This is a genomic window from Peribacillus sp. FSL K6-1552 (assembly GCF_038005205.1).
Classification (GTDB): Bacteria; Bacillota; Bacilli; order Bacillales; family DSM-1321; genus Peribacillus; species Peribacillus butanolivorans.
In genome coordinates this window covers 5304218-5765590 of record NZ_JBBOST010000001.1, presented here as the reverse complement: position 1 = coordinate 5765590, position 461373 = coordinate 5304218, and the positions used below count along the sequence as shown (strand labels likewise).

433 protein-coding genes, 2 tRNA genes, 1 other RNA gene, 6 pseudogenes and 5 riboswitches (2 of these 447 only partly in view) are annotated in these 461373 nt (G+C 39.4%); of the genes and pseudogenes, 331 read left to right on the top strand and 111 right to left on the bottom strand.

Annotated features, from left to right (window positions below; translation table 11 throughout):
- On the top strand, positions 1–567 hold the 3' portion of the coding sequence (locus NST21_RS27685; RefSeq protein WP_098177069.1) for an ABC transporter permease. 378 nt of this gene lie to the left of the window's left edge; 567 of the gene's 945 nt are visible here — the last part of the coding sequence; the start codon falls outside the window, past its left edge; it ends in the stop codon at positions 565–567.
- 15 nt (positions 568–582) lie between these two features.
- On the top strand, positions 583–1503 hold the full coding sequence (rbsB, locus tag NST21_RS27680) for a ribose ABC transporter substrate-binding protein RbsB (RefSeq protein WP_340892388.1): 921 nt from the start codon (positions 583–585) through the stop codon (positions 1501–1503).
- A 274-nt stretch (positions 1504–1777) separates the two neighbouring features.
- On the opposite strand, the gene gdhA is transcribed toward rbsB, so the two are convergent.
- Positions 1778–3160, bottom strand: coding sequence for an NADP-specific glutamate dehydrogenase (gene gdhA, locus NST21_RS27675; RefSeq protein WP_340892387.1), 1383 nt, complete (start codon positions 3158–3160; stop codon positions 1778–1780).
- Positions 3161–3321: 161 nt separating this feature from the next.
- Between gdhA and NST21_RS27670 the strand changes: the two genes are divergently transcribed.
- The 3 genes from NST21_RS27670 (at position 3322) to NST21_RS27660 (ending at position 7148) form a co-directional block, all read left to right on the top strand.
- The gene (locus NST21_RS27670; protein ID WP_340892386.1) at positions 3322–4224 is read left to right on the top strand and encodes a LysR family transcriptional regulator; all 903 of its coding nucleotides are present in this window, start codon (positions 3322–3324) and stop codon (positions 4222–4224) included.
- Between the two features lie 621 nt (positions 4225–4845).
- Complete coding sequence (locus NST21_RS27665; RefSeq protein ID WP_340892686.1) at positions 4846–5838, top strand: PTS transporter subunit IIC; 993 nt, start codon at positions 4846–4848, stop codon at positions 5836–5838.
- 110 nt (positions 5839–5948) lie between these two features.
- The gene (locus NST21_RS27660) at positions 5949–7148 is read left to right on the top strand and encodes a class I SAM-dependent rRNA methyltransferase (protein ID WP_201187690.1); all 1200 of its coding nucleotides are present in this window, start codon (positions 5949–5951) and stop codon (positions 7146–7148) included.
- A gap of 78 nt (positions 7149–7226) precedes the next feature.
- On the opposite strand, the gene NST21_RS27655 is transcribed toward NST21_RS27660, so the two are convergent.
- Positions 7227–7907: a lysoplasmalogenase gene (locus NST21_RS27655; RefSeq protein WP_340892384.1), complete on the bottom strand. Its 681-nt coding sequence runs from the start codon at positions 7905–7907 to the stop codon at positions 7227–7229.
- 140 nt (positions 7908–8047) lie between these two features.
- On the bottom strand, positions 8048–9316 hold the full coding sequence (locus NST21_RS27650) for a dicarboxylate/amino acid:cation symporter (RefSeq protein WP_053348360.1): 1269 nt from the start codon (positions 9314–9316) through the stop codon (positions 8048–8050).
- A 168-nt stretch (positions 9317–9484) separates the two neighbouring features.
- Here NST21_RS27650 and NST21_RS27645 point away from each other — a divergent pair, with 168 nt between their 5' ends.
- The 3 genes from NST21_RS27645 (at position 9485) to NST21_RS27635 (ending at position 11936) form a co-directional block, all read left to right on the top strand.
- Positions 9485–10291 carry an alpha/beta fold hydrolase gene (locus tag NST21_RS27645; RefSeq protein ID WP_056522075.1) on the top strand — a complete coding sequence of 269 codons (807 nt, stop codon included), beginning with the start codon at positions 9485–9487 and terminating at the stop codon, positions 10289–10291.
- Positions 10292–10714: 423 nt separating this feature from the next.
- Complete coding sequence (locus tag NST21_RS27640) at positions 10715–11470, top strand: threonine/serine exporter family protein (protein WP_056522078.1); 756 nt, start codon at positions 10715–10717, stop codon at positions 11468–11470.
- Positions 11471–11489: 19 nt separating this feature from the next.
- Positions 11490–11936 carry a threonine/serine exporter family protein gene (locus NST21_RS27635; protein ID WP_056522081.1) on the top strand — a complete coding sequence of 149 codons (447 nt, stop codon included), beginning with the start codon at positions 11490–11492 and terminating at the stop codon, positions 11934–11936.
- Between the two features lie 224 nt (positions 11937–12160).
- Here the strand turns inward: NST21_RS27635 and NST21_RS27630 are convergent, their stop codons facing one another.
- Together NST21_RS27630 and NST21_RS27625 are read right to left on the bottom strand one after the other, a co-directional pair.
- A complete protein-coding gene (locus NST21_RS27630) occupies positions 12161–13699 on the bottom strand; it encodes a solute symporter family protein (protein WP_056522083.1) in 1539 nt (512 codons plus the stop codon).
- A 13-nt stretch (positions 13700–13712) separates the two neighbouring features.
- Entirely contained in the window at positions 13713–13988 is a 276-nt protein-coding gene (locus NST21_RS27625) for a DUF485 domain-containing protein (protein ID WP_377375636.1), read from the bottom strand.
- 335 nt (positions 13989–14323) lie between these two features.
- Here NST21_RS27625 and NST21_RS27620 point away from each other — a divergent pair, with 335 nt between their 5' ends.
- The 9 genes from NST21_RS27620 to NST21_RS27580 all read left to right on the top strand — a co-directional run bounded on the left by NST21_RS27620 (position 14324) and on the right by NST21_RS27580 (position 22991).
- Positions 14324–15286 (top strand): efflux RND transporter periplasmic adaptor subunit, encoded by a 963-nt coding sequence (locus NST21_RS27620; RefSeq protein WP_340892383.1) that lies wholly within the window; start codon positions 14324–14326, stop codon positions 15284–15286.
- 1 nt (position 15287) lies between these two features.
- Positions 15288–16028, top strand: coding sequence for an ABC transporter ATP-binding protein (locus NST21_RS27615; RefSeq protein ID WP_056522096.1), 741 nt, complete (start codon positions 15288–15290; stop codon positions 16026–16028).
- Positions 15976–17145, top strand: coding sequence for an ABC transporter permease (locus NST21_RS27610; protein WP_340892382.1), 1170 nt, complete (start codon positions 15976–15978; stop codon positions 17143–17145). The genes NST21_RS27615 and NST21_RS27610 overlap by 53 nt, the downstream gene beginning before the upstream one ends.
- Positions 17146–17253: 108 nt before the next feature.
- On the top strand, positions 17254–17925 hold the full coding sequence (locus NST21_RS27605) for a response regulator transcription factor (RefSeq protein WP_098177079.1): 672 nt from the start codon (positions 17254–17256) through the stop codon (positions 17923–17925).
- A 10-nt stretch (positions 17926–17935) separates the two neighbouring features.
- Positions 17936–19174, top strand: a complete 1239-nt coding sequence (locus tag NST21_RS27600; RefSeq protein ID WP_340892381.1) for a sensor histidine kinase — start codon at positions 17936–17938, stop codon at positions 19172–19174.
- 167 nt (positions 19175–19341) lie between these two features.
- Positions 19342–19824 (top strand): hypothetical protein, encoded by a 483-nt coding sequence (locus NST21_RS27595; protein ID WP_340892380.1) that lies wholly within the window; start codon positions 19342–19344, stop codon positions 19822–19824.
- A 419-nt stretch (positions 19825–20243) separates the two neighbouring features.
- Complete coding sequence (locus NST21_RS27590) at positions 20244–21428, top strand: NupC/NupG family nucleoside CNT transporter (protein ID WP_057216208.1); 1185 nt, start codon at positions 20244–20246, stop codon at positions 21426–21428.
- Positions 21429–21613: 185 nt separating this feature from the next.
- Positions 21614–22573, top strand: a complete 960-nt coding sequence (msrB, locus tag NST21_RS27585) for a peptide-methionine (R)-S-oxide reductase MsrB (protein ID WP_340892379.1) — start codon at positions 21614–21616, stop codon at positions 22571–22573.
- Positions 22574–22724: 151 nt separating this feature from the next.
- Positions 22725–22991: an STAS domain-containing protein gene (locus NST21_RS27580; protein ID WP_340892378.1), complete on the top strand. Its 267-nt coding sequence runs from the start codon at positions 22725–22727 to the stop codon at positions 22989–22991.
- 24 nt (positions 22992–23015) lie between these two features.
- Here NST21_RS27580 and NST21_RS27575 read toward each other — a convergent pair whose 3' ends face one another.
- The 4 genes from NST21_RS27575 to NST21_RS27560 all read right to left on the bottom strand — a co-directional run bounded on the left by NST21_RS27575 (position 23016) and on the right by NST21_RS27560 (position 27203).
- On the bottom strand, positions 23016–24668 hold the full coding sequence (locus tag NST21_RS27575) for a glutamine--tRNA ligase/YqeY domain fusion protein (protein WP_340892377.1): 1653 nt from the start codon (positions 24666–24668) through the stop codon (positions 23016–23018).
- A 305-nt stretch (positions 24669–24973) separates the two neighbouring features.
- Entirely contained in the window at positions 24974–25720 is a 747-nt protein-coding gene (locus NST21_RS27570) for an amino acid ABC transporter ATP-binding protein (protein WP_340892376.1), read from the bottom strand.
- 11 nt (positions 25721–25731) lie between these two features.
- Entirely contained in the window at positions 25732–26397 is a 666-nt protein-coding gene (locus tag NST21_RS27565; protein ID WP_053348376.1) for an amino acid ABC transporter permease, read from the bottom strand.
- A 26-nt stretch (positions 26398–26423) separates the two neighbouring features.
- On the bottom strand, positions 26424–27203 hold the full coding sequence (locus NST21_RS27560; RefSeq protein ID WP_056522121.1) for a transporter substrate-binding domain-containing protein: 780 nt from the start codon (positions 27201–27203) through the stop codon (positions 26424–26426).
- A 451-nt stretch (positions 27204–27654) separates the two neighbouring features.
- Here NST21_RS27560 and purU point away from each other — a divergent pair, with 451 nt between their 5' ends.
- Positions 27655–28554: a formyltetrahydrofolate deformylase gene (gene purU, locus NST21_RS27555; RefSeq protein WP_340892683.1), complete on the top strand. Its 900-nt coding sequence runs from the start codon at positions 27655–27657 to the stop codon at positions 28552–28554.
- A 50-nt stretch (positions 28555–28604) separates the two neighbouring features.
- Here purU and NST21_RS27550 read toward each other — a convergent pair whose 3' ends face one another.
- The 3 genes from NST21_RS27550 to NST21_RS27540 all read right to left on the bottom strand — a co-directional run bounded on the left by NST21_RS27550 (position 28605) and on the right by NST21_RS27540 (position 31281).
- Positions 28605–29264, bottom strand: a complete 660-nt coding sequence (locus tag NST21_RS27550; protein ID WP_340892375.1) for an SIMPL domain-containing protein — start codon at positions 29262–29264, stop codon at positions 28605–28607.
- 194 nt (positions 29265–29458) lie between these two features.
- Positions 29459–29653 carry a YwbE family protein gene (locus NST21_RS27545; protein WP_053348380.1) on the bottom strand — a complete coding sequence of 65 codons (195 nt, stop codon included), beginning with the start codon at positions 29651–29653 and terminating at the stop codon, positions 29459–29461.
- 110 nt (positions 29654–29763) lie between these two features.
- Positions 29764–31281 (bottom strand): FAD-dependent oxidoreductase, encoded by a 1518-nt coding sequence (locus NST21_RS27540; RefSeq protein WP_377375644.1) that lies wholly within the window; start codon positions 31279–31281, stop codon positions 29764–29766.
- A 365-nt stretch (positions 31282–31646) separates the two neighbouring features.
- Between NST21_RS27540 and NST21_RS27535 the strand changes: the two are divergent.
- Positions 31647–31899, top strand: a pseudogene (locus NST21_RS27535) (ParM/StbA family protein); the annotation flags it as partial.
- A gap of 82 nt (positions 31900–31981) precedes the next feature.
- Here NST21_RS27535 and NST21_RS27530 read toward each other — a convergent pair.
- On the bottom strand, positions 31982–32296 hold the full coding sequence (locus NST21_RS27530) for an FAD-binding oxidoreductase (RefSeq protein ID WP_340892373.1): 315 nt from the start codon (positions 32294–32296) through the stop codon (positions 31982–31984).
- A gap of 341 nt (positions 32297–32637) precedes the next feature.
- Between NST21_RS27530 and NST21_RS27525 the strand changes: the two genes are divergently transcribed.
- Both NST21_RS27525 and NST21_RS27520 read left to right on the top strand, forming a co-directional pair.
- Positions 32638–33831: a ParM/StbA family protein gene (locus NST21_RS27525; protein WP_340892372.1), complete on the top strand. Its 1194-nt coding sequence runs from the start codon at positions 32638–32640 to the stop codon at positions 33829–33831.
- Positions 33832–33839: 8 nt separating this feature from the next.
- Positions 33840–34388, top strand: coding sequence for a hypothetical protein (locus NST21_RS27520; protein WP_340892370.1), 549 nt, complete (start codon positions 33840–33842; stop codon positions 34386–34388).
- 98 nt (positions 34389–34486) lie between these two features.
- On the opposite strand, the gene NST21_RS27515 is transcribed toward NST21_RS27520, so the two are convergent.
- Complete coding sequence (locus NST21_RS27515; RefSeq protein WP_340892369.1) at positions 34487–35779, bottom strand: NCS2 family permease; 1293 nt, start codon at positions 35777–35779, stop codon at positions 34487–34489.
- 330 nt (positions 35780–36109) lie between these two features.
- On the opposite strand from NST21_RS27515, the gene NST21_RS27510 reads away from it, so the two are divergent.
- From NST21_RS27510 to NST21_RS27495, 4 genes are all read left to right on the top strand, one after another.
- Positions 36110–37624 (top strand): DEAD/DEAH box helicase, encoded by a 1515-nt coding sequence (locus NST21_RS27510; RefSeq protein ID WP_340892368.1) that lies wholly within the window; start codon positions 36110–36112, stop codon positions 37622–37624.
- A 15-nt stretch (positions 37625–37639) separates the two neighbouring features.
- Positions 37640–38548: a phosphotransferase gene (locus tag NST21_RS27505; protein WP_340892367.1), complete on the top strand. Its 909-nt coding sequence runs from the start codon at positions 37640–37642 to the stop codon at positions 38546–38548.
- A 33-nt stretch (positions 38549–38581) separates the two neighbouring features.
- Positions 38582–39769 (top strand): class I SAM-dependent methyltransferase, encoded by a 1188-nt coding sequence (locus NST21_RS27500; RefSeq protein WP_340892366.1) that lies wholly within the window; start codon positions 38582–38584, stop codon positions 39767–39769.
- A gap of 93 nt (positions 39770–39862) precedes the next feature.
- Positions 39863–40810 (top strand): ATP-grasp domain-containing protein, encoded by a 948-nt coding sequence (locus NST21_RS27495; RefSeq protein WP_340892365.1) that lies wholly within the window; start codon positions 39863–39865, stop codon positions 40808–40810.
- Positions 40811–40918: 108 nt separating this feature from the next.
- Here the strand turns inward: NST21_RS27495 and NST21_RS27490 are convergent, their stop codons facing one another.
- Positions 40919–42469: an ABC-F family ATP-binding cassette domain-containing protein gene (locus NST21_RS27490; protein ID WP_201187617.1), complete on the bottom strand. Its 1551-nt coding sequence runs from the start codon at positions 42467–42469 to the stop codon at positions 40919–40921.
- Between the two features lie 365 nt (positions 42470–42834).
- On the opposite strand from NST21_RS27490, the gene NST21_RS27485 reads away from it, so the two are divergent.
- Positions 42835–45027, top strand: a complete 2193-nt coding sequence (locus NST21_RS27485) for a DNA topoisomerase III (protein ID WP_340892364.1) — start codon at positions 42835–42837, stop codon at positions 45025–45027.
- A 72-nt stretch (positions 45028–45099) separates the two neighbouring features.
- Positions 45100–45648: a nitroreductase family protein gene (locus tag NST21_RS27480; protein ID WP_340892363.1), complete on the top strand. Its 549-nt coding sequence runs from the start codon at positions 45100–45102 to the stop codon at positions 45646–45648.
- A 563-nt stretch (positions 45649–46211) separates the two neighbouring features.
- Here NST21_RS27480 and NST21_RS27475 read toward each other — a convergent pair.
- Positions 46212–46285 (bottom strand) — tRNA-Arg (locus NST21_RS27475).
- A 399-nt stretch (positions 46286–46684) separates the two neighbouring features.
- Here NST21_RS27475 and NST21_RS27470 point away from each other — a divergent pair.
- The 26 genes and pseudogenes from NST21_RS27470 (at position 46685) to NST21_RS27345 (ending at position 69844) form a co-directional block, all read left to right on the top strand.
- Positions 46685–47302: a hypothetical protein gene (locus tag NST21_RS27470; RefSeq protein WP_201222541.1), complete on the top strand. Its 618-nt coding sequence runs from the start codon at positions 46685–46687 to the stop codon at positions 47300–47302.
- Positions 47299–47913 (top strand): hypothetical protein, encoded by a 615-nt coding sequence (locus NST21_RS27465; RefSeq protein ID WP_340892361.1) that lies wholly within the window; start codon positions 47299–47301, stop codon positions 47911–47913. The genes NST21_RS27470 and NST21_RS27465 overlap by 4 nt, the downstream gene beginning before the upstream one ends.
- Positions 47910–49040 (top strand): ABC transporter substrate-binding protein, encoded by a 1131-nt coding sequence (locus tag NST21_RS27460; protein WP_340892360.1) that lies wholly within the window; start codon positions 47910–47912, stop codon positions 49038–49040. Before NST21_RS27465 ends, NST21_RS27460 begins: the two co-directional genes overlap by 4 nt.
- Positions 49041–49054: 14 nt before the next feature.
- Complete coding sequence (locus NST21_RS27455) at positions 49055–50053, top strand: FecCD family ABC transporter permease (protein ID WP_116821221.1); 999 nt, start codon at positions 49055–49057, stop codon at positions 50051–50053.
- A complete protein-coding gene (locus tag NST21_RS27450; protein WP_340892358.1) occupies positions 50050–50895 on the top strand; it encodes an ABC transporter ATP-binding protein in 846 nt (281 codons plus the stop codon). The genes NST21_RS27455 and NST21_RS27450 overlap by 4 nt, the downstream gene beginning before the upstream one ends.
- A gap of 134 nt (positions 50896–51029) precedes the next feature.
- Entirely contained in the window at positions 51030–51893 is an 864-nt protein-coding gene (locus NST21_RS27445) for a polysaccharide deacetylase family protein (protein WP_445670611.1), read from the top strand.
- An 87-nt stretch (positions 51894–51980) separates the two neighbouring features.
- Positions 51981–52157, top strand: a riboswitch (cobalamin riboswitch).
- A gap of 178 nt (positions 52158–52335) precedes the next feature.
- Positions 52336–53304: an ABC transporter substrate-binding protein gene (locus NST21_RS27440; protein ID WP_190270538.1), complete on the top strand. Its 969-nt coding sequence runs from the start codon at positions 52336–52338 to the stop codon at positions 53302–53304.
- A complete protein-coding gene (locus tag NST21_RS27435) occupies positions 53267–54322 on the top strand; it encodes a FecCD family ABC transporter permease (RefSeq protein ID WP_053348400.1) in 1056 nt (351 codons plus the stop codon). The genes NST21_RS27440 and NST21_RS27435 overlap by 38 nt, the downstream gene beginning before the upstream one ends.
- A 5-nt stretch (positions 54323–54327) precedes the next feature.
- A complete protein-coding gene (locus NST21_RS27430; RefSeq protein ID WP_340892355.1) occupies positions 54328–55800 on the top strand; it encodes a heme ABC transporter ATP-binding protein in 1473 nt (490 codons plus the stop codon).
- Positions 55797–56762 carry an adenosylcobinamide-phosphate synthase CbiB gene (gene cbiB / locus NST21_RS27425; protein ID WP_340892354.1) on the top strand — a complete coding sequence of 322 codons (966 nt, stop codon included), beginning with the start codon at positions 55797–55799 and terminating at the stop codon, positions 56760–56762. Before NST21_RS27430 ends, cbiB begins: the two co-directional genes overlap by 4 nt.
- Positions 56737–57810, top strand: a complete 1074-nt coding sequence (gene cobD / locus NST21_RS27420) for a threonine-phosphate decarboxylase CobD (protein WP_340892353.1) — start codon at positions 56737–56739, stop codon at positions 57808–57810. The genes cbiB and cobD overlap by 26 nt, the downstream gene beginning before the upstream one ends.
- A complete protein-coding gene (locus tag NST21_RS27415; protein ID WP_056527436.1) occupies positions 57783–58358 on the top strand; it encodes a bifunctional adenosylcobinamide kinase/adenosylcobinamide-phosphate guanylyltransferase in 576 nt (191 codons plus the stop codon). Before cobD ends, NST21_RS27415 begins: the two co-directional genes overlap by 28 nt.
- Positions 58355–59146 carry an adenosylcobinamide-GDP ribazoletransferase gene (gene cobS, locus NST21_RS27410; protein ID WP_340892352.1) on the top strand — a complete coding sequence of 264 codons (792 nt, stop codon included), beginning with the start codon at positions 58355–58357 and terminating at the stop codon, positions 59144–59146. The genes NST21_RS27415 and cobS overlap by 4 nt, the downstream gene beginning before the upstream one ends.
- Complete coding sequence (locus NST21_RS27405) at positions 59104–59721, top strand: histidine phosphatase family protein (protein ID WP_340892350.1); 618 nt, start codon at positions 59104–59106, stop codon at positions 59719–59721. Before cobS ends, NST21_RS27405 begins: the two co-directional genes overlap by 43 nt.
- Complete coding sequence (locus NST21_RS27400) at positions 59673–60101, top strand: bifunctional adenosylcobinamide kinase/adenosylcobinamide-phosphate guanylyltransferase (protein WP_201187565.1); 429 nt, start codon at positions 59673–59675, stop codon at positions 60099–60101. The genes NST21_RS27405 and NST21_RS27400 overlap by 49 nt, the downstream gene beginning before the upstream one ends.
- A 14-nt stretch (positions 60102–60115) precedes the next feature.
- The gene (locus tag NST21_RS27395) at positions 60116–60700 is read left to right on the top strand and encodes a cob(I)yrinic acid a,c-diamide adenosyltransferase (RefSeq protein WP_053348407.1); all 585 of its coding nucleotides are present in this window, start codon (positions 60116–60118) and stop codon (positions 60698–60700) included.
- A 2-nt stretch (positions 60701–60702) separates the two neighbouring features.
- The gene (locus tag NST21_RS27390; RefSeq protein ID WP_340892348.1) at positions 60703–61197 is read left to right on the top strand and encodes an ECF transporter S component; all 495 of its coding nucleotides are present in this window, start codon (positions 60703–60705) and stop codon (positions 61195–61197) included.
- The gene (locus tag NST21_RS27385; RefSeq protein ID WP_340892346.1) at positions 61194–61889 is read left to right on the top strand and encodes an ATP-binding protein; all 696 of its coding nucleotides are present in this window, start codon (positions 61194–61196) and stop codon (positions 61887–61889) included. Before NST21_RS27390 ends, NST21_RS27385 begins: the two co-directional genes overlap by 4 nt.
- Positions 61890–61922: 33 nt before the next feature.
- Positions 61923–62463 (top strand): annotated as a pseudogene (locus NST21_RS27380) (GntT/GntP/DsdX family permease); the annotation flags it as partial.
- Positions 62464–62487: 24 nt separating this feature from the next.
- Complete coding sequence (gene gntK, locus NST21_RS27375) at positions 62488–64032, top strand: gluconokinase (protein ID WP_340892344.1); 1545 nt, start codon at positions 62488–62490, stop codon at positions 64030–64032.
- A gap of 102 nt (positions 64033–64134) precedes the next feature.
- Positions 64135–64611, top strand: coding sequence for a Cys-tRNA(Pro) deacylase (ybaK, locus tag NST21_RS27370; RefSeq protein WP_340892342.1), 477 nt, complete (start codon positions 64135–64137; stop codon positions 64609–64611).
- Between the two features lie 106 nt (positions 64612–64717).
- The gene (locus NST21_RS27365) at positions 64718–65836 is read left to right on the top strand and encodes a PRK06851 family protein (protein ID WP_328113844.1); all 1119 of its coding nucleotides are present in this window, start codon (positions 64718–64720) and stop codon (positions 65834–65836) included.
- Positions 65837–66012: 176 nt separating this feature from the next.
- Positions 66013–66885 (top strand): Cof-type HAD-IIB family hydrolase, encoded by an 873-nt coding sequence (locus tag NST21_RS27360; RefSeq protein ID WP_252429810.1) that lies wholly within the window; start codon positions 66013–66015, stop codon positions 66883–66885.
- A 25-nt stretch (positions 66886–66910) separates the two neighbouring features.
- Positions 66911–67996 carry a PQQ-dependent sugar dehydrogenase gene (locus tag NST21_RS27355; protein WP_340892336.1) on the top strand — a complete coding sequence of 362 codons (1086 nt, stop codon included), beginning with the start codon at positions 66911–66913 and terminating at the stop codon, positions 67994–67996.
- Positions 67997–68199: 203 nt separating this feature from the next.
- The gene (locus NST21_RS27350) at positions 68200–68616 is read left to right on the top strand and encodes a MarR family winged helix-turn-helix transcriptional regulator (RefSeq protein WP_056524067.1); all 417 of its coding nucleotides are present in this window, start codon (positions 68200–68202) and stop codon (positions 68614–68616) included.
- A 22-nt stretch (positions 68617–68638) separates the two neighbouring features.
- The gene (locus NST21_RS27345; protein WP_340892333.1) at positions 68639–69844 is read left to right on the top strand and encodes an MFS transporter; all 1206 of its coding nucleotides are present in this window, start codon (positions 68639–68641) and stop codon (positions 69842–69844) included.
- Positions 69845–69989: 145 nt separating this feature from the next.
- On the opposite strand, the gene bshB2 is transcribed toward NST21_RS27345, so the two are convergent.
- From bshB2 to pdxK, 3 genes are all read right to left on the bottom strand, one after another.
- Positions 69990–70655 (bottom strand): bacillithiol biosynthesis deacetylase BshB2, encoded by a 666-nt coding sequence (gene bshB2, locus NST21_RS27340; RefSeq protein WP_053348416.1) that lies wholly within the window; start codon positions 70653–70655, stop codon positions 69990–69992.
- Positions 70656–70751: 96 nt separating this feature from the next.
- Entirely contained in the window at positions 70752–71099 is a 348-nt protein-coding gene (locus NST21_RS27335; protein WP_053348417.1) for a YojF family protein, read from the bottom strand.
- Between the two features lie 125 nt (positions 71100–71224).
- Positions 71225–72049, bottom strand: coding sequence for a pyridoxine/pyridoxal/pyridoxamine kinase (pdxK, locus tag NST21_RS27330; protein WP_340892331.1), 825 nt, complete (start codon positions 72047–72049; stop codon positions 71225–71227).
- Positions 72050–72469: 420 nt separating this feature from the next.
- Here pdxK and mobA point away from each other — a divergent pair, with 420 nt between their 5' ends.
- The 4 genes from mobA to NST21_RS27310 are packed head-to-tail and all read left to right on the top strand — an operon-like array spanning position 72470 to position 74830.
- A complete protein-coding gene (gene mobA / locus NST21_RS27325; RefSeq protein WP_340892329.1) occupies positions 72470–73105 on the top strand; it encodes a molybdenum cofactor guanylyltransferase in 636 nt (211 codons plus the stop codon).
- Complete coding sequence (locus NST21_RS27320) at positions 73095–73559, top strand: molybdenum cofactor biosynthesis protein MoaE (protein ID WP_053348419.1); 465 nt, start codon at positions 73095–73097, stop codon at positions 73557–73559. The genes mobA and NST21_RS27320 overlap by 11 nt, the downstream gene beginning before the upstream one ends.
- A complete protein-coding gene (moaD, locus tag NST21_RS27315; RefSeq protein WP_056524079.1) occupies positions 73552–73785 on the top strand; it encodes a molybdopterin converting factor subunit 1 in 234 nt (77 codons plus the stop codon). The genes NST21_RS27320 and moaD overlap by 8 nt, the downstream gene beginning before the upstream one ends.
- Positions 73786–73810: 25 nt before the next feature.
- Positions 73811–74830, top strand: coding sequence for a thiazole biosynthesis adenylyltransferase ThiF (locus NST21_RS27310; protein ID WP_340892327.1), 1020 nt, complete (start codon positions 73811–73813; stop codon positions 74828–74830).
- A gap of 86 nt (positions 74831–74916) precedes the next feature.
- Here the strand turns inward: NST21_RS27310 and NST21_RS27305 are convergent, their stop codons facing one another.
- Together NST21_RS27305 and NST21_RS27300 are read right to left on the bottom strand one after the other, a co-directional pair.
- Positions 74917–75264: a general stress protein gene (locus NST21_RS27305; protein ID WP_053348422.1), complete on the bottom strand. Its 348-nt coding sequence runs from the start codon at positions 75262–75264 to the stop codon at positions 74917–74919.
- A gap of 147 nt (positions 75265–75411) precedes the next feature.
- Entirely contained in the window at positions 75412–76845 is a 1434-nt protein-coding gene (locus NST21_RS27300; RefSeq protein ID WP_340892324.1) for a phospholipase D family protein, read from the bottom strand.
- A 150-nt stretch (positions 76846–76995) separates the two neighbouring features.
- Between NST21_RS27300 and NST21_RS27295 the strand changes: the two genes are divergently transcribed.
- The 4 genes from NST21_RS27295 (at position 76996) to NST21_RS27280 (ending at position 78605) form a co-directional block, all read left to right on the top strand.
- Positions 76996–77676 carry a uracil-DNA glycosylase gene (locus tag NST21_RS27295; RefSeq protein ID WP_340892323.1) on the top strand — a complete coding sequence of 227 codons (681 nt, stop codon included), beginning with the start codon at positions 76996–76998 and terminating at the stop codon, positions 77674–77676.
- Positions 77651–77863, top strand: a complete 213-nt coding sequence (locus NST21_RS27290; protein WP_053348425.1) for a hypothetical protein — start codon at positions 77651–77653, stop codon at positions 77861–77863. The genes NST21_RS27295 and NST21_RS27290 overlap by 26 nt, the downstream gene beginning before the upstream one ends.
- Positions 77864–77952: 89 nt before the next feature.
- Positions 77953–78210, top strand: a complete 258-nt coding sequence (locus NST21_RS27285) for a YwdI family protein (protein WP_053348426.1) — start codon at positions 77953–77955, stop codon at positions 78208–78210.
- Between the two features lie 26 nt (positions 78211–78236).
- The gene (locus tag NST21_RS27280; protein WP_053348427.1) at positions 78237–78605 is read left to right on the top strand and encodes a DUF423 domain-containing protein; all 369 of its coding nucleotides are present in this window, start codon (positions 78237–78239) and stop codon (positions 78603–78605) included.
- Positions 78606–78741: 136 nt separating this feature from the next.
- On the opposite strand, the gene gerQ is transcribed toward NST21_RS27280, so the two are convergent.
- Complete coding sequence (gene gerQ / locus NST21_RS27275; RefSeq protein ID WP_340892322.1) at positions 78742–79260, bottom strand: spore coat protein GerQ; 519 nt, start codon at positions 79258–79260, stop codon at positions 78742–78744.
- 430 nt (positions 79261–79690) lie between these two features.
- Complete coding sequence (hemQ, locus tag NST21_RS27270; protein ID WP_053348428.1) at positions 79691–80440, bottom strand: hydrogen peroxide-dependent heme synthase; 750 nt, start codon at positions 80438–80440, stop codon at positions 79691–79693.
- Positions 80441–80699: 259 nt separating this feature from the next.
- On the opposite strand from hemQ, the gene pta reads away from it, so the two are divergent.
- Together pta and NST21_RS27260 are read left to right on the top strand one after the other, a co-directional pair.
- A complete protein-coding gene (gene pta / locus NST21_RS27265) occupies positions 80700–81686 on the top strand; it encodes a phosphate acetyltransferase (protein ID WP_340892320.1) in 987 nt (328 codons plus the stop codon).
- A gap of 38 nt (positions 81687–81724) precedes the next feature.
- Positions 81725–82576: a lipoate--protein ligase family protein gene (locus NST21_RS27260; protein ID WP_340892319.1), complete on the top strand. Its 852-nt coding sequence runs from the start codon at positions 81725–81727 to the stop codon at positions 82574–82576.
- 261 nt (positions 82577–82837) lie between these two features.
- Here the strand turns inward: NST21_RS27260 and NST21_RS27255 are convergent, their stop codons facing one another.
- Complete coding sequence (locus NST21_RS27255) at positions 82838–83584, bottom strand: RsfA family transcriptional regulator (protein WP_053348431.1); 747 nt, start codon at positions 83582–83584, stop codon at positions 82838–82840.
- A gap of 333 nt (positions 83585–83917) precedes the next feature.
- On the opposite strand from NST21_RS27255, the gene NST21_RS27250 reads away from it, so the two are divergent.
- The 3 genes from NST21_RS27250 to NST21_RS27240 all read left to right on the top strand — a co-directional run bounded on the left by NST21_RS27250 (position 83918) and on the right by NST21_RS27240 (position 86226).
- Positions 83918–84139, top strand: a complete 222-nt coding sequence (locus NST21_RS27250; protein WP_053348432.1) for a DUF1450 domain-containing protein — start codon at positions 83918–83920, stop codon at positions 84137–84139.
- Positions 84140–84376: 237 nt separating this feature from the next.
- Entirely contained in the window at positions 84377–85684 is a 1308-nt protein-coding gene (locus tag NST21_RS27245) for an HD domain-containing protein (RefSeq protein WP_340892318.1), read from the top strand.
- A 32-nt stretch (positions 85685–85716) separates the two neighbouring features.
- A complete protein-coding gene (locus NST21_RS27240; protein ID WP_053348434.1) occupies positions 85717–86226 on the top strand; it encodes a YwgA family protein in 510 nt (169 codons plus the stop codon).
- A gap of 28 nt (positions 86227–86254) precedes the next feature.
- Here NST21_RS27240 and NST21_RS27235 read toward each other — a convergent pair whose 3' ends face one another.
- A complete protein-coding gene (locus NST21_RS27235) occupies positions 86255–86440 on the bottom strand; it encodes a 2-hydroxymuconate tautomerase (RefSeq protein ID WP_053348435.1) in 186 nt (61 codons plus the stop codon).
- 170 nt (positions 86441–86610) lie between these two features.
- On the opposite strand from NST21_RS27235, the gene NST21_RS27230 reads away from it, so the two are divergent.
- Both NST21_RS27230 and NST21_RS27225 read left to right on the top strand, forming a co-directional pair.
- Complete coding sequence (locus tag NST21_RS27230) at positions 86611–87267, top strand: site-2 protease family protein (protein WP_056525333.1); 657 nt, start codon at positions 86611–86613, stop codon at positions 87265–87267.
- Between the two features lie 38 nt (positions 87268–87305).
- Positions 87306–87815, top strand: coding sequence for a YwhD family protein (locus tag NST21_RS27225; protein WP_056524106.1), 510 nt, complete (start codon positions 87306–87308; stop codon positions 87813–87815).
- A gap of 156 nt (positions 87816–87971) precedes the next feature.
- Here NST21_RS27225 and NST21_RS27220 read toward each other — a convergent pair whose 3' ends face one another.
- Complete coding sequence (locus NST21_RS27220) at positions 87972–90038, bottom strand: transglycosylase domain-containing protein (protein WP_340892317.1); 2067 nt, start codon at positions 90036–90038, stop codon at positions 87972–87974.
- A 202-nt stretch (positions 90039–90240) separates the two neighbouring features.
- On the opposite strand from NST21_RS27220, the gene speE reads away from it, so the two are divergent.
- The 4 genes from speE to argS all read left to right on the top strand — a co-directional run bounded on the left by speE (position 90241) and on the right by argS (position 94357).
- Positions 90241–91068: a spermidine synthase gene (gene speE / locus NST21_RS27215; protein WP_056524113.1), complete on the top strand. Its 828-nt coding sequence runs from the start codon at positions 90241–90243 to the stop codon at positions 91066–91068.
- 13 nt (positions 91069–91081) lie between these two features.
- On the top strand, positions 91082–91960 hold the full coding sequence (speB, locus tag NST21_RS27210; protein WP_056524116.1) for an agmatinase: 879 nt from the start codon (positions 91082–91084) through the stop codon (positions 91958–91960).
- A gap of 282 nt (positions 91961–92242) precedes the next feature.
- On the top strand, positions 92243–92683 hold the full coding sequence (locus NST21_RS27205) for a DUF1934 domain-containing protein (protein WP_340892316.1): 441 nt from the start codon (positions 92243–92245) through the stop codon (positions 92681–92683).
- A 3-nt stretch (positions 92684–92686) separates the two neighbouring features.
- Positions 92687–94357 carry an arginine--tRNA ligase gene (argS, locus tag NST21_RS27200; RefSeq protein WP_340892315.1) on the top strand — a complete coding sequence of 557 codons (1671 nt, stop codon included), beginning with the start codon at positions 92687–92689 and terminating at the stop codon, positions 94355–94357.
- A gap of 49 nt (positions 94358–94406) precedes the next feature.
- On the opposite strand, the gene uvsE is transcribed toward argS, so the two are convergent.
- Both uvsE and cls read right to left on the bottom strand, forming a co-directional pair.
- Positions 94407–95360, bottom strand: a complete 954-nt coding sequence (gene uvsE / locus NST21_RS27195; protein WP_340892311.1) for a UV DNA damage repair endonuclease UvsE — start codon at positions 95358–95360, stop codon at positions 94407–94409.
- Between the two features lie 26 nt (positions 95361–95386).
- On the bottom strand, positions 95387–96589 hold the full coding sequence (cls, locus tag NST21_RS27190; RefSeq protein ID WP_340892310.1) for a cardiolipin synthase: 1203 nt from the start codon (positions 96587–96589) through the stop codon (positions 95387–95389).
- A 314-nt stretch (positions 96590–96903) separates the two neighbouring features.
- Between cls and NST21_RS27185 the strand changes: the two genes are divergently transcribed.
- From NST21_RS27185 to NST21_RS27140, 10 genes are all read left to right on the top strand, one after another.
- Positions 96904–99033, top strand: coding sequence for a (Fe-S)-binding protein (locus NST21_RS27185; protein WP_340892681.1), 2130 nt, complete (start codon positions 96904–96906; stop codon positions 99031–99033).
- 195 nt (positions 99034–99228) lie between these two features.
- The gene (locus tag NST21_RS27180; protein ID WP_056524127.1) at positions 99229–100419 is read left to right on the top strand and encodes an acetyl-CoA C-acetyltransferase; all 1191 of its coding nucleotides are present in this window, start codon (positions 99229–99231) and stop codon (positions 100417–100419) included.
- Between the two features lie 31 nt (positions 100420–100450).
- Positions 100451–101308: a 3-hydroxybutyryl-CoA dehydrogenase gene (locus NST21_RS27175; RefSeq protein WP_056524130.1), complete on the top strand. Its 858-nt coding sequence runs from the start codon at positions 100451–100453 to the stop codon at positions 101306–101308.
- 29 nt (positions 101309–101337) lie between these two features.
- On the top strand, positions 101338–102468 hold the full coding sequence (locus NST21_RS27170; RefSeq protein WP_340892307.1) for an acyl-CoA dehydrogenase: 1131 nt from the start codon (positions 101338–101340) through the stop codon (positions 102466–102468).
- A gap of 26 nt (positions 102469–102494) precedes the next feature.
- Entirely contained in the window at positions 102495–103634 is a 1140-nt protein-coding gene (locus NST21_RS27165; RefSeq protein ID WP_053348446.1) for an acyl-CoA dehydrogenase, read from the top strand.
- A 113-nt stretch (positions 103635–103747) separates the two neighbouring features.
- On the top strand, positions 103748–104386 hold the full coding sequence (locus NST21_RS27160; protein WP_053348447.1) for a TetR/AcrR family transcriptional regulator: 639 nt from the start codon (positions 103748–103750) through the stop codon (positions 104384–104386).
- Positions 104387–104411: 25 nt separating this feature from the next.
- Positions 104412–107678, top strand: coding sequence for a fused isobutyryl-CoA mutase/GTPase IcmF (icmF, locus tag NST21_RS27155; protein ID WP_340892304.1), 3267 nt, complete (start codon positions 104412–104414; stop codon positions 107676–107678).
- A 138-nt stretch (positions 107679–107816) separates the two neighbouring features.
- Positions 107817–107975, top strand: coding sequence for a hypothetical protein (locus NST21_RS27150; protein WP_340892303.1), 159 nt, complete (start codon positions 107817–107819; stop codon positions 107973–107975).
- A gap of 201 nt (positions 107976–108176) precedes the next feature.
- Positions 108177–108767 (top strand): DNA-directed RNA polymerase subunit delta, encoded by a 591-nt coding sequence (gene rpoE / locus NST21_RS27145; protein ID WP_317629091.1) that lies wholly within the window; start codon positions 108177–108179, stop codon positions 108765–108767.
- 475 nt (positions 108768–109242) lie between these two features.
- Positions 109243–110850: a CTP synthase gene (locus NST21_RS27140; RefSeq protein ID WP_056524140.1), complete on the top strand. Its 1608-nt coding sequence runs from the start codon at positions 109243–109245 to the stop codon at positions 110848–110850.
- A gap of 45 nt (positions 110851–110895) precedes the next feature.
- On the opposite strand, the gene NST21_RS27135 is transcribed toward NST21_RS27140, so the two are convergent.
- Positions 110896–111426 (bottom strand): DUF2529 domain-containing protein, encoded by a 531-nt coding sequence (locus NST21_RS27135; RefSeq protein ID WP_340892299.1) that lies wholly within the window; start codon positions 111424–111426, stop codon positions 110896–110898.
- 313 nt (positions 111427–111739) lie between these two features.
- Here NST21_RS27135 and NST21_RS27130 point away from each other — a divergent pair, with 313 nt between their 5' ends.
- From NST21_RS27130 to NST21_RS27070, 13 genes are all read left to right on the top strand, one after another.
- Positions 111740–112111, top strand: coding sequence for a response regulator (locus NST21_RS27130; RefSeq protein ID WP_340892297.1), 372 nt, complete (start codon positions 111740–111742; stop codon positions 112109–112111).
- Positions 112112–112357: 246 nt separating this feature from the next.
- Positions 112358–113215, top strand: coding sequence for a class II fructose-bisphosphate aldolase (locus tag NST21_RS27125; RefSeq protein ID WP_056524146.1), 858 nt, complete (start codon positions 112358–112360; stop codon positions 113213–113215).
- 177 nt (positions 113216–113392) lie between these two features.
- Positions 113393–114043 carry a fructose-6-phosphate aldolase gene (fsa, locus tag NST21_RS27120; protein WP_053348454.1) on the top strand — a complete coding sequence of 217 codons (651 nt, stop codon included), beginning with the start codon at positions 113393–113395 and terminating at the stop codon, positions 114041–114043.
- Positions 114044–114254: 211 nt separating this feature from the next.
- Positions 114255–115538 carry a UDP-N-acetylglucosamine 1-carboxyvinyltransferase gene (locus tag NST21_RS27115; RefSeq protein ID WP_056524149.1) on the top strand — a complete coding sequence of 428 codons (1284 nt, stop codon included), beginning with the start codon at positions 114255–114257 and terminating at the stop codon, positions 115536–115538.
- A 98-nt stretch (positions 115539–115636) separates the two neighbouring features.
- On the top strand, positions 115637–116599 hold the full coding sequence (gene glpX, locus NST21_RS27110) for a class II fructose-bisphosphatase (RefSeq protein WP_056524152.1): 963 nt from the start codon (positions 115637–115639) through the stop codon (positions 116597–116599).
- Positions 116600–116926: 327 nt separating this feature from the next.
- On the top strand, positions 116927–118216 hold the full coding sequence (gene rho, locus NST21_RS27105; RefSeq protein ID WP_053348457.1) for a transcription termination factor Rho: 1290 nt from the start codon (positions 116927–116929) through the stop codon (positions 118214–118216).
- A 149-nt stretch (positions 118217–118365) separates the two neighbouring features.
- A complete protein-coding gene (gene rpmE, locus NST21_RS27100) occupies positions 118366–118566 on the top strand; it encodes a 50S ribosomal protein L31 (RefSeq protein WP_053348458.1) in 201 nt (66 codons plus the stop codon).
- 138 nt (positions 118567–118704) lie between these two features.
- Positions 118705–119310: a thymidine kinase gene (locus tag NST21_RS27095; protein WP_053348459.1), complete on the top strand. Its 606-nt coding sequence runs from the start codon at positions 118705–118707 to the stop codon at positions 119308–119310.
- Positions 119311–120142: 832 nt separating this feature from the next.
- On the top strand, positions 120143–121762 hold the full coding sequence (locus NST21_RS27090; RefSeq protein ID WP_340892292.1) for an ABC transporter substrate-binding protein: 1620 nt from the start codon (positions 120143–120145) through the stop codon (positions 121760–121762).
- A 59-nt stretch (positions 121763–121821) separates the two neighbouring features.
- A complete protein-coding gene (locus tag NST21_RS27085; RefSeq protein WP_057216298.1) occupies positions 121822–122790 on the top strand; it encodes an ABC transporter permease in 969 nt (322 codons plus the stop codon).
- Positions 122762–123628 carry an ABC transporter permease gene (locus tag NST21_RS27080; protein ID WP_340892291.1) on the top strand — a complete coding sequence of 289 codons (867 nt, stop codon included), beginning with the start codon at positions 122762–122764 and terminating at the stop codon, positions 123626–123628. The genes NST21_RS27085 and NST21_RS27080 overlap by 29 nt, the downstream gene beginning before the upstream one ends.
- A 38-nt stretch (positions 123629–123666) precedes the next feature.
- Positions 123667–124587 (top strand): ABC transporter ATP-binding protein, encoded by a 921-nt coding sequence (locus NST21_RS27075; protein ID WP_201254108.1) that lies wholly within the window; start codon positions 123667–123669, stop codon positions 124585–124587.
- A complete protein-coding gene (locus tag NST21_RS27070; RefSeq protein WP_340892287.1) occupies positions 124577–125182 on the top strand; it encodes an ABC transporter ATP-binding protein in 606 nt (201 codons plus the stop codon). The genes NST21_RS27075 and NST21_RS27070 overlap by 11 nt, the downstream gene beginning before the upstream one ends.
- 76 nt (positions 125183–125258) lie before the next feature.
- Here NST21_RS27070 and NST21_RS27065 read toward each other — a convergent pair whose 3' ends face one another.
- The 8 genes from NST21_RS27065 to NST21_RS27030 all read right to left on the bottom strand — a co-directional run bounded on the left by NST21_RS27065 (position 125259) and on the right by NST21_RS27030 (position 130981).
- On the bottom strand, positions 125259–125738 hold the full coding sequence (locus NST21_RS27065) for a hypothetical protein (protein WP_340892285.1): 480 nt from the start codon (positions 125736–125738) through the stop codon (positions 125259–125261).
- A gap of 272 nt (positions 125739–126010) precedes the next feature.
- Entirely contained in the window at positions 126011–126835 is an 825-nt protein-coding gene (locus tag NST21_RS27060) for an urease accessory protein UreD (RefSeq protein ID WP_056524169.1), read from the bottom strand.
- Position 126836: 1 nt separating this feature from the next.
- Positions 126837–127448, bottom strand: a complete 612-nt coding sequence (gene ureG / locus NST21_RS27055) for an urease accessory protein UreG (protein ID WP_056524172.1) — start codon at positions 127446–127448, stop codon at positions 126837–126839.
- A 34-nt stretch (positions 127449–127482) separates the two neighbouring features.
- On the bottom strand, positions 127483–128169 hold the full coding sequence (locus NST21_RS27050) for an urease accessory protein UreF (RefSeq protein WP_340892283.1): 687 nt from the start codon (positions 128167–128169) through the stop codon (positions 127483–127485).
- The gene (ureE, locus tag NST21_RS27045; protein WP_340892282.1) at positions 128162–128617 is read right to left on the bottom strand and encodes an urease accessory protein UreE; all 456 of its coding nucleotides are present in this window, start codon (positions 128615–128617) and stop codon (positions 128162–128164) included. Before ureE ends, NST21_RS27050 begins: the two co-directional genes overlap by 8 nt.
- 11 nt (positions 128618–128628) lie before the next feature.
- Positions 128629–130341, bottom strand: a complete 1713-nt coding sequence (gene ureC, locus NST21_RS27040) for an urease subunit alpha (RefSeq protein ID WP_057216085.1) — start codon at positions 130339–130341, stop codon at positions 128629–128631.
- Positions 130338–130661, bottom strand: a complete 324-nt coding sequence (ureB, locus tag NST21_RS27035) for an urease subunit beta (protein ID WP_340892281.1) — start codon at positions 130659–130661, stop codon at positions 130338–130340. Before ureB ends, ureC begins: the two co-directional genes overlap by 4 nt.
- Before the next feature lie 17 nt (positions 130662–130678).
- Positions 130679–130981 (bottom strand): urease subunit gamma, encoded by a 303-nt coding sequence (locus NST21_RS27030; protein WP_053348471.1) that lies wholly within the window; start codon positions 130979–130981, stop codon positions 130679–130681.
- Positions 130982–131330: 349 nt separating this feature from the next.
- On the opposite strand from NST21_RS27030, the gene NST21_RS27025 reads away from it, so the two are divergent.
- The 39 genes and pseudogenes from NST21_RS27025 to spoIID all read left to right on the top strand — a co-directional run bounded on the left by NST21_RS27025 (position 131331) and on the right by spoIID (position 168464).
- On the top strand, positions 131331–131786 hold the full coding sequence (locus NST21_RS27025) for a hypothetical protein (RefSeq protein WP_157443907.1): 456 nt from the start codon (positions 131331–131333) through the stop codon (positions 131784–131786).
- Positions 131787–131942: 156 nt separating this feature from the next.
- Entirely contained in the window at positions 131943–133013 is a 1071-nt protein-coding gene (gene prfA / locus NST21_RS27020) for a peptide chain release factor 1 (RefSeq protein WP_053348858.1), read from the top strand.
- A 7-nt stretch (positions 133014–133020) separates the two neighbouring features.
- Positions 133021–133875, top strand: coding sequence for a peptide chain release factor N(5)-glutamine methyltransferase (gene prmC, locus NST21_RS27015; RefSeq protein ID WP_340892677.1), 855 nt, complete (start codon positions 133021–133023; stop codon positions 133873–133875).
- A gap of 160 nt (positions 133876–134035) precedes the next feature.
- Complete coding sequence (gene spoIIR, locus NST21_RS27010) at positions 134036–134920, top strand: stage II sporulation protein R (RefSeq protein WP_340892280.1); 885 nt, start codon at positions 134036–134038, stop codon at positions 134918–134920.
- Between the two features lie 294 nt (positions 134921–135214).
- Positions 135215–136264, top strand: a complete 1050-nt coding sequence (locus NST21_RS27005; RefSeq protein ID WP_053348474.1) for an L-threonylcarbamoyladenylate synthase — start codon at positions 135215–135217, stop codon at positions 136262–136264.
- Positions 136265–136339: 75 nt separating this feature from the next.
- Complete coding sequence (locus NST21_RS27000) at positions 136340–136906, top strand: manganese efflux pump MntP (protein WP_056524186.1); 567 nt, start codon at positions 136340–136342, stop codon at positions 136904–136906.
- Positions 136907–137165: 259 nt separating this feature from the next.
- Positions 137166–137609, top strand: coding sequence for a low molecular weight protein arginine phosphatase (locus tag NST21_RS26995; RefSeq protein ID WP_056524189.1), 444 nt, complete (start codon positions 137166–137168; stop codon positions 137607–137609).
- Between the two features lie 23 nt (positions 137610–137632).
- Entirely contained in the window at positions 137633–138922 is a 1290-nt protein-coding gene (locus NST21_RS26990; RefSeq protein WP_340892277.1) for a methyl-accepting chemotaxis protein, read from the top strand.
- Between the two features lie 129 nt (positions 138923–139051).
- Positions 139052–139498, top strand: coding sequence for a ribose 5-phosphate isomerase B (gene rpiB / locus NST21_RS26985; RefSeq protein WP_053348478.1), 447 nt, complete (start codon positions 139052–139054; stop codon positions 139496–139498).
- Positions 139499–139639: 141 nt separating this feature from the next.
- On the top strand, positions 139640–140233 hold the full coding sequence (locus NST21_RS26980; protein WP_056524198.1) for a TIGR01440 family protein: 594 nt from the start codon (positions 139640–139642) through the stop codon (positions 140231–140233).
- Between the two features lie 410 nt (positions 140234–140643).
- Positions 140644–141885: a serine hydroxymethyltransferase gene (glyA, locus tag NST21_RS26975; RefSeq protein ID WP_340892275.1), complete on the top strand. Its 1242-nt coding sequence runs from the start codon at positions 140644–140646 to the stop codon at positions 141883–141885.
- A gap of 246 nt (positions 141886–142131) precedes the next feature.
- Positions 142132–142761, top strand: coding sequence for a uracil phosphoribosyltransferase (gene upp / locus NST21_RS26970; RefSeq protein ID WP_053348481.1), 630 nt, complete (start codon positions 142132–142134; stop codon positions 142759–142761).
- A gap of 45 nt (positions 142762–142806) precedes the next feature.
- The gene (gene wecB / locus NST21_RS26965; protein WP_190271565.1) at positions 142807–143928 is read left to right on the top strand and encodes a non-hydrolyzing UDP-N-acetylglucosamine 2-epimerase; all 1122 of its coding nucleotides are present in this window, start codon (positions 142807–142809) and stop codon (positions 143926–143928) included.
- An 83-nt stretch (positions 143929–144011) separates the two neighbouring features.
- Positions 144012–146240: a S8 family serine peptidase gene (locus NST21_RS26960; protein WP_340892272.1), complete on the top strand. Its 2229-nt coding sequence runs from the start codon at positions 144012–144014 to the stop codon at positions 146238–146240.
- A gap of 275 nt (positions 146241–146515) precedes the next feature.
- Positions 146516–146706: pseudogene (locus NST21_RS26955) on the top strand (AtpZ/AtpI family protein).
- A gap of 7 nt (positions 146707–146713) precedes the next feature.
- Positions 146714–147082, top strand: a complete 369-nt coding sequence (locus NST21_RS26950) for an ATP synthase subunit I (RefSeq protein WP_048685860.1) — start codon at positions 146714–146716, stop codon at positions 147080–147082.
- Positions 147083–147104: 22 nt separating this feature from the next.
- On the top strand, positions 147105–147800 hold the full coding sequence (atpB, locus tag NST21_RS26945; protein ID WP_340892270.1) for a F0F1 ATP synthase subunit A: 696 nt from the start codon (positions 147105–147107) through the stop codon (positions 147798–147800).
- Between the two features lie 62 nt (positions 147801–147862).
- The gene (gene atpE, locus NST21_RS26940) at positions 147863–148087 is read left to right on the top strand and encodes a F0F1 ATP synthase subunit C (RefSeq protein WP_048685857.1); all 225 of its coding nucleotides are present in this window, start codon (positions 147863–147865) and stop codon (positions 148085–148087) included.
- Between the two features lie 167 nt (positions 148088–148254).
- Complete coding sequence (atpF, locus tag NST21_RS26935; RefSeq protein ID WP_053348862.1) at positions 148255–148776, top strand: F0F1 ATP synthase subunit B; 522 nt, start codon at positions 148255–148257, stop codon at positions 148774–148776.
- A complete protein-coding gene (locus tag NST21_RS26930) occupies positions 148773–149309 on the top strand; it encodes a F0F1 ATP synthase subunit delta (protein WP_056524204.1) in 537 nt (178 codons plus the stop codon). The genes atpF and NST21_RS26930 overlap by 4 nt, the downstream gene beginning before the upstream one ends.
- Positions 149310–149333: 24 nt before the next feature.
- Positions 149334–150842, top strand: a complete 1509-nt coding sequence (gene atpA / locus NST21_RS26925) for a F0F1 ATP synthase subunit alpha (RefSeq protein ID WP_053348485.1) — start codon at positions 149334–149336, stop codon at positions 150840–150842.
- 37 nt (positions 150843–150879) lie between these two features.
- On the top strand, positions 150880–151740 hold the full coding sequence (locus tag NST21_RS26920) for a F0F1 ATP synthase subunit gamma (protein ID WP_056524211.1): 861 nt from the start codon (positions 150880–150882) through the stop codon (positions 151738–151740).
- A gap of 87 nt (positions 151741–151827) precedes the next feature.
- The gene (gene atpD / locus NST21_RS26915) at positions 151828–153225 is read left to right on the top strand and encodes a F0F1 ATP synthase subunit beta (RefSeq protein WP_053348487.1); all 1398 of its coding nucleotides are present in this window, start codon (positions 151828–151830) and stop codon (positions 153223–153225) included.
- Positions 153226–153250: 25 nt separating this feature from the next.
- A complete protein-coding gene (locus NST21_RS26910) occupies positions 153251–153652 on the top strand; it encodes a F0F1 ATP synthase subunit epsilon (RefSeq protein WP_053348488.1) in 402 nt (133 codons plus the stop codon).
- 407 nt (positions 153653–154059) lie between these two features.
- The gene (locus NST21_RS26905; RefSeq protein ID WP_056524214.1) at positions 154060–154434 is read left to right on the top strand and encodes an NADH-quinone oxidoreductase subunit A; all 375 of its coding nucleotides are present in this window, start codon (positions 154060–154062) and stop codon (positions 154432–154434) included.
- Positions 154435–154460: 26 nt separating this feature from the next.
- On the top strand, positions 154461–154937 hold the full coding sequence (locus tag NST21_RS26900; RefSeq protein WP_176527554.1) for a NuoB/complex I 20 kDa subunit family protein: 477 nt from the start codon (positions 154461–154463) through the stop codon (positions 154935–154937).
- Positions 154938–156230 (top strand): NADH-quinone oxidoreductase subunit C, encoded by a 1293-nt coding sequence (locus NST21_RS26895; protein ID WP_340892268.1) that lies wholly within the window; start codon positions 154938–154940, stop codon positions 156228–156230.
- A gap of 4 nt (positions 156231–156234) precedes the next feature.
- On the top strand, positions 156235–157335 hold the full coding sequence (locus NST21_RS26890; RefSeq protein WP_098177153.1) for an NADH-quinone oxidoreductase subunit D: 1101 nt from the start codon (positions 156235–156237) through the stop codon (positions 157333–157335).
- Complete coding sequence (nuoH, locus tag NST21_RS26885; RefSeq protein ID WP_053348493.1) at positions 157336–158343, top strand: NADH-quinone oxidoreductase subunit NuoH; 1008 nt, start codon at positions 157336–157338, stop codon at positions 158341–158343. It abuts the gene before it with no gap.
- Positions 158344–158378: 35 nt separating this feature from the next.
- Positions 158379–158798, top strand: coding sequence for an NADH-quinone oxidoreductase subunit NuoI (gene nuoI / locus NST21_RS26880; RefSeq protein WP_053348494.1), 420 nt, complete (start codon positions 158379–158381; stop codon positions 158796–158798).
- The gene (locus NST21_RS26875; protein WP_340892266.1) at positions 158795–159319 is read left to right on the top strand and encodes an NADH-quinone oxidoreductase subunit J; all 525 of its coding nucleotides are present in this window, start codon (positions 158795–158797) and stop codon (positions 159317–159319) included. Before nuoI ends, NST21_RS26875 begins: the two co-directional genes overlap by 4 nt.
- Positions 159316–159630, top strand: a complete 315-nt coding sequence (gene nuoK, locus NST21_RS26870) for an NADH-quinone oxidoreductase subunit NuoK (protein WP_056524221.1) — start codon at positions 159316–159318, stop codon at positions 159628–159630. Before NST21_RS26875 ends, nuoK begins: the two co-directional genes overlap by 4 nt.
- A 34-nt stretch (positions 159631–159664) precedes the next feature.
- Entirely contained in the window at positions 159665–161536 is a 1872-nt protein-coding gene (nuoL, locus tag NST21_RS26865; protein ID WP_340892265.1) for an NADH-quinone oxidoreductase subunit L, read from the top strand.
- Complete coding sequence (locus NST21_RS26860) at positions 161533–163056, top strand: NADH-quinone oxidoreductase subunit M (RefSeq protein ID WP_340892264.1); 1524 nt, start codon at positions 161533–161535, stop codon at positions 163054–163056. The genes nuoL and NST21_RS26860 overlap by 4 nt, the downstream gene beginning before the upstream one ends.
- Before the next feature lie 3 nt (positions 163057–163059).
- Entirely contained in the window at positions 163060–164586 is a 1527-nt protein-coding gene (nuoN, locus tag NST21_RS26855; RefSeq protein ID WP_340892262.1) for an NADH-quinone oxidoreductase subunit NuoN, read from the top strand.
- 148 nt (positions 164587–164734) lie between these two features.
- Positions 164735–164977, top strand: coding sequence for a DUF1146 family protein (locus tag NST21_RS26850; RefSeq protein ID WP_053348500.1), 243 nt, complete (start codon positions 164735–164737; stop codon positions 164975–164977).
- Between the two features lie 167 nt (positions 164978–165144).
- Positions 165145–165894 (top strand): YwmB family TATA-box binding protein, encoded by a 750-nt coding sequence (locus NST21_RS26845; protein ID WP_340892260.1) that lies wholly within the window; start codon positions 165145–165147, stop codon positions 165892–165894.
- A gap of 32 nt (positions 165895–165926) precedes the next feature.
- Entirely contained in the window at positions 165927–167228 is a 1302-nt protein-coding gene (gene murA, locus NST21_RS26840; RefSeq protein ID WP_053348502.1) for a UDP-N-acetylglucosamine 1-carboxyvinyltransferase, read from the top strand.
- Between the two features lie 201 nt (positions 167229–167429).
- Complete coding sequence (spoIID, locus tag NST21_RS26835) at positions 167430–168464, top strand: stage II sporulation protein D (RefSeq protein WP_056524235.1); 1035 nt, start codon at positions 167430–167432, stop codon at positions 168462–168464.
- 20 nt (positions 168465–168484) lie between these two features.
- On the opposite strand, the gene NST21_RS26830 is transcribed toward spoIID, so the two are convergent.
- Positions 168485–168910 carry a VanZ family protein gene (locus NST21_RS26830; protein ID WP_057216050.1) on the bottom strand — a complete coding sequence of 142 codons (426 nt, stop codon included), beginning with the start codon at positions 168908–168910 and terminating at the stop codon, positions 168485–168487.
- A 152-nt stretch (positions 168911–169062) separates the two neighbouring features.
- On the opposite strand from NST21_RS26830, the gene NST21_RS26825 reads away from it, so the two are divergent.
- The 8 genes from NST21_RS26825 (at position 169063) to NST21_RS26790 (ending at position 175585) form a co-directional block, all read left to right on the top strand.
- Positions 169063–169965 (top strand): M23 family metallopeptidase, encoded by a 903-nt coding sequence (locus tag NST21_RS26825; protein ID WP_340892258.1) that lies wholly within the window; start codon positions 169063–169065, stop codon positions 169963–169965.
- Positions 169966–170400: 435 nt separating this feature from the next.
- Positions 170401–170673, top strand: coding sequence for a sporulation transcriptional regulator SpoIIID (gene spoIIID / locus NST21_RS26820; RefSeq protein WP_034315767.1), 273 nt, complete (start codon positions 170401–170403; stop codon positions 170671–170673).
- A gap of 321 nt (positions 170674–170994) precedes the next feature.
- Positions 170995–171996, top strand: coding sequence for a rod shape-determining protein (locus NST21_RS26815; protein ID WP_053348506.1), 1002 nt, complete (start codon positions 170995–170997; stop codon positions 171994–171996).
- Positions 171997–172278: 282 nt separating this feature from the next.
- Entirely contained in the window at positions 172279–173118 is an 840-nt protein-coding gene (locus NST21_RS26810; protein WP_340892256.1) for a flagellar hook-basal body protein, read from the top strand.
- Positions 173119–173174: 56 nt separating this feature from the next.
- Complete coding sequence (locus tag NST21_RS26805) at positions 173175–174023, top strand: flagellar hook-basal body protein (RefSeq protein WP_340892255.1); 849 nt, start codon at positions 173175–173177, stop codon at positions 174021–174023.
- 178 nt (positions 174024–174201) lie between these two features.
- Complete coding sequence (locus NST21_RS26800) at positions 174202–174456, top strand: DNA-directed RNA polymerase subunit beta (RefSeq protein WP_056524248.1); 255 nt, start codon at positions 174202–174204, stop codon at positions 174454–174456.
- 124 nt (positions 174457–174580) lie between these two features.
- Entirely contained in the window at positions 174581–175009 is a 429-nt protein-coding gene (gene fabZ / locus NST21_RS26795) for a 3-hydroxyacyl-ACP dehydratase FabZ (RefSeq protein ID WP_056524251.1), read from the top strand.
- Positions 175010–175306: 297 nt separating this feature from the next.
- A complete protein-coding gene (locus tag NST21_RS26790) occupies positions 175307–175585 on the top strand; it encodes a hypothetical protein (protein ID WP_340892253.1) in 279 nt (92 codons plus the stop codon).
- A 127-nt stretch (positions 175586–175712) separates the two neighbouring features.
- On the opposite strand, the gene NST21_RS26785 is transcribed toward NST21_RS26790, so the two are convergent.
- Complete coding sequence (locus NST21_RS26785) at positions 175713–176147, bottom strand: YwpF family protein (protein WP_340892251.1); 435 nt, start codon at positions 176145–176147, stop codon at positions 175713–175715.
- A 384-nt stretch (positions 176148–176531) separates the two neighbouring features.
- Between NST21_RS26785 and ssb the strand changes: the two genes are divergently transcribed.
- From ssb to NST21_RS26745, 8 genes are all read left to right on the top strand, one after another.
- Entirely contained in the window at positions 176532–176894 is a 363-nt protein-coding gene (gene ssb / locus NST21_RS26780) for a single-stranded DNA-binding protein (protein ID WP_053348513.1), read from the top strand.
- Positions 176895–177270: 376 nt separating this feature from the next.
- Complete coding sequence (locus NST21_RS26775) at positions 177271–178275, top strand: ABC transporter ATP-binding protein (RefSeq protein WP_340892249.1); 1005 nt, start codon at positions 177271–177273, stop codon at positions 178273–178275.
- Positions 178256–179224, top strand: coding sequence for an ABC transporter ATP-binding protein (locus tag NST21_RS26770; RefSeq protein WP_056524268.1), 969 nt, complete (start codon positions 178256–178258; stop codon positions 179222–179224). Before NST21_RS26775 ends, NST21_RS26770 begins: the two co-directional genes overlap by 20 nt.
- A 44-nt stretch (positions 179225–179268) precedes the next feature.
- Positions 179269–180885, top strand: a complete 1617-nt coding sequence (locus NST21_RS26765) for an ABC transporter substrate-binding protein (protein ID WP_056524271.1) — start codon at positions 179269–179271, stop codon at positions 180883–180885.
- Between the two features lie 117 nt (positions 180886–181002).
- Positions 181003–182007: an ABC transporter permease gene (locus NST21_RS26760; protein WP_056524274.1), complete on the top strand. Its 1005-nt coding sequence runs from the start codon at positions 181003–181005 to the stop codon at positions 182005–182007.
- Between the two features lie 16 nt (positions 182008–182023).
- The gene (locus NST21_RS26755; protein WP_057216032.1) at positions 182024–182926 is read left to right on the top strand and encodes an ABC transporter permease; all 903 of its coding nucleotides are present in this window, start codon (positions 182024–182026) and stop codon (positions 182924–182926) included.
- A 207-nt stretch (positions 182927–183133) separates the two neighbouring features.
- Positions 183134–186868 (top strand): S8 family serine peptidase, encoded by a 3735-nt coding sequence (locus tag NST21_RS26750; RefSeq protein WP_340892244.1) that lies wholly within the window; start codon positions 183134–183136, stop codon positions 186866–186868.
- 342 nt (positions 186869–187210) lie between these two features.
- The gene (locus NST21_RS26745) at positions 187211–187630 is read left to right on the top strand and encodes a hypothetical protein (RefSeq protein WP_057216029.1); all 420 of its coding nucleotides are present in this window, start codon (positions 187211–187213) and stop codon (positions 187628–187630) included.
- 176 nt (positions 187631–187806) lie between these two features.
- Here the strand turns inward: NST21_RS26745 and NST21_RS26740 are convergent, their stop codons facing one another.
- Complete coding sequence (locus NST21_RS26740; RefSeq protein WP_340892242.1) at positions 187807–189252, bottom strand: aminotransferase-like domain-containing protein; 1446 nt, start codon at positions 189250–189252, stop codon at positions 187807–187809.
- 125 nt (positions 189253–189377) lie between these two features.
- Between NST21_RS26740 and NST21_RS26735 the strand changes: the two genes are divergently transcribed.
- On the top strand, positions 189378–189986 hold the full coding sequence (locus NST21_RS26735) for a LysE/ArgO family amino acid transporter (protein WP_340892240.1): 609 nt from the start codon (positions 189378–189380) through the stop codon (positions 189984–189986).
- 267 nt (positions 189987–190253) lie between these two features.
- Positions 190254–190372: pseudogene (locus NST21_RS26730) on the top strand (LysR family transcriptional regulator); the annotation flags it as partial.
- A gap of 257 nt (positions 190373–190629) precedes the next feature.
- Here the strand turns inward: NST21_RS26730 and NST21_RS26725 are convergent.
- Positions 190630–193602 (bottom strand): DEAD/DEAH box helicase, encoded by a 2973-nt coding sequence (locus tag NST21_RS26725; RefSeq protein ID WP_340892239.1) that lies wholly within the window; start codon positions 193600–193602, stop codon positions 190630–190632.
- Positions 193595–195220, bottom strand: coding sequence for a hypothetical protein (locus NST21_RS26720; protein WP_340892238.1), 1626 nt, complete (start codon positions 195218–195220; stop codon positions 193595–193597). The genes NST21_RS26725 and NST21_RS26720 overlap by 8 nt, the downstream gene beginning before the upstream one ends.
- Positions 195221–195352: 132 nt before the next feature.
- Here NST21_RS26720 and NST21_RS26715 point away from each other — a divergent pair, with 132 nt between their 5' ends.
- Positions 195353–195658 (top strand): hypothetical protein, encoded by a 306-nt coding sequence (locus tag NST21_RS26715; RefSeq protein WP_340892694.1) that lies wholly within the window; start codon positions 195353–195355, stop codon positions 195656–195658.
- Positions 195541–195888, top strand: coding sequence for a hypothetical protein (locus NST21_RS26710; protein WP_340892237.1), 348 nt, complete (start codon positions 195541–195543; stop codon positions 195886–195888). Before NST21_RS26715 ends, NST21_RS26710 begins: the two co-directional genes overlap by 118 nt.
- Before the next feature lie 235 nt (positions 195889–196123).
- On the opposite strand, the gene NST21_RS26705 is transcribed toward NST21_RS26710, so the two are convergent.
- A complete protein-coding gene (locus NST21_RS26705) occupies positions 196124–197017 on the bottom strand; it encodes a helix-turn-helix domain-containing protein (protein WP_053348525.1) in 894 nt (297 codons plus the stop codon).
- Positions 197018–197560: 543 nt separating this feature from the next.
- On the opposite strand from NST21_RS26705, the gene NST21_RS26700 reads away from it, so the two are divergent.
- The 6 genes from NST21_RS26700 (at position 197561) to NST21_RS26675 (ending at position 212961) form a co-directional block, all read left to right on the top strand.
- A complete protein-coding gene (locus NST21_RS26700; protein WP_053348526.1) occupies positions 197561–197878 on the top strand; it encodes a hypothetical protein in 318 nt (105 codons plus the stop codon).
- Positions 197879–198513: 635 nt separating this feature from the next.
- Entirely contained in the window at positions 198514–199956 is a 1443-nt protein-coding gene (locus NST21_RS26695) for a hypothetical protein (protein WP_340892235.1), read from the top strand.
- Positions 199957–200112: 156 nt separating this feature from the next.
- Positions 200113–202119, top strand: coding sequence for a penicillin-binding transpeptidase domain-containing protein (locus NST21_RS26690; protein WP_340892234.1), 2007 nt, complete (start codon positions 200113–200115; stop codon positions 202117–202119).
- Positions 202120–202546: 427 nt separating this feature from the next.
- Complete coding sequence (locus tag NST21_RS26685) at positions 202547–205843, top strand: 5'-nucleotidase C-terminal domain-containing protein (protein WP_340892233.1); 3297 nt, start codon at positions 202547–202549, stop codon at positions 205841–205843.
- 77 nt (positions 205844–205920) lie between these two features.
- Positions 205921–210459, top strand: a complete 4539-nt coding sequence (locus tag NST21_RS26680) for an endonuclease (protein WP_340892232.1) — start codon at positions 205921–205923, stop codon at positions 210457–210459.
- 414 nt (positions 210460–210873) lie between these two features.
- Positions 210874–212961, top strand: coding sequence for a SpoIID/LytB domain-containing protein (locus NST21_RS26675; protein ID WP_340892231.1), 2088 nt, complete (start codon positions 210874–210876; stop codon positions 212959–212961).
- 315 nt (positions 212962–213276) lie between these two features.
- On the opposite strand, the gene NST21_RS26670 is transcribed toward NST21_RS26675, so the two are convergent.
- Positions 213277–214707, bottom strand: a complete 1431-nt coding sequence (locus NST21_RS26670) for an alkaline phosphatase (RefSeq protein ID WP_340892229.1) — start codon at positions 214705–214707, stop codon at positions 213277–213279.
- Positions 214708–215024: 317 nt separating this feature from the next.
- Between NST21_RS26670 and secA (NST21_RS26665) the strand changes: the two genes are divergently transcribed.
- The 3 genes from secA (NST21_RS26665) (at position 215025) to NST21_RS26655 (ending at position 220426) form a co-directional block, all read left to right on the top strand.
- Positions 215025–217415: a preprotein translocase subunit SecA gene (secA, locus tag NST21_RS26665; RefSeq protein WP_340892228.1), complete on the top strand. Its 2391-nt coding sequence runs from the start codon at positions 215025–215027 to the stop codon at positions 217413–217415.
- Complete coding sequence (locus NST21_RS26660; protein ID WP_340892227.1) at positions 217415–218299, top strand: accessory Sec system S-layer assembly protein; 885 nt, start codon at positions 217415–217417, stop codon at positions 218297–218299. The genes secA (NST21_RS26665) and NST21_RS26660 overlap by 1 nt, the downstream gene beginning before the upstream one ends.
- A 327-nt stretch (positions 218300–218626) precedes the next feature.
- A complete protein-coding gene (locus NST21_RS26655; RefSeq protein WP_340892225.1) occupies positions 218627–220426 on the top strand; it encodes an LTA synthase family protein in 1800 nt (599 codons plus the stop codon).
- 74 nt (positions 220427–220500) lie between these two features.
- On the opposite strand, the gene NST21_RS26650 is transcribed toward NST21_RS26655, so the two are convergent.
- The 5 genes from NST21_RS26650 to tagD form a co-directional block, all read right to left on the bottom strand.
- On the bottom strand, positions 220501–221427 hold the full coding sequence (locus tag NST21_RS26650; RefSeq protein ID WP_340892221.1) for an LCP family glycopolymer transferase: 927 nt from the start codon (positions 221425–221427) through the stop codon (positions 220501–220503).
- Between the two features lie 198 nt (positions 221428–221625).
- Positions 221626–223401, bottom strand: a complete 1776-nt coding sequence (locus NST21_RS26645; protein ID WP_340892218.1) for a M14 family zinc carboxypeptidase — start codon at positions 223399–223401, stop codon at positions 221626–221628.
- 103 nt (positions 223402–223504) lie between these two features.
- On the bottom strand, positions 223505–224554 hold the full coding sequence (locus NST21_RS26640; protein ID WP_340892216.1) for a C40 family peptidase: 1050 nt from the start codon (positions 224552–224554) through the stop codon (positions 223505–223507).
- A gap of 507 nt (positions 224555–225061) precedes the next feature.
- Positions 225062–226234 (bottom strand): CDP-glycerol glycerophosphotransferase family protein, encoded by a 1173-nt coding sequence (locus NST21_RS26635; protein WP_340892214.1) that lies wholly within the window; start codon positions 226232–226234, stop codon positions 225062–225064.
- Complete coding sequence (gene tagD, locus NST21_RS26630) at positions 226227–226625, bottom strand: glycerol-3-phosphate cytidylyltransferase (RefSeq protein WP_201187419.1); 399 nt, start codon at positions 226623–226625, stop codon at positions 226227–226229. Before tagD ends, NST21_RS26635 begins: the two co-directional genes overlap by 8 nt.
- A 1324-nt stretch (positions 226626–227949) precedes the next feature.
- Between tagD and NST21_RS26625 the strand changes: the two genes are divergently transcribed.
- The 4 genes and pseudogenes from NST21_RS26625 (at position 227950) to tagH (ending at position 234551) form a co-directional block, all read left to right on the top strand.
- Positions 227950–231273, top strand: coding sequence for a CDP-glycerol glycerophosphotransferase family protein (locus tag NST21_RS26625; protein ID WP_340892209.1), 3324 nt, complete (start codon positions 227950–227952; stop codon positions 231271–231273).
- Positions 231274–231711: 438 nt separating this feature from the next.
- A pseudogene (locus NST21_RS26620) lies at positions 231712–232935 on the top strand (CDP-glycerol glycerophosphotransferase family protein); the annotation flags it as partial.
- Positions 232936–232938: 3 nt separating this feature from the next.
- Positions 232939–233736 carry an ABC transporter permease gene (locus NST21_RS26615; RefSeq protein ID WP_340892207.1) on the top strand — a complete coding sequence of 266 codons (798 nt, stop codon included), beginning with the start codon at positions 232939–232941 and terminating at the stop codon, positions 233734–233736.
- Positions 233737–233753: 17 nt separating this feature from the next.
- On the top strand, positions 233754–234551 hold the full coding sequence (gene tagH / locus NST21_RS26610) for a teichoic acids export ABC transporter ATP-binding subunit TagH (RefSeq protein WP_340892205.1): 798 nt from the start codon (positions 233754–233756) through the stop codon (positions 234549–234551).
- A gap of 15 nt (positions 234552–234566) precedes the next feature.
- Here tagH and NST21_RS26605 read toward each other — a convergent pair whose 3' ends face one another.
- Genes NST21_RS26605 through NST21_RS26595 form a run of 3 tightly spaced genes read right to left on the bottom strand, consistent with a single transcriptional unit; the run spans position 234567 to position 238741 of the window.
- Positions 234567–235757 (bottom strand): glycosyltransferase family 4 protein, encoded by a 1191-nt coding sequence (locus NST21_RS26605; RefSeq protein ID WP_340892203.1) that lies wholly within the window; start codon positions 235755–235757, stop codon positions 234567–234569.
- Positions 235758–235782: 25 nt separating this feature from the next.
- Positions 235783–237306: a murein biosynthesis integral membrane protein MurJ gene (murJ, locus tag NST21_RS26600; protein WP_340892201.1), complete on the bottom strand. Its 1524-nt coding sequence runs from the start codon at positions 237304–237306 to the stop codon at positions 235783–235785.
- Positions 237307–237310: 4 nt separating this feature from the next.
- Positions 237311–238741: an O-antigen ligase family protein gene (locus NST21_RS26595; protein WP_340892198.1), complete on the bottom strand. Its 1431-nt coding sequence runs from the start codon at positions 238739–238741 to the stop codon at positions 237311–237313.
- 110 nt (positions 238742–238851) lie between these two features.
- Between NST21_RS26595 and NST21_RS26590 the strand changes: the two genes are divergently transcribed.
- The 3 genes from NST21_RS26590 (at position 238852) to NST21_RS26580 (ending at position 241858) form a co-directional block, all read left to right on the top strand.
- Entirely contained in the window at positions 238852–239595 is a 744-nt protein-coding gene (locus tag NST21_RS26590) for a WecB/TagA/CpsF family glycosyltransferase (RefSeq protein WP_340892196.1), read from the top strand.
- Between the two features lie 27 nt (positions 239596–239622).
- The gene (locus NST21_RS26585) at positions 239623–240717 is read left to right on the top strand and encodes a glycosyltransferase family 4 protein (RefSeq protein WP_340892672.1); all 1095 of its coding nucleotides are present in this window, start codon (positions 239623–239625) and stop codon (positions 240715–240717) included.
- Between the two features lie 79 nt (positions 240718–240796).
- On the top strand, positions 240797–241858 hold the full coding sequence (locus tag NST21_RS26580; RefSeq protein WP_340892195.1) for a glycosyltransferase family 4 protein: 1062 nt from the start codon (positions 240797–240799) through the stop codon (positions 241856–241858).
- A 577-nt stretch (positions 241859–242435) separates the two neighbouring features.
- Here the strand turns inward: NST21_RS26580 and NST21_RS26575 are convergent.
- Both NST21_RS26575 and NST21_RS26570 read right to left on the bottom strand, forming a co-directional pair.
- Positions 242436–243452 (bottom strand): LCP family protein, encoded by a 1017-nt coding sequence (locus NST21_RS26575; protein ID WP_340451825.1) that lies wholly within the window; start codon positions 243450–243452, stop codon positions 242436–242438.
- A 172-nt stretch (positions 243453–243624) separates the two neighbouring features.
- Positions 243625–244260, bottom strand: a complete 636-nt coding sequence (locus NST21_RS26570; protein WP_340892190.1) for a YigZ family protein — start codon at positions 244258–244260, stop codon at positions 243625–243627.
- 627 nt (positions 244261–244887) lie between these two features.
- On the opposite strand from NST21_RS26570, the gene NST21_RS26565 reads away from it, so the two are divergent.
- The 20 genes from NST21_RS26565 (at position 244888) to NST21_RS26470 (ending at position 261267) form a co-directional block, all read left to right on the top strand.
- Entirely contained in the window at positions 244888–246030 is a 1143-nt protein-coding gene (locus NST21_RS26565; RefSeq protein WP_056524380.1) for a sensor histidine kinase, read from the top strand.
- 46 nt (positions 246031–246076) lie between these two features.
- Positions 246077–246760, top strand: a complete 684-nt coding sequence (locus NST21_RS26560) for a response regulator (protein ID WP_053348555.1) — start codon at positions 246077–246079, stop codon at positions 246758–246760.
- 220 nt (positions 246761–246980) lie between these two features.
- Positions 246981–247823 (top strand): DegV family protein, encoded by an 843-nt coding sequence (locus tag NST21_RS26555; RefSeq protein WP_053348556.1) that lies wholly within the window; start codon positions 246981–246983, stop codon positions 247821–247823.
- Positions 247824–248018: 195 nt separating this feature from the next.
- A complete protein-coding gene (locus NST21_RS26550) occupies positions 248019–249350 on the top strand; it encodes a DEAD/DEAH box helicase (protein ID WP_340892187.1) in 1332 nt (443 codons plus the stop codon).
- Positions 249343–250035 carry a ComF family protein gene (locus tag NST21_RS26545; protein ID WP_056524388.1) on the top strand — a complete coding sequence of 231 codons (693 nt, stop codon included), beginning with the start codon at positions 249343–249345 and terminating at the stop codon, positions 250033–250035. The genes NST21_RS26550 and NST21_RS26545 overlap by 8 nt, the downstream gene beginning before the upstream one ends.
- Positions 250036–250135: 100 nt before the next feature.
- Positions 250136–250555 carry a TIGR03826 family flagellar region protein gene (locus NST21_RS26540; protein WP_056524391.1) on the top strand — a complete coding sequence of 140 codons (420 nt, stop codon included), beginning with the start codon at positions 250136–250138 and terminating at the stop codon, positions 250553–250555.
- A gap of 239 nt (positions 250556–250794) precedes the next feature.
- Positions 250795–251058, top strand: coding sequence for a flagellar biosynthesis anti-sigma factor FlgM (flgM, locus tag NST21_RS26535; RefSeq protein WP_057215945.1), 264 nt, complete (start codon positions 250795–250797; stop codon positions 251056–251058).
- 76 nt (positions 251059–251134) lie between these two features.
- Complete coding sequence (locus NST21_RS26530) at positions 251135–251623, top strand: flagellar protein FlgN (RefSeq protein WP_057215942.1); 489 nt, start codon at positions 251135–251137, stop codon at positions 251621–251623.
- A gap of 30 nt (positions 251624–251653) precedes the next feature.
- The gene (gene flgK / locus NST21_RS26525; RefSeq protein WP_340892182.1) at positions 251654–253213 is read left to right on the top strand and encodes a flagellar hook-associated protein FlgK; all 1560 of its coding nucleotides are present in this window, start codon (positions 251654–251656) and stop codon (positions 253211–253213) included.
- Between the two features lie 15 nt (positions 253214–253228).
- The gene (gene flgL / locus NST21_RS26520) at positions 253229–254107 is read left to right on the top strand and encodes a flagellar hook-associated protein FlgL (protein WP_056524402.1); all 879 of its coding nucleotides are present in this window, start codon (positions 253229–253231) and stop codon (positions 254105–254107) included.
- A gap of 50 nt (positions 254108–254157) precedes the next feature.
- Positions 254158–254736 carry a DUF6470 family protein gene (locus NST21_RS26515; protein ID WP_057215932.1) on the top strand — a complete coding sequence of 193 codons (579 nt, stop codon included), beginning with the start codon at positions 254158–254160 and terminating at the stop codon, positions 254734–254736.
- Positions 254737–254744: 8 nt separating this feature from the next.
- Positions 254745–255188, top strand: a complete 444-nt coding sequence (gene fliW, locus NST21_RS26510) for a flagellar assembly protein FliW (protein WP_340892181.1) — start codon at positions 254745–254747, stop codon at positions 255186–255188.
- Positions 255188–255421: a carbon storage regulator CsrA gene (csrA, locus tag NST21_RS26505; RefSeq protein WP_056524408.1), complete on the top strand. Its 234-nt coding sequence runs from the start codon at positions 255188–255190 to the stop codon at positions 255419–255421. Before fliW ends, csrA begins: the two co-directional genes overlap by 1 nt.
- A 137-nt stretch (positions 255422–255558) precedes the next feature.
- The gene (locus tag NST21_RS26500) at positions 255559–256383 is read left to right on the top strand and encodes a flagellin N-terminal helical domain-containing protein (RefSeq protein ID WP_053348566.1); all 825 of its coding nucleotides are present in this window, start codon (positions 255559–255561) and stop codon (positions 256381–256383) included.
- Between the two features lie 312 nt (positions 256384–256695).
- Positions 256696–257058 carry a flagellar protein FlaG gene (gene flaG / locus NST21_RS26495; RefSeq protein ID WP_056524411.1) on the top strand — a complete coding sequence of 121 codons (363 nt, stop codon included), beginning with the start codon at positions 256696–256698 and terminating at the stop codon, positions 257056–257058.
- Positions 257059–257073: 15 nt separating this feature from the next.
- Positions 257074–258588: a flagellar hook-associated protein 2 gene (locus NST21_RS26490; protein WP_056524414.1), complete on the top strand. Its 1515-nt coding sequence runs from the start codon at positions 257074–257076 to the stop codon at positions 258586–258588.
- Between the two features lie 26 nt (positions 258589–258614).
- Positions 258615–259016 (top strand): flagellar export chaperone FliS, encoded by a 402-nt coding sequence (gene fliS, locus NST21_RS26485; protein WP_056524417.1) that lies wholly within the window; start codon positions 258615–258617, stop codon positions 259014–259016.
- Complete coding sequence (locus tag NST21_RS26480) at positions 259016–259357, top strand: flagellar protein FliT (RefSeq protein WP_340892178.1); 342 nt, start codon at positions 259016–259018, stop codon at positions 259355–259357. The genes fliS and NST21_RS26480 overlap by 1 nt, the downstream gene beginning before the upstream one ends.
- Positions 259358–259615: 258 nt before the next feature.
- Positions 259616–260173, top strand: coding sequence for a ribosome hibernation-promoting factor, HPF/YfiA family (gene hpf, locus NST21_RS26475; RefSeq protein WP_056524424.1), 558 nt, complete (start codon positions 259616–259618; stop codon positions 260171–260173).
- A gap of 830 nt (positions 260174–261003) precedes the next feature.
- Positions 261004–261090, top strand: a riboswitch (cyclic di-GMP riboswitch).
- Between the two features lie 36 nt (positions 261091–261126).
- Entirely contained in the window at positions 261127–261267 is a 141-nt protein-coding gene (locus NST21_RS26470) for an anti-repressor SinI family protein (protein ID WP_235566050.1), read from the top strand.
- Between the two features lie 149 nt (positions 261268–261416).
- Here NST21_RS26470 and NST21_RS26465 read toward each other — a convergent pair whose 3' ends face one another.
- Positions 261417–261740, bottom strand: coding sequence for a helix-turn-helix domain-containing protein (locus NST21_RS26465; RefSeq protein ID WP_053348573.1), 324 nt, complete (start codon positions 261738–261740; stop codon positions 261417–261419).
- Positions 261741–262179: 439 nt separating this feature from the next.
- On the opposite strand from NST21_RS26465, the gene secA (NST21_RS26460) reads away from it, so the two are divergent.
- From secA (NST21_RS26460) to NST21_RS26420, 9 genes are all read left to right on the top strand, one after another.
- Positions 262180–264693, top strand: a complete 2514-nt coding sequence (gene secA / locus NST21_RS26460; RefSeq protein ID WP_057215914.1) for a preprotein translocase subunit SecA — start codon at positions 262180–262182, stop codon at positions 264691–264693.
- A 148-nt stretch (positions 264694–264841) separates the two neighbouring features.
- A protein-coding gene (gene prfB / locus NST21_RS26455) for a peptide chain release factor 2 (protein ID WP_235566051.1) occupies positions 264842–265940 on the top strand; the annotation gives its coding sequence in 2 pieces (ribosomal slippage) (positions 264842–264904 and positions 264906–265940; 1098 coding nt in all).
- 229 nt (positions 265941–266169) lie between these two features.
- On the top strand, positions 266170–266985 hold the full coding sequence (locus NST21_RS26450) for a YitT family protein (protein WP_376106588.1): 816 nt from the start codon (positions 266170–266172) through the stop codon (positions 266983–266985).
- A 49-nt stretch (positions 266986–267034) separates the two neighbouring features.
- The gene (gene cccB, locus NST21_RS26445; protein ID WP_340892175.1) at positions 267035–267376 is read left to right on the top strand and encodes a cytochrome c551; all 342 of its coding nucleotides are present in this window, start codon (positions 267035–267037) and stop codon (positions 267374–267376) included.
- A gap of 295 nt (positions 267377–267671) precedes the next feature.
- Positions 267672–268358: a cell division ATP-binding protein FtsE gene (gene ftsE / locus NST21_RS26440; protein WP_201187377.1), complete on the top strand. Its 687-nt coding sequence runs from the start codon at positions 267672–267674 to the stop codon at positions 268356–268358.
- Positions 268348–269241, top strand: coding sequence for a permease-like cell division protein FtsX (gene ftsX / locus NST21_RS26435; protein ID WP_201187375.1), 894 nt, complete (start codon positions 268348–268350; stop codon positions 269239–269241). The genes ftsE and ftsX overlap by 11 nt, the downstream gene beginning before the upstream one ends.
- 119 nt (positions 269242–269360) lie before the next feature.
- The gene (locus NST21_RS26430; protein WP_340892174.1) at positions 269361–270746 is read left to right on the top strand and encodes a murein hydrolase activator EnvC family protein; all 1386 of its coding nucleotides are present in this window, start codon (positions 269361–269363) and stop codon (positions 270744–270746) included.
- 139 nt (positions 270747–270885) lie between these two features.
- Positions 270886–272310: a S41 family peptidase gene (locus NST21_RS26425; protein WP_340892173.1), complete on the top strand. Its 1425-nt coding sequence runs from the start codon at positions 270886–270888 to the stop codon at positions 272308–272310.
- A gap of 186 nt (positions 272311–272496) precedes the next feature.
- Positions 272497–273720 carry a PDZ domain-containing protein gene (locus NST21_RS26420; RefSeq protein ID WP_340892172.1) on the top strand — a complete coding sequence of 408 codons (1224 nt, stop codon included), beginning with the start codon at positions 272497–272499 and terminating at the stop codon, positions 273718–273720.
- Between the two features lie 282 nt (positions 273721–274002).
- Here NST21_RS26420 and NST21_RS26415 read toward each other — a convergent pair whose 3' ends face one another.
- Positions 274003–274992, bottom strand: a complete 990-nt coding sequence (locus NST21_RS26415; protein WP_340892171.1) for an ABC transporter substrate-binding protein — start codon at positions 274990–274992, stop codon at positions 274003–274005.
- Positions 274993–275182: 190 nt separating this feature from the next.
- Between NST21_RS26415 and NST21_RS26410 the strand changes: the two genes are divergently transcribed.
- Both NST21_RS26410 and NST21_RS26405 read left to right on the top strand, forming a co-directional pair.
- On the top strand, positions 275183–276187 hold the full coding sequence (locus tag NST21_RS26410) for a FecCD family ABC transporter permease (protein ID WP_340892169.1): 1005 nt from the start codon (positions 275183–275185) through the stop codon (positions 276185–276187).
- The gene (locus NST21_RS26405) at positions 276184–277239 is read left to right on the top strand and encodes a FecCD family ABC transporter permease (protein ID WP_201187367.1); all 1056 of its coding nucleotides are present in this window, start codon (positions 276184–276186) and stop codon (positions 277237–277239) included. Before NST21_RS26410 ends, NST21_RS26405 begins: the two co-directional genes overlap by 4 nt.
- An 80-nt stretch (positions 277240–277319) precedes the next feature.
- Here NST21_RS26405 and tnpB (NST21_RS26400) read toward each other — a convergent pair whose 3' ends face one another.
- From tnpB (NST21_RS26400) to NST21_RS26390, 3 genes are all read right to left on the bottom strand, one after another.
- Positions 277320–278525 (bottom strand): IS200/IS605 family element RNA-guided endonuclease TnpB, encoded by a 1206-nt coding sequence (gene tnpB, locus NST21_RS26400; RefSeq protein WP_340887812.1) that lies wholly within the window; start codon positions 278523–278525, stop codon positions 277320–277322.
- Between the two features lie 248 nt (positions 278526–278773).
- Positions 278774–279307, bottom strand: a complete 534-nt coding sequence (locus tag NST21_RS26395) for a YceI family protein (RefSeq protein ID WP_053348586.1) — start codon at positions 279305–279307, stop codon at positions 278774–278776.
- Positions 279308–279517: 210 nt separating this feature from the next.
- On the bottom strand, positions 279518–281743 hold the full coding sequence (locus NST21_RS26390) for an MMPL family transporter (protein WP_340892166.1): 2226 nt from the start codon (positions 281741–281743) through the stop codon (positions 279518–279520).
- 500 nt (positions 281744–282243) lie between these two features.
- Here NST21_RS26390 and NST21_RS26385 point away from each other — a divergent pair, with 500 nt between their 5' ends.
- From NST21_RS26385 to NST21_RS26365, 5 genes are all read left to right on the top strand, one after another.
- A complete protein-coding gene (locus tag NST21_RS26385; RefSeq protein WP_340892165.1) occupies positions 282244–283821 on the top strand; it encodes a catalase in 1578 nt (525 codons plus the stop codon).
- 185 nt (positions 283822–284006) lie between these two features.
- Positions 284007–284237, top strand: a complete 231-nt coding sequence (locus NST21_RS26380) for a CsbA family protein (protein ID WP_053348589.1) — start codon at positions 284007–284009, stop codon at positions 284235–284237.
- 217 nt (positions 284238–284454) lie between these two features.
- Positions 284455–286440: an excinuclease ABC subunit UvrB gene (uvrB, locus tag NST21_RS26375; RefSeq protein ID WP_098177305.1), complete on the top strand. Its 1986-nt coding sequence runs from the start codon at positions 284455–284457 to the stop codon at positions 286438–286440.
- 6 nt (positions 286441–286446) lie between these two features.
- Positions 286447–289326 carry an excinuclease ABC subunit UvrA gene (uvrA, locus tag NST21_RS26370; protein ID WP_340892163.1) on the top strand — a complete coding sequence of 960 codons (2880 nt, stop codon included), beginning with the start codon at positions 286447–286449 and terminating at the stop codon, positions 289324–289326.
- 233 nt (positions 289327–289559) lie between these two features.
- A complete protein-coding gene (locus NST21_RS26365) occupies positions 289560–290660 on the top strand; it encodes a DUF4097 domain-containing protein (protein WP_340892161.1) in 1101 nt (366 codons plus the stop codon).
- A 40-nt stretch (positions 290661–290700) separates the two neighbouring features.
- Here the strand turns inward: NST21_RS26365 and NST21_RS26360 are convergent, their stop codons facing one another.
- A complete protein-coding gene (locus NST21_RS26360; RefSeq protein ID WP_340892160.1) occupies positions 290701–291375 on the bottom strand; it encodes an N-acetylmuramoyl-L-alanine amidase in 675 nt (224 codons plus the stop codon).
- Positions 291376–291559: 184 nt separating this feature from the next.
- Here NST21_RS26360 and hprK point away from each other — a divergent pair, with 184 nt between their 5' ends.
- Genes hprK through NST21_RS26335 form a run of 5 tightly spaced genes read left to right on the top strand, consistent with a single transcriptional unit; the run spans position 291560 to position 295484 of the window.
- Positions 291560–292495, top strand: a complete 936-nt coding sequence (gene hprK / locus NST21_RS26355; protein ID WP_056524472.1) for an HPr(Ser) kinase/phosphatase — start codon at positions 291560–291562, stop codon at positions 292493–292495.
- A 31-nt stretch (positions 292496–292526) separates the two neighbouring features.
- Positions 292527–293339, top strand: coding sequence for a prolipoprotein diacylglyceryl transferase (lgt, locus tag NST21_RS26350; RefSeq protein WP_057215885.1), 813 nt, complete (start codon positions 292527–292529; stop codon positions 293337–293339).
- 27 nt (positions 293340–293366) lie between these two features.
- Complete coding sequence (locus tag NST21_RS26345) at positions 293367–294311, top strand: nucleoside recognition domain-containing protein (protein WP_340892159.1); 945 nt, start codon at positions 293367–293369, stop codon at positions 294309–294311.
- Positions 294301–294969 (top strand): pyrophosphatase PpaX, encoded by a 669-nt coding sequence (gene ppaX, locus NST21_RS26340; protein ID WP_056524479.1) that lies wholly within the window; start codon positions 294301–294303, stop codon positions 294967–294969. The genes NST21_RS26345 and ppaX overlap by 11 nt, the downstream gene beginning before the upstream one ends.
- Positions 294966–295484: an acyltransferase gene (locus NST21_RS26335; protein ID WP_340892158.1), complete on the top strand. Its 519-nt coding sequence runs from the start codon at positions 294966–294968 to the stop codon at positions 295482–295484. Before ppaX ends, NST21_RS26335 begins: the two co-directional genes overlap by 4 nt.
- 36 nt (positions 295485–295520) lie before the next feature.
- On the opposite strand, the gene NST21_RS26330 is transcribed toward NST21_RS26335, so the two are convergent.
- The 3 genes from NST21_RS26330 to NST21_RS26320 all read right to left on the bottom strand — a co-directional run bounded on the left by NST21_RS26330 (position 295521) and on the right by NST21_RS26320 (position 297437).
- Positions 295521–295664, bottom strand: a complete 144-nt coding sequence (locus NST21_RS26330; protein ID WP_157443913.1) for a hypothetical protein — start codon at positions 295662–295664, stop codon at positions 295521–295523.
- Positions 295665–295729: 65 nt separating this feature from the next.
- Entirely contained in the window at positions 295730–296365 is a 636-nt protein-coding gene (locus NST21_RS26325) for a class D sortase (RefSeq protein WP_056524485.1), read from the bottom strand.
- Position 296366: 1 nt separating this feature from the next.
- On the bottom strand, positions 296367–297437 hold the full coding sequence (locus NST21_RS26320) for a processed acidic surface protein (protein WP_057215878.1): 1071 nt from the start codon (positions 297435–297437) through the stop codon (positions 296367–296369).
- Between the two features lie 494 nt (positions 297438–297931).
- Here NST21_RS26320 and NST21_RS26315 point away from each other — a divergent pair, with 494 nt between their 5' ends.
- From NST21_RS26315 to NST21_RS26245, 15 genes are all read left to right on the top strand, one after another.
- Positions 297932–299116 carry an ATP phosphoribosyltransferase regulatory subunit gene (locus NST21_RS26315; RefSeq protein WP_056524489.1) on the top strand — a complete coding sequence of 395 codons (1185 nt, stop codon included), beginning with the start codon at positions 297932–297934 and terminating at the stop codon, positions 299114–299116.
- A complete protein-coding gene (gene hisG, locus NST21_RS26310; protein ID WP_053348866.1) occupies positions 299109–299738 on the top strand; it encodes an ATP phosphoribosyltransferase in 630 nt (209 codons plus the stop codon). The genes NST21_RS26315 and hisG overlap by 8 nt, the downstream gene beginning before the upstream one ends.
- Before the next feature lie 27 nt (positions 299739–299765).
- Complete coding sequence (hisD, locus tag NST21_RS26305) at positions 299766–301046, top strand: histidinol dehydrogenase (protein ID WP_340892156.1); 1281 nt, start codon at positions 299766–299768, stop codon at positions 301044–301046.
- Positions 301047–301150: 104 nt separating this feature from the next.
- Positions 301151–301738, top strand: coding sequence for an imidazoleglycerol-phosphate dehydratase HisB (gene hisB, locus NST21_RS26300; RefSeq protein WP_056524495.1), 588 nt, complete (start codon positions 301151–301153; stop codon positions 301736–301738).
- A complete protein-coding gene (gene hisH / locus NST21_RS26295; RefSeq protein WP_340892155.1) occupies positions 301739–302371 on the top strand; it encodes an imidazole glycerol phosphate synthase subunit HisH in 633 nt (210 codons plus the stop codon).
- The gene (gene hisA, locus NST21_RS26290) at positions 302368–303102 is read left to right on the top strand and encodes a 1-(5-phosphoribosyl)-5-[(5-phosphoribosylamino)methylideneamino]imidazole-4-carboxamide isomerase (RefSeq protein WP_340892153.1); all 735 of its coding nucleotides are present in this window, start codon (positions 302368–302370) and stop codon (positions 303100–303102) included. Before hisH ends, hisA begins: the two co-directional genes overlap by 4 nt.
- Positions 303103–303861, top strand: coding sequence for an imidazole glycerol phosphate synthase subunit HisF (gene hisF / locus NST21_RS26285; protein ID WP_053348604.1), 759 nt, complete (start codon positions 303103–303105; stop codon positions 303859–303861). It abuts the gene before it with no gap.
- Positions 303858–304514 carry a bifunctional phosphoribosyl-AMP cyclohydrolase/phosphoribosyl-ATP diphosphatase HisIE gene (gene hisIE / locus NST21_RS26280; protein ID WP_340892150.1) on the top strand — a complete coding sequence of 219 codons (657 nt, stop codon included), beginning with the start codon at positions 303858–303860 and terminating at the stop codon, positions 304512–304514. The genes hisF and hisIE overlap by 4 nt, the downstream gene beginning before the upstream one ends.
- Positions 304515–304894: 380 nt before the next feature.
- The gene (locus tag NST21_RS26275) at positions 304895–306397 is read left to right on the top strand and encodes a tetratricopeptide repeat protein (protein ID WP_340892148.1); all 1503 of its coding nucleotides are present in this window, start codon (positions 304895–304897) and stop codon (positions 306395–306397) included.
- 103 nt (positions 306398–306500) lie between these two features.
- The gene (trxB, locus tag NST21_RS26270; RefSeq protein ID WP_056524504.1) at positions 306501–307448 is read left to right on the top strand and encodes a thioredoxin-disulfide reductase; all 948 of its coding nucleotides are present in this window, start codon (positions 306501–306503) and stop codon (positions 307446–307448) included.
- Between the two features lie 561 nt (positions 307449–308009).
- On the top strand, positions 308010–308468 hold the full coding sequence (locus NST21_RS26265) for an 8-oxo-dGTP diphosphatase (RefSeq protein ID WP_053348608.1): 459 nt from the start codon (positions 308010–308012) through the stop codon (positions 308466–308468).
- A 44-nt stretch (positions 308469–308512) separates the two neighbouring features.
- Complete coding sequence (gene rapZ / locus NST21_RS26260; protein ID WP_056524506.1) at positions 308513–309415, top strand: RNase adapter RapZ; 903 nt, start codon at positions 308513–308515, stop codon at positions 309413–309415.
- Positions 309405–310391: a gluconeogenesis factor YvcK family protein gene (locus tag NST21_RS26255; RefSeq protein WP_340892144.1), complete on the top strand. Its 987-nt coding sequence runs from the start codon at positions 309405–309407 to the stop codon at positions 310389–310391. The genes rapZ and NST21_RS26255 overlap by 11 nt, the downstream gene beginning before the upstream one ends.
- Before the next feature lie 67 nt (positions 310392–310458).
- Entirely contained in the window at positions 310459–311412 is a 954-nt protein-coding gene (gene whiA / locus NST21_RS26250) for a DNA-binding protein WhiA (protein WP_340892142.1), read from the top strand.
- 20 nt (positions 311413–311432) lie between these two features.
- On the top strand, positions 311433–311690 hold the full coding sequence (locus NST21_RS26245; protein WP_053348612.1) for an HPr family phosphocarrier protein: 258 nt from the start codon (positions 311433–311435) through the stop codon (positions 311688–311690).
- A 97-nt stretch (positions 311691–311787) separates the two neighbouring features.
- Here NST21_RS26245 and clpP read toward each other — a convergent pair whose 3' ends face one another.
- A complete protein-coding gene (gene clpP, locus NST21_RS26240; protein WP_053348613.1) occupies positions 311788–312393 on the bottom strand; it encodes an ATP-dependent Clp endopeptidase proteolytic subunit ClpP in 606 nt (201 codons plus the stop codon).
- 299 nt (positions 312394–312692) lie between these two features.
- On the opposite strand from clpP, the gene NST21_RS26235 reads away from it, so the two are divergent.
- From NST21_RS26235 to eno, 9 genes are all read left to right on the top strand, one after another.
- Positions 312693–312764, top strand: a tRNA-Arg gene (locus NST21_RS26235).
- 329 nt (positions 312765–313093) lie between these two features.
- The gene (gene rpoN, locus NST21_RS26230; RefSeq protein ID WP_340892139.1) at positions 313094–314431 is read left to right on the top strand and encodes an RNA polymerase factor sigma-54; all 1338 of its coding nucleotides are present in this window, start codon (positions 313094–313096) and stop codon (positions 314429–314431) included.
- Between the two features lie 14 nt (positions 314432–314445).
- Positions 314446–314688 (top strand): glutaredoxin family protein, encoded by a 243-nt coding sequence (locus NST21_RS26225; protein ID WP_235566054.1) that lies wholly within the window; start codon positions 314446–314448, stop codon positions 314686–314688.
- Between the two features lie 139 nt (positions 314689–314827).
- A complete protein-coding gene (locus NST21_RS26220) occupies positions 314828–315862 on the top strand; it encodes a sugar-binding transcriptional regulator (RefSeq protein WP_057215863.1) in 1035 nt (344 codons plus the stop codon).
- Between the two features lie 32 nt (positions 315863–315894).
- On the top strand, positions 315895–316902 hold the full coding sequence (gene gap / locus NST21_RS26215; protein ID WP_053348615.1) for a type I glyceraldehyde-3-phosphate dehydrogenase: 1008 nt from the start codon (positions 315895–315897) through the stop codon (positions 316900–316902).
- 248 nt (positions 316903–317150) lie between these two features.
- Positions 317151–318335, top strand: coding sequence for a phosphoglycerate kinase (locus NST21_RS26210; RefSeq protein WP_098177241.1), 1185 nt, complete (start codon positions 317151–317153; stop codon positions 318333–318335).
- A gap of 46 nt (positions 318336–318381) precedes the next feature.
- Positions 318382–319143: a triose-phosphate isomerase gene (tpiA, locus tag NST21_RS26205; RefSeq protein WP_340892135.1), complete on the top strand. Its 762-nt coding sequence runs from the start codon at positions 318382–318384 to the stop codon at positions 319141–319143.
- Positions 319136–320671: a 2,3-bisphosphoglycerate-independent phosphoglycerate mutase gene (gpmI, locus tag NST21_RS26200; RefSeq protein WP_340892133.1), complete on the top strand. Its 1536-nt coding sequence runs from the start codon at positions 319136–319138 to the stop codon at positions 320669–320671. Before tpiA ends, gpmI begins: the two co-directional genes overlap by 8 nt.
- Before the next feature lie 30 nt (positions 320672–320701).
- Positions 320702–321997 carry a phosphopyruvate hydratase gene (eno, locus tag NST21_RS26195; RefSeq protein WP_053348619.1) on the top strand — a complete coding sequence of 432 codons (1296 nt, stop codon included), beginning with the start codon at positions 320702–320704 and terminating at the stop codon, positions 321995–321997.
- A 649-nt stretch (positions 321998–322646) separates the two neighbouring features.
- On the opposite strand, the gene NST21_RS26190 is transcribed toward eno, so the two are convergent.
- On the bottom strand, positions 322647–323471 hold the full coding sequence (locus NST21_RS26190; protein ID WP_340892131.1) for a M15 family metallopeptidase: 825 nt from the start codon (positions 323469–323471) through the stop codon (positions 322647–322649).
- A gap of 55 nt (positions 323472–323526) precedes the next feature.
- A complete protein-coding gene (locus tag NST21_RS26185) occupies positions 323527–324069 on the bottom strand; it encodes a hypothetical protein (RefSeq protein ID WP_340892130.1) in 543 nt (180 codons plus the stop codon).
- 175 nt (positions 324070–324244) lie between these two features.
- On the opposite strand from NST21_RS26185, the gene secG reads away from it, so the two are divergent.
- The 5 genes from secG to ssrA all read left to right on the top strand — a co-directional run bounded on the left by secG (position 324245) and on the right by ssrA (position 328788).
- Positions 324245–324478, top strand: coding sequence for a preprotein translocase subunit SecG (gene secG, locus NST21_RS26180; RefSeq protein ID WP_053348623.1), 234 nt, complete (start codon positions 324245–324247; stop codon positions 324476–324478).
- A gap of 143 nt (positions 324479–324621) precedes the next feature.
- A complete protein-coding gene (locus NST21_RS26175; RefSeq protein ID WP_056524536.1) occupies positions 324622–325368 on the top strand; it encodes an alpha/beta hydrolase in 747 nt (248 codons plus the stop codon).
- A gap of 33 nt (positions 325369–325401) precedes the next feature.
- On the top strand, positions 325402–327771 hold the full coding sequence (gene rnr, locus NST21_RS26170) for a ribonuclease R (RefSeq protein WP_057215845.1): 2370 nt from the start codon (positions 325402–325404) through the stop codon (positions 327769–327771).
- A 63-nt stretch (positions 327772–327834) separates the two neighbouring features.
- Positions 327835–328302 carry an SsrA-binding protein SmpB gene (smpB, locus tag NST21_RS26165; RefSeq protein WP_053348626.1) on the top strand — a complete coding sequence of 156 codons (468 nt, stop codon included), beginning with the start codon at positions 327835–327837 and terminating at the stop codon, positions 328300–328302.
- Positions 328303–328426: 124 nt separating this feature from the next.
- Positions 328427–328788, top strand: a transfer-messenger RNA (tmRNA) gene (ssrA, locus tag NST21_RS26160).
- A 458-nt stretch (positions 328789–329246) separates the two neighbouring features.
- Here ssrA and NST21_RS26155 read toward each other — a convergent pair.
- Entirely contained in the window at positions 329247–330701 is a 1455-nt protein-coding gene (locus NST21_RS26155; RefSeq protein WP_340892117.1) for a DHA2 family efflux MFS transporter permease subunit, read from the bottom strand.
- A 173-nt stretch (positions 330702–330874) separates the two neighbouring features.
- On the opposite strand from NST21_RS26155, the gene NST21_RS26150 reads away from it, so the two are divergent.
- Both NST21_RS26150 and NST21_RS26145 read left to right on the top strand, forming a co-directional pair.
- Positions 330875–331423 carry a TetR/AcrR family transcriptional regulator gene (locus NST21_RS26150; RefSeq protein ID WP_053348628.1) on the top strand — a complete coding sequence of 183 codons (549 nt, stop codon included), beginning with the start codon at positions 330875–330877 and terminating at the stop codon, positions 331421–331423.
- A 546-nt stretch (positions 331424–331969) separates the two neighbouring features.
- A complete protein-coding gene (locus NST21_RS26145) occupies positions 331970–332611 on the top strand; it encodes an esterase/lipase family protein (RefSeq protein ID WP_201187299.1) in 642 nt (213 codons plus the stop codon).
- A gap of 174 nt (positions 332612–332785) precedes the next feature.
- Here NST21_RS26145 and NST21_RS26140 read toward each other — a convergent pair whose 3' ends face one another.
- The 4 genes from NST21_RS26140 to fdhF all read right to left on the bottom strand — a co-directional run bounded on the left by NST21_RS26140 (position 332786) and on the right by fdhF (position 338894).
- Positions 332786–333622: a DUF1835 domain-containing protein gene (locus NST21_RS26140; protein WP_340892116.1), complete on the bottom strand. Its 837-nt coding sequence runs from the start codon at positions 333620–333622 to the stop codon at positions 332786–332788.
- Positions 333623–334265: 643 nt separating this feature from the next.
- Positions 334266–335315: a P-loop NTPase gene (locus tag NST21_RS26135; RefSeq protein ID WP_340892115.1), complete on the bottom strand. Its 1050-nt coding sequence runs from the start codon at positions 335313–335315 to the stop codon at positions 334266–334268.
- Positions 335316–335458: 143 nt separating this feature from the next.
- Positions 335459–335935, bottom strand: coding sequence for a DUF1641 domain-containing protein (locus NST21_RS26130; protein WP_053348631.1), 477 nt, complete (start codon positions 335933–335935; stop codon positions 335459–335461).
- A gap of 19 nt (positions 335936–335954) precedes the next feature.
- Positions 335955–338894 (bottom strand): formate dehydrogenase subunit alpha, encoded by a 2940-nt coding sequence (fdhF, locus tag NST21_RS26125; RefSeq protein ID WP_340892113.1) that lies wholly within the window; start codon positions 338892–338894, stop codon positions 335955–335957.
- Between the two features lie 334 nt (positions 338895–339228).
- Between fdhF and NST21_RS26120 the strand changes: the two genes are divergently transcribed.
- From NST21_RS26120 to msrA, 13 genes are all read left to right on the top strand, one after another.
- On the top strand, positions 339229–339591 hold the full coding sequence (locus tag NST21_RS26120) for a DUF2294 domain-containing protein (RefSeq protein ID WP_340892111.1): 363 nt from the start codon (positions 339229–339231) through the stop codon (positions 339589–339591).
- 87 nt (positions 339592–339678) lie between these two features.
- A complete protein-coding gene (gene fdhD / locus NST21_RS26115; RefSeq protein WP_445670610.1) occupies positions 339679–340461 on the top strand; it encodes a formate dehydrogenase accessory sulfurtransferase FdhD in 783 nt (260 codons plus the stop codon).
- Positions 340462–340653: 192 nt separating this feature from the next.
- Positions 340654–341526, top strand: coding sequence for a LysR family transcriptional regulator (locus tag NST21_RS26110; RefSeq protein WP_340892108.1), 873 nt, complete (start codon positions 340654–340656; stop codon positions 341524–341526).
- A gap of 155 nt (positions 341527–341681) precedes the next feature.
- The gene (locus tag NST21_RS26105) at positions 341682–342608 is read left to right on the top strand and encodes an AEC family transporter (RefSeq protein ID WP_056524565.1); all 927 of its coding nucleotides are present in this window, start codon (positions 341682–341684) and stop codon (positions 342606–342608) included.
- Positions 342609–342990: 382 nt separating this feature from the next.
- A complete protein-coding gene (locus NST21_RS26100) occupies positions 342991–344013 on the top strand; it encodes a Bug family tripartite tricarboxylate transporter substrate binding protein (protein ID WP_057215820.1) in 1023 nt (340 codons plus the stop codon).
- Positions 344014–344070: 57 nt separating this feature from the next.
- Positions 344071–344526 carry a tripartite tricarboxylate transporter TctB family protein gene (locus tag NST21_RS26095; RefSeq protein ID WP_056524574.1) on the top strand — a complete coding sequence of 152 codons (456 nt, stop codon included), beginning with the start codon at positions 344071–344073 and terminating at the stop codon, positions 344524–344526.
- 18 nt (positions 344527–344544) lie between these two features.
- The gene (locus NST21_RS26090) at positions 344545–346071 is read left to right on the top strand and encodes a tripartite tricarboxylate transporter permease (protein WP_340451047.1); all 1527 of its coding nucleotides are present in this window, start codon (positions 344545–344547) and stop codon (positions 346069–346071) included.
- Between the two features lie 79 nt (positions 346072–346150).
- A complete protein-coding gene (locus NST21_RS26085; protein WP_340892105.1) occupies positions 346151–347743 on the top strand; it encodes a sensor histidine kinase in 1593 nt (530 codons plus the stop codon).
- Entirely contained in the window at positions 347740–348447 is a 708-nt protein-coding gene (locus NST21_RS26080; protein ID WP_057215817.1) for a response regulator, read from the top strand. The genes NST21_RS26085 and NST21_RS26080 overlap by 4 nt, the downstream gene beginning before the upstream one ends.
- A 393-nt stretch (positions 348448–348840) precedes the next feature.
- Positions 348841–349893: a fatty acid desaturase gene (locus tag NST21_RS26075; RefSeq protein ID WP_056524577.1), complete on the top strand. Its 1053-nt coding sequence runs from the start codon at positions 348841–348843 to the stop codon at positions 349891–349893.
- Between the two features lie 94 nt (positions 349894–349987).
- On the top strand, positions 349988–351109 hold the full coding sequence (locus NST21_RS26070) for a sensor histidine kinase (protein WP_053348643.1): 1122 nt from the start codon (positions 349988–349990) through the stop codon (positions 351107–351109).
- Positions 351110–351121: 12 nt separating this feature from the next.
- Complete coding sequence (locus tag NST21_RS26065; protein ID WP_053348644.1) at positions 351122–351730, top strand: response regulator transcription factor; 609 nt, start codon at positions 351122–351124, stop codon at positions 351728–351730.
- A 145-nt stretch (positions 351731–351875) separates the two neighbouring features.
- Positions 351876–352397, top strand: a complete 522-nt coding sequence (msrA, locus tag NST21_RS26060; protein ID WP_340892103.1) for a peptide-methionine (S)-S-oxide reductase MsrA — start codon at positions 351876–351878, stop codon at positions 352395–352397.
- An 80-nt stretch (positions 352398–352477) separates the two neighbouring features.
- Here msrA and tnpB (NST21_RS26055) read toward each other — a convergent pair whose 3' ends face one another.
- Entirely contained in the window at positions 352478–353683 is a 1206-nt protein-coding gene (tnpB, locus tag NST21_RS26055; RefSeq protein ID WP_340887812.1) for an IS200/IS605 family element RNA-guided endonuclease TnpB, read from the bottom strand.
- Positions 353684–354176: 493 nt separating this feature from the next.
- Here tnpB (NST21_RS26055) and NST21_RS26050 point away from each other — a divergent pair, with 493 nt between their 5' ends.
- The 4 genes from NST21_RS26050 to NST21_RS26035 all read left to right on the top strand — a co-directional run bounded on the left by NST21_RS26050 (position 354177) and on the right by NST21_RS26035 (position 357619).
- Positions 354177–354872 carry a response regulator transcription factor gene (locus tag NST21_RS26050; protein ID WP_340892102.1) on the top strand — a complete coding sequence of 232 codons (696 nt, stop codon included), beginning with the start codon at positions 354177–354179 and terminating at the stop codon, positions 354870–354872.
- 116 nt (positions 354873–354988) lie between these two features.
- Positions 354989–356224 carry a sensor histidine kinase gene (locus NST21_RS26045; RefSeq protein WP_340892101.1) on the top strand — a complete coding sequence of 412 codons (1236 nt, stop codon included), beginning with the start codon at positions 354989–354991 and terminating at the stop codon, positions 356222–356224.
- Positions 356225–356289: 65 nt separating this feature from the next.
- Complete coding sequence (locus tag NST21_RS26040) at positions 356290–356841, top strand: PepSY domain-containing protein (RefSeq protein ID WP_340892100.1); 552 nt, start codon at positions 356290–356292, stop codon at positions 356839–356841.
- A gap of 295 nt (positions 356842–357136) precedes the next feature.
- Positions 357137–357619 carry a tetratricopeptide repeat protein gene (locus NST21_RS26035; RefSeq protein ID WP_445670581.1) on the top strand — a complete coding sequence of 161 codons (483 nt, stop codon included), beginning with the start codon at positions 357137–357139 and terminating at the stop codon, positions 357617–357619.
- Positions 357620–357923: 304 nt separating this feature from the next.
- Here the strand turns inward: NST21_RS26035 and shc are convergent, their stop codons facing one another.
- From shc to NST21_RS28980, 3 genes are all read right to left on the bottom strand, one after another.
- On the bottom strand, positions 357924–359822 hold the full coding sequence (shc, locus tag NST21_RS26030; protein ID WP_340892097.1) for a squalene--hopene cyclase: 1899 nt from the start codon (positions 359820–359822) through the stop codon (positions 357924–357926).
- A 180-nt stretch (positions 359823–360002) separates the two neighbouring features.
- Positions 360003–361664 (bottom strand): M14 family metallopeptidase, encoded by a 1662-nt coding sequence (locus NST21_RS26025; protein WP_445670580.1) that lies wholly within the window; start codon positions 361662–361664, stop codon positions 360003–360005.
- 447 nt (positions 361665–362111) lie between these two features.
- Positions 362112–362360, bottom strand: a complete 249-nt coding sequence (locus NST21_RS28980; RefSeq protein ID WP_445670609.1) for a DUF1450 domain-containing protein — start codon at positions 362358–362360, stop codon at positions 362112–362114.
- 407 nt (positions 362361–362767) lie between these two features.
- Between NST21_RS28980 and NST21_RS26020 the strand changes: the two genes are divergently transcribed.
- The 6 genes from NST21_RS26020 to NST21_RS25995 all read left to right on the top strand — a co-directional run bounded on the left by NST21_RS26020 (position 362768) and on the right by NST21_RS25995 (position 370240).
- Positions 362768–363718: an ABC transporter permease gene (locus NST21_RS26020; protein WP_053348872.1), complete on the top strand. Its 951-nt coding sequence runs from the start codon at positions 362768–362770 to the stop codon at positions 363716–363718.
- The gene (locus tag NST21_RS26015) at positions 363711–364658 is read left to right on the top strand and encodes an iron chelate uptake ABC transporter family permease subunit (RefSeq protein ID WP_053348652.1); all 948 of its coding nucleotides are present in this window, start codon (positions 363711–363713) and stop codon (positions 364656–364658) included. The genes NST21_RS26020 and NST21_RS26015 overlap by 8 nt, the downstream gene beginning before the upstream one ends.
- Entirely contained in the window at positions 364652–365410 is a 759-nt protein-coding gene (locus NST21_RS26010) for an iron ABC transporter ATP-binding protein (protein WP_340892093.1), read from the top strand. Before NST21_RS26015 ends, NST21_RS26010 begins: the two co-directional genes overlap by 7 nt.
- Before the next feature lie 222 nt (positions 365411–365632).
- A complete protein-coding gene (locus tag NST21_RS26005) occupies positions 365633–366577 on the top strand; it encodes a siderophore ABC transporter substrate-binding protein (RefSeq protein ID WP_445670608.1) in 945 nt (314 codons plus the stop codon).
- 495 nt (positions 366578–367072) lie between these two features.
- The gene (locus tag NST21_RS26000) at positions 367073–367333 is read left to right on the top strand and encodes a hypothetical protein (RefSeq protein ID WP_340892090.1); all 261 of its coding nucleotides are present in this window, start codon (positions 367073–367075) and stop codon (positions 367331–367333) included.
- Between the two features lie 924 nt (positions 367334–368257).
- The gene (locus NST21_RS25995; protein WP_340892089.1) at positions 368258–370240 is read left to right on the top strand and encodes an LTA synthase family protein; all 1983 of its coding nucleotides are present in this window, start codon (positions 368258–368260) and stop codon (positions 370238–370240) included.
- A gap of 85 nt (positions 370241–370325) precedes the next feature.
- Here the strand turns inward: NST21_RS25995 and NST21_RS25990 are convergent, their stop codons facing one another.
- Entirely contained in the window at positions 370326–370946 is a 621-nt protein-coding gene (locus NST21_RS25990; RefSeq protein WP_340892088.1) for an RraA family protein, read from the bottom strand.
- Positions 370947–371850: 904 nt separating this feature from the next.
- On the bottom strand, positions 371851–372030 hold the full coding sequence (locus NST21_RS25985) for a hypothetical protein (protein WP_053348658.1): 180 nt from the start codon (positions 372028–372030) through the stop codon (positions 371851–371853).
- Positions 372031–372150: 120 nt separating this feature from the next.
- On the opposite strand from NST21_RS25985, the gene NST21_RS25980 reads away from it, so the two are divergent.
- The 7 genes from NST21_RS25980 to NST21_RS25950 all read left to right on the top strand — a co-directional run bounded on the left by NST21_RS25980 (position 372151) and on the right by NST21_RS25950 (position 379335).
- Positions 372151–372480 carry a DUF948 domain-containing protein gene (locus NST21_RS25980; protein WP_340892087.1) on the top strand — a complete coding sequence of 110 codons (330 nt, stop codon included), beginning with the start codon at positions 372151–372153 and terminating at the stop codon, positions 372478–372480.
- Positions 372481–372669: 189 nt separating this feature from the next.
- Positions 372670–372990 (top strand): quaternary ammonium compound efflux SMR transporter SugE, encoded by a 321-nt coding sequence (sugE, locus tag NST21_RS25975; protein WP_201222706.1) that lies wholly within the window; start codon positions 372670–372672, stop codon positions 372988–372990.
- A gap of 54 nt (positions 372991–373044) precedes the next feature.
- Positions 373045–373596 (top strand): YhcN/YlaJ family sporulation lipoprotein, encoded by a 552-nt coding sequence (locus NST21_RS25970; RefSeq protein WP_340892086.1) that lies wholly within the window; start codon positions 373045–373047, stop codon positions 373594–373596.
- A gap of 232 nt (positions 373597–373828) precedes the next feature.
- Positions 373829–375316: a spore germination protein gene (locus NST21_RS25965; protein ID WP_340892085.1), complete on the top strand. Its 1488-nt coding sequence runs from the start codon at positions 373829–373831 to the stop codon at positions 375314–375316.
- A gap of 23 nt (positions 375317–375339) precedes the next feature.
- Positions 375340–376440, top strand: coding sequence for a GerAB/ArcD/ProY family transporter (locus tag NST21_RS25960; RefSeq protein WP_340892084.1), 1101 nt, complete (start codon positions 375340–375342; stop codon positions 376438–376440).
- Positions 376437–377519, top strand: coding sequence for a Ger(x)C family spore germination protein (locus NST21_RS25955; protein WP_340892083.1), 1083 nt, complete (start codon positions 376437–376439; stop codon positions 377517–377519). The genes NST21_RS25960 and NST21_RS25955 overlap by 4 nt, the downstream gene beginning before the upstream one ends.
- A 133-nt stretch (positions 377520–377652) precedes the next feature.
- Positions 377653–379335, top strand: coding sequence for a glycoside hydrolase family 13 protein (locus tag NST21_RS25950; RefSeq protein WP_340892082.1), 1683 nt, complete (start codon positions 377653–377655; stop codon positions 379333–379335).
- An 80-nt stretch (positions 379336–379415) separates the two neighbouring features.
- Here the strand turns inward: NST21_RS25950 and NST21_RS25945 are convergent, their stop codons facing one another.
- The 5 genes from NST21_RS25945 to NST21_RS25925 all read right to left on the bottom strand — a co-directional run bounded on the left by NST21_RS25945 (position 379416) and on the right by NST21_RS25925 (position 384205).
- Entirely contained in the window at positions 379416–380261 is an 846-nt protein-coding gene (locus tag NST21_RS25945; protein WP_340892081.1) for an RNA-guided endonuclease TnpB family protein, read from the bottom strand.
- A 205-nt stretch (positions 380262–380466) separates the two neighbouring features.
- Positions 380467–381918: an amino acid permease gene (locus tag NST21_RS25940; protein ID WP_053348665.1), complete on the bottom strand. Its 1452-nt coding sequence runs from the start codon at positions 381916–381918 to the stop codon at positions 380467–380469.
- A 96-nt stretch (positions 381919–382014) separates the two neighbouring features.
- Positions 382015–382195, bottom strand: a riboswitch (Lysine riboswitch).
- Positions 382196–382474: 279 nt separating this feature from the next.
- Positions 382475–383437: a LacI family DNA-binding transcriptional regulator gene (locus NST21_RS25935; protein WP_340892080.1), complete on the bottom strand. Its 963-nt coding sequence runs from the start codon at positions 383435–383437 to the stop codon at positions 382475–382477.
- Between the two features lie 265 nt (positions 383438–383702).
- Positions 383703–384005, bottom strand: a complete 303-nt coding sequence (locus NST21_RS25930) for a hypothetical protein (RefSeq protein WP_340892079.1) — start codon at positions 384003–384005, stop codon at positions 383703–383705.
- Positions 384005–384205, bottom strand: a complete 201-nt coding sequence (locus NST21_RS25925; protein ID WP_340892078.1) for a helix-turn-helix transcriptional regulator — start codon at positions 384203–384205, stop codon at positions 384005–384007. Before NST21_RS25925 ends, NST21_RS25930 begins: the two co-directional genes overlap by 1 nt.
- A gap of 285 nt (positions 384206–384490) precedes the next feature.
- On the opposite strand from NST21_RS25925, the gene NST21_RS25920 reads away from it, so the two are divergent.
- From NST21_RS25920 to rodA, 5 genes are all read left to right on the top strand, one after another.
- Complete coding sequence (locus tag NST21_RS25920) at positions 384491–385414, top strand: metal ABC transporter solute-binding protein, Zn/Mn family (protein WP_340892077.1); 924 nt, start codon at positions 384491–384493, stop codon at positions 385412–385414.
- Between the two features lie 12 nt (positions 385415–385426).
- Complete coding sequence (locus tag NST21_RS25915; RefSeq protein ID WP_056524634.1) at positions 385427–386182, top strand: metal ABC transporter ATP-binding protein; 756 nt, start codon at positions 385427–385429, stop codon at positions 386180–386182.
- A 7-nt stretch (positions 386183–386189) separates the two neighbouring features.
- A complete protein-coding gene (locus tag NST21_RS25910; RefSeq protein ID WP_053348671.1) occupies positions 386190–387116 on the top strand; it encodes a metal ABC transporter permease in 927 nt (308 codons plus the stop codon).
- The gene (locus NST21_RS25905) at positions 387113–387994 is read left to right on the top strand and encodes a metal ABC transporter permease (RefSeq protein WP_340892076.1); all 882 of its coding nucleotides are present in this window, start codon (positions 387113–387115) and stop codon (positions 387992–387994) included. Before NST21_RS25910 ends, NST21_RS25905 begins: the two co-directional genes overlap by 4 nt.
- A gap of 147 nt (positions 387995–388141) precedes the next feature.
- On the top strand, positions 388142–389314 hold the full coding sequence (gene rodA, locus NST21_RS25900) for a rod shape-determining protein RodA (protein ID WP_340892074.1): 1173 nt from the start codon (positions 388142–388144) through the stop codon (positions 389312–389314).
- Between the two features lie 122 nt (positions 389315–389436).
- On the opposite strand, the gene NST21_RS25895 is transcribed toward rodA, so the two are convergent.
- Together NST21_RS25895 and NST21_RS25890 are read right to left on the bottom strand one after the other, a co-directional pair.
- The gene (locus NST21_RS25895) at positions 389437–389772 is read right to left on the bottom strand and encodes a spore coat protein (RefSeq protein ID WP_053348674.1); all 336 of its coding nucleotides are present in this window, start codon (positions 389770–389772) and stop codon (positions 389437–389439) included.
- 12 nt (positions 389773–389784) lie between these two features.
- On the bottom strand, positions 389785–390063 hold the full coding sequence (locus NST21_RS25890; RefSeq protein ID WP_340892073.1) for a hypothetical protein: 279 nt from the start codon (positions 390061–390063) through the stop codon (positions 389785–389787).
- 156 nt (positions 390064–390219) lie between these two features.
- On the opposite strand from NST21_RS25890, the gene NST21_RS25885 reads away from it, so the two are divergent.
- Positions 390220–391137: a proline dehydrogenase gene (locus NST21_RS25885; protein ID WP_340892072.1), complete on the top strand. Its 918-nt coding sequence runs from the start codon at positions 390220–390222 to the stop codon at positions 391135–391137.
- Between the two features lie 49 nt (positions 391138–391186).
- Here the strand turns inward: NST21_RS25885 and NST21_RS25880 are convergent, their stop codons facing one another.
- Positions 391187–391318, bottom strand: coding sequence for a YuzL family protein (locus NST21_RS25880; RefSeq protein ID WP_082527532.1), 132 nt, complete (start codon positions 391316–391318; stop codon positions 391187–391189).
- A gap of 210 nt (positions 391319–391528) precedes the next feature.
- Between NST21_RS25880 and NST21_RS25875 the strand changes: the two genes are divergently transcribed.
- The 11 genes from NST21_RS25875 to NST21_RS25825 all read left to right on the top strand — a co-directional run bounded on the left by NST21_RS25875 (position 391529) and on the right by NST21_RS25825 (position 403409).
- A complete protein-coding gene (locus NST21_RS25875; protein WP_340892071.1) occupies positions 391529–393913 on the top strand; it encodes a 3-hydroxyacyl-CoA dehydrogenase/enoyl-CoA hydratase family protein in 2385 nt (794 codons plus the stop codon).
- 79 nt (positions 393914–393992) lie between these two features.
- Entirely contained in the window at positions 393993–395171 is a 1179-nt protein-coding gene (locus tag NST21_RS25870; protein WP_340892070.1) for an acetyl-CoA C-acetyltransferase, read from the top strand.
- A gap of 72 nt (positions 395172–395243) precedes the next feature.
- Complete coding sequence (locus tag NST21_RS25865; protein ID WP_340892069.1) at positions 395244–397031, top strand: acyl-CoA dehydrogenase family protein; 1788 nt, start codon at positions 395244–395246, stop codon at positions 397029–397031.
- 139 nt (positions 397032–397170) lie between these two features.
- A complete protein-coding gene (locus NST21_RS25860) occupies positions 397171–397527 on the top strand; it encodes an arsenate reductase family protein (protein ID WP_053348873.1) in 357 nt (118 codons plus the stop codon).
- 96 nt (positions 397528–397623) lie between these two features.
- Positions 397624–398004 (top strand): glycine cleavage system protein GcvH, encoded by a 381-nt coding sequence (gene gcvH / locus NST21_RS25855; RefSeq protein WP_053348874.1) that lies wholly within the window; start codon positions 397624–397626, stop codon positions 398002–398004.
- A gap of 90 nt (positions 398005–398094) precedes the next feature.
- A complete protein-coding gene (locus NST21_RS25850) occupies positions 398095–398460 on the top strand; it encodes a toprim domain-containing protein (protein WP_053348680.1) in 366 nt (121 codons plus the stop codon).
- 3 nt (positions 398461–398463) lie between these two features.
- Positions 398464–398772 (top strand): thioredoxin family protein, encoded by a 309-nt coding sequence (locus NST21_RS25845; protein WP_340892667.1) that lies wholly within the window; start codon positions 398464–398466, stop codon positions 398770–398772.
- Positions 398773–398933: 161 nt separating this feature from the next.
- Positions 398934–399039, top strand: a riboswitch (SAM riboswitch).
- Positions 399040–399142: 103 nt separating this feature from the next.
- On the top strand, positions 399143–400453 hold the full coding sequence (locus NST21_RS25840; protein WP_201222716.1) for an O-acetylhomoserine aminocarboxypropyltransferase/cysteine synthase family protein: 1311 nt from the start codon (positions 399143–399145) through the stop codon (positions 400451–400453).
- 118 nt (positions 400454–400571) lie between these two features.
- Positions 400572–400684: riboswitch (SAM riboswitch) on the top strand.
- A 180-nt stretch (positions 400685–400864) separates the two neighbouring features.
- A complete protein-coding gene (locus NST21_RS25835) occupies positions 400865–401899 on the top strand; it encodes a methionine ABC transporter ATP-binding protein (RefSeq protein ID WP_252432813.1) in 1035 nt (344 codons plus the stop codon).
- On the top strand, positions 401892–402560 hold the full coding sequence (locus tag NST21_RS25830) for a methionine ABC transporter permease (protein ID WP_340892068.1): 669 nt from the start codon (positions 401892–401894) through the stop codon (positions 402558–402560). The genes NST21_RS25835 and NST21_RS25830 overlap by 8 nt, the downstream gene beginning before the upstream one ends.
- Positions 402561–402575: 15 nt before the next feature.
- A complete protein-coding gene (locus NST21_RS25825) occupies positions 402576–403409 on the top strand; it encodes a MetQ/NlpA family ABC transporter substrate-binding protein (protein WP_340892067.1) in 834 nt (277 codons plus the stop codon).
- A 147-nt stretch (positions 403410–403556) separates the two neighbouring features.
- Here NST21_RS25825 and NST21_RS25820 read toward each other — a convergent pair.
- A pseudogene (locus NST21_RS25820) lies at positions 403557–403748 on the bottom strand (transposase); the annotation flags it as partial.
- 578 nt (positions 403749–404326) lie between these two features.
- On the opposite strand from NST21_RS25820, the gene NST21_RS25810 reads away from it, so the two are divergent.
- The 12 genes from NST21_RS25810 to tnpB (NST21_RS25755) all read left to right on the top strand — a co-directional run bounded on the left by NST21_RS25810 (position 404327) and on the right by tnpB (NST21_RS25755) (position 416507).
- Positions 404327–404530: a hypothetical protein gene (locus NST21_RS25810; RefSeq protein WP_057215299.1), complete on the top strand. Its 204-nt coding sequence runs from the start codon at positions 404327–404329 to the stop codon at positions 404528–404530.
- 449 nt (positions 404531–404979) lie between these two features.
- Positions 404980–405765, top strand: a complete 786-nt coding sequence (gene sufC / locus NST21_RS25805; protein WP_340892066.1) for a Fe-S cluster assembly ATPase SufC — start codon at positions 404980–404982, stop codon at positions 405763–405765.
- Positions 405766–405780: 15 nt separating this feature from the next.
- Positions 405781–407082 (top strand): Fe-S cluster assembly protein SufD, encoded by a 1302-nt coding sequence (gene sufD / locus NST21_RS25800; RefSeq protein WP_056524659.1) that lies wholly within the window; start codon positions 405781–405783, stop codon positions 407080–407082.
- Entirely contained in the window at positions 407082–408311 is a 1230-nt protein-coding gene (locus tag NST21_RS25795; protein ID WP_098176260.1) for a cysteine desulfurase, read from the top strand. Before sufD ends, NST21_RS25795 begins: the two co-directional genes overlap by 1 nt.
- Positions 408301–408729 carry a Fe-S cluster assembly sulfur transfer protein SufU gene (gene sufU / locus NST21_RS25790; protein WP_053348689.1) on the top strand — a complete coding sequence of 143 codons (429 nt, stop codon included), beginning with the start codon at positions 408301–408303 and terminating at the stop codon, positions 408727–408729. Before NST21_RS25795 ends, sufU begins: the two co-directional genes overlap by 11 nt.
- Positions 408730–408785: 56 nt before the next feature.
- A complete protein-coding gene (sufB, locus tag NST21_RS25785; protein WP_056524668.1) occupies positions 408786–410183 on the top strand; it encodes a Fe-S cluster assembly protein SufB in 1398 nt (465 codons plus the stop codon).
- A 136-nt stretch (positions 410184–410319) separates the two neighbouring features.
- Positions 410320–411168 carry a DUF72 domain-containing protein gene (locus NST21_RS25780; protein WP_057215294.1) on the top strand — a complete coding sequence of 283 codons (849 nt, stop codon included), beginning with the start codon at positions 410320–410322 and terminating at the stop codon, positions 411166–411168.
- An 87-nt stretch (positions 411169–411255) separates the two neighbouring features.
- Positions 411256–412083, top strand: a complete 828-nt coding sequence (locus NST21_RS25775) for a sulfite exporter TauE/SafE family protein (protein WP_340892065.1) — start codon at positions 411256–411258, stop codon at positions 412081–412083.
- A 13-nt stretch (positions 412084–412096) separates the two neighbouring features.
- Positions 412097–413482: a bifunctional metallophosphatase/5'-nucleotidase gene (locus NST21_RS25770; RefSeq protein ID WP_340892063.1), complete on the top strand. Its 1386-nt coding sequence runs from the start codon at positions 412097–412099 to the stop codon at positions 413480–413482.
- Positions 413483–413552: 70 nt separating this feature from the next.
- Positions 413553–413846 (top strand): YunC family protein, encoded by a 294-nt coding sequence (locus NST21_RS25765; RefSeq protein ID WP_207196218.1) that lies wholly within the window; start codon positions 413553–413555, stop codon positions 413844–413846.
- A gap of 179 nt (positions 413847–414025) precedes the next feature.
- Positions 414026–415123, top strand: coding sequence for an HD-GYP domain-containing protein (locus NST21_RS25760; RefSeq protein ID WP_340892062.1), 1098 nt, complete (start codon positions 414026–414028; stop codon positions 415121–415123).
- Between the two features lie 178 nt (positions 415124–415301).
- Positions 415302–416507, top strand: a complete 1206-nt coding sequence (tnpB, locus tag NST21_RS25755) for an IS200/IS605 family element RNA-guided endonuclease TnpB (RefSeq protein ID WP_340892061.1) — start codon at positions 415302–415304, stop codon at positions 416505–416507.
- 80 nt (positions 416508–416587) lie between these two features.
- Here the strand turns inward: tnpB (NST21_RS25755) and yunB are convergent, their stop codons facing one another.
- Positions 416588–417340 (bottom strand): sporulation protein YunB, encoded by a 753-nt coding sequence (gene yunB / locus NST21_RS25750; RefSeq protein WP_340892060.1) that lies wholly within the window; start codon positions 417338–417340, stop codon positions 416588–416590.
- Positions 417341–417427: 87 nt separating this feature from the next.
- The gene (locus tag NST21_RS25745; RefSeq protein WP_056524686.1) at positions 417428–418417 is read right to left on the bottom strand and encodes a M23 family metallopeptidase; all 990 of its coding nucleotides are present in this window, start codon (positions 418415–418417) and stop codon (positions 417428–417430) included.
- Between the two features lie 189 nt (positions 418418–418606).
- Between NST21_RS25745 and lipA the strand changes: the two genes are divergently transcribed.
- Positions 418607–419521: a lipoyl synthase gene (gene lipA / locus NST21_RS25740; protein ID WP_053348698.1), complete on the top strand. Its 915-nt coding sequence runs from the start codon at positions 418607–418609 to the stop codon at positions 419519–419521.
- 69 nt (positions 419522–419590) lie between these two features.
- Here lipA and NST21_RS25735 read toward each other — a convergent pair whose 3' ends face one another.
- Positions 419591–420253: a YhcN/YlaJ family sporulation lipoprotein gene (locus tag NST21_RS25735; protein WP_340892058.1), complete on the bottom strand. Its 663-nt coding sequence runs from the start codon at positions 420251–420253 to the stop codon at positions 419591–419593.
- A gap of 115 nt (positions 420254–420368) precedes the next feature.
- Here NST21_RS25735 and NST21_RS25730 point away from each other — a divergent pair, with 115 nt between their 5' ends.
- Positions 420369–420644: a YutD family protein gene (locus tag NST21_RS25730; protein ID WP_053348700.1), complete on the top strand. Its 276-nt coding sequence runs from the start codon at positions 420369–420371 to the stop codon at positions 420642–420644.
- 31 nt (positions 420645–420675) lie between these two features.
- Here the strand turns inward: NST21_RS25730 and NST21_RS25725 are convergent, their stop codons facing one another.
- Together NST21_RS25725 and NST21_RS25720 are read right to left on the bottom strand one after the other, a co-directional pair.
- Positions 420676–420969, bottom strand: a complete 294-nt coding sequence (locus tag NST21_RS25725; RefSeq protein WP_053348701.1) for a hypothetical protein — start codon at positions 420967–420969, stop codon at positions 420676–420678.
- A gap of 66 nt (positions 420970–421035) precedes the next feature.
- A complete protein-coding gene (locus NST21_RS25720; RefSeq protein WP_053348702.1) occupies positions 421036–421302 on the bottom strand; it encodes a DUF3055 domain-containing protein in 267 nt (88 codons plus the stop codon).
- Positions 421303–421626: 324 nt separating this feature from the next.
- Between NST21_RS25720 and NST21_RS25715 the strand changes: the two genes are divergently transcribed.
- On the top strand, positions 421627–422064 hold the full coding sequence (locus NST21_RS25715; RefSeq protein ID WP_340892056.1) for a DUF86 domain-containing protein: 438 nt from the start codon (positions 421627–421629) through the stop codon (positions 422062–422064).
- 25 nt (positions 422065–422089) lie between these two features.
- A complete protein-coding gene (locus NST21_RS25710) occupies positions 422090–422857 on the top strand; it encodes a TIGR01457 family HAD-type hydrolase (RefSeq protein WP_340892055.1) in 768 nt (255 codons plus the stop codon).
- Positions 422858–423005: 148 nt separating this feature from the next.
- Here NST21_RS25710 and NST21_RS25705 read toward each other — a convergent pair whose 3' ends face one another.
- On the bottom strand, positions 423006–423503 hold the full coding sequence (locus NST21_RS25705; protein ID WP_098176253.1) for a phosphatidylglycerophosphatase A family protein: 498 nt from the start codon (positions 423501–423503) through the stop codon (positions 423006–423008).
- 200 nt (positions 423504–423703) lie between these two features.
- Here NST21_RS25705 and yutH point away from each other — a divergent pair, with 200 nt between their 5' ends.
- From yutH to thrB, 5 genes are all read left to right on the top strand, one after another.
- Positions 423704–424705 (top strand): spore coat putative kinase YutH, encoded by a 1002-nt coding sequence (gene yutH / locus NST21_RS25700; RefSeq protein ID WP_056524703.1) that lies wholly within the window; start codon positions 423704–423706, stop codon positions 424703–424705.
- 117 nt (positions 424706–424822) lie between these two features.
- Positions 424823–425737, top strand: coding sequence for a L,D-transpeptidase family protein (locus NST21_RS25695; protein WP_340892053.1), 915 nt, complete (start codon positions 424823–424825; stop codon positions 425735–425737).
- Between the two features lie 190 nt (positions 425738–425927).
- Positions 425928–427226 (top strand): homoserine dehydrogenase, encoded by a 1299-nt coding sequence (locus NST21_RS25690; RefSeq protein WP_057215288.1) that lies wholly within the window; start codon positions 425928–425930, stop codon positions 427224–427226.
- Positions 427223–428284, top strand: a complete 1062-nt coding sequence (gene thrC / locus NST21_RS25685; protein WP_056524710.1) for a threonine synthase — start codon at positions 427223–427225, stop codon at positions 428282–428284. The genes NST21_RS25690 and thrC overlap by 4 nt, the downstream gene beginning before the upstream one ends.
- Positions 428281–429225: a homoserine kinase gene (thrB, locus tag NST21_RS25680; protein WP_340892052.1), complete on the top strand. Its 945-nt coding sequence runs from the start codon at positions 428281–428283 to the stop codon at positions 429223–429225. The genes thrC and thrB overlap by 4 nt, the downstream gene beginning before the upstream one ends.
- A 213-nt stretch (positions 429226–429438) precedes the next feature.
- Here the strand turns inward: thrB and NST21_RS25675 are convergent, their stop codons facing one another.
- Positions 429439–429675: a NifU family protein gene (locus NST21_RS25675; RefSeq protein ID WP_053348710.1), complete on the bottom strand. Its 237-nt coding sequence runs from the start codon at positions 429673–429675 to the stop codon at positions 429439–429441.
- A 166-nt stretch (positions 429676–429841) separates the two neighbouring features.
- Here NST21_RS25675 and NST21_RS25670 point away from each other — a divergent pair, with 166 nt between their 5' ends.
- Complete coding sequence (locus NST21_RS25670) at positions 429842–430165, top strand: YuzD family protein (RefSeq protein WP_340892050.1); 324 nt, start codon at positions 429842–429844, stop codon at positions 430163–430165.
- 85 nt (positions 430166–430250) lie between these two features.
- On the opposite strand, the gene NST21_RS25665 is transcribed toward NST21_RS25670, so the two are convergent.
- Positions 430251–431318 carry an NAD(P)/FAD-dependent oxidoreductase gene (locus NST21_RS25665; protein WP_056524719.1) on the bottom strand — a complete coding sequence of 356 codons (1068 nt, stop codon included), beginning with the start codon at positions 431316–431318 and terminating at the stop codon, positions 430251–430253.
- Between the two features lie 309 nt (positions 431319–431627).
- Between NST21_RS25665 and NST21_RS25660 the strand changes: the two genes are divergently transcribed.
- Positions 431628–431864: a YuzB family protein gene (locus tag NST21_RS25660; RefSeq protein WP_053348713.1), complete on the top strand. Its 237-nt coding sequence runs from the start codon at positions 431628–431630 to the stop codon at positions 431862–431864.
- Positions 431865–432186: 322 nt separating this feature from the next.
- Positions 432187–432549, top strand: a complete 363-nt coding sequence (locus NST21_RS25655) for a HesB/IscA family protein (RefSeq protein ID WP_328114795.1) — start codon at positions 432187–432189, stop codon at positions 432547–432549.
- Between the two features lie 256 nt (positions 432550–432805).
- On the opposite strand, the gene NST21_RS25650 is transcribed toward NST21_RS25655, so the two are convergent.
- Both NST21_RS25650 and NST21_RS25645 read right to left on the bottom strand, forming a co-directional pair.
- On the bottom strand, positions 432806–433087 hold the full coding sequence (locus tag NST21_RS25650; protein WP_340892049.1) for an NAD(P)H-binding protein: 282 nt from the start codon (positions 433085–433087) through the stop codon (positions 432806–432808).
- Between the two features lie 318 nt (positions 433088–433405).
- Positions 433406–434398: an NAD(P)/FAD-dependent oxidoreductase gene (locus NST21_RS25645; RefSeq protein ID WP_340892048.1), complete on the bottom strand. Its 993-nt coding sequence runs from the start codon at positions 434396–434398 to the stop codon at positions 433406–433408.
- Between the two features lie 487 nt (positions 434399–434885).
- Here NST21_RS25645 and NST21_RS25640 point away from each other — a divergent pair, with 487 nt between their 5' ends.
- From NST21_RS25640 to NST21_RS25625, 4 genes are all read left to right on the top strand, one after another.
- Complete coding sequence (locus NST21_RS25640) at positions 434886–436103, top strand: NAD(P)/FAD-dependent oxidoreductase (RefSeq protein WP_340892047.1); 1218 nt, start codon at positions 434886–434888, stop codon at positions 436101–436103.
- A gap of 378 nt (positions 436104–436481) precedes the next feature.
- Entirely contained in the window at positions 436482–436961 is a 480-nt protein-coding gene (locus NST21_RS25635) for an NUDIX domain-containing protein (RefSeq protein ID WP_176527503.1), read from the top strand.
- Between the two features lie 108 nt (positions 436962–437069).
- The gene (locus NST21_RS25630) at positions 437070–437387 is read left to right on the top strand and encodes a YuiB family protein (protein ID WP_056524740.1); all 318 of its coding nucleotides are present in this window, start codon (positions 437070–437072) and stop codon (positions 437385–437387) included.
- A gap of 137 nt (positions 437388–437524) precedes the next feature.
- On the top strand, positions 437525–438217 hold the full coding sequence (locus NST21_RS25625) for a 3D domain-containing protein (RefSeq protein ID WP_340892046.1): 693 nt from the start codon (positions 437525–437527) through the stop codon (positions 438215–438217).
- Between the two features lie 123 nt (positions 438218–438340).
- On the opposite strand, the gene NST21_RS25620 is transcribed toward NST21_RS25625, so the two are convergent.
- Positions 438341–439129 (bottom strand): cobalamin-binding protein, encoded by a 789-nt coding sequence (locus tag NST21_RS25620; protein WP_340892044.1) that lies wholly within the window; start codon positions 439127–439129, stop codon positions 438341–438343.
- A gap of 9 nt (positions 439130–439138) precedes the next feature.
- Positions 439139–439621: a divergent PAP2 family protein gene (locus tag NST21_RS25615; protein WP_053348723.1), complete on the bottom strand. Its 483-nt coding sequence runs from the start codon at positions 439619–439621 to the stop codon at positions 439139–439141.
- Between the two features lie 280 nt (positions 439622–439901).
- Here NST21_RS25615 and NST21_RS25610 point away from each other — a divergent pair, with 280 nt between their 5' ends.
- The gene (locus NST21_RS25610; protein ID WP_340892043.1) at positions 439902–441398 is read left to right on the top strand and encodes a leucyl aminopeptidase; all 1497 of its coding nucleotides are present in this window, start codon (positions 439902–439904) and stop codon (positions 441396–441398) included.
- Between the two features lie 67 nt (positions 441399–441465).
- Here NST21_RS25610 and NST21_RS25605 read toward each other — a convergent pair whose 3' ends face one another.
- Positions 441466–441795: a hypothetical protein gene (locus tag NST21_RS25605; RefSeq protein WP_340892042.1), complete on the bottom strand. Its 330-nt coding sequence runs from the start codon at positions 441793–441795 to the stop codon at positions 441466–441468.
- A 302-nt stretch (positions 441796–442097) separates the two neighbouring features.
- On the opposite strand from NST21_RS25605, the gene NST21_RS25600 reads away from it, so the two are divergent.
- The 6 genes from NST21_RS25600 (at position 442098) to NST21_RS25575 (ending at position 447053) form a co-directional block, all read left to right on the top strand.
- A complete protein-coding gene (locus NST21_RS25600; protein ID WP_201187186.1) occupies positions 442098–442847 on the top strand; it encodes a GTP cyclohydrolase II in 750 nt (249 codons plus the stop codon).
- A gap of 14 nt (positions 442848–442861) precedes the next feature.
- On the top strand, positions 442862–443956 hold the full coding sequence (ribD, locus tag NST21_RS25595) for a bifunctional diaminohydroxyphosphoribosylaminopyrimidine deaminase/5-amino-6-(5-phosphoribosylamino)uracil reductase RibD (protein WP_340892040.1): 1095 nt from the start codon (positions 442862–442864) through the stop codon (positions 443954–443956).
- A gap of 24 nt (positions 443957–443980) precedes the next feature.
- Positions 443981–445075, top strand: a complete 1095-nt coding sequence (locus tag NST21_RS25590; RefSeq protein ID WP_340892039.1) for an FAD-dependent monooxygenase — start codon at positions 443981–443983, stop codon at positions 445073–445075.
- A gap of 16 nt (positions 445076–445091) precedes the next feature.
- Positions 445092–445655 carry a 5' nucleotidase, NT5C type gene (locus tag NST21_RS25585; protein ID WP_340892036.1) on the top strand — a complete coding sequence of 188 codons (564 nt, stop codon included), beginning with the start codon at positions 445092–445094 and terminating at the stop codon, positions 445653–445655.
- A gap of 150 nt (positions 445656–445805) precedes the next feature.
- Complete coding sequence (locus NST21_RS25580; protein ID WP_056524770.1) at positions 445806–446204, top strand: hotdog fold thioesterase; 399 nt, start codon at positions 445806–445808, stop codon at positions 446202–446204.
- A 129-nt stretch (positions 446205–446333) separates the two neighbouring features.
- Positions 446334–447053, top strand: a complete 720-nt coding sequence (locus tag NST21_RS25575) for an MOSC domain-containing protein (protein WP_340892034.1) — start codon at positions 446334–446336, stop codon at positions 447051–447053.
- Between the two features lie 59 nt (positions 447054–447112).
- Here the strand turns inward: NST21_RS25575 and mnhG are convergent, their stop codons facing one another.
- The 8 genes from mnhG to NST21_RS25535 form a co-directional block, all read right to left on the bottom strand.
- A complete protein-coding gene (gene mnhG, locus NST21_RS25570; protein ID WP_057215271.1) occupies positions 447113–447451 on the bottom strand; it encodes a monovalent cation/H(+) antiporter subunit G in 339 nt (112 codons plus the stop codon).
- Positions 447435–447671, bottom strand: a complete 237-nt coding sequence (locus tag NST21_RS25565; protein WP_379168183.1) for a Na(+)/H(+) antiporter subunit F1 — start codon at positions 447669–447671, stop codon at positions 447435–447437. The genes mnhG and NST21_RS25565 overlap by 17 nt, the downstream gene beginning before the upstream one ends.
- A 47-nt stretch (positions 447672–447718) precedes the next feature.
- Complete coding sequence (locus tag NST21_RS25560) at positions 447719–448195, bottom strand: Na+/H+ antiporter subunit E (RefSeq protein ID WP_053348734.1); 477 nt, start codon at positions 448193–448195, stop codon at positions 447719–447721.
- Positions 448196–448201: 6 nt separating this feature from the next.
- A complete protein-coding gene (locus NST21_RS25555; protein ID WP_340892029.1) occupies positions 448202–449683 on the bottom strand; it encodes a Na+/H+ antiporter subunit D in 1482 nt (493 codons plus the stop codon).
- Positions 449676–450017, bottom strand: coding sequence for a Na(+)/H(+) antiporter subunit C (locus tag NST21_RS25550; RefSeq protein WP_056525719.1), 342 nt, complete (start codon positions 450015–450017; stop codon positions 449676–449678). The genes NST21_RS25555 and NST21_RS25550 overlap by 8 nt, the downstream gene beginning before the upstream one ends.
- Positions 450017–450439, bottom strand: coding sequence for a Na(+)/H(+) antiporter subunit B (locus NST21_RS25545; protein ID WP_340892028.1), 423 nt, complete (start codon positions 450437–450439; stop codon positions 450017–450019). Before NST21_RS25545 ends, NST21_RS25550 begins: the two co-directional genes overlap by 1 nt.
- The gene (locus NST21_RS25540; protein ID WP_340892027.1) at positions 450436–452838 is read right to left on the bottom strand and encodes a Na+/H+ antiporter subunit A; all 2403 of its coding nucleotides are present in this window, start codon (positions 452836–452838) and stop codon (positions 450436–450438) included. Before NST21_RS25540 ends, NST21_RS25545 begins: the two co-directional genes overlap by 4 nt.
- Before the next feature lie 519 nt (positions 452839–453357).
- Positions 453358–453579, bottom strand: coding sequence for a hypothetical protein (locus tag NST21_RS25535; protein WP_152952404.1), 222 nt, complete (start codon positions 453577–453579; stop codon positions 453358–453360).
- Positions 453580–453781: 202 nt separating this feature from the next.
- Here NST21_RS25535 and NST21_RS25530 point away from each other — a divergent pair, with 202 nt between their 5' ends.
- Entirely contained in the window at positions 453782–454159 is a 378-nt protein-coding gene (locus tag NST21_RS25530) for an enoyl-CoA hydratase (protein ID WP_340892026.1), read from the top strand.
- 112 nt (positions 454160–454271) lie between these two features.
- On the opposite strand, the gene NST21_RS25525 is transcribed toward NST21_RS25530, so the two are convergent.
- Positions 454272–455411 carry a transglycosylase domain-containing protein gene (locus NST21_RS25525; protein WP_340892025.1) on the bottom strand — a complete coding sequence of 380 codons (1140 nt, stop codon included), beginning with the start codon at positions 455409–455411 and terminating at the stop codon, positions 454272–454274.
- A 446-nt stretch (positions 455412–455857) separates the two neighbouring features.
- Between NST21_RS25525 and kapD the strand changes: the two genes are divergently transcribed.
- A complete protein-coding gene (gene kapD, locus NST21_RS25520; protein ID WP_340892023.1) occupies positions 455858–456481 on the top strand; it encodes a 3'-5' exonuclease KapD in 624 nt (207 codons plus the stop codon).
- Positions 456482–456521: 40 nt separating this feature from the next.
- Here kapD and NST21_RS25515 read toward each other — a convergent pair whose 3' ends face one another.
- Complete coding sequence (locus NST21_RS25515) at positions 456522–456908, bottom strand: kinase-associated lipoprotein B (protein ID WP_053348743.1); 387 nt, start codon at positions 456906–456908, stop codon at positions 456522–456524.
- A gap of 178 nt (positions 456909–457086) precedes the next feature.
- Here NST21_RS25515 and NST21_RS25510 point away from each other — a divergent pair, with 178 nt between their 5' ends.
- On the top strand, positions 457087–457677 hold the full coding sequence (locus tag NST21_RS25510; RefSeq protein ID WP_201187165.1) for a peptidylprolyl isomerase: 591 nt from the start codon (positions 457087–457089) through the stop codon (positions 457675–457677).
- Positions 457678–457751: 74 nt separating this feature from the next.
- On the opposite strand, the gene NST21_RS25505 is transcribed toward NST21_RS25510, so the two are convergent.
- A complete protein-coding gene (locus NST21_RS25505; RefSeq protein WP_340892021.1) occupies positions 457752–458261 on the bottom strand; it encodes a DUF2798 domain-containing protein in 510 nt (169 codons plus the stop codon).
- Between the two features lie 152 nt (positions 458262–458413).
- Positions 458414–458980 carry a TetR/AcrR family transcriptional regulator gene (locus NST21_RS25500; protein ID WP_340892020.1) on the bottom strand — a complete coding sequence of 189 codons (567 nt, stop codon included), beginning with the start codon at positions 458978–458980 and terminating at the stop codon, positions 458414–458416.
- 422 nt (positions 458981–459402) lie between these two features.
- Between NST21_RS25500 and NST21_RS25495 the strand changes: the two genes are divergently transcribed.
- From NST21_RS25495 to NST21_RS25480, 4 genes are all read left to right on the top strand, one after another.
- Positions 459403–459627, top strand: a complete 225-nt coding sequence (locus NST21_RS25495; protein ID WP_053348746.1) for a hypothetical protein — start codon at positions 459403–459405, stop codon at positions 459625–459627.
- A gap of 209 nt (positions 459628–459836) precedes the next feature.
- Complete coding sequence (locus NST21_RS25490) at positions 459837–460313, top strand: GNAT family N-acetyltransferase (RefSeq protein ID WP_056525694.1); 477 nt, start codon at positions 459837–459839, stop codon at positions 460311–460313.
- 43 nt (positions 460314–460356) lie between these two features.
- Positions 460357–460971, top strand: coding sequence for a PH domain-containing protein (locus tag NST21_RS25485; protein WP_056525692.1), 615 nt, complete (start codon positions 460357–460359; stop codon positions 460969–460971).
- 325 nt (positions 460972–461296) lie between these two features.
- Positions 461297–461373 carry the 5' end (the start) of a TraR/DksA C4-type zinc finger protein gene (locus NST21_RS25480; protein ID WP_340892019.1) on the top strand. 679 nt of this gene lie beyond the right edge of the window, so 77 of the gene's 756 nt are visible here — the first part of the coding sequence; it begins with the start codon at positions 461297–461299; its stop codon lies off the right edge, out of view.

Here is a 461373-nt window from a genome sequence, read left to right as displayed (position 1 = left end):
GCTACGATGACAATTTTCCGTGGATTAACGCTCGTCTATACAGATGGAAAGCCAATTACAGGAATTGGTGATTCAGAACTGTTCCAAATGCTTGGGAGAGGATACTTCCTTGGGCTGCCGGTTCCAGCGGTTGTGATGATTATTGCTTTCTTTATTCTATGGTTCCTACTTCATAAAACATCATTTGGCCGTAAAACGTATGCAATTGGTGGAAATGAAAAGGCTTCCCGTATATCTGGGATTAAAGTAGATCGAGTAAAAGTAGCCATTTACGGGCTGGCAGGTACTATGGCAGCGATTGCTGGTGCCATTTTAACATCCCGTTTGAATTCGGCACAACCAACAGCTGGTCAATCCTATGAGATGGATGCCATTGCTGCGGTAGTGCTTGGCGGAACAAGCCTTTCAGGCGGTAAAGGCAGGTTGTTCGGTACACTAGTCGGTGTTCTGATTATCGGTACTTTGAATAATGGTATGAATTTACTAGGTGTATCTTCTTTTTACCAACAAGTGGTAAAAGGTGCAGTTATATTAATTGCGGTTTTACTTGACCGTAAAAAATCATAAGTTGAGGTGTAATCAATGAAAAAAATAGTATCGTTGTTCATGATTCTTTCTTTAATGGTGTTAGCTGCCTGTTCAATGGATTCGGGTCAAAAAGATGATAAAAAAGAAACCAAAGACTCTATGGAAGGCGTGAAAGTCGGAGTCAGTATTTCAACGTTAAACAATCCATTCTTCGTTTCTTTAAAAGATGGTATTGAAAAAGAAGCAAAAGAAAAGGGAATGAAAGTTACAGTTGTTGATGCACAGGACGATACAGCTAAACAAATTAGTGGGATTGAAGATTTAATTCTTCAAAAAGTAGATATCCTTCTTGTTAATCCAACAGACTCAAGCGCAATTTCTTCAGCTGTTCAATCAGCAAACGAAGCGGGTATTCCTGTTATTACAATTGATCGTTCTTCTGAAGAAGGGGATATCGAAACATTCATCGCTTCCGATAACGTGGCTGGTGGAGAATTAGCTGCAGAATACCTAGTTAAAGAGCTTGGCGAAAACGCAAAAGTAGTGGAGCTAGAAGGGGTTTCAGGTGCATCTGCAACTAGGGAACGTGGGAAAGGGTTCCACAATATTGCTGACAAGCAATTAGAAGTGCTGACAAGTCAAACGGCAGAATTTGACCGCACAAAAGGTCTTAACGTTATGGAAAATATCCTACAAGGTAAAAAGGACATTCAAGGGGTATTCGCTCATAATGATGAAATGGCTCTAGGAGCTATTGAAGCAATCAAAGCAGCTGGTAAAGACATCATTGTTGTTGGTTTTGATGGAAACGATGATGCTTTAAAGGCTGTTGAAAACGGTGAGCTAAAAGCAACGATCGCTCAGCAACCGGCTCTTATCGGTAAAGAAGCGGTTAATGCCTCAGAAAAAGTCTTAAAAGGTGAAAAGGTAGACGAAACAATATCTGTTCCATTGAAATTAGTTACTAAAGAATAACAGTTTTAGTGAGAGTGTCGGAATTTTTCCGACACTCTTTTTGTAGATCAATGATTCAATCCTTTACAATCAAGTTAGTTTGATGCAAATGTGGCGGCTAACTATACAAAGATCATATTAATCAGTTGAATACAGAATACAATCTAACCTCTTAAATCATTTAATGGTTATTCAGCTCAGATTGAAATTAATAATTGCTAAGAAGATGTAATTACTCTTGTACAAAAAATAAGGCGGCCCATGTTGGGACCGCCTCCTTAAATTTAACTTATTATTAGAGTATGCCTTGAGTCAGCATAGCATCTGCTACTTTTAGGAATCCAGCAATGTTGGCTCCGACAACTAAGTTACCAGGTTCACCGTATGCTTCGGCTGCTTCTACACTGTTTTTATAAATGTTTTTCATGATACCGTGTAGTTTTGTATCGACTTCTTCAAATGTCCAAGGCATTCTAGCACTGTTTTGGGCCATTTCAAGTGCAGAAACGGCAACACCACCTGCGTTGGCTGCTTTGGCTGGTCCGAAAAGGATGCCATTATTAAGGAATACGTCAATAGCCTCAAGAGTTGATGGCATGTTAGCACCTTCGCCGATTGCTATCACGTTGTTTTTAACAAGCAATTTTGCTGCTTCTTCATCAATTTCATTTTGTGTTGCACAAGGAAGGGCGATATCGCATGGTACAGACCAAATTCCGTAGCTTCCTTCATTGTATTCAGCTTCGGGATGAGTATCGACATACTCACTCAAACGTTTTCTTTCTATTTCTTTTAAACGTTTAACTGTATCTAGGTTCAGACCATTTTTGTCATATATATAGCCATTAGAGTCGCTGCATGCAACAACTTTAGCGCCCAGCTGTGTAGCTTTTTCAATGGCATAAATGGATACATTACCTGATCCTGAAATAACAACTGTGCTACCATGGAACTGTAATCCTTTGTCTTTTAGCATTTCTTCGACAAAGTAAACCGTCCCGTATCCAGTCGCTTCTGTACGGGCTAAGCTTCCGCCGTAGCTTATGCCTTTACCAGTTAAAACACCCGCATGGTAGCTGCCTTGAATTTTTTTATACTGACCGAATAGATAACCGATTTCTCTAGCTCCTACTCCGATATCCCCAGCCGGTACGTCTGTATCTGGACCGATATAGCGAGCTAGTTCTGACATGAAGCTTTGGCAAAAACGCATGATTTCAGCGTCTGATTTTCCTTTTGGATCGAAGTCAGATCCACCTTTTCCTCCGCCAATTGGCTGTCCTGTAAGAGAATTTTTAAATATTTGCTCGAAACCAAGGAACTTGATGATACTTGAGTTTACTGTCGGGTGAAAACGTAGACCGCCTTTAAATGGTCCAATAGCACTGTTGAATTGCACACGGAAACCACGGTTAACTTGCACATTTCCTAGGTCATCAACCCAAGAGACACGGAAGGTAATCATTCTTTCTGGCTCAACCATTCTTTCTAAAATCCCACTATTCATATAAATAGGGTGTTTTGAAAATACTGGTACTAATGAAAGGAATATTTCTTTTACAGCTTGATGGAATTCACTTTCGTGAGGGTTACGCTCCTTTACTTGTGCGTATACTTGACTTACAAACTCTTTGGCAACTTGTAATTCATCTTGCTCAACTTGCTGTGACGTTGTCATTAATTTTTCTCCCCTTTTTTGGTAATAAAGTCATGAAAATATATTTGAATATATATATAGGTTTTTATGTGATACTTTCATGATATAATTTAAATTTGAAAGAAACAATCTGAATATTAGATAAATAACATGCTGTTTTGATATGAAAGAAGGAGCTTACATTGGAATTAAGACAAATCGAATATTTCATTGAAGTGGCAAAGCGTGAACATATGACGGAAGCAGCAGTGGCTTTGCATGTTGCCCAGTCTGCAGTCAGTCGTCAAATTTATAATTTAGAAGAAGAATTAGGTGTGCCTTTATTTATCCGCGAAGGACGGAAGATTAAGCTGACGCCTATAGGACATACATTTTTAGCTAATATGGAACAAGCTATGGATATAATTGATCGTTCAAAGCGTGAGCTGGCTGAGAGCTTAAATCCGGAAAAAGGAACAATTCGTATTGGCTTTCCAAGTAGTTTAGCTTCCTATATATTGCCAAAGGTTATTTCTGATTTCAGAGGGATTTACCCGCAGGCGAAGTTCACCTTGAAACAAGGCTCATATCGCTACCTGATCGATTCTGTTATAAAAGGAAATATTAACATGGCCTTAATTGGACCTCTACCGGTGAACGAAAAGAAAATTCACGGAGAAACTCTATTTATTGAGAACTTAGTTGCTCTTTTGTCAGAAAGCCATCCTTTGGCCTCGAAGAAATCATTAAACTTAAATGAACTTCAAGGAAATCCGTTCATCGTATATCCAAAGGGGTATGTTTTACGTGATATTGTCATGAAGGCATGTAAACTACACGGTTTCGAGCCAGAAGTGGCATTTGAAGGAAAAGATACTGATGCTATAAAAGGTCTGGTGGCAGCAGGACTTGGCGTAACCTTAATACCAGAAATCTCTCTGATTGACAGCTTGCCTCGTTTTACAGTTAGACTGCCGTTGGATGAACCAGCCGTAACTAGGGCTGTAGGTGTTATTATTCCAACTGAAAGGGAGTTAATGCCAACGGAGAAACTATTTTATCAATTCCTGAGAGACACCTTTGCAACTTTGGAAGGTTTTCAATAGAAGAAAAGTTAAAAGCTAGCCGTAAGGGAATTTTAAATAGCTTTATGAAAGATCCACATTTAAACCATAGTCTGGAAGAGAATCCAATTTAATTGGGTTCTCTTTTTTTATTAAAAGAGAAATGAATGTAGTGTAAATACTGGAAACCTATATCGAAATAATGTACTGACTATTCAGGTTGAAAAGCAGATACTTTAGAGTTTTTAATAATAAAAGGATTAATTTATTTTAAAATAATACATTATTAGATTTAATTGTATATAAAAGCAATATATACTCCATTTTTGTAAGCGTTTTTATTTTACTAGAATAAAAATACTGCTTACATTATCAGAAAATTCATGTTATTATACGAACAGACATTATTGGAGGCGGAGAATTAGATGAGTAGTAATTCAAATGAATTACTTCATATTATTATTCTCTTATTATGTTAGTGGGATTGATTATGTGGAATTGTTTGAGCCTTGCTTGTGAACTTTATAACAAGACGCTTAAGTAAAAACAAGTGGTGTACCCTTCCAAATAACAGGGATTTTTTTTCATTTATTAAATTGAATATTCTGATAATTAATAAGGAGTGGAAATTAAGTGAGCAGGAAAGAATACATCAACGATCGAATGTACAAGGCATCAACAGGGATAGCTAATGCAGTTTTGGTTACGTTAGGGATCGGGTTATTGTTTGAATCCATAGGGGGATATTTAGATTGGGAGGTCCTCCTGGCAATAGGTGGGGCCGCAAAGGTCTTACTAGCCCCAGCTTTAGGAGCAGGTATCGCCTATCAGCTAGGAGGAAATTCATTAATTATTTTTAGTGCCATGGCTTCAAGTGCAGTAGGTGGCGCTGCCATTAACAGAACTGCTGAGGGTGTCTTTACGATTGTTACGGGTCAGCCACTAAGTGCCGTTTTGGCAGCATTAATCGCAATATATGTAGGTAAGCGTCTAATTGGTAAAACGAAATTGGATATTATGGCCATTCCATTGGCTGCAGTACTTGTCGGTGGGGTTTCTGGATATGGCCTAGCGCTTGTTACGACACCGTTCCTGACATGGTTAAGCAGTCAAATTACAGCGCAGGTCGAAGGTTCTCCATTAATTGGTTCCATGGTCATTGCATTAGTATGGAGCATATTATTGATGACACCAGCTTCTTCCGCTGCTCTAGCGATAGCCCTACAGTTAGATCCTGTTTCTAGTGCGGCAGCTTTAATCGGATGTACCGTTCAATTTGTTGGGTTCACTGTCATGTCTTATAAAGATAATGATATGGGTGGGTTCCTTGCACAGATGGTTGTTACGCCGAAAGTTCAATTTCCTAACTTAATCAAAAAACCATTATATGTCGTCCCGCCATTTGTAGCGGCAATCATTTGTGCTCCAATCGCTACGTTGGCATTCGATTTCCAAGTACCGTATGAGCTTGGAGGAATGGGCTTAAGTTCATTAATTGCCCCGATTGCTATCATTACAGGGCAAGGGTTATACACGTTCCTGGTTTATGTGGCGGTGGGTATGGTCTTGCCAGCTGTAATCACCCTCGCCTTACATCGAGTATTGAAGATGATGGGTAAAGTAAAACCAGGAGATCTTCATTTAGAAGTATCATAATCAAAGATTTTTAGGAAACCAGCCTGGTGAAGGAACCAGGCTGGTTTTTATTTATAAAGGGATTAGGGTAAAATGGGGAGGAAAGCAATTGCATAGATAGGATGATATATATGGGAAAAGAAATAGATATAAAAGTGAAAGCTAAGTTTGTAAATAAAATCGCCAAAGGCTTTCCCTTGATTGCGAAAGAGTCGATTGGCAATCTCAATGACCTTCAAGATGAGGGATCTTTAGTGCGTTTGGTTGACGAGAACAATCGTTTTTTAGCAAAGGGGTATTATGGGAAACAAAATAAAGGCTATGGCTGGGTATTGACTCAAAAGGAGAATGATAAAATTGATCAATCATTTTTCAATGAAAAAATCAGAACAGCGTATGATTACCGAAAGCCATTTTTTGAAGATACAGAAACTACTGCTTTCCGCTTGTTCAATGGAGAAGGAGATGGGATTGGCGGGTTAATTATTGATCATTACGATGGTCACTACGTCATTAGCTGGTACAGCAAAGGGATATATTCATTTAAAGACTATATCATTAAGGCCCTGCAGAATACGGTCGAGGTCAAGTCCATTTATCAGAAGAAACGCTTTGATACAAAGGGTCAATATGTAGATGAAGACGATTTTGTTATGGGGGAGCAGCCGGAATTTCCGCTTCTTGTCAAGGAGAATGGGGTCCGTTTCGCTGTTTATTTGAATGATGGGGCCATGGTCGGTGTCTTCCTTGATCAGCGTGAGGTTAGAAGGACGATTCGAGATAAATATGCAAAAGGAAAGACCGTGCTGAATATGTTCTCTTACACTGGAGCATTTTCTGTATTTGCTGCTTTAGGAGGTTCCGTTAAAACGACTAGTGTGGACCTGGCGAATCGCAGTTTACCGAAAACGATTGAACAGTTCAGTGTGAATGAGATAGATCCTGAAACGCAGAATATCGTCGTGATGGACGTATTTAAATATTTTAAATATGCAGTTAAGAAGGCTCTGAAATTTGATATGGTCATTCTTGATCCACCCAGCTTTGCCAAGTCAAAGAAATTCACCTTCAGTGCCGGAAAAGACTATACGAATTTATTGAAGGATGCTATTTCCATAACAGAAGACAATGGGGTCATTATAGCGTCAACCAACTGCAGTACGTTTGACATGAAGAAATTTAAAAGCTTTATTGAGGCAGCCTTTAGAGAAATGAATGGTAAATATGAACTCATGGAAGAGTTTTCATTGCCGGCAGATTTTAAAACAAGTTCGGATTATAAGGAAGGTAACTATTTAAAAGTAGTTTTCATTAAGAAAATTAATGGATGAAAAAAGGCATTCACAGTTTAATTAGAACTGTGAATGCCTTTTATTCGTGGGGAATTGTTTCATGTGGAACGGCTTAGCTCAGAATTTGCTGGCGATAGCTCGCCCATTTTTCCGGTTGCTCGATGAAAGGAAAGCAGGTTTCGAGCTGATGCTGTTAGCGATGAAAAACTGAGCTGTATAGTAGGTTAACATAATCAGTGGGCCAGAAAAGGTAATATCTTCAACAAATTTGTTCCAGGATAAAATGGAGTCAGAAATGACGAACAGCAGCCCCCCAATAATGGCGGCTATATTTCCGGTCATAAATGCCGCCCATCCCATGAGAGAAATTACCGTAACATAGCAAATGACAGGAATGATTAGGCTGTTTTCACCTTTTTCAATCAAAGAAAGTACAATTTCACGGCCTATCCAAGTGGAATAACCAGCAATGGGAAGAATGGTTGCAAATCGGATCCATGAAAAGCTCCATGTGTTGAGGAATGCGGCAATATAGAAAAGATGACCGATTAAGAAGGCGGAAAGACCAATGACAAACCAGATCAACAAGCCGTCTCCAAGCATGCAAAAGAGTAAACCGAGAAGAATTAAGAATTGATAACGAGTCCGTTTTCCCTCATTTTTCGTGTAGGCATAAAGCAAAATCAATAACATAGGAATAATCTTGAAAAGAATTTTTATTACTAAAGGCTCTTCAGGTATAAAGAAAATATATAGCAGTCCCATGAAAAGGATTACAGCAGGCAACCATTTTAACATTAAATCCCTCCTCATTCTTTAATTCTATGTAAGGATACATAACTCCTTGTCGATTAAAAAACTACTAGAAAGACAATTATTGAAAATAGTAAAAAAAAACTGACTCCAGATTGTCTTGGAGTCAGTTCGATATCAGATAATCACACCACAGAATCTTCCTTAACAAACGCCTGTTTTAACCAGTTTTTCCCCTCGACCAGTCGTGTGACAAGCATGGTGCAAACGGTGTTTCCTGTTGAGTTAAGTAGTGTAGCAGGTGCATCAATAATCGTGGAGATAACAGCAATAATCGGCAGAACTTCAACAGGAAAGCCGAATACACTTAGAATCAACATTTCTCCTATCATGCCACCTCCAGGAATGGCCCCCATAACAGCGCCGACCAAAAAGGCAACAGCCAGTATACTTAGAATGCTGGAGATACTTGTCATATCTTTGCCAAATAAGCTGAATAGGAAAACAATTTTCAACACCCCGCCAAATACAGAACCATCTTTGTGAGTGTTGGCTCCAAGCGGGATGACCGTCTCTGCGATGTCCTTTGGCACACCCATTTTTCTGACGGCTTCCAAATTGACCGGAATGCACGCGGCACTTGAACAGGTAGCAATGGCTGTAATAGATGGTGTGAAGGCATTTTTCCAAAATAGTTTAACTCCCTCTTTCCCACCGGCGATAAAGGCATATAGGGTGAAAAAGCCGAAGTAATAAATTAAAGCTAAAACTAGATAAAGAATGAAGGCACGTGCATAGCCTTCTAAAATCTGCGGTCCTAGCTGGCCGATAATAGCCGCAAAATAAGCGCCAAGTCCGATTGGTGCATAGTACATAACAATTTTTACGATTTTCATCATAACAGCTGTACCCGCTGTTAAAAACTCAGTAATCGGTTTCGCTTTCTCACCTACCAGTGCGGTGGATAATCCAATTAATACAGAGAAAACGATAAGTTGAAGCATATTGCTTCTAGAAAACAGTTCTGGAAAATCGGACACGGTTACAGTATTAACCAGTTGACTAAGGAAAGAAACTTCTTCAATGGTTTCTTCAGAGGAACTGCTTTCCATCAGTTCTTTAATAGCTGTCGTATCAGTGCCTTCCAAAGGATTAATAATAGTTGTCCCAATAAAACCAATTACGGCAGCTAAAGCGGCTGTAGTCAGGAAAACGACAACAATACTGCCCATGATTTTCCCGAGACGCTTCATCCCGCTCATATTAGCAATAGCAGAAGAAATGCTGAAAAATACCAATGGGACGATGATTGTGAACATTAGATTTAGAAATAAGTCCCCTAGAGGCTGTATGACTGAGGTTTTCTCACCGAAAACGACGCCCGCTATCCCACCAATAATAATTGCAGAGAGTAATACTAAAGAGGATCGATAGTTTTTAAAAAAGCTCTTCATGAAAAATTCCGTCCTTTCAGGATGAAGGTGTCAATAAATATTAAACTTCATTATCAGCTCTAGAATGAAGTTTGACAATATTTTTTTATAGGAAGGAATGTTAAAAGATGAAACGCAATAAATAATAAGAAGGGGTTATTTGTAAAAATGTTATGGAGGAGGGATACGATGGCATTTATTGAGGTTGAAAAGGACGTCCAGTTATATTATGAAGAAAAGGGTCAAGGGAGGCCAATTATTTTTATCCATGGAGTGTGGATGAGTAGCCGGTTCTTTACAAGACAGCTTCCGTACTTTTCAGAGAAGTACAGAACTATCTTACTTGATTTAAGAAGCCATGGTCAGTCAACCCACGTTCATAACGGAAATACGGTCTCTGTTTATGCAAAAGATCTTCATGCGTTCATTGATAAACAAGGATTAAAGGATGTAATACTAGTAGGCTGGTCTATGGGGGCTTTCGTCGTATGGGATTATCTCAAGCAATTCGGCGAGGATAATGTCCATTCAACTGTAATTGTGGATGAATTGGCATCAGATTTTAAATGGCCCGATTTTGATATTGGGGCTTTTGATATCGACACATTGATTGCCTTCATGACTGAGATTCAAACGAATCGTTCCCTCTTTTTACAAGGCTTTCTTACATCTATGTTTAAAGATGAGTTATCTGCAGGGGATGCAAACTGGATGCTTGAGGAAGTAACGAAAATGCCGGCATCCATTGCCAGTGCCATCCTATTTGATCAATCAATTGTTGACTATCGTGATTTCTTGCCTGAAATTACCGTTCCTACACTTCTCTGCTTTGGAAGGCATGAAAAGGTCATTCCTGTTGCGGCAGGAGTACATTTGGAGAAGAACATTCCGAATTCTGAACTTGTTATTTTTGAAGATAGTTGTCATTGCCCTTTTATAGAAGAAAGTGGTTTGTTTAATAAAACAGTAGATGCGTTTATTCAAAAAGTAATATAGAGGTAGATGCTGGGGTCTTAAATTCCAGTGCAACGCACCAATATTGTAGTGCAGGGCACTGGTACATTCAAACTCGGTGAAATTAACAAAATATAAAAGAGTCAGCAATAACTAACAATAAAGAGGGATGCAGGTTTTGTGCCGCATTCCTTTTTATTGTAGAAAAAGGAATGCTGATCTATACCTCTCCTAGTGAACAATAGAGAACTACCGAATCATTCAATTATCTAAGCGATTTTAGCATTGAATAAAGGGAATACTGGAACTAAGACAGTCAGAACGACATTGGTGGAAATAATTAATTAAATGAGGAAATATTTTTATATCCTTTTCATGAAAATTGGGCTATTATGAGATGGATTTAAACTGGTAAGTTTGTTACCCGATATAAGCTCGTACGTTAAAGGTGATGGAGAGGATATAATGAATGATCAGTTACATTACAATGAAATTATAGATGTATGTTTGCTTGCGGGGAAAATAATGCTTCAAAACGGAGGAGAAACCTCTCGGGTAGAAGATACGATGGTCAGAATTGCGGCTGCATTTGGATGCGAGGATTCACACAGCTTTTCAACGCCGACAGGGATTATTTTTTCTCTGGATGGTATGCACCCAGCCTCAAAATTAATTCGAGTTTCCCAGCGGTCCACGGATTTACACAAGGTAACGCTTGTTAACAGTATATCCCGAAGCATTTCTAGTAAGGAAATGACGCCACAAGAAGCTTTTTCTCGATTAAAACAAATTGAAAAGGCAGGTATGGGATATCCCTTGTGGGTTCAGGTTTTCGCTGCCTTTATTGCGAGCGGTTGTTTTTTAATCATGTTTCAAGGGCAATGGAGTGATTTTATCTGGTCTTGTATAGCCGGAGGACTTGGATTTTCTTGTCTGCTTTACTTGCATTGGTTATTGGAGGTTCGCTTTTTTGCTGAATTTATAGCCTCACTAGTAGTGGGATTAGCAGCAATGTTGTTTGTCCAAATCGGTGTGGGTAGTAACTTGGATACTATAATTATTGGAGCGGTGATGCCGCTGGTGCCAGGACTTTTAATTACGAATGCGGTCAGGGATTTAATTGCAGGGCATTTAGTTTCCAGTCTGTCCAAGGGGGCAGATGCAGGTTTAACTGCTTTAGCCATTGGAACAGGAATATCGGTTGCATTTGTTCTTTTATGATTTTAGGGGAGGAAAAAGGATGTTTGCACAGCTTATTACAAGTTTCATTGCCTCAGCCGCCTTTGGAGTCATTTTTAATGTACCGAAAAATTCATTGTTTCAATGCGGTTGTGTAGGGATGTTAGGGTGGGCTTTATACTTTTTTTTGGTCGAAAATGAGATAAATAGCATAATTGCAACGCTAGCTGCTGCATTTATCGTAGCAGTAATCAGTCAGTATTTTGCTAAAAGGTATAAAACACCAATCACGGTTTTTAATGTCTCAGGAATCATCCCGCTCGTACCAGGGGGGCTGTCTTATGACGCAATGAAGCATTTTGTAGAAAATGATTTTAATATAGCTGTTCAGTTGGCTACCAAGGCATTCATGCTGGCAGGGGCGATTGCGTTGGGACTGATCTTTGCAGAAGTTATAAATCAGTTGATAACTAAATATAATAGAAGGAAATTGAGAATGAGAAACTAGAGGGAATGAAGAGAAATATCTTTATCCCTCTTTTTTATTGCTTTAAGAATTAAACCTGAGGGTTTTCAATCTTCGAGAAACAGGTAGAGAACAAAATTATAATTGAGATGCAGAAAAAGGAGAGGCAGTTAGGAATAGCTGCCTCTCCTTTTATATTGATTGGGAAGATAAAAGGATTATACTTCTCATAATTACACTATAAAATTTAAATAGGTCAAAAAACTTTAAATAGAATCTTTTATTCCCGTGTTAGCTGTTACCACGATTTCGTCATATTTTTTGGCATCAGCTTTTTTGCTGGATAACAGTGTTCCGGCGATTGCAGCGATAAAACCAATTGGGATGGAGACGATGCCAGGGTTAGCTAGTGGGAATAGTGGTTCCCCAACAAATATTGCCTCGCTCTCTACTGGAGACCAGACATTAGGGCTTAGAAACACAAGTAATAGAGAACTAATCAGCCCTACGAGCATACCTGTGACAGCTCCAGCTGTGTTAAAACGTTTCCAAAATACCGTGAAGATAATAATTGGTAGATTGGCGCTGGCAGCGACGGCAAAGGCAAGTGACACAAGGAAGGCTACATTCATGTTTTGAGCAAATAAAGCAAGGATGATGGAGAGAATGGATACTCCGATCGATGCCCAACGAGCAGCAACCACTTGTTCTTTATCAGTGGCTTGACCTTTACGAATAATATGGCCATAAAAGTCATGGGCAAATGCAGAGGCTGCGGATAGAACGAGACCTGCGACAACCGCTAAAATAGTAGCGAAAGCAACAGCTGACACAAATGCGAATAAGAAATCACCGCCAATAGCTTCGGCAAGCAATGGAGCGGCCATATTTCCAGCCGCATTCGAGGCAATGATTTTGTCGTATCCAACGAAAGCTGCTGCTCCAAAGCCAAGGAAAATGGTCATGATATAAAATATTCCAATGATCCAAGTTGCATATACAACGGACTTTCTAGCGGTGATAGCGTCTTTTACCGTAAAGAAACGAATCAGGATATGAGGTAATCCAGCTGTACCGAGTACAAGTGCTAAATTGAGTGATAAGGTATCCAATGGATCCTTAAATTTGTTACCTGGATTGAGGAAATCCCCGGCTAGAGGGGTTGCTGTTTTCATCTGCCTGAACATTTCCATCACGCTAAAGTCGAATTTCGCCAGTACAATAACCGAGATAATGAATGTCCCAGCCATCAATAAAACAGCTTTTACGATTTGTACCCAACTGGTAGCAGTCATACCTCCAAAGACGACGTAGACGGTCATTAAAATACCTACAATGATAACGGAGTATAGATAATCGATTCCAAGCAATAGCTTTATAAGTGCACCTGCACCGACAAGCTGTGCAATCATATAAAAGGTTGAAATGGAAATGGTATTCAGGGCAGCGACACCGCGCACCTTCTTTTCATTAAAACGTGCAGCAATCATGTCTGCAAGTGTGTACTTACCAAGGTTACGAAGCGGCTCGGCCACGATATAAAGAACGACCAGGTAAGCGACTAGGAAACCGATGCTGTAGAAAAAACCATCAAATCCAGCGAGCGCAACCATTCCAGCGATTCCTAAAAATGAAGCAGCGGACATATAATCACCGGCAATAGCCCAGCCATTTTGCCATCCAGTAAGGCTGCTGTCTGCCGTATAAAAGTCAGCCGTTGTTTTAGTGCGACGTGAAGCAAAGTAGGTAATGACTAATGTTAAACCAACAATGATTAAAAATAAAATAAAAGCAAGTGTATTCATTGTATATTCACCTTTACCCTTTCGCTTCTTTCACGATTTTTTCAACTAATTGGTCAAAAGTCGCAGCCTTCTTGGAGTAGAGAATGCATAGGGTCCATGTCATGATAAATTGCGCGAAGGCAAAAATCCAAGCCCAGCTGATTGCTCCAAAGGCATAAGAGTTAAGAACTTTAGAATAGGAAGTTAAGATAGGTAAGGTGAAATAAAAGACCATGAAAAAAATGGAAAGTGGGACGATGAAATTGCGTTTTTTTCTTAGGAGTTCTTGAAATGATGGTGATTGGACAATCTGGGTGTAATCCGTGGAGGCGCTTACTTGAGATTCTTTTGCTCCTGAATCGTTCAATGCCAATGTGGTTCCCCCTTTGAATATGAATTGGGTTTTCATTACTCAATGTATCTGATAACAGTTTTAGTATATATTTATTAGAATATATTGTAAATTTAAAATTTTCAAATAAATGTTTTTTCGTCCGACGTAGTGTTAATTATTAAAAAGGTAATGAAAAGGGAAGCGTTTGCTTAACACAGTCTTCCATGAAAATTAAAAACAATCCTTAAGGAAAAATTAAGCTTCTTTCGTGATACTGATTTCAATGAAGGAAATCTGAAAGGAGCAAAATGATGAAAAAGTGGTTAACGATAGGGGCAGTTTTAGTACTAGCTATAGGGGGATGCATTTGGTTCTTTATGAAGGACAATGGTCAGCCCGTTATTGCTAAGGCGATGACAACTACAGTTGAAAAGGGAGACCTTGAAGTTCAAATCAGTGGTTCCGGTTCGGTTGCTGCGATAAATAGCGAGGACATCACATCTTCCGTAACGGATGAAGTCGATGAAGTCCTTGTAGAGAAAAATGAAATAGTTGAAAAAGGTGATGAACTTATTACCTTCACGGATGGAAGTGACCCAATAACTGCCCCATTTGATGGAACGGTAACTACGTTGAATGTAGAAGAAGGGGATCGTGTTTCAAGTAATGAAGTGGTTGCCCATGTGACGGATTATAAAAAATTAAAAACAACGATCAGTGTTGATGAATTAGATGTTTCAAGTGTTAAGAAAGGACAAACAGTTGAAATTACAGCTAGTGCTTTTGAAGATGAAACATTCACAGGGAAAGTAACAAGTGTAGCAAAAGAAGGTACATATGAGAATGGCGTTTCTTCTTTCGATGTGACGATTAAAATTGACAAACCAGGAGATATAAAAATTGGGATGTCGACAGAAGTGAGTATTGTGACGAATAGTGTAAAAGATGTTCTTTATGTTCCAATTGAAGCAGTCCAAATCGATGGAGAAGAGAAGTATGTGAATATCCAACAATCTGCATCAACAGAAGATGCAACAACTAATACTACAAAGACAGTGGTTAAGACGGGTATTAGTAATGATAAGTATATCGAAATAACATCTGGACTTGAAGAGGGTCAGTATGTTTCCTTGCCTATTACCATTTCCAATGAAAGCTCTACAGGTGGCGGTGGAATGGGAGGAGGCCAAGGCGGTGGTGGAATTGGAATGCCGAGCGGTGGCGGAATACCGGGCGGCAATGAAATGCCAAGCGGCGGCAGGGGAGGTCAGTAACATGACGACACCCATCATTGAAATTAAAAACATGTCCAAATCGTATGAATTGGGCGGTGAAACCGTCAAGGCGCTGCAAGAAGTATGTCTTACAATAAATAAAGGGGATTTCGTTTCTATCATTGGACCCTCTGGTTCAGGAAAATCTACGTTTATGAATATGATTGGCTGTCTCGACAAGCCCGACACAGGCGAATATCTTTTGGATGGAAAAGAAGTAGAAAAGATGAAAGATAATGAGCTAGCCGCCATTCGAAACATAAAAATTGGCTTTATCTTTCAAAACTTTAACCTGTTAGCGAAATTGACGGCGCTGGAAAATGTCGAACTTCCCCTTGTTTACCGGGGTGTAAGTGTAAAGGAAAGAAAAGAAGTTGCCAATGCCTGTCTAGAAAAGGTCGGCCTCAATGACCGGATGAACCATTTACCAACCCAACTTTCAGGCGGACAGCAGCAAAGGGTTGCGATTGCCCGTGCCCTTGCAGGTAACCCTCCTGTTTTATTGGCAGATGAGCCGACGGGAGCTCTTGATAGTAAAACAAGTAAGGAAGTACTGCAAATGCTGAAGAATCTTAATGAAAAGGGACAAACAATCATTTTGATTACCCATGACTTGGAAGTTGCAAAAGAGGCAACACGGGTCGTTCGGATACATGATGGTCAGTTGTTTGAAAACGGAGGTGATTGGATTGAATCTGAGCGAATCAATGAAGATGGCTATACGCAGTATCAAAACCAATAAAGTCCGTGCTTTTTTAACTATGCTTGGAATTATTATTGGAGTGGCCTCCGTGATTGTGCTTGTTTCGATTGGGCAGGGATCTTCACAGTCCGTTCAGGAGGAGATCAATAGCTTGGGGACTAACCTGTTAACGGTCAGTGTCTCAGATACAGATTCTGTAGAGCTGACGGATGACACAATTGAACAGTTTAAAGACCTGAGCGGGATATCAGAAGTTGCACCTGTGGTCACAGGCCGTGTTTATGCTAAAAACGGTGAAACTTCTACACAGGTTTCAATGACCGGTACGACGTCCTCCTATATTTCAGTGAGGGATTTAGAGCTTAGCCAAGGCCGTTTTTTAACGGATATGGAAACAGAGTTACGCTCTAAGGTGGTTGTCTTAGGGTCTGATACAGCTGACACGCTTTTTGAAAATCAAAAAGCGGTGGATCAAAACGTTCTTATTGGCGGTGTTTCCTATCGGGTAATCGGCGTGTTGAAATCAGTAGGTACCTCTATGGGATCAAGTGGTGATGATGTAATCATTGCTCCAATCACAACTGCAAAGCGTGCTACGAGTAGCACGACCATCGGAACAGTGTATTTAAAAGCAGAGAACGAGAATATTGTAGAGCGTGCGATGTATCAAGTACAAGGTACAATGACGACATTATTCCCAGGCCAGAGTGATAACTATTCCGTGTCCAATCAAGAGGATTTAATGGATACAATGAGCTCGGTGTCAGATACGTTTACGCTCATGCTTGGTGGTATCGCAAGTATTTCATTACTTGTAGGTGGAATTGGAATTATGAATATAATGCTGGTATCTGTTTCAGAGCGGACGAAAGAAATTGGAATCAGAAAGGCTATTGGGGCGAACCGGAAATCCATTCTACTTCAGTTTTTAATTGAAGCGGTTGTCTTGAGTTGCTTAGGTGGGTTATTAGGAGTAGGAATTGGGCTTGGAATCGCTAAATTGGTTTCAGTTGTTTCAAGCCTAACAATCAGTTATTCGTGGTCGGTGATAATGATGGCCTTCCTATTCTCCATATTTATCGGTGTTGTCTTTGGAGTATTTCCTGCCAATAAGGCATCTAAATTAAATCCAATTCAAGCACTGCGTCACGAATGAACATACAATTTGAGAGAAAGCAGGCGATTAAAAGCCCGCTTTCTTTTGCATATGAAAAAGGATAAAATCAACATATATCACAATTGAAGCGGTTGGGAGGTACCCTGTATGAAGGTTTTGGTGGTAGAAGATAATGTTTCATTATTAGAATCAATCCGACAAATTCTGACGGATGAATATGAAGTTGATACAGCAGATAATGGGGAAGATGGGCTATTCATGGCCCAGCAAAGTATATACGATATCATAATTTTGGATGTAATGCTTCCGGGAATCGATGGATTTGAAATCGTACGGAAAATCAGGGATGCAAAAATAGATACAAGTGTCTTGTTTTTGACGGCAAAAGATGCGCTTGAGGATCGTGTCAGAGGCTTGGAAATGGGTGGCGATGATTATTTAGTCAAGCCGTTTCAGGCACCGGAACTTAAGGCCAGGATTCGTGCCCTTCTTCGAAGGAGTGGCATTATATCGCTTGAGCAGCATGTGAAATACCGTGGAATTGAACTGTTGGAAAAAGAAAAGGATATTTTGGTTGATGGAAAGGTCATTAAAATGACCTTGAAACAGTTTGAATTACTGGAGTACCTAATTCAAAATAATAGGAAAATATTGACCCGTGAGCAGATTTTCGACCGCATTTGGGGGTTTGATTCAGATACGACGATTGCCATTGTGGAAGTGTTCATCCATCACCTTAGAAAAAAATTGGAACCTTTCAATTATCATAAAGATATTCAAACCGTTCGGGGTATTGGTTATATGCTAAAACAACCATAAGGGGATCATTATGTTCCAAAAAACACGGCTTCAACTAACATTATTGAATTCTATCGTCTTTATTGTCTTAATAGCCATATTAAGCAGAACGATTTATTTCTATACGGAAAATCAGATCTATAAGGATGTCAATGATTCACTTAAAAAGGATTACAGGGATTTCAATAATGGAGGAATGCCAGGCGGACGTCCGCAAGGTGAGTTTCTCTTAGGACCGGGACCGAGTGTCATCGTTTGGGGACCGGATGAAACGATCATTGAGCCAAGACTGAGTGTAGACAATTTTATAAAGGTTAATGAATCGGAATTTTACCCTAAAAGATTTGATGAGATTGAAGAAATATCGGTGAATGGATACACGTATCGGGCCCTTTCCACCCAGGTCGATACGGAGTATGGAGAGATGACCGTACAATTCATCCGGAATGTGGATTCTGAAAAGGAAATGCTCGATCGCTTGTTGCTCATATTGTTTGTTGGTGGAGGAATTGGAAGCCTAGTGGCGGTAGGCGCAGGCTATCTTCTGGCAGGGCGGGCCCTGATCCCGGTCAAGAAATCTTGGGATCAGCAGCAGCAGTTTGTCTCGGATGCTTCGCATGAAATTCGAACGCCGCTTGCTGTCATTCAATCGCGGGCTGACTTGCTATTTCAATCACCTTCAGCGACAATCGAGGAAAAAGCCGTTGATATATCCATCATTTCGAAAGAAGTCCGACGATTGAATAAGCTTGTTAACGGACTTTTGACCTTAACCAGAACGGATTCGAATCAAATGGAGGTTAAGAAATCGAACTTCTTCCTTGATGACTTACTTATGGATATAGTGGAACAGTATACTGATATAGCTTCTTTTCAAGAAAAATCAATCATTAGCCATGCTCCCGAACAGGTGGTGTTTCATGGGGATAAAGAGAGAATTCATCAGCTATTGGTGATTTTGGTGGATAATGCCATGAAGTTCACGGAGGAAGGCGGGGAGATTTCCCTTTCCTGCATCAAGAATGCTTCATCCATCAATCTTTCTGTAGAGGATGATGGAAGAGGCATCCCACAGGAAGAACTTCCCTTGATTTTTAACCGTTTTTATCAAGTGGAGCAATCCCGTTCAGCAAATGAAGGCTCCGGTTTAGGTCTATCCATTGCCAAATGGATTGTAAACACACATCAAGGGACCATCAAGGTTACTAGTGAACAGAATGAACGCACCCGTTTTGAAATAACTTTTCCTAGAAACCAAAAAAATAAATAATGGTTTTAAAAAGACCTATAACAGAAATAGATTTTAAATACTTTTTATTTAAATATAGAAATAAAAAAGACTCTTATTTTTCCCAGTCACTTAAGGAAAAATTAAGGGTCTTTTTAGATAATCTCCTTATAAGAAATAATACATTTTGTTACGAAGGAGAATTGTATATGGTGAAATTTAGTAAGTTACACTTTTTGATTGGGATTGTAGCTTCAGTCCTTTTAGTTGTTCAAGCAGTTTTCGGCATCATGATGTATGTGAATGGCGGCGACACACAGGAGGAGATGGCCGGACAAAGGATGATGGGCCAGCCTACTAACAACAACACTACTGACTCGGCTACAACTGATGACTCGACAACGGAAGATTCAACGGATAGCGATACGGCAGTGACCGATGATTCAACTACCGCTACGACCCCTAATGGTGGACAGGGTAATATGGGGACACCTCCTCAGGGGGGGCCTAACGGATCTGGAACTCCAGGTGAGATGCCGAGCGGTGGGGGCTTTCAAGGCGGAGACTCTGTAGCAGGTAAAGTTATCAACTTTTATCAAGGGGTGGGTGGTTTGGCCACATCTATTATCGTCCTTGTCATAGGAGGAGCTGGATTAGTCACGTCGGTGATGTCCAGAAAATCTGCAGCTTAAAAGAAATTATTATATATACATATAGATTAGAGTAAACTACATGTTTTATGAATAGATGATGAGTGAACACTGTTGCCTGAATGTTTATAGCAAGTAGAAGTTTTTATAAGAACATTTCTGCAAAAAAACTATACGTCTTTAGTGTTTGATTGATAGGATTCAAAGCATGTAAAGAAGGGTTCCTTATATAGAGGAGCCTTTTCTTTATGTTTGGAGAGTTAGCATTCCTGTAAATTTCCATTTTGAAAAAGAGAGAAAATAATTGCACTTGAAAAAATATTAGTATAATATATAAATTTGAAGATGTACGTACAAGTAATGTAATATGGATTAAATAGAAAACGTTTGCATAAAATTTTTGAGGGTATCCTACTATTAATGCACAATCATTAAAATTCACCTTAGTGGAGGCAGAATACATGAAATTTCTGATAGCAATTTTAGGGTTGCTTATTGTTTTTGGACTAGCCTTGTTGGCAAGCAGTGACCGGAAGAAAGTTAAAATTAAACCGATTATCCTCATGGTGATCATGCAGCTTATTTTAACTTATCTATTATTAAATACGAAGTTTGGTTTAGTGATCATCAATTCGATTGCCGATGGTTTCGGAAAACTTTTAGAATGGGCTAATGAAGGGATCACCTTTGTATTTGGCGGGATTGTAAACGAAGGAGCATCGCCCTTCTTTTTAAATGTCCTTCTTCCTATCGTATTCATCTCAGCACTAATCGGGATTTTACAGCACTTCAAGATCCTTCCTTTCATCATGAAGTGGATTGGATTCCTGCTAAGTAAGGTGAATGGGATGGGTAAATTGGAATCTTACAATGCTGTCGCATCAGCAATAGTGGGCCAATCCGAGGTTTTCATAACCTTGAAAAAACAGCTTGGTTCTATTCCTCCTTCACGCATGTATACGCTTTGTGCATCGGCCATGTCAACTGTGTCGATGTCGATTGTCGGTGCTTATATGACCATGATTGAACCAAAGTATGTTGTGACGGCTATTGTTATTAACATGTTTGGTGGATTTATCATTGCATCCATTATTAACCCTTATACGGTAACGGATGAAGATGATATTCTCCCTGTTGAAGAAGGGGCAGAGAAGCAGTCGTTCTTCGAAATGCTTGGGGAATATATCATGGATGGATTTAAGGTTGCTATCACTGTAGCCGCGATGTTAATTGGTTTCGTTGCACTAATTGCAGGAATTAACAGCTTATTCGATATGATCATCGGCATCAGTTTCCAAGACATCTTGGGGTATATTTTTGCACCGTTTGCTTTTATCATGGGGATACCGATTTCAGAAACCGTGACTGCAGGCGGAATCATGGCGACAAAACTAGTAACTAATGAATTTGTTGCCATGCTGAGCTTAGGGGACGCATCAGCAGCCTTGAGCGATAGGACGATAGGAATCGTTTCGGTTTTCTTGGTTTCATTCGCGAATTTTTCATCTATCGGAATCATTGCAGGTGCTGTTAAAGGCCTACATGAAAAACAAGGAAATGTTGTGGCTCGTTTCGGCTTGAAGTTGCTATACGGTGCGACTCTTGTCAGCATTCTATCAGCAATCATTGTCAGTGTGATTCTTTAAATCACGGGATTAGACAGCTCATCAATATACTGACTAATATAAAAGGCACTTGGGTATATCCCAAGTGCCTTTTATTATTCGGAGGATTGGGAAACTCCTATTTCTTGATGGGAATTGAAGGGGATTAGCGTGTTGGTATATAATACATAAAATGATTGGCCATGAAAGGGAAAAGGGAGTGGAGGATGACAATGAATAAGAGTGAAACGGCTATCTTTGCAGGAGGTTGTTTTTGGTGCATGGTTGCTCCCTTTGATGATATGGATGGGATTATTAAAGTAACATCGGGTTATACAGGTGGTAATGTAGTCAATCCCAGTTACAAACAAGTGATTTCAGGTACGACTGATCATGTAGAAGCTGTTCAAGTGGTATTTGATCCATCAATCATTGCCTATAAAGAACTATTAGAGATATTTTGGCAGCAAATTGATCCGACAGATGATGGTGGACAGTTCTCGGATAGAGGTAAGCAATACAAGGCAATAATTTACTATCTAAATGATCAGCAAAAAATGGAAGCGGAGCAATCAAAGGAAAATTTAATGATGAGCGGGCGGTTTAAAAAGCCTATTATTACGGGTATTTTACCCTCAGGGGAATTTTATGAGGCCGAGGGATACCATCAGGAATTCTATCGGAAAAATCAATTTCGTTATGCATTGTATCGTAAAAGCTCAGGACGCGATGCTTTCATAAAAGAAAATTGGCCTAAGGATAATGCTCATCTCAGAGAAACTTTAACCGAGAGTCAGTTTCATGTCACCCAAGAAAATGGGACAGAGCCACCTTTCGATAATGTATATTGGAATCACTTTGAAGAAGGCATTTATGTGGATGTCGTTTCAGGGGAGCCCCTTTTCAGTTCACGGAATAAGTATGATAGCGGATGTGGGTGGCCAAGCTTTACGAAGCCGATCATGTCGGCAAGCGTCAATGAAAAAATGGATCTAAGCCATCGGATGACCCGGACGGAGGTACGCAGCAGGGAAGCTGACTCACATCTTGGTCACGTTTTTCCGGATGGTCCTGGTCCTAAGGGCACGCGCTATTGCATCAATTCTGCCGCCCTTCGATTCATTCCTAGAAATGAAATGGAGCGGGAAGGTTATGGAGATTTATTGTTGCTTTTTTCAATGAAATAATTAGTTGAGATAGGGGAACACAAATGGATATAAAAGATGAATTGTTATATCGATACATCCTTGATCACTCTTCCATAATTACGGATGGAGTCGGCTTATTAATAGCGCATTTGATCAATTGAACCATGAGTTCACTGAGCAGTATTATCTTTTGACAAAAGAACGTTTACTAGCGCAAAAGGAACTGATTAATGAATTAGGTGCTCCAGTTATTCCTATTGTTGATGCTATTGCGGTATTGCCATTAATCGGGGAAATTGATACCTTTCGGGCAAAGGGGATTTTGAATACTACTCCAGGCAAATGTATTAATAGAAATGTTTCTCACTTATTTATCGACTTATCGGGTGTGACCCTTTTAGATACGATGGTTGCTCATCAAATCTATCAATTGATAAAAAGAACCAGATCCCAATAAGGGATCTGGTTCTTTTTAGTGATTTTATAACTTGAATGAACTCTTCAATCCAACAATTTGGTTGAATACCAAGTGATCGGCTGAAGTGAGTTTTGAATCAACATTGTAATAGCCATGTCTGAAGAATTGGAATTTATCCTGAGGCTTAACATTTTTCATGTTGGGCTCAACAAACCCTTGTAAAATTTCTATGGATTCAGGGTTTACCCGCTCCAAGAATGATTTTTCTTCTTCTTCTTCACTTTCCTTATCCAAAATTAAAGGTTGGTAGTTACGGAATTCTGCTGAAACAGCTTGTGTAGCCTCGACCCAGTGCAGTGTCCCTTTCACTTTACGACCAGTGAAACCAGATCCGCTTTTTGTTTCAATATCGTAAGTGCAGCGAAGTTCAATGACGTTTCCGGCTTCGTCTTTTATCACTTCTTCACATTTAATGAAATAAGCATGTTTTAAACGGACTTCATTGCCCGGGAAAAGACGGAAATACTTTTTCGGGGGATTTTCCATGAAATCGTCCTGTTCGATATATATTTCACGTGAGAATGGAATTTGTCGCGTACCCATCTCCGGAACTTCTGGGTTGACCTCAGCATCCAGCCATTCAACTTCATTTTCTGGATAGTTGGTGATAACTACTTTAAGAGGCTTTAGAATAGCCATGGTCCGTGGCGCCTTCAGTTTTAGATCTTCTCGAACGAAATGATCGAGCATTTGAGAGTCTACGACACCGCTAGTTTTCGCAACGCCTATTTCAAGGCAGAATGCACGAATAGCTTCGGGTGTATAACCGCGTCTTCGCAATCCGGATACGGTAGGCATACGTGGGTCGTCCCAGCCGTCCACAAAGGCTTCATCGACAAGTTGCTTCAGTTTCCGCTTGCTCATTACGGTATTTGTCAGGTTTAGACGGCCAAATTCGTATTGCTGTGGCTTACTTTCCATTTCGCAGTTTTCAACAATCCAATCATAAAGCGGGCGTTGATCTTCAAACTCAAGCGTACAAATGGAGTGTGTGACTCCTTCAATTGCATCTTCAATAGGGTGGGCAAAGGCGTACATTGGGTAGATGCACCATTTGTCGCCGGTATTATGGTGTTCTGTATGGGAGATTCGGTAAATAACGGGATCGCGCAGATTAATGTTAGGTGAGCTCATATCGATTTTTGCTCGCAGTACTTTTGTACCGTTCTCGAATTCGCGGCTACGCATCTTTTCAAATAACTCAAGGTTTTCCTCGACTGTTCTATTGCGGTACGGACTATCTTTTCCCGGCTCTGTTAACGTTCCACGATATTCGCGGATTTGGTCGGCATTCAGGTCATCGACGTATGCCAGTCCTTTATTGATGAGCAGTACAGCTCTTTTGTACATTTCGTCAAAATAATCGGACGCGAAAAAAAGGTTATCCCAATCGTAACCGAGCCATTTCACATCTTCCTTGATAGAATTGACATACTCAATATCTTCTTTCAATGGATTGGTATCATCAAATCGAAGGTTGGTTTTACCATTAAATTCATCAGCCACTCCAAAATTCAAAATAATTGATTTGGCGTGCCCAATATGTAAATATCCGTTTGGCTCAGGAGGGAAGCGGGTGATAATATGATCATGTTTTCCGGACTCTAGATCATCTTTTATAATATTTTTAATAAAATTCGAAGAGTTATTTTCCAACTGAATTCGACCTCTTTCATTTATATACTTCTTTTAATTTTACCTGTATATATACCATAAATACAGATATTTTTCCATGTTCGAGCCGGAATCAGGGTTTTAGAATACGTTCTTAAACAATTCATCTAGTATTTAGTTTACACAATCAGGTCGGAAATATCCCTGAAACTTTAATCATTTATGTGAGGAAACTATCTAACTAGTATTTAATAAACAAAAAACGAAACCTATTGATGGGTTTTATCGAATCACTTTTATAAAAAATAAGCAATACAGGAATCAAGCCTGCATTGCTTAATAAAGGATTATAGTTTAAATACCGTTGTTTGTAAAAATTCCTTCGTTCGCTCTTCTTTTGGATTGGAGAAAAATTCTTTTGGTGGGCCACTTTCTACAACCCGTCCATTATGCATGAAGACAATCCAATCCCCAACTTCACGGGCAAAGCTCATTTCATGGGTAACGACTACCATTGTCATCCCCTCTAAGGCAAGTTCCTTCATCGTAGCTAGTACCTCACCGACAAGTTCAGGATCGAGAGCAGAGGTGGGCTCATCAAAGAGTAGGATATCGGGCTTCATGGCGAGAGCTCGAGCGATCGCAACCCGCTGTTTTTGGCCACCGGAGAGCTTGCTTGGATAGACATCTGCTTTATCTGATAACCCAACTTTAGCTAGTAGCGCTTTTGCTTCCTCGATAGCTTGGGCCTTAGGGATTTTTTTGACGTGAGTCGGTGCTTCAATAACATTTTCGAGTACGGTCATGTGCGGGAAGAGATAGAAATGCTGAAAAACCATTCCAACTTTCTCACGAATTTTATTAATATCGTGGGTACCCGGCTCGACTTCAGTTCCTTCGATAAGGATTTGTCCGCTGTCTTTCTTCTCCAAGTAGTTCAAGCAACGGAGCAGGGTGCTTTTTCCGGAACCGCTAGGCCCAATCAGACAGACAACGTCACTATCTAATACCTTCATATCAATATCTTTTAGCACGTGAAGGTTTCCATAAGATTTATTTAAATTCCTAATGCGAATCATTTCTTTTTGTTCCATTTCAATTCCCCCTATCGATCACTAATGGACAGTTTCTTTTCAAATGTATTGACGATAATGGTCAGGAATGCCACAAGAATTAAATAGTAGACCGCTACAATCAATAAATATGTCATTTCATCAAAATTATTTGAACCTAACGTAGTGGCTACGTTAAACAACTCATTCATGGATATGAAGGCGGCTAGTGATGAATCCTTCAGTCCGATGATGAATTGGTTGCCTAGTGGCGGCAATGCGCGTCGGAAGGCTTGTGGTAGGATGATTCTTCTTAATGCGAGTGCATTGCTCATGCCAAGGGAACGTCCAGCTTCCATTTGGCCTTTGTCAATGGATTGAATTGTACCGCGTAAAATTTCAGAGATATATGCTCCGTTATGAAAGGCTAGGGCAAGTGACGCTGCCCAGAAGTCTGGTAGTAGGAAGAGATTGCTGATACCAAAATAGAGAATAAATATCTGTACGATAAGCGGTGTTCCTCGTACCAGGAATACGTATGTATCTGAAATCCATGCAAGAATTTTTATATTAGAAATTTTTAAAAGTGCGAAGAGTAACCCGATGATAATTCCTACTAATATGGAAACCACCGTAAGCTCCAATGTGAGGAGCATGGCTCGGATAAACACATCCGATGAGCTAAATAATGTATCAAAAAAATGAGAAAAGCTTGGCAATGTAAAAACTCCCTTTCTATCAATCTTTATTCAGGTTTAGTAGTGATATCTTCCCCAAAGTACTTTTTGCTAATTGCTGCAAGTGTTCCATCTTCTCGGAGGTTTTCAAGTGCTTCATTAATGCGTATCAGCAGCTGGGGGTTATCATTCGGTAGAACTATGGCCTGCTCACTGCGTTCTATCAATTGACGACCTTTGATGTCGAATCCTTCTTTGGTCGCTTCTTTACCGGTTACAAAGTCGGTAATAACGGCATCATGACGACCTCCGCTTAATGCTTTAAGAGCGGTGATATCACTGTCGTAGGTTTTTACATTGGTTGTATACTTTTCTGCTGTGGTTGCGTATGTGGAGCCTTTAGAAGCGGCAACTTCCTTTCCCTTTAAATCTTCGACTGTTTTAATATCACTATCGGATCGGACGAAAATTTGTGGACCTGAGTAGTAATACGGGGTGGAAAAAGCAACATGTTTACTTCGTTGTTCATTAATTGTATGACTGGCAACCGCGGCATCTGCCCGACCGGTTTTGACACCCTCGACTATTCCCTTAAATTTAATCCGCTTTGGGACCGGTTCTAGACCAAGTTCTTTCGCGATTGCTTCCCCGACTTCAATATCAAATCCTGTTACGGTCATGTCATCATTAACGTAACTAAATGGCTTGAATTCACCTGAGGCAGCGAATACAAACTGGTCCTTATTGATCAGCTTACTACCATCCTCTAGCTGATCTTTTTCAGCACAGCCGGACAGAAGACCAAGAATAATCAGTAATACTAGAATGAATTTAACTGATAATTTCATGATTATTTCATTTCCCCCTTTGAAAAAAACTAATAGAATGGTCTATACCCTTATGAGGTAGTGAATAACCTCATTAACTAGGGAAAATAAAACTGAAATAAAAAAGGTGGCAAGAATCATTGCCGTTTATTCATTCAAGAATCCCCTTTACTATGCATTACATATAGGTTCTCGACCTTTACCTTCATTTCCTTCCAAATTTCCGGTAATTTCTTTAAATAATGACAATGCGTATCTAGGTAATTGAATTTGAAACAATTCAGGATGATGATTTAGATTCTATTTGAAGGAGAAAGTAGATGAAACCTGGTATCTACTGAATGAATGGAGATTAGATAAAACGGAGGAGGTTGTTTGCAAACAAAATCCCGGCAATTATTGACTGACTTTAATTTTGCCTATGAATTGAAGTATAATATAGCAAAATAGAAGAAGGGCAGTTGGGAAAATGGTGAGCAACTTTGTGCAAGAACAGTTACAGGAGTTTCGCGAAAAGAATCAAGATAGAGGCCGTTTAATTATAAAATGTCCGGACCAGCCAGGAATTGTTGCAACAGTTACAGCCTTTCTTAAAGAGTATGATGCAAATATTGTTGAATTGAGTCAGTATTCGATGAATCCTGAGGGCGGTACCTTTTTCACCAGGATCGAATTCGATTGTCCAGGATTGAAGGATAAGGCAACGGATATGCAATTGGCATTCCAGGAAGTTTCGACAGCATTCTCGATGCAATGGACATTTAACTATGTGAGTGATTTAAAGAGGACGGCAATCTTCGTTTCTAAGGAGCCACATTGCCTTCTGGAATTGCTATGGGAGTGGCAAAGCGGGGATCTATTGGCTGATATTGCTCTTGTCATTAGTAATCATGAAGATACGAGGCAAATTGTCGAATCCATGAACATTCCTTTTTATTATATTCCTGCAAATAAGGATATACGTAAGGAAGTGGAAGCACAGCAGCTTAAACTTCTGGAAGAATTTAATGTCGATCTAATTGTATTAGCTAGATATATGCAGATATTGACGCCTGATTTTGTGGCTGCACATCCGAATAAAATCATCAATATCCACCATTCGTTTTTACCTGCATTCATCGGGGCTCGGCCTTATGAAAGAGCTTATAATCGAGGTGTTAAGCTGATTGGGGCAACTTCCCATTATGTAACAAACGATTTGGATGAGGGTCCAATTATCGAGCAGGATATTGAACGTGTCGATCACCGTGATTCTGCAGAAGATATGAAGAAAGTCGGTCGTTCAGCTGAACGCAGGGTGCTTGCCCGTGCTGTTAAATGGCATTTGGAAGACCGTGTACTTGTTCATGAAAATAAAACAGTAGTCTTTTAAAAAGGAATCCCCCATTTGGCATATAAATTTGTCGAATGGGGGTTTTTGCATTAATACGTATATTCTACCCTTACTGCGGCAGTGATGTTTAATTCTCCAGGCTGAATAGGGGTAGAGGCCATTTTTGTATAGGAACTCGTTTGGAAAAGGGTGGGTGGTGAAGGTTCTGATAGTTCCTCAACATGATTGGGGACTGGATTTAAGGAGACTCCTAGCGTTCGAGCCATGGAAAGGGCCTTTTCGTATGCGTTTTTTAAAGCGAGCGAAAGTGCCTGGTTATAGTAAGCTTCTGGATTGGATAAAGAAAAGCGAATACTGGTAATGGAATTGGCACCACTTCTGACTGCTGTGTCGATTATGCTGCCTATTTTTTCGATATCAGTTGTTTTGGCCTGGATAATGTGTTGGACTTTATAGTTTTTAAACAATTCTTTTCCTTCGATATAATCATATTGCGGATCAATTCTGTAATCACTCGTTTTTAATTGCTCCTCTGGAATGCCAATGGATCTAAGAGATGCAATGACTTTCGCTATTGCTTGAGAATTGGCCTGCTGAGCTACCTGTGGGTCCTTATCTTCGGTTATGACTCCAAGGGTAATTACGGCTTGGTCAGGAGCAGCCTGAAGCGTTTCTGATCCTGAGACTTTCAATGTATGATTCCTGCTATGTTTATAATCCCGATCGGGAACAATAAATTCTTGATTCATTTTGACACCAACCTTTTTAAAGAGATAATCTCAACCCTATTGTACGAAGTAAGAAAGCGAAACATGATTGAAATATGAAATATCCCGGTTGTTATTAATTCCTTCGACAGATTTTTAGAAAGTAGGAAGGACTTTTAACCTGTTTTAGCCTAAAAAAAGATAAAAAAAACACTCGGCCTAAAACCGAGTGCGTATTATTTATGAATGACTTGAACCCTGCCAACTTGGCCATCTGTCAATCTTACTTTAATTCCATGCGGGTGGCTGCTGGAGTTGGTTAAAATATCTTTTACAGTTCCACGTGTTAGCTTTCCGCTGCGTTGATCTGCTTTAAGCACGATGTCCACAGAGGTACCTGGAGTAATATCTTTTCGATTTTGACCGTTCATGTTTAATTCAGTCCTTTTTAGAGTTATTTGCAACCATTGATAGTGCAGTAACTTCAGTATAAGGAAAACAGCAGACCTAGTCGACTTTTAGATAACAATCACGCAAAGCTCTATTGAATCTTTTTAAGCGGCTCGACAGCAGGGCCATTTAATACTTCACCAGTGATAGAGTAACGAGAAGCATGACATGGACAGTCCCAGGTACGATCGCCGCTGTTCCATGCCACCTCACAACCCATATGAGTGCATGTGGAATCTACAATATGAAGCTGGCCTTCATGATCACGATAACACCCGGCTTTATCTCCATTTACCTTGACGATGGCTCCTTCATCGATACCTAAGTCTTCTGGCGTTTTATGAATAACTGCCAATTTACTTTTAATCATATGCTTCGCTACATCAGCGTTGTCTTCGACTATATTTTTCATTCCTTTTATACGGGCTGGATTATATAGATCTGCATATCGGTTGTCCTTTTGCAGAATATGATCAGTTAAGATTTTTGCAGCAATTGATCCATTCGTCATACCCCATTTCGCATAGCCGGTTGCAATGAGAACATTTGGATGATTAGATGTTACTGGGCCGACGAATGGCAGATTATCTGGTGTCACAATATCTTGTGCTGACCAGCGATAAGGAATATCTTTTACATTGAAATATTGGGAACTAAAGTCCTGTAAGGCTTCATAATGTTCAATTGTCGAGATACCCTGACCGGTTTTATGGCCTTCCCCGCCTACAAGTATAAGTTTTTCCCCATTGTCCTCTGTATAACGAAGGGAACGGGTAGGGTTGTCAGCGCTGAAATACATACCACCGGGGTATTCCTGTTCGGTCTTAATTCCAAGAACATAGGATCTTTTTATATGAGTACGAGCAAAGTATAATCCCATTTCATCATTAAAAGGGAAGTGAGAGGCAACAATTATATGGTTGCTTTTGATTGTATGCCCCGTTTCAGTTATAACGGTTGGTGGCTTGCCGTCTTCAATTTTCATAGCCGTTGTACGTTCATAGATGTTCCCTCCAGCTTCCAGAATAGGGGGGATGAGAGCTGTTAAATATTTTAATGGATGAAACTGGGCTTGGTCCTTCATAATCACAGCAGCTTTACATGGAATAGAGAAAGGGATCTTTTCTGCATAATCCCCTCGAATGCCAAGTTTTTGATAGGCCTTTAGTTCCTCTTGGATTTTACTTTTATATTCATCGGTATTTGCGTATACATAAGCATCTTGTACATTCAAATTGCATTCAATAGAATGTTCTTCTATCAATCCTTTGATAAGCTCCATTCCTTCAGTGTTGGCTTCATAGTAAAGTCTGGCCTTCTCCTCACCGTGATCAGTAATCAACTGGTCGTAAATCAAGCCGTGCTGGGCCGTGATTTTTGCGGTTGTATGGCCAGTTGTTCCATTAAGTATCTCGCTTGCCTCAATGAGTGTGACTTTCACACCTTGCTTGGCTAAAAGATAAGCTGAAGTGATACCCGTAATTCCTCCACCAACAATTAAGACATCAGTTGTTATATCTGTTTCTAGCTTAGAAAACGAAGGAAAGGATAAAGTACTGCGCCAATATGGCTCCGGATATTGAGGAAGTTCTGTATTTTTTTCGGTCATTTGAATACCTCCATACGTTTCATTAGTGGTTTGCCCATTTATTACCATGCCCAAATTCTCCTTTTTTACGCTTATTTTTATAAGAAGAAGACTATTAAAAGTTAGTTTTTTTTGTTTGTTTACAATATTGTATACATGTAAACAAAAGTAGATGGTTTGTACACAAAAAAGTAAACATGTTTACAAATGAGTATACATGGCTATATATATGGTGTGTACATATTTGTTCCTGATGTATACAAAAATGTATACAACTCGACAAATAAGGCTACAATTTATGAAGGATTGACTAGTATAGAAACACCTTTTCTATGCTTAATAGAGTGCTCCACCTAAATTTTTTATGAAAAAGAAGATGTTTTTAGATGAGTTCTAGAATCGCAGCAATAGACGTAGGAAATGATGCAATTAAAGCTATTTTTGGAAAGCTAGAGTCTGAACTATATATACCAAATGTCATTGCAAAAAACATTGGAAGGGATACATAGTAGAGTCCATTCACCAGCCCTGCAAGACAATAATGCCATTTATCGTGTGGGGAAGTTAGCGACAAAAAGTGATAACCCAACAGAACTAGATTTAGGGAGCAGTAAATCAGAGGAAGACCAAACATTAGTATTTGCGTAAAACTAAACATCTTGTACATTCAATAGAATGTTCTTCTATCAATCCTTTGATAAGCATTCCTTCAGTGTTGGCTTCATAGTCTAGCCTTTTCCTCACCATGATCAGTAATAAATTGGTCGTAAACCAAGCCGTGCTGGACCGTGATTTTTGCGGTTGTGTGGCCTGTTGTTCCATTAAGGATCTCACCTGCCTCAATGAATGTGACTTTCACACCTTGCTTGGCTAATAGATAAGCAGAAATGAAACCTGTAATTCCGCTACCAACAATTAAGACATCAGTTGTTATATCTGTTTCTAGCTTAGAAAACGAAGAAAGGATAAAGTACTGCGCCAATATGGCTACAGTTCGTATTTTTTTGGGTAATTTGAATACTTCCATACATTTCATTAGTAATTTGTCCGTTTATTACCATTTCTAAATTCCCCTTTTTTACGCTTTCTTTTATAGGAAGAAGAGTATTAAAAACTAGTTTTTTTTGTTTGTCTGCAATATTGTATACATGTAAACAAAAATAGGTGGTTTGTACACAAAAAAAGTAAACATGTTTACAAATGAGTACACATGGCTATATATAACGTGTGTACATATTTGTTCCTAATGTGTACACAAATGAATACAATTCTGCAAATAAAGCTACAACTTATGAAGCATTGACTAATATAGAAACCTTTTCTATGCTTAATAGAGTGCTCCACCTAAATTTTTTTATAAAAAGGGGATGTTTTTAGATGAGTTCTAGAATCGCAGCAATAGACGTAGGAAATGATGCAATTAAAGCTATTTTTGGAAAGCTAGAGTCTGAACTATATATACCAAATGTCATTGCAAAAGACATTGAAGATCGGCCGGTCATAGGAATCGAAGAACTCGATGAAAAAAACCCATTGGAAGGGCTACATATTAGAGTCCATTCACCAGCCTTGCAAGACAATAATGCCATTTATCGTGTCGGAAATTTAGCGACAAAAAGTGATAACCCAACAGAACTAGATTTGGGGAGCAGTAAATCAGAGGAAGACCAAACATTAGTAATGCTTTTTGCGGCTCTTGCATTGGATGCTGCCAAGCAAGGGAATAATGATAAGTTCAAAAAAGTAAATAACGTTGTCGAAGCGAATTATACGCTGGGAACAGGTCTACCTCTTCGGGAAGTTAAGGAAGGGAAAGATGTAGGGTACCGTTCGAAGCTACTGGGATCCGTTCACCAAGTAGAATTTTTAATTACACCTAAATACCAAGGTATTAAGGTTAATATCAAATTTGATGAAGTGAAAGTCTATCCAGAGGGCTTCGCCGCATACATTAATTTAGTCATGGACAATGATTTGAATATCATTAACCGTGAATTAATAGATAGAAGAATTCTCATTCAGGATATTGGCGGACTATCGACAGATATCGCGGTCATTAAAAACCGTAAAGTTGACGATGATAAGGCGCAAGGATTCAATCTAGGAGTAGCTGAGGCTCTTGAATCTATTCGTGAAGAAATCAGGAAAAAACACGGTGTCGAGTTGGATAGCAGACGAGATGTCGTTGAAATCATCACGAAGAAAAACGACCGTAACCATATTATGGTTCGCGGAAGCCGGACAAGCGTCCATGATATCGTCGACCGGATTTTAGGAGAACTTGCGAAAAAGCAATACCGTCACCTACGTAACGTATGGCAGAAAAACTCGCAAACGGAAATCTGCTATTTTGTTGGCGGAGGTTCGATTGTCTTGAAAGATTACCTGAAAACGCTCAATCAAAATTTTGATGGCTACAATATAGACTTTTTTGAAGATGAACGGGAAAGCGTTTGGATGATGGCCAACGCCTATTATAAATTGATTTCGGATTTTAATCGCCGGAATTCAAAGGAACAGCAGCAATCCCACCAAAAGAAGAAAGAACAAAGATCAGGTGCTATTAAATAGGTGAGAGAATGAAAAAAACAGCTTCTTCTGAAATCAAAAGAGGACAAGCCATCACTTTTCGTATCCCTTCAGATGTATCAGATTATACGTTAAGGCAGCTGCAGAAATTGAAGGAAACGGAAAGAAGGAATTTTTCCAGTAAAATTGCCGAGTATGTTCTCGATGGAATCGGACAATCGGCCCATCAGGAACGGGAAATGATTGCTCTACCCATGCCGAACAAGCTTAGCAAATCTCAGCGTGACTGGCTCAAGCATTCCCACTCAGAAGCTATGCTTGGAACGATTATGTACCATCTTTTATCCGATCCTTTACGCGCGACTGCCTTGCTAGCCTCATTGAACAGTAATGTAATTAATGAGGAGATTTATTTGCAGGATGGGCCCGAAGAACAGGAACAGGATACTGAAGTGGTGCAGAAGGAAATATCTAAGAAAGATTTGGATGACTTTGATTGGAGTTTGGATGAAACCACACAACAAGTGAAGGAACCGGAACCTGAAGAGGAAAACCTTGATGATCTTCTTGGTGATTTTCTTGATCAAATGAATCAATAAGTATGTAGAAGGGTATCTGACAACATGTTGGATATCCTTCTTTTTTATTAACGGGGAATTTCAAAAAAAGAAGGACCTCAGGGCCCCTCTTGAATGAATTAAGCTAGGAAAATTAATTGATAGAGGAAAAGAATTGCAAACATGTATACTAACGGGTGCACTTCTCGGGACTTTCCTTTAGCCATTTTTAAAATAGGATAAGCGATGAATCCAAGTGCTATCCCATTGGCGATACTTGATGTTAATGGCATTGCGACAATGACCAAAAAAGCTGGGAAAGATTCATCAAAATGCGTCCAGTCAATTTCGTTAATGCTTTTAATCATCATACTTCCTACAATAATCAGGCTTGGTGCCGTGATTGCCGCTACATTTGAGACAGCTCCGATAAGGGGGCTAAAGAAGGCGGTTATTAAGAAAAGAATAGCCACCACAAGAGCTGTTAATCCTGTTTTACCGCCTGCACCTACGCCAGCAGAAGACTCAACTGAGGCAGCGGTAGGGCTTGTACCGAACATGGCACCAACAGTTGTACCAATGGAGTCTGCAAAGAAGGCACTCCCAGATTTCTCAAGCTTCCCATTTTTCAACAATCCAGCTTGACGTACAATTCCAAGTAACGCCCCGGTTGTATCAAATAGCATGACAAGTAAGATTGAGAAGACAACTCCATATAGCCCGTAGTTAATGACATCTGCAATAGATGTGATTGGATTAGCGACGATTATTCCCTCAGGTAATGACGGTGTCGAAACAAAGCCATCAATTTTTAACTGTCCAGTAAAGAAAGCGATAATGGCTGTGACGATCATTCCAATGAATATTGCTCCCTGCACATTACGTACAAGTAACACAATCGTTATTACCAAACCAATTAACGTAAGTGCCACACTAGGGTCTCTAAAACTTCCAAGGGTAACTAGATTGGATTCATGACTTGTAACAACGCCTGACAAGCGAAGTCCAATAAAGGTGATGAAAAGTCCAATTCCAGCACTGATTGCGTGCTTCAAATTATTGGGGATGGCTTCAATCAATTTTGAACGGAAAGAGGTAAGTGATAAAAAGATAAAGATAATCCCTGTAACAAAGACTGCCGAAAAGGCAACTGTATATGAGATATTATGAGTGCCTAGCACTGAGTACGCAAAATAGGCATTCAATCCCATCGCAGGTGCTATGACAATTGGATAATTGGCTAAAAGAGCCATGCAAAGAGTACCTACTATGATTGCGATGATGGTTGCTGTGAAGGCCTGGTCAAAGGGGACCCCAGCATCAGAAAGAATCATTGGGTTTACAACTATAATATAAGCTAATGTTAAAAAGGTTGTAAGCCCCGCAAGTACTTCCGTCTTAATATTTGAATTCCGTTCTTTTAATTTAAACATGCGGTTACTCCTTTTTTATATACAAAAAATCCTTGTACTAATCATTACAAGGAGGAGGTGCTTACCCTTTTTTCAAGTAAGTAGCTCGGTAGTATAATTTATTTGATAATAAAATCTTATAAATTATATTAGAAAAACAACTAAAGTACAATAGCATGAAAAATTTACAGTGACAGGTTTTCTCGAAATTAGATAATGATATACTAACAAATAGCTTAGATTAAGGAAGTTTCCCTTAGAGTGTAACTCCGCAACGTTCCTTAAGACGATTTACGAGTTTTTTAATGGGGAAAAACAAGGGAATGACAAATTTAGAGAGTAGGTTTATATATGACAAATTTCATCGACTTGGGCGTTAGCCCGGCGATTAACGCGATATTAAAACAAATAGGAATTTCTAACCCGACACCTATCCAGGAGAAATCCATACCAGATATTCTTGCGGGAAGGGACGTCATCGCGAAGGCACAGACAGGGACTGGGAAGACCTTGGCGTTTTTGTTGCCGATTTTAGAAAAAGTAGATCCGACAGCATCCCACATCCAATCATTAATTGTTACACCAACTAGGGAATTAGCTTTGCAAATCACAGCGGAACTGAAAAAGTTTGCTAATGAAATTGAGGAGCTGCAGGTGCTTGCTGTATATGGTGGACAGGATGTCGAACAACAAATGAAAAAGTTGACACGAAATATTTCTGTCGTGGTTGCCACGCCAGGGCGGCTTTTAGATCATTTACGAAGAGGCACCATTGATTTATCGCAAACACAGACACTCGTTCTGGATGAAGCTGACCAAATGCTTCATATTGGCTTTTTACCGGAAGTAGAAGAGATTATGGGGCAGCTTCCAGAAGAACGGCAGACATTGCTCTTTTCTGCCACAATGCCTGAACAAGTTCATCAGCTAGCTAAACGCTACATGAATAAACCATTAACTGCGGCAGTAAAGGCTGATCAAGTTACAGTCGAGCAAATCCGCCAACTTGTTATCGAGACGACAGATCGTGCCAAACAGTCTTCATTAATTACCATAATAAAAGAAGAACAGCCTTACCTAGCCATTATTTTTTGCCGCACTAAACGCCGTGTTTCAGTCTTGAATGATGCTCTAAAGTCCGCTGGTTTTAATTCTGAGGAACTTCATGGGGACCTTTCACAGGCTAAACGAGAACGTGTTATGAAAAACTTCAGGGATGCAAAGCTCCAATATTTAGTGGCAACGGACGTTGCGGCGCGGGGGCTGGATGTAGAAGGAGTGACCCATGTATTTAACTATGATGTCCCTGAGGATGCGGAAAGTTATATCCACCGAATTGGTCGTACAGGACGAGCGGGTGAGAATGGTCTAGCCGTAACCTTTATTGCCACTAAGGATTTGCAGCTGTTAAGTGATATCGAAAAAGGAATTTCAATGAAAATTGAACGAAGAACAATTGAAGGCGTCAAAATGTTCCAACCTGATGAGGCGGGTCATAAAAAGAAGCGTTATGAAGAATCTTCAGAAGAGGGAACGCGTCGCCCACGTACAGGAGGAGGTCGCCGCCACAGAGAGCGGATAGATACAAGAGGGCCTAATCGAGGCAGTCACCGTTCTGCTAATCAAGCAGACAACCGTGAATTAGAGCTAGAGAAACCACGCGGAGGTCGTACGGAAAATAATCGTGGACCGAAACGTGAGAATCCACGTGGAGGTCGTACGGAAAACAGTCAGGGGCCGAAACGTGAGAATTCAAGGGGAGGACGCCCAGAAGACAGCCGGGGAGCAAAAGGGGGAAATACCCAAGGGCCAAGTAATAGGAGAGGCGGATCTGGGGGCTTTTCAAATAGAGGAAGAAACAGGTAAAAGGAGGCGATGGAAGTGGAAAAGCCTTGGTTGGCAGAATATCCAGTTTCCTTAGAGCTAGCAGAGAAATTAATCAGGCTGCAGTTTCCAGAGATTGAGTTGAAAGAGATAAACCAACTTGGGGAGGGGTTTGATAACACGGTCATTCAAATTAATGAGCAATATGTATTCCGTTTCCCTCGACGCCCTATTGCAGTTACGTTAATCCAAGTGGAAAATCAACTTCTGCCCTCGATAGCAGGGAACTTTCCGCTTGCTATCCCTGAGCCGATTTTTTTTGGAAAACCAAGTAGCATTTATCCATATCCCTTTACAGGTTATAAAATGGTAAAGGGATACTTGCCTGTGGAAGAATCAGTTGAAAATAAGATTATATCGGCAAAAAGATTTGCCCATTTTTTAAAAGAACTTCATAGCTTTCCTGTTGAAAAAGCGAAGCGATTAGGCGTAAAGCCTGATGGAATGATGAGGCTCGATATATCCTTTCGCCAGAAAATGCTAATGGGAAATGTCTCAACTCTATTAAAACTAGGTTACTCTGAGCAGGCATATGCCGTTAAGGATTTTTTTGAAAAGCTCAAACCATTGAATGTTCATCATCCAATCTCACTCGTTCATGGAGACATTCATATCCGGAACGTTTTACTCGATAAAAAAGGTATTCTCACTGGAATTATTGATTGGGGAGATGTTCATATCGGAAACCCAGCTATTGATTTTTCCTTTTTATACAGCTATTTCCCAAAAGAAGCACGCCAAGTATTTTTTGGGATTTATGGTGACATCGATAAGGAGATGGAGTGCTTGGCCCGGTTCAGAGCAATATATATGCTTGTTACTCTACTCGTTTATGGCATTGATCGTCAGGATGAACAGCTGATTACTATAACGAACACTGGTTTGAAATTTGCTATAGAAGAATAATTGTTACTTTCTTTTAATGATTGGGAGGTTAATATGAAAGCAAGTTATTTTCATACAATTACGTTAATTGGGAAAATGTTGGATAAATCTAACATTCCTTATCAATATACAGGTCAATCTGCTCTGTTTGTGCAAGGAGTGGAGGTTGATGAGTATAAGAACATCACCATTGATGTGCAATGGGATGTCTTTAATGAGGTTTTTGAGCTTTTAACCGAATTCGCCCCTACGCAGCCTGAAAAAAATCCTGAGAGTTCTTCTTTTCTATTGGAGATTGATGGGGTTACAGTCACAGTTCGCTGTTTGTTTAACATGACTATTAAAACAGATCCTTATCGATTGTCTATAAAGATTGGAGAAATGGAGATTTGGTGCCGGTCATTGTACAGTTATTTATACGACGAGGAAATGAAGAAGTACAGCGCTGAAATTCATGCCTACTTATCTGCCGAGCAGCGGGGCTTCACAGCTGAAAATGAACAGGCATGGAACCAGAATAATTATTTAGCTCTTGTCAATCGTTACGGAAAACCCAAAGAACTGGCATCTAAAATCAGACAAAATCCCAAATGGAGACTGCATCCATTTTATAAATATATGGGAGATGTAACAGGTAAAAAAATCACTCATTTAATGGGGTCAAATGGCGTTAAAGCGGTTGCCCTGGCCATCATAGGGGCCAATGTCAAGGTAGTTGATTTTTCTCAGGAAAACGCTACTTTTGCAAATGAATTGGCAAAAGAGGCCGATGTTTCGATTGAATATATCATCTCTGATGTGCTGTCATTATCATCAGAACATATATCTGAGAAACAGGATTTGGTTTTAATGGAGCTGGGTGTGCTTCACTACCTAATTGATCTTCAACCATTATTCGAAAAAATTAAAATGATTTTAAAGCCAGGTGGACGGTTCATTTTACATGAATTCCACCCGATTTCAACAAAACTCATTACCTCTAATGGTAAAAAGCATAAGGTAGCAGGCAACTATTTTGCTCCAGCAATTGAAAACAACGAGGTCGCTTTTTCCAAGCATATGCCGGATGAAGAAAAAGAGAGCCTTTCAAAAGTGGTTCAGCGTAAATGGACAATAGGAGAACTTATAACGGCAGTAGGTCAATCAGGGCTTGTGATCAAGGTGCTTGAGGAAGAACCAAACCATAAGATCCACGATATCGGTCTTCCGAAAACATATACCTTGGTTGCGGAACGAGTGTAAGGATGCAGCCAAAAGTGTTAGCGCATATAAAAAAGGATGTCTCTATGCCTCAGATAAAAACATAAAATTTTAAACAATTAGGAGGAACCTTTTATGAGTAAAATTTATATCATTCATGAAAATGAGGAATGGACTGCCCATTTAACCAAAAGAATGAATGAGTTAGAACTTCCCTATGAAGAATGGCATCTTGATCAGGGTGTAGTGGATTTAACAGAGGAACCGCCAGAGGGCGTTTTTTATAGCCGTATGAGTGCAAGCTCACATACTCGTGGGCACCGATTTGCGCCTGAAATGACAGAATCTGTGCTAGCGTGGCTTGAACAGCATAATCGTACAGTCTTCAATGGGACACGAGCGCTTCGTTTGGAGGTCAGCAAAGTCAATCAATATACGGCACTGACAAAGTCTGGAATTAAGACTCCGCAAACGATCGCAGCTGTAGGCAAGGAAAATATCATGAAGGCAGCGGAGAAATTAAATACCGCTTCGTTTATCACGAAACATAATCGTGCAGGTAAGGGACTCGGTGTTCAATTATTTCACTCAGTAGAAGCTTTGAAACATTATGTGGAAGGTCCAGAATTCGATGAGCCAGTTGATGGGATTACATTAATTCAGGAATACATAAAAGCGCCGGAGCCATTCATCACCCGTTGTGAATTCGTGGGTGGCAAGTTTATGTATGCGGTAGAGGTTGATACATCCGAAGGTTTCGAGCTTTGTCCGGCAGATGCCTGCCAAATTGGTGACTTGTTCTGCCCGATCGGTGAAGAGGTAGTAGAAAAACCAAAATTTCAAATTGTGCAAGACTTTCATGATCCGATTATTGAAAAATATGAAGCGTTTTTACAAGCGAATGAAATTTCGATTGCAGGAATTGAATTCATTCGTAATAGCAATGGTGAAATCTACACGTATGACATCAATACCAATACGAATTATAACAATGACGCTGAGGAAGCAGCAGGCCAATATGGCATGCTTGAATTAGCGAAGTTTCTAGGATCCGAATTGGCGAAACAAAACTTGAACAAATAAAATAATAAAAAGTGATGCTGACTGAAAGGGGGATTCTATAACCATTTCAGTCTTTTTTTTACATAAAAAGAAGGTGCCCCGTCTTATGCGGACACCCTCTAAAAAAATTTAATTTTGGTTCGACCATTCTTCTACATCCCATACTTTGGTAATCCAATCTTCATAGAAATCAGGTTCATGACAGACGAGGATAATCGTACCTTTATACTCTTTTAATGCACGTTTTAGTTCTTCTTTCGCGACAACATCCAAATGGTTCGTCGGTTCATCAAAAAGCAGCCAGTTACTTTCGGTAAGCATGAGCTTACACAAGCGGACCTTCGATTGCTCACCACCACTTAAATGGCTCATTGGACGTGTAATGTGCTCGTTTTTCAAGCCAACTCGAGCAAGGATGGCTCGTACCTGCGGTTGATCGAGATGTGGGAATGCATTCCACACTTCATCGATTGGTGTCGTGTTGCCTGCTTTCACTTCTTGTTCAAAATAAGAAGAGAAAAGGAAATCGCCAAGGGATCTTTTTCCGCTTAGAGGATCAATTTTACCAAGAATCGTTTTTAACAGCGTAGATTTTCCTACTCCGTTACAGCCGACTACGGCAATTTTTTCCCCTCGTTCGATGGTCATCGATAGCTTTGGAAGCAATGGACGGTCGTAGCCAATTTCCAAATCCTCCCCTTCAAATACATAACGGCTGCTCGCACGTGATTCTTTGAAGTCAAAAGTCGGTTTCATTGCAGTCTCCGGACGATCGATGCGTTCCATGCGGTTCAATTGCTTCTGACGACTCTTTGCCCGACCGGTCGTTGAGTAGCGGGCTTTATTTTTAGCAATGAAATCTTCCTGCTTTTTAATGAATTCACGCTGTTTTTCATATGCATTGATGTGCTGATTTTTATTCAATTCGGCAAGCTCCAGGAATTTTTCATAAGTTGCCGTGTAACGAGTCAATTTTGAAAATTCGAGATGGAAAATGACGTCGACGACCCCGTTCATGAACTCGGTATCATGCGAAATTAATAAGAATGCATTAGGGTATTCCTTTAAGTAGCTGCTCAACCAGCGGATATGCTCCACATCCAAGTAGTTCGTCGGTTCGTCAAGGAGCAGTACTTCAGGTTGTTCTAAAAGTAATTTGGCAAGTAAAACTTTTGTCCGTTGTCCACCGCTTAGGGCAGAAACGTCACGGTCCAATCCGATTGCATCTAATCCCAAACCGCGTGCTGCCTCTTCAATTTTAATATCTAGATTGTAAAAACCACCGGCTTCAAGCTTGTCCTGGATTTCACCCATTTGTTCTAAAAGTTCTTCAAGTTCTTCAGGAGTAGCTGTCCCCATTTTCTCTGTTACTTCATTCAATGCTTTTTCTTGCTCGAATAACGGTAAGTACGCATCCCTTAAGACGTCGCGAATCGATTTACCTTTTGAAAGAATCGTATGTTGATCAAGATAGCCGTATTCGACACCAGGTGTCCACTCAACCCGTCCTTCATCGTGAATCAGTTGTCCTGTAATGATATTCATCATTGTTGACTTCCCAACACCATTTGCCCCGACTAGACCTACATGCTCGCCGGCCATTAGACGGAAGGAAACATCCTTGAATAAGGTACGATCACCAAAGCTGTGTGCTAATTTATCTATAGAAAGTAAGCTCATTTATATTGAACCTCCCAATTAATTTGAAAAAATCTCTACGTTTCATCATACTAAAATCTGTACTAGATTGCTATCTAATCTTATTTACATATGAGCCCTCTATTAAACGGAGTGAGTGAAAGGGTCATGTTCGAAAACTTATATAGATTGGCTTATAACTACTGACTACTGACTCTTGACCAATCGAAAAACGGGTTACGAATCTTCAGGCAAACAGTGGTTGAGGAATAATTGTTTCTTAATAATGAACATGAAACAGTATTGGGAATCATGTTTTTTGCGTGTTATGTCTTTGTACTTTATCGCTCCTGCATAAATTGTATGAGATAATGAGGGAAGCAGTTTAAAAGGGAAAGGATGTTATTATGAGTAAAACAGTCGTACTGGCCGAGAAACCATCGGTCGGAAGAGATATAGCAAAAGTGCTGAATTGCGGAAGAAAGGGTAATGGCTTTTTTGAAGGCGATCAGTATATCGTTACTTGGGCACTCGGTCATTTGGTGACCCATGCCGACCCGGAAACTTATGATGAAAAATATAAAACGTGGCGTCTTGAGGACCTGCCTATGCTGCCTCCTTCCTTAAAATTAGTCGTGATCAAACAATCAGGCAAGCAATTTCAATCGGTTAAAACGCAATTGAACCGTAATGATGTCAAGGATGTCATCATTGCGACTGATGCAGGTCGTGAAGGAGAACTTGTTGCACGCTGGATTCTCGAGAAAGCGAATGTGAAGAAGCCCATCAAGCGGCTTTGGATCTCCTCTGTAACGGATAAAGCTATTAAAGATGGCTTTAAAAAGCTCAAAGAGGGAAAAGAGTATGAAAACCTATTCGCCTCTGCGGTAGCTAGAGCGGAAGCAGATTGGATCGTAGGCATGAATGCAACACGGGCGCTCACAACCAAGCATAATGCCCAGCTATCCTGCGGTCGGGTTCAAACGCCAACGCTTGCGATGATTGCCAAAAGAGAAGAGGAAATCAAACAATTCCAGCCTAAGAAATATTATGGTGTTTCGGCAACAGCAGAGTCCAAGTTGCGACTCGTTTGGCAGGATGCTCAATCAAAAGATGTCCGCACATTTGATAAAGCGAAGGCAGAAAAGGTTCTTGCTGATGTGAAAGACAAAAAGGCGGAAGTGGTGGAAGTGAACAAAGCCCATAAGAAAAGCTTTGCTCCTTCTTTATATGATTTAACAGAACTTCAACGAGATGCGAATAAGAGATTTGGTTATTCGGCGAAAGAGACGTTATCAATCATGCAGCGCTTATATGAAAGCCATAAGGTCTTGACTTACCCAAGGACGGATTCACGCTTCTTATCAACGGATTTGGTTGATACGCTAAAAGAAAGATTACAGGCTGTCAGCATCAAGCCATATGCCCCGTATGCATCAAGAATTTTACGTGGTCCAATTAAAGCAAATAAATCGTTTGTGGATGATAGCAAGGTTTCAGATCACCATGCAATCATTCCGACTGAGCAAACGCCACTTCCAGGAAAACTGAGCGACAAAGAATCAAAAATATATGACTTGGTTGTCAAAAGATTCCTGGCTGTATTAATGCCTCCGTTTGAATATGAACAAACGACTATCACCGCTAAGATAGGCCAAGAAACGTTCATTGCTAAAGGGAAGGTCGTCTTGAAATCAGGTTGGAAGGAAGTCTATGACCATCAATTCGATGAAGAAGAGGCTAAGGATGGCCTTGTTGAGCAACTGCTTCCTGCCGTTCAAAAAGGTGACAATTTAGTCATCTCAACTGTGAAACAAACAGATGGAGAAACCAAACCACCTGAGCCATTCAATGAAGGTTCATTACTATCAGCAATGGAAAACCCTGCTCGGTTCATGGCTGGGGAAAGCAAAGAACTCATCAGGACTTTAGGAGAAACAGGTGGGATTGGTACCGTTGCGACCCGGGCTGACGTTATTGAAAAATTGTTCAACAGCTTTCTGATTGAAAAGAGAGGAAAGGGCCTTCATGTTACGTCGAAAGGGAAGCAGCTCCTCGAGTTGGCTCCTGAAGACTTACGTTCTCCGGCATTAACAGCACAATGGGAACAAAAGCTAACGGCCATCGCAAAAGGAAAGCTGCCAAAACAAGCTTTCATCGGCGATATGCGTACCTATGCCAAAAATATCGTTCATGAAATCAAAAATAGTGATCAAAAATTCAAGCATGATAATGTTTCTGGTACCAAATGTCCGGATTGCGGCAAGCTGATGCTTGAAGTAAATAGTAAAAAGGGGAAAATGTTAGTCTGTCAAGACCGCGAATGTGGCTACAAAAAAGGCGTTTCACGTGTAACAAATGCCAGATGTCCACAGTGTCACAAAAAGATGGAAATGCGCGGTCAAGGAGAAGCGCAGACATTCACTTGTAAATGTGGCTTTCACGAAAAACTTTCTTCTTACAATAAACGAAGAGGGCAAAACAAAAATCAAAAAGTATCAAAAAATGAAGTCTCCAATTATATGAAAAAGCAAAATAAAGAAGAGCCGATCAATACTGCCTTGGCAGATGCTCTAGCTAAACTGAAATTTGATAAATAAAAGAAAAGAGTCCTTCAACTGTTTGCCGTAGGCTAAAAGTTGAAGGACTTCTTCTTTTTTTGGCAGAAAGTTTTGGACAATTATTTCGCAGGCAATATTCTTGATGAAGCTACCCAAGCACCTTCTTCAAGTAATCTCCAAGCTTGGCGCTTTATTGTTATCGAGGATCAGAATATAAAAAAGGAATTACGCCAGATTGCCAATAATCAAGAATCTGTTGAAACATCCTCTGCTGTCATTGCCGTTTTAGGGGATACAGAAATGTATAAAAACGTAGACAAAATTTATGGTATGAATGTGGAAGCTGGATTTATGGATCAGGCAACACGTAAACGTATGGTTAGCAATACAATGAACACGTACCCTCATGCTCCTAAGGAAACTCGAGAAAGCATTGCTAACTTTGATGCAGGGCTTGTTTCGATGCAACTTATGTTGATTGCTAAATCCAAGGGCTATGACCCCGTTACGATGGGTGGATTTAACAATCAGCAATTCATTGAAAAGTTCGATGTGCCTGAACGTTATGTTCCTATTGTCTTAATAGCGATAGGAAAGTCGGCAGGACCTTCTTTCCAGACAACAAGATTGCCGCTGAATGAAGTCGCAAAATTTATTTGAATGAACAATTAACAGCAGAAAAGGATGGGGCGAATGCTCCATCCTTTTCTATATGTCGCTACTTCAATTAAATCTCATTCAGTACGGTGCCGTGTATATCATATTCAAGTGTTAGTCATTTGTGTGTTTATCCGAATCTAATGGTGTAAGCGTACTGAATGGCTTCTGATCACCCGGACTGAAAATTGCTTCATCATTCTCTGGATTCCATAGGCTGTAAATACTCATAATCAGTATCCTCCTTTGGGTGAGAAGACCAGTAATTCCCTTCTTGATTATCATCTAACTTTTCAATTAACTCTAACGCTGATCACCGGGACTAAACACCGCTGCGTCATTCTCTTTGTTCCATTGGCTTCTGATTGTACTCATCGTGCACATCATCTCCTTTGGTGAGAATGTCTTACAGTATTTGTATACCCGGATGGGACAGGTTAAAACATTTATTTTCTTAAAAATATGAAAAATTCATAGACTATTAGATTTAAACTTTTTTGATTTATGTGTAAACGAAAAAACAGCCAAAACCAATTTTACAAAAGGTTTTGGCTGTTTCTAATTAGCGTCCCAGATAGGAATCGAACCTACGACCTACAGCTTAGGAGGCTGTCGCTCTATCCTACTGAGCTACTGGGACATATAAAAAAGTTCAACGACCTATTCATTATATTTCTTATAGGCAAACTTTTCAAGTTAATAGCTTATACTTATGAAAATATTCATCATAATAGCTTAACAAGTGATGGTGTTCAGTGTTAATAGTCGGAGAAAGTTTGGTAATGATGGTGTCTAATATAAGAAACTTGCTTGAGTTCAGTAGGGGAAGCAAGCCATTTATTAAAGCAAGGAGAGACTATGTTTCCTGAAGATTCATAATATATTCATTGACATTGATAATCATTATCAACTATACTGAACCCATAGTAAATACTCTATTTCAATAAAATAAAATTGGTAATAGACATTAGAAGAGTGGCGGTTTTTCAATTATTACCAAATGAATATATTATATTAATATAAGAAAAGTGAGTGAGTTATGAAACCTATTGCATATATAAGTACGGATATTCAATTTACAAGGCTTCAGGAGATTGACTACAAAAGAGGGTTAGTATTTCTGCAATTATATGATATTCCATACGCTGATTTATCTGCATATGCGGGGATCCTGATCACGAATTTTGTAGAAGAGGCCTTCTTACTTGATCATAAAAACATCCTTGAAGACTATTTAAATGATGGTGGCGTCATTTTTTCACAAGCTGAAAATTTCCTTCCTTGGCTACCTGGTTGTGAGAATTGGAAGCGATCTCCTATTTCCTTGCGAGACCGTGAAATCCGTCTTACCGAGCCCGTGCATCCAATGTTCTATGGAATTGATCCTTATGATTTGAATCATAAAAAAGGAGTTCGGGGCTTTTTCTCAAGAGGATACTTAGAGGCTCCTGAACATTCGGAAGTCATTGTTGAGGATCAAGATGGGAAAGCGATCATTTATATCGATCGGAAAACGACGGGTGGCACGATTGTTGCTGGAGCTGGCACAGACCTTTACCGTTTCGGTATTGAAGAAAATAGTTCACGCGTTTTAAGCACTCAGATGCTAAATTGGATTCGTCAAGAATATGAAGCAAACAAGGAGGAACAGAAATGAAAGTAGCAATTTTAGATAACGGTTACAGCTTTCATCATCGCTTCTTTCAAATGGAAGAATTCGCTTATATGTATGACGATGTGCTCCAAATTCGGCAGCTACATACCTATGATTTAAGTCAATATGACACGCTAATTGTTAATGATCGGATGTCGCTACTACTTTTAAAACGTTACCAATCATATTTCATTAAATTCCTTCAGGAAGGAAAGCGATTAGTCGTTTTCGGCGAAGTACTGGACAATTGGCTTCAGGGAGTATATTGGGAGAATTCAGAAGTGAATTTTAGTTGGTGGGTGAAAGAGCACGGAGACCTGCCGTTAACAGCTAATAATATAGATCATCCGTTGTATCAGTATGTATGTCTGTCAGATATGAAATGGCATTATCATGGAACGTTCAAAGTTCCGGAAGGTGCAAAATCACTAGTGGATACACCGGACGGCCGCTCAATTATTTATATAGATGACGTGTCATATAACGGAGAATTAGTTATTACTACACTAGATCCAATCTTTCATATCGGATTAGGGTTCATAGATCAATCCAAACCATTTTTACATGGGATGGCGAAATGGCTTAAAAAAGAAGTACGGGAGAGAACATCATGAAGAAAAAATGGACAATGTTAGCGGCAACAACTGTGGTGGCAGCCTTGATTACAGGCTGCGGCAATACAGCGGAAGAAACAAAAGGAGATACAGCTGAAAAACAAACGACGGCTGAGGAGAAAGTCATTCAAGATCAGCTTGGCCGTGACGTAACTGTACCAGGTAAAGTGGAGCGCATAGCTGTTGGTGGTATTCTTCCATACTTTTCTACATGGTATGTAGCTACAAACTCAACAAAGGAGGTTGTTGGATTACATCCGAATGCTTATAATGCGGCGGAGAATTCCATCCTTGCTGACATGTCGCCGGATATTTTAAAAGCGGATACGTCGTTTATTAAAAATGGTGAAGTGAACGTAGAAGAATTAATGAAAATCAATCCGCAGCTTTATTTTGAAAACTCACAGAATCAAAAATCTATTGATAAATTAGAGGATGCAGGCGTTTCTGTGGTGGCCTTAAGTGCTATTGATGTAGCGGCAGCTGAACCATTAGCGACCTTTAACAGTTGGTTGAAAGTGACGAGTGACATTACTGGAACAACTGAGAGAACGGACATGTTCTTGGAAAAAGGCAAAAAGGTCCAAGCTGAGTTGGATGAAAAATTGGATGGTATCAAAGAGAAAGATAAGCCAAGAGCATTAATACTTTACCAACACAGCGATAAAAGCATTATGGTTGGCGGTAAAAACTTCTTTAGTAATCAATGGCTAAACGCAACAGGAGCTTACGACGTTACGGCAGAAGAAGTTACCGGAACAAAAGAAGTGAATATGGAGCAAATTTATAAGTGGAATCCCGATATTATTTACATTACAAACTTTTCAACTACACAACCTGAAGACCTAACAAACAATGTATTTGAAGGTCAAGACTGGAGTCAGGTAAAGGCTGTGCAAGCAGGAAATGTTTATAAAATTCCTTTGGGTATTTACAGGTGGTTCCCGCCAAGTGGGGATGCGCCGCTTATGTTGGAGTGGATGGCACAGAAAAATCATCCTGAACTATTTGACTATGATATGAAGAGAGAAATCACAGACTATTATTCAGAATTCTATGATTACGATGTAACGGAAGAACAAGTAGAGAATATTCTGCACCCTTCTTCTGATGCTGCAAAACAGTAAAGTAGGGAATGAATATGAAAAAATGGAAAACGCTCCTGTTCTGGATTTTACCAATCGCCATGGTTATTTTGTCTCTAAGCATTGGACGTTACGGAATGGATTTAGGGACTCAAATCAAGATATTACTATCAACTTTTTTTCCAATTGACCATACTTGGACGCAGATGGAAGAAACAGTGGTCCTGCAAATACGCCTGCCGCGTATTTTGCTTGCCTTGTTAATAGGTGCTGGTCTTTCAATCGCAGGTGCCTCATTCCAAGGTATGTTTGGCAACCCGTTGGTTAGTCCGGATATCCTTGGGGTTTCGGCTGGTGCCGGGTTTGGCGCTTCCCTTGGGATTCTATTACTAGGTCATGGCTTCGCTACACAAGTGATGGCACTTGGTTTCGGCCTAGCGGCAATCGTCTTTACCTTCGTGATTAGCGGAAAAAAAGATTCACCTGTTTTCATGCTCGTTCTGGCTGGTGTTGTTACATCGGCATTATTCCAGGCGTTGATTTCCTTGATAAAATTCGTCGCTGACCCGGAAGCAAAACTGCCAGCGATTACTTACTGGCTGATGGGGAGTCTTGGTACGGCAACATATAAGGACTTGTATATCGGGGGACCGATTATCCTTGTGGGCATTCTGATTCTATATTCCCTTCGTTGGAGAATAAATTTATTGACGTTGCCTGAGGATGAAGCTAAATCACTTGGTATTCCAGTAACACGTTTGAAGTGGACAGTTATTTTTGGCGCAACACTTATTACTGCTGCTTCAGTTGCGATAGGCGGTATCATTGGTTGGGTTGGGTTAATTATTCCTCACGTTGCAAGAATGCTAGTTGGTAATAACAATCAACTAGTCTTACCAGTATCTCTTTCAATCGGTGGAGCCTATTTATTGTTGATTGATAATCTGGCCCGCTCGGTAACGGCTACAGAAATTCCACTCTCAATCTTGACGGCAATTATAGGTGCACCATTTTTCGCAATATTGCTTAGAAAAACAGGAGGTGGCTGGTCATGAGAATCGAGGTGCAGGGAGGAAATTACTTTTATGCTCGGAAAAAAGAAGAAGTTCCTTACCTTTACCAAACAGACATTAACTTTTCGCTGAATGACGGAGAGATAATGGCGATACTAGGACCAAACGGTGCAGGAAAGACAACGATGTTAAAATGCATCACAGGTCTTCTGGACTGGAAAAAAGGTCAAACGCTCATTGATGGAAAGCCGCTTCCTTCGCTTTCACGCAAAACAGTCTGGAAACGGATTGGCTATGTTCCGCAGGCGCATAAAATGGTATTTGGTTTTACACTCGAAGAATTGGTAATTATGGGAAGAGCCCCATACATCAGTGCGCTTGCCCAGCCTTCCGTGAAGGACCGTGAAGCCGCTCACCTAGCCCTGGAAACTGTAGGGATTGGCCATCTTGCTGGGAAGTCCTGCAATACAGTCAGTGGTGGTGAGCTGCAACTAGCATTGATTGCACGTACGCTGGTATCAGACCCGGAAGTGCTCATTCTCGATGAACCGGAATCCCATCTTGATGTTCAAAAGCAGGTTGTGATTTTACAGACATTAAAGCGTTTGTCACAAGAAAAGAAAATCTCTTGTATCATAAACACGCATTACCCAAACCATGCGTTTTTCCTTGCTGACCATGTGTTAATGACAGCAAAACAAAAGCCGGTCGTTTACGGGGAAGTCCAGGAAGTCATGACAGAATCCCGGATGAAGGAATACTTCGGAATTGAAATGAAGAAGATTATTTATGAAGAAGATGAGAACTTTTTGATTGAAACGATGGTGCCGAAAGATTTAGGCATTCCGCGTGATCAAAGTACTTGTCGATTTACTAGTTTTTAATCCAGAAAAAAGGGTAGCCACCGGGTTGCCTTTTTTTGCGCTAAATGGAATACTTTATTATTTACTAGTTTTCTGGTACTATTATGCTAGAAAAAATTAGGAGAATGATAGTGGGAAAATACAGAGTTTTATTGATGGTAGCATTGCTGGGAATTTTAATTTTGCCTGCATGTTCACAAGGGGTTTTAGAGAATATAGGTACAAAGACTGCTGCACCGATTGCGGAAGATAACATTGAAGTGGTTGCAGCAGCGGAGAATGACGCCGGGCAGAATTCGGAGGACAGATTATATCCTGAACAAATCGATACGAGAAACTGGATAAGAGCCGAGTCCACGGTTCAACTTCCAATATTGATGTATCATAGCATTTCTGAAGGTAATAACCTTCGGGTACCAAGAGAGGAATTTCAATCACAAATGAACTGGCTTCGGGAGAATGATTACTATACATTATCCCCTAGGGAAGCATTTCTTGTTTTAACGGAAAATCGGATGCCAAGTGAAAAGTGTGTCTGGCTTACTTTTGATGATGGCTATACAGATAATTACACGGAGGCTTTTCCTATATTAAAAGAATATAATATGAAAGCAACTGTTTTTATGATCGGGAAATCTATTGAAAAAAGTCATCACCTGACGGAAGAACAAATGGTGGAGATGAGCGAGAATGGGATTTCTATTGAAAGTCATACTATCAACCATCTTGAGCTTAACCGTATGACGGTAGGGCAGCAGGAAGCTGAAATGGTCCAGTCAAAGGATTTATTCGATCGTATTCTCCAACAGGACACGACAGTACTTTCATATCCTGTTGGACGGTATAACGAGGAGAGCCTTAGGTTGTCAGAAGAAGCTGGATACAAGATGGCAGTAACCACCGAAGCTGGTGGAGCTTCAAGGGACCAAGGGATGCATGCACTGCACCGAGTTCGGATTTCACCCGGATTGTCAGTCGATGGGTTTGCAGCGCTGATTGAAAATGCATCACGTTATTAATTGAAGACAAGGTATTTCGGAATCAGTCTGAAAAATCATATAATAATCATTTCTTACATAGTGTATAATGAAAAGCAGTGAAAATTATATACATATGAACGATTTGGTGTCTTAATGACTTAAAAGGGAAGTTGGTGAAATACCAACGCGGTCCCGCCACTGTAAATGGGAGTTAGCGGTTGTGTACCACTGTATGTGAGATATGGGAAGGTGCCGTTGACGATGACCATTAGCCAGGAGACCTGCCAAGATTCGTACACCTGTAACCTACGCGGATGGGAAGGTGTGTGGCAGACCTTCTGAGTCCGTAATTATATTGTTGCCATACAAGCATCTTCCGTTTGACGGGAGATGCTTTTGTTTTGAAATTCGCCTCTTCACTTCAGGGTGCGTTTTCTTTAGGTGGTCGGAAATTGAATTAAAAGATTGTGAGGGATGTAAAATGAAGAAAATCTATGGTCTGATTCTAGTGATGTTACTAACTGCAGGTATGATGGTTGGTTGCAATGATACATCAAAAGAAGGAACGAAAGAAAAGCAACAAACGAATCATACTGAAAACCAAGCTTTCCCGATTACGATAAAAGATGCAACGGGTGAAAAAGTAACGATAGAAGAACAACCAAAGAAAATTGTTACATTGATACCAAGTAATACAGAAGTGGTCTTTGCACTTGGTTTGGGTAAAAAGGTTGTTGGTGTATCCGACAATGATAATTACCCGGAAGAAACGAAAGAAATTGAAAAAGTTGGCGGAATGGAAATGAACACGGAGTTAATCGTTTCCTTAAAGCCTGATCTTGTTCTTGCTCATGCATCCAGTGCCCATAATTCGAATGAGGGATTGCAGCAGCTTAAGGATGCTGGAATAGATGTCCTTGTAGTCAATGATGCACAAAGCTTTGACGAAGTGTATGAGTCTATTGATATGATTGGACAGGCAACGGGAGAACATGATAAGGCAAAAGAAATCGTTGCGAATATGAAAACGAAACTGAAGGAAATTCAGGAAAAAGCTAAATCCGTTAAGGATGAGGAAAGAAAAACCGTTCTAGTAGAGGTTTCGCCATCACCGGATATTTATACACCTGGAAAAAATACATTCATGAATGAAATGCTTAACATAATTTCAGCGGAAAATGCAGCAGCCGAATTGGACGGGTGGGCGAAAATTGATGAAGAGTCTATGATTGCTGCAAATCCGGATGTCATTATTACAACATATGGTTATTATACAAAAGATCCAGTCAGTGAAGTGACGGGCCGAAAAGGATGGGAAGATGTAGCTGCTGTTAAGGATGGTCAAGTCTTTGATGTCCATTCTGACTTAGTGACCCGTTCTGGTCCACGCTTAATAGAGGGAGTAGAGGAACTTGCCAAATCAGTCTATCCGAACCTATTTGACAACTAAGTGGGCGTTTGCTTATTTGATTGCGTTATTGTTTTTGCTTTTCGCAATGACGATTGGCATTTCCTTTGGTTCGGTGTCAGTACCGATTCCCGCGCTTATACAAATTATCGGCAAGGAATTTTTTCATTTACCAATCTCAGTTGAGCCAGATGTGATGCTGACGAATATCGTAATGAACATCCGCCTGCCACGTGTATTACTTGCAGGTTTGGTTGGGGCTTCGCTTGCGATTGCCGGGGCAGCCTTTCAGGGACTGCTCAGGAACCCGCTTGCTGACCCCTACACATTAGGGATTTCATCAGGAGCATCAGTAGGCGCTGTATTGACATTGTTTTTGAATATATCATTGCCGTTGATCGGTTTATATACCCTACCGACGTTAAGTATTATGTTTTCATTGCTTACGATTTTCTGTGTGCTAACTTTTGCGAGAAAAATGGATCGATCGATGAAAGTAGAAACAATTATTTTAACCGGAATCATTTTCAGCTCGTTTTTAAGTGCCTTCATCTCATTAATGATTGCGTTGACGGGCGAGGAATTAAGACAAATCATCGGATGGCTGATGGGAAGCGTTTCAATGCGCGGCTGGAATTATATCGCGATTATTTTGCCGTTTTTTATCATTGGTTCGTTGATCTTGATTATGAATACCCAAGAATTGAATGCGATGACGTTTGGGGAAGATCGTGCAAAGCATTTGGGTGTGAATGTTCAGCGGAGAAAAATGTGGATTCTGATAGCTGGTTCGATATTAACTGGGGCAGCCGTTGCTGTTTCGGGAACGATTGGCTTTGTAGGATTGGTTATTCCTCATTTGGTTCGTAGGATTTGGGGGCCAGATCATAAGCATTTGTTGCCGTTATCTTTGCTCGTAGGAAGCGGATTTTTAATTTTGGCTGACCTTGTAGCAAGGACGATCATTGCGCCTTCGGAACTGCCGATTGGTGTAATTACCTCACTTATCGGGGCCCCGGCATTTGCCCTGATTTTATTAAAGAGACGGAGAGAAGGGTAGAATTCATGCTTGAAGTTAAAGGGTTAACAGGTGGATATGGCAATAAAGCTGTTTTGGACTCTGTCTCTTTTGACGTACATAAAGGGGAATTATTTGGGATTCTCGGTCCAAATGGCAGCGGAAAAACGACGCTATTAAGTATGCTTAGCGGGGTTCTCGATTATAAGGTAGGAAGCATACGAATAAGGGGAAGAGACTTGAAGGAGTATTCGGCCAAACAACTTGCACAAGTTATAGCCGTGTTGCCTCAACATTCCTCATTAGCCTTTTCTTATACGGTAAAAGAGACTGTTTCTCTTGGCCGTTATGCTCACCAAACAGGCTGGTTTCATAGTTGGACTTCTGAGGATGAGGTGATTGTCCAACGTGTGATGAAGCAAACGGGAGTCGCGGATTTTCAGGATCTTCATTTTGAACGATTATCAGGCGGTGAGAGACAGCGGGTCTTACTGGCACAAGCACTTGCCCAAGAACCGGAAATTCTTTTTTTAGATGAACCAACGAACCACTTGGATCTTTCCTATCAAAAGGAGCTTCTTGATTTAATGAGGAAAATGGCCAAGGAGCTGGAGTTAACAGTTATCTCAATCTTCCATGACTTGAATTTGGCCGGCTTGTACTGTGATCGGCTGATGTTGCTTGAAAAAGGACAAATTAAAGTCATTAATGTGCCGAATGAAGTGCTCCAACAGGAACGGATTCAGGAGGTATACCGGACGACGATTGAAAAACATCCGCATCCTGCCCTTCCGAAGCCGCAAATGTTCATTGTCCCGGAAAAGCATGTCTGTGATTTCGCACCTTTGGAAATTGATGAAACCTATTTGACGGTTGGCAACGAAATAATTCAATTGAATTCACCAATTCCGCTTAGAACGATGTCTTCTGGTGTGACCGGTTCAGGAACGGGCTGGCATCAACATTTCGTGAATAGGCATGTCCATCGTGATTATAATTACGAGGATCATTTTGCTGAAATGGCTGACTTTTTAAAAACACACGGTTTTGAACCGCAGGAAACGGTCGGAATGATGACAGCTGTCTTTCTCGATACGGTGGCCTTCAAGTTTTTAAGAGATGATGATTTCTCGGTTTTTATCATCGTGACGGCTGGAGTAGGGAATGCCATCGACGCCTCTTTAGCTGACCAACATTCTTGGATTTCCACTCCAGGAACCATAAATACATGGATCTTTGTAAATGGGCACTTGGCAGAAGAGGCCTTTATCCACAGCATTGTCACCGCGACCGAGGCAAAAGTAAAAGCGCTTCATGATTTGCGTGTTTTGGATAAGGTGACAAATACAGTGGCGACAGGAACATCGACAGACAGTATTTTGATTGCCGCAACCCAAAGAGGGAAGGCACTTCAATATGCAGGCACCATTACTCCGCTAGGGAAGTTGATCAGTCGCGGTGTATATGATTGTACCGTAGAAGCAATAAAGAAAAATCGGAAACGGATTGAGGAACTATGATTTACCATCACCTTTTTGCTGTTACACTGGCTTTTTTCTTTGATCTATTAATAGGTGATCCACCAAATTGGCCACATCCCGTTAAATGGATAGGAACGTTGATAAGCAAGTTAGATCATTCATTCAATAGAGGTACACATAAAAAACGAAATGGCCTCTTCATGCTGGTAATTGTTTTAACACTGGTGTTATTGGCAACAGGTCTAACTGTCTATTTTGCTTATCTTATCCATCCGCTTGCGGGAATTTTATGGGAAGGTGTTGTTATTTCTACGACGATTGCTCAGAAGGGCTTAAAGCAGGCAGGAATGGATGTGTGTCATCCACTGAATGAACAAGCTTTTCCTGAAGCGAGGCTAAAGCTTTCCTATATTGTCGGTCGTGATACTGCTGATCTTGATGAATCCGAAATAGTCAGAGGCACTGTAGAAACCGTAGCTGAAAATACGAGTGATGGAGTTACGGCTCCACTGTTTTGGGCAGCAATTGGCGGTGCTCCACTCGCGATGATGTACAGGGCAATTAATACCTGCGATTCAATGGTTGGTTACAAAAATGATAAATATGGACAATTTGGCTGGGCTTCAGCTAAGCTCGATGATATCGTGAACTGGATTCCTAGTCGCCTCACCGGTTTCTTGATGCTGCTAAGCTCGAAATCTAGCTATCATAGCTTGGGGGCTAGATGGAAGATTTTGTTCAATGATGCGAAAAAGCACCCAAGCCCGAATAGTGGGTGGTGTGAAGCAGGCGTTGCTGCAATTTTGGGTGTACAGCTTGGCGGGCGGAATATGTACAAAGGAGTAGTTTCTGACCGTGCCAGGATGGGCGTTCCGCTTGTTCCATTAGAAGCAATACATATACAAAAAACGATTACCATCATGCATCGGACATCTTTTATATTTTTACTGATGCTTTGGTTAGGGGGACTTACTCTTGGCATTACCTTCTCATGGCTCTAATCCGCATTATCTTTACGAAGCGCTGGAAATCGAAATGCCTGAATCGGTTCTCGATTTTAGTGCTAATATCAACCCATTGGGTCCTCCTTTACGTATAAAGGAACGGTGGCCCGAATTCTTCGAAGGAATCTTAAATTACCCAGATCCGCATGCCGTTGAATTGACAAAATTAATTGCAAAAAAAGAAGCGCTTCCTGAGCAATCCGTTTTGGTAGGTAACGGTGGTGCGGAAATAATAATGTTGGTAGCGAACAGGTTAGCCAATAAAAAGGTCTTAATCATTCAGCCTGCATTTGCGGAATATGCAGAAGCTTGTTTAGCAGCCGAATGCGAGGTAGACTTTCATCAACTTGATGCACCTGAGTGGCAACTAGATCTTGATCGATTGATTCCTCAATTACCTGAATATGACGCGATTTTTTTATGTACGCCTAATAATCCGACAGGGATTTCATTTAAGCAAGAAGCAGTTAGGGAATTAATCAAAGAATGCGGAAAAGCAAATTGTCTGGTTGTTTTGGATGAGGCTTTTTATGATTTTACGGAAAACGCCTTTACTTATGCTTCTTTAATTACGCAATTCCCTCATTTACTGATTCTACGATCAATGACGAAAATTTTTGCAATTCCAGGCTTGAGGTTGGGTTATTTGCTGGCGGCACCAGATATCATAAATCAGGCAAAAACCTATAAATCGCATTGGAGCGTCAATCATGTGGCATTAGAAGTCGGGAAAATCTGCCTTGCTGAAGAAGAATATATAGAAAAAACGAGAGCGTATATTCAATTACAAAAGCAGAAACTTTTCCGGTTTTATGAAGAGCATGAGTTGATTGTCTCAAATAGCACGGTCAATTTTTATTTAGTGAAAGATGAATCCTTATCCCTTTTGCCTTTTTTATTAAAAAAGGGCATCGTACCACGTCATACGTATAATTTTCCAGGGCTAGATGGAATGTGGCTCCGGTTCGCAGTGAAGAGTGAGCGTGATAATGCCATGCTGATGGAGGGGGTAAGACAGTGGAGAAATCTAGGCTCTGTTTTATAACCGGTGGTGTCCGGAGCGGTAAAAGCCGTTTTGCAGAAAAAAAGGCAATAGAATATGCAATCCAATTGAGTGGGAACTTGCATTACCTCGCTTGTGGCCGAGTCAGTGATGCTGAAATGGAAGAACGCATCCGCCGGCACCAAAGGGATCGCAAAAGTAGTCCAATTGCTTGGAGGACTTGGGAATACTCGACGAACATTACACGGATAGGTGCAGACCTAAATCAAGATTCAATAATCCTACTCGATTGCCTGACAACCCTACTCGATAATGAATTATTCAGCCCCAATATACCGCTTGAAAAGGAGTTTTTACATAGTGTTTTCACAAAAATAATCAGCGGAATTAATGAGATAAGAAAACAAGCCAGCTGTTTGATAATCGTAAGCAACGAAGTGGTACAGGAGCCGATTTTTCAAAATGAGTTCCTCCATATATACGGAAAAATACTTGGCCTGCTTCATCAAGCAGTCGTCGAACAGGCAGATGAGGCTTATCTTGTTGAATCAGGGATTCCGTTATTGATGAAAGGGTGCATGCAGGAATGAACGGATGGATTGGATTCTTGATTAACCTGCAGTTCTTTACCGTGTTCCCAATAAAGAAACAGCTACCGATGGATAAGAAATATATCCACCGTGCGATTCAAACCTTTCCTTTAGTCGGGCTTTTCCTAGGCTTGATATTGGGAGGTGTTTTATACGCGTTAGTAGAGTGGACCCCATTGTCATCCCTTTCGATTGCGTTTGTGGTTTGGTTTTTAACGATGGCATTAACAGGCGGTTTGCACCTAGATGGTTGGATTGATGCAAGTGATGCCTTCTTTTCCTATCAGGATAAAGAGAGGCGTTTAGAAATCATGAAGGATTCCAGGACAGGCGCATTCGGTGTCATCTCCGTCATCGTACTTTTGGCTGCCCGGTTTATATTTATTTATGAAATCGTCGATAGAGTCAATGAGTGGACATACTTTTTAATTATTAGTCTTCCACTTTTAAGTAAATGTGTGATGGGCTATTTACTTAGCCGGATGCCACTGGCAAAAAAAGAGGGACTTGGTGCTTTCTTTCAAAGTGCAGTAAGGAAAAACAGTTTATCTATTTATTGGTTGTATTTTATTGTGAGTTTTGCGGTTGCATGGAGCATCGATTTCAAGCTGGTCACTTTATTTTTTATCATGTGTCTGGCTGCTCTACTCTTCCTATTGTATATAAAGCGGAAAATCGTTAGTTGGTTCGGTGGGATAACGGGGGATGTATTGGGTGCATCCGTGGAAGGAGTTGAGCTTTGGTTATGGCTGATTCTGTGGCTATTACACTACTTCGCCATGGGCTGACAGAAGCAAATGAGCGAAGATCCTATTTAGGCTGGACAGATTCTCCATTAAGTCTGAAAGGAGAAAAGGAAATTCTAGACTTAAGGGGCTCTTACCCACAGTATGAAAAGATTCACACGAGTGATTTGCCTCGTTGTATTGAAACCGCAAGACTGTTGTTTCCAGATGTTGTTCCGATAAAACACCCTGCGTTCCGTGAAATGAACTTCGGCAGTTGGGAAGGGCGAACTTATGAAGAGTTGAAGACTGATGGCGATTATCAAAAATGGCTAGAGCGTCCTATGGAGGCAATGGTGCCTGGGGGTGAAAGCTATCCGGCATTTTCCAAACGTGTTCAAAATGGCTGGAGCCAATTGATTTCCGGTGAGGAAAGCCAATATGTATTAATGACTCATGGGGGTGTAGTACGTGAATTACTTGTCCGCTATGCACCTATGGAAAAGTCTTTTTTTGATTGGGGAATTTCCCACGGCATGGGATATGAGCTGATTTGGGAGGACCGGAACAGCTTAAGGAGGGGTGAACGTTGCACTTTGTTACAGGCGGCGCCTATAATGGGAAAACAAAATGGGTAAAGCATTTTTATGGGTTGGAAAGTGAGACTCTTTGGCTATCCGGTTATCAAAAAGAACAGCCGACTATGACGGATTTTCAAGGTAATACAGTGGTATTGCATGGCTTGGATGCATGGATCCAACAAGATGCAGAAAAGATGGATGCAGAGTCGATTCGAAAACGGTGGAAGGAAATCATGGCTGACTGGCGAATATGGGAGAAGGAAAAGGATGATCACAACTGTATTGTAATCGGATCAGATATTTCCAAAGGAATTGTTCCGATGGAGGCACAAGATCGCAAATGGCGCGATGCCTGCGGCTGGGTCTTTCAAGATGTAGCCTCCTTATCAAACCGTGTGGATGTCATTTGGTACGGTATCAATCAGCAAATAAAATAGAGGAGGAAATAGAGATGAAAATTTATACACGTACTGGGGATAAGGGACAAACTAGCGTAATCGGAGGACGTCTGGACAAGGATGACATCCGTGTCGAATCTTACGGAACAGTGGATGAAGTGAACAGCTATATCGGCCTTGCAGTAACTGAATTGGACTCAGCGATTTTTGCAGACGTACTAACGGACTTGGAAAAAATTCAGCATGAGTTATTTGACTGTGGCGGTGATTTGGCGACAGTTTCTGAGAAAGCCCCGCAGAAGCTAACGGATGAGGCAATTACCTATTTGGAAGAACGAATTGATGCCTTTATCGTCGAAGCACCGGAATTAGAAAAGTTTATCCTTCCAGGAGGCTCAAAAGCGTCTGCAACCATTCATATTGCCCGGACGGTTACACGCAGGGCGGAGCGGTTGGTTGTTTCTTTGATTAAGTCGGGTGCGGCAGTTTCACCACTATCTCTTCAATATTTAAATCGTTTGTCTGATTACTTCTTTGCTGTAGCACGCGTGATTAACTTCCGCCTTGGTGTGAAAGATGTGGAATATATCCGCAGCGCAAATGTATTCCGTGGGGGAAAAAGAAAGGAAAAAGAGTAAACATGAACGTAAGAAAAATTAGTACAATTGCTATTTTTATTGCTTTATCGGAGGTTGGGGCAATGATTAAAGTCCCTTCCCCAATAGGCAGTATGGCTTTAGACAGTTTTCCGGCCCTTTTGGCGGCTGTCATACTAGGTCCGGTGTCCGGAGCTATAGTAGCTGGACTTGGTCATATTATTTCAGCTTTCATCGGTGGCATGACACTAGGACCTTTCCATTTTTTGATCATGGTAGAAATGGCGGTCCTCGTTTGGATGTTTGGCGTTTTATATGTACACGGAAAGAAAATAGGCGCATTTTTCCTCTTCTTTATCGGTAATGCCTTCATCTTAGCTCTACCTTTCGTATTTCTGGTTAGCCTTGAATTTTACACGATGCTAGTTCCGGGGTTAACAGGGGCTACAGCAATAAATGTAGTGTTGGCGGCCCTTTTACTTCCACGTCTAGAACCAGTTTTGAAAAAAGTGATTTTTAAAGATGGATTCGTAGAATGAATGACTCATTGATCTTACCGTTTACGGAGTCACAATCATTAGTCGTTTCTTGTGATAATAGTGGCGGAATTGGGCTGAAGGAAAAAGATCTCGTTCAAGTCCCATACGAAGTTGTTGGATATTTTTCGTTCCGGGTTGCCGTTATGGAGTGCCTGGCTGCTGGCGGAAGTCCAATGACCGTTGTCCTTCATAATTTCTGCGGCGATGAAGCCTGGGAGGCCTTGAAAATAGGCGTCATGAAGGGAATGGATGAAATCGGTCTGGCTCTCTCTATTACAGGTAGCACCGAAAGTAACATGCCGCTTCTTCAATCCGCACTTGGTCTTATGGTGATCGGAAAACGCAGGAATGAACGTGTAATGAAGCCAATTCTTCAACGGAAAATGGCCCTTATTGGCAGGCCGCTTGTTGGGGAAGAAGTTATGAAACAACAAGAGTGGATCGCGCCGTTATCTTTATATAAAAGCCTTTGTGAGCTTGAAGAAGTTCAGGTACTTCCTGTTGGCTCAAAAGGGATAGCATATGAATGGAAGCATCTGGACCCAAGTGGGGAAGGTGTTTCTGCACATATAAGAAGTAAAGTGGATATCGAAAAATCATCAGGACCGTCAACTTGCTTTCTTATTGCTTATCCTGAACATCTGGAGGATGAAATCAAGCTCCAATCCGGTTCTTTTTTTATGGGTGAATGATTATTTTATGAATTAAGTAGGTATCGAGTTTAGTTCATTATGAACTGGTTCCTCGTTCTATTGGTCTCTTTTGTAGTTGCATTCTGTACATTAGGCTATGCTAGAGGTTTTAATAATAAAGAACTAAACCAATTTATGTCTGCTTGCCTTGCTCCAACTGCATCCATTATCTTGATTATCGGAGCTGGTGGCGCATTTGAAAATGTATTAATCACAAGTGGAGTAGGGGAAGCTATTGCAAGTTAGCCACATCCTTTGACATTTCACCAATTCTCTTTGGCTGGTTAGTGGCAGCTATCATTCGTATAGCAACGGGTTCAGCAACTGTCGCAATGACGACAGCTGTAGGTATTGTGCTACCAATTATTTCATCGGTACCGGGTGTTAATATTGAGTTACTGGTACTTGCAATCGGTTCAGGTTCATTAATTCTTTCCCAAGTGAATTATGCTGGATGATTAAAGAATTCTTTAATTTAACAGTCGCACAAACGTTAAAATCTTGGACGGTTATGGAAACGATAATTTCAGTCGTTTCTCTTATCCTAATCTTACTATTGAATTCAATTGTTTAAGAGAAAGGAGTACGATGTAAAAATATGAAACATTCAGGTTATATGATGGGGATCGATATTGGTACGACGAGCACGAAAGTTGTTCTTTTTTCTAAGGGGGGCGAGGTCGTCCATTCATGTTCTAAAGGATATCCGCTTCACAGTCCAACTCCGTCTGTTGCGGAACAAGATCCGGAAGAAATCTATAAAGCGGTTATTATTGCAATCGGTGAAGTGATGATTGCAAGCGGAATAGCAAAGGATGAACTAAGTTTTATTTCGTTTAGTTCAGCGATGCATAGTTTGATTGCCATGGATAAAGACTGTAAGCCGCTCACAAATAGTATTACGTGGGCAGATAACCGAAGTGTAGCCTATGCGGAGCAATTGAAGGCATCGGATCAGGGGACACAATTGTATCACAGAACGGGAACACCCATTCACCCTATGTCCCCAATCACGAAAGTTATGTGGCTTAGAAAAGAGCATCCAGAAATCTTTAACAAAACGGATAAATTTTTAGGGATTAAAGAATATATTATCTATAAATTTTTCAAAGAGTTTGTAATGGATTATTCACTTGCATCTGCAACAGGTATGTTCAACTTGAAAAACTTGGCGTGGGATGAAGAGGCATTGACCATTGCGGGAATTGGATCGGACAAGCTTCCTATGCTCGTGCCAACGACCCATATCCTTTCTGGATTGAGCCAGGAATTGGCAGAAAAAATGAACATTTGTGCTGGTACTCCATTTGTTATTGGTGCAAGTGATGGGGTGCTTGCCAACTTAGGCCAAAATGCTATCAAGCCGGGTGTGCTTGCGGTAACAATAGGAACAAGCGGTGCAGTGCGAACCGTCAGTGACCGTCCGCTTACTGATCCGAAAGGGCGGACGTTCTGTTATGCCCTCACTGAGAATCATTGGGTAATTGGCGGACCAGTCAATAATGGGGGAATCACTTTCCGATGGGCCCGGGATCAATTTGGTCGGGTAGAAATCGAAAGAGCTAAGGCCTCGGGTCAGGATCCATATGAGATACTGACCGAAATGGCTTCAAATATAGCACCTGGCTCAGACGGGTTAATATTCCACCCGTATATGGCAGGGGAACGGGCGCCATTATGGAGTGCTGATGCTAGGGGTTCCTTCTTTGGACTAGCTCTTCATCATACTCGCGATCATATGGTGCGGGCTGTGCTTGAAGGTGTGATGTACAACTTATACAGTGTCCTCCTTGCTGTAAGGGAACTGACAGGTGCTCCGGAGAAAATCCATGCAAGTGGCGGATTTGTTCGCTCCAAGCTATGGCGGCAAATTATGGCTGATGTATTTAATCAGAATGTGACAATCCCAGAAAGCTTTGAAAGCTCGAGTTTAGGTGCTGCTGTTCTAGGATTATATGCTTTAGGTGAAATTGAAAGCCTGGATGAGGTTGAAAACATGATTGGGCATACAAATGAACTTGTTCCAATCGAGGAGCACGTTAAAGTATATGAAGAACTAATGTCGATTTATTTATCTGTAAGCCGGCAATTAGAAGGCGACTACAAGCGTATTGCTGATTATCAAAGACGTCATTTAGAATAAATTTGAGTGAAAGCACAGATGCAGAAGCGCTGTGCTTTTCTTTTGGCTTACATATAAAAATGGTAAAATGGTAGAAAAAAGGATAAGGGGACTGTTTTTTAGATGGGAGCCAGTAAAACAAATGCTATGCGAATTCTCGATAACAAACATATAAAGTATGACATGATGAGCTATGATGTCCACGACGGCCAAATAGACGGTGTTACCGTGGCGAGTAAAATTGGTAAAGCGCCAGAAACCGTGTTTAAAACACTCGTTACCTACAGCGGACCTCAGCAGCTTTATGTATTTGTCATTCCTGTAGACACCGAGCTGGATTTGAAAAAAGCAGCGAAAGCAGCAGGTGCGAAAAAAATTGAAATGCTCGCTGTTAAAGACTTGCAGAAATACACAGGGTATATTCGGGGGGGCTGCTCACCAATCGGTATGAAAAAGCAGTATCCGACTTTTATTGATGAAAGTGCAACCAATCTGTGTGAAATCATCGTAAGCGGTGGAAAAATTGGGACACAAATTGTCTTGAAACCGTCAGAATTCCTTGTGGCCGCACAAGCGGAACCTAGAGCTCTTATCAAATAGATAAAGAATACTATTAAACCTAAACCTTTAGGCATTCACCTACCTGGGTTTTCCTGCATAAGCTGTCTTGAAGATGCACATCTGTATGGTGAAGGAGAGTGTGAAAGTGGCAGGAAAAGTGATGCATTATTTCGCTGGAGGCAATACGGCTAAAGGTTTTTATAGTTTATATGATTCCAATCTAGCTGGCTTAGAGAAATTATTTATTTTAAAAGGCGGACCTGGTTCAGGTAAATCGACTATTATGAAAAAAATTGGCCAGGAATGGCTGGATAAAGACTATGATATCGAGTTTTTGCATTGTTCGTCGGATAATGATTCCATTGATGGGGTAATTATTCCCGCCTTAAAAATCGGTCTCGTTGATGGGACTGCTCCACATGTGATTGAACCGAAAGCACCGGGAGCCATTGAGGAATACGTCAATCTAGGGGCTGCCTGGAATACTCAACAGCTGGCAGCTGAAAGAACGACAATCATACGATTTACCAATGCCAGAAGCAAGAGTTTTGAGAAGGCATATGCTCTTTTCGCAGAAGCATTAAAGATACATGATGAATGGGAAGATATTTATAAGGCGAACATTGATTTCGTTAAATTAAATGGATTAACCAATAAATTGATAGAAGGCTTTTATAGAGATATTGTTCTCAACAAAAAAGCAGATGTTCGTCACCGGTTTTTAGGTGCCGCTACGCCAGAGGGAGCAGTTGATTACATCCCGAGTATTACTAAAGGAGTGCAAAAACGCTACTTTTTAAAGGGCCGACCTGGCTCAGGGAAATCGACGATGCTGAAAAAGATTGCAAAGGCTGCGGAGAAAAGAGGATTTGATGTAGAAGTGTATCATTGCGGTTTTGATCCTGAAAGTTTGGATATGGTAATCGTCCGGGAGGCAGGAATCGCTATTTTTGACAGCACCTCTCCGCATGAATATTTCCCGAGTAGAGAGGGTGATGAAATCATTGATATTTATAAAACAGCCATCCACTCTGGAACAGATGAAATTTATGCTGATCAGATCAAGGATGTTTCCTCCAGATACCGGGCGAAAATGAATGAAGCAACTGCATGTCTTGTAAAAGCGAAAGAGCAGCATGACGCACTTGAAGCCATTTATGTAAAAGCAATGGACTTTACTGCAATTGATGACATTCAAAAGGACATTCAAGAACAAATTACTGCACGGTCAAAGACTGTGGATAGTCATACGATTTTACATTAAGAAAAAAAACTGCACCTATTCCAAATAGGTGCAGTTTTTTTATATACATAGAAGAGACAACTGAAAGATAATCATTTTTAGATTGGCGTTAAAAAGCTCTCCCGTTTGTTATACGTGTTTATCAACTCTCTTTCGGTTAAAATAAGGGTTATATTGAAAAAAAGGAGCGGGTTGAATTGATTAAGACGATTGCGATTGATATGGACGGAACATTATTAAACAAGATGCAAAAGGTGAGTGATGAAAATAAAGCCGCTATCCAGAGGGCGCAAAGAGAAGGAGTTGAGGTGATCATTGCTACAGGAAGATCGTACGAGGAAGCAAAGTACGCTTTAGATGAAACGGGCATTGTGTGTCCGATTATCTGTGTAAATGGGGCTGCTATTTTCACGCAGGACGGAAAAATTGCTGCTTCCAATCCGATGTCACCTGCTACTGCACAGAGTGTTGCCGAATACCTCGAAGAACAGGAAATTTATTTTGAAATTTATACGAGTCAAGGAATCTATTCTAAAGACTATGAAAACGCAATATCTGCTTTAGTGGATGTTTTTGTTACAGCTAATCCGGACATTGACCCTGTGGGGATCAGAAAATTTGCAGAGGACCGTTTACAGCTTGGACAGGTAAAGTCCGTTTCCAATTACTCAGATTTATTCAGCCACTCTGATATAGAATATTATAAAATTCTAAGCTTCTCCAAAAATTTAAGTAAATTAGACCAAATTGCTTCACAATTGAAAACTCAGGATGGGGTGACCGTCACCTCTTCAGGACGTGAAAATGTGGAAATCATGAGTGGGCAGGCGCAAAAAGGTACTGCGCTTGAAAAATATGTGACTAAAAAGTCTGCTTCGATGCAGGAAACTATGGCCATCGGAGATAATTATAATGATGTATCAATGTTTGAAAGAGTGGGTTTGTCTGTCGCAATGGGAAATGCCCCGCTTGATATTCAAAAGCTTTGTGATGAAGTAACAGGTATTAATGATGATCACGGTGTTGCTACAGCTATTTTAAAGGTACTTACGCAGTCATCAGCATACTAAATATGGAACGAAAGGAGAAGAACTTTTGAAAAGATGGTGCTTATATTTTCTCATGGCCGCATTAACTTTAACTGGTTGTAACGTTAATAAAGAAGAGAACAGTAAAGCACAGCCGAGCCCTGATAAAGAAGTGTCGGAAACTCTAGGAGATGGCCCTGAGGTGCTGTTAACGAACTTAATTGCACCTTGGTCGATTCAGAAGAATGGGGATACAATGTATGTGTCAGAGCGGACAGGCACCATCGTTCAATGGGAAAGGGGCGAGATGACGAGGCAAAAGGTTAAGCTTAAAAAGACATTGTCTGTGAAGGCCGAAGCTGGATTACTTGGATTTTTGTTAACTCCTGACTTCTCGAATAACAGGCGTGCAATTGCCTACTACACGTATGAAGAAGGCGGGAATTCTATTAATCGAATCGTTACTTTACAAAAGGATAATGATACGTGGCGGGAGTTGGAAACATTAATCGACGGAATACCAAGCGGTGACTACCATCATGGAGGTCGAATCAAGATTGGCCCGGATGATAAGGTATATGCAACAACAGGGGACGCGAGGAATCCAACAATAGCGCAGGATCTTGATTCTTTAGGTGGGAAGGTCCTACGAATGAACCTTGATGGTACCATTCCGAAAGATAATCCAATCGAAAATTCATACGTCTATTCATACGGACACCGCAACCCACAAGGCTTGGCCTGGGATGAGGCTGGACAGATGTATGAAAGTGAACATGGTGAGTCTGCTCACGATGAATTAAATAAAATTGCCCCCGGTATGAACTATGGCTGGCCAGAAATAGAGGGCGATGAACAAAAGCCGAATATGGTAAATCCATTGATACATTCCGGTGAAAATACATGGGCCCCTTCTGGAATTGCTTATGTTGACGGAAAGCTATACATTGCAACCTTAAGGGGAGAATCGCTCAAGAGCTATGATGTACAAAGCGGAAAAATGACTGATATTATCACAGATTCCGGGCGGATACGTGATGTGTTTGTGGATGAAGATTCTCTCTATTTTATAAGCAACAATACGGATGGTCGGGGAAACCCTGATGAAAAAGATGATAAGCTGTATCGTTTGCCGCTATCTCAGATAAATTGAAAAAGGCCCTAAAAGGGCTTTTTTTTTTGTGTTTTAAGAAGCATCGAACTTAGCAAATAATCAGCTTGAATACTGTTGAAGGTTTAGAGAAAAATATCAGTGCACTATTTAAGTAGTTGGGCATTTTCTTCATCTGTAGGGTAGACATTTCTAATAAATCAGCGTATAGTTACCTAGGTAACTATTTAATAGGGGGAATACCTTTGTCCTTTCATAATGGTTTTTTTCATCATAATCTGCAATTTTCAAGGTCATTTACTAAAAAGCTAAATGAACAATTGGCCAAGGTTGATCTTTTTCATTCTCAATGGTTGATTGTATATTATTTGAATCAGTATGGGTGTTCTACGCTTGTCGAAATCAGTAATTATCTAGATGTGGAGAAACCGACAGTAACTCGGACGGTCAATCGTTTAGAAGAACGTAAGTTGATTGAACAAATACCCGGAAAAGATAAGCGGGAACGGAGAATACAGTTAACTGAATCAGGTGAAAGAACCTATCAAGAAGCCAAAAAAGTAGTTGAGGAATTTGAACTTCAATTAATGAGCGGTTTGGCTGAAGAGGATCGTGAGACAACGTTACGAACTTTGCTTTTCTTAAAGGAAAAATTAAAATAATTAGGAAGGAAGAAGGATTGAAATGAATCAGAAACCGAAATTGTGGACGAAAGACTTTTTGATTGTATCGTCTGCGAACTTTTTTCTATTTTTAACATTTTATGTTTTAATGGTGACATTGACCATTTACACGATGGATAACTTTCATGCATCCCAAGCGCAAGCTGGTCTTGCTTCAAGTATTTTCGTCCTAGGGGCTGTACTTGTAAGGCCGATTGCAGGGAAAAAGATTGACCAGATTGGCCGCAGAAGAATGTTGCTTGGATCATTGATCTTATTTCTAATATCATCCATTGGCTATTTTCTAGTAGATAGTTTATCACTTTTGTTAATTGATCGATTAATTCACGGTATCTCTTTTGGCCTTGCTACTACAGCAACGGGAACGATTGCAGCAGATATTATTCCGAATGAACGACGTGGTGAAGGAACAGGTTACTTTGCCATGAGCACAAACTTGGCAATGGCATTTGGGCCGTTTATTGGATTATTGATTACACAGCATTTTAGCTATTCCATTATTTTCTATGCTGCATCTTTATTTGCTGCATTCTCTTTAGTTGCTTCATTATTTATGCATGTACCTGAGGGGGAAAAAGAACGAGTATCTCAACAAAAAGGCTTTAAAATTGGCGATTACTTTGAAAAAAGAGCTTTACCTATTTCTATTTTTATTGGATTTGCCGGTTTTACGTATTCGAGCATCTTGTCCTATTTAACATCCTTTGCAAAGGAACTAAATTTAATGGACGCGGCGAGCTTCTTCTTTGTAGTGTTTGCTATATTCCTTTTGGTGTCACGTCCCTTTACAGGGCGTATGTTTGATGTGAAAGGTGAAAATGCAGTTATCTATCCATCGCTCCTACTATTTGCGGTGGGTATGGTCGTTCTTAGCCAAGCCCATCATGGAATCACCCTCCTAATAGCTGGCGCATTAATCGGAGTGGGATATGGTACGTTCCAATCAAGCTGTCAGGCGATTTCAATTAAGGAGTCCCCATCAAACCGAATGGGATTAGCAACTTCTACGTACTTTACAATGTATGATTTTGGTATTGGTGTAGGTCCATTCCTACTTGGATTCCTTATTCCTTTTACCGGGTTCCAAGGGTTATTTATAGGCATGTCCATTTTGTCATTTGTTCTCATAGTCATTTACTATTTAGCACATGGTAAAAAGGCTTCTGCAAGAAATAAAATGCAATCTGAAGAGCGGTTTTCTGCCTAATTTTCTGCATTTTCCTGTTTAAAAACAAAAAAAATGGGGATGCTTATATTATGATTGATTTTCCAAGTAATCCCCCTTTTCTCCGCCTGTTATATACAGGCGTTTTTTTTATGTTATAACAAAAAAAACCGCCAAATTGGCGGGTTTAAAATTTATAGGTCCATAATCGTTCTTTGCGGATCCAGTCAAGAAAGTCAGCATCTTGGTTTTCGAATTTTTCTTTCCAGTCGACCACCATCGCCTCCGTTTGCGAACGGTGTGCTGTAAATGTATCTACCTTTTTGTTTTCGACGGCAGAGATATCATGGACGATGTCAGGTTGTCCTAAATCGTCGATGCAGTTATTGGAGAAAGCGACACAGTGAAGTTTAGGTCTCTCTTTTTCTTCGATTCTTTCCACAGCTCGGACCACAGCTCGTGCAGTTGCTTCATGATCCGGATGAACGCTGTATCCTGGGTAAAACGTAATGATTAATGAAGGATTAAGTTCATTAATGGCATCTGTAAATAAAGAAGTCAGCTTTTCATCATCTTCAAATTCGATGGTTTTATCACGCAAACCGAGCATACGTAAATCTTGGATACCAATCGCGTTTGCAGCATCGATTAATTCCTTTTTACGAATTTTAGGAAGCGATTCTCTTGTTGCAAAAGGAGGATTTCCTAAATTCCGTCCCATCTCTCCTAGTGTTAAGCATAGGTAGGTAACGGGGGTGCCTGCTTCTCTATGTAAAGCAAGCGTTCCAGAAACCGAGAAGGCTTCATCATCAGGATGTGGGAAAATAACTAATACATGGCGTTCTTTTTCCAAGGTATATTTCTCCTTCCGTTCTACTTACAGTGAGTATAGTTTTCTGCCAATTGGGGCGTGCATGGCGGATTTTTGACACCTGCAGCATGATTGTAATTATTCAAAGGGAGTAGAACTAATTTGCATGGAAACAGCAAGTTTTCCGGTAAAATCAAGCCCTGCCAGTAGCAATCTCCCATGTTCATCAATTTCGAAGTGGTTTACTCCTTCAGCGTATACCCAGCCAATATTGAGCTTTAAGCCGATACGATAGGGTCCGTCCCCAACTATCTTCCCATGTTCATACTGTATAAAAGCATTACGGATATAAGCGCCTGCCGAAAAAAAAGCTTCATCTACATGAGTGGCATAGGCGCCGTTGGTTGTTTCAAGGTGAAGATATACATCTTGTCCTGCAAAAGAATCGATAGCATTCTGCACCTCTGTACGGTCTATAGGTTTCATTCTACAATTTCCTCCTTAACTGGGCGGCTAGATAAGCATTTCCTTCTTTCTATTTTACTAAATATAAACAAAAAAAGCGAAAAAGGCCGCTCAATGATTTTGAGCGGGCCCTTATTTTTAATTAATTATTTTGTTTTTTCAGCAACCCCGTATTTATGGTATGCACCATGATTGACAGGACCTACATAGTCATTCATCTTCCAAGAATGACGAACAGCTTCGGTTATGAAGTCTTTTGAAACATGAATCGCCTCGCGCGGACTTTTACCTTCAGCCAATTGAGCTGCAATAGCTGCTGAAGATGAACAGCCGGCACCGTGTGTATTGGTTGTTTCAATTTTTTCAGATTCAAGAATCTCAAATTCTTTTCCATCATATAAAAGGTCGATAGCTTTGTCATGATCCAGCTTATTTCCACCTTTGATTAAGACATATTTCGCACCAAGTGCATGAATTTTTTCAGCTGCACCCTTCATATCATCAATCGTCTTGATTGGCGCTGTGCCTGCTAATTGGGCAGCTTCGAAAAGGTTCGGTGTAACTACTGTTGCACGTGGAACAAGTAGGTCACGAAGTGCTACAGCTGTTTCTGGATGCAATACTTCATCTTCACCTTTACAAACCATTACTGGATCAATTACGACTTTGTCCAGTTTCAACTCGTCAATTTTACGGGCAACAAGTTCAATGATTTCGACTGATCCAAGCATTCCTGTTTTCATAGCATCGATACCGATTGATAAAATCGTCTCGATTTGGGCTTCTAAAATCTCAACCGGTGTAGGGAATACATTATGAGACCAGCCGTTTTTAGGATCCATCGTAACGATAGTCGTTAAAGCGGACATTCCGTAAACACCGAATTCTTGAAATGTCTTTAAATCAGCTTGAAGACCTGCGCCGCCGCTGGAATCAGAACCAGCAACTGTCATAGCTCTTTTCATAGTCATTATGTGACCTCCTCAGGAGAATTTGTATCGATATTATCAGCATACCAGGTAATATCCTGTTTTTAGAATATACCAAAATTTCTATTATGTAAAACTTAGTTGTCACCCTAAATGAGTACCTTTTTGAGAGACATGGAGAGGCTTCGAATAAACACGTTTTAATTGAAAAAATATTATCGGAAATTGATGAACGAAATTTAAGAGATTAGGAGGTGGGGATTACTGGGTGTTAGGGTTTGGTTCATATAAAAAATATGCTATATTCTATTTTTTAATTAACAAGCAAAGTTTGTGAAAGTGTCATTATTTTCGAAGTTGATTTAAAATATGGATACATTGAAAACTTCTTTAAAGGATATATTCCTTATAGCGTTACCATTAGATGCAAGGTTAATCCCGAAATAGGAAGGGGGGAATCAGATGGAATGCACAATGCTGCTTTTAGCAGGCGGGAAATCTAGCCGTATGGGTGTGAATAAAGCTCTGTTGAAGATAGGCGAGGACGTGAACATCTCAAGAGTGGCTTCCGAGCTGAAAAAAGTTTCGGAAAACATTCTAGTCATTACGAATACATCTGAAGATTATCGGTTTCTTCACCTTCCGCTAATTCCCGATTTACATAAAGATCGAGGCCCCCTTGGAGGACTACATGCAGGAATGTCCTACTCAAAAACAGAGCTGCAGTTTCTTACGGCCTGTGATATGCCTTTTGTGAGTGCAGAAGCAATAAATGAAATTATTTCCTATTATGAGCCTGGTCTAGATGCCATCATCCCTGAAATCAACGGCAGGCTTCAGCCGCTTTTCGCTGTTTACCATAAAAGGTGTCTACCTGTACTGACGGATTGTTTAGTGAAACAGGAATTGAAAATGAGGATCTTTTTAGAAAAGATTTCGGTAAAAATTATTAAGGAAACTGACTTTGAGCTATATCATAAGAATCCTAAGCGTTTTCAACGCCTATTTTTCAATATGAATACGAGGGAAGATTATCAAGAGGCAGGGCATATTAATCAAACTGAATTTTATATAAAGGATGGTAGCCATGAACTATGACATTTCTAAAGAACCGATTGTCATCCAGGAAGTGATTGATAAAGTAGTCAATCGTAATGCGGGTGCTGTCACGACCTTTATTGGTACAGTAAGGGAAATGACGAAGGGAAAAAAGACTTTATTCTTAATTTACGAAGCATATAAACCGATGGCAATTAAGAAACTAGAGCAAATCGGCTCCGAAATCAAGGAGCGTTGGCCTGATGCAGAAACGGCGATTACCCATCGCGTAGGTAAATTGGAAATCACGGATATCGCCGTTGTTATCGCCGTTAGTACTCCACATCGAAATGATGCCTATGAGGCAAATCGATATGCGATTGAAAGAATTAAAGAAATTGTCCCCATTTGGAAAAAAGAACATTGGGAGGATGGGGAAACATGGGTTGGTAATCAATTGGAAACTGTTCCTTATCCGAAAGGAAAACCAGAAGAGGTGGATATAGATGATTAATGTACTCTTATTTGCTCAATTAAAAGATGAATTAGGAAAAGAAACTCTTTCTATAGAAGGAAATGGAATGAGTGTGGCTCAGCTAAAAGGGAAAATGAAGATTGAATTTCAATTGGAGGGTCTTGAAACCGTGATGACAGCGGTTAATGAAGAATTTGCCGACGATGAAACGATTTTATCTGATGGAGATACAGTAGCATTTATTCCACCTGTTAGTGGAGGCTGATTAGATCAGATAGGAGGGAATCATAGTGAACGAGCGATATTCAAGACAGACCTTATTTTCACCCATTGGTGAAGGGGGACAGTTGAAAATTCAACAGAAGCATGTATTACTTCTCGGGGCCGGAGCACTGGGATCTGCTAACGCTGAAGCTTTGACTCGCGCTGGTGTAGGTAAGCTGACTATTGTGGACAGGGATTATGTCGAGACCAGTAATTTACAACGACAACAGCTGTATACTGAACAGGACGTTGAAGAAAAGCTGCCAAAAGCTGAAGCGGCAAAACGTCATTTGCATGCTATCAATCATGAAGTAGAAGTAAAGGCGGTCATAATGGATGCAACCGCGCAGACTCTGGAACCACTGCTAGGTCATGTTGATTTGATAATGGATGCTACTGACAACTTTGAAACACGGATGATTATCAATGATCTGTCACAAAAGCTTCAAATTCCGTGGATTTATGGGGCCTGTGTAGGCAGTGTTGGAATGACAATGACAATCCTGCCTGGACAGACGCCTTGTTTGCACTGTTTGCTAAAAACTATTCCGATTCAAGGAATGACCTGTGATACAGGTGGAATTATTTCACCGGCTGTAACGATGGTGGTGGCACATCAAATAGCCGAAGCCTTAAAAATTCTCGTTGAAGATTGGGAATCAGTTCGTCCTTCGCTCGTTACTTTTGATTTGTGGCGGAATCAATACCAAACTGTTAGATTAACAAAAGTGAAAAAGAAGGATTGTCTTTCTTGCGGAGATCAGCGGAAATACCCATTTTTAACAATGGAAAACGCGACGAAAACAGCGGTTCTTTGCGGAAGAGATACAGTACAGGTCAGACCGCCAAAACCATTGAAACTTCAACTAGAGAAGTTGGCCAAAGACTTGAACGGAAGTGGTTATTTGGTAAAAGTTAATCCATTTCTTCTCTCTTGTGAAAAGAATGGTGAACGGATGGTTGTTTTCCAAGATGGTCGGGCATTGGTTCACGGTACGAAGGACATGGTCCATGCAAAGGCCATGTACCAAAGTATTCTGGGATAACAAATGTAGAAAGCGAGGCTGCCGGTAGAGGCGCCTCGCTTTTTTATAGAATGCTATATAGGGTAATGTATAAAGATTGATTAGAATTAGTGAGTAATACCGTCTTTATTATCTTGTTTGGATGCAACGATGACAACTTTCCCTTCATCAAGTACTTCCTCATAACGCTCTGCTTCCATATCACTAAGTCCAAGATTGCTCATTCGATTACGAAGTTCGTCTCCACGTGATTTAAAGAGATTTCCAACTGTATCAAGGAAGCCTTGTTCTTTCATGCCAACATCTTCTGTATTCGTGTTCTCGGTAAGATGCTTCGAGCGAGTTTTGTCATGGGCAAACAAATATACATCATCCTTTGTATACCCGAATGTAACTAATTCATCAATTTTTTCCTTTGCTTGCAATCCGTTTTCTACAACATGTACTTGATACATATAAACTCCTCCTTGAATTTTAGTGTAAGACTTTCTTAAATTAGGTAAATAGCATCTTGCTTATCTTAGTTGTTGATTAGCTATAGTAGTATATAACCTTATTTGGACATGGATAAACATTTTGCAATGGAATAATGATAATAATATTTAGTATGTGGTGAAACGGAACACCTTTTGTAATCGGTAGGTTAAATATTTGAAAACAGGTAATTTATCCTGATATTCACTATAATCCGCAGTGTATATTCCGTCTTGATTTTTCCAAAGTCTATGAAAATAGTTATCGACATCCTGGGTGACTTCGGCATCATTCGGAGCGTGGATTTCAACATTGGCTTCGAGGTTATAGTCATCTAGATTGCGTGCAGTGTAATTAGCCGATCCTCCAATAATAATCATTTCATCTGCTTTTTGAATCATCATCAACTTTGTATGAAACTGTTCTTTATCTGTTTTGTACCAACGAATCGAGATGTTTTCATCACCCAGCTTTTCGAATTCAGCAGCAACTGGAAGATTAGGGAGCCCGATTTTCTCACTTCCAAATGCATTTTGATTCGGATCTAATATCATTTGAATTTTCACGTTTCGTTTAGCTGCATCTGTTAAGGCCTCGACAACATGGCGATCGGCAATATAAAACATGGCAAGCTGGATTTGGTCGCCTTTCACCGTTTCCTTAATTGCTTTAAGAACATGTTTATTGATTTTTCCCTCTGTTAGTAACTGTACAGAAATCGGCCCTTTATCGGCAGAGGCCTCCTTGAATTCTGGAAATGCCTTCGGACCCCCTGAGAATTTCGAAGCAGCTTCTTCTGCTTTAACAAAATCGCCGATTATATTTCCATCCATCTGGAAGGCGATATTGGAGTGGAATCCGCTCGCGTCATGAGGGTTTGCTGATGAAATAATGGCCGTCTTTTCTGTAGTGATCACTTTCCTGTGATTGGCTTTGATATTCATCAATCTAAGATAAGAGCGCACGGTGACTTTTGGAGCGCTTTTGGCCATTGGGTTCACAATCCAACCTTTTCCGCTTTCGCCAAACCATTGAAAGAAGGTCCTGTACACACCTGAATAGAGCGGATTTGGATCTCGTAGCCGATCTAAGTTGGTTACAATAACATCAATGTCATTTTGCTTCAGGGTTTCCAGTGCCTCTAATTGGTAGGCATTATAGGTAGTATTTACTTCATCAGTAATGAACATAATCTGGAGCTTAGGTTTCTTTTTCTTCTGGGCAACCAGTTTATCCGTTAGAGTCTCAGTTAACTTTGGAAAGTTTATCTTTTCATCATAAAAATTATTAAACAAAAACATATCGATTACGATAAAAGAATTAGCCTCTTCGATAGCTTGATTGATGGTTTGGAAGATTCGCTGTTCATGTTGCAGATTTCCCTGTTTATCGTGATAAGACAGGTCATAAATAAAATCAATATCCTCGACATGATGAATCTTTCCTTCATAAGAAATGCCATCAGGCAGGGGCTTGTAGCTGTTATAGATAATCACGAATGTAATGACAATCAAAATACTAACAAGCAGATAAAATCGTTTTCTTTTGTACCATTTTTTCATAGGGAATCCTCCAACATGGTTAAATTGCTTGCTAACTACCTATTTCCCCAATTTGGGGGTATATAGAAACATAAATCGTAATCTATGTGAAAAAGGGTAAGAAAATGAGTTTGATATAATAGTATAAAAAGAAGAAAGGGGCTATGGCAGATGGCAAAGCAGATATTAACAAATGATTGGTGGCCTCTGTTGGAAGAGGAATTCAAAAAAAATTATTACCAAGAGCTAAGGGAGTTTATAAAACAAGAGTACAGTCAGCATGTCATTCATCCGAATCAGGATGATATTTTCAATGCACTTCAATTTACTTCATATAAAAAGGTAAAGGTTGTCATTCTTGGTCAGGACCCTTATCATGGACCGGACCAAGCACATGGCCTTAGTTTTTCCGTGAAGCCGGAGGTGCGTATTCCGCCTTCTCTAAGAAATATTTTTAAAGAGTTACAAAGTGATCTAGGTTGTGAGGTTTCTGATAATGGTTCCCTTGTTGAATGGGCAGACCAGGGTGTACTTCTGCTGAATACCGTCTTGACTGTGCGTGAGGGAGAAGCCCATTCACACAGAGGAAAGGGATGGGAGATCTTTACGAATCAAGTTATCCGCTTGCTGAATGACCGACAAAAACCGGTTGTTTTTATCTTGTGGGGGAGGCCGGCTCAAACTAAAATCCCTTTGATCGATGAAAGCCGTCATAAGATCATTACGTCCGTCCATCCTAGCCCATTGTCGGCGACCCGAGGTTTCTTTGGTAGCAAGCCGTTTTCTAAAACAAATCAATTGCTGAAGGAAATTGGGGAATCCCCAATTGATTGGGAAATCTCGAATCGTTGATGTGGAGAAGAAAATTGAACGGGTAAATTGTATGGCGTGCAGGCATTTTTATGTAACTTGGGATCCTAATTTTCCAAAAGGCTGCCGTGCTTTTCAATTTAAAACGTTAAACCAACCATCTCTTGATGTTTTTCGTTCTTCCGGACAGCTTTGCATGAAGTTTGAATCCAAGCTGTTAAAAAAGTAGATCAGTATGCAAGGATGTTTTCTTCACCTCAAATTTTTGCTATGCTAGGTATGAAAGTTTTTGACATGTATGTAGACGAGGTGGTAAAGGTGGATATTTCATCAAAACGAATGTTAGATAAAATGGAAGAGCTTGTCTTGAAAGCGAAACAGGCAAATTCAGAGGATAAGTTGCAGGGGTATGTAATTGCCATTCAGTCTCTATGTGAAGTAATGGTGGATGAAAAAGCCGGAAACATCAGCATCCCAAAGCCAATCACATTGACCCAGCCTGTTATGTCATCTGTATCCAATGTAGAGCCGGTTAAAATGGATGAAGCAAATGGCGCATCCTTATTCGATTTTTAAATTAAATAAAGAGGGGCGAAGAAAAAGTGAAACTGTTTATCATTTTAGGAGCATTGAATGGTTTTATTGCCGTAGCGCTAGGTGCATTCGGAGCGCACGGACTGGAAGGGAAAATTCCTGATAAATATTTAGCAACATGGCAGACGGCTGTCGATTATCAAATGTTTCATGCAGCGGGTTTATTAGTGATTGGTTTGTTGGCGGGAAAGATCTCAAGCCCGCTAATTAATTGGTCAGGCTGGCTTATGCTGATAGGAATTATCCTGTTTTCCGGAAGCTTATTCGTTCTTAGTGTTACTCAAATCAAAGTTCTAGGAGCCATTACACCAATTGGTGGAGTTTCATTCTTGGTTGCTTGGGTTCTAATGATCATTGCTGCATATAAATACTTATAAAAAAAGCTGACCTTTTTCTAGGTCAGCTTTTTTTGCATCATGGATGAAAAATGAATTATCCAGGTTATTTTCATATAAAAAACAGGCTCAAAATCACAAGATTTTGAGCCTGTTTTTTATAACATTAAAGCTTTCTTCACCTTGGCGAATACGTGGCGAGCCCTGCACCTCCGCCGAATGGATATTCATATTCAATTTCTTCGTCAAAAGTAATGTAATCTAAGTATACCATCGGGATTAAGTAACGTTTTCCTGTTTGCGGGTCGCTTATGATTAAGTGGTCGCGTCCCGCAGCCTCGATGATTCCTTTGAAGATCTTTGCATTCCACTCCTTGTTGTTTTCAAACGTCGTATAAACGGTCACCAATTTCCCTTTATTAAGACGCAGGATGTTCTCGATATAAGATGCCTCGACTGGAAGCATGCCAGGTACCTGTGGTCCGGATGTGGGAGCATTCATCGGCATAGGTATTTGTTGAGGCGTGCCTGCCTTAGTGGGCTGCTGTGGCTGGTATGATGGTTGTTGGTATCCCTGCTGCTGGAAATTTTGTTGCGGGTAAGGAGCCTGTTGTCGCAGGTCAGACTCATTATTTTCATAGGGGTAATATGGGCTTCCTCCGTACGGATAATTACCATAAGGGTTATTTTGTGACATTACATTCCCTCCTAAATTCAAGGTTTATTTGATTTTGTGGAATTTGGACAATCCGAGTGCGTGGGCTGGAAGAAACAGTGCGATTTATAGCGACCGGTATTGTATTGGTTATACCACTGTTCTTGACAATCCCCGGGTGGCTTAAAAAACCACAATGAATTTTAAGCGATACATAACGGTTGCCTTTAATGATTTACGGGTAAAGTCAAATCCTCTTGACGGGCTAGTATATAGAAGTAAAGTTCCTTCACCTCGCTGGAGTTAGGCGTTGCCTTGGTCAATATTCCTTAAGTTGAATAAACCTGTGAAAAAATAAATTCATCACTATTGAAAATGTATGGGATGTGTCATAGATTTATTCCACAGCCGGGGAAATAAAAGGAGGGTTTCAAAAAGAAAAAAGCTTCCGGAAGATCCGGAAGCTCATGTCTTATACGTATAAGAAAGAGGGTACGCTTTCTTCCGGAAGGATATTCCCTACAAAGAAAGAACCGAACGCAGCGTAGCGTGCGCTTACTTCATCAAAACGCATTTCATAGATTAACTTTTTAAATTGAAGGACATCATCTGCAAATAGCGTAACGCCCCACTCATAATCGTCAAAACCGACAGAACCGGAAATGATTTGTTTTACTTTACCGGCATAACTGCGGCCAATCAAACCATGTGAACGCATTAAGCCCTTGCGTTCTTCCATAGAAAGCATGTACCAGTTATCATCACCTTCACGACGCTTGTCCATTGGGTAGAAGCATACATGCTTCGCTTGTGGAAGAATCGGATAAAGTCTTGAACGTACATGAGGGTTTTGGTAAGGATCCTCATCATCTCCACCTGCTAGGTAATTACTTAATTCCACTACAGAAACGTAGGAATAAGCTGGGATTGTATATTCTGCAAGTTTCGTTTTATTGAATTCGTTTTCAATTGCATTCAATTCTTCCATTGTTGGGCGGGCAAACATAAGCATGAAGTCCGCTTTTTGGCCAACGATGGAATAGAGGGCATGACTGCCTTCATTATTGCTTTGAGTCGTATTCCATTTATCCAGTAAACCTTGGAATTCTGAGATAGCTAATTGGCGTTCGTCACTTGATAACGTTTTCCAAGAAGCCCAATCAATCAGACGGAAGTCATGTAAACAATACCAGCCGTCAAGTGTTTGTGCTGCTTCACTCATTGCGATCACTCCTAAGTCTTAGTATATCTTTAATATAACATAGTTTAAGTATAAGGAAATTTATATCAGTCCGCAAACACCGTTACTGTTCTTCGATGTTCAAACAAATTTCATATTTGCCGATTTCATGATGGTGACCAAAGTGGCTGGAATTTACCTAGCTGCTAGAGTATTCTTAAAAGAAGACGAAAATGGAAGTTTTGCTGAATGGTTGATATAGAAATAACAAGCGCAGCGTACATAAAAGGAGGATGCGGTAGTGAGTGATTTATTTGAAATATTAGAATCGAAAATTACAGGGCATAATTTAAAAATCGTCTTTCCAGAAGGATTGGATGAACGGATTTTGGGAGCTGCGGGCAGGCTTGCCAAAGCTAAACTAGTAACGCCTGTATTGATTGGCGATATCGAGTTGATTCAAGAGAAAGCTAGGGAATTAAAAATTTCTCTTGAATCAATTGAAATATATGACCCGAATAATTATATCATGATGGATGAAATGGTCGAAGCGTTTGTAAAGGTACGAAATGGTAAGGCGTCTGAAGAACAAGCCTGTGAAACCCTATTGGATGAGAATTATTTTGGAACAATGCTTGTTCATATTAAACAAGCACATGGCATGGTGAGTGGCGCAACTCATTCAACAGCTGATACGGTCCGTCCTGCTCTACGAATCATTAAAACAAAGCCAGGTATTCAAAAAACATCAGGTGCCTTTATTATGGTCCGTGGCGAGGAAAAGTACGTGTTTGCTGATTGTGCAATTAATATTAACCCTGATTCCCAGGACCTGGCAGAAATCGCCGTAGAAAGTGCGAAGACGGCCCTTATGTTCGATATCGAACCGCGTGTGGCGATGCTGAGTTTTTCGACAAAAGGATCGGCAAAATCTTCGGAGACTCAGAAAGTCGTTGATGCTGTCAAATTGGCAAAAGAAATGGACCCTCAAATTCTTCTTGATGGAGAATTTCAATTTGATGCGGCCTTTGTTCCGTCGGTCGCTAGACAAAAAGCACCGGATTCTCCTATTCAAGGAGATGCTAATGTTTTTATTTTTCCAAGTCTTGAGGCAGGAAACATTAGCTATAAAATGGTACAGCGCCTGGGTGGCTTCGAAGCGGTCGGCCCGATCCTGCAGGGACTTAACCGTCCTGTAAATGATCTTTCAAGGGGATGCAGTGAAGAGGATGTATATAAATTAGCTGTTATCACAGCTGCACAGGGCTTAGTGGCCCAATATCAATAAGTCATGTCATGAAGGATAAAAAGTAGAGGGAGATTTATATGTGTGAAACAGATTCATTGTTAAAGCAGCAAGAGTGGCGGGTTATTGATCAATCATCCGTCGGTCCTCAGTTTCCTGCTCTAGAGTCATTTGCGATGGATGATACGTTTTGTGCTTCCATAGGGTCTGGTAAATCAATGGCCGTAGCAAGAGCGTGGGTACACCATCAGACGGTTGTGCTTGGTATTCAGGATACGAAGCTGCCTTTTCTTAAAAAAGGTGTGGATTATTTAAAAGAACACGATTTCCAGGCTATTGTACGGAATTCTGGAGGGCTTGCAGTTGTGCTGGATGAGGGAGTTCTTAATTTATCGCTCATTTTCCCCGAAAATGAGCGGAAAATTGAAATCAATCGTGGCTATGATGCGATGTGGGAGCTTGTTCAATTGATGTTTGCTGATTTCCGAGTCGAAATGGAGGCAAGGGAAATCACCGGTTCATATTGCCCTGGAAGCTATGATTTAAGTATAAATGGGAGAAAGTTTGCCGGTATATCTCAGCGTCGGATTCGCAATGGTGTAGCGGTGCAAATTTACTTGTGCGTCAATGGAAGCGGTGCAGAGCGAGCAAGTCTTGTAAAGGGCTTTTACGAAGCCGCTAAAGGAGATGCAGAAACAAAATTTACTTATCCTGATATCATGCCATCTGTAATGGCTTCCCTTTCAGAACTATTAGACGTGCGATTGAGCGTGCAGGACGTAATGCTTAGATTCCTGCATGTATTGAAGGAACATAGCGGTAGGATCTTCTCCGATTCTCTTTCAGTGGAAGAATGGCCGTTATACGAAGCTTACTTAACAAGAGTGGTAGAACGTAATGATAAGGTATTTGATTCATTAAAAAAAGACTGATATGAAAAAGCTGTTTCTGTAAGTTGGAAACAGCTTTTTCACATTTCAATATGATTTTATTATTCACTGAAACTGTTAAAGGAACAGAGATTGGAAACCAAAGTAAAATCAGATAGGCCGCTTCTTTAGTCCTTTCAACTATTATCACTTGAAGCCATGAAAAAAAGAGCCTTTTTTAGACTCTCTTTTTCGATCTGAGATAACCTATGGTTGGCCTTTACCATGTGGTTGATCTGTTAGCAGAACCCCACATTATTTTTATTACTCAGCCATTTTTTCTAAATTGCCATTTCGGTCCATTTTGAACTTTGTTGCTGGCCGTTCCTCTTCCTCTAATAAGACCAGCTTTCTTGCTCGATTCATGATATTCATCAAAGTCTCATAATCTTCCTGCATCAAGCCGCTGTTCTGCTCTAGATGGCTGATCTTATTTTCAAGATCTTCATTTCGTTTTTTCAGACCTTTAATTTCGAGCTTCAATCTTTCATTTTCGGTTTTTAATACTTCAGCCTGAAGCATTCGGCCGTTCATAGATTCTAAATAGGCTATAATCGTATCAAGGTTCATAGTCTTTTCTAGTGTTACTGGTATGTTCTGTTGCTTTGGCATGAAAGCTTCAGCCACAACGAATTCTTCTGCTGTTTCATAATTAGTAGTTTCTACTTCGGATTCTAACTCTAGTTCCTCTTCTTGTAGGTGAGGAACCATAATATCAGTAATCGTTGGAGACGGCGGTGTATAAAGAAGCCGTTTTTTCCCTCCTTGATCTTTTCCAAGAATCCTTTGACGCTGCTTGCGCTGCTTTTTAGCAAGGGAAAGAGCTTTATCGTAATTATGGCGGACGACTGCATTCCAACGGAACCCGCAAGCGGCAGAGGTGCGGTTTAACTTGTCCCCAACCTCCTCAAAAGCATTCAGCTGAGTGCTGCCTTCCCGCACATGGCGCAATACCGTTTCTGCTAAAAGCAAATCATCTTCTTCTGTCCAGGCATCTTGACGAACCTTCATTTCTACATACTCCCTTTCTGGTAACTTTTAAAATAAATAACTATATAAAATATCGTGTGGCAATGATTTATGGGGTGTTCTACTAGCATTTTGGACAAAATCTGGATTTTTTATACAAAAAGGTTGAAAGGATACTAGTTTTTTGTAATTTTAGGGAAAATAAAGGATGCACTGACTCAGAAATCATTAATTACACCATTTCCTTTTGGCTGGACTTCCCTTTTCACATCCATCTAACCCTCTTGATATTAATAGGTAGAAACGGTAAAATACCCTTTAGTTATGTAAATGGGATGAAAAATAGTTTGTCATAGAAAGGATGGTGACCGAAGGATGTCCAATGAATTCAGAGTGTGTGATGACTGCTTGGCGGTAAATATTAAAACGTTAATTCCCCGTCTGGAAAAGCTTGATCCCGATGCGAAAATTGAAATTGGCTGTCAATCCTATTGCGGTCCAGGCAGAAAGAAATCATTTGCCTTTGTCAATAACCGTCCAGTTGCAGCTCCAACGGAAGACGAGTTACTAGATAAAATTAATAAAAAACTAAAGTAGAATTCATGATAGATAATTAGGGTAGATTGACTACTTTTGATAAATGAAACACGCCATTCATCACCCAGATTCAACAAACTGCGGTGATTTTTTATTTCCTTATTTTCGATACGCAAATCGATAAAAACTTCCGTTTTCTTACAAAATGGTCCCTCTTGCTATCAAGGGGTGAGTTAGGGTTTTTTGTCAAAACACGCTATAATGAAAGCATTGAGAATATGAAAAAGAGGGTAGTTCATGGGATATTCCGGCGAAAAATTACAGGAAGAAAAAGTATTCAAAGACCCGGTGCACCGATATATACATGTTCGTGACCGGGTTATATGGGATTTAATTGGGACGAAGGAATTCCAACGTCTTCGTAGAATCAAGCAACTGGGGACGACTTATTTAACTTTTCATGGTGCGGAACATAGTCGACTCAGCCATTCGCTTGGGGTATATGAGATTGTCCGGAGAATCGTTGATGATGTTTTCGAAGGCAGACCGGAATGGAAACCGGAGGAACGGCTACTTTCTCTATGTGCGGCACTTCTGCATGATTTAGGACATGGTCCATTCTCTCATTCTTTTGAAAAGGTGTTTGACCTAGATCACGAGCAATTCACCCAACAGATAATTGTGGGTGATACGGAAGTGAATAAAATCCTGCTCAAAGTAGGTCGTGATTTTCCTAAAAAAGTGGCAGAGGTTATTGCAAAAACGTATAAAGGCAAATTAGTAGTCAGCCTGATTTCGAGTCAGATTGATGCCGATAGAATGGATTATTTGCAACGGGATGCATACTTTACTGGGGTAAGTTATGGACATTTTGATATGGAACGGCTTTTGAGGGTAATGCGGCCTCGTGAAGAGCATGCCGTCATTAAGCAAAGTGGGATGCATGCGGTGGAAGACTATATTATGAGCCGTTACCAAATGTATTGGCAGGTTTATTTCCATCCAGTGACGAGGAGTGCGGAAGTCATTCTTACCAAAATATTACACAGAGCGAAGCATTTATATGAATCCGGCTATGAGTTTGCTCAGGAACCTAACCATTTTTATTCGCTGTTTAAGGGAGAAGTAACGTTAGCAGACTATTTGAAAATGGATGAAGCTGTGATGCTCTATTATTTTGAAGCATGGGAAGAGGAAAATGATGCGATATTAAAGGATTTATGCACTCGCTTCGTTAACCGTAAACTATTTAAATATGTAGAATTTCATCCATCTAATAGTCAGATGAACAGATTAATGGAGTTAAGAACATTATTTAAGAAGGCAGGAATCGATCCGGATTATTATCTCGTCGTCGATTCCTCATCCGATTTGCCGTATGATTTTTACCGGCCAGGTGAGGAAGAGGAGAGACTGCCGATTCACTTGTTGAAAAATAATGGGGAAATCCGTGAATTGTCACGTGAATCTGAAATAGTCGATGCAATTTCGGGGAAAAGAAGAACGGATCATAAATTGTATTATCCATCCGATTTATTGCGCGATGAATCAACGAAGAAAAATATTAAAAAACAAATTCGTAAGCTTTTGGAGCTTTCGGATTAAAGTGGTACATTTTTGGTGAGGAGTGACGAGCCTTGTTTAAGGATCATGCAAACATTATCAATGCGATTTCTACTGCCGGTGAAATTTCAGGTCGGAAAAAACTACAAAAAATCGTGTATATCGCGAAGAAGCTGTCCTTTCCGTTTCATGAAAAGTTTCAATTTCACTTTTACGGACCGTATTCGGAGGAGTTGACCTTACGAATTGAAGAGCTTTGCGATATGGGTTACTTGAATGAAGTAAGAGAAAAAAAAGCAGGTTATTACCAGTACTGTTATTCTATAACGGATGCTGGACAGGATTTCCTATCCATACAGGAAGTGGAGATGCCCGCTCTTGAAGCTTGCTTACTGGATATGAACGAACAAAATGCCCGTTTTTTGGAGCTTGTTTCGACGGTGCTTTACTTCGATACATTGGAAAAAGAAGAGGTTATCGAAAAGATCTTTACATTGAAAAGTAAGCAAAAATATACGCTTGAAGAAATTGATGAAGCATATGTATATATTGATCAATTAAAAACAAAAGCTAAGCCGAATTGATGGCTTAGCTTTTCTCAATTATGTAAATCTATTGATCGCTTTTGCGGACGCCTGCTACTGCTAAATGATTTTTTGTCATTTCTTCAATGAAAATCGTTACAGCTTCAGCTGGTGCTCCAGTCGTTTCCGTAACCGCTGCGGTTACTTTTTCAACTAAAGCCTTTTTTTGCTCGTCCGTACGGCCTTCAAGCATTTTGACTGTTACATATGGCATATTCTTTCCCCCCTCTCCTCTCCTCTTATGTTGTAGTGTTTCACATTGGAAATGGAATTGCAAGATACTGAAATCAGAGTTTTTTCACTTCTTGGTCTTTTGTTGTATACTAACGGTAATAAATATTGGGGGAGAAGCTATTGGAGCTATTGATGCAATTCTTGAAGCAAATAGAACGGTTTTTGGCATATAGTTTGGAAGAACTCCCATATGTCATTGTGTCACTGTTAATCGCATTTACGGTTCATGAATTTTCCCATGCTTATGTAGCCTATAAGTTCGGTGACCCGACTGCAAAGAATGAAGGAAGAGTGACATTGAATCCGATTCAGCATTTGGATCCTATTGGAACATTGTTGATATTAATAGCCGGATTTGGTTGGGCAAGACCTGTCCCGGTCAATCGTTTTCATTTTAAGAATCCAAAATTGGCAGGAGTACTCGTCTCTTTTGCCGGTCCGTTCAGTAATTTGATTGTTGCAATTTTGGGTTTTTTAATTTTTTACGGGTTACTTGCGTCAGGCGTTGGACCTGATTTACCTTTTTTCGTCGAGCCCTTCTTAAGTATTCTCATAAACTTAAATATCCTTTTATTTGTATTTAATCTGATACCGCTACCACCGCTCGATGGTTATAGGATCGTACAAGATCTTGTTTCAGCAGACTTGCGGGCAAAAATGACCCAGTATGAACAATATGGCTCCCTGATTTTTTTGATTCTGATTATCACACCGCTGAGCCGTTATACAATTAGTCCGGTTTTGGATAAAGCTGTGCCATTTGTAGGTGGCACCTTGAGTCAATTTTTTTCACTTTTGTTTTTTTAACTGATAAGGAATGACAAACAATAAAGGGGGATATGAACATGGAAGAACAACCAAAGAAAAAGGTAGGGTTTAATATTATTAAAAACGATCCGATGAAAGGACATAGCGGATATGGGGCTGGGGTTTTGACGCTCGATAATATTTCTCCGGTCATCATTGATGTTGACGCGGGCGAAGCCGAGGTCGATATTGGGGCGATGCATGCGAGAAGTGCAGTGGAAAAAGGAATCAAATTTTTAAAGACTAAGGAAGAGGTCCCGAATGCCAAACCTTACTGGCTTGTTTGGGTGACTATTGAAGCAACTCAAAATGGTCCGCATTATGCAGGTGTGACAGCATGTGAAATGATGGTCGATCGTTCAATTAGACGCGGGTACAAATCCCTTCCGGAGCATGTTAACCGGATGGATAAATCGCTAAAACGACATATCATCGTCGACGACATGGATGACAAATCAAAGCGGATACTTGCGGACTTCCTGAAAAACCATGATGCAGGCATGTGGGAACGCTCATCAGACCAGCTCAAGCAGTCATTGACGGTTTGAATGTGATTTAATGTATTAATGTATGAAATTTGAAGTTTAGTGAAAAATGCACTTGTAGGAAACAGATAAAATCAGTAAACTTAAAGACAGCAGTTTAGACACTGTGGAACTAGGACAGAAAAACCCCGAAGCCGCTACCGGCTTCGGGGTTTTTCGTTATCCCCATGGCTTTAATACTTTTTTGTACCATGGAGTCTTTTGTTCTTCTTCCTTCGGAGTACGTTTTGAATTCTTGCCCTTGAAGTGCTCTGTACAGTATTCGACTGGTTCAGTTCCTTTAACATAGTAGGTCAACCTCGAAGCAGGACAGGCCTTCGTTGCCAATTTACCGCTTTCAGGATTCACATAAACTCCGATTACATTTTCCGTTTCCTTAAACGATTTTGCGGGTTGTCCTTGAAGGCCTTTTTCCATATAGGAAGCCCAAATCTTCTTCGCATAGCTTTTTTCAGCTGGAACTTCGATTTTCTTTCCTTGATCATAACCCGTCCAAACTCCGGCAACAAGTTGCGGTGTGTAGCCAATCATCCAGCTATCTGTAGAGGTGGAGCCGGACTTTCCAGCGTATGGGCGTGTCAACTGGGAACTGATTGTGCTGCCAGTCACTTTCGTATAGCCATTTAAAGTTTCATCAAAAACCCCGGTAAGCATCTCGGTCATTACAAAGGCTTTATCCGCATCCAGAATCTGTTCCGCTTTCTTAGTTTGGTCAAAAATCACTTCGCCTTTTTGATTTTCAACTCTTTTGATAAAGATGGGTTCAACTTTTTTACCACCGTTAGCCAGAATGCTGTAGGCATTAACCATTTCAATGGCTCGAACACCTGACGTGCCAAGTGCTAGAGATGGAACAGCATCCATTTTCGACGTGATGCCGAACCTATGCGCCGTATCTACCAAAGATTGTTCACCAAGGAACAAATGCGTTTTTACGGCAAAGATATTGTCCGATAGAGCAATGGCCTGAGCCATTGTGATTTCGCCTTCCGCATATTGATGATTGTAATTGTGCGGCGTGTAAGAAGAGTGACCATCATCAAAAGAAAACGTAGTTGTCTCACTTTTCAAGGTGGTAGATGGTGTAAAACCATTTTCCAGTGCTGAATAGTAGAGCAATGGCTTCATCGTAGAACCAGGCTGGCGAACGGCCTGTGTGGCACGATTAAACGGTGACTCTGTGTAATTTTTACCGCCGACTAATGCACGGACTTCCCCTGTGCCCGGATCCATTGCGACTATAGAAGCTTGAATGTCTGAGGACTTGGGTATGGTAGTAGAAAGAACCTCTTCGGCAATGTCCTGTTGTTTTTCATCCAGAGTCGTATAAACCTTAAGCCCGCCCAGTTCAATCGTCCGGTCATCTATATGAAGCTGAGATTTTAAAGCCTGCTTAACAGCATCCTGGAAATAAGGGGCTGTTTTATTGGTTACAGTCCCGTGCTCGCCTTTTAATGTAAGAGCTGTTTGCAAGGCTTTATCCATATTTCCTTCTGAAATGTAGTTTTTGTTTTTCATGGCTTGTAGGACAATTTGTTGCCTTGATTTTGCTTTTTCCAAGTTATCCAATGGAGAGTAGTTGGACGGCCCTTTAGGTATCCCGGCTAGCATGCTCGCTTCTGAAAGAGTTAAATCCTTGGCATCTTTGCCAAAGTAATATTGACTTGCAGCCTGAGCTCCATAGGCGCCATGACCGTAGTAAATCGTATTTAGATAGCCTTCTAGAATTTCCTTTTTGGAATAGTTCATTTCCAGCCGTATCGTATAAAAGGCTTCATTAAACTTTCGCGTCCACGTTTTGTCATGGCCGAGAAACAGATTCCTGGCATACTGCTGGGTAATCGTGCTTGCCCCTTGGACCTTCGACCTTGCACGAATATCGGCAAGGATAGCTCCGCCGATTCGTTTTATATCAAAGCCTTTATGAGTGTAAAATTGTCGATCCTCAACCGCAACAGTAGCCTTGATAAGCTGTGGAGAAATCGATTCCATTCCAGCCCAATAACGTTTCTGGCCATTATCGGTTTCACCAATCACATTTCCGCTATCACTATAATAGAGAGTGGACTGTGGCACAACCAAAGGCGGCGGACCTAATATTTTTGCATACACCAGTAAAGAGAGAAGCAATACAAAGAGTATTGTAAGTCCGATTGTGGCAAGAATAATAAAGGCCCGCACATATTTAGTTGTCCTTTTAAATCGTTCGCTTGGAATTAACTCCAATTGCTTTCACCTCTCTTTTTATAAAAAGAATCTATTACTATTATGGAAAAAAAAGAAATTTTTAAACATAAGAACTGCATTTGTGAAATTTAACTTGCAATTCTGCTAGATTCGTCTATAATTTTTCTAGCTAATGACAATAACGAAAATGGGAAACCTATTAGGTGACTTACTATATGAATTGGAAAAGGAGCGTTAATAAATGAGCATTTGGTTTACTGAAAAACAAACAGAGAATTTTGGTATTACGATGAAAGTGAATCGTACTTTACATACGGAGCAAACTGAGTTTCAAAAGCTAGATATGATTGAAACAGAAGAGTGGGGCAATATGCTATTGCTAGATGACATGGTAATGACTTCACAACGCGATGAATTCGTTTACCACGAAATGGTAGCCCATGTTCCTTTATTTACTCATCCTAATCCAGAGAACGTTTTGGTTGTAGGCGGAGGAGACGGTGGAGTAATCCGTGAAATCCTAAAACACCCAAGCGTAAAAAAAGCTACTTTGGTTGATATCGATGGGAAAGTTATCGAATACTCAAAGAAGTTCTTACCTGAAATTGCAGGCATGCTTGAAGATCCGCGTGTAGACGTACAAGTAGGGGATGGCTTCATGCACATCGCTAAAAGTGAAAATGAATATGACGTGATCATGGTTGACTCTACTGAACCAGTTGGTCCCGCTGTAAATTTATTTACTAAAGGCTTTTATGCTGGGATCTCCAAAGCACTGAAAGAAGACGGGATTTTTGTAGCCCAATCTGATAATCCTTGGTTTAAAGCAGACTTAATACGTGATGTGCAACGCGATGTGAAAGAAATATTCCCGATCACTAGCCTTTATTTAGCAAATATCCCGACATATCCAAGTGGTCTTTGGGCATTCACAATCGGCTCTAAAAAATATAACCCGCTTGAAGTGACAGAAGAGCGTTTCCATGAAATTGAAACAAAATATTATACAAAAGAACTTCATAAAGCAGCTTTCGTTCTGCCTAAATTTGTTCAAGATTTAGTGAAATAAGGGAGGCATGAATATGCGATTTGATGAAGCCTACTCTGGTAATGTATTCATTAAAAGCCACCCGAGTTTTGAGGAATCTGAAGCAGTGCTTTACGGTATGCCTATGGACTGGACAGTAAGTTTCCGTCCGGGTTCCCGCTTTGGTCCTACTCGAATTCGTGAAGTTTCTATCGGTTTGGAAGAATACAGCCCGTATTTAGATCGTGAATTAGAAGAAGTGAAATTCTATGATGCTGGGGATATTCCATTGCCATTTGGGAATCCACAACGCAGTATCGATATGATTGAAAAATTTGTTGACGGCGTACTTGATGCAGGTAAATTTCCATTGGGTATGGGCGGGGAGCACCTCGTCACTTGGCCTGTTATTAAGGCTATGTATAAGAAATATCCAGACATGGCTATTATCCATATGGATGCCCATACAGATTTACGCGAGGACTATGAGGGTGAGCCGCTTTCACATGCGTCCATCATCCGCAAATCAGCGGAGCTTATCGGTCCGAAAAATGTTTACTCTTTCGGCATTCGTTCCGGCTTAAAAGAGGAATTTCAATGGGCAAAAGAAAACGGCATGCATATCTCGAAATTTGAAGTTCTTGAGCCACTGAAAGAAGTATTGCCTCAGCTAGCAGGTCGTCCGGTATATGTGACGATTGACATCGATGTTCTTGACCCTGCGCATGCACCGGGAACAGGCACTGTTGATTGTGGAGGCATTACATCTAAAGAGCTTTTAGCCTCGATTCATGAGATAGCGCGTTCTGAAATTAATGTAGTCGGTTGCGATTTAGTTGAAGTGGCACCGATCTATGATCCATCCGAGCAAACAGCGAACACAGCAAGCAAGCTGATTCGCGAAATGCTCCTGGGTTGGGTTCAAAAAGGTTAATGGATGGAAGACTGTTCCTGTTTTTAAGCAGGAATGGTCTTTTTTGTATACTGAGAACAAGAAGACGTGTAGATTTTCTGTATCTGAAAGATACTTTTTAAAAAATTCCACCACACGAAGCAATTATTGCGTTAAAATCAAATGAATTGGCATCACATGTTTTTCAGCAGACTAATCCGCCCAATTTAGATTCAAACTTTATTTTCCGCTCCAAGTTGAAACTTCCCTGAAGAATATTTATACTTATAAAGTTAAGAACGACATGATGAAGGAAGTGTAGCCTTGTCTCTTCATGATATAGATAAACATAATATTAAAGTTACTTTACAGACAAAAATCAAGCATGGCTCGGAAACGGAAACGTATGAGTTGGTTACATTTGGTACAAAAATGTATAAAGGTTCCGATTTGTATTTGCAATATACAGAAGAAAATGAAGCCGGTAAAACGCAGACAACAATCAAGCACAAAACGAATGATACGATTCTGCTTAGAAACGGTGCCATTAAAATGAGGCAGCTTTTCCGCTTGCAGGAAGCGACAAATGGACATTATGAAAGTATATATGGCAGGCTCGGGTTACTGACGACCACGAAGAAAATTCATCATCAATGGGATGAGCAAAAAAAGGAAGGGAAGCTGGTCCTTCACTATACGTTACATATGCAGGGAAGCAAACCCGGGCAATATGAAATGACGATTTCCTACAAGGAGGAAGCATAGAACATGAACATAGTAAAAGAGGTACAGGAAAAACTGAAACAAGAAATTAACGCTGCAGTTATTAAGGCTGGTTTAGCAACGGAAGAGCAAGTTCCAAACGTAGTATTGGAACTTCCGAGAGATAAAACACACGGAGATTATTCCACAAATATGGCGATGCAATTAACAAAGATTGCAAAAAAAGCGCCGAGAATGATAGCTGAAGCAATCATTGAAAACTTTGATAACTCAAAAGCATCAATCGAAAAAATCGAAATTGCAGGACCAGGGTTCATTAACTTCTACATGAATAATTCGTATTTGACAGAACTAATTCCGGTCATTTTGAAAGCGAACGATGCGTATGGAGAAAGTGACTTTGGAAAAGGTGAAAAAATCCAGGTTGAATTTGTTTCTGCCAATCCGACTGGTGATCTTCATCTTGGCCATGCTCGTGGTGCTGCAGTAGGTGATACTTTGTGTAATGTATTGTCTAAAGCAGGTTATGATGTTTCACGTGAATACTACATCAATGATGCAGGAAACCAAATTAATAATTTGGCTATTTCCATAGAAGCACGCTATTTCCAAGCGCTAGGCCTCGAAAAAGATATGCCAGAGGGTGGCTATCATGGCGAAGATATTATTGGCATCGGTAAAACACTTGCAAGTGAATATGGCGATAAATATGTAAACGTTGATGAAAAAGAACGATTTGACTTTTTCCGTGAGTATGGCTTGAAATATGAAATGCAAAAACTGAAAACAGACTTGGAAAACTTCCGTGTCGGTTTTGATGTATGGTACTCTGAAACTTCTCTTTATCAAGACGGTAAAATTGACGAAGCGCTTGAAGTGTTGAAGGGAAGAGGTCATATTTATGAGGAAGATGGTGCGACATGGTTCCGTTCTACAGAACTTGGCGACGATAAAGACCGCGTTCTTATTAAGCAGGATGGGTCTTACACATACTTGACACCGGATATTGCATACCACCGCAATAAATTGGAGCGCGGCTTTGAAACGTTGATTAATATTTGGGGTGCGGACCATCATGGTTATATCCCTCGTATGAAAGCAGCAATCGAAGCGTTAGGTTATAAACGCGAGCAGCTTGAAGTAGAAATCATTCAGCTTGTCCATCTATACAAAGATGGCGAGAAAATGAAAATGAGTAAGCGTACTGGTAAAGCAGTGACGATGCGTGATCTTATTGAAGAAGTGGGTCTGGATGCAACACGTTATTTCTTTGCGATGAGAAGTGCGGACACACATATGGACTTTGATCTGGATCTTGCAGTGTCACAATCCAATGATAACCCAGTTTATTATGCACAGTATGCCCATGCTCGTATTTCAAGTATTTTACGCCAAGGTGTGGAACAAGGAATCAGCTATGAAGGTACCACTGATTTCTCTGCTCTTTCTACTGAAAAGGAAGTAGAATTATTGAAGAAATTGGGGGAGTTCCCTCAGGCAATTGCAGAAGCTGCCGAAAAAAGGATGCCTCACCGCATGACAAATTATATTTTCGACCTGGCTTCTACATTCCACAGCTTCTACAATGCAGATAAAGTATTGGATGTTGAGAAGATGGATAGAAGTAAGGCCCGTCTGGGTCTTGTCAAATCAGTTCAAATTACGTTGAAAAATGCATTAGCACTGATTGGTGTTTCAGCTCCGGAAAAAATGTAATAAAAAAAGCGACTGTTTCTTGTGAAACAGTCGCTTTTTATTGTATGGATTAACACTCTACAGCACCGCCGCTAATTCTTTTCACACCACGTACCTTAGCGACATCTTCAATAAGTTTCAACATTGCCCGGTCCTTCATTTTAGCTTCAATCATGAAATCGACGTCTTGTCTGAGTTCCCTTAGTACTTTCAAAAGGGGCATAATGAATTCAAAATCGATATAATCTGCATGCGAGCGAAATTCACCTGCCGACTTTGGAGAAGAAATATGAACCTTAGGTACCGTCCCAGTCTGACTCCAGGTGGAGAAAATTTGGATGAGCAGCTCGTTAAGCGGCTCATCGGATAGATTCGCAAGATGGTGGTGGTAATCAAAGACAAGCGGAATGTTTTCCTTTTTACACACGATCAAGGTTTCTGATGCTGTATATGTTTTATCGTCATTCTCGAAGGTCATCCTTGCTTTCACATGCTTGGGGAGCGACTTAAGGTTGTCATGAACCCGTATTATGGCTGATTCTTTATCACCATAAGCTCCACCGACATGGATATTGATAAAAGAGGAGTCGGCAATCCCCATCGCATCAAGCATCTTATAATGAAACTCCATATCTTTTACGGCATTTTGTGTAATCTCGGGTTTAGGGCTTGTAAACAACGTAAACTGATTAGGGTGAAAGCTAACCCGCATTTTATGTGCAGATATCCAATCGCCGAGCTGTTTCCATTCTTGTTTAAAAGGAGTGACAAAATCCCATTCTACCTCGGGGTGCGTGGCTAAAGGAACAATTGAACTGGACATCCGGTAGATTTCTATTTGGTGGGCTGTATTATATTGAAGGACCCTTAATGTACTTTCAATGTTCTGTTTTGTCACACTAAGAAGCTTTTGCATCCCTTCCTCTTGTCCAAGTGCGCTGTACCGCTTAAAGGTAAGCGTCTTAGCGGGGGAAGCTTCCCAAAGACAGGTGGCATTAGATACATATCCAAATCTAATTTTCATTTAATTCTCTCCCTAAAAACGCGATGTTAAAGAAAAGGAGAAAGGATGGAGGCCAGTGATTCTTTTGCTGTACGGACTACATTAATGGAGGATAGTGAATCCCTGTTTAATGGCTTAGATTCAGCTATGTCTACCGCCAATTCCTTTTTTACATCTTCTATAAATGCTCGGTCAAATATCAAACAATTGATTTCACTATTTAAAAATAGACTTCGTTTATCAAAATTAGCAGTACCAACATCACAAATTATATCATCAATCAATATCACTTTAGAATGGTAGAACCCTCTTTGAAATTGCAGAATAGCAGCACCTTCCTTTAATAAAACCCGGAAATAGGGGAAGGATGCCTCTTTGACAAGGGCGTGATCCGACATTTCAGGAACAATGACCGTCACAGAAACCTTGCGTGCAAGGGCTGACCTTAATTCCTGAAACAGTGTTTGACTGGGGATGAAGTATGGGGTTCCGATAATGATTTTTTTCTCAGCTTGCTGAATTAAGCGTGTTAAAGTCTGCTCAAGATGGCTTCCGTTCGTGACAATAACCTGATGAGCCTGATTACCAGGAACCAAGGTAGGAAAATATGCAGGTGTTCCCCGGTAATCTTCGTTTGTATCGTGAACCCAGTCAGAAAGGAAGACTTCCTGCAAATCCTTAACTCCTTCCCCAGTTATTTTTACATGGTAATCTCTCCAAGGATTTAACTTTTCCCCTTGGTTAATATACTCCTTGCCGATATTAAATCCGCCAAGATAGCCGATCCGACCGTCTATCACGGTAATTTTGCGGTGATTTCTTTTTTGTATCGAATAAAAAAGGAAGGGGAGCTTGGGTTTAAAGCTAAATGAAAAATGAACGCCGCTTTTCTTTAATTCCTGAATGCTCTCCCGGGAAATGTTTTTACTGCCAATCCTGTCGACTAACAGCCTTACTTCCACACCCGCTTCAGCTTTAGTTTGAAGTAACTTTAAAAACTCCTTGCTAAATTTATCATTTTTTACTATATAAAAAAGAATATGGATAGAATCCTGAGCTAGCTTGATTTCTTTCATGAAATCATCAAACAGTATTTTCCCTGATGTGAATACAGTCATGTCACTTTTCCGAGGCGGATATTTAATGTTCGTTACCTGCTTCATATTACGCTTATGCCCTAACTTAAAATCGACCCAACACCAAGTGAAGATCAATAAAAAAATAGAGGCAAGCGTAGTGATTATCTTCAACAAAATCCCCCCTAATTGATTTAATTTAGTTTGGCTCAAGTTACTTGTTCATAACCATCAAAAAAAGAGTGAAGATAAACTACATTTTTTTTCTAAAATAGAAGGTAAATTTACAGAATTGTCGAACTATACAATAAGATGTTGAAAAACAAACCATATTATTTAGAAAGAAAAAGTTGACTGAATGCTCATTCATTATATAATGGAATTAATCAAATTTCAGAAAAATGCCATATTTTCAAATTTATTAAAATGAGCAACTAGGCATTTTACTTGAATAAAAATTTTTTTAGAGGGGGAAAGAGTGCATGGAAATGAATGGCCTGCTGTGGATTAACTTAACTGCATTTTTACTTGTAACCGCTTACGCCGCTGGATTATTTGTCTATTTGATAAGGACTCGAATAGCTTATATAAAACTTGGTAAAAAAGTGGAATTCGATAACCGTGTGAAAGATCGTCTCGTGAAAATAGGGGTTTATGTGTTTGGACAGAAGAAGCTCTTTAAAGATAAAAAGAGCGGAATCATCCATGCCATGTTATTTTACGGTTTCATCTTAGTGCAATTTGGTGCACTGGACTTTTTTATAAAAGGCTTAAAGCCTGGGTGGCATCTACCGTTTGGCCCCGTGTACCCGGCCTTTACTTTCTTCCAAGAAATCGTGACGCTTACGGTTCTTGTCGCAATACTTTGGGCAGCTTATCGTCGTTACGTAGAGAAACTTGTTCGTTTGAAAAGAGATTTTAAAGCAGGATTGGTTGTTATCTTCATAACAGGAATCATGATTACAGTGTTACTAGGTAATGGGATGGGAATGATCTGGCACGGACACGAAGCAACTTGGTCAGAGCCAGTTGCCTCTAGTATCGCCTTTCTATTTGGCTGGATGGGACCAACAGCAGCGACTGTTGTGTTTTATGTAGCCTGGTGGATGCATTTGCTAATCATATTATCGTTCCTCGTTTATATCCCGCAGTCTAAGCATGCTCACTTAATTGCTGGACCAATAAATGTATTTCTTAACCGTCTGGATAATCCAGGAAAATTAAAGCCGGTAGATTTAGAGGAAGAGGTTTTAGACAAAGAAGGCAATCAATATTATGGTGCCAAATATATCGAGGACTTAACGCAATATCAAATGGTGGACCTCTATGCATGCGTAGAGTGCGGCCGTTGTACGAATATGTGCCCGGCAACTGGTACAGGGAAAATGCTGTCGCCGATGGATATTATCATCAAGATGCGTGACCATTTAACAAATACAGGTGCAGCTGTTACAACAAAGCAGCCATGGGTTCCATCCTTCGTTTTTGGCAATTCAAAGGGAAATAAGATAGCACTAGCCAGTGCTACGCAGGGAGCACAGGAATCAGCTGCAGCAAATGAAGCTTACAGCCCGAGCTTAATTGGAGAAGTCATTACTGAAGAAGAACTTTGGGCATGTACCACTTGCAGGAACTGTGAAGACCAATGTCCGGTAATGAATGAACATGTCGACAAAATTATCGATATGCGCCGATATCTAGTCTTGACTGAAGGTAGGTTGGATCCAGATGCTCAACGTGCGATGACAAACATTGAGAGACAAGGGAACCCTTGGGGATTGAATCGTAAAGAGAGAGAAGACTGGAGAGTCCTGCGTGATGATGTTAACATCCCGACAGTTAAAGAATTGCAAAAAGCAGACGAGGAATTCGAATATTTATTCTGGGTAGGTTCAATGGGATCGTACGATAACCGAAGCCAGAAAATTGCCCTTTCCTTCGCTAAATTAATGAATGAAGCGGGCATCAAATTTGCAATCTTAGGAAATAAGGAGAAAAACTCAGGAGATACTCCTCGCCGATTAGGTAATGAGTTTGTTTTTCAAGAGCTTGCAATGAAAAATATAGAGGAATTCCAGAAAAATGAAATTAAAAAAATCGTGACAATTGATCCTCATGCCTACAATATTTTTAAGAATGAGTATCCGGATTTTGGTTTGGAAGCTGAGGTATATCACCATACTGAATTACTAGCCAAACTTGTCAGTGAAGGCAGATTGGTACCACAGTATCCGGTTAATGAAACGATTACATTCCATGATTCTTGTTATTTGGGAAGATACAATGATGTATACAGTCCACCACGTGAAATTTTACAATCTATTGAAGGCGTCAAGCTTATTGAGATGGAACGTAACCGTGAAAAAGGCATGTGCTGTGGAGCTGGAGGCGGCTTGATGTGGATGGAAGAAGAAACCGGAAACCGTATAAATGTGGCACGTACTGAACAAGCACTCGCCGTTAACCCAACTGTTATCAGTTCCGGCTGTCCGTACTGTTTGACCATGTTATCTGATGGTACAAAAGCAAAAGAAGTTGAAGAAAATGTAAAAACGTATGATGTAGCCGAATTACTCGAAAAAGCGGTTATTGGTGAAAATAAGTCAATAGCATCTTAATTTTAAAATGAAATTGCCTGCTTCTTTTAAATGAATATATTCAATTGAAGTAGGCAATTTTTAATTATTTTTGAACTAAATATTTTAATTTTTGTAAAAATTATGTAATATGATATTAAGCGCTTACAATAAATATTTTTTTGATCCTATATTGAGCGAGCGTTCAATCGATGTTACTTAAAGGAGGAAAAAATGATGACAAAAACAGTGATTGTTAGTGGTGTGAGAACACCTTTTGGTAAATTCGGCGGAGGTCTTAGCAGTTTGACAGCATCACAACTTGGAGGAATTGCAATCAAGGAGGCGGTTAAGCGGGCAGGGATTGAAAGCAGCCAGATAGACGAGGTCATTATGGGGAATGTACTACAAGCAGGTCAAGGCCAAATACCTTCTCGCCAGGCAGCACGTCTTGCAGGATTACCTTGGGAAGTGAAAACCGAAACCATTAATAAAGTATGTGCATCAGGACTTCGTAGTGTGACATTGGCTGATCAGATTATTCGCTTGGGGGAGGAAGAAATCATTGTTGCCGGCGGGATGGAATCGATGAGCAATGCACCTTATATTCTTCCGAAAGCAAGATGGGGACTTAGGATGGGTGATGCCCCGCTTAAGGACACAATGATTTCTGATGGGCTTAGCTGTAGCTTTACCGGCGTACATATGGGTACATACGGCAATAGTACTGCTGAGGAACTTGAACTTACCCGTGAGGACCAAGATAGCTGGGCCTACGAAAGTCATCAAAAAGCGATAAAAGCAATTGATGGCGGTATCCTTGCTGAAGAAATCATTTCCGTACAGATTCCGGTACGAAAAGGTGAACCAATTACAATTGAACATGATGAAGGGCCAAGAAAAGATACATCCTCTGAGAAACTCGCTAAATTAGGTCCGGCTTTTAATAACGAAGGGACTATAACTGCAGGAAATGCGCCCGGCGTCAATGATGGAGCAGGCGCACTCGTGTTAATGAGCGAAGATCGTGCGGAAAAAGAAGGGAAAACGCCTTTTGCCTATATTTTAGGTCATGCAGAAGTGGCTGTTGAAGCAAAGGATTTTCCTAAAACACCGGGCTTAGTCATAAATAAAATCTTAGAAAAGACAGGTAAATCGATAGAAGACATTGATTTATTTGAAGTAAACGAAGCATTTGCTGCAGTGGCACTGGCCAGTGGGAAAATTGCCAACATCGAGCCGGAAAAAGTCAATGTGAACGGTGGGGCCGTAGCACTAGGGCACCCAATCGGAGCCAGTGGAGCTCGAATCATCATTACGCTGATGCATGAATTGAAACGGCGTGGAGGTGGATTAGGTATTGCAGCAATTTGTAGTGGCGGCGGCCAGGGAGATGCCATTTTAATCGAAGTGCCAAAGCAGGGCTGATAGATTCATAGATAAATAAGGAGGGATATTCATGAGCATTCATAAAGTGATGGTCATTGGCGCGGGGCAGATGGGATCTGGTATTGCACAAGTTTGCGCAATGAGCGGTTATGAAGTTCTTTTACATGATTTAAAAGAAGAATATGTAGAAAAAGGCTTAGGCACAATTATCAAAAATCTTTCCCGTCAAGTTGAAAAAGGGAAAATGGCAGCTGGGGATAAAGATGCAACCCTTTCACGATTGACTTCATCAACAGATTTAAAAAATGCCGCTGGGGTTGATTTGGTGATTGAAGCGGCGATTGAAAATATGGAAATTAAAACAAAGCTATTCGCCGAGTTGGATGAAATTACTCCGAAACACGTAATTCTTGCATCCAATACTTCTTCTCTACCGATTACCGAGATAGCCGCCGCCACAAGAAGACCGGAAAAAGTAATTGGCATGCATTTTATGAATCCCGTTCCGGTCATGAAGCTGGTTGAGATTATTCGAGGCCTTGCAACAACGGACGAAGTTTATAAAAAAGTTGAGAAAATGGCGGAATCTCTAAGCAAGGTACCGGTTGAAGTAAATGATTTCCCTGGCTTTGTCTCGAACCGGATTTTGATGCCGATGATCAATGAGGCCATTTATACACTATACGAGGGTGTCGCTACTAAAGAGGCAATCGATGACGTGATGAAGCTAGGAATGAATCATCCGATGGGTCCGTTGACACTAGCCGACTTCATTGGGTTGGACACATGTTTATACATAATGGAAACCCTTCACCAAGGGCTAGGAGATGATAAATACCGTCCATGTCCTCTGTTAAGAAAATATGTAAAAGCAGGGTGGCTAGGTAAGAAGTCAGGACGTGGCTTTTACGAATATAACAAATCATAGAGAGTATGCAGCTAGGGAGGAATGAAGGAATGGATTTCAAGTTTACAGAAGAGCAGGAAATGATGCGGAAAATGGTACGTGATTTTGCGGAGAATGAGATTACCCCACATATCGAGGCAATGGAAAGAGGAGAGTTCCCCAAAACAATCCTGCATAAAATGGGTGAGCTTGGGTTGATGGGAATCCCAATTCCAGAACAATATGGGGGAGCGGGTATGGACTTTATGTCTTATATTATCGCCATTAATGAAATTTCCAAAGTAAGCCCGACTCTCGGTGTCATATTGTCTGTTCATACTTCTGTTGGAACAAATCCAATCGTTTATTTTGGAACGGATGAGCAGAAGCAAAAATATGTGCCTAAGCTTGCCGCGGGAAAATTGTTAGGTGCTTTTTGTTTAACAGAACAAAGCTCAGGTTCCGATGCTGCTAGTTTGAAATCAAAAGCGGTCAAGGAAGGCGGTATGTATCGAATAAATGGATCCAAGGTATTTATCACCAACGGTGGCGAAGCAGATGTATATATTATTTTTGCCTCAACCAACCCTGAGAAGGGGAGCAAGGGAATCTCTGCCTTTATCGTAGAAAAAGGAACCCCGGGCTTAATCATTGGAAAAAATGAACGTAAAATGGGTCTTCATGGATCGAGCACCGTACAGGTAACCTTTGAAGATATGAAAATACCTGCAGCTAATATCCTTGGCAACGAAGGTGAGGGCTTTAAGATAGCGATGGCCAACTTAGATTCTGGAAGGATAGGCATTGCTTCTCAAGCACTTGGAATCGCTGAAGGTGCCTTGGAACATGCTGTCCAATATGCAAAAGACAGAGTGCAATTTGGTAAACCAATTGCAACCCAGCAGGGGATTGGTTTCAAGCTGGCTGAAATGGCAACGAGCATAGAAGCTTCTAGACTACTGGTCTATCGAGCGGCGTATTTACGCTCCAAAGGATTGAAGTGCGGCAAGGAGGCGTCCATGGCTAAGCTATTCGCTTCGAGGACGGCTGTTGACGTGACAATAGAAGCCGTTCAAGTTTACGGCGGCTATGGATACACAACGGAATATCCGGTCGAGCGCTATTTCAGGGATGCAAAGGTAACCGAAATATATGAGGGTACCAGTGAAATACAGAGGATGGTCATCAGTAAAAATCTATAAAAAAGAAAAAAGTGGGGGACATAGTCATGCAATTTAAACTAACAGAAGAACATGAAATGATCAGAAAAATGGTACGCGACTTTGCCCAAAATGAAGTGGCTCCGTCAGCCGCTGAAAGGGATGAAGAAGAACGATTTGACCGTGAGATTTTTGATAAAATGGCTGAACTGGGATTGACAGGGATTCCATGGCCAGAAGAATATGGCGGCATTGGAAGCGATTACTTAGCTTATTGTATCGCAATTGAGGAACTTTCCCGTGTTTGCGCTTCTACGGGAGTAACTTTATCCGCCCATACCTCTCTTGCAGGATGGCCAATTTACAAATTTGGATCTGAAGAGCAAAAACAAAAATACCTTCGTCCGATGGCGCAGGGTGAAAAAATAGGTGCGTATGGTCTGACGGAGCCAAGCTCAGGCTCTGACGCTGGTGGTATGAGAACGACTGCAAAGCTTGTGGGTGATGAATATATTATTAATGGTTCAAAAATTTTCATCACAAATGGCGGGATTGCTGATACGTATGTAGTCTTTGCTTTGACAGACCCTGAATCCAAACAAAAAGGAACAAGTGCCTTTATCATTGAAAAAGACTTCCCGGGCTTTAGTGTGGGTAAAAAGGAGAAAAAGCTAGGGATTCGTTCATCACCTACCACGGAAATTATTTTTGATGAGTGCCGTGTGCCTAAAGAAAATCTTCTTGGCAAAGAAGGAGAGGGTTTTAAAATTGCGATGATGACGCTTGATGGTGGCCGTAACGGAATTGCGGCCCAGGCAGTCGGCATTGCACAGGGTGCATTGGATGCAGCAGTTGACTATGCAAAAGAGCGTGTCCAATTTGGAAAACCAATTTCCGCACAGCAAGGCATCGGTTTTAAATTAGCGGATATGGCGACAGGAGTGGAGGCTTCAAGGCTATTAACCTATCAGGCAGCTTGGTTGGAGTCAGAAGGTCTTCCTTATGGAAAAGAGTCGGCAATGTCAAAACTATTTGCAGGGGATACAGCAATGAAAGTGACGACAGAGGCCGTGCAAGTTTTCGGTGGTTATGGATATACAAAAGATTATCCAGTTGAACGCTATATGCGTGATGCAAAAATCACCCAGATCTATGAAGGTACGCAGGAAATTCAAAAGCTGGTCATCTCAAGGATGATAACTAAATAGAATTGAAATCAGGTTTTCCGGTGAGGAATCGTTCTTCCCGGAATACCCTTTTCATTTTTCAAAAGACTGTCTTTTGAACATTAAATGATAGGCTTTCCAAAAGGGGTTAGAAAATGGAAAAAAGAGAAGTTCATGCGTCAGTAAAGGATGAGCGGCTGGTTGAAAAAAGGCGTACACAAATGATAAAAGGTGCGGTGACCCTTTTTAAAGAAAAGGGATTTCATCGTACTACGACGAGGGAAATCGCTAAAGCCGCTGGTTTCAGTATAGGTACGTTATATGAGTATATCCGGACAAAGGAAGATGTTTTATATCTGGTCTGTGATTTTATTTACGATGAAGTTCAGGAAAAACTTCAGAAAGAAATTGAACAGAGTGATGGGACACTAGAAAGTCTGAAACTGACAATCGCTTATTTTTATCAAGTAATGGATGATATGCAGGACGAAGTTCTAGTTATGTATCAAGAAGTGAAAGCTCTGACGAAAGATGCATTACCTTACGTGCTAAACAAAGAAATCCAGATGGTAGGTATGTTTGAAAAGGTCATTACAAAATGTGTCGAAAATGGGGAGCTTCTGTTAACGGAAAATCAAATAAGTCTTGTTTCTCATAACATTTTTGTTCAGGGACAGATGTGGAGTTTTAGAAGATGGGCTTTACACAAAAAGTATACGCTTCAAGAGTATGTTGAACTGCAGACACAATTATTGATTCAAAATGTATCGATTCAGAAAAGTACTTTGATATGAATTCGTTTCAATAAGGAGGAGCTAAATGAGTACAGTTGAGGTGTATAAACCAAAGAACCATATCCGATTCGTGACTGCTTCGAGTTTATTTGATGGACATGATGCATCTATTAACATCATGAGGAGAATTCTTCAGGCTAGCGGTGCGGAGGTTATTCACCTAGGCCATAATCGCTCGGTAGAGGAAATAGTTAACGCGGCGATCCAAGAGGATGTTCAAGGTATAGCGATGTCATCTTACCAAGGTGGGCATGTGGAATATTTTAAATACATGTATGATTTGTTGAAGGAAAAGGGAGCTCAGCACATTCGGATTTTTGCCGGCGGAGGAGGAGTCATTATCCCGCGGGAAATTAAAGAGCTTCATGAGTATGGAATTGCCCGTATTTTCTCTCCTGATGAGGGACGGGAGTATGGGCTTCAAGGCATGATTAATGTATTGATGGAGGAGTGCGACTTTTCAACCGTCAAACCATCCTTGCAGGAACGCTTTGATGAACTGATCGCAGGGGAAACGAGTGCCATTGCCCAATATATTACCTTCGCTGAAAATAGACTCGATGCTGTAAATGAATCTGCGGCTGCAGTGGAGAGCCTCCTTGAGCAAATCAAGACATCTGAAAAGCAGGTTCCGGTTCTTGGGATAACAGGGACGGGAGGAGCAGGGAAAAGTTCGCTAACTGATGAATTGATTCGTCGATTTATAAACGAAATTCCAGATAAGAAGGTGGCCATCCTTTCTGTCGACCCGACAAAGCAAAAAACAGGTGGTGCCTTGCTTGGTGACCGAATCCGAATGAATGCAATTTTTTCTGAGCGTGTTTACATGCGGAGCCTCGCCACTCGTCGTTCAAAAAGTGAGTTGTCTTTAGCGATTAAAGATGCCATTTCGGTTGTGAAGGCAGCTGGCGTCGATTTAATTATAGTTGAAACGAGCGGGATCGGTCAGGGGGATGCGGAGATTGCTGAGATATGCGATGTGGCTATGTATGTGATGACGAGTGAGTTCGGTGCTCCTTCCCAGCTTGAAAAAATTGATATGATTGATTATGCCGATTTAATAGTGATAAACAAATATGAGCGTAAAGGTTCCGAGGATGCAAAAAACCAAGTTCAAAAACAATATCAACGTAGCCGTACGCTTTTTGATCAAGATCCTTCTGAAATGCCTGTCTATGGCACAATTGCTTCCCAATTCAATGATCCAGGAACGAATGCATTATTCGCTGCACTAATTGAAAAATTAAATGAAAAAGCAGGGACAGAGTGGAGTACTACTTTTTCAAAAGAAGCGGAAGTATACAAACAAAATGTCATAATTCCAACCGACCGCCGCTATTATTTACGTGAAATCAGTGATACGGTCCGATCGTATCATAAACGGGCTGGTGAACAAGTCCGTTTTGCCCGCAGACTCTTTCAGCTCGAAGGAGCAATTGAAGCAGTTAAGGAAAATGAAAGTAATGAAGACATTATCACTTCTCTGGAAACACTGAAAAAAGAAACCGCTTCTAAATTATCTTCTGAATCAAAAAAGATCCTTTCTGGATGGATGGACTTAAGAGAAAAATATGCAGGGGAGCAGTTTGTAACAAAAATCCGGGATAAAGAAATCATCACAAAGCTGAAAACTAAAAGTTTATCAGGTCTAATGATTCCGAGAGTATCACTGCCTAAATATGTGGACTATGGAGAAATATTAAGTTGGGTCTTCCGCGAAAATGTACCTGGCTTCTTCCCTTATACAGCCGGAGTCTTTCCATTCAAGCGTGAGGGAGAAGACCCTAAGCGGCAATTTGCTGGTGAAGGTTCACCTGATCGAACCAACCGACGTTTTCATTATTTGTCTAAGGACGATAATGCCAAGCGACTCAGTACGGCTTTCGATTCTGTGACGTTATATGGGGAAGATCCTGATTACCGGCCGGATATTTATGGAAAGGTAGGTGAAAGCGGCGTCAGTATCTGTACGTTGGATGACATGAAAAAATTGTATGCCGGCTTCGACCTATGCCACCCATCGACCTCTGTATCCATGACTATCAATGGTCCTGCGCCAATTATTTTGGCCATGTATATGAATACAGCGATCGATCAGCAGGTTCAACTGAAAGAAAAAGAGTTGGGCCGTTCCCTTACAGATGCCGAAACTGAACAAGTGCAGGCTTACACGCTTCAAACGGTACGCGGGACTGTTCAAGCTGATATTCTAAAAGAAGACCAAGGGCAGAATACATGCATCTTTTCCACAGAATTTGCCCTAAGGCTGATGGGGGACATCCAAGCGTATTTTATTGATAATAAAGTCAGAAATTATTATTCGGTATCCATTTCTGGGTATCATATCGCTGAAGCAGGCGCCAATCCCATTTCACAATTGGCTTTTACTTTAGCAAACGGATTTACTTATATAGAGTATTACTTAAGCCGCGGAATGAATATTGATGAATTTGCGCCGAATTTGTCTTTCTTCTTCTCGAATGGGCTAGACCCGGAATATACGGTTATCGGAAGGGTTGCAAGACGGATCTGGGCGACAGTCATGCGTGATAAATATGGAGCGAATGACCGTAGTCAGAAGTTGAAATATCATATCCAGACGTCAGGGCGCTCTCTCCATGCGCAGGAAATTGATTTTAACGATATCCGAACGACACTTCAGGCATTAATGGCCCTGCAAGACAACTGCAACTCCTTGCATACGAATGCATACGATGAAGCTATCACTACACCTACGGAAGAGTCTGTACGTCGTGCAATGGCTATTCAAATGATCATTACAAAGGAGCACGGGCTATCAAAAAATGAAAACCCGATGCAGGGTGCTTTTGTAGTAGAAGAGATGACAGATCTGGTTGAGGAAGCGGTATTACAAGAGTTTGATCGCATCAATGATCGGGGCGGTGTATTGGGTGCTATGGAGACACAATATCAACGCGGGAAAATCCAGGATGAATCCATGCATTACGAAATGAAAAAGCATACGGGAGAATTGCCGATTATTGGGGTTAATACGTACTTGAATCCTAATCCTCCTTCAGAAGAAGCTGTGAACAGCATGGAGATTGCCCGTGCCACGAAAGAAGAAAAGGAAGGGCAGATCATTAACTTACAGGCATTTCAGGAAAAAAATAAAGCGTTCATAGAAGAAGCCCTAACTAATTTAAAAGCAGCGGCGATGAACGGGGAAAATATTTTTGCTGAGCTCATGAATTGTGTGAGAGTGGCTAGTTTGGGCCAGATTACACGTGCATTATATGATGTCGGCGGACAATATCGAAGAAATATGTAAAGTTAAGGGGTACTCCGAAATTGAGGAGGCCCCTTTTTTAAAAAAATTCCGAGTTTTTTTCGCAAAATGTAAATTTTCCCTTATAATTATTTGGTAAAGGGGCAAAAATGATGAATCAGCCCTATTGGAGTTGAGAAAATGAACCTGAAGATGATTGGATTAATCATAGGTTATATTTTTGCTATCATTATTTTATTTGAGTTGTATGAGCATCAATTAGGCGCCGTTTCCTTTTTTATTCTATCTATAGTATTTTTTACTGCAGCCTATCGTCAGAAATCATTGAAGAGTAAATAAAATCTGTTTAAAGATTTCTGTTTACATAAACGTAAGGGTAAATCTGTGAAAGTATCAGATAGAACTAGCATAAACCCAATTAGATTGTTTATAATGGAGTATATGTCTAGCAGGAATTGTCGTTATTTTATCGAAATACTGTTTTAGATTATTTTTTTATGTGAAAAAACACAGAATTTAGTGTTTGAATAGAGAAGGGAAGTGCGGAATTTGAGTTTAAAACAATACTCAAAAGAGCAGTTATTGGAAATGTCCTTAATAGAGATGGCATATGATTTGTTAGTGGAAAGAAATGAACCGATTCCATTTAAAGATTTAATAAGTGAGTTAGCTACGCTTCATCATTTATCTAAAGCAGAAGTGGCAAAAAGAATTGCTCAATTCTATACAGATTTGAATGTAGATGGCCGATTTACTTCACTTGGAGACAACCGCTGGGGATTGAAAACATGGTACCCAGTTGACCAAATTGAAGAAGAAGTTGTACATGTTGTAAAACCGAAGAAGAAAAAGAAAGCTAAAAAAGCCGCTGTGGTTGTCGACGATTTCGATGAGCTTGAAGATGAAGATCTTGATTTTGAAGAAGATATCGATGATTTAGACGAAGATGAGGATGACGACGACGATGATCTTTTAGATGCTCCAGTAATCGACGAGGAACTTTTAGAAGATGACGTAGACGATGATGACGATCTAGAAGAAGAAATAATTGAAGACGAAGCATTTGTCATAGAAGACGATGAGGACGAAGATGAAGACGAAGAAGAGCTTGATGAAGATCATGAGAAATAAATAATCGCTCTTGACTTTTTAAGGCGAAATTTGTAGAATCATTTTTGGGCTCCTTAAAAAAGGACACAATGATTAAATTATATCGCTCCCTTACTTTTATTGTAAGCGGAGCGTTTTTGTTTTTAATGATGGAATGAATAAATGACATCATTTTTTTATTTTTTTAAAATGATTTCTCTTATAAAGGTAAAACTATAGAGAACATAATTAAATGTTACTGTCATTTAAGGAAATTTATTCTTATTCGTGTATCCGGCATGACTCTCACTAAAGACCTTTAAGTAATTATTGGTTTGTACTGCTTTGCGGTCTTAAACGAAAAGGACAAGAAGTTAAAACCTGCCTTGTGCTTTTAAACCGCCAGTGTGGCGGCAGAAATTTAATTTATATCATAAAGATGCGGGTTCTGTTTTAAATGTATTTGAAAAAGTAAGAGAACAGCATTGGATGAAAACATTCTATAGGAGGATATGAGATGACAAAATATATTTTTGTAACAGGTGGAGTAGTTTCTTCCTTAGGAAAAGGGATAACAGCTGCTTCTTTAGGTAGACTTTTAAAAAATAGAGGCTTGAATGTAACGATTCAAAAGTTTGACCCTTATATTAACTTAGATCCAGGGACAATGAGTCCTTATCAACATGGTGAAGTGTTTGTAACGGATGATGGTGCTGAAACGGATTTGGACCTTGGTCATTACGAGCGTTTTATTGACATTAACCTTGGTAAACACAGCAATGTGACAACAGGTAAAATTTATTCAACCGTCCTAAGAAAAGAGCGCCGTGGCGACTACTTAGGTGGAACAGTTCAAGTTATTCCCCATATCACAAATGAAATTAAAGAACGGGTATTCCGTTCAGGTAATGAAACTAATGCGGATATAGTCATCACTGAAATCGGTGGTACGGTCGGGGATATTGAGTCTCTTCCATTCCTTGAAGCGATCCGTCAAATTAAAAGTGATATCGGAATCAATAATGTTATGTATATCCACTGTACACTTGTTCCTTACATCAAAGCTGCTGGTGAAATGAAAACAAAACCGACACAGCATAGTGTAAAAGAATTACGTAGTCTTGGAATTCAGCCGAATATCATCGTTGCACGTACAGAAAGCCCAATTTCACAAGATATGAAGGATAAAATTGCGTTATTCTGCGATATCGATAAAAATTCAGTTATCGAATGTCTAGATGCAGATACACTTTACTCTATCCCTCTTGCGCTTCAAGCACAAAACATGGACCAAATCGTTTGTGATCACTTGAAATTGGACTGTGGCGAAGCGGATATGGAAGATTGGAAAGAACTTGTCAAAAAGGTTACTTCTTTATCAAAGAAAACGAAAATCGCTCTTGTCGGAAAATATGTTGAATTGCAAGATGCTTACCTTTCTGTAGTGGAAGCACTTAAGCATGCAGGTTACGCATTTGATGCGGATGTTGAAATCGACTGGGTAAATTCTGAAGATGTTACAAAAGAAAATGTGGCTGAACTTCTTCAAGATGCAGATGGAATCCTTGTTCCTGGAGGATTTGGAGATCGTGGAATCGAAGGGAAAATTGCAGCTACTGAATTTGCCCGCACGACAAAAACACCATTCTTCGGAATTTGTTTAGGTATGCAGTTGGCATCCATTGAATATGCACGCAACGTTCTAGGATTGACAGAAGCGCACTCAGCTGAAATTAATGAGGAAACTCCAGACCCAATTATTGACCTTCTTCCTGAGCAAAAGGATGTAGAAGATTTGGGTGGTACACTGCGTCTTGGTCTATACCCTTGTAAGCTTATCGAAGGAACTAAAGCATACGAAGCGTATAATGATGAGGTTGTTTATGAACGTCACCGTCACCGTTATGAATTCAACAACCATTACCGTCCAGCTATGGAAGAGGCAGGATTTGTCTTTTCTGGTACAAGCCCAGATGGTCGCCTAGTTGAAATCATTGAATTAAAAGATCATCCTTGGTTCGTGGCTTCACAATTCCACCCGGAATTCACGTCACGTCCTAACCGTCCACAGCCACTATTCCGTGACTTCGTTGGTATGTCTTTAAAAAATAATAAAAAACAATAATAAAACAAAAAAACAGCCCATGTGGCTGTTTTTTTTATTGAAGAATTAATCTTCATTTTCATATTCTTGAATAATTTCTACAAGGGTGAATTTAATTCCATAATAAGCAAAAAGAGCAGCGATGAGGGTTGGATACCCATATCGATTTCCTGTTTCATCGGGGATTAAGCCTCGTTGAATTCGTAAATCTATATGTACATCAGCAAGCTCCAAAAGCGATTCTTCTTCTGATGGAACAGCTGTTGAAACCGCAACAAATGGTATATCCTGCTTCTGAAGCTGTTTAGCCAGCTTTACGGCTTCCAAATCGTTTGAATGGCGGCTGAATAAAAGAAACCGATCTTCTCGGGAAATAGCCGCGCCATCTTCGTATCTTTTTGCTTTAGGAAAGGGTTCCTCCCCTTCCAACGCTTCAGCTGCCACTCCTTGCATTTCGCCGAACCCGTGTACAAAAACAGATCCGTCTCCGACCGCAGCCTGAGCCAACAAGCGTCCGGCATCCTCCATTTCAAAGGCTTCCTTTTCCATCATTTTTTTAAATAAACCGCTTATCTGCGTCGAAAAAATTTTTAACATGCTTAGAAACTCCTTTAAAAATAGTACCCCTATTATAAAGGACTTTCCCCTGCATTGACAGGTTTCGGGGCTTAAGGCTGAAAAGACGAATTTACATAATCGATTGAAGAAACAAAAAAATATAAATCCTTTTAGCCATATGGCAGGAATTTTGTTACAATTATCGAATATGAACATAGAAATCAGTGATAAAATAGAAGCATTGACATCTATGTAATTTGACGGCAATCTAACGAACTACCCTTTGGCAGGTAATTTAGTCAGGCAGATACATTTTTTATAATAATAAATTGGGAAGAGGTGAGGTGAAAAAATGTCAGGGAAAATATTAATTGTTGATGATCAATTTGGGATTCGTATTTTATTGAACGAGGTTTTACATAAAGAAGGGTATGATACATTTCAAGCAGCGAATGGCATTCAAGCCTTAGAAGTGCTAAATAATCATTCACCTGATCTTGTATTACTGGATATGAAGATTCCAGGAATGGATGGAATTGAGATTTTGAAGCGGATGAAGGTAGTTGATCCAGACATTCGGGTCATTATTATGACCGCTTATGGTGAACTTGATATGATTCAAGAAGCAAAAGACTTAGGAGCCATGACTCACTTTGCCAAGCCGTTTGACATTGATGATATTAGAAAAGCTGTGCGTGAACACTTGCCAATTCAATCAAGTTAACAGTCTTTATGATTAATATTATTATAAATTAAAGAATGCCACGGCTATCTTTTAAAAGATGAGCCGTGTTTTTTTGGAATAAATTTGAGACTTGATATAGTGAATTTGTTGCTGTTTTTTTCATGTATTGATATGCTAAAAGAGGAGAGATATTCCGATTTATAAGTGTATGTTCCAAAGGTTTTAGGGAATATCTAGATAGAATTAACTTTAAATAATAAACATTCACTAGTAGGAGGAAATCAAATGCCTTTAGTTTCTATGAAAGATATGCTGAATAAAGCTCTTGATGAAAAATATGCAGTAGGTCAATTTAATATTAATAATCTGGAATGGACACAAGCTATTCTAGCTGCTGCAGAAGAAGAAAAATCTCCAGTCATTCTTGGTGTTTCTGAAGGGGCTGCCCGTCATATGGGTGGTTTCAAAACGACAGTTATGATGGTTCAAGGTTTATTGGAAGACATGAAAATCACAGTACCTGTGGCAATTCATCTTGACCATGGTTCAAGCTTTGATAAATGTAAAGAAGCTATCGAGGCAGGATTTACGTCCGTAATGATCGATGCTTCACATCACCCAATTGAAGAAAATATTGAGACGACGAAGAAAGTTGTTGAATATGCTCACGCACGCAATGTTTCCGTTGAGGCAGAAGTGGGTACTGTTGGTGGACAAGAAGACGATATAATCGCTGATGGAGTCGTATATGCAGACCCTCAAGAGTGCGAACAGCTAGTTAAAGAAACGAATGTTGACTGCTTTGCACCAGCATTGGGATCTGTTCATGGTCCATATAAAGGAGAACCTAACCTAGGTTATAAAGAAATGGAAGAGGTACGGGATTTAACAAACAAACCTCTAGTACTCCATGGCGGTACAGGTATTCCTACGAAAGATATCCAAAAAGCGATCTCTTTTGGAACTTCAAAAATCAATGTGAATACTGAAAATCAGATTGTTTTCACAAAAGCTGTACGTGAGGTTCTAAATAGCAACTCAGAAGTTTACGATCCTCGTAAATTCTTGGGACCTGGCCGTGAAGCGATTAAAGAGACTGTCATCGGAAAGATAAGGGAATTTGGTTCAAACGGTAAAGCGTAATTCTATAGCCTTTAGGTTTTATCATTTTTAAATTTAGAATATCCATCAGAGGGGCACTCTTCCCCTTTGATGGTATCTATTTATACGTGCGGCCAAAAATCGCACTTTGTTTTTTGAACAATTAGAATTCAGATGCATATACAGCAAAAAAAAAAGATTACATACGGAGGAAAACTTATGAAATTCTTTATTGATACAGCAAACATGGAAGAAATCAAACAAGCGCACGAACTTGGCGTATTAGCAGGAGTTACGACTAACCCGTCTCTTGTCGCAAGAGAAAAAGGTGTATCTTTCCATGACCGTTTAAAAGAAATTACAAGCCTTGTAAAGGAATCTGTTTCTGCAGAAGTCATTGCGCTTGATTTTGAGGGAATGATGGCTGAAGCGCAAGAACTTATTGCTATTGCCCCTAATATCACCATTAAAGTACCAATGACTCCAGACGGATTGAAGGCTGTTGCGGCTTTAACAAAACAAGGAGTCAAAACAAATGTTACCCTTATTTTTAGTGCCAACCAGGCATTATTAGCTGCTAGGGCAGGAGCAACTTATGTGTCTCCATTTTTAGGACGCTTAGATGATATCGGTCAAAATGGCCTGGATTTAATCTCTGATATTGCTGATATTTTTGCTATTCATGATATCAATGCTGAAATTATCGCAGCTTCAATTCGTCACCCGATGCATATTACAGAAGCTGCTCTTAAAGGGGCCCATATTGCAACGATTCCTTATAAAGTCTTAATGCAATTATTCCATCACCCATTAACAGATAAAGGGATTGAAGCTTTCTTGAAGGATTGGAATTCTCGTACAGAAGCATAATTTACCTTGCCGCTAAGTCGCTATAAATTGCACCGGTTAAATGGAAATAAACAAAATTAGAAATTTTTATCATTTTTTTACATGACTTTTCTATTTTTGTGTAAACTAAGAAACTAGATAGTAAATATTGTCGGATTATGCAATTTTCTTGTGGTAAAATATTACTTTTTGGAAGTGGCTTCTAAGTGCTTAGCGTGGAAGGGAGTATATTATGGAAAAACTTAAAATTGCCGGTGGCTATCCTCTAAAGGGAAGCATTCGTGTCAGCGGTGCAAAAAATAGTGCTGTCGCCTTGATTCCTGCAACAATTTTAGCAGACTCTCCTGTAACGATAGAAGGCTTGCCTGATATCTCAGATGTAGAGATGCTGAAAGAGTTAATGGAGGAAATTGGCGGTGATGTTGCCTTTAATGATGGAGAAATGACAGTAGACCCCAGCAGGATGATTTCAATGCCTCTGCCTAACGGAAGAGTGAAGAAATTACGTGCCTCTTATTATTTAATGGGCGCGATGCTAGGGAAGTTTAAAAAGGCTGTGATTGGCCTGCCTGGAGGTTGCCATTTAGGTCCTCGACCAATAGATCAGCATATAAAAGGTTTTGAAGCACTTGGCGCACAAGTGACGAATGAACAAGGTGCTATTTACTTAAGGGCAGATGAGCTACGAGGCGCACGTATCTATTTGGATGTCGTGAGCGTCGGGGCAACGATTAATATTATGCTTGCTGCCGTTTTGGCTAAAGGAAGGACAGTTATTGAAAATGCAGCGAAAGAACCGGAGATCATTGATGTTGCCACGTTGTTGACCAATATGGGAGCAAAAATCAAGGGTGCTGGAACGGATATTATCCGTATTGATGGTGTGGACAGTTTGCATGGTTGCAGACATACGATTATACCTGATCGGATAGAAGCTGGAACTTTCATGATTTTAGCCGCAGCAGTCGGCGAAGGCATCTTGATTGATAATGTCATTCCCCAGCATTTAGAGTCGTTAACGGCCAAAATGCGGGAAATGGGCATAAATATCGAGGCTGGTGATGATCAGATCTTTGTTTCTCCAGGTGAGAAATATAAAGCGGTTGATATCAAGACGTTAGTTTACCCTGGATTTCCAACAGATCTTCAGCAGCCCTTCACGTCTCTTCTAACAAAAGCAAGTGGTTCTAGCATGGTGACCGATACGATTTACGGGGCCCGCTTTAAGCACATAGATGAACTGCGGCGCATGAATGCAAAGATTAAAGTCGAAGGCAGAGCCGCAATTATTAATGGTCCGGTTCAACTTCACGGTGCAAAAGTAAAGGCAAGTGATTTACGTGCCGGAGCAGCTTTAGTAATTGCCGGTTTAATGGCAGAAGGGATTACTGAAGTGACCGGGCTTGAGCATATAGATCGTGGATACAGTCATCTTGTAGAGAAACTTTCAGGTTTGGGAGCAACGATTTGGCGTGAAGAAATGACGGAAGAAGAAGTGGAGCAGCTTAAAAGCTGATCCGTTTCTTGCTGCCTCATTGTGTTACATATATAAAGTAATGTGTTATACTAATATATAAATAAAGCATGCTAGTGCACATTGAGGGGGAACCAAGAATGGAAAGAAGTTTATCGATGGAGCTTGTTCGCGTGACAGAGGCGGCGGCGCTATCTTCTGCACGTTGGATGGGAAGAGGAAAGAAAGACGAAGCAGATGATGCAGCAACAACTGCAATGCGGGATGTTTTCAATACAATTCCTATGCAAGGTACAGTTGTAATCGGTGAAGGGGAAATGGATGAAGCTCCAATGCTTTATATTGGTGAAAAGCTTGGTACTGGGCTTGGACCATTAGTGGATGTTGCGGTTGATCCTTTAGAAGGAACGAATATCGTTGCATCAGGAGGTTGGAATGCTTTAGCAGTCTTGGCGATTGCAGATAAAGGGAATCTGCTTCATGCTCCGGATATGTATATGGACAAAATAGCAGTTGGTCCCGAGGCAGTTGGACAGATTGATATCAATGCATCAGTACTGGACAACCTGAAAGCGGTAGCCAAAGCAAAAAATAAAGATATTCAAGACGTAGTCGCAACGGTATTAAACCGCGATCGTCATTCGAAGATCATTCATGAACTTCGTGAGGCAGGTGCCCGGATTAAGTTAATCAACGATGGAGATGTTGCTGGTGCCATTAATACGGCATTCGACTTAACTGGTGTTGACATATTATTCGGATCAGGCGGAGCTCCAGAGGGAGTTATTGCAGCTGTGGCTTTGAAATGCCTCGGAGGAGAAATTCAAGGTAAGCTTCTTCCTCAAAGTGAAGAAGAAGTGGCTCGCTGTGTGAAAATGGGTCTTGAGTTAGGGAAAGTCTTGAGAATGGAAGATCTGGTTCGCGGAGATGATGCAATTTTTGCTGCAACAGGTGTGACGGATGGAGAACTTTTACGTGGTGTTCAATTTAAAGGCCATTACGGTGAAACACAATCCGTAGTCATGCGTGCTAAATCAGGTACCGTTCGTTTCATTGATGGAAGACATAGTCTAAAAATTAAACCGAATGGCTTAATTGACTGAGACTATTTTCATAAAAAATTACCGAGAGAAAGCGAGCGGTTTCATCGCTCGCTTTCTCTATAAAAAAATTTAAGTTGAATAATTAAAATAAAAAAAGTAAAATAAAGCTTGGTCTACTAATAATTGATTTGAATATATATAATCTGCCCTTTCACTCCAAACTTCAAGAAGCCTTCAAATAATTTTCTTCTTTACATGTAAAAATGTATCATCCTTTCTAAGAAAACTCTGGTCGGGTACATGGATTGCGGTTTTTCTTCCATTTAACAAACCATTTCTTTTTCAGTATGGGTGAAAACGTTTAATTAATAAAAGTGTGGTGTCATAATGAATTTAACTATTTCCAATTTAGAAAACATGAAACTAAAGGATCTCTATGAGCACGCGCGTGAATATAAAGTTTCCTATTACAGCAAACTGTCAAAAAAGGAACTTATTTTCGCAATCTTAAAGGCACAAGCTGAGCAAGATGGTCTTCTGTTCATGGAAGGCGTTTTAGAGATTATCCCTTCAGAAGGCTTTGGTTTCTTACGTCCAATTAACTATTCTCCAAGCTCGGAGGATATCTATATTTCTGCTTCGCAGATCCGCAGATTTGATTTGCGTAACGGTGATAAGGTTTCCGGTAAGGTTAGGCCGCCAAAAGAAAACGAGCGTTATTATGGATTGCTGCATGTTGAAGCTGTCAATGGGGATAACCCAGAGTCCGCTAAAGAGCGTGTTCATTTCCCAGGCTTAACACCGCTGTATCCAAACAGACAAATTAAACTGGAAACAACACCGAAGAATTTATCAACGAGAATTATGGATGTCTTAGCACCTGTTGGTTTTGGACAGCGTGGTTTGATTGTTGCACCGCCAAAAGCTGGTAAAACGATGTTAATCAAAGAAATTGCTAATGCCATAACCACGAATCATCCGGAATCGGAATTGATTGTATTGCTTATTGATGAACGTCCGGAAGAAGTAACAGACATTGAACGTTCCGTGGCTGGGGACGTGGTTAGTTCGACATTCGATGAAGTGCCGGAGAACCATATCAAAGTGGCAGAACTAGTGTTAGAACGGGCAATGCGCCTAGTTGAACATAAACGTGATGTTATTATTTTAATGGACAGTATTACTCGTCTGGCGCGTGCCTACAACCTTGTCATTCCGCCAAGCGGTCGTACACTATCCGGAGGGATTGACCCGGCTGCATTTCACCGGCCAAAACGTTTTTTCGGTGCAGCTAGAAATATCGAAGAGGGTGGTAGCTTGACGATTCTTGCTACAGCTTTGGTAGATACAGGTTCCCGAATGGATGACGTCATTTATGAAGAGTTTAAAGGTACAGGTAATATGGAGCTTCATTTAGATCGGGCCCTTGCCGAAAGACGTATTTTCCCAGCGATTGATATTCGTCGCTCTGGTACTCGTAAAGAAGAACTGTTAATTCCGAAAGATCGTTTGGATAAACTTTGGGCAATTCGGAAAACAATGTCTGATTCACCTGATTTTGCCGAAAAATTCCTTCGCCGTTTAAAACAGACAAAAGGAAATGAAGAATTTTTCAGTAAGTTGGATGAAGAGATGTTAGAAATGAAAAAGGGACCAGCGAACGCAAAACGTTCGTAAACAGGGAAAGAAACAAACTGTTGCACAACTAGTCTTAAGTTGCTATAATGAGTTCATGTGTTTTTACAATAAATGTGAGGGTACTTTTCCCACACCTTGAAGTATATAACTCTGTTTCGAATGATTCAGGGCAGAAGGAGCTGAAAAGAATGAAAACTGGAATTCATCCAAATTATAAACTTTCAAAAGTATCTTGCTCTTGCGGAAACACTTTTGAAACTGGTTCAGTTAAAGAAGAGATCAAAGTTGAGACTTGTTCAGAATGCCACCCATTCTATACTGGTCGTCAAAAATTCGCTGAAGCTGGCGGACGTGTTGATCGTTTCAACAAAAAATACGGTATTAAATAAGCCGGACTTTTCAAAAAACAGGCAAGTATTTTTCTTGCCTGTTTTTTCTTTTCTGTAAACAAGTTTGAATTTATATAAAGCCGGGTCTAATTCCATTATGGCCAAGGGATTGACAGGTGGAAGGGAGTAGCTGTTTCCATGTATGTAATGAAACAAACAGGCTGGATCGAGCTTATTTGCGGAAGCATGTTTTCAGGTAAATCTGAGGAATTGATTAAACGAGTCAGCCGTGCTCAATTTGCTAAAGAGCAAATAGCTGTTTTTAAACCTGCTATAGATAATCGCTATGCGGAAGAGGCTGTCGTATCACACAATGGGTCCTCTGTGATGGCAAAACCTATTGCCCATTCAACAGATATTTTTAAGTATTTAGACAAGCCCTTAGATATCATTGCAATAGATGAAGTGCAATTTTTTGATCATGAAATTGTCGGGGTTGCCCAGCATCTTGCGGACAGCGGTTATCGAGTGATTATGGCAGGACTCGATCAAGATTTCAGAGGTGAACCATTCGGTCCTATGCCTGCTTTATTGTCGCTAGCAGAATCAGTAACAAAGCTACAGGCTGTGTGTGAAGTGTGCGGATCACCTGCGAGCAGGACACAACGATTGATTAATGGTGCACCGGCCTCCTATGATGAGCCGATCATTCTTGTAGGTGCATCGGAATCATACGAGCCCCGTTGCCGCCATCACCACGAAGTCCCAGGCAAGCAGACGGCAGGGATTAAAGAACATATTTAAATCATGGTGCCTTAAGATCCAAAGAGATCTTAGGGCACTTTTATTAATTACACAAGTTCAGCTAAAAAAGAGCCTAAGGGAAACTGCTATTACCTTGAGTGTTAGAGTGGCAAAACCTTGTGTTTTATTGATATCAAATTCATGAGTGTATCCTTTGTTGTTACTTATTTAGCCCTGTGTGTCCCTTTCATGGATCAATCATTAGACCTGTATAAGTCTCTTCATTTTTCTATTCCCCCTCTCGCCTACTCAAAACTATTCAGTCCTATACGTTACCGCATTCAATGGGCTTTTAAATTCTTGATTTAGAGTTTTATCAAACTTGATTTTATGCTAGTAATAGAGTTGTTTAATTATAGAAAAAATCGTATACTTGACACAAAAGTCGTTTACTATTGTTGTTGTATGGAAAAAATTCTTTTCAAATATCTCTTGCAAAGTGAGTCCTTCAGTAGATAATAAAGCTGTTTATTATCAAATAAACTATTTAGATAAGGGATAGACGAGAATAGACACCAAATCAGCAGGTGCCTATTCTCGTCTTATGCTATTTTATGTAGCTTAGTTTCCACAACTTTTATTCCGCGAAATTGTTTATCTTCATCGTAGTCATGATTTGTAATACCTCCTGTAACAACACCTGCCAGAAAGATGTTATGGACATTTGCCTTATACGTATCTGAATTAATTGAATAATGTATTTTTTGTATACCAATTAGTTGTTTATTCCTGTAAATCGGGTGAGGTATGCACCCGTGAAATTCTCCTAATTTTACAGGCGGGTTAAGTATTTAACCTTTTTAGAAAGATATTAATTTATGGGGTGTGACAAATGAGAAAGAAATTGTTTGGAATTATAGTATTAGCTACATTAGTTTCATCTTTTATGTTAGGGGGGTGTAATCAGCAACTCGATCAATCTGGTGATGCAAATGGTGAGGGTATTCAGAAGAAAAAGGACGAACTTGTGATGGCTTTTGGATCTGAGCCTGAAGCAGGTTTTGATCCAACGACTGGATGGGGACGTTATGGTTCACCGCTATTCCAGAGTACTCTACTAAAAAGAGATAACAAGTTAAACATTGTAAATGATATTGCAACCAGTTATAAAGTCAATGAAGATGGCAAGGTTTGGACTGTAATCTTGCGTAAGGATGTGAAATTTTCAGACGGTCAACCATTAACCGCTGATGATGTAGTCTTTACATTTGAAACAGCCACTAACAATGGGTCAGTTGTTGATCTTAATGGTATGGATAAAGTAGAGGCAATGGATGATTACACAGTAAAATTCACATTAAAAGAACCTCAATCAACATTTGTTAATTCTTTAGTAGGAACGGGAATTGTCCCAAAACATGCATATGGAGCAGACTATGCTGAAAACCCTATAGGTTCAGGGCCTTATCAGCTCGTTCAATGGGACAAGGGGCAACAGCTTATTATAAAGGCTAATCCTGAATACTATGACAAAAAGTCGTATTTTAAAAAGATAACCTTTTTATTCTTAAACGAGGATGCGTCATTTGCTGCTGCACAAGCGGGAAAGGTTGATCTTGCCTATATACCAGCTGCATTTAGTAACCAGGAAGTGCCTGGAATGAGACTGGAATCAGTAAAAACAGTAGATAATCGGGGAATCGTCTTCCCATTCATAAAGTCAGGGGATTTTACTGAAGATGGTTTACCAATTGGTAACGATGTAACAGCCGATCCAGCTATTCGTCATGCGATAAATATTGGAGTAGACCGAAAAGCACTTGTGGATGGAGTCTTAGAAGGACGCGGGACTCCAGCCTATACTTCAGTGGATGGCCTTCCTTGGTGGAACCCAGATACAGTCATTAAAGATGCTGATTTGGACGGTGCGCGAAAACTTTTGAAAGAAGCCGGGTGGAAGGATACAGATGGAGATGGGATTCTTGAGAAAGACTCTTTGAAAGCTGAGTTCACTCTTTATTACTTAGCGAGTGATGCAATAAGACAATCTCTTGCCATTTCTGTGGCCGATATGATCGAGCCACTAGGAATTCATATTAAATTAGAAGGTGGAAGCTGGGATATTATTGAAAATAAAATGTATTCGAATGCTGTCCTTTTAGGTTGGGGAAGCCATGACCCTCATGAGATGTATAACATTTATAGTAGTAAATTTGCAGGGGTAGACTATTATAATACTGGTTTTTATCAAAACAAAACGGTAGATGATTATTTTGAAAAGGCTCTTCGCGCTACAAGTGAAACAGAAGCAATTGAGTTTTGGAAAAAAGCGCAATGGGATGGAACAACAGGTTTAAGTGCGAATGGCGACGCTCCATGGGCCTGGTTAGTGAATATTGATCATTTATACTTAGTGAAAGATGGACTTGATATCGGAGAACAAAGAATCCATGTTCATGGTCATGGTTGGCCTGCAACAGATAATATAGTTGAATGGAAATGGACTAAGTAACTGTGCGTAAATATATAGGTGGAAAGCTTGGATTATTTTTATTGTTGAAAGGTTTAAGAATGGTCACATTATTATTTGCCATTTGTTTAATTTCTTTTCTATTAATAAAAAACTCTCCGATTGATCCAATTCAAGCCTACATCGGTGCAGATATGTTGAAGGTAGGACCTGAGCAACGGGAGAAGATAGCTGAATATTGGGGAGTTGACCAACCAGTTATGGTGCAGTTCTTGAATTGGGGCTCTGCTTTGCTAACAGGTGATTTAGGAACTTCAATGATATTTCGCCGCCCGGTAATTGACATTATTGGTGAACGATTCTTAAATTCCCTAGCGCTCATGATATCAGCTTGGGTATTATCAGGTATGATTGGATTTGCCATGGGTGTTGTAGCGGCAATGAAAAAGGGGACTTGGATTGATCGAATAATAAAATGGTACTGTTTCACACTAGCTTCAACTCCTACCTTCTGGATGGGGCTCCTTATTCTTATCGTTTTTGCCGTTTGGCTAAAATGGTTTCCAATTGGAATGGGGGTTCCAGCTGGGGTCCTTGCGGAAAATGTCACAATGGTGGATCGAATCAATCATCTTATTCTGCCAGCGATCACACTTAGTATAGTTGGGGTGGCTAATGTGGCACTACATACGCGCCAGAAGCTGATTGATGTTCTTGCTAGTGATTATGTCTTATTCGCTAGGGCGAGAGGTGAACAAGGCTTTGTCTTGTTTTGGAGACATGGATTACGTAATGTTGCTTTGCCAGCGATTACCTTGCAATTTGCGGCTTTTAGTGAATTATTTGGTGGAGCAGTGCTGGCTGAGCAAGTTTTTTCATATCCCGGTTTAGGACAGGCTACGGTAGAAGCAGGGCTAAGGGGAGACGTTCCCCTTTTATTGGGATTAGTTATATTTAGTACAATATTTGTTTTTGTAGGAAATTTATTGGCTGATTTGAGCTATCGTTTATTAGATCCGAGAATGAGGGAGGGGAGAAGATATGATTTCAAGCCTCAAAGTAAAAAATAAAGATAATCATAAACGACTTCCTTCTAATCGAAAGCAGCGGACGCTTTTTATGATCCTAATTTCAATTATTTTTTTAGTAATTGTTATATTAGGAGGTGTTTTAATTGATGAGGGGAGAATTGTAACAAATCTTAATGATCGAAATGCTCCTCCATCCCTAGACCATCTCTTTGGTACCGATTGGTTAGGTAGAGATATGTTTACAAGAACGGTAATGGGACTTTCTTTAAGTATGGGAGTTGGATTGATTGGAGCAATTGGAAGTGCGTCAATTGCTCTTTTCTTGGGTATGGCAGCAGCAACAATGGGGAAAATGGCAGATCGTCTTATTTCATGGCTCATCGACCTTTTTCTGAGTGTACCACATCTCGTAACTCTTATTCTTATCGCTTTTACATTAGGGGGAGGATTTAAAGGAATTGTAATTGGATTAACTTTAACACATTGGCCAAGTCTTGCTCGAGTCATCAGGGCAGAGGTTATGCAAGTCCGTTCAGCGGAATATGTTCAGGTTTCACAGAAAATGGGGAAATCCCAATGGTGGATTGCTTTGCATCATATTCTTCCACATATAGCTCCACAACTCTTAATTGGTTTTATGTTACTGTTTCCTCATGTTATTTTACATGAGGCGGCAGTTACATTTTTAGGTTTAGGATTGTCGCCTCACGAGCCGGCAATTGGAATTATTCTATCAGAATCGATGAAGTACTTATCTTCAGGTATGTGGTGGCTTGCCTTTTTTCCAGGGCTTTGTTTGCTGATTATCGTTAGAACGTTTGATCAGATTGGAGAGAATATCCGGATGCTCATAGATCCTAATAGGGCTCAAGATTAATCAGATATGCTACGTTCAATATTAAGAGGAGTTAACAAATGCCTATTCTTGAAGTGGAAAATTTATCAGTATCTTTTAAGCAATATACTGGACTTAAACAGAAAACTCATAAAGTTATATCAAGTTTAAATGTTACTCTTGAGGCAGGTGAGATTCTTGCTGTTGTTGGAGCGAGTGGATCGGGAAAAAGTCTGCTCGCACATGCCATTCTAGGAATACTGCCGAGAAATGCAAGTATAAGTGGAGTAATTAAATATGCGGGAGAGGAACTCACCCCTGATCGACAAACTGTATTAAGAGGTAAGGAAATTGCTCTTGTACCACAATCGGTAAACTTTCTAGACCCACTCATGCGTGTTGGAAGTCAAGTCCGTACTTCTGTAAAAAATGGGGATGCTGTATCGGTTCAACGAGAGGTTTTTGAGCGCTATCACTTAAGGCAAGAGGTTGAGAAAATGTATCCATTTCAACTTTCTGGAGGTATGGCGAGGAGGACGCTTCTATCCACTGCTATGGTAAGCGGAGCAAAGGTGATTATTGCGGATGAGCCTACTCCAGGGCTCGACCCCGATGTAATAAAGGAAGCGCTAAATAATTTTAGAGAGGTTGCCGACAATGGTTGTGCGGTGATGCTGATAACTCATGATATTGAATCAGCCCTTAATATTGCAGATAAAATTGCCGTATTTTATGCAGGAACTACAGTAGAGGTAGCTCCAGTGGAGAACTTTAAAGGTCACGGTGAGGAAATAAGGCATCCTTATAGTAAGGCTTTGTGGAGAGCATTACCTCAAAATGATTTTATTCCAATTCCAGGTTCGCAACCTCATCCAAGTTCATTACCAGCGGGATGTTTGTTTGCACCACGTTGCGAAATGGCAACACCTGAATGCCGGCAAGTACAACCTGAAATGCGAAAACTTAGGGGGGGAATGGTGAGGTGTATTCATGCAACTTGAAGCAAAAGACATCGGATTTCGATATGGAAATGGACCATGGCTGTTTCAAGGAGTCAATTTAACGCTAGAGCCAGGGGAAATCGTTGGCATCACTGGTCCAAGTGGATGTGGGAAAACAACTTTTTGCCGGATTTTAGCGGGTTTTGAGACACCAATTGAGGGAACTGTGACCTTTAATAGTGCTCCATTGCCAAAGAAAGGATATCATCCTGTTCAATTGATCTTTCAGCATCCAGAAAAAGCGATTAATCCACGATGGAAGATGCACAAGATTCTTAATGAAGGATGGAAACCCAATAAAGAGGTGTTAGAATTACTGGGAATTGATCGGGAGTGGCTAGAACGATGGCCTAACGAACTATCGGGAGGAGAGCTACAACGATTTTGTGTTGCCTGTGCATTAGGACCCAATACTCGATTTCTAATTGCAGACGAAATGACAACAATGCTCGATGCAATCACACAAGCTCAAATCTGGCATGCTGTCATTGAAATTGCTAAAAAGAGAAAGATGGGAATAGTAGTTGTAACTCATGAATCAAAGCTTATGCAAAGACTTTGTCAACGTGTGATTGATTTTAATGATTTTAGTTGAGATAAAGAAATTAATTGAATGACATTAGAAAAGGAGATCTCTTTAATAGAGACCTCCTTTCTTATATTATCTATTTCTAATCATTCTCTTTACTATTATTTTCGTGTTCCGCTACTTTTTCATGGATTTCTGATTCAATTGCCTCAACTAGATCCTCTTCAAGCTTTTGCTTTGGCTGAGGATGGAACCATTGAATTTCTCCTTCATGAACAAAGCCTTTGAATTCCTCTCCCTGCACTTGCAAAGAAAATTGTCTGCGTTCATGTACCCGGTCTTCAAATGCTGGTTTTAATTCAAGGTCTTTAATCTCTTTTGAAATTCCATAGTGTCGCATTAATAAATGTATGGTAGTTTCAATAATGTCCACTTTACTTTCACCAATCATTTGTTTTGGGTGAGGGTGGAGCCAATGAATTTCATCCTCATGAAAATGCCCCTTGAATTCCTCTCCTTGGACCTTAAAAGTGAATGCGTGTCGCTCGTGAACACGGTTCTCAAACACTGTTTCTACCTCAAAATCTTCAAGTTCGGGTTTTGCATTCTTATCTTCAGGCATACTGTATCCCCTCTCATGAAAGTTTCTACTTAAATATTTTTCCTAGATTATCGTAAATATTATTGAGTTACAAGATCGGTAAAATACCGGAGTAATCTATTAATTGCCTATTATATAGGTCTTTATTTAAGACTGTCATTTAAAGGGCGCAGTTCATGGGAAATCGTTCTTTAATAGCACAGCGTAATGTGAATTTAGGAACTCAAAATAAATACGATATACAATGGCTCATCTAGCTGTGCCTTTTAAAGGAGCAGCCTCCGATGAATGTATTAATATTTCCGTAAAAAGCTTGGTGTACGATTATTCCACTTCTCGCTGATGATCTTTTGGCACTGATCCAATATTCGTTCAATGACTTGGGTAGAGTTGGCTAGGATTCGTATGCTAAAGCCTGGCACGGCTAGCTTTGAAATTCCAAATTTAAAACTCGATTCTTCTATTTGAATCACTTCATACAATTCATCGAGAAGAGAATTATTCGTATATTCGCTGACCGCAATCATAGAGCCTAGGTGAGTATAGCCTTCCATGAAACCTAGACCCGATAGTGTTTGTTGTTCTGGCATTAGTTTGATATGGTCAAACACACCAAGTTTACCATTCAGATAAACCTCAGTAACTAATTGAATGGTATTATAGCTAAACTTTTTACCCTCCGGGGACCAGCCAGGTGTGAGGATATCTGTGTAAATAAACGTTGCTCCACTTTCCATATGAACTACATTTTTTTGCTTGTAATGAGCATTTTCATAAGCAATTAGCGGATCTGGAAGGTATTCTAAATAACTGCCTTTTTGCAAGTGAATTTGGGTTTCCTGATAGGCATAGCCTTTCGGCGTTTTATATACTTTTGTCGCAGATTGGGTAGTTAAAGTAACTTTAGAGCCTTCATCGGCTGATATCTCCATCTTGTATCGATCGCCGTCTAAATAGCCGCCGCCGGGATTTAGAAGGTAATAGCAGACCTGACCTGAATCATCAAAGTAAATCGGTCGCATAACTTTGAGTGCACCTTGAAAATACACCCTTTTTGCGACGGTTTTCCCTTTCCGTTCTTCTAGGTCGAGAGATAAAGTGCCAGTCCAATCTGTCATATTAATCTAAACCTTTTAATAAAGCATGCTGCTTAATCCAGTCGATTACTTCAGGAAGGCCATCATCATTTTTTAAATTTGTAAAAACGAATGGTTTGTCACCACGGAATACTTTTGTGTCCTTTGCCATTACTTCAAGGCTGGCACCGACATATGGAGCAAGGTCCGTTTTATTAATGATGAACAAATCAGATTTAATCATACCTTGTCCGCCTTTGCGGGGGATTTTTTCCCCTTGGGCAACATCAATAATATAAATAGAAAAGTCAACTAGTTCGGGGCTGAAAGTAGCTGCAAGATTGTCTCCGCCACTTTCAACAAAAATAAGTTCAACGTCCGGGTGACGCTCGATTAACTCATCGATAGCGGCGAAGTTCATAGAAGCATCTTCGCGAATGGCGGTGTGAGGACAGCCGCCCGTTTCCACACCAATGATCCGATCCTCTGGAAGAACACCATTTTGTATTAAAAATTTAGCGTCTTCTTTTGTGTAAATATCGTTTGTGACAACTGCCATTTTTATTTCATTTTCGAGATGGCGTGTCAATTTTTCTACAAGCATTGTTTTACCTGCTCCAACAGGTCCTCCAACACCGATTCTTATTGGTTCCATTAAAACACTTCCTTTACTGATTCTTTCAAAAAAATTAAGACATAAATATTCGAATGTTAACGCGTTCATGTTTCATTTGAGACAGTTCGATACCAGGAGAAACGATGCCAAAATCATCTTTCGTTAGTTGCAGAATTCTTTCCACAGCCTGTGTTAATTCTGGTATAAAATTGTGAGTAATTGTTTGGCCTGCTGTTTGTCCAAGAGGAATGGCTCGTACCGCATTTTGAACTTGGCTGGAAATAGCAGAATACAAATAGTAGAGGATGGTGTCTGGTTTTGTTACCCCAAGCCCATGTGCTACCATCGAAAATACAATAGCGGGATGGCCGAATGAACTCTTTCTCTTAATTTCCGCTCTATATTGTGAGAGGATTGGCATACCGTATAGCGATTCTGTGAGTTTTAGCATTCGATCCCCAATCATTTGTGTTCCTTCCCGCGTTTCCCTCGGCAAGTTTTGGACAGTTAATAGGCGATCCAGGTTCCATATTTCTTGAATATCCTCATCTATAAGAGCTTCATAAACGAGACGAGAGGCAAGCCCATCTGAGTAGATGAGCTGCTCATGTAAATACACTTTAAGCCACTGGGAAAATGTCTCCTGGTCCTTAACTTGATCTTCTTGTATATAACTCTCCAGGCCGAAAGAATGGCTGAAAGCGCCCGTAGGTAAATTAGAGTCGCATAGCTGAAACAAAGAGAGAATATTGTTATTCATGACTGTGGCCTATATGACGGAACGCTTGTTTCACTTTTCGTTCTTCCCGTTTAAAAGGAATTCCGAGTTCTTGAAGTAATTCCTCAACCAAATAGTCATATTGGACCAACATATCATCTTCTTCAAATTGAGCAGGGAGGTGACGGTTGCCAAGTTGATGGGCGATTGTCCCCATTTCTTTTATGGTTCGAGGGGAGATAACAAGTAAATCATCTGATATCACATCTATGACGATCATATTTTTATCATCCATGTATAATACATCTCCAGCTAAAAGGTCTCGATGCTCTTTTAAGCGAATACCAAGCTCATTGCCGTGATCCGTTTTGACCCGTTGAATTCGCTTCATTAAATGTGCGCTTTCCAAGTACACTTTTTCTATATGACGCCTTTTAATTTCGTTTGTATCCATCTTTTCTAAGTTAGTGACAACTTTTTCTATAATCAATACTTTTCACCTCAGAATAGGAAATATCGCTGACCCATTGGCACCGTATCAACCGGCTCGCATGTCAGGAGTTCTCCATTTACTTTTACTTCATATGTTTGCGGATCAACTGTAATATCAGGTGTTTCAGCATTTAATTTCATATCTTTCTTAGTTAGAGTCCGAATTCCGCCAACAGGTAGAATCATTTTATGTAGTCCAAGTTTTTCATGAACACCATCATCGTAGGCTGCTTGAGAAATGAAAGTAACCGAACTTTTTGCTAAGGCCTTTCCAAACTGAGCGTACATTGGACGATAAATATACGGCTGTGGTGTCGGGATAGATGCATTGGCATCACCCATTAACCCAGTAACCGCAAGGCCGTTTTTAAGCACCATTTCTGGCTTCACGCCAAAAAACTTTGGAGACCAGAGGACTAAATCTGCCAATTTTCCAACTTCAATAGAACCAACATGCTCTGAAATCCCATGTGTAATGGCTGGATTAATAGTGTATTTGGCGATATAGCGCTTAGCCCGGTTGTTGTCGGCATGTTTGCTATCTCCAAACAGGATGCCTCTTTGTTTTTTCATTTTGTCTGCTACTTGCCATGTGCGTAGAACGACTTCTCCTACCCGGCCCATTGCTTGGGCATCAGAGCTTACCATGCTAAATACGCCCATGTCGTGAAGGATATCTTCTGCTGCAATTGTTTCCCTTCTTATTCTAGAATCTGCAAAAGCGATGTCTTCTGGAACAGAAGGATTTAAATGATGGCAAACCATGACCATATCAAGGTGTTCGTCGATAGTATTAACGGTATAAGGGAGGGTGGGGTTCGTTGATGAAGGCAGAATGTTATGGTAACCTGCTGATTTGATTAAATCAGGTGCATGGCCACCGCCTGCGCCTTCAGTATGGTACATGTGAAGAACTCGGTCTTTTACTGCGGCCATGGTATTTTCCATAAATCCGCTTTCATTTAATGTATCTGCGTGCAGGGCAACTTGAATGTCATATTCGTCTGCTACCTGTAGTGCGTAGTCAAGGGATGAACCAGTAGCTCCCCAGTCTTCATGAACTTTTAATCCGATAACCCCAGCTCTAACTTGCTCGGTTAAGGGTTCAATGGAAGCAGCATGTCCTTTACCTGTAAATCCAATATTTATAGGGAGGCCTTCAGCAGCTTCAAGCATGCGGTGAATATTCCATTCACCCGGAGTAACCGTAGTTGCCTTAGATCCAGCTGCAGGACCTGTACCGCCCCCGATTAATGTTGTTGTTCCAGATGTTAGTGCTACCTGTACTTGTTCCGGATTAATAAAATGAACGTGGGTATCGATGGCACCAGCTGTCACAATCAAACCTTCACCGGCGATTATTTCTGTAGATGCGCCAATAATAATATCCACATTGTCCATAACGAGTGGATTTCCGCTTTTACCAATTCCAGAAATTTTACCATCCCGAATGGCTAGATCTGCTTTACAAATTCCTGTGTAATCTAAAATTACTACGTTCGTTATAACGGTATCTGCCACACCGTCTTTACGAGTTGCAAGGGGGTGCTGGCCCATGCCGTCCCGAATGACTTTTCCGCCGCCAAAGACAACTTCTTCTCCGTATGAAGTGTAATCTTTTTCAATTTGAATAAACAAATCTGTATCAGCAAGGCGGATAGAGTCACCAGTAGTTGGTCCGTACATTTCAGCATATTGTTTTCGGGACATTTTAAAACTCATGATTCATCCTCACTTTCTAATTTGCCGTCTACTTTATTATTGAACCCGTATATACGCCGTTCTCCTGCAAAATTTAGAAGCTGTATTTCTTTTTCATCCCCGGGTTCAAAACGAACAGCCGCTCCTGAAGGGACATTTAATCGCTTTCCGTAAGCTTTCTTCCTATTAAATTGGAGTGCTTCATTTACTTCGTAGAAATGAAAATGTGATCCGACCTGAATAGGGCGGTCGCCGGTGTTAGTAACAGAAATGGTGAATACTTCTCTTCCTTCATTACAAATAATCTCTTCTTCTTTTAAAATGTATTCTCCTGGCAACATATAGCTATCCCTCCTATTTATCGTATCGGGCTGTGGACAGTCACCAATTTCGTTCCATCTGGAAAAGTTGCTTCAACCTGAATATCATCTATCATTTCAGGTATTCCTTCCATGACATCTTCTTGTGTCAAAATGGAAGCCCCGTACTCCATAAGTTGGGCTACAGTTTTCCCGTCTCTTGCCCCTTCCATTACCTCATAAGTGATGAGGGCGACAGCCTCCGGATGATTTAACTTTAATCCTCTGTCTTTTCGGCGCTTCGCAAGATCCGCTGCCACCACTATCATAAGCTTGTCGATTTCCCGCGGCAATAAATGCATAGTTGAATCCTCCTGTTGTAATTACAAACAATAAAAAAACTCCCTATTTGGAAGAAAGGGGAGCTAATTATTACCCTTTATTCATTTTCTCCTAAATCCATGTAGATAATCCTTTCAAAAGGATTTTAACATACAAAGATTTTAAGATGAAGTTTAACGCAATGCGGTTTGAACTAAAAATAAAAATTATTCAAAATGTTGACATTTGCAATAAATTTTAACCATTAAGATAAAGTCGAGCATTTTGTAAAAAAGAGGGAAGAGAAATAAGAGATACATTTTGCTTCATTTTGGGAAAGCTGAAGAGGAAACGCTCTTTATAAACTTAACCAAAATGGAGGGAAAAAATATGAAATCAATACTGATTTTTATGACTGCTTTTCTTCTTGCTGCACTAACAGCATGCAGTCAAAATGACAATGCAATAAATAATGATTCGGAATATGGGGATCAATCCCGGGATGGCAAAGATTTTGTTGGCAAAAGTTTAAAACGTGTATCTAATAAGGATTGGGACAATGAAGCGGAACGGCCATCGGATCAAGTCCTCAACACTCCGCATCATACATCCAATAATTCTCCATCCATGGGGCAGGAAATAGATAAAATCCGATCAATCATTAAATCGGAAACTAATTATGATGCAGGCTCCGTATGGTTTAATGGCAATACCATACATGTTACGGTCCATGATAAGGGTGAAATCAAGACGGATGAAGAAAGAAATGAGGAAAAGCAGCGAATTCAAGACATGATAACCAGGGTTGTTCCCCAATATAATATAGATGTTAAATTAAAGAAATAACCACAATTTTGAATCCTCTTTGACGTTGATTATTCACCTATACTATAATTAAGCTAGAAGTGAACTCAGTTGGGGCACTTATTTATAGTTAAAAAGGATGGATTACTTCCAACTCGTTTCATGTAGATGTTTTGGAAAATTTATGAGGTGAATAATTTGTTTGATCGACTGCAGGCAGTAGAAGATAGATATGAAAGATTGAATGAACTATTGAGTGACCCTGAAATCATTAATGATTCAAAGAAGCTAAGGGAATATTCTAAGGAGCAATCCAGTATTCAGGAGACGGCTTCAACGTATAAAGAGTATAAAGCAGTTCGTGAGCAACTCCAGGAAGCCAAGGCGATGCTTGAAGACAAACTTGATGCGGATATGCGTGAAATGGTTAAAGAAGAGATTAATGAACTTGAAGAGACCATACAAGGTCTTGAAGATAAGCTGAAAATATTGCTTATTCCAAAAGACCCTAACGATGATAAAAACGTAATCATGGAGATCCGCGGAGCGGCAGGCGGAGATGAAGCGGCCTTATTTGCAGGTAGTCTATACCGTATGTACAGCCGTTTTGCTGAGGTGCAAGGCTGGAGGACTGAAGTTATTGAATCAAGTCCTACAGGGCTTGGTGGTTATAAGGAAATCATTTTCATGATTAATGGTAACGGTGCATATTCAAAGTTGAAATTCGAAAATGGAGCCCATCGCGTGCAGCGTGTACCTGAAACTGAATCAGGCGGACGGATTCATACGTCCACGGCTACGGTTGCCGTTTTACCGGAAGCTGAGGAAGTGGAAGTTGAAATCCATGATAAGGATGTTCGTGTAGATACCTTTGCGTCGAGTGGCCCAGGAGGACAGAGTGTTAACACCACAATGTCAGCGGTGCGATTGACGCATATTCCAACAAATACCGTTGTATCTTGTCAGGATGAAAAATCACAAATCAAGAACAAAGAAAAAGCAATGAAAGTTTTGCGTGCCCGTGTGTATGACAAAATTCATCGCGAAGTACAGGCGGAATATGACCAAAACAGGAAGCTTGCCGTTGGAACGGGTGATCGTTCAGAACGGATTCGTACGTATAACTTCCCGCAAAACCGTGTTACCGACCATCGTATCGGCTTAACGATTCAAAAGCTGGATCAAATTATGGAAGGTAAGCTGGATGATGTCGTGGATGCCTTAATCATGGAAGATCAATCTTCAAGACTGGAAAATGCAGATGAATAATTCTGTAATGAAAGTATTCGAAGTCCTTAAATGGGCTTCTTCTTTTTTAAAGGAAAATGATCGGGATGCTAATGCAGGAGAAATTTTGTTGCAGCATTATTTAAAGCAAACTCGCTCCCAGCTATTAGCCAATCTCCATTATGAACTCAGTAAAGAGGAGTTAGAACAATTTAAGTCCGCTGTTGAGCTACATGTTGATGGGACCCCTGTTCAATATATTACAGGCAGTGAAGAATTTTATGGACGGACCTTCCTTGTTAATGAAGAAGTGTTGATTCCAAGACCTGAAACAGAAGAATTAATTTATTATACACTTCGTAAGCTCCCTAACATTTTTACGAAGGGACAGAAGCTCAGTTTAGCGGATATTGGGACGGGCAGCGGTGCGATTGCAATTACGATGAAGCTTGAAGAAACAGACTTGCTGGTGACAGCCACGGATATAGCAGATCCATCACTTGAGGTAGCGAGAAAGAATGCCAAGTTACTTGGAGCTGAGGTACAGTTTGTGCAAGGTGATCTGCTGCAGCCATTCATTAAGCAGAACAATCAGGTGGACATCCTTTTATCGAATCCTCCTTATATACCAAATGATGATCAAAAATCCATGTCAGTGGTCGTAACTGATCATGAACCACATCGTGCGTTATTCGCTGGTGTCGATGGCTTAGACTTTTATCGCCGCTTTATGGAACAATTGCCACTGGTTATGAAAGTACCGGGACTGATTGGCTTTGAGGTAGGCGCTGGACAGGGCCAGGCAGTTGCCGGTCTCTTAAAGCGGACATTTCCTGCGGCAGAAGTGTCCATTGAAAATGACATTAACAAAAAGGATCGAATGGTCTTTGCTGTATTAAAATGATTCGTCTCAAATGTGAGACGGATTTTTTTGTTTGGAATGTAACGTGCTTCACCCAATATACCTTTTAGAATCTATATTTTTAGTTATCCTCTTTTTTACTTTTACTAGTTTAAGATAACGGAAAATTGGCGAGACTAATTTGTGTGAGGGGGCGAGGGCGATGAAAACTAAACATTTAGCCATTATCTATCTATTAATCTTAACAATAGGAACAATTGTAAGTATATATATGCCTAAAGCGGAGGCGGTCAGTGCGGAAGAAACTATGGTGATTCCAGATGAAGCGATTCGTCTGCGAATACTTGCTAATAGTGATACAGAAGAGGATCAAGCTGTTAAGCGCTTGATTAGAGATAAAGTAAATGAAGATATTACGAAGTGGGTTCAGGAGCTTACCTCTTTGGATGAGGCGAGGGAAGTGATTACTTCGCATTTACCAGATATCCAAGCAACAGCGGAGGCAGTAGTGAGGGAAAATGGTTTGGAACAGTCAGTCAACGTCGATTTTGGACAGGCGGAATTCCCGACAAAGCTTTACGGTCAGTATTTATATCCTGCAGGTGATTATGAAGCGGTGATTATCACACTTGGTGAAGGGGAAGGGGCTAATTGGTGGTGTGTGTTATTTCCTCCATTATGTTTCCTGGATTTTTCAAATGGGACAGCTGTAAGCCAAAGTCCAATTGTCGAGGATGAAGATGAAGAATCAGTGACATCAAAAGGGAAGGCATATGCTGCAACGAATGAAGAGAAAGTTGTGCCCGAGGAAAAAGTTAAAGAAGAAGTTATAGAGGAAAGTGTAAAAGAGGAAGCGCCAGAGGAAAAAGTTAAAGAAGAAGTTATAGAGGAAAGTGTAAAAGAGGAAGTGACAGAAGAAAAGGTTAAGGAAGAAGTGACACCGAAAGTTATCGAAGAGAACGTTGAGGATACAAGTGATAATTTGACGGCATCTACTGACCGAGGTCAACAATTATATGAAGGGGAAAAGGAACCCGAGGTGGAAGTGAAGTCCTTATTTGCAGAAATTTTCAATGAGATTTTTTAAAGTGAGGGCATCTGCCCTCGTTTTTTTACGATTAGGGTAAATGTAATAATACATATCCACAGAGTTATTAACAAAATATCGAAAAAGTCTGTCAATAATCCATAATATCCACAAAGTTATCCACCGTTTCGTTACAATTATCCACAATTTGTGGATAACGCTTGAATTATGTGTATACTTCTTTTATACTTTCAAAGTATATTTTAAGAAATAATAGTACGATAAGACTGAAATATCGTTCATATAAAAGCGATTATATAAAATAAGTAATGCTAAAAGGTGAAGGTGTTTACGATGAAAACGAAAGTTTGGTTAGTGGATAAAAATGTGGATAATTTACAAAGTTATCCCCAAATTACACAATCAGCTGAATTATTAAAGGCTGATCAAGTGGTTGCTTTTCCAACGGAGACCGTATATGGGCTGGGAGCTAATGCTAAAAGTGACGAGGCTGTCAAAAAAGTGTTTGAAGCGAAGGGGCGTCCGAGTGATAACCCTTTAATTGTTCATATAGCTACTGAAGAACAGTTGAAAGATATTGTTGAAGAGATTCCGGTACAGGCAAGGAAACTTATAGCGGAATTTTGGCCGGGGCCTTTAACATTGATTATGAAACGGAAGCCAGGACAGCTATCAAACCTAGTGACGGCGGGTTTAGACACAGTCGCGGTCAGAATGCCAGATCATCAGGTTGCCCTTGGTCTTATTCAAGCGAGTAATCTGCCTATTGCTGCTCCTAGTGCAAATACCTCTGGGAAACCAAGCCCCACATCAGCTAAACATGTTGTGGATGATTTAATGGGCCGGATTGCGGGCATCGTCGATGGTGGGACCACAGGTGTAGGTGTTGAATCTACCGTGCTTGATTGCACGGAGGAAGTGCCTGTTATTTTAAGACCGGGTGGCGTGACAGTTGAACAACTGGAAGCAGTCATTGGAACAGTTAGACAGGACGCTGCCTTGAAACATAAGGATGCAGCACCAAAAGCTCCGGGTATGAAATATACCCACTATGCACCGAAAGCCCCTCTTTTTTTAGTAAAGGGTAATCAAGCTTTCCTTCAGAAGCTTGTGGATGAAAAAAGAGGTGATGGGTTAAAAGTCGGTGTGATAACACCTACTGAACATCAACGAGAATATAAGGCGGATTATATTGTTGCTCCTGGATCATTAGCGGATTTACATACAGTTGCAGCAGGGCTATATGATGCTTTACGACAATTTGATGTACTTGATGTCGATATCATTTTTAGCGAAATGTTTCCTGAGTCTGGTATAGGGGTTGCGGTTATGAACCGGCTTGAGAAGGCTGCAGGTCATCAAATCATAGAAGAACATGCGTAATAAGGACTGATTTATTCTTCTATTTCTTTTCGGACATGCATAACATGTAGTAGGTACGTCCGAGGGAGGTATGGAATGAATACATTCGCTGGAGAAATCATCACCTTATTGCTAATGGCTTTTGCGTTGGGAATGGATGCCTTTTCTGTCGGCCTTGGAATGGGGATGTTTAAGCTAAGGTTAAGGCAAATCCTTTTTATAGGGCTAACTGTAGGCTTTTTTCATATTTGGATGCCCTTGCTTGGTATGGGGGCAGGTCGTTTCATTTCTGATAAATTTGGAACATTTGCTACATACGCTGGCGGTCTATTGCTGTTAATTTTGGGCATCCAGATGTTTATTCCCGGTAAAAGGGGAGAAGCTGGAATTAGAGATAATAAGATGCTCGCTCCTATCGGAAAAGGTCTGTTTATTTTTGCTCTAGGGGTAAGCCTGGATAGTTTTTCGGTAGGGTTAACGCTGGGGATTTATGGAGCTAAAACGTTTTTGACCATTCTCTGTTTTGGAATGGCTGCCACTTTTTTAACGTGGGCAGGACTTTTACTGGGGAGAAAGATGCAGGGGTTACTGGGAGTTTACAGTGAGATTCTTGGTGGTAGTATTCTGTGTGCGTTTGGTCTAAAACTATTATTCTCCTTTTGATGCACCTAATTTCATATCTGTCCTTCCTCAACTGTTCCGAATTACCGGGGCGGTTTTTATTTTTCTCTTTTAAACATTTCACTGTGGAAAAAGGGGAAGAAAGATGGTCTTATCTTATAGGATAAAGGGTTTACGAAATAGACTTAATTTTTTTGTTTGAAGTGAATTTATTATGATATTTTAATAATAAGAGTGCTTTTATTATGACTATTAAAAATGGGGCAATAGCTTATAATGGATAAAAAAGGAGGACGTTAAAATGATCCGAGTATTATTTGTATGTACCGGCAACACGTGCAGAAGCCCCATGGCAGAAGCAATTTTAAAAAACAAGAATATTAAAGGTATCGAAGTGAGATCTGCTGGCGTATATGCTTCGGCTGGCCAAGACGCTTCAATGCATGCTAAAAGTGTATTAGTTGAAAATAACATATCACATAATCATTCCTCAACACCTTTATCTGAGAAGGAAATAGATTGGGCTACTCATATTTTTACCATGACGGAAGGGCATAAAGCGGCCATTATGAGTACATTCCCCCATATTATTGATAAAACTTTTACTTTAAAAGAATTTGTTAATGACGATAAACATGATAGAGACATAATAGATCCGTTTGGTGGCCCGGAAGACCTTTATCGGGAAACGTTCAGGGAGCTTCAAGATTTAATAGAAGAATTAGTAAAAAGTCTGGAAAAGTAAACAAGTCTACAGGGGGAAAAAGAATGGCGGAAAGAACTCAATATAAGTTTGGGTTACGAAAAAAATTAGTTATCTTTATCACAGTCCTTGCTTTAATCACTTATTCAACCTCGGCATTTTTTATTTTCGTGGTCCATCCAATGTTTTTTGAAAATATGAGTTCGATAAGTTTTAGTGTTGGGACACTGCTATTAGGCATATTGTGGTCTGGAATTCTTGCGTTTTTTGCAGCCAGTCTTATTACTAAACCCCTGCAAAGACTAGAAAAAGTGGCGTTAAGTACGGCCCAGGGAAGTATTAACGAAGAAGTAGTTTTATCAAAGACGGATGATGAGATTCGATCATTAGGTACAGCTTTTAACCATATGCTTTTTAACCTGCGGGAAATGGTGCAAAGTATTGAAGAAAATTTCCAAGAGACCAATAACAAGGTCATCCATATTTCTCAAGAATCCTCAAAAGCATCGGAACAGGCAGAAAACATTGCAAGAACCATTGAGGAAATATCCAAAGGTGCTGATACCTCGGCTGTTTCCATCATGAATACGGCTGAATCTATTGATGATGTCATCATGATTGCCCAACAGGTTCAAAATAAAGCGAAGGCATCTGTTGTAATATCCAGTGAAATGGCTGCAGAGCTTTCTCAGAGTAAAGAAGTAGTTAATTCCTTAGTTTTCGGCATTAAACAATTGGCTGAAGAAAACCAACAGTCCCTAAAAACAGTCAAGCGTTTAGAGGAAAATGCGAAAAAGGTAGAACAAATCATTGAGCTTGTCGGCGATATTGCAGCACAAACGAACCTACTTGCATTGAATGCCTCCATTGAAGCGGCACGAGCAGGAGAACATGGGAAAGGATTTGCTGTTGTGGCGGAAGAAGTCCGTCTGTTAGCTGATGAGAGCGCTAAAGCTGTTCAAGGCATTTCAAGTTTGATTCAAAATATTCAGGTTGAGGTACAGGCTGTTGTTAAACAAATTGGCGAACAGGTCATCTTGGCAAATAAAGAAGCCCAAAAAGGTACAAATACGGATATAGCGATAGAAGGAATGACCAAAACAGTACATAATGTTGTCGCTGCGGTAAAAGATATTACTGAGCTTGTTGATCGTCAAATGGAAAGTGTTGAAGAAACATCAAGGCAGTCTCAAGAAGTGGCTGCTATTGCAGAAGAAACATCTGCTGGAGCGGAAGAAGTAACGGCTACGACTCATGAACAAGCAAAGGTTATGGAAAACGTAAAAAAATTGGCTATGGAGCTTAAAGAGCAAGCAGAAAAATTGAAACAGACCATTACACGCTTTCATACTTAATATCATTTTTACAGGAAACCAGTGTAGGTTTCCTGTTTCTATATGGGCGGAAACCTATAGCTTCACTTTATCTTTTCACAATTTTGTGACACAATAAAATCAAATAAAAACAGCTAGAGGAGGATTTTGATGAAAGTTGCAATTGCATCGGATCATGGTGGTATTCAAATCCGCGAAGAAATAAAGAATTTAATGAATGAGTTAAATATTCCATTTGAGGATTTTGGCTGTGAATGTAGTACATCCGTGGATTATCCGGATTATGCTTTGCCAGTTGCCGAAAAAGTAGCGCAGGGTGAGTTTGATCGTGGAATACTAATATGCGGTACAGGTATTGGAATGAGTATTGCAGCGAATAAGGTTAAAGGGATACGTTGTGCATTGGTTCATGATGTGTATAGTGCGAAATTGACTCGTCAGCATAATGACAGCAATATGTTGGCAATGGGGGAACGTGTAATTGGTCCTGGGCTTGCCAGGGAAATTGCCCAAACATGGTTGACATCAGAATTTGAAGGCGGCCGTCATGAAAACAGGATTGGTAAGATAGCGGAGTATGAAGGAAAACACTCCTAATTTAAATCACTAGAATGCCCTTCTTAAGCGATAAGCTGTGCAGGTAAGAAGTGAAGATTTAGAACAAGGACAAGAGGTCTTCTCTTCATCTAAGGTCTAACCAATCAGTAAGTTTTCTTTAAATGAAAGGATGCGTATTTCATGACAAATGATACTACATTTTCAGATGAGCTTGAGATATGGAAAAATCAGTTTCGAATACTGTTACATGAGTTTCAAGAAGAGGCAGCTTTAAAAGAAAAACAGCTATTGGTAATTGGCTGCAGTACAAGTGAAGTGATCGGAAAACGAATCGGCACAGACGGAACAATTGATGTTGCGGGAATGATCTTTGCTGTAACGGAGGATTTCCAAAGAAAAACGGGAATTCAGGTTGCTTATCAATGTTGTGAACACTTAAATAGGGCTCTCGTTTTACCAAGGGAGACCGCAGTTCGAAGAGATTATGAAGAAGTGTCAGTTGTCCCTGTAAGAACGGCAGGAGGGTCGATGGCAACCTATGCCTATCAACAATGGAAAGATGCTATCGTCGTTGAGCATATCAAGGCAGAAGCGGGGATAGACATCGGTGATACTTTCATCGGTATGCATTTAAAACATGTGGCTGTCCCTGTTCGAGTCTCCATTAAAGAAATTGGTCATGCACATGTGACTATGGCTAAAACCCGCCCAAAACTAATTGGCGGAGAGCGGGCTGTATATCAGGATACTTCAGTAAACAAGAGTTGTACTTAATAGAAAATTAGGCAGCATTTCTCAGATGAGGGATGCTGTTTTTGTATGGAGACTATTAAATAAAAGAAAAATGTAAAGAACAAGAAGAATCTTTAACGATTTTTTTGTATAGTACCAATAGAATGGTTAGTGAAGAAAAAACGGTATACCCCCTCATTGGAAAGCTTTTTTACTAATAAAATTCAGGTAGGAAGAGCTATTTACCTTAAATAAGTTGTGAAATGCGAACGTTTTTAAATGAAAAAACAATGAACGTTCGATAAAAATAGACTATCACTTCTAAAATAGACATGTTAAAATGGAGTAGAATTTTCAAATAATTATCGATAAGGCTTTTTCATGTCTTTTTGAAGTCATGTTGTAAATAATGTAAAAAGCGAATAACGCACAATTTGAGGAGGAATTACGGAATGAATCGTTTAGCAAAGCAAGATGAGCAAGTGTTTAACGCAATTCAACTGGAATTAGGGCGTCAAAGAAGTAAGATTGAGCTTATTGCTTCTGAGAACTTCGTGAGTGAAGCTGTCATGGAAGCTCAAGGATCGGTTTTAACTAATAAGTATGCAGAAGGATATCCGGGTAAACGTTACTACGGTGGGTGTGAGTATGTCGACATCGTTGAAGATTTAGCACGTGACCGCGCAAAAGAGATTTTCGGTGGCGAGTATGTAAACGTACAACCACACTCTGGAGCTCAAGCTAATATGGCAGTTTACTTTACCGTTCTTCAAACTGGCGACACTGTGTTAGGAATGAACCTGTCCCATGGCGGTCATTTAACACATGGAAGCCCGGTTAACTTCAGTGGTGTTAACTACAACTTTGTTGAATATGGTGTAGACGAAAAAGATCACCGTATCGATTACAACGATGTTTTAGAAAAAGCACGTCAGCACAAGCCTAAACTGATCGTAGCAGGGGCTAGTGCATATCCACGTGAAATTGATTTCAAACGCTTCCGTGAGATTGCAGATGAAGTCGGAGCTTATTTAATGGTTGATATGGCACATATCGCAGGTTTAGTTGCTGCAGGATTGCATCAAAGTCCAATTCCTTATGCAGACTTTGTAACGACAACTACTCATAAAACGCTTCGCGGACCACGCGGCGGTATGATTATTTGTAAAGAAGAGTTCGGTAAGAAAATTGATAAATCAATCTTCCCTGGAATTCAAGGTGGGCCTTTAATGCATGTAATTTCTGCTAAAGCTGTAGCATTCGGCGAAGCGCTTCAAGATGATTTTAAAGCTTATGCACAACAAATTATCGACAATGCTAAACGTTTGGGCGAAGGTTTGAAAAAAGAAGGCTTTACCCTTGTTTCTGATGGAACAGATAATCACTTAATTCTTCTTGATGTACGTTCTACAGGACTAACAGGAAAAATTGCAGAACATGTACTAGATGAAATCGGTATTACCGTTAACAAAAATGCGATTCCGTATGATCCGGAAAAACCATTCGTTACAAGTGGTATACGTATTGGAACAGCGGCAGTTACATCTCGTGGCTTTGGATTAGAAGACATGGATGAAATCGCTGCAATCATCGGACTTGTTTTGAAAAATAATGAAGATGAAGCTAAACTTGAAGAAGCAAAACAGCGTGTTGAAGCATTAACAAGCAAATTTGAATTATATCCTTCATTGTAATAACGGAGCCGCTTCCTTTCTAGGGAAGCGGCTTTTGTGTGCTTAAATAGATAGACACAGAGAAGAGTGTGTTTTGAAGAGTCGGAATAGTGAAAATAGGTCTGACATCTAAACCTTTATTGAAGATTGAACCTTTTTTCTGTAAAATAGGTTGAAGTGAATTTTAAAAGATACGAAAATTTTTCTAAACGAATAGGGAAATTATAAAAAGAGCAAAATTAAGCAATAGAATTGGAGAGATGCTAAATGGGAAAAGTTTATGTTTTCGATCACCCGTTAATTCAACACAAATTAGCCTATATACGTGATATAAATACAGGAACAAAAGAATTCCGCGAACTAGTAGATGAAGTTGCGTCATTAATGGCATTTGAAATTACAAGAGACATGCCGCTTGAAGAAGTGGAAATCCAAACACCAGTCAGCAAAGCGAAAGTAAAAATGCTTTCTGGTAAAAAAGTTGGTATCGTTCCAATTTTACGTGCTGGTATTGGAATGGTAGATGGAATTATTAAATTGATTCCTGCTGCAAAGGTAGGTCATGTCGGTCTTTACCGTGATCCAGAAACATTAAAACCGGTTGAATATTATGCGAAAATGCCAAGCGATTTGGCAGAAAGAGAATGCATTGTTGTAGACCCAATGTTAGCGACAGGCGGTTCTGCTATTGAAGCTATCAATTCTATTAAAAAGCGCGGTGCAGTTAACATCAAATTCATGTGTCTAATTGCAGCCCCAGAAGGCGTAGAAGCATTAAAAGAAGCGCATCCTGATGTGGATATTTATATTGCAGGCCTTGACGAAAAACTGAATGAACATGGCTACATCGTTCCAGGTCTAGGAGACGCGGGAGATCGTTTATTCGGCACAAAATAATAGAAAGAAACTGAGGTGTCACGATTGAACCAACCGATTAAGGTCATGACGATTTTTGGAACGAGACCAGAAGCTGTCAAAATGGCGCCCTTAGTACTCGAATTTCAAAAACACCCAGAATATTTCAAACCAATCGTTGCTGTTACGGCTCAGCATCGACAAATGTTAGATCAAGTACTCGACCTATTTTCCATTCAACCCGATTATGATTTGAATATAATGAAGGAAAGGCAAACGCTTGCTGATATTACAACAAGAGCATTAAGTGGTCTGGATTCTATAATGAAGGAAGCTAAACCTGACATTGTTCTTGTTCATGGTGATACAACTACAACCTTTGTAGCCAGTTTAGCTGCTTTTTATAATCAAATCGTCATTGGACATGTGGAAGCAGGGCTGCGCACATGGAATAAGTATTCCCCCTATCCGGAAGAGATGAATCGACAGCTTACCGGAACTATGGCAGATTTACATTTTGCGCCGACCTCAAAAGCGGAAGAGAATTTGCTGAATGAAAACAAGAAAGAAAACATATTCGTGACGGGAAATACGGCAACCGATGCCTTAAAAACGACAGTACGGTCCACGTATTCTCATCCAGTTTTGAATAAATTGGAAGATGACCGGCTCATTTTACTTACAGCTCATCGCAGGGAAAACCTAGGGGAGCCTATGAGGAATATCTTTAGAGCGGTCAAAAAAATCGTTGCAGATCATGACGATGTTCAAGTGGTTTATCCTGTCCATTTAAATCCCGCTGTTCAAGAGCTAGCAAACGAGATTCTCGGTGATAATCCGCGTGTCCATTTAATCGAACCGCTGGACGTATTGGATTTTCATAACTTTGCATCAAGAGCCTATTTGATTTTGACTGACTCCGGAGGCATCCAGGAAGAGGCACCATCACTTGGTGTACCTGTTCTTGTTTTGCGAGATACGACTGAACGCCCGGAGGGGATTGCAGCAGGCACCTTAAGACTGGCGGGTACAGATGAACAGACCATTTTTAAAATGGCGCATGAATTGCTAACCAATCATGAAGAACACAAAAAAATGGCTAAGGCCTCTAATCCATATGGGGACGGAAATGCTTCAGCCCGAATTGCTGAAGCCGTACGTTACTATTTCAAGCAAGTCAGTGTACCGCCAACAAGATTTGAACCATAAAAAAGGAAAAGCCAATTGGCTTTTCCTTTTTTATTTGCATACTCCAAGGTAGTTGAGAAAAGATAACTGCTAAGGGGATGATTATGTTGAGAAAGATATCTTTTATATTGTCTGTTTTCCTTTTAATATTTTTTTTCTCAAATGAAAAAGGATTAGCCTCTGTCATTCTGCCGCCATTACCAAAGTTATCTGAATCTAAGAAAGTAACGGTTGTTGTCACGATGGAAAGTCCGATTTCACAAGAAAAGATTAATAAGCTGCTTGAAAAGTATCCATCCCTTCATTTACGTAATATTTATACGGTTGCCCTTGATGGATTTTCTGTATATGGGAAAAAGAATGAAATTGAACAACTTAAGAAGGAGAGTGCGATTCAAGCTGTTACTGAAGTATCCATGTATCATGCCTCGCTAGATGAAAGTGTCCCTTTCATTGGAGGAGACAGGGTGAGGAGTTTCTTTGATAAAAAGAATCACCGGATAACCGGGAAAGGAGTAAAAGTAGGGATTATTGATACAGGGATTGATTATACACATCCAGATTTGCAGCGTAATTATAAAGGAGGAAAAGATTTAGTTGATAGTGATGAAGACCCGATGGAAACGAAGAACATGGGAAGTTTAGATACAATACATGGAACCCATGTTGCGGGTATTATTGCAGCTAATGGAAAGATGAGGGGTGTCGCTCCAGAAGCAGAGATTTATGCATATCGGGCATTGGGGCCAGGAGGTGCAGGAGATACAGAGCAAGTCTTGACGGCCATTGAGTCAGCAATGAAAGATAAGGTAGATGTTTTAAACCTTTCTCTTGGGAACAATGTCAATGGCCCTGATTTACCTATTTCGCTAGCGTTAAATAAAGCGGTGGAAAGCGGAATCGTTGCTGTCACATCAAACGGCAATTCTGGGCCGGCTGTTTGGACTGTGGGTTCGCCTGGGACAGCAGAAAAAGCGATTTCGGTAGGGGCGTCAACTCCTCCGTTGAAGGTTCCATATATGGTTTACGGACTGGGGTCAAAAAAGTATCAATCTTATTTGACTCTATTTCAAGGCTCTAAGAAGTGGAACTTAACTTTTTCGGAAGAAGTAATTTATGGAAATATCGGAAACGAAAATGAGCTAAAACATGTTAAAGATAAAATCGTGTTACTTGAGCGTGGCACACTTACCTTTCAGGAGAAAGTATCCAATGCTGAAAAGGCAGGAGCGAAAGCGGTAATTATATATAATAATACGAGCGGAACCTTTACCGGTAGCTTAGAAAAAGAGATGAACATACCAGTTGCTTCTATTAATAGAAGAGATGGATTACGACTTAAGAAATTTGTGGATCAAAAAAAACACGAAAAAGTTCATTTTGTATATAAGAAGGAGCAAGATAGACTGGCTGATTTTAGCTCGAGGGGACCGGTAACGGTATCTTGGGGGATTAAGCCAGACGTGTTAGCGCCTGGAGTTGAGATTGAAAGCACCATTCCTAAGGGATATATGTCCTTAGCTGGCACAAGTATGTCTGCCCCGCATGTTGCAGGTGCGTGCGCTTTAATTTTACAAAAGCATCCGGAGTGGACTCCTGATCAAGTAAAGTCAGCCTTGATGAGTACTTCTAAGCCATTAAGTAAAACGGCAGATCAACTGTATCGCACATATGAACAGGGAGCTGGCCGCATCCAGGTTGCTGAAGCATTAAAAGCAGACACACTGCTGTATCCAAGTTCTTTGTCATTTGGAATGTATACAAAAAAAGAAGGAATTGAAGAGCATCATGAACCGATTGTCCTTGAAAATACAGGAAAGAAGATTAGGCGGTACTCTTTTATTGTCCCATTAAAAGAGAAGGGACTCATTTGGGATTTGCCGAAATCGATTACTTTAAATCCAAGTGAAAAGAAAGCAATCGATGTGGGACTTCAAGTAAACCCGTCCGAACTCAAGAAGGGTGTTTATGATGGGTACCTAATTATAATGGAAGGAAGTAAAAAAATTTCACTCCCTTATTTATACGTTAAAGAAGAACCGGATTATCCAAGAGTAATGGGGTTTGAATTCGGCCAAGGCGACCAGGCCGGCACATATCGATACGAGATGTATCTACCTCGAGGAGCTGAAGAATTCGGGATTGCTCTTTATGACGCAGACACTTTAAAATTTGCCGGATATATGGATTGGTCGAAACCAGCACCCTCAGGTTTGACCAAAAAAAATATATTTAGAAAAGACTTGCCGCCTAAAGGCGTATATAAAGCAATAATATTTGCAAGAAGGAATGGAAGGGAAGATCGGTTAGAAAAGACGTTACTTATTGAGTGAATAAATGACAATAAGTAAAATAAAACGTATGTCAATAGTAATAAAAAGATAATTTGTGAACAATTCGTTAATAATTACAAACCTGTGACAAATTTCACTAACCACTCATTGACATTGATTCTTGCCTATTGTATGCTAACTAAGGATGTAAAATGAGAGGGTTTTCAGGAGCCCAACATGCAGATTTTTACAGCATGAAATGTTTTCTATCCTCCACCAAATTTCAACCGCGAGGATGCAACTTTCGTCAAATAAATTGCCGTCTATTAATGGCTATGACTTTGATGTCAGCGATTCTTTCTCAAATAGTCGGATCAGTTTTGATCGGTATCTTCTTTTTAGAAAGATGATTTGACAGAACCCTTGATTCGAACCGCTGCTATTAGTAATTGGCCTTCTTTGTGGACTTGCATTAGGTTTACAAGCAATGCTCCATTCAGTTCGAAAATATTTCTCAGGAGATTAAATGAAAAATGCCAGAAATGAAAATCATGTTCAACAGGCAGAGTAAATATATAATTTTTCTTCTGGCGGTTTATGTTGTTGGATGGGGACTTACGAGTTATCAAGCCGTTTTTGCTGGGCTTATACTGGGTACGAGTTTGAGTTTATACAATTTATGGCTGATTAATCAGAAAATGAAAAAATTCAGTCAGGCGCTTGATGAAGGAAAGAAAACTAAATCTCTTGGAACGATGACACGAATGGCATCCGCAGGTCTAGCGGTACTCATTGCATTGGAATTTCCGGAGCATTTTCATCTGATTAGTGTTGTATGGGGATTAATGACAGCTTATATCGTCATTTTTATAGATTTTTTCATCCAATTAATACGTCGATAGCGGGGAAGAGAGGTGAATATAGTTGAATCATGGAGCACCCTTACACGATTTTATGGGTCTAACCTTTAACTTAAGTAATGTCCTAATGATAACAATTGCGAGTCTTGTTGTGTTCTTAATTGCAGTGATTGGTACACGTAAGTTAGCAATGAAGCCAACTGGCATGCAGAATTTCATGGAATGGATTATGGATTTTGTTAAGGGTATTATTAATAGTAACATGGACTGGAGAACAGGTGGTCAGTTTCAACTGCTTGGTATGACTTTGCTAATGTACATTTTTGTGTCCAATATGCTAGGTCTTCCGTTTGCAATTAGTTACGATGGAGTGCTTTGGTGGAAATCACCAACAGCCGACCCAGTTATCACATTGACTCTTGCAGTCATGGTTTTAGGTTTAACGCATTACTATGCTATAAAAATGAAAGGCGCCAAGGGTTACTTTAAAGCTTACAAAAACCCAATGACACTTGTAGAGGAATTTACAAACTCCTTGACACTTGGTCTGCGTCTATATGGTAACATTTATGCTGGTGAAGTTTTGCTAGGCTTATTAGCAGGGACGTTAGCATTTAGTGGACCTGCCGGATTTATTGGTGCAATTGTGCCTACATTAGTATGGCAAGGCTATAGTATTTTCGTCGGTAGTATCCAAGCGTTTATCTTTGTTACGTTAACAATGGTTTATCTGTCTCATAAAGTCAGTGACGACCATTAATTATAAGTTCATTTAGAACTAAAAAAATAAAATTTTGATACAATTTAAGGAGGATATTTATAATGACAGGTTCAGTAGGTCTTCTTGCAGCAGCAATTGCAATTGGTTTAGCAGCACTAGGTGCAGGTATTGGTAATGGTCTTATCGTTTCAAGAACAGTAGAAGGTATCGCTCGTCAACCAGAAGCTCGCGGTATGCTTCAAACAACAATGTTCATTGGTGTAGGTTTAGTTGAAGCGATGCCTATCATCGCGGTAGTAATTGCGTTTATGGTATATGGTGGTTAATAGAACCTTTAAAAAGTTCAAAAATGGCGAAGTTCGTTCCATGTGAACCTTCGCCTTTCCTTTATGTCCACAATCCCGTTTTTATACAGTTTAAGAGCATAGTTTTCTAAAAGTTCATATGAATGAACGCTATAAGAAGTGAAACTCGTGAAGGGAGTGAACCAAGCGTGTTAACAAGCAGCTTTGTACTTGGGTCAACGTCTCATGGCTTTAATGGCGGAGACATGTTATTCCAATTAGTAATGTTTATCATTTTGTTAGCGTTGCTGAAGAAATTTGCATGGGGTCCTCTAATGGGCATCATGACTCAACGTGAAGAACATGTTGCAAATGAAATTCAAGCAGCGGAAGCTAGCAGACAAGAAGCACTTAAATATTTAGAAGAACAACGTGAAATCGTAAAACAATCTCGCACTGAAGCGGGACAACTTATAGAAAACGCAAAACTTCAAGGTGAAGCACAGCGTGAAGATATCGTGAATCAAGCACGTCTTGAAGCTGAACGTGTTAAAGAATCAGCGAAGCGTGAAATTGTACAGGAAAAAGAAAAAGCTATTACAGCATTACGCGAGCAAGTGGCATCTTTATCCGTACTTATTGCTTCTAAAGTAATTGAAAAAGAACTATCTGAAGCTGATCAAGAGCAATTGATTAATGACTACATTCAAGAGGCAGGAGAAGGGAAATGAGCGATATAACAGTAGCAAAGCGTTATGCCGTTGCCCTTTTCCAAATTGCGAAAGAGCAAAATCTCATTAACCAACTTGAAGAAGAGCTTCGCATAGTGAATGAAGTTTTTACAAATGATAATGAGCTATTAAGCTTCTTAGCTCATCCTAAAATGACTAAAGATGCAAAAAGTGCTTTGATTGCAAATGCATTTGCAAGCCTTTCTTCTTCCGTTCAAAACACAGTAATGTTAATGGTAGAGCGTCATCGTACAGATGAAGTGACTGCTATGGCACAAGAGTTTATTGAACTTGCGAATGAAGAAAACTCAGTTGCGGATGCAACTGTCTATACAGTTCGTCCATTGACTGGATCAGAAATGGAAGCTGTGTCTTCATCTTTTGCTGCAAAAATCGGTAAAAGAAATTTACGCATTACTAATATTACGGATACCAATATTCTTGGCGGCATCAAACTTCAAATCGGTAACCGCATATATGACGGAACGATTAGCGGTAAGCTTGGTCGTCTTAGCAAACAACTATTAGGTTAATATTCACAGATAGGGGTGAAATTCATGAGCATCAAAGCTGAAGAAATCAGTGCGCTGATTAAAAAGCAGATTGAAAACTATCAGTCGGAAATTAAAGTAAGCGATGTAGGTACAGTTATCACTGTTGGTGATGGTATCGCACGCGTTCATGGTTTAGATAATGCAATGTCTGGGGAGCTCTTAGAATTTTCCAATGGTTCAATGGGTTTAGCACAAAACCTTGAGCAAAATAACGTAGGTGTTGTTATTCTTGGACCTTTCAGAGACATTCAAGAAGGCAGTGAAGTACGCCGTACAGGAAGAATCATGGAAGTACCAGTTGGAGAAGAATTAATCGGACGTGTTGTAAATCCGCTTGGACAGCCATTAGATGGTCTTGGCCCAATCGCTACAACAAAAACTCGTCCAATCGAAAGCCCTGCTACAGGTGTTATGGACCGTAAATCTGTTCATGAACCATTACAAACAGGGATTAAAGCTATCGATGCTCTAGTACCAATCGGACGTGGACAACGTGAGTTAATCATTGGTGACCGTCAAACTGGTAAAACATCAGTTGCGATCGATACAATCCTTAACCAAGCTGACCAAAACATGATCTGTATTTATGTTGCTATTGGCCAAAAAGAATCAACAGTTCGTGGAACAGTTGAAACACTACGTAAAAATGGTGCATTAGATTACACAATCGTTGTATCTGCATCAGCTTCTCAACCAGCACCACTTTTATACCTAGCTCCATATGCTGGTGTGACTATGGGTGAAGAGTTTATGTTTGCTGGCAAGCACGTTTTAGTGGTTTATGATGATCTTTCTAAACAAGCATCAGCATACCGTGAACTTTCCTTGCTGCTTCGCCGTCCTCCAGGTCGTGAAGCTTTCCCTGGGGATGTATTCTACTTGCACTCCCGCTTACTTGAGCGTGCAGCTAAATTGAATGACACTTTAGGTGCTGGTTCAATCACTGCGCTTCCATTTGTTGAAACACAAGCAGGCGATATCTCTGCTTACATTCCAACAAACGTTATTTCCATCACAGATGGACAAATCTTCTTACAATCTGATTTGTTCTTCTCAGGTGTACGTCCTGCGATTAACGCTGGTCTTTCCGTATCCCGTGTTGGTGGATCTGCACAAATTAAAGCGATGAAAAAAGTTGCTGGTACATTACGTCTAGACTTAGCTTCTTATCGTGAATTGGAAGCATTCTCTCAATTCGGTTCTGATCTTGATGCTGCTACACAAGCAAAACTTAACCGTGGTGCTCGTACAGTTGAAGTTCTTAAGCAAGATCTAAACAAACCAATTAAAGTTGAAAAACAAGTCATGATTTTCTATGCATTAACTAAAGGTCATTTAGATGATATTCCAGTATCGGATATCCTTCGTTTTGAAGAAGAATACTATGTGTTCCTAGATCGTTCTCATCCAGAATTATTAGATCACATTCGCACAACTAAAGGTCTTCCTGAAGACGCTGCTATCGTTGCTGCAATTAACGAGTTCAAAAAGAATTTCGTTATTTCTGAATAATAAGGTCTAACTAATTTATAAAGGGTGGTGAGAATGAATGGCCTCTTTACGCGATATTAAGTCTCGGATTACTTCAACGAAAAAGACGAGTCAAATTACAAAAGCGATGCAGATGGTATCTGCTTCTAAAATGAACCGTGCAGAAGCGAATGCTAAAGCATATGTTCCATATATGGAAAAAATTCAAGAAGTAGTATCAAGTATTGCGAACGGAAGTACGGATGCATCTCATCCAATGCTTGTCTCACGTCCAGTAAAGAAAACCGGTTACCTGGTAATCACATCGGACCGAGGATTGGCAGGAGCCTACAACAGTAGTATCCTTCGCCACGTTCATAAAACTATTCTTGAACGCCATAAATCCAATGATGAGTTCGTCATTATCGCAATCGGAAGGGTTGGCCGTGATTTCTTTGTCAGCCGTAATATGCACGTAGAGCTTGAAGTAATTGGTGTTCCTGATCAGCCGTCTTTCGCTGACATTAGCTCCCTTGCTAAATCAACAGTGAATTTGTATCTAAATGAACTGTGTGATGAGCTTTATATGTACTATAACCATTATGTCAGCCCAATCCAGCAGGATGTAACGGAAAAGCAAGTCCTTCCGTTAGCTGACTTTAATACTTCCAATGCAACATTGACTTCTTATGAATTTGAACCGAATGCAGAAGAAATTCTTGAGGTATTACTACCTCAGTACGCAGAAAGTTTAATTTATGGTGCTTTGTTAGATGGTAAAGCAAGTGAGCACTCTGCACGTATGACTGCAATGAAAAATGCAACCGATAATGCGAAAGAATTGATCGATTCACTTTCATTGCAATATAACCGTGCACGTCAGGCCGCAATTACTCAAGAAATCACGGAAATTGTCGGCGGTGCAGCAGCTTTAGAATAAAATTATTAAAGGGACGGTCGGCCCGGACGATATGTTGGCCGTTCCATAAACTTGATAGTCGTTATAAGCACGTTAGGAGGGAAAACGATGAATATAGGACGCGTTACTCAAGTTATGGGTCCGGTTGTTGACGTGAAATTCGAAGACGGACAACTTCCTAAGATCTATAACGCGTTAAGAATCGAAAATACAGCGTCTGGTACAGGACTAACTCTTGAAGTAGCCCTTCAACTAGGTGATAATACAGTTCGTACTGTAGCAATGTCTTCCACGGATGGTTTAACTCGTGGTGCAGAGACTGTTGATACAGGAGCTCCAATTTCCGTTCCTGTAGGTGAAGTAACTCTAGGTCGCGTTTTCAACGTATTAGGGGAAAACATTGACCTATTTGAACCACTTACAGCTGAAGTACGTCGTGATCCAATTCACAGACAAGCACCAACTTTTGAGAACTTATCAACATCAGTTGAAATTCTTGAAACTGGTATTAAAGTAGTAGATTTACTTGCACCTTACATCAAAGGTGGTAAAATCGGACTCTTCGGTGGTGCCGGTGTTGGTAAAACTGTACTTATCCAAGAACTTATTAATAACATCGCACAAGAGCACGGCGGTATTTCAGTATTCGCTGGTGTAGGTGAGCGTACTCGTGAAGGAAATGACCTTTTCTACGAGATGACTGATTCTGGTGTTATTAAGAAAACAGCGATGGTATTCGGACAAATGAACGAGCCACCAGGTGCACGTATGCGTGTAGCTTTAAGTGGTTTGACAATGGCTGAATATTTCCGTGACGAACAAGGACAAGACGTTCTTTTCTTCATCGATAACATCTTCCGTTTCACTCAAGCAGGTTCAGAGGTTTCTGCCCTTCTAGGCCGTATGCCTTCAGCGGTAGGTTACCAACCAACCCTTGCTACAGAAATGGGTCAATTACAAGAACGTATCACATCAACTAATAAAGGTTCTGTTACATCTATTCAAGCGATCTATGTACCTGCCGATGACTATACGGATCCGGCTCCAGCTACAACTTTCGCTCACTTAGATGCAACAACTAACCTTGAGCGTAAACTTTCTGAAATGGGTATCTACCCAGCAGTTGATCCATTGGCTTCTTCTTCTCGTGCTCTTAGCCCAGAAGTCGTTGGAGCTGAGCACTATAAAGTAGCTCGTCAAGTTCAATCAACTTTACAGAAATATAAAGAACTTCAAGATATTATTGCGATCTTGGGTATGGACGAGTTAAGCGAAGACGAAAAAGTAATCGTTGCCCGTGCTCGTAGAATTCAAAACTTCTTGTCACAAAACTTCCACGTGGCTGAACAATTTACTGGTCAAAAGGGATCTTATGTGCCAGTTAAAGAAACAGTCCAAGGATTCAAAGATATCCTAGCTGGAAAATACGACGAACTTCCTGAAGATGCTTTCCGTCTAGTTGGTCGCATCGAAGAAGTTATTGCTAAAGCAAAAGAAATGGCTTAATTAAAGGGACCTAGGAGGGAATGAAATGAAGACCATTAAAGTCAATGTTGTTACTCCCGATGGCCCAGTATATGATGCAGAAGTTGAAATGGTAAGCACTAAAGCTAAAAGTGGTGAGCTGGGAATTATGGCTGGACACGTTCCAACTGTAGCTCCTCTTACCATCGGTGCTGTCCGTCTTAAAAATGGAAGCAACACAGACTATGTAGCTGTAAACGGTGGCTTCTTAGAAGTTCGCCCTGATGTGGTAACCATTTTAGCTCAATCTGCTGAAAGAGCTGAAACTATCGATCTTGCACGCGCTCAAGCAGCAAAAGCACGTGCGGAACAAAGATTGCAGAACAATGATGGATCAAATGATACCAAAAGAGCTGATTTATCGCTTAAACGTGCTATCAATCGGATTCAAATTGCAGAAATGCGATAATTTTATATAATCAAAACACCAGGACTTTCCATTTGCGGAGAGTCCTGGTGTTTTTTATTTTAGTCATACAATCTAAACTGCCTTTAAAAGAGCTTATTATCATACAAACTCATAATTTCTGCATTTGAACGTCGAAATAAGAAAAAATCTGCTGAAAGTTCATACAAAATATCGAATTATAGTGTAAAGTATTTTCCATATTAACCCTTACTTCATCGACATACTAATTTCTGGATGATATAATGTATACGCTTACATTTATTACTTCTGGCCCCCTCGTTGTCACGTTACTTCTAAAAAATTGTAGCACTGCATAAATATTTAAAACAAGATTCCAATAAAAAAAGAAGACAAGCAAGTTAAAAATACACCTATTAAACATGATTTCTCTATAAAGGGAGATGGACATGGGACAGCTGCATATTTACCAAAATAACTATTTAATTGTATTTGTTTTTCTTACTCTTGGCATTTTACTACCTTTAGTCGCATTATTTCTTGGAAGACTGCTTAGACCATACAAACCGAATGATATGAAATACACGACTTATGAAAGTGGGATCGAGCCTTTTCAGGATTCAAGAGTTCAGTTCAATGTCAGGTATTATTTATTTGGCTTGATGTTCGTCATTTTTGATGTAGAAACTGTTTTCCTTTACCCATGGGCAGTAGCTTACGACGAGCTGGGGCTGTTTGCGCTAATTGAAATGTTATTTTTTGTCCTGATCCTTTTATTAGGACTAATCTACGCTTGGAAAAAGAAGGTGTTAAAGTGGAATTAAAATTAGACGACCTTACCCCTGCGGAAATGGAAGAATTGCGTCACAGTATTTTTTTATCCACACTTGAACAAGTAAAGGCCTGGGCAAGAAGTAATTCCCTATGGCCAATGACTTTTGGTTTAGCATGCTGTGCGATTGAAATGATGGGAGTGGGTTCCTCTCATTATGATTTGGACCGTTTTGGTTCTTTTTTCCGGACATCACCTAGACAATCGGATGTCATGATTGTTTCTGGCACTGTAACGAAAAAAATGGCTCCGATAATAAGGAGATTGTACGACCAAATGCCAGAGCCGAAATGGGTTATTGCTATGGGGTCTTGTGCAACTGCAGGTGGACCATATGTGCGATCATATTCGGTTGTCAAAGGGGTAGATCAAATAGTACCTGTTGATGTTTATATCCCTGGGTGCCCCCCAAACCCGGCAGCACTTATTTATGGTATTAATAAATTAAAAGAAAAAATCCGTTACGAAGCGAAAACTGGAAAGCGGGTGATATAGATGAGTGATGAGCAGGATTTAGCGCAACAAAAGAAAGAGGCAGCTGCAAAGGCAAAAGCCGCAGCTTTAGCCCGAAGACAGTCAAAAGAAAGTGTAACAGTAGAACGGGAAGGAAATATGAATGTAGCCAAACAAAAAGCCGCCGCTGCTGCAAAGGCAAAAGCAGTTGCTTTAGCCCGAAGGCAGTCAAAAGAAAGTGTTACAGGAGAACCGGAAGGAAATATGGATGTAGCGAAACAAAAAGCCGCCGCTCTCGCTCGAAAACAATCAAAAGAAAGTGGAATAGAAGAATCGGAAGGAAATATGGATGTAGCGAAACAAAAAGCCGCCGCTGCTGCAAAGGCAAAAGCCGCCGCTCTCGCTCGAAAACAATCAAAAGAAAGTGGAATAGAAGAATCGGAAGGAAATATGGATGTAGCGAAACAAAAAGCCGCCGCTGCTGCAAAGGCAAAAGCCGCCGCTCTCGCTCGAAAACAATCAAAAGAAAGTGGAATAGAAGAATCGGAAGGAAATATGGATGTAGCGAAACAAAAAGCCGCCGCTGCTGCAAAGGCAAAAGCCGCTGCTCTCGCCAGAAAAAAGGAATTAGTGAGCAAAGAAGAGGATCCTGAAAAAGCAAAGGCTAAGGCCATTGCTGCTGCAAAAGCGAAAGCCGCTGCTCTCGCCAAAAAAAAGGAATTAGTGGGCAAAGAAGAGGATCCTGAAAAAGCAAAGGCTAAGGCCATTGCTGCTGCAAAAGCGAAAGCCGCCGCGGCTGCAAAGACCAGGGCTAGAGTAGAGGGGAGTACAGAAGTTCACACCCCAGATGAACCTTCGCCAAACCAATCAATACTCGATCAAATTGTTCAGGCTATTGAAAGGAGTTTGGGACAAGGTGCGCTAACAGATTACTATATTAATAACCTATCAAAAGATGTCCCCACATTAGTTGCTAAACCAGATACATATTTTCAAATAGCTAAAATTTTACGATATGATGAACAGTTGAACTTTCACTATTTATCAGAACTGCATGGAACAGATTTTGAAACTCATATGGAAATCTATGTTCACCTATATTCATTTAATACGAATCATTCGGCTGCCTTGAAAGTGAAGCTGGATAGGGATTCTCCAGTTGTTCCTTCATTAGTCCCTTTATGGTCGGGGGCAAATTGGCCGGAATGTGAGGCCTACGATTTACTCGGTATCCTCTTTCAGGGACACCCTGATTTAAAGCGGATTTTACTTGGTGAGGATTGGATCGGGTATCCTCTTCGAAAAGATTATCAGCCTTATGATGTGGAGGTGTAACCTAATGTTACGGACGGAAGAAATGCTTCTCAATGTCGGGCCACAGCATCCGAGTACACATGGTGTTTTTCGGCTTGTCATCAAAATCGATGGTGAAATAATAAAAGAGGCTACACCTGTCATAGGGTATCTACATCGCGGTACGGAAAAATTAGCGGAAGATCTACAATATACTCAGATTATTCCCTATACCGACCGACTGGATTATCTGGCCGCAATGACAAATAATTATGTGCTTTGTCATGCCGTTGAAACAATGATGGGGGTTGAAATCCCCGACAGGGCTGAGTATTTGCGGGTAATCGCAATGGAGTTAGGCAGAGTTGCGAGTCACCTTGTTTGGTGGGGAACGTATTTGCTTGATATTGGAGCGACGAGCCCCTTTTTATATGCTTTTCGTGAACGTGAAATGATCGTTAACTTATTGACTGAATTGTCAGGTGCACGACTTACATTTAATTATATGCGGGTCGGAGGTGTGAAATGGGATGCTCCTGAAGACTGGATTGAAAAGGTAGCAGAGTTTGTTCCTTATATGAGGGAGCAGCTAGCTGGTTACCATGAGCTGGTAACAGGGAATGAAATCTTCGTGAACCGAGTTAAGGGAGTGGGCACCTATTCGAAGGAAGAAGCGCTTCAGTACTCACTAAGCGGTGCAAACTTAAGGTGTACAGGTGTAAAATGGGATTTAAGAAAAAATGAACCATATTCTATTTATAACAGGTTTCAATTTAATATTCCTACCCGAGAAGAAGGCGATGCTTTTTCACGCTATCACTGCAGGATGGAGGAAATTGAAGAATCATTGAAAATCCTTGAGCAGGCGGTTGAGCAGTTTCCAGCCGAAGGACCAATCATTGCTAAGGTCCCGAAAATAATAAAGGTGCCAAAAGGCGAGGCCTTTGTCCGAATTGAATCACCAAGAGGGGAAATCGGCTGTTATATCGCAAGTGAGGGAAAAAAGGAGCCGTACCGGTTAAAATTCCGCCGACCTTCATTTTATAATCTGCAAATTCTTCCAAAGTTACTGGAAGGGGAAAATATGGCGAACTTGATAACGATACTAGGTGCCATTGATATTGTATTAGGGGAGGTGGATGGATAAATGATCCAGGATTTGCTTCAATCCACGCCAAGTCTACTGAATTTTGGCATCTTTTTTGGCTTGGCTGTGCTGCTCCTATTTGTTGTTTTAGGGTTTGTCACCTATGGTATTCTTTCTGAACGAAAAATCATGGGGTTCATGCAGTTGCGGGTGGGGCCAAATCAGATTGGTGGTAAATGGGGGCTTTTGCAGACCGTTGCCGATGTTTTGAAGCTTTTAATCAAGGAAGATACAATCCCCAAAAAAGCCGATAAGCCGCTTTATATATTGGCACCGGTAATCGCCTTTGCTCCAGCTTTCATGGTCCTTGCTACATTGCCATTTACCGATGCATTTCAATTTGCCGATATAGGTGTCGGGCTATTGTATTATATGGCGGTTTCCGGTATTACGACGATTGGTATCGTCACGGCAGGCTGGGCATCCAACAATAAATACTCTTTGATTGGCGGAATGCGGGCGGCAGCGCAAATGATATCGTATGAAATTCCGCTCGTGATGTCGTTAGTGGGGATAGTCCTGTTGACAGGGAGCTTAAACTTAAATGATATAGTCGCTGCACAGGAGAAGGTTTGGTTCATTTTTCTTCAACCAATTGCGTTTATAGTTTTTTTTATTGCATCGGTAGCTGAGTTGAACAGGGTCCCTTTTGATCTTCCGGAAGCGGAATCTGAACTCGTTTCGGGTTATCATGTTGAATACTCTGGGTTTCGCTGGGCCTTCTTTATGTTGTCGGAATATGTGTATATGTTTGCAATGGCTACGTTAACCACTGTATTATTTTTAGGGGGATGGAATTCTATACCGTTTCTGGATTTTATTCCGGCAGCTGTCTGGTTTGGACTGAAGTTTAGTGCTGTGTTTTATGTATTGGTTTGGATTCGTGTAACCTTTCCGCGTATAAGGGCCGACCAATTGATGGAGTTCGGCTGGAAAGTACTGCTGCCGATTGCGTTAGCTAATATATTTTTAACTGCACTTTTAAAAGAATTATTTAAACTTTTTTAAAAAACTTTAAGCTAATCAGAAAGCGAGGGGTTAATATGCTTGGCTTAGCAAAAGGTTTAACCTATACGTTGAAGAACTTGACACGGAAAAAAGTGACCTACGACTACCCAAATGAGCCGCTGCCGCTCCCTGATCGATTCCGTGGAATACAAAAATTCTATCCTGAGAAGTGTATTGTATGCAATCAATGCGTGACGATTTGTCCAACAGACTGTATACAATTAACAGGGAAAAAGCATCCGGACCAAACAAAAAAAGGTAAAATCATCGATACGTATGACATCAATTTTGAGATATGTATTTTGTGTGATCTATGTACGGAGGTTTGCCCTACTGAAGCGATAGTGATGACGAATCAATTTGAACTGGCGGAATACAGCCGTGAACAGTTATTTAAAAATCTAGAGTGGCTGGATGAAAATGATGAAAATATCCGGAAGGTGAATAAAGTATGAGTTTGTCCGGTGAATTAATTGCATTTTTGGGTTTGGCACTCGTCGCCATATTAGGCGGTGTGCTGCTAATTACGTTAACAAAAGTGGTACACATGGTAATTGCCCTTGTCTTTACATTTCTAAGCATTGCAGGCATTTATATGCTGCTCTCGGCAGAATTTGTGGCAGTCGTACAAATCTTAATCTATTCTGGGGCAATTACGATCGTGATGTTGTTTGGAATTATGCTGACTAATCATCAAGAACGCGAAGAGCCGGCAAAAGGGAGGTGGGGGAAATTCTCTTTGCTGCTAGCGGTTGCTGGATTTGCTGTGGCAGTTTATCTGGGTATTTACAATCTGCATATACCTGTTCAGCCAACGACCTTGCATGAGGAAAATACGAAACAAATTGGCATTGAGCTGTTTTCCAAATATGTGATTCCATTTGAAGTGATGTCTGTTCTCCTGCTTGTTGCTTTAGTAGGTGCCATTGTGTTAGCAAAAAAAGACGATAAGGATGAGGAGGGAGATCAATTATGACAGGAGTTCCCTTGTCGGCTTATCTGGTATTGGCACTAGTTTTATTTTGTATTGGACTGTATGGCGCATTGGTAAAAAGAAATGCGGTCATTGTTTTGATTTCCATTGAGCTGATGCTGAACGCTGCGAATATCAATTTGGTTGCTTTCAGTAAATTTGGAGTAACGCCATCCATTACTGGTCAAGTGTTTTCATTATTTACAATTACAATTGCTGCAGCCGAGGCAGCTGTTGGGCTGGCTATATTAATGGCCCTTTATCGTAATCGTAAGACGGTCAATGTTGATGAAATGGATTCAATGAAGCATTGAAGGTTTATATAAATGAAGAAGGGGATTTGATACGATGATGGAGAATGCTTGGCTCATACCGATCTTCCCACTCGTCACGTTTCTGGTTCTGCTTCTATCAGGCAGGAGATGGCGAGAACAAGGAGCCTATATAGGAATATTATTAACGCTAGCTTCGTTTATTTTATCGCTGCTTGTCTTGATAGAACGGTTTAAAGAACCTACTTATAAAGTAACGATAGATTGGCTTTCCATCGGTGGGACGCAACTTACGGCAGGATTTGAAATCAATCAGCTTAATGCCTTGATGCTCGTGATTGTTTCACTTGTTAGCCTGCTTGTCCAGATTTACTCGAAGGGGTATATGTACGGTGAAGAGCGATTCTCCATTTTCTATGCATACCTTGGTTTCTTCACCTTTGCAATGCTTGGGCTTGTCATGGCACCCAATTTATTGCAACTCTATTTCTTCTGGGAATTGGTCGGGGTTGGATCCTTCCTATTGATTGGATTTTACTTTTATAAACAGGAAGCAAAGAAGGCTGCGAAGAAGGCCTTTATTATGACCAGAATAGGTGATGTAGGGCTTTTAATTGGCATTATTCTACTATTCTGGGAAACTGGTAGCTTTGAATATGGAGAGATCTTTCAAGCTGTTCAGGCTGGCGAGATTTCAGTTGGAAGGTTGACGTTGATTGCTGTTCTGATTTTTATCGGTGCGGTTGGGAAATCGGGACAGTTTCCTCTTCACACTTGGCTTCCTGATGCAATGGAAGGTCCGACTCCTGTATCTGCACTGATTCACGCAGCAACTATGGTTGCAGCAGGAGTTTACTTGGTAGCCACTATGTTTCCGTTGTTTCTGGCAAGTGTTACAGCAATGCACGTCGTAGCAGTAACGGGTGGATTTACAGCCATCTTTGCTGCAAGCATTGCTCTTGTGCAAAAGGATGTTAAGCGTGTGCTAGCCTATTCGACGATCTCCCAACTTGGCTTTATGATGCTAGCTTTAGGTACGGCTGGATATGTGGCAGGGGTGTTTCATTTAATGACTCATGCTTTTTTTAAAGCATTGCTGTTTTTAGCAGCAGGAAGTGTAATTCATGCTATACATACACAGAACATAGAAAAAATGGGTGGGTTATGGAAAAAGTTGAATTGGACAGGACCACTTTTCTTGATTGGAACTTTGGCGATATCGGGGTTTCCCTTGCTGTCGGGGTTTTTCAGTAAAGATGAAATTCTCATGTCAGCCTGGGAGCATGGGGATTATCTCCTATTTACACTTGCGGTGATTACATCTTTTTTAACCGCATTTTATATGTTCCGCCTGTTTTTCATGATATTTGCAGGAGAATCACGAAGTCCAGTTAATCAGGTTAAGGGATCACCTTCAATCATGTTACTTCCTATGTTTGTTTTGGCGTTGCTTGCTGTGATTAGTGGATATATTCAAACCCCATGGTTCGGAACATTCCTTGGTGATTGGCTAGTCGAAGGAAATGAAACGCTGCTTGGCGCTAGCCATAATGAGGGACCAGTGTGGATTATGTTTATGGCCGTGTTTGTATCGCTTGCTGGCATATTACTTGCTTATATGATGTACGCTAAAAAGAAGATACCCCGGGACTGGCTCTTCAAAGAGAACTCCAAATTATATAAAGTTTTAGATAATAAGTATTTTATTGATGAGATTTACTTTTTTACCGTAGGCTATGCAATTAAGGGCTTTAGTTTATTTCTTTCTTATATTGAAAAGTTCATTGTCGGGGGATTGATCTCAACAGTGACAAGTTCAATAGAGGGGCTAGGGAAAATAGGGTCTAAACTGCAAACAGGACAGGTGCAGCAGTATGGCATGATCGCCTTTCTTGGGCTTGCGGTACTATTGGTCATCTTTGCGTTAACAGGGGGGTATTTAAGATGAATGTCTATTTGCTCTCACTATTAGTGTTTTCTCCGCTACTTGGCATTGTAATGGTTGCCATTATGCCGAAAAAAGAGGAAAGAACGATCAAGCAATTCGGTTTTTTTGGAACACTGCCTCCCCTTATTCTCTCGTTATTTCTATTTAGTCAATATTATTCGGGTGTGGCACTCTCTTCCTTTGATACCAAGATGAATTGGATCCGATTTGGAAATTTGGCGATGTATGACCCTAAATTGTTTACCGTTAATTTTGAATTGGGTCTGGATGGGTTAAGTCTCATCTTTATATTACTGACAACAATCGTTTCGTCACTAGCAGCGATGGCTTCTATTTATATAAAACAAGAGTGGAAAGGGTATTACCTTTTATTTTTAATTTTAGAGATTGGTATGCTCGGTGTCTTTACAGCAGAAAACTTAATTCTTTTTTTCATCTTTTTTGAAATGACGTTGATTCCGACATTCTTTTTAATTGGGAGATGGGGATTTTTAGAGAAGGAGAAAGCATCTTATAGTTTCCTAATTTATAATGGCATTGGTTCGGCGGTTCTATTGGTGGCTATTTTGATTTTGTTTGCCCGGACAGGAACGACGAATATTGCGGCTTTGTCTCAGATGATGACGATGGGCGGCGTCTCGCTCTTTGCACCAATTTCCGGTTCGATGAAGTATGGATTATGTTTGGCTTTCATCATAGCTTTTGCGATTAAGCTGCCCGTATTTCCCTTCCACAGCTGGATGGTGCGGGTTCATGCCGAGGCACCGCCCTCCATTGTTATGATTCATGCAGGTGTCCTTTTGAAAATAGGGGCATACGGAATCATCCGGTTTGGAATGGGGATTTTCCCGGAACAATATAAAAGCCTGGCTTTTATCGTTGTACTTTTTGGAGTCCTAAGCTTGTTGTATGGTGCATTTTTAGCGTTAGTGCAAACGGATTTCAAGCTCGTTTTAGCATATTCCTCGGTTTCGCATATGGGAATCGTTATGATGGGGCTGGGTGCCTTAAACGAATCGGGTATTCAGGGAGCCATCTTTCAAGTTATCTCACATGGATTAATTGCTGCTTTGTTGTTTTTCTTGGTTGGCGTGTTGTATGAGCGGACGGGTACAACCATGCTTACTAAACTTGGCGGCTTGACAAAGTCGATGCCAATATTTTCTGGACTTTTGTTAGCCGGCGGGATGGCTTCCCTCGGTTTGCCTGGGATGTCTGGCTTCATCAGTGAATTTATGGTATTTCTGGGCTTATTCAAGAGTCAGCCGTTGTTTGGGGCAATCGGAGCTCTGGGACTTGTTTTAACGGCTGTCTATATGCTGAGAGCGGTCCTGATGATAACGTTTGGTAAAAGTAATAGCTTGGTAGAGAAAGAGAAACATGACCTTAAGGGGCTGGAGTTTGTGCCAACTGTGGTACTTCTCGGGTTGATTATATCGGTTGGGGTGTACCCAAATCTATTAGGCGGGCCTCTTCAAGAAACGATTGATGCCATGATGCTAGCGCTAGGGGGGCGATGAAGGATGGATTGGAACACAATGCTTTCTTACAATTGGGGAGCGATGATGCCAGAATTCATCATCCTTGGAACGGCCATGATTCTTTCGATATTGGATTTATTCTGGCCAAAGCATTTTAATCGAAGGAAACTTGCATGGCTCGCGTTAACCGGAATTATTCTGGCATTTTTGTCACTGATTAGCTTATTTTCCTTTGAGACTGTAAGCATCTTATCCGATACATTTCGTTTAGATTCATTTGCAAAAGCATTTAAGCTAATCTTATTATTCGGAGCGGGTCTTGTCATCCTCCTTGCTGAAAGCTACGAGCCCCAAGAGGGATTGCAGGAGCATCGCGGGGAATTTTATTATCTGTTCCTGACCGCATTGCTTGGGGCGATGATCATGACCTCAAGCGGTGATATGATAACCTTGTTTGTTGGACTAGAGCTACTTTCACTTTCTTCTTATATATTAGTAGGAATACGTAAACATAATCGAAAGTCTAATGAAGCGTCTATGAAATATGTGATTAACGGCGGTATTTCCACGGCAATCACTTTGTTCGGAATGAGCTATTTATATGGAGTGACCGGTTCGGTAAATCTAGGGGAGATGAGCCGGACGATGGCCGCTATGACGGATGGTCAGCTGCAATACATTATGGGTCTCGCTTTCTTCATGGTTTTTGTTGGTTTATCCTTTAAGATTGCTGCTGCTCCGTTTCATATGTGGGCGCCGGATGTCTATGAGGGAGCACCTACTCCTGTTGTTGCCTTTTTAAGTGTCATCTCGAAAACTGCAGGATTCGTCATTATCCTGCGTATCTTCCTTTCACTGTTTCTAACCGCTCCCGGTGATACATTCGGAGCGCTCGACTTTTTGGAAAAAAATAATATCTATATAGCTTTTGTGGCAGGTCTGACAATCATTATTGGAAATGTAATTGCATTAAGACAACAAAACTTAAAACGGTTATTTGCCTTTTCTAGTATCGCCCATGCCGGTTACCTCCTTGTAGCGGTAGCGACAATGGGCGGTGGCTACTTCTTGATGGATACAGTCTGGTTTTACTTACTGGCATATTTACTAATGAATATCGGCGTATTTGCGGTCATTCAACTGCTTTCCAGTCAAAGTGGCTCAGAGGACATAAGTATTCTGGCAGGGCTTGGGGGGAGATCTCCATACCTTGCCATAGCATTTACTATCTTTATCCTCTCGTTAGCTGGAATTCCTGGAACGACAGGGTTCATCGGCAAACTGAATATTTTTCTTGGAACATTCATTACTGAACCTGGACATTATGTCCTTGCAGGGATCATGATTGCAGGTACAATTGTGTCCTATGTGTATTATTTTGGATTATTGGTTCAAGTCTTTTACCGGCCCATTCATTCAGACAAGGTAATTAAAATTCGATCCGGTCTGTCCACCGTTATAATTATTTGCCTAGTAGGTACCATCCTTTTCGGGATAGTTCCTAATCTAGCTTTGGATTTTCTCCATAATCAATTTGGGGATTTTACAGACTTTATTTCGAGTGAATGATATAATGCCTGTATCAGAGGCTTGTTCCATTGGATCAAGCCTCTATTTACAGTTTAAAAAGATATTTTGCAATTCTTCCTTTTATATTCCAAATTCGAAGGGGTTTTGTGTTAGAATAGAAGACGGGTGTCTTTTAGGAGGTATGTACATGTTTTCAACAATGGGACAGCAGGCTTTAACAGGAATAATTGCACACTTGTTTTTCATTGCAGTTACCTGGTGGGCTCTACAGGCATTACACTTTGATAAAATTTTAAGATCCAATTCAGTCATCAAGGCCAGGGTTTTATATATTTTATTAACGGTTGCCATCGGTTCAGTTGTTAGTAATTTCTTCCTTGACTACCTGGGATTTGCGAACCAACTCCCATATATGTTTAGTGATGATTAATAAGCTGTAAGACTCTGCTTATAGCAAAATATGATTCTACTCTTGTATTCGCCATACTTCTCCTGCTATTAATAATATCAGGTAGTGAGGTGTCACCAATTGTCGGAAAACACGAAGTATGAACTCTCTCCTTGTGGAAAGAATGTATAAAAGGGGAGGGATTTAACATGCATAATTGGAACAAAAAAATGTTAACATACATAGTATTTCTTGGTTTGATGGTGATTTTAATTGGGAATAGAACGATTGTGGCAGAAAGTAAAACCGATATAGTTAAGTTGGTGGAACTGCTACAACAGGATAAGGATTTAAACATAGGAGAATGGTCTGTATATGCTAGAGAAATAAATAAAGAGATTGCAACTAAACAAGAGTTTGAAAGAGAAGTATCAGTTTTAAAACAAAAATACCCTCAATTTCAATGGTACCGGGAAGATGATGCTTCCGGCTGGAAGGCTGAGGCGTTAATTCACAATGTCGATTCAGGTCTAACCGAGTCTATTAAAATAATGACAACGGAAGAGAAATTTGATAAAGTTACCTATGTTATTTACGAAGTGAAGGGGCAAAGGTGGAGAAAAGCTAATTCAGCCTTCTTTACAACAACGTTCCAGAACAGGGTGAATGACCTATTTATAGGAACTCCTTCAATTTTTTCTTGTATAAAAGGGTCTATCAATGATAATATGGATTCGGTTTTAAACTCTAAAACTGAAGATCTGTTAGATATGTTCCAAGCAAGGGAAATTGAGAGTGTGCATGAAACAAACTTTACATCTATATCTGCACATTCAACATTGTTTAAACAACCTTTGACAAAAGAAAAATTAAATTTGCAGTTTGGGCTACGGACAGAAGGATTGGGTGACAGAACGAACTTTGTAGTTGGCACACCAATCATAACGTTTGAATATTAATATAGAGAAAATGGACGCGGAGGGGAATACTTTTGGAAAAAATCATCGTCCGCGGCGGAAATAGGCTTAGCGGGACAGTTAAAGTAGAAGGTGCTAAAAACGCCGTTTTGCCAGTTATCGCTGCAACATTATTAGCAAGTGATGGGAAAAGTATCATTAAAGATGTTCCTACGCTCTCCGATGTATATACAATCAACGAAGTATTGCGCAACTTAAATGCAGATGTTGCCTTTCATGACAATCAAGTAACTGTAGATGCATCAAGAGAGTTATTAGAAGAAGCACCATTTGAATATGTACGTAAAATGAGAGCTTCCGTTTTAGTGATGGGCTCATTATTAGCAAGGAATGGCCGGGCCCGCGTTGCTCTCCCTGGTGGTTGTGCCATCGGTTCTCGTCCTATCGATCAACATTTAAAGGGCTTTGAAGCGATGGGAGCAAAAGTGAAGGTCGGTAACGGTTTCATTGATGCCGAAGTTGAAGGCAGACTTAAGGGTGCAAGAGTGTACCTTGACTTCCCAAGTGTAGGTGCCACTGAAAATATCATGATGGCAGCAACACTTGCTGAAGGTACGACTATACTTGAAAATGTGGCCAAAGAGCCTGAAATTGTAGATCTTGCGAATTTCCTTAATAAAATGGGTGCCAAAGTTAGAGGCGCTGGTACGGGTACAATGAGAATCGAAGGTGTCGATAAATTATATGGCACTGAACATGCGATTATACCTGACCGCATCGAGGCTGGTACGTTTATGACAGCGGCTGCTCTTACCGGTGGTAACGTTCTTGTTCAAGGGGCTGTGCCTGAACATCTTACTTCCCTTATTGCGAAAATGGAAGAAATGGGCATTACAATCCTTGAGGAAGAAGATGGATTGCGTGTTATCGGTCCAAAAACCTTGAAGGCTATTGATATTAAAACAATGCCACATCCTGGTTTCCCAACTGATATGCAATCACAAATGATGGCATTATTATTGCGTGCTGAAGGAACAAGTATGATTACGGAGACAGTGTTCGAAAACCGTTTTATGCATGTTGAAGAATTCCGCCGCATGAATGCGAATATAAAAATTGAAGGTCGTTCTGTTATTGTGAATGGACCAACTAATATTCAAGGTGCTGAAGTGGCTGCAACTGATTTACGTGCTGCTGCTGCGCTTATCCTGACTGGATTAGTTGCGGATGGCATTACTCGTGTTACAGAATTAAAGCATCTTGACAGAGGATACGTAAACTTCCATGGTAAATTAGCATCTTTAGGTGCTGATGTGGAGCGTATTAACGAAGAAGTACCTTCAGAAACAAAAAAAATTGCCGATTTAAACGCATAAGATATCTTAAAAAACCCATTCACGCTTCAGTCATTGAAGTGTGAATGGGTTTTTTGTTTTGTTCTAGTATTAAAACTTCTAACTCAGTAACTGTCGTTTTTCTATTCATAAAAGCTTGTCCTTCGACATACATATGTTATGTAGAGATACCTGCTGGATGGGAGAATATCAGCAGAGAACAAGTGTAGGGAGGCCCAGGATTTGAAAGCTATCAAACCGATGATCGTACTATTTATAGCAGTAGCATTTGTGATTATTATGATTCCAGCAGTGCTTGTGCTTCCATTTTCAAGTGATAAGACAAGTGGAAAGTTAGACGAACAATTAGAACAGAAAGCAAAGGAAGAGGGTAAAGAAGTGAGTGCAAATGAAATGAGTTCCGTTGAAGTTGCTGTTTACCGTACATCTGCTAAAAAGATTCAAAAACTGCCGATTGAATCGTATTTGGCTGGAGTGGTTGCAGCTGAAATGCCGGCGGATTTTGAGGAAGAAGCATTGAAGGCCCAAGCATTGACAGCCAGAACTTACATTGTCGATCAGCTCATAAACGATAATCGAATGGGCTTGCCAGACGGTGCAGATGTGAGCGATACGGTAATGCATCAAGTTTATATGAATAATGATGAGCTAAAAGAGCAGTGGGGCTCTGATTATAAATGGAAGATGAAGAAAATTAACAAAGCTATTAAGGAAACACAAGGCCAAATTCTAACCTATAATGGAAAACCAATTACAGCGACTTTTTTTTCGACCAGCAATGGGTATACAGAGAATTCCGAGGACTATTGGGAAGCAGAGTTTCCTTATTTAAAAAGTGTATCCAGTCCATGGGATAAAGAATCACCAAAGTTTTATAATAAAATGGTAGTGGACGCTGCGGATTTTGAAAAGAAGCTAGGCGTAAGTCTATCATCAGCGACAACAATAGGGACTGTTATTGAAAGAACATCAGGTAATCGTGTAGGTGTAGTTGAAATCGGCGGAAAGAAATTGACAGGGAAGCAGATTCGTGAAAAGCTCGGATTGAAGTCATCTGATTTTAACTGGGAGCGCCAAGGCAACCAAATTGTCATCACGACCAAAGGATATGGACACGGAGTTGGAATGAGTCAATACGGTGCTAATGGAATGGCCCGGGAAGGAAAAAACTATGAAGATATTGTAAAGTACTACTATAAAGGGGTAAAAGTACAGTCTTCTAGCAAGTGGATGAATACAATGACGGCGAAAAAATGAGAGATGGGATTCCCCATCTCTCATTTTTTTCCGCCTAATTTTTCTATAATAGTTAAAAAGCCACGTTCGTGCTTGAAATAGTGGTAGTGAACATGAAAATAGACAGCCAATACTCCGATGATATCTTTGATTACATCTATTAAGGTGGCAGAACGATAGGGAATGAAAGATTGATGATATTCATCTACAATACCGTATAAGCCTGCCACAAGGGCTGCCAACAAGCTTAGCGTTGGCTTCAGTTTTTGGTTTGCTGCAAGAGCAGAAACGAATAATATGTACAAAATTGCAAATTCGACTAAATGAAGTGCCTCTTTGATAAATCGGTCCGTTGATGATGAGGGGATATCAAGAATAACATCATCAGGAAGGCTGGACATTGTCCAAATGGCAATCATATATAAAAAAGGTAATAACGTTAACACGAGTTTAAAGGCTTTTTTCATAAATTAAACATCCTTCAACAGTAAGATACAAAACATTTTACCATTCTACGAATAAAATCGGTTTCTTTTCCACAAAATAAATCTAAAAAATTTTTTACCAAAATGTATATAATCTTAGCAAAATGTTCAGAATGATTGCTGAGGTGATTAATATGAGAGAGGAAGAAAAGAAACCAACTTCCAAAATCCGACGTATACTTAAACAACGTTGGGCGTTATCAGCAATCTATATCGCAAGTGCAGCCATAATCTTAGCCGCGGCCTTCTTATTACAAAATAGTTTTGATGATTCAGCTAATGACGGTAAAGAGGACTCAGCTGAAACAGGAAAAAACTACGATCAGCCTTCAGTCGAGGTCAATAGTAATCTTGAGACAATCAAGATGCCTGTAGCCAATGCCGACAAAACGGTAATTAAAAAACAATTCTATGATGTGAATGCAGATGAAAAGGCACAAGAAGAAGCTTTGGTTTTCTACAACAATAGATATGAGCAAAACAAAGGTATAGACATTGCAATGGAAGATGGAAAAGCTTTCGATGTAAAAGCATCGTTAAGTGGAAATGTAACGAAAGTTCAAGACGATGCTTTGCTTGGCAATTTAATTGAAGTTGAGCATGAAGATGGTGTCGTTACTCGTTATCAATCAGTGAAAGATATCAAAGTTGCGGTTGGTGACAAAGTGAAACAAGGGCAAGCTATTGCTACTGCTGGAAAAAGTCAAATCAATGAAGAAGCAGGCGTGCATGTCCACTTCGAAATCAGAAAAGATAACATTGCATTAAATCCAATTGATTTTGTTGATAAACAAGCATCTGCCATTCAATCAGCAACTGAAACAGAAGGCAGCACACTTGAAGATTCTAAAACTGAGAAAGAAGAAACACCAGCAGTTGAAGAATCAGAAACTGGAACAGATGAAACGCCTGCAGTTGATGAAACTGAAGAGGGCACAGATTTAGAAAGTGGTACTGATAAGGAAGGCTCTACTCCAGGTGAAGATTCTACTGAGAAAAGCGATTCCTTGAAAGATTCGTTAAATCAATCTAATTAAGATTAAGATTTTTAATAAAATCAAAACATAAACCTTGAGCGTTTCGAATGACAACAACTGAAAATTTGGTAAAAGGAAGCCGTTCATTTTGAACGGCTTCCTTTTTTTCTTTCGAGGAAATATTGGTTCAAACGCTGAAACCCTCGCCCTTCCGACAAATTTCTCGGGAAATAATTTGTTTTTAAGGAAAATAAACAGATAAATCTTAGAAATAAATCTAATTCACCTGTCCCATTAGGCATATATTCTTAACCAAGCTAATAAGATGTTATAAACCATGAAAAGAGAGTGTTTGAGGTGAGGAATCGTTTATTACAAATTATCTAATAGTTGAATAATTCTATCTTTCATTGTTTATAGGGCAGCGGTATTCGATTCGAAAAATACGAATCTCATTTCACACTTCTCACATCCAATTTGGGGAGGTCGAGTGGTGTGCACGATTACATCAAAGAAAGAACTATCAAGATAGGAAAGTATATCGTGGAAACTAGAAAAACAGTTCGCGTCATTGCAAAAGAGTTCGGAGTCTCTAAAAGTACAGTGCATAAAGACTTAACGGAGAGGCTGCCAGAAATTAATCCTGATTTGGCTAACGAAGTGAAGGATATATTGGATTATCATAAATCCATTCGTCACCTTCGAGGTGGAGAAGCGACAAAATTAAAATATAAACGATCTGAAAGAGAAGAAGAAATCGTTAAATAAGTATTTAAATTGATTCCGGTATTTGGAAGTGATTCGAGAAATTAGGGAATAGATAAAGAGGACATGAAAATGTGTCATCTTTCTAAAACCTTGATTATGAATCTCCATGCCGGGATTTTTTTATTGGGTAAAAGTATGGGATAGTGATTATGGATATATGTAGATGTATTGACGATGTTTCATATTGGTTATTTAGGAAAAAATAGTATATGTTTGTGTTTATTTATAATTCATACTTACTTGTGTCAATACGATATGGTAAAATAAACAATTAGGACAGAAGTAGGTTATATGTGAGGATATTCAAGGAGGATTTAAGAAATGTTTGCTAGAGATATTGGGATAGATCTTGGAACAGCCAATGTTCTAATACATGTCAAAGGTAAAGGAATTGTGTTAAATGAGCCTTCGGTAGTAGCGATTGATAAGAATACAAACCGTGTTCTTGCTGTCGGGGAAGAAGCTCGTAAAATGGTAGGCCGGACTCCAGGAAACATCATCGCAATTCGTCCTTTAAAAGACGGCGTCATTGCGGACTTTGATGTAACAGAATCGATGCTTAAGCATTTTATAAATACATTAAATGTGAAAGGCTTTCTTTCAAAGCCTAGAATTTTAATTTGCTGCCCAACAAACGTAACAAGTGTTGAACAAAAGGCGATTAAAGAAGCTGCAGAAAAGAGCGGTGGCAAGAAAATATTCCTTGAAGAAGAACCAAAAGTAGCTGCAATCGGTGCTGGCATGGATATTTTTCAACCAAGCGGCAACATGGTCGTAGATATTGGTGGCGGTACAACTGACATTGCGGTTCTTTCGATGGGGGATATCGTTACGTCTTCTTCTATTAAAATGGCCGGTGATAAATTTGATAATGAAATTTTACATTATATCAAACGGAAGTATAAGCTTCTAATCGGTGAACGTACAGCAGAAAACATTAAAATTCAGGTTGCAACAGTCTTCCCTGGTTCACGTAAAGAAGTCATTGATATTCGTGGTCGTGATATGGTATCAGGATTACCTAGAACCATCTCTGTCAACTCTGAAGAAATTGAAGAAGCTCTTCGCGAGCAGGTTTCTATCATTGTACAAGCTGCCAAAAGTGTACTTGAGCGGACACCACCTGAACTTTCTGCCGATATTATTGACAGAGGCGTCATTTTAACAGGCGGAGGCGCATTGCTTCATGGTATTGATCTCCTTCTTGCAGAAGAACTTAAAGTCCCAGTACTTGTTGCAGAAAATCCAATGGATTGTGTTGCAATTGGAACTGGAATTATGCTTGATAATATGGACAAATTGCCACGGCACAAATTCAATTAAAAAGCGGACGTGAAAATCTGCATTATAAGATAGGGGTCTAAGGTTCAGACAAACATGAGGCATAGTGAAAGTGCGTGCAGTTCTAGTACTGATGAGCAATAGGCCCTCTTCTTTTAGTTGAAAATTTAACACCATTCCTTTAAATCTGACCTAGCCTATAATACAGACAAATTCTTCTGCCTAATGCTTTTCTTTTTTCCTTAAGATACTGAAGTTTATGACCGATAAGATAGATATAAGAAATCAAACGGTATAAGTAATGTAGAATAAGGAGTGAAGAAGATGTTAAGAGGTTTTTATACAGCTGCTTCTGGGATGCTTACACAGCAAAGGCGTACAGAAATGCTTACAAACAATATGTCCAATGCAAATACAACAGGGTTTAAAGCTGACCAAACGAGTATAAGATCTTTTCCGGAAATGCTTCTCAGCAACATCGATAGTAAAACGATTCCTACAGAAAACAAATTAAGTATGTCGAAGTTTTCTCAGGTGGGGAGCCTTAGTACCGGTGTTTATGTACAAGAAACCAATCCTTTATTTACACAGGGTACTCTAGAGGAAACCCAGCTTAATACAGATCTTGCCTTGGCTGACGAAAATCTTCCAATCAATGAAGGAACCGGTCGGCAAGGGGCGGTGCTTTTTACTGTTCAGGATGGCGATGGTGGACTCCGTTACACACGTAACGGCAGTTTTACTTTAGATGGGCAAGGGTATTTGACTACCCCTAATGGTTATTATGTACTGGATGAGAATAATGAACGAATTCAGCTTGATAGTGATCAGTTTACCGTTACAGAAAACGGTGTTATTTTAGAAGGAAATGTTCAAAAGGCACGCCTTGGCATCGGTTTTTCAGATAATCCATCTGCACAGCTTATGAAAGATGGAGAAGGTCTTTATAAAGTTGTGAATGATGATGAATTACCTAGTGCATATGCGGGTGCAGAGGTTAGTTTTTCTACGAAACAAGGTTTCCTTGAGGGCTCGAATGTCGATCAATCGAGAACGATGACAGAAATGATGTCGTCATACCGCTCTTTTGAAGCTAGTCAGAAAGTCCTTCAAGCCTATGATAAAAGTTTGGATAAAGCGGTCAATGAGGTTGGCAAGCTTTAAGTAAATGATTTGTAGAAAACTGTCTTTGGGAATTTGAACATTTAAGGGGAATGTCTATGAATCGAACTATGATAACAGCGACGAATACGCTAAACCAACTTCAAAGTAAAATTGATCAAATCAGCAATAATATTGCCAATGTGGATACGACTGCTTACAAAAAGACCCAAACGAGTTTTAATGACTTGTTAACGCAAAGTTTTGATAATCAGCCGAGTAAGTCCAAGGAAATTGGAAGGTTGACAACACCTGGTATTCGACAGGGAACAGGTGCTAAGATAAGTCAATCTCAATTGGTGCTTGCACAGGGGGCTTTAAAGACGACAGACCGTAATCTTGATGTGGCATTCACAAAGGAAGATCTATTCTTTACGGTAAGCGTTCAGGATGACAAAGGGGTCAATACAAGGTTAACACGGGATGGTGCTTTTTATTTATCCCCTAGTGCGAAAAATCCAGAACAAATGCTGCTAGTTACCTCTGCTGGGCATCGAGTCCTTGATGAATATGGGGAGCCGATCCTTATTGAGGGGAGTATTAAAGAAATCACAGTTTCGGAAAAAGGCTTATTGACGGTTGATACGGAGGAATTTGGCGAGAAGAGTTTTGGGCTCGGCGTTGTCTCGGTAAAAAAACCACAATTCCTTGACCAATTAGGTGGTAATTTACTTGGTCTTCCCGATAACATGAGAGGCCTGGGCGTTACGGAAGATGATATAATGACAGCGCTAACAGGAGATTCACGTAGTGAAATAGCTGTCCGCCAAGGCGTCCTAGAGTCCTCGAATGTCGATCTTTCTAAAGAAATGACGGATTTAATCAATGTTCAGCGTCATTATCAGTTTCAATCTCGTGCCGTAACGATGGCTGATCAAATGAGCGGATTAATCAATGGTATCCGTTGATTAATAGGAATACAGAATAAAGAATACCTCGCTGCGAGTTTATAACAAATCGGTTATAATTAATACTTTAACAAAGGTATTTGTTGGCGCTTTTCATTTCGACATGGCTGCCGATAGTATGAGAAGAGAGAAAATCAGTCGGCGAATTTTCTTAGAAAAAGGAGCTTTTACATCTTATATGGAGCAAAAAAGTGTAATGAGACAACAACTTAATGAAGAGGTAATGGAAGTTGAAGCGAAACAGAACCGTAGAATCAGGGTCCGTCTTTTGCCAATTTGGCTTCGTTTACTCATTGTTATGGGATTAATTTTCTTTGCTGTATTATCTGGGGCGCTTTTAGGTTACAGTGTGATCGGTGGAGGACACGCAACGGATGTTTTTCAAAAATCAACGTGGACCCATATTATTGATATTGTAAACAAAGACGCATAGTTCCATATTTTTCGAAGTAGTTGCCGTTGTTATAGAAATATTTATGGCAACTACGCCTCTGCCTTTAGGGTAGAGGCGGGTTTTCGTTATGTGTGAAAAAATTAAAGTCATAGGAGGAACAAATATGTTAGATATTACGCAAATAAAGGAAATCATTCCGCATCGTTATCCATTTTTATTAGTTGATCGGATTATTGAAATAGAAGAAGGAAAAAGAGCTGTAGGACTGAAAAATGTTACAGCTAATGAAGAATTCTTTAATGGGCATTTCCCTGATTATCCTGTTATGCCTGGAGTTTTAATTGTAGAGGCATTAGCACAAGTTGGCGCTGTAGCTGTTTTGAAACAAGATGAATATAAAGGACGGCTTGCGTTTTTTGCTGGAATTGATAATTGTCGATTTAAAAAGCAGGTAAAACCAGGTGACCAACTACGCCTTGAAGTTGAAATAGTGCGTATGAGGGGATCATTGGGTAAAGGGAAAGCGGTGGCAACGGTAGATGGCGAGGTTGCATGTGAAACAGAGATTATGTTTGCCTTCGGAGACAAATAAAAATATACTTGTTCAAGATAAAGTTGAATTAATATAACTTTTTTTATAAAAATGGTTTTAAAAAGCCTTTATGGGTGTATATATAAGAAGCAAATGCTTTGAATTCTTTAATTACAATTTCTTTTTATTCTCCCTTTGAAATGTCGGACATATATGTCCGGCATTTTTTAATGCGAATCATTCGTTATAAATATGAGTTCAGCGGATCTTCTTTGCTATTTTAAAATAGGACGCAAGTTATTTTCACATTCGGGCAAAATAAGTAATGATTAAAAGATAGAAGGGAGGTTGCCAAAAATGATGATGAAAAGAATTTTTGCACTAATTGCGGGATCTTTATTATCTGTGATGTTCCTTGCTGGGTGTGGAACAAATAATAATGATAACAATCCCGCTCCAGAAGATAATAACATAATTAATGATGATAAAAATGGCGTTGATGATAACAATGTGAATGATGATAACAATGTGAATGATAATGATAACGATGCAAATGATCTGGATAAAGATGATGATGGAATGATTGAAAACGACGATAATACCAAAGATAACGACGCCGATGACGATAACAAGTAAAGTAATTAGCATTGATTAAAAAGACTGACCTAGTTAAGAAGAGGATTATTATCCTTTTTCGTCTAGGTCAGTCTTTTTTTTGTGTGTATTTGGTTTGAGGGGAAATAGGAATAAAGGGAAGGGTACCTTATTTATTCGTGGCTAGTTTAGGCTTAGAGCGGATTTTTTGCTTGAATTCACTTATTAATTCATCGCCGACTAGACCTTTTTGGACCAAATCTTCAAGAAGAAGTTCTGCATATTTGCTGCGTGTTTTTTGGATGTGTCCAACAAATAATAGGCTATAATGGTTTCCAACTTTTCTTATGGTACGTAGGACAGTGCTAAATAAAGCTGGTTCATTGTCCTTTTTTGTAATAACGGCTTGGATAAACACCTCTCCGTCTATATTGGGAAGTGAGGGTTCAAGCTCTCTGAAGTGGCTTTCTTCTACAAAGGCTTCGAGTAACCAGGTTCTAGCATCATTTTCTTTATTAATTATAAGACCGTCTGTTAATACAATATCAATTAAGTGTAATTCCTCAGTAACAATTTGCAACGAAATTAATTTAAACGATTTCATCTAATTCCTCCGTTTCTTGCCTGTATGAAGAAGAGTGGAAAATACTCCTCTTTAGCCTAGATTCGATATTATGATTGGGTTCGTGAAAGTTTAAACCTGGTAATCCTTTTAAAGGTAATTATATCATACTAAAAAACCGTACCTTAATGAAATGAAAACCCAACAATTGTCTAAATTATGAACGATACAATAAAAATTTGCAAAAAATTAAAATTTGTATTCTTTTTGTTTTTTACTTACTTTCCATTGCAAAAATAGAATTTTAGGTAAATACAAATCAGGTTTTTATGAAGAAAATGGGTGGATATAGATTATTTTGTCGATTTTCCATTTGATGAAAGATTCATTATGATAAAAGCATATTAAAGAGAAAGGAGTGAAAAGATGATCAACCAAATTACCCTTGTAGGGAGACTGACGAAGGACCCCGAATTAAGATACACACCGGATGGCAAGGCAGTTTCCAATATTACGTTAGCGGTCAACCGTAACTTTCGTAATACAGTAGGCGATTATGAGGCGGACTTTGTACAGTGTATCATATGGAAAAAGACAGCTGAAAACACCGCTCAGTATTGCAAAAAAGGGGCCTTAATTGGCATTACCGGCAGAATTCAAACGAGGAGATACGAAAACCAAGAAGGTAAAAAAGTATATGTCACCGAAGTTGTCGCCGAGAAGGTTCAATTCATAGGATCTAAACAAAATGATGTTAAGCCAAAGGATTTTGAGCATATTGGTTTATAGTCTAACGTGAATTTCTGTTCTTGAAATAGGCGTCTTTTTCATCAACATAAAACAATTTCGTAAAGTATTACTTCATATAAGACTCGTTTACTCCCCTAATTTCCCCAAAGCCGATTTGGCTTTTCCCTCGCAAGTATCCCCGATTACCCCCTAAATTGAATCAAGGTACTTGATTCCCTCCTTTTGAATGACTGCAAAATCGCAGTCATTTTTTTTATGTAATAAATATGTACAACATAGTGGTAAACGTAAAATAAAATTATTATTCTAAAAAATTAGAATTTTAAGAAAATATATTGTAAATTTTCAATTTAGATGCAATAATAAATCAAATAATATTAAATTGGTAAAATAGTTATATATAGGAAGTGATGTAATGAAAGGACCAATTATTGAAGTGAACGGACTGCGAACGAGTTTTCGCACAGACGATGGGGAAATTCCAGTCGTAAATTCCATTGATTTTCACATCAATCCAGGTGAGGTGCTGGGGATTGTTGGGGAATCAGGCTGCGGGAAAAGTGTAACTTCTTTGTCCATCATGGGACTAGTTCCCTCCCCGGCTGGTAAGGTAGAAGGAGAGATTCTTTTTAAAGGGGTTAACATCGCCAATGCCTCTGAAGCGAAAATGAGAAAGATTCGCGGAAATGAAATTGCCATGATTTTTCAGGAACCAATGACAAGCTTGAATCCAGTTTTTACAATTGGAGAGCAATTGGTGGAGACTCTTCGGATACATAGAAAATGGAATAAAAAGCATGCCCGTCAAAGAGCCGTGGAAATGTTAAAGCTGGTTGGGCTTGGACGTGCTGAGGAACTTATCAATGAATATCCCCATCAGCTTTCAGGTGGGATGAGACAGAGGGTCATGATTGCAATGGCAATGATCTGTGAGCCGAAACTTCTCATAGCAGATGAACCGACAACCGCTTTGGATGTGACGATTCAAGCACAAATTTTAGAGTTAATGAAGAACTTAAATAAAGAGACAGATACAGCAATCATGATGATTACTCACGACCTTGGCGTTGTGGCGCAAATGTGTGAGCGTGTCATTGTAATGTATGCCGGCAAGGTAATAGAGGAAGGACAAGTGCAAACGATTTTTCGGAATCCGAAACATCCATATACGGTCGGTTTACTACAATCGATTCCCGATATGCGTCTAAAAAAAGAGCGGCTTTACTCGATTCCAGGTAATGTTCCAAGGCCAGGAACAAGCAACCTGGGCTGCCAGTTTGCCCCTCGTTGCTCTCATGCTATGGAGAAATGTCTAAGTGAGACCCCGTCACTTCTGGAATTCGATAATGGCCAGCAAGTACGCTGCTGGATGTATGAAGATGGGAAAGGAGCAGCATTGCATGACTCAACCATTAGTTAAGGTAGAAAACTTGAAGAAGCATTTTCCAATCAAAGGAGGTATTCTCGGGAAGACGGTGGGGGAAGTAAAGGCCGTTGATGGTTTGTCATTCTCCATTTATAAAGGAGAAACCTTAGGTCTTGTTGGTGAAAGCGGTTGCGGAAAGTCAACAACAGGTAGGTTACTGCTTCGATTGCTTGAGCCAAGTGAAGGGAATGTTTATTTTGAGGGGAAAGACCTAACGACTTTAACTTCCCGTGAAATGAGAAAGATGCGTCGAGAAATGCAAATGGTTTTTCAGGACCCATTCGCGTCCCTTAATCCCAGGCATACTGTTGAAAAGATATTGGAAGAGCCCCTTATCGTTCATGGTTTAAAAGATAAAAAGGAACGCCAACACCGGGTGCAGGAGCTCCTAAAGGTTGTTGGTTTAAGCAGTTACCATGCCAAAAGGTACCCGCATCAATTCAGTGGTGGTCAGCGGCAACGTATTGGCATTGCTAGGGCACTTGCAGTTAACCCTAAGCTGATTATTGCTGATGAGCCCGTATCTGCACTGGATGTGTCGATTCAAGCTCAGGTGTTGAATCTTTTGCAAGATTTGCAGAAGGATTTTGATCTGACTTACTTATTCATTGCCCACGATCTTGGCGTAGTAAGGCATATCTCTGACCGAGTCGGTGTCATGTATCTTGGTCATATCGTTGAATTGACGGGAAGTGAAGAACTCTACGAAGACCCCCTTCATCCATATACGCAGGCTTTATTATCTGCTGTGCCGATTCCAGATGTGGAATATAAGGGAGATAGAGTAATCTTGCAGGGCGATGTTCCAAGCCCATCTAACCCGCCAAGCGGTTGTCCCTTCCATACGAGATGCCCGCGAGCCATGGTGGAGTGCAAATCAGTAAAACCCGTATTGCATGAGCATAAACCCGGTCACTACGTTGCTTGTCATTTATACAATTGACACGACGTACACATAAATTCTTAAAAAAATAAAGGGGGAAGAAAATGAAGAAGACATGGGCTTTATTGTTAACTACTATCCTGGCGCTTTCACTTGCACTTGCAGGATGTTCCTCATCTACAACAAAAGAGAAAGATGAAGATAAAGGGGGATCAAGTGAAGCAAAAGGAGGCGTATTAATTTATGGTAAAGGCGGCGATGCAGTTTCACTTGATCCCGCTATAGTAACGGATGGTGAATCATTTATCGTCACACAGCAGGTTTTTGAAACCCTTGTAAAATACGGAGAAGATAATACGGAAATAAAGCCAGGTCTTGCAGAATCATGGGATGTTTCCGATGACGCAAAGACATATACATTCAAATTGAAAACCGGAATTAAGTTCCATGATGGCTCGGATTTCAATGCGGAAGCAGTTGTTAAAAACTTTCAGCGCTGGGCACAAAGTAAGGATGAAGCTAAATTTGCATACTATGCCTCTATGTTTGGCGGCTTTGAAGGTGATGAAGGCCATGTTATCAAAGAAGTAAAAGCTATTGATGATAATACAGTGGAATTCACTTTAAATCGTCCGCAGGCACCATTCTTGAAAAATATTGCTATGCCTACATTTGCAATAGCAAGTCCAACTGGCTTTGAAAAAGATGCAGACAATTTCGGTAAGAATCCTTCTGGAACAGGTCCATTCAAATTTAAATCATGGAAACCAGGCGATACGATTGAAGTTGTGAAAAATGATGACTATTGGCAAGATGGACTGCCAAAGCTTGATGGAATCACGTTTAAAGTCATTAAAGATAACTCTGCTCGATTAAATGCTGTAATCAAAGGTGAAGTTGATCTAATGGACGGGTTAAACCCAAGTGATATTAGCAAAGTAACAGGGGATGACAAACTACAAATATTCGAACGGCCATCCATGAATGTCGGCTACTTTGCATTCAATGTTGAAAAAGCACCATTCGACAAAAAGGAAGTACGCCAAGCCATCTCACACCTAATTAACAAAAAAGAAATCATTGATAACTTTTACGAAGGCACAGCTGAGCCTGCTAAGAATCCAATGCCGCCATCTGTTTCTGGGTACAATGACAACATTGAAGACTATGACTACGATGTAGAAAAAGCGAAGGAATTACTTAAAAAGGCAGGACTTGAAGATGGGTTCAAAATGGATCTTTGGGCAATGCCGGTTCCACGTCCATATATGCCAGATGGGCAAAAAGTAGCTGAAGCCATTCAAGCAAGCTTAAAACAAGTAGGTATCGAAGCAAAGATCGTTTCGTATGAATGGGCTGCATATTTAGAGAAAGTGCAGGCAGGAGAAGCTGAATCCTTCATGCTAGGCTGGACAGGCGATAATGGAGATGCAGATAACTTCCTTTACACCTTATTGGATAAAGATAATATCGGATCAAATAACTATGCTCGCTATGCAAACAAAGAAGTTCATGAACTATTGATTGAAGCTCAATCTACTGCAGAAGAAGCTAAACGTAATGAGTTATATGGAAAAGCGCAGGAAATCATTCATGAAGAAGCACCGTGGGTTCCACTTGTACACTCTTTACCACAACTTGCTGGAACTAAGACAATAAAAGGATTCGTTCCGCATCCAACCGGTTCTCAATCTCTAGTTAACGTGTCTATAGAGAATTAACCGTACGAATCGGGGAGTATGGATTTATGCATGCTGCCCGGTTTTGCTATGGAATGCATTTCAAAATAATCGAGGGTGAATGTGAAGGACCCTATTGTAAAAAGGCGGGTGATTGTTTTGTTTTCCTATACCGTACGGCGTTTAGGATCCCTCATTCCAGTATTACTTGGAATGGCGTTTATTGTATTTATGATGATTCGTGCGATTCCAGGAAATCCTGCACAAGTAATTTTAGGACAGCAAGCAACAAAAGAGGCAGTTGCAGCAATGACAAAGGAACTCGGTTTGGATAAACCTTGGTTTATTCAATTTTGGGATTATCTATTAGGTCTGTTCACAGGCGATCTTGGTGTTTCCTTAAAAACAAAGAGTCCGGTATCTGAAGAAATTGGGCCTTATCTAATGGCGACGATTGAGTTAGCCTTAATTGCCATGCTTATAGCTGTAGTCATTGGTGTAAATGCCGGTATTATTTCGGCATGGTTCCAAAACTCATGGTTTGATTATGCAGCAATGGTCATTGCGTTGATTGGTTTGTCTATGCCGATATTCTGGCTTGGACTAATGGAACAATATATCATTTCGATTCAATGGGATTTACTTCCTACGACAGGGCGTGACAATATCAGGGATCCTGTTGAGGCAATAACGGGTCTGTATTTATTAGATACCCTCATTGCTGGAAGAGTTGACCAATTTAGCGAAGTGGTTAAGCATTTAATTTTACCGGGACTCGCGCTTGCTACCATTCCGATGGCGATTATTGCAAGGATGACACGCTCGTCCATGCTAGAGGTAATGAGATCGGATTTCATTCGTACAGCTCGTGCCAAGGGAATGAGAATGTTTTGGGTTGTTTATAAGCACTCCTTGAAGAATGCTTTAATTCCAGTGGTTACGGTTATCGGCCTACAGACAGGGTTGCTCTTAGGAGGGGCTATTTTAACGGAAAACATTTTTGGTTGGCCAGGTATCGGTACATACATTTATGATGCAATTCTTTCTCGGGATTATCCGGTCATTCAGTCCGGAATCCTCATCATCGCCTTTTTGTTTGTCATGATTAACCTAGTTGTGGATTTGTTGTATGCAGCGATTGATCCTAGGATTAAGTATAAATAAATAGGGAGGGAAACTCATGCCTGAAATAGCAACGAATACATCGCCAATCCTTCATCCCCAAGAGACAGAGGAAAAAGTCATCTCTCCCTGGAAGGAAGGGTGGAAAAGCTTTAAGAAAAATAAGATAGCCCTTGTCGGTCTTGGCATTGTTTTATTTTTTGTCTTAATCGCTATTTTCGCACCAATTATTGCACCTTATTCATTTGATGGGCAGAAGCTTAGTGATAAACATCTGTCTCCATCTTCAGAACATTGGTTTGGAACGGATGAATTCGGCCGTGACATTTTGAGTAGGGTTATCTATGGCTCGCGCATATCAATAGGAATTGGTTTTTTATCTGTGGCCGGGTCTGTCGTCGTCGGGTCTTTTCTAGGAATTATCGCCGGGTATTACGGAAAGTGGATAGATACAATCATATCGAGGGTTTTTGACATTATTCTAGCGTTTCCAAGTATATTGCTTGCCATTGCCGTAGTAGCCGTATTGGGGCCTTCACTTCGCAATGCGCTTATTGCCATTGCCATCGTCAATGTCCCGATATTCGGCAGGCTTTTACGTTCGAGGGTATTAACAGTGAAAGAAGAGGAATATGTAACAGCTGCCAAGGCAATAGGAATGGGAGATGGCCGGATTCTACTTCATCACGTACTCCCGAACAGCCTTGCACCGATTATTGTTCAAGGTACTTTGGCGATTGCCACTGCCATTATTGAGTGTGCAGCACTCGGGTTCCTTGGTCTCGGTGCACAACCGCCGGCACCAGAGTGGGGAAAAATGCTTGCCGATTCGAGGTCATTTATCATTCAGGCACCATGGACGGTGCTGTTTCCTGGTCTTGCGATTATGCTAACTGTCCTCGGCTTTAACCTAATGGGTGATGGACTGCGTGATGCATTGGATCCGAGAATGAAAAACTAAATGTTAAAAGATGGTGATTGTTTTACAATCACCATCTTTTTTGTTTTTCTTACAAATCTATTAAAATATGAAAAATAATAACAAAATACTAGTTAGAAATAGGAAAATAGTGACTATTATCTCTTAAAATCACCCCAAAGGTTGTGATACTTTTATACTTAGTAAGAAAATTCCAAAAATTGATTATTTTAGAGGAGGAAAAGTTCATTGATTAAACGTAGCTTGTCCATTCTAGCAATCTTTCTATTAGTATTTACGGCAACCGTTTCCGCAGCCAAGCTCCCTGATCCTTCGAACGGTTCGAGCGTTGGAAAGAAGAATCAGGAAAGTATTTTAAAGTTAAAGAAAAACGAAACGGAAAAGAAATACAAAAGTAACGAGAAGGTCAGGGTCATCGTAGAGATGAAGGAAGCCCCGGCAATAGAAATAGCTTCGAAGGAAGGGAAACTTTTTAAAGAGCTATCTAAAAATAAGAGGCAACAATTAAAGTCTGAAAAGTTGGCCAACCAGAAAAAAGTGAAAAATAAAGTGAAAGAGAAAAAAATAGCATTCAAGGAACTAGAAAGCTTTACGACAGTGGTAAATGGTTTCAGTGCAGAGCTTCAATATGGCGAAATTAAAAAGGTCGAAGCCATGCCTGAAGTTGCTGAAGTACATATAGCGAATGAATATGAACGTCCTGTTGAAAAGCCGGAGATGATTTATAGTAAAGAACTTGTCCAGGCTCAGGAAGCTTGGCGGGAGTATGGTTATAAAGGGGAAGGAATGGTCGTCGGTATTATAGATACTGGAATCGACCCATCTCACCGTGATATGGTTCTAAGCGATGAAAATAAAGCAGAACTGACTGAAAGTGAAATTAGTGGAATAAAGGATTCTAGCCATCTATTAGGTAACTATTATACTGCGAAGATACCTTATGGATACAATTACATGGACGAAAATGAAGAAATCCTTGATCTTGGTGAAGAGGCTTCGATGCATGGAATGCATGTAGCCGGAACCGCAGGAGCCAATGGGGATGAAGAGAATGGCGGCATTAAAGGGGTCGCTCCTGAAGCCCAGTTGCTTGCTTTAAAGGTATTCGGGAATGATCCTGCTATGCAGACAACATGGGGCGATATTTATATTAAGGCAATTGATGATGCAATTATTCTTGGGGCAGATGTGCTGAACATGAGCCTAGGATCTACTGCAGGTTTTGTATCAGCTGAAGATCCTGAGCAGCAGGCGGTTTCGAGAGCTGTGAATAATGGGATACTCATGTCGATTTCAGCAGGGAACTCGGCTCATTTTGGTAATGGGTTTGCAAACCCAACGGCCTCAAACCCGGATATCGGCGTTTCAGGTTCACCTGGACTTGCTCATGATTCAGTACAAGTAGCGTCCGTCGAGAATAACTTCATGGATTTAGATGCGGCTACTTATGATATTAAAGGGCAGGAAGGGAAAGCACCGTTCATGTCGGCTTCAAGCGTACATCCCAATGCTCTAAAGGATAAAACATATGACTTGGTTGTTGCAGGTCTTGGGACGCCAGGGGAGCTTTCGAAAGTGGATGTGAAAGGCAAGTTTGCCCTTATTGAGCGCGGCACGCTTTCTTTTATTGAAAAAGCCCAAAATGCTCAGGCAGCAGGAGCGGCAGGAGTCATTATTTTTAACAATGCTGATGGGTATATTTCTATGGCTACAGATCCAAGCATAACGATTCCGCAGTTGTTTATGTTGAAATCGGATGGAATAAAGTTGAAAACAGCCATAACTGAAGGGGAAAAGGTGAAGGTTACCTTTAATGGTGATAAGACAAAAGCTGTAAATCCCGAAGCAGGGAAAATGAGCTCATTCAGTTCATGGGGTGTCGCGCCGAACCTGGATTTTAAACCAGAAATCACAGCTCCAGGTGGACAAATTTACTCGACGTTGAACAATGATGAATATGGCATGATGAGTGGTACCTCGATGGCGGCACCGCATGTATCCGGGGGTTCTGCACTGGTTCTTGAAAGGGTGGATAAAGAATTTAAACTAAATGGATTTGCGCGTGCGAATTTGGCTAAGAACCTGATGATGAATACTTCAAAGCCATTAACGGATCAAGGTGTCGTCAATAATGCTCTTGGTTGGAAAAATCCTTACTCGCCTCGGAGGCAAGGTGCAGGAGTCATGCAGCTACAATCTGCTTTGACCACACCAGCTGTCGTGACGGAGGCATTTACGAAAGAAGCGAAGGTTGCTATGAAGGAAATCGGCAATAAGTTCGCCTTTACTTTGAAGGTTGAAAACTTCAGTAACAAAGCAGTCAAATATGATGTAAAAGGAAATATCCAAACAGACTATGCTATCCAGGGTCAACTGGGTTATTCCGCTAACCAATTAGAGGCACAGGAAATTCAGAACGCTTCGATTAAAATCAATAATAAAAATACAAATAAGATTACCGTACCTGCAAAAAAATCGGTTACATTTGAAGTGAAAGTGGACATATCCAATGCAAAAGTACTTGGCGATGATCTTCAGACTCTTGTAGACATTGACAAGGTCTTCCCAAATGGATATTTTGTTGAAGGGTTCGTGACACTGAAGGATCCAACTGACACTAAACCAGAACTCCATGTTCCGTATGTAGGTTTTAAAGGAGAATGGGACAAGGCCCCGATCCTAGATGGAACTAAGTATGATAAAGAGTCGTTCTATGGCATGGCAGGAGGAGTTTCGACAGCAGATGAAGATTTCACATATCTTGGGTACGACCCTGCAGGAAAAACATTTAATAGTAAATATATTGCGATTTCCCCGAATGGTGATGGAGCACAGGATGACTTCGTGCCGATCCTATCATTCTTAAGGAATGCGAAAAAAGTAGAATTCAATATATTGAATGGTGCAAACAAATCAGTTCGGAAACTTCGAACAGAGAATAATGTGCGTAAGGACTATTATGATGGCGGAGAAGGGTCTTATTACTCTCTTGATCCTTCCCGTAAATGGGATGGTAAAATTAATAATGCACTCGCTAAAGATGGAGTCTATTATTTTGAAATCAAAGCGATGATAGATTACGAGGGTGCAAAATGGCAGACGTATAAAATGCCTATCAAAGTAGATACCTTAGAGCCGACAGTTAAGATTTCGAAAATAGGTAAGGTGTTAACCATCCAAGGTAAGGATAATTTAAATGGTTCAGGACTTGCCTATTACGATGTACAAATCGATGGTGCATCTATCCTTAAAGAGCCCCTTGCAGCGAATACGAAAAAATTCACTCTACCTGATGTAAGAGGGGAAAAGGTACAGGTCGTGGCAATAGACTTCGCTGGTAATGAAAAAGCAGCTGAAACCGAATTGGCCACTGATTCAGCTTCAATCGATAATAATGCACCAGCTGTTAAGATCAAAAGTCCTGAAGCCTTAAGTGTGAACAATAAAAATAAAATCAAAATAACAGGTGATATTGAAGAAGCGTCGGAAATAAAGGAATTTACAATCGACAATAAAAAGGTCCCTGTAACGTATAACAAAACGAAGAATAAGTATGTATTCTCTATTGAAAAGAAATTTGGGGATGGCGTCCAAAGCTTTACTGTTAAAGCAACAGACAAATGGGATAACACGGTTTCCTTTAAGCGGACGATTATGGTTGATACAACAAAACCAGGTTTAAAGGTTAAAGGTGTGCCAGCAACTGTGGGAGTCAAAGGGTCAAATCCAAAAGTGGACGTGACAGTAGAGGATAATTTCGATGAGATCCGCCTTTATTTGAACGGAAGCGAAGTATTCTATAACGAATTCAAGGAACCATACAAAATGCGTTCCTATAAGAAGAAGATAGAGGATTTGGAACTACCACTTAAACCAGGCAACAATAAGTTTGAATTTAAGGTAACCGATCTTGCCGGAAATGAATCGAAGAAAGTATTCAATATTCAAAAAGCCAAAAAATAAACGTAAGGCAGCCCTCTTATCCAAGGGGGCTGTTTTTTCGTATTTAAGACCTATGATGAAAATTTCTGTGGAATTTTCAAAAAGTGAAGTTTGAGCAGCTTTTCTTCCAACTGCCATTTTAGAAATATATGTTTTGCAAAGATGTAGAACATGTATTTTTGTTCGTAATTCATAATAAATCTTCACATATTTCTTCGACAAGCTTTCAGTAGCTTTATGGCATTCTCATCATGCTAATATCGAAATCTATGAGAGAAAATATTTATTTTCGGGTTCTGGCAGGAATATAATAGAAGATAAAGGAATTAGGTATAAAGAACCAATCTAAATAGGAGGGTATCTATGAATTATAAAAGGGGTTTGAACAAAAAGGTATATAGTCGCGGAATTACCATTAAATTTGAAAAAAGAGCAAGTGACCAGTTATCAATTACAAAACCGAGTTTCTTTGATGCACTTCAACATGTTAATTCTCCATTTGAAAAAGTACCCCGCACAGATTTAGCCTATCAAGATTATCCGCTTTGTCAGGAGGTTACCCTTTCGCTATTTGAAAAGGGTATTGCTAAAACATCAATCAAATATGACCCTCATCAAGAAAAAATCACCATTGAGGAAATTTCAGAGGATTATCAGCTGAATAAGGGAGAGGCGCTTACTACAATTCTAGAGCATATAATGATCAATCATGGAAATTACCATTCTTTTTTCATAGTCAGGCCGAAAGAGTGGGCCGCAAAAAGGAAAGCCACTACTCCATGATATCCTCTTCTTTAACTTTCTTAGTAAGCAGTGAAAGGTAGGTGACTTTCGAAAAGTAATTCGAGAAGATTCCTTACCACTGCCTGTTGATTGTTCAGTCAATAAGAATGGAGCTGCCAGGCAGCTCCCATTTATGTCTCAACATGATGAGTCGGCTTTCTGAATCCTTCAAGAATTTAAATCAACCGCCGAATGATCTTTGAGAGGGTTTGAATACCATAAGCTAATTGTTCCTCCGAGGCGTAAGAATATGAAAGCCGTATATGTGTATTGTTATTTGGTTCATATATGTACCCCGGATTAAGGAGTATGTTCTCCTTTATCGCTTGCTTGAAAAGGTTTGGATTCACAATTGGCTTACATAATTTTAACCATATATAAAATCCGCCTTGAGGTATTTGCCATTCAGCCAGTTCCTTAAAATATTGATTGAGAAGAGTTAATGTAAAATCTCTACGTACTATCAACTCATGCCTTAGCCACTCTAAATGCTTTGAATATTGATCACTTGCTAACCATTCTGCCACAAGGTGTTGGGAAAGAGCACTGGACCCGTAATCCATTTGCATTTTAATATCTGCTAAACGTTCAATCACAGTTATTGGACCAGCAATCCATCCGATGCGCAATCCGGGGCTTAATGTTTTGGACATACTGCCAATGTGCAATACAAGGCCATCTGTATCAAGGGATTTTATAGGTAGCGGCGGTTCCTTTTCAAACCACAAGTCACTATATACGTCATCTTCAATAATCGGAATCTGTTCTTTTTTACATATGGATAAGAGGTTTAGTCTTTCCTCTTTTGTCCATGTAGTATTGGTTGGATTGTTAAACGTTGGAACAGTATAAAACAGTGACGCTTTCTTCTTTCCATTGATGCGCTTTATTTGTGTGGGAATACTTTCTCGGCCCTGTTTTGATAAGCCTACTAAGTGCATGCCCGCAGATTGAAAAGGATGAACAGAATTTAAATAGGAAGGGGATTCATGTAAAACCATTGATCCCTTTTGAAGTAAACCAACTGAAATCAATTGGAGTGCTTGAAGCCCACCAGAAACGATCATGAGGGAGCTGGGGCTTGCGTTGACCCCTTTTGTTTCTAAATAAACACTTATACATTGGCGAAGCCTTTTATCACCCTTGGGTTCAGAATAACCTAATGAGTGGGCATCAAAAGAAGTGGATTGCAACGTCTTTTCGATTTTTTTTGTAGGCAATAGAGATGGAGAAAGTTCGCCCGTGCCTAATCTGATGATGGCAGTGTCTGTTTCATACTGATTAATGTCCTGAATCGTTTTTAAATTAGGTTCATGAAGGCCATTCCGGACATAGTTTTTCCAGTCGGGCTGTTTGCTGGAGACGAGCACATTCCATGTGTTATTCGAAACGAATGTGCCAGACCCAACCTTAGTTTCTAATAGTCCGTCTGCAATCAACTCATCTATAGCTGTAATGATGGTACTTCGGTTTACGCCAAAAGAATCGGCCAATGAGCGTTGTGATGGAAGCTTGGTAGCAACTGGCCATTCCCCTCGTGTAATTTGTTGTTTCATCCAATCTACTATTTGTTGGTGAAGAGATTGGCTGGACGGCCGGTTTGGTCTCCATTCGATAAACATACGAAAACCACTCCTTTCATGTTCTATATTCATTATAAATTGGTTGGATTGAAAACCAACCAAATGGATGGTCAATCCCTTTGTTTTTTTCATTATACTGAATATGAATGGAGGGAGGTATTCGTATGGGACCATTTTTTCATGGATTATTATTGGCATTAGGGCTGATACTGCCATTAGGAGTGCAAAATATATTTATTTTTAATCAAGGAGCAACCCAACCTACCTTAAAAAAAGCATTGCCTGCAACGATCACAGCTGCCATTTGTGATACAGTACTCATTCTGTTAGCTATTTTAGGTGTTTCGTTGATTGTCATGCAATATGATTGGTTGCGTCTTACATTAATCATAATCGGAGTTATATTTTTATTGTATATGGGTTTTCAGATGTGGTTTGCCAAAGCGAACTCACGGTCAGATGGTCAAACTATGCAGATGTCCACCAAAAAACAAATTGTATTTGCTTTATCCGTATCACTACTGAATCCACATGCAATCTTAGATACGATAGGTGTAATCGGTTCGAGTTCACTTGTTTATTCCGGAACGGATAAAACGATTTTCACGGCAACATGCATCGTGGTATCATGGTGCTGGTTCCATGGATTATGTCTGGCGGGACGATTGCTAAAAAAGGTTGATACATCTGGCAAATTCCTTGGAATATTAAATAAAACCTCTGCAATCATCATCTGGATTACGGCTCTCTATATGGTGAAATCGATTTTTTAAAACAGATAAATGGCATCTGAATTCGAACTTAACTAATCTGGAAAAGAAGTAGATTACCCAGTTGGGTAATCTATATTTAAGGAGGAAATACAATTTTCCCTTTCTTATTTGCAGTTAAAACTATGCAAATTCATGTATTAGACTTACAGGATAGTTTTGATCTGTTTTTATTATCTCCCTTTCCATTTCTGGTGATAACTCAAACCCTTTCTTTTTAAATGATATTCTTCTCCACTAGTGCCTCCGTGTTGTGAAAGAGGATTGTTAAAAAACCAATTAGCGTTCAAGCCAATCGAAGTACCAGGATTTATAAAGAGTCATGCCATCTATCATAGATCCAGATGGGTATCTCCCGTGTTGGGGAATCATTCCTTACGCTATTATAAGAAGGGTTCTTTGATGAATGAACAGGGTCAAAGCAAGGATTGCTTTAAATATACTGGATCCGAGAAAGTTATAGACTAGTTTCCTAGCTATGAAAGGTTAAGAGTAAAAAAATTGCAGTATTAATCGGCGCTTTTTGAATAAAAAAGGAGAATACATCTCGAATATGTATTCTCCCTTTTTTTTTATGTCTTAATAAGCTAACACCCTGCCCTCATTCATCTTCGTATCGTGAGAGGTTTTTTTGAGTGTGAGTACATTATTGAAGTGCAACTAAGTCCTTTATTTCCTCTGTGGAAAGTTCAGTGATCCAGTTGTCACTACTGATAATCTCGTCGTTTAGTGCTTGCTTTTTATCAAGCATCTGGTCGATTTTTTCTTCCAGTGTCCCTGTGCATATTAACTTATGAACATGAACGAACCGCTGTTGTCCAATTCGATAGGCACGGTCTGTAGCTTGATTTTCAACAGCTGGATTCCACCAGCGATCATAGTGAATGACGTGGTTTGCTTCTGTTAAATTAAGTCCTGTGCCACCTGCTTTTAACGATAGAATGAAGATTGGAAAATCTCCATCTTGGAATCGAGTAATCATATCATCACGTTGCTTTTTGTTCGCACTTCCATTCAGGAAGGGAACTTCAAAGCCATACCGTTTTTCTAACAATTCCTTCATCATATTGCCCATCCCAATATATTGCGTGAAAATGAGGCAGCTTTCATCTTGTTCGCGGACAGCGTCGACAAGCTCAGTCAGTTTCTCAAGTTTGCCAGAGCGGTTAGGTGCCTTCAGGATGTTTTCTTTTTCCGTCTCTTTTAAATAAAGAGCAGGGTGATTGCAAAGTTGCTTTAGTTTATTAAGCATTTGCAGTATGATGCCTTTTCGTTCAAAGGCCGACAGCTGTTCGATATCAGTAAAGGTATCCTTGATTAGCTGTTCATACAGTGATGCTTGCTCGGTGGTAAGCGGAACGAATTCCTTCTGCTCTTGCTTATCCGGAAGATTCAGAGCGACTTCTTTATCACGTTTTGTCCGGCGGAGCAAGAATGGTTGAATCAAGCGCTGTAATTCCTTGATTTTACCCTTCTCTTCTTCACGTTCGATGGTCGCCACATATTTTTCCTGGAATTGACCAAGCGTTCCAAGATAGCCTTTGTTAATAAAGTCAAAGATTGCCCATAATTCGCTTAAACGGTTTTCCATTGGCGTACCCGTTAAGGCGATATGATGACTGCCATTAAGCTTGCGAACCGCCTTGGATTGCTTCGTTTGGGCATTCTTGATATTCTGTGCTTCATCAAGGATGACACTGCTCCAATGGATGGAAGACAGTTCAGCCACATCTTGATGGGTCAGGCCATATGAAGTTAAAACGATATCATGGCCCGCTGCTTTTTTAGCAAAGGCTTCACCTTTAGCTCGATTAGATCCGTAATGAAGATGAACCTTAAGTGTGGGCGCGAATTTTTCTAATTCTTTTTGCCAGTTGCCAAGAACGGATGTTGGACAGACGATAAGGGCTGATTGAACTGAAACAAGTTCTGGAATGGAGGTAATTATTTCTACCTCATCGCTGCTCTCCGTGTTACTTTCTTCGTCGACAATGATCGGTTCACTCTTTTGTTCGTCCTTCGAGGCAATAGGGAGCTCCTTAAGGGCTCCTTCAGTGTCCTTCACATGAAGTAGGTAGGCAATCATCTGAACGGTTTTCCCGAGCCCCATATCGTCTGCAAGACAAGCTCCAAAACCATGCTCTCTTAAAAAAAGCAGCCAGCTCATGCCGAGTTTTTGATAGGGACGCAAATCGCCTTGAAGTGTCTTAGGAATGGGCAGGATGGAAATGTTTTTTGTTTCCTGCAGTCTTCCCACCATTTTACGAAGCTCCTGATTCAATTCAAATTGAATTCGGAGCATTTCGTCGTTTTCTGAATCATCATCGCCATCCACTTCTGTGCTGTTCAATAACTCTTGCTGCAGCAAATCCGACAATTGAATTCCTTTTTCATTGGCTGTTTCCATCAGTTCCTGAATTTGCTTAATGAAAGCTGGGTCGAGTTTAACCCATTGGCCGCGAATATAAACGAGTCTGCGTTTTTCATTGACGAGCTCCTCGAACTCCGCCTCAGTGAGCTCTTTACCATTCAGGGAGAACCGCCAATCAAAGTCCATTAAAGCTTTAAGGCCAACGTAAGAGGGGCCCCGATTCGATTGGCTTTTTACTTTCGCTTTCACCTTGAGAGTGGACTCTTTCAGGGCTAGCCACCAGGATGGAAGGAGAATTTCAACACCAAGAAACAGTAATTTTTCGCTAGCATCGGTCAAAAACTCCCATGCGTCGGTTTCCGAAAGCTCTCTTTTTAGACGACCATTCTCTCCAAGCCAGGGCACGACGAGTTGCCAGCGTTTAGTAGCACGCACCACATCGCTTGCGTACTTATTCCAGCCACGCGGCAGTTTTTTTCCTGTATATGTTTCGATGATATTCTCATCTCTTTTGGAACGAAGGGTGACATCGAGTATCCAAGGTCCATCACCATCAGGGGGCTCAGTTAACCGAAGGCCTATAGTGAATGGTTTAGGATCATGCTGGGCGCCGAGCCACTCCTGCCAGCTGTTTTTGTCGAAAAAGGACTGCAATTCTTCAGGAGAAAGTCGTGAATCCTTTAATGCTCCGACAGCTTCGCTCCATTTATGCTGCATCGGTGAGTAGTTTTTTAAATACATATTCGCGGCACCATTATACCACTTCTCGATAAAAGTTCGATTGGTTTCCATTTCATGTGTAGGAAGGTCCAAGGAGATTTCTTCTTCCCAAAAGGAAGGAACAAATTCCTCCTCTACTTCTTCCGGCAGCTTCCAGCCGATTGAGTCCAACTGTAAATTAGTGAAATCCGGTACGGGAATCCCTGCTTCAATGGATTCATGGAGAACAGGTGCTGCAGACAGGCAAAGGGAGGAAATCTCGGACCATTCCCATTCAATGAAGGAGTTAAAGCTTTCCTTCGCAAAAAAATTGAGCAGACCCCAAGCGTCAAGAATGAAAACTGGATTTCCTTCTATCGTATCGGTCGTCATTTTAGTACCGTAAAAGCTGGCGTCATCCCAATTAAATAACAGTCTGCGAATATAATTCGTGTTGAGAAAGCTATTCTCTTCATTGACGACACCAAGGACGTAGGTTCCGTTTTCAAGAGCCGCTATTTTGATTTTTAATTTTCCTGGATTAAACATCGATTAGCTTACCCCTTTTTAGTTCTTCTTGGAAAGCGCGTAGCCGTTTCGTTGAATCGGCTACATATAGAATATAGCGTTCGAATACGTCTTCTTTTTTACTCTTTTTATAGATAGTGCGCATCTTTTTTAAATAGCGAACAGCTTGCTTATAGGCAGGACGGTTTTTCAAGGACACTTTTTCCTGAACCGCATGGTAATAAAGGGGCAGGATTAGTTCAGGTTCCTTAGAGACCACTTCTTTAATGGATTCACTGCTGATTAAATCAATGCTGATATCTGAGTAAATATGCATCTCCACCCATTTTTTATATTGTCCTTGTTCAAAAAGGAAATTTGCGTAGTTCCAATAGCTGTGTGGAAGGGTAGCTCGGTAAAATTTTTCAAGCAAATCGGTCCGCTTTAACTTATAGCAGCAGCTGCTAATCAAAGTCGTAAAGGTCCGAACGAAATCCACCCGCTGATAATAATCAGACAGATCCTCCAAAAACTCCTGTACATGAGCGATGATGAACTCAATGAAAGGAATGGCCCGTGAACGGTTGTCTGATTCAGACAGGAGAGTCAGCCAATAAAAGATATACGGACAGGCTTCCTTCTTCAATTCATGGAGAAGTTCAATCGCCTGATGATCCTGATTCTCTAGCAGGGATAGGTGAATCGCTGCTAGAGAATAGGAGGTCCGCTCAGTTGTACCTAAATACTGTTCTGGAAGTTCTCTCTTGACCCGTTCGAGTTCCTCTTTACGCCATGAGGACGTGGTGAACAAAAAGCTCCAAATCTCCCGATAGAGATCGATCTTTTCATATTCTAGGCCTTCCCCGCCATTCAGTAGCTTCGCTACATCTTCTTTGATGCTGAAAACGAAAGGATCAAAGGCGAAGGGGCGTGCCTGTCGACTAAGCGGCTGTACCGTTTCATGCAGCTCTTCTGCAAGATCGACGGCCAGTGCATAAAAGACACGGATCGTTTGCGTCTGACTTTTATGTAACTGAATCATTCTCAGTGTCAGCTGCATTGTGCAAAATTGTGTAACAAAATGATAAAGTAGCTTCCATTCCCGTTCCATGGGGGCCTTGGAGCTGAGACGTTTAAAGTAGGTCTGTATATGATTTTCAATCACATAAGTTGGTGCGCCTAAATGAGGCTCTACTTGTTCCGTGAAGGTATCGTTCACGAATTGCTTCCATGATGGATAGCTTTTATCTAAGATAATGGATTTCTCCTCTACTTGTTTAAGTAATTCACTTGCCCGCTTTACTTGCTGTAAAGCTTGGGCGGGTGTGGTATTCTTTGGTGCGTTCCATTCGCTTAACCAATCGGAAACACTAGCGTATTCCGAATACGCAGAAAAGAAAACCGCCATTTGATGCCGGCAAATAAACCTGGAATCACATGTACAGCTTCCATCCTGAGGGAAGAGAAGATTCAACCTTGCCTTATAGCGAGTGACATCCTGCACCTCAGCAGTAATTGTATCCACCGCTTCCTCTTTAAGATCAACAAGCCCCTGACGGTACAATTGAAGCCCTTGATTTACCACATCCGAATCATCCGAATTCCCGGCATCCAAAAATCCTGCCAGTCGCTCCCCAACAAACAACAACTCCCGCTCCATACTCTCCTCCTTTAGGGGTCAGACCCCATTTCCCGAAATTATATTTTTGTATTATCATTGATCTATCAGTACTTTAACAACACCGGTTAGGGGTCAGACCCTATTTCCCGGAATAGGAAAGGATGATGTTTTATGCCTCGAAAACCGAGGATATGGTACCCTGGTGCGATGTACCATATTACAAGCCGTGGCAATCGCCACAGTAACATTTTTTTAGACGACAAGGACCGACTTCGTTATCTGCATCATTTAGAGGAAACGAAAGAAAAATATTTCTTCGAGCTTCATAGCTCAATCATGTTCATCTTCTCCTCGAAACGATGCAGCACCCCATCAGCGATATTATGCATAAGCTTAACTCCCGCTATGCTATCTCCTTCAATAGGCGTCATGACCACGATGGACACCTTTTCCAAGGCCGTTATCATTCCGTCTTAATCGAATCAATCGAACAATTCACTGCTACAAGCCGTTATATTCATTTAAACCCTGTAAAAGCCAATATCGTCAAAAACCCCGCTGAATATAAGTGGAGCAGCTATAAAGCCTTCCAAATAGGGAAACCAAACATGCACGTCAACCCCACACAAATCCTTCATTACTTTCAAACCCCACAAAACTACGAAGAATACGTAATGAGGGGGTCAGACCCTATTTCCCATCCATAAAAAAGACCAGAAAACCTTTGAAAGTACAGGGTTTTCGAGCAATCGGATAGGGGTCAGACCCCATTTCCCGAGTGGTTTTTTGAAGCATCTCTTTATTATACTTCATTTTGGCTTGGAATTTGAAATGGAGGAATACAGGTTTTGGAATATGGACATGAGAGCTTGTGTATTTGCTTTGTGAATTCGTAAATGTGAAGAGCCATTCCCGTGTGGGGAATGGCCTTTTAATATAGTTTTAGTTTATTTTCATTTCATTCTTCCAACTATCCAGTCTTTTGTTGATAAACGTAGCAAATGTATGATTCTTTTGTAACGTGAAGAGAAATGCAGACTTTTCTAGATATTCTTTTGCTTCTTTATAGTTACCTACCAGTTCAAGGTTGTAGCCTAAATGGTAATGTAAATCGGCTAAAGCATATAATTGATCATGTTCCAAGCACCATTTTATCGCATCGCGGCAGCATGTAATAGACTCTTCATATCGGACTAATCGTGTTAATACTCTACCAAAATTATAGGATAAACGTGTCTTTAGCGTCTTATCTGTTAGGATAGGAAGGGCTTTCAAATGATCAAGTGCCTTCTGAAGCAATGCAAATGCATTTTCGTATTGTTCTTCGGCAACGTACATCACTCCGAGACTACTTAAAATTTCGAGCTCCCGTTCCGAATAAATTTTATCCGTAGTATGAGTAATAGCAATGGCTTGTTTAATAAATTCAATAGCTTTATCTAGATCTTTATTTTTTTCGTATTCATAGATGCCTTTGTGCCAAAGAATTAGCTGATGATTCTTTTTGTTCTGTAGAAATAGTGGACTGTTTTCCTCAGTCTTCACAATTTGTTGCATTTCCTCATAATTTCGGGTTCTTCTGGCTATTTTTAGTTGATGGATCACTTCTTCTACGTAATCCAGTCTAGGGGTCATGCCAATATCAAAAAAATAATTCACATCCACTCCTAAGCGTTGAGAAATTAGATAAAGAGTGGACGCGTATGGATAGACATCACCTTTTTCAATCTTGCTAATCTGTGCTTGTGTACAAATACCGGATGCTAACTCTTCCTGTGAAAGTCCGATTTGTTTGCGTAGTTCTTTTATTTTTTGTCCAACTGCAAAAAAATCCATTTTGATTCTCCTTAAAATATGCCTAGAGTTATATTTTGTTATGAAAAATCGGTAAAAGCTGTATGTACCTGTCCTTAACGGTTTAAATAGATTCTGTAGTCGATATATATGATTTTAAGAAGTGTGGTTAAATATAACTATAGAATTAATTTCTATTTTAACCAATATTTTTTTGTAAAAAAGGAGGATTGACCTATGAAAAAAAGTACTAAAGCATTAGTCGTATCTTTTCTTATCATCGCTGCTTTTGTGATTGTTCCAAACGAATTACCAGGCCTATACGCAGAACTTCCAGGCTTATATAAATAAGAATCGAACTTTAATTTTGCTCTTTCTAGCATCTTCATTCGAAGGTGTTTTTTTTTTGTTCTTTTGGAGATTATTCTTTTGCGCATATTCCTTTAGTTATAATTATCTACGGATTGGGAATAAAAGGTCCAATTGGTACGGGTAGAAGAAACGTAAGCGTAGTTTGGAACGCCTATTTCCTTTTATTAATTTTGTTATAGTATAAATAACAAAACGGAGAGAGGTGTAAGGTTAATGATTGATATTAATATGAAAGTTCAACCCTCTTTTTACGATGAAGAATGTGCCATTGTGTTTTCTTTTTATTTTGATAAGGCAACCAAAAAGATCGGTGAAGCTGTGGTATACACATGCAAAAAATCAAACGAAAAAGGATACAACCAAGATAATATAGATACAGATATACAGGAAAAAATCGCTTATATTAAAGAATTTTCTATAGTAGATGAATATCAGGCAACATCTATGAAGAAAATTCAACATTTTTTGGACGTAATCGGTATCAAAAAGTGCGTAAGGCACAACCATCTGGGAAATGAAATTGCATTTTAAACAGTAAAAACTCATGACATTTGTGTGTCATGAGTTTTTACTGTTTAATTGAGATTTTTGACATTTTCACTTTTTTCATGAAGTCACTCATTCGTTTTCTATCACTTGTTTTTGAGGTATTTTTTTCAATTAATATGAATTGATGTTTGTTGTTATTGGATTTCATGATGTCGCTCCTTTTCTGGGTTTTTACCCTTTTTCATTTCATCTAAAACGTGAATTTAATGGATAAGTAGGACCGTATATAAATGATAGGGTGGGGAAAACTTAAATATTCCTATAGTTATATTTTTGTCTGAAAAGCTCAGTATAATAGAATTTATTACCATCTAATACGCTGTAATGCCTAAATAAGGTGTATTTTCGTGTTTTATTCTACTAAAAATAAATGCTAAAATGTTCCGAATATCGGATTTTCATTAGAAACATCAGTTTCTAGTACCCTAAAGTGAAGAGAGTTGAAAGACTCTCTTCGATGGCCCCCAGGCTCATGCTTGGGGGATCTTTTTTTTGTTGGCGGATACTTTGTCCACTTTATTTTTACAATATGTTTCGTTTTGTTTTTATATGCCTGGGTAAATATAAGAAACAAGATGAATTAAACCTGGGCCATCCCGGTTTAAGCGGAGGAATAGATGATGGATGTGATAAATAATAAAAATGATCTTACGAAGCGTTCCTTTCAGCAGTTCATCTTTCCATTCACACTCGAGGGAAATAAGATTGAAACTTTTGTTGAAAATTTGCTTGAGGACAATTTTGTATTTTTGAACTTGAAAGATATGAATCAGCAAAATGGGTTTTACGGTGACCATAAAGTTTTACACCGTAAATTAGAAAAATACTTTATGCCGTACATTGAGCCGATTTTGTTTCCAAGCAGTTCAAAGCAGAAGGAAGGATTGCGACGTTTTACAAAAAAACTGGATGTTGGGTGCACCTTCGAATCACCGTATTTAAATACCCCTTTTATTATTAACTCAATTGATATCTTTATATGCCCATTTCATATTGGCATGATGAATCTCCGTGTTACGTTGCCGGAGGGGCTTTCATACAATGATGTGCTCTATTTTGGCGACACGTTCCGAATCCTCGAACCAATTGCCGATGACGAAGAGAAAACGAAAATCGGCTGTAGGAAAAATGAATATAAACAGGTGAAGGATTTTATCTTCAAAGAGTTACTTCCACCGCTGGAAGAGTATATGGACGAAGAACAAGCCGATCCGTCTAATTTCGGAAGCTTACCTTTTTTTATCGATGAAAGAATGTATGTAATTAGCTACATTGTACTCCCAGAGTATCGTAATATTTCTAAAAATGATTTGTACCGTGCCAGTGATCTGAATGGGTATGATAGTGATGGTGAACCCTATATCGGTGCAACAAATCCAGATTACATTGAACGGTATTATCAGGAAAGGGTGTATGACAGGTGGGCGAAGGAAACCTATTATGTAACAAGCGTGTATCATTTTGCCTGTGTCACTAAAGCGACAGGTAAGCTGGAACAGCAACTTGCGAGCGAAATGTACGGTCAGCACTTTTATGCGGTGTTGCTTTACTTCTATTATAAAATAGTCCTTCTGAAATTGGCTCATGAACACTCCCGAATTGATGTGGAAAAAGACCAAACAAGTACAGAACAGCTTATCTTCATGATCACCGAGTTTTCCGCAAAATACTTATTTACCGAAGTCAACAGTACGGCTACTGGGAAAGAGCTATTTAAAATGACGGATGAAACCTTTAGGATTGCCCCGCTTTATAAAGAAGTAAAAGAAACACTTTCCTACCTCTATCAGAATCAGGATAAACTAGCTGGGAAAAGCAGTAATTATCTCTTGCAAATCCTCACGATTTACACCGTTATCTCCGGAATTTTCGGGATGAATCTATATATTGAAGATTGGAAAGGGAAATTAACATGGAAAGAGTATATGAATTACACCATATATGAATGGGTGGCCGTCTTTGTAACGACAACTGGTCTTGTTATTTCCAGTTTATTGGGCTTTTTCTTCCTAAAAAAATGGCTGCAAGAGAAAAGGAGTCGAAAAAAGAAAATGCTTTAATTTGTAGGAGTCCTGTACTTAAGTACAGGACTTTTGCTTTAGCATAAACACGGGAAATTAGTAAAATTAAGAAATTAGTCATACAAATTCCCCCATTTCACTAATATTTTGATAAACTATATGTATACCATTCTAACTATTCATTAGGAGGAAATCATGAAGAAACTAGCATTAGTTTCCAGCTTTTTGTTGATGAGCGTATTGTTTTTGGCAGGCTGCTCGGATGAGCCTAGTCCAGAAGAGCGCTTTTCGGCTTACACGAAGCTTTGGAATAAACAGGATTATACGAAGATGTATGAGTATCTGTCATCTGATACAAAGGAAAAAGTCAGTGCAGATGAATTTGCGAAGCGCTATGAAAAAATCTATAAGGGCATTGAGGTCGACCAATTAAAAGTGGACTATAAACAGCCAAAAGAAGAAAAAAATCATAAAGATGCAAAAAAAGTAAATCTTGCCTATACAGTTGATATGGAAACAATGGCGGGAGCGATTAGCTCTGATCATAAGGCAACCCTTGTCAAAGAAGAGGGAGATGAGGAAGAAAATTGGTACGTCAAGTGGGATGAAAGCTATATCTTCCCTGAATTAGAAGCTAATGAAAAAATTTCAGTTGAATCGTACCCGGCAATACGCGGGGAAATTGTTGATCGAAATGAACGTGGTCTTGCAATGAATGGTAATGTTGCAGAAGTAGGAATCGTACCAGAGAAAATGGCCAATGAAACTGAGACTGTTAAGAAGGTTGCTGGAATTCTTAACATGTCTACGGATGAAGTGAATCAGAAATTGAACCAATCATGGGTGCAGCCTAGCTATTTTGTGCCTATCAAGAAAATGTCATCCGATAACACTGCAACCTTGGAAAAACTATTAAGCATTGCTGGGGTCTCGGTCAATAATACAATGGATCGTATATACCCCTATAAAGATGCTACTGCCCACCTAATCGGATATGTCGGTGAGGCGTCGGCGGAAGACCTGGAAAAATTGAAAGGCAAGGGCTATACCGCAAGTGACGTTATCGGCAAGCGTGGTCTCGAGGAAATTTTAGAAGAACGTCTGAAAGGAAAGCCAGGCGGTAAAATCTATATTAAGACAGAAAATGGCGAAGAAAAAGTCATAGCTGAAAAGCCAGCTGAAGAAGGAGAAACAATTACATTAACCATTGACGCTGAGCTTCAAAAGGATATCTTTAAGCAATACGAAAAAGAAGCAGGGTCAGCTACAGCACTTGACCCAAAGACCGGCGAAACGCTGGCGCTTGTCTCAAGCCCGTCATTTGATCCTAACAAATATATATTCGGAATAACAAAAGCCGAACAAAAAGCGCTTGAAGAAGATCCGGATAAGCCGCTTCTGAATCGATTCAGTTCAACCTTTGCACCTGGTTCAACTATTAAGGCAATAACTGCGGCGATAGCTTTGAAAAATGGTGTGGATCCGAATGAGTCAATCAATATCCAAGGGAAAACGTGGGCCAAGTCGACTTGGAAAGACCATTCCATCACAAGAGTCGCTGATCCCGGTGTAGCAATCGATATGGAAAAAGCGTTAATTTATTCAGATAATATTTATTTTGCCCAAAAAGCACTTGGCCTTGGTAAGGACAAATTCACAAGTGGACTCAAAGCATTTGGCTTTGATGATGCATTGGACTACGACTACCCGATCAAAGCATCGAGCATTGGTAAAGTCGACAGTGAAGGGCGCCTGGCAGATGCTGGATATGGTCAAGCGCAAATTCAAATGAGCACGCTTCATTTGGCTATGACGTACTCAGCATTCTTAAATGAAGGAAACATCCTTAAGCCTTCGTTAATAACAGGCGATAAAACTGAAAAGAAAATATGGAAAGAAAAAGTCATATCAGCTGATCAAGCGAATCAGATCACTAAGATGTTGACACAAGTAGTGGAACATCCTAAGGGAAGCGGTCATGGCATAAATGATCTTGGCATCAAAATCGCAGCCAAAACAGGAACCGCTGAAATAAAGGCTTCCAAAAACTCCAACGGAACAGAAAACGGCTGGTTCGTCGCTATGGACACGGAAGATCCAGAACTTCTTATGGCATGGATGATTGAAGATGTAAAAGGACGCGGCGGGAGCCATTTAGCTGTCGATCAAATGAAACCGATCTTGAAGAAATACTTGAAATGAATAAGGAAAGGCACCTACTGGTAGTAGGTGCCTTTTTTATGTATCTATATTCCTATTACAAATTGATAACATATAAAAACAAAACTCTTTTAAATATTAATTAATGAAATAATAAATCATCACAAATTATAGTTGATTAATAGAGAGATAATTGGAAGTAATAACAAAAACTTTAACTTAAAATTATTATAAAAAAGGTAGAAATTTCAAAATAATTGTATTATTGTAGATTTACAAGGATAAATTGGTAAAAAATGATTGTGTTTATATAGTTTTATAGAACTAGTTTTTAACATTGTTACTTAAAATAGGAGTTGTGAAGGGGTTAATTAGTGCTGAATTGTTTGTTTCGTAAGTCGTTGTTATTTTTTACTCTATTAGTACCTAGAGCACTATTTTAGATATTTGAAGGGAGAACACTTTCTATATGAATAAGAAGAAAGCAATTAAACTAGCAACGGCAACTGCAATTGCCGCATCAGCATTCACTGCTGTTGCACCAATACAATCAGAGGCGTCTACTAGCGTTGCCACTCAAGTTAAAAATGCAAAAGCAGCAATGAAAAAACCATTTAGCACTTACTTCGACGCTAAAAAATTAGCAAATGTGACAACTGTTGAAAAACAAATTAAATCTGCTAAAAAAGAATACACGAATGTGAAGAATTCAATAAAAAATTCAAGCAATAGCAAAGCTAAGAAAGATGCTTATTACAAAGAACTTAAAGGTTACGAAAAATATATTACACGTGCTGAAGGCTATGTAAAAGGCTACAAAGCAGCTGAAAAAGCTAAAAAAACGCTTAAAAGTGATCTTACTAAACTAAATGCTGCTGCGATTGCTCAAAAGCCAACAGATGTAAAGAATAAATACAATGCTCTTGATGCTTCTGTTAAAAAAACAGACAAAAATATTAAAGACACTGTATACGGTGCGAAAATTGAAAAACTTCTTTACGCTCAATTCACAGCAGCTACTAAAACTGCTTTGCAAGGAGAAATCAAAGCTTACTATTACTATGAAAAAGCAGAGTACTGGCTGAATAAAGGAGATACAAAAACAGCAGCGGATAGAATTAAAACTGCTTCGAAAATTAAAGTAGATACTAAAAAAGACTTAGGCAAAGCAATTAAAGTCTATGCAAAAAAAGTTCAAACTAAATATGACCAAGCAACTGACAAAGAAGCACCAAAGTTCACTTACAAAGGTGAAGTTAAATTCGAAGTGGAAATTGGAGAAAATTTCAAGCTTCCTAAAGTAACAGCAGAAGACAAGCTTAATAAAGTGTACGTAACATACAAAATTAAAGGGCCAAAAGGAGCGACTAAAATTGATACTAATGTTGCCGGAGTATACAAAGTAACTTACACAGCAACTGACGCTAAAGGTAACAAAGCAAAAGACTTAGTAATTACAGTTGTAGTTAAAGAAGCTACGGTTAAAGTTGAGAAAGTGAGTGCGATCACTTCTAAAACCTTAGAAGTTAAATTCAACAATGCTGTTGATGATACAAAAGCATTATTTGAGTTGAAAAAGGACGGACGTAAAGTTAACTATTCAAAAGTATCTTTCAGCGAAGACAAGAAAACAGCAACAATCGAACTTACATCTAAAATTACAAAAGGTGAATACGTTGTTAACGTATCTGGTTTAGTTCAAGGCAAAGTAGTTTCTGGTTCAGTTAAAACAGAAGATGAAAAAGTAAAAGGTATCGAAATCCTTTCTGAGAAATCTCCAATTGTAGGTGGGCAAGTTAGCGTTGGATATAAGGTTGTTAACCAATATGGTGAAGATGTAACAAAGTTTGAGACTGTTGAAGTAAGTGTTAAAGGAGCAAAAGAAGTTTCAAACACTGATGGTCAACTCGTATTAACAAAAATTGATGGAGCGAATGACCTGAAAGCAGGAGACCAAATAGACGTAACATTAATTCACAAAGCTACTAAAACTTCGGCAACCAAAACAATTACTGTTACTAATGAGAACTTTGAATTAACAGTCATGCATACAAATGATACACATGCACATTTGGATAATATCGCTAGGCGCATTACAGCTATTAAAGAAGTAAGAAAGGACAACAAAAACTCTTTGCTTTTAGATGCAGGAGATGTCTTTTCTGGAACACTATATTTCAACCAATATACTGGGCAAGCTGATCTTGAGTTCATGAATTTAATTGGATATGATGCAATGACTTTTGGGAACCATGAATTTGATCTTGGTACAGAAAAGTTGGCTGATTTTGTTAAAAATGCAAAATTTCCATTTGTAAGTGCAAATGTTAACTTTTCAAATGATACGTATCTCAAATCTTACTTTAAGGGAGAAAGCACACATACAGCAAAAAGCGGTGAAATATACAGCAGTATCGTGAAGAGTATTGATGGGGAAAAGGTTGGGATTTTCGGTCTTACAACTGCTGAAACAAAAGATATCTCAAGCCCGGGAGCGGGGGTTGAGTTTGAAGAATATCTTGCAAAATCCCAGCAAACCGTTAATAGCTTAGAAGAACAAGGCGTTAATAAAGTCATTGCACTTACCCATCTTGGCTTTAATGATGGCGGTGGAGATAACGATTTGACTCTAGCAGAAAAAGTAAAAGGAATTGATGTAATTGTCGGCGGACATTCCCATGATAAATTAGAAAAACCAACTGTTGTTAATACAGAAGCAGGAGCAGAGCCTACTGTCATTGTTCAGGCTAATGAATATAGCAATTATCTAGGGCAATTGGATGTAGAGTTCGATAAAGATGGAAAAGTTATTGCTAATGATGGTAAGTTAATAGATTTAAATAAACAAAATGCAGATAAATCCTATGTTATTAAAGATGATGAGGAAGCCTTAAATATCCTTAATACTAAATACAAGCCAGCGGTCGACGATATGCAGAAATTTGTAGTGGGCATTGCTGATGTAGACTTAATTGGTGGAAATCCGGCAGCACGTACAGGGGAAACGAATCTGGGTGACTTTATTGCAGACGGAATGCTTGCAAAAGCACAACAATACAAACCAGGTACAGTTATTGCCCTTCAAAATGGAGGCGGCGTTCGTACAACAATTAAGGCTGGAAACATTACATTAGCAAACATTTTTGAGATACTTCCTTTTGGTAACTCATTGGGAGTAATGGATTTAAAAGGTTCAGAGATTAAAGCTGCCCTTGAATTAAGTGTGAAAGATGCTCCTGCTGCATTTGGCGGTTTTCTGCAGGTTTCCGGACTAAGGTTCACATATGACCACACAAAAGCCACCGGGTCTCGCGTGCAAAGTGTGGAAGTTTATAAAGATGGAATGTTTGAAGAATTAAAAGATGATGAAAATTATCAGGTTGCTACGAATATTTTCACTGCTAAAGGCGGTGATGGTTACACAATGTTTGCAAAAGCATACAGCGAAGGACGTGTAAGTGAGCTAGGCTTTGTTGATTGGGAAGTATTGCAAGATTATATCAAAGTACAGAAAGACCAAAAAATTGCCCCAGCTCTTGAAGGACGTATCATCGATGAAGCTAAAACGGAAGTGAAAGCAAGTGAGTTCAATGGTACAGCAGAGGACCCTAAAACTCATAAAGGCAGTATAGTAGTTGATATAACAGGAGTATCTAGTCTCGAAAATGCTTTAATCACAGGAAATCTTCACTTGAAGGGTACTGACGCTGATAAGGTAGTTCTTAAAAATGTAACTGTTCTTGGTAACACATATTTCATAGACTAATAGTTTTATGGAAGGCCTTCTAGCGGCTTTGCTGGAGGCTTTCCTTTGCTAAATATATTAATTATGGAGAGTGTTCAATGAAAAGAAGGAATTGGAAAATAAAGATAAACCTTATTCTAATTTTCACATTGATATTAAGCTTTTTTGCACCAATGAATTCAATCGTTACGAAAGCTGCTGAGCCAATTACTGTTGCAGAGGCGATTACTAATAACTCGGGAACTGCTACTGTGCAGGGGTATATCGTGGGGTATACAACAGGAACAAACAAATATACTAAAGACCCGGCAAAATTTGCAGGAGATACAAATCTAGCGATTGCCGATTCTCCTGACGAAACAGACCCAAGTAAAATAATACCGGTAGAATTGAAAAATAGCGGTACTTATCGGGCTACTTACGGACTAAAGACAAATCCAGGTAATTTGGGTAAGAAGGTGCTTTTCACCGGAACTCTCACAGCTTATTTCTCAGTACCGGGCCTAAAAGATTTATCTGCGGCGAACTTCATAGAAGAAACTTCTCCTAATAAAGTAGAGGCTGTCAAGGCCAGTGTAGCTGCTGGCGGGGTGATAGATGGAACAAAAGTATCGCTCTCCTCAGGTACTGAAAATGCAACCATTTATTATACAATTGATGGTTCAACTCCTACGAGTTCAAGCACTCAATATACAGAATCGATAACTATTACAAAAGACATGACAATTAAAGCAATTGCTTTAGCATCAGGTTTGGATAATAGCGATATAGCATCGTTTGAATATAAAATTATATCACTTAAATCAATAGCCGAAGTAAGAAAAATGACCATTGGTAGTTCAGCCCTTACTTCTGGAGTCGTTACGGCAGTTTTTACATCAGGCACGAATAATACAGTCTATATCCAGGATGACACAGCAGGGATTGTTATTTATGGTTCAGACCTAGCTGTTGAGGCAGGAGATAAAATCAGCGCAAAAGGAACGCTGGCTGATTATAATACACTCCTGGAGTTAAATGTTCAAAAAGCAGATGTAACTATTCTTAAAAAAGAAAGTATTCCTGTTGCAGAAAAATTGACTGCTGCTCAATTTGAAGAGAGCAAGGAAGCTAAGCTTGTAACGGTGAAAGATGTAACAGTTGAGTCTGTTTCAAACGGAACCTTTATTGGAAAGGATGGGGAGGGAGAGTCCCTTACATTACGCCCTCAAGATGCAACGCTTCTTTCAGTCGGTACAACATATGATTCAATAACAGGTGTATTGGGATCATATAAAGGCGTATATCAATTAATTCCAAGAAGTACACTTGATATTATCCAAGATGCAAATAAAGTACAACCTGTAGTTGCAACACCTGGTACAGGATTTATTAAAGCAGGTGAAACTGTCACACTGACTTCAGGAACAGCTGATGCCACAATCTATTATACAACAGACGGACAGGAGCCTACGAAAAGCAGCGCTGTCTATACCAAACCAATTACAATCAATGAAGCTACGACATTAAAAACTTTTGCGGTAAAAAGTGGCTTAACGGATGGTAACATTTCGACTTTTACTTACACTATTTCAAAAGGTGATGTCCGAATTCATGATATTCAAGGAGCTGGACATACTTCTCCATATTTAAATCAAAATGTAACAGATATAGAGGGTATTGTCGTATCCACGATTGATAATAATAATTTCTTTATTCAGGATCAAAAGCCTGATAATGATATAAACACTTCAGAGGGAATTCTTGTTTATAAAAGTGCTAATGGCGTTAAGATTGGCGATGTGGTCAAAGTAAGCGGAACGGTAAAAGAGTATGTGATGGAGGGATATTCCGAAAAAGCAACAACGGATCTTCCTGTAACAGAAATTAGTGCATCCGCTATTACGGTTGAAAAAAATGGACAGGCTTTACCTGACCCAATTGTAATTGGCAAAGACCGTACCCCGCCAACAGGGAAGATTGATAGTGATGGATTGACTGTTTTTAATCCAGCAGTTGACGGGATTGATTTTTACGAAAGTTTAGAGGGAATGCTTGTTCAGCTTGATAGTCCGAAGGTTGTGGCACCACAGGAGTATGGGGAAGTTGTTGTTATTCCTAAGAACATGGAAACTTCTACTTCTGCTGGTGGAGTCAAGTTTACAGAAACAGATACCCACCCAGAAAGAATTCATCTGAAATTTGATAACGATAAATATGTAGCGAAAACGGGTGATAGTTTTAATGGAAGTATTACGGGTGTTGTAAGCTACGGTTATAGTAACTTTAAAGTGTTGACAAGTAAGGATAAGTTACCTGAACTACAAGATGGGGGAACGAAGCGTGAAGTTACTTCTATTGAACCGGATGCGAAGAAGCTGACAGTTGCCTCTTATAATGTGGAGAATTTCTCAACTAAAACTGACAATGAAAAACTAACGAAATTAGCTAAAGCCATTGTACAGAACCTGAAGACGCCAGATATTATCGGTTTAACAGAAATGCAGGATAATGATGGTGAGGCTGATAGTGGTACTACAGATGCGACTGAAAGCTTTAAAAAGCTGGTTGCCAAGATTCAAGGAGAAGGTGGACCAGAGTATCTATTTACTGATATAGCTCCAGAAGATAAGCAAGATGGTGGAGCACCAGGTGGAAATATCCGAGTAGGTTTCTTGTATAAAAAAGGTACTGTTTCGCTTACTGAAGGAACTAAGGGAAAAGCTACAGAGTCGGTCGGCTTTAACGATGGCAAGCTTACATTAAACCCAGGCCGAATCGATCCGACAAATGCAGCATTTGCTTCAAGCAGGAAGCCGTTAGCAGCCCAATTTGAATTCAACGGTGAAAGTGTTATTGTGGTTGCCAATCACTTTAATTCGAAGGGTGGAGATCAGCCTCTATTTGGGAAAAATCAGCCGCCAGAATTAAAAAGTGAAGTTCAACGTCTTAAGATTGCAAGTATTGTTAACAGCTTTGTTAAGGATATTAAATCAAAAGATGCTAATGCAAATGTTGTTTTACTAGGAGATTTCAATGACTTTGAATTTTCTAAGACACTAACTGCATTAAAAGGCAGTGAATTAACAAACATGGTGGAGAAGGTTCCTTTTGAAGAAAGATATTCTTATACGTACCAAGGCAATTCTCAAGTTCTGGATCATATTCTTGTTTCTAATAATATTGCAGCAGAAACTAAGGTGAGTATCGTCCATATAAATTCATCCTTTACAGAAGCTGATGGCCGCGCGAGTGACCATGATCCAGTCCTGATTCAAACAGAATTAAAACCAACACAAACACCACAGCCACAAAAAGTATATGACTTGGTTGGATTCACAACAAAAAAATTGGTTGTTGAAACACCTAATTCATTGGTCAAACTTGATGCGACTTCGAATATCAAAGAAGGAATCTGGCTGAAGACAGATACGACTCTATCTGGTGAAGGTCTGAAGAAAACGAAAATCATAATCAGTCCAATAAAAAAGGAAACTGTCCTTGATTTCTCAGGTGCCGAAGTCAAGGAAGTGTTGATTGATAACAGTAATGTAAAAGAAATCAGGGGAGCAGAAAATGTTCAAAAATGGATTTTTAAAGAAGGTATAGATGTTTCTGGTATAAAATTCTATAATGCAAAAGGAGAAGCGATCGCTTCTCCTTTTATTCCAAAAGAAAATCGTCCTCCAGTAATAATAAAGACTATCGATAATCTCTCCGTGAAAGTTGGAGAAGATGTAAGTATAAACTTAAACAATCATTTTTCAGATCCAGATAGCGATTCTCTTTCTTATTCCACAACAATTGGTACGGTCTCAGGGTCCATACTAACAATTCCAACTAGTACAAAAGGCTCCTATATTGTTGCTGTCACTGCAAGAGACAAATGGGAATTGAAAACAATTGCTACTTTCTCAGTAAACGTTACTGCCGACGATCAGCTTGAACCCTATTATCAAAAAGCTGAAGGTAAGACCGGGTCTGAATTAAAGACGTCATTACATACTATTATTAAGTCACAAACGAAATTGACATACGCAAAGGTTTGGGATGCAATCAAAGATACAGACGAAGATCCTAAAAACCCAAACAATGTCATTTTACTTTACTCTGGTAAGTCTGTGGCAAAGTCGAATAATGGTGGAGGCAACGGTCAATGGAATCGTGAGCATGTTTGGGCAAAATCCCATGGTGATTTTGGTACCAGTGTAGGACCAGGAACAGATATTCATCATTTACGCCCCGAGGATGTTACCGTAAATAGTGTTAGGGGACATCTTGATTTTGATAATGGCGGCAAAAAATATAGTGGATGTGAATGTTATTATGATACTGACTCTTGGGAACCACCTAACAGTGTTAAAGGTGATGTTGCGAGAATGATATTCTATATGGCTGTCCGCTATGAAGGAGATAACGGAGAAATTGATTTAGAGCTGTCAGATACAGTTAATACCTATCCCAAAGCATTGCATGGAAAATTTTCCACTCTATTAGAGTGGAATGAATTAGACCCAGTTGATGATTTTGAACGCCGTCGAAACGATGTGATATATGAAAGATGGCAGCATAATCGCAATCCTTTTGTTGACCACCCTGAGTGGGCAAACGAAATCTGGAAAGCTGAGAAAATACAAGATATTAAAAAAGCAAGCTGATATATTTTTGCACAGCTCATCGTCAATACGGTGAGGTTTTTTTATACGTATGAGCTCAGCGATATTAAATTTTTTTCTCGTTAAGTAAAATCAGTTACTCTCTTATGCATCTCGCTATTCTGTATATTAAAAGAAGCTCCAAATTCTTAGAGATAAAAAGTTAATTAAGTACTCCCCACCTGGGGTGATGATGAATTTTATCAGAAAAATACAGTTTGCTATTCAAATAGATTTGCAGAAAATGAAGAAGCATATTTATGATTGCTATTACACTAAATATCGCAATGTACAATGTCGCAAGAGCCATAGTTGATGTCAAAGTAAATTGTTGTGACTAATAAATGGGTCAATATTAATATAAAAATCTTTTGAATATCAATCTAGAGGTTGGTAAAGAAATGAGGATGAACTAGAATGAGAAGTTTGAAATATCTTTTTATTGCTTTCTTTATCATTTTTTCTACATTACCTGCACATGAAGCAGAGGCAGCCGAAGAGTATACATCGATGAAAGTGAAACTGGAAAATTTCTTAGGAAACCAAACAAGTGTTACACTAACGGCAACAGGGGACTATCAAACTTCTGATAAAGAGGTATTTATCAAGGCAGGTGAAGAGCTGACTGTGAAAGAAGAGTCAGGAAAACTCGTGGTGTACAAAAACTCCCAGAAGAAAGGGTTATTCTCTTCCATTATGGTAACTCCTGTTAAACAAGATTCTTTACTTTCCATCAATAACCGTCCGTATCCCGGTTCTTTGGAATTTACAGTTGAAGGCAAGTATATTCGACCTATCAATCATGTTTATATTGAAGATTATCTAAAGGGCGTGGTTCCAAGGGAAATGCCGGCATTATGGCATATTGAGGCCGTAAAAGCACAGGCAATTGCGGCCCGTACTTATGCACTTCGCTATCAATCTACGGTAATTAATGATACGGTTTCTTACCAGGTATATGGAGGGGCTGAGGGTCACTCCCACTCTAGTTTAGCCGTGGAACAGACAACGGGTATGGTAATCAAGCATGATGGGAAATTAATCGAAGCACTCTTTTCTTCGAGCAATGGCGGGATGACTGAATTAAATTCTAATGTTTGGACAAGTGGAGAGCCTCTTGCTTATTTGTCTATTAAAGAAGATTCATATGACCCAAAATTAAAGTGGATGATAGCTCTGGATAAAAAGCAAATCGATTTAACGAATCTCGATGTATCAAATCCGGAAGATTGGTGGACAAGCGTACAAGAAAAGGACAAAACGATTATTCCTAATCTGAAGACTTGGCTTCAAAGTAATGGCTATGCAAAAAAGGAAATAAAAATAACGGAAATTCCTGTTCTAACCTTAACGGATAAAACATCTGGAGGCAGGGTTACAAAAGGCTCGATCGAGCTGAACTTTTATGTGAAGGATCTTACCGATGATAAGGGGAAATTAGTACAGCAAAATGTCACCCTTACGAATGTCGCGGCTTCAAAAATCCGGGCCATGGTGGGACTGGGTAATATGAAGAGTTATCTAGTTGATAATTCAACATCAACGGATCCAGCCAAGATTAAAATTGATGGATTTGGATACGGCCATGGAGTTGGACTAAGTCAGTATGGAGCAAAACACAGAGCAGAAGCGGGTCAAACATATCAGGGGATTTTAGAATTTTATTATCCGAACACAAGTATAGTGAGGGAATATAGTAACGCTGCGGCTGGATCTGAAACTGATCCTGTTGTGAATAAAGATATAACGGCACCGAGAATAACGAGCGTGAAGGCTAAGGAAGATTATCTAAATAGTAAGGTCAACTTCACGTATGCTATTGATGAAGATGCTACCGTATCCCTCACGATTAAAGATAAAAATAGCAAGGTGATAGCCACCCCAATTAGTAGGGAATCTATGAAAAAGGGAAGTCAGGTGGCTGCCTGGAACACGAAATCCGTAAGTAATGGAAACTACACAGCGGAAATTACCGCAACTGATAGAGACGGAAATAAAGGTACTGTAACACAAGCGTTTAAAGTAAATAAGGATATAACGGCACCGAATATCACGAGTATTGATACATCAGGAAATTACAGTACAGAAAAAGCAAGCATTACGTATACCATAAGCGAAGCAGCTAAAGTTACGGTGCAAGTCAAGAACAGTAAAGGTAAAGTGATAGCCACCCCGACCGATACGAAATCGCTGAAGAAAGGTAGTCAATCAGCTACCTGGAACTTTAAAAATGTGTCCAACGGTACGTATACAGTGACGATCACTGCCAAGGATGCAAGTAATAATCAAAGAACGGTTTCAAAGAAAATCTCTATCAAGAAGACAACCGGAAAAGTGACGGCTAGCGTACTTAATATTAGAGAGAAAACAAATACATCTTCTAAAATCGTCGGAAAGCTAAAGAAAAACCAAACTGTGACGATTCTGGCCCAACAAGGAGATTGGTATAAAATAAAGAATGGAAGCCAAATCGGGTATGTTTCAAAAAAATATGTGAAAAAGTAACTACTTAAGACGCCATATTTAAACTATATGGCGTCTTTTTGAATAATGGTTTTATAGTAGCGGATTCGAGGGATCTTAGCCAGTAGAGCGACAAATCTGACATTCAAAAAATTTACCTTTCAAAAAGTGGGTCGAAACATTCAATTTAAGGTCTGGAAAAAATCTGGACTAGGTTCTTAACGCAATATAAACAGGATCTAACGAATAATGTTGCGATAGGCACACCAGAAATATATATCCGCAGAATTTCTCTTGAATTCCGAAAAAATCTATCTTTTGACACAGTAGAATATCTGAAAAAAAGGATGAATAAATTCATTCCTCTTTTGTTTGATGCTGGCCAGGTGTAAATGGTACCCGGGCGGCTTTTGTGATGATTTGCGATATATCTATATTATCAATGACTCCATCAAAGGCTTCACTGCCTGGGCCCGTTGCAAAAACAGGAATCATATTGGCGGTATGTCCTCCTGTGGAACTGGCTGCCCGTACGCTGCGGTCAGCTACTCCGGCTTTATAATAGTTGGCAATTGTGCTTCCGATTTCCCAATCTATTTGATGCTGTGGATAGACAAGGGTTCTATTCTTTCTTACGTTATCAATGAATTGATGGACCTCTTTATTTGTAAGAGATATATGAGCATACTTTTTAAATACGGAATCGACACTTTCGGGATTGATTTCATTATTTTTATCGAAAGTAAGTTGCTTGGACATATATTCAGAAGAAACGTTGATCCTTTTCAATGCATTGATATCCATTGTTTCAGAAGCAGAGGTCCCCATTGTTTCATGGTCTGCAAGCACTACAATCAGGGTATCATTTCTGTTCTTAGCCCAGCCTACAACCTCTTTTACGGTCTGATCAAATTCGATTGTTTCCTTCCATATCCCAGTGATATCCGCAGCATGCTCCGTATGGTCAATTCGTGCACCTTCAGTCATTAAAAAGAATCCATTATCACCCTTAGACAAAATTTCGATTGCTTTGGTTGTCATTTCGGGTAGTGATGGCTCCTGTGAATGAAATTCTTCTTTATCAAGCTTGAAATTCATATAAGTAGGGTGAAACAGTCCCAGAAGTTTTTCTGATTTTTGAACCGAGTCAAGTTCTTGCTTATTAGCCGTAACCCTATAGCCAGCTTCTTTAAATTTAGCGACTAAATCTACACCATTTTGCTTATCCGCTCCGAAATAACTGGCTCCACCGCCAAGAATAACATCGATACGATTATCAAAGAGTTGTCTCGCGATATGTGCGCCACCTGTCCAGCGGTTTGATACACTGGCACCAAAAGCAGCAGGGGTGGCATCGACAACCATATTGGTTGAGATAATCCCGACTTTTTTTCCGCTCATTTGAAAGGCATCCAGTACACTGTCTACTTCAGAACCATTTGAATCTACACCGATTGATTCATTGTTGGTTTTGACACCTGTGGCAATCGCTGAACCCCCAGCAGCCGAGTCAGTGACAAAATTATTAGCGGAATAGGTACGCATCAGAGCGACATGCTCTAACTTTTCCAAATGTAAAATTCCTGTTTTTCCATATTCAAATTGCCTGGCAATGTCTATTGCACCCAACCCCATGCCATCACCAATTAACAAAATGACATTTTTCGGAGTGTTTTGCGATTCTGCCTGAATAGGAGATGTTAAGCCAATAAGGCAGAAGAGAACGAGTAGTCCAAATTGATAAGGTCGTCTAGGTTTATGAATGAATTTTCTAGTTGTCTTATTCATATGTAATCCTCCATTTGGTGTAAGTCCTTCTATTATTTGTTGAAATCCATAAAAAAACTCTTCCTTAATATCAGGAAGGGTTTAATCTTATATGTGGATATATCTGCATGATTTGCATTTCGTCCAGATTTGAACCAGATTACAGCCTGGGATAAAGCAGCGGAAATTCCTGTTACGAGGGTCTTACAAAAATTGAAAAAATCCTTTCACACTGCTATTTGCTATGGATAGGTAATTATTGATAAAAGTTCAATATATACCTATATATGATATAATTTCACTAGTTGTACAATTGATATTATAGGAGAGAAAATCCTATGTTAACTAGTATGAAGAAGATATTTAATGAGAGTTCTAAAGACTTAAAAAGAATTTATAAGCTTGTAGATAATGTGAATCAATTAGAGATTAAATATAAAAAATATTCAGATAATGAATTGAGAGGCATGAAGGATACATTTAAAAGTCTCCTTGCTTCTGGTAAAACCTTGATGGATATACAAGTTGATGCCTTTGCTGTGGTGCGGGAAGCAACCAGACGTGTATTGGGACTTCGGCACTATGATGTTCAGCTTATAGGAGGTTTTGTCTTAAATGAGGGAGCCATAGCTCAAATGAACACAGGTGAGGGAAAAACACTTGTTGCAGCCTTACCTAGCTATTTACACTCATTGGAAGGAAAAGGTGTTCATATTATCACGGCGAATGAGTATCTGGCATGTAGAGATAGAGAATTAATGGGCCAGGTTCATGAATTTCTTGGCTTGTCGGTTGGCTTGAATATTTCTAAAATGCAGCCTTCAGCAAAGCGTGAAGCCTATGCAGCAGATATTACATATGGAACGGGAACGGAATTTGGTTTTGATTACCTGCGTGATAATATGGTTTTTCGAAAAGAGGAAAAGGTGCAAAAGGGCCACCAATTTGCGGTTGTCGATGAAATTGATAGCATCTTGATTGATGAAGCAAGAACGCCTTTAATCATTGCTGGAAAATCAAGTGATGGGGCAGAGCTTTTTCATATTACAGCACAGATCATGAAGACATTAAGTGAGGATGAAGATTATGAGATTTCTAACGAATCGAAAGCGACCTTTTTAACAGATCAAGGTGCGGCCAGGATTGAAAAAGCATTTGGAGTCAATAATTTGTATGACTTAGAGCATCAGGAGTTATTGCATAATGTGTCACAGGCACTTAAAGCTCATGCCATTATGAAATTAGATGTGGACTATATCGTCAAGGTTGGAGAGATTTCTTTGATCGATAAATTCACAGGCAGAGTGATGGAAGGACGTAGTTTTAGTGAAGGGCTTCAGCAGGCAATTGAAGCAAAAGAAGGCTTGGAAATTTCCGAAGAGAACGAAACACAGGCTACAATTACCATCCAAAATTATTTCCGTTTATATAACTCGCTTTCAGGGATGACTGGAAGTGCTATGCCTTCAAAGTCAGAATTTTGGGAAACATATCAGCTGCCTGTTATTGAAATTCCAACGAATAAGCCTATTCAGCGTTGTGATGAACCGGATTTAATTTTTAAAGATGAAATAAGTAAAATCAATAAAATTGTTTCGGAAGTAAAACGCATTCATGGAGAAGGAAGGCCAATTCTAATAGGTACGACTTCCATTGAAAAATCGGAAGCACTGTCCGTTCATTTAGAGAGGGAAAGAATTCAACATCAGATCCTTAATGCAAAAACGGAAGAAGGCGAAGCAGGAATTATCGCCAACGCCGGGAAAAAAAATCAAGTTATGCTTGCTACGAACATGGCTGGAAGAGGAACGGATATTTTACTTGATGAAGAAGTTAAGGGATTAGGTGGTCTTCATATTATCGGAACGGAGCGTCACGAAAGCAATCGGATTGATATGCAGCTCCGTGGACGGTCCGGACGACAAGGGGACCCAGGCTCTACACAATTTATCATTTCCCTGGAAGATGAATTGTTTGATTACTATGATGAAGAAGAAATTGAACGATATATGAAGAAAGTCAAAACGGATGTAAATGGTATGGTGGTAGGTCCCGCTCCAGAAAAATTTGTAAAAAAGGTGCAGGAAACGATTCAGCATATGTATCAATCAAGCCGTAACCACTTATTGAAATTAGAACATGCATTAAATGAGCAAAGTAAAATTATTTATTCGATGAGAGATAGAATCTTGAATCTCAATCCTGACCAAATGTTCACCATTATTTTTGAATATATTGAGAAATACATCCGTCAACTCGTTTTGAAATATTATCCTGAATATATGGACCAACCAAATTTAAAGGCTTTTATTGAAGAGCTCTCCCTTGTATTTTTTGCATTAGATTGGCAGGAAATTGACGTGCAAAATTTAGATGGGTCTAAAGTGAAAGCTAAAGCACTGGCTGCATTTGACGAGATAAAACCCATGATCTTAACATTTCAGGACAATGTTGATTGGGTAAGCCAGCTTCGCGCCTTTATGCTACAACAAATAGATATGAACTGGATAAGCCATTTAGGTGAAATGAATAGAGCGAAGGAAGGCATTGGTTTAAATGCCTACGGTCAACAGGACCCTTATATGTTGTTTGAAAAAGAAGCACTTGATCAATTTGAACAGCTATTAGTCGAAATTGAGTCAGGCATCAGTACAAACTTTATGGAATTTTATAAAAACCAATTGGATGATGAAGAGGAAGAACTTGATGAAAAGGAGGATGAGAAGTAATGGGCCTATTTGGAAGAGGTGAGAAGATAAAAGAAGCATTGCAGAGTAACACGGTAACAATGGAAGATTCCGTATCAACTGTTGATGCTGCAATTAATACTTCCTTGGTTTTTCATGAGGAAGCGGATTTTTCCAAACAGGAAAGATATGTACTTCAGTTTCATCATCAACAGTTGTCTTTGTTAAAACCGAATCAAATTTCTATCTCAGAAGTTCGGTTATCAAGGTTTGAAGAAGATGTAATAATTATGGCTTTTATTCGTAATACATTAGATAAGGCTGTAAGCTTTGAATTAGTGGATTTATTGTTGCTGGATGAAAATGGACAAGTTCTGGCGAAGAAGTCCTTCGATTTGACGGAAATGGGAGAAATACCAGCCCTTTCATGTATGCCGTGGAGCTTTATGTTTGAAGAGGAAGATATTCTAGTGGAGTCGATACCAGACAAAGGTTGGAAGATAGCATTTGAACTAAAGAATCAGGAATCTATGGAGCATGCATTGGATTTGGCACCGATCTGGATAGAACAGCTTTCCGAAGCTCAACGAGAGAATTTACAGCGGCTTGTTGCCGGACTGCCAAAGATCAATCAAGGTGAAGTTAATTTTATGGGACTAGAAGCTACTTTGAAAGAAAATAATCAATTAGCAGTCACCGTTTTGGTTCGTAATGGCAGTGATAAACAGATTAAAATTGAAAAACTACCATTGATTGTAGAGGATGGAGATGGAGATCAGGTTTGCCAAGGTGGATTTTCTCTTGAAGACTTTGAAGTGAAGGCGAATACAAGCAAGCCATGGACGTTTATTTTTCCGGGTGAACTAGTAACAAAGAAAAATCCCGATTTGACAAGTTGGAAAGTATACCCACCAAGTTCTAAATAGTGAAGTTGAAAAGCCCTCATCTGTGATGAGGGCTTTTTGTGTATGAGAAATAAAGTCATTATTATTTTTTGAGTTTATTAATTATCGGACTAGGAGTTATTTATTGGGGTCAAGAAAAAAACAGGATATTTTTTGACTTTGATTTCCATCAATCTTTACTATAGTACAATAATTAAATGGTAAAGAAGATGGGTTACTTACTTTTCGATAAATTGAAAATCAAGATTTGATTTCATAATATTCTAACTATATCACGTGTGTATTTTCTCATAAATGGTAACGATAAGTAATATCTATAAGTAATCTTATGTAAGCGGGCTTCTTAATGTGCTTGGAAATAATGATGAGGAAAGTGGCGGTAGCATGAAGCATAACAACCGGCGATTGAAGGAGAGACTATTGGAGGTCTTATCTATATCCATCGTGGTCATACTTTTTATTTATACGAATGAAAAGATGGATAATAATCTTTCTATCGGTATATTTACGATTATTCTCGGTGTCGCTGGATTTTTGGTCTATCTTAAGGAATGGATAACGAATAGATTCATAAAGGGTACTATTTTTACAGTCTTTCTTCTTATAATTATGGCCTTTTTTCTTGGTGATATATGGTTTTACCGTTACTATTCAACACCTATCACTTCCTATATGTGGATGCAAAAAAGCAATCTAAATGGGCTTGGTGAAAGCATATTCAGTATGGTGGAAGTGAAGGACGCTGTCTTTCTACTGGTGGGCGTTCCAATTGCTGAATCATTTGTAAAGAAAAAATACCCGCTCAAAGCTATGGCACTTGTACCGGCTGTATTATTTCTGATGATAGCGGGGCTGAAGCCAGTAAAAAATATTTTTATCGATCAGGTGGATATAACTCGACGTTATGAGGCGAATACCTTTTTGCGAAGTTGGGGTCCAATTGGTCATCATGTATTGGATACGTATGCCTTCTTTGTTGATTCGGGAAAGAATGAAATGTCTCCAGAAGAAAAGAGAACCGTTTCTAATTACTTCGATAAAAAGAACAAGCAGGATAGTACATATTCTGGCTCATTAGCAGGTAAGAATGTCATCATCATCCAAGTAGAATCATTACAGGCCTTTCCGTTATTCCAAAAGAGTTCAGGACAAGAAGTCACGCCATTTATGAATAAACTAGCAAAAGACGGTTTATTCTTCCCGCATGTATATCCACAGACGGTATTTGGAAACTCATCAGACGGTGAGTTGATTGTGAATACTGGGTTATATCCTTTAAAGCAAGGGGCGACCTTTTTCCGATTTCCTTACAACGATTTTCCGAGTCTTGCTAAAGAATTAAAGAAGATAGATTACCAAAGCTATGCTTTCCATGGTGATGAAGAAAACTTTTGGAACCGGCAGCATGCATATCCTGCTCTAGGTTTTGATGGCTATATCTCCATTGAGGATATGCAGCAGGATGAGATTATATCGATGGGCTTGAGCGATCGTAGTTTTTTTAAACAAGGCTATGATTATTTAAAAGATAAACAAAATCCCTATTACGCTTTTTTCGTGACATTGACGAGTCATGTACCATTTTCGCTACCAGCGGATCAGATAACATTGAAACCTGAAGTAGGAAAAGAGGGAAGCTACCTTACGAAATATTATGAAGCGTTATATTATACAGACTCGGCCATAGAGGAATTTGTAAAGAATTTGAAGGAAAATGGAAAATTGAAGGACAGCGTGATTGTTATTTACGGAGATCATGATGGCCTATTTGTAAAAGATAAACATGAAGTTGAAGGGTACTACGGAATTAAAATTAGCGATGAAGAATGGATTGAAAAGTATATGCCCATTCCAGTGATTATTTATCAGGAGGATATTCAAGGGCGTACGATTGATAAGGTGGCCGGGCAAATCGATATTTTACCAACATTATATGATTTGCTTGGCATTCAAAGCTCTTCTTTCTTTGGAGAGACCATGCTTAATGGTGAAGAGGGAGAAGCTCTGATATTAAAAGGGGATTATGGTGCCCAAATGAAAATAAATGGAAAGGGGAGAGTAGAAGAGTTTTTACCGGAAGACCAAAAAGAAGTGGATATGAGTGACCAAGTTATCCGTTCCGATTATTTTAATCAAACGATTGATTAATAAAGTAAACCTTGATTTAAATCGTTTTTTGATATCAGAAAAAGAGGATGACTAATAATAGCCATCCTCTTTCTTTATAATCCAAGATGTGCTTTCACACGGTTTTGGGCTTCAAGTTTTGTTTCCTCGGAAACAATGTTATACCAAACTCCATCGACTTTTTGATTTTCACCTTCAAGTGTATATTGTTCAATCTTTTTAAGTGAAGATTTGTAGTTTTTTTGAATACTTAACATTTCATTGAAACTTAAATTGGTTTCAACGTTCTTACCAAGGGCTTCAAATATATCGTCATAATTGGTAAGTGTGGATAGGCTTGATCCTTTTTTCATGACGGCTTGTATAACTTGACGCTGCCTCATTTGGCGACCATAATCACCGCGAGGATCTTCTTTACGGATTCGGGAATAAATTAAAGCCTCTTTACCATCCAAGTCTATAGTGCCTTTTTTAAAGCTATATCCTTTATAGGCAAGGTCCATATCATTATCTACCGTGACGCCACCCACAGCATTTACAATATCCTGAAAGCCTTCCATATTCATTTTGACGTAATAATCAATCGGAATATCTAAATAGGCTTCCACTGTGTTTATCGACATATTCACGCCACCATATGCATAGGCATGGTTCATTTTATCATTCGTACCTTTACCGATTATTTCTGTACGTGTATCACGGGGCAAACTCAATAATTCGATGGATTCTTGTTTAGGGTTAATGGTCATAACAATCATCGTATCTGAACGGCCTTTGTCATTTTTTCTTTCATCTACTCCAAGTATAAGCAGTGAAAAAGGGTCCTGACTTTTAAATTTGATATCATCTACACGTTTGTCCGTTTTATGCGCCGCACCCTGCATAGTATGAATCGCACCTGCCAAGGATTGATAAACAGAGGCCGCATAAGCGCCACCACCGATGAAAAGGATAAGAAGGGTAAACCCTATTATTTTAAACGTTTTTCGTTTCTTTTTCTTTTTTTTATGTTCGGATCTCATATTAATTCCTCCCTGAACCATTCCACTAAAATGGAAAAGTATGAAAAAGTACCTAGTTGGTATGTTTAACTATACCTGTTTTTTGTTAAGAATAGAATAGTTTCTTTTTGTACTTACAGTGTATTTTTACCTATTTCCATTCAAAAAATCGAAGGAGTCCTAGTAACAAGATTCCTTCGATTTCCTGTTAGTGGAATATTAGTGGGCGGCTGAGTCGCCCTCTATAGCTTCAGGAGCTGTATCTGAATCTCCTGGTTCTCCTGGTTCTTCAATTGGTGGTTCAGGTTGTACAGGCTCTTCTGGTTCTAGTTGCAGAAGCTCATCTTTAATGGCTTGCAGCATGTTCGACAATTGAATCTCTGTGTTTTTGTAAGAGTAAGTAGAAAATAATTTTCCGTAATTTGAAATATTAGCTTTAACTTCATTGTATTTTCCATTTTTTAAATCATTTTCCATTTTTAATAATAGTTCATATCTGGCTAAGTCATAGCCGATGTTTTTCTTGCTAGTTTTAGCCGGGGTGACATATTTGGCAGTGGCAAGTTTTTGGACTTCTTTACTGTACATTTTCTTGATTTTACTTTCAACTATTGTTATCTGACTTATCAAATTATTATAGAGAGTAAGCGTTGTATCGTTTAAAGTTCCTGCAGTTAAATAACCGGTAAGCTTCTTGTTAGCTGAGACGAGATTGTCTCCTGCCTTAATTCCATTCATGTAGGCAAGGGAGTAATCACGATAGGTTTTGGTCGTTTTTAATGCCGCATTTGGTTTTGTCCGATATTTCGCTGGAAGCTTGGCAATTGCTTTCTCTTGTTTTTTTATTTCTTCAACCGTTTTGACATACAGTGTCTTATGGGTGCTCGTAACCGTCAATTTGTTTTGAGAGTAATAGTTTTTCAACTTAGCAGCTGTATTATTATACGTTTTAATATTCTTCGTTACTTTATCACTGGCTGCAGTATTGCGAGTATCAAATAGCTTGTAGCCTTCTTGTGCTGTATATAGACCAATGCTTGCGTTTTGACTCCAAATTTTAGAATAATTTTTAAGAGGTACATTAGTTTCCCCAACAGCTGGAGAAACTTCAATGGTGAAGGCTGGTTTCTTTTCTACTTTATTAAACCAATCACCGAAACCGCCTCCGGTCGATCTTGGTTTAACAAGGCTGTAGCCGGTTATTTTACTTAATTTACTGGCATACTTATAATCCTGAGTATAGCGGCTCCCTGTTTGCTGATACTTCCAGAAAATAATTTGCCCGCTTGAATGGTAGGAAATCGTCATTTCTGGATCGATTTTTTCAACAAATGAAAGTACGGCTTTAGTTTCGGACGCTGTCGCCACTTTAGCGCCCTTGTAATTTTTATATGAGGGTGCTTTAGGGCTTTCGAGATTCTTCCAATTTGCATCATATTGTCTGTTTAAATCTACTCCCTTTGCATTTGCTTTCCAACGTTTAAAGTTTTTGCTGCCATTATTCATTTTAATGATCTTTGAATGGTCTTTTGCAGGGAAGTATTTCAGACCAAATTGTTGTAAGGTTACTCCATCCGGATTGACCATTGGTATAAACCAAATGGTTGTATTATTGAGGAGCTTTTTGACATCATAGCCGTTGATTTTGGTGCCGCTTTTATAGGCAGCTGAATATTTGTCTATCATATTCATCGTGAGATTGGTAGTAATCCATTCACGGGCATGGTGAGATCCGTTAATGAAAACAGTAGAATCCCCTTTTCCAAGAGAAACAGCATATATATTCCGCCCGTATTCAGATTTTCCAATAACTTCTTTTTTGATGAAACCGGGATAAGCTTGTTCGAGCTTCTTAATATCGTTTAGCATCTTAGCGGTAGAGTATGTTTGATTCGGATTTACAATCGATGATTGTGCAAAAGTAGATTCTGTGAAAAGTGATAAAGACCCGCAGAGGATGACGAAAGAAAATAAAAATATACGAAATATTAACATGCTGCGCCCCATTTCAAGATAATAATAACCATAGATTAATATAGAAAATACATATTTTTGCATAAAATTACCAGACCCTTAAAATGGAGTCTGGTAAAAAACACTATAAACTTCTATAACCAATGATTCTACTTTTGAAGTAAGAGTTTGAAACGGAATTGATTTCTATTCCCTTACTTGAAGAGGCATGAATGAACTGTCCATCTCCTAGGTAAATACCCATATGACTAACGACCGCTCTATTCGAACCAGTTGCAAAAAAGATAAGATCACCAGACTTCGGTGAAGTAACTTTTTTTCCCATATCATAATAAGTGGAAGAGGAAAGCCTCGAAACTTTATAACCAGCTTTTTTAAACGTATAGTAAATAAATCCGCTGCAGTCGAAACCTGAGGGGGAAGCGCCAGCCCACGAATAAGGGGAACCAATTAATTTTTTTGCTTCAGAAACGAGTGTGTCTACCTTATTACCGGAATGTGGTGTATCTACTTTTTCATTGCTTTGATCTGTAGAGTCTGAATTGGCTGATTTAATTAGTTTTAGTTTCTGGCCTATTCTGATTAAATCGGAATTTAACGAGTTTATTGATTTAAGTTCAGCGACAGTTAAGTTAGTCTTGTTGGAAATTTTTGAGAGTGTGTCACCTTTTACCACAACGTATGTACCCGAAAGTTTTGGGGGCGATGTAACATTTGATGGTTTGGAACTGCTAGGTAAATCAATAGTAGTTGTAGTAGTGGAACTAGATACGATAAGTTTAGCACCTGCATAAATTCTATCGGATTTTAGGTTATTTAACTTCTTTAACTCAGCAAGTGTAAGGTTATGTTTGTTTGCTATTCTAGTTAAAGTATCTCCAGAGACAATGGTATAAGTGGTTTTCTTTGTTTTTTCTACGGAAACTGAAGCAGACTTTGCTGTTGTGGTTGTTGTTGTTTTGGAGTTGGGTGTAATTAATTTTTGATTAATCTTCAAAAGGTCTGTTTTTAAGTTATTAAGAAGTTTTAAGTCTTTCACCGTAGTATTATGTTTTTGAGCGATCTTGCTTAAGGTATCGCCGCTTTTAACTGTATAGGTACTGGCAAGGGCAGGAGAAACAAACGTCGATGATAGAATAGCTAATGTCGAAAATGCGACAACACTCTTTTTCACGGTTTTCCACCTCAAATATGTCTTTTTCCCTATTCTATCAAATGAAATGGTGAAAATTATATTACATTTTTGTTACAAGGGGAAGATAGTAGTATTTTACTGGTTTATACTGGTGGGGTTTGAGTATTGTAATCTACAATATTTTCTATTTTATGAGTCTTTTTTCACATTTTGCAGATAATGAAGATTTGTGCGTATATGATGTTTTACATTATAAATAAAAACGAAAAAAGGGTTCCTGGACGGTATCCTTTTTTTCGTTTATTGGAAGAAGCGACATACCAAATGGCGGTTGATCCTGAAATTTGGATTTTATACCAATTGAACAAATTGGCAGAATTATTTTTTTCTATAGAACTCGCTACAACCATAAATTTCGTTCCTTTTTTAAATGTTTGTTTATTTGAACTGATTGTCGATGGTTTATTTACATAAAAAAAACACTCCGTGTTTTACGGAGTGGTTGCTCTATTTTTATCGAAAATCAGAATTTATCTAATGATTTTCTTATTTTGAATTGTGAAAGAGAAAATCTACTAACTTTTCACTTGAATTTCCAGTCGAGTATTGATTCCACTTTTGCTTAAAGGGCTCAATTTTTTCTATAGAATAATCAGCGTTCCGGATTTTTTCAATGAGCTCTTCATTGGTAGATACGACCGGTCCGGGCATGGAAGAGGAATAATCCTCCCAAAATCCGCGCTCTTTCTCGTACTTTTCTAAGTCATAAGCGAAGAAAATCATTGGTTTTTCTAAATAAGAAAATTCAAATGGAATCGAAGAGTAATCCGTAATTAAAAGATCCGTGCTAATTAACAGTTGGTTCACATGAAAATCACTATGGACTGGATATACGAATCCGGGAAATTTATGTTGTAAATCATGTTCTGCTTTTACAGCCGGATGCAGTTTCAACAATAACGCGTAATTTTCGCTTTGCAGTTCTTTGTAGAGTAATTCTAAATCGAGTGCAATTTCCCCGGTGTTTAAGCCATCATTTCGAAATGTGGGGGCATATAACATGATTTTTTTATGCTCGAGCTCAGGAAACATGGCTAACAACGCTCTACGTGCAGTTTTTTTAGATTCATCATTAAAGAAGAAATCAGTCCGAGGTATCCCAGTTCTAAGAATATGGGATTTCTGCAATTGAAAACTTTCCTGAAAAATTTCTGCCATTTTCTCGGAACCTGTTGTGACATAATCGAATTTTTGATATACTTCCAAAAATCTTTTTCTTGCACCGGCAGAACGACTTTTAATCGAAGGATCCTTCGATCCGAATTGCTTAATGGCACCGGCCGCATGCCATACTTGAACACAAGTCACTGTCTTTTTAAATGTAGTGGTTGAAAGAAAACCAAAGTAATTATCAATGATAATTACTTTGGAAGTAGCCAGGTGATAAATCGACCGAATCATGGCGATTATATTTTTCGTTTCAAACGGAAGGACGATGGTGTTTCCATCGCCCTTCACTTGTATATGACTGCTCGATTTCATTAAAAACACTTTTTGTACAGCAAGGTTCTGCTTGTCCATTTCATCTGCAATGTACTGACAATTGTCCCCGAAGGATGTGACAAAGGTTGTTTTATCAGCTAATGGAAAAAGTTTAAAGATAGAGAATAGCACTTTGAAGCAAAATAAATAAATCCCTATCGCGAATTCTTTAGCCATTTGTAACTTGTAAAAGGTCATCTTTAATTTGAGAAGTAGAGATGCCGATTGTTCTTGGCAGGTATACAACTTCACAAACTTCAGCCAGTTCATCGAATTGGCCTTTCCAGTCATCTCCCATGACAAAAATATCTACACCTTCACGAACGATATCTTCTCTTTTTTGTGCCCAATTGTCTTCCGGTATAACTTCATCCACGTAGCGAATGGATTCAAGAATCATTTTTCTGTTTTCAAAGCTATGATAAGCTTTTTTATCTTTTAGAGCATTAAATTCATCCGTTGAAATAGCAACGATTAGATAATCTCCTAGGTCCTTAGCGCGTTTTAATAGATTGATATGGCCCCAATGAAGCAAATCAAAGGTTCCGTACGTGATTACTTTCTTCATATTTATTCCTCCTGTACAAGTATATTTATTTATATTTATTAAGAAAAGGTCGAATTAGGATATTTTAATGAGAAGCATAAAGGCGAACAATTGGACGCATTATATATATGAATATGAAGTTTTTTTGTTTTAATAATGCTTCACTATCTAATTATAACGCAAAATTTTTACAAATAAACCACAAAATTTTTACAATATTAATAAATAATTAGTTTATTAGATAACTATTCATTAGTTTAACAATTTTTAAACCTGTTAGGACAAGGAAAAAGTACAATATTCCAATAAAATACATAAATAAGTTAAATTCTTAAATATCTATTATATAGTATCTTTTGGTTATTTTGGTACTCGAAAATGTGTCAGTACATCTTCATTAATTTTTTTATTTGGATACTGTTAGGTTTGCAGTTAAATCTATTTTAGAAAGAGGTGATTAAGTTATAAGTACAACCAGTAGGGGAACAATAACATTCTTGTTTCGAGTAATGGCGAGTTGTTAGCAACAAATTTATAAGGTGCATTGTAATCTTAAGCGCAACAACTAGAAGCAAATAATTCGTATACTATAGCATTCTACAAGAGAAGTTGGTGTCATTTTAAATCGCTATTCTTTCTGTATTGCGCGTGAGTAAAAATGAAATTATGGTTTATATGATAAACAAAGCAGCCAGGAGGTCCAATAGCGGAATATAGGGTCATAAATAGCTTAGCTTGTATACATAGTGGGAAATATTATTTAGTCCTAGCTTGAACAGACTCACGTAAAATTGCTTTATAAATGGTCTTCTGAACAATGTGGGAACTATCGTTTAAAAACAAATTTACAACTGCTTTATCAATGGAAGCTATGTGCCAATTGCATTTCGTCTTGAGACAGAAAGCAAGCTGAGAGATTCAGGGTACCCTTTGTGTCTAGTTGAGTAAAGGCAAGGGTTATAGTACAACCTTTATAGACCCAAAATGCCTATTCACCAAGTTGTCACGTGCAAGATGGACCGCTATACCTACATCCAGCTTCGTAGGAAGAATAATTCTGAGCAATAGAAAAGATTTGGAAACCCTTGTACATTTTGTTAATATGTAATCCATTTTGCTGTTATATCAAAATTATTGCACATAATACTTCTATATAATGTATCCCCTAGCATTGACCTAGTCGTTTTGAAACATGTCATAAGCTATAATTCCTCAAACCTTCCTGAGTTATGTAAAGATAGTTTACCTTATTAATTATTGAGAAAAACGTTAAAAAAGTTTATGATTTTAGAGTGTAAAATTTGCAAATGATTTATTTTAAATAATTTGTTATAGGTGGTCTACAATGATAAATAAGCTTCTTAGAAAAAGGAAAGTGAAAAAATCTCCTAAAATTAGGTTGAAACAGAGTCTGACCATTGTCCAAGAAAAAGATATTCTTTTGATTAAAGGAGAGTTTTCAAAAGAATATTATTGCGCAAAAGAACTTTGGCTTCATTCAAGGGAAAATGAAGTTAAAACGATAAAAATCGCTGAAACTTCATCTAATTTTGATTTTAAAATAAATCTAAAAGATTTAAACCAAAACTTACAAGAGTCGGAACCAATGATTTATGACTGTTATATCAAGGTTTCCGTGCCTGTTGAAAAACTGAGCGAAAAAACAATCCTTAAAATTGAAGATAAAGCCGAGTATGTGGAGGTAGGCGACGAGTTATATATCGAATATTTACTTCGTCTAGGGCGTTTTCAGGAAACTTACATTGATCAATTAAGTTTTTTCACATATGAAGATAAACAAAGTATTTTCTCTATAACTAAAAAAGGTAATCTATCTCTTCACTTCAATAAGGTACCTGGCACTTCAGTAAAATCCCAAATTGAAAAATTGACCTATGAGCCAAAATCAATGCTTATCAATGGGCAAATTTTTACTAAGAATTCAAAGATTCTTTCAGGTGAAGGTATAGTAAAAGGAAGACAAAGTGAAAAAGAATATCAAGCAAATATATCCTTTATTTATAACCAGGAAGTTAATATTAAGAAATATGGGTTGAATCGTTATATATATAATATCAATTTAAATTTAGAACAATTAGTCGATGAAGATTTGACAGATGATATATTTGATATTTATATGAAATTGAATTTGCACGATCAGGAAGAGCCGAAAATGGTACGGGTTGGTAGACCAACAACAAGAACTAAATTATTTACAAGACAAACCAGTGTTGTCAGAGATAATACAGTTGCTGTAGTCAAACCATACTATACCTTTAAAGCCTCAAATTTATCTTTAGAAGTGTTTAACTTCCCTGTAGATACCTACCAATATTTAAGAAGGGAAATGCGTTGGGGAAGATTCTCGGGTTTATTTAAAAAGAAAAAAGATGTCTGGATTATTGGCGAAAGAACTTATAAAGCTCAGGATACTGGATATCATTTTTTTAAATACATGAGGGAAAATCATCCTGAAAAAGAAGTGTATTATGTGATCGAGGAAAAATCTGTGGAAGCTAAGAACGTAGAGCCTCTAGGTAATGTACTCTATTTCAAGTCAAGAGAACATATTAAAAAGACCTTAGAATCGACACGTGTTATTTCATCACATCATCCCGATTATTTGTATCCTCTAAGAACATCTGCTTTTAAAAGGCGGGTTAAGGCTGTTAAAGTTTTTCTTCAACATGGTGTTATGGGTACTAAGAATATGGTAGCTAATTATGGGAAAAATGCAACATCAGGCTTTAATACGGATATTTTTCTAGTAAGTTCAGATTTCGAAAAGAATATGATTGTCACTGATTTTGAGTATAACGAAAATGAAGTGTTTACGACAGGACTCTCGAGGTTTGACTCCTTGTTTAAGAATGATGTTTTAATGAAGCGACAGTTGCTGATTATTCCAACTTGGAGAGATTGGATTACATCTGATGAAGCATTTTTGGAAAGTGAGTATTTTGAGCGTTATCAGAAATTAGTGCACCATTCGGCTTTACACGAACTTTCTAAAAATTACGGTTTTGAAATCATTTTTTGCCTGCACCCTAATATGCAAAAATTCACGCCTTATTTTAAAGATGCTCCAGTTAGGGTAATTAGTCAGGGAGAAGTGGATGTTCAAAGGCTAATTAAGGAAAGTGCGATTATGATAACGGATTATTCAAGTGTTGCCTTTGACTTTAGCTTCCTGCATAAGCCAGTGATTTACTATCAATTTGATAGAAATCGTTTCATAGGGAAAAGACCATCACATTTGGATTTAGATAATGATCTTCCAGGTGAAATCGTTAATGAATTAGATGAACTGATCGTTTTTATTGAAAAGTATGCCAAAAATGATTTTACCATGGAGAAAAAATATATAGATAAAGCTAACCGTTTTATTAAATATCGTGATGTTCATTCTAATTCAAGAATTTTCGAAGTGATTCAAAATGTTAAAAAAGAAGAAAAGGTATTAGAGAAAATCTATAATCATCCAATATTTAAATTCTTATTGAATCGGTTCAGGAAGAGTGGAGTTTATTTCCCTGTAATGAAAAAGGCATATAAAATTATGTCTAAAGTTCTACCTATTGACCGTAACCTTATTCTTTTTGAAAGTGGAATTGGAAAACAATTTGCAGATAGTCCCAAATATATTTATGAAGAACTAGTGAAAAGGGATAATAACTATAAAAAAATCTGGGTTTATAATAGTAATTTACCGATAAAGGATAAGAATACCAAGCGAATAAAACGTTTAAGTCCTGAATATTATTATTATTTAGCTAAAGCAGGCTATTGGATAAATAATCAAAACTTTCCTACCTATTTAAGTAAAAGAAAAGAGACGACTTATATTCAGACGTGGCATGGTACACCTTTGAAAAAGATGCAATTTGATATAGAGAATATTCAAGGAAGAGACGATGAATATTTAAATCGAGTGCATAGTGCAACAAAGAATTGGGATTATTTAATATCACCAAGTCCATATGCGTCCAAGGCCTTCAAAAGTGCATTTCGCTATGATGGAGAAATATTAGAAACGGGATATCCTAGGAATGATCTGTTTTATAGGGAAGATGTTTCAGTCATTGCAAACTCTGTAGCTGGTAAATTGAAGTTGCCAAAAGGAAAAAAAGTTATTTTATATGCACCTACATTTCGAGATAATCAAACATCTAAAAACAATAAATTCATTTTTGAGTTGAATTTAAATTTGGAGAGAATGAAAGAAGTTCTTGGAAATGAATACATCCTATTATTAAGGATGCATGTTGTTATTAGTAATAAATTCCGTATCCCAGAAGGGTACGAAGATTTTGTTATGAATGTGTCCAATTATTCAGATATACAGGAGCTCTATCTGATTAGTGATATATTGATTACGGATTATTCTTCAGTAATGTTTGATTTTGCTAATACAGGTCGACCTATTTTGTATTACACTTATGATTTGGAAGATTACAGAGATAATATTCGTGGATTCTATATGGATTTTGAAAAAGAAGCACCAGGTCCATTTTTAAAAACCACTGAGGATATTATAGAGTCTATTACCAATATTGATGAAATAAACATGCGTTACAGAAAAAGGTACAGTTTATTTAGAGAGAAGTATTGTGGAATAGAGGATGGTAAAGCAACAAAGAGAATCGTTGATAAATTCTTTGATAATTGATTTACTATTTCTAGGTAAGATAAAAAGGTCTCTTTGGTTGCTGTAGCATACAATGCCGAGAAGTTCATTAGATCAAACCATTGAATCGGTAATTAATCAATCTATAGAGATCAGATTGAATTATAATCATAGATGATTGATTTATGGAGGATCGCATTGGTGATTTCATAATGCTATTTGAATGGTTAATGCGAGATTCTAATAAAAATGTCGAGTTTTTGACAACAGTGGCAAATAATTTGGGACTAGCATTAAAGCCTTTGGAGTAGCCGTTAAGTGTACACCAAAAATAAGCTCTCCCTAATATGGGCGAGCTTATTTTTAGTCCGGAATATTTTCAGAAGTAGTTTGTTGAGTAGGAGAGATTCTGTATTTTCTGGGTTTAAGCATTCAACCACTACTACTACTTAATAAACAGGGAGATAAGATATGTTAAATAAAAAAATACAAATCCCAAGTAAACCTTCCTTTTTATCAGCGTTTAAAAATATAGTTAAAACCATTTTTTTTAGAGGATATAAATTCATTTTTGGCATAGCAGCGAAAGTGCTTCCAGTCGACAAAAAGCTTGTTATTTTTGAAAGTTTTTTAGGGAAGCAATACAGTTGTAATCCTCGTGCAATATATGAATACTTGCAGTGTCACCATTCTGAATATAAAATGTATTGGAGTGTAGATAATAGGTATACCGCTCAATTTGAAGAGGCAGGTATTCCCTATCTCAAACGTTTTTCACTTAGTTGGCTACTTAAAATGACACGCGCTCGTTACTGGGTAACGAACAGCAGGTTACCGCTTTGGATTCCAAAGCCGAATCACACGGTTTATTTGCAAACGTGGCATGGAACTCCATTGAAGAAACTTGCGTCAGATATGAAGGAAGTTCATATGCCTGGAACGACAACGGAAAGTTATAAAGAAAATTTCCATGCCGAATCAAGTAAATGGGATTATTTAATTTCTCCGAATGCTTATTCAAGTGAGATTTTTGCTCGTGCCTTTCAAGTTGAACCTTCTAAAATACTGGAAACGGGTTATCCGCGTAATGATTTACTGTACAATGGGAATAATCGTGATACAATCGACTCATTGAAACGGAAGTTGGGTATACCATTAGAGAAAAAGGTTATTTTATATGCCCCTACGTGGAGAGACGATGAGTTTTATAGCAAGGGAAAATATAAGTTTGAAATAAAACTGGACTTGGATCAAATGAAACAGGAATTAGGGGATGAGTATGTTATTTTGCTCCGTCTTCATTATTTAATTTCTGAGAACTTGGATGTATCGGCGTATCAAGGTTTTGTCTACAATTTATCCAGCTATGAAGATATCAATCATTTGTATCTTATTTCAGATTTATTAATAACTGATTATTCATCAGTTTTCTTTGATTACGCAAATTTAAAGCGTCCGATGTTGTTCTATGTATATGATATTGAAAATTACAGGGACAGACTTCGCGGGTTTTACTTTGATTTTGAAGCGATGGCACCAGGTTCGTTAGTAAAAACGTCTGATGAGGTCATTGATAGCATCAAGGCTACGGAGTTTGGAAATGCTGTAGGATCTAATCAATTTCATGAGAAGTTTTGTGCGCTCGAGGATGGCCAAGCTTCGCGCCGTGTCGTAGAAAAAGTGTTTTTAGGAAGGTCTGTGTAATATATGAGTTCAGCTTTGACCGTTTTAAAAGAACAAATCAACAATTTTTATTTGATAAGGCGTTTGTCTGCTTACGAGATGAAAAGCGCTAACAGCAGTAACTACCTAGGAATCCTGTGGGAAATCATCAATCCGATGATTCAAATTGCGATTTATTGGTTTGTATTCGGGTTTATAATGGTTAATCGTGGCGAGGGGTTCCTTCCATGGCTGATGGCAGGGATCGTTGTTTGGTTCTTTGTGAATCCGACAATAACCCAGACGTCTAAATCTGTCTATTCCCGGATGAATATGGTGTCCAAGATGAGTTTTCCAATGAGTGTTATTCCTTCTTATGTTATTTTTGCTAAGTTGTATCAACATCTCATGCTGCTTGGTATCATCATCATACTTTTAGCGTTTACGGGTTATCTCCCGACGTTTTACATCATACAACTGCCTTACTATATTGTTGCGACAGTGGCTCTGTTATTTTCATTTGGATTAATTTCTTCCACCTTATCAACCATTATTCGTGATGTTCACAATATAATACTTTCATTAATGAAAGTCTTGTTTTATTTAACACCAATCCTTTGGGTATTAGATGCTAAAGATCATCCAGTAATCGTTAATATCATGAAGCTAAATCCTCTATATTATATTGTTGAAGGGTATCGAGCTTCGTTATTGGGGGAATCATGGTACCTAATAGTGAATTGGGAATATACGCTTTATTTCTGGGCAGTCGTAATCGTCTTATTTTTGATAGGTTCCTCGCTGCATGTTAGATTTAGAGATCGCTTTGTTGACTTTAAGTAAACTGGAAGTGAGAATAGATGGAAAAATCGGTAGTTGTCAAAAACGTAACGAAAAAATATAAATTATATAATAAAAACTCAGAAAAATTGATGGATCTTCTTTTGCCTAAAAGCTATGGAGAAGAGTATTATGCCCTTAGAAATGTAAGCTTTGAAGCGGAAAAGGGAGATGTAATCGGATTTGTCGGGGTCAATGGTTCCGGAAAATCCACATTGTCCAACATTATTGCTGGTATTATCCCGCCCACGGATGGAAATGTTCAAGCTAACGGGAAAACAGCTTTAATCGCTGTTTCATCAGGTCTTAACAACCAATTGACAGGTAGAGAAAATATCGAATTGAAAATGTTGATGCTCGGATTCGATAAAAAGCAGATTCGCGAACTGGAGCCTGAAATCATTGAGTTTTCAGAGCTTGGCAAGTTCATTAACCAACCGGTGAAATCTTATTCAAGTGGGATGAAGTCAAGGCTTGGATTTGCCATTTCCGTTCATATTGATCCAGATATCCTGATTATTGATGAAGCCTTATCAGTTGGGGATAAAAACTTTGCTGAAAAGTGTTTAGAGAAGATGAATGAATTTAAGGAAAGAGGCAAAACGATGTTCTTCGTCAGCCATTCAATCGGTCAGATGAAGAAATTCTGTCAAAAGGCGTTATGGCTTGAATATGGAGAAGTAAAAGCCTACGGCCCCATCAAGGAAGTTATGCCGCTATATGAAGCATTCTTGAAAGAATATAAAGCAATGTCTAAAAAAGAACAGAAAAAATACCGCGAAGATCAAATGAACAAGCGTAGTTCTACAACGGTATAAAAGTGACAGGCAGACTCAAGTATTGGGTCTGCCTGTTTTTGAATTCACCACTTCTTGGTAAGCCTTCTCAAACCGCTCGGCAGCGGCTAGATGGGAATACTCATTTTCAATTTTATATCTTGCCTTTTCGGCTAGTTTTGCAGCTCGTACTGGGTCACTAAGCAGAGTAGAGATGGCTTGAGATAGTGCTTTGATGTTTTTCTCCTCCACGAGCAAACCATCTTCTCCATCAGAGAGAATTTCCTTGAGGCCTCCGACTGCACTTGCAATAACAGGTGAACCGGAACTCATCGCTTCCAACGCAGATATGGAGGTCGCTTCTTCTACCCCATGAGAATGAACGCTTGGGATGAGTACGATATCTGAAGCACCATACAGGTTTTGCATTTTCTCGAAAGGCACTGAACCTAGGAATAGTACTGAATCTGTTAATTTGAGCCTGGTTATCGTTTCTTCAAGTTGGGCTTGCTGTTCTCCTGTCCCGGCATAGACTAATACAGTGTCATGATGATTTTTCAGTACCTCGGGAAGAGCCATTATCGGATAAATAACGCCGTTTTTTTCTGTCATTCTTCTAGGAACAAAGAGCATCTTTTTATGTAAGGGGATTTGAAAGACTTGTCGAGTTTCATTCCGGTCGGTGGTTTCGGGTTTGAAAGCAGCCACGTCAATGAAATTCTTAATTGTTTCCGCTTCGATATGTGCTAAATGGTTAATATAGTCTTTAATTCGGTGATCGACGGTTACTACTTTTGCAACAGACTGATAGGCTTTTCTTTCAAAATCGCGAATGATTAAATCTTCCATACTGTCAGGGGAAATGGCCCCCCTGCTAACCGCCTCAAATGAATAATACCCATGGACTGTTTCCACAGTTGGGATTCCTGATTCAATGGAGGCAAGCGTTGCGAAAATATCCTGTGCATTAATGACATCATACTTTTTTTTCAAACTTTTAATAGAAGAGGTCAATAACTTCAGACGTTGTCGGTCATTGAACAGCTGCCCGCTCCCGTGTTTTACTTTATTTAATAAAAAACCTGGAGCCTGGGCGAGCAACTTTTTCTTGAATGAGGGTAATTGTGAGAAAGACAAAATGTCCACGCTATGACCTCGTGAATTCAATCCCTTTTTTAACGTGGTGATATGACTTGATAGGCCCCCTTCATGAGGGTAGGAAAATATCGTTGTTATTAATATATTCATATCCGCACTCCGTTCTTTTAAATGACTACTTCGATCTAATCTTCCACAATGCATGTAGACTACTTACTTTAAAAAGCATGGAAAATAGGATATATAACCCGAATACCATAAGGGAAACTATAACTAATTCCACAAAAATGGAGAACCTTAGCGTAAAAGGATGGATCCATATAGCAAGTCCATAGATGAGAGCTCCGATTATGATTAGCTTGCTACCTTCTTGAAAAACATCAGTAAATACAGCTTTGTCAGTTTTTTTTGTTTTTAGCCACAAGAAGAAGAATAGGTAGAGAGATTGCAGGAGCATGGAAATACCTGAGGCTAAGGCGATTCCGCCGACACCGAGAAAACGTGAAAGTGCCCAGCTGAGCAGGACATTTAGTAAAACAGCAATCAGGCAGGAATACATAGCCACCTTTGTTTTTTTTAAGGCGTAAAAGGCGTTCATCAAATAATCTCTTAGTGCAAAAAACGGGAGACAAGCTGAATAAAAGAAAAATGCTGCATAAGTTGTTTCTGTTGCGGACGCATCAAAGGCACCGCGTTGAAAAGCCAGAGCGATTAAGCTGTTTCCACTGATCAACATGACAATCATAAAAGGAACAGCTAAGAATAAAAGGGACTTCAATCCTTTTAAGGTTAAACTAAGGAAAGATTGATATCCTTCTATAGCGCGTTCGACAATCGAAGGATATAAAACGGTAATCAGCGGTGTGAGGACAATGCTTAGTGGCAACCACAATAGCCGATTCGCATAGTTCAGGGCTGATACACTTCCAGTCTCGAGCGAGGTGGCAATAATCCGGTCGACGACACTATTTAATTGGATGGCCAAAGCCGCAATGATAATAGGATAAAAGGTGATAAGCGTATTATTAATTTGCTGTTTGTAAGGCCGAAAGGAAAAAATCGGACGAATCTGGTATTTTCTTAATGATGGATATTGAATAATAAATTGGCTGGCAGCACCAAACACAAATCCCCAGGCCAATCCTTTCACCCCAAAGGGAGCAGCGAACAATACGGTAGCTACTATAATGACTGTATTTTGGGCTGTTGAAGTAAAAGCTGGGAGTAGAAAACGCTGATTCGCATTTAATACTCCTGTCGCCATGTATGCAAGCGTGAAAAAAAGTAAACTCGGCAGCATAATCCTGGTTAGAACTTCTGTTAAAGCAAGTTCGGAACCCGAGAATCCAGGGGCCACCATCATAACGAGCGGCTTTGTGAAAATCAGGCAGGCAATGGTCATTACGACGGCTACTAGCATAAAAAAGGAACCTAATACGCTGATGAATTCATCAGCTCTCCTTGGATTTTCCGCTTTTTTCTCCAGGTAAATAGGAATGACACCGGCCTGAAGACCGCTGCCGAGAGCTGTAAAAAGAATGGTAGGAATTAGGCTGGCCACGAAAAAGATGTCTGCCGTTGATGATGCTCCGAAATAGGCGGCAATGATTGATTCCCTGCCGAAGCCAAGGACTTTTCCAATGGCTGCAATGATAGTGACGAGCCCGACCGATTTAACAACATGTGAAAGAGTAGGCATATGTTCAATCCTTTAAAAAGATGTCCTTGTGTAAACAAAATCCTAAACAACTATAAAAAATAAGGGTAAACGTTTTATCCTCAAGAATATTGTAAAAAAGTCCAGCTATTAGTGCTGCTATCATCAAGCAGATGGTGAAGACTGCTGAAGTGCCATTGCTTGTTTTAATGATTTTACGAAAGGTTAAAAGAATAAATACGAAAACTGATAAAAAACCGAGCAACCCTGTTTGGACAAGAATCTGAATGTATTGATTATCAGTATACATCCTTTCACCAATCTGGTATTCCTGATAAATCGGTGAGGGGAAGGAAAGGGTGGCTGAATCTCCGAATGTAGCAAGCCCCGTACCAGCTATGGGATGATCCATAAAAATTTCAAGCCCTTTAAAAACGACATATAACCTGCCCCATTCTGTACTTTGATGAAGAGTCTTATCAGAGAACATGTCTGAGAAACGATTGGAGAGGGCATGTTCACGTTCGGAAATAGGAGTGCTGCCAATTGTCATATTTTCCATTGGAACCGATGCTGACAGCTCCACTTTGCTTGAAGTGAATAGAACCGGGTAATATATGAGAAGCAGACCGCAAACAAATGACCCTAAAGCAAATTTGAAAAATGTTTTATTTTTAGTCCAGATGGTAAAGACAAGCGTTGCGATTCCGAAAGCGATCATCGTCCCCCGTGAATAGGTGAGCAGTAAAGTTCCGAAAATTAAGATGGATGCTAGAAAGACCGAGAACTTATATTTCTTTAACGCTTGAAAGAGGAAGAAGCTAAAAAACAACTGGATGCTTAAAAATAAAGCAAAGACATTAGGATTGGCAGCTGCACCATAAATCCTCATTCGATTTGTTGAGGAAAGAGTCCACATTTCCCAAGCATGAGGCAGTAAGATGGAACGAGAAAAGATTTTCTCCAATAAGCCGTGAAGGCAAAGGACGATTGTAAATAGTAGGGTGACCTTCAAAAAGCGAAAGATATCCTTTCTTTCTAGATTTAATTCACCGATAATATAGAGAAGCAAGAAGGTCACAAGTATAGCTCGGAGTTCAAACAGAATTGGAATGAGACCCACCCCGGTTAAAACCGAGGCAACTACACCAACTAAACAATACAGCCAGAACGGTAAAGTGAAATGATACTTCGCAGTTGACCATTCTTTCTTCTTAAACTTTTCAATAAGTAAAGAAATAAATAGGCAAAGGATAATTAGGTCTCCTGTATAGGTTAAGCCGCTATTCAGTTCCATAAATAAGGGACGGGCTGGGAAATAAATGAATAGAATTAATATCAGGTTTTTTTTATTTATAACGATAAAAATTAGCATCAATGCCGTCGCAGTGTAGCCGACGATAGGGTGAGGTACTGCTAATGAGAAGAGCAGGCACACAATTAGAATGGGTAACGAAAGTTTTTCAAGAAGCTTCAATTGTTCAACCACCTTTGAATCAAAATTACGTTATATGATTTGTATGAAAAAATTTCTTGAATAATACCCGACCCTATAGATGTATAGTACATATGAAAGGCTGAAGAGATATGACTGAGAAATATGTGGAGATATTGTCCATACCATTTATTGATAGCAATATGGATGAATTTATAAATCAGATGATCTACCCAAGATTAATGAATCAAGAAAAAACGTTTGTCGTTACGGCAAATCCTGAAATTGTTGAGTATGCAAATGAACATCAGGATTATAAGGACATCATTACATCGGCTGATTACATTACACCGGATGGCGTTGGTATTATTATGGCCTCAAAATGGCTGAATCAACCATTACAGGAGCGGATTACTGGGTTCGATTTGATGAATGAACTGTTCCGGATTGCCGATGAGCAGGCTCTAAAGGTATATCTGCTTGGAGCTGAAGAATCCGTGATTGAAACAGCTGCTTTAAAGGTTCAAGAGAAATATCCGGGTATCGAACTTGTAGGATACAACCATGGATACATTGATATCAAGGACGAGTGCTTGGCAAAGTCCATAGCGGAACTGGAACCCGACATTATTTTGACTGCCTTGGGCTTCCCTAGGCAGGAAAAGTGGGTTTCTATGCACTATCCCTTATTTAAAAAGGGATATTTTATGGGAGTTGGAGGGAGCTTTGATGTTCTCGCAGGAAAGGTGAACCGCGCTCCTGTCTTATGGCAGAAGGTGCGTCTTGAATGGTTGTACCGACTAATCCAACAGCCTTCCCGATGGAAACGGATGCTTGTGCTGCCGAAATTTGTATTAAAGGTTAGAAGGAAAAGGAAGAGGTTACAGCGTTCCTAAACATAAGGAGTGAACTAGGTGAAAATCATGCACTTAAACGCTGGTAATGAAACTGGCGGCGGTATGTTTCATATTCTGTCCTTACTTAACCAACTAAATAAAGAGGAATGCCTTCTTGGTGTGTTTGAAAAAGGTACTCTGTACCGGCAGGCTGTGGCATCTGGGATTCAAACTGAAATTTTCAAGCAACATTCTAAGTATGACCTTTCGATATTGAAACCTTTACGGGACTTTATCCGTCTAAATAATATAGAGATCATCCACACTCATGGTCCGCGTGCGAATATTTATGGAGCTTTATTAAAACGTCTCGTAAAACGCCCCTGGGTTCTTACTGTGCACAGTTCCCCTCAGCATGATTTTTTAGGTATGGGTGTAAAAGGGAAACTATTTACGAGCTTGCATTTAAAGTCATTTCAGCATACTGATCATATACTGGCGGTTTCAGATCGATTTAAGCAAGACTTAATTAGTCAAGGGATTCCCTCAACCAAGATCACCAAGATTTTAAATGGTATTAACTTTGAAAAGAAATTAGAGGAACCCTTTCAAAGAGAAGACTTTGGGTTTGTGGCTGATGATTTTGTTATCATTATGCCTGCTAGGCTTGAACCTGTAAAAGGCCATGAATTTGCCTTAGAGGCATTAAGTCAAGTGATATCGGAGTTTCCGCATGTAAAGCTGTTGCTTGTGGGTGAAGGCAGCAGAAGACTGGCTTTAGAAAAGATGATTTTGGAAAAAAAATTAACTAATCACGTGTTCTTTTTAGGGTATCGTAAAGATATAGAAAAGCTCTATCCCTTGGCTGATGTCACATTGTTAACGTCTTTAAGCGAGAGTTTCCCACTTGTTTTACTTGAAGGGGCAAGGGCAGGTCTGCCTGCAATTACAAGTGATGTTGGCGGTGTAAAAGAATTAATTCCGGATGAGAAATTTGGCTGGATAACAGAGATTGGGCATGTCACCCAATTGAAATTGGCTATCTGTAAAGCAGTAGAATTAAAAAAATCCGGAAACCTGACAAGGTTAGGGACAGATTTACAAAAATTTGCAAAAAACAACTTTTCTATAGAGATTTTAGCCGAAAACGTATATAATGTTTATTTGAGGATGAAAAAATAAATAAGTTATTATAAATATACGTTTTCATATTGATTGTTAAGGGTATAAGATTTATGTTGAAGAATAGAGGTGGTTCTTGATGTTTATAGGGGCCTTGTTGGTAGCATTTTTATTGTCCATTTTTTTGACTCCTTTTGTCGGAAAATTGGCGGTTAAATTAGGGGCTACCGATAAACCTAATGAGCGAAAAGTGCATATTAAAATTATGCCGCGCATGGGCGGTTTAGCTATATTTTTGAGTTTTTCCATTACATTCTTAATTTTTACCTTAATTTTTACGAATGACTTTTGGAAGCAATTGCCTCTGCTAGTAGGTGCTCTTGTCATCATATTAATTGGGATGGCGGATGATATATATGAATTAAGAGCTGCACCTAAGTTTTTGGGACAGATTTTAGCTGCTCTCATTATCGTGTTATGGGGCGGTCTTGAAGTTGAATTTATCAACTTGCCATTTTTTACTGACACACTTCAGTTTGGCATTTTCAGTGTCCCTATTACCATTTTGTGGATTGTGGCGATTATTAATGCCATTAATTTAATAGATGGCCTAGATGGTCTTGCGGGTGGAGTATCCACAATTGCATTAGTGACGATTGCTACGATGGCCCTTATTAAAGGGGATTCATTTGTAGCGATGGTTGCATTGACTGTGACTGGAAGTACCCTCGGCTTTTTGAAATATAATTTCCATCCTGCAAAGATTTTTATGGGAGATACAGGAGCGTTGTTCCTAGGTTACATCATCGCAGTACTGTCCCTGCTTGGATATAAAAACGTTACGATGATTTCCTTAATTGTACCGATTATCATTTTAGGGGTTCCTATTTCAGATACATTTTTTGCGATTATCCGCAGGATTGTAAATAAACAGCCGATATCAGCTGCTGACAAATCACATTTACATCACTGCTTGTTAAACCTAGGATTTACTCATAAGCAGACTGTACTTCTTATTTACGCTTTAGCTGCTTGCTTTGGTTTAGCTGCCATAATCTTTACATTTGCAACAATGTGGGGAGCTTTGATTCTTGTAGCTGGCCTCTTATTGATTATAGAAATTTTTGTAGAAAAAATTGGACTGGTCAGCTCGAATTATCAGCCTTTGCTGAAGATGCTTAATTTTAAAAACAAACCATAATTGCTTTAGTGCATAGAATACTAGATTATTATTCTCTATGCAAAGCTCAATAAATATGTTTAATGCCTCCATACCGTATTTACTAATACGTATGGAGGTTTTTTATAGTTTCGTTAAGGGTAACTTCTCCATGAATAACAAGAGTGTATCGTATTATTAGTACGGAAGGATGTTTTATATATTAAATGCCTATTTGTGTATTTAGTATAAAATATCAAGTCGTAATTTTACCAATCAGATGCTCATTTAATCAAAGTTTTGGACATCCTAGTCAAATAGAATTTTTCATATAGAAATCTTCAATCTGATTCAAAGCAAGCAATCGTATTACTTGAGTTTCATAATAGGAAGAAAGCTAAGGTGTTCCAGGAAAAAGGACAGTGCAAGTTTTCCTGAAAGAACAGTATTATTATGTTTACGCTCTCATCTCCGGTCATTTTTTTATCAAGTTGTTTTCTTTGCTAATGGCATTTTAAGGACGATAGAGGAGACTTTCTTAGGGGATAAAAGAGAGAGTCAAAAAACAGAACCCCCCACATCATCCTAGGATGAGTGGGGGGTTCTGTTATTCTAATTGTTATTGTGATTGAACGGCTTCAGTTTGATTAGAGACTTCTTTAGGTCCCAGATTTAAGTGGGATTGAAGTAGTAGCTTAGTATTTGCTACTGATGTTTCGTTCAATTGATAGTAATAGGTTCCGCTAATTGTGGAATCTTGACCTTCAAGTTTAACAGTTTCGAGATCCAGACCGTTGTCAGATGTTACATATTTTATGAAACCTTTAATTTGTGAGAATTGGAGATTCGTTGTCATATTGTCGCCAACAGCCTCCATAACTCCTGTATACTTCGTTAATGCTCCAACAGAGGTTGCCTTGGCCATGATGGCTTTCAGAACTTCCTGTTGTCGCTCACCACGTTGGATATCACTGTCCTTTTTACGAGTCCGTGCAAAGGCTAATGCTTCTTCACCATTAACAGTTTGTAATCCTTCTTCGAGATGAATGGCATTCTTCTTGTCATGTGAATCCATTTCGTTCATTTCATATGGTACATCAACTTCAATTCCATCTAATGAGTCCACCACGTCGATGAAAGCATTAAAGTTCATCCGGACATAATAATCAACAGGAATATCGAATAATTCTTCCACAGTATCCATTGTTGCTTTTGGTCCACCAGCTGCATGAGCCGAGTTGATTTTTGTCGTTACGCCTTTGGCTGGCACGTACACATAGGAGTCACGTGGAATGCTTAATAGTTTAATAGATTTTTGATCTTTGTTGAATGTAGCCAGCATTAGAGCATCCGAGCGTGAATTTCCTTTATAGTCGCGTTCATCGCTGTCATCAATCCCTATGAAAAGAATTGAGAAATTATCCTTGAGTGGGTCAACCGTTTCACTCCGCTTGGCTGAGGCCTCGACAGGATCGTAAGAATCATTAAATACATTTTGAGCTTTCATATATAGAGTTGCAGCATACGTAGAAGCTCCTAGACCAAGTACTAACAGGGGGACTAGAAATAACCAAAGCCTCTTTCGCCTTTTCTTCTTTGTTTTTTTAATTTTATAAACACGCCTAGTATTAGACATCTTTTTCTTCTCCTTTTAAATAGCAGACATAAATCGCCATTTTTCGAATCCTTCAGTATATATTTCGTCATATATTAATCCTAATTTTACAATGATTTAATAATTTCGTAAAATAAATATTTCTTTTCAATTATATTACAGCAAAAAAAAAGGAAAAATATGCAGGAGAAAATTAAACGAGAGCCTGTTCTAAATAAATCATTTCGCCCTCAGTGATACGACCTTGACCGTTTGTCAGCTCTGTCATCCAGTTGGTATATGCCTGTTTTTGGGGTTCCTCTACATATACCAGAAGATTGACTTGTTCAAGGTACTGAATTTCCTTTATTTGATAAATCGATGATCGTAATTCGTTTTCCAATTTTCCGAGCCAGGTATAGTCGACATTTGTTGAAATTACGCGCATTAATTTTCTATTAACTACACCCGTGGTATTAATTCCTTCTGAAGTCGCTTTACTATAAGCACGAATCAGGCCGCCTGCACCAAGTTTGATGCCGCCAAAATATCGTGTAACCACAACAGCCGTATCTTTTAGGTCTTTTTTCTTAAGGACCTCAAGAATAGGGATGCCTGCCGTACCGCTTGGCTCTCCATCATCAAGGGCTTTTTGAATATGATTTTGTTCTCCAATCATATAGGCTGAACAATTATGAGTAGCATCTTTATGCTTTTTCTTAATTTCTTGAATAAAGGCCTGTGCTGCTTCTTCTGATTCTACTCGGGCGATGTGGGCAATAAATCGAGATTTCTCAATCACGATTTCATGTTCACCACGTCCTTTTACCGTTAAATAATGAGGGAGCATTACTATTCCACCTTCGCTCTCGCTATTAGTTGATTCATTATAAGGCTTTGCGCAAAAAGTGGCAATGAAGATTATTTTTTATTCCGTATAGTGTAAAGAAACTTTAATATAAGAAAAAGTTGTACGTGTTATAATTAATTCTACTGCCAGCTAATGTTTATTAGATGGTCATATATGCTTAAAAGAATATCATTGTAGGAAAAACAATGAGTTTTGTACCATAAACCTGGCTTGTCCATATCGAGTCAGCTCATTTCAAGGATTTTGCCATTTAATAAATGTATCTGTTTCGTATAATAATCAATGGAGTGGAATATTCCATTTGATTGATAAGGATAATTCGGATTAGGATAATAGAAACAACCTTTTAATAGGTGGTCTAACGTGATATCCATAAAAGCTAGGAATATGAAATGTATACCAAATATGTATATTTTGTGAAAATCCTACAATGAAATTGACGTATTTTTCTTCTTTTTTTGGTACAATATGTTCATGAAGGTTACTTCATTGCAAGTTTCCTGATAATTAACCATTCATGAAAAAGGAAAAAGAGCTTTTTTCCATATACATAGTCTATAAGACAACAAATTGTTTAAGTCTGTTGATTTAAGTGGAGGGATCTTAATGTCCATAAAAAAGGTTGATGCTAAAGCATTGGACAAGATCTTAGAAACAATGGTAAGCACTGTTAGTGAAAGTAAGGATGAAGTCTTTGATATTGGAGAGCAATGTCGCAAAGACTTTGAGTCATTAACAAAAGAGCTTGATGATGTGAAAATCAGAGTTGCCATTGTGATAACCGACAGCGATGCACTGGATTCAAAAGCCAGATTTGCTCGAAAAAGGCTTTCCGAAGTCAGTATGCACTTCAATCATTTTTCTGAAGAACAGGTTCGCGATGCTTATGAGAGGGCACATAAGCTGCAAGTCGATTTACAAATAAATCGCCAGTTAGAGAAAGAGCTTCGTAATCGACGGGATGAACTTGAGCTTAGATTAAGGGGATTACAGCAGACGATTGATAAAGCTGTACATCTCGTCTCGCAAATCTCTGTTGTACAAAACTATTTGACACAGGACTTGAAATTTGTGGGAGAAGCTCTACAAGAAGCGAAACGTAAGCAGGACTTCGGGTTGAAAATAATAGAAGCTCAGGAGCAGGAACGTAAAAAACTCTCACGGGAAATCCATGATGGCCCCGCGCAAATGCTTGCTAATGTCATGATGCGTTCGGATTTGATAGAACGTGTACAACGAGAGAGAGGTCCTGATGAAGCTCTTGTGGAAATCCGTAGCTTAAAAGTCATGGTACGGAATGCGTTATATGAAGTGCGTAGAATCATCTATGATCTGCGCCCTATGGCCCTTGACGATCTAGGCCTTGTTCCTACCCTCAGAAAGTATCTGCAAACGACCGAAGACTATAATACTGGTGTGCATTTGAATTTCGTTAACCTCGGCCAGGTCAAAAGGCTTCCCTCTGATATGGAGGTTGCTTTATTTAGGCTGGTCCAAGAGGCTGTACAGAATTCACTGAAACATGCAGAGCCAAAGCAAGTTCAAGTTAAACTTTCCATTTCTAAAGAGATGGTTACGGTTGTCGTCAAAGATGATGGAAAAGGGTTTGATTCTTCCATTCAAAAAGAGGGTTCTTTTGGCTTAGTAGGCATGAGGGAAAGAGTCGAGCTGCTTGAAGGTGAAATGACGATTGATTCACAACCAGGGGCAGGCACTTTGGTGTTTATACAAATTCCCTATCATTTATAAATTTTAGAGAATAGGCATTTAAATAGAAATTAGGAGGAAGAAGCCGTTGAAGACTAGTATCATCATTATAGATGACCATCAGCTTTTCCGTGAAGGTGTTAAGCGTATATTAGATTTTGAATCATCCTTTGATGTTGTTGCCGAAGGCGATGACGGAAGCGAGGCTATGGATCTTGTTGAAACACACAAACCAGATGTTGTTATCATGGATATCAACATGCCGAATATGAACGGTGTCGAAGCGACTAAAATGCTTGTAAACCGTTACCCTGAAACGAAAGTCATCATTTTATCGATTCATGATGATGAAAACTATGTACAGCATGCATTGAAAACAGGAGCACAAGGTTACCTGTTGAAAGAAATGGACGCAGATGCGCTAATTGATGCTGTTCGTGTAGTCGCAGAAGGTGGCTCATACCTTCATCCAAAGGTGACACATAATTTAGTCAAAGAATATCGCCGTTTAGCTGCTGAAGAGGGTGCTGATCGTGATTCAGTACATGCTGTAGAGATCAGAAGACCGCTTCACCTATTGACTCGACGCGAGTGTGAAGTTCTTCAACTTTTAGCAGACGGAAAAAGCAACCGTGCCATCGGCGAAACTTTATATATCAGTGAAAAAACAGTAAAAAACCATGTGAGTAACATTCTTCAAAAAATGAATGTAAACGACCGTACCCAAGCTGTTGTTTTAGCTATTAAAAACGGCTGGGTAGAAGTGAAATAATTTCAACTTATGATAAGTCCGGCTCTTCAGTTTTCGCAATGCGTACTGAAGAGCCGGACTTTTTTTGTCAAATGCCGAACTCGGCATAAATCTATCCACCTACTTAATTTTTACTAATTTATGGTAAAAAAAGAGAAGCTATTTAATGCAAGTTAAGGCATTTTCAGATAGAATGGTGTATAAGATATTTAGAGTAAATTTTATAAGGATGGTACTCACTATGAAAACCGCAGTCGTAACAGATAGCACTGCATATATACCTAAGGATATGCGTGATCGTTTACATATACATATGATGCCGCTTAATGTCATTTTCTCCAACGAAGCCTACCGGGAAGAAATAGATATTGCTGCAGATGAGTTTTATGAAGAAGTAAAAAGGCAAGCGAAGCTACCGACCACGTCACAACCGCCAATCGGTCAGTTTGTTGAGAAGTTTGAAGAGCTGCAAAAAGAATATGATGATGTTATTTCAATTCATTTATCGAGTGGTATCAGTGGTACGTATCAAGGTGCGGTTTCAGCAGGTGAAATGGTAGAGGGAGTTCAGGTCCACGCCTTTGATTCTGAAATCAGCTGTAGAGTCCAGGGATTTTATGTTCTCGAAGCGGCTCAGATGGCACTTGACGGCAAGGACGCAGAAGAGATTATGGCCAGGCTCGAAGAAATGAAACTTTCCGTCCGGGCATATTTCATGGCGGATGACTTATCCCATCTGCAGCGTGGGGGGCGGCTAAGCAGTGCCCAGGCCTTGATAGGGAGTTTGCTACAAGTAAAGCCTGTTCTCCATTTTGTTGACAAAGTCATTGTCCCGTTCGAAAAAATCCGTACTAGAAAAAAGGCGATGAAACGGATTGCTGATTTACTTGGAGAAGACGCGGCAAACGGTGAAAACTATAAAGCGGTCATTATTCATGCTAAGCGCGAAGCTGAAGCTAAAGACTGGAAAACGGAACTTGAAGCGCGTTTCCCAAATGTCGAGTTTGACATCAGCTACTTCGGTCCTGTGATCGGAACGCATCTGGGCGAAGGATCGATGGGGATGGGCTGGTATAAAGTATAAACAGAGGAACGTCTTTCCTTGAAAAAGGAGGAGGCGTTTTTTTTATGGATGTAAGAGGGATTCTAATGTGAAAAGCGAATTCTATTTAAGAGTGTAAAATTCTATTCTAAGAAAGAAGGTTATAGTTTGGAAAATACGATTAGTTCTCCCCCTTTTTCCCCAGAACTTCAGAATCACCTCACAGGAAGGTTGTTATTGGCCTCCGAAATTCCTTTTTCCCCGGCAATCATTTCCGACCAAATAAAGCACGGCTATGTCTCTGTGACTTCCGGCGTGCAATGTGTGAATGGTCAGTACAATTGTGTACGATGCGGTAACCAAAATTCTGCTTTGTTTTATACGTTTCCGTGTAAGATTTGCAATCAAGATTGTACTTACTGCCGGGCCTGTATCATGATGGGGCGGGTCAGTGAATGTGCAAAATTATACGGCTGGATAGGTCCTGATTTGAAGTTTGCGGTTCCTGACAAAGTAATGAGCTGGGATGGAACTCTAACTTCAGGTCAGCAAACGGCCTCGGACTGTGTCGTTGAGGCTGTAAAAAGAAAAGGTGAATTACTGGTATGGGCCGTATGCGGAGCTGGTAAAACGGAAGTCCTATTTGCTGGCATTGAGGCGGGCTTGCTTGCCGGAAAACGAATCTGTATGGCAACACCTCGGACCGATGTCGTTCTCGAACTGTCACCCCGGTTAAAAAGAGCCTTTCCAGCCATTGAGGTATCCGCTCTGTATGGAGGCAGCGAAGACCGAAGCAAAGCTTCGCCGCTAACCGTTTCCACCACACATCAGCTTTTTCGCTTTTCTGAAGCCTTCGATGTAGTCATCATTGATGAAGTCGATGCGTTTCCCTACTCAATTGATGATTCTCTACATTATGCGGTTAATAAATCCAAAAAGCCCTCTGCTACGACCATCTTCTTAACTGCCACTCCTTCTAAACAGATGCAACGATCTTATCGTAGCGGGAAACTGCAAGCCGTGACAATCCCTGCCCGTTACCATCATAAGCCAATCCCTGTTCCTGAAATGAAATGGAGCGGCAATTGGCAAAAACAATATCTCCAAAAAAAGATTCCTCCTGTGATTGCCAGTTGGGTAAGCGAACGTCTTCAGCAGAAGATTCCTCTATTATTATTTTTTCCGAGCATTCAAGTGATGGAACAGGTAATTCCGTTGTTTCAAACACTATCCCCTAAATTGGAGACCGTTCACTCACAGCACCCTGAACGAAAAGAAAGAGTACAGGCATTACGGAATGGCGAGGTACCTGGATTATTGACCACGACGATTTTAGAACGCGGGGTGACAATTGAACGACTAGACGTAGCCGTGATTGGTGCTGAACATGAGGTCTTTTCTGAGAGTGCTCTCGTCCAGATTGCCGGCCGCGTCGGCAGAAGCTTTACTTATCCTACGGGAACTATCACTTTTTTTCATTACGGAAAAAGCAAAGCTATGGTCGAGGCGATCTGCCATATACAAATGATGAATAAAGAGGCCTGGAAAAGAGGTCTGCTGGATGGCTAGATGCTTATTTTGTGTTGAAGAAATGAAAGCAGTATTGACGTGGAGAAGTCTATTACTGAAGAAAGAGGCAATGACAATCTGTGAAAGATGTGAAGGGAAACTTAAGAAGTTAGCAGGTGAGACATGCTCGATTTGCTCACGAGAGCTTGATAAGAATTACCGCATCGAGGATCTTTGTTTGGATTGTGTGAGATGGGAAAAAGATAAGAAATGGAGCGGGTATTTGTCCATAAACATATCGCTTTTTCATTATAACGAATTCCTGAAAGACATGATTGCGAAATATAAGTACCGAGGAGATTATGCACTGGCTGAGGCCTTCGTTCCCTTTTTAAAAGACAAACTAAAAGACATGAGTTTTGACTTGGTAACGTTCATTCCTCTTAGTAATGAACGTCTGATGGAGAGGGGTTTCAATCAGGCGCAGGCTTTGACAGATCTGCTAGGCCTTAACACGGTTGAGCTATTAACGCGCCTTCATACGGAAAAACAATCGAAAAAGTCACGTGAGGAGCGGATATCTTTGGCACAAGTTTTTCAGGTCACCAAACCGGATTTATTAAAGCAAAAATCAATCTTAATCGTGGATGACATTTACACAACAGGCTCAACACTCCGGCATGCGGCTAAGGCTTTGAAAACCGCTGGTGCCACAGAAGTTTCATCAATTACTCTGGCTAGGTAAAACCGAATATTTTTTATAAACCTTCTAAAGTATCGGTGTTAATATTCGATATATACAGTACTGAAGAACAATCATTGTGATAGTAAAGGAGGGGTCCTCAATGGATTTGTTCAACTGTCAGAACTGTAATTCGTTATTTGTTAAAACAAAATTTCGTGATGTTTGCGATGCTTGCTATAAAGAAGAAGAAGCTAAATTTGATGAAGTGTATGCCTACATTCGCAAGAAAAGTAATCGAACGGCGTTAATGATGCAAGTGGTTGAGGCCACAGGTGTGGAAGAACATTTGATTATTAAATTTGTAAAAACAGGAAAACTGAGAATTTCCCAATTTCCTAACCTAGGCATTCCTTGTGAAAAATGCGGGACCAACATTCAAAGTGGGAGATTATGTAGCAAATGCAGCGATTCCCTTCGCTCTGAATTGCAGACTTTTGAAGAGGAAGAAAAGTGCCTAACTAAAATACAAGAACGAAATAAAAAAAATACGTATTATATTAAAGATAATCACGAAGGATAATCCTTGGCTTCATGATTGGTATTTTGTTAGAATATTCGGTATTGAGAACAAAATTCGACAATGGTTGTCGAAGGAAAGATTACAGGAAACCATAAAAAAAAATAAGTCCTTGTCGATAATAATGATAGGGAGAATAAACACAGCCAAGAGTCATTCTCATGGTCTGTTAAAGGAATCGAAATATGAGGTTATATATAAGATTAGATAAAGAAAATCGGCCGAAGGAGAGGATCTGGAATATGAAAATCAATAACGTCGGTATGACAGGGATTAACCCGTATAATCTTCAAGCCAATAAAGCGGGGAATGTCAAAGAATCTAAGGTCACTGCCTCAGATAAAGTTGAAATTTCATCAGCGGCAAAAGAAATGCAGCAATTATCTCCAATTCCTGCTGCAAGACAAGCAAAAGTGGACGAACTGAAAATCCAAGTGGAAAATGGAAATTATAAATTGAATTCACAGGCGACAGCAAAAGGCCTTATTGATTTTTACCGAAAATAAATTATTTATAAACGTTTGATTATTGTGAACGGAAACATATTCCGTCCATCATCCATGAGCAGAGGAGGGAGCAAGAATGTCTGCACGAAACATCATCGAATCGCTTGAAAAATTGATCAAGCTTCATAAAAGCTTCAATCAATTAGCCTTAAGAAAAACAACCATTTTAAAAGCTAGCGACACTGAGGCAATTACCGCCCTGTTAATCGAAGAACAAAAGCATATTAAAGCAATCAGTCAAACGGATAAAGAAAGAGAAGCAGCAGTCGAGGGATTTTTTACAGCAAAAGGAGCAGTGAGACAGACTGCTCCCATCGACACCGTAATGGAATTAACAGAACCAATTGAAACGGCTGCACTAAAACGACTAAAAAAAGAGCTAATCGATGAAGTAGCTAAGCTGAAAGAGCGGAACATTTTAAATCAGCAATTAATCTATCAGTCACTTCAATTCATTAATGTCTCTTTAGATATGCTGAGACCGCAAAACCAGGATATGACCTACGGGAAGTCCGTTAAAAAGCCAACAAAAAGCGGTATAGGCATATTTGATTCGAAAGCATAAGAAACAGAAAAGAGATGGAGGTTTGAGCAAATGATTTCAACCTTTATGGGGCTTGAAACAGCTAAACGTGGATTATCGACCTCACAAGGAGCCTTGTATACTACAGGAAATAACGTTGCCAATGCCAATACATTAGGATATTCAAGGCAGCGTGTTAACTTGGTACAGACATCTGGGTTTCCTACCGTCGGATTAAACAGCCCTCGTGTAGCAGGTCAACTCGGGACAGGGGTGGCTGCAGAAACTGTTCAGCGAATCCGAGACAGCTTTTTGGACTCGCAATACAGGACTCAAAGTAATAAAATCGGTTTTTACGGGGCGATGAGCGAATCATTGTCTAAAATGGAAGGCATCATGAATGAACCAACCGACAGCGGGTTAGCTGCAATGATGGAAAAATTCTGGAATTCTCTGCAGGGGTTAACGGCCAACACGGAAAACTCAGGGGCTCGTGAGGTTGTTGCCTCAACAGGCGTTATGGTCGCAGATACCCTTAACTACTACTACAATTCGCTAAAAAGCGTTCAAACGGATATCGGAAATCAAATTAACGTTAAAGCGAACGAAATCAATCTGCTTATTAGCAGTATTGATCAACTTAACCAGCAAATTAGTAAAGTAGAGCCGCATGGGATTATCCCGAATGAACTTTACGATAAACGTGATTTACTTGTAGACAGCCTCTCTCAGCTTGTTAGTATAAACGTAAAAAACGTCATTCCAACTGATTATGGCAAAGCTAGTGATGTAGCAACAGGACTATACAACATTGAATTAATGCAAGAAGACGGTTCTTCTTATGTGCCACCTATCAATCTAGTCAGTGTTAACCAAACTGGGATGCTTGGAACTTCAAAAGTTGAAGTTAGCTATGATAAATCGACAGGCATGGTAGATGGAGTGAAATTTGGTTCGAAAACATTAACGGAGTACAAGTTTTCAGGAGAGCTATCCGGGTTGATTAACAGTTTTGGCTATAAAAAGAGTGATGGTACAATCGGAGGAACCTATCCTAATATGCTGCAGAAGCTGGATAATATGGCAACGGCTTTTGTGAATGAGTTTAATGCTATTCATAAGCAGGGGTATGCGTTAGGAGCTAGTGAAACATCAACATTAAACTTTTTTGAAATTGAACCAGGTAAGAGTGCTGCTGAAAGCATCAAGGTGAATAGTGAGATATTGAAGGACCCTTCATTAATCGCCGCAGGTGGTAATAGTGGAGGAGCTTCTGGGGATAATGAAAATGCTAAACTCTTAGCTGATTTGAAAAAGAAAGCTTTTAGTGATTACTCAACTAAAGACCAAAATTCAAAGGAGTTAACTGGGACCTTTGACACCTATTATTCCGGGATTATTGGGAAATTGGGTGTTGATTCACAAAGTGCTCAAAAGAATCTTTCCAACTCTGTAGTGCTTGCTACATCCGTTAACCAAAATAGGGACTCTGTCAGTTCTGTATCCTTAGATGAAGAGATGACAGATATGATTAGGTTCCAGCAAGCTTACAATGCTTCTGCAAGAATGATGACGATGATGGATGAAATGCTCGATAAAATCATTAACGGAATGGGTACGGTAGGCCGATAATAGGAGTGAGAAAATATGCGTGTGACGCAATCCATGCTAACCAATAATATGTTAAGTAATTTAAGCAGAAGTTACGAAAAAATGGGCAAGTTGCAGGAACAAGTCTCTTCTCAAAAAAAATTCTCTAAACCATCCGATAATCCCGTTGCTGCAATGATGGGAATGGGGTACCGGATCAATCTCAATCAAATCCAACAGTATACAAGTAACATCTCGGAGGCAACTAACTGGATTGATAGTACAGATGATGCCATTAGTGAAGCAGTTTCCGTTCTGCAAAGGATTCGTGAGTTAACCGTTCAAGGTAGTAATGGAACCTATGATGGAGAACAGTTTGAAAGTGTATCAGAAGAAATTAAGCAATTAAAAGAACATCTCGTAAGTATAGGTGATACCCAGATTGGCGGGAAATATATTTTTAACGGTCAGAATACGAATGTGAAACCATCTTCCGTTAAAGATGGTGATGGGAATATATTGTACGGCACAGGAGCTATTAATCTTGAAGTATTTTCTGGGATTAATATTCAGATTAATACAGACGGATCCAAGATTTTTGGAGATGCGCTTGCTATTGGCGGCAGCATTGATCAAACGATCGATGCACTTGAAAACGGCGGTGACGTGAGTAGCACACTGGAAGGAATTGACGAAACTATCAATACATTCTTAGCTATGCAAGCTCAGGTTGGTGCCAGGCAGAATCGAATTGAATTGATGACGGACCGCCTAAAGCAGCAAGAAGTTTTTGCTACGGAAATCCTTTCGAAAAATGAGGATGTCGATATCGAAAAGGCGATAATGGATTTAACGACCCAGGAAAGTATTCATAGTGCTGCATTAAGTGTTGGAGCAAGAATCATTCAACCGAGTTTACTAGATTTTCTTCGCTAAGCTATTCCTAAATGGGTAGCTTTTTTTCTATAAGGAGAGGAGCGATAAGGATGCAAATGCCACAAATACAATTGCAGTCTTCCTCAATGAAGATTGGATTGAATATAGACCAACCTGTACAGGAAATTGAACAGAAGGCAGCGGACCAATCAATTGAACAGCCGAGAGCAATCTTAGAAATTCAGATAACCCCAGGGAAGCTAACGATTGATCAAACAAAAGCGAGAGAAGATATGGATTTGAAAAGCCTATCCAAGCGAGTTGAGGGATTTGCACAGCAGGGCTATCAGGATTGGCTGGCAGGTATGGCAAGAAGGTCACAGCAGGGCACGGAGTTGAGACATATTGAAAACGGAGGTAATGCAATCGCGGTTCAGGCAAAGCGAAACAGCAAGGGGCCAGAAAAGCAATTCAATCTCGGCTGGATTCCCTCTCATTTCAGTGTTCAGCTGGACTATCAACCGGCTCAGGTAGAAATTGAAGCAGCCCCTCAAAAACCGATCATCGATGTGCAGGTTAATAAGCCAAACCATACATACACGCCAGGTAATGTAGAAGTGGAAGTTTTACAAGAAAATTCGCTGGATATAGATTTCATTAATTTGTTTCCAGATGAGATAGGTGAGTGAAAACATATATGAATAGACAAACAAAATTTCATGGCGAAATAGAGATAGCACAAGAAAACATTTATACATTTGAAAGCGGGATACCAGGGTTTATAGACGAAAAACAGTTTTGTTTGCTAGCTTTGGAGGAAACACCATTTGTCGTTCTGCAATCTATAACAACAAAAGAAGTTGCTTTTATTATGTTGAACCCTTTTGATATTTTTCATGATTATGAAGTGAAGCTTACTGATGAGGTACTATCTACTTTGCAAATAGAAGCAGAAAAGGAAGTCATTACGTTCGTCATTTTAACAATCCACGAACCTTTCAAGAAAACGACCGCTAATCTTCAAGCTCCTATCATTTTAAATAGCTCTAAAAAAACGGGAAAGCAGTTTATCATGAATGGAAGTGGTTACATGACTAAGCATCTTCTTAATGAACCTTCAGTAGAACAGGAGGAAAAATAGTGCTTGTTCTAACTAGAAAATCTAATGAATCGATCATGATAGGTAATGATATTGAAATTACGGTCTTAGCTATAGAAGGCGAACAGATCAAACTTGGTATTAATGCTCCAAAAAATGTGGAGATTCATCGAAAAGAAATCTATCTATCTATTCAGCAAGAAAATAATGAAGCTACTAAAACAGAAACCAGTATTCTGGAAAATTTATATGAACATTTCAAGAAAAAATCTTAAAATCTCTAAATATGTTACTAAGCATGTCGATAATACATATACAACGATGAGTAGTGATATAGACGGGCGTCTTATTCACTATCCATCGTAAAAAACCACATGGATGTGGAAACTTAAAACTCAAGGAGGAAACAAAAATGATTATTAATCACAATATCGCAGCTCTAAACACACACCGTCAATTATCAAGTGCAACAAATGCACAATCTAAATCAATGGAGAAACTTGCCTCAGGTCTTCGCATCAACCGTGCAGGTGACGACGCAGCAGGTCTTGCTATTTCTGAAAAAATGCGTGGACAAATTCGTGGTCTTGATCAAGCTTCTCGTAACGCTCAAGATGGTATCTCTTTAATTCAAACAGCTGAGGGAGGACTTAATGAAGTACATTCTATCCTTCAACGTCAGCGTGAATTAGCAGTTCAAGCATCAAATGACACAAATGTAGATGCAGATCGTAAAGCTTTACAAGATGAATTTGCACAACTTTCTTCAGAAATAGAGCGTATTAAAGACAATACGACTTTCAACACAAAAAAATTGCTGGACGGTTCAGACGCAAACGGTAAAATTCAAGTTGGCGCTGATGCAGGTCAAACAATTGACATTGACCTAACTACTGTAGGTGTTGATTTATCTGCTGCTCACACTGCTGTTGCTGCATTGGATATATCAACTCAAGCAGGTGCTGATGCTGCTGTTACTGCTGTACAGACTCAAATTGAATCTGTTTCTTCAGGTCGTTCATATCTAGGAGCAGTTCAAAACCGTTTGGAGCATACAATCAATAATCTAAATAATGCTTCAGAAAACTTAACTGCTGCTGAGTCTCGTGTACGTGACGTTGATATGGCAAAAGAAATGATGAACCAAACTAAGAATTCAATTCTTTCTCAAGCAGCTCAAGCAATGTTGGCTCAAGCTAATCAACAACCACAGGGTGTTCTTCAGTTATTACGTTAATTTTTACTCTACAGTTTAGAAAAAAAGGACTCTAGAATTTTTCTAGAGTCTTTTTTCGTTTCTAAGGAAATTAAATTGCTAAAGTATTATTTAATAGTCCATATTAAACTCGCTAAGGTAGAATCCCTTTTCATAGAGAGTTAGTAAAAGAATAACAGTAAGTCATAGGTATAATCAAAGCTTCCAAGGTTTTAAATAGACGCTTACTAAATAAATCCCGTATATCTTACTTCTTAAGAAATGTCGAAAGCCTAAATATAAAATAGTAATTACCGATATAAAAAATAAAGATAATACATTGGGGGCATTAAGATGCTGGAGAGTTTATCCACGAATATTCTTTCCTCACAACTTAGAACAGCAATTTCAGATGGAATTAGTTCCTACTATCAGAGAGAAATAAATACAGTTGCCTATTCAGAACAAAGTGCGGAATCTAATATTGAGCCTTCAAAAGAAAGGGTTCAAGATGCAGTTGATAGTTTAAACACCTTTCTGAATCCAACACATACGGCGGTTCGTTTTGAATATCATGAAAAATTGAATGAGTATTATGTCAAGGTTGTGGATGAGGTAACCAATGAAACGATTCGGGAAATCCCACCAAAGAAGCTTTTAGACTTTTATGCAGCGATGACCGAGTTCGTCGGTATTATGGTAGATGAAAAAGTATAGGTAGGTGATGTTACGATGGTAAGAATTAACGGTTTAGCGAGTGGGATGGATATTGACGCGCTTGTTAGCAGTATGATGCAGGCTGCACGTGTTCCTTTGGATACGCTAGAACAAAAGAAACAATATGCTGAATGGCAGCGAGATGATTATCGCGAGATCAATAAGTTATTGTTGGAACTGGATACCCTTATTAAAGATGGAGTGGGGATGCAAAAATCCTTTATTAAGAAAACAGTGTCAGTTTCTGATCCTAATGCAATCTCAGTAAAGAATATCAATTCAACGGTTGATTTTTCTGGGACTTTGACAGTAGGAAAATTAGCTTCAGCAGCAACTATGCTCAGTAATGGGGCAGTGGGAGTTGAAAAAGCAACAGATATCATTCCTGAAGCGTATATAGGACAGGAAATAAAAATTGAAACGATTAATAAGGACGGTTCTTTAAATACCTTTACGACAAAAATTGAAGATACTGATACGTTAAATAGTTTAATATCAAAAATTAATGCTAATTCAGGTGTTACCGCTTTTTATGATCAGAACACGAAACAGATTTCATTTACGGCGAAAAACACGGGGGCAGTTCCAACTGGATTAACAAGAGAAGATGGAACGAGTGTTACTGCAGAAATTGGTTTGAGTGGTACACTCTTTACGGATCTCCTAAATTTAGATGAAAATAATATTGCTGCTGTTGGAGCGAGTAGAGGAACGGCCGGTCAAAATGCAACCTTAAATTATAACGGTCTGGATATTGAACGTTCCACCAACACATTCACCATTAACGGTGTTGAAATTACTCTTAAACAGGGGAATACAGGTCCGGTAACCTTTGCGTCTACCTCAGATGTAGACGCAGTTCTAGATACTGTTACCCAGTTTGTGAATAAGTACAACGAGATACTTGATAACATCAAAACGAAGACAGATGAAACAAAGTACCGTGCATACCAACCGTTGACCACGGCACAAAGGAAAGACATGACTGAGGATGAAATTAAATTGTGGGAAACGAAGGCAAAGAGTGGGACACTTCGGGGAGATTCTATGTTAACGGGTCTCCTTACGAAAATGCGGACCTCGCTATATACCTCTGTTGGTGGAAGCAACTCCGTCAACTCATTAAGTGAAATTGGAATAACTACTACAAGTAACTATCTTGAAGGTGGGAAGCTAACCATTAACGAAGAAAAACTGCGTGCTGCTATTTCAGAGGATCCAAACAAAATTTATGATTTGTTTATGAAATCAGGAGAAACAACTGGTGAAATGGGATTGGCCAAAAGGTTGAGGGCTGATATCAAAGCGACGATGACTAATATCCAAGATAAAGCAGGTAAAGCGACTTCTGTTAATAATTCAACTTTCACGATTGGAAAACTCTTAAATAGCTACAATACGAAAATAGATAGTTGGCAAGACAAGCTGAAGGCTTTAGAAACCCGCTATTATAATCAATTCACAGCCATGGAGAAAGCGATTTCGAAAGCGAATAGTCAAAGCAGCAGCCTATCTCAGTATTTCAGCTAAGCAATTTTAGAAAGGAAGTTTGAATGATGGCAATCAATAATCCCTACCAATCTTATCAACAAAATTCGGTGAATACTGCCTCTCCAGGTGAACTTACGTTAATGCTTTATAATGGATGCCTTAAGTTTATTACATTGGGCAAAAAAGCAATTGCGGAAAAAAACTTTCAAGAAAAAAACATGAATTTAATTAAAGCGCAAAAAATCATTCAGGAGCTAATGGTCACATTAAAAATGGATTTGGCTATATCCAAGGAATTACTATCCCTTTATGATTATTTGAATCGACGTTTGATTGAAGCCAACATTAAAAGTGATCTGGATATTTTAGAAGAGGTTGAAGGGTTTGTCATGGAATTTCGCGATACATGGAAGGAAGCTATTCAGTTGAACCGCCAGAAGCAATTTGCCAATAGTGGTCAAGCATAATGGGAGCTATTCAACATTTTTATGAGACAACGAATCATTTGCTTTTTACGTTGGAAAATGAGCAGGATCGGGACCGGAAAATTGAAAAGGTTGAGGCCTTGCTTGAGGAGCGGGAGAAGTTGATGGCAGGGATTCAACCGCCTTTTTCTGATTCTGAACAGGATTTAGGGAAGAAGTTAATCGAACTCAACGAAAAAGTTTCACAACTTCTAGAAGAACAAAAAGTAGAAATCCAACGCGATATTAAACAGCTAAGTCTCAAAAAAGAATCTACTAATAAATATGTGAAACCTTATCAATCATTATCCACAGATGGCGTGTTCTACGATAAAAGAAATTAGATATTAATCAGCCGTTTTAATTGCAAACAGTTTTAATGTTAATTGTTTTTAAATTTTCTGTAAATATTAAGGGCTTAATTTTTTCTTTATAGCTTTGTATTTGTTATAATAAAGCTAGGGCAAACATCAACAACCCTTTCCTAACCTTCCGACAATTGTTTCATAATCTCGACATATTTCATGATGTGTTTCTAAAGGAAACCGGAGGGGTATTGTAGAATCTAACTGTATAGTCTTAATTTAAGGAGGACTCACTTTATGAATTACAACGTACGCGGTGAAAACATTGAGGTAACTCCAGCAATTCGAGAATACGTCGAAAAGAAAATTGGCAAGTTAGAACGATATTTTAACAATACACCAGATGCAAATGTGTTAGTGAATTTGAAAGTTAACAATAATACATCCAAGGTCGAAGTGACGATTCCTATGCAGAATTTGGTTCTTCGCGCTGAAGAGGAAAATGCGGATATGTATGCTGCTATTGACTTGATCAATGACAAGCTTGAACGCCAAATTCGTAAACATAAAACGAAAGTCAATCGTAAATTCCGTAACAACTTATCTACAACTCCTGAGGCGTTCGCCTTTAATACGGAAATTGATGAAGTGGTGGATGAATTTGAAGATGAAACTGATATTGAAGTAGTCCGCAATAAGCGCTTTGATTTGAAGCCAATGGATAGTGAAGAAGCGATTCTGCAAATGAATATGCTTGGTCACAGTTTCTTCGTTTACACCAATGCGGATACAAATACAACGAACGTTGTGTACCGTCGTAAAGATGGGCGCTACGGATTAATTGAACCTAGTTAATATGAATCTATAAACAAAAGCACAACCCAGACTATGGGTTGTGCTTTTTAAATATTACTCTATCCATTGCAATGTTCATTTGGGCTAAGGAGTTCTGTAAGCTCTGGAAAAATAACCATCGATTTCAACCATAGAAGTCAATGGTTGTTTATATTTCCTTCCTTTTTCCTTAATGATTATTCGGCAATACGATAAATAGTATCGATTAATTGGTTGGGTCCTGGGAATTTCATTGTTCTCTAAAAAACACAATGAAGTATCGAATATATTGTGTTTTCTTTAAAAAGAACGTTTTCCGTTCTTTAATAAGATAAATAGGTATTTATATCTATTTAAATACCCCCTCCTATTGCACTATACTCAGATTAAAGTTCTTTAAAAAGAACGATAATTTATTTATATAAAACGATTTCATTATGGTGCAGAGGAGTTGGATTTTTGTATCAGAAAAATTGCTATACATGTCATAGAGTCATAGAGTCATAGAGTTCTTTTAGCAGTGCAGAATAGGGAGGTTGGCTTTGTCCGACCTGCGGTGAGGACTTGTCTACGCAAAAAGCCTTTGATGCACTTATTATGGAAAGAATTAATATGCCCCATCGTTTGAATAAGAAGGGCAATGTTTATAATTTTTTAAAAAAACGAACGTGAATCATTTGAACCATCTTGTTTTGTACATGAAATAGACAAAAAATATCATGGATTTCTTGATTTTGTAATATTTTGTCGATAAAAAGTTGTACATTGTGGTAAATTAGCGACATAAAGTGGCAATATTTGGAGCGAATATTCGCTATAATAACTTATAAATATAGTTTTTGTAATAATTACCCTGACAAAGGCAAGCTCAGCGAAAGATGAGGGCGCAAAGGCACAGGCCTAAGTTTGCTTAATGCTAAGATGGCTGGTCTGCCTGAAATACATACAAGTAGTATTTTAGGAGGATAAAAGAGGTGGTTAACGTGGAAGTGGATCAAGAATGGGTGAAGTTGATTTCAGAAGCTAGGAAATTGGGTTTTAAGAAAGAAGAAATTAGTGCTTTTTTAAAAAAAGAGAATCTAAATGTGTCACTAGAGGAGAACAATGAAAACTAAGAACCAAAAAGTAATGAAAAAAACATCCCTATAAACAGTTGATTTACAACATAGCTGTCTATAGGGATTATTTTATTTTCTGAAATTCTATCAATACTAGTTTGATAGAGCAGTACTATTTACGTTTGTGAAGCTAGTTTAGAATTTATCTATTCTTCTTTATCTTTTCTCCATTTATTAAACTCAATGAACTCTCTGAATTGTTGTTTTGAAACGCCAGAATTCATAGCTTCCTCAACAATTTTCATCCAGTCAGTGTCCAAGGATTCCTTATTTGGTGCATCGTAAAGAAGGGCATCTACAGGAATGTTAAGTACAGCAGAGATTTTTTCGAGAAATTGAATAGAAGGATTCGTTTGTAAGTTACGCTCGAGCGAACTTAAGTATGACTTTGCTACTCCGGCTTTATCAGCTAGTTCAGTCATTGACATTTTCTTTTCTTCTCGCAGTTTTTTTACACGTTCACCAATCAACAATACCACCTCGAAACATGTTCTATTTATCTTCGATTTATAAGTTTTAAACCCACATAAAATCACAGGAATAGGAAGCCTGAAAAGCTAGATTGCTTCAACTGACTATCAGTATAGAGGGACCAAAAATATCTATGTATAGAAGGTTGTGCTTACTTCGCATTTTCGTTTGTCTTGTTAAAGACTTATGTGAAAAGTGGGGAGTGTGTAATGTACTTTTGCTACTTCCCTCTATTTTAACAGTTTTACCCCTCTTTTATCCAATGTTTTTCGTAAGAACTGAATTCAGGTCCATAGACATAGAGTGACATGAAGTTGTACCTCTAGAATAGAAGTGTTAAAATTAAGCTTGGATTAGTATTAACAGAAGGTGTGTTTCTTCTTACTTATATGAATGTGTTATTGAATGATCATTACCATAATAGAGGAGCGTTATTGAATGCTTAATATATTAAATAAAGTTTTTGATCCGAATAAGCGAGAAATTAAGCGTCTGGAAAAAGTCGCTGATCAGGTCGAAGCGCTGGCTGATGAGACAGCTGCGCTATCGGATGAGCAGTTGCGCGCCAAAACAGAGGAGTTTAAGGAGCGTTATCAAAACGGGGAAACCGTGGATGATTTGCTTGTTGAAGCTTTTGCGGTTGCGCGTGAAGGGGCAAAACGAGCTCTTGGTTTGTATCCCTACCGTGTTCAAATCATGGGTGGGGCATCACTTCATGATGGAAACATCTCTGAGATGAAAACGGGGGAAGGTAAAACATTAACATCAACCATGCCGGTTTATTTAAACGCGCTTACTGGTAAAGGTGTGCATGTCGTGACTGTCAATGAATACTTGGCGCACCGTGATGCAACTGAGATGGGTGTATTGTATGATTTCCTGGGTTTGACTGTTGGGTTGAATTTGAACAGTCATTCTAAAGAAGAAAAACAAGCTGCCTACAATGCTGACATTACTTATAGCACGAATAATGAGTTAGGCTTTGATTACTTGCGTGACAATATGGTTTTGTATAAAGAACAAATGGTACAGCGCCCGTTGCATTTTGCTGTCATCGATGAAGTCGATTCGATTTTGATTGATGAAGCGAGAACGCCATTGATTATTTCTGGTTCAGCACAAAAATCGGCACAGCTTTACATCCAAGCAAATGCGTTTGTGAGGACGTTACAAAAAGAAACGGACTATACGTATGATGAAAAAACAAAAGGTGTTCAGCTGACCGAAGAAGGTATGAACCGTGCTGAAAGAGCATTTAATATCGATAACTTGTTCGATATCAACCATGTTACCTTAAACCATCATATTAATCAGGCTTTGAAGGCGCATGTTTCCATGCATTTGGATGTGGATTATGTTGTTCAAGATGGCGAGATTGTCATCGTCGATCAATTCACTGGCCGTTTAATGAAGGGCCGTCGTTATAGTGAAGGTCTTCATCAGGCAATTGAAGCAAAAGAGGGCCTTGAAATTCAAAATGAAAGCATGACTCTTGCAACTATCACGTTCCAAAACTATTTCCGGATGTACGAAAAACTTTCTGGTATGACAGGTACAGCTAAGACAGAGGAAGAGGAATTTCGGAATATCTATAATATGAATGTTATTGCGATTCCAACAAACCGGAATATTGTTCGTGATGACCGCGCCGATCTTATTTACGCGTCAACGGATGGGAAATTCCGCGCTGTTGTGGAAGACATCGCTGAGCGTTATACAAAAGGACAGCCAGTGCTCGTTGGTACTGTTGCCATTGAAACGTCTGAAGTCATTTCTGCGTATTTATCCAAAAAAGGTATACCTCATGATGTTTTGAATGCAAAGAATCATGAGCGTGAAGCAGAAATCATTGCGAATGCAGGTAATCAAGGTTCAGTTACAATCGCTACTAACATGGCTGGCCGTGGTACGGATATCAAGCTTGGCGAAGGTGTCAAAGAACTTGGCGGCCTTGCTGTTATCGGTACGGAGCGTCATGAAAGTCGAAGGATAGATAACCAGTTGCGTGGTCGTTCCGGTCGTCAGGGAGATCCTGGGGTTACTCAATTCTATTTATCAATGGAAGATGAACTGATGCGACGCTTCGGTTCGGATAATATGAAAAGTATGATGGCACGTCTTGGTATGGATGATTCACAGCCAATTCAAAGTAAAATGGTGACGAGAGCCGTTGAATCCGCTCAGAAACGAGTGGAAGGGAATAACTTTGATTCGCGTAAACAATTGCTGCAGTATGACGATGTCCTACGTCAACAACGGGAAATCATCTATAAACAGCGTTTTGATGTGATGGAAAGTGAAAACTTACGTGAAATTGTTGAGACGATGATTGAGGCATCCATTCAGCGCAATGTTGCTGCGTTTGCTCCAATGGGTGATGAAGAAGGCTGGAACTTACAAGGTCTTGTCGATTACTTGAATGGTAACCTATTCAATGAAGGTTCAATCACAATAGAAGATTTAGAAGGAAAAAATGAATCGGAATTGGTTGAATTTATTTTAGGTAAAGTGAAAGAAGACTATGATCAAAAAGAAGCAGAGCTTTCAGAAGATCAAATGCGAGAGTTTGAAAAGGTTATCGTTCTTCGTGCGGTGGATAGCAAGTGGATGGACCATATCGATGCTATGGAACAATTGCGTCAAGGGATTCACCTTCGTGCTTATGGTCAAATTGACCCGCTTCGTGAATACCAATCAGAAGGTTTCGCAATGTTTGAAGCCATGATTGCCTCCATGGAAGATGAAGTCGCTAAATACATTATGAAAGCTGAAATTCGCAACAATTTAGAGCGGACAGAAGTCATAAAAGGACAAGCGGTCAATCCGAAGGAAGAAGATGGAGGAAAAGTGAAGAAGGCTCCAGCCCGTAAAAAGGATGAAGTCGGGCGAAATGCTTTATGTCCATGTGGCAGCGGCAAAAAATATAAGAATTGCCATGGTAATTTAGCCTAAAGTTAGGTGTATAATGATAAGAGAGACGGTGTAAGAACTTGCCGCCTCTTTTCATGTTTAGCTTGCGTATAGTTTGATGATGTTTATTGGTACTGAAACACATCCCTGTACAGGGGTTTTTTTAACATACTTAATGAGGTGAAGAGAAATGGAATTAGCAGAAATTAGAAATGAACTTGAACGAACCGCACAACGATTAACGGACTTTAGGGGGTCTCTTTGACTTAGATGAAAAAGAGGCACGAATCGCACAACTAGAAAATGAGATGACACACCCTGATTTTTGGAATGATCAGTCAAATGCACAGACTGTCATCAATGAAACGAATGCATTGAAAGATCAAGTCAATCAATTGTCCGATTTGAATGATGCATATGAAAATCTGGATTTGACGTATGAATTAGTGAAAGAAGAAAGCGATGAAGAACTTCTTGCTGAGTTGGTAGAAGAAATCACGATTCTTTCACAAAAGATGAATGAATTTGAACTTCAACTTTTACTAAGTGAAGAATATGATTCGAAAAATGCAATTCTGGAATTGCATCCTGGTGCAGGTGGAACTGAGTCCCAAGATTGGGGTTCAATGTTGCTTCGTATGTATACAAGATGGGGTGAAAAAAGGGGCTTTAAAGTAGAAACCCTTGATTACCTTCCAGGTGATGAAGCTGGAATCAAGAGTGTCACTCTGCTGTTCAAGGGCCATAACGCATATGGTTATTTGAAAGCAGAAAAAGGTGTTCACCGTCTAGTTCGGATTTCTCCTTTCGATTCATCAGGGCGCCGTCATACTTCATTCGTTTCTTGCGAAGTTATGCCGGAATTCGACGAGACGATTAATATAGAAATTCGTACGGAAGATCTGAAGGTTGATACGTACCGGGCAAGTGGGGCAGGTGGTCAGCATATCAATACGACTGACTCAGCCGTAAGGATTACTCATTTACCTACAAATACTGTGGTAACGTGCCAAAACGAGAGATCGCAAATCAAAAACAAGGCTCAAGCCATGAATATGCTGAAAGCCAAATTATATCAACTTGAAATTGAACAACAGCAAGCCGATTTGGATGAAATTCGCGGAGAGCAAAAGGAAATTGGCTGGGGAAGCCAAATTCGTTCTTACGTCTTCCATCCCTACTCCATGGTAAAAGACCACCGTACTAGTGCGGAGACAGGAAACTTGGGAGCTGTCATGGACGGAGATATCGATATGTTCATTGATGCTTATTTACGTTCAAAATTATAAGAAGTAAAAGTCGGGCCGATTTTCTGGTTCGGCTTTTTTTATGATTACGTATACATGGAAGTAAAATTCACTACCACTTTAAAGTCATTTGGCTGACTTTTACAGGATATTATAGGGGATGCAATACAACGTTCGGCCAATACTAGATAAAAAATGATGGTTTTTTAGGAGACAATATTGAATGAGAAAAAGATACAGGGAGCAGAAGCACCCTTTGATACAAAAGTTAATGGAGTATGGGTTGGTAATTGTCGGTTCGGCTATTATTGCAATTGGTTTTAATGTATTCTTGCTTCCCAACCAAATTGCTTCAGGCGGAGTCAGCGGAATTAGTACGATTCTCGATTCTACGCTCGGTTGGGAGCCAGCCTATGTACTGTGGGGATGTAATATTCCCTTATTTATTGCTGGACTTATTATACTTGGACGGCATTTTGGTGCCAAGAGTCTGATTGGAACCTTGTTCTTACCGCTTGTCGTATTCCTTACAAAGGATTGGGAGCCATGGACGAATGATGCTTTGCTTGGTTCAATATGTGGGGGAATTATGGTGGGCCTTGGGTTAGGAATTGTTTTCCGCGGGAAGGGTTCCACCGGGGGAACGGATTTAGCAGCGCAGATTATTCATAAGTATACCCATATGTCATTAGGGACATGTGTAGCTGTCATTGATGGAATCATTGTCTTAAGCGCTGCGATTGTTTTTGATATTGAAAAAGGGCTTTATGCGCTAATAGGTTTATATGTGACAAGCAAGACGATTGATCTCGTTCAGGTTGGGTTGAATCGTTCTAAGATGGCATTAATTATCATGAATAATGAAATGGAAGTAAGGAATGCTATCTTACATGAGCTAGACCGGGGAGTAACACGAATTTCCGGGTATGGCGGCTATACGGATGATACTCGTCCAATTTTGATGTGTGTAATAGACCAGTCGGAATTCACTAAATTGAAACAATTGGTTAAACTTGTTGACCCTAAAGCGTTTGTGATCGTAATGGATGCATCGGAAGTACTTGGGGAGGGTTTTAAACTAGATTAAAATTGGTATAATATTTCTGTACTGGTATAAATCAGAGGGGGTAAATTCTATGAAAAAGAAATGGTTAGCCTTAATAATGGGTACGTCTCTCGCCTTGGCTGCATGCGGAGGAAACGATGATAATGCAGATAATGAGCCAGCAAGTGATCAAAACGAAACTACAACCGTAGATGCAGGAGATGCAGCGAAAATTTATGAAAACAAATGTTCAAGCTGTCATGCAGTAAATCTTGAAGGTGGCGTAGGACCGAATTTAACGAAAGTTGGTTCGAGATTATCAAAGGATGAAATCGAGCAAGTCATTGCAAAAGGTCAAGGAGCAATGCCAAAAGGTATAATTCAGGGAACCGAAGCGAGCAAAGTTGCTGAATGGCTTGCTGGACATAAATAACGACTATAGAAACGTTCTGCATACAGCGGGGCGTTTTATTTATCCTCCTTTTAAATCCACAGAAAACCCACATCTAATCCCTAATCAAGAAAACTAATCCTAGAATTATTACGTAGATGTTGATAATCTTTCTCACTGAAATGAAACTGTAATATTTTTATTCTTAATTTGACAAAATTAGATGATATAATGTTTCTGTGCTCTAGTAAGAAAGATTCCTGTCAGATTCCAGTGAAAATTGTCGAAAAAGCTTAGTTACATAGATATAAAAACAAGCAAATTAGGTGGTTTTAGAATGATAGAAATGATAGATGTGAAAAAGACCTATCCTAATGGCGTAATTGCCATTAATGGACTCAATGTAAAAATAAAACCAGGCGAATTCGTTTATGTAGTAGGACCCAGCGGTGCCGGGAAATCGACCTTCATCAAAATGATGTATCGGGAAGAAAAGCCGACAAGTGGTAATATCTTGGTAAATGGTGTCAGCCTTCCAAGTATCCGCAATTCGAAAGTTCCTCTATTCCGCCGTAATATCGGGATGGTATTCCAAGATTTCAAACTCCTTCAAACCTTCACAGTTTATGAAAATGTTGCATTTGCGATGGAAGTTATCGAAAAAGAACCAGAAGAAATTAAAATGAGAGTCATGGAAGTTCTTGATCTAGTAGGGATTAAACATAAAGCTAGAATGCTCCCTTCTGAACTATCTGGTGGAGAACAGCAGAGGGTTGCGATTGCACGTTCGATCGTCAATGACCCTAAGGTGGTTATCGCCGATGAACCTACAGGGAATCTAGATCCTGAAACATCATGGGAAATTATGAACATATTTGAAGAAATTAATAATCGTGGAACAACACTTGTCATGGCCACACATAATAGGGACATCGTTAACAATATTAAACGACGTGTCATTGCCATTGAAAGTGGAAAAATAGTTCGAGACGAACATCGAGGTGATTACGGATATGAAATTTAGAACATTACTCCGTCACTTCCGTGAAAGTTTTAAAAATATTGGCCGTAATGGTTGGATGACGTTTGCATCAGTCAGTGCAGTAACAGTCACTCTTACATTGGTTGGCGTTTTTTTAGTGCTCATGATGAATTTAAATCATATCGCGGGAAATGTGGAGAAGGATGTCGAAGTTCGTGCACATATTGATAATGCTGCGAATGATGACGATATAAAAGCAATCGGTAAGAAAATTACAGAGATGAGCGGCATCGAAACAGTCATATTCTCTCCAAAAGATGAAGAGCTCACAAATTTAATAGATGATTTAGGCGATAATGGTGATGCCTTCAAACCATTTGAACAGGACAACCCATTAAGGGACGTTTACATTATCAAAACGAAATCTCCGCAAGATGTCATCAAGGTGGCAAAAAAAATCGAAGGTTTTGAATATATCCAGAGTGTTAAATATGGACAAGGCTACGTCGAGAAACTATTCAGTTTCGTGAATATAGCCAGAAATATAGGAATCGTTCTTATTGTAGGTTTGCTTTTTACTGCGATGTTCCTTATTTCGAATACTATTAAAATTACAATTGTAGCTAGAAGAAAAGAAATTGAGATTATGAGATTAGTAGGAGCAACAAATAACTTTATCCGTTGGCCATTTTTCTTAGAGGGACTCTGGTTGGGAATTCTCGGTTCAATCGTGCCAATTGGTCTGATTTCAGTACTCTATTACAATATTTATAAATATGCAGCACCACAGATTACGTTTAAATTCATAGATTTTCTACCTGCAAGCCCGTTTATTTATCAAGTTTCGGCCATCCTTATTGCAATAGGCGCGGTTATCGGGATATGGGGCAGCTTGATGTCCGTTAGGAAGTTCTTAAAAGTATAAAAGTATAAAAATGTATCTTCACACCTTCTTTTACACTCGAATGTCAAAAGAAGCCTAGTACAAATAGAGAGACGTTACAAGGCGTTAGATGTGACGGGATTGAAAGGGGAAATGAAACGTTGAAAAAAAATATCATTGCCATGAATGCTTCAATAATGATCGGGTTGGGGAGCATTTTAGCTGCACCTTCGGCTTATGCTGAATCGCTTTCAGATTTGCAACAAAAGAAAGAATCTATTCAGGAGAAACGTTCGGGTGTTGAATCGAATATTTCTGATACTGAGAAAAAAATCGATAACCTGCATGATAAACAATTGACGGCAGAGGAACAAATTGCAGCCATTGAAGCAAAAATTGCAGAATCGACAAAAAAAATCGATGCTAAAAATGCTGAAATTACACAAACGAAAAAAGAAATTGAAGCATTAAAAGAAGAGATTAAAGTATTAAAAGAACGGATCGCCAAACGTAATGAAGTATTGAAGGAAAGGGCGCGTTCTTTCCAAGAGACTGGTGGGGACGTGAACTACCTAGAAGTGTTATTCGGATCATCCAGTTTCGGTGATTTAATTGACCGCGTCGGAGCTGTAGCGACAATTGCTGAAGCCGATCGGGATATTTTAAAGCAGCATGAGTTGGATAAAAAGGACCTAGAAGAAAAGCAGACAGCTGTTGAAAAGAAGCTTGCTAGTTTAGAAGTAGCCAAAGCCGAACTTTTGGAAATCCAAAAGCAACAAAAACAGCAGAAGCAAGAAAAGGCTGCTTTAGTTAAGAAATTAAAGCAACAAACCAAAAAACATGAAGATGAGAAAATGGGCTTAGAGGAAGAAAAAGCGAACCTTGCTGCTCAAGAAACGGCTATCAAATCGGCTATCAACTTAGAACAAAACCGTCTTGCAGAATTGGAAGCAGCTCGTAAAAAAGCGGCAGCCGAAGCGAAAAAACGTGCAGAGCAAGCAGCGGCACAAGCGGCATCACAGGCAGCTGAATCAAAAAAACAATCTTCTTCTTCAGGGGCTAGTGCAAAAAGCAGCAGTTCATCATCACCAGCACCATCATCATCATCCCGATCTTCGTCTAATGTAAGTCAAGTGCCAGCTGTTTCATCGGGTACTTTTACTAGACCAAGTGCAGGATATGTATCTTCAACAATGGGTGAGCGTTGGAATAAACAGCATGCCGGCATTGATATTGCTGCTAGTGGAACGGTTCCTGTTGTAGCGGCAGCAGACGGAGTTGTAAGCCGTTCTTACTTCTCTAGTACATACGGTAATGTTATCTTTGTTACCCATTCAATCAGTGGTCAGCAATGGACAACGGTGTATGCGCATTTAAGCTCTAGACAAGCAAGTACTGGTTCTGTTGTTGCCAAAGGTCAACAAATTGGTATCATGGGGAACACAGGACATTCATACGGTCAGCATTTACACTTTGAGCTACATAAAGGTGCATGGAATTATAGCAAGTCAAATGCAGTAAATCCATTAAACTACATACCTAATTAATACCCAATACATCAATAGAAAACAGACTAGGATAAAATTCTAGTCTGTTTTTTTGTTGTGTTCACTATTGTCTACAAGCATATTTCCTCCAAGCTGCTCATATAGTGAAATACATATCAGGGCAGAAATGGGGATAAATATGGTCAAAAAATGGGTACTTCCTCTAGCGATCATTATGTCATTAGTTATTGGGGCAGGGGGGGGCATATATTGGACAAGTTTCTCAGGTAAGAATGAGACAAAGCAGGAAAACCAAATGGTAATAAAAGATAAGGAATGGGCAAAAGTGGAACAAGCTTATGGTTTGATCGTAAATCAGTATGTGGACAAGGTTGACGGTTCTCACCTTGTCGAAGGTGCCATTCAAGGCATGCTGTCAGCTTTGAAAGATCCATATTCCGTATATATGGACAAGGAAACCGCTAAGCAATTTAATGAAACTTTAGATTCCTCTTTTGAAGGGATCGGTACGGAAATCGGGATGGAAGATGGTAAGGTCATTATTGTGTCTCCTTACAAAGACTCCCCTGCAGAAAAAGCGGGGTTAAAGCCGAAGGATCAAATCCTTAAGGTGAATGATGAAAGTGTCGAAGGTTTGGATTTGTATGAGACACGCTTAAAAATCCGTGGTGAAAAAGGGTCAGCCGTTAAAATGGAAATAAAGCGTGCGGGGGTTTCAAATCCAATTGAATTCAATATGGTTCGTGCTGAAATTCCACTTGATACTGTTTTTTCATCGATTAAAGAAGCGGCGGGAGAGCAAATTGGCTATATCGAATTAACCACTTTCTCGGAAAATACCGCATCTGATTTTAAAAAGCAGATGAAGGAGTTAGAAAAGAAAGGGATTAAAGGATTGGTCATAGATGTGCGCGGCAACCCAGGCGGCCTCCTATCGAGTGTGGAAACGATACTTGGAGAGTTTATAACAAAGGATAAACCATATTTACAAATTGCTGAGAGAACGGGTGAAACGCAATCCTTTTTTACAAATCTAAATAAAGAAAAGGATTATCCAATCGCCGTCTTGACGGATAAGGGCAGTGCCTCGGCCTCAGAAATCCTGGCTGGTGCGATGCAGGAGGCAGGGGGCTATCCATTGATCGGTGAGAAGACCTTCGGCAAGGGAACTGTACAGCAGGCTGTACCAATGGGAGATGGCAGCAAGATTAAACTTACGCTATACAAGTGGCTGACGCCATCTGGGAACTGGATTCATAAAAAGGGGATTAAGCCTACAATTGAAGTAAAACAGCCGGATTTCTTTGATGCCCATCAGCTGTCCGTTGAAAAGGTACTGCAGCGTGATATGACTGATGAACAAATTCAATATGCCCAAACTATTTTAAAAGGACTTGGTTTTGAAACGGGACGTGAAGATGGCTATTATGACTGGAGTACAGAGATAGCAGTTAAAGCATTCCAAAAGCAGTATGGTTTGAAAGTGACTGGTAAACTGGACACTAAAACCGCTGCACACCTAGAAACCGCAATTCTGGAAAAAATTCAGGATGAAGACAATGATATTCAGTTGCGCACGGCATTGAATTATGTGGTGAAGTAAAGGAGAAGGCATCGCTCATTTGTAGCGGTGCCTTTTTTGCATGGGTTCAATTTGCAGGGGGATATTTTAAGTACGATGAACAGAGAAAACTTAAGGAAACGCTTTTTTTTCTTCATCTTAATAGGCAGGGAGCTGACATATTTGATAGAATAGGAGGTAACTGACTAGGAGAAATTATACATACATTTGATTACTTGTAAGGATGGTGGGAAGAAATTGACAACAGATTGGCTGAGTGCATGCTTACTAGGATTAGGAAAACTTTTTCTTCATCCATTGCTTTATGTTTCAATTGCATATTGTTTATTCATAGGCTATCTTCGCGTTAAACGAGAACGCCGTGACTTTAATACGAAGATTTACAGAAAATCCATGGAGCTGCGTGCTTTGTTTCCGCAAGGAGTGATCTGGGGATTAATTCTTTCTTTCCTCACCTTGGCTTCTGGAATCGTCATTCCGCTGGCGGCGCTAATCATTGTGGCAGCGGTTACGATGATAGCTGTGCTGACCATGAACCGGAGATTTGTTTCACCCGTTTATACAATGGGAGTCACCTTCTTTATCCTTTTCTTTTTATACGATAGAGATATCCAACTGCCGATATTTCAGGATGCGTTTAATCAGTTGAATCAATCTGTCTATCCAACACTCGTTATTTTGATTGGGTTTTTATTGATTGCTGAAGGCTTTCTGATTGTTAGCAATGGAAGTAAAAAGATATCCCCTCAGTTGGAGGTTTCCAAGCGGGGACAGCCAATAGGTGTGTATGTTTCTCAACTAATATGGCTAATTCCGATGTTCGTTATGATTCCAGGAGGTGAACTTCCAGCACCTTTCGAATGGTATCCGGTTTTTTCAATCGGAGAAGTGTATCTGTCACCGATTGTTGTGCCCTTTTTAATTGGGTTTAAGCAAAAAGTTCATGGAACGCTTCCGGAACAAGCTATTAGGGCCCATGGTAAAAAGGTAGGAGCTTTAGGGTTCGTGATTACTGCATTCGCGGTTATTAGTAACTGGTACCCGCTATTGGCCATTATAACAGCTGTTTTAGCTCTTCTAGGACGAGAGTTTCTGCATTATTCCCAAAAGGTTTCGGACGCAAAGCTACCTTTTTATTTTTCGAAAAGCAAGCTTGGTGTCCAGATCTTAGGCGTTATCCCTCAGTCCCCGGCGGATAAAATGGGGTTAGTAAAAGGCGAGATCATTTCGAAAATAAATGGTATCGTCGTCAGGGAAGAAGAAGAGTTATACAGGGCGCTGCAAATAAATCGGGCTCACTGTAAGCTTGAGGTAATCGGTAATAATGAACAAATTCGTTTTGTGCAAAGAGCCCTATTTGACGGCGAGCATTACGAATTAGGCATACTATTTGTTGACGATCAATTGAAAGAAAGTGGACAAGCAGGGTAATTGAGATTTTTCATAATCACTTGGAATAGTGTCATAATTCCACGTTAATAATTTTTGCGGGACGTATTATTTTTGATGTTAATCGATATAGAGGAAAATAGTTGCCAAGACGACTTCATCAAATAGGCTAATAATAATTTCAATATATATTGACTGGATCTTTGACCACAGCACTACCTTAATTTCGATGAAAGAGACAAAATTTCAATTGAAATGATTTGAAAAATAGAAACGGCCTTTCTCGATTTTTAAATCAAGAAAGGCCGTTTCTTTGTATGAGTTTTACTTTTTAAGCATTATTTTTTCTAGATCATCTAGCATTTTGTTAGCTGCAATAACACCGCCAGCCGTATTCCATGTTGCGTCGCTGACCTCATAGGCATTTCCTTTTTTCACTGCATCTAGGTTTTTCCAAAGAGGATCATTTGTCCATTCTTTTGCTGTACTTAGGGCTTGTTTGTCACCTTCAGGTGCGTATGTGAAGTAGAAAAGAATATCTCCATCCATTTTAGGTATGACTTCTTTTCCTACCTCAATTGCAAGGTTACCAAGTTTGTTATCTGCAGTAAATAGTTCTTTCTGCTGCTCTGCACGCTTAAATCCTAATTGATCGAAAATTACTCCAGAGAATGAATCTGTGTAATAAATACGAGTTGTTCCAGCCATGAAACGAACAATAGAAACTTCTTGATTTACCTTATCACCAAGTTTAGCTTTTAAATCTTCAGTGTGGGCATCAAATTGAGCAATTACGTCGTTACCTTTTTCTTCAAGATTTAGAGCTTTTGCATATAATTTAAAGTTTTCTTTCCAATCTCCTCTAAGTGTTTCTGAAAAAACAGTAGGAGCAATTGCACTTAATTTATCATATACAGCTTCCTGGCGGATCTTGCTTCCGATAATTAAGTCAGGTTTTAATGCGGCTATTTTCTCTAAATTCACCTCATGCTCAACACCAACAACTTCAACGCCATCCATATCTTCTTTAATATGATCGTACCAAGGGTCTCCAAGCCAAGATTGAACAGCCCCAACTGGTTTAACTCCTAAAGCTATTAATGCTTCTGTACCTTCATTTGTAAGAACTACCACTCTTTTAGGTTGTTTTTCTAATTTGGTTGTTCCCATTGCATGTTCAATTGTATAGCTTTTCTCTTCTTTTTTGTCATCAGCCTTATTTCCTTCTGCTTGGTCATTTGAACTTCCGCAAGCTGCTAGAAGGAGGACTGCAAATAAAGTAATAATAGTAAAAAGTGATCTAATCTTAAACATCTTATGTATCCCTCCTAATATAGAGCAAATGATAATCATTCGCACTTAACAGCATCATCATAAAATGAATATACTTTTCTGTCAATATATAATTGAAAATGATTCTCAAATTCATTGACATATTCCCTTTACCGCCAGTACAATTAATTATCATAAGTATTTACAAAAGTGATTGGGAAGGTAATTGGATATGTTATTAAAAAATACATGGCAGAAATGGATGGGAATATTTACTGCCATTGTTTTGCTGCTTTTTTTACTGTGCTCAAGCATCGTATACGGTTATACGAATACAACTTGGCAAATGGCCATTGACGCATTTACACATTTCAATGGATCAAATGAACATATTGTTATTCAATCTGTAAGGTTTCCCCGCGCTCTTATCGCATCTGCAGTTGGTGCAAGTCTAGCAATCTCAGGTGTATTAATGCAAACTCTAACTAAGAACCCACTTGCTTCTCCTGATATATTTGGGGTCAATGCTGGGGCTGGCTTGGCGGTTGTTACTGGAGTCACCATATTTGGAATAAGCAATCTTCAAGTATTCACTTGGCTGTCTTTTATTGGAGCCGCTATAGCAGCGGTAAGTATATATATGATTGGTAGCATGGGCCGTGGTGGGTTAACACCGATGAAGCTAACATTGGCTGGTGCAGCAATGACAGCCATGGTATCTTCGCTAACACAAGGTCTTCTTGTCTCAAATGAGGCACTTTTAGAGCAAGTTTTATTTTGGCTTGCAGGGTCAGTTTCCGGTAGGAGTTTGGATAATTTAACTGCAGTGTTTCCGTACCTTGCAGTTGGATGGGTCCTAGCCTTAATCACATCCGGAAAAATGAATGTGTTATCTATGGGTGAAGATGTTGCAAAAGGTCTTGGCTTAAATATAGTTTTTCTTAAGATTGTGCTGGGACTGGTAGTTATCCTACTCGCAGGAGGATCAGTGGCGGTTGCTGGTCCAATTGGCTTTATTGGGATTGTTGTTCCCCACCTTACCCGTTTTATAGTAGGTATTGACCATCGCTGGTTAATTCCTTTTGCTGGACTTTTAGGGGCGGTGCTTTTGCTTGCAGCTGATATCATATCAAGGTATATTTTGATGCCACAGGAAGTTCCAGTCGGAGTTATGACAGCTATTATCGGAACCCCATTCTTTATTTATATTGCCAGAAAGGGGTTCAGCGGTCGATGAAGTCATATAAGAACTTTCGTTTATTTAATGAAAGAATATCATTCCTAATGGACAAAAAAGCTATAATTGTTGTTTTTGTATTATTTTTGGTTACTGCGTTAGTGTTTGTGATCAGTACAGGGATAGGTGAAATGAATATTCACCCTTTGAGTGTCTTACAGGTCTTCCTTGGAGGAGGAACTGAGGGTGATCGCCTTGTGATTCAGTCTTTCCGTCTGCCGAGAATTATTGTGGCACTTTTGGTAGGGATGGGTCTTGCAGTAGCAGGGGGAATTCTTCAGGGGATGATTCGAAATCCACTTGCCTCACCTGATATTTTAGGAATAACTGGAGGAGCAACTGTAGCTGTTGTTGGTTTCATGGCTATTTTTAGCGACAAAAATCATTCTTTAACAGTGAGTATTAATTGGATGCCGCTAGCTGCGTTTATTGGTGCCACAGTTGTTGCATTACTTGTTTATTTCTTAGCATGGAAAAATGGAGTTCCCCCAATAAGACTTGTATTGATTGGGATAGGAGTCATGGCTTTAATGAAAGCCCTCACTACTATGATGATGATTCTTGGCCCAATCTATCAAGCAAGCCAGGCAAACCTTTGGATTACGGGATCAGTGTCTAACTCTAGCTGGCAAAATATCGCCGTGCTTGCGCCATGGACCATCCTATTTCTTTTACTAGCCTTTCTTTATGCAAGAAATATTAATTTACAAGAGCTGGGTGATGACTTGGCAACCGGGCTTGGAGGGCAAGTTCAAAAACAGCGATTTACATTATTGATGATAAGCACAGCTTTGATAGGTGGTGCTACTGCTTTTGCAGGAGGTATTGGTTTCGTTGGATTAATGGCTCCTCATATGGCTAGAAGGCTGGTAGGTTCAAGTTTTGGAGTGTTATTGCCCACTTCAGCCTTACTCGGCGGTATACTAGTTATGATCGCAGATTTGATTGGGCGAACCTTATTTTCACCACTAGAGATACCAGCTGGTGTCTTTACAGCAAGTATTGGGGCGCCATACTTTATTTATTTACTTTATAAAACTAGGAACTCTTGAACTGCCCACCACTTATCGACCTTACGGTCTGATTGAAGTGGGGGATTCCTAAGAACATTAGCCTATCGGCCAATTTTTAATTAGGCTACTCCCGTAGTTCCTACGGTTAGAAGCCTTATGGCTTCATTCATTAGATTGAGTCCTGCGTTAATATCTCGATCGTGGTGAGTAGAACAAAAAGGACAATCCCATTCACGAAGATTCAGATGTTTAACGTCTTTATTTTGGTAACCGCAGCTAGAACACAATTGGCTAGAAGCAAACGTTTTAGATACGGTCACGATTTGTTTACCATACCATTTTGCTTTGTATTCCAACATTTTTTTGAATTGGTACCAAGATACTTCACTAATAGCTTTAGCTAGTTTGTGATTTTTCATCATATTCGACACTTGCAAGTCTTCCATTCCAATAACATCGTGGTTTTTGATGATTTCGGTGGAAACTTTATGTAAGTAATCCATTCGGGCATTTGAAATTTTTTCGTGTAGGATAGCCACTTTTCGTTTTTGTTTTTGATAGTTTTTGGCTTCAGCCAATGGTTTATTTTGATTCAAGGCTATTTCTTGTCGCCTTGAAAGAATCCGTTGTGCTTTGGCCAATTTCTTTTCGACCGTCCGGAAGAATTTTGGGTTTTGATAGACCGTACCATCTGAAAGAATAGCAAAGTTCTTCAAACCAACATCTACACCGCACGAACGATTCGTTTTAGGAAGTACTTGTACATTGGTTTCGGCTAAAACGGAAATGAAATATTTACCCGAAGGGTTCCGCCTGATTGTGGCATTGATGATTCGCCCTTCGACTTCGCGGCTTTTAGCAAAACGAACTAGACCGAGTTTTGGCAATTTGATTTTGTTTCCAACAATTCCAATATTCCCATTCGTATGTTTAGTCGTATAGGACTGGATAGGATTCTTTTTCGATTTGAAGCGTGGTGACTTGTTTTGCTTTTTATAATATCGACTATAGGAATCTGCTAAATTTTCCACCGATTTCTGTAAGGCAATACTGTCTACTTCTTTCAGGAAAGAATACTCTTTCTTTAAAGCTGGAAGTTCTTTGATTGTTGCGTATTTATTCAGAAAAGAACCTTTCCATTCATTAGAGGGTAATTGGCCGTTCTGCTTCATTTCTTCACAAATATACCAGTAGGCATCTTTCTCCTTTTGTTTGCCTAAAAAGAAGTTATAGACAAAACGGGAGCAGCCGATCGTTTTATTGATTAGAACTAGTTGTTCTTTAGTTGGATAGATTCGAAATTTATAAGCTTTGTTTACGACCATTGGTTTCACCCCCTTATAGTTATTATTAACCACAGAACGTATGTTTGTCAAAAGATTACTTTGGCTTATGCCAACCGCCATTCATCTCTCCCTTACCGTTGGGCTCTCGCCCTTCACACGCTTGAAGAGGGAGTCTTCTGGCGGGAAATCATAAATGCTAAACATGATGGATCAGGATATTTATAATACTTGTTTTCATATGCGAAAACAAAAGAAGCAGTTATCCTAATGGATAGCTGCTTTTAATATTAGGCTTCTTTAGCTGCTTCGATTTCGATGGTAAGTGTGATTTGGTCGCCTATAAGAACGCCGCCTGTTTCTAATGCTGCATTATAGGTTAAACCATAATCGCTGCGTTTAACTTTACCTTTTCCGCTAAACCCTGCTTTTTCATTTCCCCATGGATCTTTTCCTTGACCTTCAAATGTAATAGCGAATGTTTCTTCATTAGTAAATCCATTAAGGGTTACATCACCTGTCACATCGTACTCATCATCGCCTGTTTTCACAATTTTCGTTGACTTAAACGTTAAAGTCGGATTTTTTTCTACATCAAAAAAGTCAGCTGAACGCAGGTGATTATCTCGGTCTGCATTGCGTGTATCGATACTTGCTACATCTACAGTAAAATCTATTTCAGCTGTTGTTAAATCAGATGGATTTGCAGAAATGTTTGCCTCGAATTTATTAAAACTCCCTTTTACTTTTGCGATCATCATATGTTTTACAGAAAATTCAATTGCACTGTGAGTCGGATCAATTGCCCATTTGGTATTTGTCATTGTTTTTTCCTCCTAGTATATTAATCTTGAATTTATATATCTTTAATTTGAGATATTTGAACTTGATGTAATTATAAGAGGTTAGCTTACTAGTGTCAACTGGAATTTTTCCTTAATTTTGAAAAATATACAAAAATCCCTGTGCCGATGTTACGAGGCACAGGTTATTTAATACTTTATTTTCTTAAAAAATAAAACTAACTTTCTTTATTATTGGGCACTTTCTTTTTCTTCGTGAATAGCGACTTTACTTGGCCAGAAGGCACGGCGCCCAAGCAGTGCGGTAATCGCTGGAACAAGGAATGGTCGAACGATGAACGTGTCCATTAACACACCGAGTGCGGTAATGAGTCCGAATTGAACCAGTACTTGAATTGGTAGTGTAGCAAGAACAGAAAAAGTGGCTGCTAAGATGATGCCGGCTGAGGTGATGACCCCACTTGTTTCGGCGACTCCTTCTCTGATTGCCTGTTTGATAGGCATTGTTTTTTTCTTGCGCCAGATACTCGAAACCATAAAGATATTGTAATCCTCCCCAAGGGCGACAAGGAATACGAATGAATATAGTGGAATTGTACCTTCAATTGCTTCCACTCCCATGAAATAGTGGAGGATTATCCAACCTAAGCCCATAGCGGCAAAGAAGGAGAGGATGACCGTTCCCATTAAATAAATCATAGCTGTCACAGAGCGCAAGTAAGCTAAAAGGAGCAAGGAAATCAAGACGATAATGATTGGGATAATCATAAATTCATCGGTCTTAACCGTATCTCTTTTATCAAATTGAGTGGCTGTTTGCCCTCCAATCCATACTTTTTCATCAACAGCTGAGATATTGGCGGCTTTCAGTTCTTTTTCAGCTAGGCTGCGAATGTCAGGAATTGAATTTATGGCTTCAATATCGTACGGATTGATATTGAATGTGACTTCATATGACTGCAGATCCTTATTGGATTTACTGTTAATAGGATCTGTGACACTTTCAACCAGATTCATCTTTTTTAGTTCATCCGCCAAGTCGATGTCCTTACCATCAGTATCGACAACCACTGTGGCTGGTGCAAGTTCTCCGGGTGTGTATGAGTCGGAAATGACCTTATATCCTTCACGGGAGTTCATATCTTCAGGGAATGAAGATAGAATATCGTAGGAATATTTTATTTGAGATGAATAGCCCGCTAATACACTGAAGATAATCAGGCATGTAAGAATGACAGCCCATGGTTTGGTTGTTACGATATTCCCAATCCAATTGCCGATGCGACCTGCTTCTTTATGTTTCTTAACGGTTTTGCCTTTTTTCTTCGCACGTGCTTCTTCCATTTCTGGTGTGCGTGGAACGATAGGGAAGAAAGAGGCTCGACCGAATACGGAAAGTAGTGCGGGTACGAGTGTTAAGGCTGCTAACATCATGATTAAAATGGATAAGCTGAATGGTACTGCGAAACGATGATAGGCTCCATATTTGGCTACAAGTAAAGTTAGTAGAGAGATTACAATCGTCAGTCCACTCATCGCAATGGCACCTGATGAATCTTTAAAGGCTGCAATCATGGCTTCTCGTTTACTTTCATGATGTCTTAATTCACTTCTGTAGTGGGAGATTAAAAATAGACAATAATCCGTTCCTGCACCGAATAATAATACGGTCATAATGGAAATAGCCTGAGAATCAACTGTAATCCAGTCGTGATCTGCCATAAATCCAAGGATTGGACTGGTGACAAGATAGGCGAAGCCGACTCCGATAAGTGGAATAATGGCTAAAAGTGGGGAGCGGTAAATTAGTAATAACACGACAAGTACAAGTATTACTGTCGCAAAAAGTAATTGGAAATCTGCACCTGAAAATAATCCAGTTGCATCGACAGAAATTCCAACCGGGCCTGTTACACGAAGTGATAAATTTTCTGTATTTGTTTGAACTTTGAACGGGTCAAGGCCAACGCGCTCTGTTACTATTCTATTAATAATTTTAAGGTTTTTTTCTAATACAGCGGTCTCAGTTTTCTCCTTAAAGAAGAGCGGTTGTACGAAAGTCGTGCCATCTTCTGAAACAGATCCCTGCAGCGCAGGCAATGGGATTTCATGAAGAGGAGGTAAAAATGATTGTTGTGTTAATGGATTCTCTGTCAATTCCTTGGAAAGGTATTGAACCTCGCCCAAGTCGGCTTCTGTCAGTCCACCTTCCCGATGCCATGTAAGTAAGGCGGGTATCCCTGAGGAATTCGGGAACTCTTCTTTAATGAGCTTATCAGCCACGACAGAAGCTGAGTCTGCAGGCAGGTCAGCGGTATTATTGGATGTGCGATCCTTAACATCCGGTAACGTTATTGTTAATATTGTAGCTGCAATTATCCAGACAGCGATGACGACCCAGCGGCTGACCTTTCCTGTCATCATTCTGCTTAGTCTTCCTAATAATGTTTCATCCATTGAAGGCACCTCGCTTTTGAATTTTTTTATTCTATCCTTAATTATAATGGAGCTTTGATGACATATACAAAAATGGGTATGCTCGTCTTCTCACAAAAAAGGCTTTGAATAGCTTTCCATTCAAAGCTTTTTCATGATTATAGAAATTTAAATCAAATTTAAGTGTTTTTTTAACCCAATATCCCCCAGTAGTTACTATCAGTTTTTCCTCTAGGTTTGATTGGGGATTGGAGAAAAACCCTAATTTTACCAATGTACTGCTTGATTAAATAACCTCGAAATTTCACGTTTTGTACCGTGGTCTTTTAAGTTTGTTTGTTTTTTGAATTCAGATTGTATAGTTTTAGCTAACTTTTTTTCATTAACATTGGTTACCAGGTTTAAACCGCAGAACTTGGTCTTACAATATCTTGAATAATGTTGAAGATAGACGAGTAAGATTTGGGAATTAGGGTAAGGTAAAATGTATTATGGTTTTAATTAGCAAAGGAGGAAATGTTTTGTCTGAAAAATCCAAAAGAACAAGTGGTAACTCAGAAAAAACGTTAACAAACCGGCAAGGGCACCCCATTACGAATAATCAGAGTATCCGAACGGTCGGTAACAGAGGCCCAAGTACACTAGAGAACTACGACTTCCTGGAAAAGATTAGTCACTTTGATAGAGAACGGATTCCAGAGCGGGTCGTGCATGCCCGCGGTGCAGGCGCCCATGGCTATTTTGTTCCGACTGGTAAAGCAGGGGACGAGCCGATTTCAAAATATACGAGAGCTAAGGTATTTCAGGAGGAGGGTAAAAAAACACCGGTATTCGTCAGGTTTTCATCTGTAATTCATGGAGGGACTTCACCGGAAACGTTACGTGACCCTCGTGGATTTGCTGTTAAATTTTATACAGAAGATGGAAACTGGGATCTTGTCGGAAATAACCTGAAAATTTTCTTTATCCGTGATGCCATGAAATTTCCGGATTTGATTCACGCTTTTAAACCCGACCCGGTCACGAATATACAGGACGGGAGAAGAATTTTTGATTTTTGCTCAAGCTCTCCTGAAACATTTCATATGGTTACGTTTTTGTTCTCCCCTTGGGGCATTCCAGCTAACTACCGCATGATGCAGGGATCTGGTGTTAATACCTATAAATGGGTGAATGAAGAGGGGAAAGCAGTCCTTGTTAAGTATCACTGGGAACCTAAACAAGGGATAAAGAACTTGACACAGAAAGAGGCTAATGAAATTCAGTCTACGAATTTCAATCATGCTACACAGGATTTATATGAAGCAATCGAACGTGAGGAATATCCGGAATGGGATCTCAACGTACAGATTATGAGTGATGATGATCACCCTGAATTGGATTTCGACCCGCTAGATGATACAAAGATTTGGCCAAAAGATGAATTCCCATGGCTGCATGTTGGTACGATGGTATTGAATAAAAACCCGGAGGACTATTTCACTGAAGTGGAGCAGGCTGCATTTGGTACGGGCGTCCTAGTAGATGGACTAGACTTCTCGGATGACAAGATGTTACAAGGGCGTACGTTCTCTTATTCTGATACACAACGTCACCGTGTAGGAGCAAATTATCTTCAATTACCGATTAATGCACCGAAAAAACCAACAGCAACCAATCAAACTGGTGGACAAATGCAGTATGAAGTTGGCAGAGGAGATCAAAGTCCTCATATCAACTACGAACCATCAACTGTAGGTGGTTTAAAAGAAGCCAAGCAAACTGGCAAAGAGTATACACCTTTTATAGAAGGAAAACTTGTTCGAGAAACAATAGATCGGCAAAGTAATACGAAACAGGCTGGTGAAACATTCCGTGAATTTGAAGATTGGGAAAGAGATGAATTAATCTCCAATCTTGTGTCAGCATTAGCTCCAGCAGATCCACGCATTCAGGAAAAAATGGTTGCTCTTGCTGAGGAGGCTGATGAAGAATACGGTCGCAGACTTAAAGAAGGTTTAGCTTCAGCTTCTGAACATACAGAGTCTTCAAAACCTATGGGAGGGACAGATAACCCAGAGGAAGGAGCTAGAAAAGGACATGACGCAGATCCGTATTAAAAAAGAGGCAAACTTCCTTCTTAGAAGGGGTTTGTCTCTTTGCTTAATAAGAATAAATTTGTAAACGTGGGTGGAGCCAACCTTCCGAACAATTATTAAATATAGTAGGAAATAGATTGGCAAAAAACTTCATAATCATTTAAACTGAAACTATTCTATTTTTCTCTTATAAAGGAGATGAAAAAATGATTAAATTTCTTTCTGCCCTTTTCTTTCCTTGTCTACTTGTTATGCTATTTTCAAGGGTCACCTATAATAATATCGTGGGTCTTGTTTTAACAGTTGCGTTGATTACAGCTTCTGCATATAAAGGTTATACGCATACAAATTTATTAATCATCGTTGACGCACTGTCACTGACAGTGGGATTTTGGTTGTCAAAAAGAATGATGAAACGAACATCAAAGAGCGCCTGACATAAAGGTGCTTTTTTTGTACTTCTTCCTGTTATTACTCTCGACATCTAAAGATTATAAAAAACCAAAAATAGAATAGACGTTCGCTTTTTACTGGTTTGTTTTGAGGCTATTGTGGTAGAATGTGTATATATACTTTCTAAAACCGGAATAAATAGAAGGGATATAGTATATCCCGTTTTTTATATAAAAATATTTCAGTAGGAGGCTATGCTTGGTGAAGGATAAGTTTGAGTTAGTCTCAAAATACTCTCCTCAAGGAGATCAACCTGCGGCAATAGAAAAGCTTGTCGATGGTGTAAAAGAAGGAAAGAAAATGCAGACATTGTTGGGGGCAACGGGTACAGGGAAAACATTTACCGTTTCTAATGTCATTCAACAAATCAATAAACCGACGCTTGTCATTGCCCACAATAAAACGCTGGCAGGGCAGCTTTATAGTGAGTTCAAAGAGTTTTTTCCTAATAATGCTGTTGAATACTTTGTTAGCTATTACGATTACTACCAGCCAGAAGCCTATGTGCCTTCCACTGATACATTCATTGAAAAAGATGCAAGTATCAATGATGAGATTGATAAACTACGTCACTCGGCGACATCCTCTTTGTTCGAACGAAAAGATGTGATCATCATTGCCAGTGTTTCTTGTATTTATGGATTGGGTTCTCCAGAAGAGTATCGGGAGATGGTGGTATCTCTCCGCACAGGCATGGAGATAGATAGAAATGCATTGTTGCACAGACTTGTGGACATTCAATATGAGCGGAATGATATTGCATTTCAACGGGGGACTTTCCGGGTTCGTGGTGACGTGGTCGAAATTTTCCCGGCCTCCCGTGATGAACATTGTGTACGGGTCGAGTTTTTCGGGGATGAGATTGATCGTATTCGTGAAGTCGATGCCCTAACCGGTGAGATTACTGGTGAACGGGAACATATCGCAATTTTTCCAGCTTCCCATTTCGTAACTCGTGAAGAGAAAATGAAGATCGCCGTTCAAAATATCGAAAAAGAGCTGGAAGTACGATTGAAGGAATTGCGGGAAGATGAAAAACTGCTTGAAGCTCAGCGCTTGGAGCAGCGGACCCGTTATGATTTAGAAATGATGCGGGAAATGGGTTTTTGTTCGGGTATCGAGAACTATTCACGCCATTTAACCCTCCGTCCCTCAGGTGCAACACCATACACTTTGATTGATTACTTTCCAGAAGACTTTCTATTAGTTGTGGATGAATCACACGTAACCCTTTCACAAATCAGGGGCATGTTCAATGGAGATCAGGCTCGTAAGCAAGTGCTCGTTGATCATGGCTTCCGCCTGCCTTCTGCAAAAGATAACCGTCCACTCCGATTTGAGGAATTTGAAGAAAAGGTTCATCAATCTATATTCGTTTCGGCAACTCCGGGACCATTTGAACTCGAACACACACCGGAAATGGTTCAGCAGATAATCCGTCCTACTGGCTTGCTAGATCCTACGATTGAAGTACGACCAATTGAAGGCCAGATAGATGACCTAATAGGTGAAATACAGGAGCGGGTTAAAAAGAATGAACGGGTACTAATTACGACCTTAACGAAAAAGATGTCTGAAGACTTAACTGATTATTTAAAGGAAATTGGAATCAAAGTTCAATACCTGCATTCAGAGGTAAAAACATTAGATAGGATAGAAATCATCCGAGAATTACGAATGGGCAAATACGATGTGCTGGTTGGAATCAATCTTTTACGTGAAGGTTTGGATATTCCGGAAGTGTCGTTGGTTACGATTCTCGATGCTGATAAAGAAGGCTTCCTTCGCTCAGAGCGTTCACTCATCCAAACGATGGGCCGCGCTGCTCGTAATGCAAGCGGCCACGTTATTATGTATGCCGACCGTATTACGAATTCAATGGAACTTGCGATTAATGAAACGAAGCGGCGCCGTGAAATTCAGGAAAGATACAATAAAGAGCATCAAATTACACCGCAAACCATTCAAAAGGACATTCGTGACTCCATCCGGGCTACTCATGTAGCCGAAGAAGGTGAAGAATATAAAGAAGACCTTGCTCCAAGCCTCGCGAAGTTGCCTAAAAAAGAGCGCGAAAAAGTGATGGTAAGCATGGAAAAAGAAATGAAGGAAGCAGCAAAAGCACTAGACTTCGAACGCGCTGCCGAGCTGCGTGACTTATTACTAGAGTTAAAAGCGGAAGGGTGACGAAACATGGCAATGGAGAAAATTGTGATAAAAGGCGCCAGGGCCAACAATTTAAAGAATATTGATGTCACGATACCTAGAGATAAACTCGTCGTGATAACAGGATTATCTGGATCTGGAAAGTCTTCCTTGGCTTTTGATACGATTTATGCAGAAGGTCAAAGACGTTATGTAGAATCACTGTCCGCTTATGCCCGTCAATTTTTAGGCCAAGTGGATAAACCGGATGTCGATGCGATTGAAGGATTGTCACCGGCGATTTCTATTGATCAGAAGACGACGAGCCGGAATCCTCGTTCAACTGTGGGGACTGTCACGGAGATTTATGATTATTTAAGATTGCTATATGCTCGAGTCGGCCGGCCAACATGTCCGATCCATCATATAGAAATTACCTCTCAAACGATTGAGCAAATGGTAGATCGCATCCTTGATTACCCTGAGCGAACTAAGCTTCAAGTATTGGCACCGATTGTTTCAGGTAGAAAAGGAACGCATGTAAAAGTTTTAGAAGAAGTAAAAAAACAAGGGTATGTCCGCGTTCGTGTGGATGGGGAGATGCACGATCTTAGTGAAGAAATCACTCTCGAAAAGAATAAAAAGCATTCTATAGAAGTCATTATAGACCGAATTGTTATTAAAGAGGGCGTCATGGCACGGCTTGCGGATTCATTAGAAAGTGCTTTGAAGCTTGGTGAAGGCAAAGTCATCATTGACGTTATGGGTGAAGAAGAACTACTGTTCAGTGAACACCATGCCTGCCCATACTGCGGCTTTTCCATCGAAGAGCTAGAGCCGAGAATGTTTTCCTTCAATAGCCCGTTCGGGGCCTGCCCTGATTGTGATGGCTTGGGAGCGAGACTTGAGGTGGACCGTGATTTGGTCATCCCGAATAAGGAATTAAGTCTGCGTCAACATGCGATTGCCCCATGGGAGCCGACGAGTTCTCAATATTATCCTCAGCTTCTTGAAGCGGTAGCCACCCATTATGACATAGATATGGATGTGCCAGTTAAAGATATACCGGATGATAAATTGGAGAAAATTTTATACGGTTCAGGTAAAGATAAAATTTATTTCCGCTATAAAAATGATTTTGGAAGGGTGCAAGAGGGACATATTCTATTTGAAGGCGTCATAAGAAACATCGAGCGTCGTTTTAAGGAGACGAACTCAGACTATATTCGTGAACAAATGCAGAAATATATGTCGGAGCACCACTGTCCAACCTGTAAGGGACATCGGCTGAAAAAAGAGAGTCTTTCTGTGCTTATTCAAGGGGTTCATATAAGTGAGACTACCGCTTTATCGGTAGAAGAAGCTTTAGTATTTTTTGACGAGCTTGATTTGACCGAAAAGGAAGCTGCAATTGCGAGATTGATTTTACGTGAAATCCGGGAGCGGCTCGGTTTCCTAGCCAATGTCGGTTTGGAATATTTAACGTTAAGCCGTGCAGCCGGAACATTATCAGGCGGTGAAGCCCAGCGTATTCGATTGGCAACACAGATTGGTTCCCGTTTGACTGGTGTTCTTTACATTTTAGATGAACCGTCTATAGGATTGCATCAGCGAGATAATGATCGATTAATTGAAACATTAAAGAATATGCGTGAAATTGGAAACACGCTGATTGTTGTTGAGCATGATGAAGATACGATGCTTGCGGCGGATTATTTGATTGATGTCGGACCAGGTGCAGGCGCTCATGGTGGAGAAATCGTGGCTGCTGGAACCCCGGAAGAGGTCATGAATAACCCTAAATCTTTAACCGGCCAATATTTATCAGGGAGGAAATTTATCCCGCTGCCATTGGAACGCCGGAAAAATGACGGCCGTGTTATTGAAATTAAAGGGGCCAAACAAAATAACCTAAAAAACGTTAATGTTAAATTCCCGCTTGGAGTTTTTACAGCTGTCACAGGAGTCTCAGGTTCGGGGAAAAGTACATTAGTGAATGAGATTCTTCATAAGTCATTAGCTCAAAAGCTAAACCGCGCCAAAGCTAGACCAGGGGAGTTTCGTGAAATTAAAGGAATCGAGCATTTAGATAAGGTCATTGATATTGACCAATCACCTATTGGTAGAACGCCACGCTCTAACCCAGCAACCTATACAGGTGTATTTGATGATATTCGTGACGTTTTTGCTTCAACGAATGAAGCGAAAATCCGTGGCTATAAAAAAGGACGATTCAGTTTCAATGTGAAGGGCGGTCGTTGTGAAGCCTGCCGTGGTGACGGAATTATTAAGATTGAAATGCATTTTCTTCCTGATGTCTACGTTCCGTGTGAAATCTGTCATGGTAAACGTTATAACCGGGAAACGCTTGAAGTGAAATATAAAGGTAAAAACATTTCCGACATTCTCGATATGACTGTTGAGGAAGGGGTTAGTTTCTTTGAAAATATCCCAAAAATCAAGCGGAAGCTACAAACGATTTATGATGTTGGTCTGAGCTATATCAAGCTTGGACAGCCGGCAACCACTTTATCGGGCGGTGAAGCCCAAAGGGTGAAACTCGCTTCTGAATTGCATCGCCGTTCAACTGGCCGCTCTTTTTATATCTTGGATGAACCAACTACCGGACTTCATGTCCATGATATAGCGAGGTTGCTCGAAGTCTTGCAACGGCTGGTAGACAATGGGGATACTGTTTTAGTAATAGAACATAATCTTGATGTCATCAAAGCGGCGGACCATATTATTGACCTAGGTCCAGAAGGCGGGGATAAGGGCGGAACGATTGTCACTTACGGTACGCCTGAAGAAATATGTGAAGTTTCCGAATCATACACAGGGAAATACTTAAGGCCTGTTCTGACCCGTGACCAAATTAGAATGGAAAAATTGATTGAAGAAAAAGAACAAGAGCATGAACATGCATAAAAAAAACAAGCCCGTTGGCTTGTTTTTTTATGTGGAAATATGACAGCGTCAGTTTAATTAATCATTTGATTAAAATCCATGAAAGCTAGATATTTCCGGGGAAATTCCACTTTGCTCTTTTCGAAAATTGTCGCAGCACCTTGTCGAGAAATGGGGATTAGTGTATTTATGAAACTTTTTAGATTTCTAGGCGTATGTATGAATAAAATGAAATAAGAAAGCGAGGAATGTTCATGCAGGAAGAAAGAAAGAAAATTTTAGAGATGATTCAAGATGGAAAGTTGACTGCGGTAGAAGCAATGAGTCTTTTGGAAGACTTAGAAAAAGCTAGTCAGGAAAGTGAAGCGAAAGAGCAGAAACTACAAAATGAATTATCAACCGTAGTCGTGGATAAGAAAAGCGAGGACAATACTCAGGACACGTTTAAGAAGAATATTCAGTCATCAAAGGAAAAGATTATTGATTTTGTTGAAAGTGCTTTTAAGAAGATTAAAGAAACCGATCTTGATTTCAACTTTGGAAAATCAATTGATGTCAGTCATATTTTCCAGCATGATTATGAGGTTCTGAATGGAGTCGATATAGATATAGCCAATGGGAAAATAAAAATTGCTACTTGGGATCATAAGGATGTACGGGTTGAATGTCAGGCAAAGGTATACAGGGTGGAGGATATCGAAGAAGCGAGAAAAAACTTTTTAGAGGATGTTCACTTCTCGATTGAAGAAGGGAAAATGAGGTTTAAGGTTTTCGAAAAATCCATTAAAGTCGATGCGGTTTTGTACATTCCTCGGAAGGAATATGAGGACATTCAGGTAAGGTTGTTTAACGGTGCTATAACCGCCGAATCATTGGAATCCAATAAACTCAAAGCAAAAACAGCCAATGGTGCGATTCATATTTTACAGGGTAATGGTGAGTCGTGCGAGCTCGAAACAGGTAATGGAACGATCACCATTTCAGATACAAATTATAATGACTTGGAAGCTGAAACCTTAAACGGTGCTATTAATGCGGATGGTTATTTCAAAAAAATAGATGTGCAAACTTTTAATGGTGAAATTGTCTGCAAAAACTCCGAGCTAGATTGCGACTCTATACATGCTAAATCGATTACCGGAAAAGTCCAGCTGATTCTGCCGCCAGGAAAGGCAATCGAGGGAGAGTTGAAATCTAATTTAGGAGGTTTTAACGTAAGCTTGGAAGGGATGACCATCATCGAAGAAAAGAGTGATGTGGTTCAAAAGGTCCTTAAGTTTAAGACTGCTAAAGAGGAAGTTCCTGTGCTTCATGTATTTGCAGAAACCAAGACTGCAGCGATAACAGTTTCCTAGTGAAAATGAAAGCCCACCAGTTCAAATGGGGGGCTTTCATTTATTTTTGTACGCTAATGATTGCTTTGTAACCATCTTTGGCTAACCTTTTGACAAGTGCCTCTGCATTTTTCTTTTCTGTAAAGGCACCTATTTGAACTTTATACATAATGGGGTTTACATCAGCTTGGAGGTTATAGTAGGCGAGGATGCTTTTAGCAATAGATTCTCCGCATTTTTGCCGGTACGCCGTAGTTTTTAAAAGAGATGCTTCTTTTTGATTGGTCATAAACCCGCATTCGACTAAAATGGCCGGACATCTTGTTTCGCGTAAAACCTGGAAATTGGCGGTTTTTACCCCTCTATTTTTTAACTGAGTAGCTTTAACAAGTTCGCTTTGGACCTTTTCAGCTATGGAAAGTGACTCTTTCGGTCTCGAGAGATAAATGAACGTTTCAATTCCATTTGCCTCATGCCAACTTCCAGAACCAAAGGCGTTTGCATGAATGGAGATATATAAGTCAGCTCCGAGTGAAATGGCTCTGTTTATACGTTCCTTAAGTGGAACATCTCGCCCGTCTTCATGAACAAAATGAACGGTGACTGCTTTTGATTTTTCTAAATAGAACTTCGTAAATTCAGCCGTTTCCCTATTGAATTCATATTCCTTCATACCCTCAGGAGATTGTTTGCCGGGAGTATTATACCCATGCCCTGCATCAATAATGATTTTCATGTAATTCTTTCCTTTCCAAAAATACTTTATCCATTATTATAATCAAACGAGTGGAATAAAAAGTAGCATGTTCATCAGAAAAAAAGAATAAATCGATAATGCTTTGTTTGGTTATTAACAGAAAAATGCTAAAATAGAAAAAGTATCGCTAAAAATAGTATCGCTCCAAAAGGAGGAAAGATATATGGCAAAAGTCCGTACAAAAGATATAGTTGAAGCATTCGGTCTAGAACTTATCAGCGGAGAAGAAGGAATTAATCGCCCAATTGTCACTAGTGACTTATCTCGTCCAGGACTTGAAATAGCTGGTTTTTTTGATTATTATCCTGCGGATCGAGTACAGCTCTTAGGTATGACGGAGATGTCGTTTTTTAATCGATTGAATGAGCCGGATCGAATACAGAGGATGGAAGAACTATGTAGGGACTTTACACCAGGCATTATCATTACGCGTGGTCAGGAAGTGCCAATAGAGTTGATTGAAGCATCTGAGCGGGAGTCCGTTCCTGTGATGAGATCTAATATGAAGACTACAAGGTTGTACAGCCGTCTGACCAACTTCCTTGAAAGTAGACTAGCACCAACTACAGCCGTTCATGGTGTATTAGTAGATATCTATGGCTTAGGTGTATTGATTACTGGAAAAAGCGGGGTCGGTAAAAGTGAGACAGCGCTTGAATTAGTGAAACGGGGCCATCGACTTGTTGCAGATGACTGTGTAGAAATCCGTCAGGAAGATCAGGATACGTTAGTCGGGAATGCTCCTGATTTGATTGAACATCTTCTTGAAATCCGAGGGTTAGGAATCATTAATGTAATGACGCTATTTGGGGCTGGTGCTGTCCGGAGCAATAAAAAAATCTCGATAGTCATTAATCTTGAACTATGGGAAAAAAATAAGCAATATGACCGGGTTGGTCTTGATGAAGAAAAAATGAAAATAATTGATACGGAAGTTACGAAAATAACTGTACCTGTCCGCCCTGGACGAAATTTAGCTGTTATTATTGAAGTGGCAGCCATGAACTATCGTCTAAAACGGATGGGAGTAAATGCTGCAGAACAATTTTCAGATCGTTTGAATCATGCGATTGCAGACCCGGATCATGATGAATTTTAATGAATAGGTATATAGGAAAAGAGGGGACGAAATGGAACAAGCTATACAGCCGCTGAATCCGATTGCAATTGATCTCGGGCCAATCCAGATACATTGGTATGGTCTAATTATCGGTTTCGGAGTGTTACTAGGTCTTATTATTGCTTTAAGGGAATGTGAGAGAAGAGGTCTTGATAAGGAAATATTTACGGATTTGATTTTGTTTGCCGTCCCTATCGCAATCATTTGTGCACGTATTTATTATGTCATCTTCCAGTGGGAGTACTATTCACAAAATCCTGGGGATATCATTAAGATATGGAATGGTGGAATTGCAATCCACGGTGCGTTAATCGGTTCGGTACTGACCGCGATAGTCTTTGCTAAGGTGAAGAAAGTCTCGTTCTGGAAGTTGGCTGATATCGCTGCACCGAGTTTATTGTTAGGTCAGGCAATTGGCCGTTGGGGTAATTTTATGAATCAGGAAGCGCATGGAGGAGAAATAACAAGATCGTTCTTGGAAAATATGCATCTGCCTGAATTCATTATTAACCAAATGTACATAAATGGAACGTATTATCATCCAACCTTTTTGTACGAATCGCTTTGGAATATTATCGGTGTAATTATTCTTCTAAGTTTACGTAAAGTGAACCTGCGTAGGGGCGAGCTATTTTTAACGTATGTATTCTGGTATTCTATTGGCCGTTTTTACATTGAAGGACTACGGACAGATAGCTTGATGTTAACGGAGTCACTACGTATCGCACAAGTGATTTCCATTGTGTTAATCGCTGTTGCTATTGCATTAGTGATCTTTAGAAGGGTCCGTGGATATGCCGAGAAAAGATATTTAGATGCATAGAGAATATGTGTAAAGGGAGAGGGCATAGTGATAGTAGATTCAGTTAAAAAGGGGCTCCTTTCTGGCTTGAATACAACTTGGTCATTGGGAAAAGTGATTTTTCCAGTTACGTTGATTGTTACCGTGCTTCAATATACACCTGTATTGCCATGGATCATTAACTTGATAGCACCATTGATGAATCTCATCGGCCTTCCTGGTGACGCGGCAATCCCGCTCGTTCTAGGGAATTTCTTGAACTTATATGCAGCGATTGCAGGCATATTAACGCTAGACCTGACTGTGAAAGAGGTATTTATTATCGCTATGATGTTATCTTTTTCACATAATTTATTAATTGAATCAGGTGTGGCGATGAAAACTGGTGTCAAGCTGTGGATCATTTTAACTGTACGGATTGGACTGGCGCTTTTATCTGCGGTTGTCATCAATCTCGTTTGGCAGGGCGGATCGGAAATGGCACAAGGAATTGCTATCCGGGAGACAGCCGAGATTACAGGGATTGGTGCCATCCTTTTACATGGGGTTATGCAAGCTCTTTCCGGAATAGCCCAACTGGCGGTTATCGTTATCCCGCTTATGGTCGCCGTTCAAATCATGAAAGATTTAAAATGGTTAGAAGCTTTCTCAAAAGCTCTTGCTCCTTTTATGAGAGTTTTAGGGATGAAGCCAAATGCCTCTATGCCATTTGTAACAGGGTTGACGCTTGGTCTTGCATATGGGGCAGGAGTAATGATTCAAGCAGCGAAAGAAGATAATGTCTCGAAGAAGGATATGACGATTGCATTTATCTTTTTAGTTGCTTGTCATGCTGTTATAGAGGATACACTAATTTTTATTCCACTGGGGATTCCGGTTTTGCCGTTATTACTTATCAGATTAATCACCGCTATTGTGCTAACGATGGTAGTCGCTTATATTTGGAATCGGACTGACAGTGTGCAGAGGAAGGAAGCTGTATATGAACAGTAACATAACTACATTATTATTTGACCTTGATGGAACGTTAATCAATACTATTGAATTGATTATCGACTCTTTTACAAAAACTTTAGATCATTATTCTCCGGGGCAGTTCAAGCGGGAGGATATTATTCCATTTATCGGCCCGACTTTGGTTGATACGTTTTCGTCTATAGATCCGGAACGTATAGATGAAATGATCGCTTTCTATCGGGAGCACAATTGGAAGAATCATGATTTACTTGTGACACAGTATGACGGTGTGTTTGAAACAATTCAAACTTTGAAGCAGAGTGGCTATAAATTGGCGGTCGTTACGACGAAGAAACGTGATGTCGTCGAAAAAGGTCTGCGTTTAAGCAAACTTGACCAATTCTTTGATGTCGTGGTCACTCTGGATGATGTGGAAAAAGCCAAGCCGGATCCAGAGCCGCTGGTTAAAGCGTTAAACCAACTCGGTTCGGTTCCTGAAGAGGCAATCATGGTTGGAGACAGTTATCATGATATTCTTGGCGGGAAAAATACGGGTACCAAAACAGCGGGTGTCGCGTGGTCGATTAGAGGACGTGAATTTTTAGAAAGCTATCATCCTGACTATATGCTAGAGCAAATGGCTGACTTACTGAATATCATAGAGATTGAAAAGCATACAGAGGTTAGAAAATGAGACGCACAACCCGCTATTCGGTAGAAGGGGCTAACTCACTTTGGCATGTGTATAAGACCGTACCATTCTGGAAAGTCGTGAAGAACTTTGTGGTGATTCAGTTAGCGCGTTATACACCGTTTTTAGGCATGAAGAATTGGCTTTACAGGACTTTTTTACATATGAAAGTTGGAAAGCATACTTCATTCGCCTTGATGGTCATGCCGGATGTGATGTTTCCAGAAAAAATATCTGTGGGGAAAAATACTGTTATCGGCTATAATACGACGATTCTTGCTCATGAATATTTAATTAATGAATATCGGTTAGGAGAAGTCGTGATTGGAGACGAAGTATTGATTGGAGCCAATTCAACTATTCTCCCAGGACTTACAATTGGAAATGGATCGATTGTCTCTGCTGGTACACTAGTCCATAAAGATGTTCCCGAGGGAGCTTTCGTAGGAGGAAATCCAATGAAAATTATTTATACAAAAGAGGAAATGCTGAATCGGGAACAGCAAACTTCTTTATGAAAATAAGGATTTGCCATTCTATGTGGCAAGTCCTTTTTAATGTAATTTTGGGTATAGTGAAGTCAATTCATTCTTTATTTGGCCGATGAATTCGTCAATCGATATATTCTCTTCGTTAGTTGTAGTATCATACGTATTTTTTAATATTTGAAAAAACTTTTCCTGAGCATTTTTATCCATTTTGAATTTGTCCTCCTACCATTTTTATATGGAGAGAGGGCTGCAAAAGCATGCAGCCCTCATTTTTAATTGTCTATTTCCGATTTAAGTAAATCAGCGATCAGTACATACCTTTCAGGTGCATTACCAATATATGAGAATGGGTAGCAGGTTGTTACAGTAAGTGTGGATTTAGGCTTGGGTACAATCACCGTACGGTCATCAGCATCGACGATACGGACCTTCCTCACTTTATAGGTAAACGTGCCAGCTTCTGTTTTGGTAATAAGCAAGTCACCTTTTCCAACTTCACCAAGCTTCCTGAAAATGGTATCTCGATGTCCAGATAAAACGGAATTATCCATCTCACCTGGTAGGACCGACTCAGCGAAATGACCGACACCCTTTTCAAGTTCATCTTCATTCGTTCCATGGTAGATCGGAAGTGTTGCCTCAAGCTTTGGAATATAAAGCTCACCTATTAAATCACCTGTTTCCGGTCGTGTATCATATAGTTCATCCTCGTCCGGAGTATCAGCCTTTGTTTCTGGGTGTTTAGCTGTTGCCTCAGTTGTTTCAGATTTATTCCATTTATATATGGCATATCCTTTTAACAGTGTATAAGCGTTCGTCGTTGTAAAATAAAAACCCACGATCAAAAAGCAAGCCGCAGTGGCAATCAACCATCTTTTTTTGTGCTTAGAATGCCTATTTTCGCTCATTTTACTTAACGAGTCTCGCTTTTCTAAATAATCCAAATGCAAAGGCTATCATGATTAAACCGATTAATGAACCGAATAGGTAATTGCCAGCTGTTTTAGGCAACACTCCGCCTTTTACAGTTTTATGTGTGGGTTTCTTCTTTATTTTTTTTACATTCACCACTTTAGATTTTACATCCACTACTTTAGATATGACCTCAGTAGACTGTTTTAGGTCATTACCGGTTTCTTTTACTAAATTGGAACCAATCATTTCACCTGTCAATTTAAAATCTAGTAAAAGGTTGCCGCTTAAATCATAGATTGAAACTAGTAAACTAGCATTCGTCAATTCATCAAGCTTGAATAATGCTTCAAGGGATAGGTTTGTGGTGACACCGTCCTGTATTAAGGCAAATTTGAATTGAATTTGTAGCAAGCTTTGCAAATCATTATAAATCGAAAGCAATTCCGCTACTTGTTCCGCAGACAATTCATCAATCGTTTCAAAATATTCGAATTGGTCCATCCTATCGGAAATCGCCATTAGACGATCTTCAAAAGCTGGGTCCTCAACGATGGGTAAAAGGTGGTTCATGAATCTTTCAAGCTCTTCGTCTGTAAGACCGATCTCAGTAAAGAGTCCATCCATTAAATCGAGCATCTCTTCCTCATCATAATCCATGTCTTCCTCATCATAATCCATTTCTAAATAAATTAGATCTTCAATGTCATAAATGAAGTGGAAGGTATCGATAATGGATTCTCCCTCTTCAAGTTCGCCGTATTCAATTAATAAGTCCGTAAGTTCTTCTTCGGTCATTTCATATTCATTAAGCAGATTCTGTAAAGTCTCAGGAGTGACAGTCGGTCCCAACGTATCACGCAGCTCTGCTACCGATTCTAACTCATCTAATGTCAAGTCGTAGTATGCTAAATAATCTTCCAGTTCAACTTGTGTCATTCTTATTTCAGTCAGATATGCTTTCAGCTCATCCTGGTTAATCATAGTTGCGGCAAAGCTCTTTGTTCCGCTAAAACCAAGCGAAAAAAGAACGACACATGCAACAAAAAACGAAAAAATTCTCTTCAATCTCATTTCCCCCTAAAATAAAATAATACCAATCTCCTAAAAAGTATAAGACAGCCTAAACAAAAGGTATACATCAATAACAAAGATTGGCTGAAGATAGGTATATAGGTCTAGGGAATAGGATCTGAGCCTTTACTTTTTATTCCAAAACCTTGCTGCTGTAAGTATTAGTAACCGTTAATTATTTTGGGAAATAGGGTCAGTCACCTTTTTCTTGACGGGAGATAGGGGCAGGGGTAAACTATTAATAACTTCATCTTGCTACCATATTAGCGAACTAAAGTGATTTAATAGATAATTGTGAGTATTTATATGATTATGTTATTTTTTTTGATACTATTTTATATGTTAGCCCAGTGGGTTTTAAGTGTTTTATCTTGGAAAGATAATTGTATATACAAAAATGAATACTTGTAATGACATTGGTTTTTGCTTAAAGGCGGACCGATTGGAAATATATATAAAGTAACCATTATTCAAAAGGATGTGCAGTCGTGACTAAGCCATTTATGTTTGAGAAACCGTTAGGCATGAGAGATACACTGCCGGTGCTATATGAAACGAAAGCCTCGGTCCGAAATAAAATGAGTGATGAAATCAAGAAGTGGGGTTATCAATTTATTGAAACGCCTACTTTGGAATATTATGAAACAATTGGTGAAGCTTCAGCTATTTTGGATCAGCAGTTGTTTAAACTGCTTGATTCTCAGGGCCATACGCTTGTACTTCGACCGGATATGACAGCCCCTATTGCACGGGTTGCGGCATCCAAACTGTTAAAACAGCAAATACCGCTTCGCCTTGCCTATTCAGCAAATGTGTACCGTGCTCAGCAGCGTGAAGGCGGCCGACCAGCAGAATTCGAACAGATTGGTATTGAATGTATCGGAAATAAGTCAATCTGTGCCGACGCTGAAATGATTGCGTTACTGGCAGATGTTTTAAAGGCATCCGGACTTCAGGAATTTAAGATTTCCATTGGTCATATTGGATTTTTACAGGAATTTTTCTTGAGCATTCTAGGTACGGAAGAAAGAGCCTCTGTATTAAGGAAGTTTTTATATGAGAAGAATTATGTAGGTTTTAGGGAGCATGTAAAATCACTGCCGCTTTCATCTATTGATAAACAAAGGCTCATCGAGTTTATTACATTAAGAGGTAGTGAAGACACGCTGACAAAAGCTTTGGATTTGGTTGAAAACAACAAAGGACAAGATTCTTTAGGTGAACTGAAGGAATTATCTGCGCAGTTGAAAGAATTTGGCGTGGCTCAATATGTGAGCTTTGATTTAACATTAGTCAGCCATATGAGCTATTACACAGGAACTTTATTTGAAGTGTATGCAGATCAAGTAGGTTCACCAATCGGTAATGGTGGCCGCTACGATAACCTGCTTGAAAAATTCGGCTGGAATGCTTCTGCTACGGGTTTTGCCATCCGTGTGGATCGTCTTGCTGAAGCACTTGGGGAACCTATGCAGCCTGTTGCGCCGGAATGTATTTTATTCACTCCCGAACGAAGAATGGAAGCACTTGATTTTGCAAAATCAAAACGATCTGAAGGAAAACGGGTGACGATTCAAGATATCACGGTCGTTCAAAATGTTGATGCGTTTACAAGAACATTTTCAGAAGTGCATTTATTTGTGGGGAATGGAGGGAATGGAAAAGATGAATAATAGCTTTTTAACAATTGCGATGCCTAAAGGGAGAATCTTTGAAGAAGCGGCAGAGCTATTAAGAAAGGCCGGTTTCCGTCTACCTCCTGAGTTTGATGATTCCCGGAAATTAATTCTTGAAGTAGAAGAGGAGAATCTACGTTTTATTTTAGCTAAACCGATGGATGTTGTAACCTATGTGGAACACGGTGTTGCGGACATTGGAATTGCAGGTAAGGATGTTATGTTAGAGGAAGAACGAGATGTATATGAGTTACTTGATTTGAAAATCAGTGCCTGCTACTTAGCTGTTGCTGGTCTTCCTGGTACGAAAATTAGCGACATCGCGCCAAAAATAGCCAGTAAATATCCCAATGTGGCCTCTAGTTATTTCCGTGAACAGGGAGAGCAAGTCGAAATTATTAAATTGAACGGATCTATTGAGTTAGCTCCTTTAATTGGCTTAGCTGAACGAATTGTGGATATCGTTTCAACGGGACAGACGTTGAAGGAAAACGGTCTTGTTGAATATGCGAAAATTGCTGATGTGACTTCAAGGTTGGTGGCAAACCCTGTCAGCTACAGGATAAAAGAAGCAAGGATTACTGAAATTGTGGATCGTTTAGCAGAAATTATAGAATAGTAAAAGAATCGCTAATGAGGTGAGCGTATGAAAATTGAACGGTTAGCAGAAGGAATTTCACTGAAGCGCTCGGTTGATGCAGGTACGGCTGATCAACGAAAAGCGGTTCAGGATATTATTTATGATGTAAGAAAAAGCGGAAACGCCGCTTTACATAATTATACTGAGCGTTTTGATGGTGTAAGTCTTGAGGAATTACTCGTTTCCGAACAGGAAATTGAAGAAGCAACAGCAGCATTAACAGTAGAGCAGCTTGCAATAATCCAAGAAGCGGCAGATAATATTCGATTGTTTCACGAGAAACAAATTCGCAATTCATGGATTACCACTGATGATACGGGAACAATGCTTGGACAAAAATTAACACCTCTTGATGCGGTTGGAGTGTATGTCCCAGGTGGCACAGCAGCATACCCTTCATCTGTACTGATGAACACAATGCCGGCTAAAGCTGCAGGGGTGGAACGAATCGTTATGGTATCTCCTCCAGGAAAAGATGGAAAATTAACGCCAGCGGTTTTAGCGGCAGCGAAAATTGCTGGAGTGACAGAAATCTATAAGGTTGGAGGCGCTCAGGCTATAGCGGCTCTTGCTTATGGGACAGAAACAATTGTGAAAGTTGATAAAATAGTAGGTCCAGGAAATATTTATGTGGCGTTAGCAAAACGGGAAGTATTCGGGGACGTTGCCATCGATATGATTGCCGGGCCTAGCGAAATAGCCGTGTTAGCTGACGATTCCGCAATTGCTTCAGAAGTGGCAGCGGACTTGCTATCACAGGCAGAGCATGATGCTCGTGCTTGCAGTGTTCTGGTGACGACTTCAATGGAGCTGGCTGAAGAAGTGTTAGCGGAAGTGAACAAGCAGGTAGCGTTACTTCCACGCTGTGATATTGCAGCTGCATCCATTAATGATTATGGACGAATTGTTGTATGCGAAAATATGGTGGAAGCTGTTGGGGCCATCAATGAACTGGCACCAGAGCATTTAGAAATTATGACATATAATTCACTCGAAGTAATGGCTAAAATTCGCCATGCAGGGGCCATCTTTATTGGTCGCTTTAGTTCGGAGCCAGTCGGTGATTATTTTGCAGGCCCAAATCATGTGTTGCCTACTAATGGGACGGCCCGCTTTTCCAGCCCTCTGAATGTGGATGATTTCCAAAAGAAGTCCAGCATCATCATGTACAGCGAAACCGCCTTCCGTCAAAATGCGGAGAAAATCGCTGCCTTTGCCCGCATGGAAGGCCTCGAAGCTCATGCCCGCGCAATCGAATCTCGCGGTGCGAATAAACTTGGGAAATAGGGCCTGACCCCTGAAAATAATACGGAAAACATTGATATAAAAGTATTTGTAATGCATTTTTGCATCTGGGAAATGGGGTCTGACCCCAATGAGGAGGAGTTGTAATGGAGCGTTTTGCTAGTGTGGAGCGGAAGACGAATGAGACTGATATTAGCTTGAAGTTTGGTGTAGATGGGGAAGGGAATTCCTCAATTATGACGGGTGTTCCGTTTATGACGCATATGCTTGATTTGTTCACGAAGCACGGGAAGTTTGATTTGACCGTTGATGCGAAGGGCGATACAGAAGTCGATGATCATCATACAACTGAAGATATTGGTATTTGCTTAGGTCAAACATTATTGGAAGCTCTTGGAGACAAGCGTGGTATAAAGCGTTACGGAAATGCTTTCGTGCCTATGGATGAAGCACTTGCGCAGGTTGTCATCGATTTAAGTAATCGGCCCCATCTTGAGTTTCGTGCAGAGTTTCCTTCACAAAAGGTTGGTACCTTCGATACTGAATTAGTGCACGAGTTTCTTTGGAAGTTTGCGCTTGAAGCCCGGATGAACCTTCATGTTGTCGTTCATTACGGTCACAACACGCATCATATGATTGAGGCGATATTTAAAGCGCTTGGGCGAGCATTGGACGAAGCTACTACCATTGATCCTCGGGTTAAAGGTATTCCTTCAACGAAAGGAATGTTGTAAATGATAGGAATCGTCGATTACGGAATGGGGAATTTATTCTCTGTCAGTAAAGGGCTGGAACGACTTGGAGCTGACTCATTCATTTCCGATGATCCAGAAGAACTTTCTAAAGCGACAGGCATTATTCTTCCCGGTGTCGGTTCTTTCAGAGATGCTATGAGTCTTTTGGAAAAACAAAAGCTTGATGAATTCCTGAAAAAATACGTAGCCGGTGGAGGTTATTTATTAGGCATATGCTTGGGTATGCAGCTTCTCTTTGATGAAAGCGAGGAAAATGGACCAGCAAAAGGATTATCCCTCATCCCAGGTAAAGTCGTTCGTTTTACGGGGATGGATGCCAATGAGATGACTTATAAGGTACCGCACATGGGCTGGAATCGTCTTGAATTTAAACATGTATCGCCGTTGATCGAAGGCCTTGAAGAGGAACACGTTTATTTTGTCCATTCTTATTACGCTGATACTGATGAGTCATACATTACCGCTTCAGCAACTTATGATGTGGAAGTACCGGCAATTGTTGGCAAAGGAAATGTATTTGGGATGCAGTTTCATCCGGAAAAAAGCGGCCAGATGGGCATGTCACTCTTGAAAAATTATTTGACATTAGTAGAAGGGAAGGAAAAAGCTTGAGCAACTTTACGATTTACCCAGCGATTGATATGCGTGGAGGCAAATGCGTTCGCTTAATCCAGGGAGACTACAATCAGGAAACGGTTTATGGCGATTCCCCCTTTGATATGGCTAAAAGTTTTGCGGACCAAGGAGCGGATTGGATACATATGGTCGATCTGGACGGAGCTAAAGAAGGCGTTCGTATCAACGATTCCTACGTTATTAAAGCAGCCAAAGAGTTAGGTGCCCACGTCCAAATTGGTGGAGGCATTCGAACGGAGCAGGACATTGCTCATTATCTTGATAATGGTGTAGAGCGTGTAATTCTAGGCAGCTCGGCCGTTTCAGACCCGGAATTTACTAAAGATATGATCAGAAAATATGGAAAACATATCGCGATTGGCATTGATGCGAAGGATGGTAAGGTTGCCACTCATGGCTGGCTTCAAACGTCAGAAACACAGGCCATAGAGCTTGGGAAACTACTAGCTGATTCTGGCGCAGAGACATTTATCGTGACCGATATTGCAACAGACGGCATGCTTTCAGGGCCAAATGTGCACGGGATTGTGGCAATGGCGAAGGCAACTGGCAAAAATGTAATTGCTTCTGGCGGCATTAGTTCGCTCGAAGATCTAATCACCCTCAAGGAGTATGAGGCTCAAGGTGTTGCAGGGGCGATTATTGGCAAGGCGCTTTATACTAATCGCTTTACTGTAAAAGAAGCGGTAGAAAAGGTGCGTGGTTAAATGCTGACCAAACGAATTATTCCTTGTCTGGATGTAAAAGACGGACGTGTGGTTAAGGGGATACAATTTGTTTCCTTAAGGGATGCCGGGGATCCAGTCGAGCTAGCTGCCTTTTACGACCAAGAAGGTGCTGATGAGCTTGTCTTTCTTGATATTTCTGCTTCACATGAAGGTAGGGAAACGATTGTTGACGTCGTTCAAGCGGTTGCAGGCAGTCTAGCAATCCCGTTTACAGTTGGCGGCGGTATTAATTCGCTAGCTGATATGAAGAAGATTTTACGTGCTGGTGCAGATAAAGTATCTTTAAATACAGCAGCTGTTTTACGACCTGACTTAATTAATGAAGGTTCCGATTATTTTGGTGCTCAATGTATCGTAATTGCTATTGATGCGCGATATGATGAAGAGCTTGGTTCATGGCGCGTTTATACCCATGGCGGACGAAAACCGACTGAATGGGAAGTAATTGATTGGGCGAAGGAAGCGGTCACACGTGGTGCTGGTGAAATTTTATTGACAAGCATGGATTGTGACGGAGAAAAACAGGGCTTTAATATCGCATTAACAAAAGCAGTATCGGAAGCAGTTTCGGTTCCTGTTATTGCTTCTGGCGGCGCGGGTAATGCGGAACATTTCCAGGAAGCTTTTGAAGAAGGAAAAGCGGACGCAGGGTTAGCAGCCTCAATTTTTCATTATAAAGAAACATCTGTTAAAGAAGTCAAAACGTTTCTCAAACAACAAGGAGTGGTTGTACGATGAATCTCGAAACTATTATATATGACGAAAAAGGTCTGGTTCCGGCGATTGTCCAAGATGCAGGAACTGGCGAAGTGCTGACACTTGCTTATATGAATAAAGAATCCTTGCAATTATCCATAGAAAAAGGAGAAACCGTGTTCTTCAGCCGTTCACGCAATGAGTTATGGCATAAAGGAGAAACGAGCGGAAATACGCAAAAAATCACAGAAATGAAGTATGACTGCGATCAGGATGCAATAGTCGTTCGTGTTGTTCCTGCAGGGCCGGCATGCCATACAGGTGCAACAAGCTGTTTCAGCGAAACGATATATCAAAATAAAGAAGCGCAACAAGCGGTACAGACAAATGTGACTTTCTTGATGGAATTAGAGAAATTGATTGGAAAAAGAAAAACAGAGATGCCTGAAGGATCTTATACAACCTACCTATTCGATAAGGGCGTTGATAAAATCTTGAAAAAAGTAGGGGAAGAGGCTGCTGAAGTGATCATTGCTGCTAAAAACCGCGATGCTGAAGAACTTTCTATGGAAAGTGCAGACCTTCTCTACCACTTATTTGTTCTTCTTCAAGAACAAGAATTGCCTTTCCAAGCAGTGCTTGATGTACTGAAGGCTAGACATTCTGATAAAGACGAACCTAAAGAAAATGAATAAATAGACAAATACCCTCCCAAATTCGGAGGGTATTTTTCCTTATAAAGGTTTTTTTCTGAGTGTTTACGACGACAATCATCAACGAATCAAAGTAAAATTAAAAGTCATGAGCCAGGAAGATTACCGGGTTCATGCCCTCAAGGCCGCCTAATTAAATAAAGTGTCTAACTTTTTGGGTTCACTTCATAATCATGGCTCTTTTTTACACCTGTGAAGGAAAACATTTATGAGAAAATGATGATTCAAAACCCGTGTATTTTGCCTGATAATTTCTAAATAAAAGTATCATAAATCCATTTTCCATTTTCTTGAATTGTTCGGCAAATATTCTTCAATATGTTATAATACTATGGTTAATCAACTTGTAGATGGAGGATTACATGAGTAAAGACTCTAAATTTGGCCAACAGGCAAAAATTCTAACCTTTCACCCGACAGGTGAGTATTATTTCACCAAGGGTCTAAAAGCATATCATAGACGAGAACTACCTAAATCAAAAAAATACTTGGAACGTGCGCTGGAACTTGAACCGTCAGAACCGATGATAGCCTGTCAATTGGCAATCACCTGCTCAGAGATCGGCGAATATAATTATTCAAATAACCTCCTGGAAAATATCTTGGATGTGATGGATCCATATATGTCGGAATGCCATTACTTCCTGGCGAATAATTATGCTCATTTAGGCATGTTCAAGGAGGCTTACCGCCACGCGAGTGCATACCTGGATAAAGAAGAAGACGGAGAGTTCAGCGATGATGCAGAGGATCTTCTTGAACTCATTACCTTCGAGTCGGATGAATCCGAAGAAAATCTCTTTAAGCATGATGGACTTATTTCCAAGCAGGAAAAGGCTCGTGAGTATTTAGAATCGGGGAATTTCCCTAAGGCAATTGAAGTACTAAAAGAAACGATTGCCGAATTCCAGGATTATTGGTCGGCTTATAATAATCTAGCACTTGCTTATTTTTACCTTGGTCAGGTAGATGAAGCTTTTGAAACGTTGGATGAGGTACTTGAAAAAAGTCCAGGAAACTTACATGCGCTTTGTAACCTGGTGGTTTTCCATCATTATCAACAGGATGAGGATAAGGTGGAAGAGCTTATACAAATGCTCGAAAAAATTCGGCCGATGTTATCTGAACATCGCTTCAAGCTTGGTGCGACTTTCGCGTTAATCGGGAACTATGCATCCGCATATAAATGGCTAAAAATATTGCAGAAACAAGGGTTTGAAGGAGATGGGACCTTCTACTATTGGCTTACCATATCGGCCTTCCATTTAGGACATGAACAGGCAGCTAGAAAAGCTTGGAAAAAGGTTGTAGAAATGAATCCGGAAAAAGAAGGCATGGAGCCTTGGGGAGATATGAATGCAACTTCTGATGGTTTTGAACATCATTTTCCTTCCATTATAAAACGGCTTGAAAGCGAATTTATTGAAGAAAGACTGTTTGCTATTTTCCTTTTGAAACATTCGGTTCATAAGAAAAAGCTATTGAAAAACCAGGTCCTCAACCTGAATCAGAACTTCACTGACTTGGAAAGGGATTATGCGGACCTGGTGCAAGCTCCTGCAAAAAATCGTCAACTGACACCCATTGATTTTGCCGATCGAACGGCTGAATTATTATATCAGCATTTTCAACCGATTCAATTAGATGAAGCTGGGCTCTATTTAATGTGGTTTTCTGTCTTCATCGAAGCGGTTAAATCAGAGCAAAAGCTTAATAATCCAGCAGGCTGGGCATCTGCAGTCGAATACGTATGGAATCAGCTTAAAAATGAAAAGATGAGCAAGCAGGCAATAGCAGACAAACATTTCATATCGGTGTCGACCTTATCGAAGTATGTAAAATTGGTTCAAACGCTCCTAGAGTGAGCAGATATTTGGACGAAAAATTATTTGTTATATAGGATAATAGGTAGGGAACACTAACCTTAGTGAAGGTTCCATTTGTTATGGAATATGGAGGAGTGAGAACATGTCTGAAAAAATTTATGACGTTGTTATTATCGGAGCTGGTCCTGCTGGGATGACGGCTGCTGTCTATACATCACGTGCGAACCTTTCAACATTGATGTTAGAACGCGGAGTACCAGGCGGCCAAATGGCCAACACAGAGGAAGTTGAAAACTATCCAGGATTCGACACTATCCTCGGACCTGAACTTTCAACAAAAATGTTTGACCATGCCAAGAAATTTGGTGCGGAGTATGCTTATGGTGATGTTAAGGAAATCATCGACGGGGAAGAGTATAAAACAATTGTTGCCGGTTCTAAAGAATTTAAAGCTCGTTCGATCATTATTTCTTCAGGTGCCGAATACAAGAAAATCGGCGTTCCTGGCGAAAAAGAATTAGGCGGACGTGGTGTATCGTATTGTGCTGTTTGTGATGGAGCATTCTTTAAAGAAAAAGAACTGTTCGTTATCGGCGGAGGGGACTCTGCAGTTGAAGAGGGTGTGTACCTAACTCGTTTTGCTTCGAAAGTAACGATCGTTCACAGACGTGAAGAGCTTCGTGCACAGAAAATCCTTCAGGATCGTGCGTTTGCCAATGAAAAAATTAACTTCATCTGGAATCATACTTTGAAGCAAATTAATGAAGAAGGCGGAAAAGTTGGTGGTGTCACTCTTGTTTCCACAATAAATGGAGAAGAGAAAGTAATGGACGCAGACGGTGTATTCATTTATATCGGAATGCTGCCACTAACTAAGCCATTTGAAAAATTAGGCATCTTGAATGCTACAGGCTACATCGAAACGAATGATCGGATGGAAACACGGGTCCCAGGTATTTTTGCTGCTGGAGATGTTCGTGAAAAAACTTTGCGCCAAATTGTTACAGCAACAGGTGATGGAAGTATTGCTGCTCAATCTGTTCAGCATTATGTGGAAGAACTTCAAGAAAAGTTGCAACCGAAGGCTTAAGTATTATAATTTATATACAAAAATTTACACATCGTAATTCTGTTTTAATTATGTTGTAACACCAGTGAAATAATGATTGGGTATAGTAAGAGTAGAAGTTGACCCCCTTTTATTATAAAACGTTGAGGACACAGATTAAGAATCTGTGTCCTTTTTTTTGTTTCCTGCTTTAAGACTATATCTTCCCTACCATTTTCTAGGAAGAATCAATATGTTGTAATAGAAAGTAAGATAGCCTTCTGCATTTAGGGAATGAAAGTGGAGAAGAATAGGAGGTAAGCTAGAGAAAAAATTTACTCGGTAATTCCACGAGATGAATATTCCCCCAATGCAGGAAGGTTACTTTATTGTTAGCTTATTTCAAAAATAGTATAATGATAAGATATACTAAACATATATCATTCATAAGGGTAAGATTTAAAATACAGCTTGTTTGAACTATAAGCATTTGTAAATCGCCAAATGGATGTCTAGCGGCGGTTTAAAGATATAAACTGAATCTCTGGAACGCAAGAGTGAAGGTTTCTATAGTCGAGCAGAGGCCAATTTGAGGTGAAGAACGTGCAACGTGTCACAAACTGTGTATTGATTAAGGATAATCAAATCTTATTATTAAAAAAACCAAGACGCGGATGGTGGGTCGCTCCTGGTGGCAAGATGGAGCCCGGAGAATCCATACGTGATGCCTGTATAAGAGAGTTTCGCGAAGAAACAGGCGTTTATTTAAAAAACCCTACCATCAAAGGCATTTTCACCTTCATTATGAAGGATGGGGATAAGGTGTTGTCAGAATGGATGATGTTTACTTTCTTTGCTACGGACTCTGATGGTGTCAATGTAGATGTATGTGAAGAAGGGGAGCTTTTCTGGCACCCTATAGAAGATGTTAAAAAGCTGAAAATGGCTGAAGGGGATTTTCACATTCTGGACTATATGGTTCATGGAAGTGGAATTATTTACGGAACGTTTACCTATACACCTGAATTTAAGTTGCTTTCTTATCGACTAGATCCAGGTTAATATTTACTTATAAAAAAGATTGCTATACATGGGGGCGGAGAAAAATGAGTACAGGGCAGATGAATGAAACGCAATTGGTCATCATAACTGGAATGTCAGGAGCAGGAAAGACAGTGGCGGTTCAAAGTTTTGAAGACCTCGGCTTTTTTTGCGTCGATAATTTGCCGCCCACTTTATTGCCAAAGTTTTTGGAGTTAATGAAGGACTCTGGGAATAAGATGAATAAAGTAGCACTTGTTATGGATTTACGGGGGAGAGAATTTTTTGATTCCTTATTTCTTGCTTTGGACAAATTAACAGAAACATCATCGGTCTCACCAAGAATTCTTTTTCTTGAAGCTGATGATGATTCCTTGGTCCGTCGATATAAGGAAACGAGAAGGACCCATCCATTAGCTCCATTAGGCCGGCCATTAGAAGGTATTAAAATGGAACGGGAACTCTTGGATGAACTAAAGGGAAGGGCTCAATTGATTTTTAATACTTCACAGCTGAAGCCACGTGAATTAAGGGAAAAAATCGCTTCAGAATTTTCAACGGATAAAAGTGTAGGATTTACAGTCAATGTCATGTCCTTTGGGTTCAAGCATGGTCTACCTATAGATGCAGACCTTGTGTTTGATGTACGTTTTCTACCCAATCCGTACTATATTGACCACATGAGGCCAAAGACGGGGTTGGAGCAAGAAGTATCTAGCTACGTTTTAAAATGGAGTGAGACACAAAAGTTTTTAGAAAAGGTAACAGATCTGCTTACCTTTATGCTTCCATATTATAAGCGTGAAGGGAAAGCTCAACTTGTTATTGCGATTGGGTGTACAGGAGGTCAGCACCGTTCTGTAGCATTGACAGAGTATATTTCGAACTACTTCCAAAAGGAATACAGGGTTCAGGTGTCTCATCGAGATATCGAAAAAAGTAAGGGGAAAGTAAAAGATGTTAAATAAAAAGAACCGGCCTAAAGTTGTGATCATTGGAGGGGGAACCGGCCTTCCGGTTTTATTAAGAGGATTAAAGAAGCATCCAGTGGATATAACAGCAATCGTTACGGTAGCTGATGATGGTGGAAGTTCAGGGCGCCTTCGTGAGGACATGGATATCCCCGCACCTGGTGATATTCGTAACGTTCTTGCTGCATTGTCAGATGTAGAGCCTCTTGTTGAGCAAATGTTTCAGCATCGCTTTCAGAGTAAAAATGAGTTGTCCGGGCATTCGTTGGGGAATCTGATTCTCGCTGCTATGACCTCATTAACGGGAGATTTTGTCCATGCAATCCAGGAAATGAGTAAATTCTTGAATGTCCGGGGTAAAGTACTGCCAGCTGCCAACCAAAGTGTGGTTCTCCAAGCGGAAATGGATGATGGATCGATTGTTACTGGAGAATCCAAAATCCCCTTTTCAGGAAAGAAAATAAAAAAAGTATTTCTGTCGCCCCAACATATAAAGCCGCTCAGTGAAACTCTCCAAGAAATCAAGCAGGCAGATCTTATCGTCATCGGTCCAGGAAGCTTATATACTAGCATTCTGCCTAATCTACTTGTTCCAGGTCTTGGTGAAGAAGTAGGCCGCTCTAAGGCGAAGAAAGTGTACATTTGCAATTTAATGACACAAGCAGGCGAGACGCTGGATTATAGCGCAAGCGATCATATAAAAGCTATATATGATCATATGGGAAATGCATATATTGACAGGATACTTGTTAATAATGAGGAAATACCGTTTGAAATTCAGGAACGTTATAAAGCTGAATATGCCAAACCGGTTGTGTACGATGTGGAAAGTTTAAAAAGAATGGGTCTTGAAATCATACAAGAACGCATTTTTAGCTATGAAGGTAATGTAATACGCCATGACACTAAAAAAGTGGCAGATTTGCTTTATAATATGCTGGTAAATGAAACGAAAAGTCATATAGTTCCGTAGATATAAGTGGAGACTGCTTTTTGACTAATAAAAAGAGATTACCTGCGTTCGATTGGGGGTGAAATGGATGTCTTTTGCTTCAGAAACAAAAAAAGAGCTTACTACATTGGAAGGAAAGGATTGTTGCGGAAAAGCAGAATTGTGCGCACTTATCCGGATGAATGGATCCCTTTCATTTTCTAATCGGAAGCTTGTTGTGGATATTCAAACTGAAAATGCAGCGATTGCCAGACGGATTTACACGCTGTTGAAAAAAAGTTATGAGGTCCAGGTCGAGCTGCTGGTTCGTAAAAAGATGAAGCTTAAAAAGAATAATGTTTATATTGTCAGGATGTCATCTGGAGGGCAGCGGATTTTAACCGATTTAGAAATTTTAGGCGAAGGCTTTGAAATTCTCCATGCTATATCCGATACTATTGCTGGGAAAAAATGTTGTAAGCGTTCATATCTAAGAGGTGCATTTCTTGCGGGAGGTTCGGTTAATAATCCGGAAACGTCTTCCTATCATCTTGAGATTTTCTCACTTTATAAAGAGCACAATGATGCGCTTTGTGAGCTAATGAATAAGTTTGGTTTAAAGGCTAAGACGCTAGAACGTAAAAAAGGGTATATCATTTATTTAAAAGAAGCCGAAAAAATTGCTGAGTTTTTAAGTATTGTGGGAGCTCATTCAGCTTTATTAAGGTTTGAGGATGTAAGAATTGTCCGTGATATGCGTAATTCCGTAAATCGCCTTGTGAATTGTGAAACAGCTAATTTGAACAAAACGATTGGGGCCTCATTGCGTCAGGTTGAAAATATCCATTACATTGAGGATACGGTAGGATTAAATATTTTACCAGATAAGCTTCGGGAAATTGCGGAGCTAAGGATAGCATTTCAGGATATAACCTTAAAGGAACTTGGAGAAATGGTATCAGGAGGAAACATCAGTAAGTCGGGGATTAATCATCGGTTGCGAAAAATTGATGAAATAGCTGATAGACTCCGTGGAGGAGAAGCTATTGCTGCGAAAAAATAAAGCTAACAGGGGAGATCAAGATGGTGGAAAAACAGGTAGAAGTACGACTAAAAACAGGTTTACAAGCACGACCGGCGGCTCTTTTTGTTCAAGAAGCTAACCGCTTTCATTCAGATGTTTTCCTTGAAAAAGAAGGAAAAAAAGTGAATGCAAAAAGTATTATGGGATTAATGAGTCTTGCCATTAGCTCTGGCGTGTCCGTCAAGCTTATTGTTGAAGGCCGTGATGAAAAAGAAGCAATAGAGGCATTAGAAGAATTCGTACAGCAAGAAGGATAAAATAAGAGGATGCCAACAAGCATCCTCTTAAAGTTTTCACATAAAAGAAAAAGGACTCAAAAGTCGCTTTATGCTACTTTCGAGTCCTTTAGTTTTATTATTTGTCTTTTTTATCTTCAAGATTGCTACGAGTGATGACTTTGTCAATCAAGCCATATTCAAGAGCTCTTTCAGAGGTCATGAAGTTATCGCGTTCTGTATCTCTTTGAAGGACTTCTATAGGTTGTCCAGTACGTTCTGCTAGGATTTGGTTTAATTTGTCTTTCAAGTGAAGGATACGGCGGGCTGCAATTTCAATTTCCGTTGCTTGACCTTGAGCTCCTCCAAGTGGTTGGTGAATCATGACTTCACTGTTTGGCAGGGCATAACGTTTGCCTTTTTCACCAGCAGCCAATAGGAATGCGCCCATAGAAGCAGCCATACCAATACATACAGTTGATACATTTGGTTTAATATATTGCATTGTATCGTAGATAGCCATACCAGATGTGATGCTTCCACCTGGGCTGTTGATATATAAAGTAATATCTTTTTCAGGATTTTCTGCTTCTAAAAATAGTAATTGAGCAACAATAGAATTGGAAACATTGTCATCAATTGCGCTTCCAAGCATAATGATCCGGTCTTTTAATAAACGGGAATAAATATCGTAGGCACGCTCCCCACGACTTGTTTGTTCGATAACTGTAGGAATTAAATTCATGTTCATTTCCTCCTTCGATTAAGAGAATCATTTAAATTCTTTATGTATGTATGATACACTTTTTGGTCAATTTAGGTCAAACAAAACAAACCCTATAATTGATAATTTGTTCGACAATTTTCTAGCTAAGTCTCCTTCCTAATTAAATTTATTAATAATTATGCCGCACAGGGATGAATTTCCACATTACCCATAATACCCAAAAGCCGAAGTTTTAAACCTGATAACCCTTGCAAAGGAAGGCATTCTATCATATAATGAAGTCTGTCGAAAAAATATAGTAAATGATCTTCTATTTCGCCCTCGTAGTGCAACGGATAGAACGCAAGCCTCCGAAGCTTGAAATGCAGGTTCGATTCCTGCCGAGGGCATTACCAATCTCCCGCTTAATTAAGTGGGGGATTTTTTATTTGTCATTTTTAAGTGAAGGCATCCGATGGATCCAAGCGATTTTTGATGAATTTAATCGATTTCCGTAAATTTCCATCGAATTATGTAATGTCACCCTCTTTTGGATAATATTAGTCATAACCCTTGAGAAATGTTGATTTCTCAATAAAAGTAGTTGTGAAAATCGCATTCCTGACATATAGTATTTAAAACAAATACACTATTCAGAAAAAAACGTAAGCGTTTTCATGGGTTTTTGTGTAGAATTTTCTCCTGATAATGTAAAATGGAATGGGGGAGGGATGAATCGATGAGTATGAATATGAAAGCAGGACTTTTTCAACAGCAAACATTAAAATTGGCAATGACCCAGGAGCTGATGCAAGCTATTACATTGTTGCAGTACTCCGCACAAGAGCTTTCCGCTTTTTTAGAAAATAAAATGGTGGAAAATCCATTACTGTCCCTAGATCAGCCAACATCCGCTTTGTTTCAGCCAACCCTTGACCGGAAAAAGGGTAAACGAACTCTTAAAAATACGTATGATGCCAATTATTGGATTGAACAAATCAGTGAAGATACCCTTTCACTTGAACAGCATGTCATGTCGCAAGTGAATCACCAGCAACTTTCTGGTGAGCAGCAGAAGGCGATGTTGCTCTTAATTCATAACCTTGATGAAAACGGTTACTTGCGAATCCAGCTAGAAGATATATGTGTTCCGGGGATATCTTCAGTCGTTTTAGAAGAGAGCCTACGACTTTTACAGCAACTCGAGCCGCATGGGCTTGCAGCGAGGAATCTTCAAGAATGTCTTTTACTTCAGGTAAAAGCAGAAGGTGTGAATCTGCTGGCAGAATCGATCATAGAAAACCATTTCCTCGATTTTGCTGAAAAGCGGTGGAAAGACTTAAGTAAAAAAATTGGCGCTACAATGAAGGAGATTCAAGAAGTTTTTGATTATGTCCAGACATTGAATCCGCGTCCTGCTTCACTCTTTTTTCAGGAAAAACCATCCTATATTGTGCCGGATGTAGTCGTGGAAGTTCGTGACGGAATCCTGCTTGTCGGGAATTATGATGGTAACACACCCAATCTTAACGTGGATAAAGGGTATTTAAACAGAATGAAGAGTCATAAGGACCAGGGAGTGCAACGTTTTATCCAGGATAAGTGGCAAGAATACCAATGGATCTCAAGAGGGATTCAACAGAGAAAAGAGACTATATTGAAGGTTATTCAGTGTATAGTCGAAAAACAACCAGCGTGCTTTCATCACGGTTTAAATTATTTAAAGCCGATGACCATGAAAGAAATCGCTGACGAGCTTGGCATACATGAGTCCACAGTAAGCCGGGCTGTTAAAGGGAAATACGTGCAGACACCATTTGGTACGATAGAGATGCGGGTATTTTTCACTACTTCTTTACAATCTGTCGGCCTTGATGAAGATATGTCGGGCATGCAAGCAAAAAAAAGCCTCCAGGCAGCAATCAATAGTGAAAATAAACAAAAGCCGCTTTCGGACCAGGACTTGGCTGAACGTTTAAAAGAGGAGAATGGAATTATTCTGGCACGTCGAACTGTCGCCAAATACCGGGAACAATTAGGGATTCCTTCTTCATCTAAACGAAAAAGATATGATTGAAAAGGATGAGTGATTTGGAATCAAATGTGTTTGTTTTATACAGCAGGGAAAAATGTCCATTATGTGAAAAGGCCAAACAGATTCTTGAAGAGATTAAATTTGAATCAGGTATAGTATATACGGAAATTGATATCTATTCTGATGATGCTTTACTTGAAAAGTTCGGGCTTATGATTCCTGTTATAGAATGGAAAGGTAATATAATTCAATTCGGAAATGTTGATAAATCAGCTTTAAATAGGCTTGTGGAAAAATAATTTTTCAAATCATTTGAAGAAACATTCCGTTCCTGCTAGAATAAAATATGTAGCAGGAATATTTTTTTGTTTTAAGTGGGACATTAAATGACTATACGGGACAAAAAGTGTCCAACTTTAACTTTTAGGAGTTTTAAACATGCGTACATTACTCGAGGTACAAAGAAAATTATTACCTGATTTCCTTATGGTTATGCAAAAAAGATATGATATCCTGCGTTATATCAATATGATGCAGCCAGTTGGAAGGCGAAGTCTGGCAGTTAGCCTTAATTTGACGGAGCGGACGCTAAGAGGTGAGGTTGATTTTCTGAAAAGTCAGAACCTGATAAATATATTCAGTTCTGGAATGACTCTCACTGATGAAGGGATGGAGATCCTGGATAAGTTAGAAGGAATAATGCGTGAAGTAATGGGTATAGACATAATGGAACGGAAGTTGCAGGACATATTACAAGTTGATGAAGTCATCATAGTCTCTGGTAATTGTGATGAAATTCCATGGGTGAAAAAAGAATTGGGCAAAGCGTGTGCAAACCGTATGAAACAAGAGTGGGAATCAAAGAATACCATTGCTGTTACAGGTGGATCAACAATGGCCGAAGTAGCTAATTCTTTGTCACCTGATGAAGCGTCAAGGAAATTGACATTTGTCCCTGCTCGCGGCGGAATTGGTGAAGCTGTACAGAATCAAGCTAATACCATTGTAGAGAAAATGGCACATAAGACGCATGCCTCGTACCGAGTGTTATATGTACCTGATCAATTAAGCGGTGAGGTATATGCTTCCTTTATGAAAGAACCTGCAATTAAAGAAGTCATTTCCCAAATCAAGTCAGCCGATATGATTATCCATGGAATTGGTGATGCTTTGGCAATGGCTAAAAGAAGAAATTCTACACCAGAAATGTTAAAGAAGCTGATTGATGGAAATGCTGTAGGAGAAGCATTCGGTTATTATTACGATGAAAACGGAAAAGTTGTCCATAAAGTTTTGACTGTCGGCATTCAATTAGATGATCTTAGCCCTGAAAAGCGAGTGATTACTGTAGCAGGTGGGAAAACTAAAGCAAAAGCAATCCGTTCATATATGAAAGGCGCACCTTCATCGACGGTTTTAATCACGGATGAAGCGGCAGCACAAGAGTTAATTCAGGGGAATTATACCCCTTAATATATTTGCGAACTTAAAAGGAGGAATTTTTCATGGCAGTAAAAGTTGGAATTAATGGTTTTGGACGTATTGGACGTAATGTATTTCGGGCAGCATTGAGTAATCCTGAGGTAGATATTGTAGCTATTAACGACTTAACAGATGCTAATATGTTAGCGCACCTTCTGCAATATGATTCAATTCATGGCTCTCTTAATGAAAAAGTAACAGTGGATGGGGATTACTTAGTTGTTGATGGCCATAAAGTTAAAGTATTGGCTGAACGTGATCCTGCACAGTTAGCATGGGGAGAACTAGGAGTAGAAGTAGTTGTAGAATCTACAGGACGTTTTACAAAACGTTCCGATGCTGCTAAACATTTAGAAGCTGGCGCGAAAAAAGTTATTATTTCAGCTCCTGCATCTGATGAAGATATCACGATCGTTATGGGTGTAAACGAAGACAAATATGATGCAGAAAACCACCACGTTATTTCAAATGCTTCATGTACGACGAACTGTTTAGCTCCATTTGCTAAAGTGCTTCATGAACAATTCGGAATTAAACGCGGTATGATGACTACAGTTCACTCTTATACAAATGATCAGCAAATACTTGATTTGCCTCATAAAGATTATCGTCGAGCACGTGCAGCGGCTGAAAATATCATTCCTACAACAACTGGGGCAGCAAAAGCTGTTGCACTTGTTCTTCCTGAACTTAAAGGGAAATTGAATGGTATGGCAATGCGTGTACCTACTCCAAACGTATCTGTAGTCGACCTTGTTGCAGAGCTTGAAAAAGATGTAACAGCTGAAGAAGTAAATGCAGCATTTAAAAAAGCATCAGAAGGAGAACTAAAAGGAATTCTTGATTACAGTGAACTTCCTCTAGTATCAGGTGACTATAACGGTAACGCATCATCTTCTACAATTGATGCTCTTTCCACGATGGTAATGGAAGGAAACATGGTAAAAGTATTATCTTGGTATGATAATGAAACAGGATATTCTAGCCGTGTTGTAGATTTAATTGACTATTTGGCTAAAAAAGGATTGTAATTAGAATATTAAAAAAAACCTCACCAAGGTGAGGTTTTTTTAATAACACCTCTAAAAAAACTTGGCAGAAGATGATATTATTAGTAAGTCATTAAACAGTCAAGCGTTTACATTTCTTGTTTTTGGATAATTTCCTGGAAACCGACTATAATGAAAAAGAGAAAAGGGGAGTTGGGATATTTACCCTCTCCCTTTTTGACTAAAAGAATCAAAAATATGATAACAATATCTAAGGGGGTTCTTGGATTATGAATAAAAAGTCGATTAGAGATATTGAATTAAAGGGGAAACGCGTATTTTGCCGTGTTGATTTCAACGTTCCGATGCAGGACGGAAAGATTTCGGATGATACGAGAATCAAAGCTGCACTGCCGACGATTTCCTATCTGACAGAACAAGGTGCTAAAGTTATTTTAGCCAGCCACCTTGGTCGTCCAAAGGGACAAGTTGTTGAAGAATTGCGCTTAGCTCCTGTTGCGGAAAGACTAAGTGAACTTAGTGGAAAAGATGTACAAAAGGCTGAAGAAGCTTACGGGGAGTCAGTTCAATCAATCATTGATAACATGGGAAATGGCGAGATTCTATTATTGGAAAACGTTCGTTTCTATCCTGGTGAGGAGAAGAACGATCCTGAATTAGCGAAGTCATTTGCTGCATTGGCTGATGTTTATGTAAATGATGCTTTCGGAGCTGCGCACCGTGCACATGCTTCAACGGAAGGGATAGCCCATCATCTTCCTGCTGTTGCTGGATTGTTAATGGAAAAAGAGCTTGCGGTATTAGGAAAAGCTCTATCCAATCCAGAACGTCCTTTTACAGCTATAATTGGGGGAGCAAAGGTAAAGGATAAAATAGGTGTTATCGAGAACCTGTTGGAAAATGTCGATCACTTGATTATTGGTGGTGGATTAGGTTATACATTTATTAAAGCGCAAGGTCATGAAATCGGTAATTCTTTATTAGAAGAAGACAAAATCGAGCTGGCTAAATCTTTCATTGAGAGTGCGAAAGAAAAAGGTGTACAACTGCATTTGCCAATTGATGCTGTTGTAGCAGCAGAATTTTCACCTGATGCAGAAGCCCAGAATGTCGATATTGATGCTATCCCAAATGATAAAATGGCGCTTGATATTGGACCTAAAACAAGTGAATTATTCGCAGATGTAATCAAGGGCTCTAAGCTAGTAATTTGGAATGGACCAATGGGTGTATTTGAATTCGATAAATTTGCGAATGGAACGAGAACTGTTGCTGAAGCATTGGCGGAAGCAAAAGATACTTACAGCATTGTAGGCGGAGGGGATTCTGCTGCAGCTGCTGAAAAGTTTGGCTTAGCAGAAAAGATGTCCCATATATCAACTGGTGGCGGTGCTTCTCTTGAGTTCATGGAAGGCAAAGAGCTTCCTGGCGTAGTAGCCTTGAACGATAAATAAGAGTGAACCGTTAAAAATATCAACTTTAGAAGGGATGAGAAACCAAATGCGAAAACCGATTATTGCAGGAAACTGGAAAATGAATAAAACACTATCTGAAGCGACTGCCTTTTTAGAAGAAGTGAGCAATTTGATTCCGAAGCAAGATTTAATCGAGTCAGTTGTATGTGCTCCAGCTTTATTTTTGGATCAACTTGTTAAAGCAGCAAAAGGAACCGATGTGAAAATCGGGGCGCAAAACATGCATTTTGAAGAAAGTGGTGCCTTCACTGGAGAAATCAGCCCAATCGCGTTAGCTGATCTTGGTGTTTCATATGTCATTCTAGGTCATTCTGAACGCCGGGAAATGTTCAACGAAACAGATGAAGCTGTAAATAAAAAAGCTCATGCTGCTTTTGCAAATCAGTTAACGCCTATCGTCTGTTGTGGTGAAACACTGGAGCAGAGGGAAGCTGGAGAAACGAATAATTTCGTTGGTAGCCAGATTGAAAAAGGCCTTGCGGGGCTATCTGATGACCAATTGAAACAAGCCGTTATTGCTTATGAGCCGATTTGGGCGATTGGAACAGGGAAATCTTCATCTGCTCAGGATGCAAATGAAGTTTGCGCACATATCCGCTCAGTTGTTGCTGATAAGTTTTCTAACGAAGCAGCGGCAGCCATCCGCATTCAGTACGGCGGCAGTGTGAAGCCTGAGAATATCAAAGAGTATATGGCACAGCCTGATATTGACGGTGCATTGGTAGGCGGGGCAAGCTTGAAAACCGATTCCTTTTTACAATTGCTGGAGGCTGGTCACTATGAGTAAGTCGCCTGTGGCACTTATCATCTTAGACGGTTTTGGTTGCCGCAATGAAGAAGAGGGAAATGCTGTTTTTCATGCAAAAAAACCGAACTTTGATCGTTATTGGGACCAGTATCCGCATTCCCATTTAACTGCAAGCGGGGAAGCTGTCGGCTTGCCTGCTGGTCAAATGGGGAACTCTGAAGTGGGTCACTTGAATATAGGGGCCGGACGGGTCGTTTATCAAAGTCTGACCCGTGTGAACCTAGCAATTCGTGAAGGAGAGTTTGCAGAAAACCAAACTTTTCTTGATGCCATGAACCATACCAAGAAAAAAGGTACAGACCTTCATCTTTTTGGTCTCCTTTCAGATGGCGGTGTGCACAGTCATATTGAACATATGTATGCCCTGCTGAAATTGGCGGCTAAAGAAGGAGTTAAAAACGTATATGTTCATGCATTTTTAGATGGACGGGATGTTGGACCGAAAACGGCACAAGGTTATATTAAGGATGCGGAAGCGAAAATGAAGGAAATTGGTGTTGGTCAGTTCGCGACCATATCCGGACGATATTATTCCATGGACCGTGATAAACGCTGGGAGCGTGTGGAAAAATCCTATCGTTCAATGGTGTACGGTGATGGACCTGCTTACCCTTCTGCGATGGAATGTGTAGAAGACTCTTACGAACATGGTATTTTTGATGAGTTCGTGATACCTTCAGTCATTACAGCGGATGATGGGAAACCGGTAGCGACAATAAAAGATGATGATGCGGTTATTTTTTATAACTTCCGTCCAGACCGGGCAATTCAGATTTCAAATACGTTTACGAATAAGGATTTTCGATCATTTGACCGTGGTCCTGGTCATCCGAATAACCTGCATTTTGTCTGCTTGACACATTTTTCAGAAACAGTTGACGGATATGTTGCTTTTAAGCCAACAAATCTTGATAATACATTAGGGGAAGTACTTTCTCAAAATCAACTAACCCAGCTTCGCATTGCTGAAACTGAAAAGTATCCTCATGTGACATTTTTCATGAGCGGCGGACGTGAAGAGAAGTTTCCTGGAGAAGAGAGAATTTTAATTAATTCTCCGAAAGTTGCTACATATGATTTAAAGCCAGAAATGAGTGCTTATGAAGTGACGGATGCGTTGTTGGAACAAATTGAGGCGGACCGCTTTGATGCTATTCTTTTGAATTTTGCCAACCCGGATATGGTCGGCCATTCAGGGATGCTGGAGCCGACTATTAAAGCGATTGAAACCGTGGATGAGTGCCTAGGTAAAATTGTCGATCTAATCGTCTCAAAAGGTGGAACAGCAATCATAACCGCTGACCATGGGAATGCTGATGAAGTTGTAACGCTTGAAGGCAACCCCATGACAGCCCATACAACAAATCCTGTGCCTGTCATTATCACTAAAAATCAGGTAACATTAAGAACAGGTGGTATCCTAGGTGATTTAGCTCCAACGATGCTTGATTTGCTTGGAGTCGAAAAACCTGTTGAAATGACAGGGAAATCCCTATTATCTAAATAAAATTGTGAATTGGAAAAGGAGAGATTTATAATGCCGTACATCGAACATGTATATGCACGCGAAGTGCTAGATTCTCGTGGTAATCCAACAGTAGAAGTAGAAATCCAAACAGAGTCCGGATACTTCGGACGAGCAATTGTACCATCAGGTGCTTCCACAGGAGAACACGAAGCAGTTGAGCTTCGTGACGGAGATAAATCTCGTTACCTGGGTAAAGGGGTACAAAAAGCAGTTGATAATGTAAATGAGATCATTGCTGAAGCTGTCATCGGTTTGGATGTAACAAACCAAGCAGGCCTTGACCTTACCATGATTGAACTGGATGGTACAGAAAACAAAGGAAACTTGGGAGCAAATGCAATCCTTGGTGTATCAATGGCTGCAGCCCACGCTGCTGCGGAATTTTCCGGTTTACCATTGTATCGTTACCTTGGAGGGTTCAATGCGAAACAACTTCCAACTCCAATGATGAACATCATTAACGGTGGATCACATGCCGATAACAATGTCGACTTCCAGGAATTTATGATTCTTCCTGTCGGTGCTCCTAGCTTCAAAGAAGCAGTTCGTATGGGTGCTGAAGTATTCCATGCCTTAAAATCTGTTCTTTCTGCTAAAGGCCTGAACACGGCTGTTGGTGATGAAGGAGGATTTGCGCCAAACCTTGGTTCAAACCGTGAAGCGTTACAAGTCATTATCGAGGCAATTGAAAAAGCAGGCTACAAAGCAGGCGAAGATATCTACCTTGGTATGGACGTAGCTTCATCTGAATTCTATAACAAAGAAACAGGCAAATACGATCTTGCAGGCGAAGGCCGCAATGGAGTCACATCCGAAGAAATGGTTGCTTTCTATGAAGAGCTAGTGAATGAATTCCCGATTCTTTCTATTGAAGACGGCTTGGATGAAAATGACTGGGATGGACACAAACTTCTAACTGAACGCATAGGTTCAAAAGTTCAATTAGTGGGCGACGATTTATTTGTAACCAACACGAAAAAATTGGCTGAAGGCATCGAAAAAGGCATCGGCAACTCTATCCTGATCAAAGTGAACCAAATTGGTACACTAACTGAAACGTTTGATGCGATCGAAATGGCAAAGCGCGCTGGTTACACTGCAGTCGTTTCCCACCGTTCAGGTGAAACAGAAGATGCTACAATCGCTGACATCGCTGTTGCAACAAACGCAGGGCAAATCAAAACGGGATCTATGTCTCGTACAGACCGTATCGCTAAATACAACCAACTTCTTCGCATCGAAGACCAGCTTGGTGACTTGGCTGTATATGGTGGCTTGAAATCTTTCTATAACTTGAAGAAGTAATCATTTTGAAGTCCGCTTCTGACGAGAAGCAGATTTAATTAGTACAGATTAATGCTTTTGACCTTCTATTTAAATGTGGTAATCCACATTTAAATAGGAGGTTTTTTATGTTTATAAAGGATTTTTGAAGGAGTTCATGATAGAAATAAATAACTGGAAAGAATATTATCTAGTGGAAAAAATTTGGTGAACATTAATATATGTTTCTATTAAAGATATTAAACCTGATGAAGTTATTAAATACATTATGACTTTGTTAAATGGAAGAGAGACGCGTATATAGGTTTTTATAATGATGATTACTTAATAAAGTAGGAGATGAAAATCTTCTTCTTTTTTATTTCAATTGACAATAATAGATTTGGCAAAGGGAACTAGGTGGATTTCATGAAATCACATGCAATCGACCAACTTCTTCGCATTGAAGACCAGCTGGGTGATCTTGCGGCTTGAAATCTTTCTATAACTTGTAGAAGTAATCTTCTAAAAAAGGCTGACTCTAAAATTCGTTGAAAGACGAGAATACTGAGCCAGCTTTTTTTATGAAAACCTTAATAACATTGGGTTCAAGCCTGATAAATAGATTTAATCAAACGTTTGATTAAATCGAATTCATCCAAAAAAAGGTGCCGCATCTGGGCACCTTTTTTTATTTATCCGTTACAGCTTGTACGGGAACTGCATTATAGAATTCTTCTAATGTACTATTAGTTTCAAAAATTTCAGCAGCGGTATCAACACCAACATAGCGGATGTGCCATGGTTCGTATTTATAGCCTGTGATGCTTTCCTTGCCTTTTGGATAGCGGATAATATATCCGTATTCATGGGCGTGTTCGGCCAGCCAGGTAGCTTCATTTGTGTCGCCGAAGCAGTCTTGAGCAGCGCATGCACCATCATGGGTCGTAACATCAATAGCTAGACCTGTTTCATGCTCGCTTGTTCCGGGCAGAGCACTGTAGGTTTTAGCTTTTTCTTCCCCATCTCTTTTCACATAGTTATTAAAGATAGAGACTTGTGTTTGGTGTGAGCGGTAGGCAGAGACGCCAGCTAAATGCATGTTTTCTTTTTCAGCAGCTTGGAACATTTTTTCAAGAGCTTCTCCTGCTTCTTTTCGCATCATTCTTTTTTCAATTTTATCTTGAAAGATGAAATCTACTTTTGGATAGAAAAGATCGTCAGGTTTGTAATCTTCCGGCAGACTGTATTGTTTATTGACAAGGACAGGTATGCTTTCCGGTTCGGCCAATGTCTGAAGCCCTTTCTGTGCGGGTTTAACAGTCGTATCGACTTCTACCTGGCGTTGGGCCGATTCATTTGAATCACTTTTCTCATTAGTTTCTGTCTCCGTATCTTGGGAGATCGGCTGTTCTTCTTTTTGCTCTTTTTTATCATCGTTGGATAGGTCGAATGAACATCCAGCTAATAGAATAAAAGTTGAAAGAGCAGTTGCTGCAAATATAGGTTTTAACATATGAAAGGCCCCTTGCATTTAAAATAAGATTTCCAAAGATAAAGTTTTTACAATATTACCGGGATAAATAGTCCCTTGTTAATTCACTCTGATATTTATCCAGAAATAATCCAATCCAGACTACCATCAACAAAAAAGGATAATCATTACGGACTGCGGCTTCCACGACTGGTGTAGACCAATAGTGCGAAAGGAAACCAGATGACATTCTGATTGTCTCAAATGTGACTAGGGCGTGTAGCGATAGCCAGAGAATCGTAAGGGTATTAGTTCCAAACCCAATAACTGCGGCTATGATACTCAGTAAAACAGCTGCTGCCCCAATTAGAAGTACATGAAAGCTTGATTGGAAAAAGTCGACACTGCTATTGGAAAGTCCATTATAAATAATAGCAGTAAAATAAATAGTTGTCGTGATATATGCAGCAAATAATAAGTAACGGTTTCCGTGATACTTGGCAAGCAGCAATAAAAGCGGTGATAGGATGATTAACAGGACACTCATAAGGTTGCTACCGCCTGTCCATAAAGAATAACCGGCAACCGCCGAGAATAGGATGGTCAGGAGATCAAGAATCCGAAGTATGGACTTAAACATGGTGACACCTCTTTCTTCTCTTTATGTAAATTATCTCAAACTTTGATTCAAAAAGAAATCAATGACTATAAATGTTTAGAAGTTCTTACCATAAAATCATAACAAAGATTGTAGATATTTATTGGGTGTGGTAAAGTTAAATTAATTGTATTGGTCCTTCAGGAGGTGTAATTGCATGCATGCAATTCTCATAACGCTTTTAGTGATTGTTAGTATCGCTCTTATTGTGACGGTATTGCTTCAATCAGGAAAAAGTGCAGGTTTATCAGGTGCGATTGCCGGTGGTGCTGAACAGTTATTCGGAAAACAAAAAGCACGCGGCTTAGACCTAATTTTACATCGGGCAACGATAGTATTAGCTGTTTTATTCTTTGCTTTAACTTTACTTGTTGCATTCTTTGATGTGTAATGGATCAAAAATGAGTCTAGCTAAATAGCTAGGCTTTTTTCTTTGCACTATAGTTGTATGTATAGATATAGTAATTTTAGCACTTAATGATAAAATACAGAAATTTTTTTGGATGCTATTTACAAATAAAGGAGCTTTTAATCATGAAAATCAAGCTGCAACAGCCCTTTACTTTTGAAGGCGGAAAAAGAGCTGTCTTACTTTTACACGGATTTACGGGAAATTCTGCAGATGTACGTATGCTTGGCCGATACTTGGAGAAACAGGGATACACCTGTCATGCTCCACACTATAAAGGACATGGTGTGCCACCAGAGGAATTGGTAAAAACGGGTCCTGCTGATTGGTGGAAAGATGTCATGATGGCCTATGATTTTTTAAAAAGCAAAGGCCATGAAGAAATTGCTGTTGCTGGACTCTCATTAGGAGGCGTATTTTCTCTGAAATTAGGTTACACTGTACCTATAAAGGGTATCGTATCAATGTGTGCGCCTATGTATATTAAAAGTGAAGAAATGATGTATAAAGGAGTATTGGAGTACGCCAGAGAATTTAAGAAGTACGAAGGGAAAACACAAGAACAAATAGAGCAGGAAATGGACCGCTTTGCTGACAAACCTATGAATACATTGAAAGCTCTTCAGGAATTGATAACTGATGTACGAGAGCACGTCGATCATATCTACACGCCGACATTTGTCGTGCAGGGTCGGCATGATGATGTAATCAATCCGAAAAGTGCCGATATTATTTATGAAGCTATCGAATCACCTGTTAAACAAATCAAGTGGTATGAAGAATCCGGTCATGTCATAACCCTTGATAAAGAACGTAACCAGTTGCATGAAGATGTATTTGAATTTTTAGAAAGTCTGGATTGGTCCGAATAACAAATTTATCATACCCTGAATAGGAGGGGTTTTATGGAAGATAACATTCAAGAACACATAAACAAGCTTCTGACGTATATGACAGACGAAGCGTATAAGCCATTAACAGTACAAGAACTTGAAGAGGCTCTAAAAATCGAAGACTCAGCAGACTTCAAGAATTTCGTGAAGGCGCTAGTTAAGATGGAAGAAAAGGGATTGGTAGTCAGAACGAGAAGCAATCGTTACGGTCTGCCGCAAAAAATGAACTTATTTCGCGGTAAGTTAACAGGACATGCTAAGGGCTTCGCATTTGTTACACCAGAAGATAATCCAGGAATGGATGATATTTTCATTCCGCCAAATGAAACAGGTACAGCAATGCATGGAGATATCGTCATGGTCCGTGTTTCTTCAGAAACATCTGGCTCAAGACAAGAAGGTACAGTTATTAGAATTCTTGAACGCGGAATTACACAAGTAGTCGGTACATACTCCGAGAGTAAAAGTTTTGGTTTTGTCATCCCAGATGATAAAAAAATTGCGAATGATATTTTCATTCCACAGCATGCTTCTCATGGAGCGGTAGAGGGTCATAAGGTTGTTGTTAAGCTGACTTCTTATCCTGAAGGACGTGTAAGTGCAGAAGGAGAAGTCATTGAAATTCTTGGACATAAGAATGACCCTGGCGTGGATATTCTGTCAGTAATTCATAAATATGGTTTGCCAATGGAGTTCCCTGAAGAAGTCATGGAGCAAGCTAATGCCGTTTCGGATACCATTGAAGAAAGTGAAATTGGCAACCGCAGGGATTTGCGTAATGATGTATTAGTAACGATAGATGGAGCGGATGCTAAGGACTTGGATGATGCTGTTACGGTTTCTAAACTTGAAAATGGCAATTACAAGTTGGGTGTACATATTGCTGACGTAAGCCATTATGTGAAGGAAGGTTCACCGATCGATAAGGAAGCTCTTGAAAGAGGTACGAGCGTTTATTTGGTGGACAGGGTTATTCCTATGATTCCGCATCGTTTATCGAATGGTATTTGTTCTTTGAACCCTCAAGTTGATCGTTTTACACTATCGTGTGAAATGGAAATCACGCCAAATGGCGATGTCGTCAATCATGAAATTTTTGAAAGTGTCATTAAAACGACGGAACGAATGACTTATGGCAATGTGAACAAAATTCTTGTGGACAAAGATGAAGAACAACTCGAACGCTATGAAGCGCTGGTACCTATGTTCCAGGACATGGAGAAGTTAGCGGCCATTCTTCGTAAAAAGCGGATGAACCGCGGTGCAATCGACTTTGATTTTAATGAAGCGAGAGTCATTGTGGATGAAGAAGGACATCCAACTGAAGTTGTATTACGTGAAAGATCAGTTGCGGAAAAGCTGATTGAAGAGTTCATGCTTGCAGCTAACGAAGCTGTTGCAGAGCATTTCCATCGTCTTGATGTACCTTTCATTTACCGTATTCACGAGGATCCGAAACCTGAAAAACTGCAGCGTTTCTTTGAATTCATTACGAACTTCGGATATATTGTTCGAGGATCGGCCAATGATGTTCATCCAAAGGCTTTACAGGAAATCATTGAGGCTGTTGCTGGAAAACCGGAAGAAACGGTTATTTCAACGGTAATGCTTCGTTCAATGCAACAGGCTAAATATGATCCGGAGAGTTTGGGTCACTTTGGCTTATCAGCTGAGTTTTATACCCATTTCACATCACCGATACGCCGTTACCCGGATTTAATCGTGCATCGTTTAATTCGGACCTATTTGGTGGAGGGTAAACTAGATCAAGCTACCAAGGAAAAGTGGAATGCCATTTTACCTGAGATTGCCGATCATACGTCGAAGCGCGAACGTCGCTCAGTCGATGCTGAGCGGGAAACCGATGATTTGAAGAAAGCAGAGTACATGCTTGATAAAATTGGTGAAGAATACACCGGTATCATTGGATCTGTTACGAACTTCGGGATGTTTGTTGAGCTGCCGAATACCATTGAGGGGCTTGTTCATGTCAGCTTTATGACGGATGATTATTACCGCTTTGATGAGCGTCAGCTTGCGATGATCGGGGAACGAACAGGTAAGGTATTCCGGATTGGCGATGAGATAGACATACGTGTTTCCAACGTGAATAAAGAGGAACGGGCCATTGATTTTGAAATCATCGGCATGAAAGTTAGCCGTCCTCGTCCTTCTGGGGAGAAGAAAATATTCAAGGCTAATTCAGGTGAGCGTAAACGAGGCCGCGGTGGTAATTCGGGCCGTAACGAAAGCAAAGGCGGAAGCCGTGGAGGCAATCGCAATAGTGATTCGTCTTCTTCAGAAAGAAAACCGAAAAAGAAGAAAAAATTCTTTGAAAATGCGCCCGCTGCTAAGCGCAAAAGAAAACCTAAAAAGAGATAAGATTGAGGAGAGAGGATGATCCAGTCATCCTCTCCCTGATTGGATGATAAAGGGGAGAGTTAGATGCCAAAAGGCTCAGGGAAGCAATTAGCACAAAATAAAAAAGCATTTCATGATTTCTTTATTGAAGATACCTTTGAAGCAGGAATTGTTTTGCAAGGGACAGAAATCAAATCGATTCGGGCCGGAAAAGCCAATTTAAAGGATTCCTTTGCCAAAATTGAAAACGGCGAATTGTATCTACATAATATGCATGTCAGCCCTTATGAACAAGGAAACCGTTACAATCATGATCCATTACGGACACGAAAACTTCTCCTACACAAAAAGGAAATTAATAAGCTTATTGGGGAAACGAAAGAAACAGGATACACAATTGTACCCTTGAAAATGTATTTGAAAAATGGCTTTGCCAAGGTTTTAATTGGGCTGGGTAAAGGGAAGAAACAATATGACAAGCGTGAAGACCTGAAGAAGAAGGAAGCGAAACGTGATATTGAACGTGCTTTTCGTGACAGACAGAAGATGTAGAACTGCCAAGACCTTACAATTGATTTTTTAAATGAATCTGTTATAATTAATCCTGTACCGATGACAACTGAATATCAGCACAACTTGCTGACTATTCTTTTCTCGTACGCTCCATTTTAATCATGGGGACGTTACGGATTCGACAGGGATAGTTCGAGCTTAAGTTGCGAGTCGAGGGGATCGGCCTCGTTAAAACGTCAACGCCTATAACTGGCAAACAAAACAACAACCTAGCTTTCGCTGCGTAACAACAGTCGATAGCTGTTCCTCCCTCCATGGCCCACGTGGTAGGGTAAGGGACTCACTCTAAGTGGGATACGCCGGAATCCACCGTCTGAGGATGAAGGAAGAGACCAATCAGACTAGCTGCTCTGCCGCCTGTCGATAGGCTAATGAGTTCGCGAAATGCGAATATATCGACTACACTCGTAGAAGCTTAAGTGCCGTTATGTCTGGACGTGGGTTCGACTCCCACCGTCTCCACCAATACATATATTGGTGGTTTTTTATTTTTATATAACAGGAAGCGTAACTTTTCATAAAATGCAGGGTTATGCTTCCACAAAGTTAACGTTAACTCACTTATTGTGGTTTTATAAAAAAGATTGATCATTTAAAACAAAGTTAGATTATTTAATATAAAGATTGATAATTTATAATAAAGCAACACTTATTAGGATAGCGTCAGGAAAATGCAGATTTACAACGTTAAGAAAGTTTTAATGGTCTTTAAAGAATTTAGGGTGATCATTTTCTCTGAATTAATCCCGTAAATTAATATGATCCCATCCTAAAGTAGATTTATGATGTAAAAGTCACCATTAAAATTACCTAATCCGAGATGAATTATATGGAATTGCAATATCTGAAAAATAACAAAGCATATCTGAGATTTCTCAGATATGCTTTCATTTTAAATACACTAAATAATAATGTTGACTATTTTAGTTATGTGATTCACTTTCGTATTTTTGAATGGCTACTTTTTTAGGCATTAAACATGCAAAAATTAATGCTACAAAAGATACGAATAACATAAATACATAGGCGTCACTTGAGCTGAAGATAGAAGATAATTTCGCTAGTTGTGTAGCTGAAATGTCTCCATTTTCAATGGATAACTGAGAAGCATGCGAAGTTGCTTGAATTGTATACACTGTGATGATAACTGCTGTTCCTATAGCACCTGCTAATTGGCGAATGGTATTATTTACTGCTGAACCATGTGAACCTAATTCTCTGGGTAAAGCATTCAACCCTGCTGTATTTAAAGGCATCGAAATGAAACTTAATCCAATTCGTAAAATAATGGTACGAACCATTAAATACATATAAGTTGTGGATTCGGTCAAATCAATTGCACCCCACATCGAAATAATGATAAATACTAAACCCGTAATAAAGAGTGGTTTCGCCCCGTATTTATCATACATTTTACCTGTGATAGGTGATAAGAAGGCATTAATCACGGCTCCAGGTAATAGAAGTAGACCTGATTCAAATGCGGTAAAACCTCGTCCATTTTGCAAGTAAATTGGTAAAAGAATTAGATCGGCATACATAATCATCGTAATGAGTATGTTAATGACTGATGTAAGAGTGAAAATTTTATACTTAAATACTGATAAATTTAATAATGGATCGTTAGACTTTATTTGACGTAAACAGAATAGAGTTGTAACGATTATTCCGATGATGATTGTTGTAATAACAACTGGATGTACCCATCCTTTGCTTCCTGCACTACTAAATCCAAATAAAATACAACCAAACCCAATCGTTGATAAAATGACACTTACGATATCTAATTTTGCTTTTGTTGTGTCTGCAACATTCATTAAATATTTAAAAGCAAGAAAAATGACGATTAATACGATTGGAGCTAATCCAATAAATAGCCATCTCCATGATACATATTCAATGATAAAGCCAGATATTGTTGGAGCGATGGCTGGGGCAAAAATTATGGCAAAGCCGATAGTTCCCATAATACTTCCACGCTTTTCACTAGGGTATAAATACAAAATAACCGTCATCATTAGTGGCATAATAATTCCTGCCCCAATTGCTTGAATCATTCTTCCTGTTAACAGAATGCTAAAGTTCATGGCACAGGCACATAGCACAGTCCCCATGAACAAAAAGAACATCGAGCTAATAAACAGCTGCCTTGTTGTAAACCGTTTCATTAAAAACGCAGTAATCGGCACTAAAATACCGTTTACGAGCATAAAGCCTGTTGATAGCCATTGTACAGTTGCAGCCGTAACATGAAATACCTCCATAAAATTACTCATTGCTACATTTAATAGTGTTTGATTTAATGTTGATAAAAAACAGCCAGCAATCAGGACCATTAATAAGATTTTTTTATTTTTTTCCGCTATTTCCTTCTGCATTCATAAACTCCTTTATTCTAGACTTGAATTATCGACACCGTGTCGATAAAATCAATAGTAACAAGATATATATTCTTTGACCATGAACAGTTTTTTTAAAAATGTTCACTACTCGACATAAAACATATATGATGTTGAGAAAGTCAAAGGAAAATCTATAAAGGGGGTTAAAAATGTCTACACCTAAAAAAGAAGATCCTCGTACAATTCGTTCAAGAGAAATGTTTAAAAATGCCGTCTTTTCTCTTTTATGTGAGGACCCCACCATTTCAAACTTAACGGTTCAGAAAGTCGCAGCCAAAGCAGAATTAAATCGGACAACATTTTACTTACATTATCAAGATATTCAAGATTTACTAACGCAAATCACCAACGAGATTTCAAATGAGCTTTCTAATAAAATTGTTGATTTAATACATGCAAAAGATTTATCAGAAAAACAAAAGCTAACACAATTTCTTGATTATTTATATATCCATCGAAATTATTTACTTATTATATTTAAAATGAATCAATTTGAGGAGCAATTGTTTTTATTTTTAAAGCAACTAGTAGAAACAAGAAGAAAGAATACCAAAAAGGATTTACCTGCTGACTATGTCGCGGTTGATATTAAAACAGCTTCATTGGTAGGCATCATCATGTGGTGGATAACGAAGGGGCTTCATTTTAGTTCAGATTATATTGCAAATCAAATTTATTTAATGTACAAAGTGCAATGATTCTAAATCATTCATCCATATTATTAATAAACATTGGAGTCAGTAAATGATGAAAATTAAAAAAACCATTAAAGTTATTCTCTTACAAGTAAGAGTGTAAAGTAGGAACAAGTAACGAAAAAGGCCCAATTCCTCAATTTTAATGCTGAGAAATTGGGCTATTTATATTGGCATTTCCTTAACGTTGTAAATCCGCATTTTCCTGACGCTACAAGAAGAAAGAAAACAATGGTCAATTAGGGCTGTTACCCTTATTTGCATATACCAATTAATGAAAATGGAAAATATTATCATTGATACAAAAATATAAAGGAGAAATTTAAATGAAGTGTCCCCTTTGTAAAGGTCTTTTGAAAAAAGGACTAGGTGGCACAAAAAAGATGATTTCTGTATTTTACAGGGCCATAGGCGAAGTAGTTTTTCTCTTATTTACCAGTTAAATTCCAGCCGTAACCAGTGTTACAAAAAGTTGCCGGTTGTTTCACCCTCCAAAATGTATGACAATTAACGTAACAAAAAAGCAGACAAACACATAGGAGGGAAATAATGAAAAATAAGAGATTGCTACTTTCAATAATTGCATGCATGGCCATTATTTTTTCTGTTGTTACTATTCAGCCTTCTGATTCCAAAGCACAGACAAACAGCCATGATCCAGTTATCTTCATTCACGGAGCCGGCGGTAATAGCGGAAACTTTAACAGCATTAAGAACTACCTGAAAGCACAAGGCTGGTCCGATAATGAACTGTATGCCATCGAAATGGTGGATAAATCGGGTAATAGCTTGAATAATGCAAGACAGCTAGCTCCTTATGTAGATGAAGTGTTAAAGAAAACAGGAAAGAGTAAGGTTGATATTATTGGACACAGCGCGGGAGGCATCAATACCCTGACTTATATTCTCCTCAATGGCGGCGGAAGCAAGGTAAACGATGTGGTAACGTTGGGTTCTCCAAACAAATTTGTAACATCGAAAGCTCCCGTAGGTACAGATCCTACCCGTAAAATCCGTTATACTTCGATTTACAGTACCAACGACTATGTTGTACCCACTTCGCTTTCAATACTTCAGGGAGCGAAAAACGTTCAAATTAGCGGTGTAGACCACGTGGGAATGCTCTGGAACAGTAAAGTCAACGAGCTGATTAAAGAAGGATTGAATGGCGGAGGGACAAATACAAATTAACAAAAGATTCTTATCTTGAACTTAGTTTTTTCAGCAATATTAAACACATACCGCCTAATGCTTTACTAGAATGTTAATCGAAGCCAGAACGAATAACAACAATCTATAAGCATGCAGCACAAAGAAGATGATTTCCTGTATTTAACAGGGGTCATCTTCTTTAAGTTCTACTATTTAAGATAATCGAATCTTCAATTTTCCTAAAGATCCCAGATTTCCTTGATAACTTAATTTTTGTTGCTGAATCAATTGGTATATTCGGAAAGCTAAATACGTATCACCAATACATTGGTCACTTTCCCCCATTACTTCTCCAACAACTCGGGCTGCACTTTGATATTCATTTGAAATATTTTTTAAGATAGATCCATCATAATAATCTTCAGATACAGCTACTAGTTTTCCATCTAATAATATTCTTAATACGTCTTTCGTTTGAGACCATTTTTTCCAGTCACTTATTAAATCTTTAATTTTTATATGAGACATGCTTTTTTTCATTTGTAGAGCATCTGAAATCAGTTTTGGAGGCATTTCATCTAAACTTCTTATCACATATGAAATTTCTTTGTCCTGTAAGTCACGTACTTTGTATTCTATATGGTGGCTGTACTCTGTAACATCGACCTCTTCAAATTGAATATGTTTATTTTGAAGTAAAAATAATACAAATCTTAAACCGATTTCATCAGAAGTATTGTCACCATGCCATAAGATTACTCTGCTATTACTCGGAACTTCAATTGCGATTCGTGAATTACTTTTAAGGATTGTTTCAATCCAATCTAAGTAGTCTGTATCTGAGGTTGGTCCTGTTTTTGTTAACACTTCTTTCAGCCATTGTTTTCTTTCGTGTAGCCCTTCAATAGATTCTAATTTATAAATAGGACCTATTGAAAAATCTTCATTAATACAAATAATTTGTTGGTTTTGGTGTTCATTACTTTTTTGAAAAATGTTTTTTAAACTCCCATAAGCAGAATCACCAAAACAAATATGTACAACATTCATATTTTTATCTCCTTACTGACTAAATATGGCTATTTTTGTATGGAAAGAGCAAATATGAGCTAATTGCTCTTTTTCGTTTTATTATATGTGATATAAAAAGGAATAACTATCGAATTAAATTCCATATAGGTTGAATTTTTATAAGATAATTACTTCTTTTGAACAAACGGTAACGCAAATAAAGGGTCCATTATTAAAAATACACTCTAGAGAAATAGCGTAAAGTTGATAATTCCTCATTCTTACAATCGGGGTTAGAACAGAAACCGGATTTTACAGGCAAAGTATTTGGAAAGTTTTATTCCGAATTCTTCCAGGTGCTCCTGCTCCTGTGCAAGGTTTAATAGACAAAGGAGAGGACCTGCCCCTCGCAAGGATTTGCCGCTCGATATCGGCAAAATTGAGTAAATTCTCGTCTTATTCATTCCAATAACAAGTTCCGGAAGTGTATCCGCTATAACTCTCGACTATAAATCAATCGTCAATTGAGGGAGTTTTTACTTGTTTCATCTTCTGCTAGTGCTACGAGAATATTGCAATCATTGAATCTAACAAGTAGGGGGGCGAATAAGGGGAGAGTATACAGCTTGTCTTTTAATGAGTAAAAAAAGAGGACGACTCTTAAGAGTCAACCTCTGTTCAATTATGCTTGATTGATAATATCTTCTGCTAAAGATGTGAAGGTTTCTCCAACGTACGATTCTTCATCAAAGACAGAGGCGTCGTTATTTTCTTTGCGGTTTGAGAATGGGATGGTAGAAATTACTTCAGTTTCAAGTCGTTGTGCCAAAATGGCCCCGCCACCTTTTCCAAACAGGTAATTCCTCGATCCGTCCTGTTCTTCAAAATATGCCATGTTTTCGATGACACCCAAGATTTCATGTTTAGTATGTTTGGCCATTGCACCTGCTCTTGAAGCGACAAAAGAGGCGACGTTATGTGGAGTGGTTACAACGATTTCCTTAGCTTGAGGGATCATTGCCGCTACGTCGATGGCTACGTCTCCAGTTCCAGGAGGTAAATCAAGCAGCAGGTAATCCAGTTCTCCCCAATGCGTGTTCACAAGGAAGTTTTTTATCCATTTATTAAGCATAGGTCCCCGCCACATAACAGGATTATCATCTGCTGCAAAAAATCCCATGGACATGACCTTCACACCATGACTGACAACGGGAATGACGGTTTGGTCAATCATTGTTGGTTTTTGGGTAATTGCCATCATTGCTGGGACGCTGAAGCCATATATATCAGCATCTAAAATGCCCACACGTTTGCCCATGCGTGCTAAAGAGACTGCGAGATTAATCGTAACAGTTGATTTTCCAACTCCTCCTTTCCCGCTTGTAACGGCAATGAAGGTCACACCTGAATCAGGGCGAAGCATATTAGGCATACCCGTTTCAGTGGTTGCATTGCTTTTTAGTAATTTCGTCAAGGCTTCTCGTTCTTCTTTAGTCATCGAGCCAAATTGTAAAGACACAGTTGAAGCACCGATGGCTTTTAGCGAGTTTTCAATATCTTCCTGAATTTTCGCTTTTAAAGGACAACCTTGAATGGTTAAGACTACTTCTAACTGGATATCGGTTCCGTCGATTTTGATATTTCTAACCATATTCAACTCTACAATACTTTTATGCAATTCAGGATCTTCGACATGTTTCAAAGCATCCATGACTTTTTCATGTGTTAGCATTTCATCCATCCTTTTGTTTTCAATATCGTCGTGCATGATAGAAAAAAGACTCAAAAGAAGGATGAACTTCTTTTAAGTCTTAATCTATTTGTTGAGAGAAAGCTTACTTTTGGGGATAGTCACTTGTAAAAAAGGTTCTAAATCTATTCTTTTAGTTCCTTACCCATTCCTTTTAGGAAATGGATGCCAAAACCGATTGCTCGATTTATATCTGGGTCATTTAATGTTTTCATTAAATTCATTACACCAATTTTCTTATCGGTCTGTAGGAATTTGTTGGCTTCATCGACTCCTGCTAGTGCGCTGTTAAGTAGTTTTGTAGATTGTGCGGCATCAGCGTTCATCAAGGCTCCTGTTGCTCCCATAAGGGTATTGATTAAATTGGTTACAGGTTGTCTTGTGACTTGTTGAAGAGCGATTTTTGCAATTTGTTCTTTTCCTTGAAGCATGGAATTCGCAGCTTCAAGGACACCTGATTCATTAAGTTCACCGAGGATTTTAAACATATTGTTCAACACATCCTCATTGTTGGTGACAAGCGTTTTTAGTTCTTCGAGTTTTTGTAGCTTTATTTCTTCCTCTGTTATAGGATTATGGATTTCCGTAATTGGAGCTGCCATGAGCTTCACCCTCCTTTAATTATTTATCCGTTAAGTGAACATACCCTGGACGAGCCCACTTACGTTCTACCTCAACACCATTTTGAGGATGACGTTTTTTATTCCGTGGATTAGATCCCGGTAATGGAGTGTCTCCGCTTTTACTTAATACTTCCATGCGAACCATCGTTTGTTTATAAGCAGGCGTGCTTGTACGGTTATCATACACAGGACCTGTCAGGAAATTAATGGCTGAATCTTTGTCAACTGAGTTCATCGGTAGAAAAAGCTCATTTGCTTGTACTCGGTCTGTGATAAGAACCTTTAATTTAACGGCTCCGAACGGTGACACTAAGCGTACGAGTCCGCCGTCATTGACTTTACGTTCTTTTGCAAGCTCAGGTGAAACCTCAACGAATATATCAGGAACTTTAGATTGAATTCCATTGGATTTATTCGTCATATTTCCTTCATGGAAATGTTCAAGCATACGTCCATTGTTGATATGAAGATCATATTCCTCTGGGAACTGAGCAGGCTTCACCCAATCAGATAGAGCAAAACGGGCTTTCTTATCAGGGAAGTTGAAGCCATCCACATAAAGAAGCGGCGTACTAGTTCCATCATGACTTCCCCATAGGAAGCTGTTCCAGCCTTCAAGGACTTCATAATTCGCTCCGCTGAATATTGGAGACAGGCTCGCCATTTCCGCATAAATTTCACTTGGATGATTGAAGTTCCAATCCGCTCCTAAGCGTTTAGCAATTTCTTGGGTGATCCACCAGTCTGCTTTAGCTTCTCCTAAAGTAGGCAGTGCTTGGTATAAACGCTGTACACGACGTTCTGTATTAGTGAACGTTCCGTCTTTTTCAAGAGATGGTACTCCTGGTAATACGACGTCTGCATATTGAGCTGTTCTAGAAAGGAAAATATCTTGAACAACAAAGAAATCTAAGCTTGATAACACCTTATGGACGTGGTTGGCATCGGAATCGACAAGTGCCATATCTTCACCGACAAGGTACATTGCTTTCATATCGCCTTTTTCAATAGCGTGAAGCATTTCGATATTGTTCATACCTGGTTTTCCATCAATTTTTACTCCATATGCTTTTTCGAATTTAGCACGTGCTACATCATCAGAAATATGCTGATATCCTGGAAGCCATGTTGGAAGAGTACCCATATCGCAAGCACCTTGTACATTGTTATGGCCGCGGAGCGGATAAGCTCCAGCTCCTGGACGACGGTAGTTTCCTGTAGCTAGTAAAAGGTTGGAAATCGCAGCGGAAGTATCGGAACCTCCAGTGTTTTGTGTTACACCCATTCCCCAAAGAATACAAGTCCCGTCAGCATCACGAATCATTTCAGCTACTTGAATTAGTGTTTCTTTTGAAATCCCTGTGTTTAGTTCTGCATATTCTAAGGTATATTTCTTAAGTATCTCTTTATAATCGTCGAAGAAGTTCACATTTTCATTGATGAATTCTTGATCATGCCAACCTTGATCGATCATATATTTTGTAACGGCCATTAGCCATACTTGGTCCGTACCTTGCTTTGGTCTCATAAAGATATCAGAACGCTCTGCCATTTCATTTTTACGAAGATCTGAAACAATCAGTTTTTGACCATGAAGCTTATGTGCCCGCTTAACGCGTGTTGCTAGTACAGGATGGCCTTCAGCCGGGTTTGCCCCAACGATAATGACAAGACCTGCTGCGGCGATATCTTTAATCGTTCCAGCATCTCCACCCATGCCGACTGTACGGAACAATCCATCTGTTGCTGGAGATTGACAGTAACGGGAGCAATTGTCGACGTTATTCGTTTCGAAAACTTGACGTGCTAGTTTTTGAATTACATAGTTTTCTTCATTCGTAATCTTAGATGAAGAAATGAAACCTACAGAATTACCTCCGTGCTGTTGTTTGATTGAACCTAATCTAGATGCAATTAAATCAAGTGCTTCATCCCAGCTTGATTCAACAAATTGTCCATTTTTACGAATTAGGGGCTTAGTTAACCGTTTTTCAGAGTTTATGAAGTCCCAACCGAATTTCCCTTTAACACAAGTGGAAATCGCATTAACAGGGCCTTCATGAGTTGGTTGGACTTTAAGGATTTTTCGGCCTTTTGTCCAAACTTCGAATGAGCAGCCTACCCCACAGAACGTACAGACTGTTTTTGTCTTCTTCGTCCGAGTGTCTCGCATTGCTGCTTCAATTTCTGAAATGGCAAAAATACCACTGTAGCCAGGTTCTACTTCTTTAACAAGATCAATCATTGGCTCAAGCATGTCGTTTTTCAAACCTGACATGAAACCAGCTTCACCAAGCATTGATTTCTCCATTAATGCATTACAAGGACAAATGGTTACACACTGCCCGCAACCGACACAAGATGAGTTGTTAATATCTGTTCCTTCATCCCATATTACCCGAGGGCGATCTGCTTCCCAGTCAATGGATAGCGTTTCATTGACCTGAAGGTTTTGGCAGACTTCTACGCATTGTCCGCATGCAATACATTGATTAGCATCATAGCGGTAAAAAGGATGGGACATATCGACGTCACCCAATTTCACTTTCGGTGTGTAAGGATATTTTTGATGTTCAATTTCCATTAATTCTGCGGTGTTATGAAGTTTACAATTTCCATTATTATTATCACATACTGTACAGTATAAAGAATGATTTTCCAGGATCCGGTCCATTGCTTCGGTTTGGGCTTCTTTTGCCTTGCTTGAGTCTAAGGTAATATCCATGCCGCTCACTGCCGCAGTCGAGCAGGATCGGACGAGTTTCCCATTTACCTCTACGATACATGTATCACATGTTTGGATCGGATCTACTTCAGGAACATAACAAATTTGTGGATGAGCTATCTCATTTTGATTGATAACTTCCAGTATTGTTGATCCGGTTTTTGCTGTATAGTCCAAACCATTAATTTTTATAGTAATATTTGAATCGCTCATAATATTTCCCCCTTTTATAGCCGAAAACACGAAAAAAACCACCATGATTACACCTCCGGCTCTGAACGGTGGTGTAAGTCATGGTGGAATAGTTTAATAGCAAAACTTGCCAATATACCAATCCATACCATTATGTATGGGTATTGAGAAAAGATAGAAACACAACAGTACACTATTGCGTACCCAACTTTTATTACTAATATTATACCTTTTATTTCAAAAAGAAACAATCCTGTATAGGAGCTACCATTTCCAAATTCCTTTCGTTTTTTTTCTTGTTGATTTATGATAAGAAAATTGAGAAGTCAATTCCGTGAATTGGAGTGAGGGTAATATGTCAAAAGTAATTCATGAATTCAATGATATGATTCGTAAGCTTCGCAAGGAACTATTCGGGAAAGGTCCGGAGCGTATCCACACAGTTTTCGTTGAAAATATGGCCGTCTCAACGTTATACGGGAATTTAACTCCGACGGAAATGTTCATATCAAGCACAGAGGAAGGAAAAGAGATGGTCCATTCAGCCAGAACTAAAATGATTCAGGATGTATACTCGGTGAATCCTCCGGAAGGAATGGAAAAACTGGTTGGAGCTAAACTAGTCCATTTGTTTTCAGATATAAAAGTAAAAGAAAATATAGCGATTTCCGTATTTGTCTTTGATAAGGAAATAACGGAAAAACTAAACGGGCATTGACCAACCTCTAGAAGATATAGGTTCCTAACATATTAGGTCAATTAGCTCCTAGACATTAAAAGGAGTGGGGACATGAAAGCAATTGAAATGAAGCGGGACATTATCCGTATAACTAATGGAGAAATTGAGAGAACAGAAGATACGATCGTGACGGAGTTTCCTGTTACTGTGAAAATAAATGGACAAGAATTTGTTACCATGGTTTGTACACCTGAATACATCGAAGATATGGTCATTGGCTACTTGGCCTCTGAAGGAATTATCAAAAAATATGAAGAAATAAAGGGAATTTGGGTGCAAGAAAAAGAAGGTTTTGTTCATGTGAAAACGGATAAGGTGAACCCATACTACCAGGACTTTCAAAATAAGCGGTATATTACGTCTTGCTGTGGGATGAGCAGGCAAGGATTTGTCTTTGTAAACGATGCACTGACTGCTAAGAAAATGGATAATATTTCAGTAAAGCTTACACCTGATGATTGCTTCCGCTTGATGAAGGATTTGCAAAATTCTGCTGTCACGTTTCAAAATACGGGTGGAGTTCACAATGCTGCGTTATGTGATGTCGATGGCCTCGTATTAAGTCGGATGGATATTGGACGACATAATGCTTTGGACAAAATATATGGATATTGCTTGAAAAATGGTATTTCGATAGAAGGAAAAGCTATCGTGTTCAGTGGCCGGATTTCATCGGAAATTTTATTGAAAGTGGCGAAGATTGGTTGTGAACTTATACTCTCAAAATCTGCTCCAACAGAACTAGCTTTGGAGTTAGCTGAAGGATTAGGAATTACGACGGTCGGATTTATTCGTAATGATTCCATGAATATCTATACATGTCCTGAAAGAATTCAATTAACTGAATAAATGAGCATATTCCTCTTGAATGTTGCCACCCCCCACTAGGGAAAAGGGAGGAGAATTTGCTTAAAGGTAAAAAGGTCCTTGCCGGCATGGCTCGGACCTTTTTTTGACGTTGTTAAATAATATATCCTTCAAGCCTTTTGTGGTACAGTTTGGGTAAAACAATTACTGGAAAGTGGTATCGGAGGAAAGTGAATGGATGAAAGGGATTGGCATATTTTAAAGGTTTTATATCAAAAAAAGAATATTACTAAAACCGCGCAAAGTTTATATATCTCGCAACCTTCTTTAACAAAACGAATTCAACAAATCGAGAAAGAATTTAATTTGAAGATTGTGGAGCGGGTAACAAGAGGTGTCCAGTTTACCCCTCAAGGGGAGTACTTGGCGAACTGTGCTGATGAGATGCTGATAAGGCTCCGTCAGATAAAGGAGACTGCGTTTAACATGGGACAGGAGATTAGTGGAACGTTGCGATTGGGAGTTTCCAACTATATTACGCTTCATAAGTTGCCGGGCCTGTTGAAAATTTTTCGTGAACAATTTCCTAAGGTTGATTTTAATGTGACAACGGGTTGGAGTAAGGAAATACTAAACCTCATTTACAACGAAGAAGTCCATGTTGGGATTGTACGTGGGGACTATCAATGGTCGGAATCAAGGCATCATCTTTTTGAGGAAACGATTTGTATCGCTTCAAAGGAAAAAATTGATATCCAGGACCTGCCATCTTTGCCGAGGATTGATTATGGGACCGACGCTCTTTTAAAATCGATGATTGATAATTGGTGGAGAAGGAATTTCTCCAGACCCCCTTTGGTTGGAATGGAAGTGGACAAGGGTGATACATGCAAAGAAATGGTCAGGAATGGGCTAGGATATGGGATTCTTCCAAGCGTCTTACTGGAGAAAGACCAAAATCTATATCAGATTAATTTGAAGGATGAGCAAGGAGATACACTTATTAGAGATACTTGGATGTTATATCATGAAAAGACGCTAGAATTGAAGTTGGTCAATGAGTTTGTCCAATTTGTTAAGAGTGTCGATTTTATGAGAGATATTTAGATAAAGCACAGAAACTTCTGTGCTTTTTTTATCATTCCTTTTTTGAATAGCCAACGATAATTTATTCGTATTTTAATTATGGGTTCATCCACATTATGATGTATGAGAGAAGTGAATCTACAGGATATTTCCTTTTGAAATGGAGAGGTAGTAATATGAGTGTTTTGTTTCTAATTTTATTGAATGTCATTGTACCTGTCTTTTTTCTAATAGGAGCGGGGGCATTTCTTCATCGTAAATTCCATCTGGATATGAACACGTTGTCTAAATTGAACAATTTCCTGCTTATGCCGGCCATTAGCTTTGTTAATATTTATCAAAGCAAGATGGGAGGGGGGATGATTGTACAAATATTTGGCTTCCTTGCTCTGCAAGCTGTAAGTCTCATCATAGTAAGTACATTGATTGCTAAACTCGCTAAGTTTGATCAAAGTCTCTCTGCAACTTTTAAAAATAGTGTGGTCTTAAATAACTCAGCCAATTTTGGGATGCCAGTCAGCCAGTTGGTGTTTCATAATAATCCTCTTGGGCTATCAATTCAAGTCATCGTTATCATCTTTCAAAATCTACTGACCTATACATATGGATTGATGAATTCCGTTTCCGTTCATACAAAAAGTGCAAAGGGAGCGATCAGTGAGTTCTTGAAGAACCCTGTTATCTACGCTCTCTTACTTGGTTTCGTTTTACAGGCGACTTCAATCAATATTCCTTTGTTTTTATGGACTCCGATTGATAATATCGCAAGTGCGTTCATAGCGATTGCCTTGATTACACTGGGTGCACAGAGTGCGTACTTAAAAATAACTCACTTCCCGCTTCCGCTAATTCTTAGCTTGATTGGCCGTTTAATACTCTCCCCATCTATTGCCTTCCTAATCATTCTCATGCTTGGGCTGGAAGGGACGGTTGCTCAAGGATTATTTATAGCAAGCTCATTTCCAACATCAAGAAACAGTGCTTTATTTGCTTTGGAATATGGTAACCATCCGGAGTATGCGGCACAGGCCGTCTTGATGTCCACTTTATTCAGCAGTATTACGGTAACGTTGGTCGTATATCTATCAAAAATTCTATTCTAGTTGGACTGCTCTAAAGGAGCAGTCTACAGTTTTTTAAAAGTGTTTGTAAAATTCGAACCGTGATTGGAACGTAAGGCACTCGCTTTCCGCGGCGGTCCGGGAGCCTCCTCGGCGCTCTTTGCGCCTGCGGGGTCTCCCTTCGACACGCTTTTCCCGCAGGAGTCTCGCACCTTCCACTCCAATCACTTTGTTTAATTTAGATAGACCCCCTTTAGTCTACATACTGGGACTGCTCTGAAGGAGCAGTCTTTTCCCCTTTTCCTGCTATAAAACTTTATGAACAATATGGATATTATGGAATTTATGTTTTTTAGGTGAATAATTAAAGAAAAGGTATAAATTTTTGTAAAATTAAGAAAACGCTTTCAAAAGGGGGATTCATATGTTTTCTCGTAAAAAGATTTCTGCGGTTATATTGGCAAGTTCGTTAGCCCTAAGTTTAGGTGCATGCAGTAGTTCGGATACATCAGGCGAAAAGAAAGAAAGTACTGGATATCCGAAAAAAGCCATAACGATTGTTGCTCCGTCGGGTGCAGGTGGCGGATGGGATTTAACAGCTCGTTCATTTACAAAGGTCTTAAGTGAGACAAAACTGGTAAACCAGCCGTTAACCGTTGAAAACAAACCCGGTGGTGGTGGTGCTGTTTTCATGGCGGAATATGCAACACAGCAAGTTGATAATAACGACATGCTGTTTGTGAACTCGCCCCCTGTCATTATTAATAATCTTAAAAAAGAGGGCAACAGTCCTTATGGATATAAAAATACGACTCCTTTGGCGCAGCTGACAAAAGATTATGGAGCTATCGTAGTCAAAGCGGATTCAGAATTTAAAGATTTAAAATCAGTGTTGGAAGTAGTAAAAAAAGATCCGCGTAAGCTAACTTTTGCAGGAGGATCAGCTCCAGGCTCCATGGATCACTTGATTTCCATTCTTCCAGCCTATGAATATGGATTAAATCCTACTGAACTTAAATATGTATCGTACGACGGTGGCGGGGAAGCGATAACGGCATTGCTTGGAGGCAATGCAGATGTAATTGGAACAGATGCCTCTAGTGTAAGAGAGTTTTTAAAAGCAGGGAAGATTAGAGTGCTGGCCGTAACATCAACTGAACGTCTTGGTGGAGATCTTAAAGATATACCGACGGCAAAGGAACAGGGTGTAGATGCGGAGTTTACGATTTGGAGAGGCGTATTTGGGCCTCAGAATATGTCTGATGAAGCTAAAACATATTGGAACGAATCTATTGCAAAGTTAGTTGAAACTTCTGAATGGAAAAAGGAAGTCGAGGCTCAAGGATGGGAGCAAGAATATAAAAACAGTGAAGAGTTTGGCAAGTTTTTAGAGGAACAAGAGAAACAAGTGCAGCAATTATTAGAAGCATTAGGAATGGAAAAATAATGGGGGGAGAAGGAGGTACTTCTCCTTCTTCTTATTTTCTGAATTGGGGGGATAAGGGTGGACATGAAATTTGACCGCTTTGCAGCTGTAGCCTTTCTGGCTGTTGGTGTTTTGTTTATGATAGGGAGCAGGAACTTATCCAGTTCTTCATATGGAAGTTCAGTGGGGCCGGATATTTTTCCATTTGTTTTGGGACTTGTTCTTGCTGCATTGAGTATTCGCCTATTTTATGAGGCATATCGGAGTAAGAGACAAGAATCGAGTAAGGAAAAGCTGGAGTATAAGCCCTTTATCATTATTTTGCTCTCAACATTGATTTATATTTTGACATTAGAAACAATTGGGTATGTCATTACAACCTTTCTCTTTTTGTTTGTTTGCTTTCAAACTATGGAACGGAGCAAGTGGGTAACATCACTCATTATATCTGCAGGGTTTTCCGGAATCGTCTATTTTTTATTCGTAAATGTCTTAAAAGGAACACTGCCTGGTTGGCCAATCTGGTTTTCATAAAGGAAAGGAGGATGAGTAATGGGCACTTTTGATTATTTATTACAAGGGTTTGAAACAGCACTTACTTGGTATAATTTGCTTTTTGCATTTGTTGGAGTATTGATTGGAACGGCAGTTGGCGTTTTGCCAGGGATTGGACCGATGAGCGGTGTGGCCCTTTTAATTCCGGTAACGGCTTCAATTACGGGAGGACTTCCCCCGGAGCAAGCGGCAACAAGCGCCATCATTTTACTTGCAGGTGTCTATTATGGAGCGATGTATGGAGGCTCGACAACTTCCATACTATTAAATACACCTGGGGAATCTTCTTCTGTTGTTACAACATTGGATGGCTATCAAATGGCGAAGAAGGGCAGGGCTGGAAGTGCCTTGTCTATTTCTGCCATCGGTTCCTTTGTTGGAGGGATTGTCACCCTTATCGCTATGATTGCCTTAGCTCAACCATTATCGACGATTGCCATTAAATTTGGTCCAGCTGAGTATTTTTCACTTATGCTTCTAGGACTGGCAGCTGTTAGTGGTTTGGCGGGAAAGTCAGTAACGAAGGCGTTAATTATGACTGTTTGCGGCTTGCTGATTGGGACGATAGGCATTGATAATGTATCAGGGATTGCTCGTTTTACCTTCGACGTTCCCTGGCTATATCAAGGGATTGAATTCCTGACAATCGCAGTTGGGTTATTCGCCCTTGGAGAAGTGTTCAAGACGATATTGGAAAAAGAAGAGGATGACGGGGAAATCGCTAAGATTAGTAATTTGATTCCTTCCAAAGAAGAATTCAAAGAATCCGCGGGTCCCATTGCCAGGGGATCGCTCTTAGGTTTCTTTGTAGGGATCCTACCAGGTGCAGGGGCAACTCTTGCTTCTTTCTTCTCTTATCTTATGGAAAAACGGATTTCAAAAAAGCCTGAGAAATTTGGTACTGGAGCGATTGCAGGAGTAGCAGGGCCTGAGACGGCTAATAACGCAGCTTCTGGTGGAGCGATGATTCCATTATTGACTCTGGGGATCCCAGGTTCCGGTACAACAGCTATCTTAATGGGAGCACTCATGATGTACAATGTTCAACCTGGACCATTATTATTCGAAGATCATCCTCAGGTAGCTTGGGGACTTATCGCCAGTATGTTCATTGGGAATCTGATGCTTCTCATCCTTAATCTTCCGCTCGTTAAGGTTTTTGCAAAAATCATTGAAACGCCTAAGAAGTACTTGATTCCGATCATTATCGCGATTTCCATTTTTGGTGTTTATGCGGTTCAAGTATCCACTTATGATTTATTGCTATTATTAGGGTGCGGGGTCTTGGGATATTTCTTAAGTAAAAATGATTATCCAATCGCTCCATTGGTACTAGGGTTGGTATTAGGGCCGATGATAGAAAATAATATGCGCAGGGCTTTGACCATATCCGATGGTGATTACAGCTTGTTTTTCACTAGGCCACTTTCACTTACCTTTTTGATTGTAACGGCACTATGGTTGCTCATTCCGGTTTTACTTAAGAAGAGAGGGAAAGATGTCGTCATCAATATAGAAGGTTAATGAACATTTTCTGAATGTTGCGAAAAAACTCCTTTTTTAAAGGGGTTTTTTTTTATATGATGTAAGAAGAGGTGATTGAATGCGTTTACATACTAAGTTGATGCTGGGCATCTGCACGTTAATCATCTTAATAGGTGGAATCTTTGAAGTTTTTTTTATAAATATCTTAGAAATTAACCTGAAACAGGAAACAGGGGAAAAAGCATTATCGGTTGCCCAGACCGTTTCACTGCTGCCTGAAATTAAACAAGCCTTTCAAACGGATAGTCCTTCCGTGATCATCCAGCCTATTGCAGAAAAAATTCGCAGACAGATCGATGCGGAATTCATTGTAATAGGAGATGAGAATGAAACACGCCTGTCTCACCCTAATCCAAAATTGATTGGGAAGAAAATGGTAGGGGGAGATAACGCCGAGGTTTGGAATGGGAAATCAATCATCACGGAATCAACCGGGACATTGGGCCCTTCCATAAGGGGAAAAGCACCAATAGAGGATGATGGAAAGGTCATTGGTGTAGTCTCTGTTGGTTACATGCAGAACGATATTGAAAATGAAGTGTCTAGAATACAAAGAAAGATAGTATGGACCATCTCTTTTATCTTAATAGGTGGTTTATTAATTGCCTTCTTTATTTCATTAAATATAAAAAAGGCCATATTAGGACTTGAGCCCAAGGAGATTGCCTGGATGTTTCAAGAGAAACATGCCATTTTGGAATCCATTCATGAAGGAATTATAGCCATTGATGTCTATGGGAAAATCACTGTTGTCAATGAAACGGCGCATAAATTCCTTCATATTCCTAGAGACGTTGTGCTACGCGGGAGAAAAATTGAAGAGGTCATTACAAATACACATCTGCTTGATGTAGTCAGTACAGCACAGGCCGAATATGATCAGGAATTTATGATAGACGGTGAAATTTTTTTGGCAAGTCGCATTCCAATATTAAATAAACACGGAGAAGTTATCGGTGCTGTTGCGAGTTTAAGAAATAAGTCCGAACTATCGAACCTTCTTCAAGAGCTTTCCCATGTGAAGGCCTATGCAGAGGGGCTAAGGGCTCAGACACATGAATATTCCAATCGGCTTTATACTCTTCTTGGTTTGATTCAACTGGGGTCCTATAAAGAAGCGATAGATTTCATATCGAAGGAAGTGGATGTCACACAAGGGTTCATTCACTTTTTAATGAAGGAAGTACCGGATCCGATTATTGCTGGGTTCATCTTAGGGAAAGTAAGTTTAGCAAGCGAGCTGAAAATTCATTTTACTATTGATAGAGAGAGCAGTTTTAAAGATATTCCGTCCGAAATAGACCGGGATGTGTTAGTGACGATTATCGGTAACCTTATCAATAATGCTTTTGAAGCGGTACGGGAAAACCAAAGGGAGGAAAAAAAGGTTTCGTTGTTCGTAACTGATTTGGGTAAAGAACTGATTATCGAAGTTGAAGATAACGGAAAAGGGATGAATTCAGGTGTTACCGAACAAATTTTTCAGAAAGGTTTTACCACGAAAAACCATCAAACTAATTCAGGGATTGGTCTGAGTCTTGTTCAGGAAGCAATTAATGGTTTAGGAGGATATATCACTTTTTCATCAAAGGAAGGGGAATATACGATCTTTACAGTAGCCATACCAAAAAACAGAGGGGTGATTAAATGAAGGCTATTAGCGAAATAGAAGTTTTAATAGTAGAAGATGACTTACGGATTGCTGAAATACAGAAGCTGTTCATCGAAAAAATTGAAGGGTTTCAAACCATTGGGATAGCGTCAAGTTATGTTGAAGCTAAAAGCTTCATTGAAATCATGCAGCCGGACCTATTGCTGCTCGATATGTATTTTCCGGATATGAATGGGCTCGATATCCTGAAAGAAATAAAGCAGCAAAGCAAACAAATGGATGTCATTATGATTACGGCAACAAAAGAGATTGAAAAAGTCCAGGAAGCCATTAAAATCGGCATATTTGATTATATTATCAAGCCTGTCGTATTTGAACGGTTCAAACAGTCCTTACTCCGATATCAAGAATATTACATTAAACTATCTGAATTAGGAAAGGGCAATTTTCCTGTGACACAGCAACAAGTGGATAAGCTTTTGAGAAAGGAAATGAATGACAAGGAAAGAGAACAGACTTCATTGCCAAAAGGGATTGATAGGATGACTTTGGAGAAGGTGATGGTAGTGTTGGGAAACACATCCCCTGGGTTAACTGCCGAAATAGTGGCGAAGGAAATCGGAGTAAGTAGGACTACGGCAAGGCGTTATCTTGAACACTTGATGTCTGAGGAAAAAATTGAAGCGGATTTAACATACGGCACGGTAGGACGGCCTGAAAGGGTTTATGCCATTAAGATATAATTGGATTCGCCTGGTGGCGAATCTGTTTTTGTTTGAGCAATACATAGATTTGCTTTACATTTAAGGGAAGTATGATTCGATTGGGTTGAAAATAGTTAATTGTTTTCCCCATTCATTTGAGTGGATTTATCAATTTTTGAGGGGTAAAAATGATTAATTAGGAAAAAATACGTGTGAAAAGAGAAAGGGTAGACAAGTATATGACATTTGTCATGCCAGCCAATTGACGTTTATGACTTCAGATGATCGGTGATTATTCCTATACTTAAGAAGAGAAAGATAGTTCGTTAAATTTAACGAGCCAAGGCGTAAATTATAGTTGCTTTAAAATGTAAGCTTACCAATCCATTTAAACACTCCACGTTTCTATATAATATTTATTAGGAGGAAGTTATGAGTAACCATAATCAAAAACAATTGAGAAAAGATGTTGCCCCTTTTGAAATGTCCAATACTAAATCAAGTGTGAAACAACTTTTAAATACATTTCCACCCTTTTTTCTATTATGGTTCTTAGCCTATCAGAGCTTATCGATCTCATATTGGCTGACCCTTGCATTTAGCGTTCTGGCTTCAGGGTTTGTGGTCAGGATTTTCATTATTTTTCATGATTGCTGTCATCAATCGTTTTTCAAAAGTAGGAAAGCGAATAATATCCTGGGTACAATCAGTGGAATCGTCACATTATTTCCGTATGAACAATGGAAGCATAGTCATTCCATACATCATGCAACCAGCAGTAATTTAAACAAACGCGGTACCGGCGATATTTGGGTCATGACCGTTGATGAATATGTAGCCGCTTCATTCTGGGGACGTCTAGCTTATCGTTTATATAGAAATCCGATCGTCATGTTTGGTTTAGGACCATTTTATCTATTCCTTGTGTCGAATCGTTTGAATACAAAAGGCGCTAGAAAGAAAGAACGTATGAATACGTATTTGACAAATGCTTCTATTTTGGTGATTTATGGTCTTTTATGCTTGGCTATCGGATGGCAGGCATTCTTGATGATCCAAGTACCGCTTCTTTTTGTAACGGGATCACTGGGCATCTGGCTGTTCTATGTACAGCATCAGTTTGAAGATTCTTATTTCGAAGAGGAATCAGAATGGGATTACGTGAAGGCTGCCATTGATGGAAGTTCTTATTATAAGCTTCCAAAGGTTTTACAATGGGTAACTGGAAATATCGGTTTCCACCATGTGCATCATCTTAGTCCAAGAGTGCCAAACTATAATCTGGAAAAAGTCCATGATTCCACACTTCCTTTGCAACAGGCAACGACAATCACTCTTGGTTCAAGCTTAAAATCGCTTCGCTTCCGCCTTTATGATAGCGAAAACAAAACGTTTGTAAGTTTTAAAGAGATTAAGCACCGTCTAAGCGATACAAAATCAAAGGTAGGAATCAATAATAAACGTCCAAGTCTTCAAGAAAAATAAATAGTTTATTAAAAAACCATTCAATTTCCATTGGATGGTTTTTTGATAAAACTCCGTAGTATATACTAGGAGTAAAAGAAAAAGAGGCAGCGCCATGCAAAGTTGGTATCATATCTTTCCGAAGAACACAGGGCTAAGCCCATATGTCTGGATCATTTTTTGTATCCTCCCTTTTTATTTCATTTTCAAATCTTCATCTATGTTGGAGATTGTTTTTGGAATCGTCATGATCATTTTGTTTTTCATTTCATATGGCCTTTCATTCGTTTCAAAGGGATGGCCCGTATACGTTTGGACTGCGATACAAATAGTCATATCCATATCCATGACCATATTTTTCAGCTACATTTACTTTTCGCTTTTTTTAGCATTCTTTATTGGGAATGTTCAAAATAAGGTTGGTTTTTTCGTATTATATTCGATTCAGTTATTAGCTACCATCGTGTCCGTCAATATTGGGTTCATCATGAAAGATCCTACCTTCTTTTCGCAATTTCCCTTTATGCTCATTTGTGTAGTAGGCGTGATTCTTCTCCCATTCAACACATATAATCGGAATAAACGGGATAGGCTGGAAGAACAACTGGAAGATGCGCATAAAAGAATATCCGAACTTGGCAAAATGGAAGAACGTCAGCGGATTGCTCGTGATTTACATGATACTCTTGGACAAAAACTTTCTTTGATTGGCTTGAAAAGTGACCTTGCTGGGAAATTGATTGATTTAAACCCGGATTCGGCTAAGAAGGAAATCAAGGATATCCGCCAAACGGCGAGGACGGCACTCAAAGAAGTACGGGAAATGGTGTCGGAAATGCGTGGGGCTAAGCTAAGCGATGAAATAATCCGGGTCAAGCAAATTTTGAAAGCGGCAGAGATAGAATTCAAATTGGAAGGCACCACGGAATTGCAAGATACCCCATTGCTTGTTGAAACGGTTTTAAGCATGTGTTTGAAAGAAGCTGTGACCAATATAGTCAAACATAGCCGTGCCGACTGCTGTAATATCGTTATAGAAGAATTAAAGACAGGAGTGACGATCAAAGTCCAAGATAATGGAGTGGGGCTTTCACACAAATCAGAGTTTTTTAAAGGCAATGGACTTCAAGGAATGAAAGAAAGGCTTGAATTCGTTAACGGCAGCCTAGATATTAAATCAACTGAAGGAACTACACTTTACATTAGGGTTCCGAATGCTATAAAAAATAATGAATAGGTGGGATTAACTTTGATTCGAATCGTTATTGCTGAAGACCAGCGGATGCTGCTTGGTGCGCTAGGTTCTATCCTTGATTTAGAAGAGGATATGGAAGTTGTCGGAAAAGCAAGCAATGGGGAAGAAGCAATGAATCTCGTCAATCGTTTAAAGCCGGATATCTGCATTACGGATATTGAAATGCCCGTTAAAACCGGGCTCGATGTAGCAGAAGAGATTAAGAGTCAGGGCCATCAATGCAAAGTCATCATTTTAACAACTTTTGCACGTCCTGGATATTTTGAAAGAGCCAGAAAGGCAGAAGTAGGTGGGTATCTACTGAAGGATAGTCCAAGTGAGGAATTGGCAAACTCAATTAGAGTCATCATGGATGGTCGGCGCATATATGCTCCGGAGCTGGTGGATATGGCTTTTGAGGAAGAAAACCCATTGACTGAAAGAGAGAGTCAAGTGCTCAAATTGATTGCAGATGGTAAGAATACTAAGGAAATTGCCAGCCAACTTTATCTAACTAATGGAACGGTTCGTAATTATATTTCGGTCATTCTCGATAAATTGGATGTAAGCAATCGCGTTGAAGCGATAGTAAGATTCAAGGAAAAGGGTTGGTCAAAAGATTGATCTAGGGTTTGCCAAAGAGGCAGATCCTTTTTGGCACGATGACATGGCGGTTCCGCAAATTATAAAGAATCAAAAAAACATATGGTTGGGGTTAGGATATGATATATTAATTTTTATTCATAAGTATTGGAGGGAGATGACCATTATGCAAAAAGCTACATTTGCTGGAGGTTGTTTTTGGTGCATGGTGACACCATTTGAAGAACAACCCGGCATTGGAGGAATCGTATCCGGTTATACAGGAGGACACGTTGAAAACCCAACTTACGAGGAAGTGAAGACGGGAATTTCGGGCCATTATGAAGTCGTTGAAATTACTTTCGATCCTATGTTATTTCCTTATGAAAGACTGCTGGAATTGTATTGGCAGCAGATTGACCCAACCGACGATGGCGGTCAATTCCATGACAGAGGAAGCCAGTATCGCACGGCTATCTTCTATCATAATGAAACTCAAAAACAATTAGCTATTGAAACTAAGGAACAGGTAGCAGCTAGTGGTAAGTTCAAGAAACCTATAGTAACGGAAATCCTGCAGGCCCAAACCTTTTATCCGGCTGAAGAATATCATCAAGGCTATCATAAGAAAAACAAAGATGAGTACAAAGCGGACCGTGCGAAATCAGGACGCGATGAATTCATTGATCAACATTGGATTGGTAATTGAACTACCCACCACTTATCGACCTTATGGTCTGATTGAAGTGGGGGATTCCTAAGAACATTAGCCTATCGGCCAATTTTTAATTAGGCTACTCCCGTAGTTCCTACGGTTAGAAGCCTTATGGCTTCATTCATTAGATTGAGTCCTGCGTTAATATCTCGATCGTGGTGAGTAGAACAAAAAGGACAATCCCATTCACGAAGATTCAGATGTTTAACGTCTTTATTTTGGTAACCGCAGCTAGAACACAATTGGCTAGAAGCAAACGTTTTAGATACGGTCACGATTTGTTTACCATACCATTTTGCTTTGTATTCCAACATTTTTTTGAATTGGTACCAAGATACTTCACTAATAGCTTTAGCTAGTTTGTGATTTTTCATCATATTCGACACTTGCAAGTCTTCCATTCCAATAACATCGTGGTTTTTGATGATTTCGGTAGAAACTTTATGTAAGTAATCCATTCGGGCATTTGAAATTTTTTCGTGTAGGATAGCCACTTTTCGTTTTTGTTTTTGATAGTTTTTGGCTTCAGCCAATGGTTTATTTTGATTCAAGGCTATTTCTTGTCGCCTTGAAAGAATCCGTTGTGCTTTGGCCAATTTCTTTTCGACCGTCCGGAAGAATTTTGGGTTTTGATAGACCGTACCATCTGAAAGAATAGCAAAGTTCTTCAAACCAACATCTACACCGCACGAACGATTCGTTTTAGGAAGTACTTGTACATTGGTTTCGGCTAAAACGGAAATGAAATATTTACCCGAAGGGTTCCGCCTGATTGTGGCATTGATGATTCGCCCTTCGACTTCGCGGCTTTTAGCAAAACGAACTAGACCGAGTTTTGGCAATTTGATTTTGTTTCCAACAATTCCAATATTCCCATTCGTATGTTTAGTCGTATAGGACTGGATAGGATTCTTTTTCGATTTGAAGCGTGGTGACTTGTTTTGCTTTTTATAATATCGACTATAGGAATCTGCTAAATTTTCCACCGATTTCTGTAAGGCAATACTGTCTACTTCTTTCAGGAAAGAATACTCTTTCTTTAAAGCTGGAAGTTCTTTGATTGTTGCGTATTTATTCAGAAAAGAACCTTTCCATTCATTAGAGGGTAATTGGCCGTTCTGCTTCATTTCTTCACAGATATACCAGTAGGCATCTTTCTCCTTTTGTTTGCCTAAAAAGAAGTTATAGACAAAACGGGAGCAGCCGATCGTTTTATTGATTAGAACTAGTTGTTCTTTAGTTGGATAGATTCGAAATTTATAAGCTTTGTTTACGACCATTGGTTTCACCCCCTTATAGTTATTATTAACTATCGAACGTATGTTTGTCAAAAGATTACTTTGGGTTATGCCAACCGCCATTCATCTCCCCCTTACCGTTGGGCTCTCGCCTTTCACACGCTTGAAGAGGGGGGCTTCTGGCGGGAAATGATAAAAGAACCGGGTATGTTTCACATCCGGTTCTTTTTTTAGTTTTCACTCTTTCTTCATGTAAGTACATTCGTTGTACATGGACAGTTGGTGCGAAAAAATGACATAGAGCATAAGGCAGTGGATTGCTGGGAATCCGCCTCCTATTAATTATAGTTCTACAGTATCGATAGTTAAGGAACATAAAACAGGGAAGTCACCTCTCTTTAATCTGTAAAGATAGAAGCAGGGCTTTTTTTTCTCTATAGAATTGTTTTTGTCATACGATTTAACGAGAAGGGTTCAATTTCTCATGATATTTTCATTTTTCTTCAGTACACTAAGGGGTAGGTGGTGTTAAATAATGAATAAAAGAATTTTAATTATAGAAGATGAAGAAAAAATCGCGAGGGTCATACAGCTGGAACTGAACCATGAGGGTTATCAAACTGAATCGGCTTTTACCGGAAAAACAGGTCTGGAAAGGGCTGAAGCTGAAGAGTGGGATTTAATCTTATTAGATGTGATGCTACCCGAGTTGAATGGCATAGAAGTACTTAGGCGTTTTAGAAAAAAGAATGGTCACACACCAGTCATCCTCTTAACAGCCAGGGATGCAATACCTGATAAGGTGAACGGCCTGGACCATGGTGCGAATGATTATGTAACGAAACCATTTGAAATAGAAGAACTACTTGCCCGGATTCGTGCTTGTTTTCGGATGAATGTACGGGGGGGCCAATCAGAAGGAAAAGCGGATGACCTTAAGGTCCATGATCTGCAATTGAACCTTGGTACAAGGGACATTCTGAGGCAAGGCAAAAGGATCGAGCTGACTTCCCGCGAGTTCGACTTGCTAGTTTATCTTTTGCAAAATAAAAATCAAGTACTGTCGAGAGACCAAATCCTGACCCATGTATGGGGGTATGATTTTGTAGGGGATACGAATGTGGTTGATGTGTATATTCGTTATTTACGTAAAAAAATTGATTATCCTTTTGATTTGCAGCTCATACATACCTATCGAGGGGTAGGATATAGCTTGAAGGAGCCAGTATGAAGATCCGGACGAAAATCCAATGGTATTCTAGTCTTTTTTTAATCCTCATGCTGGTAGTGCTGAGTATCATCGTTTTAACCGCCTTTCTTTGGATATCCGTTGAGAGGGAACAGGATATGCTTGAAAATCAGGCTTCGTTAATCGAAGAAAATGTCCAGGCGAAGGATCTATTCTCTGGCAATTCTAGCTTGGTAGAGCCATATACCCCAGACGATGGAATGGTACGGGTATTTAACTCCGAAAGACGCTTGGTCAACATATTTACTGATGAAGAGGACTTCCAGGGGCTTATAATAAAATCCGTTAACGAGAAGGGATATGATTTTACCAAAGTCGACGGAGAGTATGTGTTAACCTACCGCTATCCTTATCCGGAAGAAGGTAAGCCGCTTGGAATGATTGAGGTCACCCAGGCACAGGACACCCTTCTTGATAATTTATCAACACTTGCACTTGTGCTTGTTGGTTCATCCCTTTTTGTCATTCTTTTATCCATTTTTGCTGGCAAGTGGTTGGCAAATCTAATTCTTAAACCAATATCCATCATGAGCGGGACAATGATGGATATTGAGGAAAGTGGGGAATTCAAACGGATTCCGCTATCGGATCAATCAAAGGACGAACTACAGGTAATGGGAGTTTCATTCAACAGGATGATAGAAAGGCTAGAACGGAATTATAACCAACAGCAGCAATTCCTTTCAGATGCTTCACATGAGTTGAAAACACCGATTACGGTTATTGAAAGCTATTCCTCACTATTGAAACGCTGGGGAATGAAGGATGCAGCGATTCAGGAAGAGGCTGTGGAAGCGATCCATCATGAAGCCATCCGGATGAAAAAGTTGACGGAACATCTTCTACAGGCGGCTTCCCAATCGGTACCTTCAGTCGATATGGAGGAAAAAATCGAACTTATTTCATTTTGTGAACAGATTGCCCAAACGTTTAGACGGACTGGGAATCGTGAAATAAATATACAATCCGAGTTTAAGGAAATATATGCAATGATCATTTCCAGTAAGCTTGAACAGGTGTTGGTCATCCTATTGGACAATGCCATGAAATACAGTGAATCGGGTATAAAAATCTTGATTAATCAGCAGGGAAATGAAGTTTTTATTGGAGTGAAAGATCAAGGTGTAGGCATATCACCAGAACATCTGTTACATGTATTTGAACGTTTCTATCGTGTGGATTCATCGAGAGCAAGGAAAACGGGAGGCAATGGACTCGGTCTTTCCATTGCTCGATCAATTGTTGAGTCATTAGGCGGCAAATTGGAAATTCAAAGCGAAGTGGGAGAAGGAACGTCGGTGACGATTATTCTTTCTCATCAAATTCTAATCTAGCGTTCATGTTCGTTTCATGAAGGATTGTTATTCTTAAGGTAACAAATTAAAGGAGGAATTCATTCATGAAAAAGCAGTGGAGCACGATAAAACAAGGTATCATCCAAAGGAAAAAGGTAATAATGACGGTGTCCATAGCCTCCGTATTGCTTTTCGGTGGTGCTGCCGGAACGGCCGTATATGCAGTCAATAAGGGTGCGCTATCTGAAGACGAGGCTGTCAAAATGATTTCAGAAAAACTAGGTGGGGAAGTTACTCAATTTGAAAAAGATTGGGATCAGCCGATGACCTATGAGATGACCGTTAAAACGGAAGAAGGCTATCAAGACGTAGATGTGGATGCTGAAAAAGGAGAGATTCTTTCTCAGGAGATGGAAGGCGATGATGATGAAGAGGATATGAGCACTCAAAAAGCGGTGGAAACTGCAAAAGTCAGTATGGATCAAGCTGAAAAGATTGCTTTGAAAAAGGTGGATGGCCAAATTACGGATGTAGAGCTGGATTCTGAGAATGGCATCCTTGTATACGAACTGGAGATAAACCAAGGACAAAAGGAATATGACGTAGTAGTTGATGCTACTACGGGGAAAGTATTAAAAACCGAATTGGATGATTAATCGAATATCAAGACCAAAAGTTGTTTCGATTACGTAACATTTATTGTTAATAACCTTGCTGAAATGATTATCAAAGACTAAAAAGGATTTGCCATGGGGCAGATCCTTTTTTTGTTAGTAATCTAAATGCTTACAAAATCCATTAAAAGAATAGTTGATACAGTATCTGGTCAGTCATATTAGTTTTTTTCTTATAAATGAACAATGGCAATATCCGTTTCGAAATTAAGAAGGAATTAAAGGGTTCCTCCAGAATAAGGGACATAAAGATCTTTATCCAATAGGGGGAATGAGAGTGAAGAATTTAGAAGCGGCGCTATCATTACGGTGTAAGAAAGAGTTTGAGAAATCAAATCAACTTTTAATGGAACTCGCAAAGCAAAATCCCGAGGATGCTGTAATTCAGTATCAATGTGCCTGGAGTTTGGATATTCTTGGGCTTGAGTCACAGGCTGTGCCCTATTATGAAACAGCGCTCACATTGGGTTTATCAGAGGAGGATGCAAAAGGTGCATATTTAGGGTTGGGGAGTACATATCGTACCATTGGAGAATATGAAAAATCAAAACGAACATTAGAAACAGGGCTGAGCAAGTTTCCTGATGACAAGGCTTTAATAGTATTTAGAGCAATGGCATTCTATAATTTAGGACATCATAATTTGGCAATGGAATCTTTACTGAAAATTATTGCGGAAACTTCTAAGGATCATGCAATCCAGTCATATGCAAAGGCAATAGAATTCTATAGCGATAAACTTGATACAGTTTGGAAATGAAAAATAATAAAACAGTGAGGATTCATCCCCAAATTATCCACAAAACCTTAAGAAGACAAGTAATCTAGAGCTTGTGTGCATACTTTCGGACAAATAAATGGGCAAAATACATAAGAATGAATGTTACTCACAGCAATTGTGGATAATAATTTGTTTATAAAATGCTTCGGGTCAATTTATTGGATAATTATATGTGGATAACCTTAAAATGTGGATAACTGTACTTTTATGTGCCACCCTTTTCCACAGGTAATCCACATATTCATCTTTTTAAGGACGAAAAAAGCGCCGACACACACAGCGCTTAAACATTCATGAACTTATTTCTGTAGTGACTTAAGGCCAATAGCGGATAAATATAGCGATAGCTGTGATAATGGATATACGAAAAATTTGCCAGTGCCTGACCTGCAGGATAGTCATTGGTCCAGCTTTCTTTTTGGGCTTCACGAATGAGATAGGTGATGCCTTTTTCGATTTCGAGTGTCGGTTTTTCGGATGCTGAAATCAACGCATCCACAGCCCAAGCTGTATGGGTCAGGGTGCTGGTCCCGAGAGGCATATAATGTTGCTTGATGTCACTGTAACAAGATTCTCCCCAACCTCCATCTTTATTTTGAACTTTCTTTAACCAGGCCAAAGCTTTTTGGATAGCTGGGTGTTCAGAGGATTGCCCAGCTGCCTTAAGGCCAGTCAGTGCAGACCATGTGCCATATAGGTAGCAAATTCCCCAGCGTCCATACCAAGATCCGTCGCGTTCCTGGTCTTTCAAGAGCCAATCTACGGCTTTTTTGCTGACTTTCTCAGGTTTCTTCAAATTTGTATAGTTCCCTAAAAATTCAAGTGTTCTTCCTGTTAAATCAGCGGTCGATGGGTCAGTTAGGAAATATTTAGCTCCTTCGAAAGGGGTAAGGTGTAACCATTTATGATCGTTATTTCTTTCGAATGCAGGAAATCCGCCATCATCATTTTGCATGGAAATCGTGAAGGCGACACCACGCTGCCAGCTGTTCTGATTATCTGGGTTTGTTTGCAATTGACCGGCAAGCGCCCGTAGTGAGGCAGTCGTATCATCTACATCTGGATTCATTGTGTTCAAATCTGAGAAACCCCAGCCACCTGGAACCGCGTTAGGGTTATGAACCAGCCAATCACCATACATATAATGCTGACGGGAAAGTAAGTACTGATTTGCGGCTTTAACAGTTTGATCTTTGGAAGGCAATCCTGCTTCTTGCAAAGCATAGCTGATTAAGGAGGTATTCCAAACATGGGCTGTTGTAAATTGGATATGAGTGTAACCATCAACTGAACAAGCCATTCCCTTCAAACCGGCAACTGCTTTTAGGATCACCGGATCTTTTTTCGAATAGCCGGTTGAGAGAAGTGCAAAGATCATAAAAAAGGTAGAAACAAAATAATTGTAAAGCGTACCGTCGGGCTCTAGCCGGTCGAGCATATATCTTTTCGTTGACTCTAGGGCCAAGGAATGCAAATAATCTGGATAACCAATTAAGGTTTTGACACTTGTTTGAAGTTTGGAAAAGAAAGAGCGGTATTCGTCCGTTCGATATTCCTCCCACACATATTCTTCAGTACGTTCCTCCCGCGTTTGATATAAATCTTTTAAACTAGGTGCGTTCGAGGACTTAATCTGATACTTTTTATGTCCAAGCAGAAGCAGGGGGATCAAGTTAACTCTCCCATATACGGAAAGGTCATAAATGTTGATGAAAAAGGTTGGCGGCAGTAATATAACCTCGAGCGGGATTGGGAATAGAGGCGGCCATTTATATTGGCCAGTGACGGTGAGCATCATTTTAGTTAGCGTATTGGCCTGTTTGATTCCGCCGTTAGAAAGAATGAATTGTTTGGCCTTTCTCATATGGAGATCTTGTTTTTTCCGTAGGCCGCTATATAGAAGACCATAGTAAGCTTCAATAGTGACCGAGAGATTGCCTTCCTTTTCATCATGGAAAAGTTTCCAAGAACCGTTTTCTGTTTGTCTGCTTTCAATCCTTTTTACTAAAGCCTCTATAAGAGGAGCATCTTCTATGTCTAAAATTTTTAGTAAAATAATCATATAGGCATCAGCTGTTATCCCAGTGTCAAAGGGATAGTTCCAAGATCCATCTGCTGATTGGTCTTGCTTTAAGTGATAAACAAGTCGGTTAATTTCCAATTGTACATGTTGGTGGTTCAAAGGTGTTCCCCCTCCTAAACACATTGTCCGTTTATATATATATTCAAAAGTTTTTGCTGCATTCAAGAAAGACGACTGAATGGTGTCAGAAATACTGCTAATGCTTAAAGAAGGAAAAAAAATAAAACGCTTCGGCAATGAAAGCTGCCAAAGCGTTTTTTAGATAGTAGTGGAGATTTATTATTTAACTGGTAATGCTGATTGTTGCATGTAGCGGTAAATCGGAAGTTCTCCGCCCTTATCAGCGGGAATGAAATTGAATGTCACGTAACTGTCTATGCCTTCAGGTTCGAGTGCGAGGGAAATGAAGTTAGCGTCAGGCTGGTCCATGTTAAATACATAGCTTCCTCTCGGGAATTCCTGTTTTTTCGCTGATACAGTGGTCGTCACTTCTTTGGTTGTATGTCCGCTTTCAAGTGTAGTGGACACTTTCAAATCCTTTACTTTGTAACTTTCAACAGATAATTTCACAGGTTTTTTTAGTTTTTTCACCTGCACTCCCAATAACTGAAGTTTTTTTGCAATATCTTCATATTCAGGTGGGAGGATATAAGCTGTTGGTCGATCTCTAACAAGGGTAGGGAAGGCATCGGTAGAATCCAGCCAATCGATAGGCGTATCGACCTTTTTGGCCTTTGCTAAATCAACTACTGTTAACTTTTGATTTTTTATCAATTTATTTTCGCTGGTGATGACAATTTTATCATGATCATTTGCCTTTCTCCCTTTTTTCACCACTTCATTTTCGGCCTGCTTGACCACTTTTTTTACTGTACTGGCTTGATCAGCTGTCGTTTTAATGAAGGCTGCCTGAGCTGTAGCTTGTGCATAAACACGACGTTTGAAGTCAGTACGACCGATATTGATACCCCTTGTTTCAATTAAATAGGTCATCGTATTTTTCAATCCGAGAGCGTTGCGACCGATGCGGGCTTCTGTGCTTCCTTCAGTAGCGGTAAGAATTCCAGCATCAGAAGTATCAAGTGTATAGTAATCATGATAGGAAAGCTTTTCTTTTTCCAATGCTTTAAAAACATTAGGCAAAAGAAGTTCATCGGATGCTTTTCGAAGCTGTTCTGGAATATTTAAATTCTTTGCTGAAGAAATGAGCAAATCATAGGAAGCGATTGATCCATTTGCGCCAACCTTCTTAAGGGGAGCAGGGTTCACTGTATATTCATGTACATCAAGAATGACTTCAGGCTCATAGTCATTGATGGTTTGATGAATAGTCTGTACCTCAGGATACTCCACTTTTAAATAGTCTCGATTCGCATCCATGTCATTAGAGGTAAACCGTTTAAAATAATAGGAGCCATCTGGATTTACTCGTGGAACGATGGCAATGTTTACTTTATCGAGGACATCACCAAGTTTTCCTTCAGCAAGCCATTGGGCAATAACTAAAGTAGATTCACCAGAGGCGGGTTCATTGCCATGAATCTGACCTTGAATCCAAATCAATGGTTTCTTAGTATCCTTTTTCAGCTTTTTTGAATCCTTGCTGAAAAGGAGCATCGGGATATCGCGTCCTTCTGTAGATTGACCAATCGTCTTAATTTGGATGTTTTTACTTTTGTGGGATAGTTTTTTGATATAAGCTATCATTTCTTCTTGGCTTGTAAAGGCAATCTTGTCATGTTGAAAGGCAGGAGTCTTGAAGGTAACTTTAGGGTCTGGGAAAAGGTAGGAGAGATTTTCTGGCTGAATGTAGCTAGGACCCTTGCCATAATAAGGGATAAATTCATCTGCCTGAGCCGTGGAGCTTAGGCCGGGCAATCCAGTGATAAGACTAAGAGAGACGACAGAAACAATGGTTGGAATGATCTTTTTCACAGACATCCTCCTAATTAATCTTTTTTCCATAAATTATCACATATAATACTAGAAAAATAGCATAATCTTTGAAAATAGTAAAAAACAGGAAGTATCTACTAGGTTGATAAAGGGCGTTCTATGGCTAGGTGCCCAGAAGAAGTTATGTATTCTGCTACTCCTCATAAATCGCAATGTAAAACCTAAATCAAAGAAATGAAGACGAAACAACAATAAGAGAGCTCCAGCCGTGAAACAGTAGAGCAGGATCATGTTTCATCCCGACTGCAATGGCTGATATGCTCCAGAGGGGCTGATACAGCTAATCCTTTTATGCACTCCTATTATATAGAAGGAATAGGAGTTATAGAGGTTTTTTTATACACGGTTTTCTTCATTATAATTTTAGGGATATAGTTAAAGTCTCTACAATAAAATAAGGACCAAAGCAATTTGAAGTTGCTTGGCCCGTATTTATTTTAATATGTTTTGTAACTGGTTTAACAGATCTTGTGTATTTTCCCCACTCATAATCTGCCCGTTTACTTTAGCATAGGGTGTCTTATTACAAAGTTTACATTCACTTAAACATTCATATTCTTTATATTGAATTCGGGGATTCGTCAAGAACTTTCCATACACAGCGAGTGTTTGTTCATTAAGGAAACGGTCAAGATTATTTTGACAAAATTCAATCTGGATTTTCTCTTTTTTGGTGAACATTTTAGAAAGAAAGGTTTTCATCATATCGCTACTTTCATTGGAAGAGTAAATATATGTTATTTTGATTTTATCACTTAATGTTGCGAAATGCATGGTTTGAAAGAATTTAATACACAAGTACTTTATATAGATTGTGTGAACAAGAACGGATACAATTTCCAATTTATCTAAGTAATTGGCTTGTATATGTTGACACATGTCAAAGGAATGGTAGAATAGAAATGACTACGATATTGATAATGAATCTCATTATCAAAAAAAAGGAAAACACGTGCAGTTATTGTAGCTCATGGGTCTTATTTTTATTAAAGATAGATAAACACTTAATAATAGTCTTTATTCAAACATTTTTAATTAAAAATATTATCACTGTGTTTTTACTGATATAGGAAGAGTAGGAAATGAAGATGAAGATAAGATATTTAGTCATGGCGTTAATTGTTTTATCATTTACCTCATTATTCATTGGAGTAAAAGATATTACGCCACTCGATTTATTAGATTTAAGTGATGATAAAGTGCAAATTATGCTGCAAAGCCGTTTTCCTAGAATGGTAACTATTGTAATTGCTGGGGTGGTTATGAGCATCAGTGGCTTAATCATGCAGCAATTGAGTAGAAATAAATTTGTATCACCAACAACTGCCGGTACGATGGATTCTGCAAGGTTGGGTCTTCTTCTTGCTATTATCATTTTTCCATCAGCAGCACTTATTGAGAAAATGGCATTCGCATTCATATTCGCTTTGGCAGGCACTTTCTTGTTCATGAAAATTCTTGATCAAGTTAAATACAAGGATACGATTTTTATTCCATTGGTTGGTTTGATGTTTGGTAATATCGTCGGATCTATTTCAACTTTCTTTGCTTATAAATATGATTTGATTCAAAGTCTCAACACATGGATGAATGGGGATTTCTCGATGATTATGTCGGGAAGATATGAACTAATATACATAAGTATCCCTTTGGTCATTCTCGCATACTTCTTTGCTAATAAATTCACTGTGGCAGGGATGGGTGAGGAGTTTGCTATCAATCTTGGACTCAATTATAAATTTGTAGTCAATTTTGGATTGGTAATCGTAGCATTATCCTCTACCGTCGTCTTGTTAACGGTGGGAACAATTCCTTTTATAGGACTGATTGTACCTAATATTGTTTCACTTTACCTTGGTGATAATTTGAAGAAGAGTCTTTCTCATACAGCATTGCTAGGGGCTGTGTTCCTATTGATCTGCGATATTCTGGGTCGGATTATCATTTATCCATTTGAAATTCCGATAGGTCTCGTAGTTGGTGTAATAGGAAGCGCCGTATTTATCTATCTGATAATGAGGAGAAAGGCATATGAATAATAAAGGAAAAATCATTTTACTAGCTGTTGTTGCAACTGTTTTAACTGCAGGTTATATCTTTTGGGATCTTGGCCCGAATTGGGATTATGCACTTCCAAGAAGGGTTATCAAAATTATCGCCATCATTGTAGTTGGTTGTGCGATTGCCTTCGCAACAGTTGTTTTCCAGACAGTAACAAATAATAAAATTTTAACACCAAGCATTTTAGGATTAGATTCTATGTATATGCTGATTCAAACAGGAGTCATCTTCCTGTTCGGTTCAACACATGTCATGATTTTAAATAAAAATCTAAATTTTCTGGTTACTTTGACAGCTATGCTTATTTTCTCCAGTCTACTGTTCAAGTTCATGTTCAAGCAAAATCGAAATATATATTTTCTCTTGCTGATAGGCATCATATTCGGAACATTATTCGGCAGTATGTCATCATTTATGCAGGTATTGATTGACCCGAATGAATTTCAAATCATTCAAAATAAAATGTTTGCGAGTTTTAACAATGTCAATACGGACTTATTGACGTTAGCTATTGTCCTCATGATAGCAGTAATCGTATATTTTATGAGATTTTTGAAGTATTTAGATGTCATGTCCTTAGGGAGAGACCAAGCCATCAACTTAGGTGTGGATTATGATTTTGTAACGAAACGGGTATTAATCGTTGTCACGATTTTAATCTCCATTTCAACGGCCCTGATAGGTCCTATCACATTCCTCGGCTTACTTGTTGCCAATGTGGCGTATCAATTTATTAAGTCTTATCAGCACAAACATATCCTTCCAGGTGCGATGCTGATTAGTGTGATTGCCTTGGTCGGCGGCCAATTCATAGTTGAGAGAATCTTCACCTTCTCTACAACTTTGAGTGTCATTATCAACTTTGTTGGCGGTGTCTATTTCATCTATCTTCTATTAAAGGAGAATAAGTCATGGTAGAAGTGAAAAGTTTATTCAAAAAATATAATAATAAAACGGTTGTCGAGGATGTATCCATTGAAATTACCAAAGGAAAAATCACTTCTTTCATCGGCCCTAATGGTGCGGGAAAAAGTACGGTTCTTTCGATGATCAGCCGACTCATTACTAAAGATTCAGGGGAAGTCCTGATTGATGGTAAAGACATGGGGAAATTCAACAGCAATGAGCTTGCGAAAAAAATCGCTATTTTAAAGCAAGCTAACCACATTAATATCCGATTGACGATTCGTGAACTCGTCGCTTTTGGTCGATTCCCTTATTCACAAGGGAAATTGACTAAAGAGGATTGGAAATATGTCGATGAAGCGATTGAATATATGGAACTTGCGAGTATGCAGGATAAGTTTCTTGACCAGCTTAGCGGGGGCCAACAACAACGGGCTTTCATTGCAATGGTAATTGCACAAAATACAGAGTATGTACTTCTTGACGAACCTTTGAACAATTTGGACATGAAGCATTCTGTCCAAATCATGAAGGTATTAAGACGGCTGGCTGATGAATTAGGGAAAACAGTCATTATCGTCATTCATGATATTAATTTTGCATCCTGTTATTCCGACTATATTGTTGCATTGAAGGATGGAAAGGTTGTCCAAAATGGACCTACCGAACAAGTCATTAATTCCAATGTATTAAAGGAAATCTATGATATGGATATTGAGATTCAAAATATCAATGATAATAAGATCTGCGTGTACTTTACTTAGGAACCACGCCATTTGGTTTTAAATTACTTCAGGTATTCGTAACTAAACTAGGAAACATTAAGAACACTCTTTAGGCTGTTAAGAGTTGGCGGGCGCCCAAGAATTAGCCGCCACCTGTTTAAATATAAGGAAAAAAGAGGAATGAGATGGGTTCTAACAAGTTACGGATTCAACATGTAATTTTAAATAATAAAAAATACTTTTCGAGGTGACATTTTAATGATTAAGAAATTATCTTTACTGCTATTAATAGCAATGCTGGCTGTAGTGGCTGTAGCTTGTGGATCAAATAATGAAAAAGAAGAATCAAGTCCGAAAAAAGAATCGGCTAAAAGCGAAGAAATAACAGTTAAGCACCAACTAGGAGAAACGAAAGTAAAAACAAACCCAGAAAAAGTTGTCGTATTCGATATGGGAACTCTTGATACACTTGATAAATTGGGTGTAGAAGTGGCTGCTGTTCCTCATGATGGCCTTCCTGAATACCTTTCTAAATATGAAGGTACAACTGAAAATGCTGGTGGATTAAAAGAACCTGACTTCGAAAAAATTAACGAGATTGCTCCTGACTTAATCCTTATTTCAGGTCGTCAATCTGATGCATATGAAGAATTAAGTAAAATTGCTCCTACAGTTTATGTAGGTGTTGATACTACAAAATATATGGAATCATTTGAAGAAAACGTAACACTTCTTGGTAAAATCTTCGGTAAAGAAAAAGAGGCTGCTAAAGAATTTGCAAGTGTTGAAGAAAACATCACCGCTTTGAAAGAAAAAGCACCAACAGATAAAAAAGGTTTAATCATTCTTGCTAGCGGTGGAAAAGTAAGTGCATACGGTCCTGATTCAAGATTTGGTATTATCCATGATGTATTCGGCGTTCCTGCTGTTGATGATAAATTAGAAGTATCTACACATGGTCAAAGTATTTCTTTCGAATACATTGCTGAAAAAGACCCTGATTACCTTTTCGTGGTTGATAGAGATGCAGTTGCTGGTGATGGAGCTGCAGCGAAAGAAACAGTTGAAAATGATATTGTAAAAAATACAAAAGCTTATAAAGAAGGCAACATCATTTATCTTGATCCTAACTACTGGTACTTATCAGGTGGCGGTTTAGAGTCTGTTGATTCTATGGTTAAAGAAGTCTCTGAGGGTATTAAATAATAAAGATGTAAAGCAAGGCCTGCTCTCACGTAAAGTGAAAGCAGGCTTTTTTTGTTTTATATATAAAGCAGATTTGCTCATATAACAAATAGGCTAAGAGAACATACCATAATGAAAGATGACTGTAATTATTGAAAATCCCCACCTTTAAATAACGAGGGCTTATGCTCAACGACCGTTAACCAAACCTTGTAGTTGGGCACCACAGTGAATACAATCCCAGCTATGGATTTGATAGCAGCCAAGGAGATCAATAGCTGGAAATGGACTCCTAGGAGCTTAAAGCAGGGAACCAAAAAAAACAAAAAACAGATGAGAATAAATATACTTTCTTCCTATTATATGTCGTTTGTATAGCGATGCTATTTATCTTGCTGCTATTTATGAGTCAGGGGTATTTTAAAGTCAAAAATCTCAGTGAACTTTGGCTGGTCATCATTGGGATTGTATGCATCTTGAATAATATCAATGAACAAACAGAGAAAATGACCCAAGATGAATTCTATTTTTTTGGAGAGTGGGGAAGTAACATCACTTACGATGCAGTCTGAAAGCAGTAAATTTAAAATCACAGGGAAGCATAAGGGGTATGATGAAAACAAGAACTTAGTAACGTACGTATCACAGAGTCGAATTGGTGATGCCGTAGATCAGTTAGATAAAGGCATCACCACTGTTGATCCTCGGAAAAAGACAAGTGGCTGGGTGACATTTTTCACTTCCATTATTCCATTTGTAATCATTTTCAGCCTGTAATTCTTTATTTCTTTTGGTTGCCGTACGAAAAAATGGAGCAGATGAAAAATACCTAGATAGAGAAAAAGAATACTCGCTTTCCATATGTTCTTTGAGATATTTTTATAATATGTTTGTGAATCAACTCTTATTTAACATAGACAATTATTTAAAAAATAATTGCGGTGTTAATCAAAAGAAGCCTAATAATATTGGAAAAAAAGAATATACAAATGATCGAATTATGGGAAATTTGGAAGGCGATGTTGTCGATAATACTCGAATTAAGCATTAGAAAAGGCATCTTTTACAGTCTGGAATACAAGTAAATGTAGGATAAATGCTTTGAGTTATTAGTGGGCATCAGACTAGTTTATGAGGTCGGAGATATTGAAAGAGAAGCCCTGCAGGTAGATTTCGAAGTTAAAAAGTTTTCAGGGAGTAATTCCTGGACAAAAATAAAATGAAAAAAAGGCAGATCATTTTTAGACTGTCGAATTATCGGGAAAGAAATCTAAGATAAATCTAATAGCTTTCGATGTTTTAAGAATTATTTTTTACAGTTTTTGTAATGTGCTGGTGTTTTTATAAGGAGTCGTTTATAATGGTAAAAGCCTAAGGGAAGTGAAATTAAATATAACTGTCATCCACATTTACCAGGAATTTATGGTGATATTTATTGGAATAAGATTTGGAGTTCCTATATATTAATTATAGGAAATTAAACTTCAAAGACGGGGCAAAACTCTGTTATTTTTTCAAAGGCTTGTTCATAAGCTAAAAAAGCGTTCTGTATGCGAGAGTAAATATTGTGACAAAAAGTGGTTTTGCGCAATCTTGACTATCTAAGTGAAAGAATGCTATCATAAGGTTTGCGATTTTCCGTCTTCTGTAAGTATGTAAAAATTTATATATATAAACCACTAGATTAATAGAGGTGAAAGCATGAATAATTTTCTTAAAAAGAGCCAGCAGTTATTTGCAAATAATGTACTAGGCTTTTTCTTTATTGCGGTATTAATGTTTCAGATTAAAACTTATATTGGATATCGAGTTGAATTTAACTTAGGTATTGAAAATGGACTACAACAGTTTTTGCTATTCATAAACCCGATTAGTTCAGCTATTTTATTCTTTGGGTTGGCATTACTGGCGAAAGGTAAAAAATCGTTTAAATGGATTATTCGGTTGAACTTATTGATGTCCTTATGGCTATTCTGCAATATTGTATACTACCGTTCATTTACCGATTTCATTACATTACCAACCTTGACACAAGTGCGAAATAATGCCGGAGATTTGGGACCGAGTGTTTTAGAATTATTTAAACCCCATGATGTATTTTATTTCCTTGATACGGTTCTTTTAATTGTTTTATATAAATTCAAAGACTTTAAAGTGGAAGACATCAAAGTTAAACGTCGTACTGTTGGAATGGTATACCTTGCAGGACTAGCAATTTTCGCTATCAATTTGGGACTTGCTGAAAAGGATCGTCCGCAATTATTATCGAGAACGTTTGACAGGAACTATATTGTCAAATATCTAGGCATGTATAACTATACTGTCTATGATGCGGTTCAGAATACTAAAACCTATGCTCAGCGTGCAACAGCTAATAGCACGGATATCGCAGAAGTCGTCAACTATACAAAAGCGACAAGCGCTGAGCCTAATCCTAAATACTTCGGTGCAGCTGAAGGGAAGAATGTTATATACTTGCATTTGGAATCCATGCAGAATTTCTTGATTGACTATAAGTTGAATGGAGAAGAAGTAACTCCATTTTTAAACTCACTTGCACATGATAAATCTGATTTCATGTACTTTGATAATTTCTTCCATCAAGTTGGTCAGGGTAAAACAGCGGATGCTGAATTCATGCTCGAAAATTCTCTGTTTGGTTTACCACAGGGGGCAGCATTCACAAACCGATCCCAAAATACGTATCAAGCGGCACCAGCGATTTTAGGTCAAAAAGGATACACATCTGCTGTGTTCCATGGTAATTATAAATCTTTCTGGAACCGGGATAATATGTATAAGTCTCTTGGCTTTAATCAGTTCTTCGATGCAAACCATTATAATATGGAAAATAAAGAAGAAGTACTAAGTTATGGATTAATGGATAAGCCTTTCTTTAAAGAATCCATTCCTATGTTAGAAACACTTAAACAGCCTTTCTATACAAAATTCATAACAGTATCTCACCATTTCCCATATGCTATGGATCAGGAAAAAGCAACAATTGGTAAACAAACAACGGGTGATGCATCGGTTGATAGTTACTTCCAGACTGCACGCTATGCCGACGAAGCGCTTAAAGAATTTTTCGATTATCTGAAAGAATCAGGCCTATATGATAACTCGGTAATCGTTATGTATGGCGATCACTATGGTATTTCAGAAAACCATAAAGAAGCCATGTCAAAAGTGCTGGACAAAGAAGTAGGCACGTTTGAGAATGCCCAATTACAACGTGTACCATTATTGATTCATGTTCCAGGCGTTGAAGGCGGGGAAATGCATCAATACGGTGGACAGATAGACCTTCTCCCAACTTTACTACATTTGTTAGGGATTAAATCAAATGATTATGTACAATTCGGTTCAGATTTATTGTCAAAAGATCATAATGAAGTAGTACCTTTCAGGAATGGAGACTTTGTAACGCCAGATGTTACTTCCATTAAAGGAAAGTACTATGATACTAATACTGGAGAATTGGTCGAGGAGAATGAAGACATTCTCAATTATAAAACGAGAGCTGAAAAGATGCTTAATTTATCCGACCAAGTCGTAAACGGAGACTTACTCCGATTCTATACTCCAAATGGTTTTAAACCGATTGATCCGAAGGATTATGATTACACATACAATGAAGAAGATCCAAAAGAAGTTGATTCAAAAGTTGATTCTGATAAATAAGGGGTTAATAAAAGAACAGGCAGGAAGCAATAGCTTCCTGCCTGTTTTTTTATAGTTTAAGGGATAATTTTAATAAGGCAGTTCTTTAGGATTTTGCAGTCATCATGGCAATATACTTCCTGATTTCATCAGGCTTTCCTGCATACTTTTCTGCACGCTGTTCATCCTTTACGATTTTATCTTTTACTTTTTTTAATATTTCTTCACAAATAGCTTGAGGGACGACCACGACTCCATCTACATCCCCTATTATAATGTCGCCTGGATATACAGTGACACCACCACAGGAAATTGGGATATTGGTTTCACCCACACCAGCCTTTCCACTTGAGGCAACAGTGGTCCCTTTACTGAATACAGGGAAATTTAGATCTTTAATGGCTGCTAGATCACGAATAACGCCATCGACGACAAGAGCTTCAATTTCCATTGTTTGCATCATGCCCACAACAAAGTCACCAGCGATAGCTCGGTATGTATCCCCTTTGCAGTCAACAACTAATATGTCCCCTGCCTGGGCCTCACCGATTGCCTTTAAAACGGCTGAATTATCACCGACTGGTACCTGGACAGTTAATGCACGTCCGGCAAAATGATATTCATCTTTTAGGGGTTTAATTGCTGAGTCTAGATTGTTCAATCCATCCATTGCATCAGAAATGGCCGTGGTAGGTAAAGCTTTAAACTGTTGAATGAGACTATCCATGAAAATAAGTCCTCCTTAGGATTATTGGAATATAGCCTAAGTATAACAATTTTTATAATTTTCGGATAATAGGTATAGATTATCATTCTTTATAACTTTTAGACGATGTTTTACAATTCTAAATGGATAAAGGAATATGTTTCTAATCGACAAACCCCCATCCTGTAGTAGGAAGGGGGTTTAGTTTATATAGTTACCAAATAGGGAATCTACAGTTTTTTTCTTTTTAATTAAATAAGGGTTTAACAATCATTAATCTTCCTCAAAGTCCTTTTTTTGGAAATTGGTTATTTTTGTTTCCTGAAAGGGTAATCTTTTAAGAGCCAAGTTCAGCCCTTTTCTTTTTACACTTTAAGGATAGGGACGTTTTTTTATGAATTAAGTTTTTGCCTTAGCACATAGCGATCTTATGCTCTATTGCAAGATCAACCCCAAGGCCTGTCCCATGTATCGATGCTTGATCAAACATATTTATGAAATTCATACTCTCAGAAAGTCTGCTTTTCAGCACAGGGATGGTTCTCTCCAACGGAAGCTTCAGCTGATGAGAGGTTAGGAATGAGTAGTTCATAAAATATTGTTTGCCCTTTTCATTAATCGAGTATACTTTACGCGGTGGCCTCTTGCCTTCTTGTTCAGTATGTACCTTAATGTAGTCTTGTGGCTTGTAAAGGGAAACTTCCAGGCAGATATTTAATACTAATTAAAGATTGTATGTGCAAATATTTTCAATGAGTAGAGAAATTGAGCAAGGACAAATCATAAGTGTATCGAAGGTAAAAAGAAATGTTTACAAAAATGACTGTACAGAACTCAACTAATTTGATGTTTGGGGTTGAACTTTTAAAAGTTGTTAGTGAAACGCCAGCGGGAAATCTTTTTTTAATAGAGGGGTATTTTCATGTCAAAGAAAGAGTAATATTAAGACAGAGGTTGCCAGGGTTAGCCAAATAGGGCTAAATATTTCTGGATGAATGATAAGAAAAACAATTCCTGCAATTGTGGCAGCCTGCTGAATGGTCATATGTCTAATAAAGTGTAACCCAGCCTTAAGACAAGCCTTAATGAGAGGTGTGTGATTCATTTTTCATTCCTCCTTTTCTCTTCAATAATATGTCCAGGAATAAAATAAAATACATAGCCAGTCGTTTTCTGCCCAGTATTATGGGTATAGTAGAGATAAAAGAAGAAGGAGGAATTATAGATGTTAATTGTATATATTAGTCTTGCCCTCTTCATTGGAGCCATTATTTACTTAGTCTTTTTTTCTCTCAGAACATATAAGGATACTAAACCTGCAATTGAGAACGTGACGGAAACCGTTGCACGGATTCAGGCAAAAACGGATCAAATTAAATCAGAGACGGATCAGCTAGCATTGAGACAGCAGGAAATCACAGAAGATGTTCAATATAAAAAAGAGGCCGTTCAATATACAGTTGATGCAGCTAAACAAACGCCGGAACCATTTAAAAATATTTGGCTTACAATCAAGGGTGAAAAATGGAACCTTAGAAGCAGACGAAACGGTTGAGGATGTATTTGACCACTTTTGATATTGCGTGATATAGTATGGGGATAAAAAGTTTCAAGGGTTCCGCGGTTTAATTGCCGGCTGGTCAGAGAGATGCGCGCAGGATTTTTTTGCGTACACGGAGGGAAAAAAGCCCGGGAGGTTATATTTATAACCTACTGGGCTTTTTTCTGTATTGGAGGGAAAAAGATGGCTTGGTTATACTTAGTTATTGCAGGATTATTCGAAGTAATATGGGCAACGAGTTTGAAATACACGGAGGGGTTTACAAAATTAATTCCTTCTATCATAACGATTGTCGGTATGGTTATTAGTTTTTATTTTTTATCATCGGCGATAAAAACATTGCCGATGGGGACAGCATATGCAATCTGGACCGGAATAGGGGCAATCGGTGCCGTCCTTGTTGGCATTATTGTCTTTAACGAGCCAAAAGATGCGATGCGCTTAGTTTTTGTTGGTTGCATTTTGATTGGCATTATTGGATTAAAGGTCACTTCTTCTGAATAATTAATTGCTTCCTTACAAATAGTAGCATTAAACAATTTGTAAGGAGTGAGGAAAATGAATTATAAAGCGGTAGTATCAAGTGCGATGATGGTTCTATTGATTTCAGGCTGTGCGTCTAATGATAAACAAGGAGCAAATGAAAATCTTGGACTTAATCGGAACAATCAGGATAATTATGATACACCTATGAGGGTAAGTGACACAAGGCAAAATAATAATAATCTAAATGATAATGATCTAAATAATAATGATCTAAATGATAATGGTACAAACGATTTGAGGGTTTCTGAAGATATCTCAAATCGTGTTGAGGCCTTGAAGGAAGTAAAAAATGCCTGGGTTATTGTAACTGATCATTCTGCGTATGTTGGGGCTGTGCTAAATGACGGGGAGGATAAGGATCTTACAAATGAATTGAAAGATAGAATCGCCGACGCTGTAAGAGGGGCCGATTCATCCGTAGAAAAAGTGTATGTGTCTGCGAACCCTGATTTTGTTCAAAGAATGAATGATTATGTAACCGATATAAATAATGGAAAGCCTGTTAAAGGATTTGTTGATGAATTCCGTGAACTTGTAACACGTATTTTTCCAAGCTCAGAGTGATTAATAAGGGGTAAAATCCCTTCCACATTAAGACTTATTCGTTTATTTTCAGCTTTAAAAGAGCTTGAAAATGATACGGATAGGTCTTTTATGTTTTTTGAAGAGATAAACCACTAGCTAGAGTAATCAGCTACTGTGTCAGGTTCTGAGGTTACTGGAAGTTATGACTAACTTTTGGGAGTCTGGTTACAATAATTGGGTAAACTTAGAACGGTGTTAGGGGGCGGGGAAAGTGAGGTTTTTTAATGGAAAAAAGAAATCTGAGGTAACAGCTTTTCAGGAACTGCTTAAAAAGTTTGAAGATTCATCTGATTTTCTTGCTTACCCATTCCCAAATGAAGAAGGCTATATCATTTCCTATTTTAAATCACTAGTTAATTCACAACAGGTCCATGAACAATTGCTACCTGTTATCTCGAATCAACCAAAGAAAGATATCCACCAATTAAAAAGTGATTTTCCAGTCGGAGATATAAAAGAAACGGCGGACTTAAACGAAATAAAAGAGTTGATGCTGACAGGATCAATCATGATTCAATACAAAAAAGATGATGAAAAGTGTTTGTTAATTCCATGTGTAAACAGTGTTAAAAGGCAAATTTCTACTCCAGAGTCGGAGTATACTGTCCTGGGTCCTAAAGAGGCCTTTGTAGAATCGATTGATACGAATTTACATTTAATCCGTAATCGCCTACCAATTCCCGAATTGCAGGCAAAAGAAATTCAGGTAGGGAGTATCTCACAAACCAGGTTAGTAGTTCTCTATATAGATGGGATTACTAATCAACAAAATATTAATACGATTATGCAGAGAATAAATGACATCGATTATGATACGGTCGTGGATATTTCTTTTGTTAGCCAGCTGATAACAGATAATCGGAATTCGATGTTCCCCCAGCTGATTGATACAGAACGGCCTGACCATTTGGCCAGTGTATTAACAGAAGGGAAAATAGGGATAATGCTGGATGGATCACCTCATGTATTGATAGGTCCCAACACCATCATTAGTTTTTTTTCGTCATTTGAAGATTATTTTCTAACTTGGAATATCGGTACTTCGTTTCGTTTGATTCGCCTATTCGCAGTTTTATTTTCTGTTTTATCTTCGCCTCTTTATGTTGCAGTTTTAACATATCATTATCAGGTTATTCCAACGGATTTATTGCCAATCCTAATCTCCTCACGGGGGGTCATCCCTTTTCCGCCGATTTTAGAAGCAATAGTGCTTGAAGGAACGATTGAATTGCTGAGGGAGGCTGCGGTAAGGCTCCCGGCAAAGGTCGGCTCAACCATCGGTATTGTTGGCGGTATTGTCATCGGTACAGCCGCTGTAGAAGCGGGATTTGTTAGTAATGTTTTATTAATGCTTGTCGCTTTGGCTGCCCTTGCTTCTTTTACAGTACCTATTTACCAGATCAGTAATACGATTCGTCTCATCCGCTTTCCTTTTTTATTGGGCGCCCAGTTATACGGATTGTTTGGAATAGCATTATGTAGTGCATTTATTTTAAGTCATTTATTAAAACTGACGTCACTTGGCAGTCCATATTTAGAACCGCTTTATCCGCTAAGAATTAAGGATTTTAAAGATAGTTTTATTCGACTTCACTTTTCAAAACAGAAAAAACGTCCGCATTTTTTGCGGACTGAAAATCCAGTTAGAATAAGAAAGAAGGCTCAAACCCAAAAATCCCAAAATGATATTGATGAATAAGGTGTAGAAAGCGGTGAGAAAGCATGGAAGCTCAAACAAATGTGACTAAACAGATTTCTCCATTCTTTGTCTCTTTCCTCATACCAGGTATGCAAATTGGAGTAGGGGTATTGGGATTTGAACGGATCATAGCAAAAGAGGCAGGCCAAGATGCCTGGATATCAGTCCTGATTTCAGGATTAATCATAAATATTCTTCTTTGGATGTGCTACAAAATTTTAGGACGCGGTCCACAAACACTTGATTTGATTGCTGTCCATCAAGATTTGTTTGGTAAATGGGCAGGGAATGCTTTCAATATAGTATTTATCCTCTACTTTATATTGATTTCCATCATTATTATTAGGACTTATTTAGAGGTTATTCAGGTTTGGATGTTCCCTAGTGTTAATATCCCGCTGTTATTAACCATCATCCTGATTCTTGTTTATAGTTTTGTTACGGGAGGGTTTAGAGTTATCACCGGTTTTTGTATGATCGGGCTGATGATTGGATTGCCCTTAATTCTTTTGAAGTATTTCCCATTAAAACAAGCTCATTTCTATAATTTGACACCTGTCCTGGATCATTCCTTTCTAGATATTATGAAAGCATGTAAGTCGATGACGCTGAATTATCTCGGTTTTGAACTGCTCTTGGTCTATTATCCATTTATAAAAAAGCGTGAACGGTCTCAAAAGTGGGCCCATCTCGGGGCACTTTATACAACTTTTCTATATCTCACCTCAATTCTTGTCTCATTAGCATACTATCACCAGGATCAGCTGAAAGATGTTATTTGGGCAACTTTGACGTTATGGAAAATCGTAGACCTACCCTTTATTGAAAGATTTGAATACATAGGAATTTCTATGTGGCTTTTTATGGTGATACCGAATGCATGCCTGGGAGTCTGGGCTGCAAGCAGATGTGCGAAACGGGTATTTGGGTTCCGACAGAAAAAAATGTTAGTTATTATTCTGATGGTTATTTTAGTGTCTTGTATTTTTTTGGATAATCGCAATAAAATCGATTTGTTAAATACGTACATTTCCCGTATGGGTTTTTATATGATGTATCTGTACCTTCCCCTTTTATTTTTATGGCAGTTGATTGTTTACAAAGTGAGGGATCATAACCCATGAAAACCAAACTACTATTGATTTCATTAGGTTGCGTATTAATGACAGCGTGCGGAGTGGAGAAGCAAATTTTAGAAGATATCTTAATTGCCGAAGTCGTTGGCTATGATGATGCTGGAGACCATAAGATTAAGGGGACAGTTGTTGTCAATGTTCCTCAACTTGGAGAGAAAACAAACCTAGGTAAGGAAGTTTATGAAGCCATTTCTCATGACGTAAAAGCTACTCGTCAGCAAGAAAACTCTAAAACCACATTTCCAATTGTTGGTGGTAGATTATCAGTAATTCTCTATAGTGAAGAATTAGCTAGAAAAGGCCTAAATGATTATGTCGATACATATAGGCGTGACCCAATGGTGGGAAGAGATCTATATTTAGCTGTTGTTCATGGCAGAGCTGATGATGTAGTTAAAATAGAGCCGAAGTTATCCAAAACTCCAGGGGTTCAAGTAAAAGAGCTAATTGAACAAAACATCAGAACGAATTTACCTGATGTCGATTTGCACCACTATTTATATGCCAGTCATGGTAAAGGAATTGATCCGGTTATGCCATTATTGGAAACAGCAGGCGAGCGTGTACGGGTGAAAGGGATTGCTCTGTTTAAAAAGGACAGGTACATTGGCAAGTATATTTCTTATGAGGACGGTTTCTTATTCAAAGTACTTAGCGAAAACTTCAAACTGGGGAGTTATGAAATAAAATTGAAGGACAATGACTTTATTGATATTAATAACGTTCAATCACATGTCCATTATGATATCTTACATGCAAATCAAGAGCCCAAGGTCAGGATTGAAGTGAAAATAAAGGCAAGTATACTTGAGGTACAAGGGTATGACTTGGGCAAACCACTCGACGTGAAAACTATAGAGAATAAAGCTGAGCAGGCCATTGAAAAAAAACTAAATAAGATGTTAACTATCTTTCAGGAAAATAATATAGATCCAATTGCGATAGGTGATATCGCTAGAAGTAAAACAAGAAATTTTAATCGAAAACATTGGGAGGAAGTATATCCTCATATTCCAATTGATTTGGCTGTAGATATTGAAATGATTCAAACGGGAATCGCAGAATAAGGAAAAAAATCCATAATATAAAAATTCCTTAAATAGATTCGTTAATCGAGAATATTCTGAAGTTTTGCTCTTTATAATAGGTGTATTGATGTAAACATTTATGTCAATTTGCTTAATGAAGGGTGTGGAGGAAATGGACAAAACATGGTGGAAAGAGGCGGTTGTGTATCAGGTGTATCCCAGGAGTTTTATGGATAGCGATGGAGACGGGATAGGGGACCTGAAAGGAATATTGATGAGACTTGATTATTTACAGGAGCTGGGTGTAGATGTGATATGGCTTTCTCCGGTTTACCAATCTCCCAATGATGATAACGGTTATGATATTAGTGATTATCGTTCGATTATGACTGAGTTTGGGACAATGAGTGATTTTGACCGATTATTGAAGGCAGTTCATGAACGTGGAATGAAAATCATGATGGATCTTGTGGTCAATCATACGTCAGATGAACATTCATGGTTCAAGGAATCCCGGTCTTCTAAAGATAATCCGAAGAGGGATTACTATATTTGGAGACCTGGGAAGAATGGAAAGGAGCCAAATAACTGGGAATCCATATTCAAAGGTTCGGCGTGGAAATATGATGAGGCAACGGATGAATATTATTTGCATTTATTCAGTAAAAAACAGCCGGATTTAAATTGGGAACATCCTGAGCTTCGTGAAGAAATTTATAGCATGATGAAATGGTGGCTGGATAAGGGAGTCGATGGCTTCCGAATGGATGTTATTAACTTCCTTTCGAAAGATCAGCGATATTTGGACGGGGATGTCCGGTATGGGAAACAGCATGGTGATGGAAGTCCATTTTTCATGAATGGTCCGCGCATTCATGAGTTTTTGCAGGAAATCAATCAGCGAGTGCTTTCTGGTTATAACTTGATAACGGTTGGTGAAATGCCTGGTGTATCACCTGATGAAGCTCAATTGTTCACAGGGAAAGAACGTGGTGAGCTACATATGGTCTTTCAATTTGAACATATGGATTTGGGGGGAGGACCAGAAGGGAAATGGAGTAACAAAAAGTGGGAATTGAGTGACTTAAAGCGGATTCTTTCCAAGTGGCAGATTGGTTTAGAGGAGGATGGTTGGAACAGTTTATACTGGAATAACCATGATCAACCGAGAATTGTTTCAAGGTTCGGAGATGATGGGAAGTATCGGGTAGAAAGCGCAAAAATGCTTGCTGTTTGTCTGCATATGCTTCAGGGAACGCCCTATATTTATCAAGGCGAAGAACTGGGTATGACCAACGTTTGCTTTGAAAGAATAGATGAATACCGCGATATTGAAACGCAGAATTCTTATGAGGAACTTGTGAATTCGTGTGGATGGACAGAAGAGCGGATGCTGGAAGCCATTTACGCGCGCAGTCGAGATAATGCGAGGACACCTGTTCAGTGGAATGACTCAAGAAACGCGGGGTTTACAGCGGGAACTCCTTGGATCGGCGTAAATTCTAATTATCCGGAGATCAATGCAGAAAAAGCCTATAACGATCCGAATTCCATCTTTCATTTTTATAAAAAGCTTATTCAATTACGAAAAAGACATGAAATCGTCGTTTATGGCCGTTACGAACTACTATGGCCTGATGATGAACAAATATTTGCTTATACGAGAACACTTGATGAAGAAAAGCTGCTGGTGTTATGTAATTTCAAAGACTATGAAGCTTCCTATTCCATACCTGAAGGGTTAGATACAATGTCTGCTACACTGTTAATCGGCAATTATGAACAACTGCCGATTGAGGAAATTTCCGTTAAACCTCTGCGACCGTTTGAATGCCGTGTTTATCATTTGAATTGAACTCCCCCCCACTTATCGACCTTACGGTCTGATTGAAGTGGGGGATTCCTAAGAACATTAGCCTATCGGCCAATTTTTAATTAGGCTATTCCCGTAGTTCCTACGGTTAGAAGCCTTATGGCTTCATTCATTAGATTGAGTCCTGCGTTAATATCTCGATCGTGGTGAGTAGAACAAAAAGGACAATCCCATTCACGAAGATTCAGATGTTTAACGTCTTTATTTTGGTAACCGCAGCTAGAACACAATTGGCTAGAAGCAAACGTTTTAGATACGGTCACGATTTGTTTACCATACCATTTTGCTTTGTATTCCAACATTTTTTTGAATTGGTACCAAGATACTTCACTAATAGCTTTAGCTAGTTTGTGATTTTTCATCATATTCGACACTTGCAAGTCTTCCATTCCAATAACATCGTGGTTTTTGATGATCCGCCCTTCGACTTCGCGGCTTTTAGCAAAACGGACTAGACCGAGTTTTGGCAATTTGATTTTGTTTCCAATCATTCCGATATTTCCATTCGTATGTTTAGTCGTGTAGGACTGGATAGGATTCTTTTTCGATTTGAAGCGTGGTGACTTGTTTTGCTTTTTATAATATCGACTATAGGAATCTGCTAAATTTTCCACCGATTTCTGTAAGGCAATACTGTCTACTTCTTTCAGGAAAGAATACTCTTTCTTTAAAGCTGGAAGTTCTTTGATTGTTGCGTATTTATTCTGAAAAGAACCTTTCCATTCATTAGAGGATAATTGGCCGTTCTGCTTCATTTCTTCACAAATATACCAGTAGGCATCTTTCTCCTTTTGTTTGCCTAAAAAGAAGTTATAGACAAAACGGGAGCAGCCGATCGTTTTATTGATTAGAACTAGTTGTTCTTTAGTTGGATAGATTCGAAATTTATAAGCTTTGTTTACGACCATTGGTTTCACCCCCTTATAGTTATCATTAATCACCGAACGTATGTTTGTCAAAAGATTACTTTGGCTTATGCCAAACCGCCATTCATCTCCCCCTTATCGTTGGGCTCTCGCCCTTCACACGCTTGAAGAGGGAGTCTTCCGGTGGGAAATGATAAAAAAAGGACCTGATTCCTCTTGAAGAAGAAATCAGGTCCTTTTAAAACGCTTATTTTACTTTAAAATCACATTCCTCAAGTGGAACGATTTTAGTTTTATACTTAATTTTATAGCCGAACCATAGGACGAAGAAAAAGATCAGGCCAATGTAAGAAACAAACATCGAATTCCAATCAATCCCGCTGCTGCTGAAAGCTTGGTAGCCTTGTCCAATGATAATGAAAATACATAAGACGAGCGCGAAAATCGGTCCAGTTGGGAATCCTTTAGCAAGGTATGGTAAAGCATTCAAATCAAGACCTTGAGCTACATAGGCTTTGCGGAATCGATAGTGAGCAATCGCAATTCCAACCCATGTGACAAATCCAGCCATACCTGAAGCATTTAATAACCAGATATAAACAACACCGTCTCCAAAAAATGAAGCTAAGAAAGCAAGGCAACCGACTAAAGAAGTCGCGATAAGAGCATTCACTGGTACCCCTCTTTTATCGAGCTTGCCAAGGAATTTCGGAGCTTTTCCGTCGCGGGCCAAATCCCATAGCATACGAGTTGAAGCATACATGCCGGAGTTACCAGCAGAGAGCACAGATGACAATATAACTGCGTTCATGACCGATGCCGCAAACGCAAGACCTGCGCGTTCAAATACAAGTGTAAATGGACTGACGGCAACATCTTCGCTTAATAAACGTGCATCTGTGAACGGAATAATCATTCCAATTACAAAAATCGCAAGGATATAGAATAAAAGGATGCGCCAAAAAACGGACTTGATCGCTTTAGGGATATTTTTCTCCGGATTCTCACTTTCACCGGCTGTAACTCCAAGTAATTCTGTTCCTTGGAAAGAGAAGCCTGCTGCCATGAATACTCCTAGAATTGTGAAGAAGCCTCCGTTAAATGGACCTTCTCCCATGGTGAAATTAGAAAAACCAATTGGGTCATTTCCGCCAAGGATTCCGAAAATCATTAAAAATCCAGTGATTAAGAAAATGATAACGGTCACGATCTTGATTAAAGCAAACCAGAATTCAGCTTCGCCAAATCCTTTAACAGACATATAGTTAAAAAGAAACATAATAATTAACGCAACGGCACTCCAAATTATGGACGAGCTGTCCGGGAACCAGAACTTCATAATCAGGACAACGGCAGCCAGTTCAGCTGCAATTGTGATGGCCCAGTTATACCAATAGTTCCAGCCAATCGCGAAGCCGAAAGACGGGTCGACGAATTTGGATGCGTAGACACGGAACGAACCGGCTACTGGCATGAATGCTGCCATTTCTGCAAGACTTGTCATTAAGTAATAAACCATGAAGCCAATGGCTGCGTATGCTGCCAAAGCACCTCCAGGCCCAGCCGTATGGATGGCACCGCCACTTGCTAAAAATAAACCTGTTCCAATCGTTCCACCTAATGAAATCATCATTAAGTGACGTGCTTTCAGGCTCCTTTTCAACTCAGTGGGATTTGATGTTGCTTGTGAATTTGACAATTGATGTTACACTCCTTTTTATTGGAAGGGAACGATATATAAAAAAACAGCAGTCGAAAAAGATCGACGGCTGTTTATAATAAACCCGTTTATCCTTCCGAAGATAGCTCCCCACGTTAAAAAAACGTGACAGTGGTGTTCCTATTCGGTAACACCGCCAGCCTAGATATACAAGGAACATATCTAAACTTCGGCAACTTATCCTTTCAAACGGAGTCGTCAATTTTCCTGAATCTCGTCCGTTCTACTTTTATAAGCCGCAGCCTCTAACTCATCGGTAAATGAGGAAGTATTCAATTTTCTTATACTAAATATATAAATCGTTGCGTCAACTTCTAGTCAACCTATACGATTTCAGTATAAAGTTCATACAATTACTTCAATGTCAGCAGGTCATTGAGTAAACTTTACTATATTAAAATTATAAAATAATCTTATAGATAGCGCAATGATTATTTTTCAAGGTTATTTTTTCCTGGTTTTTAAATGTATCACTTGAATTTGATGTTTAATTGTTTGTCATTTAAACATCATTTATTCTGATAATTATGATAATTCAAATAGTTTTTCGTTTCATTAGAGTATAATCTAATTTTACATGTCTGATAACTTCGGGATTTTCAAATAGATCAACAGCCATTTTGCCAATCCAATCAAGCGGTAAGGAAACGGTTGTGATATCGAGCATCTCACTGAGGCTATCATTATTAAAACCTAGAATGGCCACGTCTTCTGGTACTTTCATTCCGAATTTGTTGGCAGTAAGAATGAATCCGACAGCGGTGTCATCATTAGTAATGATGATAGCCTCTGGTTTATCTATCATACAATTCCAATCTTGGAACAATTTTTCACCATCTTTGATGTGATAACTGCCTTCAAACAGCCATTCTTTTTTATTTAAAAGATGATACTTATTCATAATATCGTTAAACGCCTTTGTACGAAGGGAGCTGTTTCTGCTCTTTTTTCGCCCGAGGCTGTATCCAATTTTCTTATATCCTTTAGCAACTACGTATTCAAGTGCAGAGGAAAAAGCGGCATAGTGATCAATGCTTATGGACGATAATTCAGCCTGGGCTGTATCTTCACATAAGATAATTGGTCCATATTTTTGATATTCCAAGAGGACTTTCATTTCTGAAATTCTTGAACAAACGATAATGCCATCGAGTTGCTTCATTTGTAACATATTCAATGCCTGAATTTCTTTTTCTCTTTCATATTGTGTTTGAAAGATGACTATATGATAGCCGATAGCATTGGCTTGTTTTGTAATTCCTTGCACGATTGCTCCGTAATAGGGGTGATTGGTGAAGGGAATGATGACGCCGATTAGATTCGTTTTGCCTTTTGAAAGATGAATGGCGTTGATATTTCTCGAATAGTTTAATTGGTCAATGGCCTGTAAAACACTCTTTCTTTTTTCAGGACTAACATATGGATGATTATTCATTACGCGAGACACTGTGGAGACGGACACACCTGCATATTGAGCAATTTCTTTAATATTTGTCATAGGATCACCGTTTTTTCTTTTTTTTTATTGTATCGTATGAAACCCATTTCAGAGCAAGAGGCGAGAATAAGAGAACTAAAGATTTCTTTATTCAGGGCCTTGTTCTGGTATGGGTTTCATCCTTTAAGATTGAAAAAAGTCTTAGAGGAGGAGATTAGGATGGTCCAAACTTTACTCTGTCTGATCGTACTATGCGGTATCGAAATGGGATTAGCTTACTTCGCAGTATATTTGAAGTCGGAAAAATGAATGGAAAGTTGACGGCTTATAACTTCGCTTGATAATAAAGAACGAAGATCGCCCATGAGCCCAGATGAATGAACAATAGAATGCCAAGGACAGCTGCAACAGAGAGCTTCACTCCAAAAAGCAATAACAAGAAAAAAAAGCACGTCCCAATAAGTGGGAAAAACCAACTGGATGCCCGTGCTCTAGTTCGGATGAGGTCAAATCGTTCATCTAATCCCCGTTGCTTGGCGGCGGCACGGCGTCCCCACCATAATCCAGTCAGTCCGCAAATAATCCCAAGCGTGATTCCTAAAAAGGCCCCCCAGTTAAAATCCTCCATCACAACTTCTCCTCAAATATAAATATATCTTCAATGGCCAGTTGAAACACTTTCGCTAGCTTGTAAGCAAGCTTGATGGAAGGGTCGAATCTTCCTGTTTCTATAGAAATAATCGTCTGTCGGGACACGCCTGTAAGTTCGGACAGCTTTTCTTGTGTAAGTTGATGCGCTTTGCGTAGTTCCCGAATGTTATTTTTCAAATTCTTAAACTCCTTTCAGAAATGTAAAGCTAGCTTTACGTAAAGTATACTTTACAAATTGAAAATGTGTAAATGATTTTCATTCGACAAAATCCTATGATAAAGAATAGTGGTCAAAGATAAAAATGTTGCACTTTTTTAGTGAATTTGTGTATAGTATAAAATAAGTTGTGTACGGGAAACTTTTTAGCATCTACGACAATGTGATAAACAGAAAAAAAATTTTGCGCTAAATTTTGCGCTTGGTAAACATTTTTAGAAAGATGAAAAAGGGAGGGAATATGGATGGGATTTCTAAAAACTATTGGTGGCGTACTTGCTGCTGTGATCATTTTAGCGGGATGCGGAAATGATACGACTGAACAAGGTAAAGGCAATAGCAAGTTAAATGTCGTCGCAACAACGGGGATGATTGGGGATTTGGTTGAGAATATCGGCGGTAAACATGTGGAGGTCACTAGTTTAATGGGACCGGGAGTCGATCCCCATCTTTATAAGGCAACACAGGGTGATGTAAAGACACTGGATTCAGCTGACATGATTTTTTATAACGGCGTGCACCTTGAAGGGAAAATGACGGATATCTTTGAAATGATGAGTAAGGATAAACCGACGATTGCGGTAACGGAGGATTTCAAGGAGGAACAACTTCGTAAAGTAAGTGCAACGGAACATGATCCGCATGTTTGGTTTGATGTAAAGCTCTGGATGGTTGCAGCGGAAGCGGTAAAGAAAGAGTTAATTGCCAATGATCCTGACCATGAAGCAAGTTATCTAAAAAATTATGAAGCTTATGTTCTGCAGTTAAAGGAACTTGATAAATATGTACAGGGTGAAATAAATAAAATACCAGAAGATCAGCGAGTGCTCGTTACGGCACATGATGCATTTGGATATTACGGCAAGTCATATGGATTGGAAGTAAGAGGGCTACAGGGGATTAATACGCTATCGGAATATGGGTCAAAAGATGTGACTGATATGCGGAATTATCTTGTGAAGAATAAAATTAAAGCAATATTCATAGAGTCTAGCGTGCCAAGGAAGGCTATTGAGGCGGTTATTCAAGGAGCTGAAAAGCAAGGTCACAAAGTGAAAATCGGTGGTGAACTATTCTCGGATGCGATGGGGGAAAAAGGCACTGAAGAAGGAACATATATCGGTATGGTCCGTCATAATACAGATACCATTGTTAATGCTTTGAAATAAGGGGGAGAAAGAATGTATCAGGCAGCTCTGAAGGTAGAAAATTTAACGATAGCTTATCATAAAAAACCGGTTGTCGAAGATGTCTCATTTGAGGTGCCGGAAGGGAATCTAATCGGTATCATAGGTCCAAATGGAGCGGGGAAATCCACATTAATAAAGGGGATACTCGAGCTGATTCCTAAACTATCCGGGGAAGTCACAATCAGTGGATCTTCCTATAAATCGATGAGGAAGAGTATAGGCTATGTACCACAGAGGGAGTCAGTAGATTGGGATTTTCCAACCAATGCGCTCGATGTCGTGATGATGGGCAGGTATGGTCACCTGGGCTGGTTAAAGCGACCAGGAAAGGCTGAAAGACATAAGGCAATGGAATGCTTGGATAAAGTGGGGATGGTTGAATACGCTAACCGCCAGATAAGCCAGCTCTCAGGCGGGCAGCAGCAACGGATTTTTCTAGCTCGTGCTTTAGCACAAGAAGCGGATATTTATTTTATGGATGAACCATTTGTAGGGGTAGATGCAGCAACAGAGAAAGCGATCATTCAATTGCTGATGGAATTGAAGGAAAAAGGCAAGACAGTTCTTGTTGTGCACCATGATTTATCAACAGTAAAGGAATATTTTGATTGGACGATGCTGTTGAATAAAAAGGTTATGAAAATTGGACCGACAAAAGAGGTATTTATCCCCGAATACTTACAGGAAACATACGGGGGCCGCTTAGCGATATTATCAGATGCACAGTCCGGTCTATTATTAAAATGAGGTGTACATGATGAATTTACTGGATATTATTAATGATCCGAATACACGGTGGATTCTGCTTGGCACGATGTTCCTCGGATTAAGCAGTGGAGTCATCGGCAGTTTTGCCTACCTCAGAAAGCAGTCTTTGCTTGGTGACACGCTCGCACATGCGGCATTGCCAGGAATTTGCGTTGCCTTTATATTAACTGGGGTGAAATCTACTTCCTTCTTTCTAATAGGAGCAGCCTTGGCTGGTTTAGTGGCAGTTTTTCTAATCAGCGTACTTACGAGGTACAGTAAGATCAAGCAAGATGCTGCACTCGGAATTGTGTTATCTTCATTTTTTGGTTTTGGAATTGTGTTACTTACGCAAATCCAGCAGAGTGAATATGGAAACCAGAGCGGATTGGATACATTTCTATTTGGGCAGACTGCATCAATGGTCATGTCGGATGTCTATATGATGATGACTGTTTCCTTTATACTCATCTTCACTTGTACCGTGTTTTTTAAGGAATTTAAATTACTGTCCTTCGACCCGGGATTTGCTAAGGGAATAGGTTTACCGGTTGTTTTTCTAGACTATTTCATTATGATGCTGATCGTGGCGGCCGTGGTCATCGGTATTCAAGCAGTAGGAGTTGTATTGATGGCATCATTACTCATTACTCCGGCTGTTTCTGCTAGGTACTGGACAGAGCGGCTGCATATCATGGTTATCCTGTCTGGAATATTCGGTATGCTGAGCGGTGTATCAGGTACGTTAATCAGTACATCGGTCAATAATTTGCCGACAGGTCCATTAATTGTCTTGTCCGCGACGGTATGGTTTTTCTTTTCCATGCTTTTTGCTCCTAAACGTGGGGTTCTTTCAACTGTATGGAGAAGGCTATCAACGAAAAAGAAATATTCACTCGAGCAGGATAAAAGGAAAGGGAGCCATCCATTATGAATGATTTTTGGATTATCTTAGTCGGGGCACTAGTTGCGGGCTCTTGCAGTGTATTAGGTTGCTTTTTGATAGTCAGAAAAATGACATTGATTGGGGATGCGATCAGTCATTCCGTTTTACCTGGAATCGTATTGGCATTTTTAATAACAGGGACACGTGACTCGGTTCCAATGCTGATTGGGGCAGCAGCACTAGGGTTACTTACAGTATTCTTAATCCAGCTTTTTCAATCTTCAGGCGTTCAGTCTGACGCAGCAATCGGCATTGTGTTTACCTCTCTTTTTGCAACAGGGATTGTACTAGTGAGTTTGTATACGCAACAAATCGATTTTGACCTGGAGCATGTCCTGTATGGAGAAATTGCCTATACTCCATGGAATACGATAACAATTAACGGATTCGAGGCGGGACCAAAAGCTGTTTGGATTGTTGGCAGTTGTTTTATTCTCAATCTTATTCTGATTTTCCTTTTCTTCAAACAGTTTAAGCTTGTTTCCTTTGATCCATCACTTGCGGCTGCGATGGGAATTCCAGTTTTGTTCTTTCATTATTTACTGATGAGCCTTATTTCGCTAACGACGGTAGCCGCCTTTGATAGTGTAGGTTCAATTTTGGTAGTCGGGATGCTCATTATACCAGCGGCAACAGCCTATTTGCTGTCAGACCGTTTAAGTCGGATGATTTTGGTCAGTATCGGGGTTGGAATACTCAGTTCTATTATCGGTTACTTTTCAGCTACCGTTTTAGATGCCTCGATATCGGGATGCATGGTAGGTGCAGCTGCTCTGTTATTCGGATTGGCATTTCTTTTTTCTCCAAGCCATGGATTAGTCAGTAGATTTTTGAAACGTAGAAGCGCAATGGAATCACATTCTTAGTATCTCCAACCAACAGGCTGCATGCTAATAACTACATGCAGCCTGTAATCTATTCTGCGATATAGTTGTGATTTTATTTGTTTAAAGTATAATGAATAAGTGTATTAAAAGATGTATCGCAGGAGCCTTTTTAAGGGAGAGTTAAGTATGGAAGAACAAAATAAATTTTCATCACGAATAGATTTTTCTTTGGTCACAATATTGCTGTTGTTATGTATAGGAAGTTGCTTAGCAATCTATAGTGCCCAAACGACTGGACAGTACGCTGAAAACTTCTTAATTAAACAAATTTTTTGGTATATAGTAGGAATTGGAATCGTATTAGGGTTTATTACTCTAGATTCAGATCAGTTGAAAAAGATATCCTGGTATGCGTATGGTTTCGGGTTGTTCTTGCTTTTGTTGCTGATCCTTATGCCGGATAGCATCGTACCTAATATAAATGGTGCAAGAAGCTGGTTCAAAATTCCGGGAGTCGGTTCGATTCAGCCATCGGAATTCATGAAGGTTTTCCTGATCCTGGCTTTAGCAAATGTTATATCAAACCATCATCTCAAAAACACGCTGAAAACGATTCAAACGGATCTATGGTTGCTTGTTAAAATCGGTCTTGTGACGGGTGCTCCGCTTTTGTTAATCATGCAACAGCCGGATTTAGGAACCGCGCTTGTCATAATGTCGATTATGCTTGGAATGGTTTTTATATCAGGGATTTCATGGAAAATATTGCTTCCGATAGTTTCAGGAGGACTTGTTGTCGCTTCTACGATTCTATATTTTGTACTTTGGAAGCCAGAACTTCTGGAAAAATACTTGGGAGTGAAATCCTATCAATTCGGCCGCATCTATTCCTGGCTGGATCCTTATAATTATGCGAGCGCCGAAGGATACCACTTGACTAAATCTCTGCTAGCAATCGGCTCTGGTCAGACCACAGGAAAGGGAATTGGGTCGAGAGAAGTGTATTTACCTGAGAGCCATTCTGATTTCATCTTCAGTATAATCGGAGAAGAATTTGGTTTCATCGGATCAAGTATCATCATCTCCTTGTTCTTCCTTTTGATCTACCATATAACAAAAACGGGAATGGAAACGAGAAATAACTTCTATACATATATTTGTGTTGGTGTTATCAGCATGTTAACGTTTCATGTTTTTCAGAACATCGGAATGACGGTAGGCCTTTTACCGATTACGGGGATTCCACTTCCATTTATCAGTTATGGAGGAAGCTCGCTAATGGGGAATATGATGGCCATGGGCCTAATATTCAGCATCAGGTATCACTATAAAAAGTATATGTTTTCAACGGATATCTAAATATAGAGCCGGCCCACGCTTTGCTGTGGGCCGGCTCTTTTAAATGAAGTTGTTGCCACAGCTATTGAGAAAACAAACAAAAGGAACTGAATTATGGTGCATTTCAGCTCATATATATGTGCTTATTGAATGTTTGATCCGTATGGGAATTGGTTTTTATAGCCCGAAAACTGTTGATAGGTTTGGCTTAAGCTATTGGGTTGAGCCTTTTCTAAACTATACCAGCCTTTTTCGAACATAAGGTTATAAAGCTCACGTTGCATCTCCTGATTTTCTTTCGAAACTGAGAAAATGTCCTGGAATAACGCATGGTTACTCATTTCATGTAGGGCAACAGATAAAGAGTTACAGAAGTACTTCTCTGTTGCAAGCATATCATTAATAAAATCCCGATCATTCATTTGTGGTGTCTTTGCCACAGGAGACTCTGGATTTTGGACTTTGTTTTGGTTGGGCATCAAGAACCCTCCTTACTGGAATTGTTGTTGACTCTGATATTGGTTTGGATTTAAATGATTCAGAATGGTATCGTAATGGCGCTGATGCATTATTCCACAGCGGTTTAACGCATCAATAATTTGTGGATCTTTACATTGAGCCGCAAAAAAATGTGCCTTTTTAATCGCAATCAGGTTCCATGCAAGCATATCAGATAAGTATAAACTGTCTTTTACAGAAACCATATCCGGCGGTTGTTTCATGAAGCCGGTGGACTGTTGTTGGCTGTTAAATGAATTTTGTTGTTCCATCAGTCTACCTCCTTAAGTGTTATCTAAACGACTTTAATTTTCCCATTAACAATTTTTTTATTCTTGATGTTTGGATATCTGGAATTTGAATTAAATGGTAAAATATTCTTATGAAATACATCTATTTTCCGAAGAAAAGATACGGAGGGAATGCAGATGGAACAAATATTAAGAAATCTATTTCTTTTTCTATCCAAGAACAAGAATATGACAAAGGCAGCGAAAAAATATGGATTGCGGTTTGGGGCATCCCGCTTTGTGGCTGGAGAATCGTTGGATATGGCAGCTGCAGCTATCGCAGATTTAAATCGAAAAGGGCTGTCTGTAACCATCGATTATTTAGGTGAATTCATTGATATTGAACAAGAAGCAAATGAGATGGCAGATCAGTGTATAGAGGCCATTCGAATGATTTCTAGAAAAAATCTGGATTCACAGTTATCTTTGAAATTGACGTCGATGGGCATGGATATATCGGAACAAGTCGTAATGAATAATATGAGAAGAATATTAGAAGAAGCCAAAACCCATAGGGTGTTCGTTACACTTGATATGGAAGATTTTCCACGCTGTCAGCCGACTTTGGATGTATTCAAAAACTTAAAGGCTGAATATAATGAATTGGGGACGGTCATACAAGCTTATCTTTATCGGACAGAGAAAGACATTGAGGAGTTGAATGCATACAACCCGAATCTAAGACTTGTCAAAGGGGCTTACAAAGAGCCTCGGGAAATAGCATTTCCAGAGAAAATTGATGTCGATGATAATTTTAAAAAGATCATTAAGAAGCATCTGCTGAATGGAAATTACACAGCTGTTGCCACCCATGACGATAAAATTATTGATTATACGAAGAGCTTAGTCAAAGAGCAAGGGATCTCTCATGATCAATTTGAATTTCAAATGTTATTCGGCATACGTAATGATAAGCAGCTTGAACTTGTAAAAGAAGGATATAAGGTAAGAGTGTATGTTCCATATGGTACGGATTGGTACGGATATTTCATGCGCCGCCTTGCAGAGAGGCCAGCCAATATTGCTTTCGTTTTAAAGGGACTATTTAAAAAATAGCTAAATCGAGAGCCGGCCCGGATAAGGGACGGCTGCTCTAATTACGACTTTATTTTTTGTACTGATTGTTCTGGCTGTTTACTTTATTTATCCCATGTTGACGCTCATTACCAGGGCCGGCATTGCCTTTAACGCTTGCGGCACTCACAGCTCTATTAGAAGGATTATTTTTACGCTTCATTGTATAAGTCACCTCCTGACGTTATTGTCTACTAAAAAGAGGAGAATTAATCAAAGGTAATATGATAAAAAAAATTATTTTTTTCCAGTTTTATCATTGCGGAATTTCCAATTATATTCTATATTAGTAATAAGAAAAAATATTCAAAATTTTTTTGAATTAAAAATGAATGAGCATTCATTCAATACATTGTGTAAGGGGGATATAAACTTGGTTCGACAAATACGAAAGGCTGCTGTTCTAGGGTCAGGAGTTATGGGATCAGGGATTGCTGCACACCTTGCTAACATCGGCATTCCGACTTTATTATTGGACATTGTACCTCGTGAACTTACAGAGGATGAAAAGAAAAAAGGACTTACATTAGAAAATAAACAAGTACGTAACCGCATCAGCCAAACTGCGATTACTAAACTTTTAAAGCAAAAACCAGCTCCGCTTTCAGCTAAAGGAAATCTTGCGTTGATTGAAGCCGGGAACCTGGAAGATGATATAAGTCGTTTAAAAGACGTCGATTGGGTCATTGAAGTAGTCGTTGAGAGACTTGAAGTGAAGCAAAGTGTATTTGCTCAGGTTGATCAACATCGTAAACCTGGAAGCATCATTTCTTCCAATACATCTGGAATTTCAATTGAAGCTATGGCAGAGGGCCGCTCAGAGGATTTCCAAAAGCACTTCTTGGGAACTCACTTTTTCAATCCGCCGCGCTATCTTAAATTGTTAGAAATCATTCCCACTAAAGAAACATCTCCAGAAGTGCTCGAGTACATGAAACAATTCGGCGAAGATGTACTGGGTAAAGGTGTTGTCGAAGCAAAGGATACACCAAACTTTATTGCAAACCGCATCGGTACTTATGGTTTGCTAGTTACCCTTCGTGAAATGCAAAAAGGCGGATACAGCGTTGGTGAAGTGGACTCGGTAACTGGTCCATTAATCGGAAGAGCGACAAGCGCGACATTCCGGACGCTTGATGTAGTTGGATTGGATACTTTTGCACATGTTGCTAAAAATGTATTTGACCAGGTGGAAGGGGAAGAAAAAGCAGTTTTCCAAATACCGGATTTCATGAATAGGATGCTTGAAAACGGCTGGCTTGGAAGCAAGTCCGGACAAGGATTTTTTGTGAAAAAGGGTAAGGAGATCTTTGAGCTGAATCCTGAAACTCTTGAATATGAAGCCCGTAAAAAATTAAAAACACCTTCTATTGAAATGGCTAAACAGGCCAAGGGTCTAGCCAACAAAATGAAAGCGCTTGTTTATAGTGATGACCGAGCTGGTGAATTACTTTGGAATGTGTTAAATCCGGCTCTTGTGTATTCTGCACAACTCCTTGGGAATATTGCCGATGATATTGTGGCAATCGATCAAGCAATGAAATGGGGCTTCGGCTGGTCTATGGGACCTTTCGAAACGTGGGATGCGATTGGTGTTGAAAAATCAGTAGCACGTTTAGAACAAGAAGGAGTTACTGTTCCTCAATGGGTGAAGGATATGCTGGCAAAAGGTATCACTTCTTTTTATAAAGAAGAAAATGGCATAGTTTTCTACTATGATAATGGAGAATATAAAGAACTTCTTGAAAACCCTAAGGTGATTAACCTTAAAGCAATCAAGAAGCAAAAAGGCGTAATCAAGAAAAACAGCGGTGCAAGTCTGATTGATATTGGTGATGGAGTGGCTCTTCTTGAATTCACTTCACCAAATAATGCAATAGGTCTTGATATCATGCAAATGATCAATGCCGCAGTCGATGAAGCAGAAGCTAATTATAAAGGTCTGGTGATCGGAAACCAAGGCAAAAACTTCTGTGTAGGTGCTAATATTGCCATGATGTTGATGGAAGCACAAGATGACAATATTTCGGAATTGGATATGGTTATCAGCCAATTCCAAAAGGCAATGCTTAAGATTAAGTACAGTGCTGTACCTGTTGTTGTAGCGCCATTTAATATGACACTTGGCGGCGGTGCGGAAGTATCTCTTCCTGCTGCACGTATCCAAGCAACGACAGAAACATATATGGGTCTTGTAGAAGCTGGTGTTGGATTGATTCCAGGCGGTGGCGGAACAAAAGAACTTTATGTAAAAACGCTGAAGAATATGCCAAAGGGCGTCGCCTTTGATTTGCAGAAAGTGGCTAATCAAGTATTTGAAACAGTCGCGATGGCAAAAGTTTCGACTTCTGCTGAAGAAGCAGGCGGGAATAACTTCCTTAATTCTTCTGATGGAATAAGTGTGAACGCAGATCATCAATTATATGATGCGAAGCAGGCAGTCATCTCCATGTATAACCAAGGGTATACAGCTCCTGTTCGTACAAAAATTCCTGTGGTCGGTGAAACAGGTTATGCCACACTTCTTTTAGGGGCAGAATCCATGCGCCTTTCCGGCTTCCTATCTGATCATGACCTTGTCATAGCTAAAGAGCTTGCATATGTCCTGGCCGGAGGAAAACTTCCATACGGTACAGAAGTAGATGAGCAGTATATCTTGAACCTAGAGAAACAAGCTTTCCTAAAATTAATTTCTACTCCGAAATCTCAGCAAAGAATGCAGCATATGCTTGTTAAAGGGAAACCACTTCGAAACTAATGGATAAGTGAAAATACGGTCAGATTGCAAATGAAGGTTAATAGATTGATAGCTTAAAAATGAAGTAAGGGGGATCCTCATGAAAGAAGCGGTAATAGTAGCTGGAGCAAGGACTCCGGTAGGAAGAGCAAAAAAAGGTTCTCTTGCTAACGTTCGACCAGATGATTTAGGGGCTCTTGTTGTAAAGGAAACGTTAAAGCGTGCTGGAAATTATGAAGGTTCTATTGATGATTTAATTATCGGTTGTGCAATGCCTGAGGCGGAGCAAGGGCTGAATATGGCGAGAAATATTGGTGCGTTAGCAGGATTGTCTTACACAGTACCAGCTATAACAATTAATCGTTACTGTTCAAGCGGATTACAAAGTATTGCTTATGGAGCGGAAAGAATCATGCTCGGCCAAAGTGATACGGTCATTGCAGGTGGAGCAGAGTCCATGAGTCTTTTGCCAATGATGGGACATGTAACCCGTCCGAACGCACAACTTGCGGAAACAGCTCCAGAATACTATATGGGAATGGGTCACACAGCTGAAGCCGTTGCAAAAAAATACGGTATTTCGCGTGAAGAACAGGATGCATTTGCTGTGCGCAGTCATCAAAGGGCTGCTAAGGCCATTGCTGAAGGAAAGTTTTCAGATGAAATCGTTCCAGTTGATGTAACCATTCGCTCAGTAGGTCCGGATCTTAAATTACAGGAAAAGTCATTCCAGTTTGCACAGGATGAAGGCGTTCGTGAAGGCACAACATTTGAAGTGCTTAAGAAATTAAGACCAGCATTCTCTGTGACAGGATCCGTTACAGCAGGAAATTCATCACAAACGAGTGATGGAGCTGCTGCGGTTATGGTCATGGATGGAGAAAAAGCTTCTTCAATAGGGCTGAAGCCACTTGGTAAGTTCCGTTCCTTTGCCGTAGCAGGGGTACCACCGGAAATTATGGGAATTGGTCCGATCGCTGCGATTCCAAAAGCTTTGAAACTAGCAGGTCTTGAGCTTTCTGATATTGGTTTATTTGAATTGAATGAAGCCTTTGCTTCTCAATCCATTCAAATCATTCGTGAGCTGGGTTTGAATGAAGAGATTGTCAATGTCAATGGTGGAGCTATTGCCCTGGGCCATCCACTAGGATGTTCCGGTACTAAATTAACATTAAGCCTACTTCATGAAATGAAGCGCAGAAACCAACAATTCGGAGTCGTTACAATGTGTATCGGTGGCGGTATGGGTGCTGCTGGAGTATTTGAATTATTAGCGTAATTCCATCTCGTTCGAAGGTTTATCAACAATTCCGGCGGGCTTAAGATAATTAATCATTTAGGAGGAAATAACATGTCCAATCAAACAACAGATAACCTCATAAAAGGCGGCGCCTTTTTAGTAGAAGATATTACGTATAATCAAGTGTTTACACCAGAAGATTATTCTGATGAGCATAAAATGATTGCCAAAACTTCTGAAGATTTCGTAGTGAATGAAGTTCTTCCGCAAGTTGAGCATTTAGAGAATCATGAATTCGACCGTTCTGTAAAATTACTGAAGCATGCAGGGGATATCGGCTTACTTGGTGCTGACGTTCCTGAAGAATATAACGGGCTTGGTCTTGATAAAATTAGCTCGGCAATAATTACAGAAAAAATGGCGCTTGCAGGTGGGTTCGGAATCACTCACGGTGCACACGTAGGGATTGGATCTTTGCCAATCGTATTATTTGGAAATGAAGAACAAAAGAAAAAATACCTTCCATTACTAGCAACGGGCGAAAAAATTGCTGCTTATGCTTTAACTGAACCTAGCTCAGGATCTGATGCATTGGGTGCAAAAACGACAGCGAAATTAAATGCAGAAGGTACTCACTACGTTTTAAACGGTGAAAAACAATGGATTACCAATGCAGGTTTTGCGGATGTGTTCTGTGTATATGCTAAAATCGACGGCGAACAATTCTCTGCCTTTATTGTAGAGCGTGAATATCAAGGTGTATCTACGGGCGCTGAAGAAAAGAAAATGGGTATAAAAAGTTCATCTACACGTACTTTAATCCTGGAAGACGTACATGTTCCAGTTGAAAACCTTCTTGGCGTAGCTGGAAAAGGGCATGTTATTGCTTTCAATATCTTGAATATTGGCCGCTATAAATTGGGTGTTGGCGCAGTCGGCGGTTCTAAACGCGCTCTTGAAATTACTGCTGCTTATACAAATCAACGTCAGCAGTTCAAAACGAAAATTTCTGACTTTAACTTGACGAAAGAAAAGCTTGCAACGATGGCTTCTAAAATTTATGCAGCAGAAAGCTCTGTATACCGTACCGTCGGTCTTTATGATCAAAGACAAAGCAAGCTGACTGATGAGCAAGTGAAAGATGGAAAATCAATGGCGGCAGCGATCGCTGAATATGCAATTGAGTGTTCTTTGAATAAATTCTTCGCTTCTGAAGTATTGGATTACGTAACAGATGAAGGCGTACAGCTTCATGGTGGTTATGGTTTCATGCAGGAATATGAAATTGAAAAAGCATACCGTGACTCTCGTATTAACCGGATTTTCGAAGGCACAAATGAAATCAACCGTTTGCTTGTTCCGGGAACATTCCTGAAAAAAGCACTTAAAGGAGAACTTCCTCTTCTACAAAAAGCACAAGGACTGCAAGAGGAATTAATGATGATGATGCCTGAAGAGCCTAGCGATGAGCCATTGGCACAAGAAAAAATGCTGGTTAGAAATGCTAAGAAAATCGGTATTTTGGCAGCAGGTCTTGCAGCACAGAAATACGGCAAGAAACTTGATCAAGAACAAGAAATCTTATCTAACATTGCTGATATCGCATCCCTTGCATACGCTGCTGAATCTGTGGTTTTACGTACAGAAAAAGCAATTGCGACTACAGGCTTAGAAAAGAATAAACAAAAAGTACTGTACACTGAAATTTTCGTTCAAGAAGCGTTCAATGAAATAGAACAGCATGCAAAAGAAACGTTAATTGCCGTTGAAACAGGCGATACTCTTCGCATTATGCTTTCTTCACTTCGCAAGTTGACTAGACACAACCCAATCAATGTCATTACGAAAAAACGAGAAGCTTCTGTTAAGGTAATCGAAACTGAAAAATACGCACTATAATCAAAGTTCAACCTTTAAAGGGAATTCCCGTAATCGGGTATTCCCTTTATTACGTGTGAAATTTTCACGATGGAAAGACAAGGAGAATTCGTTGTATTGCACAGAAAAAACGGGTATTCTATTGATAGGTGGTGAAACAATGGGCTTAACATTATATTGGTACCCAAAATGCGGCACATGCCGTAATGCGAAGAAGTGGCTGGATAGTCATGAACTGCAATATGAAGCGATTCATATAGTAGAAAATCCGCCTTCTCGAACAGAAATCGAACAACTATATAATACCAGCGGATTAGAGCTGAAGAAGTTTTTTAATACTAGCGGGCAAAAATACCGGGAGCTGGGTTTAAAGGACAAGCTGAAAGATGCTTCTGAAGCAGAAATGCTAGATATATTGTCTACTGATGGTATGCTTCTTAAAAGGCCGATTGTTACGGACGGCACAAAAGTGACAGTTGGTTTCAAAGAAGAGCAATTCGAACAGACTTGGAACTAAAATAATACAAAATATTTGGTTAATTCCTTACTTTTAAAAAAAATCTACCTTATAATGTAATAGATAAAATAAGATGTACTATGGAGGGAATTAATGATGACAACACCAAAAGAACTTCGTTACACAAAGGAACATGAATGGGTCAAAACAGAAGATGGAACAGTACGTATCGGAATTACAGCATTTGCTCAGTCCGAACTTGGGGACATCGTTTTTGTTGAGCTTCCAGAGATTGGCGCTGAACTGAAAGCGGACGAGCCATTTGGCAGTGTTGAATCTGTTAAAACTGTATCTGAGCTGTATGCTCCTATCAGTGGTAAAGTTGTTGAAGTAAATGAAGAGTTGAATGACAATCCTGAATTCGTAAATGAATCTCCTTTTGAAAAAGCATGGATGATCGTGATTGAACCATCAAATATCAGTGACGTTGAAAACCTGATGAGCGCTGAAGAATATGATAGCCTGATAAACGGTTAAAATGAGGGAGAGAGGGTCTAAATAGGCCTGCTCTCTTTTTCAGTTTATAAAAAGGCGGCATGCACACAATTCGTGAGATGGAGTGATGACATGGAGTGGGGCGAATTTGATAAAGTTATCATTGTAGAAGGCAGTTCCGATAGAAGAAAAGTTGCCTCCGTTTTGAATGAAGATGTGGAAATAAGATGTACAAATGGGACCATTTCATTAACTAAGCTGGATGAGTTAGTAGATGAAATGATGGACCGTGATGTTTATCTCCTTTTTGACGCAGATGATTCAGGAGAAAAGCTACGGAAGCAATTCCGAAGGGAAATGCCGGAAGCAAGCCACTTGTATATCAATAAAATGTACAAAGAAGTGGAAAGTGCCCCCGAACATCATATCGCTACAGTGCTCCTATCTGCCAATATGAATGTGAAAATGAAATTTTTAAGTCAAAGGGTGAACGACTAATTGATGCAAGAATTGAAAGAAGAAGATTGTAGGCTTGCTGTTGAAGAAGGGGAAACCTTTTGCTTATATTTATATACACCTTTGTGTGGGACCTGTCAGGTGGCATCTAGGATGCTTACGATATCATTGGAGCTTTTTCCAGACTTGAAGGCAGGAAAGATGAATATGAACTATGTCCAAACAATCGCCGAATCATATGAAATTGAGAGTGTACCTTGTTTATTACTATTTAAAGAAGGGCAGCTGCGGAAAAAAATTTATGCCTTTCAGTCTGTTCCTTATTTGTACGGAATGCTTAAGGAAATAAGCTAAAAAGCCAATCCAATATGGGTTGGCTTTTTAGCTGTAGAAAAGTAGTGAATAAACGATATAGTTGATGGGGAATTGAAATAAGAATATTCAAATAATTGATTGACTGGATAATTCTAAAGTGCTATATTTTGAATTAAGAAAGTAACTGCTAAATTTAATAGTTCTTATCAAGAGTGGCGGAGGGACTGGCCCGACGAAGCCCGGCAACCGGTATAAATTTATATACGGTGCTAATTCCAACAGAGTATTGGCTCTGGAAGATGAGGAGAGTATATAAGCCTCTTCTTATGAAGTGGTTTTTTTGCTTGTTAAAAGAGGAAGGCCTGATTCTTAATTCCAACTAAATCCATAGAAAAAGGGGAGAAATCTTATGGCAGAGAAAAAGTTGCGTTTCGAAACATTGAGTGTTCACGGAGGTCTTCAAGTAGATGAAACGGGTGCACGTGCAGTGCCTATTTATCAGAGCAATGCATACTTGTTCAAAGATACTGACCATGCAGCAAATTTATTTGGCTTAAAGGAAAATGGCTATATTTATACACGACTTCATAATCCTACGGTCAGTGTTTTCGAAGAAAGAATGGCCTTGTTGGAAGGTGGTATCGGCGGACTGGCAACAGCAAGTGGAATGGCTGCCATTACACTGTCAATCCTAAATATTGCTGGTGCAGGAGATGAAATAGTGTCCGCTTCTACATTGTATGGCGGTACGTATAATCTTTTTGAAAATACTCTTCCTAAATATGGGATAAAAGTGAAGTTCGTCTCTCCTGATGACCCTGAAAATTTCAAAAAAGCCATCACGCCTAGAACGAAGGCTATATTTGCGGAAACAATTGGAAATCCAAGTCTAAGGATTCTTGATATTGAAGCTGTAGCGGACATTGCTCACAATGCGGGCATACCACTCATTATCGATAATACCTTTGCTACCCCGTACCTTTGCCGGCCAATTGATTTTGGAGCGGACATTGTCATCCACTCTGCTACAAAATGGCTCTTGGGAAATGGAACCACCTTAGGAGGCATCATCGTGGATGGGGGCAAATTCGACTGGAACTCACCAAACTACCCTGGCTTTACGGAACCAGATCCAAGCTACGATGGGATTGTATACTCTGAAGCAGTCGGCCCTGCTGCCTTTATCACAAAAGCTCGTGTGCAATTACTTCGTGATTTAGGGCCGACGTTAAGTGCTCAAAGCGCGTTCCAGTTTACGCTGGGGCTAGAAACGTTGCATGTGAGAATGAAAGAGCATCTTTCGAACACTAAGTCTGTTATTCAATATTTGGAAAATCATCCTGCCGTGAACTGGGTTTCGCACCCTAGTAATGGAAGTCACCCTGATAAAGCGCTGGCGGACAAATATTTGCCTAAGGGAGCAGGATCTGTTGTGACTTTTGGAATTCAAGGTGGACGCGAAGCTGGAGCAAAACTTATCAATTCGGTAGAATTATGGTCGCATGTAGCCAACGTAGGGGATGCTAAAAGTTTAATTATCCACCCTGCTAGTACGACCCATCAACAATTAAATGATGTAGGTTTAGCAAAAGCAGGTGTAAGTGCTGATCAAGTGCGCATATCGATTGGTATAGAAAACGTAGAGGATTTAATAGAAGATTTAGAGCAGGCAATTGAAAAAGCGACGAATATTGTCTCCTTAACTTCTAAAACTGTTTAATAAAAAAGACCTGTTCATTCTTTCCTAGAAATATTATACATTGCGCTCCTTTTTTATCTATGATAAAATTTCTCCATACTAAAGAACTTAATGATGTACAAAATATTCTATATATTAGCTCTTATCAAGAGAGGTGGAGGGATGTGCCCGATGAAACCCGGCAACCGACAAGGAAATTTCCTTGGAAAGGTGCCAATTCACACAAAGTTTAATCGCTTTGGAAGATGAGAGAAAGGCCTGCTTTTTCACCTGCCTTTCTGCTCATGCAGAAAGGTTTTTTCTATTTAGTTTGGGAAAACCTTTACATGTATAGCAATATTGAAAAACGGTTTTAAAACATATTTACAGGCTGATAATGAAGATAAATCAACTAAGTTCATAGGTTTTATTGGATAAAAGAGGTGAGTATTAATGATTACATTGACAAAAGTTAGTAAGCTATTCCGAACAGGAAAAGGAAGCAGCGACACGATTAAGGCTGTAAATAATGTTAATGTTGAAATAAATAAAGGCGAGATTTTCGGTATTATTGGCTACAGCGGAGCAGGGAAAAGTACTTTGATCAGGATGCTTAATGGATTGGAAACACCAACAGAAGGATCCGTTGTGGTGGCTGATAAAGAAATTTCCAAAATCAAAGGTGCTAAGCTACGTAAAGCTCGACAAGAAATCAGCATGATCTTTCAACATTTTAATTTATTATGGTCTAGAACCGTTCAGGAGAATATATCGTTTCCTCTAGAAATTGCAGGGGTTTCGAAAAACGAGCGTATCAAGCGTGTGAATGAATTAATTAAGTTAGTTGGGCTTGAAGGAAGAGAAAAGGCATATCCTTCGCAATTAAGCGGAGGGCAAAAACAAAGGGTCGGGATTGCTAGGGCTCTTGCTAACAATCCTAAAGTGCTACTGTGCGATGAAGCGACGTCTGCTTTAGACCCGCAGACAACCGATTCAATACTTGAATTGCTTGTGGACATCAATAAGCGTCTTGGTCTAACGATTGTTTTGATTACACATGAAATGCACGTCATCCGTAAAATTTGTCACCGCGTGGCAGTAATGGAAAGTGGTCAAGTAGTTGAACAAGGACCTGTCCTGGAAGTCTTCAAGAATCCGAAAGAACAAATGACGAAGCGTTTCGTTCAACAGGTAACAGAGCCTGAAGAAACAAAAGAAACAATGGAACACTTGCTGGAACGCTATCCGGCAGGAAAAGTAATTCAATTGACGTTCGTAGGAGATCATGCAGAGAGTCCGTTAATTACTAAGCTGGTACGTAACTTTGAGTTGGATGTCAATATCGTTCAAGGAAAAATATCTCAAACTAGAAGTGGTTCATATGGAACGTTATTTATCCACCTTGATGGCAATGAGGATGAAATGCTCCGCGCAATCGAATTCATTAAAGCACAGCATGTAGGCGTGGAGGTGATTACTCATGCTTGAAGAATTATTACCGAATGTAGATTGGGAAGACATTATTGAAGCAACAAAAGAAACACTTTATATGACTAGTATCTCAGTACTAGCAACCTTTTTTATAGGCATACTACTAGGGTTAGTCCTGTTTTTAACAGGGAAAGGTAATATGTGGGAAAATCGGGTAATTAACACGATTATGAGTGCTATTGTTAATATTTTCCGTTCTATACCATTCCTTATTTTAATTGTGTTGCTCATACCTTTCACAAAATTTCTTGTCGGTTCTATGATCGGTGAGGATGCAGCATTACCAGCCCTTATTATCGGGGCGGCACCATTTTATGCACGTATGGTTGAAATCGGCCTCCGTGAAATCGATAAAGGTGTAATTGAAGCGGCTAAATCAATGGGAGCGAAAACGAGCACGATCATTTGGAAGGTACTTCTTCCAGAATCGATGCCAGCACTTATTTCAGGGATTACGGTAACATCGATTGCATTGGTCGGATATACAGCAATGGCAGGGGTTATCGGTGCAGGCGGGCTTGGTAATCTGGCCTATCTAGACGGCTATCAAAGGAGTCACAATGACGTTACACTTGTAGCGACGATTGTAATACTAATTATCGTCTTCATTATTCAAATTATTGGAGATGTGATTACATCTAAATTAGACAAAAGATAAAGGGAGATGAATAGGATGAAAAAGTTTTTAGGATTTGCATTAGTACTTGTTTTATCGATTACTCTTGCTGCTTGTGGAACCAATAAGGACAACAGCGGCAGCGATACAGAAAAGGAAACGAAAAAATTAGTTGTAGGTGCATCCAATGTTCCGCATGCTGAGATTCTTGAAAAAGCTAAACCTCTTCTTGAAGAAAAAGGAATTGAATTGGAAATTAAACCTTTCCAAGATTATGTTTTACCGAATAAGGCTTTAAACGATAAAGAATTGGATGCTAACTACTTTCAACACATTCCATATTTAGAGGGGCAAATTAAAGAAAATGGATATGACTTCGTTAATGCTGGTGGAATTCATATCGAGCCGATTGCTCTATATTCACAAAAATATAAAAGCATTGATAAACTTCCGGAAGGCGCAACAATTATTATGAGCAGCTCTGTTGCTGACCACGGACGTGCGTTATCTCTATTAGAAAAAAATGGCCTGATTACATTAAAAGAAGGCATCGATAAAACGACAGCTACAACAAAAGATATTGTTGAAAATAAGAAAAAACTTAAATTTGATGCGAATTATGAAGCAGCTTTACTTCCGAAAATTTATGAGAATGGCGAAGGGGATGCCGTTTTAATAAACTCTAACTATGCGATTGACGCTGGATTGAATCCGATTAAAGATTCAATTGCTATTGAAGACTCTGAATCACCATATGTGAACGTTATTGCAGTTAACAAAGGTGATGAAAATAAAGAAGAAATCAAAACGCTAGTAGAAGTATTACATTCTAAAGAAATTCAAGATTTTATTCTAAAGGAATACAAAGGTGCAGTCGTACCAACTAAATAATTTATGGTAAAGAACGACCTGGAAATCTTCAGGTCGTTCAGTTTGTAGACAAAAGGGGCTCGGAATGTTTTAATTCCGGACCCCTTTTGAAATTCCCTTTGAATTTTGCTCAAGATTAAGAGATTGGGCCTCTACGAGCCCACTTTATTAAGCCATTCTTGGACCTTGCCATGTCCAATTGGCTATCTTCTTTAAATTCATGGCAGTGAAAGTAAGCATCGCCTGCATCGACAATTTTTTAAGTCCCCTTAAAGTAGTCCAACGCATACCATGCTTTTCTTTTGCATCTGCGAATACACGCTCTATTGTTTCTTTACGTTTCGCCCGAAGGTATATTGAATGAATGTTTTTTTAACTAAAATAACTGGATCAATACTTGGGCGCCCTATCTCTGAATACATATCTTTCACCAAGTCATAAATGAAAGTGAAGTCAATGGCCCCCCTCAATTTTACGAACCAAATGGTTCGCTGGCACTAGTTGATCCAATGGAATCATTTCAAGTTGATCTCGCTGAATAGAATTATGTTTCGAAAGCATCGTCATCACCTCAAGTTTTAATACTCTTATATTAAAACAAAAAAGACTGTAGGCAAAAGTGGTTATATTTAATTGTTAAAACAAAGTTGATTGGAACGGAAGGTGCGAGACTCCTGCGGGAAAAAGCGTGTCCAAGGGAGACCCCACAGGCGCAAAGGCGCCGAGGAGGCTCCCTGACCGCCCGTGGAAAGCGAGTGCCTGGAGTGGAAATCAACGTTCGAATTTTTACACCCCCCAAAAAAAACTGTAGACAAATTCGATTTTCATCGAGTTTGTCTACAGTCTGAACGACCTGGAAATCTTCAGGTCGTTTTTTTATGTTTAAGGATGAAAACACAGGGTATAGAATTAATAGAGTAATAAAGTGATTCACAAATTTGAAAGGATGGTTCACTATCAATACTTTAGATTTAAATGTAACAAGCGAAATGGAAAAAGCGATGCAGTTATCACATGGGATTGGCTATAATGAGTACAGCAGAAATTTAGACCTCCGTATCGAGGTTGAGAAAGAACGAGATAAGGAACATGAAAAGTGCAACAAAATGGTCCTTGACCTACAACGTAAAATTCACGGTTAACCATATAAAAGAGTCTTTAAAAGATCGGTCTGTAGAGGTAAAATGATAAGTGGTCTAGAAAATAAGGGTTACCTTATTAGATTAACTTACATAACACCTAGCAGACCTTTTTTTCTTTAACAAAGGTAATTCGTACCTTCCAATTAAGATTTTTTAGACATATATTAATAAGAACAAAGGTTTGTTGAATAATAAGTTTTAAATAAGAAAAGCTAAAATAAGGCTCTATTTGCTGTAAATAGCCTATAACAGTGGGTTTTGTAACAATAGGACAGGTTTTCATCATGAAGGAAGTGGAAACCCCTATCTATATTAGTTGATTCCAAATTGGATTTGTTATAAAATTGGAATGAGAATAAAGTGAGAATGCTTTTATGAAAAATTATAGTAAAGAAAGTAGTTTATACTTTCTGGTAATAAAATAGGAATTAGTTCACGGAGGTATTATTATGTCAGCTTCTACATTAACGGTTAAAGATCTTCACGTATCAATTGAGGGTAAAGAGATTTTAAAAGGGGTTAACCTTGAAGTAAAAGGCGGAGAAATCCATGCAATCATGGGACCAAATGGAACTGGTAAATCCACTTTATCTTCAGCAATTATGGGTCACCCTAAATATGAAGTAACAAGCGGCAGCATCACATTCGATGGTGAAGACGTATTGGAAATGGAAGTTGACGAGCGCGCTCGTGTTGGTCTTTTCCTTGCTATGCAATATCCAAGCGAAATCAGTGGTGTTACAAATGCTGACTTCTTACGTTCTTCTATCAATGCACGTCGTGAAGAAGGCGATGAAATTTCATTGATGAAATTCATCCGTAAAATGGACGAAAAAATGGCATTCCTTGAAATGGATGAAGATATGGCGCAACGTTATTTAAATGAAGGATTCTCCGGTGGAGAGAAAAAACGTAACGAGATTCTTCAATTAATGATGATTCAGCCAAAAATCGCTATTTTAGATGAAATTGACTCTGGGCTAGATATCGATGCTCTTAAAGTCGTTTCAAAAGGAATCAACGAAATGCGCGGAGAAGGCTTTGGATGTTTAATCATCACTCACTACCAACGTCTATTAAATTACATCACTCCTGATTACGTACATGTAATGATGCAAGGCCGTGTTGTAAAATCAGGCGGGCCTGAACTAGCTGCACGTTTAGAAGCAGAAGGTTATGATTGGATCAAACAAGAATTGGGCATTGAAGACGAAACTGTTGGCGAAGAAGCGTAAGTAGGAGGATTTGCAATGACTACAGAAACGAAATTACCGTTTGAACAAGAGGACATAAGCTCTTATTCAACTAAAAATAATGAGCCAGCTTGGCTATCTGAGCTTCGAATTCAAGCGTTTTCTGAATTAGAAAAGCTCCCAATGCCAAAGCCGGATAAAACAAAAATCGATAAATGGAATTTTACTTCTTTCAAGACTCATACAGTTGAAAGTGAAACTTTTGCCTCTTTAGATGAGCTTCCGGAAGAAATTAAATCCATCATTGAAGAAAATGAAAACTTATACATTCAACGCAATAATACGCCGGCACATATTAATTTGTCAGCAAAAATTAAAGAACAAGGCGTTATTTTCACTGATATTTTTACAGCGGCTCGTGACCATGCTGAGCTCGTACAAAAATATTTCATGAAGGACGGAGTTAAAATAGATGAGCACCGTTTAACAGCATTACATGCTGCATTAGTTAACGGTGGTGCATTCCTTTATGTTCCAAAAAATGTAGAGATCAAAGATCCAATTCAAGCAGTATTTTTGTTGGATAACCCTGAAACTACACTTTTCAACCACGTTTTAATCGTGGCAGAAGATAATAGCTCTGTAACATATGTAGAGAACTACTTCTCAAGCGTTGAGTCTAACGAAGGTATTGCTAACATCGTAACTGAAGTATTTGCAAATGCGAATGCTAAAGTGGAATATGGAGCTGTTGATACCCTTTCGAAAGGTTTTACGACATATGTTAACCGCCGTGGAGTAGCAGCACGTGACGCTCGTATTGAGTGGGCACTTGGCCTAATGAACGATGGAAATACGATTTCAGATAACACAACATATCTAATGGGCGATGGCTCTCACGGTGATACTAAAACCGTTGTAGTCGGCCGCGGGGAACAAAAACAAAACTTTACGACAGCCATTATTCATTATGGCAAACGCTCTGAGGGCTATATCCTTAAGCATGGTGTTATGAAAGACGGCGCATCCTCCATTTTTAATGGAATTGGGAAAATTGAGTATGGTGCTACAAAGGCCAATGCTGAACAAGAATCACGCGTACTGATGTTAAGTGAAAAAGCACGCGGAGACGCCAATCCAATCCTTTTAATTGATGAAGATGATGTAACGGCTGGGCATGCCGCTTCTGTCGGACGTGTTGACCCGCTTCAACTTTATTATTTAATGAGTCGTGGTATTACTAAAAAAGAAGCAGAAAGACTTGTCATTCACGGATTCTTGGCCCCTGTTGTTAACCAGCTTCCAATTGAAGGAGTTAAAAAACAATTAGTAGCGGTCATTGAAAGGAAAGTACAGTAATGAACCCATACGAAATTCGTAAGCTTTTTCCGATATTAGATCAAGAAGTCAATGGTCAGCCATTAGTTTATTTAGATAGTGCTGCAACCTCTCAAAAACCGGCTGCAGTGATTGAAGCGATTGAGCAATATTACCGCGGATACAACTCGAATGTTCACCGCGGGGTGCATACACTTGGAACAAAAGCTACGGATGCGTATGAAGGTGCACGTGAAAAGGTGCGTAAATTCATTAATGCTTCTTCTACAGAAGAAATCATTTTTACAAGAGGAACAACAACTTCTTTAAATACTGTAGCAAGAAGTTACGGTGGAGCAAATGTAAAAGAGGGCGACGAAATTGTTATCTCTTACATGGAGCATCACAGTAATATTATTCCGTGGCAGCAGTTAGCTAAAGAAAAAGGTGCTGTACTGAAATATATTCCGCTTCAAGAGGATGGAACGATTTCCCTTGATGATGTGAGGGCTACAATTACAGATGCAACGAAAATCGTTTCCATTATGCAGGTTTCCAATGTGCTTGGTGTTATCAACCCTGTGAAGGAAATCGCAAAAATTGCCCATGAACACCATGCTGTCATGGTTGTGGATGGAGCACAAAGCACGCCGCATCTAAAAGTGGATGTTCGTGATTTGGATTGTGATTTCTTTGCCTTCTCAGGTCATAAAATGGTCGGTCCAACAGGTATCGGCGTATTATATGGTAAAAAAGAACTTCTTGAAAAAATGGAGCCGATTGAATTTGGCGGAGAGATGATTGATTTTGTAGGTTTGTATGAGTCTACATGGAAAGAACTCCCGTGGAAATTTGAAGGCGGTACCCCAATCATTGCCGGCGCAGTTGGCCTTGGGGCTGCAATTGATTTCTTAGAAGAAATCGGCTTGGATAATATTGAACGGCATGAACATAAACTTGCAGCTTATGCAATGGAGAAAATGTCTGCAGTTGAAGGGCTGACTATTTATGGTCCTAAAGATGCAGAAAAGCGTGCGGGTGTAATAACCTTTAATATTAATGACGTTCATCCACATGACGTCGCTACCGTTCTTGATGCAGATGGAATTGCTGTCCGTGCCGGTCATCACTGCGCACAGCCATTAATGAAATGGCTTGACGTATCATCGACAGCAAGAGCAAGTTTCTATCTCTACAACACGGAAGAAGATATTGATAAGCTTGTGTCCGGGCTTGTTAAAACGAAGGAGTATTTCAGTAATGTCTTTTGATAACTTAGATACACTTTACCGTCAAGTCATTATGGATCATTATAAGAAACCACGTAATAAGGGTATGCTAGAAGATGGTAGCATGACAATCGATATGAATAATCCAACTTGCGGCGATCGGATTCGTTTAACGATGAAGATTGAAGATGGCAAAGTCAGCGATGTTAAATTCGATGGTGATGGTTGTTCAATATCCATGAGTTCAGCTTCTATGATGACTCAAGCCATTAAGGGCAAAGACGTTGATACCGCTCTAGCAATGTCCCAAACATTTTCCTTAATGATACAGGGAAAAGAGTATGATGATGAGATCGACCTTGGGGATATTGAAGCCCTTCAAGGAGTTTCTAAATTTCCTGCCCGTATCAAGTGTGCAACTCTAGCTTGGAAAGCCATGGAAAAGGGATTAAAGGAATAAATAAATTAAAATGAGCTGTTGTAGATTCAGCCATTTGAAATGGAGGAATACGAGCTATGGCTAAGAAAATGCCTGAAATTGGCGATTATAAATATGGCTTTGCGGATAAAGATGTTTCCATCTTCCGTTCAAAGCGTGGTCTGACAAAAGAAATAGTGGAAGAAATTTCTCGAATGAAGAATGAACCGCAATGGATGCTTGATTTCCGTTTGAAATCATTGGAGCATTTTTACAATATGCCAATGCCTCAATGGGGCGGCGACATGCAAAGCTTGAACTTTGATGAAATCACATACTATGTTAAACCATCAGAGAAATCAGAGAAATCTTGGGATGAAGTCCCTGATGAAATCAAACAAACTTTTGATAAATTAGGAATTCCTGAGGCAGAACAAAAATATTTAGCAGGTGTTTCTGCTCAATATGAATCCGAAGTAGTTTACCACAGCATGAAAGTAGAATTAGAAGATTTGGGTATCGTGTTTAAAGATACGGACTCTGCACTTCGTGAAAATGAAGATATCTTCCGTGAGCATTTCGGTAAAACAATCCCGCCTACTGATAATAAGTTCTCGGCATTGAATTCAGCTGTATGGTCAGGCGGATCTTTCATCTATGTACCAAAAGGTGTTAAAGTAGATACTCCGCTTCAAGCTTATTTCCGAATCAACTCTGAAAACATGGGTCAATTCGAACGTACGCTAATCATTGTGGATGAAGGAGCATCTGTTCACTATGTAGAAGGTTGTACAGCACCTGTTTATACAACTAACTCTCTTCATAGTGCGGTTGTTGAAATCGTCATTAAAAAAGATGCTTACTGCCGTTACACAACGATTCAAAACTGGGCAAACAACGTGTTTAACCTGGTTACGAAACGTGCGGTTTGTGATGCAAATGCAACAATGGAATGGATTGATGGAAACATCGGTTCTAAATTGACAATGAAATATCCTGCTGTCATCTTAAAAGGTGAAGGTGCTCGTGGTATGACATTATCTATTGCTATTGCTGGAAAAGGCCAACACCAAGATGCTGGAGCAAAAATGATTCATCTTGCGCCAAATACATCTTCAACTATTGTATCAAAATCAATTTCTAAACAAGGCGGAAAAGTAACATACCGTGGTATCGTTCACTTTGGACGTAAAGCGGATGGAGCTCGTTCTAACATTGAGTGTGATACACTAATCATGGATAATCAGTCTACATCTGATACAATCCCTTACAATGAAATCCTGAATGACAACATTTCTCTTGAACATGAAGCGAAGGTATCCAAAGTATCAGAAGAGCAATTGTTCTACCTGATGAGCCGCGGAATCTCTGAGCAAGAAGCAACAGAAATGATCGTTATGGGCTTCATCGAACCATTTACAAAAGAACTTCCAATGGAATATGCGGTTGAAATGAACCGTCTGATCAAGTTCGAAATGGAAGGCTCAATCGGATAATAACCGACTAACTTGCCTGTAGTGCATTTTAGAATAACCGATTCATAGAAAAAGCCTGCCAGGTAGATCCGGCAGGCTTTTTCTTTTGGGAAATAATTCGGGAAATGGGGTCTGACCCCTAAAAGGAGTGGTGCAGATGATTTATGTTGGGGTGACTGGTTGGGGTGATCATGATAGTTTGTATCGTGACGGGGTGTCCCAACGTGATAAGCTGAAAGAGTATGGGGCTCATTTTCCTGCAGTGGAGGTGGACGCTTCGTTTTATGCGGTCCAGCCTAAGAGGAACAGTGAAAAGTGGGTATCCGAGACACCGGCTCCTTTTCAATTTGTTGTAAAAGCCTATCAAGGGATGACAGGGCATCAGCGTGGAGAAATTCCTTTTGAAAATAAAAAAGAAATGTTTAAAGCTTTCCGTGACTCTCTTGAAGCCTATCAAAAAGCCGGCAAGCTAGCAATGGTGCTGTTTCAATTTCCACCATGGTTTGATTGTAAGCGGGAGAATGTAAACTATTTACGGTGGTGCAAAGCAGAGATGGGGGATACTCCAGTAGCTATTGAGTTCCGGAATCAAAGCTGGTACAGACCCAACATGTTTCAGCAAACCCTGGACTTTATCCAAAAGGAAGGTTGGATTCATACTGTATGTGATGAGCCGCAGGCAGGAGAAGGGTCCATTCCTATTGTGCTCGAGTCTATACATCCAGATAAAACCTTAGTCCGCCTTCATGGCCGCAATATCCATGGTTGGCAAAAACCCTCTTCGGGGGATAATTGGCGGGAAGTTCGTTATTTATACCGATACAATCATCAGGAATTGACCGAATGGGTGGAGAAAATCAGGAAATTAGAAAAACAGAGTAAGGATATATATGTCCTTTTCAATAATAACTCAGGCGGGGATGCCGCAGATAATGCCAAGCAGATGATTGAGATGCTTGGTATAGAATATGAAGGACTAGCCCCTAAGCAGCTTGGTTTGTTTTAAGCGTCATTATATAATTAATAAATTAGCTGATGTTACAAACTAGTATAGGATCGCGAGGCCCACAAACAGATAAAGGCGGATTTCTTCATGGTATGGTTAGTATTAGTGGGTATCGGGTTATTAGCAGGCTCAATCGGCTCTCTCGTTGGTCTGGGTGGCGGCATAATCATTGTACCTTCCCTTTTGTTTCTAGGTACATCGACAGATATTATCGATGAACTATCACCTCAAGTTGCTGTCGGTGTTTCCACTGTTATTATGATTTTTACCGGGTTATCTTCTACTTTATCCTATATGAAGCATAAAGTAGTCGATTATAAGGCTGGTTTAATTTTCTTTATAGGCAGTGCTCCTGGAGGAATAATTGGAGCCTATGTTAATAAAAACCTTGATGTGGAAGCCTTTTCGTTGTACTTTGGAATCTTCATGGTATTAATGGCTTTGGTTTTATTAGTAAAAGGCCGCCTGAAGCCTATGGTATTCAAACCTGGAACAGGGAAGGTCGTAAAAACCTATAAAAATAAAAATGGACAAGTATCTTCTTATGGATATTACCCTCTGGTAGCGATATTAATTGCTCTCGTCGTAGGATTCAGTTCCGGTTTATTTGGGATTGGCGGAGGTTCCTTAATGGTTCCAGTAATGATACTGATGTTCTTCTTCCCGCCGCATATGGCTGTAGCGACGTCGATGTTCATGGTGTTTCTGTCTTCCATTACTAATTCGATTACACATATTACGCTTGGTAATGTAAATTGGCCATATGCTTTTGCCCTTATTCCCGGAGCCTGGTTTGGAGCAAAATTAGGTGCATTTATTAATACACGCTTAAAAAGTACGTCGCTCGAAAATATGTTGAAAATTGTGCTGATAATCATTGGTCTACGTCTTATATACCAAGGTATTACAGGATAACGAGGAGGAAAAAATGTCAGAAATCATTCATATATATCACACCAATGATCTTCATAGTCATTTTGAAAACTGGCCTCGTATTGATAAGTTTCTTAAAGAAAGAAGACAACTTCATCAAGAAACGGGAGAAGAAGCGATCATTCTAGATATAGGAGATCATGTTGATCGCTGGCACCCATATACAGAAGGTACTTTAGGGAAAGGAAATATTGAACTGCTGAATGAAGCGGGTTATCAATATGTAACAATCGGCAATAATGAAGGAATCACTTTGCCGCATGAAGCGTTAGACTCCTTATATGAGAATGCAAAGTTCCAAGTGCTGGCAGCCAATATCTATAACCAGAATAATGAAAGACCGGAATGGGCGCTGCCTTATTGGATACATACGACGGCAAAAGGTACAAAGATTGCTATGATAGGATTGACGGCTTATTTTCAAAAGTTTTATTCAGCATTGGGTTGGGAACTAACCGAACCATTTGCGGAATTAAAGACACAGCTACATAAGATTAAAGGTGAAGCAGATGCAATCATCATACTTTCCCACCTAGGCATTCATGATGACGAAAGAATGGCAGAGGACTTTCCCGAGATTGATGTCATTCTTGGTGCACATACCCATCACATACTTCATCAAGGCAAATTAGTCAATAATACGCTTCTTTGTGGTGCTGGGAAATATGGCTTTTTTATTGGACAGGTAGAAATGTCCGTTAATGAAGAAATGAAAGTCTGTAAAAAGAGGGCTATTCTCTATGATACAAACGATCTTCCAGAATTAGAGGATGAACGATCTTGGATTGAAGAGATGTACCAGGCCGGAGGAGAGACTCTTCAACAAGTCGCAGTAAACTTACCCGAGTCTTTGGAAAATGAATGGTTTAAAGTTAGTCCGCTTACTGAAATCCTTGGGGAGGCTTTAAGGGAGTGGAGTGAGGCAGATTGTACCTTTTTGAATGCAGGCCTTCTACTTGATGGTTTGCCAAAGGGGCCTGTCACAAAAGGGGATATTCACCGAATCTGTCCACACCCGATTAATCCATGCATCGTTGAGGTTAACGGTAATGAATTAAAGGAAATCTTAATGCAATCGAGAAATGAGGAGTGGCCTCATATTCAGATAAAGGGGTTCGGTTTCCGTGGGAAAATCATGGGAGTCATGCATTATGATCAAATAGAATTTAAAGAAGTTACAAATGGAATAGTAAAAGAGATTCTTATAAATGGGGAAAAGCTTCAGCCTCATAAGTCCTATAAACTTGCGATACCGGATATGTTCACGTTTGGGCACTTCTTTCCAAGTATCCAGCGCTCTAATCGAAAAGATTACTTATTGCCGGAATTTTTACGGGATATCCTATTATGGAAGTTGAAAAAAGTATATCCGAATGAATAGGCTATAAACACGGTTTCTCCCTTTTTTTCATAAAGTATGGGGAAGAAAGGGGCGAAACCAATTGATTAACATGATGCCAATAATACTTGAAAATCATACATTCCTAGCTATTTCTGTCCAACTGCCCAAAACCAATTTGCTTGCTGTCGCGTCCGAAAAAGGGTATATAATGTGCGGTGCTCTAGATATCGGACTACTAAATGATAAATTGAAAAATCGTAAAATCCTTGCAGGAAGGGCAACCGGTGTTAAGTCGATTGAAGAGCTTTTAGATGCTCCACTTGAATCGGTTACCTGGGAGGCCGCGGAAAAGGGCATTCATCCAGGGATGATTGGAAAAAAGGCATTAATGAAAATGATTTAATCAGGAGGGCTTTCCTTTATCTAGAGGGAGCCTTGTTTTTAATTCACCTAGATAAATCAATATTTTTTTTACAAATATGTACAATAACGGATTGATTTTTCTAGATATTGTCCGATAATCCTTATAAAGGAATATGAACGTGGATTTACAAATCTTGAATGGGGAAACGGAGTATAATTATGAGGCTATCTATTACAGAGTCTCTCATCCCAGGAGCCAAGCTCGGAAAAAGCATCTATAATGAGCGGGGTAATATCCTCTTGGCTGAGGGCCTAACATTAACGCAGAACATGATTAATCGACTGGTTGTCCTTAATATTCCCTTTGTCTACATTCAAGACTCAAGGACGGATGACATTATTCCTGCGCCTACAATCGCTGGTGGATTAAGGCGAGACGCTATTCAAACGATAGAAAGCACTTTTCTGGACTTGAAAAAAAATATGAAGCTGGATGGTTCGTTTACGTTAGAGAAGGCCAACGTTAAGTTCACTCAAATAGTTCGAAACATCATGGAAGAGTTGAACAGGAATAAAGAGTTACTGACTTTATTGGCTGATGTTTATACATATGATGATTATATTTTTACTCATTCCTTTAATGTGACCTTATATACACTGGCAATTGGGATGGAATTGAACATAAATAAAAAGAATCTAGAAGCTCTTGGGCTTGGAGCAATCTTGCATGACGTCGGGAAAATACTTGTCCCTGTGGATGCTTTACGAAAAACCGGTAAGTTAACAGAAGAAGAGTTTGAGCAAATCAAGAAGCATGCCGAGTATGGGTTCCAACTTATAAAAAATGTACACACTGTATCACTCCTAGTTGCGAATTGTGCTTATCAGCATCACGAAAGATTAGATGGATCTGGTTATCCCCGTGGTATCAAAGGGGATGAAATCCATTATTTCGGTAAGATTATTGCCGTGGCTGATGTGTTTGATGCCGTTACGTCTAACCGGGTTTACCGCAAGGCTATGATGCCGCATGAGGGCTTGGAAATTCTTTATGCCGGAGCAGGAAAGAAGTTTGATAATACAATCATTGAGGCTTTCCGCCGGGCGGTTGCTATATACCCAAATGGACTATTTATTGAATTGAATGATGGGAGAAAAGGGGTCGTGACTGCTCAAAATGAGGGAATAGGAGACCGTCCCATGATACGAATCCTTGAGGAAAATGGTGAACCGATAGTAGAGCCCTATGAAGTGAATTTGAAGAAAAACCTGCACTTGCTGATTAGGAAATGCCTAAACATACAAGAAACAGCCTAACCCGTTACTGGTTAAGCTGTTTTTTTATCATTTCCCGCCAGAAGACTCCCTCTTCAAGCGTGTGAAGGGCGAGAGCCCAACGGTAAGGGGGAGATGAATGGCGGTTGGCATAAGCCAAAGTAATCTTTTGACAAACGTATGTTCGATGGTTAATAATAACTATAAGGGGGTGAAACCAATGGTCGTAAACAAAGCTTATAAATTTCGAATCTATCCAACTAAAGAACAACTAGTTCTAATCAATAAAACGATCGGCTGCTCCCGTTTTGTCTATAACTTCTTTTTAGGCAAACATAAGGAGAAAGATGCCTACTGGTATATTTGTAAAGAAATGAAGCAGAACGGCCAATTACCCTCTAATGAATGGAAAGGTTCTTTTCTGAATAAATACGCAACAATCAAAGAACTTCCAGCTTTAAAGAAAGAGTATTCTTTCCTGAAAGAAGTAGACAGTATTGCCTTACAGAAATCGGTGGAAAATTTAGCAGATTCCTATAGTCGATATTATAAAAAGCAAAACAAGTCACCACGCTTCAAATCGAAAAAGAATCCTATCCAGTCCTACACGACTAAACATACGAATGGAAATATCGGAATGATTGGAAACAAAATCAAATTGCCAAAACTCGGTCTAGTTCGTTTTGCTAAAAGCCGCGAAGTCGAAGGGCGAATCATCAATGCCACAATCAGGCGGAACCCTTCGGGTAAATATTTCATTTCCGTTTTAGCCGAAACCCATGTACAAGTACTTCCTAAAACGAATCGTTCGTGCGGTGTAGATGTTGGTTTGAAGAATTTTGCTATTCTTTCAGATGGTACGGTCTATCAAAACCCAAAATTCTTCCGGACGGTCGAAAAGAAATTGGCCAAAGCACAACGGATTCTTTCAAGGCGACAAGAAATAGCCTTGAATCAAAATAAACCATTGGCTGAAGCTAAAAACTATCAAAAACAAAAACGAAAAGTGGCTATCCTACACGAAAAAATTTCAAATGCCCGAATGGATTACTTACATAAAGTTTCTACCGAAATCATCAAAAACCACGATGTTATTGGAATGGAAGACTTGCAAGTGTCGAATATGATGAAAAATCACAAACTAGCTAAAGCTATTAGTGAAGTATCTTGGTACCAATTCAAAAAAATGTTGGAATACAAAGCAAAATGGTATGGTAAACAAATCGTGACCGTATCTAAAACGTTTGCTTCTAGCCAATTGTGTTCTAGCTGCGGTTACCAAAATAAAGACGTTAAACATCTGAATCTTCGTGAATGGGATTGTCCTTTTTGTTCTACTCACCACGATCGAGATATTAACGCAGGACTCAATCTAATGAATGAAGCCATAAGGCTTCTAACCGTAGGAACTACGGGAGTAGCCTAATTAAAAATTGGCCGATAGGCTAATGTTCTTAGGAATCCCCCACTTCAATCAGACCGTAAGGTCGAAAAGTGGTGGGTAGTTCAATCCTTGCTTTCCTTCATAATGGCCGGAGGGACAGAGCCGCTTCCGTTGCTGTAATAACTAGGTACGTCACCATTAATCAGTATATCTCCAACCTTTACTTCCTGACTCACCTTAGTTTCCTCAGATAGTGAGGGGATGACAATTTGAATATTGACATTAAAATCAACGGTTAATTCATAATAAATGTTATTGATACCAGCGTTGGTCAGTTTGGTTTTTAAATCTGATTCAACGTTTCCAATGACAGACATTTTCACAGGAATCTCAGGTCCGTAATTTGAAAGAAGGTTATTTCCGGTAACTACACCAAGAGGTATATAGTACACAACGCTTTTATATTGTTCATCATTGAGTTTCGCTTTACCGGCTTCAGTAAAAGGGTTTCCTTTTTTGATTCCTAGTTTATTTTGAATATCCTTAGTAATATTGGATCTCAATTCACTATAAATCGTTGGATTGAAGCTGTAAGAAGAAGGGGCCCCCTCACCGCCTTTGCTGGTAGTGATCATTTCTTTCATATCAACCTTTGATATATTCTCATCAACAGCTTCATGAATCGTTTCTGTAGCAATACGCTTGATTTCTTTTTCAGCCACGCTCATGATAACGGGTTCGATTGCTTTATCAACATACCAGAGTGTAGAGATGCTCGATATGATAAAAAGGATAAAAGAATAGAGAAATACTTTTCGGGTAGGAAGAGGTCCCTTTTTTCGGAATTTTTTTGGGCGAAATCTTTTTCGGAACACGCTTTAGCCCCCTTTACTAATACTTATGCATAAAGTTCAGGGGTTTATGTTCGTTTCAAAAAAAAGCAGCGGAAAATTTCCCGCTGCTCACTTTTGCTTTTTCGCTAAATCTTTCCTTTCCCACATCTTTAAATAAGGGTATGGGTCGAAGCTCCACTCTGTTATTCCGTTGTCTTTGTACATTCCGTAATGAAGATGTGGGGGGAATTTACCGGATGTACCTGGAGGACCATAACCCGTACTGCCGACACCACCGATTATTTGGCCAGGCTCAACGATCTGGCCGACTTTTAATCCATCAGAAAAACCACTTAAATGGGCAAAGTAATGATACGTATTATTTAAATCACGAATACCAATTCGCCACCCTCCGAATTTATTCCAGCCTTTCATTTCAACAATTCCATAGCTTGTTGACCGTACAGGAAGGCTATAGTCTGCAAAAATATCAGTTCCCTCATGGATTCTCCTGCCGCCCCACCCACGAGCACTTCCCCATGTATTTAAATACGTATAATGAGTCCTTACTGGAACAGGGAAAGCTTTCTCCTGCAAATCCAGCCGGTCATATTTTTTATAAATCATGGAGTTGCCGATAATTATGCTAACTGTTTTATCTCGTTTATAATAATTCCAGAGGCCGATCCGGATATTATCTTCGTCAGTTCCGTAATTAAGAAGATGCTTTGCAAAGGCATATAAACGATCGGTATCATTGGTAATATCAGCTTTCCCGTCACCATTCCCATCTTGACCTAATCCATCAAAAAATGTGATTGTAAGCGGATTTACATCATTTAAGTTGGGATTAAGAGCCCCTCTCCACTTAGAAGGTTCAATATTAATCCCTATTAAGCCCTTTGCCGGCTCTAGGTCCCTGCGGGCAAGTCTCAGGCTATGCTCATATTGATCAGCTGCTGCTAGATAATACCAAGGGATTTGGAGAGTTGTTTCCATGTTTTTATAAAGCTCCATTCTCCCTGGATAAGGATCAGGGGTGTCAGCAGCATTTGCAACTAGGCTTTGAGTATTCAAAAAACACAAACAAGCTAGGGTAAAAAGGAATACTTTTTTCAACGGGGCAGGCTCCTTTCATATTGCTATCCGTATTTATAAAGACATCAGTTTGTCTATCTTTTATAAGTTTTACTGATTTAGCTTTAAACATGAAAAATAAATGATGGGAAACTCACTATAACTTGTCTAAATGTATTATTATTGTTAAAGTAGGGTGTATTAATTTCTATAGAATGGAGTGACATTTTAATGTCTGCTACAAATAAAGAAATTCTTCGTAAACCAGATTGGTTAAAAATAAAGCTTAATACCAATGAAAATTACATTGGTTTAAAAAATATGATGCGGGAGAAAAATCTGCATACTGTTTGTGAAGAAGCAAAATGTCCGAATATTCATGAATGCTGGGCAGTTAGACGAACAGCCACATTTATGATTTTAGGTGAAATCTGTACAAGAGCGTGCCGCTTTTGTGCTGTTACAACTGGACGTCCAAACGAATTAGATTGGGCAGAACCTGAACGCGTTGCAGATTCCGTTGTATTGATGAATTTAAAACATGTTGTAATTACGGCTGTTGCCCGTGATGATTTAAAGGATGGCGGCGCTGAAGTTTTCGCTGAAACGGTTCGTGCTATCCGACGCAAAAATCCATTTACATCGATTGAGGTATTACCATCAGATATGGGCGGAGTGTATGATAATATCAAGATATTGATGGATGCTAAGCCTGACATTCTGAACCATAATATTGAGACAGTCAGAAGCCTTTCCGACCGAGTGCGGGCGCAAGCTAAATATGAACGTTCTTTGGAACTTTTAAGAAGAGCCAAGGAGATGTATCCTGAGATCCCAACGAAGTCGAGTTTAATGGTCGGCTTAGGTGAAACGAGGGAGGAAATCCTTGAAACAATGGATGACCTAAGGGCGAATAATGTGGATATCATGACGATCGGCCAGTATCTACAACCGACTAAAAAACATTTAAAGGTGTTGAAATACTACACACCAGAAGAGTTCAATGAATTGAAAGAGAGGGCACTGGAAAAAGGTTTCAGTCATTGTGAATCCGGTCCGCTTGTCCGTTCTTCTTATCATGCAGATGAACAGGTTAATGCCGCAGCAAAACATAAGCAAATTAAAGGTGAAGAATTATTGAAATAGAAAGAAATAAGGACCGAAAATATTCGGTCCTTTCAATTTATTCATTTGCTTAATCAGTAAATTAGATAATTAAAAATTGTCCGTTTTTTGTTGGATGTTATCATGATGATCCCTTTTATCGTTAACCATTTCACCGTTCTCGTTTTCCACATCACTCATTTTGTGTCCTTGAGGTGACTTTAGCATGCGTTTAATGGTCTCTTCGATAGTATAGTCGACACCTTTGCTGTCGGACTGCAGTGTTGCGAAGTTTTCGACATTTTGGGCAAGTGTTGGATCATCACTGACATAAACATGATAGTAGCGAGGGACGATAGACATTGCCGTACGCTTCACTTGGTCCGCGGTGTCGGTTCGATTCTTGGTATTTGTATCATATACGACAAGAACTTCCTCATCAGTTACGAGGGTAGCGGCATCATTGACATTTGGAAGCTGAACGCTTAGTGTTGAAATAATATCAGCCAATTGTTCACGGTCAACGGTAGCTGTTTTATTAGAAATGTTACGGCCCTTAATGGTCGTTTTATTGGTGCGGGTAAAACCAAAATCATCACTTTTGTTGTCATGATTACGATAATCCTCGTCATAATATTGAGTTGGATTATTTACATTTGTAGGATTATCGGCATTATTGTTGGGACCCATACCTTGATCTTTATCTTTATTAGTAGCACAGCCGGTTAGTGCAATAATTGAACTTAAACCTACTGCTATTATTGTTTTTTTCATTAAAAAACACCCCCTATAACCTTAGGATGAACATATTTCTCTAATTTTCGCTTAGTAATTGATGGGGAATCAGTTATAATTTAAAGAAGGAATGTATTTTTGAGAGGTGAAATGAATGATTAACATCAATAACCTGACCTATGAAATAATCGAAGACGAAAGAGAAGGTTATAACGAAGAAGCGTTTAAAGCCAGATACAGTGAGATTTTAACGAAGTATGATTTTATCGTAGGGGATTGGGGTTACGGTCAATTGAGACTGCGCGGATTTTTTGATGATTCTAATCAGAAAGCAACCTTCGATACAAAAATAAGTACGCTCAGCGAATATTTATATGAGTACTGCAATTTTGGCTGTCCATATTTTGTTGTGAAAAAAATAAAGAAATAAAAAAGGCCAGAATGCATTCTGGCCTTTAACTTTAAGAGCTTCCATATCCTTCATAAGGAGGCTGTTCGGGCTTTTCCGGATCATCATGTGTCGGATGAGCACCAGGATATTTGCGCGGTAAGTCTTCGTGCAATGATTTATTTTCAAAATTAAAGGCACTTTGTGATCGTTGTCCTTCCTGCCATGGTGTACTTTTATTCTCGACAGGGGCATCTTGTGCTATTGTTGATCCAAAAGGTCCTTCGGGAAATTCTTCAGGAAGTAAAAAATCCCGCTGCTTTTCAACATTGGAGAAATCGTGGTATGTTTCCTCTTCTTTTTCCAAGGTAAACCCTCCTCATGTAATCGTACATTCAGTAGGTTATCCCGTTAAAGAAAAAAACTTTAGCATTTAGACGATTTCCATTAAAAAGTGACTTAGTTCCTCTGCTTCCGCTTCTGTTAACTGAAAGGCATGTTCAAGATAGCCTTCCTCTTCTAAATCATCCGGTCCAATAATCGCGAAACGGTTACTCTGCATGTTTAATACAAGCTTCTTGCCATAAAAGCGGTCGGTAGTAGTAATGGCCAAATCAAATCTTGATTCCTCACCCATAAAACTAATAAACCGGGTTTTGGAGTCAACCACGTCATTGTATAAATAAAAACGTTCTTCCACATTATCATTCCCTTCATATCTGCATTTTGGTAGTTCCATCATAACAAAGTGACTGCAATAGGGGAACAGACATTTTTGGAGTCCTATGGAGGTACTACTTTTTTAGAGAGAGTATTTAGTATGAAATTTCTGATGAAATGACCAAATTACATGATTGCCAAAGAGAATGGGTCAGTAGTTGTAGCCCAAGGAATTGAGAGTATTGGAGAAGCTATGGTATTATCTAGGTATAAGGTTGATTTGGTACTGGGCTATTACTAGGCTAGACCTTCAACTGTAGATAAAATTCATGTGTCATCTTAGATCAGAAAGGATCTGGAAAGAATGTACTTTGTAGACCGACAAAAAATTGAACAGATTTTAGGATTTCTTGAAAAACAGCTTGGGCTTTTTGAAGGGCAAGATAATTGGGATGGAGACCTTTCAGAGCTTATCGTCGAAAGGCTCATACAGACTTCCATCGATTCTGTGTTGGATGTAGGGAATGCAGTAATTGATGGTTTTATTATGCGTGATCCAGGCAGTTACGAAGATATTATTGATATCCTTCATGATGAAAAAGTCATTTCCGAAGTTATCGCCATACAATTTAAAAAGGTGCTGCCGCTAAGAAAAATGCTAGTTCAGGATTTCATTGAAGTGAACCATCAAGAACTACTTTCTGTATTCGAGGAAAACATAGAGGCATTTAAACAATTCCCTGATTTGGTAAGAAACTATTTAACAAACGAATTGGGTCCTGTTTCAGCTTTTAAAAATTAGTTTGGTTAGGTAAGGGGGAATTCAAATGAAACAGTACAAAGGATATTTAATTGATTTAGATGGCACGATGTACCGTGGAACCGAACAAATTGCAGAAGCAGCAGGTTTTATTAATGAACTAAGAAAAAGGGATATCCCTTATTTATTCGTAACCAATAACTCTTCCCGGACTCCGGCACAGGTAGCGGATAAATTAAGAAGCATTGGTATTTCAACTGAAGATGACCAGGTATTCACGACAAGTATGGCTACAGCGAATTACATTGCTGAACAAAAAGAAGATGCATCCGTTTATGTAGTTGGTGAAGAAGGCATTATCGAGTCCCTTAAGGAAAAAGGAATGAATCTTGTTGATGAATCTCCTGACTTTCTTGTGATGGGCATCGACCGTGGTGTTAATTATGAAAAACTGTCAAAAGCCTGTCTTGCAGTGAGGAGTGGCGCCGTTTTCATTTCAACTAATGGTGATATTGCCATCCCTACTGAACAGGGTCTTTTACCGGGAAATGGCGCGTTGACGTCCGTTGTCTCTGTTTCTACTCAGGTACAGCCGATATTCATTGGAAAACCTGAATCCGTCATAGTAGAGCAGGCGCTAAGAGTATTGGGTGTACCAAAAGAAGAAACAATCATGGTCGGCGACAATTATGATACGGATATTTTGGCTGGCCTTAACGCAGGTATCGATACATTACTTGTACATACAGGTGTAACAACAAAAGAACGCTTAGAGCAATATGAGAAGCAGCCTACATATGTGGTGGACACGCTCGACCTATGGCACTTCGAATAAAAAAAATCCAGGCCTGCGAAAGCAGCCTGGATTTTTTTTATGGAACTGGAATTTAGATGTATCATAAAATTTCAGCATATATTCAAAATTAAGGGGAAATTTGTGAGGATGGAAAAATCTATCTCCGATTGTTTAAAGGTGGTGTCCACTATTCAACATTTTTAGTTCGATGGGCAAGTCGGCTTGATGCGGCAGCAGCAATAGCACCGACGATATCGTCTAAAAAGGTATGGACCTTACCTGTGCTTTTATCGTTTAAATATTTCAAGATACCGGGTTTTTGCTTGTCGATAAATCCATAATTCGTAAAACCGATAGATCCATACACATTTACAATCGACAAGGCTAATATCTCATCGACTCCATATAGTCCTTCATCTATTTCAATGATGCTTTGTAGAGGCTCTTCAAGCAACTTTTTCTCAGCTAAAATATCCAACTGTATGCCGGTTAAGATAGCATTTTGGACCTCGCGTTTAGAGAGTACCCGTTCGACATTGTGAAGGCAATCAGACATTTGAAGATTTTCATGGTAGCTTTTTTGCAGATACATGACAAGCTCCGCAATATCCTCTAGTTTCACTCCCCGTTCACTTAGCCATCTTCGAGCCGTTTGTTCAGACATTGATTGTTCAATATTAGCCATGGTCTTCACCCATTTCTCTATATTTTAAGGGATAGTTCTAACGCTAGTAGTACTGTGGTAAAAATGAAAATCCTGAAACATGCTTTTATTTCCTAATAAGGTTTCGATAATCATTCAGAAAACGGGTTATTCCACATATATATAAGTATATAATGTCCAAATATTTCTATTTTTATCCACTTGATGAAAGGGGCAATTTTATGATAGAAGAAATCATTTTTAATAATTACGGTATACAAGTAGAGCGAGAGGAAGCCAATAGCCGGTTTCCTAGCTTTCGTTCTGGAAATATGTTTTACAGTATTGTTCCAATAGAAAATGTGGAACAGGAGGAATTAGTGGAACGTCATAAAATGTCTCAGCATCTGATTTCACAGGGAGATCGTCATGTTTCAGCCTTTGTCCTTGCAAATCATGGCAGTTATGTTTCGGAAGCGGATGAGCAATTATTTATCCTCCTTGCTAATGAGGCATTGGAAGGTCCGAAAAATTTCAACCCGGGCCGGCGTTTAGCGAGATTTCATCAGCGTGGGAGAGATATTAATGAAACGATTCGAACATGTTCAAGAATTGGTAAATGGAAAGAGCTCTGGGAACAAAGGATTGATCAATTAGAAATGATTTGGAAGGATAAGCTGAACGCCCATCCGGATAACCAGTTTGAAAAATTATTTGTAGAAACCTTTCCCTATTATATGGTATTAGGTGAAAATGCGATTCAATATTTAGTCGACACGGAAATTGATGATACCCCACAACTTGTCGACAGTGGAACGGTATGCTATGAACGATTTTTACATGATACCTGGAAAAGCAATAATTGGATGAAAAATCCGTTTGATTGGGTATTCGACCATGGAACAAGGGATGTGGCAGAATGGGTGAGGGAACACTATTTTCAAAACAAACATACTTATCAGCGAGGCATTGCGCATTTTTTTCATGAATATCAGAATGTAGAGCAGTTTTCGAGTTTCTCTGCTCGGTTGTTATATTCGAGAATGCTGTTTCCGATTCATTATTTTGAAACAGTCGAAGAATATTTTTCCAAAACAACGGAATCAAGATCCAATGAACTGGAAGATAAGATATCTTCAATTACGAAATCATCCCAACAATATGAGTCTTTCCTCAAGCATTTCTATGAATTGGCGGAAGTCCCGGTCAAGCAATATAATTTGCCTCAAATTGACTGGATTTAGATAAAAGCTGGAAAGAAATATGATTCATCCTTGCTTACTATGTTATGATAAAAACAAGATTTTTTAGAATAGTTTGATATTTTTTTACTTTACTTCAAGATGAGGAAGGATGAATCCATGAAAAGAATTATGATGGCTACCCTTTTATTCCTACTAGTCTTCCAAGCATCGATACCTGCCAAGGCTGAAACGAAAACAAGTTGTGAAGCAACGCAATTCAAGATTGTCATTAAAAGCACAACTGATTTGAAAGAAAAGGCGTCGGCTGGCAGTAAAACCTTAAAAACATATATGAAAAATAAAGAGTTATCAGTCAGTGGGAGAACTGGAAACTGGTATAAGGTTTGCTATTCAAAAAAGACCGCATATATCAGTATGACAGATGCCAAAGAGGTATTCAGTTCCAGTGAAAAAGCCATTCTGAAGAAATTTGATACGAGAAAGAATGTTAACCAAGTTGTAGCTGTCACAGGAAAATCTATGAGTGATACGAAGGTGACAATTCAAACATATGAGAAGAAAAAAGGCGAATGGAGACGCGCGTTAAAGAAGATGGAGGGCGTCATTGGGAAGAACGGCTTTACTATGAGTAAAAAAGAGGGCGACGGAAAATCACCTATTGGAATATATTCATTTGGTACGGCTTTTGGAAGTGAAACGAAGCCGGCAAATATGAAAATGAAATATAAGAAAACAACCAAAAATGATTACTGGATTGATGATCAGACCTCGAAGGATTATAACATGTGGAAGACTTACACGGGAAATCCTGCTGATAAATGGAAGTCTTTTGAAAGGATGAACCATGAACTCTATAAATATGGAGCGGTCATCAATTATAATATGAATCCCATCAAAAAAGGAAAAGGCAGTGCAATCTTTCTTCATATATGGAGAGGAGAAACTAAGCCGACAGCTGGATGCACGGCTACTGCTGAAAAGAATGTACTAAGTTTGTTGAAATGGATGGATCCCGAGCAAAACCCACATATAATTATGGGGACGAATGAATCCTTGAAATCCGTTAAGTAATATCCATCAAAATGGTTCTCCCATAAAAAATTTAGGGGTATTCGATCTTACTCTTTCAAGGGATAGAAGAAAAAAGTCTTGAAGACTGTATTTTCTAACTATTGATAATTAAATAAAAAAAACATATAATGTCTACTATACAAATACAAATGTTTTCTTCAGGTAAACAGTTCTTAAGGGGGAACCAAATATGAAAACCATCTCGATCGGATTATTGGGGTTAGGTACAGTCGGATCAGGAGTCGTACAAATTATCGAAAGTCATCAGGACAAGCTCATGCATCAAGTAGGTTGTTCAATATCAATTAATAAGATACTTGTCAAGGATACGACGAAGGAGCGCCTTGTTGATATTGATAAAAGTATGTTAACTTCCAATCCAGAGGATATTCTTTCGAATCCTGAGATTGATGTAGTTATTGAAGTTATGGGCGGAATTGAAGAAACACGCAGCTATTTAATAGAAGCGTTGAACAATAAAAAGCATATCGTAACGGCTAATAAAGATCTGATGGCCTTATATGGTCCGGAACTGCTGGAATTGGCCACTGAGAATCAGTGTGATTTGTTCTATGAAGCAAGTGTTGCAGGGGGAATACCGATTTTGCGAGGTCTTGTTGATGGATTATCTTCTGACCGAATCACAAAAATGATGGGAATTGTCAATGGAACGACGAACTTCATTTTAACGAAAATGAGCAAAGAAGGCAGAGCCTATGAAGACGTATTAAAGGAAGCACAAGAGCTAGGATTTGCAGAATCTGATCCAACAGCTGATGTAGGGGGATTGGATGCGGCCCGAAAAATGGCGATTCTATCGACTCTTGGTTTCTCAATGAATATTGGCTTACATGATGTTGAGGTACAGGGGATTACTGAGATTTCTGAAGAGGATTTGAGATACAGTAAAAAGCTGGGCTATACAATGAAATTGATTGGAGTGGCTTCTAGAGCTGGAGATAGGGTTGAAGTAAGCGTCCAACCAGCCTTGCTTCCGGAAGCACATCCATTAGCATCGGTAAATAATGAATATAATGCGGTATATGTTTATGGGGAAGCTGTAGGAGAAACTATGTTTTACGGACCAGGGGCTGGTAGTCTGCCGACCGCGACTGCTGTTGTTTCAGATATGGTAACGGTCATCAAGAATATGAGACTAGGTGTAAATGGGCGAAGTGCTGTTTCACCGCAGTACCCGAAACAATTAAAAGATGCTACTGAGATTTTTGCTAAGTTCTTTATCCGGTTGCATGTACAGGATGAAGTGGGCGTTTTAGCTAGAATCACAAATTTATTTGCAGAGCATGGGGTTGGATTCGACAAAATCCTTCAACTGCCGCTGGATGAAAAAGAATCTTCCGAAATCGTACTGGTTACACATACAGCCTCTTTGGCAGCATTTGAACAAATAAAGCAGAAATTACATGATTACAATATGGTAAGAGAAGTCAAAAGCACATACCGAGTTGAAGGAGAGAACATCAAATGAGCTGGCAAGGACTAATTAGTGAATATAAAGAATTTTTACCTGTAAATGAAAATACACCTGCACTTTCCCTATTAGAAGGAAACACACCTTTAATTAAACTAAACCGTTTATCTGAAGAGTGGGGAATCGACCTGCATGTAAAATATGAAGGAGCGAATCCGACGGGTTCGTTTAAAGACCGCGGAATGGTCATGGCTGTTGCCAAAGCAATCGAGGCGGGCAGTGACACAATCATCTGTGCGTCTACTGGGAATACATCAGCAGCTGCAGCAGCTTATGCAGCGCGTGCTAACCTACGCTGTATCGTCGTTATTCCAGAGGGAAAAATTGCAATGGGTAAGCTTGCTCAAGCTGTTATGTACGGAGCTGAGATTATCTCGATTGAAGGGAATTTTGACCAAGCATTAAATATCGTTCGTTCACTTAGTGAGAGTTCACCAATTACTCTTGTGAACTCGGTAAACCCATTTAGGATTGAAGGCCAGAAGACGGCCGCGTTCGAAATCTGTGACGCCCTAGGCACGGCACCTGATATTTTGGCGCTTCCAGTTGGAAATGCAGGGAATATTACTGCTTACTGGAAAGGGTTTAAAGAATATAATGAGACGAAACAAACGGGTCTCCCTGAAATGAGAGGGTTCGAGGCGGAAGGCGCCGCTGCGATTGTTCGGGACACTATCATTGAAAATCCTGAAACAATTGCAACAGCTATCCGTATTGGTAACCCGGCAAGCTGGAAATTCGCTGTGGAAGCAGCAAGCGAATCTAACGGTAAAATTGATGAGGTGACCGACGAAGAAATACTGGAAGCTTATCATTTCCTTGCGAAAAAAGAAGGAGTATTTGCTGAACCAGCATCATGTGCATCTATTGCAGGTATTTATAAACAATTAAAAAGCGGTGAAATTAAAAAGGGAAGCAAGATTGTAGCGGTGCTAACAGGGAATGGCTTGAAAGATCCGAATGTGGCAGTTGATACAAGTACAATTCAACCAACGTTGCTGCCAATGGATGAAGAGATTATTTTAGAACATCTGCAAGGTGTGAAACAGGCATGAGTGCAGATTCTGAGATGTTCTTGATCCGTGTACCAGCGAGTACGGCCAATTTAGGACCAGGGTTCGATTCAATCGGCCTGGCCCTAGGACTTTACTTAGAAGTACACGGATCTTTATCAGACCATTGGGAAGTCATCCCGCTGTCTGAGGAAATGTCTGTTTTCCCTGGGGATGATAGTAATTATATTGTTCAAATTGCCAAGAAAACGGCAGCTTCTTATGGAAAAGAACTTTCCCCATGTCGCCTTTATGTTTCAAGTGAAATCCCACTTGCCAGGGGCCTCGGAAGCAGTGCATCTGCCATTGTAGCAGGTATTGAATTAGCAAACCTGGTAGGTGAACTCCATTTATCCGATGAGGAAAAGAATAGACATGCCTCTCTCTTTGAAGGGCACCCTGATAATGCAGGGGCCTCTGTTTACGGTGGATTGGTTGTAGGATTGCATACAGAGGAAAGAACAGATGTCCTTTCGTTTCCAATTGAGGGCGTTAAGGTAATTGCAGTCATTCCTAATTTTGAATTGCTTACAGAGGATTCAAGAAATGTCCTTCCAAATTCGCTTCCCTATAAAGAAGCGATAAACGGAAGTGCGGCAGCCAATGTTTTGCTTGCTGGAATCTTGTCGAATGATTGGAATCTTGTCGGTAAAATGATGCAAAATGATCGTTTTCATCAACCATATAGGGCTGAGCTAGTGCCTCATTTAGCACAAATAGAAGAGGTTGTCCTTAATGAAGGTGCGTATGGTACTGCACTAAGTGGTGCAGGTCCCACTGTTCTGTGCTTGGTATCTGCCGAAAAAGCAGGCAATGTGATTTCAAGTTTGACAGAAATCTTTCCGGACTTTCAAGTGAAAGAGTTGCAAATTGATAACGATGGCAGCCATACAGCGATCTTATCAGAGGAAGAAAAGAAGGAATTGAACTTTATTAAATCGTGAGCCATACCTGCTTCATATACTTACTCTGTAATTATAAAAAAAGCTGACCCCTTAAAAGCCGTATCAATTCAATTGATAGGACTGAAAGAGGAGTCAGCTTTATTTCTATAACAGGCAAAAAGGTTCTTGGCTGTGTGTATCTAAAATGGTTGAACGTATATTAGCTGAAGTGATACTCTAGCTAATATACGTTATACGTTATTATAAAGGCTATTAGAAAACTTGTTCTACTTCCACTACGCCGGGAACTTCTTCAAGAAGAGCACGCTCAATCCCAGCTTTTAGCGTAATGGTCGAACTTGGACAGCTTCCGCAAGCTCCTAGTAATCGTAATTTTACAATTCCATCTTCTACGTCAACTAGTTCACAGTCACCGCCATCACGAAGAAGAAACGGACGAAGCTTATCTAGAACATCTTGAACTTGGGCTTCCATTGTTTGGTCAGACATTGCAATCGACTCCTTTCCTAATCATATTATAATGCGAAGATAGTAAAAAATCCAACTGTAGCTTGCGGAAAAAAAATCTATCTTATTCAAGTAAGCTAGGAACAGGTGAATGGTTTTAAAAAGTTATCGAAATGAAGCTAAAAAACTAAAATAAAGGAGGAAGAGTATGGTAATGAAAGAAATTGAGATAGAAGTATATGGGGCGGAACAGATTTGTGCAAGTTGTGTAAATCTTCCCTCTTCGAAAGATACGTGTGAGTGGCTAGAAGCTGCTTTAACGAGAAAGTTTCCTGAGCAGAACTTTAAAATTTCATATATCGATATGTTTAATCCTCCAGAAAATATTAAGCAAAAAAGCTTTGTAGCAAAGATGATTGAAGAAGATTTATTTTATCCGCTTGTCATCATTGAGGATGAAATCGTTGCAGAAGGAAATGTGCGCCTTAAAAAAGTGGTAGAAGTGATGGGGAAATACGGATATAAAGTTTAAGTGATATATAATGGAAGGAAAATAAAAAAACTGACCCGTTTGGAAGCTTGTCGCAACTTCTTGGGTCAGTTTATGAAATCTTGAATCAACCGTTATGGTATTTATACATCCATAGAATTCCTGATTTCATCAGGCGTGCTACTCTTCCGGTAATAGGACGATTTGCAACAAGACCGAAACCTTGTTTCTTCCCAAGAGAACCCAATGTCCCTTTTAATTTCATAGTAGGGAAGCTTTCTGGAAGTGGTTCATTTGCCCATTTTTTTACAAGGACTTGGACGATTTGTTCAGCTTGTGATTCCGCTAATTGGGCACTTGGTGCATGCGGCAGGCTAGCACAGTCGCCGACTACAAAGATGCTATCATTAGATGGAAGGAAATGCTGAGGCGTCAGAACTGCTCTACCTTGACCGTCTTTTTCAATATCCATATCGCGGATTATTTTACTTGGTTGAATGCCAGCTGTCCAGACGATGACGTCACTTTGAACGGCTTCATCGCCATTATAAAGAAGGTTTGGTTCAACTTTGGTTATATTAGAATGATGAATAATATCAATTGTATGTTTATCAAACCAAGATTCGACAAAGGTACTTAATCTTTCTGGGAATGCAGATAGAATATGTGGTCCACGGTCAAATAGCTTAACATTTAAATCAGAACGACTCTCAATCAATTCGCTGGCTAACTCAACACCGCTAAGTCCTCCACCAATTATTGATACAGTTGCACCAGCACCTAAATTATTCAATGCTGAATATGTGCGACGTGATTTATCAATGGTTTGGATACTATAAGTATGTGTGTCTGCACCAGGAATATTGTGGTATTTATCTTCGCAGCCAAGGCCAATAACTAAATCATCATAAACAACAGGCTCTTGATTTTCTAAAATAACTTGTTTATTTTCCATATCGATGGAAAGTACTTCTCCGTATACGTTCTTCAAGCGAGGATGTTCTGGAAATGCAACACGGATGTGCTGATCAGGAATGGTACCTGCTGCTAAAGCATAATATTCCGTTTTTAAGCAGTGATAAGGATTACGGTCGATAAGCGTGATGCTCACATTTTCAGGAAGCTGATTAGGCAGCAATCTTTGCAACATGCGCATACCACCATAGCCACCACCAAGTATGACTAAATTCTTCATATGTTTTTTTCCCCTTTATTTGATCTCTTGAAAAATTTGTTAATTATTTCACTTGTAAAAGTAAATGTCCTACTATAGGATTCCCCCAAATGAATCCCTTTAAAATTTAATTAAATATATATGCCCCAATTTAATAAGAATAAAAATAAATAAATGATTTTCTTGTTTTACATACCCCGACAAAAGTATAACGAATATAAAGGGAAATCACAACTGGTATCTTAAAATCGGCTTATTTTTTGTGCGTAAATATTGACTGTATATGGAAGATGTAATAAGATGAATTGTTAATAACGATGAGGTGAAACAATGTATCCGATTATTGAATTTTGTGTAAGCAATCTAGCCAGTGGTGCTCAAGAGGCCTTGGAAAGATTAGAACGCGATCCTAATTTAGATATTATTGAATATGGTTGTCTGGGTCATTGTGGTAGATGTTCCAGTAACTTATACGCACTTGTAAATGGTGAAGTAATTTTTGGGGATACAACGGATGAACTGGTAGAAAAAATATATAAGTTTATTGATGAGTATCAAATGTTTTAATCATCAATAACAATCAAAAAGGCTATTCCTTTTGGGGTAGTCTTTTTGATTGTTATAAAACAGGCACAGAAGACATTCCATGCTTTTGTCATAAGAGGCCTTAAATCTTCGATAAAGATTCCCCCTTTTTAAGAGTAAGACTATTCACTTGGTTCATTATACCTACATACCTTATTATAACCTAATTTTTATAAAATGTTGGTACAATAGGAGATGGAAGATTAATTTTTTCGAGCTGGAAAATTGAGCGGGTGAAATTCTTTGGTATATACTATAAGGAGAAATAGTCTATCTCACATATCAGAAGAAGGAGGGATTTATTGTGAGTGAAGTTGTTCAAATAACGGAAGCTGCTGCTTTTCAGATAAAAGAAATGATGAAGCAAAATGGTGAAGAAGGTTCCTTTTTAAGAGTGGCTGTTAAAGGCGGAGGCTGCAGTGGATTATCCTACGGAATGGGCTTCGAACAAGAGCCCGGAGAGAAAGATGACCAGCTGGAACAGTTTGAAATTAAGATCCTTGTGGATAACGGGGATGCAGATATATTGAATGGAACAGTGATTGATTATAAACAAACGATGATGGGCGGAGGGTTTACAATTGAAAACCCAAATGCTATCGCGTCATGCGGTTGTGGGTCTTCTTTCAAAACAGCAAAGAACGCTGGTACACCAGAGAATTGCTAAGAAATCTTGATTGTTGAAAAAAGGTGAGCACTTTTTAAAGTGCTCACCTTTTTAATGCTTATTAATTAAGCGATACTTTATATATTGTGCAGAGCTTCCTTGATTGGAAGGTTGCCGCTGGAAATCTCAAATGTTTTTTCCTATGTGACAGAGTGAGCAAGAAATGTAGCAACGTCGGCTCTTGGAATTGATTTGTGGGGATGGTCGACTTTTTCCTCAGCTGTGATTTTGCCCACAGCTTTGTCATTGGTCAATGCTACTGACGGACAATGGTGTAATTCATTCCACTTGCTTTTAAATGTTCATCCGCATCATGTTTTGCTTCGAGATAGTGGCGAAGTGTTTCTTGAGCTTGTTGTGGATTATCAGAACCATCAGAGCTTATCATTACAAAACGATCGATACCGTTCATCTTAGCAGCATCAATTAGTTTAATTGCCCTATTCTTATCCACAGCTTTCGTTTTATCGGGTCCTGTTTTTGGTCTGGGTCCGGCTGAAAATATGATCGCTTTCATGTTATCCACTGCTTTATCCACAATACCCCCTAAATCTGCAAGTATAGGGTGTCCGAGCTTGTTCTTCTTTCCGGATCATGCCATACACTGTAAGTTGTGGATTTTTTGAAAATTCTTCAATAATATATGCTTTCCAGTTGTTCCATCAGCTCCTGCAATTAAAATATTCATATGTACATTATTTATTCTGTTTTACTAATATTCTCTACCCGTTATAAAACAAGGTTAATACTGTGGATAATTCATCAAAAAAATAGTTATCCACAGTCGGAAAATGGGGACAATAAAAAAACCGGCTTTGATTATGCCGGTTCATGCGTTGTATTGAAAGTTCGTTTATTAAAACATAGAGGAGCTGTGCATAGGCTGGACTTTTGCTTTTGGATCAATATATTGCTTAGCGTGATTAACAGCGGTTGGAGCCTCGCCAAAACCACTTGCAATTAATTTGACTTTGCCGTCATAGGTTGCAATATCTCCTGCAGCATAAATTCCGGGGATGTTTGTTTCCATTCTGGAGTTCACTAAGATGCTATTTTTCTGAATATCAAGTCCCCATTCTTTAATGGGACCCAGAGAAGAAACGAAACCGTAGTTGACAATAACTGCATCTACTTCTAAAGTTTCAGTATCTTCACCATTTGTATCCTTAAGGACCACTGTATGGATTTGATTTTCAATACCAATCAATTCTGCAGGTATGTAAGGGGTTTTTATTTCAACTTTTGAATTTTTAAGATTTTCTACACTATGTTCGTGGGCACGGAACTTATCTCTTCTGTGAACGATACTTACCTTCTCAGCGATAGGCTCAAGCATTAGTGCCCAGTCGACTGCTGAATCCCCGCCTCCGAAGACCACCACTTTTTTGCCTTCAAAATGATTAAGGTCATCGATGAAATAGTGCAGGTTGTTGCTCTCGTATTTTTTTGCATCTTCAATTTCGATGCGGCGCGGTTGGAATGCTCCATTCCCAGCTGTAATAATAATGGTTTTAGAATAATGAATTTCTTTATCAGTCGTTAGCTTGAATACGCCATCGACTTGCTTTTCTACTCTTTTAACGGATTGTTCTAAGACTACAGTTTGTTCAAATTTTGCCATTTGCTCTTTCAAATTATTGACTAATTCCTGAGCGCGTACTTTAGGGAAACCTGCGATATCATAAATGTATTTCTCAGGATAAAGGGCTGATAATTGCCCGCCTAATTGTGGGAGACTCTCAATGATTTTCACGGATGCTTGTCTCATGCCACCATAAAATGCAGTAAAGAGTCCGACTGGGCCTCCGCCAATGATGGTAATATCATAAACTTTTTCATTAACTTCCAACGTTATCCCTCCGATATACTAGGTTTGCTAAAATTTATTCTCTTATTTTACCATAGATAAAGTTTTAAAAAACGGAGAAAGATTCAAAAATTTAGAAAGTTTCGACAATAAGAGAGGCATGCTAAATAAATTAGAATGAGAATGTACTTCGCTATCCTATGTCAAGTAGGTAAAAGTGCTCTTTCTTCTATAAAAAGAGTAGTAAAATACTGCATAACCACTAAGTAATTAGTGTCATTTTTTATCTGTATTTTAATTAAGAAAAAATTCAGATTGTTACTTGAAAAAGGTTAGGAAAACGACTAATATTTACTTAGACATCATTTTGTAAAATTTTTATGAACTTTTTATGACAATTTTGAAATAGTACGTGAAATAAGTCACAAATGTATAAGAGTGCTTTTTATAATGGAAATTATAAGATAGTCAATAGATTTTAGTTATGGGAAGCATCACAAGAAAATATCGTAAAGGTGGACGAATACTTTTGAAAAAGCCAACTATCGTTGTTTTAGGAGCAGGTTATGGTGGATTGATGACCGTTACTCGTTTACAAAAAGCATTAGGTCAAAATGAAGCAGAAATCGTATTAGTTAACAAAAATGATTACCACTATGAAACAACCTGGCTACATGAAGCATCCGCTGGAACTCTTCACCACGATCGTGTGCGTTACCCAATCAAAAGTGTAATCAACAGCAGTAAAGTTAAATTCATCCAAGACTCTGTTTTAGAAGTTAAAACAGAAGATAAAAAAGTTATTCTTGAAAACGGCGAAGTTTCTTATGATTTCCTTGTGGTAGGACTTGGACCAGAATCTGAAACTTTCGGAATTCAAGGGTTAAAAGAATATGCTTTCTCTATCTCTAACATAAACACTGCACGTAAAATCCGTGATCATATTCAATTGCAATTTGCTACTTACAGCTCAGAAGTTGAGAAAAATGAAGATCGCTTGACAATCGTTGTTGGTGGAGCAGGATTTACGGGTATCGAATTCCTTGGAGAATTAGCTAACCGTGTCCCTGAACTTTGTAAAGAATACGATATCGATTTCCAAAAAGTTCGTATGTACTGTGTAGAAGCAGCACCAGCTGTTCTTCCAGGTTTCGATCCAGAATTAGTGGACTATGCTGTGTCTTACCTTGAGAAAAAAGGTGTGGAATTCAAAATCGGTACTCCGATTAAAGGTGCTACTCCTGAAGGTATTATCGTTGCAAAAGGCGAAGATGAAGTAGAAGAAATCAAAGCAGGAACTGTAGTATGGGCAGCTGGCGTACGTGGTAGCTCAGTTATTGAAGCTTCTGGCTTTGAAGCAATGCGCGGACGTATTAAAGTAAACCTTGATATGCGTGCACCAGGTCATGACGATATCTTCATTGTAGGTGACTGTGCATTAATCATCAACGAAGAAATTAATCGTCCATATCCTCCTACTGCACAGATCGCTATGCAACAAGGTGAAGTTATTGCGAAAAACCTCACTAAATTAGTACGTAACCAAAGTGACCTTGAGACTTTCACATTCGAAAACAAAGGAACTGTATGTTCACTTGGTGATGACAATGCGATTGGCGTTGTATTCGGCAAGAAAGTTACAGGAAAAACCGCTTCATTTATGAAGAAAATGGTTGATAATAGAGCGTTATTAATGATTGGTGGAGCCTCCCTAGTTGCTAAAAAGGGTAAATTCAACGTCCTTTAATTTTAAAATATATTCCGAAAGCCGTTTGGGGATTTTCCCTGAATGGCTTTTTTTTTATTATACGGAAACATCTCAATCTTTAGCAAGTATGTGTTCTAGAAATAATGATACTCACTTTGTGAGAGATGAGGAGTATGTGCCATTCAGATGTGGAACACAATGAAAAATAAGTATTGGTATAGAATAGATTGATAAAGTTTTGTACGTTACAGACATATTATTGAATTCATCCCAAATAGATGCTAATAAATTGATTATGTCAAACCCTTGAATGAACGGATAGTATCTGTCTCACTATTGTACTTTCTCTGTGGTTTTATGGGAAAAATGGGTTTACACTACTAATAGTTGAAATTAAATAGAGGGAAGTGGGATTTGGTGGAACGGTGCAAAAATGTTTGGCTGGCTGTGTCTGGTCTTGTGATATCCGATACGGGTGAATGGCTGGTCGTCAACAAACGTTACGGCGGGTTGAAGGGGCAGTGGTCTCTTCCTGCCGGTTTTGTCAAAAATGATGAAACAGTTGATGAAGCTGTCATAAGAGAAGTGTTAGAGGAGACAGGCATTCATACAGAAATCGAAGGCATGGTAGGAGTAAGAAGCGGGGTCATTAAAGGGGAAATAAGTGATAATATGTTAGTGTTTTTACTTAAGCCGCTTAGTTTTGAAGTGACCGCTCAATTGGATGAATTGTATGAAGCTAAATTTTATGATCCTGATTTACTCATACAGGAAGGCAAGCAATCTTTATTATTAGAACAACTATTAGCCTTTAAAAAGGAAAGAATGCAGACGATGCTGGACGGGTTAAACCCGGGAAATCAATTTGGGTATACATCGTATAAATTATTTATGTGATTTGGTTAATTATCGTTTGTTCGGTATTATTTGGTATTAAGTCGTTGACGTACCAATTATGTTTTCAGTAAACTAAAAGTGTTGCTTTAAAGGAGGGTCTAGAATAACATGCCATTGCCTGTTTTAATTATCTCAATACTCTTATTTTTTATATTATTTTTTGGTATAGGCTTTTTGCTTAATATGCTCTTTCGTTCTTCATGGATCATGGTCATCTTATTTCCAATAGTTTTCATCATCATTGTTAATGAAACTAAGCTAATCGAATATTTCAGAAATCCGGGGATATCTTTTTCGCAGCTTGGGACTAACCTTACTTCCTTGCATACTGCGGATATTATAATTTTATCAAGTGGATTACTTGGAGCGGTTTTAGCTGGAGTCGTTATTAAGACTTTAAGAAATAAAGGATATCAAATGTTTTAAATATGAAGGACTGTCATTTATCGGCAGTCTTTTTTTATTTTTTGTATATAAAATAAAAAATTGTTTTTATGTTTTATGAATACTTTCACTAGGGAAAGGGAACAAATATCCTTGTGAGAGGAGTGAAACAAATATACATGAAGATTTTAAAGACATTATTTTTGAGCGTTGCTATCATCATATTATTTATCTTAGCTATTGAATCAACCTTAAATCATGTTTTTGGAGCATCGTCAGAAGTTCACCCTTTAGAGGATGCTATGAGACAAAATCGAATGATTGGTCTCGAATATAAAGCCGTACATAGAGGGAGCCATGTCACAACACTAGTGGCCTCCGCTTCAATGAGCAATAGTCCAGCAACTATTGAAGAGGCAATCGAGCTCTCTAAATATCCTAAGCATGAGGTTTTGGCAACAGGATATACAGCAGGGTATGAGTCGACAGGAAAGTATCCGGAAAGCCCATCTTATGGGATTACATATTCAGGGGTGAAGGTGAAGAGGGATTTGTTTTCCACCATCGCTGCTGATCTTACTATTTTTCCGCTAGGCACCATCCTTTGGATACCTGGTTATGGGTTTGGAGTAGTAGCAGATAAGGGTGGAGCGATTAAAGGAAATCACCTCGATCTATACTACGAAACGGTACAAGATGTGTATGAGAACTGGGGAAAGAAAACCCTAGAAGTATATATTGTGCAAAAAGGGAATGGAAATTTATCAGAAGAACAATTAAACAAGTTGAATGAAACCAAAGTTAGGCAGGTTTTTAAGCATAGAATTGCCGAAAAGGCATTAAACAAAAAGGTTTCTTCCTTTGCCTTTTAAAAGCTAACTAGATGACTATTAAAATTCCAATCGACGGAAATCAGGAGTTCAAAAAAAGGCTGACTCAACTTGGGAGTCAGCCTTTTTTGATGTAATTTTTGTTATAGCAGATGCTTTATTAACTTACCTAATGCCGCTGTAGGCCTCAGGGTGAAGAGTCATGGCCAGCTTTGACAATCCATCTAGTAAACGGGGAGAAGGCCTGCAGAATAAAGGTTCCTCCATAATATGAATGTTATTATCTCGGACAGCCTTTATCTCAGCCCACCCTTCCCGTTTCTTGACCAGCTCAGGTTTTACTTTTCGTAAAGGAACACCGACCCAGGCTAAACAAATATGATCAGGATTCTTTGTTTGGACCTCTTTGGAAGGAACCTGAATACTTGCCATATCTATCTCTTCAAAAAGATTATACCCACCGGCCAGTCGGCTGATCTCCGTTAACCAGTTAACCCCCCCAGGGCTGAATAGGGGATTAGGCCACCATTCCCAATATAGGGATGGCTTTGTTTCGATTTTGTCGGCAACCGTTTTATATTGCAAGATAGTCGCCCGGAATTTGGCAGCCTGTTCCTCTGCTATATCCTTAGCATGAATGGCCTTGCCAAGTGTCAGCAAGTCCTGGGCGATATCTTCAAGCGATTGCGGGTTGAAAATAATATAAGGGAGATTTCTTTCCTTTAGTCCTTCAATATTTTTTTCCATGCCAGGTACACTCAGTGAAGCCAGCACCAAATCAGGCTTTAATGATTCTACGAGTTCGATATTTATCGACAAATCCGGACCGACTTTTGGCAGATGCTGAATGGATTCAGGCCAATCTGAATAGTCATCAATTGCAATCAGCTGTTCTTCAATACCCAAATATGTGCAAAGCTCTGTATTGCTTGGGCAAAGAGAGATTATTTTCATGTTAACCACCTACCCTTGAAAGATAAAAAAGTGAAGAATAAGTGCAATGAATACTCCTGTTAAGGCACCGAAAAAGACCTCAATAGGTTTATGGCCTAGCAGTTCCTTTAATTGTTGCTGTTTCTGTTTCTCCGCTTTTTTCTGCCAATTCTTTGCTTGCTCGACAAACGTATTAAAGTCTGTTACGAGTTGATTTAAGACAGCCGCCTGTTCTCCTGCCTGCCGTCTTACTCCAGTCGCATCAAACATCGTGATGACGGCGAATATGGTAGCAACGGCAAAGACCGGGGAGTCCATTCCGGTTTCTATCCCCACGGCTACGGTAAGAGCGGACACGGCCGCTGAGTGAGAGCTTGGCATACCACCAGTCGAGTTAAGAAGTGACCAGTCAACTTTACGAAAAGCGATAAAATGAATGGGTACTTTAATGAATTGAGCAAAGAAAATGGCAATTAATGCTGCGATTAAAGGGAAGTTAAAAAATAATTCCAAAAGTATCAGCCTTCTTTCTGATTATAAAATAACGTTGAAATCTATATAAAGGTAAATAAGTAATCTTGCTTCTTTCATCGGACGATTTGGTCCTTATTATACTTTCCATCAAATCCTGTCGATTACCTGCTTGTAAGAGTAAATATGATCTTTCTTATACTATTTCTCTAAAGGTGGGTATTCTAAACTATATCTCTTATTATTATTAACATTGGTCCTTATTCGAAAATTTCGGAAGATTTCGTTATAATAAAGATAATCGAACGGAGGAGGTATCAGAATGTTTACAGTAAAAAATTCCTTGAATATAGATGTAATCGACGAATGCCTGATTATAGGCGTTTTTGACCGGCCCATAAAATTTGCCGGTATAGGAAAAGAAGCCGATGAGAAATTATCCGGTCAACTTACTGAATTAGTGAAGGCAGGTGAAATCTCTTTCAAGAAAAAATCAGTTGTAAAAATACATACATTAGGAAAATTAGGTGTAAAGAGATTGATCTTTGTAGGGTTGGGCAAAGATAAAGAGCTTACCCTTGAAACGTTGCGTGAAGCTCTGGGTAAATCGTGTAAAACAATTGCAAAATCAAAACTTACGACGCTTTCGATAGCTTTGGATACATTTACGACTGAAAACTTGGATGCACTAGATGCTGCCCACGCCTTTTCTGAGGCTTTCGAGCTGGCTTCCTATAAGTTTGCGGGCTACAAACAAAAATCGAATCAGGCTGAAAAAAATATTGAATCAATTACGGTCTATAGTGAATTTGATAACGAAGAAGTTGGAGCTGCCCTTCATGTTGGCCGTATTTTTGGAAGAGCAACGAATTCAGCCAGAACATTGGTTAACACACCAGGGAATTTGTTGACATCAAAGGATCTAGCTGACTATTCATCTACTTTAGGTGAACGTTATGGTTTTGAAGTAGAAATCCTTGAGAAAGAAGACATGCTCAAGCTAGGTATGGGTGCCCTTCTTGCAGTTAATCAAGGGTCGGTCGAACCTCCGAAAATGATTGTCCTTAAGTATCAAGGCAAAGAAGAATGGACAGATGTTATCGGGTTGGTGGGAAAAGGTATCACTTTTGATACTGGTGGCTACTCATTGAAAACGAAGGCTGGAATCGTCGGAATGAAGACGGATATGGGAGGAGCGGCAGCGGTTTTAGGTGCAATGGAAATTATAGGTGAATTAGGACCGGATCAAAATGTCGTAGCTGTCATTCCTTCTACTGATAACATGATCAGCGGCGATGCCTTTAAGCCGGATGATGTGATTACTGCCATGAGCGGCAAAACGATTGAGGTATTGAATACTGATGCGGAAGGACGGCTTGTTTTGGCGGATGCTATAACGTACGCTAAACATCATGGTGCAGAATATCTTGTTGACGTTGCAACCTTAACTGGTGGTGTTATAACGGCCCTAGGTATGGATATGACGGGTGCAATGACCAATAACGTGGAATTCTATGAGCAAGTCCTTAAAGCCTCAGAGGAAGCGGGAGAGCCGATGTGGCGTCTGCCAATTACCGAAAAAGACAAAGAACGGGTGCGCAACAGTAAAATAGCGGATTTGAATAATTCACCAGGTGGAGCTGGACATGCAATCATGGGCGGTGCCTTTATAGGTGAATTTGCCGAAGCAACTCCATGGGTGCATCTGGATATTGCCGGAACATCCACGACCTCGATTAGTTCCGAATTATGCACAGCGGGGGCTACTGGAGTCATGGCACGTACGCTCGCACTGTTAGTTGAAACTTTCGAATCGTAAACAAATGAACATTAATGAACCGAAGCCGAAAAAAGGGCTTCGGTTTTTTGAAAAGAATGGTCATTACCTACATATCCCTCCATTTCAAGCTGACGATGATACGCGTTTCATCACCTGTTATTGAATGGAAATCAAAGCGTATTCCATCAGGGCTATACATGATGTCAGGTACGGTTTTGACGCCTGTCTTTCGAATCATATCGATCACGACAGTCTTTTTTGATTCTTGAGCAGCAGTCATTAACCTGGTGGAGAAGGGCATGGATGTGGCTAAAGTATCCACGACTTTTTTTACATCGAGTAGTAAAGATTGCGAAAACTTTGCTGATTTAACTAACTGATCTGGATTAGCGGCCGAGAAGGGGCGGAACATTGGTCCTTCGGATTTTCGATACATATTCTCTGCCTTGTCACAAATCGGAAAAAGGTCAGGGTCGTATAAAAAATAAGGGAAATCCTCCAAAATCTTGCCTTCCTTTCCTGAGTCTATCTATAGACACGTTTTCTTTATACGTTAAAATATGTATTATAGATAGCCGATATGATAGCGGTTTGAGAAAAACCTACTTGAAAATTAGAAACAAACACACACTATTATTTGTAAACTCATTCATTGACAGGTATAGTGTATAGTAATATACTTACTTACCTAAAGTAAGGGGTAGGCTCACTATAAATTATAAAATAGGTGATGTTATTATGAATATAACCAAGCAAACAAAAGACCTTTTAATAGATAAAATGAACATCATTAAAACTCCAGGGAAAGATGATCTATGCCTTGTGGGGCCGGTGAATCTTCCAGTTGAACAAGGGGATTTCTCTACTGTTTTTCAATGGTATACATGGCTCCAGTTAGATGGAACTGAGAACGACAAGGAAACAGTACTTGAGTCGCTTTCAGAAGCCAACCTGGCTTTTGGTCAGCAATCTTCTGTATTGGTGTACGGTGATTTCCAGAAGTCGGAGGATGCACTAGTCCGTATGCATAGCATCTGTCATACAGGGGATATCTTTGGCAGTAAACGCTGTGATTGCGGATACCAGCTTCACCAATCAATGAAGATGATAGCCGAGCATGGTTGCGGCGCTATTTTTTACCTTGCAGACCATGAAGGAAGAGGGATAGGCTTGTTCTCGAAATCCTTGGCATATTTGCTTCAACAAGAAGGTTATGACACTGTTGAAGCGAATCAAGCTTTAGGATTTGAAGACGACACACGGTCGTATGAGGGTGCCATTCGGGTATTGAGAGAACTGCGTGAGAATCCAGTAACTTTGATTACGAATAACCCGAAAAAGTTGAATGCTCTTAAAAAGCATGGACTTGCGGCTAAAGACCATATCCCACTTTGGGGCGGTTTGACGGACGATAATAGTTTCTATCTGAATACAAAGGTTAAGAAGTCTGGGCATATTCCGCAAAAGAAGCCTACTTTAATTGTGTAAGGAGAGTTGTGGCTATGAATAATGATCAATATTACATGAAGTTGGCGCTTGATTTAGCGGCCAGTGCTAAAGGAAAGACGAATCCGAATCCAGTAGTTGGGGCAGTTATAGTTAAAGATGGTGTCATTGCCGGAACGGGGATCCATCGTAAAGCGGGTGAGCCGCATGCGGAGGTTCATGCGTTTAAAATGGCTGGGGATTATGCGAAAAATGCGACTCTTTACGTCACTCTTGAGCCATGTTCCCATTATGGAAAGACACCTCCGTGTGCTAATTTAGTAAAAGAATCAGGTGTACGTCGAGTTGTGGTGGCTACACAAGACCCAAACCCTGAAGTTGCGGGAAGAGGAATTTCAATTCTTCGGGATGCAGGAATTGAAGTGGAAGTCGGAGTTTTGGAAAAGGAAGCCCAAAGACTGAATGAGCGTTTTATTCACAATATGATAACAAATCGTCCATTTGTCATTTCTAAATATGCGATGACGCTCGATGGCAAACTTGCGACCCATACAGGCCATTCTAAGTGGATTACAGGAGAAGAGTCTCGCCATTCCGTTCACCTTCTTCGTGATGAAGTCGATGCTATTCTCATCGGTATTGGGACTGTATTGGCTGATAACCCATCCTTAACGACTCGGCTTCCAGAAGGCGGAGGGAAGAACCCAATACGAATTATTTTAGACAGTGAACTCCGTGTTCCATTAGATGCCAATATTGTTCAGGTATCGGATGCTAAAACCGTGATTGTGACGCAGGAAAATGCATCTGTAGATAAAATTGCTGCCTTAAGTGAAAAGGGAATTGAATTCATTATTGTTCCAAAAACAGATGCGGGTTTGGATTTGAGAATTCTGATGGAAGAACTATATAAAAAAGGAATAACGGATGTCTTACTTGAGGGCGGAAGTGAAGTAAACGCCTCATTCCTAAGGGCAGGACTCATCGATAAGTACTTGATCTATGTCGCACCTAAACTATTAGGCGGGAGAAACTCGCTTACACCATTTAGCGGAATCAATGTAGATACAATGGATGAAGCAATGGATGTTTCCATCTCTAGTGTGGATATGTCTGGAGAGGATATCTGTATCATTGCTTATCCTAAATAAAAAATAGACAACAGGTGAAAAAGCATGGTGGTTAAATCAGATGTATGTATTGTCGGATCAGGACCAGGAGGAGCGCTATTAGGCTACCTATTGGCCAAACAAGGCATATCAGTCATCCTACTTGAGAGGCATTCAGAAGTAGCAAGAGAGTTTCGGGGTGAGTTTTTAAACGATGAAGGAGAAAGCATTCTTAAAAAGCACGGCTTATTCGAGGATGTGGAAGAGCTTGGCTTGCTTAGAATGGAGCAAATTGAATATTGGCAGGACGGCCAAGTATTTAAGAGGATTTTTCCCGAAGTTACTAAAGATAACCTTGGCATCCATGTCCCTCAGAATCACCTGCTTACTGCTATATTGAATGAAGCTGAAAAGCTCGATTCTTTTCAATTGATGATGAACACACGGGTGACTGACTTAATTCAGAACGAAATGGGCCAATTTACCGGTGTGGAAGCTCGAAAAGAAGAAAACAACATTAGAGTGGAAAGCTCATTGATTATTGGGGCGGACGGCAGATTTTCAACTGTTAGAAAGAAAGCGAAAATTCCTGTGGTTATTAAAAACCATGGCTATGATTTGCTGTGGGCTAAGATTCCTGCTCCACAGGGATGGAAACCTTCCATCAAGATGGCTTTGGTCAATGATTCCCAGCTTGCTCTCTTCACTCAGGCAGGAGGTTTTATACAAATCGGGTGGAATATTGAACATGGTTCGTATCCTCATCTGCGAAAACAACCCTTTGAGCCATTTATTGAAAAATTGATATTAGCCTTCCCAGAGTTAAAGAGTGTGGTGCGAGAAAATATTCACTCCTGGCAGGATTTTATTTTATTGGATGTTCACAGTAGCTATTGTGAAACGTGGACAAAAGATGGGGTTGCTTTATTGGGCGATGCGGCCCATACGATGACACCTACAGGCGCGTTTGGCCTTAATTGTGCAATGAAGGATGCAGATATATTAGCTGATCTTATTCAAGAATGCATCAAGCAGCAGGATACCAGCTTTTTTGGTCTGAAAATGGCTGAGCCGAAAAGAAAAGCCGAGATTGAAAAATTACAGGCCGTTCAGGTGGACAAGGAAATTTCCTTCGCATCACAGTTTGCCGTTTATGTTTGAATGAGGAGTGAAGGATATGAAATTTGGTTTTGATATAGACGATACTCTTATTAATTTGAGGGAGTTTGCGTTCCATCTCTATAATAAAAAGCTTAATAAGAATGTAGAGTTAACGGAATTCAGGGCATTAAAAACGCTAGAGATCCATGAAGCTTTCGGGTTGGATAAAGAGGCAGGAGGAAAGATGTGGAACACCCTTGCCGAAGAAGTCTATTATTCATCCTGTCCAGCCTTTGAGGGCGCAGTAGAGACGTTACAGGAGCTTGAAAGCGAAGGACATGAGATATACTACATTACCGCCAGAAAATCGGAGCATGGTGAACGGACGAAAAAATGGTTGGTCGAAAACGGCTTTCCAGTTAAGGACGAACATTTTTACTGCGGTATGAGGGATCATGAAAAAATTGAAACGATTCGCGAATTGGAATTGGATTATTACTTTGATGATAAACCGGCAGTTTTGGAAACATTATTGGATATTCCGACGAAAGTATATGCTATGGATAACTCCTATAACAGAGAAATGGATATTCCAAGATTGACAAGTTGGTTTGAACTGAAAGAGATTCTTTCAAAGTAACGCACTATCAATATAGGATGAAGGATGACTTGATTAAACGTGAGTCATCCTTTTTATATATAATAATTTATATGCGTTTTTCTGTTGTATTACTTAATGAAAAGGTAAAATTATCTAGATAATAAAAAAACAAAATGTGGGGGTATAGAGATGGAGATTAATATCGAAAAGTCACTGATCGGTACGCTTGGAATTGAAATGAAAGAAATAAGTGATGGGAAAGTCGTTGCGACGATGCCAGTTGATGAACGAACAAGGCAGCCGCTTGGTTTATTGCATGGAGGAGCATCTGTAGCCCTTGCGGAAACAGTCGCAAGCGTTGGTGGAATACAGCTTGTTGATAGTACGAAACAAGCGGTAGTTGGTCTTGAAATCAATGCCAATCATGTAAGAGGCGTGCGTTCTGGTCATGTTATCGCAGAAGGGAACATAATCCATCGCGGGAAGTCAACAATGGTATGGGATGTGAAAATCAGGGATAACCAAGATCAACTTATCTGCATCTCACGCTGTACATTAGCTATAATTGATTTACCAAAAAGTGAGTAAAATGAATGAAATTGATTTTAGAAATAACGCAGTGTTTTTGTAATCTAGTTCCTTTTCTTGATTCTACATTGCTTGGGTTAAGTATAATCATGTTGTAGGCCTTTATTGTTTAGAAAGGAGTTTTCTCTTATGCTGGTTGGTCATGTACAAGAGATAACCCGTCACCCGGTAAAATCGTTTACAGGGGAACAGGTACAAAAAACTAAGGTTATGGGATATGGATTATATGGAGATCGCAGCCATGCCTTTAAAGATAAGAATGGAAAGTTTTTAACGATTACTCAAGTTCCTGAAATGGTCCGTTATCAAGCCGTTTTTTCTGGAGAGGAAGCTCTGGACCATTATCCGGAAATTCAAGTGAAAACTCCTTCAGGAAACGTGTTAACCTGGGGAGATACAGCCTTTCAAGAAGAAATGGATCAGCTGTTAAAACAGGAGGCATCATTCGTTGAGTATTCACCGGCACATATTCCATTGGGAGCTATTGAAGAAGAGAGCATCTTACTTGTGAGCGACGCCTCGATTGCCAAATTGACAGAGCTTTGGGGAAAAGAAGTAGATGGCAGGAGATTTAGGCACAATTTGGTGCTGTCACTAATGAACAAAAAACCCTTTCTAGAAGAGAAGTGGTTCGGAAAGAGACTTCAAATCGGAGATCATGTTGAATTGGAAATTAAAAGGCATTGTGAGCGTTGTATGATAATAACAGTCGATCCAACCAATTCAAAAAGAGATCCATCTCTTTTAAAAACAGTAGTCAAAGAAAGAAAAAATCATTTTGGCGTGTATGCCTCGGTAATTCGAACTGGTGAAATCAGTTTGGGAGATCAAGTATTTTTAAAGGATTAAGACATACAAAAGAGCTGCCCCTTTCAACAGGGCAGCTCTTTTGGTATGGATATACCGAATCATCGGCTTTTCTTCAAATCATCCTGGACACTTTTATCCCACATTTTAACGCCGGAATGGTAAGCGGAGCGGTTGATTAAATGTCCGGCTACGGGGCTTGTCATGAAGATAAAGAAAATTGCAAGCACGACACGGAAATCGAAGTGGCTATGCTTATAATAAAAATATAACAATGTGCCGATTAGGATGAACATGATTCCGAGTGTTGAACTTTTGGATGCAGCATGATTTCTTGTATAGACATCAGGCAGTCGGATTACACCGAAAGCTGAGACTAAAAAGAGAAATACCCCAATTAAAATGAATCCAGCTGATAGGATTTCAACGATCTCGATCATTTTCGATAATCTCCCCTTTCTCAAGGAATTTAGCGAAAGCGACCGTTCCGATAAATGATAGGATTCCGAGCAGCAGAATGGCTTCAAGATAAGCGCTTGTATCCATAACGATGGAGGCAAGCGCTACGATTGCAATAAGGTTTATACCCATCGCATCAAGTGCAACGACCCGGTCTGGCACGGATGGTCCTTTAATTAAACGATATAAAAAACCAATCATGGAAAGGGAGGCACCGAGCAACGCGATTTTAAGTAAAAGATCAAACATTATTTGCTCACCTCCATAATCGCTTTTTCAAATGTATTTTTAATGCTGTCTACGGCTTCTTCTTTGTCGGCGATATCCATCGCATGAATATAAAGAATTCGATTATCTTCAGAAACTTCAACGACAAGTGTTCCGGGGGTCAGTGTAATTAAATTTGATAGTATCGTAATTTCCCAATCTTTTGTAAGCACGGTCTCGAATGCAAATATGCCAGGCCTCATATCCAGTTTGGGCTTAAGCACGACCTTAAGGACGCTAACGTTTGATAATATGAGCTCCCTGGCGAAAATCAGGGTTAATTGAATGACAGCTTTCACCCGATTCAGGTAAAAACGCTCAGTGAAAAAATGACGGAAGACAAACATGATACCGAGCCCTAATACATAGCCGATGATAAAGGTGCTCCCGTTAAATTCATTTTTTAAAAACATCCAGATAACCGCCAGGAACACATTCAGTAAAATTTGAAAGGACATCAGGCACTACTCCTTTAAAACCGCATCGATATAAATATCGGGATTCATTAATGTGTCAACAGCTTGTGAAATAAAAGGATAAATTGATTCTGTTCCAACTCCGTATAAAACGGAAAGGACAACAAGGAGAACAGCAGGAACAAGCATCTTATTAACCGTATTTTCAGCTAGGGTATAATCTGTTTTTGGAGTACCCCAGAAGCCATTTATGAAAATCTTCATCACCGAGTATAAAACCATTAAGCTTGATATTAAGACTGCAGCCATTCCAAAGTAGGCCTCTTTTTCTGCAGCTCCCTGAAGAATCAGCAGCTTGCCAGCGAATCCGCTGAAGGGAGGAATCCCTGCCAATGATATGGCTGCAATAAAAAAGGTCCAGGCAAGGGCAGGGTATTGCTTGATCAGTCCACCCATATTCCGTAAATTATCTGATCCGCTGATTTTAATCATGATACCAACCAACAGAAAGAGTGCTGCCTTAATCAGCATGTCATGAATGATGTAAAGAATGGAACCAGATAAGGCCTGTTCATTCATCAAGGAGATTCCGAAAATGATAACCCCAACTGCAATGATGATATTGTAAATGATAATTTTTTTAACATCCCAATAGGCGATCGCACCAATGACACCGATGATGATGGTTAAGATACCAAGTATCGCTAAAAAAGTATGGGTGAAATTTTGGTCATGATAAAACATCAGTGTATAGGTCCTGAAAATAGCGTAAATCCCGACCTTGGTCAGCAACGCTCCAAATAGAGCCATCACTGGGATAGGTGGGGCATAATAGGACCCAGGGAGCCATTGGAATAACGGGAAAATAGCTCCCTTCAAACCGAATACGATTAAGAAACCAATGGCAATCACCGAGATGATCCCAGGCTGGTTAACCTCTGATATCCGCTGGCTGAGGTGTGCCATGTTCAAGGTGCCGAGAACTGAATACAGGTATGCGACCATGATGACGAAAAAGGCAGATGATAGTACATTGACGATAATATACTTCAATGATTCTCTAAGCTGGATTTTCGTTCCTCCAAGAACGAGAAGGACGTAAGAAGCCATCAGCATGACTTCAAAGAAGACGAATAAATTAAATAGATCTCCCGTGAGGAATGCTCCGTTAACACCAATCAGTAAAAATTGAAATACAGGATAATAATAGTGTGTTTCACGTTCTTTACCAATAGAGTAAACCGAATAAATCAATATAGCTAATCCAATGATATTCGTGGTTAGAACTAGCAGCGAGGAAAGCATGTCAGCGACAATCACAATCCCAAATGGAGCATCCCAGCTACCGACACCGAGTGTCAAAATCCCTTGATTATGAACGGAAAGGACTAAATAAAGGGATATTACGATTCCAATTAGGGAGGAAAATAGAGAAATCCCTCGTTGGAGCTTGATTTTTTTTGCAAAGAAGATGAGGATAATGCCTGTAAAAAGCGGCCATAAAACAGGCATAAAAGTTAGATTATTCATTTGCTTCCGTACCTCTCATTTCTTCCATATCATCAGTTCCAAGCTCCTGATAGGTTCGGTAAGCAAGCACCAGTAAAAATGAGGTGACACCGAAACTGATGACAATCGCAGTTAAGATAAGTGCTTGCGGAAGCGGGTCAACATAGGATGCCACTTTATCGCTAAGCAATGGAACCGAGCCACCTTTTAAACCGCCCATCGTCAAAATTAAAAGATGGGCACCGTGACTGAGCAAACCAGTTCCTATTATGATTCGTAAAATGCTTTTTGAAAGCATTAAATAGGTCGCACTCATAAATAAAATTCCAATGACAATGGCCATTAAAAGTTCCATTATTCACTCTCCCCAATCGTTTGAATAATGGTCATCGTTACACCAACAACCACAAGATAAACACCTAAATCAAAAAGTACTGCCGTATGAAGCGAGATGTGACCAAGAATAGGTAGGTCGATATATCGGTACGCATGGGTCATAAGCGGAACCCCGAACACTAACCCACCAGCAACAGTCAGGCTTGAGATGAACAAGCCTGAACCAATCATTAATTTATAGTCAATCGGCAAGATCTTGGTGACGGTTTTAATGTCATAAGCGAGCAGAAGCAGGACAATTGCTGCTGAAGTCATCAAACCTCCGACAAACCCGCCCCCTGGCGAATAATGGCCGCCTAAAAAGATGGCTACCGAAAAAAGTAAAATAACAAAGGCGGCTACCTTCGTCACCGTTTGAAGAATCAGGTCATTTTGTTTCATGAATTCTTCCTCCCCGTCAGCCGCAACTTAATCATCGCGAAAATCCCGAGCGCAGCAATAGAAAGAACACTGATTTCGAACATCGTATCAAGTCCGCGGAAGTCAACTAGAATGACATTTACTACGTTTTTCCCGCCTGCTTCCTTGTAAGCATTTTCAAGGTAATAACTTGATATAGAATCAAATAGTTTATTGCTATGAGCTGATAAGGCAATCATTGTGACGACGACGCCTACGCCAATAGAAATCAAAGCGTTATTCAACCTGAAGGTCATCCGCTCTTCCTTTCTGCTTGCCAGTAATGGTAAGTGAAAGAAACAGAGCAAAAACAGCGCGACTGAAATCGTTTCGATGACTAGTTGTGTTAATGCTAAATCCGGTGCCCGGAACAAGACGAAAAATAGTGAAATCGTATAACCGACAGCTCCTAAGATGATAATGGATGTTAAACGGGATTTTGCAAACAGAATGGCAATGGAGCCAATCACGATAATCGCCGCTAAAACCAATTCATATAAACCAATCGGGGCAAAATTCCCTGTATCTAATTTAAATGCATTCTTCCAATAGAGGGCAAAGCCCAATGATAGAATAAAGAAAAGGAAAATCGATAATAAATAGGTCCGAATAGAGCCTGTCATTAGAAATTTCATGACAGAGGAAGCGGAGCGCTCGAGCGCATTTAGCCCATTATCATACAGAGCGTTCAAGGAAAAACGTTCAGGCAACCACTGATAAATCCTTTTCCATTTCGGAAACGTTTTGTATAAAATTATCCCTATTACAATGATGCCAATTGTCATCCATAATTCTGGTGAGAATCCATGCCAGAAAGCGATATGAACTTGGAAATCTGAATCTACTAAGTTTGGCTGTATGCTGGCTACCGCCGGTTTAATAATTGACGAAGACAGCAGATTTGGAAAAATTCCAAAAACAATGACCAAGGTAGCAAGGATAATCGGAGAAATTAACATGCCGATTGGTGCCTCGTGCGGCTTCTTTTCTAATAGATGGAGCTGAAGCTTGCCAGTAAAGGGCTTGAGAACGACAATCATGCTGTAAATAAATGTGAACACGCTGGCAACCCAAGCTAGAACGGGGAACAATACCCCCCATGTCTCCATATTGAAAATATCTAGTTCTAATACATTCACCATACTGGCCAAGAACATTTCTTTACTTAAGAAACCATTAAAGGGTGGAAGACCTGCCATTGAAAAAGCACCGATGACGGCCACGGTAAAGGTGATTGGCATCAGCTGCATCAATCCGCCGAGCTTCCGGATATCCCGGGTGCCAGTTTCGTGATCAATAATACCAGCAACCATGAATAGACTGCCTTTAAAGGTCGCATGATTGATTAAGTGGAAAACAGCTGCCACCGTGGCTGCCAAGTATATATTTTCACCCAATGTGTCATAGTGGAGTGCGGCTGCTCCAAGTCCCAATAGAGACATGATCAAGCCAAGCTGACTGATGGTGGAGAATGCCAGAATCCCCTTTAAATCGGTTTGCTTGACTGCAGAGAACGAACCCCAGAATAGGGTAATCAAGCCGGCAATTGAAACGCACCAGAACCAAACGCCAGATTCTGCGAAAACTGGGCTTAAACGGGCAACCAGATAAATTCCCGCTTTGACCATTGTGGCGGAATGAAGGTAAGCACTGACCGGTGTCGGAGCTTCCATCGCATCAGGAAGCCAGATATGGAATGGAAACTGTGCGGATTTAGTGAAGGCACCAAGTAACACGAGCAGAAGTGCGGGAGTGAAGAGCGGGTGGTCCATCAACTCTCCGCTTTGTGAAATCAATTCACGTATGCTGAATGTGTTCCCCATAATGGAAAGGAGGATGATTCCTCCAAGCAGGCTTAAGCCCCCGAACACGGTGATAAGCAGGGATTTTTGTGCTCCATAACGTGAGCGCTCCCTTTCGTTCCAATATCCAATCAATAAAAAGGATGATAAACTCGTAAATTCCCAAAAGGAATAAAGGACGATTAAGTTATCAGAAAGTACAACGCCAAGCATCGCACCCATGAAAAGCAGGAGGAAGACGTAAAACTGATTCAGCTTTTCTTTCACTTTTGATAAATAAAAAATCGAATACAAAATTACGAGTGAACCAATTCCTGTAATGAGCAGTGCAAATAAAAGTCCAAGTCCATCTAGATAGAAATCAACATGAATTCCGAGAGAAGGAATCCATGTAGCTCTTTCCGTAATTACTTCTCCTTGTTTGGTCAATGAAATGAACCGTGAAAAATAGGTGAAAAGTAGAACAGGTAAAATTAATACAAACCATCCTGTATGTATTTGTCGAAATAGTTTGTATAAGAACGGTACTATAATTGCTAATAGAAACGGTGATAATACCGCCCAATGAAGCAAAGACATAAACTCCCCCCCTTTTAAACGAAGTTATTCGTCTTATTATGCATTTTTTCAGCAATCCTAGACGTTAGGATATCTTCGTTGAATGTGTTTTTTATTAATAAATGTTTGTCTTGCTTAAAAGTATAACGTAATTTTTCAGGGTTTGCATGGCTTTAGGAGCAGGGGTGGCATGCCGAAATAAAGATTTATATATAGGTAGAAAAGGAGAGAATATAGACCTAAAAAAATTTATTTTTTAAGAAATTTTAAAGGAATAATAAATGCCATACATTGTCGAATTGAATAATATCTTGCATAATAATAGGATAAAAGATACATAGATGGATAAAAAATGAAAAACACTATTTACTTAGTTATTTCCCAGTCATTGCAATACTGTTATTTAGCCTTTCCTTTGCGATTTATCAGCGTTATTGCAAGTTTGCCAATACAGTAAGAAAAAGAAGGTGGCTAATGAGGGCACCTTCTTTTAATGAAAAATGTTTTTTTATTCTGGTGTTTGGTTGATATCTTTCCAAATCAACACATGCGAGTACGTGAATAAATTGATTGAAGATTGGATGGCGTGTCTTTTCCAATCCAAACCCCTGTTGTGTAGTTTGCAGTCAGTCCGACAAACCAAATGTCTTTAACGTCATTGGTCGTTCCGGTTTTTCCACCGATATAATCCGTTGGAAAGTATGCTTTACGCGCCGTCCCGTTTACGGTTACTTCATGGAGGAGCTGCCGCATCTTGCTCACCGTGTCCCTGTTCCATATCTTCTTTGGTTTGTCCTTCCTAGATGGAGATTGTAAAGGAATGTACTTAAACTATAGAAGCAAGTTAGTGGAACAAGGGTTTCTTGAATTTGTATGGAATATATTGCCTTGAAAGGTCTGGTGTTGATGTAATATTCACATTGTTCTTAACCAGACAGTATAAAACATTCAGGGGGAGATTAAAATGTCATTAAAAGCAGGAGATATAATTACGTTTGAACGAACTTTTACAGTAAGGGATGTTGAATTATTTACTGAGATTTCAGGTGATGAGGGGATTCATCATATAACCCCAGATGAACAAGGAAGACTTGTAATTCAAGGGTTATTAACGGCGACTCTGCCAACAAAAATAGCTGGAGATAATAATGTACTGGCTCGCAGTACGAATTTTGAGTTTTTAAGACCTGTTTTTACGGGAGATACAATAATTTGTAAAGTTAAAATTGAAAAATACGAAAGGCAAGAAAATAATAGAACAGCTTTTATTGCAATTTTTTTATGTGAAAATCAGAATAAAAAAGAAGTATTGAAAGGGGATGTTTCAGGCGTAATTCTTTAAACTTTCTTCAACTAAAGGGAGCGATTGTGGAAGAACATATTTACAAATGATCAAACTTTTTTATAAATGCCAAACATAAATCTGCTGGAAAAGAATCCATTTTGATCAAACTTTATTTTAAAACCACAATTTTTAAAGTGACCATTCCATAGCTGCCACAGCTGTAATTTTTCGGGAAATAGCTGGCTCCACTTACAAGTTGAGTAATATCCGCATTTGTTTCATCGATATAGGGTGCATAATCAAGAAGTGGTTTAATGGCTGATCCTGGTTGCCTATAGCTTTGGTAAGCTCGATTGAAAGAATTTTTTTTATAATCTTTTCCCCCAATCAAAGAGACAAGCTCGTGCGTATGATGCTGTATAACCACTATAGCTCCCTCGATATCATTGACGCCGATTTTTGATTGCACAGCAGTCTTAGACTGGGTTTGTAACTTAGTATCTAGTGCGGTATGGATGGTTACACCGGAATTCAAAAGCTTTTCGACCCTTTTATTCAGCTCGACTTCCGCCTGCTGACGTGCAGCTTCATCAGAACTTTGCAAAGACTTTGTGAGACCTTCAGAGGATGCTACCAGGTTTTTCAATTCTTGATGAACATATGTCACATAATCGGGATATAAGTCGATCGTGGTGGACAAGTCTAATTTAATTGTTTCTTTGACAAGCTTTTCATACTCGTTCTGTTTTAATTTACCTTCTGCGACCATTTGCTTTAGAATCCGTTCCTGACGCTTTTTCGTTTTATCAAAATGTTTAAGAGGGTTATAGAGTTCGGGATTATTAGGAATCGCTGCTAGGAATGACAATTCTGATTTTGATAACTCCGCAGTTGGTTTACTGAAATAAAACTGAGAAGCAGCTTCAATTCCGTAAGCTCCATTATGGAAATAAATAGCGTTGATATATAACTCAATGATTTCTGATTTCGATTTTTTTCGTTCTAACTGATAGGCATAAAAGAGTTCACTAAGCTTTCGATTATACGTTCTGTCATGGGTAAGATAAACATTTCGGGCTAGTTGCTGGGTGATGGTACTGCCGCCTTGTTCTAAATCATTGTTTTGTGAATTGACTAAAAGCGCCCTGCTGATACCGGTTATGTCAACACCTGCATGTTCATAAAAATTTTGATCTTCTGTAACAATGAACAAGTCTTCTAGGAACAAAGGTATTTCTTCAAGTTTCAGGTAAGTTCGTTTTTCACCATTGGAAATGTCACTTATTACTTTCCCATTTGCGGCCGTCATATAACTTGTCCGAGCCAGTTCGATAGTTTCAATGGGAATTCTCTCGTCGAGAACATGATTGGGAGATTGGGTTTTAGACCACTCTTAATAGGAAAGAAAAATAAAAATGGATAAAACAGGAAACAAGAAGAAAATCGTGATATAACCAAGATACGTGCGCATAGTTCAACTTCCTAACTAATATATTTTTAGTATGTTTCTGGAAAAGTATAGGGAATAAAGGATGGTACTTTCGATTTATGAATCCATCATAATCCAATTAAGGAAGACAATAAAGAGTTTTAAAAGAAATTGGGAATCGTCAGTCGCAATGACACTGAATATCTAGGGTAGTAAAATCCAATAAAAATTTTTCTAAATCTTCTGTTATAATATTCTCATGAGAATATTGAAAACCAAATTTTGGTTGATATGAAGATGTCAGGAATAAGAAGGGGGTCATTAAAATGGAGGAACAACAGCAATATATATTCATTGATTTTGAATTTACGATGCCTGAAGGAAAAGCGAATCCAGTAGGGTTTTATCCGGAAATTATTGAGGTCGGTTTAGTCTCAGTTATAAATGAGACAATCCAAGAACAGTTCTCTTCCTTTGTTAACCCGTTGAAATTTCCAGTCTTAACGGGAAGATGTAAGAAATTCTTGAATATCACCCAAAATCAGGTGGACCGGGGGATTTCATTTGAAGAGTTGGTTTCTTTATTGAAGGAAATAGATGAGCAAGCTCCATCGACAATTGTGACTTGGGGAAATATGGACATGAAGGTACTACGGCAGAACTGTCAGAAATCAGGATTGAAGTTTCCTTTTTCCGGGAAACAAGTGGATCTTTGCTTGGAATACAAACGCTTTTTCGGAGATCAAAATCAAACCGGATTATGGAAGGCTGTACAGGCCTATGGAAAAGAAGGGACAGGCAAGCACCACAGAGCCCTTGATGATGCGATTACGACCTATAACATCTTTAAGTTAGTCGAGAAAGATAAGAGTTATATGCAAAATCATGAACCGACGACAATTGGCGATCGCATTGATTTATCGAAGGTATTGAATCATTTAGCGTTATAAAAGCCAAATCAATTACTACTGATTTGGCTTTTATCATGCTTTATTTGAAATAATCCGCTGCTAACTCTTCAAGCAACTGTAAGCTTTTATTATTCCATTCTGTGTGGACTTCGCTTAAAGTTCGTGCCATATTCTCAACAGCTTCTCTTAATGATTCCTTATACTCAGGAATTTCCTCTTCAAAGACCCTGACCATATTCTTCGGTACATTGGTTCTCTCGCGGAATGCAAGTGCACGACGTTGATGAAACATGGAAACTTCTGTTTGCTTCGGGTTATGAAGATCTCCCTGCATTGGATGCTTCACAACTGCCAACACTTTTACAAGATATGAAGTAGGCCTGATATCATTGATTTCGCCGATGTATTTCCCTGTTTTATATATGGCAGTAACCTTGTCGCCAATGTTAAATTCCTGTTCGGACATTTTTCATCCACCTTTCTTTTAGCTTCCTTCATGATACATAAGAACAACGATTTTTCACAGCGAATTTGTTTAATTTCGCAAAGATGCTTTTTTTATAAAAATCGTGTAAAGTGTACAAATGAAGGTTGAAAATGGAGATGTAAGCCATTTTATTTAAAAAAGAAAGAGGTTATGAACTATGACAAACTTTCCACAATTAACAAACGAAGTATTGGAAAATGAAAAAGCGGTCATTATGCAAACAACGCAAGGCGATATTAAAATTAAACTGTTTCCCGAACTGGCTCCAAAAACAGTAGAAAACTTCTTAACACATGCTGAAAACGGTTACTATGAAGGGATTATATTCCATCGTGTCATCAAAGATTTCATGCTTCAAGGCGGAGATCCTACAGGAACTGGAATGGGTGGTGAAAGTATTTGGGGCGCTCCATTTGAAGACGAGTTCTCTATGCAATTATTCAATCTGCGAGGAGCTCTTTCAATGGCGAATGCAGGCCCAGGAACAAATGGCAGCCAATTCTTCGTTGTTCAAGCACAGCACGTAGACAGCAGAATGGGTGAACAAATGAAGCAAGCCGGTTATCCGGAAGAAATCATTAACGCTTATATGGAACAAGGCGGCACACCATGGCTTGACCATAAACACTCTGTCTTTGGACAAGTTATCGAAGGCATGGATGTTGTTGATACGATTGCTAACGTAGAGACAGTTGCCGGAGACAAACCAGCTGTTGACGTAGTCATTAAGGGTATTACCATTTTATAATCGTCAAAATCAAACGAGGGGCTTGATGCCTCTCGTTTTTACTAGCGTTCCAATCTTTCTTTCATTTAACAATGTTATTTTGTCATCATCGATGCATAATTTTTTTTATCTTGATAAGCATGTAATTTTACCATCGCAAATCTTGCAATTGGTTGAATCACTAAACTCTCAGCTATAAGTACGATTAAGAAATTTCTTGGCCAATTCGTTAAAAATCTACTGAATATTTCTGAACTAATACCGTTTCCTACGATATCCCCAATAAGCGTCATACACGCTGACATTCCCAATACAGTGAATAAGATCCTAAATAAAATCTTTGAATTAAAGCTATCTGCTGGTTCTGTAAATTTCCCAACTAATTTTTCTGCAATAGGACCTACGATTACCGGTTCCATAATCATCGCAATAATCCACATAATCGGTAACGTTTTAAGTATCAGTAATACAACATTCCCATCTAATTTTTCTGAAATTAGAATGATACTTAGTGTCGTCATCAACAAAGCAGTCAGCGTACAAATGATACCGCCGTACAACGCTCCTTCTTTACCGTTTCTTGGCAATCTTGTTTCTAGTTTCATGTTTTTCTTCCTTTCAAGAAAAGTATTTCAGATAGTATCGTTACATGATTTAGTGCTTTAAAAGCATTTACATCACAAATGCTAAGGCAATATTTAATACGGATTCACTAAAAAGTCCAACAAGTCAGCTACTAAAAAAGAGCCAACACTTATTAATACGAATTTAATAAATTTGGTAATACCTGTGAAATCATCTTTAGTGGATCGCTTGTTTTTTTGGTTAAACAAAGCATAATACCACCTTCAATAGAAGCTGTCATCATTAGAGAAATTGAATCAGTTGTTTCTTTCGAAAAACCATCTGCTACTAACTTGTTCGAATAAATCTCTTGTATATTTGTGAAAGATTGATCACAGGCATTTCTGACTGGTTCACTTAGTGATCCCATTTCGCTAACGATGCTGCTAAATGTATAACCAGTAATCATCCCATCTCGATCATATTGAACAATCAATTCCTCAATCATCGCTTGTGTAGCTGCTTGAGTAGATGGATAATTTTGAAAAATTTCTTCCATATGCGTTGTAATTGCTTCATTTAATGAATGAAGACAAGCGATGAGTAATTCTTCTTTTCCGTTTGGAAAGTGGTGATAAAGCGAACCTTTTGAAATGTTACATGCTTTTAAAATTTCGTTTAATCCTACTCCCAAATATCCTTTTTGCTGGAAAAGACTTGTCGCGATGTCGATTATCCGCGATTTCGTATCCATTCCCATAATATACACCCTCCATACCAACCGGTCTGTTTTTAAATATATCAAAATAACATTTTATAAGTCAAGACATTTTTAACTCTCTAACAGTAATGGTTTTCACGATTTATACACAATTATTGGTGTATCCCTAAAAAACTTTTTCCTTCTACCCTTCCTCAGACCACTTCAAAATATCCTTCTATTTCACCTTACTTAATGGATGTTGTCGACATGATCGCTAACGTTGAGACAGGGGCTGGAGATAAACCAGCTGTAGACGTAGTCATCAAGGGTATTACCATTTAATAATCGTCAAAGGGAAGCGAGGGGTTTGATACCTCTCGTTTTTTTAAGTTTTAGTGGATTTGGCCCACTAGTGGATTGTTCTGGTAATTGTTATAATGACATAAAGAAGTTATTTTCTATCAGGAAGGATGTATCGGATGGACTTTCTTAATCATACTTTATTAGGTTTGTTTCTTTACTTTCCAGAAGACAAGACTGAATATATCTCGGCAGGTATAACATGTTTCATCTTTTTAATTGCAGCTGTTTTTACGATGCGAGCCATCATAAAATATTCAAAAAAAGAAGAAATGAAAACAAAACAATTTGAAGATGAAGTCACTAAAAGAAATCAACGTATAAAGGATGATTCTCTTTCTTAACCTAAAAAAGCTGCGAGCTCATTCATGAGAGATTGCAGTTTTTTATTATATTCTATGGTAATTTGAACATTAATTATCCCGTTATGAATGGGATTCGATTTTGATAATAGGTTGTAAAGTCCCTGTATACATAATAAACTGTTCCTTTATCAGCATAAGCATTTTATACTATAAGGATATAGATAGAATTTTTGGGGGCGTAAATTGTTATGCAAATCGTAGCTAAAAGAATGATTGCGGCAGATACGGTTAAGAGTTTTTTCATGCAGCATTGGGAAACGACTCAAGTCGTTTTTTCTAGAGGCTTGTTTCATTATGCAGAACTTGAGGGATTTGGGGTGATGGATGAGAATGAAAAAATCACGGGATTAGGGACATATAAAATGGCCAATCAGGTATGTCAGATCATTTCTTTGAATAGTGAGCATGAGAAGCAAGGTGTAGGCTCATCGTTGCTTTATGTGATAGAAAATATTGCAAAAGAAAAAAATTGCCATACTATTAAAGCGATTACAACCAATGATAATCTACAGGCATTGAAGTTTTTCCAAAAGCGTGGCTATGTCATTTCAGAAATTGTGAAAAATGCAGTCGAAGAATCAAGGAAAATCAAGCCTGAAATCCCATTTTACAGCTTTGATGGAATTCCGGTACGAGATGAGATAATACTAGAGAAATATTTATAATATGGTAGAATTTAACTGAGTATGAATAGAGGAGGAATGGAATTTGTTTAAGAAAATTGCGGCTGATGCACTTGGTCTCAGTGATATTGGAAGTGTAATTAAGCCTGCCGACTATGACAAGGTGGATGCAGATGATTACATCATGCACGAAGATGAGGAAAAAATTTATTTCCTGATTAAATCGAAAACCGATGAATACTGTTTTACGAATCAGGCGTTTATCCATTTGGATGGTACAAGTGCCATTAGTAAAAAGCGTACACTTACAAGGTATAGCTATAGCCAGCATAATATTTCCAACGTGACCCTTGAAACGGCAGGCACCGTGGATTTGGATGTAGAAATTAAATTTTCGATTGGGGCAAAAACTTTTTCCATTGATGTTCATAAAAAATTCATCGAAGAATTAAAGGACTTGTTCAAATCACTTGTTAAAATATCGGAAATTTGTCATGAAAATGAGTATGCCCTTCAATATGCCCAACAAAGTGTAAACCTTGCTTCTTCCACATTGAACCAGGTTCGGACTGAAGGAAGTCAAATGGCCGCGAGTTTTAAGGATATTAATTCCGCTGCTTTTGAATGGTTGATGGACAGCCGGAAAAAGTATCATATTAAAGATTTCGGTTATGTTTTTGAAAAATATATCAATAATTAAAAAAGAGGCGAACACAGAATGATGTGTCCGCCTTATTTTATTTAAGTCACATTTAAGAATCCCCCACGATCCCCTATTGTTTAGACTTACACGAAAGTTTACGCTTTGATACGAATATTGCATCATCATCTGCATCTCACCGAATTGTCCGGAACGATCATGTTAATTAATCCTCTTTGGAAAAACACATGAAAAGCCCATCTTTTTGAATTTTATTAGTTTTTGTTCTCTCTTCCGATTTATTCTTGAGGTAAAAAGTACCTTTATGGAATGAAGTAAAGATAGAAATACTAGAGAGAAGAACGATTATGAAAGGATGTTGCACATGCTATCTAATCAACAAATAAATAGCTTTCAACAGCAATTGCAGCACACAAAGCAGGAGTTGGAAAAGCAATTAAA

Coding starts and splice junctions, on each gene's coding strand:
- sufB (WP_056524668.1), top strand. CDS start 408,786: ATGGCTAAGAAAATGCCTGAAATTGGCGATTATAAATATGGCTTTGCG.
- NST21_RS26130 (WP_053348631.1), bottom strand. CDS start 335,935: ATGGCAGCTCCAATTACGGAAATCCATAATCCTATAACAGAGGAAGAA.
- NST21_RS25880 (WP_082527532.1), bottom strand. CDS start 391,318: ATGAAGCGTAAAAATAATCCTTCTAATAGAGCTGTGAGTGCCGCAAGC.
- NST21_RS27485 (WP_340892364.1), top strand. CDS start 42,835: ATGAGTAAAACAGTCGTACTGGCCGAGAAACCATCGGTCGGAAGAGAT.
- uvsE (WP_340892311.1), bottom strand. CDS start 95,360: ATGAAAATTAGATTTGGATATGTATCTAATGCCACCTGTCTTTGGGAA.
- gdhA (WP_340892387.1), bottom strand. CDS start 3,160: ATGACAACGTCACAGCAAGTTGAGCAAGATGAATTACAAGTTGCCAAA.
- NST21_RS26245 (WP_053348612.1), top strand. CDS start 311,433: ATGGTGGAAAAACAGGTAGAAGTACGACTAAAAACAGGTTTACAAGCA.
- rnr (WP_057215845.1), top strand. CDS start 325,402: ATGGAAGATAACATTCAAGAACACATAAACAAGCTTCTGACGTATATG.
- NST21_RS26515 (WP_057215932.1), top strand. CDS start 254,158: ATGCAAATGCCACAAATACAATTGCAGTCTTCCTCAATGAAGATTGGA.
- NST21_RS27620 (WP_340892383.1), top strand. CDS start 14,324: ATGAAAAAGTGGTTAACGATAGGGGCAGTTTTAGTACTAGCTATAGGG.
- secA (WP_340892228.1), top strand. CDS start 215,025: ATGTTAACTAGTATGAAGAAGATATTTAATGAGAGTTCTAAAGACTTA.
- gerQ (WP_340892322.1), bottom strand. CDS start 79,260: ATGTCACAAAATAACCCTTATGGTAATTATCCGTACGGAGGAAGCCCA.
- NST21_RS26920 (WP_056524211.1), top strand. CDS start 150,880: ATGGCCTCTTTACGCGATATTAAGTCTCGGATTACTTCAACGAAAAAG.
- NST21_RS27515 (WP_340892369.1), bottom strand. CDS start 35,779: ATGTTTAAATTAAAAGAACGGAATTCAAATATTAAGACGGAAGTACTT.
- NST21_RS26830 (WP_057216050.1), bottom strand. CDS start 168,910: ATGAAAAAAGCCTTTAAACTCGTGTTAACGTTATTACCTTTTTTATAT.
- NST21_RS26775 (WP_340892249.1), top strand. CDS start 177,271: ATGAAAGGACCAATTATTGAAGTGAACGGACTGCGAACGAGTTTTCGC.
- fliS (WP_056524417.1), top strand. CDS start 258,615: ATGGCAATCAATAATCCCTACCAATCTTATCAACAAAATTCGGTGAAT.
- fabZ (WP_056524251.1), top strand. CDS start 174,581: ATGTTAGATATTACGCAAATAAAGGAAATCATTCCGCATCGTTATCCA.
- NST21_RS25545 (WP_340892028.1), bottom strand. CDS start 450,439: ATGAAACAAAATGACCTGATTCTTCAAACGGTGACGAAGGTAGCCGCC.
- NST21_RS26710 (WP_340892237.1), top strand. CDS start 195,541: ATGCAGCACCCCATCAGCGATATTATGCATAAGCTTAACTCCCGCTAT.
- NST21_RS27025 (WP_157443907.1), top strand. CDS start 131,331: ATGAAATCAATACTGATTTTTATGACTGCTTTTCTTCTTGCTGCACTA.
- NST21_RS25695 (WP_340892053.1), top strand. CDS start 424,823: ATGAAAAGAATTATGATGGCTACCCTTTTATTCCTACTAGTCTTCCAA.
- whiA (WP_340892142.1), top strand. CDS start 310,459: ATGTCTTTTGCTTCAGAAACAAAAAAAGAGCTTACTACATTGGAAGGA.
- NST21_RS27305 (WP_053348422.1), bottom strand. CDS start 75,264: ATGTATCAAGTACATGTTGTAGAAAACGGATTGCAAGCAAAGGAAAAA.
- NST21_RS27465 (WP_340892361.1), top strand. CDS start 47,299: ATGAAAGTAGCAATTTTAGATAACGGTTACAGCTTTCATCATCGCTTC.
- NST21_RS28980 (WP_445670609.1), bottom strand. CDS start 362,360: ATGTTCACCAAAAAAGAGAAAATCCAGATTGAATTTTGTCAAAATAAT.
- gcvH (WP_053348874.1), top strand. CDS start 397,624: ATGACAACACCAAAAGAACTTCGTTACACAAAGGAACATGAATGGGTC.
- NST21_RS27660 (WP_201187690.1), top strand. CDS start 5,949: ATGGGAAAAGAAATAGATATAAAAGTGAAAGCTAAGTTTGTAAATAAA.
- NST21_RS26530 (WP_057215942.1), top strand. CDS start 251,135: ATGTCTGCACGAAACATCATCGAATCGCTTGAAAAATTGATCAAGCTT.
- ssb (WP_053348513.1), top strand. CDS start 176,532: ATGATCAACCAAATTACCCTTGTAGGGAGACTGACGAAGGACCCCGAA.
- NST21_RS27460 (WP_340892360.1), top strand. CDS start 47,910: ATGAAGAAAAAATGGACAATGTTAGCGGCAACAACTGTGGTGGCAGCC.
- NST21_RS25610 (WP_340892043.1), top strand. CDS start 439,902: ATGTTTACAGTAAAAAATTCCTTGAATATAGATGTAATCGACGAATGC.
- NST21_RS25860 (WP_053348873.1), top strand. CDS start 397,171: ATGGGCTTAACATTATATTGGTACCCAAAATGCGGCACATGCCGTAAT.
- speB (WP_056524116.1), top strand. CDS start 91,082: ATGCGATTTGATGAAGCCTACTCTGGTAATGTATTCATTAAAAGCCAC.
- NST21_RS26025 (WP_445670580.1), bottom strand. CDS start 361,664: ATGTCTGTGAAAAAGATCATTCCAACCATTGTTTCTGTCGTCTCTCTT.
- NST21_RS26690 (WP_340892234.1), top strand. CDS start 200,113: ATGAAGAAACTAGCATTAGTTTCCAGCTTTTTGTTGATGAGCGTATTG.
- NST21_RS26770 (WP_056524268.1), top strand. CDS start 178,256: ATGACTCAACCATTAGTTAAGGTAGAAAACTTGAAGAAGCATTTTCCA.
- NST21_RS26725 (WP_340892239.1), bottom strand. CDS start 193,602: ATGTTTAATCCAGGAAAATTAAAAATCAAAATAGCGGCTCTTGAAAAC.
- NST21_RS26605 (WP_340892203.1), bottom strand. CDS start 235,757: ATGAATATATTAATAACAACGATATTTTCCTACCCTCATGAAGGGGGC.
- NST21_RS26790 (WP_340892253.1), top strand. CDS start 175,307: ATGATGATGAAAAGAATTTTTGCACTAATTGCGGGATCTTTATTATCT.
- NST21_RS26080 (WP_057215817.1), top strand. CDS start 347,740: ATGAAGGCTATTAGCGAAATAGAAGTTTTAATAGTAGAAGATGACTTA.
- NST21_RS27540 (WP_377375644.1), bottom strand. CDS start 31,281: ATGACCGAAAAAAATACAGAACTTCCTCAATATCCGGAGCCATATTGG.
- fdhD (WP_445670610.1), top strand. CDS start 339,679: ATGAAGCGGGACATTATCCGTATAACTAATGGAGAAATTGAGAGAACA.
- NST21_RS27245 (WP_340892318.1), top strand. CDS start 84,377: ATGGGATATTCCGGCGAAAAATTACAGGAAGAAAAAGTATTCAAAGAC.
- NST21_RS25715 (WP_340892056.1), top strand. CDS start 421,627: ATGTACTTTGTAGACCGACAAAAAATTGAACAGATTTTAGGATTTCTT.
- NST21_RS27225 (WP_056524106.1), top strand. CDS start 87,306: ATGGAAGAACAACCAAAGAAAAAGGTAGGGTTTAATATTATTAAAAAC.
- NST21_RS27255 (WP_053348431.1), bottom strand. CDS start 83,584: ATGAAGGTTCGTCAAGATGCCTGGACAGAAGAAGATGATTTGCTTTTA.
- secA (WP_057215914.1), top strand. CDS start 262,180: ATGCTTAATATATTAAATAAAGTTTTTGATCCGAATAAGCGAGAAATT.
- tnpB (WP_340892061.1), top strand. CDS start 415,302: ATGGTCGTAAACAAAGCTTATAAATTTCGAATCTATCCAACTAAAGAA.
- NST21_RS25885 (WP_340892072.1), top strand. CDS start 390,220: ATGGAACAAATATTAAGAAATCTATTTCTTTTTCTATCCAAGAACAAG.
- NST21_RS27440 (WP_190270538.1), top strand. CDS start 52,336: ATGAAGAAAATCTATGGTCTGATTCTAGTGATGTTACTAACTGCAGGT.
- NST21_RS27445 (WP_445670611.1), top strand. CDS start 51,030: ATGGTAGCATTGCTGGGAATTTTAATTTTGCCTGCATGTTCACAAGGG.
- NST21_RS27075 (WP_201254108.1), top strand. CDS start 123,667: ATGCCTATTCTTGAAGTGGAAAATTTATCAGTATCTTTTAAGCAATAT.
- cbiB (WP_340892354.1), top strand. CDS start 55,797: ATGATTTACCATCACCTTTTTGCTGTTACACTGGCTTTTTTCTTTGAT.
- NST21_RS27470 (WP_201222541.1), top strand. CDS start 46,685: ATGAAACCTATTGCATATATAAGTACGGATATTCAATTTACAAGGCTT.
- NST21_RS26110 (WP_340892108.1), top strand. CDS start 340,654: ATGGATGAAAGGGATTGGCATATTTTAAAGGTTTTATATCAAAAAAAG.
- sufD (WP_056524659.1), top strand. CDS start 405,781: ATGACTACAGAAACGAAATTACCGTTTGAACAAGAGGACATAAGCTCT.
- NST21_RS26645 (WP_340892218.1), bottom strand. CDS start 223,401: ATGTTAATATTTCGTATATTTTTATTTTCTTTCGTCATCCTCTGCGGG.
- NST21_RS27640 (WP_056522078.1), top strand. CDS start 10,715: ATGAATGATCAGTTACATTACAATGAAATTATAGATGTATGTTTGCTT.
- NST21_RS26175 (WP_056524536.1), top strand. CDS start 324,622: ATGAAAATCAAGCTGCAACAGCCCTTTACTTTTGAAGGCGGAAAAAGA.
- NST21_RS26735 (WP_340892240.1), top strand. CDS start 189,378: ATGGGACCATTTTTTCATGGATTATTATTGGCATTAGGGCTGATACTG.
- NST21_RS25735 (WP_340892058.1), bottom strand. CDS start 420,253: ATGAAAAAAACAATAATAGCAGTAGGTTTAAGTTCAATTATTGCACTA.
- NST21_RS25620 (WP_340892044.1), bottom strand. CDS start 439,129: ATGAAAATAATCTCTCTTTGCCCAAGCAATACAGAGCTTTGCACATAT.
- NST21_RS27250 (WP_053348432.1), top strand. CDS start 83,918: ATGTCCAATGAATTCAGAGTGTGTGATGACTGCTTGGCGGTAAATATT.
- NST21_RS26500 (WP_053348566.1), top strand. CDS start 255,559: ATGATTATTAATCACAATATCGCAGCTCTAAACACACACCGTCAATTA.
- NST21_RS26120 (WP_340892111.1), top strand. CDS start 339,229: ATGTCAAAAGTAATTCATGAATTCAATGATATGATTCGTAAGCTTCGC.
- hprK (WP_056524472.1), top strand. CDS start 291,560: ATGGCAAAAGTCCGTACAAAAGATATAGTTGAAGCATTCGGTCTAGAA.
- NST21_RS25870 (WP_340892070.1), top strand. CDS start 393,993: ATGAAAGAAGCGGTAATAGTAGCTGGAGCAAGGACTCCGGTAGGAAGA.
- NST21_RS26615 (WP_340892207.1), top strand. CDS start 232,939: ATGAGTTCAGCTTTGACCGTTTTAAAAGAACAAATCAACAATTTTTAT.
- NST21_RS27005 (WP_053348474.1), top strand. CDS start 135,215: ATGAAAACGAAAGTTTGGTTAGTGGATAAAAATGTGGATAATTTACAA.
- NST21_RS25945 (WP_340892081.1), bottom strand. CDS start 380,261: ATGGTCGTAAACAAAGCTTATAAATTTCGAATCTATCCAACTAAAGAA.
- NST21_RS25555 (WP_340892029.1), bottom strand. CDS start 449,683: ATGAATAATCTAACTTTTATGCCTGTTTTATGGCCGCTTTTTACAGGC.
- NST21_RS27050 (WP_340892283.1), bottom strand. CDS start 128,169: ATGAATAACAATATTCTCTCTTTGTTTCAGCTATGCGACTCTAATTTA.
- sufU (WP_053348689.1), top strand. CDS start 408,301: ATGTCTTTTGATAACTTAGATACACTTTACCGTCAAGTCATTATGGAT.
- NST21_RS25970 (WP_340892086.1), top strand. CDS start 373,045: ATGAATTATAAAGCGGTAGTATCAAGTGCGATGATGGTTCTATTGATT.
- NST21_RS26570 (WP_340892190.1), bottom strand. CDS start 244,260: ATGCTCCCTCATTATTTAACGGTAAAAGGACGTGGTGAACATGAAATC.
- nuoK (WP_056524221.1), top strand. CDS start 159,316: ATGACAGGAGTTCCCTTGTCGGCTTATCTGGTATTGGCACTAGTTTTA.
- nuoN (WP_340892262.1), top strand. CDS start 163,060: ATGGATTGGAACACAATGCTTTCTTACAATTGGGGAGCGATGATGCCA.
- NST21_RS26000 (WP_340892090.1), top strand. CDS start 367,073: ATGAATTCTATTTTTTTGGAGAGTGGGGAAGTAACATCACTTACGATG.
- NST21_RS25500 (WP_340892020.1), bottom strand. CDS start 458,980: ATGGGAATGGATACGAAATCGCGGATAATCGACATCGCGACAAGTCTT.
- NST21_RS27140 (WP_056524140.1), top strand. CDS start 109,243: ATGACAAAATATATTTTTGTAACAGGTGGAGTAGTTTCTTCCTTAGGA.
- NST21_RS25935 (WP_340892080.1), bottom strand. CDS start 383,437: ATGACAAATATTAAAGAAATTGCTCAATATGCAGGTGTGTCCGTCTCC.
- tagD (WP_201187419.1), bottom strand. CDS start 226,625: ATGAAGAAAGTAATCACGTACGGAACCTTTGATTTGCTTCATTGGGGC.
- argS (WP_340892315.1), top strand. CDS start 92,687: ATGAACATAGTAAAAGAGGTACAGGAAAAACTGAAACAAGAAATTAAC.
- NST21_RS27395 (WP_053348407.1), top strand. CDS start 60,116: ATGAAAATTTATACACGTACTGGGGATAAGGGACAAACTAGCGTAATC.
- NST21_RS26540 (WP_056524391.1), top strand. CDS start 250,136: ATGGATTTGTTCAACTGTCAGAACTGTAATTCGTTATTTGTTAAAACA.
- murJ (WP_340892201.1), bottom strand. CDS start 237,306: ATGCCTACTCTTTCACATGTTGTTAAATCGGTCGGGCTCGTCACTATC.
- NST21_RS26210 (WP_098177241.1), top strand. CDS start 317,151: ATGAATAAAAAGTCGATTAGAGATATTGAATTAAAGGGGAAACGCGTA.
- NST21_RS27065 (WP_340892285.1), bottom strand. CDS start 125,738: ATGCCTGAAGATAAGAATGCAAAACCCGAACTTGAAGATTTTGAGGTA.
- NST21_RS26450 (WP_376106588.1), top strand. CDS start 266,170: ATGGAGTATGGGTTGGTAATTGTCGGTTCGGCTATTATTGCAATTGGT.
- NST21_RS26890 (WP_098177153.1), top strand. CDS start 156,235: ATGTTACGGACGGAAGAAATGCTTCTCAATGTCGGGCCACAGCATCCG.
- ribD (WP_340892040.1), top strand. CDS start 442,862: ATGAATAATGATCAATATTACATGAAGTTGGCGCTTGATTTAGCGGCC.
- NST21_RS27495 (WP_340892365.1), top strand. CDS start 39,863: ATGAGTAAAATTTATATCATTCATGAAAATGAGGAATGGACTGCCCAT.
- NST21_RS25660 (WP_053348713.1), top strand. CDS start 431,628: ATGTATCCGATTATTGAATTTTGTGTAAGCAATCTAGCCAGTGGTGCT.
- NST21_RS26825 (WP_340892258.1), top strand. CDS start 169,063: ATGAGAGAGGAAGAAAAGAAACCAACTTCCAAAATCCGACGTATACTT.
- hisH (WP_340892155.1), top strand. CDS start 301,739: ATGATAGGAATCGTCGATTACGGAATGGGGAATTTATTCTCTGTCAGT.
- NST21_RS25690 (WP_057215288.1), top strand. CDS start 425,928: ATGAAAACCATCTCGATCGGATTATTGGGGTTAGGTACAGTCGGATCA.
- tnpB (WP_340887812.1), bottom strand. CDS start 353,683: ATGGTCGTAAACAAAGCTTATAAATTTCGAATCTATCCAACTAAAGAA.
- hemQ (WP_053348428.1), bottom strand. CDS start 80,440: ATGAGTGAAGCAGCACAAACACTTGACGGCTGGTATTGTTTACATGAC.
- NST21_RS27115 (WP_056524149.1), top strand. CDS start 114,255: ATGGAAAAACTTAAAATTGCCGGTGGCTATCCTCTAAAGGGAAGCATT.
- NST21_RS25930 (WP_340892079.1), bottom strand. CDS start 384,005: ATGGAGGATTTTAACTGGGGGGCCTTTTTAGGAATCACGCTTGGGATT.
- NST21_RS27645 (WP_056522075.1), top strand. CDS start 9,485: ATGGCATTTATTGAGGTTGAAAAGGACGTCCAGTTATATTATGAAGAA.
- NST21_RS25890 (WP_340892073.1), bottom strand. CDS start 390,063: ATGGAACAACAAAATTCATTTAACAGCCAACAACAGTCCACCGGCTTC.
- secG (WP_053348623.1), top strand. CDS start 324,245: ATGCATGCAATTCTCATAACGCTTTTAGTGATTGTTAGTATCGCTCTT.
- NST21_RS26490 (WP_056524414.1), top strand. CDS start 257,074: ATGGTAAGAATTAACGGTTTAGCGAGTGGGATGGATATTGACGCGCTT.
- lgt (WP_057215885.1), top strand. CDS start 292,527: ATGGAACAAGCTATACAGCCGCTGAATCCGATTGCAATTGATCTCGGG.
- NST21_RS27175 (WP_056524130.1), top strand. CDS start 100,451: ATGAGCATTCATAAAGTGATGGTCATTGGCGCGGGGCAGATGGGATCT.
- hisB (WP_056524495.1), top strand. CDS start 301,151: ATGGAGCGTTTTGCTAGTGTGGAGCGGAAGACGAATGAGACTGATATT.
- NST21_RS25850 (WP_053348680.1), top strand. CDS start 398,095: ATGGAGTGGGGCGAATTTGATAAAGTTATCATTGTAGAAGGCAGTTCC.
- NST21_RS26800 (WP_056524248.1), top strand. CDS start 174,202: ATGGAGCAAAAAAGTGTAATGAGACAACAACTTAATGAAGAGGTAATG.
- NST21_RS26895 (WP_340892268.1), top strand. CDS start 154,938: ATGAGTGATGAGCAGGATTTAGCGCAACAAAAGAAAGAGGCAGCTGCA.
- atpD (WP_053348487.1), top strand. CDS start 151,828: ATGAATATAGGACGCGTTACTCAAGTTATGGGTCCGGTTGTTGACGTG.
- NST21_RS25515 (WP_053348743.1), bottom strand. CDS start 456,908: ATGTCCGAACAGGAATTTAACATTGGCGACAAGGTTACTGCCATATAT.
- flaG (WP_056524411.1), top strand. CDS start 256,696: ATGCTGGAGAGTTTATCCACGAATATTCTTTCCTCACAACTTAGAACA.
- gap (WP_053348615.1), top strand. CDS start 315,895: ATGGCAGTAAAAGTTGGAATTAATGGTTTTGGACGTATTGGACGTAAT.
- NST21_RS26585 (WP_340892672.1), top strand. CDS start 239,623: ATGCACTTAAACGCTGGTAATGAAACTGGCGGCGGTATGTTTCATATT.
- rpoN (WP_340892139.1), top strand. CDS start 313,094: ATGAGTATGAATATGAAAGCAGGACTTTTTCAACAGCAAACATTAAAA.
- clpP (WP_053348613.1), bottom strand. CDS start 312,393: ATGAATTTAATTCCTACAGTTATCGAACAAACAAGTCGTGGGGAGCGT.
- NST21_RS27635 (WP_056522081.1), top strand. CDS start 11,490: ATGTTTGCACAGCTTATTACAAGTTTCATTGCCTCAGCCGCCTTTGGA.
- NST21_RS25600 (WP_201187186.1), top strand. CDS start 442,098: ATGAATATAACCAAGCAAACAAAAGACCTTTTAATAGATAAAATGAAC.
- fsa (WP_053348454.1), top strand. CDS start 113,393: ATGAAATTCTTTATTGATACAGCAAACATGGAAGAAATCAAACAAGCG.
- NST21_RS26845 (WP_340892260.1), top strand. CDS start 165,145: ATGCATAATTGGAACAAAAAAATGTTAACATACATAGTATTTCTTGGT.
- tpiA (WP_340892135.1), top strand. CDS start 318,382: ATGCGAAAACCGATTATTGCAGGAAACTGGAAAATGAATAAAACACTA.
- NST21_RS26785 (WP_340892251.1), bottom strand. CDS start 176,147: ATGAAATCGTTTAAATTAATTTCGTTGCAAATTGTTACTGAGGAATTA.
- NST21_RS25575 (WP_340892034.1), top strand. CDS start 446,334: ATGCTGGTTGGTCATGTACAAGAGATAACCCGTCACCCGGTAAAATCG.
- NST21_RS26145 (WP_201187299.1), top strand. CDS start 331,970: ATGAAAAATAAGAGATTGCTACTTTCAATAATTGCATGCATGGCCATT.
- NST21_RS26805 (WP_340892255.1), top strand. CDS start 173,175: ATGAATCGAACTATGATAACAGCGACGAATACGCTAAACCAACTTCAA.
- mnhG (WP_057215271.1), bottom strand. CDS start 447,451: ATGATCGAGATCGTTGAAATCCTATCAGCTGGATTCATTTTAATTGGG.
- NST21_RS26705 (WP_053348525.1), bottom strand. CDS start 197,017: ATGGATTTTTTTGCAGTTGGACAAAAAATAAAAGAACTACGCAAACAA.
- NST21_RS25985 (WP_053348658.1), bottom strand. CDS start 372,030: ATGAATCACACACCTCTCATTAAGGCTTGTCTTAAGGCTGGGTTACAC.
- NST21_RS26425 (WP_340892173.1), top strand. CDS start 270,886: ATGGTCAAAAAATGGGTACTTCCTCTAGCGATCATTATGTCATTAGTT.
- NST21_RS27385 (WP_340892346.1), top strand. CDS start 61,194: ATGAATGACTCATTGATCTTACCGTTTACGGAGTCACAATCATTAGTC.
- NST21_RS26480 (WP_340892178.1), top strand. CDS start 259,016: ATGGGAGCTATTCAACATTTTTATGAGACAACGAATCATTTGCTTTTT.
- NST21_RS26675 (WP_340892231.1), top strand. CDS start 210,874: ATGAGAAGTTTGAAATATCTTTTTATTGCTTTCTTTATCATTTTTTCT.
- NST21_RS25775 (WP_340892065.1), top strand. CDS start 411,256: ATGGTATGGTTAGTATTAGTGGGTATCGGGTTATTAGCAGGCTCAATC.
- NST21_RS27000 (WP_056524186.1), top strand. CDS start 136,340: ATGAATACATTCGCTGGAGAAATCATCACCTTATTGCTAATGGCTTTT.
- NST21_RS26365 (WP_340892161.1), top strand. CDS start 289,560: ATGCAGGAAGAAAGAAAGAAAATTTTAGAGATGATTCAAGATGGAAAG.
- NST21_RS26660 (WP_340892227.1), top strand. CDS start 217,415: ATGGGCCTATTTGGAAGAGGTGAGAAGATAAAAGAAGCATTGCAGAGT.
- NST21_RS25795 (WP_098176260.1), top strand. CDS start 407,082: ATGAACCCATACGAAATTCGTAAGCTTTTTCCGATATTAGATCAAGAA.
- hpf (WP_056524424.1), top strand. CDS start 259,616: ATGAATTACAACGTACGCGGTGAAAACATTGAGGTAACTCCAGCAATT.
- NST21_RS27390 (WP_340892348.1), top strand. CDS start 60,703: ATGAACGTAAGAAAAATTAGTACAATTGCTATTTTTATTGCTTTATCG.
- NST21_RS27030 (WP_053348471.1), bottom strand. CDS start 130,981: ATGCATTTATTGCCGCGGGAAATCGACAAGCTTATGATAGTGGTGGCA.
- gpmI (WP_340892133.1), top strand. CDS start 319,136: ATGAGTAAGTCGCCTGTGGCACTTATCATCTTAGACGGTTTTGGTTGC.
- glpX (WP_056524152.1), top strand. CDS start 115,637: ATGGAAAGAAGTTTATCGATGGAGCTTGTTCGCGTGACAGAGGCGGCG.
- NST21_RS25950 (WP_340892082.1), top strand. CDS start 377,653: ATGGACAAAACATGGTGGAAAGAGGCGGTTGTGTATCAGGTGTATCCC.
- NST21_RS27130 (WP_340892297.1), top strand. CDS start 111,740: ATGTCAGGGAAAATATTAATTGTTGATGATCAATTTGGGATTCGTATT.
- NST21_RS25670 (WP_340892050.1), top strand. CDS start 429,842: ATGGTAATGAAAGAAATTGAGATAGAAGTATATGGGGCGGAACAGATT.
- NST21_RS26680 (WP_340892232.1), top strand. CDS start 205,921: ATGAAAAGAAGGAATTGGAAAATAAAGATAAACCTTATTCTAATTTTC.
- NST21_RS27170 (WP_340892307.1), top strand. CDS start 101,338: ATGGATTTCAAGTTTACAGAAGAGCAGGAAATGATGCGGAAAATGGTA.
- NST21_RS26090 (WP_340451047.1), top strand. CDS start 344,545: ATGGGCACTTTTGATTATTTATTACAAGGGTTTGAAACAGCACTTACT.
- NST21_RS25835 (WP_252432813.1), top strand. CDS start 400,865: ATGATTACATTGACAAAAGTTAGTAAGCTATTCCGAACAGGAAAAGGA.
- NST21_RS27405 (WP_340892350.1), top strand. CDS start 59,104: ATGGCTGATTCTGTGGCTATTACACTACTTCGCCATGGGCTGACAGAA.
- NST21_RS25530 (WP_340892026.1), top strand. CDS start 453,782: ATGTCATTAAAAGCAGGAGATATAATTACGTTTGAACGAACTTTTACA.
- NST21_RS27090 (WP_340892292.1), top strand. CDS start 120,143: ATGAGAAAGAAATTGTTTGGAATTATAGTATTAGCTACATTAGTTTCA.
- NST21_RS26255 (WP_340892144.1), top strand. CDS start 309,405: ATGTTAAATAAAAAGAACCGGCCTAAAGTTGTGATCATTGGAGGGGGA.
- fdhF (WP_340892113.1), bottom strand. CDS start 338,894: ATGAGCGATTCAAATATTACTATAAAAATTAATGGTTTGGACTATACA.
- NST21_RS27615 (WP_056522096.1), top strand. CDS start 15,288: ATGACGACACCCATCATTGAAATTAAAAACATGTCCAAATCGTATGAA.
- NST21_RS26140 (WP_340892116.1), bottom strand. CDS start 333,622: ATGAATGTTGTACATATTTGTTTTGGTGATTCTGCTTATGGGAGTTTA.
- NST21_RS26325 (WP_056524485.1), bottom strand. CDS start 296,365: ATGAGCGAAAATAGGCATTCTAAGCACAAAAAAAGATGGTTGATTGCC.
- trxB (WP_056524504.1), top strand. CDS start 306,501: ATGTCTGAAAAAATTTATGACGTTGTTATTATCGGAGCTGGTCCTGCT.
- NST21_RS26590 (WP_340892196.1), top strand. CDS start 238,852: ATGACTGAGAAATATGTGGAGATATTGTCCATACCATTTATTGATAGC.
- NST21_RS25730 (WP_053348700.1), top strand. CDS start 420,369: ATGATTAACATCAATAACCTGACCTATGAAATAATCGAAGACGAAAGA.
- NST21_RS26220 (WP_057215863.1), top strand. CDS start 314,828: ATGCGTACATTACTCGAGGTACAAAGAAAATTATTACCTGATTTCCTT.
- ybaK (WP_340892342.1), top strand. CDS start 64,135: ATGGGAGCCAGTAAAACAAATGCTATGCGAATTCTCGATAACAAACAT.
- NST21_RS26755 (WP_057216032.1), top strand. CDS start 182,024: ATGCCTGAAATAGCAACGAATACATCGCCAATCCTTCATCCCCAAGAG.
- NST21_RS26020 (WP_053348872.1), top strand. CDS start 362,768: ATGAAGATAAGATATTTAGTCATGGCGTTAATTGTTTTATCATTTACC.
- NST21_RS26360 (WP_340892160.1), bottom strand. CDS start 291,375: ATGAAAATCATTATTGATGCAGGGCATGGGTATAATACTCCCGGCAAA.
- NST21_RS27150 (WP_340892303.1), top strand. CDS start 107,817: ATGAACCTGAAGATGATTGGATTAATCATAGGTTATATTTTTGCTATC.
- NST21_RS27300 (WP_340892324.1), bottom strand. CDS start 76,845: ATGAAAAAATGGTACAAAAGAAAACGATTTTATCTGCTTGTTAGTATT.
- NST21_RS27060 (WP_056524169.1), bottom strand. CDS start 126,835: ATGACAGATTGGACTGGCACTTTATCTCTCGACCTAGAAGAACGGAAA.
- NST21_RS25585 (WP_340892036.1), top strand. CDS start 445,092: ATGAAATTTGGTTTTGATATAGACGATACTCTTATTAATTTGAGGGAG.
- NST21_RS27570 (WP_340892376.1), bottom strand. CDS start 25,720: ATGGAACAAAAAGAAATGATTCGCATTAGGAATTTAAATAAATCTTAT.
- flgK (WP_340892182.1), top strand. CDS start 251,654: ATGATTTCAACCTTTATGGGGCTTGAAACAGCTAAACGTGGATTATCG.
- rbsB (WP_340892388.1), top strand. CDS start 583: ATGAAAAAAATAGTATCGTTGTTCATGATTCTTTCTTTAATGGTGTTA.
- NST21_RS26715 (WP_340892694.1), top strand. CDS start 195,353: ATGCCTCGAAAACCGAGGATATGGTACCCTGGTGCGATGTACCATATT.
- thrB (WP_340892052.1), top strand. CDS start 428,281: ATGAGTGCAGATTCTGAGATGTTCTTGATCCGTGTACCAGCGAGTACG.
- NST21_RS25560 (WP_053348734.1), bottom strand. CDS start 448,195: ATGTCCTTTCAAATTTTACTGAATGTGTTCCTGGCGGTTATCTGGATG.
- icmF (WP_340892304.1), top strand. CDS start 104,412: ATGAGTACAGTTGAGGTGTATAAACCAAAGAACCATATCCGATTCGTG.
- NST21_RS25905 (WP_340892076.1), top strand. CDS start 387,113: ATGAATGATTTTTGGATTATCTTAGTCGGGGCACTAGTTGCGGGCTCT.
- NST21_RS26045 (WP_340892101.1), top strand. CDS start 354,989: ATGCTTGAAAATCAGGCTTCGTTAATCGAAGAAAATGTCCAGGCGAAG.
- rho (WP_053348457.1), top strand. CDS start 116,927: ATGAATTTAACTATTTCCAATTTAGAAAACATGAAACTAAAGGATCTC.
- NST21_RS26930 (WP_056524204.1), top strand. CDS start 148,773: ATGAGCGATATAACAGTAGCAAAGCGTTATGCCGTTGCCCTTTTCCAA.
- NST21_RS25630 (WP_056524740.1), top strand. CDS start 437,070: ATGCCATTGCCTGTTTTAATTATCTCAATACTCTTATTTTTTATATTA.
- NST21_RS27560 (WP_056522121.1), bottom strand. CDS start 27,203: ATGAAATTATCAGTTAAATTCATTCTAGTATTACTGATTATTCTTGGT.
- NST21_RS27165 (WP_053348446.1), top strand. CDS start 102,495: ATGCAATTTAAACTAACAGAAGAACATGAAATGATCAGAAAAATGGTA.
- NST21_RS26410 (WP_340892169.1), top strand. CDS start 275,183: ATGTTATTAAAAAATACATGGCAGAAATGGATGGGAATATTTACTGCC.
- NST21_RS26075 (WP_056524577.1), top strand. CDS start 348,841: ATGAGTAACCATAATCAAAAACAATTGAGAAAAGATGTTGCCCCTTTT.
- NST21_RS26910 (WP_053348488.1), top strand. CDS start 153,251: ATGAAGACCATTAAAGTCAATGTTGTTACTCCCGATGGCCCAGTATAT.
- NST21_RS27320 (WP_053348419.1), top strand. CDS start 73,095: ATGAACTATGACATTTCTAAAGAACCGATTGTCATCCAGGAAGTGATT.
- yutH (WP_056524703.1), top strand. CDS start 423,704: ATGATAGAAGAAATCATTTTTAATAATTACGGTATACAAGTAGAGCGA.
- eno (WP_053348619.1), top strand. CDS start 320,702: ATGCCGTACATCGAACATGTATATGCACGCGAAGTGCTAGATTCTCGT.
- NST21_RS27235 (WP_053348435.1), bottom strand. CDS start 86,440: ATGCCATATGTAACAGTCAAAATGCTTGAAGGCCGTACGGACGAGCAA.
- NST21_RS26010 (WP_340892093.1), top strand. CDS start 364,652: ATGGTAGAAGTGAAAAGTTTATTCAAAAAATATAATAATAAAACGGTT.
- NST21_RS25495 (WP_053348746.1), top strand. CDS start 459,403: ATGGACTTTCTTAATCATACTTTATTAGGTTTGTTTCTTTACTTTCCA.
- tnpB (WP_340887812.1), bottom strand. CDS start 278,525: ATGGTCGTAAACAAAGCTTATAAATTTCGAATCTATCCAACTAAAGAA.
- NST21_RS27595 (WP_340892380.1), top strand. CDS start 19,342: ATGGTGAAATTTAGTAAGTTACACTTTTTGATTGGGATTGTAGCTTCA.
- NST21_RS26625 (WP_340892209.1), top strand. CDS start 227,950: ATGATAAATAAGCTTCTTAGAAAAAGGAAAGTGAAAAAATCTCCTAAA.
- NST21_RS26395 (WP_053348586.1), bottom strand. CDS start 279,307: ATGACAAATACCAAATGGGCAATTGATCCGACTCACAGTGCAATTGAA.
- hisF (WP_053348604.1), top strand. CDS start 303,103: ATGCTGACCAAACGAATTATTCCTTGTCTGGATGTAAAAGACGGACGT.
- NST21_RS25760 (WP_340892062.1), top strand. CDS start 414,026: ATGAGGCTATCTATTACAGAGTCTCTCATCCCAGGAGCCAAGCTCGGA.
- NST21_RS26380 (WP_053348589.1), top strand. CDS start 284,007: ATGATTAAATTTCTTTCTGCCCTTTTCTTTCCTTGTCTACTTGTTATG.
- NST21_RS27500 (WP_340892366.1), top strand. CDS start 38,582: ATGAAAGCAAGTTATTTTCATACAATTACGTTAATTGGGAAAATGTTG.
- NST21_RS27530 (WP_340892373.1), bottom strand. CDS start 32,296: ATGAAATGTATGGAAGTATTCAAATTACCCAAAAAAATACGAACTGTA.
- gntK (WP_340892344.1), top strand. CDS start 62,488: ATGAAACATTCAGGTTATATGATGGGGATCGATATTGGTACGACGAGC.
- NST21_RS26745 (WP_057216029.1), top strand. CDS start 187,211: ATGAATTATAAAAGGGGTTTGAACAAAAAGGTATATAGTCGCGGAATT.
- NST21_RS26960 (WP_340892272.1), top strand. CDS start 144,012: ATGTTGAGAAAGATATCTTTTATATTGTCTGTTTTCCTTTTAATATTT.
- ftsE (WP_201187377.1), top strand. CDS start 267,672: ATGATAGAAATGATAGATGTGAAAAAGACCTATCCTAATGGCGTAATT.
- glyA (WP_340892275.1), top strand. CDS start 140,644: ATGAATCGTTTAGCAAAGCAAGATGAGCAAGTGTTTAACGCAATTCAA.
- NST21_RS27080 (WP_340892291.1), top strand. CDS start 122,762: ATGATTTCAAGCCTCAAAGTAAAAAATAAAGATAATCATAAACGACTT.
- NST21_RS27655 (WP_340892384.1), bottom strand. CDS start 7,907: ATGTTAAAATGGTTGCCTGCTGTAATCCTTTTCATGGGACTGCTATAT.
- NST21_RS25920 (WP_340892077.1), top strand. CDS start 384,491: ATGGGATTTCTAAAAACTATTGGTGGCGTACTTGCTGCTGTGATCATT.
- NST21_RS27490 (WP_201187617.1), bottom strand. CDS start 42,469: ATGAGCTTACTTTCTATAGATAAATTAGCACACAGCTTTGGTGATCGT.
- speE (WP_056524113.1), top strand. CDS start 90,241: ATGAGCATTTGGTTTACTGAAAAACAAACAGAGAATTTTGGTATTACG.
- NST21_RS27525 (WP_340892372.1), top strand. CDS start 32,638: ATGAGTTCTAGAATCGCAGCAATAGACGTAGGAAATGATGCAATTAAA.
- NST21_RS25980 (WP_340892087.1), top strand. CDS start 372,151: ATGTTAATTGTATATATTAGTCTTGCCCTCTTCATTGGAGCCATTATT.
- NST21_RS26990 (WP_340892277.1), top strand. CDS start 137,633: ATGGCGGAAAGAACTCAATATAAGTTTGGGTTACGAAAAAAATTAGTT.
- fliW (WP_340892181.1), top strand. CDS start 254,745: ATGAATAGACAAACAAAATTTCATGGCGAAATAGAGATAGCACAAGAA.
- kapD (WP_340892023.1), top strand. CDS start 455,858: ATGGAGGAACAACAGCAATATATATTCATTGATTTTGAATTTACGATG.
- NST21_RS25825 (WP_340892067.1), top strand. CDS start 402,576: ATGAAAAAGTTTTTAGGATTTGCATTAGTACTTGTTTTATCGATTACT.
- NST21_RS26330 (WP_157443913.1), bottom strand. CDS start 295,664: ATGGATAAAAATGCTCAGGAAAAGTTTTTTCAAATATTAAAAAATACG.
- NST21_RS26185 (WP_340892130.1), bottom strand. CDS start 324,069: ATGTTTAAGTCCATACTTCGGATTCTTGATCTCCTGACCATCCTATTC.
- ftsX (WP_201187375.1), top strand. CDS start 268,348: ATGAAATTTAGAACATTACTCCGTCACTTCCGTGAAAGTTTTAAAAAT.
- NST21_RS26720 (WP_340892238.1), bottom strand. CDS start 195,220: ATGGAGCGGGAGTTGTTGTTTGTTGGGGAGCGACTGGCAGGATTTTTG.
- NST21_RS25960 (WP_340892084.1), top strand. CDS start 375,340: ATGGAAGCTCAAACAAATGTGACTAAACAGATTTCTCCATTCTTTGTC.
- NST21_RS27335 (WP_053348417.1), bottom strand. CDS start 71,099: ATGAAACCTATAGACCGTACAGAGGTGCAGAATGCTATCGATTCTTTT.
- NST21_RS25505 (WP_340892021.1), bottom strand. CDS start 458,261: ATGAAACTAGAAACAAGATTGCCAAGAAACGGTAAAGAAGGAGCGTTG.
- NST21_RS26580 (WP_340892195.1), top strand. CDS start 240,797: ATGTTTATAGGGGCCTTGTTGGTAGCATTTTTATTGTCCATTTTTTTG.
- NST21_RS25865 (WP_340892069.1), top strand. CDS start 395,244: ATGTCCAATCAAACAACAGATAACCTCATAAAAGGCGGCGCCTTTTTA.
- smpB (WP_053348626.1), top strand. CDS start 327,835: ATGCCAAAAGGCTCAGGGAAGCAATTAGCACAAAATAAAAAAGCATTT.
- NST21_RS25840 (WP_201222716.1), top strand. CDS start 399,143: ATGGCAGAGAAAAAGTTGCGTTTCGAAACATTGAGTGTTCACGGAGGT.
- NST21_RS26635 (WP_340892214.1), bottom strand. CDS start 226,234: ATGGCTAAAGAATTCGCGATAGGGATTTATTTATTTTGCTTCAAAGTG.
- atpE (WP_048685857.1), top strand. CDS start 147,863: ATGACAGGTTCAGTAGGTCTTCTTGCAGCAGCAATTGCAATTGGTTTA.
- NST21_RS27085 (WP_057216298.1), top strand. CDS start 121,822: ATGGTCACATTATTATTTGCCATTTGTTTAATTTCTTTTCTATTAATA.
- NST21_RS25990 (WP_340892088.1), bottom strand. CDS start 370,946: ATGGATAGTCTCATTCAACAGTTTAAAGCTTTACCTACCACGGCCATT.
- NST21_RS27160 (WP_053348447.1), top strand. CDS start 103,748: ATGGAAAAAAGAGAAGTTCATGCGTCAGTAAAGGATGAGCGGCTGGTT.
- msrA (WP_340892103.1), top strand. CDS start 351,876: ATGCAAAAAGCTACATTTGCTGGAGGTTGTTTTTGGTGCATGGTGACA.
- rpmE (WP_053348458.1), top strand. CDS start 118,366: ATGAAAACTGGAATTCATCCAAATTATAAACTTTCAAAAGTATCTTGC.
- NST21_RS26405 (WP_201187367.1), top strand. CDS start 276,184: ATGAAGTCATATAAGAACTTTCGTTTATTTAATGAAAGAATATCATTC.
- mobA (WP_340892329.1), top strand. CDS start 72,470: ATGGAATGCACAATGCTGCTTTTAGCAGGCGGGAAATCTAGCCGTATG.
- ureG (WP_056524172.1), bottom strand. CDS start 127,448: ATGGAACCAATAAGAATCGGTGTTGGAGGACCTGTTGGAGCAGGTAAA.
- NST21_RS27260 (WP_340892319.1), top strand. CDS start 81,725: ATGTGTGAAACAGATTCATTGTTAAAGCAGCAAGAGTGGCGGGTTATT.
- NST21_RS27455 (WP_116821221.1), top strand. CDS start 49,055: ATGAAAAAATGGAAAACGCTCCTGTTCTGGATTTTACCAATCGCCATG.
- NST21_RS26950 (WP_048685860.1), top strand. CDS start 146,714: ATGCCAGAAATGAAAATCATGTTCAACAGGCAGAGTAAATATATAATT.
- NST21_RS25490 (WP_056525694.1), top strand. CDS start 459,837: ATGCAAATCGTAGCTAAAAGAATGATTGCGGCAGATACGGTTAAGAGT.
- NST21_RS26390 (WP_340892166.1), bottom strand. CDS start 281,743: ATGGATGAAACATTATTAGGAAGACTAAGCAGAATGATGACAGGAAAG.
- atpA (WP_053348485.1), top strand. CDS start 149,334: ATGAGCATCAAAGCTGAAGAAATCAGTGCGCTGATTAAAAAGCAGATT.
- NST21_RS26190 (WP_340892131.1), bottom strand. CDS start 323,471: ATGTTAAAACCTATATTTGCAGCAACTGCTCTTTCAACTTTTATTCTA.
- NST21_RS26040 (WP_340892100.1), top strand. CDS start 356,290: ATGAAAAAGCAGTGGAGCACGATAAAACAAGGTATCATCCAAAGGAAA.
- upp (WP_053348481.1), top strand. CDS start 142,132: ATGGGAAAAGTTTATGTTTTCGATCACCCGTTAATTCAACACAAATTA.
- sugE (WP_201222706.1), top strand. CDS start 372,670: ATGGCTTGGTTATACTTAGTTATTGCAGGATTATTCGAAGTAATATGG.
- NST21_RS27135 (WP_340892299.1), bottom strand. CDS start 111,426: ATGTTAAAAATTTTTTCGACGCAGATAAGCGGTTTATTTAAAAAAATG.
- NST21_RS27545 (WP_053348380.1), bottom strand. CDS start 29,653: ATGAACGGTCAAAATCGAAAAGATATTACTCCAGGTACCTCTGTGGAC.
- NST21_RS27295 (WP_340892323.1), top strand. CDS start 76,996: ATGGCAAAGCAGATATTAACAAATGATTGGTGGCCTCTGTTGGAAGAG.
- NST21_RS27520 (WP_340892370.1), top strand. CDS start 33,840: ATGAAAAAAACAGCTTCTTCTGAAATCAAAAGAGGACAAGCCATCACT.
- NST21_RS26545 (WP_056524388.1), top strand. CDS start 249,343: ATGGCTAGATGCTTATTTTGTGTTGAAGAAATGAAAGCAGTATTGACG.
- NST21_RS26695 (WP_340892235.1), top strand. CDS start 198,514: ATGATGGATGTGATAAATAATAAAAATGATCTTACGAAGCGTTCCTTT.
- NST21_RS25955 (WP_340892083.1), top strand. CDS start 376,437: ATGAAAACCAAACTACTATTGATTTCATTAGGTTGCGTATTAATGACA.
- msrB (WP_340892379.1), top strand. CDS start 21,614: ATGACAATGAATAAGAGTGAAACGGCTATCTTTGCAGGAGGTTGTTTT.
- NST21_RS26650 (WP_340892221.1), bottom strand. CDS start 221,427: ATGAGATCCGAACATAAAAAAAAGAAAAAGAAACGAAAAACGTTTAAA.
- NST21_RS25910 (WP_053348671.1), top strand. CDS start 386,190: ATGATGAATTTACTGGATATTATTAATGATCCGAATACACGGTGGATT.
- NST21_RS26765 (WP_056524271.1), top strand. CDS start 179,269: ATGAAGAAGACATGGGCTTTATTGTTAACTACTATCCTGGCGCTTTCA.
- NST21_RS27605 (WP_098177079.1), top strand. CDS start 17,254: ATGAAGGTTTTGGTGGTAGAAGATAATGTTTCATTATTAGAATCAATC.
- NST21_RS25590 (WP_340892039.1), top strand. CDS start 443,981: ATGGTGGTTAAATCAGATGTATGTATTGTCGGATCAGGACCAGGAGGA.
- nuoL (WP_340892265.1), top strand. CDS start 159,665: ATGATGGAGAATGCTTGGCTCATACCGATCTTCCCACTCGTCACGTTT.
- NST21_RS26150 (WP_053348628.1), top strand. CDS start 330,875: ATGTCTACACCTAAAAAAGAAGATCCTCGTACAATTCGTTCAAGAGAA.
- NST21_RS26415 (WP_340892171.1), bottom strand. CDS start 274,992: ATGTTTAAGATTAGATCACTTTTTACTATTATTACTTTATTTGCAGTC.
- NST21_RS27590 (WP_057216208.1), top strand. CDS start 20,244: ATGAAATTTCTGATAGCAATTTTAGGGTTGCTTATTGTTTTTGGACTA.
- NST21_RS26740 (WP_340892242.1), bottom strand. CDS start 189,252: ATGTTTATCGAATGGAGACCAAACCGGCCGTCCAGCCAATCTCTTCAC.
- hisG (WP_053348866.1), top strand. CDS start 299,109: ATGAATAATAGCTTTTTAACAATTGCGATGCCTAAAGGGAGAATCTTT.
- NST21_RS26555 (WP_053348556.1), top strand. CDS start 246,981: ATGAAAACCGCAGTCGTAACAGATAGCACTGCATATATACCTAAGGAT.
- NST21_RS27070 (WP_340892287.1), top strand. CDS start 124,577: ATGCAACTTGAAGCAAAAGACATCGGATTTCGATATGGAAATGGACCA.
- NST21_RS25705 (WP_098176253.1), bottom strand. CDS start 423,503: ATGGCTAATATTGAACAATCAATGTCTGAACAAACGGCTCGAAGATGG.
- NST21_RS26275 (WP_340892148.1), top strand. CDS start 304,895: ATGAGTAAAGACTCTAAATTTGGCCAACAGGCAAAAATTCTAACCTTT.
- rodA (WP_340892074.1), top strand. CDS start 388,142: ATGGAAGAACAAAATAAATTTTCATCACGAATAGATTTTTCTTTGGTC.
- NST21_RS27600 (WP_340892381.1), top strand. CDS start 17,936: ATGTTCCAAAAAACACGGCTTCAACTAACATTATTGAATTCTATCGTC.
- NST21_RS27345 (WP_340892333.1), top strand. CDS start 68,639: ATGAATCAGAAACCGAAATTGTGGACGAAAGACTTTTTGATTGTATCG.
- NST21_RS26050 (WP_340892102.1), top strand. CDS start 354,177: ATGAATAAAAGAATTTTAATTATAGAAGATGAAGAAAAAATCGCGAGG.
- NST21_RS26685 (WP_340892233.1), top strand. CDS start 202,547: ATGAATAAGAAGAAAGCAATTAAACTAGCAACGGCAACTGCAATTGCC.
- NST21_RS25605 (WP_340892042.1), bottom strand. CDS start 441,795: ATGTATCGAAAATCCGAAGGACCAATGTTCCGCCCCTTCTCGGCCGCT.
- ureC (WP_057216085.1), bottom strand. CDS start 130,341: ATGAGTTTTAAAATGTCCCGAAAACAATATGCTGAAATGTACGGACCA.
- cccB (WP_340892175.1), top strand. CDS start 267,035: ATGAAAAAGAAATGGTTAGCCTTAATAATGGGTACGTCTCTCGCCTTG.
- moaD (WP_056524079.1), top strand. CDS start 73,552: ATGATTAATGTACTCTTATTTGCTCAATTAAAAGATGAATTAGGAAAA.
- NST21_RS25995 (WP_340892089.1), top strand. CDS start 368,258: ATGAATAATTTTCTTAAAAAGAGCCAGCAGTTATTTGCAAATAATGTA.
- NST21_RS26100 (WP_057215820.1), top strand. CDS start 342,991: ATGTTTTCTCGTAAAAAGATTTCTGCGGTTATATTGGCAAGTTCGTTA.
- rapZ (WP_056524506.1), top strand. CDS start 308,513: ATGAGTACAGGGCAGATGAATGAAACGCAATTGGTCATCATAACTGGA.
- NST21_RS26875 (WP_340892266.1), top strand. CDS start 158,795: ATGAGTTTGTCCGGTGAATTAATTGCATTTTTGGGTTTGGCACTCGTC.
- NST21_RS25580 (WP_056524770.1), top strand. CDS start 445,806: ATGGAGATTAATATCGAAAAGTCACTGATCGGTACGCTTGGAATTGAA.
- flgM (WP_057215945.1), top strand. CDS start 250,795: ATGAAAATCAATAACGTCGGTATGACAGGGATTAACCCGTATAATCTT.
- NST21_RS25675 (WP_053348710.1), bottom strand. CDS start 429,675: ATGTCTGACCAAACAATGGAAGCCCAAGTTCAAGATGTTCTAGATAAG.
- spoIIR (WP_340892280.1), top strand. CDS start 134,036: ATGAAAACTAAACATTTAGCCATTATCTATCTATTAATCTTAACAATA.
- NST21_RS25765 (WP_207196218.1), top strand. CDS start 413,553: ATGATGCCAATAATACTTGAAAATCATACATTCCTAGCTATTTCTGTC.
- NST21_RS26900 (WP_176527554.1), top strand. CDS start 154,461: ATGGAAGAATTGCGTCACAGTATTTTTTTATCCACACTTGAACAAGTA.
- NST21_RS25525 (WP_340892025.1), bottom strand. CDS start 455,411: ATGACGGCCGCAAATGGGAAAGTAATAAGTGACATTTCCAATGGTGAA.
- NST21_RS26085 (WP_340892105.1), top strand. CDS start 346,151: ATGCGTTTACATACTAAGTTGATGCTGGGCATCTGCACGTTAATCATC.
- NST21_RS25625 (WP_340892046.1), top strand. CDS start 437,525: ATGAAGATTTTAAAGACATTATTTTTGAGCGTTGCTATCATCATATTA.
- NST21_RS27510 (WP_340892368.1), top strand. CDS start 36,110: ATGACAAATTTCATCGACTTGGGCGTTAGCCCGGCGATTAACGCGATA.
- NST21_RS27650 (WP_053348360.1), bottom strand. CDS start 9,316: ATGAAGAGCTTTTTTAAAAACTATCGATCCTCTTTAGTATTACTCTCT.
- NST21_RS25915 (WP_056524634.1), top strand. CDS start 385,427: ATGTATCAGGCAGCTCTGAAGGTAGAAAATTTAACGATAGCTTATCAT.
- tagH (WP_340892205.1), top strand. CDS start 233,754: ATGGAAAAATCGGTAGTTGTCAAAAACGTAACGAAAAAATATAAATTA.
- NST21_RS25540 (WP_340892027.1), bottom strand. CDS start 452,838: ATGTCTTTGCTTCATTGGGCGGTATTATCACCGTTTCTATTAGCAATT.
- NST21_RS27550 (WP_340892375.1), bottom strand. CDS start 29,264: ATGAATCAAGAATTTATTGTTCCCGATCGGGATTATAAACATAGCAGG.
- nuoI (WP_053348494.1), top strand. CDS start 158,379: ATGCTTGGCTTAGCAAAAGGTTTAACCTATACGTTGAAGAACTTGACA.
- NST21_RS26575 (WP_340451825.1), bottom strand. CDS start 243,452: ATGTCTAATACTAGGCGTGTTTATAAAATTAAAAAAACAAAGAAGAAA.
- NST21_RS25665 (WP_056524719.1), bottom strand. CDS start 431,318: ATGAAGAATTTAGTCATACTTGGTGGTGGCTATGGTGGTATGCGCATG.
- cobS (WP_340892352.1), top strand. CDS start 58,355: ATGAACGGATGGATTGGATTCTTGATTAACCTGCAGTTCTTTACCGTG.
- hisD (WP_340892156.1), top strand. CDS start 299,766: ATGAAAATTGAACGGTTAGCAGAAGGAATTTCACTGAAGCGCTCGGTT.
- NST21_RS25830 (WP_340892068.1), top strand. CDS start 401,892: ATGCTTGAAGAATTATTACCGAATGTAGATTGGGAAGACATTATTGAA.
- NST21_RS27430 (WP_340892355.1), top strand. CDS start 54,328: ATGCTTGAAGTTAAAGGGTTAACAGGTGGATATGGCAATAAAGCTGTT.
- thrC (WP_056524710.1), top strand. CDS start 427,223: ATGAGCTGGCAAGGACTAATTAGTGAATATAAAGAATTTTTACCTGTA.
- nuoH (WP_053348493.1), top strand. CDS start 157,336: ATGATCCAGGATTTGCTTCAATCCACGCCAAGTCTACTGAATTTTGGC.
- NST21_RS26905 (WP_056524214.1), top strand. CDS start 154,060: ATGGGACAGCTGCATATTTACCAAAATAACTATTTAATTGTATTTGTT.
- pdxK (WP_340892331.1), bottom strand. CDS start 72,049: ATGACTATGAAAAGAGCTATGACAGTTGCTGGTTCTGATTCCAGCGGC.
- NST21_RS26105 (WP_056524565.1), top strand. CDS start 341,682: ATGAGTGTTTTGTTTCTAATTTTATTGAATGTCATTGTACCTGTCTTT.
- NST21_RS26070 (WP_053348643.1), top strand. CDS start 349,988: ATGCAAAGTTGGTATCATATCTTTCCGAAGAACACAGGGCTAAGCCCA.
- NST21_RS26015 (WP_053348652.1), top strand. CDS start 363,711: ATGAATAATAAAGGAAAAATCATTTTACTAGCTGTTGTTGCAACTGTT.
- NST21_RS27125 (WP_056524146.1), top strand. CDS start 112,358: ATGCCTTTAGTTTCTATGAAAGATATGCTGAATAAAGCTCTTGATGAA.
- prmC (WP_340892677.1), top strand. CDS start 133,021: ATGAAAGTATTCGAAGTCCTTAAATGGGCTTCTTCTTTTTTAAAGGAA.
- NST21_RS27450 (WP_340892358.1), top strand. CDS start 50,050: ATGAGAATCGAGGTGCAGGGAGGAAATTACTTTTATGCTCGGAAAAAA.
- NST21_RS26980 (WP_056524198.1), top strand. CDS start 139,640: ATGACAAATGATACTACATTTTCAGATGAGCTTGAGATATGGAAAAAT.
- NST21_RS27180 (WP_056524127.1), top strand. CDS start 99,229: ATGACAAAAACAGTGATTGTTAGTGGTGTGAGAACACCTTTTGGTAAA.
- NST21_RS26815 (WP_053348506.1), top strand. CDS start 170,995: ATGTTTGCTAGAGATATTGGGATAGATCTTGGAACAGCCAATGTTCTA.
- NST21_RS26995 (WP_056524189.1), top strand. CDS start 137,166: ATGATCCGAGTATTATTTGTATGTACCGGCAACACGTGCAGAAGCCCC.
- NST21_RS27095 (WP_053348459.1), top strand. CDS start 118,705: ATGTATGTAATGAAACAAACAGGCTGGATCGAGCTTATTTGCGGAAGC.
- NST21_RS26335 (WP_340892158.1), top strand. CDS start 294,966: ATGAGACGCACAACCCGCTATTCGGTAGAAGGGGCTAACTCACTTTGG.
- uvrA (WP_340892163.1), top strand. CDS start 286,447: ATGGCAATGGAGAAAATTGTGATAAAAGGCGCCAGGGCCAACAATTTA.
- NST21_RS26810 (WP_340892256.1), top strand. CDS start 172,279: ATGTTAAGAGGTTTTTATACAGCTGCTTCTGGGATGCTTACACAGCAA.
- NST21_RS25770 (WP_340892063.1), top strand. CDS start 412,097: ATGTCAGAAATCATTCATATATATCACACCAATGATCTTCATAGTCAT.
- NST21_RS26155 (WP_340892117.1), bottom strand. CDS start 330,701: ATGCAGAAGGAAATAGCGGAAAAAAATAAAAAAATCTTATTAATGGTC.
- NST21_RS25565 (WP_379168183.1), bottom strand. CDS start 447,671: ATGATTGGTTTTTTATATCGTTTAATTAAAGGACCATCCGTGCCAGAC.
- sufC (WP_340892066.1), top strand. CDS start 404,980: ATGTCAGCTTCTACATTAACGGTTAAAGATCTTCACGTATCAATTGAG.
- NST21_RS27665 (WP_340892686.1), top strand. CDS start 4,846: ATGTACAAGGCATCAACAGGGATAGCTAATGCAGTTTTGGTTACGTTA.
- NST21_RS25780 (WP_057215294.1), top strand. CDS start 410,320: ATGATTTATGTTGGGGTGACTGGTTGGGGTGATCATGATAGTTTGTAT.
- NST21_RS27630 (WP_056522083.1), bottom strand. CDS start 13,699: ATGAATACACTTGCTTTTATTTTATTTTTAATCATTGTTGGTTTAACA.
- NST21_RS26135 (WP_340892115.1), bottom strand. CDS start 335,315: ATGCTAACACATGAAAAAGTCATGGATGCTTTGAAACATGTCGAAGAT.
- NST21_RS26860 (WP_340892264.1), top strand. CDS start 161,533: ATGAATGTCTATTTGCTCTCACTATTAGTGTTTTCTCCGCTACTTGGC.
- flgL (WP_056524402.1), top strand. CDS start 253,229: ATGCGTGTGACGCAATCCATGCTAACCAATAATATGTTAAGTAATTTA.
- ureB (WP_340892281.1), bottom strand. CDS start 130,661: ATGTTGCCAGGAGAATACATTTTAAAAGAAGAAGAGATTATTTGTAAT.
- NST21_RS26850 (WP_053348500.1), top strand. CDS start 164,735: ATGTTTTCAACAATGGGACAGCAGGCTTTAACAGGAATAATTGCACAC.
- rpiB (WP_053348478.1), top strand. CDS start 139,052: ATGAAAGTTGCAATTGCATCGGATCATGGTGGTATTCAAATCCGCGAA.
- ppaX (WP_056524479.1), top strand. CDS start 294,301: ATGAACAGTAACATAACTACATTATTATTTGACCTTGATGGAACGTTA.
- NST21_RS25845 (WP_340892667.1), top strand. CDS start 398,464: ATGCAAGAATTGAAAGAAGAAGATTGTAGGCTTGCTGTTGAAGAAGGG.
- NST21_RS26565 (WP_056524380.1), top strand. CDS start 244,888: ATGTCCATAAAAAAGGTTGATGCTAAAGCATTGGACAAGATCTTAGAA.
- NST21_RS26670 (WP_340892229.1), bottom strand. CDS start 214,707: ATGAATAAGACAACTAGAAAATTCATTCATAAACCTAGACGACCTTAT.
- NST21_RS25710 (WP_340892055.1), top strand. CDS start 422,090: ATGAAACAGTACAAAGGATATTTAATTGATTTAGATGGCACGATGTAC.
- NST21_RS25895 (WP_053348674.1), bottom strand. CDS start 389,772: ATGCCCAACCAAAACAAAGTCCAAAATCCAGAGTCTCCTGTGGCAAAG.
- NST21_RS25550 (WP_056525719.1), bottom strand. CDS start 450,017: ATGGAACTTTTAATGGCCATTGTCATTGGAATTTTATTTATGAGTGCG.
- hisIE (WP_340892150.1), top strand. CDS start 303,858: ATGAATCTCGAAACTATTATATATGACGAAAAAGGTCTGGTTCCGGCG.
- NST21_RS25510 (WP_201187165.1), top strand. CDS start 457,087: ATGACAAACTTTCCACAATTAACAAACGAAGTATTGGAAAATGAAAAA.
- NST21_RS27185 (WP_340892681.1), top strand. CDS start 96,904: ATGAATGGCCTGCTGTGGATTAACTTAACTGCATTTTTACTTGTAACC.
- wecB (WP_190271565.1), top strand. CDS start 142,807: ATGACGATTTTTGGAACGAGACCAGAAGCTGTCAAAATGGCGCCCTTA.
- NST21_RS26700 (WP_053348526.1), top strand. CDS start 197,561: ATGATTGATATTAATATGAAAGTTCAACCCTCTTTTTACGATGAAGAA.
- lipA (WP_053348698.1), top strand. CDS start 418,607: ATGTCTGCTACAAATAAAGAAATTCTTCGTAAACCAGATTGGTTAAAA.